321 protein-coding genes, 2 tRNA genes, 2 other RNA genes, 3 pseudogenes and 1 riboswitch (1 of these 329 cut by a window edge) are annotated in these 353,399 nt (G+C 64.8%); of the genes and pseudogenes, 175 read left to right on the plus strand and 153 right to left on the minus strand.

The annotated features are described in order from the left end of the window. The 5 genes from LDO41_RS20535 to mtgA form a co-directional block, all read left to right on the plus strand. A protein-coding gene (locus tag LDO41_RS20535) for a chorismate--pyruvate lyase family protein (RefSeq protein ID WP_223991578.1) crosses the window boundary here: on the plus strand, positions 1–236 show its final stretch. The gene continues 361 nt to the left of window position 1, outside the view; only the last 236 of its 597 coding nucleotides appear in the window; the start codon falls outside the window, past its left edge; it ends in the stop codon at positions 234–236. Between the two features lie 136 nt (positions 237–372). After that, positions 373–2,535 (plus strand): ribonuclease catalytic domain-containing protein, encoded by a 2,163-nt coding sequence (locus LDO41_RS20540; RefSeq protein ID WP_223991580.1) that lies wholly within the window; start codon positions 373–375, stop codon positions 2,533–2,535. 77 nt (positions 2,536–2,612) lie between these two features. Next, entirely contained in the window at positions 2,613–3,560 is a 948-nt protein-coding gene (locus tag LDO41_RS20545) for an energy transducer TonB family protein (RefSeq protein WP_223991582.1), read from the plus strand. Further along, positions 3,560–4,450 (plus strand): shikimate dehydrogenase, encoded by an 891-nt coding sequence (gene aroE, locus LDO41_RS20550; RefSeq protein ID WP_223991584.1) that lies wholly within the window; start codon positions 3,560–3,562, stop codon positions 4,448–4,450. Before LDO41_RS20545 ends, aroE begins: the two co-directional genes overlap by 1 nt. 9 nt (positions 4,451–4,459) lie before the next feature. Continuing rightward, positions 4,460–5,161 (plus strand): monofunctional biosynthetic peptidoglycan transglycosylase, encoded by a 702-nt coding sequence (mtgA, locus tag LDO41_RS20555; RefSeq protein WP_223991585.1) that lies wholly within the window; start codon positions 4,460–4,462, stop codon positions 5,159–5,161. Positions 5,162–5,278: 117 nt separating this feature from the next. Here the strand turns inward: mtgA and corA are convergent, their stop codons facing one another. Next, complete coding sequence (gene corA, locus LDO41_RS20560) at positions 5,279–6,241, minus strand: magnesium/cobalt transporter CorA (RefSeq protein ID WP_150370707.1); 963 nt, start codon at positions 6,239–6,241, stop codon at positions 5,279–5,281. Positions 6,242–6,405: 164 nt separating this feature from the next. Further along, entirely contained in the window at positions 6,406–7,290 is an 885-nt protein-coding gene (locus LDO41_RS20565; RefSeq protein WP_223991587.1) for a DMT family transporter, read from the minus strand. Positions 7,291–7,471: 181 nt separating this feature from the next. Here LDO41_RS20565 and pyrF point away from each other — a divergent pair, with 181 nt between their 5' ends. Further along, positions 7,472–8,290 (plus strand): orotidine-5'-phosphate decarboxylase, encoded by an 819-nt coding sequence (gene pyrF, locus LDO41_RS20570; protein WP_223991589.1) that lies wholly within the window; start codon positions 7,472–7,474, stop codon positions 8,288–8,290. Between the two features lie 36 nt (positions 8,291–8,326). On the opposite strand, the gene LDO41_RS20575 is transcribed toward pyrF, so the two are convergent. The 3 genes from LDO41_RS20575 to thiL all read right to left on the minus strand — a co-directional run bounded on the left by LDO41_RS20575 (position 8,327) and on the right by thiL (position 10,665). Beyond that, on the minus strand, positions 8,327–8,824 hold the full coding sequence (locus LDO41_RS20575) for a CinA family protein (RefSeq protein WP_223991590.1): 498 nt from the start codon (positions 8,822–8,824) through the stop codon (positions 8,327–8,329). A 53-nt stretch (positions 8,825–8,877) separates the two neighbouring features. Then, the gene (locus LDO41_RS20580; protein WP_223991591.1) at positions 8,878–9,459 is read right to left on the minus strand and encodes a phosphatidylglycerophosphatase A family protein; all 582 of its coding nucleotides are present in this window, start codon (positions 9,457–9,459) and stop codon (positions 8,878–8,880) included. A 192-nt stretch (positions 9,460–9,651) separates the two neighbouring features. Further along, positions 9,652–10,665, minus strand: coding sequence for a thiamine-phosphate kinase (gene thiL, locus LDO41_RS20585; RefSeq protein WP_223991592.1), 1,014 nt, complete (start codon positions 10,663–10,665; stop codon positions 9,652–9,654). Between the two features lie 234 nt (positions 10,666–10,899). Between thiL and LDO41_RS20590 the strand changes: the two genes are divergently transcribed. The 3 genes from LDO41_RS20590 to LDO41_RS20600 all read left to right on the plus strand — a co-directional run bounded on the left by LDO41_RS20590 (position 10,900) and on the right by LDO41_RS20600 (position 14,452). Further along, positions 10,900–13,224, plus strand: coding sequence for an NADP-dependent malic enzyme (locus tag LDO41_RS20590; protein ID WP_223991593.1), 2,325 nt, complete (start codon positions 10,900–10,902; stop codon positions 13,222–13,224). 254 nt (positions 13,225–13,478) lie between these two features. Further along, complete coding sequence (locus LDO41_RS20595; protein WP_377741111.1) at positions 13,479–13,847, plus strand: ribonuclease domain-containing protein; 369 nt, start codon at positions 13,479–13,481, stop codon at positions 13,845–13,847. After that, positions 13,844–14,452 (plus strand): barstar family protein, encoded by a 609-nt coding sequence (locus tag LDO41_RS20600; protein ID WP_223991594.1) that lies wholly within the window; start codon positions 13,844–13,846, stop codon positions 14,450–14,452. Before LDO41_RS20595 ends, LDO41_RS20600 begins: the two co-directional genes overlap by 4 nt. 63 nt (positions 14,453–14,515) lie before the next feature. On the opposite strand, the gene LDO41_RS20605 is transcribed toward LDO41_RS20600, so the two are convergent. From LDO41_RS20605 to LDO41_RS20615, 3 genes are read right to left on the minus strand one after another with little or no spacing between them, the layout of a single operon-like run. Further along, on the minus strand, positions 14,516–15,136 hold the full coding sequence (locus tag LDO41_RS20605; RefSeq protein WP_223991595.1) for a YidB family protein: 621 nt from the start codon (positions 15,134–15,136) through the stop codon (positions 14,516–14,518). A gap of 36 nt (positions 15,137–15,172) precedes the next feature. Continuing rightward, a complete protein-coding gene (locus tag LDO41_RS20610) occupies positions 15,173–15,916 on the minus strand; it encodes a 16S rRNA (uracil(1498)-N(3))-methyltransferase (protein WP_223991597.1) in 744 nt (247 codons plus the stop codon). Then, entirely contained in the window at positions 15,916–16,338 is a 423-nt protein-coding gene (locus LDO41_RS20615; RefSeq protein ID WP_223991599.1) for a VOC family protein, read from the minus strand. Before LDO41_RS20615 ends, LDO41_RS20610 begins: the two co-directional genes overlap by 1 nt. 235 nt (positions 16,339–16,573) lie before the next feature. Here LDO41_RS20615 and tkt point away from each other — a divergent pair, with 235 nt between their 5' ends. Continuing rightward, positions 16,574–18,610, plus strand: coding sequence for a transketolase (tkt, locus tag LDO41_RS20620; RefSeq protein ID WP_223991601.1), 2,037 nt, complete (start codon positions 16,574–16,576; stop codon positions 18,608–18,610). A 28-nt stretch (positions 18,611–18,638) separates the two neighbouring features. Continuing rightward, positions 18,639–19,637 (plus strand): type I glyceraldehyde-3-phosphate dehydrogenase, encoded by a 999-nt coding sequence (gap, locus tag LDO41_RS20625; protein WP_223991603.1) that lies wholly within the window; start codon positions 18,639–18,641, stop codon positions 19,635–19,637. 52 nt (positions 19,638–19,689) lie between these two features. Here the strand turns inward: gap and LDO41_RS20630 are convergent, their stop codons facing one another. Further along, the gene (locus tag LDO41_RS20630) at positions 19,690–20,292 is read right to left on the minus strand and encodes a flavin reductase family protein (protein ID WP_223991605.1); all 603 of its coding nucleotides are present in this window, start codon (positions 20,290–20,292) and stop codon (positions 19,690–19,692) included. A 283-nt stretch (positions 20,293–20,575) separates the two neighbouring features. Here LDO41_RS20630 and LDO41_RS20635 point away from each other — a divergent pair, with 283 nt between their 5' ends. Next, positions 20,576–21,580: a LysR family transcriptional regulator gene (locus tag LDO41_RS20635; protein ID WP_223991607.1), complete on the plus strand. Its 1,005-nt coding sequence runs from the start codon at positions 20,576–20,578 to the stop codon at positions 21,578–21,580. 104 nt (positions 21,581–21,684) lie between these two features. Here LDO41_RS20635 and fur read toward each other — a convergent pair whose 3' ends face one another. Beyond that, a complete protein-coding gene (gene fur / locus LDO41_RS20640; RefSeq protein WP_223991610.1) occupies positions 21,685–22,116 on the minus strand; it encodes a ferric iron uptake transcriptional regulator in 432 nt (143 codons plus the stop codon). Positions 22,117–22,349: 233 nt separating this feature from the next. On the opposite strand from fur, the gene LDO41_RS20645 reads away from it, so the two are divergent. From LDO41_RS20645 to LDO41_RS20685, 9 genes are all read left to right on the plus strand, one after another. Then, positions 22,350–23,003: an outer membrane protein assembly factor BamE gene (locus LDO41_RS20645; RefSeq protein WP_223991611.1), complete on the plus strand. Its 654-nt coding sequence runs from the start codon at positions 22,350–22,352 to the stop codon at positions 23,001–23,003. A gap of 100 nt (positions 23,004–23,103) precedes the next feature. Then, positions 23,104–23,901, plus strand: coding sequence for a 4-hydroxy-tetrahydrodipicolinate reductase (gene dapB / locus LDO41_RS20650; RefSeq protein ID WP_223991612.1), 798 nt, complete (start codon positions 23,104–23,106; stop codon positions 23,899–23,901). Between the two features lie 67 nt (positions 23,902–23,968). Continuing rightward, on the plus strand, positions 23,969–26,590 hold the full coding sequence (leuS, locus tag LDO41_RS20655; protein ID WP_223991613.1) for a leucine--tRNA ligase: 2,622 nt from the start codon (positions 23,969–23,971) through the stop codon (positions 26,588–26,590). Positions 26,591–26,616: 26 nt separating this feature from the next. Beyond that, entirely contained in the window at positions 26,617–27,144 is a 528-nt protein-coding gene (locus tag LDO41_RS20660) for an LPS-assembly lipoprotein LptE (protein WP_223991614.1), read from the plus strand. A gap of 10 nt (positions 27,145–27,154) precedes the next feature. Then, complete coding sequence (gene holA, locus LDO41_RS20665; protein WP_223991615.1) at positions 27,155–28,213, plus strand: DNA polymerase III subunit delta; 1,059 nt, start codon at positions 27,155–27,157, stop codon at positions 28,211–28,213. 151 nt (positions 28,214–28,364) lie between these two features. Next, positions 28,365–29,645, plus strand: coding sequence for a glutamate-5-semialdehyde dehydrogenase (locus tag LDO41_RS20670; protein WP_223991616.1), 1,281 nt, complete (start codon positions 28,365–28,367; stop codon positions 29,643–29,645). A 50-nt stretch (positions 29,646–29,695) separates the two neighbouring features. Beyond that, positions 29,696–30,118 carry a CopD family protein gene (locus LDO41_RS20675; protein ID WP_223991617.1) on the plus strand — a complete coding sequence of 141 codons (423 nt, stop codon included), beginning with the start codon at positions 29,696–29,698 and terminating at the stop codon, positions 30,116–30,118. Between the two features lie 12 nt (positions 30,119–30,130). Continuing rightward, complete coding sequence (locus LDO41_RS20680; RefSeq protein ID WP_223991618.1) at positions 30,131–30,736, plus strand: 2-hydroxychromene-2-carboxylate isomerase; 606 nt, start codon at positions 30,131–30,133, stop codon at positions 30,734–30,736. Between the two features lie 83 nt (positions 30,737–30,819). After that, positions 30,820–32,112, plus strand: coding sequence for a THUMP domain-containing class I SAM-dependent RNA methyltransferase (locus LDO41_RS20685; RefSeq protein ID WP_223991619.1), 1,293 nt, complete (start codon positions 30,820–30,822; stop codon positions 32,110–32,112). Positions 32,113–32,151: 39 nt separating this feature from the next. Here LDO41_RS20685 and LDO41_RS20690 read toward each other — a convergent pair whose 3' ends face one another. From LDO41_RS20690 to LDO41_RS20710, 5 genes are all read right to left on the minus strand, one after another. Beyond that, positions 32,152–33,195, minus strand: coding sequence for a response regulator (locus LDO41_RS20690; protein WP_223991620.1), 1,044 nt, complete (start codon positions 33,193–33,195; stop codon positions 32,152–32,154). A gap of 209 nt (positions 33,196–33,404) precedes the next feature. Beyond that, complete coding sequence (locus tag LDO41_RS20695) at positions 33,405–34,877, minus strand: NAD(P)(+) transhydrogenase (Re/Si-specific) subunit beta (RefSeq protein ID WP_223991621.1); 1,473 nt, start codon at positions 34,875–34,877, stop codon at positions 33,405–33,407. After that, positions 34,874–35,197, minus strand: coding sequence for a proton-translocating transhydrogenase family protein (locus LDO41_RS20700; RefSeq protein WP_223991622.1), 324 nt, complete (start codon positions 35,195–35,197; stop codon positions 34,874–34,876). Before LDO41_RS20700 ends, LDO41_RS20695 begins: the two co-directional genes overlap by 4 nt. Positions 35,198–35,312: 115 nt before the next feature. Then, entirely contained in the window at positions 35,313–35,675 is a 363-nt protein-coding gene (panD, locus tag LDO41_RS20705) for an aspartate 1-decarboxylase (protein ID WP_223991623.1), read from the minus strand. Positions 35,676–35,756: 81 nt separating this feature from the next. Then, complete coding sequence (locus tag LDO41_RS20710) at positions 35,757–36,878, minus strand: Re/Si-specific NAD(P)(+) transhydrogenase subunit alpha (protein ID WP_223991624.1); 1,122 nt, start codon at positions 36,876–36,878, stop codon at positions 35,757–35,759. Between the two features lie 358 nt (positions 36,879–37,236). Here LDO41_RS20710 and LDO41_RS20715 point away from each other — a divergent pair, with 358 nt between their 5' ends. The 5 genes from LDO41_RS20715 (at position 37,237) to mnmA (ending at position 41,082) form a co-directional block, all read left to right on the plus strand. Further along, positions 37,237–38,064, plus strand: coding sequence for a TorF family putative porin (locus LDO41_RS20715; protein WP_377741101.1), 828 nt, complete (start codon positions 37,237–37,239; stop codon positions 38,062–38,064). Between the two features lie 107 nt (positions 38,065–38,171). Further along, positions 38,172–38,516 (plus strand): hypothetical protein, encoded by a 345-nt coding sequence (locus LDO41_RS20720; protein ID WP_223991626.1) that lies wholly within the window; start codon positions 38,172–38,174, stop codon positions 38,514–38,516. Beyond that, a complete protein-coding gene (locus tag LDO41_RS20725) occupies positions 38,503–39,417 on the plus strand; it encodes a 4-hydroxy-tetrahydrodipicolinate synthase family protein (protein WP_223991627.1) in 915 nt (304 codons plus the stop codon). The genes LDO41_RS20720 and LDO41_RS20725 overlap by 14 nt, the downstream gene beginning before the upstream one ends. Positions 39,418–39,505: 88 nt before the next feature. Next, the gene (locus LDO41_RS20730) at positions 39,506–39,997 is read left to right on the plus strand and encodes an NUDIX hydrolase (RefSeq protein WP_223991628.1); all 492 of its coding nucleotides are present in this window, start codon (positions 39,506–39,508) and stop codon (positions 39,995–39,997) included. Then, positions 39,994–41,082, plus strand: coding sequence for a tRNA 2-thiouridine(34) synthase MnmA (gene mnmA / locus LDO41_RS20735; protein WP_223991630.1), 1,089 nt, complete (start codon positions 39,994–39,996; stop codon positions 41,080–41,082). The genes LDO41_RS20730 and mnmA overlap by 4 nt, the downstream gene beginning before the upstream one ends. A 4-nt stretch (positions 41,083–41,086) precedes the next feature. On the opposite strand, the gene LDO41_RS20740 is transcribed toward mnmA, so the two are convergent. Beyond that, positions 41,087–41,701 carry a glutathione S-transferase N-terminal domain-containing protein gene (locus LDO41_RS20740; protein ID WP_223991632.1) on the minus strand — a complete coding sequence of 205 codons (615 nt, stop codon included), beginning with the start codon at positions 41,699–41,701 and terminating at the stop codon, positions 41,087–41,089. 322 nt (positions 41,702–42,023) lie between these two features. Here LDO41_RS20740 and purB point away from each other — a divergent pair, with 322 nt between their 5' ends. Continuing rightward, positions 42,024–43,400 carry an adenylosuccinate lyase gene (gene purB / locus LDO41_RS20745; protein ID WP_223991634.1) on the plus strand — a complete coding sequence of 459 codons (1,377 nt, stop codon included), beginning with the start codon at positions 42,024–42,026 and terminating at the stop codon, positions 43,398–43,400. Between the two features lie 10 nt (positions 43,401–43,410). Here the strand turns inward: purB and LDO41_RS20750 are convergent, their stop codons facing one another. The 4 genes from LDO41_RS20750 to LDO41_RS20765 form a co-directional block, all read right to left on the minus strand. Then, complete coding sequence (locus tag LDO41_RS20750; protein ID WP_223991636.1) at positions 43,411–44,850, minus strand: CoA transferase; 1,440 nt, start codon at positions 44,848–44,850, stop codon at positions 43,411–43,413. A 23-nt stretch (positions 44,851–44,873) separates the two neighbouring features. Beyond that, entirely contained in the window at positions 44,874–45,803 is a 930-nt protein-coding gene (locus LDO41_RS20755; RefSeq protein WP_223991638.1) for an SMP-30/gluconolactonase/LRE family protein, read from the minus strand. Between the two features lie 47 nt (positions 45,804–45,850). Continuing rightward, entirely contained in the window at positions 45,851–46,837 is a 987-nt protein-coding gene (locus tag LDO41_RS20760) for a Bug family tripartite tricarboxylate transporter substrate binding protein (RefSeq protein WP_223991640.1), read from the minus strand. Positions 46,838–46,928: 91 nt separating this feature from the next. After that, the gene (locus LDO41_RS20765; protein ID WP_223991641.1) at positions 46,929–47,729 is read right to left on the minus strand and encodes an enoyl-CoA hydratase/isomerase family protein; all 801 of its coding nucleotides are present in this window, start codon (positions 47,727–47,729) and stop codon (positions 46,929–46,931) included. A 293-nt stretch (positions 47,730–48,022) separates the two neighbouring features. Here LDO41_RS20765 and LDO41_RS20770 point away from each other — a divergent pair, with 293 nt between their 5' ends. From LDO41_RS20770 to LDO41_RS20800, 7 genes are all read left to right on the plus strand, one after another. Next, positions 48,023–48,601 (plus strand): cytochrome b, encoded by a 579-nt coding sequence (locus tag LDO41_RS20770; RefSeq protein WP_223991642.1) that lies wholly within the window; start codon positions 48,023–48,025, stop codon positions 48,599–48,601. A 55-nt stretch (positions 48,602–48,656) separates the two neighbouring features. Further along, positions 48,657–49,250: a YceI family protein gene (locus LDO41_RS20775; RefSeq protein WP_223991643.1), complete on the plus strand. Its 594-nt coding sequence runs from the start codon at positions 48,657–48,659 to the stop codon at positions 49,248–49,250. Positions 49,251–49,295: 45 nt separating this feature from the next. Continuing rightward, positions 49,296–49,886 (plus strand): YceI family protein, encoded by a 591-nt coding sequence (locus LDO41_RS20780; protein ID WP_223991644.1) that lies wholly within the window; start codon positions 49,296–49,298, stop codon positions 49,884–49,886. 446 nt (positions 49,887–50,332) lie between these two features. After that, positions 50,333–51,724 (plus strand): class I SAM-dependent methyltransferase, encoded by a 1,392-nt coding sequence (locus LDO41_RS20785; RefSeq protein ID WP_223991645.1) that lies wholly within the window; start codon positions 50,333–50,335, stop codon positions 51,722–51,724. A 28-nt stretch (positions 51,725–51,752) separates the two neighbouring features. Continuing rightward, positions 51,753–53,084, plus strand: a complete 1,332-nt coding sequence (locus LDO41_RS20790) for a sensor histidine kinase (RefSeq protein WP_223991646.1) — start codon at positions 51,753–51,755, stop codon at positions 53,082–53,084. Positions 53,085–53,091: 7 nt separating this feature from the next. Next, positions 53,092–54,237, plus strand: coding sequence for a hybrid sensor histidine kinase/response regulator (locus LDO41_RS20795; protein WP_223991648.1), 1,146 nt, complete (start codon positions 53,092–53,094; stop codon positions 54,235–54,237). Continuing rightward, positions 54,234–55,238, plus strand: coding sequence for a response regulator (locus tag LDO41_RS20800; protein WP_223991650.1), 1,005 nt, complete (start codon positions 54,234–54,236; stop codon positions 55,236–55,238). Before LDO41_RS20795 ends, LDO41_RS20800 begins: the two co-directional genes overlap by 4 nt. 83 nt (positions 55,239–55,321) lie before the next feature. On the opposite strand, the gene secF is transcribed toward LDO41_RS20800, so the two are convergent. The 5 genes from secF to queA all read right to left on the minus strand — a co-directional run bounded on the left by secF (position 55,322) and on the right by queA (position 61,110). Beyond that, positions 55,322–56,296: a protein translocase subunit SecF gene (gene secF / locus LDO41_RS20805; protein ID WP_223991652.1), complete on the minus strand. Its 975-nt coding sequence runs from the start codon at positions 56,294–56,296 to the stop codon at positions 55,322–55,324. Positions 56,297–56,319: 23 nt separating this feature from the next. Continuing rightward, positions 56,320–58,200 (minus strand): protein translocase subunit SecD, encoded by a 1,881-nt coding sequence (secD, locus tag LDO41_RS20810; RefSeq protein ID WP_223991654.1) that lies wholly within the window; start codon positions 58,198–58,200, stop codon positions 56,320–56,322. Between the two features lie 205 nt (positions 58,201–58,405). Then, a complete protein-coding gene (gene yajC / locus LDO41_RS20815; protein WP_223991656.1) occupies positions 58,406–58,732 on the minus strand; it encodes a preprotein translocase subunit YajC in 327 nt (108 codons plus the stop codon). Between the two features lie 159 nt (positions 58,733–58,891). Further along, positions 58,892–60,022, minus strand: coding sequence for a tRNA guanosine(34) transglycosylase Tgt (gene tgt / locus LDO41_RS20820; protein WP_223991657.1), 1,131 nt, complete (start codon positions 60,020–60,022; stop codon positions 58,892–58,894). Positions 60,023–60,039: 17 nt separating this feature from the next. Further along, positions 60,040–61,110, minus strand: a complete 1,071-nt coding sequence (gene queA / locus LDO41_RS20825; protein ID WP_223991658.1) for a tRNA preQ1(34) S-adenosylmethionine ribosyltransferase-isomerase QueA — start codon at positions 61,108–61,110, stop codon at positions 60,040–60,042. Between the two features lie 119 nt (positions 61,111–61,229). On the opposite strand from queA, the gene recG reads away from it, so the two are divergent. The 5 genes from recG to ubiA all read left to right on the plus strand — a co-directional run bounded on the left by recG (position 61,230) and on the right by ubiA (position 66,308). After that, positions 61,230–63,380: an ATP-dependent DNA helicase RecG gene (recG, locus tag LDO41_RS20830; RefSeq protein WP_223991659.1), complete on the plus strand. Its 2,151-nt coding sequence runs from the start codon at positions 61,230–61,232 to the stop codon at positions 63,378–63,380. A gap of 90 nt (positions 63,381–63,470) precedes the next feature. Further along, positions 63,471–64,427, plus strand: a complete 957-nt coding sequence (locus LDO41_RS20835; protein WP_223991660.1) for a LysR substrate-binding domain-containing protein — start codon at positions 63,471–63,473, stop codon at positions 64,425–64,427. A 98-nt stretch (positions 64,428–64,525) separates the two neighbouring features. Further along, positions 64,526–64,720, plus strand: coding sequence for a hypothetical protein (locus LDO41_RS20840; RefSeq protein WP_223991661.1), 195 nt, complete (start codon positions 64,526–64,528; stop codon positions 64,718–64,720). A gap of 113 nt (positions 64,721–64,833) precedes the next feature. Then, a complete protein-coding gene (locus LDO41_RS20845; protein WP_223991662.1) occupies positions 64,834–65,319 on the plus strand; it encodes a Dps family protein in 486 nt (161 codons plus the stop codon). Positions 65,320–65,423: 104 nt separating this feature from the next. Next, positions 65,424–66,308, plus strand: coding sequence for a 4-hydroxybenzoate octaprenyltransferase (gene ubiA, locus LDO41_RS20850; RefSeq protein WP_223991663.1), 885 nt, complete (start codon positions 65,424–65,426; stop codon positions 66,306–66,308). Positions 66,309–66,345: 37 nt separating this feature from the next. Here the strand turns inward: ubiA and proC are convergent, their stop codons facing one another. Together proC and LDO41_RS20860 are read right to left on the minus strand one after the other, a co-directional pair. After that, positions 66,346–67,200, minus strand: coding sequence for a pyrroline-5-carboxylate reductase (gene proC / locus LDO41_RS20855; protein WP_223991665.1), 855 nt, complete (start codon positions 67,198–67,200; stop codon positions 66,346–66,348). A 38-nt stretch (positions 67,201–67,238) separates the two neighbouring features. Continuing rightward, the gene (locus LDO41_RS20860) at positions 67,239–67,937 is read right to left on the minus strand and encodes a YggS family pyridoxal phosphate-dependent enzyme (RefSeq protein WP_223991667.1); all 699 of its coding nucleotides are present in this window, start codon (positions 67,935–67,937) and stop codon (positions 67,239–67,241) included. A 66-nt stretch (positions 67,938–68,003) separates the two neighbouring features. Here LDO41_RS20860 and LDO41_RS20865 point away from each other — a divergent pair, with 66 nt between their 5' ends. From LDO41_RS20865 to LDO41_RS20875, 3 genes are all read left to right on the plus strand, one after another. Next, entirely contained in the window at positions 68,004–69,047 is a 1,044-nt protein-coding gene (locus tag LDO41_RS20865) for a type IV pilus twitching motility protein PilT (RefSeq protein ID WP_223991669.1), read from the plus strand. A 13-nt stretch (positions 69,048–69,060) separates the two neighbouring features. Further along, a complete protein-coding gene (locus LDO41_RS20870; protein WP_223991671.1) occupies positions 69,061–70,200 on the plus strand; it encodes a PilT/PilU family type 4a pilus ATPase in 1,140 nt (379 codons plus the stop codon). A gap of 76 nt (positions 70,201–70,276) precedes the next feature. Then, a complete protein-coding gene (locus tag LDO41_RS20875; RefSeq protein WP_223992082.1) occupies positions 70,277–70,771 on the plus strand; it encodes a glutathione peroxidase in 495 nt (164 codons plus the stop codon). Positions 70,772–70,783: 12 nt separating this feature from the next. Here the strand turns inward: LDO41_RS20875 and glcF are convergent, their stop codons facing one another. The 5 genes from glcF to LDO41_RS20900 form a co-directional block, all read right to left on the minus strand. Then, positions 70,784–72,037, minus strand: coding sequence for a glycolate oxidase subunit GlcF (gene glcF, locus LDO41_RS20880; protein WP_223991673.1), 1,254 nt, complete (start codon positions 72,035–72,037; stop codon positions 70,784–70,786). Positions 72,038–72,060: 23 nt separating this feature from the next. Then, positions 72,061–73,155 carry a glycolate oxidase subunit GlcE gene (glcE, locus tag LDO41_RS20885; protein ID WP_223991675.1) on the minus strand — a complete coding sequence of 365 codons (1,095 nt, stop codon included), beginning with the start codon at positions 73,153–73,155 and terminating at the stop codon, positions 72,061–72,063. 58 nt (positions 73,156–73,213) lie between these two features. Further along, positions 73,214–74,728 carry an FAD-linked oxidase C-terminal domain-containing protein gene (locus tag LDO41_RS20890; protein WP_223991676.1) on the minus strand — a complete coding sequence of 505 codons (1,515 nt, stop codon included), beginning with the start codon at positions 74,726–74,728 and terminating at the stop codon, positions 73,214–73,216. Positions 74,729–74,933: 205 nt separating this feature from the next. Then, a complete protein-coding gene (locus LDO41_RS20895) occupies positions 74,934–75,824 on the minus strand; it encodes a LysR substrate-binding domain-containing protein (RefSeq protein WP_223991678.1) in 891 nt (296 codons plus the stop codon). 1 nt (position 75,825) lies between these two features. Continuing rightward, the gene (locus LDO41_RS20900) at positions 75,826–77,244 is read right to left on the minus strand and encodes an FAD-binding oxidoreductase (RefSeq protein ID WP_223991680.1); all 1,419 of its coding nucleotides are present in this window, start codon (positions 77,242–77,244) and stop codon (positions 75,826–75,828) included. 116 nt (positions 77,245–77,360) lie between these two features. Between LDO41_RS20900 and LDO41_RS20905 the strand changes: the two genes are divergently transcribed. From LDO41_RS20905 to LDO41_RS20920, 4 genes are all read left to right on the plus strand, one after another. Continuing rightward, on the plus strand, positions 77,361–77,915 hold the full coding sequence (locus LDO41_RS20905; protein ID WP_223991681.1) for a cob(I)yrinic acid a,c-diamide adenosyltransferase: 555 nt from the start codon (positions 77,361–77,363) through the stop codon (positions 77,913–77,915). Positions 77,916–78,099: 184 nt separating this feature from the next. Then, complete coding sequence (dnaK, locus tag LDO41_RS20910; protein WP_223991682.1) at positions 78,100–80,055, plus strand: molecular chaperone DnaK; 1,956 nt, start codon at positions 78,100–78,102, stop codon at positions 80,053–80,055. 140 nt (positions 80,056–80,195) lie between these two features. Beyond that, positions 80,196–81,335, plus strand: coding sequence for a molecular chaperone DnaJ (gene dnaJ / locus LDO41_RS20915; protein WP_223991683.1), 1,140 nt, complete (start codon positions 80,196–80,198; stop codon positions 81,333–81,335). A 52-nt stretch (positions 81,336–81,387) separates the two neighbouring features. Beyond that, entirely contained in the window at positions 81,388–83,262 is a 1,875-nt protein-coding gene (locus LDO41_RS20920; RefSeq protein ID WP_377741086.1) for a chorismate-binding protein, read from the plus strand. A gap of 58 nt (positions 83,263–83,320) precedes the next feature. Here the strand turns inward: LDO41_RS20920 and panB are convergent, their stop codons facing one another. The 6 genes from panB to hda form a co-directional block, all read right to left on the minus strand. Beyond that, positions 83,321–84,142, minus strand: a complete 822-nt coding sequence (panB, locus tag LDO41_RS20925) for a 3-methyl-2-oxobutanoate hydroxymethyltransferase (RefSeq protein WP_223991685.1) — start codon at positions 84,140–84,142, stop codon at positions 83,321–83,323. A gap of 14 nt (positions 84,143–84,156) precedes the next feature. Continuing rightward, positions 84,157–84,798, minus strand: coding sequence for a deoxynucleoside kinase (locus tag LDO41_RS20930; RefSeq protein ID WP_223991687.1), 642 nt, complete (start codon positions 84,796–84,798; stop codon positions 84,157–84,159). 87 nt (positions 84,799–84,885) lie between these two features. Continuing rightward, a complete protein-coding gene (gene folK, locus LDO41_RS20935; protein WP_223991689.1) occupies positions 84,886–85,407 on the minus strand; it encodes a 2-amino-4-hydroxy-6-hydroxymethyldihydropteridine diphosphokinase in 522 nt (173 codons plus the stop codon). Further along, positions 85,408–86,937 carry a polynucleotide adenylyltransferase PcnB gene (pcnB, locus tag LDO41_RS20940; protein WP_223991690.1) on the minus strand — a complete coding sequence of 510 codons (1,530 nt, stop codon included), beginning with the start codon at positions 86,935–86,937 and terminating at the stop codon, positions 85,408–85,410. A gap of 1 nt (position 86,938) precedes the next feature. Continuing rightward, the gene (locus LDO41_RS20945; RefSeq protein WP_223991692.1) at positions 86,939–87,613 is read right to left on the minus strand and encodes a histidinol-phosphatase; all 675 of its coding nucleotides are present in this window, start codon (positions 87,611–87,613) and stop codon (positions 86,939–86,941) included. Between the two features lie 117 nt (positions 87,614–87,730). Next, positions 87,731–88,438 (minus strand): DnaA regulatory inactivator Hda, encoded by a 708-nt coding sequence (gene hda, locus LDO41_RS20950; RefSeq protein ID WP_223991695.1) that lies wholly within the window; start codon positions 88,436–88,438, stop codon positions 87,731–87,733. A 263-nt stretch (positions 88,439–88,701) separates the two neighbouring features. On the opposite strand from hda, the gene purM reads away from it, so the two are divergent. Further along, positions 88,702–89,754, plus strand: a complete 1,053-nt coding sequence (purM, locus tag LDO41_RS20955; RefSeq protein WP_223991696.1) for a phosphoribosylformylglycinamidine cyclo-ligase — start codon at positions 88,702–88,704, stop codon at positions 89,752–89,754. 49 nt (positions 89,755–89,803) lie between these two features. On the opposite strand, the gene LDO41_RS20960 is transcribed toward purM, so the two are convergent. Genes LDO41_RS20960 through mutL form a run of 3 tightly spaced genes read right to left on the minus strand, consistent with a single transcriptional unit; the run spans position 89,804 to position 93,323 of the window. Continuing rightward, the gene (locus LDO41_RS20960) at positions 89,804–90,304 is read right to left on the minus strand and encodes a GNAT family N-acetyltransferase (RefSeq protein WP_223991698.1); all 501 of its coding nucleotides are present in this window, start codon (positions 90,302–90,304) and stop codon (positions 89,804–89,806) included. 38 nt (positions 90,305–90,342) lie between these two features. Next, complete coding sequence (miaA, locus tag LDO41_RS20965) at positions 90,343–91,305, minus strand: tRNA (adenosine(37)-N6)-dimethylallyltransferase MiaA (RefSeq protein ID WP_223991700.1); 963 nt, start codon at positions 91,303–91,305, stop codon at positions 90,343–90,345. Further along, positions 91,302–93,323: a DNA mismatch repair endonuclease MutL gene (gene mutL / locus LDO41_RS20970; protein WP_223991701.1), complete on the minus strand. Its 2,022-nt coding sequence runs from the start codon at positions 93,321–93,323 to the stop codon at positions 91,302–91,304. Before mutL ends, miaA begins: the two co-directional genes overlap by 4 nt. A 154-nt stretch (positions 93,324–93,477) precedes the next feature. On the opposite strand from mutL, the gene LDO41_RS20975 reads away from it, so the two are divergent. Continuing rightward, positions 93,478–94,113: a VTT domain-containing protein gene (locus tag LDO41_RS20975; RefSeq protein ID WP_223992084.1), complete on the plus strand. Its 636-nt coding sequence runs from the start codon at positions 93,478–93,480 to the stop codon at positions 94,111–94,113. Positions 94,114–94,155: 42 nt separating this feature from the next. Here LDO41_RS20975 and LDO41_RS20980 read toward each other — a convergent pair whose 3' ends face one another. Further along, a complete protein-coding gene (locus LDO41_RS20980; protein ID WP_223991703.1) occupies positions 94,156–95,004 on the minus strand; it encodes a SirB1 family protein in 849 nt (282 codons plus the stop codon). A 109-nt stretch (positions 95,005–95,113) separates the two neighbouring features. After that, positions 95,114–96,664 carry a murein biosynthesis integral membrane protein MurJ gene (gene murJ / locus LDO41_RS20985; RefSeq protein WP_223991705.1) on the minus strand — a complete coding sequence of 517 codons (1,551 nt, stop codon included), beginning with the start codon at positions 96,662–96,664 and terminating at the stop codon, positions 95,114–95,116. Positions 96,665–97,063: 399 nt separating this feature from the next. Between murJ and rpsT the strand changes: the two genes are divergently transcribed. After that, positions 97,064–97,330 carry a 30S ribosomal protein S20 gene (gene rpsT / locus LDO41_RS20990; protein ID WP_223991706.1) on the plus strand — a complete coding sequence of 89 codons (267 nt, stop codon included), beginning with the start codon at positions 97,064–97,066 and terminating at the stop codon, positions 97,328–97,330. Positions 97,331–97,450: 120 nt separating this feature from the next. On the opposite strand, the gene LDO41_RS20995 is transcribed toward rpsT, so the two are convergent. Then, a complete protein-coding gene (locus LDO41_RS20995; RefSeq protein ID WP_223991707.1) occupies positions 97,451–97,750 on the minus strand; it encodes a DUF3579 domain-containing protein in 300 nt (99 codons plus the stop codon). A 302-nt stretch (positions 97,751–98,052) separates the two neighbouring features. Here LDO41_RS20995 and argF point away from each other — a divergent pair, with 302 nt between their 5' ends. Together argF and ppnP are read left to right on the plus strand one after the other, a co-directional pair. Further along, on the plus strand, positions 98,053–98,976 hold the full coding sequence (argF, locus tag LDO41_RS21000; RefSeq protein ID WP_223991708.1) for an ornithine carbamoyltransferase: 924 nt from the start codon (positions 98,053–98,055) through the stop codon (positions 98,974–98,976). A gap of 31 nt (positions 98,977–99,007) precedes the next feature. Beyond that, positions 99,008–99,343 carry a pyrimidine/purine nucleoside phosphorylase gene (gene ppnP, locus LDO41_RS21005; protein ID WP_223991709.1) on the plus strand — a complete coding sequence of 112 codons (336 nt, stop codon included), beginning with the start codon at positions 99,008–99,010 and terminating at the stop codon, positions 99,341–99,343. A gap of 41 nt (positions 99,344–99,384) precedes the next feature. On the opposite strand, the gene murB is transcribed toward ppnP, so the two are convergent. Then, positions 99,385–100,404, minus strand: a complete 1,020-nt coding sequence (murB, locus tag LDO41_RS21010) for a UDP-N-acetylmuramate dehydrogenase (protein WP_223991710.1) — start codon at positions 100,402–100,404, stop codon at positions 99,385–99,387. Positions 100,405–100,486: 82 nt separating this feature from the next. Here murB and LDO41_RS21015 point away from each other — a divergent pair, with 82 nt between their 5' ends. Beyond that, positions 100,487–100,972 carry a YajQ family cyclic di-GMP-binding protein gene (locus tag LDO41_RS21015; RefSeq protein ID WP_223991711.1) on the plus strand — a complete coding sequence of 162 codons (486 nt, stop codon included), beginning with the start codon at positions 100,487–100,489 and terminating at the stop codon, positions 100,970–100,972. Positions 100,973–100,998: 26 nt separating this feature from the next. Here LDO41_RS21015 and LDO41_RS21020 read toward each other — a convergent pair whose 3' ends face one another. The 3 genes from LDO41_RS21020 to LDO41_RS21030 all read right to left on the minus strand — a co-directional run bounded on the left by LDO41_RS21020 (position 100,999) and on the right by LDO41_RS21030 (position 102,585). Beyond that, the gene (locus LDO41_RS21020) at positions 100,999–101,469 is read right to left on the minus strand and encodes a DUF192 domain-containing protein (RefSeq protein WP_223992087.1); all 471 of its coding nucleotides are present in this window, start codon (positions 101,467–101,469) and stop codon (positions 100,999–101,001) included. A 190-nt stretch (positions 101,470–101,659) separates the two neighbouring features. Then, positions 101,660–101,839 carry a hypothetical protein gene (locus LDO41_RS21025; RefSeq protein ID WP_223991712.1) on the minus strand — a complete coding sequence of 60 codons (180 nt, stop codon included), beginning with the start codon at positions 101,837–101,839 and terminating at the stop codon, positions 101,660–101,662. A gap of 110 nt (positions 101,840–101,949) precedes the next feature. Continuing rightward, on the minus strand, positions 101,950–102,585 hold the full coding sequence (locus LDO41_RS21030) for a pseudouridine synthase (protein ID WP_223991714.1): 636 nt from the start codon (positions 102,583–102,585) through the stop codon (positions 101,950–101,952). A gap of 114 nt (positions 102,586–102,699) precedes the next feature. Between LDO41_RS21030 and icd the strand changes: the two genes are divergently transcribed. Continuing rightward, the gene (icd, locus tag LDO41_RS21035; RefSeq protein WP_223991716.1) at positions 102,700–103,950 is read left to right on the plus strand and encodes an NADP-dependent isocitrate dehydrogenase; all 1,251 of its coding nucleotides are present in this window, start codon (positions 102,700–102,702) and stop codon (positions 103,948–103,950) included. Positions 103,951–103,956: 6 nt separating this feature from the next. Here icd and LDO41_RS21040 read toward each other — a convergent pair whose 3' ends face one another. Then, positions 103,957–104,709 carry a carbonic anhydrase gene (locus LDO41_RS21040; protein ID WP_223991718.1) on the minus strand — a complete coding sequence of 251 codons (753 nt, stop codon included), beginning with the start codon at positions 104,707–104,709 and terminating at the stop codon, positions 103,957–103,959. A gap of 248 nt (positions 104,710–104,957) precedes the next feature. Continuing rightward, the gene (locus LDO41_RS21045) at positions 104,958–105,164 is read right to left on the minus strand and encodes a cold-shock protein (protein WP_223991720.1); all 207 of its coding nucleotides are present in this window, start codon (positions 105,162–105,164) and stop codon (positions 104,958–104,960) included. A 425-nt stretch (positions 105,165–105,589) separates the two neighbouring features. Between LDO41_RS21045 and clpS the strand changes: the two genes are divergently transcribed. The 4 genes from clpS to LDO41_RS21065 all read left to right on the plus strand — a co-directional run bounded on the left by clpS (position 105,590) and on the right by LDO41_RS21065 (position 110,251). Next, on the plus strand, positions 105,590–105,916 hold the full coding sequence (clpS, locus tag LDO41_RS21050) for an ATP-dependent Clp protease adapter ClpS (RefSeq protein ID WP_167468394.1): 327 nt from the start codon (positions 105,590–105,592) through the stop codon (positions 105,914–105,916). Then, entirely contained in the window at positions 105,913–108,210 is a 2,298-nt protein-coding gene (gene clpA / locus LDO41_RS21055; protein WP_223991722.1) for an ATP-dependent Clp protease ATP-binding subunit ClpA, read from the plus strand. The genes clpS and clpA overlap by 4 nt, the downstream gene beginning before the upstream one ends. Positions 108,211–108,369: 159 nt before the next feature. Next, on the plus strand, positions 108,370–109,386 hold the full coding sequence (locus tag LDO41_RS21060; protein WP_223991724.1) for a Bug family tripartite tricarboxylate transporter substrate binding protein: 1,017 nt from the start codon (positions 108,370–108,372) through the stop codon (positions 109,384–109,386). A gap of 7 nt (positions 109,387–109,393) precedes the next feature. Next, positions 109,394–110,251: a VOC family protein gene (locus LDO41_RS21065; protein WP_223991726.1), complete on the plus strand. Its 858-nt coding sequence runs from the start codon at positions 109,394–109,396 to the stop codon at positions 110,249–110,251. Here the strand turns inward: LDO41_RS21065 and dut are convergent, their stop codons facing one another. From dut to coaBC, 3 genes are all read right to left on the minus strand, one after another. Further along, positions 110,252–110,749: a dUTP diphosphatase gene (dut, locus tag LDO41_RS21070; RefSeq protein ID WP_223991728.1), complete on the minus strand. Its 498-nt coding sequence runs from the start codon at positions 110,747–110,749 to the stop codon at positions 110,252–110,254. It lies immediately after the preceding gene. A 70-nt stretch (positions 110,750–110,819) separates the two neighbouring features. Next, positions 110,820–111,848 carry an LLM class flavin-dependent oxidoreductase gene (locus LDO41_RS21075; RefSeq protein WP_223991730.1) on the minus strand — a complete coding sequence of 343 codons (1,029 nt, stop codon included), beginning with the start codon at positions 111,846–111,848 and terminating at the stop codon, positions 110,820–110,822. Positions 111,849–111,871: 23 nt separating this feature from the next. Next, positions 111,872–113,071, minus strand: a complete 1,200-nt coding sequence (coaBC, locus tag LDO41_RS21080) for a bifunctional phosphopantothenoylcysteine decarboxylase/phosphopantothenate--cysteine ligase CoaBC (protein ID WP_223991732.1) — start codon at positions 113,069–113,071, stop codon at positions 111,872–111,874. A gap of 23 nt (positions 113,072–113,094) precedes the next feature. On the opposite strand from coaBC, the gene LDO41_RS34250 reads away from it, so the two are divergent. Then, complete coding sequence (locus tag LDO41_RS34250; protein WP_290370909.1) at positions 113,095–113,217, plus strand: hypothetical protein; 123 nt, start codon at positions 113,095–113,097, stop codon at positions 113,215–113,217. On the opposite strand, the gene lspA is transcribed toward LDO41_RS34250, so the two are convergent. From lspA to ltrA, 4 genes are all read right to left on the minus strand, one after another. Then, the gene (lspA, locus tag LDO41_RS21085; protein WP_223991734.1) at positions 113,204–113,758 is read right to left on the minus strand and encodes a signal peptidase II; all 555 of its coding nucleotides are present in this window, start codon (positions 113,756–113,758) and stop codon (positions 113,204–113,206) included. The genes LDO41_RS34250 and lspA overlap by 14 nt on opposite strands. After that, complete coding sequence (gene ileS, locus LDO41_RS21090) at positions 113,758–116,637, minus strand: isoleucine--tRNA ligase (protein WP_223991735.1); 2,880 nt, start codon at positions 116,635–116,637, stop codon at positions 113,758–113,760. Before ileS ends, lspA begins: the two co-directional genes overlap by 1 nt. Before the next feature lie 124 nt (positions 116,638–116,761). Next, complete coding sequence (locus LDO41_RS21095; RefSeq protein WP_223991737.1) at positions 116,762–117,727, minus strand: bifunctional riboflavin kinase/FAD synthetase; 966 nt, start codon at positions 117,725–117,727, stop codon at positions 116,762–116,764. A gap of 119 nt (positions 117,728–117,846) precedes the next feature. Continuing rightward, entirely contained in the window at positions 117,847–119,550 is a 1,704-nt protein-coding gene (ltrA, locus tag LDO41_RS21100; protein WP_223991738.1) for a group II intron reverse transcriptase/maturase, read from the minus strand. Between the two features lie 1,230 nt (positions 119,551–120,780). Here ltrA and LDO41_RS21105 point away from each other — a divergent pair. Beyond that, positions 120,781–122,571 (plus strand): ATP-binding response regulator, encoded by a 1,791-nt coding sequence (locus LDO41_RS21105; RefSeq protein WP_223991739.1) that lies wholly within the window; start codon positions 120,781–120,783, stop codon positions 122,569–122,571. A gap of 111 nt (positions 122,572–122,682) precedes the next feature. On the opposite strand, the gene LDO41_RS21110 is transcribed toward LDO41_RS21105, so the two are convergent. Beyond that, entirely contained in the window at positions 122,683–123,342 is a 660-nt protein-coding gene (locus tag LDO41_RS21110) for a response regulator (protein WP_150370818.1), read from the minus strand. A 244-nt stretch (positions 123,343–123,586) separates the two neighbouring features. Here LDO41_RS21110 and purN point away from each other — a divergent pair, with 244 nt between their 5' ends. The 6 genes from purN to nadC all read left to right on the plus strand — a co-directional run bounded on the left by purN (position 123,587) and on the right by nadC (position 130,679). Beyond that, complete coding sequence (purN, locus tag LDO41_RS21115; RefSeq protein ID WP_223991740.1) at positions 123,587–124,252, plus strand: phosphoribosylglycinamide formyltransferase; 666 nt, start codon at positions 123,587–123,589, stop codon at positions 124,250–124,252. Then, on the plus strand, positions 124,249–125,670 hold the full coding sequence (locus tag LDO41_RS21120; RefSeq protein ID WP_223991741.1) for an RsmB/NOP family class I SAM-dependent RNA methyltransferase: 1,422 nt from the start codon (positions 124,249–124,251) through the stop codon (positions 125,668–125,670). The genes purN and LDO41_RS21120 overlap by 4 nt, the downstream gene beginning before the upstream one ends. Next, positions 125,670–127,055, plus strand: a complete 1,386-nt coding sequence (locus LDO41_RS21125) for a mechanosensitive ion channel domain-containing protein (protein WP_223991742.1) — start codon at positions 125,670–125,672, stop codon at positions 127,053–127,055. The genes LDO41_RS21120 and LDO41_RS21125 overlap by 1 nt, the downstream gene beginning before the upstream one ends. Before the next feature lie 243 nt (positions 127,056–127,298). After that, positions 127,299–128,489, plus strand: coding sequence for a DesA family fatty acid desaturase (locus LDO41_RS21130; protein ID WP_223991743.1), 1,191 nt, complete (start codon positions 127,299–127,301; stop codon positions 128,487–128,489). Positions 128,490–128,664: 175 nt separating this feature from the next. Next, positions 128,665–129,819 carry a quinolinate synthase NadA gene (gene nadA / locus LDO41_RS21135; RefSeq protein ID WP_223991745.1) on the plus strand — a complete coding sequence of 385 codons (1,155 nt, stop codon included), beginning with the start codon at positions 128,665–128,667 and terminating at the stop codon, positions 129,817–129,819. After that, positions 129,816–130,679, plus strand: coding sequence for a carboxylating nicotinate-nucleotide diphosphorylase (nadC, locus tag LDO41_RS21140; RefSeq protein WP_223991747.1), 864 nt, complete (start codon positions 129,816–129,818; stop codon positions 130,677–130,679). The genes nadA and nadC overlap by 4 nt, the downstream gene beginning before the upstream one ends. On the opposite strand, the gene nadB is transcribed toward nadC, so the two are convergent. From nadB to radC, 4 genes are all read right to left on the minus strand, one after another. Next, a complete protein-coding gene (gene nadB / locus LDO41_RS21145; protein WP_223991749.1) occupies positions 130,669–132,294 on the minus strand; it encodes an L-aspartate oxidase in 1,626 nt (541 codons plus the stop codon). The genes nadC and nadB overlap by 11 nt on opposite strands. A gap of 171 nt (positions 132,295–132,465) precedes the next feature. Then, positions 132,466–132,636, minus strand: coding sequence for a 50S ribosomal protein L33 (gene rpmG, locus LDO41_RS21150; RefSeq protein ID WP_006157508.1), 171 nt, complete (start codon positions 132,634–132,636; stop codon positions 132,466–132,468). Positions 132,637–132,648: 12 nt separating this feature from the next. Continuing rightward, entirely contained in the window at positions 132,649–132,882 is a 234-nt protein-coding gene (gene rpmB, locus LDO41_RS21155) for a 50S ribosomal protein L28 (RefSeq protein WP_223991751.1), read from the minus strand. Positions 132,883–133,028: 146 nt separating this feature from the next. Continuing rightward, positions 133,029–133,745: a RadC family protein gene (radC, locus tag LDO41_RS21160; RefSeq protein WP_223991753.1), complete on the minus strand. Its 717-nt coding sequence runs from the start codon at positions 133,743–133,745 to the stop codon at positions 133,029–133,031. Between the two features lie 95 nt (positions 133,746–133,840). Here radC and LDO41_RS21165 point away from each other — a divergent pair, with 95 nt between their 5' ends. The 8 genes from LDO41_RS21165 (at position 133,841) to LDO41_RS21200 (ending at position 142,479) form a co-directional block, all read left to right on the plus strand. Then, positions 133,841–134,317 (plus strand): FKBP-type peptidyl-prolyl cis-trans isomerase, encoded by a 477-nt coding sequence (locus LDO41_RS21165; protein WP_223991755.1) that lies wholly within the window; start codon positions 133,841–133,843, stop codon positions 134,315–134,317. 23 nt (positions 134,318–134,340) lie between these two features. Then, positions 134,341–135,300: a 4-hydroxy-3-methylbut-2-enyl diphosphate reductase gene (gene ispH, locus LDO41_RS21170; protein ID WP_223992089.1), complete on the plus strand. Its 960-nt coding sequence runs from the start codon at positions 134,341–134,343 to the stop codon at positions 135,298–135,300. A gap of 508 nt (positions 135,301–135,808) precedes the next feature. Next, a complete protein-coding gene (locus LDO41_RS21175) occupies positions 135,809–137,014 on the plus strand; it encodes a branched-chain amino acid ABC transporter substrate-binding protein (RefSeq protein WP_223991757.1) in 1,206 nt (401 codons plus the stop codon). Positions 137,015–137,227: 213 nt separating this feature from the next. Further along, the gene (locus LDO41_RS21180) at positions 137,228–138,163 is read left to right on the plus strand and encodes a branched-chain amino acid ABC transporter permease (protein WP_223991759.1); all 936 of its coding nucleotides are present in this window, start codon (positions 137,228–137,230) and stop codon (positions 138,161–138,163) included. Positions 138,164–138,176: 13 nt separating this feature from the next. Beyond that, positions 138,177–139,331 (plus strand): ABC transporter permease subunit, encoded by a 1,155-nt coding sequence (locus tag LDO41_RS21185; RefSeq protein WP_223991761.1) that lies wholly within the window; start codon positions 138,177–138,179, stop codon positions 139,329–139,331. Between the two features lie 17 nt (positions 139,332–139,348). Further along, positions 139,349–140,125: an ABC transporter ATP-binding protein gene (locus LDO41_RS21190; RefSeq protein WP_223991762.1), complete on the plus strand. Its 777-nt coding sequence runs from the start codon at positions 139,349–139,351 to the stop codon at positions 140,123–140,125. 25 nt (positions 140,126–140,150) lie between these two features. Continuing rightward, positions 140,151–140,867, plus strand: coding sequence for an ABC transporter ATP-binding protein (locus LDO41_RS21195; protein WP_223991763.1), 717 nt, complete (start codon positions 140,151–140,153; stop codon positions 140,865–140,867). 190 nt (positions 140,868–141,057) lie between these two features. Further along, positions 141,058–142,479, plus strand: a complete 1,422-nt coding sequence (locus LDO41_RS21200; protein ID WP_223991764.1) for a hypothetical protein — start codon at positions 141,058–141,060, stop codon at positions 142,477–142,479. Here the strand turns inward: LDO41_RS21200 and LDO41_RS21205 are convergent. Beyond that, positions 142,409–143,596 carry an acetylornithine transaminase gene (locus LDO41_RS21205; protein ID WP_223991765.1) on the minus strand — a complete coding sequence of 396 codons (1,188 nt, stop codon included), beginning with the start codon at positions 143,594–143,596 and terminating at the stop codon, positions 142,409–142,411. The genes LDO41_RS21200 and LDO41_RS21205 overlap by 71 nt on opposite strands. A 267-nt stretch (positions 143,597–143,863) precedes the next feature. Further along, complete coding sequence (locus LDO41_RS21210; protein ID WP_223991766.1) at positions 143,864–144,907, minus strand: CDP-6-deoxy-delta-3,4-glucoseen reductase; 1,044 nt, start codon at positions 144,905–144,907, stop codon at positions 143,864–143,866. 10 nt (positions 144,908–144,917) lie between these two features. On the opposite strand from LDO41_RS21210, the gene LDO41_RS21215 reads away from it, so the two are divergent. The 11 genes from LDO41_RS21215 to hutG all read left to right on the plus strand — a co-directional run bounded on the left by LDO41_RS21215 (position 144,918) and on the right by hutG (position 157,181). Continuing rightward, entirely contained in the window at positions 144,918–146,009 is a 1,092-nt protein-coding gene (locus LDO41_RS21215; protein WP_223991767.1) for an NAD-dependent epimerase/dehydratase family protein, read from the plus strand. Between the two features lie 203 nt (positions 146,010–146,212). Next, the gene (locus LDO41_RS21220; protein WP_377741061.1) at positions 146,213–147,172 is read left to right on the plus strand and encodes an ABC transporter substrate-binding protein; all 960 of its coding nucleotides are present in this window, start codon (positions 146,213–146,215) and stop codon (positions 147,170–147,172) included. A 10-nt stretch (positions 147,173–147,182) separates the two neighbouring features. Further along, the gene (locus LDO41_RS21225; RefSeq protein WP_223991768.1) at positions 147,183–148,052 is read left to right on the plus strand and encodes an ABC transporter permease; all 870 of its coding nucleotides are present in this window, start codon (positions 147,183–147,185) and stop codon (positions 148,050–148,052) included. Continuing rightward, positions 148,049–148,840 carry an ABC transporter ATP-binding protein gene (locus LDO41_RS21230; protein WP_223991770.1) on the plus strand — a complete coding sequence of 264 codons (792 nt, stop codon included), beginning with the start codon at positions 148,049–148,051 and terminating at the stop codon, positions 148,838–148,840. The genes LDO41_RS21225 and LDO41_RS21230 overlap by 4 nt, the downstream gene beginning before the upstream one ends. Before the next feature lie 5 nt (positions 148,841–148,845). Further along, on the plus strand, positions 148,846–149,622 hold the full coding sequence (gene hutC, locus LDO41_RS21235) for a histidine utilization repressor (protein WP_223991772.1): 777 nt from the start codon (positions 148,846–148,848) through the stop codon (positions 149,620–149,622). Positions 149,623–149,734: 112 nt separating this feature from the next. Next, positions 149,735–151,309 (plus strand): histidine ammonia-lyase, encoded by a 1,575-nt coding sequence (gene hutH, locus LDO41_RS21240; protein ID WP_223991774.1) that lies wholly within the window; start codon positions 149,735–149,737, stop codon positions 151,307–151,309. 45 nt (positions 151,310–151,354) lie between these two features. Beyond that, complete coding sequence (gene hutU, locus LDO41_RS21245) at positions 151,355–153,094, plus strand: urocanate hydratase (RefSeq protein WP_223991776.1); 1,740 nt, start codon at positions 151,355–151,357, stop codon at positions 153,092–153,094. After that, positions 153,091–153,672: a HutD/Ves family protein gene (locus tag LDO41_RS21250; RefSeq protein ID WP_223991778.1), complete on the plus strand. Its 582-nt coding sequence runs from the start codon at positions 153,091–153,093 to the stop codon at positions 153,670–153,672. Before hutU ends, LDO41_RS21250 begins: the two co-directional genes overlap by 4 nt. Continuing rightward, a complete protein-coding gene (gene hutI, locus LDO41_RS21255; protein WP_223991780.1) occupies positions 153,669–154,916 on the plus strand; it encodes an imidazolonepropionase in 1,248 nt (415 codons plus the stop codon). Before LDO41_RS21250 ends, hutI begins: the two co-directional genes overlap by 4 nt. Continuing rightward, a complete protein-coding gene (locus LDO41_RS21260; RefSeq protein ID WP_223991782.1) occupies positions 154,913–156,325 on the plus strand; it encodes a formimidoylglutamate deiminase in 1,413 nt (470 codons plus the stop codon). Before hutI ends, LDO41_RS21260 begins: the two co-directional genes overlap by 4 nt. A gap of 37 nt (positions 156,326–156,362) precedes the next feature. Next, positions 156,363–157,181, plus strand: coding sequence for an N-formylglutamate deformylase (gene hutG, locus LDO41_RS21265; protein WP_223991784.1), 819 nt, complete (start codon positions 156,363–156,365; stop codon positions 157,179–157,181). A gap of 50 nt (positions 157,182–157,231) precedes the next feature. On the opposite strand, the pseudogene LDO41_RS21270 reads toward hutG, so the two are convergent. The 3 genes and pseudogenes from LDO41_RS21270 to loiP all read right to left on the minus strand — a co-directional run bounded on the left by LDO41_RS21270 (position 157,232) and on the right by loiP (position 161,759). Continuing rightward, positions 157,232–158,849: pseudogene (locus tag LDO41_RS21270) on the minus strand (bifunctional aspartate transaminase/aspartate 4-decarboxylase). 34 nt (positions 158,850–158,883) lie between these two features. Beyond that, positions 158,884–160,569 carry an aspartate-alanine antiporter gene (aspT, locus tag LDO41_RS21275; protein ID WP_223991786.1) on the minus strand — a complete coding sequence of 562 codons (1,686 nt, stop codon included), beginning with the start codon at positions 160,567–160,569 and terminating at the stop codon, positions 158,884–158,886. 440 nt (positions 160,570–161,009) lie between these two features. Continuing rightward, entirely contained in the window at positions 161,010–161,759 is a 750-nt protein-coding gene (loiP, locus tag LDO41_RS21280) for a metalloprotease LoiP (RefSeq protein WP_223991788.1), read from the minus strand. 204 nt (positions 161,760–161,963) lie between these two features. Between loiP and LDO41_RS21285 the strand changes: the two genes are divergently transcribed. The 5 genes from LDO41_RS21285 (at position 161,964) to LDO41_RS21305 (ending at position 165,381) form a co-directional block, all read left to right on the plus strand. After that, a complete protein-coding gene (locus LDO41_RS21285) occupies positions 161,964–162,467 on the plus strand; it encodes an XRE family transcriptional regulator (protein WP_223991789.1) in 504 nt (167 codons plus the stop codon). Beyond that, positions 162,464–163,828, plus strand: coding sequence for an AAA family ATPase (locus LDO41_RS21290; RefSeq protein WP_223991790.1), 1,365 nt, complete (start codon positions 162,464–162,466; stop codon positions 163,826–163,828). Before LDO41_RS21285 ends, LDO41_RS21290 begins: the two co-directional genes overlap by 4 nt. Before the next feature lie 292 nt (positions 163,829–164,120). Continuing rightward, positions 164,121–164,417 carry a type II toxin-antitoxin system Phd/YefM family antitoxin gene (locus LDO41_RS21295; protein WP_223991791.1) on the plus strand — a complete coding sequence of 99 codons (297 nt, stop codon included), beginning with the start codon at positions 164,121–164,123 and terminating at the stop codon, positions 164,415–164,417. Next, positions 164,371–164,673, plus strand: a complete 303-nt coding sequence (locus LDO41_RS21300) for a Txe/YoeB family addiction module toxin (protein WP_223991792.1) — start codon at positions 164,371–164,373, stop codon at positions 164,671–164,673. Before LDO41_RS21295 ends, LDO41_RS21300 begins: the two co-directional genes overlap by 47 nt. 180 nt (positions 164,674–164,853) lie before the next feature. Continuing rightward, positions 164,854–165,381, plus strand: coding sequence for a hypothetical protein (locus LDO41_RS21305; protein ID WP_223991793.1), 528 nt, complete (start codon positions 164,854–164,856; stop codon positions 165,379–165,381). A 73-nt stretch (positions 165,382–165,454) separates the two neighbouring features. Here the strand turns inward: LDO41_RS21305 and LDO41_RS21310 are convergent. From LDO41_RS21310 to LDO41_RS21330, 5 genes and pseudogenes are all read right to left on the minus strand, one after another. Further along, positions 165,455–165,619: pseudogene (locus LDO41_RS21310) on the minus strand (ATP-binding protein); the annotation flags it as partial. A gap of 222 nt (positions 165,620–165,841) precedes the next feature. After that, a complete protein-coding gene (locus LDO41_RS21315) occupies positions 165,842–166,816 on the minus strand; it encodes a toll/interleukin-1 receptor domain-containing protein (protein WP_223991794.1) in 975 nt (324 codons plus the stop codon). Between the two features lie 340 nt (positions 166,817–167,156). After that, the gene (locus LDO41_RS21320) at positions 167,157–168,062 is read right to left on the minus strand and encodes a restriction endonuclease (RefSeq protein WP_223991795.1); all 906 of its coding nucleotides are present in this window, start codon (positions 168,060–168,062) and stop codon (positions 167,157–167,159) included. 271 nt (positions 168,063–168,333) lie between these two features. Beyond that, a tRNA-Leu gene (locus LDO41_RS21325) sits at positions 168,334–168,418 on the minus strand. Positions 168,419–168,493: 75 nt separating this feature from the next. Beyond that, a complete protein-coding gene (locus LDO41_RS21330; RefSeq protein WP_223991797.1) occupies positions 168,494–168,853 on the minus strand; it encodes an HNH endonuclease signature motif containing protein in 360 nt (119 codons plus the stop codon). Between the two features lie 97 nt (positions 168,854–168,950). Between LDO41_RS21330 and LDO41_RS21335 the strand changes: the two genes are divergently transcribed. Beyond that, the gene (locus LDO41_RS21335) at positions 168,951–169,874 is read left to right on the plus strand and encodes an alpha/beta hydrolase (protein WP_223991799.1); all 924 of its coding nucleotides are present in this window, start codon (positions 168,951–168,953) and stop codon (positions 169,872–169,874) included. On the opposite strand, the gene LDO41_RS21340 is transcribed toward LDO41_RS21335, so the two are convergent. From LDO41_RS21340 to LDO41_RS21350, 3 genes are read right to left on the minus strand one after another with little or no spacing between them, the layout of a single operon-like run. After that, a complete protein-coding gene (locus LDO41_RS21340) occupies positions 169,875–170,744 on the minus strand; it encodes an NAD(P)-dependent oxidoreductase (RefSeq protein ID WP_223991801.1) in 870 nt (289 codons plus the stop codon). It lies immediately after the preceding gene. Beyond that, positions 170,741–171,919: a methyltransferase gene (locus LDO41_RS21345; RefSeq protein WP_223991803.1), complete on the minus strand. Its 1,179-nt coding sequence runs from the start codon at positions 171,917–171,919 to the stop codon at positions 170,741–170,743. Before LDO41_RS21345 ends, LDO41_RS21340 begins: the two co-directional genes overlap by 4 nt. Positions 171,920–171,941: 22 nt before the next feature. After that, positions 171,942–172,883, minus strand: a complete 942-nt coding sequence (locus tag LDO41_RS21350; protein WP_223991805.1) for a CysB family HTH-type transcriptional regulator — start codon at positions 172,881–172,883, stop codon at positions 171,942–171,944. A gap of 199 nt (positions 172,884–173,082) precedes the next feature. On the opposite strand from LDO41_RS21350, the gene LDO41_RS21355 reads away from it, so the two are divergent. Genes LDO41_RS21355 through cobA form a run of 6 tightly spaced genes read left to right on the plus strand, consistent with a single transcriptional unit; the run spans position 173,083 to position 179,352 of the window. Next, the gene (locus tag LDO41_RS21355; RefSeq protein ID WP_223991807.1) at positions 173,083–174,762 is read left to right on the plus strand and encodes a nitrite/sulfite reductase; all 1,680 of its coding nucleotides are present in this window, start codon (positions 173,083–173,085) and stop codon (positions 174,760–174,762) included. A gap of 18 nt (positions 174,763–174,780) precedes the next feature. After that, entirely contained in the window at positions 174,781–175,359 is a 579-nt protein-coding gene (locus tag LDO41_RS21360; RefSeq protein ID WP_223991809.1) for a DUF934 domain-containing protein, read from the plus strand. Beyond that, positions 175,359–176,165: a phosphoadenylyl-sulfate reductase gene (locus LDO41_RS21365; RefSeq protein WP_223991811.1), complete on the plus strand. Its 807-nt coding sequence runs from the start codon at positions 175,359–175,361 to the stop codon at positions 176,163–176,165. The genes LDO41_RS21360 and LDO41_RS21365 overlap by 1 nt, the downstream gene beginning before the upstream one ends. A gap of 16 nt (positions 176,166–176,181) precedes the next feature. Beyond that, positions 176,182–177,165, plus strand: coding sequence for a sulfate adenylyltransferase subunit CysD (gene cysD / locus LDO41_RS21370; RefSeq protein ID WP_223991812.1), 984 nt, complete (start codon positions 176,182–176,184; stop codon positions 177,163–177,165). 46 nt (positions 177,166–177,211) lie between these two features. Continuing rightward, complete coding sequence (locus tag LDO41_RS21375; protein ID WP_223991813.1) at positions 177,212–178,516, plus strand: sulfate adenylyltransferase subunit 1; 1,305 nt, start codon at positions 177,212–177,214, stop codon at positions 178,514–178,516. 41 nt (positions 178,517–178,557) lie between these two features. Then, entirely contained in the window at positions 178,558–179,352 is a 795-nt protein-coding gene (gene cobA, locus LDO41_RS21380) for a uroporphyrinogen-III C-methyltransferase (protein WP_223991814.1), read from the plus strand. Here cobA and LDO41_RS21385 read toward each other — a convergent pair. The 3 genes from LDO41_RS21385 to lptF are packed head-to-tail and all read right to left on the minus strand — an operon-like array spanning position 179,325 to position 182,033. Then, entirely contained in the window at positions 179,325–179,735 is a 411-nt protein-coding gene (locus LDO41_RS21385) for a sirohydrochlorin chelatase (protein WP_223991815.1), read from the minus strand. The genes cobA and LDO41_RS21385 overlap by 28 nt on opposite strands. A 7-nt stretch (positions 179,736–179,742) precedes the next feature. Then, positions 179,743–180,906, minus strand: coding sequence for an LPS export ABC transporter permease LptG (gene lptG / locus LDO41_RS21390; RefSeq protein WP_223991816.1), 1,164 nt, complete (start codon positions 180,904–180,906; stop codon positions 179,743–179,745). Then, complete coding sequence (lptF, locus tag LDO41_RS21395; RefSeq protein WP_223991817.1) at positions 180,903–182,033, minus strand: LPS export ABC transporter permease LptF; 1,131 nt, start codon at positions 182,031–182,033, stop codon at positions 180,903–180,905. Before lptF ends, lptG begins: the two co-directional genes overlap by 4 nt. A gap of 168 nt (positions 182,034–182,201) precedes the next feature. Here lptF and LDO41_RS21400 point away from each other — a divergent pair, with 168 nt between their 5' ends. The 3 genes from LDO41_RS21400 to LDO41_RS21410 are packed head-to-tail and all read left to right on the plus strand — an operon-like array spanning position 182,202 to position 184,727. Further along, entirely contained in the window at positions 182,202–183,734 is a 1,533-nt protein-coding gene (locus tag LDO41_RS21400; protein ID WP_223991819.1) for a leucyl aminopeptidase, read from the plus strand. A 25-nt stretch (positions 183,735–183,759) separates the two neighbouring features. After that, positions 183,760–184,197 (plus strand): DNA polymerase III subunit chi, encoded by a 438-nt coding sequence (locus tag LDO41_RS21405; protein ID WP_223991821.1) that lies wholly within the window; start codon positions 183,760–183,762, stop codon positions 184,195–184,197. Next, positions 184,194–184,727, plus strand: coding sequence for a hypothetical protein (locus LDO41_RS21410; protein ID WP_223991823.1), 534 nt, complete (start codon positions 184,194–184,196; stop codon positions 184,725–184,727). Before LDO41_RS21405 ends, LDO41_RS21410 begins: the two co-directional genes overlap by 4 nt. A gap of 12 nt (positions 184,728–184,739) precedes the next feature. On the opposite strand, the gene lgt is transcribed toward LDO41_RS21410, so the two are convergent. Beyond that, positions 184,740–185,552 (minus strand): prolipoprotein diacylglyceryl transferase, encoded by an 813-nt coding sequence (gene lgt / locus LDO41_RS21415; RefSeq protein ID WP_223991825.1) that lies wholly within the window; start codon positions 185,550–185,552, stop codon positions 184,740–184,742. Positions 185,553–185,575: 23 nt separating this feature from the next. Continuing rightward, positions 185,576–186,529: a LysR family transcriptional regulator gene (locus LDO41_RS21420; protein ID WP_223991827.1), complete on the minus strand. Its 954-nt coding sequence runs from the start codon at positions 186,527–186,529 to the stop codon at positions 185,576–185,578. 150 nt (positions 186,530–186,679) lie between these two features. Between LDO41_RS21420 and ilvD the strand changes: the two genes are divergently transcribed. Further along, a complete protein-coding gene (gene ilvD / locus LDO41_RS21425) occupies positions 186,680–188,353 on the plus strand; it encodes a dihydroxy-acid dehydratase (protein WP_223991829.1) in 1,674 nt (557 codons plus the stop codon). Between the two features lie 225 nt (positions 188,354–188,578). Then, positions 188,579–189,172 (plus strand): DUF1120 domain-containing protein, encoded by a 594-nt coding sequence (locus LDO41_RS21430; protein WP_223991831.1) that lies wholly within the window; start codon positions 188,579–188,581, stop codon positions 189,170–189,172. Positions 189,173–189,187: 15 nt separating this feature from the next. Here the strand turns inward: LDO41_RS21430 and LDO41_RS21435 are convergent, their stop codons facing one another. Together LDO41_RS21435 and LDO41_RS21440 are read right to left on the minus strand one after the other, a co-directional pair. Beyond that, positions 189,188–190,249, minus strand: coding sequence for a M48 family metallopeptidase (locus LDO41_RS21435; protein WP_223992092.1), 1,062 nt, complete (start codon positions 190,247–190,249; stop codon positions 189,188–189,190). Between the two features lie 12 nt (positions 190,250–190,261). Next, on the minus strand, positions 190,262–191,341 hold the full coding sequence (locus LDO41_RS21440; RefSeq protein ID WP_223991833.1) for a YjgN family protein: 1,080 nt from the start codon (positions 191,339–191,341) through the stop codon (positions 190,262–190,264). A 628-nt stretch (positions 191,342–191,969) separates the two neighbouring features. Between LDO41_RS21440 and LDO41_RS21445 the strand changes: the two genes are divergently transcribed. The 5 genes from LDO41_RS21445 (at position 191,970) to LDO41_RS21465 (ending at position 197,708) form a co-directional block, all read left to right on the plus strand. Beyond that, entirely contained in the window at positions 191,970–192,716 is a 747-nt protein-coding gene (locus tag LDO41_RS21445; RefSeq protein ID WP_223991835.1) for a GntR family transcriptional regulator, read from the plus strand. Further along, complete coding sequence (locus LDO41_RS21450) at positions 192,713–194,206, plus strand: malonyl-CoA decarboxylase domain-containing protein (protein WP_223991837.1); 1,494 nt, start codon at positions 192,713–192,715, stop codon at positions 194,204–194,206. Before LDO41_RS21445 ends, LDO41_RS21450 begins: the two co-directional genes overlap by 4 nt. A gap of 38 nt (positions 194,207–194,244) precedes the next feature. Beyond that, a complete protein-coding gene (locus LDO41_RS21455) occupies positions 194,245–195,234 on the plus strand; it encodes a Bug family tripartite tricarboxylate transporter substrate binding protein (protein WP_377741043.1) in 990 nt (329 codons plus the stop codon). Continuing rightward, positions 195,234–196,016, plus strand: a complete 783-nt coding sequence (locus tag LDO41_RS21460; protein ID WP_223991839.1) for an enoyl-CoA hydratase/isomerase family protein — start codon at positions 195,234–195,236, stop codon at positions 196,014–196,016. The genes LDO41_RS21455 and LDO41_RS21460 overlap by 1 nt, the downstream gene beginning before the upstream one ends. Before the next feature lie 111 nt (positions 196,017–196,127). Continuing rightward, positions 196,128–197,708, plus strand: coding sequence for a malonate--CoA ligase (locus LDO41_RS21465; protein ID WP_223991841.1), 1,581 nt, complete (start codon positions 196,128–196,130; stop codon positions 197,706–197,708). A 45-nt stretch (positions 197,709–197,753) separates the two neighbouring features. On the opposite strand, the gene LDO41_RS21470 is transcribed toward LDO41_RS21465, so the two are convergent. The 5 genes from LDO41_RS21470 to LDO41_RS21490 form a co-directional block, all read right to left on the minus strand. Beyond that, a complete protein-coding gene (locus tag LDO41_RS21470) occupies positions 197,754–198,455 on the minus strand; it encodes an SIMPL domain-containing protein (RefSeq protein ID WP_223991843.1) in 702 nt (233 codons plus the stop codon). Positions 198,456–198,555: 100 nt separating this feature from the next. Further along, positions 198,556–198,996 (minus strand): EVE domain-containing protein, encoded by a 441-nt coding sequence (locus tag LDO41_RS21475; protein ID WP_223992096.1) that lies wholly within the window; start codon positions 198,994–198,996, stop codon positions 198,556–198,558. A 98-nt stretch (positions 198,997–199,094) separates the two neighbouring features. Next, positions 199,095–199,311, minus strand: a non-coding RNA gene (ssrS, locus tag LDO41_RS21480) — 6S RNA. Positions 199,312–199,669: 358 nt separating this feature from the next. Then, the gene (locus LDO41_RS21485; protein WP_223991845.1) at positions 199,670–199,999 is read right to left on the minus strand and encodes a cell division protein ZapA; all 330 of its coding nucleotides are present in this window, start codon (positions 199,997–199,999) and stop codon (positions 199,670–199,672) included. After that, positions 199,996–200,325: a hypothetical protein gene (locus LDO41_RS21490; protein ID WP_223991847.1), complete on the minus strand. Its 330-nt coding sequence runs from the start codon at positions 200,323–200,325 to the stop codon at positions 199,996–199,998. Before LDO41_RS21490 ends, LDO41_RS21485 begins: the two co-directional genes overlap by 4 nt. Before the next feature lie 229 nt (positions 200,326–200,554). Next, a riboswitch (cobalamin riboswitch) is annotated at positions 200,555–200,829 on the plus strand. A 70-nt stretch (positions 200,830–200,899) separates the two neighbouring features. Here LDO41_RS21490 and LDO41_RS21495 point away from each other — a divergent pair. The 7 genes from LDO41_RS21495 to cobC are packed head-to-tail and all read left to right on the plus strand — an operon-like array spanning position 200,900 to position 207,883. Beyond that, entirely contained in the window at positions 200,900–202,852 is a 1,953-nt protein-coding gene (locus tag LDO41_RS21495; protein WP_223991849.1) for a TonB-dependent receptor plug domain-containing protein, read from the plus strand. Between the two features lie 9 nt (positions 202,853–202,861). Continuing rightward, entirely contained in the window at positions 202,862–203,881 is a 1,020-nt protein-coding gene (locus tag LDO41_RS21500; protein ID WP_223991851.1) for a FecCD family ABC transporter permease, read from the plus strand. Then, entirely contained in the window at positions 203,878–204,705 is an 828-nt protein-coding gene (locus tag LDO41_RS21505) for an ABC transporter ATP-binding protein (protein ID WP_223991853.1), read from the plus strand. The genes LDO41_RS21500 and LDO41_RS21505 overlap by 4 nt, the downstream gene beginning before the upstream one ends. After that, the gene (cobO, locus tag LDO41_RS21510; RefSeq protein WP_223991856.1) at positions 204,692–205,342 is read left to right on the plus strand and encodes a cob(I)yrinic acid a,c-diamide adenosyltransferase; all 651 of its coding nucleotides are present in this window, start codon (positions 204,692–204,694) and stop codon (positions 205,340–205,342) included. The genes LDO41_RS21505 and cobO overlap by 14 nt, the downstream gene beginning before the upstream one ends. Positions 205,343–205,381: 39 nt before the next feature. Continuing rightward, positions 205,382–206,458, plus strand: a complete 1,077-nt coding sequence (cobT, locus tag LDO41_RS21515; RefSeq protein WP_223991858.1) for a nicotinate-nucleotide--dimethylbenzimidazole phosphoribosyltransferase — start codon at positions 205,382–205,384, stop codon at positions 206,456–206,458. A gap of 7 nt (positions 206,459–206,465) precedes the next feature. After that, positions 206,466–207,299 carry an adenosylcobinamide-GDP ribazoletransferase gene (locus LDO41_RS21520; RefSeq protein ID WP_223991859.1) on the plus strand — a complete coding sequence of 278 codons (834 nt, stop codon included), beginning with the start codon at positions 206,466–206,468 and terminating at the stop codon, positions 207,297–207,299. Continuing rightward, positions 207,284–207,883 (plus strand): alpha-ribazole phosphatase family protein, encoded by a 600-nt coding sequence (gene cobC / locus LDO41_RS21525; RefSeq protein WP_223991860.1) that lies wholly within the window; start codon positions 207,284–207,286, stop codon positions 207,881–207,883. Before LDO41_RS21520 ends, cobC begins: the two co-directional genes overlap by 16 nt. A gap of 29 nt (positions 207,884–207,912) precedes the next feature. On the opposite strand, the gene LDO41_RS21530 is transcribed toward cobC, so the two are convergent. The 4 genes from LDO41_RS21530 to cobU form a co-directional block, all read right to left on the minus strand. Next, positions 207,913–208,839, minus strand: a complete 927-nt coding sequence (locus LDO41_RS21530) for a cobalamin-binding protein (RefSeq protein WP_223991861.1) — start codon at positions 208,837–208,839, stop codon at positions 207,913–207,915. A gap of 76 nt (positions 208,840–208,915) precedes the next feature. After that, a complete protein-coding gene (cobD, locus tag LDO41_RS21535; RefSeq protein ID WP_223991862.1) occupies positions 208,916–209,983 on the minus strand; it encodes a threonine-phosphate decarboxylase CobD in 1,068 nt (355 codons plus the stop codon). A gap of 76 nt (positions 209,984–210,059) precedes the next feature. Further along, positions 210,060–211,025: an adenosylcobinamide-phosphate synthase CbiB gene (cbiB, locus tag LDO41_RS21540; RefSeq protein WP_223991872.1), complete on the minus strand. Its 966-nt coding sequence runs from the start codon at positions 211,023–211,025 to the stop codon at positions 210,060–210,062. A 6-nt stretch (positions 211,026–211,031) separates the two neighbouring features. Further along, complete coding sequence (cobU, locus tag LDO41_RS21545; RefSeq protein ID WP_223991874.1) at positions 211,032–211,721, minus strand: bifunctional adenosylcobinamide kinase/adenosylcobinamide-phosphate guanylyltransferase; 690 nt, start codon at positions 211,719–211,721, stop codon at positions 211,032–211,034. 164 nt (positions 211,722–211,885) lie between these two features. Here cobU and LDO41_RS21550 point away from each other — a divergent pair, with 164 nt between their 5' ends. Together LDO41_RS21550 and LDO41_RS21555 are read left to right on the plus strand one after the other, a co-directional pair. Beyond that, a complete protein-coding gene (locus tag LDO41_RS21550) occupies positions 211,886–213,391 on the plus strand; it encodes a cobyric acid synthase (RefSeq protein WP_223992097.1) in 1,506 nt (501 codons plus the stop codon). A gap of 62 nt (positions 213,392–213,453) precedes the next feature. Next, positions 213,454–214,152, plus strand: coding sequence for a ParA family protein (locus tag LDO41_RS21555; RefSeq protein WP_223991876.1), 699 nt, complete (start codon positions 213,454–213,456; stop codon positions 214,150–214,152). Here the strand turns inward: LDO41_RS21555 and LDO41_RS21560 are convergent. Then, positions 214,149–214,742: pseudogene (locus LDO41_RS21560) on the minus strand (N-acetyltransferase family protein); the annotation flags it as partial. The gene LDO41_RS21555 and the pseudogene LDO41_RS21560 sit on opposite strands and share 4 nt — an antisense overlap. A gap of 142 nt (positions 214,743–214,884) precedes the next feature. Here LDO41_RS21560 and LDO41_RS21565 point away from each other — a divergent pair. Then, the gene (locus LDO41_RS21565; protein WP_223991879.1) at positions 214,885–216,078 is read left to right on the plus strand and encodes a PepSY-associated TM helix domain-containing protein; all 1,194 of its coding nucleotides are present in this window, start codon (positions 214,885–214,887) and stop codon (positions 216,076–216,078) included. Between the two features lie 29 nt (positions 216,079–216,107). On the opposite strand, the gene panC is transcribed toward LDO41_RS21565, so the two are convergent. The 3 genes from panC to LDO41_RS21580 form a co-directional block, all read right to left on the minus strand. After that, entirely contained in the window at positions 216,108–216,947 is an 840-nt protein-coding gene (gene panC, locus LDO41_RS21570) for a pantoate--beta-alanine ligase (protein WP_223991881.1), read from the minus strand. 179 nt (positions 216,948–217,126) lie between these two features. After that, positions 217,127–218,008 carry a segregation and condensation protein A gene (locus LDO41_RS21575; protein ID WP_223991883.1) on the minus strand — a complete coding sequence of 294 codons (882 nt, stop codon included), beginning with the start codon at positions 218,006–218,008 and terminating at the stop codon, positions 217,127–217,129. A 1-nt stretch (position 218,009) separates the two neighbouring features. After that, positions 218,010–218,201, minus strand: coding sequence for a DUF3460 family protein (locus tag LDO41_RS21580; protein ID WP_223991885.1), 192 nt, complete (start codon positions 218,199–218,201; stop codon positions 218,010–218,012). Positions 218,202–218,401: 200 nt separating this feature from the next. Here LDO41_RS21580 and LDO41_RS21585 point away from each other — a divergent pair, with 200 nt between their 5' ends. From LDO41_RS21585 to bamE, 3 genes are read left to right on the plus strand one after another with little or no spacing between them, the layout of a single operon-like run. Further along, entirely contained in the window at positions 218,402–220,270 is a 1,869-nt protein-coding gene (locus LDO41_RS21585) for an autotransporter assembly complex protein TamA (protein WP_223991886.1), read from the plus strand. A gap of 46 nt (positions 220,271–220,316) precedes the next feature. Beyond that, positions 220,317–224,537 (plus strand): translocation/assembly module TamB domain-containing protein, encoded by a 4,221-nt coding sequence (locus tag LDO41_RS21590; protein ID WP_223991887.1) that lies wholly within the window; start codon positions 220,317–220,319, stop codon positions 224,535–224,537. Between the two features lie 54 nt (positions 224,538–224,591). Continuing rightward, positions 224,592–225,140: an outer membrane protein assembly factor BamE domain-containing protein gene (gene bamE / locus LDO41_RS21595; protein ID WP_223992098.1), complete on the plus strand. Its 549-nt coding sequence runs from the start codon at positions 224,592–224,594 to the stop codon at positions 225,138–225,140. A gap of 9 nt (positions 225,141–225,149) precedes the next feature. On the opposite strand, the gene metG is transcribed toward bamE, so the two are convergent. Then, on the minus strand, positions 225,150–227,219 hold the full coding sequence (gene metG, locus LDO41_RS21600) for a methionine--tRNA ligase (protein ID WP_223991889.1): 2,070 nt from the start codon (positions 227,217–227,219) through the stop codon (positions 225,150–225,152). Between the two features lie 255 nt (positions 227,220–227,474). After that, on the minus strand, positions 227,475–228,110 hold the full coding sequence (locus tag LDO41_RS21605; protein ID WP_223991890.1) for an OmpA family protein: 636 nt from the start codon (positions 228,108–228,110) through the stop codon (positions 227,475–227,477). A 290-nt stretch (positions 228,111–228,400) separates the two neighbouring features. On the opposite strand from LDO41_RS21605, the gene apbC reads away from it, so the two are divergent. The 5 genes from apbC to LDO41_RS21630 all read left to right on the plus strand — a co-directional run bounded on the left by apbC (position 228,401) and on the right by LDO41_RS21630 (position 234,474). Further along, complete coding sequence (gene apbC / locus LDO41_RS21610) at positions 228,401–229,489, plus strand: iron-sulfur cluster carrier protein ApbC (RefSeq protein ID WP_223991891.1); 1,089 nt, start codon at positions 228,401–228,403, stop codon at positions 229,487–229,489. A 110-nt stretch (positions 229,490–229,599) separates the two neighbouring features. Next, positions 229,600–230,157 carry a superoxide dismutase family protein gene (locus LDO41_RS21615; protein WP_223991892.1) on the plus strand — a complete coding sequence of 186 codons (558 nt, stop codon included), beginning with the start codon at positions 229,600–229,602 and terminating at the stop codon, positions 230,155–230,157. A gap of 144 nt (positions 230,158–230,301) precedes the next feature. After that, the gene (dcd, locus tag LDO41_RS21620; protein ID WP_223991893.1) at positions 230,302–230,868 is read left to right on the plus strand and encodes a dCTP deaminase; all 567 of its coding nucleotides are present in this window, start codon (positions 230,302–230,304) and stop codon (positions 230,866–230,868) included. Between the two features lie 176 nt (positions 230,869–231,044). Continuing rightward, positions 231,045–233,306 (plus strand): arginine/lysine/ornithine decarboxylase, encoded by a 2,262-nt coding sequence (locus tag LDO41_RS21625; RefSeq protein WP_223991894.1) that lies wholly within the window; start codon positions 231,045–231,047, stop codon positions 233,304–233,306. A 202-nt stretch (positions 233,307–233,508) separates the two neighbouring features. Further along, positions 233,509–234,474 (plus strand): hypothetical protein, encoded by a 966-nt coding sequence (locus LDO41_RS21630; RefSeq protein ID WP_223991895.1) that lies wholly within the window; start codon positions 233,509–233,511, stop codon positions 234,472–234,474. 45 nt (positions 234,475–234,519) lie between these two features. On the opposite strand, the gene LDO41_RS21635 is transcribed toward LDO41_RS21630, so the two are convergent. From LDO41_RS21635 to LDO41_RS21670, 8 genes are all read right to left on the minus strand, one after another. Beyond that, positions 234,520–236,316: a TRAP transporter large permease gene (locus LDO41_RS21635; protein WP_223991897.1), complete on the minus strand. Its 1,797-nt coding sequence runs from the start codon at positions 236,314–236,316 to the stop codon at positions 234,520–234,522. Beyond that, positions 236,313–236,855, minus strand: coding sequence for a TRAP transporter small permease subunit (locus LDO41_RS21640; RefSeq protein ID WP_223991898.1), 543 nt, complete (start codon positions 236,853–236,855; stop codon positions 236,313–236,315). The genes LDO41_RS21635 and LDO41_RS21640 overlap by 4 nt, the downstream gene beginning before the upstream one ends. A 185-nt stretch (positions 236,856–237,040) precedes the next feature. Further along, positions 237,041–238,450 carry an argininosuccinate lyase gene (gene argH, locus LDO41_RS21645; RefSeq protein ID WP_223991899.1) on the minus strand — a complete coding sequence of 470 codons (1,410 nt, stop codon included), beginning with the start codon at positions 238,448–238,450 and terminating at the stop codon, positions 237,041–237,043. Between the two features lie 80 nt (positions 238,451–238,530). Then, the gene (locus LDO41_RS21650) at positions 238,531–238,731 is read right to left on the minus strand and encodes an anti-sigma factor family protein (protein WP_223991902.1); all 201 of its coding nucleotides are present in this window, start codon (positions 238,729–238,731) and stop codon (positions 238,531–238,533) included. Between the two features lie 10 nt (positions 238,732–238,741). Continuing rightward, complete coding sequence (locus LDO41_RS21655; RefSeq protein ID WP_223991903.1) at positions 238,742–239,314, minus strand: sigma-70 family RNA polymerase sigma factor; 573 nt, start codon at positions 239,312–239,314, stop codon at positions 238,742–238,744. Positions 239,315–239,397: 83 nt separating this feature from the next. Further along, entirely contained in the window at positions 239,398–242,604 is a 3,207-nt protein-coding gene (locus LDO41_RS21660) for an efflux RND transporter permease subunit (protein ID WP_223991907.1), read from the minus strand. Then, the gene (locus tag LDO41_RS21665) at positions 242,601–243,785 is read right to left on the minus strand and encodes an efflux RND transporter periplasmic adaptor subunit (RefSeq protein WP_223991908.1); all 1,185 of its coding nucleotides are present in this window, start codon (positions 243,783–243,785) and stop codon (positions 242,601–242,603) included. Before LDO41_RS21665 ends, LDO41_RS21660 begins: the two co-directional genes overlap by 4 nt. A 34-nt stretch (positions 243,786–243,819) precedes the next feature. Next, positions 243,820–245,331, minus strand: coding sequence for an efflux transporter outer membrane subunit (locus LDO41_RS21670; RefSeq protein WP_223991909.1), 1,512 nt, complete (start codon positions 245,329–245,331; stop codon positions 243,820–243,822). Positions 245,332–245,905: 574 nt separating this feature from the next. On the opposite strand from LDO41_RS21670, the gene groES reads away from it, so the two are divergent. Beyond that, positions 245,906–246,196 (plus strand): co-chaperone GroES, encoded by a 291-nt coding sequence (gene groES / locus LDO41_RS21675; RefSeq protein ID WP_223991911.1) that lies wholly within the window; start codon positions 245,906–245,908, stop codon positions 246,194–246,196. Between the two features lie 39 nt (positions 246,197–246,235). Next, positions 246,236–247,879 carry a chaperonin GroEL gene (gene groL / locus LDO41_RS21680; protein WP_223991913.1) on the plus strand — a complete coding sequence of 548 codons (1,644 nt, stop codon included), beginning with the start codon at positions 246,236–246,238 and terminating at the stop codon, positions 247,877–247,879. Positions 247,880–247,959: 80 nt separating this feature from the next. Here the strand turns inward: groL and LDO41_RS21685 are convergent, their stop codons facing one another. Then, positions 247,960–249,438 carry a YncE family protein gene (locus tag LDO41_RS21685; RefSeq protein WP_223991915.1) on the minus strand — a complete coding sequence of 493 codons (1,479 nt, stop codon included), beginning with the start codon at positions 249,436–249,438 and terminating at the stop codon, positions 247,960–247,962. A 59-nt stretch (positions 249,439–249,497) separates the two neighbouring features. After that, positions 249,498–249,944, minus strand: coding sequence for a DUF305 domain-containing protein (locus tag LDO41_RS21690; RefSeq protein ID WP_223991916.1), 447 nt, complete (start codon positions 249,942–249,944; stop codon positions 249,498–249,500). A 188-nt stretch (positions 249,945–250,132) separates the two neighbouring features. Between LDO41_RS21690 and LDO41_RS21695 the strand changes: the two genes are divergently transcribed. Together LDO41_RS21695 and LDO41_RS21700 are read left to right on the plus strand one after the other, a co-directional pair. Further along, positions 250,133–250,693, plus strand: a complete 561-nt coding sequence (locus LDO41_RS21695; protein WP_223992099.1) for an RNA polymerase sigma factor — start codon at positions 250,133–250,135, stop codon at positions 250,691–250,693. Further along, the gene (locus tag LDO41_RS21700) at positions 250,690–251,550 is read left to right on the plus strand and encodes an anti-sigma factor family protein (RefSeq protein ID WP_223991918.1); all 861 of its coding nucleotides are present in this window, start codon (positions 250,690–250,692) and stop codon (positions 251,548–251,550) included. Before LDO41_RS21695 ends, LDO41_RS21700 begins: the two co-directional genes overlap by 4 nt. A gap of 6 nt (positions 251,551–251,556) precedes the next feature. Here LDO41_RS21700 and LDO41_RS21705 read toward each other — a convergent pair whose 3' ends face one another. The 14 genes from LDO41_RS21705 to LDO41_RS21770 form a co-directional block, all read right to left on the minus strand. Next, complete coding sequence (locus LDO41_RS21705; RefSeq protein WP_223991920.1) at positions 251,557–252,345, minus strand: metallophosphoesterase; 789 nt, start codon at positions 252,343–252,345, stop codon at positions 251,557–251,559. Between the two features lie 48 nt (positions 252,346–252,393). After that, positions 252,394–253,716 (minus strand): vWA domain-containing protein, encoded by a 1,323-nt coding sequence (locus LDO41_RS21710; RefSeq protein ID WP_223991922.1) that lies wholly within the window; start codon positions 253,714–253,716, stop codon positions 252,394–252,396. 20 nt (positions 253,717–253,736) lie between these two features. Beyond that, on the minus strand, positions 253,737–254,387 hold the full coding sequence (locus LDO41_RS21715) for a TadE/TadG family type IV pilus assembly protein (protein WP_223991924.1): 651 nt from the start codon (positions 254,385–254,387) through the stop codon (positions 253,737–253,739). Further along, positions 254,387–254,893: a TadE/TadG family type IV pilus assembly protein gene (locus tag LDO41_RS21720; RefSeq protein ID WP_223991925.1), complete on the minus strand. Its 507-nt coding sequence runs from the start codon at positions 254,891–254,893 to the stop codon at positions 254,387–254,389. Before LDO41_RS21720 ends, LDO41_RS21715 begins: the two co-directional genes overlap by 1 nt. Positions 254,894–254,955: 62 nt before the next feature. Further along, positions 254,956–255,912 (minus strand): type II secretion system F family protein, encoded by a 957-nt coding sequence (locus LDO41_RS21725; protein ID WP_223991927.1) that lies wholly within the window; start codon positions 255,910–255,912, stop codon positions 254,956–254,958. Between the two features lie 15 nt (positions 255,913–255,927). Continuing rightward, complete coding sequence (locus tag LDO41_RS21730) at positions 255,928–256,905, minus strand: type II secretion system F family protein (protein ID WP_223991929.1); 978 nt, start codon at positions 256,903–256,905, stop codon at positions 255,928–255,930. 15 nt (positions 256,906–256,920) lie between these two features. Next, positions 256,921–258,351: a CpaF family protein gene (locus tag LDO41_RS21735; protein ID WP_223991930.1), complete on the minus strand. Its 1,431-nt coding sequence runs from the start codon at positions 258,349–258,351 to the stop codon at positions 256,921–256,923. Positions 258,352–258,379: 28 nt separating this feature from the next. Continuing rightward, positions 258,380–259,588 carry an AAA family ATPase gene (locus LDO41_RS21740; protein WP_223991933.1) on the minus strand — a complete coding sequence of 403 codons (1,209 nt, stop codon included), beginning with the start codon at positions 259,586–259,588 and terminating at the stop codon, positions 258,380–258,382. A 61-nt stretch (positions 259,589–259,649) separates the two neighbouring features. Then, positions 259,650–259,943: a hypothetical protein gene (locus LDO41_RS21745; RefSeq protein ID WP_223991935.1), complete on the minus strand. Its 294-nt coding sequence runs from the start codon at positions 259,941–259,943 to the stop codon at positions 259,650–259,652. A 28-nt stretch (positions 259,944–259,971) separates the two neighbouring features. Next, positions 259,972–261,912 (minus strand): type II and III secretion system protein family protein, encoded by a 1,941-nt coding sequence (locus LDO41_RS21750; protein ID WP_377741021.1) that lies wholly within the window; start codon positions 261,910–261,912, stop codon positions 259,972–259,974. Between the two features lie 43 nt (positions 261,913–261,955). After that, positions 261,956–262,801 carry a Flp pilus assembly protein CpaB gene (cpaB, locus tag LDO41_RS21755; RefSeq protein WP_223991937.1) on the minus strand — a complete coding sequence of 282 codons (846 nt, stop codon included), beginning with the start codon at positions 262,799–262,801 and terminating at the stop codon, positions 261,956–261,958. 108 nt (positions 262,802–262,909) lie between these two features. After that, the gene (locus LDO41_RS21760) at positions 262,910–263,092 is read right to left on the minus strand and encodes a hypothetical protein (protein WP_223991941.1); all 183 of its coding nucleotides are present in this window, start codon (positions 263,090–263,092) and stop codon (positions 262,910–262,912) included. Positions 263,093–263,154: 62 nt separating this feature from the next. Then, positions 263,155–263,757 (minus strand): A24 family peptidase, encoded by a 603-nt coding sequence (locus LDO41_RS21765; RefSeq protein ID WP_223991942.1) that lies wholly within the window; start codon positions 263,755–263,757, stop codon positions 263,155–263,157. 99 nt (positions 263,758–263,856) lie between these two features. Next, positions 263,857–264,042, minus strand: a complete 186-nt coding sequence (locus LDO41_RS21770; RefSeq protein WP_373561881.1) for a Flp family type IVb pilin — start codon at positions 264,040–264,042, stop codon at positions 263,857–263,859. Between the two features lie 959 nt (positions 264,043–265,001). On the opposite strand from LDO41_RS21770, the gene LDO41_RS21775 reads away from it, so the two are divergent. Further along, the gene (locus LDO41_RS21775) at positions 265,002–266,300 is read left to right on the plus strand and encodes an MFS transporter (RefSeq protein ID WP_223991943.1); all 1,299 of its coding nucleotides are present in this window, start codon (positions 265,002–265,004) and stop codon (positions 266,298–266,300) included. A gap of 40 nt (positions 266,301–266,340) precedes the next feature. On the opposite strand, the gene LDO41_RS21780 is transcribed toward LDO41_RS21775, so the two are convergent. The 4 genes from LDO41_RS21780 to hemL form a co-directional block, all read right to left on the minus strand. Continuing rightward, positions 266,341–266,844 carry a TPM domain-containing protein gene (locus LDO41_RS21780; protein WP_223991954.1) on the minus strand — a complete coding sequence of 168 codons (504 nt, stop codon included), beginning with the start codon at positions 266,842–266,844 and terminating at the stop codon, positions 266,341–266,343. Between the two features lie 14 nt (positions 266,845–266,858). Beyond that, complete coding sequence (locus LDO41_RS21785; RefSeq protein ID WP_223991968.1) at positions 266,859–267,758, minus strand: TPM domain-containing protein; 900 nt, start codon at positions 267,756–267,758, stop codon at positions 266,859–266,861. A gap of 6 nt (positions 267,759–267,764) precedes the next feature. Next, a complete protein-coding gene (locus LDO41_RS21790; RefSeq protein ID WP_223991969.1) occupies positions 267,765–268,370 on the minus strand; it encodes a LemA family protein in 606 nt (201 codons plus the stop codon). Between the two features lie 73 nt (positions 268,371–268,443). After that, positions 268,444–269,736 (minus strand): glutamate-1-semialdehyde 2,1-aminomutase, encoded by a 1,293-nt coding sequence (gene hemL / locus LDO41_RS21795; RefSeq protein ID WP_223991970.1) that lies wholly within the window; start codon positions 269,734–269,736, stop codon positions 268,444–268,446. Positions 269,737–269,925: 189 nt separating this feature from the next. Here hemL and LDO41_RS21800 point away from each other — a divergent pair, with 189 nt between their 5' ends. From LDO41_RS21800 to LDO41_RS21825, 6 genes are all read left to right on the plus strand, one after another. Continuing rightward, a complete protein-coding gene (locus LDO41_RS21800; RefSeq protein WP_109580342.1) occupies positions 269,926–270,096 on the plus strand; it encodes a rubredoxin in 171 nt (56 codons plus the stop codon). Positions 270,097–270,466: 370 nt separating this feature from the next. Further along, positions 270,467–270,910: a response regulator gene (locus LDO41_RS21805; RefSeq protein ID WP_223992101.1), complete on the plus strand. Its 444-nt coding sequence runs from the start codon at positions 270,467–270,469 to the stop codon at positions 270,908–270,910. 34 nt (positions 270,911–270,944) lie between these two features. Beyond that, on the plus strand, positions 270,945–271,313 hold the full coding sequence (locus tag LDO41_RS21810) for a response regulator (protein WP_150370931.1): 369 nt from the start codon (positions 270,945–270,947) through the stop codon (positions 271,311–271,313). A gap of 93 nt (positions 271,314–271,406) precedes the next feature. After that, positions 271,407–271,958, plus strand: coding sequence for a chemotaxis protein CheW (locus LDO41_RS21815; protein ID WP_223991971.1), 552 nt, complete (start codon positions 271,407–271,409; stop codon positions 271,956–271,958). Between the two features lie 93 nt (positions 271,959–272,051). Then, on the plus strand, positions 272,052–274,244 hold the full coding sequence (locus LDO41_RS21820) for a methyl-accepting chemotaxis protein (protein ID WP_223991972.1): 2,193 nt from the start codon (positions 272,052–272,054) through the stop codon (positions 274,242–274,244). Between the two features lie 31 nt (positions 274,245–274,275). Then, a complete protein-coding gene (locus LDO41_RS21825) occupies positions 274,276–280,473 on the plus strand; it encodes a hybrid sensor histidine kinase/response regulator (RefSeq protein ID WP_223991973.1) in 6,198 nt (2,065 codons plus the stop codon). Between the two features lie 43 nt (positions 280,474–280,516). Here the strand turns inward: LDO41_RS21825 and LDO41_RS21830 are convergent, their stop codons facing one another. The 4 genes from LDO41_RS21830 to LDO41_RS21845 all read right to left on the minus strand — a co-directional run bounded on the left by LDO41_RS21830 (position 280,517) and on the right by LDO41_RS21845 (position 284,383). After that, positions 280,517–281,821, minus strand: a complete 1,305-nt coding sequence (locus tag LDO41_RS21830; RefSeq protein WP_223991974.1) for an MFS transporter — start codon at positions 281,819–281,821, stop codon at positions 280,517–280,519. 61 nt (positions 281,822–281,882) lie between these two features. Continuing rightward, positions 281,883–282,641 carry an SDR family oxidoreductase gene (locus LDO41_RS21835; RefSeq protein ID WP_223991976.1) on the minus strand — a complete coding sequence of 253 codons (759 nt, stop codon included), beginning with the start codon at positions 282,639–282,641 and terminating at the stop codon, positions 281,883–281,885. Between the two features lie 70 nt (positions 282,642–282,711). Then, positions 282,712–282,954: a hypothetical protein gene (locus LDO41_RS21840; RefSeq protein ID WP_223991978.1), complete on the minus strand. Its 243-nt coding sequence runs from the start codon at positions 282,952–282,954 to the stop codon at positions 282,712–282,714. Continuing rightward, complete coding sequence (locus LDO41_RS21845) at positions 282,947–284,383, minus strand: aldehyde dehydrogenase family protein (protein ID WP_223991979.1); 1,437 nt, start codon at positions 284,381–284,383, stop codon at positions 282,947–282,949. The genes LDO41_RS21840 and LDO41_RS21845 overlap by 8 nt, the downstream gene beginning before the upstream one ends. A 2-nt stretch (positions 284,384–284,385) precedes the next feature. Between LDO41_RS21845 and LDO41_RS21850 the strand changes: the two genes are divergently transcribed. The 3 genes from LDO41_RS21850 to ppa all read left to right on the plus strand — a co-directional run bounded on the left by LDO41_RS21850 (position 284,386) and on the right by ppa (position 286,193). Beyond that, complete coding sequence (locus LDO41_RS21850) at positions 284,386–284,739, plus strand: hypothetical protein (protein WP_223991980.1); 354 nt, start codon at positions 284,386–284,388, stop codon at positions 284,737–284,739. A gap of 259 nt (positions 284,740–284,998) precedes the next feature. Then, a complete protein-coding gene (locus LDO41_RS21855) occupies positions 284,999–285,403 on the plus strand; it encodes a hypothetical protein (RefSeq protein WP_223991982.1) in 405 nt (134 codons plus the stop codon). 262 nt (positions 285,404–285,665) lie between these two features. Further along, positions 285,666–286,193, plus strand: a complete 528-nt coding sequence (ppa, locus tag LDO41_RS21860; RefSeq protein ID WP_223991983.1) for an inorganic diphosphatase — start codon at positions 285,666–285,668, stop codon at positions 286,191–286,193. 82 nt (positions 286,194–286,275) lie between these two features. Here the strand turns inward: ppa and LDO41_RS21865 are convergent, their stop codons facing one another. Beyond that, positions 286,276–287,460 (minus strand): GNAT family N-acetyltransferase, encoded by a 1,185-nt coding sequence (locus LDO41_RS21865; protein ID WP_223991984.1) that lies wholly within the window; start codon positions 287,458–287,460, stop codon positions 286,276–286,278. 161 nt (positions 287,461–287,621) lie between these two features. Here LDO41_RS21865 and LDO41_RS21870 point away from each other — a divergent pair, with 161 nt between their 5' ends. Both LDO41_RS21870 and glnK read left to right on the plus strand, forming a co-directional pair. Next, on the plus strand, positions 287,622–289,691 hold the full coding sequence (locus LDO41_RS21870) for an NAD(+) synthase (protein ID WP_223991985.1): 2,070 nt from the start codon (positions 287,622–287,624) through the stop codon (positions 289,689–289,691). Between the two features lie 136 nt (positions 289,692–289,827). Beyond that, complete coding sequence (gene glnK, locus LDO41_RS21875; protein WP_061957551.1) at positions 289,828–290,166, plus strand: P-II family nitrogen regulator; 339 nt, start codon at positions 289,828–289,830, stop codon at positions 290,164–290,166. Positions 290,167–290,237: 71 nt separating this feature from the next. Here glnK and LDO41_RS21880 read toward each other — a convergent pair whose 3' ends face one another. From LDO41_RS21880 to trxB, 3 genes are all read right to left on the minus strand, one after another. Beyond that, the gene (locus tag LDO41_RS21880) at positions 290,238–290,885 is read right to left on the minus strand and encodes a trimeric intracellular cation channel family protein (protein ID WP_223991987.1); all 648 of its coding nucleotides are present in this window, start codon (positions 290,883–290,885) and stop codon (positions 290,238–290,240) included. Positions 290,886–290,888: 3 nt separating this feature from the next. Then, the gene (locus LDO41_RS21885; RefSeq protein WP_223991990.1) at positions 290,889–291,563 is read right to left on the minus strand and encodes a Smr/MutS family protein; all 675 of its coding nucleotides are present in this window, start codon (positions 291,561–291,563) and stop codon (positions 290,889–290,891) included. Positions 291,564–291,667: 104 nt separating this feature from the next. Beyond that, entirely contained in the window at positions 291,668–292,615 is a 948-nt protein-coding gene (trxB, locus tag LDO41_RS21890) for a thioredoxin-disulfide reductase (RefSeq protein WP_223991991.1), read from the minus strand. A gap of 180 nt (positions 292,616–292,795) precedes the next feature. Here trxB and LDO41_RS21895 point away from each other — a divergent pair, with 180 nt between their 5' ends. The 4 genes from LDO41_RS21895 to LDO41_RS21910 all read left to right on the plus strand — a co-directional run bounded on the left by LDO41_RS21895 (position 292,796) and on the right by LDO41_RS21910 (position 297,425). Next, positions 292,796–295,153 (plus strand): DNA translocase FtsK, encoded by a 2,358-nt coding sequence (locus LDO41_RS21895; RefSeq protein ID WP_223991992.1) that lies wholly within the window; start codon positions 292,796–292,798, stop codon positions 295,151–295,153. A 103-nt stretch (positions 295,154–295,256) separates the two neighbouring features. Further along, a complete protein-coding gene (gene lolA / locus LDO41_RS21900) occupies positions 295,257–295,904 on the plus strand; it encodes an outer membrane lipoprotein chaperone LolA (protein ID WP_223991993.1) in 648 nt (215 codons plus the stop codon). A gap of 9 nt (positions 295,905–295,913) precedes the next feature. Continuing rightward, the gene (locus LDO41_RS21905; RefSeq protein ID WP_223991994.1) at positions 295,914–296,312 is read left to right on the plus strand and encodes a hypothetical protein; all 399 of its coding nucleotides are present in this window, start codon (positions 295,914–295,916) and stop codon (positions 296,310–296,312) included. A 75-nt stretch (positions 296,313–296,387) separates the two neighbouring features. Beyond that, entirely contained in the window at positions 296,388–297,425 is a 1,038-nt protein-coding gene (locus LDO41_RS21910; RefSeq protein ID WP_223991995.1) for a Fe(3+) ABC transporter substrate-binding protein, read from the plus strand. Between the two features lie 39 nt (positions 297,426–297,464). Here LDO41_RS21910 and LDO41_RS21915 read toward each other — a convergent pair whose 3' ends face one another. Together LDO41_RS21915 and LDO41_RS21920 are read right to left on the minus strand one after the other, a co-directional pair. Further along, a complete protein-coding gene (locus LDO41_RS21915) occupies positions 297,465–298,148 on the minus strand; it encodes a hypothetical protein (RefSeq protein ID WP_223991996.1) in 684 nt (227 codons plus the stop codon). Between the two features lie 174 nt (positions 298,149–298,322). Further along, positions 298,323–299,978 carry an ABC transporter permease gene (locus LDO41_RS21920; protein WP_223991997.1) on the minus strand — a complete coding sequence of 552 codons (1,656 nt, stop codon included), beginning with the start codon at positions 299,976–299,978 and terminating at the stop codon, positions 298,323–298,325. Positions 299,979–300,041: 63 nt separating this feature from the next. On the opposite strand from LDO41_RS21920, the gene LDO41_RS21925 reads away from it, so the two are divergent. The 4 genes from LDO41_RS21925 to LDO41_RS21940 all read left to right on the plus strand — a co-directional run bounded on the left by LDO41_RS21925 (position 300,042) and on the right by LDO41_RS21940 (position 304,220). After that, on the plus strand, positions 300,042–301,148 hold the full coding sequence (locus tag LDO41_RS21925; protein WP_223992000.1) for an ABC transporter ATP-binding protein: 1,107 nt from the start codon (positions 300,042–300,044) through the stop codon (positions 301,146–301,148). A 28-nt stretch (positions 301,149–301,176) separates the two neighbouring features. Further along, positions 301,177–302,568, plus strand: a complete 1,392-nt coding sequence (locus LDO41_RS21930; protein ID WP_223992002.1) for a replication-associated recombination protein A — start codon at positions 301,177–301,179, stop codon at positions 302,566–302,568. A gap of 157 nt (positions 302,569–302,725) precedes the next feature. Next, complete coding sequence (serS, locus tag LDO41_RS21935) at positions 302,726–304,039, plus strand: serine--tRNA ligase (RefSeq protein WP_223992003.1); 1,314 nt, start codon at positions 302,726–302,728, stop codon at positions 304,037–304,039. A 91-nt stretch (positions 304,040–304,130) separates the two neighbouring features. Beyond that, a tRNA-Ser gene (locus LDO41_RS21940) sits at positions 304,131–304,220 on the plus strand. 143 nt (positions 304,221–304,363) lie between these two features. On the opposite strand, the gene LDO41_RS21945 is transcribed toward LDO41_RS21940, so the two are convergent. Beyond that, positions 304,364–305,692 carry a hemolysin family protein gene (locus LDO41_RS21945; RefSeq protein WP_223992004.1) on the minus strand — a complete coding sequence of 443 codons (1,329 nt, stop codon included), beginning with the start codon at positions 305,690–305,692 and terminating at the stop codon, positions 304,364–304,366. A gap of 45 nt (positions 305,693–305,737) precedes the next feature. Next, positions 305,738–306,694, minus strand: a complete 957-nt coding sequence (locus LDO41_RS21950; RefSeq protein ID WP_223992005.1) for a LysR substrate-binding domain-containing protein — start codon at positions 306,692–306,694, stop codon at positions 305,738–305,740. A gap of 218 nt (positions 306,695–306,912) precedes the next feature. Between LDO41_RS21950 and LDO41_RS21955 the strand changes: the two genes are divergently transcribed. The 4 genes from LDO41_RS21955 to LDO41_RS21970 all read left to right on the plus strand — a co-directional run bounded on the left by LDO41_RS21955 (position 306,913) and on the right by LDO41_RS21970 (position 310,980). Further along, positions 306,913–308,226: a D-amino acid dehydrogenase gene (locus LDO41_RS21955; RefSeq protein ID WP_223992006.1), complete on the plus strand. Its 1,314-nt coding sequence runs from the start codon at positions 306,913–306,915 to the stop codon at positions 308,224–308,226. An 82-nt stretch (positions 308,227–308,308) separates the two neighbouring features. Then, on the plus strand, positions 308,309–309,229 hold the full coding sequence (locus LDO41_RS21960) for a glutamate/aspartate ABC transporter substrate-binding protein (protein ID WP_223992010.1): 921 nt from the start codon (positions 308,309–308,311) through the stop codon (positions 309,227–309,229). Between the two features lie 160 nt (positions 309,230–309,389). Then, positions 309,390–310,211, plus strand: a complete 822-nt coding sequence (locus LDO41_RS21965) for a transporter substrate-binding domain-containing protein (RefSeq protein ID WP_223992011.1) — start codon at positions 309,390–309,392, stop codon at positions 310,209–310,211. A 109-nt stretch (positions 310,212–310,320) separates the two neighbouring features. Next, positions 310,321–310,980: an amino acid ABC transporter permease gene (locus tag LDO41_RS21970; RefSeq protein WP_223992013.1), complete on the plus strand. Its 660-nt coding sequence runs from the start codon at positions 310,321–310,323 to the stop codon at positions 310,978–310,980. 13 nt (positions 310,981–310,993) lie between these two features. Here the strand turns inward: LDO41_RS21970 and cphA (LDO41_RS21975) are convergent, their stop codons facing one another. Then, a complete protein-coding gene (gene cphA / locus LDO41_RS21975) occupies positions 310,994–313,564 on the minus strand; it encodes a cyanophycin synthetase (protein ID WP_223992014.1) in 2,571 nt (856 codons plus the stop codon). 47 nt (positions 313,565–313,611) lie between these two features. After that, on the minus strand, positions 313,612–316,254 hold the full coding sequence (gene cphA / locus LDO41_RS21980) for a cyanophycin synthetase (protein ID WP_223992015.1): 2,643 nt from the start codon (positions 316,252–316,254) through the stop codon (positions 313,612–313,614). Between the two features lie 325 nt (positions 316,255–316,579). Between cphA (LDO41_RS21980) and LDO41_RS21985 the strand changes: the two genes are divergently transcribed. Continuing rightward, the gene (locus LDO41_RS21985) at positions 316,580–318,907 is read left to right on the plus strand and encodes a cyanophycin metabolism-associated ABC transporter (protein WP_223992016.1); all 2,328 of its coding nucleotides are present in this window, start codon (positions 316,580–316,582) and stop codon (positions 318,905–318,907) included. A gap of 18 nt (positions 318,908–318,925) precedes the next feature. Next, positions 318,926–319,396, plus strand: a complete 471-nt coding sequence (locus LDO41_RS21990; protein WP_223992102.1) for a cyanophycin metabolism-associated DUF1854 family protein — start codon at positions 318,926–318,928, stop codon at positions 319,394–319,396. Between the two features lie 27 nt (positions 319,397–319,423). Here the strand turns inward: LDO41_RS21990 and LDO41_RS21995 are convergent, their stop codons facing one another. Then, the gene (locus tag LDO41_RS21995; protein WP_223992017.1) at positions 319,424–319,888 is read right to left on the minus strand and encodes a hypothetical protein; all 465 of its coding nucleotides are present in this window, start codon (positions 319,886–319,888) and stop codon (positions 319,424–319,426) included. 368 nt (positions 319,889–320,256) lie between these two features. Here LDO41_RS21995 and LDO41_RS22000 point away from each other — a divergent pair, with 368 nt between their 5' ends. Both LDO41_RS22000 and LDO41_RS22005 read left to right on the plus strand, forming a co-directional pair. Beyond that, positions 320,257–321,072 carry a CsgG/HfaB family protein gene (locus LDO41_RS22000; protein WP_223992018.1) on the plus strand — a complete coding sequence of 272 codons (816 nt, stop codon included), beginning with the start codon at positions 320,257–320,259 and terminating at the stop codon, positions 321,070–321,072. Positions 321,073–321,164: 92 nt separating this feature from the next. Next, positions 321,165–321,560: a c-type cytochrome gene (locus LDO41_RS22005; RefSeq protein ID WP_377740996.1), complete on the plus strand. Its 396-nt coding sequence runs from the start codon at positions 321,165–321,167 to the stop codon at positions 321,558–321,560. 13 nt (positions 321,561–321,573) lie between these two features. Here LDO41_RS22005 and LDO41_RS22010 read toward each other — a convergent pair whose 3' ends face one another. Further along, complete coding sequence (locus LDO41_RS22010; protein WP_223992020.1) at positions 321,574–322,467, minus strand: SDR family oxidoreductase; 894 nt, start codon at positions 322,465–322,467, stop codon at positions 321,574–321,576. 59 nt (positions 322,468–322,526) lie between these two features. Continuing rightward, the gene (locus LDO41_RS22015; RefSeq protein WP_223992021.1) at positions 322,527–323,090 is read right to left on the minus strand and encodes a hypothetical protein; all 564 of its coding nucleotides are present in this window, start codon (positions 323,088–323,090) and stop codon (positions 322,527–322,529) included. A 131-nt stretch (positions 323,091–323,221) separates the two neighbouring features. Here LDO41_RS22015 and LDO41_RS22020 point away from each other — a divergent pair, with 131 nt between their 5' ends. From LDO41_RS22020 to LDO41_RS22040, 5 genes are all read left to right on the plus strand, one after another. Beyond that, positions 323,222–324,109: a LysR family transcriptional regulator gene (locus tag LDO41_RS22020; RefSeq protein WP_223992023.1), complete on the plus strand. Its 888-nt coding sequence runs from the start codon at positions 323,222–323,224 to the stop codon at positions 324,107–324,109. A gap of 162 nt (positions 324,110–324,271) precedes the next feature. Next, the gene (locus tag LDO41_RS22025) at positions 324,272–325,237 is read left to right on the plus strand and encodes a CsgG/HfaB family protein (protein WP_223992025.1); all 966 of its coding nucleotides are present in this window, start codon (positions 324,272–324,274) and stop codon (positions 325,235–325,237) included. Between the two features lie 45 nt (positions 325,238–325,282). Next, positions 325,283–325,600 (plus strand): hypothetical protein, encoded by a 318-nt coding sequence (locus tag LDO41_RS22030; RefSeq protein ID WP_223992027.1) that lies wholly within the window; start codon positions 325,283–325,285, stop codon positions 325,598–325,600. Continuing rightward, complete coding sequence (locus tag LDO41_RS22035) at positions 325,597–326,037, plus strand: DUF4810 domain-containing protein (RefSeq protein WP_223992029.1); 441 nt, start codon at positions 325,597–325,599, stop codon at positions 326,035–326,037. The genes LDO41_RS22030 and LDO41_RS22035 overlap by 4 nt, the downstream gene beginning before the upstream one ends. Positions 326,038–326,050: 13 nt before the next feature. Continuing rightward, complete coding sequence (locus tag LDO41_RS22040; protein WP_223992031.1) at positions 326,051–326,713, plus strand: DUF799 domain-containing protein; 663 nt, start codon at positions 326,051–326,053, stop codon at positions 326,711–326,713. A gap of 123 nt (positions 326,714–326,836) precedes the next feature. Here the strand turns inward: LDO41_RS22040 and ssrA are convergent. From ssrA to ompA, 4 genes are all read right to left on the minus strand, one after another. After that, positions 326,837–327,194, minus strand: a transfer-messenger RNA (tmRNA) gene (ssrA, locus tag LDO41_RS22045). Positions 327,195–327,284: 90 nt separating this feature from the next. Beyond that, entirely contained in the window at positions 327,285–327,947 is a 663-nt protein-coding gene (gene gph, locus LDO41_RS22050) for a phosphoglycolate phosphatase (protein WP_223992035.1), read from the minus strand. A gap of 5 nt (positions 327,948–327,952) precedes the next feature. After that, entirely contained in the window at positions 327,953–328,693 is a 741-nt protein-coding gene (gene ubiG / locus LDO41_RS22055) for a bifunctional 2-polyprenyl-6-hydroxyphenol methylase/3-demethylubiquinol 3-O-methyltransferase UbiG (RefSeq protein WP_223992037.1), read from the minus strand. A gap of 109 nt (positions 328,694–328,802) precedes the next feature. After that, positions 328,803–329,462: an outer membrane protein OmpA gene (ompA, locus tag LDO41_RS22060; RefSeq protein WP_223992038.1), complete on the minus strand. Its 660-nt coding sequence runs from the start codon at positions 329,460–329,462 to the stop codon at positions 328,803–328,805. 434 nt (positions 329,463–329,896) lie between these two features. On the opposite strand from ompA, the gene gyrA reads away from it, so the two are divergent. The 14 genes from gyrA (at position 329,897) to rfaD (ending at position 346,264) form a co-directional block, all read left to right on the plus strand. Beyond that, positions 329,897–332,635, plus strand: coding sequence for a DNA gyrase subunit A (gene gyrA / locus LDO41_RS22065; RefSeq protein WP_223992039.1), 2,739 nt, complete (start codon positions 329,897–329,899; stop codon positions 332,633–332,635). Positions 332,636–332,717: 82 nt separating this feature from the next. Further along, complete coding sequence (locus LDO41_RS22070) at positions 332,718–333,302, plus strand: DUF2059 domain-containing protein (RefSeq protein ID WP_223992040.1); 585 nt, start codon at positions 332,718–332,720, stop codon at positions 333,300–333,302. A gap of 107 nt (positions 333,303–333,409) precedes the next feature. Next, a complete protein-coding gene (serC, locus tag LDO41_RS22075) occupies positions 333,410–334,576 on the plus strand; it encodes a 3-phosphoserine/phosphohydroxythreonine transaminase (protein WP_223992041.1) in 1,167 nt (388 codons plus the stop codon). A gap of 88 nt (positions 334,577–334,664) precedes the next feature. Beyond that, positions 334,665–335,807, plus strand: coding sequence for a prephenate dehydratase (gene pheA, locus LDO41_RS22080; RefSeq protein WP_223992042.1), 1,143 nt, complete (start codon positions 334,665–334,667; stop codon positions 335,805–335,807). A gap of 48 nt (positions 335,808–335,855) precedes the next feature. Further along, entirely contained in the window at positions 335,856–336,755 is a 900-nt protein-coding gene (locus LDO41_RS22085; RefSeq protein ID WP_223992043.1) for a prephenate dehydrogenase, read from the plus strand. A 26-nt stretch (positions 336,756–336,781) separates the two neighbouring features. Further along, a complete protein-coding gene (gene aroA, locus LDO41_RS22090) occupies positions 336,782–338,095 on the plus strand; it encodes a 3-phosphoshikimate 1-carboxyvinyltransferase (protein WP_223992044.1) in 1,314 nt (437 codons plus the stop codon). Positions 338,096–338,156: 61 nt separating this feature from the next. Continuing rightward, a complete protein-coding gene (gene cmk / locus LDO41_RS22095) occupies positions 338,157–338,831 on the plus strand; it encodes a (d)CMP kinase (protein WP_223992046.1) in 675 nt (224 codons plus the stop codon). A gap of 150 nt (positions 338,832–338,981) precedes the next feature. Continuing rightward, a complete protein-coding gene (rpsA, locus tag LDO41_RS22100) occupies positions 338,982–340,676 on the plus strand; it encodes a 30S ribosomal protein S1 (protein ID WP_223992048.1) in 1,695 nt (564 codons plus the stop codon). 30 nt (positions 340,677–340,706) lie between these two features. Then, a complete protein-coding gene (locus LDO41_RS22105) occupies positions 340,707–341,144 on the plus strand; it encodes an integration host factor subunit beta (RefSeq protein WP_223992050.1) in 438 nt (145 codons plus the stop codon). A 162-nt stretch (positions 341,145–341,306) separates the two neighbouring features. Further along, the gene (locus LDO41_RS22110) at positions 341,307–341,654 is read left to right on the plus strand and encodes a LapA family protein (RefSeq protein ID WP_223992052.1); all 348 of its coding nucleotides are present in this window, start codon (positions 341,307–341,309) and stop codon (positions 341,652–341,654) included. 3 nt (positions 341,655–341,657) lie between these two features. Further along, a complete protein-coding gene (lapB, locus tag LDO41_RS22115; RefSeq protein ID WP_223992054.1) occupies positions 341,658–342,851 on the plus strand; it encodes a lipopolysaccharide assembly protein LapB in 1,194 nt (397 codons plus the stop codon). Between the two features lie 42 nt (positions 342,852–342,893). Beyond that, positions 342,894–344,270: a UDP-glucose dehydrogenase family protein gene (locus LDO41_RS22120; protein ID WP_223992056.1), complete on the plus strand. Its 1,377-nt coding sequence runs from the start codon at positions 342,894–342,896 to the stop codon at positions 344,268–344,270. A gap of 14 nt (positions 344,271–344,284) precedes the next feature. Next, a complete protein-coding gene (gene rfaE1 / locus LDO41_RS22125; RefSeq protein WP_223992059.1) occupies positions 344,285–345,235 on the plus strand; it encodes a D-glycero-beta-D-manno-heptose-7-phosphate kinase in 951 nt (316 codons plus the stop codon). Between the two features lie 21 nt (positions 345,236–345,256). Then, on the plus strand, positions 345,257–346,264 hold the full coding sequence (gene rfaD / locus LDO41_RS22130; RefSeq protein ID WP_223992060.1) for an ADP-glyceromanno-heptose 6-epimerase: 1,008 nt from the start codon (positions 345,257–345,259) through the stop codon (positions 346,262–346,264). A gap of 49 nt (positions 346,265–346,313) precedes the next feature. Here the strand turns inward: rfaD and LDO41_RS22135 are convergent, their stop codons facing one another. The 7 genes from LDO41_RS22135 to LDO41_RS22165 form a co-directional block, all read right to left on the minus strand. After that, positions 346,314–346,904: a helix-turn-helix domain-containing protein gene (locus LDO41_RS22135; protein WP_223992106.1), complete on the minus strand. Its 591-nt coding sequence runs from the start codon at positions 346,902–346,904 to the stop codon at positions 346,314–346,316. Between the two features lie 118 nt (positions 346,905–347,022). Further along, positions 347,023–348,336: a M20 family metallo-hydrolase gene (locus LDO41_RS22140; RefSeq protein ID WP_223992061.1), complete on the minus strand. Its 1,314-nt coding sequence runs from the start codon at positions 348,334–348,336 to the stop codon at positions 347,023–347,025. Between the two features lie 37 nt (positions 348,337–348,373). Further along, positions 348,374–349,660, minus strand: a complete 1,287-nt coding sequence (locus LDO41_RS22145; RefSeq protein ID WP_223992063.1) for an amidase — start codon at positions 349,658–349,660, stop codon at positions 348,374–348,376. 43 nt (positions 349,661–349,703) lie between these two features. Continuing rightward, entirely contained in the window at positions 349,704–350,411 is a 708-nt protein-coding gene (locus LDO41_RS22150) for an ABC transporter ATP-binding protein (protein ID WP_223992065.1), read from the minus strand. After that, on the minus strand, positions 350,408–351,190 hold the full coding sequence (locus LDO41_RS22155) for an ABC transporter ATP-binding protein (RefSeq protein WP_223992067.1): 783 nt from the start codon (positions 351,188–351,190) through the stop codon (positions 350,408–350,410). The genes LDO41_RS22150 and LDO41_RS22155 overlap by 4 nt, the downstream gene beginning before the upstream one ends. Further along, complete coding sequence (locus LDO41_RS22160; protein ID WP_223992069.1) at positions 351,187–352,356, minus strand: branched-chain amino acid ABC transporter permease; 1,170 nt, start codon at positions 352,354–352,356, stop codon at positions 351,187–351,189. Before LDO41_RS22160 ends, LDO41_RS22155 begins: the two co-directional genes overlap by 4 nt. A gap of 4 nt (positions 352,357–352,360) precedes the next feature. Then, positions 352,361–353,290, minus strand: a complete 930-nt coding sequence (locus LDO41_RS22165) for a branched-chain amino acid ABC transporter permease (protein WP_223992070.1) — start codon at positions 353,288–353,290, stop codon at positions 352,361–352,363. Positions 353,291–353,399: the final 109 nt, after the last annotated feature.

Genomic DNA, 353,399 nt, shown 5'->3' on the forward strand with positions numbered 1-353,399 from the left:
TGGGCGGCAGGCTGTTCGTCGATCCGCGCGTGTCGCGCACGCCGTTCGAGTTCGCGCGGCTGCGCCCGGACCATCCGATGCGGGTGGCGATGCGGCGCGTGCTGCCGGACCTTGCGCGCATGCCGATGCTGCCGGCGCGACGCTCGGTGTTCCATCGCGACGGCGGCGCCATGCTTGTCACCGAAGTTTTCCTGCCCGATCTGCAGTCGCGGCCGGCGCCCGTGCGCCGGCCCTGACAGGCTTTGACCGACGTCGACTGAATCCAAACGGGGCACCGTTGCGGGGCCGTAGTGACGGTGGTGGAGTATCATGCCCGCTCCCCTCCTCATTGCGCCCGGTGCCGTGTCCCGGCATTTCTGAAAGTACCGATCCATGCAGTTGCTGTTCGAAGAAGGCGGCGAAATTCGCGCCGGCACCGTGCTCGCCCAGCAGGGCGAGGCCTACCAGGTCGAGCTGCCCGCGGGCAAGCGCACCAAGGTCAAGTCGCGCGACGTGCTGTTGCAGTTTGCCCAGCCATCGGCGATCGAGATGGTGCGGCAGACCGGCGACCTGGCGGCCGAGATCGATCTCGACTTCCTGTGGGAGTGCGCGCCCGCCGAGGAATTCGGCTTTGCCGACCTCGCCAGCGAGTATTACGGCGCCGGCGCGGATGTCGTCAGGCAGGCCGCGCTCGCCATCGCGTTGCACGGCAGCCCGGTGTATTTCCGCCGCAAGGGACGCGGGCGCTATCAGCGCGCGCCTGAAGATCAACTCAAGGCCGCGCTGGCCGCGCTCGAGCGCAAGAAGCAGCAGGCGCTGGTGCAGGCCGAGTACGAGGCCCAGCTCAAGGCCCTGACGCTGCCCGATGCGTTCCGCGGCAAGGTGCTGCCGCTGCTGTTCCGGCCCGACAAGAACAGCCTCGAATACAAGGCGATGGATGCCGCGTGCACGGCGCTCGGCATGTCGCCGATGCGGCTGATGGTCGCCGTGGGCGGCATTGCGAGCCCGCGCGCGCTGCACGAGGCGAAGTTTCTGGCCGAATGCTTCCCCAAGGGCATTGGCTTCCCTGATGTGACGGTGCCCGAGCCGTCCGGCGACCTGCCGCTGGCCGATGTGCAGGCGTTCTCGATCGACGACGTCACCACGACCGAGATCGACGATGCGCTGTCGGTCACCACGCTGCCCGATGGCAAGCTGCGCGTGGGCGTGCATATCGCCGCGCCGGGCCTCGGCATCCAGCGTGGCGATGCGCTAGACGCGATCGCGCGTCAGCGTCTTTCCACGGTGTACTTCCCCGGTGACAAGATCACGATGCTGCCGGACGCGGTGGTCGAGCGCTACACGCTGCAGGAAGGGCGCACCTGCCCCGCCGTGTCGCTGTATGTCACGGTGGACATGCAGGGTGGAGATGGCGGCGCGCCGCTGATCATTGGCAGCGAGACGCGCGCCGAGCGCGTGCCGATTGCCGCCAACCTGCGTCATAACCTGCTCGAGGATGTCGTGACCGAAGCCGCGCTGGCCGCGGGCACCGGCGACTATCCGTTCCGCGAGGCGCTCACGCATCTGTATCACTTTGCCGGCCATCTGCACGACGAGCGCCAGAAGGCGCGCCTTGCCAGTGGCCTGCGGCCCGAATCGCACAATCGCGCCGACTACAGCTTCTACATCGACACACTCGACGATGGCAGTGAGCTGGTGCGCATCGAGCAGCGCAAGCGCGGTTCGCCGCTCGACAAGATCGTGGCCGAGCTGATGATCCTGGCCAACAGCACGTGGGGCAAGCTGCTGGCCGACCACGGGGTGCCCGGCATCTATCGCACGCAAAAGGCGTGGGGCATGCATCGCACGCGCATGCAGACCTATCCGGCGCCGCACGAGGGGCTGGGCGTGGCGCAGTACGCGTGGAGCACGTCCCCCTTGCGTCGCTATGTCGATCTGGTCAATCAGTGGCAGATCATCGCGGTGGCGCAGCATGGCGTGACCGCCAAGCTGGTGGCGGCGTTCAAGCCGAAGGATGCCGATCTGCTGGCGGCGGTGGCGGACTTCGAGGGCACTTACGCGGCCTATGCCGACCATCAGTCGACGATGGAGCGGTACTGGTGTCTCCGTTGGCTCGCGCAGGAGACGCGCGACCGCATGCTGGCCTCGGTACTCAAGGAGGGAGCGGTGCGCTTTGCAGAGATTCCGCTGGTGACACGCGTGCCGGAACTCGCGCAGGCGCAGCGCGGCACGCAGGTCATGCTGGAAATTGCAACGACCGACGAGATTTCCCTCGACGTGTCGTGCCGCGTGCTGGAAGTCTACGCCGGCGACGCGGTGCCCGAGGACGATCTGGGGGCGGACGAGGGGATGGAGGAAGCGGCAGAGGCGTCGGCGGAAGATGCCGCCGAGATCGCCGCGCAGGAGGCCGCGGAGGCGGCCGCGGAGGGCGCTGGGCAGGAAGTGCCGGACGAGGCAGCTGCGGATAGTGACGCAGATAGTGACGCGGATAGTGACGCGGATGGCGAAACCCAAGCGTCGGCGGCGCGCGACACCCCCCCTTCGCCAGCGCCCTGATCGCTTCGGAAATGCGGTTGGCTCCCTTACAATCCAGTCTGCCCGCCAACCGCATGACCAACCGATCGTAACCGAACGTGAACGCCACCCTAGCCGCTCCGGGACCCTCGCGCCCTCCGCGCCACCCGCGCCAATGGTGGCAATCCAGCAGCACGCTGGTCAAGGCACTGGTGGTGTCGTTGCTGATCCATGCCGTGCTGCTGATGGTGCGGATTGCCGCGCCTGAAGTCTTCGAGATCAAGCGTTCGGATCCGATGCTCGATGTGGTGCTGGTCAACTCCAAATCAGCCGACAAGCCGCGCAATCCGACCGTGCTGGCGCAGGCCAACCTCGACGGCGGTGGCGACCACGACGTGCAGCGCGCGACCACGCCGCTGCCCGCGCAAACCGAATCCAAGGACGGCGATCTGGTGCGACAGGTGCAGCGCCGCGTCGAGCAGCTCGAGCAGGAACAGCAGCGTCTGATGACGCAGTCGCGCGAGCCGGCGCCGTCGGTGCGCAGCCAGCCCGTCAAGCCCGGCGAACAGCGTGTGGACCCGCTGCAGCGCGGCCAGGACGAGCGCACGAGCGTCGATGAAATGGCCAAGCTCGAAGCCGAAATCGGCAAGAACCTCGAGCACTACGCCAAGCGCCCGAAGCGCATGCAACTGACCGCGACGAGCGCGCAGGGCGTGGATTACGCACAATATTACGATCGTCTGCGGCGCAAGATCGAAGCCCGCGGCACGAGCGATTTCCCGCAACGCAACGGCAAGCCGCTCTATGGCCAGCTGATTCTCGTGATCAACGTCAATCGCACCGGCAAGCTCGGCTACAACCGCGATGGCTACAACGTCGAGTCGATCGACGTGGCCAAGAGCTCGGGCGATGCGGCGCTGGATCGCCAGGCCGTGGCGATCGTGCGCGCCGCCGCGCCGTTTGGTCAGTTCTCTCCGGAAATGCAGGCTCGCCAGGACATCCTCGAGGTCATTTCCACGTTCAAGTTTTCGCGCAGCGGACTCGATGTCCGGCTGCAACCGCGCTGATGACAGATTCCCAAGACCAGGCCAGAACGCAAGCCGATCGCTACGTCGTAATTGGCAATCCGGTGGCGCATAGCCGCTCGCCGGCCATTCATGCCGCGTTCGCGCGCCAGACCGGCGAAGCCGTGCAGTACGAGCGCCTGCTGGCACCTCTCGACGGGTTTGCCGACACGGTGCGCAAGTTCTTTGCCGATGGCGGTTACGGCTGCAACGTGACCACGCCGTTCAAGATCGAGGCGCACGATATGGCCGATCGCCTGACCGATCGTGCGGAAGCCGCTGGCGCGGTGAACACGATGTGGATCGAGGACGGACTGATTCATGGCGACAACACCGATGGTATCGGCCTGGTGCGCGATATCCAGGACAACCTCGACACGCTGCTCGAAGGCCGCCGCATCCTGCTGCTGGGCGCCGGTGGCGCGGCCATGGGCGCGATGCTGCCGCTGATCGAATGCCGTCCCGACCGGATCATCGTGGCCAACCGCACGGCCGCGCGCGCGAGCGACATGCTCGAGGCATTCGCGGAGGCGGGCAATCAGTACAACGTTGAACTCTGGGGCGGTGGCCTCGATGCGCTGGACGGCCTGTCCGAAGACGAGGCCTGCGACGTGGTGATCAACGCCTCGGCCAGCAGTCTGCAGGGCGAGGTGCCGCCGGTGCCCGAGTTTCTGCTCGGCCCGGATGTGCTGGCCTACGACATGATGTACGGCGCAGCGCCGACCGTGTTTCTCGCCTACGCGGCGCAATGCGGCGCACGCACCAGCGATGGTCTCGGCATGCTCGTCGAGCAGGCGGCCGAGGCGTTCTACAACTGGCGCGGCGTGCGGCCAAAGACCGCGCCGGTGCTGACCGAACTGCGCGCGAGTCTGCTGGCGGAAGCGCAGCGCTAAAGCCGCCCCATGCGCTGGCTCGGGTACGTGTGCGGATGCCTCGTCGCGGGCGTGCTCGCGATGCAGCTGTACTTCTTCCTGCAGATCGCCAGCTGGCAGTACGTCAATCCGTCGTCATCGTCGTTTATGCGCGCCGAGCACTGGCGCCTGTGCGGCTTCAACTTCTGGAGTTGCTCGCTGGACCATCAATGGGTCCGCTATGACGATATCTCGCGCAATCTCAAGCGCGCGGTGATCGCGAGCGAGGACGCGGACTTCGTCAATCACCCCGGTTACGAACTGGACGCGATGCTCGATGCGTGGGAGCGCAACAAGCAGCGCGGCCATATCGTGCGCGGCGGTTCCACCATCACGCAGCAGCTCGCCAAGAACCTGTTCCTGTCGTCGGAGCAGAACTATCTGCGCAAGGGGCAGGAGCTCGCCATCTCGTGGATGCTCGAGTTCTGGCTCGACAAGCAGCGCATCTTCGAGATCTACCTGAATTCGGTGGAGTGGGGCGAGGGGGTGTTCGGTGCGGAAGCGGCCGCGCATCATTACTTCAACACGAGCGCGGGCAAGCTCGGCGTGGGCCAGGCCGCGCGCCTTGCGGCCGCGCTGCCGGCACCGAAGTGCTTCGACAAGAAGACGTATTGCGCCAATGTACGCGTGAATTTCCGCGTCAAGGCCGGCATCATCGCGCGCCGCATGGGCGCGGCAGCTCTGCCCGATTAATTAGGGCGGCGCTGTCAAAACGAAGCGAAGCGGTCCTGGCTAGGCGCGCGGCCGCAGACAGTACAAGTGGTACGGCAAGGCCGCGCAACGACGCCAGGATCGTTTTGACAGGGCCGCTTAGCCTAACCAGCCTTTGCGACGGAAGTAGATGAGCGGGACGGCTGCCGATACCGCCATCAACCCGATCGCCCACGGATAGCCCGCGGCCCAGTCGAGCTCCGGCATGATCTTGAAGTTCATGCCGTAGATGCTGGCGATCAGCGTGGGCGGCATCAGCGCCACCGACACCACCGAGAACAGTTTGATGATCTTGTTCTGGTTGATGTTGATGAAACCGACGGTCGCATCCATCAGGAAGTTGATCTTGTCGAACAGGAACGCGGTGTGGTTCTCGATGGAATCGATATCGCGCAGGATCTGGCGCGCTTCGTCCTGCTGCTCGGCCGACAGCATCTGACTGCGCATCAGGAAGGACACCGCGCGACGCGTGTCCATCACGTTGCGGCGAATGCGGCCGTTCAAGTCTTCCTCGCGCGCGATCATCTCGAGCACGTCCGCGGCGGCGGCATCGGTCACGTTCTCCGCCAGCACGCGGCGGCTCGCTTCCTCCAGCCGTTCGTAGATCTCCTCGATCGAATCCGCCGAGTATTCGGCGTCGGTCGCGTAGAGATCCATCAACACGTCCTTGGCATTGCGCACCGAGCCCGGTCGCATGCGCGCGCGCAGCCGCACCAGGCGGAATACGGGCAGGTCTTCGTCGTGAATCGAGAATACGACGTCGCGCGTGAGCACGAACGCCACGCGCACGTTGCGCGAGGTGCCTTCCTCATCGAGCAGGAAGTCTGTGCGGATATGGATGTTCTCGTCTTCGCCCTCGAAATAGCGGGCGGATGCCTCGAGGTCGCCGAGGTCTTCTAACTCGGGCAGGACCACGCCATAGGCTTCCTTGATCCACGCGAGTTCCTCGTCGTCGGGGCTGACGACGTCGATCCAGATGGGCTTGTGCTGCAACAGCTCGTTGCGCTCGTCGACCTGCTCCTGGGCAAGCCGTCCCTTCTGCAGGACGAACAGGTTGATCATCCGTGATTCCTTGTGACTGATGACGCCGTGTCGACGCTGTCTCGACGCTGATTCGATACTCGATCGCTACCTAGTCGGGAAATGGGTTTCCCGGGATTCTGATGGCCGCGAGTTTAGCCCAACGCGGGGGGGCTTGTTAAGCGAAATCTGGCTGAAATTTGGGGTCAACGGTGGCGCCGCAACGACGGTCCGAGCATCACGCTGGACAGCGCCGCGAACATCAGCACGATGGCTGCGTAGTCCTGCCAGTGTGGGCGCTCGCCCAGCATCAGCATGCCCGAGAACACGCCGACCACCGGGATGAACATGATCGACAGGCTCGACACCACCGGCGGCAGGCTGCGGGCGAGTGCGAACCAGACCAGATGGCAATAGGCGAACACCACCACCGCGTTGTAGCCGATGGCGGTCCATTCGATCGCATTGGGCATGCGCCAGCCCGACTCCAGCAGCAGCGAGCCGAACCCGAGAAAAGGCAGTGCGATGACCAGCATCCAGAACGTCAGTGTGCCGATCGGCACGTCGAGCTGCGTGCGTTTCATCAGCTGCGTACCGTAGCCCCAGCCGGCCGCGGCCGCGAGCATCAGCAGCGTGCCGGAGGGGCTGCCGGTGAGCGCGGCCAGCTCGCCCGACAGCAGCAGGATCGTGCCGGTGAACGCGCAGCCGATGCCAATCCATGCGGACAGCGCGATGCGCTCGCGGAATAGCAGCAGGCCCCAGATGACGGCCCAGATCGGCATCGTGTAGCCGAGGATCGCGGCGCGGCCCGAGGACAGCATCTTGACCGCGCAGATCGCCAGCAGATGCCACACCACCATGTTCGGGATCGCGAGCTTGACCACGGTTGGCCACGCCGCGCGCGGCACTGCCAGCGACTCGCCGCGCAGGCGCAGCGCCAGGCCCAGTGCCACCACGCCGCCGGCCATACACAGAAAGCGAAAGCCGAGCGCGGGAAAGTGGGCCACGCCGATCTTCATGACCGGCCAGTTGACGCCCCAGGCAAGGGTAAGGATGACGAGCAGGATAAGACCGCGGCGGTCCAGAGTCATGGGAGGTGGGCGCCTGGCGACGGCATGCTGCCGCGTTGGCGCTGTCTTGTTATTGGAGTGGAGGTCGACGGGATGACGTTACCGACGTACGCAGTGAAATACGCGGAAAGAGGCCAACCTTAGCATGCGGCGTTAGAATTGGCGGCAACGACCTTAGCGTCATCCTGATACCGAGTCTCCCATGACCTTCACCGAGCAGCTGTCCGCCGCATGGCAGCGCAACGATTCCCTGCTGTGCGTCGGGCTGGACCCCGACCCCGCCAAGCTGCCGATGTCACTGACCGGCGCGGGCGGCGCGATCTTTTCGTTCTGCCGTGAAATCGTCGATGCCACGGCCGACCTCGTCTGTGCGTACAAACCGCAGATCGCGTACTTCCACTCGCAGCGGGCGGAAGATCAGCTCGAGCAGCTGATCGAATATATCCACGACGCGCATCCGGGCATTCCGGTGGTGCTCGACGCCAAGCGCGGTGATATCGGCTCCACGGCCGAGCATTACGCGATCGAGGCGTTCGAACGTTACAACGCGGACGCGGTGACCGTGAGCCCGTATATGGGCTTCGATTCGATGGAACCGTACCTCGCGTACCCGGGGCGCGGCGTGATCGTGCTGTGCCGCACCTCGAACGCGGGCGGCTCGGACGTGCAGTTTCTGCCGGTGGATGGCAAGCCCGTGTATCAGGTGGTGGCCGAGTCCGCGCGTGAGCGCTGGAATACCAACGGCCAGATGGGCCTGGTGGTGGGCGCGACGTTCCCGGCCGAGATCGCGCGCGTGCGGCAGATCGTTGGCGACATGCCACTGCTGATTCCCGGCATCGGCGCGCAGGGCGGCGATATCGAAGCCACGGTCAAGGCAGGCCGCACCGCCGACGGCACCGGCATGATGATCAATTCCTCGCGCGCCATCCTGTACGCCAGCCGCGACAAGGACTTCGCCGAGGCCGCCCGCAAGGTCGCGACGCAGACCCGCGACACCATCAACCGCTACCGCCACGGTTGATCGGGTTTCGCCCTCTCCTTTGGGGAGAGGGCACCCTCAAGCTTCGTTCCGAATCAATTCCAGCAATCCCCGCAATGCATGCTCCGCCGCCTGGCGGCGAATCTGCGCGCGGTCGCCGCGGAAGCGCTGCGTCTGCGTCAGCGTGGTAATTCGATTGCTCCAGCCGAAACAGACCATGCCGACCGGCTTCTCGGCGGTGCCACCGCCGGGTCCGGCCACGCCGGTGATCGACAGCGATACCTGCGCGCGGCTATTGAGCAAGGCTCCCTCGGCCATCGCGTGCGCCACCTCCTCGCTGACCGCGCCATGATCGCGAATCAGCTTGGCGGGCACGCCGATCATGGTGGTCTTGGCTTCGTTCGAATAGGTGACAAAGCCGCGCTCGAACCAGCCTGACGAGCCGGCAATATCGGTGATGGCGGCCGACACCAGGCCACCCGTGCAGGATTCGGCCGTGGTTAGCATCAGCGAGCGCTCGGAGAGCGCCACACCGATCTGGACGGCAAGTTGGTCGAGCAGGCGACTGACGGACATGATCGTGGATTCGGCAGGAGATGGGCGGTGCGTTGCGTAACGGGGAAGCGCGCTCAGAACGAACGCCACAGCGCGAACACCAGCAGGGTGTAGAACGCGGCGAACACATCGTCAAACATCACGCCAAACGAACCCAGCAGGCCCGGCCCCTTCAGCGTACGGTCGTAGTAACGGATGGGCGCGGGTTTGGCGATATCGAACAGCCGGAACCATAGGAACGCCGCGAACTGGCCCCAGAACCCCGTGGGCATCACGAACAGCAGCACGATCCAGAAGGCGACAATTTCGTCCCACACCATGCTGCCATGGTCGAACACGCCCATGTCGCGCGCGGTGCGCGCGCACGCCCACAGCCCGACCAGAAACCCGCCGCCGATGATCCAGAACCACGTAGTGGGCTCGATCCACAGCGAAATGACGACAAACGAGAGCCAGCCGTAGAGCGTGCCGACGGTGCCGGGGCCGACCGGCGACAGGCCGGAGCCGAATCCGTACGCGATCAGGCGGGCCGGGTGGCCGAACATGAAGCGTGCCGTCGGGCGGATCACGCGCACGGTCTGGCCGGCATCGAGCGTGATGGGGTCGGCCGGATTGGCGGCGGCGCCGGGTGCGGCACCGGGGGGATAGGCGGACATCGGATGAGAATCGGCTCGGAGTTTATGTTCTTGTCAGGCAGCCCACACTTCACGAAAAAACGGGGCCACACATGGCGGCATCATGACACGGCTTGTGTCACCCCGTCATGCAGTAACGCCCGATCGGCCAATGCGTGGACGCGCGGGAGGGGGAGCCCAGGGCGAAACTCGGGGCGAAGATCAGAGCGAAGGTCAGGGAGACGCGAAGTGGTCGAACCCGGCACCGTCGAAGCGGCACGGGTTGCCCTCCCGGTCGACCAGACGCAGCCCCGCTTCCGAAGTGATCGCGCCGACACGTGTGAGCGGCAGGCCAAGCCGCGCGCTGATCTCGGCAAGGGCCTCGCGCGCGGTCGCCGGTGCCGTGAAGCACAGCTCGTAGTCGTCGCCGCCAGTCAGCGTGCACAGACGCTGGCAGTCCTCGGGCTGGTTGGCGAGGATGGTTGAACGCGGCAGGGCATCGACGTCGAGCCAGGCGCCCACAGCCGAGCGCTCGAGAATATGACCGAGGTCGCCCAGCAGCCCGTCCGAGACGTCCAGCGCCGCATGGGCGACGCCGCGCAGCGCCAGGCCGAGCGCGACGCGCGGCGTGGGCGTGTCCATGCGCGGCCGCACCGCGCTGAAATCGGGTTCGGGCAGCAGCCATTCCCCACGGAAATCGCCGAGCGCGAGCCGTGCATCGCCAAGCGTGCCGGACACCCAGATATCGTCACCGGGGCGTGCGGCATCGCGTCGCAGCGCCTGGCGCGGCGGCACGTCGCCAAACACCGTTAGCGATAGCGTCAGCGGTCCGCGCGTGGTATCGCCGCCAATCAATTCGCAACCGTGCGCGTCGGCCAGTTCCAGCATGCCGGCCGCCAGTTCGGCGAGCCAGGGCGCTTCGGCCGTCGGCAGGGCCAGCGCCAGCGTGAACGCGCGCGGCTCGGCGCCCATCGCGGCCAGATCCGACAGATTGACCGCCAGCGCCTTGTGGCCGAGCGAGCGGGGCGGCACGTCCGGAAAGAAATGACGCCCCGAAACGAGCATATCCGTGCTGATCGCGAGCTGATGGCCGGGGCGGCCCTCGATCAGCGCGCAGTCGTCACCAACCCCAAGCGCGGCCTTGCGGACCGGACGGGTGAAATACCGGCGGATCAGGTCGAACTCGGATAAAACAGGGGAGGAGGCCGAGGACACCGGCGGGGAGGCGGGCTGCGAGGGAGGGGGCATCGGCGGGCGAGCGTGGCAAATCAGGGGCCGTGGAGAATACGGCTGGTCAAGCCCATCGGCATGCGGCATATTGTACCGAAACGCAAAGCTGCCCCGCGCAAAACGCTTATTGTGAAATAATATTTCACAATATAAAATGCGGGGCTCTTATACAGAGAGACAGCGGGTACGGAGCCGGCCCGCTTCGGTCCCCGTCACATTCACGTGCGGCTCCACCGATCGGAAGATGCGCAGATGACAAGTCCTCAGCAGTCCCCGTCCCAAGACGACCTGAAACAACAGCAGCGTGAGGCGCTGCGCAAGGCCGCACTCGAATATCACGAGTTTCCGACGCCGGGCAAGATTTCCGTAACACCGACCAAGCCGCTTTCGAACCAGCGCGACCTTGCGCTTGCGTATTCGCCGGGCGTCGCCGCCGCGTGCGAGGAGATCGTTGCCGATCCCGCCAACTCGTTCCGCTACACCGCGCGTGGCAACCTCGTGGCCGTGATCACCAACGGCACCGCGGTGCTGGGCCTCGGCGACATCGGCGCCGCCGCCTCCAAGCCGGTGATGGAAGGCAAGGCCGGCCTGTTCAAGAAGTTTGCCGGTATCGACGTGTTCGATATCGAGATCAACGAGAAGGACCCCGAGAAGCTCGTCGATATCATCGCCTCGCTCGAGCCGACGTTCGGCGGTATCAACCTCGAGGACATCAAGGCGCCCGAGTGCTTCTACGTGGAGCGCACGCTGCGCGACCGCATGAAGATTCCGGTCTTCCATGATGACCAGCACGGCACCGCGATCGTGGTGGGTGCAGCCGTGATCAACGGCCTCAAGGTGGTGGGCAAGGACATCTCCAAGGTCAAGCTGGTGGCCTCGGGCGCCGGTGCGGCCGCGCTGGCCTGCCTGGACCTGCTGGTGGACATGGGCCTGAAGCTCGAGAACATCTGGGTGACCGATATTGCCGGCGTGGTCTACGAAGGCCGTACCGAATTGATGGATCCGGAAAAGTCCCGCTTCGCGCAGCGCACCGACAAGCGCAAGCTGGCCGAGGTCATCGAGGGCGCCGACATCTTCCTGGGCCTGTCCGCCGCTGGCGTGCTCAAGCCGGAGATGGTCAAGGGCATGGCCAAGGATCCGCTGGTGCTGGCACTGGCCAACCCGAATCCGGAAATCATGCCGGAGCTGGCCAAGGAAGTCCGTCCGGACGCGATCATCGCGACGGGCCGCACCGACTACCCGAACCAGGTCAACAACGTCCTCTGCTTCCCGTTCATCTTCCGTGGCGCGCTGGACTGCGGCGCCACCACGATCACGCGTGAAATGGAAATCGCCGCGGCCAATGCCGTTGCCGAACTCGCGCGCCAGGAGCAGAGCGATGTCGTGGCTACCGCCTACGGCATCCAGGACCTGTCGTTCGGTCCCGAATACCTGATCCCGAAGCCGTTCGACCCGCGCCTGATCGTCACGATCGCGCCGGCCGTGGCCGAGGCCGCCGCCAAGGGTGGCGTGGCCGCGCGTCCGATCGAGGACATGGACGCCTACAAGCTGCAGCTGCAGCAGTTCGTGTACCACTCGGGTACGCTGATGAAGCCGATCTACGCGGCCGCGCGCAAGGTGGAGATGGAGCGCAAGCGCATCGTCTTCGCCGAGGGCGAGGAAGAGCGCGTGCTGCGCGCGGTGCAGGTGATCGTCGACGAAAAGCTGGCCAACCCGATCCTGATCGGCCGCCCGGCCGTGCTCACGCACCGCATCGAACGCTTCGGCCTGCGCCTGCGCATGGGCGTGGATTTCACGGTGGTCAACCCCGAGCACGACGAACGTTTCCGCGACTACTCGGAGACGTACTACAAGATGATGGCGCGCGAAGGCATCACGCCGCAGTACGCCAAGCTTGAAATGCGCCGCCGCACCACGCTGATCGGCGCGATGCTGATCAAGAAGGGCGAAGCCGACGGCATGATCTGCGGCACCGTGAGCAACACGGCCGCGCATCTGCGCTACATCGATCAGGTACTGGGCGGCACGCACTGCGTGTACGCGGCAATGAACGGGCTGGTGCTGCCGGGACGTCAGATCTTCCTGGCGGACACGCACGTCAACATCGACCCGACCGCCGCGCAACTCGCCGAGATCACGATCATGGCTGCCGAGGAGCTCAAGCGTTTCGGTATCGAGCCCAAGGTCGCGCTGCTGTCGCATTCGAACTTCGGTTCGTCGGACTCGCCGTCGGCCATCAAGATGCGCGAAACGCTCAAGCTCCTGCGCGACCGCGCGCCGGATCTGGAAGTGGATGGCGAAATGCACGGCGACAGCGCGCTCGACCAGAAGCTGCGCGACTCGCTGGTGCCGGATGGCGCGCTGAACGGCGAAGCCAACCTGCTGGTGTGCCCGAATATCGACGCGGCCAACATCTCGTACAACCTGCTCAAGGTTGCCGCGGGCAACAACGTGGCGATTGGTCCGATCCTGCTGGGTGTGAACGGTCCGGTACATATCCTGACGCCGTCCGCCACGGTGCGCCGTATCGTCAACATGACGGCGCTTGTGGTCGTCGATGCGGTCGCCAAGCGCTAAGCACGCGTTTCATCACAGCCGTATGAAAAAGCCGGGTTCGCCCGGCTTTTTTCTTGGTGCAATGGTTGCAATGTAAGTGTGTGCACACATATCAATAACATGTTGAAACAATTGAGGAATTCCGGCGCTGCTGCCCGCAGGGATTGATTAATCGGCGGCAGGCGCGTAACCTTACGCCTTTGAATGCTGGCGGAGTCCACACGATGGCGAGAAGGCTGACCCACGTATTGTCAGGGTGGGCCCTGAGCGCTGTGATGTGTTTCAACGTCGGTGTCACGTTGGCATTGGCGCCGCAGGGCGCGATGGCAAGGCAGTCGCAGTCGGATGTGGCTGGCATGGCGGGAACCATCGCCGTGCAGCAATTGCCCAATGAAGCGCAGCGAACGCTGGAGCGTATCGAGTCCGGCGGACCGTTTCCGTATGACAAGGATGGATCGCGGTTCGGCAATTACGAACGCATCCTGCCCCAGCAATCGCGCGGCTATTACCGCGAATACACAGTCAAGAGCAACAGCCGGAATCGTGGAGCCAGGCGGATCGTATGCGGAGGTGATCAACGCGCCGCCAACGACTGCTATTACACGGAAGACCACTACAACAGTTTCAAACGGATAACCAAATGACGACTGACATTTTCGGATTGGGCGACGCCCTTGCCGCCCGCGAAGAGCGCGGCGCCGGAGATGGCTGGCATCGGGCCCAGCATCAGGCCCAGAACCTCTACGACAATGTGCTGATGATGCCCCGACAAGAGCTCACGCACGGACTACCGCCCGCATGCGCGCCGATCGTGGTGCCCGGGTCCGAAGACGGCACCAACGAGTCAGCCATGAACCTGTTCAAGACGGTGCGCCCGAACATCGTCCAGTCGATCCGCGCTTACCGCGTTGCCGAACTGGCCCATGCGGCCGCGGCACTCGATCAGCATTTCCTCTACGCGAACTGTGCAAACTGCCAGAGCAAAGCGGAGATTCTGGACACGATCGCCACCGAATTCCTGTTCCCGAAGCATTTCGGCAAGAACTTCGACGCGCTGTCGGATTGCCTCACCGACATGATTCACAAGTCCGGGCCGCAGCCTGGCTTCGTGATCGTGCTGGAAGGCCTGCCGATCGCGCAGAAGTTCGACAAGGAAGCGCGCGAGGTACTGCTCGACGTATTCCGCGACGCGGCCGAGTTCTGGTCCGAGCGCAAGGTGCAGTTCCGCGTGTTCTACTCGTTCGCGTGATGGCCTGCGCCATGAAAAACGCCCGCTGCTAGCGGGCGTTTTGCTTTGTGGCGCGTGATGGGGTCAGGCGTCAGGCACGCGGCCGTCGGGTGTGAGCCGATCGATCAGTTCGGGCAGGCCCGCGCTGAGGCTCGCGGCCACATCCTCGTGCGACATACCGGTGGTCTCGGCCAGCGACTGCAGCGCGCCACTGTCGCCTAGCGCGTTCGACAGCTCGGTCGGGCTGATGGCCTCGTTGCTCCCGGTGCCGATCCACGAATCCACCTGCTGGCCGAGGCCGGCCTGCGCGAGCACATTGCGCAATGCGCCGATGCCGCCCGCCGCGGCGCCCATGGCTTGCGCACTGCCAGCGGCTTCGCCCTGACCGCCCAACAGTCCACCGAGCAGCGAACCGAGATCGAGGCCGCCGGGCGCGGGCGCGCTGCCGCCACCGAGCATGCCTCCCAATACTCCGCCCAGTCCACCGCCGAGTCCTCCCAGTCCGCCTGGAGCGCCCGCCGCGCCGGCATCCACCGCATTCGGGTCGCCGCCGCCCTTGTGGCGCATGGCCATCATCGCCAGCAGCCCGAGCGCCATCATGATCTTGGGATCGAGCCCGCCCGCCCCCTGTCCCTGACCGTCGCCCTTCTGTGCGCCTCCCAGTTGCCCCAGCACGCCACCGAGTACGCTATCGAGTAATCCCATGATCGACTCCTTGCAGGTGAGTAACGAACGTAGCCGTCAGAATCCGCCCAGCACGGCGTTCAATGTTGCCAGGCAGGCCAGCCCGGCGGTTTCGGTGCGCAGGATGCGGGGTCCCAGTGACACCGCGGTGAAGCCCGCGCGCAGTGCCATGTCTTCCTCCTCGGGAGAGAGCCCTCCCTCGGGGCCAATCAACAGCGTCACGCCGCCGGCCAGCCAGGCGTCCCGCTCCGCCGCCGCGAGCGCGGGCAACGAGGCGGTGGCGCGTGGCGACATCAGCAGGCGCGCACCGGAAGCGGGCGTTGCCGCCAGCCATGCTTCCACGGTAGCTACCGGCGCGAGCGTCGGCAAGCGATTGCGTCCGCATTGTTCGCACGCGGCGGCGGTCAGCGCCTGCCAGTGGGCCTCTCGCTTGACCGCACGCTCGCCCTGCAGCCGCACGACCGAACGCTGCGCCTGCAGCGGCTGGATCGCCGAGACGCCGAGTTCCACGGCTTTCTCGATCAGCCAGTCCATCTTGTCGCCACCGGCCAGGCCCTGCGCCAGCGTGACGCGGAAGGGCAGTTCGGCCTCGGCGGCGTCATGGGCGCCGATCTGCACCACGGCGCGGCGCTTGCCGAGGTCGACCAGCGTGGCCGCGTGGCTGCCGCCGCGGCCATCGAACAAGGTCAGGGCGTCGCCGTGCTCGAGGCGCAGCACCTGCACGTGACGCACCACGGCGTCGGGCAATTCCAGTGTGGCGTCGGCGGCGAGCGCCGCATCGACGTAGAAACGGGGAGGCATCAGGGGGTGTCAGATTGTGCGAGGTGTTTGCCGAAGCCCCATCGGTAGCCATCGGGATCTTCGACCATGCAGTAGCGGTCGCCCCAGAACTGGTCCGCGGGCGGCATCACACTGATCGCGCCGGCGGCGGTCGCGCGCGCGAACATCGCATCGACGTCCTCGCAATACACGTAGAACGTCTGCGACGCTTCCACGCCGAGCGAGCGCGGCGTGCGCGCGGTGCTGCCCCAGGCGCCCTCGGGCGCGAACATCACCACGAGGCTGCCCTGGTAGTGCATCTCCGCATGGGTCGGCACGCCGTTCTCGTCGAGCACGTTATGGGCCGTGAAGCCGAACGCGCGGCTGTAAAAATCGAGGGCGGCACGTCCGCTGGCGACCGTCAGGTAAGGGGTGAGCCAGGGCGTGTTGGGCGGTCTGCTCATGATGGTCTCCGCAATGGTCTCGGCGCTTGTCGATGAATTGTCGGTAAAGGGGCAGGCACATGTTACGCGGGCGCGCCGCCGCTGTCGAAAGCCACTTGCAGGTGACAATGCGGCACTTGGCGCGACGTCGCCGACGGACGCGTCCGGAAACCGCCCGGAACCGTGACCGGGCGGTCTGGCATGAGGCGACCTTCTGCTAAAATTGCGGTTTTCCCGCCGCCAGGTTTCCGCCCGCATGTCTGCCCTCGCACATCCCGCCACAAGTCCCTATGCTTCCCAGCCCGCACAGCTGATGGCCAACGCGATTCGCGTGCTCGCCATGGATGCCGTGCAGCAGGCCAATTCCGGCCACCCCGGCATGCCGATGGGCATGGCAGACATCGCCGTGGCGCTCTGGAGCCGCCACCTGAAGCATAATCCGGCGAATCCGCACTGGGCCGATCGCGACCGCTTCGTGCTGTCCAACGGCCACGGCTCGATGTTGCTCTACGCGCTGCTGCACCTGACCGGCTACGACCTGCCCGTCAGCGAGCTGAAGAATTTCCGCCAGCTGCACAGCAAGACCGCCGGCCACCCCGAGTACGGCATCACCCCGGGCGTCGAGACCACCACCGGTCCGCTCGGCCAGGGCATTACCAATGCGGTCGGCATGGCGCTGGCCGAACGTCTGCTGGCGGAAGAATTCAACCGCCCGGGCTTCGACCTCGTCAATCACCACACCTACACGTTCCTCGGCGACGGCTGCCTGATGGAAGGCATCAGCCACGAGGCCTGCTCGCTGGCCGGCACGCTGAAGCTCAACAAGCTGGTCGCGCTGTGGGATGACAACGGCATCTCGATCGACGGCGACGTCGTGCACTGGTTTGCCGACGATACGGCCAAGCGCTTCGAGGCCTATGGCTGGAACGTGATCCGCGCGGTGGATGGCCATGACGCCGCCGCAGTCGATGCGGCCATCGCGCAGGCCAAGGTCAGCGACAAGCCGACCCTGATCTGCTGCCGTACCGTGATCGGCAAGGGCTCGCCGAACAAGGCCGGCGGCCATGACGTGCATGGCGCGCCGCTCGGCGGCCAGGAAATCCTGGCCACGCGCGAAGCGCTGGGCTGGACCCACGCCCCGTTCGAGCTGCCTGCGGAGGTCTACACGGCCTGGGACGCCAAGGCGACCGGCAGCGCGCTGGAAAAGGCCTGGAACGCGCTGTTCGACGCCTACGCCGAAGTGCATCCGTACGAAGCCGGTGAATTCCGCCGTCGCATGCGCGGTGAATTGCCGCAGAGCTTCGACGCCGCTGTGGACGCGTTCATCGCCAAGTGCGAAGAGAAGGCGGAAACCATCGCCACACGCAAGTCGAGCCAGAACACGATCGAAGCATTCGGCCCGGTGTTGCCCGAGTTCCTCGGCGGCTCGGCCGACCTGACCGGTTCCAACCTGACCAACTGGTCGGGCAGCAAGGCCGTGCGTGCCGATGCCTGGGGCAATCACATCAACTACGGTGTGCGTGAGTTCGGCATGAGCGCGATCATGAACGGCGTGGCGCTGCACGGGGGCTACATCCCCTACGGCGCGACCTTCCTGACGTTCTCGGACTACAGCCGCAACGCGCTGCGCATGGCCGCGCTGATGAAGATCCGCACGCTGTTCGTGTTCACGCACGACTCGATCGGCCTTGGCGAAGACGGTCCGACCCACCAGTCGGTCGAGCAGGTGGCCAGCCTGCGCCTGATCCCGAACATGGACGTCTGGCGTACCGCCGACACCACGGAAACCGCGGTGGCATGGGCGCAGTCGATTCGCCGCGAGAATGGCCCGAGCTGCCTGATCTTCAGCCGCCAGAATCTGCCGTTCCAGAAGCGTGACGACACCACGCGCGCCAATATCGCGCGCGGCGGCTACGTGCTGCGCGATGGCAGCAACCCGCGTACCAAGCGCCCGGACGCCGTGATCATGGCCACCGGTTCGGAAGTCGGCCTCGCGGTCGGTGCGGCCGAGCAATTGGCCATCGACGGCATTCACGTGCGCGTGGTGTCGGTGCCCGCCACCACGGTGTTCGACAAGCAGGATGCCGCGTACAAGGCGAGCGTGCTGCCGGCTGGCGTGCCGCGCATCGCGGTGGAAGCGGGCGTGACCGACTTCTGGTGGAAGTACCAGGTCCAGGCCGTGGTTGGTATCGACACCTTCGGCGAGTCGGCTCCGGCCGGCGTGCTGTTCAAGCATTTCGGTTTCACCGTGGAGAACGTCGCCGATACGGTGCGCGCCACGCTGGCCCAGTAAGCTTTCATCGAGTCAACAGGAGATAGACATGACCATCAAGATCGGCATCAACGGCTTTGGCCGTATCGGACGCATGGTGTTCCGCGCCGCCGTCGCCAACTTCAAGGACGTCGAAGTCGTCGGCATCAACGACCTGCTGGAGCCGGACTACCTGGCCTACATGCTGAAGTACGACTCGGTGCACGGCCGCTTCGACGGTGAGGTGTCGGTGGATGGCAACACGCTGGTCGTCAACGGCAAGAAGATCCGCCTGACCGCCGTGAAGGATCCGTCCGAGCTGAAGTGGGGCGAGATCGGTGCCGATGTGGTGGTCGAGTCGACCGGCATCTTCCTGACCAAGGAAGGCGCGCAGAAGCACATCGACGCTGGTGCGAAGAAGGTGATCATGTCGGCGCCGTCGAAGGACGACACCCCGATGTTCGTGTACGGCGTGAACCATGAGTCGTACGCCGGCGAGGCGATCGTCTCGAACGCCAGCTGCACCACCAACTGCCTGGCGCCGATCGCCAAGGTGCTGAACGACAAGTGGGGCATCAAGCGTGGCCTGATGACCACTGTGCACGCCACCACCGCCACGCAGAAGACCGTGGACGGCCCGTCGAACAAGGACTGGCGCGGTGGCCGCGGCATTCTGGAAAACATCATCCCGTCGTCGACGGGCGCGGCCAAGGCCGTGGGCAAGGTGATCCCGGTGCTGAACAAGAAGCTGACCGGTATGTCGTTCCGCGTGCCGACCTCGGACGTGTCGGTGGTTGACCTGACCGTCGAGCTGGAAAAGCCGGCCACGTACGAAGAAATCTGCGCCGAGATGAAGTCGCAGAGCACGGGCGCGCTGAAGGGCGTGCTGGGTTACACCGAGGACAAGGTCGTGGCGACCGACTTCCGCGGCGACGCCCGTACGTCGATCTTCGACGCCGAAGCCGGCATCGCGCTGGATTCGACGTTCATCAAGGTCGTGAGCTGGTACGACAACGAGTGGGGCTACTCGAACAAGGTGCTCGAGATGGCTCGCGTGGTGGCGAAGTAATCCTCGTCACACCGATGAAAAAGGCGCGGAGTGTTCCGCGCCTTTTTTTATTTCAGAGGCCGCGTGGCGTCAGCGGTCTGGCGTCCACCGCATCGCCATCGACGATAAAGTGGCCGCCCGCCACGTGGTGAATCGTCCTGAGGGCATCCTGTCCCGCGAAGTGCCAGCGGCCCGCGCTGAATACGCGTGTATCGGCATGGGCGGCAATCACCTCGCCGAGGAACAGGTCGTAGGTCTGCTGAATCGCCGCCTCCGGCAGCAACCGGCATTCGAGCCATGCCGCGCAGCCTTCCAGCAATGGCGCTTCGATCACATCCCCCTGAAACGTCTGCAAGCCGTAGGCGGCGAACTTGTCGGTCTTCTGCTCGGCGAAGGCCTGGCCCGAGCTGGAACCGAGCGCTTCCGTCAGGTCGACCTGCGCCACCGTGGGCACTTGCAGCGCAAAGGTGCCGCTGGCTTCGAGCAGCTGACGCGTCCACGTGGACTTGTCGAGCACCACGGCAACCTTGGGCGGCGCGAAATCGAGGGGCATGGCCCACGCGGCAGCCATGATATTGCGCTGGCCGCCATGGGCCGCGCTGACCAGCACGGTCGGGCCGTGATTGAGTAGCCGGTATGCCTTGGCGAGTTCGACAGGAGCGCGGAAGCTGGACATGGAGAAGCGCGGCGGGGCCGGAATGAGTCGAGATTAGGGCATCTACTATAGCCAGAAGGCAAAAACCGCGTCATAAAGTCAGAGTTCGACATAATCTGTCTCGAACGAGTCAAAGACCGATCAAAATGCGTGTCTGTAGAGTGCGAGAAATGCCGAATTTGCTTTCCGAGGCAGTTTTTTCCTCTTACACTAGAAGAATCTGTTGACATCTGATGTGCAGCCAGAGCAAGTGGTGGGGCCATCGACGCAAGTAAAAAGAAGCAAAAACTGACCGGGCCTGATCATGGTGAACGTTGATACCAAGCTGCTCGTGATCTTCACCGAGCTGCTAAGCAAACGAAACGCCACTTATGTGGCGGAAAAAATGCACATGACCGCACCGGCCGTGTCGCATTCGCTTGGCCGTCTGCGCGAGATCTTCGATGATCCACTCTTTATCCGCGTACCGCACGGCCTGACGCCGACCCCGCGCGCGCTCGAACTCGGTCCCAAGATCCGCGACATGCTCGATCTGTGGTCGTCGATCAATGAAGGCGACGCTGACAATTTCGACCCCGCCGTGGCCACCGGCACGCTGAGCATCGGCTTTGCCGCCGAACTCGGTGACACGGTGTTCAACCGCTTCGTGTTGCGCATCAAGCAACTGGCGCCCGATCTGCATATCCGCCTCGTGGAATCCCATTCGTGGGAGGCCGACGTGGCATCGATGCGCGCGAATGAACTCGACGTCGCGTTCTCGCCGTTCCCGACCCGCCATCCCGAGATCGTCGAGGAAATGGTGACGTCGCTGAACCTGTGGGTATGCGCGCGCAAGAATCATCCGCTGCTGAAGTCCGAATGCACGCTCGAACAGTACCTCGATTGCAGCCATATCTTCATGGCGCATTCGGGCGGCTCGGGCCGGCCGGCACCGGCGCTGATCCCGCTCGACTACGCGCTGCAGCAGCGTGGGCTCAAGCGCAATGCCACGCTTACGGTTCACTCGTGGCGTGCGCAGGCCGAACTTGCGGCGCAGACCGATATGATCTTCACGGTCAACGCGCTGACCAAGGACATGGCGTGCGAAACCTATGGCCTCAAGGCGTATCCGCTGCCGTCTGAACTCAACACGATGCTGGGCCTGAACATGTTCTGGCACCGCAGCCGTAATACGCATCCCATGCTGGTATGGGCGCGCGGTCTGTTCCGTCAGGTCGTTGCCGAGTTCGTGGGGCTGCCGCAGGTATCGCGCGCGCAGCGTGCCGTGCTCGAGCAGGATATCCCGCAGGACATCGCGCAGGAGCCGTAAGCGCTTGAATCGCGGCCTCCACGCGGTGACGCGACCATAAAAAAACCGGCGCCTGGCGCCGGTTTTTCGTTGCATGGGCGTCCGGTCATGGCCGGCGCCGCCGCTTATCGTCTGGGTCTGTGGGGACACTCGTTTTTCGTGCAGTTGCCATAGAGCGACAACGCATGTTCCTGCAACGCGAAGCCGCGCTCGCGCGCAATGCTTTGCTGACGCTTTTCGATCTCGCCGTCGAAGAATTCCTCGACGCGACCGCAATCGAGGCACACGAGGTGATCGTGATGCTTCCCTTCGTTGAGTTCAAAGATGGCCTTGCCCGATTCGAAGTTATTGCGCGACAGCAAGCCGGCTTGTTCGAACTGGGTCAGGACGCGATAGACCGTGGCAAGGCCGATATCCATATGCTCATTGAGCAGGATGCGGTAAACGTCTTCCGCGCTCAGATGGCGTTGTTCGCTGGTCTGGAAGATTTCAAGAATCTTCAGGCGGGGGACGGTCGCCTTGAGGCCTATATTTTTGAGGTCCGCCGGACTCGGCATGGGCGTGACTCCCTAGAGTACAATGTCTGGATAGTTGAATCATAAGGGTTTTGGCGACAAAAGTCGCCTCGGTGCCCAGACCGCCACCGGTCATGGCGCGCCGTGCCGGGCCCGCCGCATCCGCTGGCCGCGTTGAACTTGCGTTGAATGCTTCTCAAGTTCAATGCTGACGCAGCGGAGCGACGCGCGCTCAGGTCACACGGCCCACCCCCTCCTTTTTTGAAGCGAGAGACATGCGTGCAAACCGTTCGACCGCCATGCGCCCGACGCTGGTGACTTCTCTGCTGGCCGCCACCGTGCTGGTCGGTGCCTGCTCGGCTTACGACAGCACCTCGCGCAAGGTGGCCAACGCCATCACGCCGTACCGTATCAATATCGTGCAAGGCAACTTCGTGTCTCGCGAAGCCGCCTCGCAATTGCGGGAAGGCATGACGCGCGATCAGGTGCGCTTCCTGCTCGGCACACCGTTGCTGACCGACGTGTTCCACGCCAATCGCTGGGATTACGTGTTCTCGTTCCGCCGCGGCAGCACGCCGGTCGTGCAGCAGCGCCGCTACACGGTGTTCTTCCAGGACGACAAGCTCGTGAAGTTCAGTGGCGACGAATTGCCGTCCGAGTACGAGCTGATTGCTGAAATCGACGGCTTCAAGGCTGTGCAGAAGAACCAGTCCGTCGGCAAGATTCTGACCGGCACGAATACCGACGCGCCGGTGGCGCCGAAGGTGGCGCCGTCGGCTTCCTCGGATGATACGAGCGCGCCGACCACGGCCCCGGCAGACGCCTCGGCGCCCGCCGCCGCGCCGGCAGCGCCCGCTGCCGCGTCGCCGCAGCCTTCCGATGTTCCGGCCGCCGCCGATTCCGGCGGGGTCGTCAAACCGGTGAACTGAGGCCCGGACGCTGCGGCGTCACCTGCCTGCGTTACCTGAAAGTTGTCCAAGGCCGGTCCGCACGGACCGGCTCATCCCGCCCCCACTGACTGATACCGCCATGAACATCGCCATCGCAGGCGCTTCCGGCCGCATGGGCCGCATGCTGATTGAACATGTCCTCGATACCGAGGGCGTCACGCTGTCGGGTGCGCTCGATGTGCCGGGCTCCGCGGCACTCGGCCAGGATGCCGGGCTGTTGCTCGGCCGCCAGACCGGCGTGCTCCTGACCTCGGATCTCGAAGCCGGCCTCAAGGGCGCTGACTGCCTGATCGACTTTACGCGGCCCGCGGGCACGCTCGCGCATCTGGAAGTCGCGCGCCGCCTCGGGGTGAAGATGGTGATCGGCACCACCGGCTTCGATGCCGCGGGCAAGGCCGCGCTGGCGGAAGCGGCCAAAGACGTGGGCATCGTGTTCGCGTCCAATATGAGCGTGGGCGTCAACGTCACGTTCAAGCTGCTCGAAGCCGCGGCCAAGCTGCTGTCCACGGGGTATGACATCGAAATCATCGAGGCCCACCATCGCCACAAGGTGGATGCGCCGTCCGGTACCGCGCTAAGCATGGGCGAGGTCATCGCCGACGCGCTCGGCCGCGATCTGTCGAAGTGCGCGGTGTACGCGCGCGAAGGCCACACCGGCGAGCGCGATCCGCAGTCGATCGGCTTTGCCACCGTGCGCGGCGGTGATATCGTCGGCGACCACACGGTGATGTTCGCGGGCATCGGCGAGCGCATCGAGATCAGCCACAAGTCGTCGAGCCGCCGTTCGTATGCCGATGGCGCCGTGCGCGCGGCACGCTTCCTGGCGGACAAGCCGAACGGGCTGTACGACATGCAGGATGTGCTTGGGCTGAAATAAGCGCCTCAAACGTATAATCGTCGTTTTCGCGCACCACCGGGCGCGGCATCTCTGAATCCCCCTGAACATGCAAGACAAATACCTTCCGTCCGCCGTTGAACAAGCCGCCCAGCAGCACTGGCAGGCCACCGATGCCTATCGGGTGTCGGAACACGCGACGGGCCCCGACGGCAAGGAGCGCACCAAGTTCTACGCCTGCTCGATGCTGCCGTACCCGTCGGGCAAGCTGCATATGGGCCATGTGCGCAACTACACGATCAACGACGTGATGGCGCGCTATCTGCGCATGAACGGCCATAACGTGCTGATGCCGATGGGCTGGGATGCGTTCGGCATGCCCGCCGAGAACGCCGCGCTCAACAACGGCGTGGCGCCGGCCGCCTGGACCTACGACAACATCGCTTACATGAAGAAGCAGATGCAGTCGATGGGCCTCGCGATCGACTGGTCGCGCGAGGTGGCTACCTGCAGCCCGGACTACTACCGCTGGAACCAGTGGCTGTTCCTCAAGATGCTGGAGCGCGGCATCGCGTATCGCAAGACCGGGACCGTGAACTGGGATCCGGTGGATCAGACCGTGCTGGCCAACGAGCAGGTGATCGACGGCCGTGGCTGGCGTTCGGGCGCGGTGGTCGAGAAGCGCGAGATCCCGATGTACTACCTGCGCATCACCGAGTATGCCGAGGAACTGCTCGGCGACCTCGAGGGCCTGGGCTGGCCCGAGCGCGTCAAGGTGATGCAGCAGAACTGGATCGGCAAGAGCGTGGGCGTGCGTTTCGCGTTCCCGCACCAGATCAAGGGTGCCGATGGCCAGCCGATTCAGGATGGCAAGCTGTACGTGTTCACCACGCGTGCCGACACGATCATGGGCGTGACGTTCTGCGCGGTGGCCGCGGAGCATCCGCTGGCCGCGCACGCCGCCGCGACCAACCCGGCGCTGGCCGCATTCATCGACGAATGCAAGCATGGCTCGGTCATGGAAGCCGATATGGCGACCATGGAGAAGAAGGGCATGCCCACCGGTCTGAAGGTCACGCATCCGCTGACCGGCGACGAAGTGGAGGTGTGGGTCGGCAACTACGTGCTGATGAGCTACGGCGACGGTGCCGTGATGGGCGTGCCCGCGCACGACGAGCGCGACTTCGCGTTCGCGCGCAAGTACGACCTGCCGATCCGTCAGGTGGTGGACGTCAAGGGCCAGGCATACTCGAACGAGGCATGGCAGGAGTGGTACGGCGACAAGGAGCACGGTACCTGCATCCATAGCGGCAAGTACGATGGCCTCGGCTATCAGGCCGCGGTGGAGGCGATTGCAGCGGACATCGGTGCACTGGGCCTTGGCGAGAAAAAGATCACCTGGCGCCTGCGCGACTGGGGCATCTCGCGCCAGCGCTACTGGGGCACGCCGATTCCGCTGATCCATTGCGACAGCTGCGGCGTGGTGCCGGTGCCCGAGAAGGATCTGCCGGTGGTGCTGCCCGAGGATCTCGTGCCGGACGGCACCGGCAATCCGCTGGCCAAGGATCAGCGCTTCCTCGCATGCACGTGCCCGTCGTGCGGGAAGCCCGCGCGCCGCGAGACCGATACGATGGACACGTTCATCGACTCGTGCTGGTACTACATGCGCTATACGTGCCCGGATGCCACGACCATGGTTGATGGCCGCAACGACTACTGGATGCCGATGGACCAGTACATCGGCGGCATCGAGCACGCGATTCTGCACCTGTTGTACGCACGCTTCTGGACCAAGGTCATGCGCGACCTCGGCCTGGTCAAGTTCGACGAGCCGTTCACGAACCTGCTCACGCAGGGCATGGTGCTCAACGAGACGTACTACCGCGAGGACGCGAGCGGCAAGAAGAGCTGGTACAACCCGGCCGACGTGGATGTGAAGCTCGACGACCGCGGCCGTCCGCTGGGCGCCACGCTCAAGGCCGATGGCCAGCCGGTGGTGATCGGTGGCGTGGAGAAGATGTCGAAGTCGAAGAACAACGGCATCGACCCGCAGGCGCTGATCGACCAGTACGGCGCCGATACCGCGCGTCTGTTCGTGATGTTCGCCGCGCCGCCCGAGCAACAGCTCGAGTGGAGCGGTTCGGGCGTGGAGGGCGCGTCGCGCTTCCTGCGTCGCGTATGGGCGTATGGTCATGCCAACGCCGAGGCGATTGGCGCCGCGGGTGCCACCGCGCCGGTGGCCGAAGACGCCGAGCTGCGCCGCGAGATCCATACCGTGCTCAAGCAGGCCAACTACGACTACCAGCGCATTCAGTACAACACGGTCGTGTCCGCGACCATGAAGATGCTGAACGCGCTCGAGGACGCCAAGGGCGCCTCGCCGGCCGCGCGCCGCGAGGGCTTCGGCATCCTGCTGCGCGTGCTGTACCCGGTGGTGCCGCATGTCGCGCACGCGCTGTGGCAGGAGCTGGGCTATGCGCGCGACGCGGGCGAACTGCTCGATGCCGCCTGGCCGCAGGTCGATGACGCCGCGCTCGTGCGTAGCGAGATCGATCTCGTGCTGCAGATCAACGGCAAGGTGCGCGGCAGCCTGACGGTGTCGGCCGACGCCGATCGCGCCACCATCGAGGCCACGGCCGCCGCCAGCGAGATCGTTGCCAAGTTTGCCGCGGGTGCCACGCCGAAGAAGATCGTGGTGGTGCCGGGCCGGCTCGTCAACGTGGTGCTGTAACCGCGACCATAGGAATCCGCCAAGCCATGACTCGACCGAACCTGCGCCGCCGCGCTTTTCTTGCCACATCGGTTGCTACCTCGGTCGCCACGCTGGCTGCCGGCCTGCTCGCGGGCTGCGGCTTTCAGTTGCGTGGCACTGCGGACTTCGCGTTCAAGAAACTGTACGTCGGTATTCCTCCGAACTCGCCGATGGGCGCCGATCTGCGCCGCAATATCCTGGGCGGTTCCGACACGGTGATCGTGGAGGATCCGAAGCAGGCCGATGCGCTGCTCGACGTGCTGTCCGACACGCGTGGCCGCTCGATCCTGTCGATCACGACCGAGGGTGTGGTGCGCGAATACCGGCTGAGCCAGCGCTTCAGCTTCCGCGTGCGCGACCAGAAGGGCAAGGAGCTGATTCCGCCGTCAACGATCCTGCTGACGCGCGACATCACGTACAACGAATCCGCGGTGCTGGCGAAGGATTACGAAGAGCAGCAGCTCTATCGCGACATGCAGCGCGATATCGTGCAGCAGCTGATGCGGCGTCTGGCCGCGGTCAAGACGGTCTGACGCCACGGCGATGCAGCTTCGGCTCGATGGCCTCGACGCGCACCTGAAGCAGGCCCAGTCCAAGGGCCTGGCGCCGCTGTACGTGTTGCACGGCGACGAGCATCTGCTCGTGCTGGAAGCCGTGGACCGGCTGCGCCGCGCCGCGCGCGACGCCGGTTTCTCGGAGCGTGACGTGCTGGTGGCCGAACGCGGTTTCCACTGGAGCCAGCTGGTCGAGGCGCAGCAGTCGATGTCACTGTTCGGCGATCGCAAGATCGTCGAGGTGCGGATTCCGTCCGGCAAGCCCGGCAAAGATGGTGGCGAGGCGTTGCGCGCGGTGGCTGCCCAGCCATCGCCCGACGTGCTGATGCTGATCACGCTGCCGCGGGTCGACTTCGCGTCTTCCAAGTCCGCGTGGTTCCAGGCGCTCGAGAGTGCCGGCGTGTCGATCAAGGTCGATACGATCGACCGCACGCGCCTGCCGGCGTGGGTCGGCGAACGGCTTGCGCTGCAGCAGCAGCGGGTCGAGGGTGGCGAGCCCGGCCGGCGCGCGCTGCAGTTCATCGCCGACAAGGTGGAAGGCAACCTGCTGGCGGCACATCAGGAAATTCAGAAGCTGGGCCTGCTGTATCCGCCCGGCGAGCTCACGTTTGACCAGGTACACGACGCGGTGCTCAATGTGGCCCGTTACGACGTGTTCAAGCTATCCGAGGCCATGCTCGCGGGCGATGTGCCGCGGCTCGTGCGCATGCTCGAAGGGTTGCGCGGCGAGGGCGAGGCCACGGTGCTGGTGCTGTGGGCGCTGACCGAGGAAATTCGCGTATTATCCAAGGTCCGGCAAGGGGTAGCGGCCGGTAAGCCGGCTCCGGTGCTGATGCGCGAACTGCGCGTCTGGGGCCCGCGCGAGCGGCTGGTGCCGCAGGCCGCGCAGCGGTTGTCGATGCCACAGCTCGAGGCCGCGCTGGCGCTGGCTGCGCGGCTCGACCGGCAGGTCAAAGGGTTGTCGGACCTGCCACCGGGCGCGTCGGCGAGCTTGCCGGCAGAGCCATGGGATGGCCTGCAGCAGCTTGCGCTGATGATCGCGCGCTGAGGTGGCGTACTGAAGTTCCCGCGCTAGCGGTTGCCCCTGGTTTTTGCGCCCTGTTTTAGCGCCCCGTTTTTATGCGCCCCGCTTTGATGCGCATTCGTTTGCCGCACCCCACAAGACTGCACGACTGCCGGGACAGAACCCGGCCAAGATCATGACCGAGTTCGATCTCAATCAATACATGGACCGCGTGGGCCAGCAGGCCCGCGCCGCTTCGCGCGCGATGGCGCGCGCCTCCACCGCCGACAAGAATCGCGCGCTGCTGACCATCGCCACGGCGATCCGGCGCGATGCCGACCAGCTCAAGGCCGTCAATGCGCGCGATGTCGAACGCGCGCGTGCCAACGGTCAGGACGCCGCGTTCATCGACCGACTGACGCTGTCCGACAAGGCCATCGCCACGATGGCGGCGGGGCTCGAACAGATTGCCGCGCTGGCGGACCCGATTGGCGAGATCACGAACATGAAGTTCCGCCCGACCGGGATCCAGGTCGGTCAGATGCGCGTGCCGCTGGGTGTGATCGGCATCATCTACGAGTCGCGGCCGAACGTGACCATCGACGCGGCGGCGCTGTGCCTGAAGTCGGGCAATGCGACCATCCTGCGCGGTGGATCGGAAGCGATTGAATCGAATACCGCGCTGGCGGCGCTGGTGGCCGAGGGCCTGTCGGCTGCGGGGTTGCCCGCGCAGGCGGTACAGGTGATCGAGACCACCGACCGTGCCGCGGTCGGTCGCCTCATCACCATGACCGAGTACGTCGACGTGATCGTGCCGCGCGGCGGCAAGAGCCTGATCGCGCGGCTGATGGAAGAGGCGCGGGTGCCGATGATCAAGCATCTGGACGGCATCTGTCACGTCTACGTCGATCGCGACGCCGACCTCGACAAGGCCGTGCGCGTGTGCGACAACGCCAAGACCCAGCGCTACGCGCCGTGCAACACGATGGAAACGCTGCTGGTGGCGCGCGATATCGCCGCCGCCGTGCTGCCGCCGCTGTGCCGTATCTACCAGCAGAAGGGCGTGGAGCTGCGCGTGTGCGCGGACACGCGCGCAACGCTCGAAGCGGCCGGCATTCAGGGGCTCGTCGATGCCACCGAGGAGGACTGGCGCCTCGAGTATCTGGCGCCGGTGCTGGCGATCCGTACCGTGGACGGTCTGGACGAAGCCATCGCGCATATCAACACATACGGCTCCGCGCATACCGATTCGATCGTCACCGAGAACTACACCACCGGCATGCGCTTCCTGCGCGAGGTGGACTCCGCGAGCGTGATGATCAACGCGTCGACGCGCTTTGCCGACGGCTTTGAATACGGCCTGGGCGCGGAAATCGGCATCTCCAACGACAAGCTGCATGCGCGCGGTCCGGTCGGGCTCGAAGGGCTGACGTCGCTCAAATACGTGGTGTTTGGCCACGGCGAGATTCGCACCTGACGCGACAACAGTCCGTCACAACCACTCCTCACAATAACGCCGTCCTCCTCATGCTCTGGATCAAGTCGCTCCACATCGTCTTCGTGATCTCGTGGTTCGCGGGTTTGTTCTACCTGCCGCGAATCTTCGTCAATCTGGCGATGGAAACCGATGCCGCCGCCTCGCAGCGGCTGCTGCTGATGGCGCGCAAGCTGTTCCGCTTCATGACGATACTCGCGGTGCCGGCGGTGGTGTTCGGGCTGTGGCTGTTTCTGGGCTACGGCATTGGACGCGGCGCGGGGCAGGGTTGGATGCACGCGAAGCTCGCGCTGGTGCTGGTGCTGATCGGCTATCACCATGGCTGCGGCGTGCTGCTGCGCAAGTTCGAGGCGGGTCGCAACACGCGCTCGCACAAGTTTTATCGCTGGTTCAATGAATTGCCGGTGCTGGTACTGCTGGCAATCGTGATCCTGGTCGTGGTCAAGCCGTTCTGAACCGAGGACAAGATGAGCAAGCAGGTCGAGTATTTCATGGCGCCGCAATCCCCGTTCGTGTACCTGGGGCATGCGCGCTTCGTCGAGATCGCCACGCGGCACAAGGCGCAAGTCGTGCTCAAGCCGTTCGATCTGGGCAAGCTGTTCTCGGTTTCGGGCGGATTGCCGCTGGCGCAGCGGCCGCCGCAGCGCCAGGCCTACCGTCTGGTCGAGTTGCAGCGCTGGGCCGAGTTTCTCGGCATGCCGATGCACCTGCATCCGACGTACTTTCCCGTGTCCGGTGATCCGGCCGCGAAGCTGATCATCGCCGCGCAGCTGGCGCATGGCACCGCGCGCGCGCTGGTGCTGGCGGGTGCGTATTGCAGCGCGGTGTGGGCGGAGCAGCGCAATATCGCCGATCCGGCCACGCTGGTGCAGATCGCCGACGAGCACGAGTTCGATGGCGCGAACCTGCTCAAGGCCAGCGAGGCGCAGGCTGTGCAGGCCGCCTATGCGCAGAACACGCAGGACGCGATCTCTGCCGGTGCCTTTGGCACTCCGTGGTTCATGCTCGACGGTCAGCCCTACTGGGGGCAGGATCGCCTCGAATTCCTCGACCGCGCGCTGGCCGCCGGCTGAGGGATTGACTACAGTCTTATGGTGTACCGTCCGCCAAGGCGGACGTTTTTTTTGAGTCACTGATATCCATGAACGAACGGTCCATGAACGAACGGTCGCAGACCGAAAGCTTCTTCGCTCCCTGCCCGCGCGGTCTGGAAGCCGCACTGGCCGAGGAGCTGCGCGAGATCGCGCTGCTGCCGGCCGTGGCCGCCACGGCCCCCTTCACCGTCCACAAGGAAATGCCGGGTGGGGTGCCGTTCTCGGGCCCACTGGCGGCTGCCTATGCGGTGAACCTGCACTCGCGCATCGCCAGCCGCGTGCTGCTACGCGTGGCGCAGAAGCGCTATCGCCATGAGGACGATGTCTACGCGCTGGCGCGTGCGCAGCGCTGGGAGAACTGGTTCTCGCCCGACGAGTCGCTGCGCGTGGATATCACCGCGCACAAGTCGCCGTTGCAGAGCCTGAATTTCGTCGGTCTGCGCGTCAAGGACGGCATTTGCGACGCGATGCGCGAGCGGTTGGGCGCGCGGCCGAGCGTCGATACCGCGAGCCCCGACGTACGCGTGTACGCGCACCTGACCGAGTTCGACTGCACGATCTACCTCGACACCACCGGCGAGCCGCTGTTCAAGCGTGGCTGGCGCATGGAGAAGGGCGAGGCGCCGCTCAAGGAGAATCTGGCTGCGGGCATCCTGCGGCTGGCCGGCTGGGTGCCGGGACAGACCGCGCGCCCGTTCTACGATCCGATGTGCGGCAGCGGTACGTTCCTGGTGGAGGCCGCGCAGGTAGCGCTCGGTGTGGCGCCGGGCGCGGCCCGCACGTTCGCGTTCGAATGGCTCCGGGGCGCCGATACCAAGGCGTGGCAGGCGCTGCGTGCAGACGCTCAGCACGCGCGGGAAAAGGCGCAGCAGATCGATCCCGCCACGCTGCGGGTGGTCGGCTCCGATATTTCGTCAGGCATGCTGGACATGGCGCAGGCCAACTGGGAACGGGCAGGCCTGCCCGGCGACGCACAGCTCAAGCAGGTGGATGCGCGCTTCGTGCAGCCGCCGTTCACCGATGCCGGCATGTTGCTGATGAACCCGCCTTACGGCGAGCGGATCGCCGTGCGTGGCGAGCGGCGCCAGCCGGTGGACGAGGCCCCGCGCGACGAGGCCGAGGAAGCGGCCGCGAACCAGTTCGCGAGCGCGTTTGCCACGACGCTCAAGCAGTCTTTCGCGGGATGGCAGGCGTGGGTGTTCACGGGCGACATGACGATGCCCAAGCGCATGCGCCTCAAGGAGTCGCGCCGCACGCCGCTGTTCAACGGCAATATCGAATGCCGGCTGTTCCGTTTCGATATGGTACGGGGTGGCAATCGCGTTGCCACGGACGAGAAGCCGCAGCAGGACTGAGCGGAAAGCGGGAAAGCGGGAAAACAGGGGAGGGGCCGGTCAGGCCTTGCGGTGCGTCAGCGCTTCCGGGTTGCGTGCGAACTCGGCAAGGAAGCTCTGCAGGCTGACCACCGGCTCCTGCAGCAGATGGCGCGGCAGGTCGAATAGCGCGTAGAAATATTCCTCGCGGCCTTCGCAGCGTTCCGCGGGCAGGCAATACTGTTCCCAGTCGACGCAGGCGGGCGTGTACATGCCGTTGCCGGGCCAGAAGAACGGCACGATGCGGCCTTCGCGCAGGCCTTCGATCAGCGCGGCCGGCGCTTCGTAGGCTTCGGCCGACTCCACCTGGTTCATGAGCCCGGCGCGGGTCTCGATGACCATCAGCGTGGCATGGCCCTGCGCGGTCAGCAGCAAAATTCCCACCGGATTCGGATACAGGTAGTACTCGACGAAGTTGTAGCGGGCCACGGTCTGCCGCAGGCGCTCGGCCATGACGGGATCCGACAGGAACGAGTACGAATGCCGCGTAAGCAGGTCGCGCAGCGTGCGTGACAGCGTGGCGAAGTATTGCTGTTGCAGCGCCTCGATTTCCTGACCCAGACGCGCCACCATGTTCGGGTCGTGCTTCTTGACGTAGCGATCGATCAAACCGTTGTTGAAGCCCTGGATCGCGATGCTTTCATCGGCCGTGCCGGTCAGCAGGATGGTCTTGCACGGCAGGTCCTGCAGTGCCTGGCAGAACTCGAGCCCGTCCATCTGCGGCATCGAGTAGTCGACCACGATCACGCCCGGCTGCAGGAAGCGATGCACGTCGTGGATCTGACGATGGATGCGATCGACATCGAGCTGCACGGTGCGACGCTCGCTGAGGAACGTCAGGTCGTCATGGGTGACACGCACCGGCAGGAAACCCGGGTAACGCGTGTCGTACGACTCGCGAATCCACGCCAGTGCCTCGCGCGGATCGGTAAAGCTGACCACCGCACGCGAGGCATCCATCTGGAAGGCCAGACTTTCGATAAACGACTTGCTGTCGTCCACGAGCACGGTCAGGACTGGGTGATGGAAGACCGACAGGTTTCTGTCGTGCGGGTTGAAAGTCATGGTGCGATCGTTAATGCGATGGTTCGTCTGGGCGGCGAAGGACTGGAGAGAAACGCAAGCCAGTATAGCGCGCCAGCGAAGCCGTGCAAGCCGCACCCCCCAAAGCAAGCGGCCGGCGTTGTCAGCCGGCCGCATGAGTTCGATATCGTTGATTTCAGGTCTTCACAACGCTTTATTCTGAAGCCCTGCCGATGGGGTTACCCGCGCGGTTACTCCACCGCCTTGACCATGTCCTCGACCACCTTCTTGGCGTCGCCAAACACCATCATGGTCTTGTCCATGTAGAACAGTTCGTTGTCCAGACCGGCATAGCCGGCGGCCATCGAGCGCTTGTTCACGATGATGGTCTTGGCCTTGTAGGCCTCGAGAATCGGCATGCCGGCGATCGGCGATTTCGGGTCGGTCTTGGCAGCCGGGTTGACCACGTCGTTGGCACCGAGGACCAGCACCACGTCGGCCTGCGCGAACTCGCCGTTGATGTCCTCCATCTCGAACACCTGGTCGTACGGCACCTCGGCTTCGGCCAGCAGCACGTTCATGTGGCCCGGCATGCGGCCCGCCACAGGATGGATCGCGTACTTCACCGTGACGCCCTTTTCGGTGAGCTTCGAGGTCAGTTCCTTGAGCGCATGCTGCGCGCGCGCGACGGCCAGGCCGTAGCCCGGCACGATGATCACGGTCTCGGCATTGCCCATCAGGAACGACGCGTCGTCGGCCGAGCCGGACTTGACCGGACGCTGTTCCTGCTTGCCCGCGCTCGCGCCACCAGCTTCGCCGCCGAAGCCGCCGAGAATCACGTTGAAGAACGAGCGGTTCATCGCCTTGCACATGATGTACGAGAGGATCGCACCGGACGAACCGACCAGCGAGCCCGCGATGATCAGCATCGGGTTGTTCAGCGAGAAGCCGATGCCCGCCGCCGCCCAGCCCGAGTACGAGTTCAGCATCGACACCACCACGGGCATGTCCGCGCCGCCGATCGGGATGATGATCAGCACGCCGAGCACGAAGGCGATGGCCAGCATGATCAGGAACGGCAGCCAGTCCTGCGACATGAAGAAGATGATGCCGAAGCCGACCATCGCGATGGCCAGCAGCAGGTTCAGCCAGTGCTGGCCCGGAAACACCACCGGCGCGCCCTGGAACAGGCGGAACTTGTAGCGCCCCGCGAGTTTGCCGAAGGCGATGACCGAGCCGGAGAACGTGATCGCGCCGACGAAGCAGCCGATGAACAGTTCGACGCGGTTGCCCGTGGGGATCAGATGCGAACCCGGTGCCGTGATGCCGAACGCGGCGGGTTCCGCCACGGCCGCCACCGCGATGAACACGGCGGCAAGACCGATCAGCGAGTGCATGGCGGCTACCAGCTCGGGCATCTTGGTCATCTCGACCTTGCGCGCCACATAGGCGCCAATGCCGCCGCCGACGATCAGCGCCGCGAAGATCAGGCCGATGCCGGTGCCCACCGAATGCTGCGCGGCGCCGGCCGCGAGGAATTCGTTCTTGAGCTTGATGATCAGCACCAGCGTGGTCACGGCCGCGATGGCCATGCCGGTCATGCCGAACGCGTTGCCGCGCCGCGCGGTGCCGGGCGACGACAGGCCCTTGAGCGCCTGGATAAAGCAGACCGATGCCACGAGGTACAGCAGCGTGACGAGGTTCATGCTGACGAGTACGGTCATTGCGCACCCTCCTTGGCAGCCTTGGCCTTCGGTTCCTTCTTCTTGAACATCTCCAGCATGCGCTGGGTCACGAGGAAGCCGCCGAACACGTTGACCGCCGCGAGCGCCACCGCGAGCGTGCCCATGACGCGGCCCACGCCCCCTTCGGTAAGGCCGGCCGCAAGCATCGCGCCAACGATGATGATGGCCGAGATTGCATTGGTCACGGCCATCAGCGGCGTATGCAGCGCGGGCGTGACGGTCCACACCACGTGGTACCCCACGTAGATCGCCAGCACGAAGATGATCAGATTGATCACCGTATGGTTCACCATCTCCATCGACTTCTCCCTCCGTTTGCTTGATCTTGAGTATTCGGATAACCGGGTCGACTTCCGCTGCATCAAAGCGCTTGCGGCGGGGTGCCCCTGGCTCGGGACGCCCCGCCGGCGCAGGTCAGACCTGCTTGATTTCCTTGATGCCGTTCTTCTCGTTCACGAGGATGACCTTCGGTTTGTACACGCGGATCTCCTCGTCGGTCATCGGCGCATAGGTGCAGATGATCAGATGGTCGCCAAGGTGCGCGCGGCGGGCCGCGGCGCCATTGAGCGAGATCTCGCCGGTACCGCGCGCGCCCTTGATGATGTATGTCGAGAAGCGCTCGCCGTTGTTCACGTTGTACAGCTCGATCTTCTCGAATTCCTTCATGTCGGCGGCTTCGAGCAGATCTTCGTCGATTCCGCACGAGCCCTCGTAGTTGAGGTCCGCCTGCGTCACGGTGACGCGGTGGAGCTTGGCGCGGAGCATGATGCGTTGCATGGGTGATACGTCCTTCAGGAGTGAGACATGCGGCGCCGGTCCATGCCGGCGCCGTCGGTGGGTAAAGCGGGGTAAAGCAGGTCAGGCAGCCTGTCGGACGAGCTGGCCGTCGCGGCACATCAGGCAGGCCGCGACGATATCGTCCTCGAGGTTCAGCGTGTAGCGGCCTTCCTTGTCGATGACGAGCTTGAGGAAGTCGAGCACGTTGCGCGCGTAGAGCGCGGAAGCGTCGGCGGCGACCATGCTGGCGAGGTTGGTATGGCCGATCAGGGTCACGCCGTGGCGTTCCACCACTTCGTCGGCCACGGTCAGCGGGCAGTTGCCGCCCTGCGCGGCGGCCAGATCCACCACCACCGAGCCGGGCTTCATCTGCTTGACGGTTTCTTCCTGCAGCAGCACCGGCGCCTTGCGGCCCGGGATCAGCGCGGTGGTGATCACGATATCGGCCTGGCGCGCGCGCTCGTGCACGAGCTCGGCCTGACGGCGCATCCAGTCGGCCGGCATCGGGCGCGCATAGCCGCCCACGCCCTGCGCGATCTCGCGCTCCTCGTCGGTCACGAACGGCACGTCGAGGAACTTGGCACCCAGCGATTCGATCTGCTCCTTCACGGCGGGCCGTACGTCGGAAGCCTCGATCACCGCGCCGAGGCGCTTGGCCGTGGCGATGGCCTGCAGGCCCGCGACGCCGGCGCCGAGAATCAGCACGCGCGCCGCCTTGACGGTACCGGCGGCGGTCATCAGCATCGGCATGAAGCGCTGATAGTGGTGCGCGCCGACCAGCACGGCCTTGTAGCCCGCGATATTGGCCTGCGACGACAGTACGTCCATGCTCTGCGCACGCGTGGTGCGCGGCGCGGCCTCGAGCGCGAATGCGGTGATCGAGGCGGCCGTCATGCGCGCGTTGTTTTCGATATCGAACGGATTGAGCATGCCGATGAGCACCGTGCCGGGCTTCATCTGCGCGCGCTCGGCATCATCCGGTGCACGTACCTTGAGCACGATCTCCGCGCCGTACGCTTCGGCTGCCGAGCCGATGCGCGCGCCCACCGCCTCGTACGCGGCATCGGGCTGGCTCGCCCTGACGCCCGCGCCGGACTGCACCGTGACCTGGTGCCCCTGCGCGACGTACTTCTTGACGGTTTCCGGGGTGGCGGCGACGCGAGTTTCGCCTGCCCGCGTTTCCAGCGGGATGCCGATGTGCATCGTCAATTTCTCCTTTTGGTGGCGTCATGACCGTTCCGACCGAAGTCAGGCCGATCCATGGACGGGCAGACGTCCGAGCCCGTGAGATATCAATCCGATACCGCAGTTTTTGCGCAGCTTACCCGAATATGCACGGGGATGGTGGCTGACCGGTCGGAAAATTGCTCGGATACCCACCACTCATTTTCTCTTCGCATGAAACCGGCAATTTGATGCTGAGCCACTCATCGGGTGGTCGCCTTTTGACACCGATTTGATACCTCGCTCCGTATCGTGGCGGGCACGCCGCCCTGGCGGTCCACGCCATCCCGGCGCGGCGCGGGGCGGACGCACTGTTCAACTCGCTTTTTCAACCTTCATGCGTCTTCTCTCCGCTGTATCCTCCACCCTTATCCCTACCACCTTCGCCGTAGCCGCATGCCTCGCCATGCCGTCCGCGTTCGCGCAGGAAGCATCGGCCGCGCCTGCCGCGCCCGCTGCGGATAGCGCCACCGCCGGCGAGGTCTCGCCGCACACGTTCACGGCCAACGTGACGCTGGCCAGCGAATACCGCTATCGCGGTCTCATGCAGACCAATCGCCGTCCCGCAGTGCAGGGCGGTTTCGACTACGCGCATGCGAGCGGCTTCTACCTCGGCAACTGGAACTCGAACATCAGCTGGCTTTCCGACAGCAACTCGCAGGTGTCGGCGCCGATCGAGATGGACTTCTACGGCGGCTTCAAGAATAGCGTGAACATCGCCGGCGCCGATATCGCGTACGACGTGGGCGTGCTCGAGTACTACTACCCGGGCGACTATCCGTCGGGCTTTACGCGCCCGTACACCACCGAGGTGTATGCGAGCGTTGGCTACGGTCCGGTGTCGCTCAAGTACTCGCACGCGCTGACGAACCTGTTCGGTTTTGCCGACAGCAAGAACAGCTATTACGTCGACCTGTCCGCCAACGTGCCGCTCAATGTGTGGGACCTCACGTTCAACGCGCACGTCGGCTATCAGAAGGTGCAGAACGTTACCGATGCGTCGTACACCGACTGGAAGGTCGGCGTGACGAAGGACTTCGGCAAGGGGCTGGCGGTGTCGGTGGCTTATATCGACACCAACGCGGCACGCGGTGTCTACACCAACTCGCATGGTCGCTACATGGGGCGCGCCACGGCGTTCGCGTCGATCACCAAGACGTTTTGACGCGTTTTTGATAGCGGCCTGCCCCATTGCTGCATCAAATTGAGATGCGCGTCCCTAGCATGGAAGCATGTTCAACAGATGACCCGCCGCAGCGCGGGTCAACGTCCATGCGACAGACCAGCCTTGCCATTGCCTTCGCTTCCGTGCCGCGACGCCGGCCGGCAACCGCCCCGCGCGCCACGCGCACCGAAGGTGATGGTCAAAGGATCCGCATTCGTCTTGCGGTGGCTTCGGCTCAGGTGTTCGCGCTGCGGCAGACGCTGCATCGCGCGATTGGTGAACTGGCACGCGTCTACGTCGTGGAGGTCGATCATCGCCACGAAGAGACCACGCTGCATGTGGAAGTGGAGCGCGGTGGCCGCGATGCCGCGATGCACGCGATCATGGCCGCTTTGCCGGCCGCCGAATTCGGTGTGACTACTCTGCTTGGAAGCGATCATGCCGCACACTGATGGCCCGCGCGGCGGCCTCTGGCTGCCGATGATCACGCCGATGCGCGACGGCGAACTCGACCTCGACTGCGCGCAGCGGCTTGCCGCGTGGTATGCCGCGGAGGGCCTCGATGGCCTGATCGTGCTCGGCACGACGGGGGAGGGCGGCCTGCTCGACGACGCCGAACGTCTGGCGCTGACCGCGGCGGTGTGCGAGGCCGTGGATGGCGCGATACCCGTGATGGCGGGCGTGGGCGCCGTCGATACGCGCGCGGTGTGCGAACAGGTGCGCCGCCTCGAGCGATTTGCGCGGTTCGCCGATCTCGCTGGCTACCTGGTGCCCCCGCCATATTATTTGCGCGTGTCCGACGAAGGCATCGCCTGGCACGTGCGCCGCGTGGCCAGCCAGACCGCGCGCTCGCTGATGCTCTACAACGTTCCCAAGCGGACCGGCGCGTCGATTTCGCCCGCGCTGGCACTGCGGCTGGCCGCGCATGGCCAGGTGCGCGCGATCAAGGAGTGCGATCCGGCCGGTATGCGGGTGCTGGCGAATCATGCGGGTATCGATGTTTATTGCGGCGAGGATGCCGCGATGCTCGACCACCTGCTGGCGGGCGGTGTCGGTGTGGTGCCGGCCGCCGCGCACGTGCGCCCGGATCTGTTCGTGCAACTGCTGCGACTCGCGCGGGCCGGGGACGCAGCCGGTGCGCGCGCGCTGTTTGCGCGGCTCCTGCCGCTGATCGAGCTGTTGTTCTCGGCGCCCAATCCGGCACCGGTCAAGGCCGCGCTGGCGCTGGGCAACCATGCGCGCGACGAGGTGCGGCTGCCGCTGACGCCCGTCGATGCGGGTCTGGTACGGCGTCTGGAAGCCGTGCTGGCGCAACTGCCGCCACGGCTGGCCCTGCACGCGCACGCGGCCTGACGCGGCAGAATGGTCCCCCGATGAGGCGACCCGGTGCACGATCGACCGGCAGCCGGTAAAATGCCGGATTGCTTAAAAATTGTGCATCATGTCACGTGACTGGAACGCCAGTGTCACGGTTGCCGCGGTTATCGAGCGCGGCGGCCGCTTCCTGCTGGTCGAGGAAGAAACGCCCGCGGGCCTGCGGCTCAACCAGCCCGCCGGCCATCTCGAGGCGGGCGAGAGCCTGATCAACGCCGTCATCCGCGAAACCCTCGAGGAAACCGCGCATACGTTCGAGCCGCGCGCGCTGGTCGGCTGCTATATGAGCCGGGGTTTGTCGTCGCGCGACCAGGGCGATACCACCTATATCCGTTTCGCGTTCACGGGCGACCTTGGGTCGCTCGACGCTGGCCGTCAGCTCGATACGGGCATCGTGCGCACGGTGTGGATGAGCCTCGAAGAGTTGCGCGGCTGCCGCGAACGGCATCGCACGCCACTGTTGCTGGCCTGCGTGGAAGATTACGTCGCCGGCAAGCGCTTCGCGCTCGACGTGCTCTATACCCATTCGACCGCGGTGGCGTCGGAGGACGCGTCATGAGCGGGGCCTCCAAAGGCCGCGTCGTGGTCGGCATGTCCGGCGGGGTCGACTCGTCGGTTACCGCGTGGCTGCTCAAGCAGCAGGGGTACGAAGTCATCGGCCTGTTCATGAAGAACTGGGAGGACGATGACGACAGCGAATATTGCTCCACGCGCCAGGACTGGCTCGACGTGGCGTCGGTCGCGGACGTTATCGGCGTGGACGTGGAAGCGGTGAACTTTGCCGCCGAGTACAAGGATCGTGTGTTCGCGGATTTCCTGCGCGAATACTCGGCCGGACGTACGCCGAACCCTGACGTGCTGTGCAACGCCGAGATCAAGTTCAAGGCGTTCCTCGACCATGCGATGTCGCTGGGCGCGGAGCAGATCGCTACTGGCCACTATGCGCGCGTGCGTCAGGCCGCGAACGGCCGCTTCGAACTGCTGAAGGCGTTCGACCATACCAAGGACCAGAGTTACTTCCTGCACCGGTTGAATCAGGCGCAGCTGTCGCGCACGTTGTTTCCGCTGGGCGAGATCCCAAAAACGCAGGTGCGCGAGATCGCGGCGGAGATCGGGCTGCCCAATGCGAAGAAGAAGGATTCGACCGGCATCTGCTTTATCGGCGAACGGCCATTCCGTGAATTCCTGAATCGCTATCTGCCGACCAGGCCGGGTCCGATGAAGACCGACGACGGCAAGGTGGTGGGCGAGCATATCGGGCTGGCGTTCTACACGCTGGGCCAGCGCAAGGGCATTGGCCTTGGTGGCAGCCGCGAGGGCAGCGGCGACGCATGGTACGTCGCGCGCAAGGATATGGCGAACAACACGCTGTATGTGGTGCAGGGCCACGATCATCCGTGGCTGCTAAGCGCGCGGCTCGATGCGGCGGACCTGTCATGGGTCGCGGGCGAGGCGCCGGAGACTGGTCTGGCGATTGCCGCCAAGACGCGCTACCGGCAGAGCGATGCGCCCTGCACGGTAGCGGAGGCGAGCGGCGAGGCATTGCAGCTCGCGTTTGCCGAGGCCCAGTGGGCGGTGACGCCCGGACAATCCGCCGTCCTTTACGACGGTGAGGTCTGTCTGGGCGGCGGCATTATCCAATAGCCAATTACGGCGTCGGCGGCTGCGTATCGAGGAACGACTGACGCTTCTCGATTTTCTCCTGAAACACGGCCAGCGTAGGATGCCGTTCGCGCCAGGGGATCTCGGGAAAGCGGAAGTCCAGATAGCCGAGCGCGCAGCCCATGGCCACATCGGCCAGCGAGTAGTGGATGCCGGTGCACCACGGCCGGTCGCCGAGGCCGCTGGCCATGGCGACCAGTGCCGCGTCGATCTTGCCACGCTGGCGCGCGACCCACGTATCGCTGCGTTGTGCCTCGCTGCGCTGCGTGCTTTCCACGCGCACCAGCAGCGCGGCGTCGAGCACGCCATCGGCCAGCGCTTCCCAGCAACGGACCTCGAGCCGCTCGCGGCTCCCTTGCGGAATCAGGCGGCTGACCGGCGACAGCGTGTCCGCATACTCGACGATCACGCGCGAATCGAATACTGCGCCACCATCTTCCATGATCAGGCACGGCACCTTGCCGAGCGGATTGAACTGGCCGATGTTGGTGTGCGGCGACCAGACATCCTCCTCGATCATCTGGTAGTCGATCTTCTTCTCAGCCAGCACCACGCGCACCTTGCGCGCGTAGGGACTGGTCCGGGATGCGTACAGCTTCATGTTCTCCCCTTGAGCTTGTTATGAAGTGCATCGGCGCTCTGGAGATGCACTTCATAACAGGCTACCGGAGCGGCGTGCGCGAGTATACCCGCGCACGCCCCGAAATGACGCGCCATTGCGGCCTTGCGCACGCATGCGCGCACGACTGTTGTGCGGCCATCGCACAGCGCGGGGCACGATGGTAAAATCCCGCCTTGCGCGATGCCGGCCGGCCCCTCGCGAGGCCCCGAAAGCGGTGTCTCATGGGGCGTATTGGTCGCTTTCTCCTGCCGTCGCCTCATATTTCGCCCCCCATTTCGCTCACCTTTCCCCGGTTGCCAGCATGTCCACGTCTACCCTTTCGCCGCTCACGGCCCTGTCCCCGATCGATGGCCGCTACGCCTCCAAGGCCGATGCGCTGCGCGAATGGCTGTCCGAAGCGGCCTTCATGCGCAACCGTGTCAAGGTCGAGGTGCACTGGCTGATCGCCCTGTCGCAGGCGGGCCTGCCCGATGTGCCGAAGTTCTCGGCGGCATCAGAAGCCAAGCTGCTTGCGCTGGTGGAGAACTTCACCGAAGCCGATGCGGGCCGCATCAAGGACATCGAGGCGGTGACCAACCACGACGTCAAGGCCGTGGAATACTGGCTCAAGGAACAGGTCAAGGGCAACGCCGAACTCGAGGCCGCCAGCGAATTCATCCACTTCGCCTGCACCTCGGAAGACATCAACAACACCTCGCACGGCATGATGTTGAAGGGCGCGCGCGAGGCGGTGGTGGTGCCCACGCTGCGCCGCGTGCATGCGCGCCTGGTGGAACTGGCCAAGCTCAACGCCGCCCAGCCGATGCTGTCGCGCACGCACGGTCAGCCCGCGAGCCCGACCACGCTCGGCAAGGAAATGGCCAACGTGGCGGCGCGTCTCGAGCGCGCGATCGTGCGCATCGAGCGCGTGGAACTGCTGGGCAAGATGAACGGCGCGGTGGGTAACTACAACGCGCACCTGTCGGCGTATCCGACGTTCGACTGGGAGTCGTTCTCGAAGAACGTGATCGAATCGCGCCTGGGCCTGTCGTTCAACCCGTACACGATCCAGATCGAGCCGCACGACTACATGGCCGAGCTGTTCGATGCCGTGGCGCGTGCCAACACGATCCTGCTGGACCTCGATCGCGACGTGTGGGGCTATATCTCGCTGGGCTATTTCAAGCAGAAGACCAAGGCTGGCGAAATCGGTTCGTCGACGATGCCGCACAAGGTCAACCCGATCGACTTCGAGAACTCCGAAGGCAACCTGGGTCTGGCCAACGCGGTGCTGCGCCATCTGTCCGAAAAGCTGCCCGTGTCGCGCTGGCAGCGTGACCTGACCGATTCGACCGTGCTGCGCAATATCGGCGTGGCGTTCGGCTACAGCCTGCTGGCCTACGAGGCCTGCCTGCGCGGTCTGGGCAAGCTCGAGACCAATCCCGAGCGTCTCAACGAAGATCTCGACAACTGCTGGGAAGTGCTGGCCGAGCCGGTGCAGACCGTGATGCGTCGTTTTGGCGTGCCGAATCCGTACGAGCAACTGAAGGAGCTCACGCGCGGCAAGGGCATCTCGCGCGAAGCACTGCAGACGTTCGTCGCGGGCCTCGCGATTCCCGACGATGCCAAGCAACTGCTGCTGGACATGACGCCGGGCAGCTACATCGGCAAGGCCGTCGAGCTGGCCAACAAGATCTGAATGATCTGATTTAACGCGGCAGCCATGCCGCGTCATCGCCGCCCAGCGTTGGCGTTGGGCGGCTCCAGCGCGGCGGGGTTTCCGACAGCCCCAGCGCCGGCCCGAGCGTCCGCAAGGTGCCGTTCGGGCCCGTCTCTTCCACATGCCATGCCCGCAAGGCCTCGTCGTCGAGACGACCGGTGGCATGCGCGAATCCCTCTGTCATTCCCTGGCGCTGTATCAGCATCGCCGCTCCCGCGAGCGCCGTGTGCACGCGATAGCCGCCGCCTTCGCGCGCGCGACGGGCGAGGGCGAGCAGCGTGCCGTACGCGGCGAGGTAGCCCGTGGTGTAGTCGCACACCGGGGCAAAGACCAGCTTCGGCTGTCCCGCGCCAATCGCGTTGCCCTGCGCCTCGCACACCCCCGTCACCGCCTGCGCCACCTGCTCCCAACCCGCGCGTTCGGCCCATGGGCCGCCTGAGCCGAAACAACTGACCGAGACGTGCACCAGCGACGGCTGCAGCGCGCGCAGCGTCGCGTCGTCGAAGCCCAGCGACGCGAGCGCGCCCGGGCGATAGCCGTCGACGAGCACGTCGGCTTCGGCGATCAACGCGCGCATGCGTTGCGCGTCATCGTCGCGGCGCAGATCGAGGAAGCAGCTGCGCTTGCCGTGGCTGGTATCGCGTACGTGTTCGGGTGTCTGCGGCAGATGCGGCGCGGTCACCATTAACACATCGGCACCGAGTTCGGCGAGGGTGCGGCCCGCGATCGGGCCGGCGAGGATACGTGTGAGGTCGAGCACGCGAATGCCCGCCAGTGGTTGCGTGGCATCGCGCGTCCGGGTGGACGTCCAGACGGGCGCGGGCGCAACGCCGATGCGATCGACTTCGACCACGGGCCGGCTTGCGAGATATTGCCCCTGCGGATGCGCGAGCCATTCGTCGCGCGTGCGGATGGTGCCACCACACGCGCGTGCGGCGGCGATCGCGTCTTCGAGCGCATCGGCATCCCAGCGCGCCACGGCGGCGCGCACCGCGTCGGGAGTGCTGTCGCACTGGAGCACCTCGAGCACGCGCCGCGACAGATGCGGCAGGTTCAGGTGCGGCAGGAACCAGCGGCCGTCGCGCGTGGGCCACGGCTGCGTGACCGTGAGCATGTGGGCCATGGTCTGCGGGATCGGCACATGCGTGAACGTGCCATCGGCATTTGGTGCCTGGGTGTAGTCGACCGTGCGCACGGTTGCCGCCGCATGACGGACGTCGATCGTGACCGACTGGCGACGACCCGTGCGCGCGGCCCAGATATCGTTGGCGGCGACACCCACCGCGGCCAGCACCGCCGCTGTGGTTTCGCCAACGCGGAAGGGGGTGGGATGGAACGGATCGCGACCGAGGATCGAGACCTCGTCCGCGTCCGGCGCTGTGCCGCCGCGCAGTGCCATCAGTTCCGCAAACGCTGGGATCCTCGTCATTGGTCGAGTGCCTGAGTCGGGTACTAAGTGTGGGAGAACAGCTGTGCGCCTGCGGCGGGTAGATCGGCGACGAGCACCGTGCCGCTGCCCGATTCGGTCAGCACGAGTTGATTGGTGCCGGGGCGAAACGCGATATTGGTCACCGTGCCACCATGAAGGCCAATGGGACTGCGGACGAAGTGCGTACACCACCCCTGCGCGTCGAGCACGAACGCACCGCCGAGGCTGGCATGGGCCACCACGAGGCGCCCGTCGACATCCATCGCGAGGCCGTCGGGTCCGCTGTTGCCGAAGAAGGTCTGAAACGCGCCAGCCTTCGAAACCGAGCCATCGGGCAGCAGCGGCATGCGCCAGACCGAATTGGCGCGCGTGGCGGCCACGTAGAGGAAGCGTTGCGACGGATCGAGTGCGATGCCATTGGGGCTCGGCACGTTCGACAGCAGCAGGTCCAGTTGCCCCGATGGCCGCAGACGATACACGCGGCCCGTGGGATCGTGCAGGCCGGTCTGCCCCTGATCCGTAAAGTACAGATTGCCCTCCGCGTCGAACGTCAGATCGTTGAGCCCGCGAAAGCTTTCCGAGTTGCGATGGCCACGTACAACCTCGACATCGCCATGAATCGGCTCCACGCGCAGCAGGCCGCAACGATAGTCCGCCACCCACAGGCTGCCGTCGCGATGCATCGCGATGCCGTTGGGCCAGCCCGCGGTTTCGGCAAACACTTCCCAGCGCAGATCGGGCGAGATGCGGAAGATGCGTCCGTGCGGAATGTCGGTGACGAACAGATTGCCGGCACGATCGAAGGTCGGTCCCTCCAGAAAGCTGTCGACGATCTGGCCGGGTTTGTTGGCATCGGCCCACTCGCTGCGACGCGCGATGCGCAACGCGTCCGGCAGGCGCGTGAGCACGCGCGCTTCAATGATCTGCGGCGGCGTAAAGTTGACGTTCCACATCTGACAGGTACTCCTTCAATCGGCCTTGACTTTGTTCGGCCCCGGCTTCAATCGGCCTTGATATTCGCGGCCTTGATGACCGCGCCCCAGCGCTGAATCTCGTCGTTGAGCAGCTTTGTCGCCTGCGCGGGCGTACTGCCCACCGGATCGAGCCCCTGGTCCTGCAGGCTCTTGCGGACCTCCGGCGTGTTGACGGTCTCCACCATTTCCTTGTTGAGCTTGTCGATGACCGGCTGCGGCGTGCCCGCGGGCACCGAGAAGCCGACCCAGAATTTCATGACCATCTTCGGCATGCCGACCTCGGGCGCGGCCGGCACGTCGGGCAGCACCGGCGAGCGTGTGTCATTGGCCAGCATCAGCGCGCGCACCTTGCCGCTCTTGATATAGGCCAGTGCCGTCGGCAGCGAGGTGATCAGCGCCTGCACCTGTCCGCCGAGCAGATCCTGCATCGCCGCGCCCGCGCCGCGGTACGGCACGTGGACGAGGTTGGTGCCGGCCAGGCTGTTGAACAGCGCACCGCCAAGATGGGTGTTGGTGCCGTTGCCGCCCGAGCCGTAGTAGTACTTGCCCGGATTGGCCTTGGCCAGCGCGATGAATTCCTGCACGGTCTTTGCCGGCACGCTCGGATGGACCACGAGCACATGCGGCATCGCTGCGGCCACCGTCACCATCTGGAAGCTCTTGTACGGATCGAACGGCAGCTTCGGCAGCAGCGTGGCTGCGATCGCGTACGACATCTCGGTGGTAAGCAGCGTGTAGCCATCCGCATTGGCGCGCGCCGCGGTGCCCCACCCGATCACGCCGCCACCGCCGGTGCGGTTGTCGACGAGCGCGCTGGTGCCGCGCGCGCTCATGCCGGTGGCGACGAGCCGCGCGACGAGGTCGGTGGAGCCGCCCACCGAGAACGGCACGATGATCGAGATGGGCTTCGACGGAAACGCGTCCGCGGCCCGCGCGGCGGGCGTCACCATCGTGGCCGTCACGGCCGAAACGGTCAGCAGGGTGCAGGTACGGATAAAACTGCGGCGTGTCATGGGGTCTCCTGATTCATGGTCGTGCGTGCGCAGGCTCTGTGGCATGTCGCGAGGTGTGGCAACAAGGTGTGGACGAGGTGCGCGTGGCGCGCTAGGTGCCCTGGCCGCGATGGCGGCCGGCCGTGGCGAAATGCGCGAGGCCCGCCGCGGCGGCGGAAGTGCGTTCGCGAATGCGCGCGTTGACGGTCTGGCCATAGTCCATGGCCTCGCGCCAGCGCGTGATTTCGGCCGGAATTTTCTCGAGCGCGGCCTTGGTTTCGGCGAGCGCGGCGGCGTCGAAGCCGGCAAGGCGCACCGCGAGTTCGGCCGCACGTGCATCGAGCCTGGCCGGTGCCACGACCTCGTTGACGAGCCCCCAGTCGGCGGCCGTTGCGGCATCGATACGTTCGGTGGTCAGCAGCAGCCATGCCGCGCGCTTGCGCGTGAGCAGCAGTTGCGACGTTGGGCCCGCCATGCTCGCGTAGTTGGCAAAGCCGATCTCCGGGCAACCGAGCGCGGCCTCGGACGACGCGATGGCCAGGTCGCAGCTGTTGACGAGCGTGACACCGCCGCCGAGCGCAAGACCGTTGACGGCCGCGATGAAAATGGCCGGATGCGCGCGCATGGCGAGGTTCAGCTCGATGGCCTCCTGCCCCGCGACATCGGGGGCTCCGGCCGCGCGCTCGGCCTCGCGTTCGCGCAGGTCCAGCCCCGCGCAGAAGCTGGCGCCGGTGCCGGTCAGCACGATCGCGCGAATTTCGGCGTGAGGCTCGGCGTGAGGTTTGGCCAGTTCGGCGAACGCAGTGGCCAGCGCATGCCGCGTGGCGCGATCGAGCGCGTTGCGTCGCGCCTCACGATCGATGCGAATCTCGGCCCAGCCGGCGTGGCGGGTCACCCGGACGGTCTCGTCCATCGTGCGTCTCCTGCGAAGGTCTCTTTCGTCGATGTTCTATTAGTCGGAACGACGTTCGAACTATGATCCGACTCGCTCGGACATGTGTCAAGACGGGTCTGTGCCGATGACACCGCAAGGTGGAGGTGATGGGTGGCGGCTGCGACATGCGGTCACATCAAATGATTTGAACAACTTAATGAAGTTCAGACTTTCAAGGTGCACGCCTGTCCCCCAATAATGCGAGAATCGCTGGCACCACTGGTGGCCACGTACAACGAACAAGACCCCCGCCAGCCGAAAGGGATGCATTCATGAATTCGACGAAGGTGCTACACACGACCGCGGCCACAACGCCCGTTACCGGCTATACGGCGACGGCGATCGGGCTCCACTGGCTGATCGCGCTCGGCATCTTCACGGCCTTCGGTCTCGGCCTGTACATGACGAGCATTCACGGCTTCACGCCGACCAAGCTCAAGCTGTTCTCGTGGCACAAGTGGCTCGGCGTGACGATCTTCGCGGTGGCCGTGCTGCGCGTGCTCTGGCGCGCGACCCACGCCGCGCCGCCGGTCGCGCCGGGCACGCCCGCGTGGCAGGCACGGGCCGCGGCGGGCGCGCACCATCTGCTCTACGTGCTGATTCTGGTGGTGCCGATCACGGGCTATCTGTACAGCTGCGCCGCGGGCGTGCCGGTGGTCTATCTGGGCTTGTGGAAGCTGCCGATGCTGATCGAGCCCGGCGACACCGCCAAGGCCGTACTGCAGGCCACCCATATCTGGCTCAACTACACGATGGCGGCGATCGTCGTGGTGCATGCACTGGCCGCGATCAAGCATCAGGTCATCGATCGCGACGGCACGCTGGCACGCATGCTGCCATTTTTGCGCTGATCTCCGCGTTGAATTTCCATTTTCCGATAGCGTTACTTCTAGCAAGGAGTTGCAGATGACAAGCATCATTCATCGCGGCATGCGTCCGCTCGTCACCGGCGTGGCCACTCTGGCCGCGGTCGCCTCGCTCGCCTCGGTCGCGCAACTCGCATGGGCCCAGGTGGATACGTCCAAGAGCGCCGTGACCGCGACCGCGCGCCAGATTGGCGTGCCGATGGAAGGCAAGTTCAAGAAATTCGACGCCACGGTCGATTTCGATCCCGCCAAGCTGGCGACGTCATCGGCGAAGATCGATATCGACGTGTCGAGCTTCGAGATCGGCGACGCCGAGACCAGCAAGGAGGTCAAGGGAGCCGAGTGGTTCAACGCCGCGAAGTATCCGAAGGCCACGTTCCAGTCGACGAGCATCAAGAGCACCGGCGCGGGCAAGGTCGACGTGGCCGGCAAGCTGACCATCAAGGGCAAGACCGTGGACGTGGTGGTACCGGCGACCTATCGCCAGGATGCCGCCGGGCAAGTGTTCGATGGCGTGCTGCCGATCAAGCGCACCGCCTTCAACATCGGCGAGGGCGAGTGGAAGGACACCTCGGTCGTCGCCGACGATGTACAAATCAAGTTCCATATCGTGACGGCGACAAAGAAGGGCTGAAAGCCTGCCGCCGATTTTTCTATCAACTCAATCCGAGAAACCTATATGCAAATGCGTTCCCTGACCGCCGCGCTCGTTGCCGTTGCTGCCGCTTCGGCAACCTTCACCGCCGCCGCCGCGCCGTCCACCTACAACCTCGATCCCACGCACACGTACCCGAGCTTCGAGACCGATCACCTCGGTGGCCTGTCGGTGTGGCGCGGCAAGTTCGACAAGTCGAGCGGCGTGGTCACGCTGGACCGCGCGGCCAAGGCCGGCACCGTTGACGTCAAGATCGATGCCGCGTCGGTGGACTTCGGCAACTCGAAGCTCAACGACCACGTGAAGGGCCCCGAGATGTTCGACGTGCAGGCGCACCCGGACGCGACCTATAAGGGCAAGTTCACCAAGTTCAAGGGTGACGTGCCCACCGAGATCGATGGCGTGCTGACGCTGCGCGGTGTGTCCAAGCCCGTGAAGCTCGAGATTCGCGAGTTCAAGTGCATCGAGCATCCGATGCTCAAGCGCGAAGTGTGCGGCGCCGATGCGGCCGGCACGTTCAATCGCGCGGACTTCGGCGTGGACTACGGCGCGAAGTACGGCTTCAAGCAGGACGTCAAGCTGGCGATCCAGGTCGAAGGCGTGAAGGCCGACTAAAGGCCGACGCAAGGCCGATTCAAGGCCGATTCAAGGCTGATCCCGCGCGGCCCTCCGCGCGGGCTACCGGGTCTCTCCCCGCAATGGGGAAAGACCCCGATCGACGGCGTTTCGCCTTCGATTCATTTGAATGCCCCGCTCCGGTGCCTGCCACCGCCCCTCGGGCATACCCCACCAATTACGACATCTACGCGGTTGTACGACGGACGACTGCCACAGTACAATGGGTCGCCGCAGTCGCACCACTCCGGGAATCACATCATGCGTGACTTCCCTGTTCGCATCCCAACCGCATCCTTAAACGGGCACGCGCATACGACATGAGTCTTGGCTGCATTCCCTGATCCCGGTCACCCGCCGCGAGACCTCTTGCCCGAGCTGTACCCGGTCTGCCGTTCACGGCGCCCTGGCGCGCAGCGTTTTTCGGATTTCCCTGGCGCGACACCGTGTACTCCAAAACGCAAATCGATCCGGTAGTTAGTTTCCGCAACTCGCAGGGCGAGCAGGTGCGCGGAACGATCATCAATCTCCAGAGAAAGTCTCTGGTGATGGAAATCTATAACCCGTACTCGATCGTTCAGGTCAGCGAGGTGCTCAGCGAGCTCACCGTTCGCATGGGCACGAAGAATGCGTACCTCGGCAAGGCGGTGGTCATGAGTCTCGTGAATACGGGCCTGACCGCTGTGGTGTCGCTGACGCTGATCGACGAGTGGCGCGAACTCACCGACGTCAACAACGAGCCGAAGTCCGTGGCCCGCGAGGCCGAGATGTTCGTGCAGGACTGGGACACGCGTTTCAATATCCGACGCGATTATCAGATCGTGGTCAATGAGATGCGCGCGTACCTCTCCGAAGTCTCGCGCTGGGTGGAGCAGGTCGATCTGACCGAGTCCCTGCCCAAGACCGACGGACGCCTGCGCGAGGACGTGTTCTATGAACTCGCCACGCCGCTGATGACCAAGGTCAAGACCTACCTCGACTGGCTCGAGGGCGAGGCGCAGCGCGTGGACCCCGAGATCGCGCCGGTGCACCGCACCTACGCACAGGCCGCGCTGCATCCGCTCTTGCTGCGCGCACCGTTCGTGTATCGCACTTTCACCAAGCCGCTCGGTTACGCGGGCGACTATGAAATGGTGAACCAGATCCTCAGCGATCCGCAGCAGGGCCCGACCACGTACTTCCAGATCGTCAATACGGCGTTCCTGAAAGCGGCGGTGGCCACTGCGCACCGCAACCGCATCGACCTGCTGGTGGACTTCCTCACGCGGCAGGCCGAGCGCGCGCGCGCCGCGGGCCGGCCGTTCCGTGTGTTGAATGTCGGCTGCGGTCCCGCGTTCGAGATCCAGCGCTTCGTGCGCGAGTATCCGAATCCGGAACTGCTGATCTTCCAGCTCGTGGACTTCAGCGCGGAAACGCTCGAGTACACGAAAAGCTCGATCGAGCGTTCGGCCGCGTCGGCGGGCCGCAAGGCGTCGGTGGAGATGGTCCACCAGTCGGTGCATGAATTGCTCAAGCGCCGTATCGCGCCCGACGAGCCGGACTGGCGCGCGTTCGAGGCGGTCTACTGCGCGGGCCTGTTCGACTATCTGTCCGACAAGGTCTGCGCGCGGTTGCTCACGTATTTCGCGTCGCGCACCAAGCAGGGTGGCGAGATGCTGGTGACCAACGTCCATTCCGACAATCCCGAGAAGTTCGGCATGGAACATTTGCTCGAGTGGTATCTGATCTATCGCAATGAGGCCGGCATGGCTTCGCTGTTGCCGGAGAACTCGCATGCACACCGATTCTATGTCGATGAAACCGGGGTCAATGTCTTCGCCGAAGCCACTATCCAGTGACAGCGAGGTAGAGCTTCCCGTCCCGAACATGAGTGCCAATCAACTGTACGCCGGATATCAATCCGAGCTGGCGGAGTTCCGTCTCGCGTTCTCGCGAGGCGGCGCCTACACGGCCATCGCGCTCGTGATGTTCGGCGTCGGGCTCGACTACGGCCAGTATCCGGAGCAGCAACTGCCATTCGCCATCGCGCGTGTGGTGGTCTCGCTGATGATCGCCGGCGTGGTCTTCGCGCTGTACCGCGAGGCCGGCCGACGCTTTGCGCCGTGGCTCACGCTGACGTGGCTGCTGCTGCCGCAGATCATGATCGCGTGGATGATCTCGCAGACCGAGGGCGTGCAGTCGCCTTATTACGTGGGCCTGAACCTCGCGATCTTCGCGTCGGGCATCGCGTTGCCATTCGGGCTGTGGCAGAACGTGGTGTTCGGCATTCTGTCGTATCTGCTGTACGCGGCGGCCTGCTTTATCCATCCGGGCGGCATCGAGCCGGCGGGCACCTTCATCGTCAATTCGCTATTCCTGTTGTTCGCGGCGGCCGCGAGCGGCGTGTACACGTTCTTCAACGAGCGCGCGCGCTTCATGCTGTTCCGCCTGAAGGCCGAGGTGGCCGAGAAGAACGTGGAGCTCGAGGACATCAACCGCCAGCTCGTCGATATCAAGGGCCAGATGCTCCAGCAGGAGAAGATGGCCGCCATCGGTACGCTCGCGGCGGGCCTGCTCCACGAGGTGAACAATCCGGTCAACTTCTGCCTGATGGCGATCGAGGTTGCCATGGAGGAGCCGGTCACGAAGAAGGAGCCCATGCTCGAGGAATGCCTGGTCGATGCCAAGCAGGGCATGCAGCGCATCCAGCATATCGTCTCCGATCTGAAGACGTTCGCGTACCGCAAGCCAGGGGCCGAGGTCGAGGGCACGCCGTTCCTGTTCGAGAAGGCGCTCGACTCGTCGATCCGGCTGACCGCGCACGAACTGCGCGGCGTCAAGATGACGCGCGAGATGCCCGACGACACGCTCGTGTTCGGCGACGAGGCCGCCATCATCGGCGTGCTGATCAACCTGTTCTCGAACGCCGCGCTGGCCATGCGCAAGGTCAACACGCAGGGGCCGGCGATCCATACCACCGTGCGATGGCTCGATGGACGCCTGCATGTGCGCGTGCAGGACAACGGCCCCGGCATCGCGCCCGAGCATCTGGCGCGCGTGTTCGAACCGTTCTTCACCACGCGCGAAGTGGGGCAGGGCCTGGGCCTCGGCCTGTCGATCAGCTATGCCGTGGTCGAGCGCCATGGCGGCGTGCTGTTCGCCGAGAGCGAGGTCGGCCAGTGGGCGGCGTTCGCTTTCGACCTGCCGCGGGCGGAGTGAGGTTGTCATGAGCGATATCAGTCAGGCCCGGCCGACCGTGCTCTACGTCGATGACGAGCAGATGGCGTGCAAGTATTTCGCGCGTGCCGTCGGCGGCGAATACGACGTGCTGCTGGCCACGAGCGCGGACGAAGCCACCGAGATCCTGCGCGCGCAGTCGGCGCGCATCTCGGTGCTGGTCACCGACTTCCGCATGCCGGGCCGCGATGGCGGCTCGCTGCTGCGGCAGGTGGCGCTGGACTACCCGCAGATCGTGCGCATTCTCGTGACCGCGTATGCGGACAAGGACATGCTGCTCGAGACCGTCAATAACGGCGAGGTGTTCCGCATTCTCGAGAAGCCGATCGCGGTGGCTGGCGTGCGCGAGGTCCTGCGCCTGGCCGGCGAGCGGCATCGCGAGCGTCTGGCGCGTCAGCAGCGGCTGATGGCGATCGACGAGACGCTGGCATTCCTCGCGCATGAACTCAACACGCCGTTGGCCGCGATTGCCAACTTCGCGCGCGGCATCGAGGCGCGCGTGAGCGGCGACGATGCGCCACAGCGGCTGGGCGAGATCGGCCAGGCCGCCGGCAAGATGCACGACAACGCGCAGTATTGCCTGGCGGTGCTGTCGTCGTTCCTGCAATCGGTGCGCAACAGCGCGGGCATGGCGGGTACGCCCGGCACACGATCGACGACGCCGGGCGAGCCGGTTTCGGCGGGTGCGCTGGTGTCGTCGCTGCTGGACACCTATCCATTCGCGGATGCCCAGCGCGACTGGGTTCAGGTGGAAGTACACGGCGATTTCCCGGTGCCGACGCTACCCAACTGCGTCGCACTGGTGTTGTCGTCGGTCATGAGCAATGGGTTGCGCGCGCTGGCCGATGTCCGTGGCCCGGTGCTGCGCTTCGTGGTCGTGGCGGGCGAGCATCCCGAGATTCGCATCTCCGACAACGGGCCCGGCATTCCGCCCGAAGTCATGGAGCGGCTGCTCGTCGACCCGGTCACCACGCACGCAGGTGCCGGTGGCAGCGGGCTTGGCATGATCTTCTGTAACCGCGTCATGCAGTCATTCGGTGGCGGTATCCGGATTGCTTCGGCATCCGGCGCCGGCACGACCGTGACGCTGGATTTTCCCAATTTCAAGAATCGTATGCACAGGAGTGATCGATGAGCGAACTGAATACAACGCAGGCGCCCCCCGCGATTCTGTTCGTGGACGACGAGGCGACCGCCGTCAAATATTTCCAGCGTGCCATCGGGCAGCTGGCGCCCGTGGTCACGGGCGGATCGGTCGAAGAGGGCAAGGCGATGCTCGATGCGCACGGTGCCAGCCTCGCGGTGCTGGTGTCGGATCAGCGCATGCCCGGCGAGTACGGCAACGAACTGTTGCGCTACGCGCGCGAGCACTACCCGCATATCGTGCGCATCCTGACCACAGCGTACTCGGAGCTCGACCAGACCGTCGAGGCCGTGAACCAGGGTCAGATCCATCGCTATATCAAGAAGCCATGGGACATCACGGCGCTGCGCATGGAGCTCAAGCAGGCGCTGGAGCTGTCCGGCCTGCGGCGCGAGCGTGACCAGCTCGTGCGCGAGAAGCTGTCGGTGATGCAGAAGCAGACCGTGGCGGCGCGCATCGGCATGGTGCAGGCGCTGACCGTGAGCCTGATCGGCCCGGGCCGCTTCCAGCCCGTGGAGACCTATCTGGCCGGTGCCGACCTTGCGGGTGCGCGGAGTCCGGAACCGGACTGGAATCGCATGGACTACGCCGATCTGGTCGGCGCGGAGAGCCAGCGTAGCGGCGCCTTCGGCCACGCGGTGAGCGCGCGGCTGGCGGAACTGCGTACGCGTCTTGCGGGACGGAATGCCGCAGAAGCGACCGCGGTGCTGGCGGAAGTCGTGGGCGATGGCACGTTGCGCCGTGATGGTGATGCGGCCACGTGGACCACGCCGGCCCTGCTGTCCGAGTTTATCGAGAAGCCGGTCGACGAGGCGGTGTCACCCGCGCATGCAAGCTGGCTGGCGGCGCTGTTGTGGCTCGAGGAAGCAGGCGGTGCGCTGCAACTGGTGCGAGAAGGGGAAGCGATCACCGCGCGAGCGGGCACGCGCAACGAGTCGTTCGCCAACGATCGCCTCGCGGTGTGGATCGAGAAGTTCTCGGAGACGGTGTAAGTCTCCTCTCGTCTCTCGCAGAAAACAAAAACGCCCGGCGCTGCACTGCACGCCGGGCGTTTTTGTTGATGCGTTCCGACTGACTAAGCCTGTGCGCCGAAATTCGGATCGTTGCGGTCCGTGTTCTCGCCGCCTTTCTTCTCGCCCTTGACCAGGTCCTCGCGCTTGACGCCGAGCCACATCGCCAGCGCCGCGGCCACAAACACCGACGAGTAGATACCGAACAGGATACCGACCGTCAGCGCGAGCGCGAAGTAGTGCAGCGTGGGGCCGCCGAAGAAGAACATCGACAGCACCATCATTTCGGTCGAGCCGTGGGTGATGATGGTCCGCGAGATCGTGCTCGTGATCGCGTTGTCGATGATCTCGTGCGTGGTCATCTTGCGGTATTTGCGGAAGTTCTCGCGAATCCGGTCAAAGATCACCACCGACTCGTTCACCGAGTAGCCCAGCACCGCGAGAATCGCCGCCAGCACCGACAGCGAGAATTCCCACTGGAAGAGCGCGAAGAAGCCCAGGATGATCACCACGTCGTGCAGGTTCGCGATAATGCCCGCCACCGCGAACTTCCACTCGAAGCGGAACGACAGGTAGATCACGATGCCGATCACCACGCACAGCAGCGCCAGCAGGCCATCGGTGGCGAGCTCCTTGCCCACCTGCGGTCCGACGAACTCGACGCGTTGCAGCTTGACGTCCGGCGTGGCGGCCTGCAGCGAGGTCATGACCTGCTGGCTCTGCACCGCCGAGGTGACCGGCTTGCCCTGCGCGTCCTTCTGCAGCGGCAGGCGGATCATCACGTCGCGCGAGGTGCCGAAGTTCTGCACCTGCACGTCGGTGTAGCCGAGCTTGCCGACCTGACCGCGGATCTGCTCGAGGTTGGCCGCCTGCTGGTAGTTGACCTCCATCACGGTACCGCCCGTGAATTCGATCGACAGGTGCAGGCCCTTGTGCCAGAGGAAGAAGACGGCGACGGCGAACGTCAGGAAGGACACCACGTTGAAGACCAACGCGTGCTTCATGAACGGAATGTCGCGCTTGATGCGGAAAAATTCCATGATGTTTCCTCAGTGTCCGCCGCTTACTTCACGACGGGCGGCTTGGCGGCGGGCGCCTCGGTACCCGGCTTCCAGATCTGACCGATCGACACGCTCTGCAGCTTCTTCTTGCGGCCGTACCAGAGGTTCACGAGACCGCGGTTGAAGAAGACCGCCGAGAACATCGACGTGAGAATGCCCAGGCAGTGCACGACCGCGAAGCCCCGCACCGGGCCGGAGCCGAATGCAAGCAGTGCCAGGCCGGCGATCAGCGTGGTGACGTTCGAGTCGAGAATCGTGGCCCACGCGCGGTCGAAACCGATCGCGATGGCCATCTGCGGCGAAGCCCCTGCGCGCAGTTCCTCTCGGATCCGCTCGTTGATCAGCACGTTCGCATCGATTGCCATACCGAGCACCAGCGCAATAGCGGCAATGCCGGGCAGCGTCAGCGTGGCCTGCAGCATCGACAGCACCGCGATCAGCAGCAGCAGGTTGACGGCCAGCGCGGCTACCGAGAACACGCCGAACAGCATGTAGTACAGCACCATGAATACGGCCATCGCACTGAAGCCATAGGCCACCGAGTCGAAGCCCTTCTGGATGTTGTCGGCACCGAGCGACGGGCCGATCGTGCGTTCCTCGATGATGTCCATCGGCGCGGCCAGCGAACCGGCGCGCAGCAGCAGCGCGAGGTCGTTCGCGGCTTCGGTCGAGTACGAGCCGGTGATCTGGAAGCTCGAACCCAGTTCGGACTGGATCGTTGCCACCGTCAGCACTTCGCCCTTACCCTTTTCGAACAGCACGATGCCCATCGGCTTGCCGATGTTCTCGCGCGACACGTCGCGCAGCACGCGGCCACCCTGGGCGTCCAGCTTGATGTTGACCGACGGACGCTGGTTCTGGTCGAAGCCCGCCGACGCGCTTTCGATGCGGTCGCCGGTGAAGATCACCTGCTTGCGGAGGATGACCGGCGCGCCGTTACCCTGTGTGAACAGTTCGTCGCCGAACGGCACCGGGTCGCCCGCGCGCGGGTTGCGCGGCGCGTCCGGATCGGCCAGGCGCGCCTCGAGCGTTGCGGTACGGCCAATGATGTCCTTGGCCTTGGCGGTGTCCTGCACGCCAGGCAGCTGCACGACGATACGGTCCGAGCCTTGCTGCTGGATGACCGGCTCGGCCACGCCGAGTTCGTTCACGCGGTTGTGCAGCGTGGTGATGTTCTGCTTGACCGCGGCGTCCTGCACCGCGCGGCGCGCGGCATCCGTGAACGTGCCAACGATGTTCGTGCCATCGGTCGAGAACGCGAGCTCGCGCAGGTTGTCGGCCAGCAGCGTGCGCGCGCGATCGGAGTCGGCGGCGTTGCTGAAGCGCACGGTCAGCTTTTCGCCATCGCGCTCGATGCCGCCGTGGCGGATGTTCTTGTCGCGCAGCAGCGTGCGCGCATCGCCGGCCAGGCTGTCGAGCTTCTTGTCGACGGCGCCCTTCATGTCCACCTGCAGCAGGAAGTGCACGCCACCGCGCAGATCCAGACCCAGATACATCGGCAGCGCATGCAACGAAGTCAGCCATTGGGGCGAGCCCGACAGCAGGTTCAGCGCGACCACGTACGTCGGATCGTTGCCGTCCGGGTTCAGCGCGTGCGACAGCACATCCTTGGCCTTCAGCTGATCGTCGGTCGTGCGAAAGCGCGCCTTGATCGAGCCGGACTGGCCGGAGACGTCGAAGAACACGCCGTCAGGCTGAAGCTGGTTCTGCGCCAGCACGTCCTCCACGCGTTTCTGCGTCGCCAGGTCGACTTTGACCGTGGCCTTGCCCGAGGACACCTGGACCGCGGGGGCTTCACCGAAGAAATTCGGCAGCGTGTAGATGATGCCGATGGCGAGCGCCACCAGAATCACGATGTATTTCCAAAGCGGATAACGATTCATCTTTGGCCAGTCGTTGCGGCCGGGCCCGCCGGGTCGCCGCTGGAAGCGGCTCGGCGTGGCCGGACCGGTTGGCAAACAGCCGCCTGGCAGTCAGGGCGGGGCCTCGCGGACCCGTCTGGCTGGTACAGGCGGCTGCGGGGGCGTGCCTATGACATCGAGATGTCAGCGCACGCCGGATTGCGATTTGCCGGGGAAGACGCGTCGATCAGAGCGACTTCAGCGAACCCTTGGGCAGCACCGTGGTGACGGCGTTCTTCTGGACCGTGATCTCGGTACCTTCCGAGATTTCCAGCGTCACATACTGTTCGTTCACCTTGGTGACGCGGCCGAGGATGCCACCAGCCGTCACGACTTCGTCGTTCTTCGCCAGGGCTTCCAGCATCGCCTTGGACTCTTTCTGACGCTTCATTTGCGGGCGGATCATGATGAACCACAGCACTGCGAACATCAGGATGATCGGCAGGAAGCTCATAAGGCCACCTGCCGCACCGCCGACACTGGCGGTCTGGGCAAAAGCGTTCGAAATCAGCACGTTACTTCTCCGTCACAAATTACAATTCAGGGAATCGGGCATTCTATCACCCGGCCATGTCCCGCCAGTGCATTCTAGGGCGATTTGCGGGTTTGTTCGGGGGCGAATGTAGCAACCGATGCGGCGACCTCTCCTGCGACCCTCGGCCCCCTGGTGTCTCTACTGCGCGCCCCGTGCCCGATCTTCGGCAAAGCGGCGGCGGAATGGTTCAAAACGGTGAGCCTCGATGGCCTCGCGCATCTCGCGCATCAGCTCCAGGTAGTAGTAGAGATTGTGGATCGTGTTCAGCCGCGCGCCGAGGATTTCCCCGGTGCGGTGCAAGTGGTGCAGGTAGGCGCGCGAGAAGTTGCGGCAGGTGTAGCAGCCGCATTGCTCGTCCAGCGGGCGCGGGTCGGCGCGATGCACCGCGTTGCGGATCTTGACGTCGCCGAAGCGCGTGAACAGCCAGCCGTTGCGTGCGTTGCGGGTGGGCATCACGCAGTCGAACATATCGACGCCGGCCGCCACGCCCGCCACCAGATCCTCGGGTGTGCCCACGCCCATCAGGTAGTGGGGCTTGTTGGCGGGCAGGCGCGGGCCAACGTGCGCGAGCACGCGCATCATGTCCTCCTTGGGCTCGCCCACCGACAGGCCGCCGATGGCGTAGCCGTGGAAGTCGAGTTCGCTGAGGCCTGCCAGTGATTCGTCGCGCAGATCCTCGAACATGCCGCCCTGGACGATGCCGAACAGCGCATTGGGGTTGCCCCCCTGCTCGAACTCGTCACGCGAGCGCTTGCCCCAGCGCAGGCTCATGCGCATCGAGCGCGCGGCCTCCTCGTGCGTGGCGGGGCGGCCATCGATCTCGTACGGCGTGCACTCGTCGAACTGCATCACGATGTCCGAGTTCAGCGCGCGCTGGATCTGCATCGAGATCTCCGGCGACAGGAACAGCTTGTCGCCATTGATCGGCGAGGCGAACGTGACGCCGTCCTCGGTGATCTTGCGCAGCTCGCCGAGCGAGAACACCTGGAAGCCGCCGGAGTCGGTCAGAATCGGCTTGTCCCAGCCCATGAAGCGGTGCAGGCCGTCATGCGCGCCAACCACGTCGAGCCCCGGGCGCAGCCACAGGTGGAACGTGTTGCCGAGGACGATCTGCGCGCCGATCTCGTTGAGTTCGAGCGGCGACATCGCTTTGACCGAGCCGTAGGTGCCCACGGGCATGAAGATCGGCGTCTCGACGACGCCGTGGTTCAGGGTGACGCGGCCGCGCCGCGCGGCGCCGTCGGTCGTGATCAGTTCGAAGTTGAGCATGATATGTCTTACGAGATTCAGTTCCGGTCCTGACGGGTCAGCAGCATCGCGTCACCGTAGCTGAAGAAGCGGTAGCGTGCCTCCACCGCGTGACGATAGGCGGCGCGGATCGCCTCCACCCCGGCCAGCGCCGAGACCAGCATCAGCAGTGTCGACTTCGGCAGGTGGAAGTTGGTGATCAGCGCATCGATCAGGCGAAAGCGGTAGCCCGGCGTGATGAAGATGTCGGTATCGCCGCTGCCGGCCGCGAGCGCGCCGTCTTCGCCCGCGGCGGACTCGAGCGCGCGCAGCGAGGTGGTGCCCACCGCGATCACGCGGCCACCGTGCGCGCGGGTATCGCGCACGGCCTGGGCCAGTTCCTCGGAGATCGCATACCACTCCGAATGCATGTGATGCTCGGCGATGTTTTCGGTACGCACGGGCTGGAACGTGCCCGCGCCCACATGCAGCGTGAGGAACGCGCGGCGCACGCCGTGCGCGTCAAGCCGGGCGAACAGCGCGTCGTCGAAATGCAGCCCCGCGGTCGGCGCGGCCACCGCGCCGGGGTTGCGCGCGTAGACGGTCTGGTAACGCGACTCGTCGTAGGCATCCGGGTCGTGCGTGATGTACGGCGGCAGCGGCAGGCGCCCGTAACGTTCGATCAGGTCAAGCGCGGGCGCCGGAAAGCGCAGCGTGAAGAATTGATCCACGCGCGGCCCCACGGTGACCGAGAAGGCGCCGTCGGCCAGATGCAGCAAGCTGCCTTCGGGCGGGGTCTTGGACGCGCGCACCTGCGCCAGCACCGTGTCGGTGTCGAGCACGCGCTCCACCAGCACTTCGACCTTGCCGCCGCTGGGCTTGAGGCCGAAGAAGCGGGCCTTAATCACGCGCGTGTCGTTGAACACGAGCAGATCGTTCGGGCGCAGGTAATCGACGATGTCGCTGAACGCGCGATCGACCATCCGCACCGCCTCGGCAAGGTCTTCCGGGGCGGTGCGCTCGACCACAAGCAGCCGGCTGGCGCTACGGTCGGGCAGGGCGGACTGCGCGATCAGTTCGGGCGGCAGCGGGAAATCGAAGTCGGAAAGCGTCAGCGCGGACGTGGGCATGGCAGGCAAAACTACGGAATGAGGACGGAATGACGACGGAGTGCCGCGAGCGGCATGGGTACAATCGGCGGGTCCGACATTGTACATACCCCTCGAATTTACTTACCCTCGCACCCTCGATGCCAGCAGGTAACGCGACCGACGCCACCGAACCAACGCAGGAAGAGCGACCGAAGCCCAGGACCGCCAGCGCCAAGCCGTCCACGGCCGCCGCGCGCCTGGCCAAGCTCGGGCTGCGCCGCAGCGTGGACCTTGTGCTGCATCTGCCGATGCGCTACGAGGACGAGACCTCGATCCTGACGATTCGCGACGCCATCGCGCGCGCGGGCGCGGGCATGGCGGCGCAGGTGGAAGGGGACGTCATCTCCAACGAGGTCACGTTTCGGCCGCGCCGGCAGCTCGTGGTCAAGATTGCCGACGAGACCGGCGAACTCACGCTACGCTTCCTCAATTTCTACGGCAGCCAGACCACGCAGATGGCGGAAGGCGTACGGCTGCGCGTGCGCGGCGACGTGCGCGGGGGCTTCTTCGGCGCCGAGATGGTGCACCCGACCGTGCGGCCCGTGGCCGAGGGCGAGGGCCTGCCGGACCGGCTGACCCCGGTCTATCCCGCCACGGCCGGCATTTCGCAGGCCTATCTGCGCAAGGCCATCGGCGGGGCGCTGCAGCGCACACCCATGCCCGAGACGCTGCCGCAGCCGCTGCTGCGCGGCCCGCTGGCCAAGCTGCGGCTCACGCCGCTGGCCGACTGCCTGCGGCTGCTGCACAACCCGCCGCCGCAGGAGAGCGAGGCCGCGCTGGCGGATCGTTCGCACCCGGCCTGGCAGCGCATCAAGTTCGACGAGTTACTGGCCCAGCAGATTTCGCTGCGCCGCTCGCAGGCCGCGCGCCGCGAGAAGAGCGCGCCGTCGATGCCGCGCCGCGCCGACGGTTTGCTCAAGCGCTTTATCGCCGCCTTGCCGTTCGGGCTGACCGGCGCGCAGCAGCGCGTGGTCGAGGAAATCGCCGCAGATATGACGCTCCCGCATCCGATGCACCGGCTGTTGCAGGGCGATGTCGGCAGCGGCAAGACCGTGGTGGCGGCACTGGCCGCCTGTCAGGCGATCGACGCGGGGTATCAGGCCGCGTTGATGGCGCCCACGGAAATCCTCGCCGAACAGCACTACCGCAAGCTCTCGGCTTGGCTTGAACCGCTCGGCGTGCCGGTGGTCTGGCTCGCCGGCAGCCTCAAAGCGCGCGCGAAACGCGAGGCCGCGGCGCGCGTGGAATCGGGCGACGCGCAGCTCGTGATCGGTACCCACGCGCTGATCCAGGACACCGTGCGCTTTGCCCGGCTCGGGTTATCGGTCGTCGACGAGCAGCATCGCTTTGGCGTGGCACAGCGGCTCGCGCTGCGCGGCAAGGCTGAAGGGGAAAATGAAGGTGAAGGTACCGTCGCCGATGCACGCGTGCCGCACCAGCTCATGATGTCCGCCACGCCGATTCCGCGCACGCTGGCAATGACGTACTACGCCGACCTCGATGTCTCGGTGATCGACGAACTGCCGCCGGGCCGCACGCCGATCGTCACGCGGCTGGTCAACGACGCGCGTCGCGACGAAGTCATCGAGCGCGTGCATCATGCCGCGGCAGAGGGGCGTCAGGTCTACTGGGTCTGTCCGCTGATCGAGGAAAGCGAGGCGCTGCAGCTGCAGACCGCGGTGGAAACCTTTGAGACGCTGGTGGCCGCGCTGCCGGATCTGCGCGTGGGGCTGGTGCACGGCCGCCTGCCGCCGGCTGAAAAAGCCGCCGTGATGGACGATTTCACGGCAGGGCGGCTGCAGGTGCTGGTGGCCACCACCGTGATCGAGGTGGGCGTGGACGTGCCCAATGCCTCGCTGATGGTCATCGAACACGCCGAACGCTTTGGCCTGGCGCAGCTGCATCAATTGCGCGGCCGCGTCGGCCGGGGCACGGCGGAGTCGGTGTGCCTGCTGATGTACCAGGCACCGCTGTCGCCGACCGCGCGCGAACGGCTGGCGACCATGCGTGAAACCACGGACGGCTTCGAGATCGCGCGGCGCGACCTGCAGATCCGCGGCCCGGGCGAGTTCCTGGGCGCGCGCCAGTCAGGCGAGGCGATGCTGCGGTTTGCCGATCTGGAAACCGACGCGTGGCTCGTGGAGTACGCGCAGGAAGCCGCCGAGTTGATGCTGGCGCACTATCCGGAGGCGGTCGAGGCGCATCTGTTGCGCTGGCTCGGCGGCCGCGAACATTTCCTGAAAGCCTGATTTTGTGGCGCGCGAGGGACTTTCTCGCGCGGCTCTGACAGCGACGGCAATAGAAGCTAAAATCTATCGCCTAACCGAACCTGATAAGTCATGACGCTCACCGAACTCAAGTACATCGTCGCCGTTGCTCGCGAACGCCACTTTGGCCGCGCGGCGGAGGCGTGCTTCGTGTCGCAGCCGACGCTCTCGGTCGCCATCAAGAAGCTCGAGGACGAGCTGAACGTGCAGATTTTCGAGCGCGGCACCTCGGAAGTCTCGGTGACGGCCATCGGCGAGCAGATCGTGGCCCAGGCGCAGCGCGTGCTGGAGCAGACCATGGCCATCCGCGAGATCGCCAAGCAGGGGAAGGACCCGCTGGCGGGGCCGCTGCGGGTCGGGGTGATCTATACGATCGGCCCATATCTGCTGCCGTCGCTGGTCAAGCAGATGATCGAGACGGTTCCGCAGATGCCGCTGATGCTGCAGGAAAACTACACCAACAAGCTGATCGAGCTGCTCAAGCAGGGCGAGATCGACTGCGCGATCATGGCCGAACCGTTCCCCGATTCGGGCCTGACGGTGCGCCCGCTCTACGACGAGCCCTTCGTCGTGGCGGTGCCGCGCGGCCATGAACTGGCCCTGCAGAGCGCGGTGGACCCCGACGAACTCAAGCAACAGACCATGCTGCTGCTCGGCAGTGGCCATTGCTTCCGCGACCATGTGCTAAACGTCTGCCCGGAACTGTCGCGCTTCTCGCAGGCGGCGGATGGCATCCAGAAGACCTTCGAGGGCTCGTCGCTGGAAACCATCCGCCATATGGTCGCGAGCGGCGTGGGGATCACGGTGCTGCCGCGTACCTCGGTCCCCGACCTCAAGCCGCGCAACGATCTGCTGGCCTACGTGCCGTTCGCCGATCCGGTGCCGGACCGCCGTGTGGTACTGGCGTGGCGCAAGAGCTTCACGCGCCTGCCGGCCATGGAAGCGCTGGCCACCGCCGTGGCCGCGTGCGATCTCGCCGGTATCAGCCGGATCTCCGGCAGCTCGCTGCCGGAAGCCGTGGCTGCCTGAAGGCATAGTTAGCCGCTATTCGATAGTTAGAAACAAACAAATTCTGATTATCGATAGTGATGGGTACACTTCCCTCATCGTATTCAGGGAGTCCCATCATGGCCATGCTCGAAAATTTCATCGAAGACTACGCAACACTCCGTCACCAGGCCGATGCCGAGCCACGCGCACAGGAAGCGGCGCGTCTGCGCCACAAGCTCTGGCGCAAGGAAATCGGCATGGCTGTCGTCGCGCTGGGCGCGATGGCGATGTTCGTCGACGCCGCCCGTGCCTTCGCGACAGTCGTGGGGTAGTAGTACCCGGGGATAGTGGTGCCTGTGCAACATCCGGTGCGATAATGGCTCAACCCCTCGCGGGTAATTTCCTCGTGGCATGACTCGCATTACCGGAACGGAGCTGACCTACCATGGCAAAGAAGAACGAGATGAGCGTGAACATCGGTATTACCGACAAGGACCGCAAGAAGATTGCTGAAGGCCTGTCGAAGCTGCTCGCGGACACGTACACGCTTTACCTCAAGACCCACAATTTTCACTGGAACGTGACGGGTCCGATGTTCAACACGCTGCATCTGATGTTCGAGACGCAGTACACCGAACTGGCGCTGGCCGTTGATGCGATCGCCGAACGGATTCGCGCGCTCGGTTACCCCGCACCGGGTACGTACAAGGAGTACGCCAAGCTGTCCTCGATTCCCGAGGAAGAAGGCGTGCCCGAGGCCACCGATATGATTCGCAAGCTGGTCGAAGGCCAGGAAGCCGTGGTACGCACCGCGCGCTCGCTGTTCCCGGTGATCGACGCCGCTGGCGACGAGCCGTCGGCGGACCTGCTTACGCAACGCATGCAGACGCACGAGAAGACCGCGTGGATGCTGCGCGCGATGCTGGCCTAATCTCGCTGGCCTGACCTGCACGCGCTACTCGGGCGCGGTGTCATGAAACGCGCCCCGGCTTACAATGCCGGGGCGCGTTTTTTGTTTCCGCCTTCGAGAATCACATGTCCCAGCCCGCCGCCGCCCCCCATCAGCCCAGCCGCCTGGCGCTCTATGCCCGGCTGATCCGCATCGACAAGCCCATCGGCACGCTTCTGCTGCTGTGGCCGACGCTGTGGGCGCTGTGGATGGCCTCGGATGGCGTGCCCGACATGGGCATCTTCGCGATCTTCTTTATCGGCACGTTCCTGATGCGCTCGGCGGGCTGCGCAATGAACGACTGGGCCGATCGCGACTTCGACAAACACGTCAAGCGCACGAAGGAACGTCCACTGACGGCCGGTTATATCGCGGGATGGGAAGCGCTGGCGATTGCCGCGGCCCTTGCGCTCGTGGCGTTCGCGCTGATCCAGCCGCTCAACGCGCTGACCAAATGGCTGTCGGTGATCGCGGTGGTGCTGGCCGGCAGCTATCCGTTCTTCAAGCGTTTCTTCGCGATTCCGCAGGCGTACCTTGGCATTGCGTTTGGGTTTGGCATGCCGATGGCGTATGCGGCCGTACAAGGTTCGGTGCCGCCGGTGGCGTGGGTGATGCTCGCCGCCAATGCGTTCTGGTCGGTGGCTTACGACACCGCCTATGCGATGGTCGATCGCGACGATGACCTGCTGATCGGCATCAAGACGTCGGCCATCACGTTCGGCCGCTTCGACGTGGCGGCGATCATGTTCTGCTACGCCGTGTTCCTGGTCACGATGGCGTGGGTCGGCGTGCAGCTGTCACTGGGCTGGCCGTACCAGCTTGGCGTGGTGGCCGCGGTCGGCTGCGCGATCTATCACTACACGCTGATCCGTGGGCGTGATCGCATGCAGTGCATGACCGCGTTCCGCCATAACAACTGGCTCGGTGCCTGCCTTTTCGCCGGCACCGCGCTAGCTTATTTACTGAAATAAGCCCTGAAATAACGCGGTTTATTCCTTCCCGCGTCGTTTATTCGTTACCGAATTCAGCGCCCCCGAATTCCGCTCCCATTTCCTTGCCACGCGCGGCAGCCGCGTGCATCGCGCGCACGAACGCGTCGGCGATGCCGCCCGCATCCATCGTCGTCAGCGCCGCGTAGGTGGTGCCACCCTTCGACGTCACGCGCTCGCGCAGCGTGGCCACCGGATCAGTGGACTGGTCCGCGAGCGTCGCGGCGCCGCGGAAAGTTTCCACCGCCAGCTTGCGACCCTGTTCCGCAGTGAGGCCCAACTCCGTGGCCGCGCGTTCCATCGCTTCGATGAAATAGAACACATACGCCGGTCCGCTGCCCGAGATCGCCGTCACGGCATCGATCTGGTCGTCACCTTCGACCCACACGCACTGGCCCACGGCCTCGGACACCGCGGTCGCGATCGCGCGGTCCTGCGCGGACAGCCCCGCCACCGCGGCCAGACCGGTCATGCCCATGCCCGCGAGCGCCGGAGTATTCGGCATCGCGCGCACCAGCCGCGCATGGCCGCCGAACCAGCGCTGCATGTCCTGCAGGCGGATGCCCGCCGCCACGCTGATCACGAGACCGCCACCGCCTGGACGCGCGGCCATCTGCGGCGCCAGTTGCGCCGCGGCTTCGCGGAACTGCTGCGGCTTGATCGCCAGCACCAGCACGTCGCTGCCACCGAAGGCCGCGTCGGGTGCTTCCAGCGTCTGCACGCCAAACACGCGCGCCAGCCGCTCGCGCGCTTCGGCAAACGGATCGACCACGCGGATCGACGCGGCCGGCACGCCGCGTGCGATCAGTCCGCCGATCAGCGCGGACGCCATGTTGCCGCCACCGAGGAAGCCGAAAGTAAGGGTATCGAGCATGTTGTCTGGTCCGGAAGAAATGTGTCGGGGGTTCTGTGTCAGTCCTTCGGCGCGCGCGCGCCGAAGATGGCGGTGCCGATGCGCACCATTGTGGCGCCTTCGGCGATGGCCGCGTCCATATCGCCGGACATGCCCATCGAGAGTGTGTCCACGTCGAGCCCGGCCTCGCGCAGCGTGGCCAGCAGCGCGCGCATGGCCGCGAACGGGCGGCGTTGTGCAACCGGGTCGTCGTCGGCCTCGGGGATCGCCATCAGCCCGCGCAGCCGTAGCCGCGGTAGCGCGGCGATGTCCCGCGCGAGCGCCAGCACCTCGCCGGGCGCCACGCCGCTCTTGCTGTCCTCACCGCTGATATTCACCTGCAGGCAGACCTGCAGCGGCGGCAGGCCGTCGGGGCGCTGGTCGGACAGCCGCTGCGCGATCTTGAGCCGGTCGATCGCATGCACCCAATCGAATTGCTCGGCCACCGGGCGCGTCTTGTTACTTTGCAAAGGCCCAATGAAATGCCACTGCAATTTTTTGCGTAACTCCCCCAGCGCGCCGATCTTGTCGATCCCCTCCTGCACGTAGTTCTCGCCAAAGGCGGTCTGGCCGGCCTCGAACGCGGCCCGCACGGCGATGGGGGAAACGGTCTTGGAAACGGCCAGCAGCATGACCGAAGAAGGGTCTCTGCCAGCCTGTTGTGTGGCCGCCGCGATGCGTTTTGTCACGGCTTGCAAGTTGGCGGCGATTACAGACATAATCCGGCGAACATACCAAAGTAGTACACAACAACAAGTAGTAATTTTTGGGTGGGGTCATTATAGATGGACATCGCGCAGCTATTGGCTTTCGCCGTCAAGAACAAGGCGTCCGATCTCCACCTCTCGGCAGACATGCCGCCGATGGTGCGTATTCACGGCGATATGCGCCGTATCAACGTTGCGTCAATGGGGCACAAGGATGTCCACGCCATGGTGTACGACATCATGAGCGACTCGCAACGCAAGTCCTATGAAGAACGGCTCGAGATCGACTTCTCGTTCGAGATCGGCGGTCTCTCGCGTTTCCGCGTCAACGCGTACAACACGCAGCGCGGCGCGGCGGCGGTCTTCCGTACCATTCCCTCGAAGGTGCTCACGCTCGACGACCTGCACACGCCCGCGGTGTTCGCGGACCTGTGCATGAAGCCGCGCGGCCTCGTGCTCGTGACCGGGCCGACCGGCTCGGGCAAATCGACCACGCTCGCGGCGATGGTCGATCACCGCAACGACAACGACATGGGCCACATCCTCACGGTTGAGGACCCGATCGAATTCGTGCACACCTCGAAGAAGAGCCTGATCAACCAGCGCGAACTCGGTCCGCATACGCACTCGTTCGCCAACGCGTTGCGCTCCGCGCTGCGTGAAGATCCGGACGTGGTGCTGGTCGGCGAATTGCGCGACCTTGAAACCATTCGCCTGGCGCTGACCGCGGCGGAAACGGGCCACCTGGTCTTTGCCACGCTGCACACGAGTTCGGCCGCCAAGACCATCGACCGGGTCGTGGATGTGTTTCCGCCCGAAGAGAAGGACATGGTTCGCACGATGTTGTCGGAATCGCTCGAGGCCGTGATCTCGCAGACGCTGCTGAAGACACGCGACGGCAATGGCCGTACTGCCGCGCACGAGATCATGATCGCGACGCCCGCGATTCGCCACCTGATTCGCGAGAACAAGATCGCGCAGATGTATTCGATGATGCAGACCAGCAGCGGCATGGGCATGCAGACGCTCGACCAGTGCCTGTCGGACCTGATCAAGCGCGGCATGATCAACTACAACGACGCGCGGGCGATTGCCAAGAATCCCGACGCCTTCATGGGCTGAGGAGCGCAACGTCATGCTCGATCGCGATTCCGCTTCGAAATACATCAACGACCTGCTGGAACTGATGGTCAACAACCGCGGGTCGGACTTGTTCATCACGTCCGACTTTCCGCCCGCCATCAAGGTCGATGGCAAGATCACCCCGGTGTCCCAGCAGCCGCTGAACCCGACCCAGGCACTGGGGCTCGTGCGTTCGATCATGAACGAACGGCAGGTGCAGGATTTCGACACGTCGAGCGAGTGCAACTTTGCTATCACCGCGCCCAATGCGGGCCGGTTCCGCGTGTCGGCATTCGTGCAGCAGGGCAAGGCCGGCATGGTGGTGCGGACCATCAATACGCGCATTCCGTCGGTGGAAGATCTGGACCTGCCCGCGTCGCTGCACGAGATCGTGATGTCCAAGCGCGGACTCGTGATCGTGACCGGCGCCACGGGCTCGGGCAAGTCGACGTCGCTCGCGGCCATGCTCGACCACCGCAACGCGCATTCGTACGGCCATATCATCACGATCGAAGATCCGATCGAGTACGTGCACGCGCACCAGAACTGCATCGTCACGCAGCGCGAGGTCGGCATCGATACCGAGTCGTGGCACGTGGCGCTGAAGAACACGCTGCGCCAGGCGCCCGACGTCATCCTGATCGGCGAAATCCGCGATCGCGAGACGATGGAGTACGCGATGCAGTACGCCGAGACGGGCCACCTGTGCCTGGCCACGCTGCACGCGAACAACGCCAACCAGGCGATTGACCGCATCGTCAACTTCTTCCCCGAGGAGAAGCGTCAGCAGCTGCTGATCGACCTGTCGCTGAACCTCAAGGCGATGATCTCGCAGCGCCTGCTGCCGCGCGCGGGTCAGAAGGGCCGCGTGCCCGCGGTCGAGATCATGATCGGCACGCCGATGGTGGCGGACCTGATCTTCAAGGGCGACATCCACGAGCTCAAGGAAGTCATCAAGAAATCGCGCGAGCAGGGCATGATCTCGTTCGATCAGGCACTGTTCGAACTCTACGAGGCGGAAAAGATCGCCTACGAGGACGCGCTCAAGAACGCGGATTCGCTCAACGATCTGCGGCTCATGATCAAGCTTCACAGCAAGCGGCATCGCGATACCGATATCGCCGCGGGCACCGAGCACCTGAACGTGATCTGACGCGGCAGTATTCCGTGCCGGTGTGATGCGTTATGCTGGCGGCTCCTTATCAAGGAGTCCGCTCATGAGCAACGATATTCGTAACGTCTATCAATTCGAAGCGAATGCCCTGACGGGCGCGCCGGTATCGCTGTCCGATTACCGTGGCAAGGTACTGCTGATCGTCAATACCGCCAGCGAGTGCGGATTCACGCCGCAATACACGGGCCTGCAGACGCTGCATGACGTCTACGGCGAGCGTGGCTTCGAGGTGCTGGGCTTCCCGTGCAACCAGTTCGGCAAGCAGGAGCCCGGCGACGCCGCGCAGATCGGCGCATTCTGCGAATCGCGCTTCCAGGTCACGTTCCCGCTGTTCGCGAAGATCGACGTCAACGGTGCCGACGCGCATCCGCTCTACCGCTGGCTGACTGCCGAGAAACCGGGGGTGCTCGGCACGCAGGCCATCAAGTGGAACTTCACCAAGTTCCTGCTGCGCCGCGATGGCACCGTCTTCAAGCGCTACGCCCCGACCACCAAGCCGGACGAGATCCGCGCCGACATCGAGACCTTGCTGGCCGATCCCGGCGCCTGAACGCGTGAAGCGTTACCCCAGCATCCGATCCACCAGCTCCACCCAGTGCATCACCGGCGTATCGGTGCCGCTTTGCAGGTGCGTGATGCAGCCGATGTTGGCGGAAACAATGGTCTCGGGCGAGGTCGCCTGCAATTTGTTCAGCTTGTCGTCGCGCAGGCGATAGGACAGCTCGGGTTGCAGCACCGAATAAGTACCGGCCGAGCCGCAACACAGATGGCTGTCGGCACACAGCTTGACTTCGATGCCGAGCCCCGTCAGCAGGCCCTCCACCTTGCCGCGAATCTGCTGGCCATGCTGCAGCGTGCACGGCGGGTGCCATGCGATACGGCGATTGCTGCGCGGCACCGCGCCAGCCAGCCGGTGCAATTCGTCGGAAAACGCGGGCAGGATCTCGGAGATGTCGCGTGTGAGTTCGGACACGCGCGCCGCGCGCTCGGCATAGGCGGGATCGTCGCGCAGCAGATGGCCATAGTCCTTGACCATGGCACCACACCCCGAGGCATTCATCACGATCGCTTCGGCACCGGCCTGAATGTACGGCCACCATGCGTCGATATTGGCGCGCATGTTGTCGAGCCCGCCCGCGTGATCGCCGGTATGGAAGCGGATGGCTCCGCAGCAACCGGCTTCACGCGCCACCAGCGTCTGCACGCCAAGGCGGTCCAGCACGCGCGCCGTCGCGGGATTGATATTGGGTGACATCGTGGGCTGCACGCAGCCCTCCAGCAGCAGCATCTTGCGCGCATGCGTGGTGGACGGCCACTTGCCGGGCGCGGCCATCTTCGCCGCCGACGGTACCTTGTTGCGCAGCGTCTGCGGCAGCAGCGGTCGCACGAGTTGGCCCATGCGCAGGGCGGGTCCGAACAACGCGGGACGCGTCAGGCTTTCGCGCAGCGCCCACCGCTTGAACCGTTCCTGCGCGGGACGCTCGATGCCGGCGTCGGCCAGCACGTCATCGACGACCTTGCGGCCGATATCGACCAGACGGCCGTAGCGCACGCCCGACGGACACGTGGATTCGCAATTGCGGCAGGTCAGGCAGCGATCGAGGTGCAGCCGCGTGGATTCGGTCACGGGGTGACCTTCCAGCATCTGCTTCATCAGATAGATACGGCCGCGCGGTCCGTCGAGTTCATCGCCGAGCAACTGGTAGGTCGGGCAGGTGGCCGTGCAGAAACCGCAGTGCACGCATTTGCCGACGATCGATTTGGCTTCCTCGCCCTCGGGCGTATTGCGCAGGAATTCGGCCAGGGTGGTTTGCATGGTGGGGACCTTGGCGTAGCGGTTCAGAGACCGGGATACATGCGTTGCGGATTGAAGATGCCGGCCGGGTCGAACGTGGCCTTGAGCCGTTGATGAATGGCCATCAGTGGTGAGGCAAGCGGCGTGAACACGCCTACGTTCTTGTCGCCGTTACGGAATAGCGTGGCATGGCCGCCCACCGCCTGCGCGGCCGCGCGGACGGTCTGGGCCGCGTTGTCGTCATCCCCCGCAGGCGCGAGCCACCAGCGTTGCCCGCCGCCCCATTCAACGAGCTGGGCGCCCGGCAGCGGCAGCACCGGCGCCGTGGTCGGCGTGGCGATGCGCCACAGCGCGGTACCGTCCTGCACCGGCGCAAAAAACGGGTGCGATTGCTCGCGCAGGCTGTGCCACAGCGCCACCGCTTCCGCTTCGTGCACGCGTTCGCCGCCCAGTTTCTCGCAGGCGGAGCGGATTGCGGCGGTGGCGCCTGACAGTCGCACGGACAGCACGCCGTCATGCCAGACCGAAGCCGCCACCGGCAGCGGCTGGCCGCCCCATGTATTCAGGCGTTCGAGCGCCTCCTGCTGCGACACCTCGAAACGCAGCGTGGCATCGCCGAACGGCACCGGCATGACCTTGAGCGACACTTCGAGAATGATGCCGAGCGTGCCCAGCGACCCCGCGAGCAGGCGCGAGACGTCGTAGCCGGCCACGTTCTTCATGACCTGACCACCGAAGTTCATCACCTCGCCGTGGCCATCCATCAATTGTGCGCCCAGCACGAAGTCGCGCAGCGCGCCCGCCGATTGCCGGCGCGGACCCGAAAGGCCCGCCGCCACCGCGCCACCAAATGTCGCGCGGCCCGGCGCGCAGAAGTGGGGCGGCTCGAACGCGAGCATCTGGCGGCAGTCCGCGAGCGCCGCTTCGATTTCGGTCAGCGGCGTGCCGCAACGCGCGGTAATCACGAGTTCGGCTGGATCGTAGTCAACGATGCCTGTGTAGGCCGTGGTGTCGAGCACGTTGCCCACGAGGGCCTGGCCGTAGAAATCCTTGCTGCCGCCGCCTCGCAGGCGCAGCGGCGTGCGCGCATCGGCGGCGGCGCGGATGGCGCCGCGAAAGTCGTCGAGAATCGCTTGCATGTCGGTGGGGGTGTCTCTGGTCGTTGTTATGGTCGTTGCTGTGGATGTCGGCAGCGACTCAGAATCGCGGCAGGTCCGGGTGCGGCAGCAGGCCACGCCGTACGTGCATCTTTCCGTACTCGGCGCAACGCGCCAGCGTGGGAATCGCCTTGTCGGGATTGAGCAGGCGCGCCGGATCGAAGGCCGCCTTCACGCCGAAAAACGCCTCGCGCTCCGACGGCGAGAACTGCACGCACATCGAGTTGAGCTTTTCCACACCCACGCCGTGCTCGCCGGTGACCGTGCCGCCAAGCTCGACGCACGACTCGAGGATGTCCGCGCCGAACAGTTCCGCGCGGTGCCACTCGTCCTGGTCCTCGCCGTTGAACAGGATCAGCGGATGCATATTGCCGTCGCCGGCGTGGAACACGTTGATGCAGCGCAGCCCGTACTTGAGCTCCATCTGCTCGATGCGCTTGAGCAGCGTGCCGATATGCTTGCGCGGAATCGTGCCGTCCATGCAGTAGTAGTCGGGCGAGATGCGGCCCGCGGCCGGAAACGCATTCTTGCGGCCGCTCCAGAAACGCAGTCGTTCGGCTTCGCTTTGCGACACCGTAATGCGCGTCGCGCCGGAGGCACGCAGCACCTCGCTCATGCGTTCGATTTCTTCAGCCACTTCCTCGGGCGTGCCATCGGACTCGCACAGCAGGATCGCGGCGGCCTCGACGTCGTAGCCCGCGTGCACGAATTCCTCCACAGCCGCAGTGGCCGGGCGATCCATCATCTCGAGGCCGGCCGGGATGATGCCGGCGGCAATCACGTCGGCGACGGCATTGCCGCCTTTCTCGACGTCATCGAAGCTCGCCATGATCACCTGCGCGAGTTGTGGCTTGGGGATCAGCCGTACCGTGACTTCGGTCACCACCGCGAGCATGCCTTCGGAGCCGATCACCGCGGCCAGCAGGTCCAGCCCCGGCGCATCGGGCGCTTCGGAGCCGAACACCACGACGTCGCCTTCCATCGTCACGCCGCGCACGCGCAGCACGTTGTGCACCGTCAGGCCGTACTTGAGGCAATGGACGCCGCCCGAGTTCTCGCTGACATTGCCACCGATCGAACAGGCGATCTGCGACGACGGGTCGGGTGCGTAATAGAGGTTGTACGGTGCGGCGGCTTCGGAGATCGCGAGGTTGCGCACGCCGGGCTGGACCACGGCCGTGCGCGAGCGCGGATCGAGTTCGACGATGCGCTTGAACTTGGCGAGCGACAGCACGAGGCCCCCCGCGATCGGCATCGCGCCGCCGGACAGGCTCGTGCCCGAGCCGCGCGGTACCACGGGCACGCCGAGCGTATGGCACAGGCGCAGCACTTCGCAGACCTGGTCCTCGGTATCGGGCAGCACCACGGCATCGGGAACCTGGCGATAGGCCGCGAGCCCGTCGCATTCGTACGGGACGGTGTCTTCGGACTTCCACAGGATCGCGGCGTCGGGCAGGATGCGCGCGAGGCCGGCGAGCAACGCCGCGCGGCGTTGTTCCGCGGAGGCATCGGGCGCGGCCGGGGCGAGAGATTGAGCGTCTTGCGGGGCATTCATGGCAACTCCTGTGGCGACCTTCTGGCGCGCCAAGACGGGCCGGCCGAGTGCGCTGACTATAGCGCAGGGCCCCTGCCGCGGGCGCGTTTGCCCACGTGAATTCGGCGTGGCAGACCGATCAAAACTGCTCATGCCACGCCGGAGCGGGCTCCGGTATGCGTCTCTCCAGCTTAGTCGCCAGCGCCCCGGAGAGCGCGAAGAGCGGTTACCACTCGAGGCCCAGCAGCCAGTCCACGAAGTAGCGTGCCTCGGGCTTCAGCGGGGCCTGTTCGCGCTCGACGATGTAGTAACCGTGCGGCGACACGGATTCGATATCGAGCAGCTTGACCATCTGTCCGGCCGCCAGCCACTGGCGCGCCATGCGCTGGCGCACGAGCGCCACGCCCTGATTGGACGCGATCGCCTCCAGCAGCAGGCCGATGTCGTTGAACTGCGGGCCGACCTGCGGCTCTGGCCAGTCGAGGCCGGCGGTTTCGAACCACGGCCGCCACGGCTCCAGCGGGCTGCGCAGCAGCACGAGGTTGTGCAGGTCCGCGGGCTTGGTGATCGAGCGCCCGTTGATGCGGTCGTAATACTCGCGCCCGCATGCGGGGAACACGTTCTCCACCAGCAGCTTGGTCGTGCGCAGGTCGGGGTAGCGGCCGGTGCCGTAGCGCACCTCCACGTCGGTGTCCTCGGCCTTGACGTCGAGGAACGGAATCGCCAGATGCAGCTCGAGGTCGATATGCGGATAGAGCGCGCCGAACTCGGGCAGGCGCGGCACCAGATGCTGACGCCCGAACGTGGGCGGAATGGCCACGCGCAGGCGCGTGCGCAGCTTGTTGTACTCGGGCCGCGCGAGTTCGTTGAGCGACTTGAGCGCGTCCTGCACGTTGCGCTGGTAGCGCGCGCCGGCCGCGGTCAGCCGCAGCGCCGCGTTGGAGCGCACGAACAGGTCTTCGCCCCACAGCTCCTCGAGATTCTTGATGCGGTGCGACACGGCGCTCGGCGTCACCGAGAGCTCCTCGGCCGCGCGCGCGAAGCTGCCCAGACGCGCGGCCGCCTCGAAGGCGATCAGCAGGTGCAGCGGCGGGACGCGATGGAAGACGGAGGCCATGCTAGCGCGCCGCGCTGAAGATCTTGCCGGGGTTGAGGATGTGGTTCGGGTCGAGCGCATCCTTGATCGCGCGCATGACGTCGAGTGCATCCTCGCCATGTTCCTGCACGAGGAACGCTTTCTTGTGCAGCCCCACACCGTGCTCGCCGGTGCAGGTACCGCCCATGGCCAGCGCGCGCTCGACGATGCGGCGGTTGATGGACTCGGCCTCGGCCATCTCCTCGGGTTTGGCGGGATCGACGAGGATGGCCACGTGGAAGTTGCCGTCGCCGACATGGCCGACGATCGGGCACGGCAGGGCGGAGGCGTTGAGGTCCTGCTCGGTCTCGGTCACGCATTCGGCCAGGCGCGAGATCGGCACACACACGTCGGTGGTCACCGATTTGCAGCCGGGCTTCAGCTGCAGCATCGCGAAGAACGCGGTGTGGCGCGCATTCCAGAGCCGGCTGCGATCTTCGGGGCGCGTGGCCCACTCGAAGCCCTGGCCGCCGTGCTCGGCGACAATCTGCTGCACGGTCTCGGCCTGCTCGCGCACGCTGGCCTCGGTACCGTGGAATTCGAAGAACAGATGCGGCGTCTCGGCCATGGTCATGGCGTCGTGCCGGTTGATCGCGCGAATGGCGAGGGCATCGACAAACTCGACGCGCGCCACCGGCACGCCCAGCTGAATGGTCTCGATGGTCGCGCGCACCGCGTCGCCCATGCTCGGGAACGCGCACACCGCCGCGGAGATCGCCTCGGGCTGCGGATACAGGCGCACCGTTACCTCGGTGATGATGCCGAGCGTGCCTTCGCTACCGACGAACAGGCGGGTCAGGTCATAGCCAGCGGACGATTTGCGCGCCTGCGTGCCGGTGCGGATCACGCGGCCGTCGGCGGTAACCACCGTTAGCGCCAGCACGTTCTCGCGCATCGTGCCGTAGCGCACCGCGTTGGTCCCCGACGCGCGCGTGGCGCACATGCCGCCGATCGACGCATCGGCACCCGGATCGATCGGGAAGAACAATCCGGTGTCCTTGATCTCCTGATTCAGCTGCTTGCGCAGCACGCCGGTCTGCACGGTGGCGCTCAGGTCTTCGGCATGGACCGCGAGCACGCGGTTCATCTGTGACAGGTCCAGGCTGATGCCACCGGCCACGGCCAGCAGATGGCCCTCGAGCGACGAACCCGCGCCATAGGGGATCAGCGGCACCGCGTGCGCGTTGCACAGGCGCGCGACCTCCGCCACCTCTTCGGTGGTATGGACGAACACCACGGCGTCGGGCGGCTCGGGCGGAAACGGCGACTCGTCGCGACCGTGATGCTCGCGCACGCCGGCCGACGTGGTGAAGCGGTCGCCGAAACGCGCGGCCAGCGTCTGCGCGACGATCTCCGGCAGCGGTCGGCGCGCGAGCGCGGCGGCAGGGGTGGGGTGATTCATGACGAGCGTCTCCGGCGGGCTTCTTGGAATGCCGTCATTCTACGCCCGCCGCCGCGCGCGGCTTCCTGCCATGCCCATGCGGCGCCATAATGCGCATCGAACTACAAGGAGACCGCATGGGCAACCGCCTGTCGAAGATCGCGACGCGTACCGGGGACGCCGGCACCACCGGGCTGGGCGACGGCAGCCGCACCGGCAAGAACAGCCTGCGCATCGCCGCCATCGGCGACGTGGACGAACTCAACTCGCATATCGGCGTGCTGCTGACCGAGCCCGGGGTACCGGCCGATGTGCGCGATGCACTGCTCGCGGTGCAGCACGATCTGTTCGACCTGGGCGGCGAACTGTCGATTCCAGGCTACACCCTGCTCAAGTCCGAGCAGGTCGCGCAACTCGACACGTGGCTGGAACATTACAATGGCGCGCTGCCGCGCCTGGCGGAGTTCATCCTGCCAGGCGGCGCGCGCGCCGCGGCAAGCGCCCACGTCTGCCGTACCGTGTGCCGGCGCGCCGAGCGCGCGCTGGTGGCACTCGGCGCGACCGAGGCGCTCAACGAAGCGCCGCGCCAGTATCTGAACCGGTTGTCCGATCTGCTGTTCGTGCTGGCACGCGTGCTGAACCGCGCGGCGGGCGGCACGGATGTTTTGTGGCAGCGAGAGCGAAAAAGTTGATAATACGGCGCATTTTGGCAATTGCCGGCGGGGCGGGGCACGGGAAGTGATGAAACGGCATTAACCGAGAAAATTACTCGGAAATGTCGGTTTGGCCCTTGAAATGCCCCCGGACGGCCACATTTCGCACTCAGGTTGAATTGCAGCCCCCCACTGAGCGCGGGGCTCAATAGGAGAGAACAGAATGGGTAAGATCATCGGTATCGACTTGGGTACCACCAATAGCTGCGTTTCGGTGCTTGAGGGCAACACCCCCAAGGTCATCGAGAATTCCGAAGGCGCGCGTACCACGCCTTCGATCATCGCTTACATCGAAGACGGCGAAATCCTGGTCGGCGCGCCGGCCAAGCGTCAGGCCGTGACCAATCCGCGCAACACGCTGTATGCCGTGAAACGCCTGATTGGCCGCAAGTTCGAAGAGAAGGAAGTCCAGAAGGACATCGGCCTGATGCCGTACGCCATCGTCAAGGCCGACAACGGCGACGCATGGGTCGGCGTGCGCGACCAGAAGCTGGCGCCGCCGCAGGTGTCGGCTGAAGTGCTGCGCAAGATGAAGAAGACCGCCGAGGACTACCTGGGCGAGCCGGTAACCGAGGCGGTGATCACGGTGCCTGCGTACTTCAACGATTCGCAGCGCCAGGCCACCAAGGATGCCGGCCGTATCGCCGGTCTCGACGTCAAGCGCATCATCAACGAGCCGACCGCGGCCGCGCTGGCGTTCGGCATGGACAAGAACGAGAAGGGCGACCGCAAGATCGCCGTGTATGACCTCGGCGGCGGCACGTTCGACATCTCGATCATCGAGATCGCCGACGTGGACGGCGAGAAGCAGTTCGAAGTGCTGTCGACCAACGGCGACACGTTCCTCGGCGGTGAAGACTTCGACCAACGCCTGATCGACTACATCATCGGCGAGTTCAAGAAGGAACAAGGCGTCGATCTGTCGAAGGACGTGCTCGCGCTGCAACGCCTGAAGGAAGCCGCCGAAAAGGCCAAGATCGAACTGTCGAGCACGCAGCAGACCGAAATCAATCTGCCGTACATCACGGCCGATGCCTCGGGTCCGAAGCACTTGAACCTGAAGATCACGCGCGCCAAGTTCGAAGCGCTGGTCGAGGAACTGGTTGCCCGTACGATCGAGCCGTGCCGTATTGCGATCAAGGACGCTGGCGTGCGCGTGGGCGATATCGACGACGTGATCCTGGTCGGCGGCATGACCCGCATGCCCAAGGTGCAGGAACAGGTCAAGGAGTTCTTCGGCAAGGAAGCGCGCAAGGACGTGAACCCCGATGAAGCCGTGGCCGTCGGTGCCGCGATTCAGGGTGCCGTGCTGTCGGGCGACCGCAAGGACGTGCTGCTGCTGGACGTGTCGCCGCTGTCGCTGGGTATCGAAACGCTTGGTGGCGTGATGACCAAGATGATCACCAAGAACACGACCATCCCGACCAAGCACGCGCAGGTGTTCTCGACCGCCGACGACAACCAGCCCGCGGTGACCATCAAGGTCTACCAGGGCGAGCGTGAAATGGCGACCGGCAACAAGCTGCTGGGCGAGTTCAACCTCGAGGGCATTCCGCCGGCAGCGCGCGGCACGCCGCAGATCGAGGTGTCGTTCGACATCGACGCGAACGGCATCCTGCATGTGGGCGCCAAGGACAAGGCGACCGGCAAGGAAAACCGAATCACCATCAAGGCGAATTCGGGACTGTCGGAAGACGAGATCCAGCGCATGGTGAAGGACGCCGAGGCCAACGCCGAGGAAGACAAGAAGGCGCGCGAGCTGGCCGATGCCCGCAATCAGGCCGATGGCCTGGTGCACTCGACCCGCAAGGCGCTGACCGAGCATGGCGACAAGCTCGAGGCCGGCGAGAAGGAAAAGATCGAGACCGCGATCCGCGAACTCGAAGAAGCGGCTCGTGGCGGCGACAAGGCGGAAATCGACACCAAGGTGACGGCGCTGTCTGAAGCGGCCCAGAAGCTTGGCGAGAAGGTCTACGCCGAGATGCAGGCCCAGGCTGGCGAAGCAGGTGCCGCCGGGGCAGCAGGCGCGGCCGGTGCCGCGGGCGCGCAGCAGCAAGCGCATCCGCAGGACGACAATGTCGTGGACGCCGAATTCAAGGAAGTCAACGACAAGAAGTAAGCGGGAACGGGCGGCGGCGCGGGTGATGCCGGCGCCGCCCCCGACCCGACGCCGGGCGACGGAGATCCGAAGTTCGCGGTGAAAACCGCACTCGGATGCCGCGCTCGGCTTTTTTGCTTATTTATCAGGTAAGAGCCACCATGGCAAAACGTGATTACTACGAAGTGCTCGGGGTAGGCAAGAACGCGAGCGATGAAGAGATCAAGAAGGCTTATCGCAAGCTCGCGATGAAGTATCACCCGGACCGCAATCCGGACAGCAAGGACTCCGAAGACAAATTCAAGGAGGCCAAAGAGGCCTACGAGATGCTGTCTGACGCGGACAAGAAGGCCGCATACGACCAGTATGGCCACGCGGGCGTGGACCCCAATATGGCCGGCGGCTTCGGCGGCCAGCAGGGTTACGGAGGCTTTGCCGAGGCGTTCGGCGATATCTTTGGCGACATCTTCGGTCAGCAGGCTGCCGGCGGCGCGCGTCGCGGCAACGGACCGCAGGTGTATCGCGGCACCGATCTGCGCTACAGCATGGAGATCTCGCTCGAGCAGGCCGCGCATGGTCACGAGGCGCAGATCCGCGTCCCGCACTGGGACGAGTGCGAGCACTGCCACGGCAACGGCGCGGAACCGGGTTCGTCGGTCGAGACCTGCCCGACCTGCAACGGCATCGGCCAGGTGCGCGTGTCGCAGGGCTTCTTCACGATGCAGCAGACCTGCCCGAAGTGCCACGGCAGCGGCAAGTTCATCCCGAAGCCGTGTACCAAGTGCCACGGCCAGGGCAAGCTGAAGTCGCAGAAGACGCTCGAGGTCAAGATTCCGGCCGGCATCGACGAAGGCATGCGCATCCGTTCGTCGGGCAACGGCGAGCCGGGCATCAACGGTGGCCCGCCGGGCGATCTGTACGTCGAAGTCCATATCAAGCCGCACCCGGTGTTCGAGCGTGACGGTGATGACCTGCACTGCCAGATGCCAATCTCGTTTGCCACCGCGGCACTGGGCGGCGATATCGAGGTGCCGACCCTAAGCGGCCGCGCGACGTTCCCGGTGCCCGAAGGCACGCAGGCGGGCAAGACGTTCCGGCTACGCAGCAAGGGCATCAAGGGCGTGCGTTCGGGCTACCCCGGTGACCTCTACGTCCATGTGGTCGTCGAAACGCCGGTCAAGCTGACCGAGTCGCAAAAGGAACTGCTGCGCCAGTTCGATCGCTCGGTTCACGAGGGCGGTTCGCGCCATAGCCCGCAGGAGCAATCGTGGCTGGACAAAGTGAAGAGCTTCTTTAGCTGATCGAAGGCCGGACATTGTCCGGCCTTTTTCGTATGGGGGGCGATGCGCGATAATGTTTCGTCATCGCGCATTGCCTTTGCCCCCTTTGTCTTCCTCGCTCCCGCCCCCTTCCCGTTTCCCGTTCGTACTGCTCGACGATGCCACCGCGCCCGCAGGGGATGCGGTGTCGCGTCTCTACACGGACTTCGTACGCGAGGACGTCGTGGCGTGTGGTGGCGACGTGCACGCGCTCGATGCGCTGCTGAGCGCGGGATGGGCCGAAGGCCTGCATGCGACGTTGTTCGCACCGTATGAGTTCGGTGGCGCGCTTGTCGACGCGCCCGTACATGTCGGCAACGCGCTGCCGTTCCACGACGGCGCGCTGCGCGTGCAGTGGTTCCGTACGCTGCGGCGGATGTCGGCGCGGGATGTCGGCGCATGGCTGGCGGCGACGGCCAGCGCCGCCCCCGCCGGCGTGCTCGACGTGCATAGCGACACGCCATGGCTGACCTACGCCGATGGCATCGCGCGCATCCACGATTGGATCGCGTCCGGCGACACCTATCAGGTCAATTTCACACAGCGTCTGCGCATCTCGATGTTCGGCGATCCCGTGACGCTGCACGCCGCGTTGCGTGCCGCGCAGCCGGTGCCATACGGTGTGCTCGCGCATCTGCCCGGCGACCGGTGGGTGTCGTCGTTGTCGCCCGAACTGTTCGTCGTGCACGATGGTGGTGGTCAGCTGCTCGCGCGCCCGATGAAAGGGACTGCTCCGCGCAGTGGCGATGCCGAACGCGACGCGCAAGCTGCGCGGACGTTGGCCGCGGATCCGAAGAACCGGGCCGAGAACGTGATGATCGTCGATCTGCTGCGCAACGATCTGGGCCGCATCGCGGTGCCGGGCAGCGTCAGGGTGCCCGAGCTGTTCGCGGTGACACCGTTCGGTCGCGTGCTGCAAATGACGTCGACGGTCACAGCCGAGGCGCGCGCTGGCACGCGCTTCAGCGATCTGATGGCGGCGCTGTTCCCCTGCGGCTCGATCACTGGTGCGCCGAAGCGGCGAACCATGGAGATCATCGCCGCGCTCGAATCGTCGCCGCGCGGTCTGTACACCGGTGCGATCGGCTGGCTCGACGCCGACGGTGCTTTTGCGATGTCGGTGGCGATCCGCACCCTCGTGCTCGGCGCGATGGGCGCGGATGGCCTGCGTGCGGGAGAGATGGGCGTCGGCGGCGGCATCGTGCACGACAGCGTGGCCAGCGACGAATACCTCGAATGCGAGTGGAAAGCGCGCTTCCTGACCGCGCACGATCCCGGCTTCACGCTGTTCGAAACCATGCATGCGCGCGATGGTGTGTGTCTGGCGCAGGAACGGCATCTCGCGCGCCTTGCGCAATCGGCGGCGGCATTCGGCTTTACGTTCGATGCGGCCGCGGCGACTGCAGCGGTGGAGGCCGAGGCTGCGCGGCTCGGCAAGGGCGACTGGCGTTTGCGTGTGAGTGTGAACAAGGCCGGTGTGCTCGCGTTTGCCAGCGGGGCACTCGTGCCACTGACGCAGCCAGTGTCGATCGATTGCGCGCCCGAGCCATTGCCAGACGCCGATCCGCTACGCCGCTACAAGACCAGCGCGCGCGCGGTCTATGACGCCGGCTGGCAGGCCGCCGAACGCCACGGCGCGTTCGACCGCCTGTTCTTCAACACGCGCGACGAGTTGCTCGAAGGCGGGCGTAGTTCAGTGTTCGTGAAGATCGACGGCGAATGGCTGACGCCACCGCTCTCGGCGGACATCCTGCCGGGCGTGATGCGCGCGCACATGCTCGCGCATGGCGACCCACTACTCGATGGCCCCGTGCGCGAGGCCACCATCACGCGCGCGATGCTCGCGCGTGCGCAGCAGCTAGTGGTGTGCAATGCGCTGCGCGGCGCGATGGCCGCTGTGCTGGCGTAGGGTTTAGGTTTGCTCCCCTCTCCCTCGGGGAGAGGGGCTGGGGGTGAGGGCACACGCCTTAAGCCGAGAACGTATGCTCCGGCGCCGGAAAACTCCCATCCTTCACAGCCGCCACATACGCCCGCACCGCGCCTTCGATCGAGGTCTGACCCTCCATGAAGTTGCGCACGAACTTCGCCTTGCGGCCCGGATAGACGTTGATCATGTCCTGCAGCACCAGCACCTGGCCCGTGCAATCGACCCCTGCGCCGATGCCGATGGTCGGCACCTTGAGCAGCGACGTCACGATGGCCGCGAGCGCGGCAGGCACCGCTTCCATCAGCACGATCTGCGCGCCGGCTTCCTGCAGCGCCACCGCGTCGCGCTTCAACTGCGCCGCGCTCTCGTCGGTCTTGCCTTGCACCTTGAAGCCACCGAGCGCATGCACCGATTGCGGCGTGAGCCCGATATGCGCGCACACCGGAATGCTGCGCTCGACGAGAAAACGAACCGTTGGCGCCAGCCATTCGCCGCCTTCGATCTTGACCATCTGCGCGCCCGCGCGCATCAGCTCCACCGCGCTCGCGTACGCGGCCTCCGGCGTGGCATAGGTGCCGAACGGCAGATCGGACATCAGCAGCGCGGTCTGGTTGGCGCGCGCCACGCATTCGGTGTGATACACCATGTGCGCCAGCGTGACGGGTAGCGTGGTCTGCTGGCCCTGTATCACGTTGCCGAGCGAGTCACCGACCAGTATCACCTCCACGCCGCAGTAATCGAGCAGCGCGGCAAAGCTCGAGTCGTACGCGGTCAGCATGACGATCTTTTCGCCGGCATCGCGCATCGCCTGCAGCTTGGGAATCGTGACGGTCTTGCGGGAGGGGTCGAGGAGGTAGCTCATGGGAATCCGTATTGTTATCGCGCCGCGAAATTCAGGAAGGCCCTGCGGCCCCGCATGGTTTCGATGCGCGACACTAGTGTACGGAAATCGTCGTCATTGTCCACCGGGTTGAAATGCGCGGTATCGACGATCATCACCGGCGCCTCATCATAGCGATGGAACAGTTCGCCATACGCATCGACGAGCCGCTGCAGATACGCTTCATCGACATGCGACTCGCCCGGCAGCCCGCGCCGCGCAATGCGCTCGCGTAGCAGCGATGGCGTGGCCTGCAGCATGATCACGAGGTCCGCCCGCTGCGCGCGCGGTGTCATGCGCGCGGCCAGCGCGTCGTAGAGCGCCAGTTCGTCGGCCTCGAGCGTCAGCGCCGCGTACAGGCGATCGCGCTCGTACAGGAAGTTCGTGACCATGCGTTGCGTGGCCAGCAGCGCCGCGTGCCAGTGTTCGAGCTGCTGCACGCGTGCGTTGAGGCACGACAGCTGCATCGGCAGCGCATAACGCTGCGGCTCGCGATAGAAACGTTCGAGAAAGGGACTGCGCCGTGCGCCGTCTGGCAGCTCGTTGGCCGCCAGCGCGCGTGCCAGCCGTTGCGCCAGCGCGCTTTTGCCGGAACCGACGGGACCTTCGATGACGATGCGGCGGAGATGATCGAGCATGAGGCGGCGCGCGTGATCGGCGATATCAGCTACATCAGCAGGAGGCCCGCGCGGCGGGCCGGCTCGGGGTGCGGCTCGGAGCGCAGTTCAGGGCGCGGAGGATGCTTGCTGCGCGAGCCGCGAACACTTGCATGAGGAAAACTTCTCGATGCGCTGGTCTTTGACGCTTGGCAGATGATCGGCCGCGCGGCCGCGGCCCGGAATCACGAGCTCTGGGTCGAGTTCAAGCAGCGGTACCAGCACGAACGCGCGCTCCGTAATGCGCGGATGCGGCACGGTGAGCGGCTCGCTGTCGATGATCTCGGTGCCGTACAGCAGCAGATCGAGATCGAGCGTGCGCGGCGCGTTGCGAAAGGGCCGCTCGCGTCCGAACTGGTCTTCGATGTGATGGCAGATGCGGAGCAACTGCGGCGCCGTGAAAGGTGTTTCCACCTTCACCACGGCGTTGAAATAGTCGTCACCGCCGGCATCCACCGGCGCGGTACGATAAAACGAGGATTTCGCCGCGACCGTGACCCCGATCTGCTGGGCCAAGCACACGATGGCGTCCTTCAATGCCTGGCGGGCATCGCCAACATTGGCGCCGATGCCGATATAGGCAAGTGTCATTTATGAGTCCTCCGGCTGGATGCGGCCGGACCCTTCTGCTGCGGCCTGACCCCCATCCGCCGCGTCCGTGTCGCTCCGGGAGGAAACTGTATCCGATTTCCGCGGGCTCCGCCGACGGCGCTTTTTCTTGACGCCGTCCTTCGGACCTTCGCCCTCCGGCTGCGCGTTGCGCGACGGGCGCGCCGACGCAATCAGATCCTCGCGCTGGTCGGGCGACGAGTTCTGGAAATCGGTCCACCATTGGCCGAGTTCCGCGGGTTGCTCGCCGGATTCGCAGCGCAGCAGCAGGAAGTCGAAACCGGCGCGGAAGCGCGGCGACTCGAGCAGACGATGCGGCATGCGGCCCACACGTTTCTCGAAGCGCGGCTGCATGCCCCAGATGTCTCGCATATCCGTCACGAAACGGCGCTGAATCGCGAGCTGGCCAGTCTGCTTCTCGAGCACCATGTCCATCGCGGTGTTGAGCGCGGCGATCGGATGCTCGCCTTCCTCGCGCTGACGCTCCCAGCGCTGCAGCACGTGGTGCCACAACAGCGACGCGAACAGGAAGCCCGGCGATACCGGCTTGCCAGCCTGCACACGGCGGTCGGTATTGTCGAGCGCGAGCTGCACGAAGCGCTGCCCCATCGGCTGTTCGATGGCCACGTCGAGCAGCGGCAGCAGGCCCTTGTGCAGGCCCGCCTTGCGCAGCTCCTGCAGCGAGGCCCACGCGTGGCCCGACATCAGCAGCTTGAGCATCTCGTCGAACAGACGCGCGCTCGGCACGTTGTGGATCAGCGAGGCCAGGCCCGCGATCGGCTCGCGCGTATGTTCGTCGATGGTAAAACCGGTCTTGGCCGCAAAACGCACCACACGCAGCATGCGCACCGGATCTTCGCGATAGCGCGTGACCGGATCGCCGATCATGCGCAGCGTGCGCGCGCGAATGTCCTCCATGCCGTGATGGTAGTCATGCACGGTCTGCGCGGCCGGATCGTAATACATCGCGTTGATCGTGAAGTCGCGGCGCTCCGCGTCCTCGGCCTGCGAACCCCACACGTTGTCGCGCAGCACGCGGCCCGAGGCGTCGATCGCATGCGTCTTGGTATCGAGCTCGGCGCGCTTGAGGCGGCGTCCTTCAGGCAGCGTCTCGCTGGCCACCGCGTCGACCAGCGCGCGGAACGTCGACACCTCGATGATCTCCTGCTCGCGGCCGCCGTAGAACGTCACGTGCACGATCTGGAAGCGCCGGCCGATGATGCGCGAGCGGCGGAACAGCGCCTGCACCTGATCGGGCGTGGCGTTGGTCGCGACGTCGAAGTCCTTCGGCTTGATGCCAACCAGCAGGTCGCGTACGGCGCCGCCGACGATAAAGGCCTGGTAGCCAGCCTGTTGCAGCGTCGACGTAACCTTGACCGCGTTGCGCGAGATCAGCGTGGGATCGATCTTGTGTTCGTCCACGCCGACGATGCGCGCCGTATGCGCGCGGCCGAGCAGGCGTTGTTTGGGCCCGGGCTTGCCCAGCAGCCGGTTGATGAGCTTCTTGATCACGTCAGAACAGGTCCATGATGCGCCAGCCGGCTGCGGCGGCGTGGTGGCGCAGGCGATCGTCGGGGTTGGCCGCGATCGGATCGCTGACCTTCTCGAGCAACGGCAGGTCGTTGGCGGAGTCGCTGTAGAACGTCGTGGTGCCGAAGTCCTCCCAGCGCGCGCCCAGGCCTTTCAGCCACGTTTCCACCCGCGTGATCTTGCCTTCGCGGAAGCTCGGCACGCCGGCCACTTCGCCGGTGAACGCGCTGTCGGCACGGCCGTCAGCCGTGGCGGGCTCGGTGGCGATCAGGTGCTTGATGCCGAAAGCCGCGGTGATCGGTGCGGTGACGAAGCTGTTGGTCGCGGTGACCACGGCGCACAGGTCGCCGGCTTCGAGGTGCTTGTACACGAGCGCGCGGGCCTGCGGCGTGATGACGGGGTCGATGACCTCGCGCATGAAACGGCCACGCCATTCTTCCAGGCGGTCGCGCGGATTGGCCGCCAGCGGCGCAAGCGCGAAGCGCAGGAACGCCTGGATATCGAGCGTGCCGGCCTTGTATTGCGCATAGAACTCGTCGTTCTTGCGGCGATAGGATTCCTCATCGACCACGCCCATGCGGACGAGGAAGCGGCCCCATTCGTGGTCGCTATCGGTCGGGATCAGGGTGTGGTCGAGGTCAAACAATGCCAGATTCATGGGCGGCGATTTTACCTTAAGGTGCATGAGGCGGTCGGCCGCTGGCTCTGCGAAGCAGGCGGGCGGACCCTCGGGGGGGCGGCCGGGGGGCGCGACGGGCGGATAACAGGCGCGGCGTCACTCCCGCAGTTCGGCAAACATCTCGCGCAGCAGCGGCAGCGTGACCGCGCGCTTGCGCTCGAGAGAATAAGTATCCAGAGCATCCAGCAGCGCCATCAGGCTCGGCATGTCGCGATAGTGCCGCGTGACGAGCCAGTGCGGGATTTCCGGGGACAACTGCAGGCCGCGCTCGCGCGCGGCTTGAATCAATGCGGCCATCTTGTCCTGATCCGACAGCGAAGCCACCTGATAGACCAGCCCCCAGCCGAGCCGGGTGCGGAGATCTTCACGTACGGGCATCACCCGGGGCGCGGCACCGCCCGCCACCACCAGCGCGGTACGAACGTGAGCACGCACTTCGTTGTAAAGCGAGAACACCGCGATCTGGCGGGCCTCGTCGAGCAATTCCACGTCGTCCACCGTGTAGAGCTGGCACGACGGGTCGAAAATGAAATCCGCGAGCGCGTGATGCGGGCTCAGGTAACGGCAGTTCAGCCCGGTATGGAAACCGGCGTCGCACAGCGCGTGCAACAGATGCGTGCGGCCCGAGCCGACCTCGCCCCACAGGTAGATCAGGCGATCGACGGCATGCTCGCTCGCCACGGCGCCCGACAGCTCGCGCAGGCGCTGCACTGGCTCGCGGTTCGATGCCACGACGAAATTCTCGAACGTGGACGGTGGCGGGTTGCCGAGTTCGAGCGATAGCTGCTTGGGACGCGATGACATGACGATTGAAGAGCTCGGTTTCGACTCAGGTGCGGCTCGGATATAGCTCAATGGCAGTTGAATTGTCGCTCAGTTGCAGCGCGGAGGGCGTTCATTGGGTGAGGCATTTGGGTGACGCAATCGGGGGGCACGCGGGAATAGTGGAAGCCGGGTGCCGGTATCCGTTAAAATCGCGATTCTACTGGACTCTTGCCTGCATTCCGCGTCACATGCGACCGGGCAGGGCGGTCCGAACCACCTCTTCCAAGTCAAGCAGGACTCCTATGAGCGCATCTTCGCCCACCGGCCAGGCAGGCCTTTCCTACCGCGACGCCGGTGTTGACATCGATGCCGGCGACGCGCTGGTCGACCGGATCAAGCCGTTTGCCAAGCGCACGATGCGCGAAGGCGTGATGGCTGGCATCGGCGGTTTCGGCGCGCTGTTCGAGCTGTCGAAGAAATTCCAGGAGCCGGTGCTGGTCTCCGGTACCGACGGCGTGGGCACCAAGCTCAAGCTCGCGTTCCAGCTGAACCGCCACGACACCGTGGGCCAGGATCTGGTGGCCATGAGCGTCAACGACATCCTCGTGCAGGGTGCCGAGCCGCTGTTCTTCCTCGACTACTTCGCCTGCGGCAAGCTCGATGTGGATACCGCCGCAACGGTGATCCAGGGCATCGCGCACGGTTGCGAACTGTCCGGCTGCGCGCTGATCGGCGGCGAGACCGCCGAAATGCCGAGCATGTACCCGGACGGCGAGTACGACCTGGCCGGTTTTGCGGTTGGCGCGGTGGAAAAGCGCAAGATCATCGATGGCACCACGATTACCCCGGGCGACGTCGTGCTGGGCCTGGCTTCGTCGGGCGCGCATTCCAACGGTTACTCGCTCGTGCGCAAGATCATCGATGTCGCGCGTCCGGACCTGAACGCCGATTTCCATGGTCAGCGCCTGCAGGACGCCATCATGGCGCCGACGCGCATCTACGTGAAGCCGCTGCTGTCGCTGATCGAGACGCTGCCGGTCAAGGGCATGGCCCACATCACCGGTGGTGGCCTGACCGAGAACGTGCCGCGCGTGCTGGCCGACAACCTGACCGCCGTGATCCAGAAGGACGCATGGACGCTGCCGCCGCTGTTCCAATGGCTGCAGGCGCAGGGCAATGTGGCCGACGCCGAAATGCACCGCGTGTTCAACTGCGGTATCGGCATGGTCGTGATCGTCGCGAAGGCGGATGCCGATCGCGCGATCCGTCATCTGCAGGCAGCGGGCGAGGCCGTGTACCAGATCGGCGAAATCCGCGAGCGCGCCGAAGGTCAGGCGCAGACCGTGGTGGTCTGATTGTCTGGTCGTTCGCAGCGATAAAAAAGCCGGCGCAAGCCGGCTTTTCTTATTTCGACCCCAATCGCGTGAGCGCGTCGCCGGTCACGCGGCAAATGCGCCAGTCCGGCATCACGTCGGCACCCATGGCCTCGTAGAAGTCGATCGACGGCTGGTTCCAGTCCAGCACCGACCATTCGAAACGACCGCAGCCACGCTCGAGCGCGAGTGCCGCCAGATGGCGCAGCAACGCCTTGCCGATGCCGTGGCCCCGCCAGGCGGGCTCGACGAACAAATCTTCGAGATAGAGACCGGGCTTGGCAAGGAACGTCGAAAAGTTGTGAAAGTACAACGCGAACCCTACCGCCTGGCCACCTTCCACTTCGGCTATCACCGCTTCGGCTTGCGGCCGCGCGCCGAACAGCGCGGCTTCGAGCTTCGCCGGCGTGGCTTCCACGAGGTGCGTGAGCTTCTCGTACTCGGCCAGCGCGACGATCAGGCGCAACAGCGTCGCGCTGTCGGCGGCCGTGGCGGGGCGCAGTGTGAAGGCGGTGCGGGCGTGGTCAGGCATGGGTGTGAAAGTGTCGTCAAATGTCGTGTAGGGGGAAGTCAGGCGAACGCAAGCGCCGCCACCTGCTGCACGTAATCGTCGGCGAGGCAATCGACGGTCAGCCGCTCTGGCGTGCTGCGCAGCCACGTGATCTGCCGCTTGCAGAGTTGTCGCGTGGCGACGATACCGCGCTCGCGCATGGTGGGGTAGTCGCAGGCGCCATCGAGGTATTCCCATGCCTGCCGATAGCCCACGCAGCGAATCGACGGCAGGCCCGGATGCAGATCGCCACGCGCGCGCAGCTGCTTCACCTCGTCGAGCAGACCTTGCGCGAGCATTGCATCGAAGCGCGTCTCGATGCGCGCATGCAGTACGGCGCGATCAGACGGCTCGAGCGCGATCACACGGAAGCGCGCATCGGCGCTGCCGGTGAACGTGCGCGCGGCGGCCTCGCGCGCGAGCAATGCCGACATCGGCTGCCCGGTCAGGCGATGAATCTCGAGCGCGCGCTGAATGCGCTGGGCATCGTTGGGTGCGAGGCGCGCGGCGGTCACGGGATCTACCTGCGCGAGCATCGCGTGCAGTGCGGGCCAGCCGCGCTCGGCCGCCAGCGCATCGAGTTCGGCACGCACTGCGGTATCGGCCTGGGGCAGATCGTTGAGGCCCTGCGTGAGCGCCTTGTAGTACAGCATCGTGCCGCCCACGATCAGCGGCATGCGGCCGCGCGCGCGAATCGCCTCGATCAGCCGTTCGGCATCCGCGACGAACTGCGCCGCGGAATAACTGTCGGCGGGATCCACGATATCGATCAGGTGGTGCGGTACCGCGTTCAGTTCCGCGCGCGAGGGTTTGGCGGTGCCGATATCCATTTCGCGATAGACCAGCGCGGAGTCGAGGCTGATGATCTCGATCGGCGCGCGCTCGGCCAGCGCGAGCGCGGCGGCGGTCTTGCCCGATGCGGTCGGACCCAGCAGACAGACGATCGGGGGCGTGATGGTGTGGCTCACTGCGGCGACGCTCACTGGCCGCGCAGGAATAACCGATCGAGTTCCGCGACCGATAACTGGACCCAGGTCGGCCGGCCGTGATTGCACTGGTCGGCGCGTTCGGTCTGCTCCATCTCGCGTAGTAACGCGTTCATTTCCTCGACCGTCAGCCGGCGGTTGGCGCGCACCGCGCTATGGCACGCGAGCGTCGCGAGCAGCTCGTTCTGGCGCTCGATCAGCACGCGCGAACCGCCGTACGAATGCAGGTCGCGCAGCACATCGCGGGCGAGCGCTTCGGTGTCGGCCTGCTTGAGCAGCGCGGGAATCGCGCGCACCGCGAGCGTGGTCGGCGAGACCGGCGCGATGTCGAAACCGAGCTGTCGCAGAGTGTCCTGATGCTCCTCGGCGGCACCGATCTCCACCGCGCTCGCGGGCAGCGTCACCGGAATCAGCAGCGGCTGCACCGCCAGCTCACGCGCGTCGAGCGCGGTCTTGATCTGCTCGTAAAGAATGCGTTCGTGCGCGGCGTGCATATCGACGAGCACGAGTCCACGCGCGTTCTGTGCGAGCACGTAGATGCCGTGTAATTGCGCAATCGCGTAGCCGAGCGGATGTTCATCGTCGCCGGCGCCGTCCGCGGTATCGAGGCTGGGGCGTACGAAACGCTGCGCGTCGAGCAGCCCAGGTGGATCGTCGGCCCGCGCGGCCTGCGCATCGGCCAGCCACGCGGGCGGTTGCGATGCGGGGACGTATCCCGGTGCGGTAGCGGGCGAGTAGGAGGCACCAGCGCCACCCTCGAACCCGTGGCCACGCGCGCCACCGGTCGCGTCGCGCATCATCCCGAGGTAGGCCTGACGCGGCTGCGCGATGCCCAGCTCGGTCTGACGACCCGCCGAGTAGTTGATCCATTGCGGGGCCGCCCCGGCGCCCGCACCTCCGCCCGGCAGCCCGCGTGCCGTGGCGAGCGGGTTGGCGCCACCGGCGTCGAGGCCCGCGTCGGTATGCAGGCTGTCGCCCTGTTCGCCTGCCTGCCGCGCCAGGCAGCGCTGCACGGCGTGATAGACGAACTGGTGCACCGCGCGCGACTCGCGGAAGCGCACCTCGATCTTCGACGGATGCACGTTGACGTCGACCATCTCGGGCGGCAGATCCAGGCACAGCACGTACGACGGAAAGCGGTCGCCGTGCAGCACGTCCTGATAGGCACTGCGCACCGCGTGATTCAGCAGCTTGTCGCGCACAAAGCGGCCGTTGACGAAGAAGTACTGCTGATCCGGCCGCCCGCGCGACGCCGTGGGCAGGCCCGCAAAGCCATATAGATGCAGCGTGCTCGCTTCTTCATCGAGCGGCAGCCGCGCGCGCGCAAAGTCGTCGCCGAGTACCTGCGCCGTCCGCGTGGCCACATCGCCGGCATTCCAGTGCTCGAGCGGCTTGCCGTTGTGGTGGACTGAAATCGTGACATCGGGCCGCGCCAGCGCCGCGCGCCGCACCATCTCCAGGCAATGTCCGAGCTCGGTTTGTTCCGATTTGAGGAACTTTCTGCGCGCTGGCGTGTTGAAGTACAGGTGCTGCACGTCGACCATCGTGCCGACACCGCCCGAGGCAGGCTGCAACTCGCCCGAATCGGCCGCGACCTGCGAGGCATGCGCCGCGTCCGCGGTACGGCTGGTCAGTACGAGGTGGGAGACGGATGCGATCGAGGCCAGCGCTTCGCCGCGAAAGCCAAGCGTGAGCACGGCCTCGAGTTCGTCGAGCGAAGCGATCTTGCTGGTGGCATGGCGCATCAACGCCACGGGCAGTTCGTCGGCCGGAATGCCGTAGCCGTTGTCGGTAATCACGATGCGACGGACGCCGCCTTCCTCGAGGCGGATGCCGAGTTGCGTGGTACCGGCATCGAGCGCATTCTCAAGCAGTTCCTTGACCACCGAGGCCGGCCGTTCCACCACCTCGCCGGCGGCGATCTGGCTGATCAATTGATCCGGTAAGGGTCTAATAGGCCGATTCTGGCGGATGGGTCGCAGGGGCTGGGCGGTACGGGAGGCGTCGGCAGGCATGCGGCCAATTATACGTGCGCGAGCGAACATTTTCGGCACGCGGGGCAGGGCGTGGCGCGACCACAAGTGCGCGAGGCGCCCGGCCGCTCTTGTATCATGGGGACCTTCTTTTCGGAGTGAGACTGATTTGGATACCGTACTGCAACTGCTCGACATGGTGCTCCACGTCGATAAATTCCTGGGCCAGTTCGTCCAGGATTACGGCGTCTGGGTGTATGGCATCCTGTTCGCGATCGTGTTCGCCGAAACCGGCCTCGTCGTGCTGCCGTTCCTGCCCGGCGACTCGCTGCTGTTCATTGCGGGCGCAATGTGCGCGACCGGCGCGATGAACGAGTGGATGCTGTCGGGGCTGCTGCTGGTGGCCGCCATCACCGGCAACACCGTCAACTACATGGTCGGTAGCTGGATCGGACCCAAGGTGTTCGAGCACCAGTGGCGCTTCCTCGACCAGAAATCGCTGCGCCGTACGCACGATTTCTACGAGCGCCATGGCGGCAAGACGCTCGTGATGGCCCGCTTCATCCCGATCGTGCGCACGTTTGCGCCGTTCGTGGCGGGGGTTTCGCAGATGACGTTCGCGCGCTTCCAGCTGTTCAATGTGCTGGGCGCGTTGCTGTGGGTGGTGGGGCTGGTGTTCGCGGGATACTTCTTCGGCAACCTGCCGTTCGTCAAGCAGTACCTGAACGTGATCGTACTGGCCGGTATCGGCGCGGCGGTGGTGCCCCTGGTGCTGGGCGGCATCTGGCGTCTGGTGCGCGGCGGCAAGCGCGCTTCGGTCGACCCACACTAAGCTCGACACCACCAACGAGAACGGGGCCCCTGGGCCCCGTTTTCAATTGAGGCTGCGGCTCATCATGCGCAGCGCCGGCATGCGATCGCGGATCTGCGTGGTGTCGGCCGCGTCGGGCCGGGCCTGCACATAGGCTTCCAGATCTTCCAGCGCGGGCCGGAAACACTCCAGGTTCGCATACGCGAGACCGCGGTCGCGCACTTCCTCGATCGAGTTCGGCAGCAGGATCACCAGACGGTTCTGCACCGCCAGCAGCCGCTGCCAACGCGACTCCTGCAGATAGATGGCCTTCAGATTGCGCAGCATGCGCGCGATGATCTCGCGGTGACTCGCCACCTGCAGGAACAATCCGAGCGGCACCTGATTGGAGTCGCCGACGCCTTCGCGCTCGAGGTACGGATCGAGCATCTCCTGCAACTGTTCCTTCGATAACGTATCGCCGGTCAGCGGGTCCAGTACCACCTCGCCGGCCGGAATTGTCATGCGCACGAGGAAATGGTTGGGAAACGACACGCCTTTGAGCGGCAGGCCGATCTGCTGCCCCAGCTCCATGAACAGCACCGCGAGCGAGATCGGAATCCCGCGTCGCTGCTTCATGACGACGTTGAGGTACGAATTGTCGGGATCATAGTAGTCGTTGGCGTTGGCGCCAAAACCGAGATCGCGATAGAAGAAATGATTGAGCAGGCGCAGGCGCTGAATCGCCGGCGTGCCTTCGGCGATGCGCCGTTTGAGCCGCACCGCGAGCATGTCCAGCGCGGCAAGTTCCGACTGCAGGTCCAGATCGGGATACGCATCCTGGGCGATGGAGAGCGCGGTTTCGGTCAGCGGGATGCCATGCTCGTCCGCCACGAGACTGGCGAAGTAATCCAGGACTTTCGTGGATGTCATTGCGGGTTCCTGATGGCGGCGTCTGATGCGTCGCGGCGTGTTTCCAATATAGCTACCCCAATGTCCCCCTAGCCGGTACGTCCTACCGGTACGACCTATCCGGTTCGTCCTACCCGGCCCTCCGCCGAAATGCGGAGTACCTCAGCCCCATGAGCCACAGTGTACCGAAGTAGACCACCGCCGCAAGTACCAGGCTCGACGCCATCAGCGCGATGCGCAAGCCGGGCGTTGCGCCCAGGGCGATCCAATCGAACGTGCGGGTAAACCACAGCAGCATGCCCGCGAGGATCAGCACTGCGGCCAGCAGTTGCGCCAGGAAGATGCCCCAGCCCGGCGCGGGCCGGTAGAACCCGCGTCGGCGCAGCCCGAGGAACAGCAGCAGTGCATTGACGGTGGCGCCGAAGCTGATGGAAAGCGCCAGCCCCGCATGGCCGAAGCGCGGCACGAAAAACGCGTTGGAGACCTGCGTGATCACCAGCACCAGCAGTGCGATCTTGACCGGCGTGCGAATGTCCTGACGCGCATAGAAGCCCGGCGTGAGGATCTTGATCAGAATCAGCGCGAGCAGTCCGGTGCCATAGGCCACCAACGCCTGCCGCGTCATCTCCACCGCGTGCGCGTCGAAGCGGCCGTAGTGGAAGAGCACCGCCGTCAGCGGCGTGCCGAACACGAACAGGCCCACGGCGCACGGTACCGCGAGCAGGAACGTCAGGCGCAGGCCCCAGTCGAGCAGGCCGGAATACTCCTCGCGATTGTCTTCCGCGCTGGCGCGCGACAGGCTCGGCAGCAGAATGGTGCCGAGTGCCACGCCCAGCAGCGCGGTCGGAAACTCCATCAATCGGTCCGCATAGGTCAGGTATGACACGCTGCCCGCGGCCAGGTGCGTGGCGATATTGGTATTGATGATCAGGCTGATCTGGGCCACCGACACCGCCAGCAGCGCCGGCAGCATCTGCCTGATCACGCGCCGCACGCCTTCGTCGGACCAGGCCGCGCGCACATTGAACGACACCCGCGGCATCACGCCAAGGCGGCGCAGCGCGGGAATCTGGATCGCCAGCTGCAGCACACCGCCCGCGAGCACGCCCCACGCCTGCGCGTAGATCGGCTGGGCCATATGCGGCCCCACGAACAGCGCCGCGCCGATCAGGCACAGATTCAGCAGCACCGGCGTGAACGCGGGCACGCCGAAGTTGCGCCATGTATTGAGGATGCCCGAGGCCAGCGCGACCAGCGAGATCAGGCCGATATACGGAAACATCACGCGCGTCATGAACACCGCGGCGTCATAGGTCTCGCTCTGGCCGCGGAAGCCCGTGGCCACCGCGGTCAGCACCAGCGGGGCGCCGATCACTCCGAGCGCCGAAACGGCCACCAGCACCCAGGTCATGACGGTGGACACCGCATCGATCAGTGCGCGCGTGTCGTCGAGCCCGCGTCGGCCGTTGTACTCGTTGAGGATCGGCACGAACGCCTGCGAGAATGCACCCTCGGCGAACACGCGGCGCAGCAGGTTGGGGATGCGGAAGGCGACGTTGAACGCATCGGTCATGTCCGAGGCGCCGAATGTGCGGGCAATCAGGATTTCGCGCATCAGGCCGGTGATGCGCGAGAGCATCGTCAGGCTGCTGATGGTGGCGAGCGCTTTGAGCAGGTTCAAGATGGATCGGGAAGTGCGTGGACGGGCGCCAGTCTGACGCCCGGCGCGCCGCAAAGTTGCCACCGCGCCACGGTATCAGGCGAGATGTGATGCAATCGATGCAACGGACTGGATGTGGCGCCTATTATACGGACGGCGTTGCGCGCCACCGTCGGACCGCGTTCCGCCACGCCCAACTTCTGCCTTGCCTCCGTGTCTCCCCTGTGTGTATAATCGCCGATTCGCAAGGACAGTCGCGTTCCGGATTCGTCTGCTAGGTCACCCTCCGAGAAAATCCCGGGGGCGCCCCGAGCATCCCGGGTCGCACGATGTAACTTAACGGTTGCGTCCCAGGCGTCCCAAAAAAAGTTATTCGCGTTGCCCCGGGGCACGCATTCTGAATTCAGGAAAAGAGATCAAATGGCAAATTCCGCACAAGCCCGCAAGCGCGCGCGTCAGGCCGTCGCTCAGAACGCCCATAACTCCAGCCTGCGCTCGCGTCTGCGCACCGCCGTCAAGGCCGTTCGCAAGGCGATCGACGCCGGCGACAAGGCTGCCGCTGCTGAAATCTTCAAGCAGTCGCAACACGTGATCGACAGCATTGCTGACAAGAAGATCGTGCACAAGAACAAGGCTGCACGTCACAAGTCGCGTCTGTCGGCTGCTATCAAGGCCATGGCTGTCTGATAGCTGTCCTCGTCAGGGCTTCCCCGGGAGCCCGGCAAGAAAAAAGCTCGTCGCATGACGAGCTTTTTTGTTTTCTACGCGCCCTTTTTTGGTTCGGGTGCTTGGTCTGGGTGCCTGCCCTCAATCGATCGAGCAGGCCTCCACGAGCTGCAGGTCGTTGTCGCGCGCGAAGTTCAGCACGAAGTCCAGCGCCTTGGGCTCGATGTCGCGCAGTCGCACATCCACCACCACGTTCTTGACCCCACCGATGATCACTGGCCGCACATACGGCGAGTAGGTGTAGCGGGGGTCGCCGGAGTCGCCCTCGGGCCGGAACTGCGCCATCACGCCGCACAGCCGCTCTGCCCAGTCGCTCGGACGGAAAGTCTTACCTTGCGTGGTAATGCCTTGGATGAAATATTCGCGAACGTTGGAATTCATGGGACTTGCGGGGTCGATGTCTGCGAGGCACTTTTGGTGCCGGGGCGGGCGGTGGCACTGTATGCCAAGCCCCGCGTGAATCAGCGAGTATTATATCTTATATAAGAGTTGCGCATAAGTGCCTCCCGTCGCGAGAGCGGCTGTGGGCGCCCCATTGGGGCCTACCTGCATGACGCCATTGTGACCCTGACATGGGGTGACTCCGGGCTCGCCAAAGCCTGAATAATCCCTTATGATTCTTGCAGTTAAATTGCGCAAGCGACGGAAAAGGCGGCTCTCCGACGGGCCGCCTTAATTGTTTTATGAGCTCAACCTCGATCAAGCATTACCTGCAGTTCAACGACCTCTCCGCCGAGGAGTACGAGTACCTGCTGGACCGCGCGCAGATCCTCAAGGCGAAGTTCAAGAACTACGAGACCTGGCACCCGCTGCACGATCGCACGCTGGCCATGATCTTCGAAAAGAATTCCACGCGCACGCGTCTGTCGTTCGAGGCTGGCATCCACCAGCTGGGCGGCCACGCGGTGTTTCTCAACACGCGCGATTCGCAGCTGGGACGCGGCGAGCCGATCGAGGATGCGGCACAGGTGATCTCCCGCATGGTGGACATCATCATGATCCGCACCTTCGGTCAGGAGATCCTTGAGCGCTTCGCCGCGCATTCGCGTGTGCCGGTGATCAACGGACTCACCAACGAATACCACCCGTGCCAGGTGCTGGCGGACGTCTTCACGTACATCGAGCAGCGCGGCAGCATTCGCGGCAAGGTCGTGGCGTGGATCGGCGATGCCAACAACATGGCCTACACATGGATCCAGGCCGCCGAGCGGCTCGGCTTCACGTTCCATTTCTCGGCGCCGCCTGGCTATCAGCTCGATCCGGCCATGGTGCCGGCCTCCGCGGCCAGCCTCGTGAAGGTGTTTGCCGATCCGCTGGCCGCCTGCGACGGCGCGCATCTGGTGACCACCGACGTGTGGACCAGCATGGGCTTCGAGGCCGAGAACGACGCGCGCAAGCGTGCGTTCAAGGACTGGATGGTCACCACCGCGATGATGGATCGCTCCGCGCCCGACGCGCTGTTCATGCACTGCCTGCCCGCGCACCGCGGCGAGGAAGTGGAGGCCGCGGTCATCGATGGCCCGCGCAGCGTCGTGTGGGAGGAAGCCGAGAACCGTCTGCACGTGCAGAAGGCGCTCATGGAGTATCTGCTCTGCGGCAAGTACTAAGCGCTTCAAACCAGAAAACAGGAATTGGTAAATGAGTGAAAGCCAGGCTCAGTTCGACAACAAGTTTGATAACGTAAGCGTAGTCAAGAAGGCCAATCTGTATTTCGATGGCAAGTGCGTGAGCCACACGGTGGTGTTTCCCGATGGCACGCGCAAGACGCTGGGCGTGATTTTCCCGTCGGCACTGACGTTCGGTACGGGCGCGCCCGAGATCATGGAGATCAACGGTGGATCGTGTCGCGTGCGTCTGCAGGGCGCCAGCGAATGGCAGACCTACAGCGCTGGTCAGCAGTTCAGCGTGCCGGGTGACAGCAAGTTCGACATCGAGGTCACCGAGACCCTCGATTACGTCTGCCATTTCGGTTGACCGCCTGCAACTGACCTCTGCGGCTAACCGCCGGCAGCCGGTCAGATGATGACCGGCTCCGGCTCGATGCGGACGCCGAAGCGTTCCTGCACGGTGTCCGCGATGCGGTGCGCGAGCGCGAGCAGATCGCGCGCGCTACCGCCGCCGTGGTGCACGAGCACCAGCGCCTGCTTTGCATAGACGCCCACGGGACCGTCGCTCACCCCTTTGAATCCGCATTGATCGATCAGCCATCCGGCCGCCAGCTTGTAGCGGCCGTCGGACTGGCGATAGCTGACCAGCGATGGATTGGCGGCAACCAGCGCGTCGCGCTGCGTCGCGTCGACGATCGGATTCTTGAAGAAGCTGCCCGCATTGCCGATCACGGCCGGATCGGGCAGCTTGCGCGAGCGAATGGCCACCACCGCGTCGCGGATCCGCGCGGCATCCGGTTGGTCCAGACCCTCAAGTTCCCGCGCGAGTTCGGTATATCCGAGCGCGGGCTGCCATGGCCGTGGCAGGCACAAGGTCACTGCGGTGATGATGTAACGGTCGCGGCCGGCATGCTTGAATACACTGTCGCGGTAGCCGAACGCGCATTGCGCGGCATCCAGTTCCACGAACGTCCTGGTCTGCCGGTCATAAGCGCGCACGCTCGCCAGGCGCTCGCAGAGCTCCACGCCGTAGGCACCGATGTTCTGGATGGGCGCGGCGCCGACGGTACCGGGAATCAGTGCAAGGTTTTCGAGGCCCGGCAGGCCATCGGCGATCGTGCGGCCAACCAGCCCGTGCCAGTTCTCGCCGGCGCCGGCGGTAACATGCACGCTGCCATCGGTACCCGCGCTTTCGGTCACGTGGTAGCCCGGAATCTCGATCAGCAGCACGAGGGCGTCGAGGTCGCCCGACAGCACCACGTTGCTGCCGCCGCCGAGCACGACCACCGGCAGGCCTTGCGCGCGCGGGTCGTCGAGAGCTTCAACGAGGTCTTTTTCGCTGCGCACGGACACCGCCAGACGCGCGCGGACATCGAATCCGAATGTGTTGTGGCGGCGCAGGGGATAAAATTCTCGGAAATCTGCCATGCAATTGACCAGTCGTGGTGGGCAGGATTATACGTAACCGGTCGAGCGTGCCGGCGGGCGCGCGACACCCAGGAGAAAGAAGATGCCGTCGTTCGACGTAGTATGTGAAGCAAACATGGTGGAAGTGAAGAACGCCGTGGAGCAATCCAACAAGGAAATCTTCACGCGTTTCGACTTCAAGGGCTCCGATTCGCGCATCGAGCAGAAGGAGGGCGAACTGACCGCCTTTGCCGATGACGACTTCAAGCTCAGCCAGGTCAAGGATGTGATGATCAACAAGATGGCCAAGCGCAATGTGGACGTGCGCTTCCTCGACTACGGCAAGATCGAGAAGATCAGCGGTGACAAGGTCAAGCAGGTCATCACGATCAAGAAGGGCGTGACCGGCGACCTCGCCAAGCAGATCGTCCGCATGATCAAGGACAGCAAGATCAAGGTGCAGGCGAGCATCCAGGGCGATGCCGTGCGCGTGTCGGGCACCAAGCGCGATGACCTGCAATCGGTGATCGCGCTGTTGCGCAAGGATGTATCCGACGCTCCGCTGGACTTCAACAACTTCCGCGACTGAGCCTCGCGTGCGGGCTCAGTGCGTTCTTACTGCGGCTGCTTCGGTGCGGGCAGCCCGCCAATCTTCGCGCCGGACTTGATGCCCTTCTGCGCGAACCAGCCCTTGTTCATCTCCAGCGCATAGCGCACGGCCGCGCGCGGGCAGTGATTGTCCTCGGTCTGCGGTGCCATGTCCTCGATGTTCACGATGCTGCCGTCGTCGGCCAGAAAGGCGATCGACAGCGGCAGGTTCGTGTTCTTCATCCAGAAGCAATGTCCGGCCTTCTCGTCGAACACGAACAGCATGCCGGCATTCGCGGGCATATTCTGGCGATACATGAGTCCGCGCTCGCGCGAGGCTGGATTGTCGGCCACTTCCGCATGAATGGCGTACATGCCCGCGTTCAGATTGATCGTGGGCAGCGCGCTCTGGGCGTGCGCAAGGGGTACAAAGGCGGGGGCAAAGGCGGTCAGCGCGAAAGCACAGGCGGCCAGCGAAGTCTTGAGCACGGAATGCATGGCGGGAACGTTGGAGTGGTTCGACGGCAGACCGTGAGCATAGCGCAGCACGGGCGCGCTGGGGTGGCGAGAACGGTTGCCATCACCGCGGGCCATCATGGCGGGCAACAAAAAGGCAGGCTGCCGGAGCGAGCCTGCCTTCGGATCGCGCGGGCGCTGCAGCACCCGTGCGAATGCCTGATGCGAAGATTTACTGCGCGGCCGGTGCCGAGGCAGCCTTCTTCGCAGCGTGCTTCTTGTGCGATGCCTTCTTCTTGGCGGTCTTCGAGGCAGCGGCCGGTGCGGCGGCGTCGGCAGCAGGCGCCGAAGCTTGTGCGAAAGCGCCGGTGGCGAACAGGCCGACAACCAGGGCAGCGATCAGTTTTTTCATGTGCGGAATCCTCGAATTTTGAGTGCAGTCTGGGAAAAATCGACGCGCAATTTGACGTGTCAGCCACAGAAACGACACCGTCTCGTACCGGGTTGACCACAGGAATGTACCTATTTGTAACGCCGTCTTACGGCTGTCTTTGAGTCAGCCTTTGCTCCCACCTTTGCTGTCGGGGTGGGGCGCGCTGGCAGGCCGATGGCTGCGGCCTCGACCGCGCAGGACTGCCCCGGCAGCAGGCCGAGCTCGGTCAGCCGCAGCGCGCCGATGGCCACGCGCACGAGCCGCAGCGTCGGAAATCCCACTGCTGCCGTCATACGCCGGACCTGGCGATTCTTGCCTTCGCGGATCTCGAGTTCGACCCACGTGGTCGGAATGGCGGCGCGAAAACGGATCGGCGGTTCGCGCGTCCATAGCCAGTCCGGCTCTTCCACGACCCGCGCGCGCGCCGGGCGCGTGACAAAATCGCCAAGGTCCACGCCACGCCGCAGCCGGGCGAGCGCGGCGTCGTCAGGCACGCCCTCCACCTGCGCCAGATAGATCTTGGCGAGCTTGTGTTCGGGATCGGCGATGCGGGCCTGCAGCGCGCCGTCGTCGGTCAGCAGAAGCAGCCCCTCGCTGTCGGCATCGAGCCGGCCGGCGGGATAGACATCGGGCACGTGCACGCAATCGGCCAGCGTGGGCCGCGAAGGGTGCGGCGAAAACTGGCTCATGGTGTTGAACGGCTTGTTGAGGGCAATCAGCGTCATGGGCGCAGATTATGCCCGTGCTTGAGCCAGTCACGGCCCGATCGCAGCGGAGCAATATGGCGGCATGGCGCGGTTTGCTGCAAAATGCCTCGCGACGCGAATGAGGAGACGCTTATGTACCAGCACATCAAGATTCCCGCAGGCGAGAAGATCACGGTCAACGAAGACGGTTCGCTGAACGTGCCGGACCAGCCGATCATCCCGTACATCGAGGGCGACGGTACCGGCATCGATATCACGCCGGTCATGCTGCGCGTCGTCGATGCGGCCGTGGCCAAGAGCTACGGCGACAAGCGTCGCATTGCGTGGATGGAGATCTATGCCGGCGCCAAATCGACGCGCGTGTACGGCCCCGACGTGTGGCTGCCCGATGAAACGCTGGATGCCGTCCGGGAGTACGTGGTCGCCATCAAGGGACCGCTGACCACGCCGGTCGGTGGCGGCATCCGCTCGCTCAACGTCACGCTGCGCCAGCAGCTGGACCTGTACGTGTGCCTGCGTCCGGTGCGTTATTTCAAGGGTGTGCCATCGCCGGTACGCGAGCCGGAGAAGACGAACATGGTGATCTTCCGCGAGAACTCGGAAGACATTTATGCGGGTCTGGAATGGGCGGCGGAAAGTGCGAATGCGAAAAAACTGATCGCGTTCCTGCAGAACGAGATGGGCGTGCACAAGATCCGCTTTCCCGAGAGTTCGGGCATCGGCATCAAGCCGGTGTCGCGCGAAGGCACGCAGCGGCTCGTGCGCAAGGCCATCCAGTACGCGATCGACCACGACCGGCCGTCGGTCACGCTCGTGCACAAGGGCAACATCATGAAGTTCACCGAGGGCGCGTTCCGCGACTGGGGCTACGAACTCGCGCAGCAGGAATTCGGTGCCGAACTCGTCGATGGCGGGCCATGGTGCAGGCTGCGCAACCCGAAGACGGGCCGCAACATCGTGATCAAGGACACCATCGCCGACGCGTTCCTGCAACAGATCCTGCTACGCCCGGCCGAATACTCGGTCATCGCCACGCTCAACCTCAATGGCGACTATATCTCCGACGCGCTGGCCGCGCAGGTGGGCGGGGTCGGCATCGCGCCCGGCGCGAACATGTCGGACTCGGTGGCGATGTTCGAAGCCACGCACGGCACCGCGCCTAAGTATGCGGGCAAGGACTACGTGAATCCGGGCTCGGAAATCCTGTCGGCCGAAATGATGCTGCGGCATATGGGCTGGACCGAAGCCGCGGACCTGATCATCGCATCGATGGAACGCGCGATTCTGTCGAAGAAGGTGACCTACGACTTCGCGCGCCAGCTCGAAGGCGCGACGCAGGTCTCGTGCTCCGGCTTTGGCCAGGTGATGATCGACAACATGTAGCCAGGGTCAGCCCTCGACCTTGCGATCGTTCAGTTTCTGAACTGGCCGCGCGTTCATGGGATAGAGCCGGCGGAAAGTGTCGAGTTGCGCGGGCGAGATCCGCACGGGCTGCTTGAGCACGCGCCATTGCACGCCTTCGCTGCAGGGCGGGGTGGTCAGCGAACCGGTGAACGCGTAATACGCGCGCTCGGCCGGCAGGAACGCGCTGGCGTCGAGTGCGTGCGCCAGCTTCACTGACTTGCCCACGCGCTTCGGCATCGCCGCGAAGATTGGGGCCAGCGCCGCGTTGTCTTCCCCCTCCTCGAACATGACTGCGACCACCGCGAGATTGCCGGCGCCGTCGCGATGCACGAGGTGCGCCGCCATCGGATAGACCTTGCCAGCGAAGCGCTCTTCGCTGGGTGTATGGAAGTGAATGTTCGCCAGCTGGTAGGCGATGGCATCCACGCGGATGCTGCCGCCGTCCCGCACATCGAACTCGACGGTATGGCCGTTATTGACGACCGATGCGGCGCCCGCGGTATAGGCGAAGTCGACCGGCACCGGCTTGCCCGTGCTGGTGTCGCGAATATCGATCGGCGATTGCGCATGGCCGAGCTTGCAGGTGGCGTAGGCCGGGTCGAGCTCGGCCCAGTGCTCGGGCCCGGTCTTGCCGGCATAGCTCCAGTGAGCCGGGCCAGCGTGCTCGCGGCCTTGGGTGGTGCCGAACCAGGCGGCGGTGCCGAGCAGGGCGAGGGAAAGAATGGTGCGTTTGATCATGACAATGCAAATTGGGAAAAATCCGACGCACACTGTCGTGGAACGCGCGTCCTCCCACCTTGCTTCGGCGCAAGAGCCTGTCATCTTTAGGAAAAATGCTATCTAAAGCGCTGTGCCAGACAAACAAAAAGCCCGGAGATCTCCGGGCTTTTTGCTGGACGCGGGGTCTGATCCCGTTCCGGTAGCGTACCGCTCCCTCGCATCCAGGGGACCGTCGAGCTCTATGGCCGGTACGGTCGGCGCACGATTTACACGCCGTCCTGAATGTTCGTGGCCTGCTTGCCCTTGGGGCCCTGGACCACTTCAAACGAGACGCGCTGGCCTTCCTTCAGCGTTTTGAAACCTGCCATCTGGATGGCCGAAAAGTGCGCAAACAGTTCTTCTTCGCCGTCGTCCGGCTTGATGAACCCAAAGCCTTTGGCGTCATTGAACCATTTGACGATACCGCTTGCCATAAACTCCCCCAACGAAATAACAGTTTCAAGCGGGGGACAAGGTTCGGACGCAAGCCTCCCGCTCACGGATCCATCCTAGGACGACCTTGTATGCTTTGGCTCGCCGGCCGTGCCTGGATGTGCGATCGATTTTTCTGGCAAACCAAAAGGCTGTCAAGCTGGCAGATTCCCCACTGGGCGTAGGGTGTGGCGGGATTGAAACGGCTGGCAATGGTACCTTGGAGGCCGTGCACCGGCGCGCGTCAGGCACGCCGGTTGTGCGAGCTTCGCCGGTGCGAGGCTGCACCAGCAACGTGCGTGGCGTGCGACTTACCGTGCGCTGTCACACGCAGGATCGCGGTTAAGATTTTTCGCAGTAGCCGGGTCTTGAATCCGGCGGCTTTTCCCCAAATTGCAGACTTGTGAGTAAGGGTTAGAATAAGGCCATGGTTACACGGCTGGCGAATACCCCACAACGCGAAGCAGGCACCGTCATCGAACGGCGAGAGCAGCAGCTCAAGCCCCCGGCGATGTACAAGGTGGTCCTGCTCAATGACGACTACACTCCTATGGAGTTCGTCGTGATGATCCTGCAGCAGTATTTCAGCAGGGACCGGGAGACGGCGACGCAGATCATGCTCACCGTCCACCGGGAAGGCAAGGGTGTCTGCGGCATCTACACGAGAGATATCGCGGCGACCAAGGTGGAATTAGTGTCAACCCATGCGCGGCAGGCGGGGCATCCCCTGCAGTGCGTGATGGAGGAAGCATGATTGCGCAAGAATTGGAAGTAAGCCTGCATATGGCTTTCGTCGAGGCCCGCCAGGCCCGCCACGAGTTCATTACCGTGGAACACCTGCTGCTGGCGCTGCTCGACAATCCCACGGCAGCCGAGGTGTTGCGCGCGTGCGCGGCCAACATCGAGGACTTGCGCACAAGCCTGAAGAATTTCATCGCCGACAACACACCGGTGGTGCCAGGCAGCGATGAGGTCGACACGCAGCCGACGCTGGGTTTCCAGCGCGTGATCCAGCGCGCGATCATGCACGTCCAGTCAACTTCCAACGGCAAGAAGGAAGTGACAGGTGCCAACGTGCTCGTGGCGATCTTCGGCGAGAAGGACTCCCACGCGGTGTACTACCTGCAGCAGCAGGGCGTTACGCGCCTGGACGTGGTCAACTTTATCAGCCACGGGATCCGCAAGGACCAGGCCGAGCCGGCCAAGCACGGTGAAGGCAATCCCGAAGGCGAGGGCGGTGACGGCAAGGAAAGCCCGCTCGAGCAGTACACGCAGAATCTGAACACGCTGGCCAAGGCCGGCAAGATCGATCCGTTGATCGGCCGCGAGAGCGAAGTGGAGCGCGTGGTGCAGGTCCTGTGCCGCCGCCGCAAGAACAATCCGTTGCTCGTGGGCGAAGCCGGCGTGGGCAAGACCGCGATCGCGGAAGGGCTCGCATGGCGCATCACCAAGAACGAAGTGCCCGACATCCTCGAGAAGGCGGTCGTGTACTCGCTCGACATGGGCGCGCTGCTGGCCGGTACCAAGTACCGCGGCGATTTCGAGCAACGTCTCAAGGGCGTGCTGAAGTCGCTCAAGGACAATCCGAACGCGATCCTGTTTATCGATGAAATCCACACGCTGATCGGCGCGGGCGCCGCGTCGGGCGGCACGCTGGACGCGAGCAACCTGCTCAAGCCGGCGCTGTCGTCGGGCCAGCTCAAGTGCATCGGCGCCACCACGTTCACTGAATATCGCGGCATCTTCGAGAAGGATGCGGCGCTGTCACGCCGGTTCCAGAAGATCGACGTGGTCGAACCCACGGTCGATCAGACGGTGCAGATCCTGCGCGGTCTGAAGTCGCGCTTCGAAGAGCACCACGGCGTGAAGTACGCGGCGTCGGCGCTGACGGCCGCGGCAGAGTTGTCGGCACGGTTTATCACCGACCGTCATCTGCCGGATAAGGCGATCGATGTGATCGATGAGGCGGGTGCCGCACAACGCATCCTGCCCAAGTCGAAGCAGAAGAAGACTATCGGCAAGGGCGAGATCGAGGACATCGTCTCGCGCATCGCACGCATCCCGCCGCAAAGCGTGAACCAGGACGACCGCAGCAAGCTGCAGACGCTCGAGCGTGACCTGAAGTCGGTGGTGTTCGGTCAGGACCCGGCGATCGAAGCACTGGCATCGGCCATCAAGATGTCGCGTGCGGGTCTGGGCAAGACGGACAAGCCGATCGGTTCGTTCCTGTTCTCGGGTCCGACCGGCGTCGGCAAGACGGAAGTGGCCAAGCAGCTCGCGTTCATCATGGGCATCGAGTTGCTGCGCTTCGACATGTCGGAATACATGGAGCGCCATGCGGTAAGCCGCCTGATCGGCGCGCCGCCGGGATATGTCGGGTTTGATCAAGGTGGTTTATTGACCGAAGCCGTGACGAAGAAGCCGCATTGCGTGTTGCTGCTCGATGAAATCGAGAAGGCGCATCCGGATATCTTCAATATTCTGCTGCAGGTCATGGACCACGGTTCGCTGACCGACAACAACGGCCGTCGGGCGGATTTCCGCAACGTGATCATCATCATGACCACGAATGCGGGCGCCGAGACCATGAACCGGGCGACGATCGGTTTCACGACCGCGCGCGAGCAGGGCGACGAGATGGCCGACATCAAGCGCATGTTCACGCCGGAGTTCCGCAACCGTCTGGATGCGACCATCAGCTTCCGTTCGCTGGACGAGGAAATCATCCTGCGTGTCGTGGACAAGTTCCTGATGCAGCTGGAAGAGCAGTTGCACGAGAAGAAGGTGGAAGCCAGCTTCACCGAGCGACTGCGCAAGTTCCTCGCGAAGAAGGGCTTCGATCCGCTGATGGGCGCGCGACCGATGCAACGTCTGATCCAGGACATGATCCGCAAGGGGCTGGCCGACGAGTTGCTGTTTGGCCGACTGGTAAGCGGCGGCAAGGTCGCGGTGGATCTGGACGAGCAGGATCAGATCAAGCTGACCTTCTCCGAGGCCGATCCGGAACCGCCCGAGGCGCCGGAAAGCGAGCAACGCGCGGAGGCCTGAAAACAGGGATTGTTCCGCGTTGCCCGGCATAGTGGGCGATAGACGGGCATTTTGTCTGCAGAATGTACATTCCTCGGGCAAAATACAGGGCGGCAGCTTTGCCGCCCTTTTTTCTTTTTGCCTTGTTGCGATCGCAGGATCGCACTGTCCGAGTTTCCGATGTCCTCTCCCGAACGCACGCGGCTGCGCCGCCTGCTGTTGAAGTCCCTGCCTCTCGGTACCTCGTCGATCGCGCTCGGTTCCCTGTCGTCCGTCGCGTCGCTTGCCCATGCGGAAAGCCCGGCCAATAGCCGCCCTATCTCGATGGTGCTGCCTTTCCCGCCCGGTGGCAGCGTGGATATCGTGGCGCGCCAGTTGCAGCCCGGACTCAAGACCGCACTCGGCCAGACCGTGGTGGTCGACAACAAGCCCGGCGCGGGCGGCTTGATCGCAAGCAACACTGTGGCCAGAGCCCGTCCTGACGGCAATACGCTGCTGATGGCGTTCGATACGCATGCGATCAATCCTTTTGCGTACAAGAACCTGCCGTACGATACCTTCAAGGACTTCACGCCAATCTCGCAGTTGGTGCGTTTTCCGCTGGTGATCGCGGCAAATCCGGCACTGATGGCGTCAAATGTGCGTGAACTGGTGGATATGGCCCGTGCGCGTCCCGATGGTGTGCGTTATGCATCATCCGGCATTGGCAGCCTGAATCAGTTGGCGGCGGAAGCGCTGGCAACTGAAGCGGGCGTTCATTTCCTGCATGTGCCTTACAAGGGCGGTGGCCCGGCAGTGCAGGCCGTGCTCGCGGGTGAAGTCGATGTGTTCTTCAGCAGCTACGCCGCGGTGCAGGCCCATGTGGCCGCCAAGACCATCAAGGTGCTCGGCGTCACGGGTACCTCGCGCCTGAAGCAATTGCCGCAGGTGCCGACCGTCGCGGAGCAGGGTTACAAGGGCTTCGAGGCTTATTCCTGGATCGGTGTGTTCGGCCCGGCCAATCTGCCGTCCGACACGGTGATGCGCCTGCACGATGCGCTCGCCAGTTCGATCCGTCAGCCGCGTGTGGTCGAGGCACTGCAGGCGCAGGGTTTCGAGATCGCGGTCGGTACGCCGGCCGAGCTCGGCAATCTGGTGCGCCACGAGCACGACAAGTGGCAGGCGGTCGCCCGCAAGGCCAACATTCAGTTCGATTGATTTCCCCATGACCCGCGCCGCTGCCCGACTCTCGGAACCGTACGATCACGCCGTCATCATCTGCCAGGACCTCGATGCGGCAGTCGACAACTGGAAGCGACTCGGCTTCACGCTGACGCCGCGCGGCTATCACACGCTGGGGTCGCAGAACCACTGCATCATGCTCGCGCGTGACTACCTCGAGTTACTGCACGTGACCGCGCCGACGCCGAGCCGGCAGTACTACTGGGACGCGCAGCAGCGCGGCGGCGGGTGCGCGGCCACGTCATGCAAGAGCCGCGATGCCTTCGCCACGGCCGCGCGGCTACGCGAAGCCGGCATCGAGCGCTCCGAGCCGATCGAGTTCTCGCGGCCGGTACGCCTCGATGACGGTAGCGAGCATGCGGCCACGTTTCGCGTAACGGCGGTCGATGGCGCGCCCGGCGCGCGCTATTTCGTCTGCGAGCACCGTACGCCCGAGTTGCTGTGGCGTCCGGAGTGGATGGCGCACGCCAATGGCGCCACCGCGATCGCGGCGATGTATCTCGTCGTGCCGGCGGAGCAGGTCGAAGCGGCAGGACAGACCTATGCGCGGATGACTGAAGGTGAGATGTCACCGCTGCGGAACGGTGCGGTGCGGGTAGCGATCGACGATGCGGAGCTGGTGGTGACGTCAGCAGCCGCGCTGGCGGCGCAGACTGGCACCGCCGAGATCGTGCGCGAGGAACCCGGCTATGCCGCGATCCGGCTGCGCACGGCCGATCTGGCGGTGGCGCGCGCGCACTGGCGCACCGCGGGTGTTGAAGCACGCGACCTCGGGCCGCGCGATACGCTGATTCCGGCCCACGCCGCGAACGGCGTGGCAATGCTCTTCACGCAGGCCTGATCAACCAGCCTTGGCGTGAGATACGCCGGTCGAGCCGAAGCCGCCCGCGCCGCGGGCGCTGTCTTCCGAGAACTCGGTCACCGTGGTGAACACCGGACGTAGCACCGGCACGAACATCATCTGCGCGATGCGCTCGCCGGGCTGGATCACGATCGGCTCGGTGCCGGGCGCATTGCGATTCCACACGCTCACCATGATCTGCCCCTGGTAATCGGCGTCGATCACGCCGATCGAGTTGCCGAGCACGAGGCCCTTCTTGTGGCCGAGACCCGAGCGCGGCACGATGGTCGCGGCCATGTACGGGTTGCCCATATGCACGGCGATGCCGGCCGGGATCAGTTGCGCGGGCGTGCCCGCTTCGATCGTGACCGGGGCGTCCACGCAGGCGTGCAGGTCGATGGCGGCAGCCATATCGCTCTGGTAGGCCGGCAGGCCCCAGTCGTTCAGGCGAGCGTCGAGAACCTTGATTTCGACGGATGGGTTCAGTGCAGCGGTCATGATTTCCGAATCAAAAAGCGAAAAGGTGCGATTGCAGGGGCGATGGTAGCGCAGTCGCGGCGGCCACTGCCTATGCGTCGAGCTCGAACGCTTCCGCGAGCAACTGATAGGTACGCTGGCGTGCCGCATAGCTTGCGGTGACGCTGAGCACGACCAGCTCGTCGGCGGCAAAACGCTCGCGCAACGCCAGCATCTGCTCGGTGACGACCTCGGGCGTACCGCAGATCGTGCGCGGACGTTCACGCTCGATGATCATGCGGTCGCGCTCGGTGGGCGAAAAATCCTGTGCCTGTGCCAGCGAGGGGATCGGCGCGTTGATACCGTAGGCCATCTGCACGCGGCGGATATCGACCGCGCGCATGAGTTGGTCTGCCTCGGTCTGCGTGTCGGCGCAGATCACGAATACGGCCGCGGCGCTGTACGGAGTCTGCTCGTAGCCCGGCTCGAAGGTCTCGCGATACTGGCGTGCCACCGCGTGCCCATAGTGGGCGTTGATGAAGTGCGCGAACGCAAAGCGCACGCCAAGCTTCGCGGCGAGCGCGCCGCCGAAATCGCTCGAGCCGAGCACCCAGATTTCGGGGCGCGTATCGATGGCCGGCTGTAGCAGCACGCCATCGGCGATATGGCCGGGCGGCACCTCGCCGCTCAGCAGCCACGCCAGGTCCTGCACCTGCTCCGCAAACTGGTCGCCACGGTTGTAGTCGCCCATCGCCACCGCCTGCGCGGTGCGCATGTCGCCGCCGGGTGCGCGGCCCACGCCGAGGTCGATCCGGTTCGGAAACAGACCTTCGAGCATGCGGAATTGCTCGGCGACCTTGAACGGGCTGTAGTAGGGCAGCATGACGCCGCCCGAACCGAGCCGGATGCGTCGCGTCACGCTGCCCAGGCGCGCGAGCATGACTTCGGGCGCGGGATTACACACGCCTTGCAGGCCATGATGTTCCGCGCACCAGTAACGCGTATAGCCGAGGTCATCGGCCATCTGCGCGAGATCCACGGTGGCGGCCAGCGCGTCGCGCGCGGTGTGGCCGGCGATTACCGGGCTTTGATCGAGGACGGACAGCCGCATACGCGGCTTGTCGTTCTGGGTAGCGGTCATGCGGGGTCCCGGAGTGAGCGGTATCAGGGCAGCTGGCGCGGCAGCCGATCGGCGATTGCGCTCACGAGCTGGCGTGCAAGCGCGAGCTTGTCCGCACGCGGCAGGCGCGTCATGCCATTGGCATCGAACAGCACGATCTCGTTATCGTCCATGCCGAACGTGTGATGGCCGATGTTGCCGACCAGCAGTGGCACGCCCTTGCGGCGGCGTTTTTCCTCGCCGTACTGCGCAAGGTTTTCGCTCTCAGCCGCAAAGCCGACGCAGAACGGCGCGTTGGCACGCGCGGCGACGGTGGCGAGAATATCGGGGTTCTGCACGAACTGCAGCGTGGGCGTGTCGGTATCGTTAGCCTTCTTGAGCTTCTGGTCCGAGACCGACGCGGGGCGCCAGTCCGCGACGGCGGCCACCGCGACAAACACGTCGATATCGCGCAATTGCGCGAGTACCGCGTCATGCATCTGTTGGGCGCTGCGCACATCGGTCCGCGCCACGCCACGTGGCGTCGGCAGCGCGGTGGGCCCGGCCACGAGTAGCACCTCGGCGCCCGCTTCGCGCGCGGCGCGCGCAATCGAGAAGCCCATCTTGCCCGAAGACAGATTGGTGATGCCGCGCACCGGATCGATCGCTTCAAACGTCGGCCCCGCCGTGATCAGCATGCGTTTGCCGACGAGCGTCTTGGGCTGGAAGAACGCGATCAGGTCTTCCACGATCTCTACGGGCTCGAGCATGCGGCCATCGCCGATCTCGCCGCAGGCCTGGTCGCCACTGCCGGGACCGAGGATCGTCACGCCGTCCGCGCGCAGTTGCGCCGCGTTGCGCTGTGTGGCGGGTGCCGCCCACATCTGGCGGTTCATCGCCGGCGCCAGCAGCAGCGGGCAATCGCGCGCGATGCACAGCGTGGTCAGCAGATCGTCGCAAAGGCCATGCGCGAGGCGCGCCATGAGGTCCGTGGACGCGGGCGCGATCAGGATGGCATCGGCCTCGCGGGAGAGGTCGATATGCGCCATGTTGTTATCGACGCGCGCATCCCATTGGGACACGTAGACCGGGCGCCCGGACAGCGCCTGCATGGTGACCGGCGTGATGAAGTGCGTTGCCGCCTCGGTCATCGCCACCTGCACGGTGGCGCCGGCCTTGGTCAGCAGACGGACTACCTCGGCCGACTTGTAGCAGGCGATGCCGCCGGACAGGCCGAGGACGATGTGCTTGCCGCGCAGATCCATGGAGAAGCTCTGTGGGAACGAAGATGGCGCATCATACCGCCGCCGTGCGCCACGTGCCGGACCCTCATTGGAGCGATCCGGCGGTGGCCGCGCTCAATGGCGGCGCTCAGTGGCGGCGCTCGGTGGCGTCGTTCAGTGACGTCTGACCCGACGCAGCTCATCGACGATTAGCAGCACCGCGCCAACCGTGATGGCGCAGTCCGCGACGTTGAACGCCGGAAAGTGCGTATTGCGCAGGTGAAAGTCGAGAAAGTCGATCACGTGGCCATGCACGACACGATCGATCACGTTGCCGATGGCGCCGCCGAGGATCATCGAGATCGCCAGGCAGAACATCTTCTGACCGTTATGGCGATACAGCAACCACACGATGAAGCCGGCCACCACCACCGCCAGTGCTGTGAAAAACCAGCGCTGCCAGCCGCCCGCATCCGCAAGGAAGCTGAACGCCGCGCCCTTGTTCCACACCAGCACGAGGTTGAAGAAGCTGGTGACCGGACGCGACTCGCCGTAGACGAATGAACGACTGATCAGGATCTTGAAGAACTGGTCGAGAATGATCACCAGCACTGCAAAGGCCATCCACAGCAGCGGCGTGGTGCTGCTGCCGCGTGCGGCCTTGCCGTTGCCATTGCGCCCGGAAGGACGCGAAGGACGCGCGCGCGACGAGGACGAAGACGTTGCCATCAGGCGTGACTCCTGTGTTCACCGGCGCCGAACAGGTTGCTGTCGCAGCGGCCGCAGAGGGTGGGATGCGCGGGATCGTGACCGACGTCGGCACGATAGTGCCAGCAGCGCTCGCACTTGGCGTGCGCGGACGGCGTGACCGTGACCAGCAGGTCGCCACCATCCGGCGCGGGCGTGACCTTGGCCGCGGACGTCAGCAGTACGAAGCGCAGGTCGTCGGCGAGGCTCTGCAGCGCGGCCAGTACTGGGCCGCCCGCGGCGATCGTGACTTCCGCCTGCAGCGACGAACCGATCTCGCCCTCGACGCGCACGGCCTCGAGCTGCTTGGTCACCTCGGCGCGCACCGCGCGGATCTCGTGCCATTTCTGCAGCAGGTCGTCCGCGTCGTCAACGGTCGGCACCGCGTAGTACGTGCTCGTGAAGATCGTGTCCGTGTGCTCGGTGCCGTGGGCGAAGATCTGCCAGGCTTCCTCGGCAGTGAACGACAGGAACGGTGCCATCCAGTGCAGCATCGCCTGCGTGATGTGATACAGCGCGTTCTGCGCGGCACGGCGTGCCTGCGAGTTCGGCGCGGTCGTGTACAGGCGATCCTTGAGCACGTCGAGGTAGAAGCCGCCGAGGTCTTCGGAGCAGAACGTCTGCAGCTTGGCCACCACCGGGTGGAACTCGTAGCCTTCGTAGTGCGACAGCACTTCCTTCTGCAGGCGCTCGGTCAGCGCCACGGCGTAGCGGTCGATCTCGAGCCATTCCGACGGCGGCAGCGCATGCTGCGCGTGGTCGTAGTCGGTCAGGTTCGACAGCAGGAAGCGCAGCGTGTTGCGGATGCGGCGATAGCCCTCGACCACGCGCTTCAGGATCTCGTCGGAGATCGACAGCTCGCCCGAGTAATCGGTGGAGGCCACCCACAGGCGGATGATCTCGGCACCCATCTTGTTGGCGATGTCCTGCGGCGACACCGTGTTGCCAACCGACTTCGACATCTTGCGGCCTTCACCATCGACGGTGAAGCCGTGCGTGAGCAGCGCCTTGTAGGGCGGCTTGCCGTACAGCATCGAGGCGGTCAGCAGCGACGAGTGGAACCAGCCGCGATGCTGGTCCGAGCCCTCGAGGTACAGGTCCGCGAGGCGGCCATCCGGCTCGTCAGCGGAGGGATCGTAGAGGTCGTCACGATGCGAGCCGCGGATCACGGTCCAGTGCGTGGTGCCCGAGTCGAACCACACGTCGAGCGTGTCGCGATTCTTCTCGTAGAACGCGGCCTCGTCGCCGAGCAGTTCCTTCGGATCGAGCGTCTGCCAGGCTTCGATACCGTGCTGGGCCACGCGCTTCGCGACTTCTTCCAGCAGCTCGGGCGTGCGCGGATGCAGGGCACCGGTCTCCTTGTGCAGGAAGAATGCCATCGGCACACCCCACTGGCGCTGACGCGAGAGGGTCCAGTCCGGGCGATGCGCGATCATGTTGTGCAGGCGCTGCTTGCCCCACGCCGGGTAGAACTCGGTGGCCTCGATGCCCGCCAGCGCGGTCTCGCGCAGCGTCGGGCCATCGTTGGTGGGGACCACGTCCATGCCCGCGAACCACTGCGACGTGGCGCGGTAGATGATCGGCGTCTTGTGACGCCAGCAGTGCATGTAGCTGTGCTCGTACTTGTGCGAGTTGAACAGGTTGCCCGACTGCTTCAGTACCTCGACGATCTTCGGATTGGCGTCCCAGATCATCATGCCGCCGAACAGCGGCAGCGTGCTGGCGTAGACGCCATCGCCCATCACGGGGCTGATGATGTCGGCGTCGGGCATGCCATGCGCCTTGCAGGACTGGAAATCTTCCACGCCATACGCGGGCGCCGAATGCACGATGCCCGAGCCGGTGTCGATGGTCACGTAGTCGCCGAGGTAGATCGGCGACAGGCGGTCGTAGCCGGCATCCATCTTCGCGAGCGGATGATGGAAGCGGATTTCCGACAGTGCCTCGCCGCGCGCGGTGGCGACGACGGTGCCTTCGAGGCCGTAGGTCTTGAGCTGTTCCTCGACGCGCTCGGTGGCCAGGATCAGGTAGCCGCGCGGCGTATCGACCAGCGCGTACTCAACCTCGGGATGCACGTTGAGCGCCTGGTTCGACGGGATCGTCCAGGGCGTGGTGGTCCAGATCACGATCCAGCCCGGCTTCGCCTGCAACTGGGCCAGGGGCACATGGAAGGCGTGCGCGAGCTTGTCGGTATCGGCGAACGGGAAGCCGACGTCGATCGACAGGTCGACCTTGTCCTTGTACTCGACTTCGGCCTCGGCCAGCGCGGAGCCGCAGTCGAAGCACCAGTTCACGGGCTTGAGGCCGCGGAACACGTAGCCTTTCTCCATGATCTTGCCGAGCGCGCGCAGTTCATCCGCCTCGTTGCTGAAGTTCATGGTCAGGTACGGATGCGCCCAGTCCCCGAGCACGCCGAGGCGCTCGAAGTCCTTCATCTGGCGCGCGATCTGCTCGGTGGCGTAGGCGCGCGCCTTGGCCTGGACTTCCTGCACTGGCAGGCCCTTGCCGAACTGCTTTTCGATCTGGATCTCGATCGGCATGCCATGGCAGTCCCAGCCCGGCACGTACACGGCGTCCAGGCCCGTCAGGCCGCGCGCTTTCACGATCATGTCCTTCAGGACCTTGTTGACCGCGTGGCCGATGTGGATGTCACCGTTCGCATACGGCGGGCCGTCGTGCAGCACGAACTTCTTCGCGCCCTTGCGGGCCGCGCGAATCTTCTTGTAGAGCTGCTTGTCCTGCCATTGCTTGACCCACAGCGGCTCGCGCTTGGGCAGGTCGCCGCGCATGGGGAACGATGTTTCCAGCAGGTTGACCGGATACTTGCTTTTCTCGGGCTTGGCGCGTTTGTCGTCGGACATGTCTTGATTCTCGGCAATACAGCAGGGCGCGGCGGAAGGTCGATCGCCGCGCGATCATTCGGGTAACTGACGGGTAAGGCAGGGGGTGGCGGGCCACCGACGCCGCAGTGCGGCATCGGCTCCGCTACCTAATTCGATCGGTCGCCGACGTGGCATCGGGCGCGGTCAGGCCGAAAAACGCACGGGCGTCGGCACTGTCCTTGGCGATGGCGGCGGTCAGCTCGTCCAGACTGTCGAAGCGCGCTTCGTCGCGCAGCTTCTTCATGAACTCCACGCGCACGAGCTTGCCGTAGAGATTGGCATTGAAGTCGAACAGATGCACCTCCAGCAGCACGCGGCCGGCGTCTTCGATGGTCGGACGCACGCCGATGCTGGCCACGCCCGGCAATGGCCGCTCCGCGAGGCCGTGCACCTGCACCACGAAGATGCCGTTGACGGCCGGACGCTTGTGCGAGATGCGCAGGTTGAGCGTGGGAAAACCGAGGTCGCGGCCCAGCTTGCGGCCATGGATCACGTGGCCGCTGATTGCGTAGCCATGGCCCAGCAGTCGCCGCGCGTGTTCGAGATCGCCATCCTCGAGCGCCTGGCGCACCGCCGAACTCGAGATCCGCACGCCGCCTTCCGACACCGAGCCCATTTGCTCGACATCGAAGCCGTACTGCTGACCCGCGTCGCGCAGAAAGTCCACGTCGCCGGCGCGGCGCGCGCCAAAACGAAAATCGTCGCCCACCAACACCCAGCGCGTATGCAGGCCATGCCAGAGCACGTTCTCGACGAACGCCTGCGGCGACTGGCTGGCGAAGTGGGCATTGAAGTGCTCTACCACCACGCGATCCACGCCGTTGGCGCGCAGCGCGTCGAGCTTGTCGCGCAGCAGCGCGATGCGCTTGGGCGCACGATCCGGCGTGAAGAACTCGCGCGGATGCGGCTCGAAGGTCATCACGCACAGTGGCAGGCCCCGCGCGTCGGCGGCCGCACGGGCGCGCGCGAGCAGCGACTGGTGGCCGCGGTGCACACCGTCGAAATTGCCGATGGTGAGCGCGCAGGGCGCCCGGCTTTCGGCGTTGGGCAGGCCGCGGAAGACTTTCACGAGGACGGCGGAAAAGCGATTCGGGGGAGGGTAGGGACAGGTCATTGCTGACCCATCCCCCCCTAAGAACCGTACGTGCGAGTTTCCCCGCATACGGCTCAAGCCTTTACAAAGCCCGGTCAAACGACCGGGGCCGGTTTCATTACGAACAAACCATGATTATGCACTTGGACATGACAGCTTGGATGCAACAGCACTCGATTCCCTAGGACGTCCGAGCCACCGCGAACGCGGTGTTCGATGTGGTGGTCGTGCCACCCCGTTTCTTTGGTCATCTTGCACTGACACAACGCGCACAAGCCCTGCTGAGACATGTACAGCTTCACCCATTGCTTCCGATGCGACATGCTGTTCTGCATGCGCTCTTGGCGTAGGGCTTCCCCATACATCTCGTCGGCGGGGTCAAAGGGGTGGTAATCCCCCTTGATCTTCTTGTGGCGCTGGATGGCGGTTGCGGGTAACGAGTACAACTCCATCCAATCCCGACTGCCGTCGTCTTTCTTCGCTGCGGCCCTGAACACCCAAGTCCGATCCCCAACGGTCGCGAAGTACTTCTGTCGCAACCAGTCAGCTTTCTTCTTCGGGTGACGCCGTTTCGCCCATCGCCATAGGGCACGGAATACGTCGTGCTCCAAACGAGTGAACGTTGCCTTGGCTACTACCGGGCTGTGATACTGCGCCCACCCCCGTAGCATCGGGTTCAGCAAGCGAATTAGCTCCGTCTGCTTTACCGTCTTGTTGGTGCTGATGACCTCTTTCACTTTGCGGTAGAACGTCTGCACATTCTTCCGGCTCGGCTTGATGAGCAGCGTTCCCGAGTACTTCCGGAAATTCCACCCCAAGAAGTCAAAGCCTTGGTCGATGCGAACGATCCGCGTTTTCTCCTCGGATAGCGTCAGTCCCCGATTTGCAAGGAACTGCTCCACCCATGGTCGCACCTCGGTCTCTAACAACTCCGGCGTATTGCCGGTGATCACGAAGTCGTCCGCGTATCGCACTACGTTGACTTTTAGCTTCTTCGAGTTGGCGACTCCTAGCTTTGTCCCGAGGAACTTGACTAGTTGTTTTTCCAACCCATTCAGCGCCACATTGGCCAATGTGGGGGAAATAATGCCCCCCTGTGGCGTTCCGGCGTCGGTCGCCTGAAACTGACCTTGAAAAACCACGCCAGCTTTCAACCACTTCCGAAGGATCGACGTGTCCATGCGGACATTGCGCTCCAGCCAGTCGTGACTGATATGGTCAAAGCATCCTTTGATATCCGCTTCCAAGATCCATTGGGCCGAAGCCTTTTTGGACAGGTTGAGGAATAGCTGGGACATGGCGTCCGCGGTAGAGCGATTGAGTCGAAACCCATAAGAGTTCGGATCGCTTGTTCCCTCGGATACCGGTTCCAGCGCCAACAGGTGTAAGGCCTGCATGGCTCGGTCCAGCATGGTCGGAATGCCTAGTGGGCGTTCCTTCCCGTTGGCCTTGGGGATAAAGACCCGCCGCAATGGCAGGGGCCGATATCCACGGCGCTTTAACCGCTCAATGGCTGCCCATCGAGCTTCAGGCGAGTCCCACAGTTCACGATCGACGCCTGCCGTTCGCTTACCTTGGTTCTCCGTCACTCGCCGCACCGCCGATGCCTTGGCGGAGAACGAGCGGGTCAGAGACCGTTGCAAGGCTTTCACCCTGCGCCAGTCCCCTTCCTTTGTTGCCTTCGCAATTCTGATCTGCATCGCCCGGACGTTCCGTTCCACTTGGCGCCATCGAATGGCATCCCAGCTTGGCGGTGCGCCGGAGAGCGCAGAATCATTGTTGCCAATAATTGCTTCCATGCTGCTCTCCTATCGTTGAAGTTCCCCAACAATCAGAAGGTCAACATGCCCCTCGCGGGGCACATTGGCCCCCGAGGGGAAAAATTTCGATTCGAACTCAGTCAGCCGTCTTGCGACGAAAGACCGGTTGGAAGTCTGCCCGCTTTCGCGTGGGATGATGTTTCAACCCCTATCCGGACCATTACAGCCCGGCCTTCGCTTTTTCCAACTTCCTATACCCGCATCACCAACAGCGTTCCTTGCGGTTCGCCTGCCGGGGCCAATTGCGCCCTGGCGGTAATACGGGCTTAACGCGTTCCCTGGTCGTTACACGACTGGGTTAGGGTCCGCCTCTCCGCCGGTGGTCCGTTGACGACGTATCCCGAGTTTCCAGCGAGATATCCGACCACACACCGATTTGGTTGATGCCTGTCAGCAGCTTTGGCACCTCAATGCTTACGACGTTTATCAGCAGTTCACTTACGTTACCCATACCAGCCAGCCTAGCTCCTTGACCCCATTGCTGCTCGGAGTCTCTACGCCGTACCTCACGATAGCGGCGCACCCTTGCGGGGGCTACGTTGTCAGGAGAGCTTCACACCCCACCGTTACCAGTGACGCATGTCTCCTTAGGCTACTGCTAGTCGCATAGCAGGTTCACTATCAGGTCGTCTTGCGACGGCCCCGACCGAACCATAACGTCCAGAGCCTCAATGCGCTCCGTCTTACAAAACTCCCCATTTGGAGAGCTCAATGCCGCGCACACCTCCGCCTTGTGGGCAGAAGTATCCGCCCCTGAGGCGTGGTCCTTGCAGCGATCAATTGCTGTAGTCGGATCGGGATCCAACTCGTACCACTTGCAGAGAGAACCTTGGGTTTCCCGTCGGTCCTTACATTGTCGATGCGGCTAGGCCGCTGCCGGTAGCGCCGGCGTCGCACGAAAACGGGCATTATAAGGCGAATGGCCCGGTCTGCCCCATTTGGTGGCAGTGCGGCATCCCGTCAAGGGGCCGAACCAGCGGGCAAGCGATGCGCCTGCCCCACAACGCTGGCGTGCGCGCATCGATTGTGCCGCTTCAGGCTGCCGAAACATGGCGCGGCGCGGCAAAAGGCGGCATGATATGCGCCACTCGGAATACCAATCGCGCGACACATGCAATGACCGGCGCACCTTGCCGATCCTGTCGATTCTGGCAGTTTCGCGGGGTCGGGCCGCACCGCGGTGTCAGCGTCAGAAGTCAGGGTCAACTCTTGAACGCGCTGCTCAACAAGTTCCTGCCCCCGCCCGGGCCGCCGCTCGACACCGAGACGCGCGCCAAATTGCTGGCCACGGTCCATCGTGTCTCCCCCACGGGCATTGGCGCGTCGCTGATCCTGCCGGGTCTGACCGCGGCAGCTTTCTGGCACGAAGCCCAGCACGCGGCGCTGCTCGCGTGGTGTGGGGTCATGCTGGGCCTGACGGCCACGGTCTGCTGGTTCTACTTCGGCTACAAGCGCGATGGCGGTCGCATGAGCCGCTCCGCCCATACGCGCAAGTGGTGGAACAACATGCGCGTGTACTCGTTCGTCACGGGCGTGACGTGGGGCAGCTCGGCGCTGCTGCATCTCTATACGGACTCGAGCGTGTTCTCCGCGGTGCTGTATCTGCTGACGCTCGGCGTGCTGGCCGGCGGCGCCACATCGCAGTCGCCGGTGCCGTCGAACCTCGTATTTGCGGGTATCCCGATTCTGGTGCCAAACGTATTGCTCGCCGATTTCGCGTTTCCCGGTCATGGCGGCTACGTGCAGGTGTTGCTGATCGTCTATTCGCTGATGCTGGCGCGCCACGCGCTGAACCTGCAGCACACGCTTGTGCGCGCGATCCAGCTCGAGGGCGGCAGCCGCCGGCTGGCCAAGCAGTTCCAGGAAGAGAAGGAGCGCGCGCTCCATGCAAGCGAGGAGAAGTCGCGCTTCCTCGCCGCGGCCAGCCACGACCTGCGGCAGCCGGTGCATGCGCTCGTGATGCTCGTGGAAGCGTTGCGTGTGCGCAACCAGTCCAGCGCGTTGCATCCGCTCGTGGAGCAGGTGGCGGCCGGCACGCAGACCATCGACCTGCTGTTCCGCTCGCTGCTCGACCTGTCCAAGCTGGAAGGGCGCAAGGTGTTGCCGACGCTGGAACCGTGCGACCTCAACGGGCTGATTCACGACGTGATGAGCCAGTTCGCCGCGGATGCGCGCGAGAGCGGGTTGTCGCTGAATCCGCGCGTGCCCGCCGAGATCTACGCGATGGCCGAGCCGGTACTGCTGCGGCGTGCATTGTTCAACCTCGTGCAGAACGCGCTGCGTTACACCAAACGGGGCGGCATTCTGGTCACGGCGCGGCAGCGTCGCAAGCATATTCGCCTCGAGGTATGGGACACCGGCGCGGGCATTACGCCAGAGCATCTGCCGGATATCTTCTCGCCGTACTACCAGGTGCATAACCCGCAGCGCGATCCCTCGCAGGGGCTGGGCCTTGGGCTCGCGATCTTCAAGGAGTGCGTGCGGCTGATGCGCGGGACCTATGGCGTGCGCTCGGTGCCCGGCAAGGGTTCGGTGTTCTGGTTCGCGCTGGCGCCCGCACCGGCCGAGTCGATCGCGAGTATCCGCGCCATGCGTGCCAACGCGCTGGCGGAAGAGTCCAGGCCGGAGCCGATGCGCGGCACCGTGCTGGTGGTCGACGACGACAACCAGATCCGCAAGGCATGGATCGCGCTGATGGAAGCGTGGGGCATTCGCGTGGCCTGCGCCGCGCACGGAGCCGAGGCCGATGGGCTGTTCCGCAAGGGTCTCAAGCCGGACATCATCTTCTGCGATCTGCGGCTGCCCGGTAGCGAGAACGGACTCGACCTGCTCGAGCGCTGGCAGACCACGCAACCGCAGGCGCGTAGCGCGCTGCTGACGGGCGATCTGAAATCCGACGCGCTGGTCGCGGCGGAAGAGGCGGGGTATTTCGTGCTGCCGAAACCGGTGGATCCGGCGGCATTGCGCATGCTGCTGCGCCGCTGGCTGCAACCGGCTTGATGTAAGCCGGACCAGCGCGCTGAAAAAAAGGCCGTCGCAATAAAAAGGCCGTCGCAACAGCGCGGCGGTTTCTTCCTGATTTCTTCCTGATTTCTGCCTGACTGCGCGAAGTTACTGGCGCAGGCGGAAACGTTCCATGCGCGACATCACCTGCATGCGTGTGCGTACGCCCAGTCGCTGCAGGATCGCGGACACATGTTCCTTGACGGTGTTTTCGGTCAGTCCGAGCTTGCGCGCGATGACCTTGTTCGGCAGTCCTTCCAGCACGAGCGCAAGTACGGATCCCTGACGCGGGGTCAGCCCCAGCTCCGCTGGCGTGACCGGAATGCCGTGCGCGGGCCCGAATTGCTGCGAGCGACCGCTGAGGGCTTCATCGGTCGGAAAGCTCGTATCGCCAGCCAGCACCTTGCGCACCGCTGCGGTGAACGCGTTGGCATCGAGGTGCTTGCCGACGAAGCCGCACGCGGAGAGCGCACGGGCGCGCCCGACGATCTCGGGCGTAGCCTCGGCCGACATGAAAATGAAGCGCGCACCAGGAATCACGGTCTTGAACGTCTGCATGGCATCGAAGCCAGTGCCGTCGTTCAGCCAGATATCGAGCAGTACGATATCCGGCCGTAATCCTTGTTGCAGCGAATTGAGGGCTTCCTTGGCACTACCGGCCGCGTGAACGGCAACGTCCGGCATGACTTCCGCAAGAAACGCGGTCGTGCCTGATAGGGCCATAGGATGATCATCGACCACCAACAGAGTCGGTGCAGTGTTCGACATGCGTATTCCCGTCTAATTTCCCAGCTCGTCCTTGTTGTCACCTCGCCTCGCCGAAGTGGGCGGGGGGCGCGTGGACGTAACGGCCACTCTAACAGAGCGAGTGAGGCGTCACAATCCATCAATCGCAGGTATTTTCAGCAAGCTCGCCTTCGGAAATTGCCTATGCAGGCAAATTTCCCGTGAATTAAGCACCTAATACGCTCGCTTTGCGAGAGTTTAGGCATTCGCTTGGTAGAATTGCGCGATGAAAAATATTGTGATCCTGATCTCGGGGCGTGGCACAAACATGGAAGCCATCGTCCGCGCATGCGAATCCGAGCGCTGGCCGGCTCGTGTGTCGGCTATTCTGTCGAACCGCGCCGATGCGGCGGGACTGCAGTTCGCCGCCGAGCATGGTATCCCCACGATCGTTATCGACCATCAGCATTATCCCGACCGTACCGCATTCGATACGGCCATGCGCGACGCAATCGACGCATGTCAGCCGGATCTGGTAGTACTGGCGGGATTCATGCGTATCCTTACGCCGGCCTTCGTCGACCATTACGCGGGCCGCATGCTCAATATTCATCCGTCGCTGCTGCCCAGTTTTCCGGGGCTCAAGACACATCGGCAGGCGCTCGATGCGGGCGTCAAGCTGCATGGCGCGACGGTTCATTTTGTCACCCCTGAACTCGATCATGGTCCGATCGTGATGCAGGGGGCACTCGACGTTCTGCCTGGCGACACTCCGGAGTCCCTGGCCGAACGTCTGCTCGACTGCGAGCACATCATCTATCCGCGCGCCGTACGCTGGTTCATCGAGAACCGGCTGCGCGTGCAGGACGGCATCGTTCACGTTCACCCGGCCGAACCGCAGTGGTTCCTGGCCCTTTCAGCCAACGCCGGCGTGGCAGGTATCTCATCATGACAACCAGTCGTAATCACGCAACACCCGATCAAAATCGCCAGCGCAATCGCAGCAAGGGCAAGTCGAGTCCTATTCGACAATCCGCGCAGGCCGGCAAGGCGATCTCGCCACGCACCGGCACCGACGGCGCGTTCGCGCGCACCGGTAGCGGTCTGCAGGCGTTCCATCTGCAACATATCGATCGTCTGCTTTACAAGGTGCTGCTGTTCGCGCGTCCGTCCGACGCGGTGGTCAGCCACTATTTCCGCGAGCACAGCAAGCTTGGTCATCGCGAGCGCGGCATCATCGCCGAGGCGGTCTTCGCGGTGCTGCGCCGTCGCGTCGAGTTTGGCCAGTTCGCCGAAAGCGGCACCGGCGCGGCCACGCGCCGGCTGGGCCTGCTCGGTCTGGCCGCGACGCTGGGCCGCGACGCGCTCACGCCGTTCCTGCATCCCGACGAAGCCGAGTGGCTCGACCGTCTGACCACGATCGAGCGCGCCAGCCTGGCGCCGCGCGTGCGCGCCAACCTGCCGGAGTGGCTGTACGACGATCTGGTCGCGCGTCACGGCGAGGCCTTCACGGCAGCGCTCGGCGATGCGTGGCTGCGTCCCGCGCCGCTGGACCTGCGCGCCAACGTCATCAAGATGACGCGCGAGCAGGCCATCGAGGAACTCGAGACTGCGGGCATCGGCGCCACGCCGACGCCGATGGCACCGGCGGGCATCCGCCTGGCGGGCAAGCCCGCGCTGAACCAGTTGCCGTTGTTCATCAACGGCGGCGTGGAAGTGCAGGACGAGGGTAGCCAACTGCTGTGCAATCTGGTGGCGCCACGTCGCGGCGAGATGGTGGTGGACTTCTGCGCGGGCGCTGGCGGCAAGACGCTCGCACTGGGCGCGGCCATGCGTTCGACGGGCCGTTTGTACGCGTTCGACGTGTCCGAGAAGCGCCTGGCCAACCTGAAGCCGCGCCTTGCGCGCAGCGGTTTGTCCAACGTGCATCCGGTATTGATCGACTCCGAGCGCGATGCCAAGGTCAAGCGCCTGGCCGGCAAGATCGATCGCGTGCTGGTGGACGCGCCGTGCAGCGGGCTGGGGACGCTGCGCCGCAACCCGGACCTCAAGTGGCGCCAGACGCCCGAGTCCGTGCTGGAACTGACCGAGAAGCAGGCCGCGATCCTCGACTCGGCGGCACGTTTGCTCAAGGGTGGTGGACGCATCGTGTATGCGACGTGCAGCGTGCTGGAGGCGGAAAATGAAGCTATCGTGCGCGATTTCCTCGCCAAGCACGAGAATTTCCGCCTGATCCCCGTGCAAGAGGTACTCGCCGAGCAAAAGATCGAAGTACCCTCGTTGTCGGCAGATAGCGGCATGTTGGCGTTGTTTCCGCATATCCATCAAACCGACGGCTTCTTCGCCGCCGTGCTCGAGCGGACGCGCTAATGGCGGAGGCAGCAAGCGCGGCGGGTGCCACGCCGCAGTTTGGCAGAATGCTGGACGACCTGATCCGCGATTCCGGCGGACAGGCGTTCTTCTGGCAGATCGCGGTGCTGGCGGGTTGCCTCGTGGTGGCGTGGTTCCTGGCACGCCACGTCGTCAAGCGGATGGACGCGCGCTACGCCACGTCCAGCTTTGCCCTGCGTTTCGCGGCCGCCAGCCTCGAGCGCGCGATGTTCCCGCTGTTCGGCTGGCTACTGGTGATGGGAGCGCGTTTCGCGCTGGCCCCGTTTGCATCGGTCAGCGTACTGCGGCTCGCGCTGGTGCCCTTGTTCGGCATCACCTTCCTGTACTTCGCGTTCTACATCCTGCGGCGCGTGCTGTCCGGCGACGGACAGCTGCAGGGCATGCTCGTGCTGGTGGAGAAGGTACTGACCACGCTGGTGTGGCTCGGCATGGGCCTGTACGTGCTTGGTCTGCTGTGGGACGTCATCGCGTGGATGCAGGGCGTGCGGTTCTCGGTGGGCGGCAAGCAGGACGTGAGTCTTGCCAGCACGTTGCTGGGGGCGCTCTGGATACTGCTGACCGTGCTGGTCGCGATGTGGTTCGGCTCGTGGCTCGAGGACCGGCTGATGCGCGCGCCGCGTCTCGACACCAACCTCAAGGTGGTGCTCACGCGTATTACCAAGGCGCTGCTGCTGCTGGTGTCCCTGCTGCTGAGTCTGTCGCTGGTCGGCATCGACCTGACCGTGTTGTCGGTGTTCGGCGGCGCGCTCGGCGTCGGCCTGGGGCTGGGTTTGCAGAAGATCGCGAGCAATTACATCTCCGGCTTCATCATCCTGCTCGACCGGTCGGTCAAGCTTGGCGACCAGATCACCGTGGACAAGTACACGGGCATCGTGGCGCAGATCCGCACGCGTTACACGGTGGTGCGCAATGGCGATGGCGAGACGCTGGTGCCGAATGAGCAACTTGTGGCGCAGGCGGTCCAGAATCATTCGTTCTCGAACACCAATGTGCGCGTGGCAACGCGCGTGCAGGCCGACTATGCCGCCGACCCCGACACGGTGATTGCGCTGCTGGAAGCCTGCGTCGCCGATCTGCCACGTGTGCTGCCCGACCCGAAGCCCACCGGCTTCCTCGTTTCGTTCGCCGAGAGCGGGATCGAGTATGAAATTGCCGTCAACATCGCCGATCCGGAGAAGGGGAAGCTCGGCGTGCAATCGGCGATGAACCGCGCTATTTGGCGTACGTTCCGTGCACACAACATCTCGATCCCCTATCCGCAACGCGAAGTTCGGGCGTTGCCGGGGTCACTTCCGGAACCAACGCCGGATGGGGATCTCCAAATCGGGGAAATAGCGGATGTCCCGCGTGCGCCGATCCGGTAGAATGGGGGGTTGTCGCGGGTAAACATCGCCGCCACATCCTCGTTAGACCTACGTCATACAGCCGCCAGATTGCAGCGGCTCGTACCGCGAACCGCCCGGGCCCCGAAAATTGCACCAGGCGCGTCGAGAAAGCTATCGCAATCACTGCCTCTGGCAGATTTTTTGCGCAGACTTTGCTGCGCGCCTGAAGTGGCTGGCACGCCGTGCCGTGCCGCAAGACCTGATTATTCGACGGAGAACAGTTTGTTCGACACAATTCTTGACTGGGCCGCCAATGGCCTTGCCAACTGGTCCTGGTGGGAGATCGTGATCTTCACCCTCGTGGTGACGCACATCACCATCGCGGGCGTCACCATCTTCCTGCACCGCTGCATGGCGCACCGGTCGCTGGACCTGCATCCGATTGCTCAGCATTTCTTCCGGTTCTGGCTGTGGCTGACCACCGGCATGGTGACCAAGGAATGGACTGCCATTCACCGCAAGCACCACGCCAAGTGCGAGACCGAAGACGATCCGCATAGCCCGCAGACGCGCGGTATCCGCAAGGTGCTGATGGAAGGCGCCGAGCTCTATCGCGAAGAAGCCAAGAACAAGGAAACCATTGCCAAGTTCGGTCACGGCACGCCTGACGACTGGGTCGAGCGTAACGTGTACTCGCGCTTTGGCTGGCAGGGCGTCGGCCTGATGCTGATCATCGACGTTGCGCTGTTCGGCGTGGTCGGCATGAGCGTGTGGGCGGTGCAGATGCTGTGGATCCCGATCCATGCAGCCGGCATCATCAACGGTCTCGGCCACTGGTGGGGCTATCGCAATTACGATTGCGAGGACGCTTCGACCAACGTGTCGCCGTGGGGCATCATCATCGGTGGTGAGGAACTGCACAACAATCACCACACGTACCCGACGTCGGCCAAGTTCTCGATCAAGTGGTACGAGTTCGATGTGGGCTGGTGGTATATCCGCGGCATGCAGGCAGTGGGCCTGGCGAAGGTCAAGAAGATCCCGCCCAAGGCGCGCTTCGGCGATGCTCGTCCGGTCGACCACAACACGCTCGAGGCAATCATCGCCAATCGCTATGACGTGATGGCGCGTTATGCCAAGACCGTCAAGGGCGCGTTCCGTCAGGAGCTGGACAAGCTGAAGGAAGGCCGCGTGGCCGAGTACAGCAACCTGAAGCCCGCGCGCAAGTGGTTCCACCGCGAGGAAGGCAAGCTGGCCGCTACGCAGCGTCAGCATCTGGCCAGCATCGTCGAGCAGAACAAGGCACTGCACACGTTCGTGGAAATGCGTCGCGAACTGGGCGTAATCTGGGGCCGCTCGAACATGACGCGCGAGCAGTTGCTGCAGGCACTGCAGGCCTGGTGCCACCGCGCCGAAGCCAGCGGCATCGAGGCACTTCAGGACTTCTCGCTGCGCCTGCGCCGATACGCCTGATACAATCGGCAGCACCCAAAATGAAGCCCCGCACCTCGCGGGGCTTTTCTTTTGGTTAAACTCTCGCCATGCAATGACAGAGGGTGCCGCACGCACGGCATCATGGCGGATGCGCCGCGATGGGTGCCCCCGCAAGGGTGCACCAGAAAGGGTGCGCCAAGGAGTGCCACAAGACATGACCCCACAAACGATCAAGACCGTCGAGTTCGAAAAGCCGAACCTGACGAATGCCGACATGGACGCCGGCACCAGCTGCGTCGCGCATGCCTGGGCCAAGGTGCCGCCAGTGCTGTCGCAAGACGAGCGCGCCGAGCTGAAGGACCGCATCCGCCGCCTGTTGAAAGAGCGCAATGCGGTACTGGTGGCGCACTATTACGTCGATGCCGATCTGCAGGATCTGGCCGAGGAAACGGGCGGCTGCGTCTCCGATTCGCTCGAGATGGCCCGCTTCGGGCGCGACCATTCCGCCACCACACTGGTGGTGGCCGGTGTGCGCTTCATGGGCGAGACCGCCAAGATCCTGAGTCCCGAGAAGACCATCCTGATGCCGGACCTCGATGCGACCTGCTCGCTCGACCTCGGCTGCCCCGCGGATGACTTTGCGGCGTTCTGCGATGCGCATCCGGACCGCACGGTGGTGGTCTATGCCAACACCAGTGCGGCCGTGAAAGCGCGCGCGGACTGGATGGTGACGTCGAGCATCGGCCTCAAGATCGTCGAGCATCTGCATGCGCGCGGCGAGAAGATCCTGTGGGCGCCGGACAAGCATCTGGGTGGGTTCATCCAGAAGCAGACCGGCGCGGACATGCTGCTGTGGCAGGGCTCGTGCCTTGTGCACGACGAATTCAAGGGTATCGAGCTGGATCTGCTGCGCAAGGAGCATCCGCACGCGAAGATCCTTGTTCACCCCGAGTCGCCGGCCAACGTGGTGGAGCTTGCCGACGTGGTGGGCTCGACCACGCAGTTGATCACCGCGGCGCAACAGCTCGACGCGACGGAATTCATTGTGGCGACCGACAACGGCATTCTGCACAAGATGCGCATGGCGGCGCCGGGTAAGCGCTTTATCGAAGCGCCGACGGCCGGCAATAGCGCGACCTGCAAGAGCTGCGCGCATTGCCCGTGGATGGCGATGAACGCGCTCTCGAACCTCGCTGAGGTGCTCGAGAGCGGTCGCAACGAGATTCATGTCGATCCCGAGATCGGCCGCCAGGCCTACACGTGCATCGACCGCATGCTCGATTTCGCGGCGAAGCAGAAGGCGAACGTGCGGCCGTCGTCCGACTTGGCCAGCGAGTCGAAATTGTTCCAGGGAGTGGGTCCGGCATGAGCGTCAATCCAGTATTCGACAGCTACGGCCCGGCCCTGCGTGCTGCGCTCGAGGCCAGCGTGCGCGCGGCCATTGCCGAGGATGTGGGCAGTGGCGACCTGACCGGCCTGCTGGTGCCGGCCGAGAAGACCGCGCACGCGCGCGTGATCGTGCGCGAATCCGCGGTGCTGTGCGGACGGCCCTGGTTCGAGGCCTGCATGAAGGCCGTGGACGAGCGGCTCACGGTGCGTTGGCTCAAGGAGGAGGGCGCGCGCATGGCCCCCGACGACGTGGTGTGCGAGATCACCGGTCCGGCGCGTGCATTGCTGACGGCCGAACGGCCTTCGCTGAATTTTCTGCAGTTGCTGTCGGGAGTGGCGTCGGCCACGCGGCGTTACGCGGACCTGATCGCCGACACGCGCGCGCGCGTGCTGGACACGCGCAAGACGCTGCCGGGGCTGCGCCTGGCGCAGAAATACGCGGTGAAGATCGGTGGCGGCGAGAACCAGCGCCTGGCGCTCTACGACGGCATCCTGATCAAGGAGAACCACATTGCGGCGGCGGGCAGTATTACCGCTGCGATGCAGGCTGCTCTGGCGCTCGGCACCGATGCCACCGTGCAGATCGAGGTCGAGTCGATCGCGGAACTCGAAGAAGCACTGGCAGCCGGTGCCACCTCGGTGCTGATCGACAACTTCACGACCGAAATGATGCACGAGGCGGTGCGCGTCAATGGCGGCCGTGCGCTGCTGGAGGTGTCGGGCAATGTGAACGCCGACACCATCCGCAAGTTCGCCGAGACCGGTGTCGACCGTATCTCGGTCGGCGCGCTGACCAAGGACGTCCGCGCGACCGACTACTCGCTGCGCATTATCGGTTGAGTTTCTGCTTGCCGTTGCGGTGCGCTTCCGCGCGGCCCGTCAGCGGTTGCAGGACGGTCGGCAGTGCCTTGGGCAACGTTTCGGGATAGTCGCGGCTGAAATGAAGGCCGCGGCTCTCGTGACGTGAATAGGCGCTATCAACGATCAACGACGCGACTTCCACGAGGTTGCGCAGCTCGAGCAGATCGCGCGTGACGCGGAAGTTCGCGTAATACTCGGCAATCTCCTCGCGCAACAGACCGATGCGGTGCTGCGCGCGCTCGAGGCGCTTGTCCGTGCGCACGATCCCCACGTAGTTCCACATCATGCGCCGCAACTCATCCCAGTTGTGGGACACCACGACTTCTTCGTCGGCGTCGGAGACGCGGCTCTCGTCCCATGCGGGCAACGAAATATCGGGAGCGCCGGCCTTGTCCTGCGACGCGATGTCCGTCGCGGCCGCGCGACCGATCACGATGCATTCGAGCAGGGAGTTCGAGGCCAGTCGGTTGGCGCCATGCAGGCCGGTACACGCCGATTCGCCCACTGCATAGAGGTTCGACAGGTCGGTGCGGCCCGAGGTATCGGTCACCACGCCACCGCACGTGTAGTGCGCGGCCGGCACCACGGGAATCGGCTCGCGGGTGATATCGATGCCGAGCTCGAGGCAGCGCGCATAAATCGTCGGGAAGTGTTCCTTCAGGAATTCCGGCGGCTGATGCGTGATATCGAGGTAGACGCAATCGAGGCCGCGCTTCTTCATCTCGAAGTCGATCGCGCGCGCCACCACGTCGCGCGGCGCGAGTTCTTCGCGCGTGTCGTGCTCGGGCATGAAGCGTGTGCCGTCGGGCAGCTTCAGCAGACCGCCTTCACCGCGCACCGCCTCGGAGATCAGGAAGGATTTCGCGTACGGGTGATAGAGGCAGGTCGGATGGAACTGGATGAATTCCATGTTGGCCACGCGGCAGCCAGCGCGCCATGCCATCGCGATGCCGTCACCGGTCGCGGTGTCCGGGTTGGTCGTGTACAGGTAGACCTTGCCGGCGCCACCGGCCGCGAGCACCGTGTGCGTGGCGGTGATGGTGCGCACTTCACCCGTGGCGTCGTCGAGCACATACAGGCCATAGCATTTGTTGCCGGCCAGCCCGAGTTTTTCCGCGGTGATCAGATCGATCGCGAACTGATCCTCGATGATCGTGATGTTTGGATGCCGCCGCGCCTGCTCCGCGAGCGTGGTGACCACGGCGTGGCCCGTCGCATCGGCGGCGTGGATGATGCGGCGATGGCTATGTCCGCCTTCGCGCGTGAGGTGAAAACCAAGCTCCGCCTGATCGTCGCGCGTGAACGGCACGCCGCGGTCGATCAGCCACTGGATCGATTCGCGGCCATGCTCCACGATGAAGCGCGTTGCACCTTCATCGCACAGGCCCGCACCGGCGACCAGCGTGTCCTGCGTGTGTTCGTCGTAGCTGTCGCCCGAATCGAGCACGGCGGCAATGCCGCCCTGTGCCCAATCGCTGGCGCCCTGGGTCATCGCGCGCTTGGTGAGCATCGCCACCCGGTGAGTCTCGGCCAATTGCAGGGCGACGGTCAGACCGGCCAGTCCGCTCCCGACGATCGCGACGTCGTAGTTCATGATGCAGAAATCGCGCGGGGGCGCGTGGCATGAGGGAAAGCTCGCAAGTGTACACCCACGCGCCACGCCCGGTGCCAGGGTGCCACGCGCGCAAGACCCGATGCGGATGCGGGGGGCAGAAAACAAAAAACCCCGCACGAAGCGGGGTTCCTTGTGTCAACGCAGGATCAATTACTTGATCTTGGTTTCCTTGTACGACACGTGCTTGCGGGCGACGGGATCGAACTTCATGATCTCCATCTTTTCCGGCATAGTGCGCTTGTTCTTGGTCGTCGTGTAGAAATGACCCGTACCTGCGGTCGATTCCAACTTGATCTTGTCGCGTCCGCCTTTGCTGGCCATGTGGACTCCTAATTAGACTTCGCCACGTGCGCGCAGGTCTGCGAGCACGGAGTCGATGCCTTTCTTGTCAATCAGGCGCAGACCGGCGTTCGAGACGCGCAGGCTCACCCAGCGGTTTTCCGATTCAACAAAGATGCGGCGATTCTGCAGGTTGGGCAGAAAACGGCGCTTGGTCTTGTTGTTTGCGTGGGAAACGTTGTTGCCGACCATCGGCGCTTTCCCGGTCACTTGACAGACGCGTGCCATGAAGCACTCCTAAATCTTATTCGTGGACAATGTTCGCAACAGATCAACAAAAGGCGCTCGGCCCGGACTGCAGCGGTTGGACTTCAGCAAAACGAGCATTATAGACCCGAAGCGCAACCGGAATCAACGACTACCGCGCTTTTCCGTCAGGGAGTGTGGCGTCGTGTCTCTGGCATCACGTCCGGACACGGCAACAGGTCATGCTCGGCAAACGAGTAGGTCTCGCTGCCCGCCACGATGTAATGGTCGAGCAGGTCGATGTCCAGTGTACCCAGCGCGCGGACCAGCCGGCGCGTGGTGGTGACGTCGCTGCGGCTGGGCGCGGCAACGCCGCCCGGATGGTTGTGGGCGACGATGACACTGGCGGCATTGTGGATAAGTGCCTCACGCGCAACCTCGCGAGGATAGATGCTAGCCTGTCTCAGGGAGCCCCGGAACAGCTCGGCGCTGGCTATCAGTCCGTGATGTGTGTCGAGATAGAGACAGTAGAACGCTTCGTAGGGCAGTTGGGCAAGGGTCAGGCGCAGATAATCGCGCACCGCGCGGGAGGTGCCCAGGGTCCGCGGCGTACGGAGCGATTCGGCCAGCGCGCGACGCGCGAGTTCGGGCACGACCTGCAATTGCGCGTATTTGGCGTCGCCCATGCCCTTGAACGCGGCCAGGCGCTGCGCGTCGGCCGCGAACAGCTGCGTCAGCGAGCCGAAGCTGCCGATCAGTTCGCGAGAGAGGTCGAGCGCGGTCTTGCCGGCCGCGCCGACGCGCAGGAACACGGCGAGCAATTCGGCGTCAGATAGCGTGGCCGCGCCTGCCTGCAGCAGCTTTTCGCGCGGGCGCTCGCAGGCGGGCCAGTCGGTAATTGGCATGATCAGATTCCTTGCTCGATCGCCGACAGATGGTGCGTGTCGGCGTCAGTTGATCCAGTCGCATACAATACGGGTTGTTGACCGGTTGATCACCCATGAATTTGCAAACTTTTGCGTCGGAAGCGGCAGGCCGCAAGACCGTCCAGACGGACTCCTTCCTGACCCTGCACTACAGTGTTTCCCTTGAAAACGGTACCGAAGTGGTAAGCACCTTCGAAGAGAAGCCTGCCACGTTGCTGCTCGGACAAGGCCAGTTGGCGCCGATGCTGGAGCAGGCGCTGCTCGGCATGCCCGAGGGCGAGCGCATGACGTACCGGCTTGCACCGGAACACGCGTTCGGTCCGCGCAATCCGGAACTGCTGCAGTGGGTCTCGCTGGCGACGCTGCGCGAGAACAGCTCGTTCGAGGAAGACTACTCGCCGGGCGACCTCGTGGAGTTCAATGCGCCGAGCGGTGGCAACTACGCCGGCGTACTCAAGGAGTTCGGCGAGACCGCCGCGCTGTTCGACTTCAATCACCCGCTGGCCGGACAGACGATTCTGTTCGACGTTCAGCTGATCGGAATTCTCTGATGTCCACCGTTGCGGAAGCTCCCATGCTCGACAATCAGCCTGCCCTCGATGCGGAGATCCTGCTCGCGCAGCCGCGCGGTTTCTGCGCCGGCGTCGATCGTGCCATCGAGATCGTCGAGCGCGCGCTCGAGCGATTCGGTTCGCCCATCTACGTGCGCCACGAGATCGTGCACAACGCCTACGTCGTAGAGAATCTGCGGCAGAAGGGCGCCGTTTTCGTCGACGAGCTCGACGAGGTGCCACAAGGCTCGACGGTCATCTTCAGTGCGCATGGCGTATCCAAGGAAGTGCGTGCCGATGCGGTAGAGCGCGGTCTGACCGTGTTCGATGCCACGTGCCCGCTCGTGACCAAGGTTCACGTGGAAGTCGGCAAGATGCGCGCCGAGGGCTGCGAGATCATCATGATCGGCCACCGCGGTCATCCCGAGGTGGAAGGCACGATGGGGCAGTCGGAACGCGGCATGCTGCTGGTCGAGTCGGTGGAGGATGTACAGCGCCTGGAGGTCAAGGATCCGACCCAGCTGGCGTACGTTACGCAGACCACGCTGTCGGTCGATGAGACCGCCGAGATCGTGCGCGCGCTGAAAGAGCGTTTCCCCGAGATCCGCGAGCCGAAGAAGCAAGACATCTGCTATGCCACGCAGAACCGCCAGGATGCTGTGAAGTTCATGGTGCCGCAGGTGGAAGTGGTGATCGTAGTGGGCAGCCCCAACAGCTCGAACTCCAACCGTCTGCGCGAACTGGCCGATCGGCTGGGTGTGCCGGCGTACATGGTCGACGATCCGTCCCAGCTGCAGCCTGAGTGGGTGGCCGGCAAACGCCGCATCGGCCTGACCGCGGGCGCGTCCGCACCGGAAGCGCTGGCACAGGCCATCGTCGAGCGTCTGCGCGCGCTCGGTGCGCGCTCGGTGCGCGCGCTGGATGGTGTGGAGGAGAACATGTCCTTCCCGCTACCACGAGGACTGGCGAGCGTCTCGGTTTAAGACGTCGTTTGAAACTTAAAAAACGGCACCGTTATGGTGCCGTTTTTTTTCGTCCTGGTTTTCTATTGACCGTGTTCCGATGTGTGGACAGCCAAACAATATCGGGGTAATCCCTTAATCACGGGTTTTCCCTATTATGGTGCGGCTGGACATTATGCACATTGGAGAGGCATTGCTAATTTAGAAATAAATGCCTATTTAAAACGTGTCTATTATGCGCGGCGCGGCACGCGGCTTTAATGCCACTTTGTGCGGTGTGGGCACGATTCTTGATAGCTAAGCGACGGGTCCGTCAGGTGGGCTTAGATTGCCCCAATTTGTGCATTGGGGAAATTCCCTAGCGCATTTGGAGGCAAAACGGTTCAGGTTGTTGCGTCGCATATTGCATCCGCAAAAAAAGGGGATACAATGCGCGGCGTTTCAAATTGAAACTAAACAAAGGCTGTACGGGGGAGCGTTCGGGAGGGTCCAGGTTCTCCCCTGTTTTGTGAATCCTAGGAGATCACTCATGCAATTCACGTTTGCCAAGATTCTGCCGATCGCGGCTGCAGTGGCGCTGGTCGCAGCCTGCGGCAAGAAAGAAGAGAAGCCGGCCGATACGGCCGCATCGGCACCTGCGGCGGCCACGGCACCTGCAGCAGGTGGCGGTGAAGTCGTCGTCAAGATCGGCCATGCGGCTCCGCTGACCGGCGGCATTGCCCACCTTGGCAAGGACAACGAAAACGGCGCGCGCCTGGCCGTCGAGGAAGCCAACAAGGCCGGCCTCGAAATCGGCGGCAAGAAGATCAAGCTGGAACTGGTGGGCGAAGACGACGCCGCCGATCCGAAGACCGGTACCGCCGTGGCCCAGAAGCTGGTGGACGCCAAGGTCGTGGCCGTGGTCGGTCACCTGAACTCGGGTGTGTCGATTCCCGCTTCGAAGATCTACAGCGATGCTGGCATTACGCAGATCTCGCCGTCGTCGACGAACCCCGACTACACGAAGCAGGGCTTCAAGACCACGTATCGCGTGGTGGCTACGGATGCCCAGCAGGGTCCGGCACTGGCCAACTACGCCGCCAAGACCCTGCAAGCCAAGAGCGTGGCCATCGTTGACGATGCCACCGCCTACGGCAAGGGTCTGGCCGACGAGTTCGAGAAGACCGCGAAGGCTTCGGGCGTGAACGTCGTGGCCCGTGAAGCCACGAACGACAAGGCCACCGACTTCAAGGCGATTCTGACCAAGATCAAGGGCAAGAAGCCGGACGTGATCATGTACGGCGGCATGGACGCCACCGGTGGTCCGTTCGCCAAGCAAGCCAAGGAACTCGGCATCGCCGCCAAGATCGTTGGCGGCGACGGCGTGTGTACCGACAAGGTGGCCGAACTGGCTGGCGATGCGGTGCAGAACCTGATCTGTTCGGAAGCAGGTCTGGCCCTGTCGAAGATGGAAGCCGGCGCCGATTTCGAGAAGCGCTACCAGGCTCGTTTCAATGCACCGGTGCAGATCTACGCACCGTTCACGTATGACGCCGTTGGCGTGATCGTGGACGCGATGAAGCGCGCGAACTCGACCGACACGGCTGCCATCCTGGCCGAAATGCCCAAGACGAACTACAAGGGCGTGATCGGCAACATCGCCTTCGACGAGAAGGGCGACATGAAGGAAGGCACCATCACGCTGTACGAGTACAAGGACAAGAAGAAGTCCGTCCTCGACGTTGTGAAGATGTAATACCGGGCTTATCGGCCCAGACGAACGGCACCGTGAGTACCTTGCGGTGCCGTTCTTTTTAGTCCGTCGTACGCGATTGGCATCCTTACAAGGATGGGAGCGGACGGGCAGCACACCCGCCTATATTTACAACACCACACCCATCATCGACGACCTCCTCGTCCGTGGCGCGCACACCATGCGCAGCGGACCGGAGTTGAAGCAGGAGTTTTCATGGATATCTTTATCCAGCAGATCGTGAACGGTCTGGTGCTCGGCAGCATTTATGCGCTGATCGCACTGGGCTACACCATGGTCTACGGCATTCTGGGCATCATCAATTTCGCGCACGGCGACGTGCTGATGATTGGCGCGCTAACCGCGCTCTCCGCCATCCTGGGGCTGCAGAAATTTGCGCCTGGACTGCCCGAATGGCTGACACTGGTGATCGCCACCCTGATCGCCATGCCGGTGTGCGCGGTACTCGCGTTCGCCATCGAACGAATCGCGTACAGGCCCTTGCGCAATGCGCCACGCCTGGCGCCGCTGATCACCGCGATCGGCGTCTCGATCATCCTGCAAACCATGGGGATGCTGATCTGGTCGCGTAACCCGCTGACCTTCCCGCAGCTCCTGCCTTCCGAGCCGATCGACATCGGTTCTACCGGCGCCACGATCACCGGCAAGGAAATGGTGATCATCGGCATGGCCGTGATGGTCATGTCCGGCCTGCTCGCACTCGTCAACCGCACCAAGCTCGGCCGCGCGATGCGCGCCACCGCCGAGAATCAGAAGGTGGCGGGCCTGATGGGCGTGAACCCCAATTTCGTGATCTCGGCCACGTTCATGATCGGCGCCACGCTGGCGGCGCTCGCGGGCGTGATGATGGCTACCAACTACGGCAACGCGCACTTCTACATGGGCTTTATCCCAGGCCTGAAGGCGTTCACGGCGGCCGTGCTCGGCGGTATCGGCAACCTGGCGGGCGCCATGGTTGGCGGCATGCTGCTGGGTCTGATCGAAGCGCTTGGCGCCGGCTACATCGGCGACCTGACCAATGGTGTGTTCGGCTCGAACTACCAGGACGTCTTTGCGTTCATCGTGCTGATTATCGTGCTCGTGTTCCGTCCGTCCGGCATCATGGGCGAACGTGTCGCGGACCGTGCCTGAGGAGAGCGAATCCATGAATACCCCGATTCCATCCACGGTCGTCGCCGCGCCGTCGAAAGTTCCGGCAAAGACGCTGGCCGCACTGCTCGGCTTCCTGGTGATCGCCCTGTGCGCGCCGTTCTTCGTGCAGACGTTCGGCGGCAACTACTGGGTGCGCGTGCTCGACTTCGCGCTGCTCTACATCATGCTGGCGCTGGGCCTGAACATCGTGGTCGGCTTTGCCGGCCTGCTGGATCTTGGCTACATCGCGTTCTACGCGGTGGGCGCCTATTGCATGGCGCTGCTCGGCTCGCCGCACCTGTCGAACCAGTTCGAAGCCATTCAGGCGTTGTTCCCCACCGGCATCCATCTGACGATGTGGCTGGTGTTACCGATCGCGATCGCGGTCGCGGCGACGTTCGGCGTCTTGCTGGGCGCCCCGACGCTGAAGCTGCGTGGCGACTACCTGGCCATCGTGACACTGGGCTTCGGCGAGATCATCCGCATCTTCATGAACAACCTGGATCGTCCGGTCAACATCACCAACGGCCCCAAGGGGATCACGGCGGTGGATCCGGTACACATCTTCGGCTTCGACTTCTCGAAATCTCACGAGATCTTCGGGATGAAGTTCACGCCGGTGTTCATGTACTACTACCTGCTGGTGTTCCTGGTCATCGTGATCGTGTTCATCTGCCTGCGTCTGCAGAACTCGCGTATCGGCCGCGCCTGGGTGGCGATTCGTGAAGACGAGATCGCGGCCAAGGCGATGGGCATCAACACGCGCAACATGAAGCTGCTGGCGTTCGCCATGGGCGCATCGTTCGGCGGCGCCTCGGGCGCGGTGTTCGGCGCGTTCCAGGGCTTTGTGTCGCCGGAGTCGTTCACGCTGTGGGAGTCGATCTACATCCTCGCGATCGTCGTGCTCGGCGGCATGGGCCATATCCCGGGCGTGATTCTGGGCGGCATCCTGCTGGTGGGCTTCCAGGAACTGCTGCGCGTGGTGGCGGAACCGATGCAGACCGGCTTGTTCGGCCACGTGATCGTGGATGCGGAAGTGCTGCGCCAGCTGCTGTTCGGTCTGGCTCTGGTGGGCGTGATGCTGTATCGCCCGGCGGGCATCTGGCCGTCGCCGCGCAAGGAAGACCGCCCCGTGGTACGCCGCGCCGGCAGCGTCGGCCGTTTCTGAACGCAGGAGGAACAGTGATGAGCGAGAACAATTTCCTCCTGTCGGTACAGGGGGTCAACAAGCGATTCGGCGGCCTGCAGGCGCTGTCCGACGTGGGCCTGCAGATCAAGCCGGGCGAGATCTATGGCCTGATCGGTCCGAACGGCGCGGGCAAGACCACGTTCTTCAACGTGATTACCGGCCTTTACACGCCCGATTCGGGTGAGTTCGTGCTGGGCGGCGAGCCGTACCAGCCGACCGCCGTGCATCAGGTGGCCAAGGCCGGCATCGCGCGCACGTTCCAGAACATTCGCCTGTTCGGCGACATGACCGCGCTCGAGAACGTGATGGTCGGCCGCCACGTGCGGACCAAGGCCGGTATCTTCGGCGCCGTGCTGCGTCCGCCTTCGGTGCGGCGCGAGGAAGAGGGCATCGAGGACATGGCGCACGATCTGCTCGACTACGTGGGCATCGGCAAGTACGCGAATTTCACCTCGCGCAATCTGTCGTATGGTCACCAGCGCCGACTGGAGATCGCGCGCGCGCTGGCCACCGAGCCGAAGCTGCTGGCGCTGGACGAACCGGCCGCCGGCATGAACGCGACGGAGAAGGTGGAGCTGCGCGGGCTGCTCGACAAGATTCGCAGCGATGGCAAGACCATCCTGCTGATCGAGCACGATGTGAAGCTCGTGATGGGGCTGTGCAATCGCCTGACCGTGCTGGACTACGGCAAGGTCATCGCGCAGGGCCTGCCGCACGAAGTGCAGAACAACCCCGCGGTGATCGAGGCTTACCTCGGCGCCTCGGCGCACTGACCGGCACACGCGGAGGCGAATCGAGATGAAACAGACAGTACTGAAGATTTCCGGCCTGAAAGTGGCCTACGGTGGCATCCAGGCCGTCAAGGGCGTGGATCTCGAGATCCAGGACGGCGAGCTGGTCACGCTGATCGGCGCCAACGGTGCCGGCAAGACCACCACCATGAAGGCCATCACCGGTCTGCAGGGATGGGCGGGCGGCGACGTCGAGTACATGGGTAAATCCATCAAGGGTGTGCCCAGCTACGCGCTGCTCAAGCAGGGGCTGGCGATGGTGCCGGAAGGCCGCGGCGTGTTCGCGCGCATGACGATCACCGAGAACCTGCAGATGGGGGCGTACACGCGCAACGACGAGGCTGGCATCAAGGCCGACGTCGATCGCATGTTCGAGACGTTCCCGCGCCTGAAGGAACGTGCCAACCAGCTGGCCGGCACGATGTCCGGTGGCGAGCAGCAGATGCTGGCGATGGCGCGCGCGCTGATGAGCCAGCCCAAGCTGCTGCTGCTCGACGAACCGTCGATGGGTCTCTCGCCGATCATGGTCGAAAAGATCTTCGAGGTTGTGCGGACGGTGTCAGGGCAGGGCGTGACGATTCTGCTCGTGGAGCAGAACGCGCGTCTGGCGCTGCAGGCCGCGCACCGTGGCTACGTGATGGAGTCGGGCCTGGTCACGATGAGTGGCGATGCCAGGCAGATGCTGGACGATCCGAAGGTGCGTGCCGCCTATTTGGGTGAATAACCCCGTGGGTGAATAACCCCGTGGGTGAATAACCCCGTGGGCGAATAACCCCGTGGGTGAGTAACCCGTAGGCGAATCGCGAAGATGTACCGAAGCCCCGCACTACGCGGGGCTTTTTTTTGACCTCGATCAGATGGGCCACGCCAGCGAGATGGGAGACTTCGGCCAGCACAACGGGGGAGGCATCATCATGGGATTTCGCCATCGTTACGCGCTGGTTGTCACGGTTCTGGCGGGCCTCGCGGCTGTCCCCGTCTCCGCGGCGCCGCCGATCACCTCTACTCCACTCGTTGCGGCGCAGATGACCTACTGGCGCGGCACCAATCGCGAATGTTCTGGCACGCTCGTCACGCCGCGTGTGATGGTCACCGCGGGTCGGTGCGTCCCGCGTGGCAAGGAACACCGCAGCTTCTACCTGCGCGCGGGCGGCGTGCTCGCAAAAGGCAGGAGCGTCTCGCTTCCGGGTCGCACCGGGCCGATCGGCGACTTCGGCATCGTCATGCTCGAGCATCCTTATCCGGGGGCGTCGGAAGAGACCGTGGCAAGCATTCCGAGCTATCGGCAGGAATATGCGGCGCTGGTCGATGGCAATGCCGACCTGACTCATGGCACGCGGCTGGTGGCCTACGTCAACGATCGCGGGCACCCGCTGGCCAGCGCCTTGCCGCGGCGGCTACCGTATTACTTGTCCTACGATCACCCGACCGGCGATGGCCACACGGCCGCGCGATCGCTCATGTATCGGTCGTTCGCGGGCTATCGCGCGCGTGAACCGGAACGCCTCGATGCTGGTAGTCCGCATCCGCTGCTGAGCGGCGCGGTACTGCGCCTTGCCGGCGCGCGCGGATACACCGATGCGGATCTGGATGACGCATTGCTACTGACGGCGGGGCTTGCGACCGACCGCGCGCAACACGTCGGTTCACCGATCCGCGAGGGCGATATGGGAGGCGGAGTTTTTTATCTCGACGGCGCGGGCCGGGAATGGCTCGTGGGCAGTGTGTTGGGACCCGAGACGCATGTCAGGCTGAGCCTGTACTGGCCATGGGTGTTCGATACGCTGATGCGTTTCGGCATGCGCGCGGACGCCGTCAAGCTCGCGCGCAAGGTACTCGGTACCGCGGCGTGGGATCCGAAAACCATGCAAGGCGTGATCGGCGAGATCTATGTCCATGACAACCCGGTCAACGGCGCCGTCGAATTCTTCCGGCGTCTCGCCACGGGCAAATACGATCCGCTGCCACAGGACCGGCACGATAGCCTGTGCTGGGAGTATCTGGGCACCCGGCTGCCCGATGCGCAACAGGCCACGACGCGTTTTTATCGTCTGGATACCCAGCGTCTGGCGGCTGTCGGCGACATCTACGTCGTGACCGACTGGTACACGCAGGAGGCGGCGTACTACCAGCGCAGGGACGCGGGTGGGGAGGACGTGGGCCAGGACCATCCCATCGAGAAAGCCGACAGTCCGTCCTGGCGCTATCTTGGCAGCGACTTGCCGGCGCGGCAGATGAAGGGCGCGCCGGCGGAGTCGCGCAAGGTCAGGCCAGCTTCTTCAGCAGCGTGCGCAGCATGCCGATCATCTGATCGATCTCGGCACGCGTCACGTTGAGCGCGGGCATGAAGCGCAGCAGGTTCGGGCGCGGCGAATTCAGCAGCAGGCCTTCCGGACCCATGTCGCGCGCTTCCTCCACGAGCTGCGGACCGATGTCCTTGCCGAGCTTCAGTGCGCGCAGCAGGCCGTCACCGCGCTCGCCCTCGAGGCCGAACTCGGCGGTCAGGGCCAGCAGTTGCTCGCGCAGGTAGTCGGCCTTGGCGCGCACGTCCTCGAGGAAGCCCGGGGCCACCAGTTGCTCGATGACCGCGGCACCCACCGCGGTCATCAGCGGGTTGCCGTTGTAGGTGCCACCCTGGTCGCCGGCCTCGAAGCTCGCCACGTCGGCCTTGCACAGCAGCGCGGCCAGCGGCACGCCACCACCGATGCCCTTGCCGAGCGTCATGATGTCCGGCTCCACGCCGGACAGCTCGTACGCGAACAGCGTGCCGCAGCGGCCGCAACCGGTCTGCACTTCATCGACGATGAACAGCAGGTTGTGCTTGTCGGCCAGCGCGCGCAGGCCTTTCATGAACTCGCGCGTGGCGGGAATCACGCCGCCTTCGCCCTGCACCGGCTCTAGCATGATGCCGACGGTCTTGTCGTTGATAAGCGCTTCCACCGACGCCAGGTCGTTGAGTTCCGCCTTGGGGAAGCCCGGTACCTGCGGCGCGAAGATCGTGTCCCAGCCGGCCTTGCCCGACGCGCTCATGGTAGCGAGCGTGCGGCCGTGGAAGCTGTGGTTCATCGTGATGATTTCGTAGGCGCCGTTCTTGTGCTTGCGGCCCCACTTGCGCGCGAGCTTGATCGCGCCTTCATTGGCCTCGGCGCCGCTGTTCGCGAAGAACACCTTGTCGAAGCAGCTGTGGTCGGTCAGCAGGCCGGCCAGCTTCAGCATCGGCTCGTTGTAGAACGCGGGGCTCGGGTTCAGGAGCTTGCGCGCCTGCTTTTCCAGCGCGGCGATCATCACGTCGTCCGAATGGCCCAGGCTGTTGACCGCCCAGCCCTGCACGAAATCGAGATAGCGCTTGCCGTTGTGATCCGTCAGCCACGACCCCTTGCCTTCGGTGAAGACCAGCTCGGGACGGTTGGTGATGTACATCAGGGATTGGACGGGATACTCAGCAAATGCCATGGCGGACTCCTGGGGTCGGCATGAAACGATGGACGAAGCTACAAGGTGCAAAGCTAAAAAACAAAAAGCCACGGGGGCTGCCCGTGGCTCGTTGACCTGAACAAACGTTGTCGACGATCAGCCGCGTGGCACCCCGGAGAGGGGCAACGTACGGAATTGGCGTCGGTTGCGTTGTTGGTTCATGGCGGCCAATATAAGGCGCATGTGCCCCGGTGTCAAAACGAAATTTGTCAGACTCCGGTGGCATTGTTGTGTCGGCGGAACGGCTTACACGTGCAGATCGGCCTCGGACGTGAACGAGTCGGCGAAGAACGCATCCTCGTGCAGCGCGCACTGCGCCGTGAAGTCTTGCCGCGCGGCGTTGACCATCACCGGCGCGCCGCAGGCATAGACCTCGTGGCCGGACAGATCCGGATGGTCGGCGATCACAGCCTGGTGCACGAAGCCTGTGCGGCCGGTCCACTGATCCTCGTCGGCCGCGTTGGACACGACTGGTACGTACCGGAAGTTCGGCAGATCGCGCGCCCACTGCTCGCACAGCGCGTGCATGTAGAGGTCGCGCGGACGGCGTCCACCCCAGTACAGCGTCATCGGGCGCTCGATGCCGGTGTACGCGGCATGCTCGACGATGGCCTTGATCGGCGCGAAGCCGGTGCCCGAGGCGAGCAAGATGATCGGCTTGTCCGAATCCTCGCGCAGGAAGAAGCTGCCGAGCGGGCCCTCGAAACGCAGGATGTCGCGCTCCTTCATCGCGGGCGCGCCTTCCTTGGCGCCGAACACGTAATCGGTGAACACGCCGCCGGGCATATGGCGGATATGCAGTTCGATCGGGCCTTCCTCGTGCGGCGCGGTGGCGATGGAATAGCTGCGGCGCTTGCCGTCGCGCAGCAGGAATTCGACATACTGGCCAGCCAGGAACTGCATGCGCTCGGTGGCGGGCAACTGCAGACGGATCGACATGACGTCGTCGGTCAGACGCTCGATCCCCTGCACGCGGCAGGGCACCTTCTTGATGGGGATGTCGCCGGCGCCGTGCACCTCGCGGCATTCGATCGTGATGTCGGAGGTGGCGGTCACGCAGCAGAACAGCGCGCGGCCCTCGGTCTTTTCCTGTGCCGTCAGGGCCGACGCGGCATGATCGCCCTGCACGAACGTGCCATCGACCACGCGGCCCTTGCACGAGCCGCATGCACCGTTCTTGCAGCCGTACGGCATGCCGATGCTGTGGCGGAGGGCGCCGCCGAGGATGGTTTCGTCAGCAGCCACTTCAAACTTGTGGCCACTGGGCATGACGGTAACTTGATAAGCCATAATCGGGTCTATGAGCCAAACTCTGTCGCCGCTTGCGGCAACATCCTCTTTGTTGTCTTCTTCCTTGCCGTCCGGTCCGGCACAGTCGCGCCGCCTCGGTCGTCCGCGCCTGCTCATTGTCGGGTGCGGGGACGTGGGCACGCGCTGTCTGCGCATTCTGGCGACACGCATGCGCGTGTTCGCGGTGACATCGCAGCCGGGGCGGCGGGAAACCTTGCGCGCCGCTGGCGCCGTGCCGTTGTTAGCCGATCTCGATCGGCCGGCCACGCTTGCACGCCTGCGCGGACTGGCGGGCCGCGTGCTCGACCTTGCGCCGCCACCGGGACAGGGAGAGGGCGATCCACGCACACGTGCGCTGCTGGCCGCTTTGCGCCGCGGGATGTGGCGGAATGCAGCAAACAGTGCGCGCGCCACGCGCGCCAATGTCGCGCGACATCGTGCGAACGAGCCCGTCATTCTACCCGAGCGAGGCTGGCATCGCGCGTCCGTGCCGCGCACCCCGCACCTCTCGCATCTGGCACCGATGTCGTCCGGCGTCTTCGTCTACGCCAGTACCACCGGCGTCTATGGCGACCGCGGCGGCGCGCGCGTGCAGGAGTTCCATGCCGTGCGTCCGCAGACCGCGCGCGCCCGGCGGCGCGTGGCGGCCGAAGGCAGCGTGCGCGCGTTTGGCCGCGATGCAGGCTGGCGCGCGAGCATCGTGCGGATTCCGGGCATCTACGCCGAGGATCGGCTGCCGCTCGCGCGGCTGCACAAGCGCACGCCGGCGCTGGCGTCGCAGGACGATGTCTACACGAGCCATATCCACGCCGACGACCTCGCGCGCACGATGATCGCCGCGTTATGGCGCGGCCGGCCGCAGCGCGTGGTGCATGCGAGCGACGATACCGAACTGCGCATGGCCGACTACTTCGACCTGGTGGCGGATCGGCGCGGGCTGCCGCGCCCGCCGCGCATCACGCGCCAGGACGCGCGCGAGGTCATCGACCCCACGCTGCTGAGCTTTATGAGCGAGTCGCGCCGGCTCGACAACCACCGGCTCAAACGCGAGCTGCGCGTGCGGCTGCGCTTCCCGACCGTACGGTCGTTCTTCGACGGCTGAGGCCCTGCTTAACCGCTCTGGGTGGATGAGGCGGTGGCACGGCGCTTGCATGGCCATCTGCTGTCTATACAGGATGTGGCATTCCGCCGCTTTGTGGTGCGTCAATGCCGACGAACTGGGTTGGATCGGTGCAAACCCTTCATTGACTTGTATAGACAGGTACCGCTAGATTTCCATCACCCGTCTAACAAGGAGCCGAGAGCATGACCCGAGCAATGCTTGCCGTATTGGGAGCGACCGTATTGGGAGCCACCCTCTGCGTGGCGGGTGCCGCGCACGCCCAGAACGTGCCGGTGACGCTCGGCATGAGCGGGTGGACCGGGTTCGCGCCGCTGACGCTGGCGGACAAGGCCGGCATCTTCAAGAAGAACGGCGTGGACGTCGACATCAAGATGATTCCGCAGAAGGATCGTCATCTTGCGCTCGCTTCGGGGGCCATCCAGTGTGCGGCGACAACCGTCGAGACGCACGTCGCGTGGAATGCCAACGGCGTGCCGATCACGCAGATCGTGCAGCTCGATAAATCGTACGGTGCGGACGGCCTGGCCGTGCGCGGCGACGTCAAGTCATTCGCTGACCTCAAGGGCAAGACCGTGGGCGTGGACGCCCCCGGTACCGCGCCGTATTTCGGCCTGGCGTGGATGCTCAAGAAGAACGGCATGACGCTCAAGGACGTCAAGACCACCACGCTGTCGCCGCAGGCGGCCGCGCAGGCCTTCGTGGCGGGGCAGAACGATGCGGCGATGACGTACGAACCGTATCTGTCGACGGTACGCGCCAATCCCGATAAGGGCCGCATTCTGGCGACCACGCTCGACTATCCGATGGTCACCGACACGCTGGGCTGCGCGCCCAAATGGCTCAAGGAGAATCCGAAAGCCGCGCAGGCGCTGGTGGACAGCTACTTCGAGGCGATCGACATGATCCGCCGCGACCCGGCCAAGTCCAACGAGATCATGGGCGGCGCGGTCAAGCAGACCGGCGAGCAGTTCGCCAAATCGTCCGCATACCTGCGCTGGCAGGACAAGGAAGCCAACCGCGCGTTCTTCGCGGGGGAGCTGGCGAGCTTCAGCAAGGAGTCGGCGGCGCTGCTGCTCGAGATCGGCGTGATCCGGCAAGTGCCGGACGTGACCACGCTGTATGACGCGCGCTTCCTCAAATAAGCCGCCGCGCATGGAAACGTCCACTACGCATTCCTCCGCGCCACCCGCGGCGCTGGCCTCGCCTGCGACGTCCGCGATGTCCATCGGGCGCTGTCATCCGTGGCGACTGCCGCTCGAGCCGGTGTCTCCCCGCGCGCGCTGGCTGCTGGGGCTGTCGTTCTTCGTGCTGTTCTTCGCGGTGTGGGCGCTGGTGACGTTCGGCGGGCTGGTGCCGAAGACCTTCCTTGCCGACCCGCTGACGATGGCGCGCGAGGGCGTGACGCTGTTCACGCAGTATGGCTTTCTCGGCGATATCGGCATGACGGTCTGGCGCGTGATCGGCGGCTTCGTGCTGGCGGCCGTGTTCGCGGTGCCGCTTGGCATCGCGATGGGCGCCTACAAGGCGGCCGAGGCGTTCTTCGAGCCGTTCGTTTCGTTTTGCCGCTACCTGCCCGCGTCGGCCTTCATTCCACTGCTGATCCTGTGGGCTGGCATCGGCGAGACGCAGAAGCTGCTGGTGATCTTTATCGGCTCGTTCTTCCAGATCGTGCTGATGGTCGCGGTGACCGTCGGCGGCGCGCGGCGCGACCTCGTCGAGGCTGCTTACACGCTGGGCGCCACGCCGCGCGGGATCGTGCGCCGCGTGCTGATTCCCGGCGCGGCGCCCGAGATCGCCGAGATCCTGCGACTGGTGCTGGGCTGGGCATGGACCTACGTGATCGTGGCCGAGCTGATTGGGTCGTCCTCGGGCATCGGCCATATGATCACCGACAGCCAGGCGTTGCTGAACACCGGTCAGATCATCTTCGGCATCATCGTGATCGGCTGCATCGGCCTGGTGTCCGACCTCGTCTTCAAGCTGGCCAACCGCCGGCTGTTCCCCTGGAGCGCGATCCGATGAGTGCGTTGTCGATCCAACAGGTTTCCCGCACGTTCACGAGCCCCAACGGTGGCGAAACGCAGGCCTTGCAGCCCGTGGATTTCGAGGTGCGTGACAACGACTTCGTGACGATCCTCGGCCCCTCCGGCTGCGGCAAGTCGACGTTGCTGCGTATCGTTGCCGGGCTCGATCGGCCGACGGGCGGGCGCGTGCTGCTCGACGGCCAGCCCGTGGTTGGGCCGGGCGCGGACCGCGGCATGGTGTTCCAGTCGTACACGTTGTTTCCCTGGCTGACGATCGAGCAGAACGTTCGCTTTGGCCTGCGCGAGCGCGGCATGAGCGTGGCCGAGCAGCGGGAACGCAGCGATTTCTTTATCGCGCGCGTGGGGCTGCGCGGCTTCGAGCGGCATTTTCCGAAGCAGCTGTCGGGAGGCATGCAGCAGCGCACCGCGATCGCCCGTGCGCTGGCCAACGATCCGAAGATCCTGCTGCTGGACGAGCCGTTCGGTGCGCTCGACAACCAGACGCGCGTGCTGATGCAGGAGTTGCTGCTCGGGATCTGGGAGTCCGCGCGCAAGACGGTATTATTCGTCACGCATGATATCGACGAGGCCATCTTTATGGCCAACCGCGTGGCGGTGTTTTCCGCGCGCCCGGGTCGCATCAAATGCGAGATCGCGGTGGATTTTCCCCATCCGCGCCATTACACGATCAAGACTTCGTCCGAATTTTCCGCCTTGAAGGCAAGGCTGACGGAGGAGATCCGGGAAGAGATACGCGCCGAGGCGACGACCGCCGACGCGCACTGAATACCATGAATCACGCCGCCAGCCCGACGTCGCCGTCCTCCCCGTTCGGTACGCCCAACGCACCCGCCGCGCTTTATCAGCAGGTGAAGGACTACATTGCCCGGGAGATCCAGAGCGGCGCATGGCGCCCCGGCGATCGCGTACCGTCCGAGCAGGAGCTGGTGACACGGTTCTCGGTGTCGCGCATGACCGTCAACCGTGCGTTACGCGAATTAGCGGAGCAGGGGCGGGTGGTGCGCGTGGCCGGCGTGGGCACGTTCGTGGCGGAGCACAAGCCCCAGTCGACGCTGCTTTCCGTGGTCAATCTGCAGGATGAGATTCGCATGCGTGGGCACGACTATGCCTGCGACGTGATTCTGGTGGAGCGGGTGGCCGCGTCGATCGAGGTGGCCGCCGCGCTGGACCTGCGCACGGGCGAGTCGGTGTTCCATTCGGTATGCGTGCATCGCGAAGATGGCGTGCCGATTCAGCTCGAGGACCGCTACGTGAATCCGCGCGTGGCACCCGATTTCATTTCCCAGGATTTCCGCAATACGCAGCCCGGGGAATACCTGCTGCGCAATGTGCCTTACGACCAGGTGGAACACGTGGTCGATGCGATCTCGGCGACGCCTGAGCAGGCCGCGCAGCTCGAGATGCCGGTGACGCAGCCGTGCCTGCTGCTGACGCGCCGCACGTGGACCGCCGGTACGCCTGTGACGTTTGTGCGCTGCCTGCATCCCGGCAACCGTTACCGGCTCGGCAGCCGCTTTCGGGCGGACGGCAACCCTGCATTCGGCTAGCAACGTTAACAACGCTGACAACGCTCACAACGTTTAGCAACTTCGTATTCCCATCGCGCCCATTTTTGGCTAAGCTGTATAGACAGGCTTATACAAGAGGTTATAAAGAGACATGACAACCACTTCTAACGTACGCGCGGATGCCCGGCCCCTGCTCGTGCTGACCCCCGGCGAGGTGACGCTGGCCGATCTGCGCCGCATCTATCGCGGCGAAGTGCGCGTGGCCATGGACGATGCGGCCTGGGCTGGCGTCAGGGCGGCGCAGGCAACCGTCCAGGACATCATCGACGCCGATGCGGTGGTGTATGGCATCAACACCGGCTTCGGCAAGCTCGCGCAGTCGCGCATCCCGCATGACAAGCTGGCCCAGCTGCAACGCAACCTGGTGCTGTCGCACAGCGTGGGCACCGGTCCCGATCTGGCCGCGGACACCGTGCGCCTGATCCTCGCGATCAAGGCGATCAGCCTCGCGCGCGGTCATTCGGGCGTGCGGCCGGAAATCATCGAAGCGCTGCTTGTGCTGGCGAACCGCGATGTCACGCCGTGCATTCCGGCCAAGGGGTCGGTGGGTGCGTCGGGCGACCTCGCGCCGTTGGCGCATCTGTCCTGCACGCTGATCGGTGTGGGTGAGGTGATGCTGGATGGTCGGCGCGTGCCGGCGCACGACGGGCTCGCGCATGCCGGGCTCGACGTGTTCACGCTGGGGCCCAAGGAAGGACTGGCGCTGCTCAATGGCACGCAGGTCTCCACCGCGTTGGCGCTGGCGGGATTGTTTGCCGCCGAAGATGCGTTTGCCGCCGGCATCGTCGCGGGCGCGCTCTCGCTCGAGGCGATCAAGGGGTCGGTCAAGCCGTTCGACGCGCGCATCCACGCCGCGCGCGGGCAGACCGGGCAGATTGCCGTAGCCACTGCGGTGCGGGCGATGCTCGACGGCAGCGAGATCGTCGATTCGCACAAGGCGTGCGGCCGCGTGCAGGATCCCTACTCGATCCGCTGCCAGCCGCAGGTGATGGGCGCATGCCTCGACAATCTCGCGCATGCGGCACGCGTGTTGCGCATCGAGGCCAACGCTGCCTCCGACAATCCGCTCGTGTTTGCCGAGTCCGGCGATGTGGTCTCGGGCGGTAATTTCCATGCGGAGCCAGTGGCGTTTGCCGCCGACATCATCGCGCTGGCGATCGCCGAGATTGGCGCGATCTCCGAGCGGCGTCTCGCGTTGCTGCTCGATACCGGATTGTCCGGGCTGCCACCGTTCCTCGTGCGCGATGGCGGCCTGAACTCGGGCTTCATGATCGCGCAGGTCACCGCGGCGGCGCTGGCCTCCGAGAACAAGGCGCTGTCGCACCCGTCGAGCGTGGATAGCCTACCGACTTCGGCCAATCAGGAAGACCACGTGTCGATGGCCACGTACGGCGCGCGCCGGCTGGGCGAAATGGCGGCCAACACGGCCGTGATCGTCGGCATCGAGGCGATGGCCGCCGCGCAGGGCATTGAGTTCCATCGGCCGATGAAATCGTCGCCGCTGGTGGAGAGCGAACTCGCGCGCATTCGCGCGCGCGTCTCATTCGTCGAAGCCGATCGGTATCTCGCACCCGATATCGAGGCCATGAAGCAATGGGTGCAGCAGGGCGATGCCGGCGCCGGCTGGCCCGCGGCGGTGCGCGACATGCTGCCGACCAACGTCTGAACCACGGCTGAACCACGCCACCGTTACCTACAGGATTCCCCGACCATGAACGCCAACGAACATCAATTCGCGCCTTCGTCATCGCCTTCGCCATCCTCTTCATCCGCCCCGGCGCGCGGCCAGCGCGAGGTGCGCGCCCCGCACGGCAACACGCTCCATTGCAAGAACTGGCTGATCGAAGCCGCGTACCGCATGATCCAGAACAACCTCGACCCGGACGTGGCCGAGCGTCCGCAGGACCTCGTGGTGTACGGCGGCATAGGCAAGGCCGCGCGCAACTGGGAATGCTTCGACGCGATCCTCGACAGCCTGCGCCGTCTGGGCGAGGACGAGTCGCTGCTGGTGCAGTCCGGCAAACCGGTCGGCATCTTCCGCACGCACGCCGATGCGCCGCGTGTGTTGATCGCGAATTCGAATCTTGTGCCGCACTGGGCCACGTGGGACAAGTTCAACGAGCTCGATCGCGCGGGGCTGATGATGTACGGGCAGATGACCGCGGGCTCGTGGATCTACATCGGCACGCAGGGCATCGTGCAGGGCACGTTCGAGACATTTGTGGAAGCCGGCAATCAGCACTACGGCGGTGATCTGTCCGGCAAGTGGATCCTGACCGCGGGCCTTGGCGGCATGGGCGGCGCGCAGCCGCTGGCGGGCGTGCTGGCCGGCGCTTGCGTGCTGGCGATCGAATGCCAGGAGTCGCGCATCGACTTCCGCATACGCACGCGCTATCTGGACAAGAAGGCCACCACGATCGACGAGGCGCTGGCGATGATCGCCGACGCGACGAAGAACAAGCAGGCCATCTCGGTGGGTTTATTAGGCAATGCTGCCGAGATCGTGCCCGAACTCGTGCGCCGCGCGCAGGCCGGCGGCATGCGGCCGGATATGGTCACGGATCAGACCTCGGCGCACGACATCGTCAACGGTTACCTGCCCGAGGGCTGGACGGTCGAGCAATGGGAGGACGCGCGCCAGCGCTATCCGAAGTCTGTGGAGGTGGCCGCGCGCGCGTCGATCGTCAAGCATGTGCGGGCGATGCTCGCGTTCCAGCAGATGGGTGTGCCGACGCTCGACTATGGCAACAATATCCGGCAGGTCGCGTTTGACGAGGGCGTGGCCAATGCGTTCGATTTCCCGGGGTTTGTGCCCGCGTATATCCGACCGCTGTTCTGCCGCGGCAAGGGGCCGTTCCGCTGGGTCGCGTTGTCCGGCGATCCCGAGGACATCTACAAGACCGACGCCAAGATGAAGGAGCTGTTCCCCGACGACAAGCCGCTGCATCGCTGGCTCGATATGGCGCGCGATCGTATCGCGTTCCAGGGCCTGCCGTCGCGCATCTGCTGGGTCGGTCTCGACGAACGGCATCGCGCGGGTCTGGCGTTCAACGAAATGGTGAAGTCGGGCGAGCTCAAGGCGCCGATCGTGATCGGGCGCGATCACCTCGATTGCGGGTCCGTCGCGTCGCCGAACCGCGAGACCGAGGCGATGCGCGACGGCTCCGATGCGGTGTCCGACTGGCCGCTGCTCAACGCGCTGCTGAACACGGCCGGTGGCGCCACGTGGGTCAGCCTGCATCACGGTGGTGGCGTGGGCATGGGCTTCTCGCAGCATGCGGGTGTGGTCATCGTGTGCGACGGCACCGATGCGGCCGCGAAGCGCATCGAGCGCGTGTTGTGGAACGATCCGGCCACTGGCGTGATGCGCCATGCCGATGCGGGGTATGAAACCGCGATCGACTGTGCGCACGAGAAGGGCCTCGATCTGCCGATGGTGAAGCGCGCATGAGCGTACGGCGATTCTCGCTCGACGGCATTGCGCCGACGCCATGGAAGAACGGCGGAGGCCAAACGCGCGAGATTGCCGCGTGGCCGCCAGGTGCATCCATGGAGACGTTCGACTGGCGTATCAGCGTGGCCGATATTGCCGCCGATGGTCCGTTCTCGGCGTTTGTGGGGATCGACCGGCAGATCGCGCTGCTCGAGGGTGCGGGCGTAGTGTTGCAGGCCCGCGATGGGACGTTCCGGCACCGGCTCGATCGGCTTGGCGAGCCGTTTCCGTTCACGGGCGATATCGCCGTGGACGCGACGCTGATCGATGGCCCGACGCGCGACTTCAATGTGATGACGCGGCGTGGACGTTGCCGTGCGGTGGTCGAGGCGCTGAGGTCGCCGATCCGGATCGACGGTGACGACGCTATGCTGATGTTCGTCGTCGCGGGCCGCTGGCACGATGCCGACGGCCACCCGCTCGCGGCCGGCGACGGTATGCTGTGGACTGCCGCGTCGATGCGGCGCACGACATTGACGCCCGCGGACACCACAGCACTGTGCCTGCGCGTCACGCTGCATGGGGAGCCGATATGACGACTACCAAGCTTGCAACCGCCGCCGACGGTATCTGGCACAACTGCCATCTGCTGCCCGACGGGGATCCCGCCAACGCGATCCACGATGGCGCGCTCGTGGTGGAAGATGGCCGCATGGTGTGGGTCGGTGCGCACGCGGCCTTGCCAGCAACGTACCAGGAAACACATCTGCCGCGCCACGATGGCCAGGGCGCGTGGATCACCCCCGGGCTTGTCGATTGCCATACGCATCTGGTCTACGGCGGCCAGCGTGCCGACGAATTCGCGATGCGGTTGGCCGGTGCCAGCTACGAGGACATCGCGCGCGCGGGCGGCGGTATCGTTTCCACGGTGCGCGCCACGCGCGAGGCCAGCGAGCAGGCGCTCTTCGAACAGGCCGCGGTGCGTCTGCAGCCGCTGCTCGCGGAGGGCGTTACCGCGATCGAGATCAAGTCCGGCTACGGTCTGTCGCTCGATGCCGAGCGTCGGCAGCTGCGCGTGGCGCGGCGGCTGGGCGAAGCCTATGGTGTGGCCGTGCACACGACCTTCCTCGGTGCGCACGCCTTGCCGCCCGAGTATGCGGGCCGTGCCGACGACTATATCGCGCTGGTCTGCGACACCATGCTCCCCGCGCTAGCGGAGGAGGGGCTGGTCGATGCCGTCGATGCCTTCTGCGAATCGATCGGCTTTTCGACTGCGCAAACCACGCGCGTGTTCGAAGCCGCGGCGCGATATGGACTGCCCGTCAAGCTTCACGCCGAGCAGTTGAGTAACCTCGGTGGTGCGGCGCTGGCCGCGCATTATCGCGCGCTGTCGGCCGATCATCTTGAGCATCTCGACGAGGCCGGCGTCGCGGCAATGGCTGCGGCAGGGACGGTAGCGGTGCTGTTGCCGGGCGCCTACTATTTTCTGCGCGACACGCATCTGCCGCCCATCGCGCTGCTGCGCGAACACGGCGTGCCGATTGCGATCGCGACCGATCACAATCCGGGTACATCGCCGACCACGTCGCTGCTGCTGATGCTGAATATGGCCGCGACGCTGTTCCGGATGACGGTACCCGAAGTGCTGACCGGTGTGACCGTACACGCGGCACGCGCGCTCGGCGCGACGGACCGTCATGGCTTGCTGGCGGCCGGGCGTGATGCGAATTTCGTGTTGTGGCGCGTGGCGTCGCCGGCCGAGCTGGTGTACTGGTTCGGCCGCAATTCGGCGGCGGTGGTGGTGCGGCAGGGTCATGTCTATCCGGGAGCCGAGGCATGAGTTCGAACCTCACCCGACTGTTTGCACGGGAAGCGCTATTGCCCGACGGGTGGGCCAGCGATGTGCTGCTGAGCTGGGATGCGCAGGGCCGGCTGACCGAAGTCTTGCCGGATGCGAAACCCACACCCGAGGTCGAGCAGGCCGTGGGGCCTGTGGTACCGGGCATGCCGAACCTGCATTCACATGCATTCCAGCGCGGCTTCGCGGGGCTGACGGAAGTGCGCGGTGTGTCCGATGGGGATGATCCCGCCGGTGGCGATTCGTTCTGGAGCTGGCGCACGCTGATGTATCGCTTCGCGCTACGGCTCTCGCCGGATACGCTCGAAGCGATTGCCACGCAGTTGTATGTGGAAATGCTGCGCGCGGGCTATACCAGCGTATGCGAGTTTCATTACGTGCATCACGAACCGGACGGCAAGCCATACGCCGATGGTGCCGAGATGTCGTTGCGCCTGCTGCGTGCCGCGCAGCGCGTGGGCATCGGCATGACATTGCTGCCCGTGCTGTACCAGACGGCCGGCTTTGGCGGCAAGCCCGCGCAACAGGATCAGCGCCGCTTCCTGCATCGCACCGACGCGATGCTGAGCCTGCTGCAACGTCTGGCTCCCGCCTGCGCGGCGCATGGCGCGCGGCTCGGCCTGGCGCCGCATTCGCTACGCGCGGTGCCACCTGAGAGCCTTCACGACGCGGTAGCGGGCCTCCACGCGATGGACCGCGATGCGCCCGTGCATATCCATATCGCGGAGCAACAGCGCGAAGTCGATGACTGCCTCGCGTGGACCGGTACGCGGCCCGTGGCATGGCTGCTCGACCATGCCGAGGTCGATGCGCGCTGGTGCCTGGTGCATGCCACGCATATGGACTGGGACGAACGCCGACGACTGGCGCAGAGTGGCGCGGTGGCCGGGATCTGCCCGACCACTGAAGCCAATCTCGGCGATGGCGTGTTCGAGGCCGCGCCTTACTTCGCGCAGCACGGCGCATGGGGCATCGGCTCCGACAGCCATGCGAGCGTGAGCGTGGCGGAGGAACTGCGCACCTTCGAGTATGGGCAGCGACTCGGCCTGCAGCGCCGCAATGTGCTCGCCTCCGACGCGCAGCCGCATGTGGCGGATCGGCTCTGGCTCGATGCGACGCAGGGCGGCGCGCGTGCCGCGCGTCGTGCGGTGGCCGGGCTCGCGGTCGGCCAGCAGGCCGATTTCATCGTGCTCGATGGTGCCAGCGTAGCGCTGGCAGGCCTCGATGGCGCGCAGGCGCTGGCCGTGCATGTGTTCGCCAGTCACGGTCATGAGACACTAGCGGAGGTTCGCACCGCTGGCGTCTGCCGTGTGCGGTATGGCGAGCACCCGCTACAGGCGGAAGCTGGCCAGCTGTTCACGACCGCGCGCGCGCGTTTGCTGACCGATTGATTTCGTTACCCGCCCCCACGCCCAGATTCACGACAAGATGTCCTTCACCACCGATACTCCCGCTTTCACCCTGCATCGCGGCACGCGTCCGCTGCTGGTGTCGATGCCGCACGTCGGCACCTACCTGCCTGCTTCGGTTGCCTCGCGCCTGACCGACGAGGCGCGCACCGTCCCCGACACCGACTGGCACATGGACCGGTTGTACGATTTCGCGCGCGAGCTTGGCGCATCGATTCTGATGGCCACGCACTCGCGTTATGTCATCGATCTGAACCGCCCGCCCGACAACGCGAACCTGTACCCCGGTCAGGACACCACGGGTCTGTGCCCGGTGGATAGCTTCGACAAGACCGCGATCTATGCGGATGGCACCAATGGCCCCGACGACGCCGAGATCGCGGTACGGCGCGATCGGATCTGGCATCCGTATCACACGGCCTTGCAGCAGGAGCTCGCGCGGCTGCGCGCCGAGCACGGCACCATTGGCCTGTGGGACGCGCATTCGATCCGGTCGGTGCTGCCGCGCTTCTTCGAGGGCAAGCTGACGGACTTCAATCTGGGCTCGGCCAACGGGACCAGCAGCGATGCAGGGCTCGCGGCGCGCATGCTGGAGATTGCTAACCTTGTGCCGGGTCACACGGCCGTGCTCAATGGGCGCTTCAAGGGTGGGTATATCACGCGGCAGTATGGCAACCCTGCAGATGGCGTGCACGCGATTCAGCTGGAGCTGACGCAGAGCGCGTACATGATCGAGAGCTATCCGTTCGACTACGACGAGTCGCGCGCCGCGCGCGTGCAGCCGGCGATTCGGAAGATGCTGGAGACGATGTTGCAGTTCGTGGAGTCGAAGGTTTAAAGAGGTTTGCGCCCCTCCCTCAAGGAATCTCAAGGAGAGGAGCGCGCTTCTTATTTCTTCACCACGTTCTTGTTCGCCTTGTTGCCGGTCGCCTGGTTGTACTTCTCCACGTACTCCTCGAACAGCTTGCGAATCGAGCGGCCGATCTTCACGTAGTCGGACTCGTTGAGATTGGCCAGCGACACGCGCCCCGATGGATGCCGCGTGCCGAAGCCACGCCCCGGCAGCAGCACCACGCCTGCCTCCTCCGCGAGCCGGAATAGCAGTTCCACTGGCTCCTGCGAACTCAGCACCCATTTGACGAAGTCCGGCCCGATCGCCTTGCCGCCGAGCTGTTCGATATCGAGCAGCGTGTAGTAGTCGACGACATTCGGATCGCCTTCCTCCGGCGCGATGCCGATCTCGCGGAACAGCGCGGCCTTGCGCTTGCGGATCAGCCGCTTCATCGCCTGCTTGTACGCATCGGGCGTGTCCATGAGCGAGAACAGCGAGAACAGCACCATCTGCACCTGCTGCGGCGTCGACAGGCCGGCGGTGTGATTGAGCGCGACGGTGCGGCTGTCGGCCACCACGCGATCGATGAACTTGAGATCGTCCGGCGTGGTCGTGATCGAGTTGTATCGCTTGTGCAGCGACTTGCGTTGCGCTTCGGGCAGGGCCTTGAGTTGCTCGTCGAACACGTTGTCGCGATGCGTGGCAATGACGCCGAGCCGCCAGCCGGTGGCACCGAAGTACTTCGAGAACGAATACACGAGGATGGTGTTGCGCGGGCATAGCGCGAACAGCGACGTGAAGTCGTCGGCGAACGTGCCGTACACATCGTCGGTCAGGATGATCAGATCGGGACGTTCCTCGACGATCGAGGCCAGATACTCGAGGCTCTCGTCGCTCATGCGCACGGAGGGTGGATTGCTCGGATTGACGAGGAAGAAGGCCTTGACCTTGGGGTCGCGCAGCTTATCCAGCTCCTTGTTCGAATACTGCCAGCGCGCATCGGCGTCGGCATTGATGTTCAGTTCCACGAGCTGGTAATCATTGAGCTCCGGGATCTCGATGTAGGGCGTGAAGATTGGCATGCCCAGTGCGATGGTGTCGCCGGCCTTGAGCAGGTGGTTCTCGCGCATCGAGTTGAACAGGTAGGTCATCGCGGCCGTGCCGCCTTCCACCGCGAACAGGTCGAACTCGCCGATAAACGGATGATTGCCGATCATCTCCTTGCGGATGTACTGACCGACGATGACCTCGGAGAGCCGCAGCATGCGGTCGGGTACCGGGTAGTTGCACGCGAGAATGCCTTCGCACATCTCGTACAGGAAATCGCCGGCGTTCAGGCCAAGTTGATCGCGTACGTATGACACCGCGCCTGCCAGGACCGGGCGTGCTGGCACATTCGCGCGCGAACAGATCGAAGCGTTCCTCGATGCCTTCGCGGCGCGGAAAGCCGCCGACGCCCTCAGGCATATACGAGAACGAGCGCTCGGACTCGCGCATCGCGAACTGGCCCAGTTGCCAGAAGCCGTGCCGCGGCACGGTGGCAAGAAAGTTCGGATTGCCGCGGCCCGCGTTCAGCATCAGGCAGTCGCTGCGGCTGCTGGCAAGCTTGATCAGTTCGTCCTTGAGTTCGAATGGCGAGAGACTGGCCAGCTTGGCCAGATCGGGTTTGCTCATGGCTACGCTCCTCTGTGAATGATGTCGCTGCGTGCTAGACGAGACCCACGACCAGAGGGCCGAGCAGGGTCAGCAATACGTTGGCAATGGCATAGGTGATGGCGAACGGCACCGTCGGCACGGGGCTTTCGGCCTTGTCGAGAATGCCGCCGAATGCCGGGTTGGCGCTGCGCGAGCCGGACAGTGCGCCGGCCAGAATTGCCGCGTTGTCGTAACGCAGCACATAGCGGCCGAACAGCATCGTCAGGAACAACGGCAGCAGCGTGACGACGGCGCCGAGAAGGAAGATCGTCAATCCGCTTTGCTTCAACGTGGACACGGCTTGCAGGCCCGAGTTGATGCCGACGATCGCGACGAATGCGGCGAGGCCGAAGTCCTTCAGCAACTGGCATGCGGCGGTCGGCATCGCGCCGTACATAGGGTGCTTGGAGCGGGCCCAGCCGAACACCAGACCGGACAGCAGCGCGCCGCCGCCCGAGCCGAGCGTGAGCGGGATCGAGCCGATGCGTACCACGAGCAGGCCGATCAGCAGCCCGACCAGCACGCCGGCGCCAAAGTAGACGAAGTCGGTCTTCTCGCTGGGCTGCAGCTCGTAACCCGCACGTTGCGCGGCGCGCTTGGTATCGGCGGGGGTGCCGTAGAACGTGATGATGTCGCCGTGCTGCAGATGCACGTCGGGCAGCAATGGCAGCGGGTGCTCGGCGCGCTCGATGCGTTCGAGGTACACGCCATGGCGCATCTCGCGGCTGACATTGGCGATGATCTCGCCGAGCGTCTTGTCGTTCATGCCCTTCGCCGTGAGCACCGCGCGCCGCGTCTGCATGACCACGCCCATGCCTTCCGCATCGGCCACTTCCTCGCCGATAACGAGCGCGGTGGGTACCATGGCGTCGCGGCGTCCCACCATCAGCACGAGATCGCCGGCCTGTAGCACCGTGTCCTGCGTGACATCCAACGCCTTGCCCGCGCGCTGGATTTTCTCGACGGTGACCAGATCGTCGCCGCCGGTTTCGATCTGCGACACGGTCTTGCCCGCGGCGCCGGTCACGCGGAACAGCCGTCCCACCAGACGGGGCAGGGCGCCGGCCTGACCGGGTCCGAACTGCGGCAGACCACCGTGCATGGCGGCCTCGACCTTCTTCGAATCGGTCTTGAGATCCGATCCCATGAAGCGTGGCAGGATGTTCACGCAGACGATGATCGCGCCGAGCGAGCCGAACACATACGTCACCGCGTAGCCGATTGCGACATTGGCCTGCAGCGTCTTGACCTCCTCCGGTGGCAGGCCGAGCTTGGTGATCGCATCGCCGGCGGTGCCGATGATGGCCGACTGCGTCATGCCGCCGGCCGCGAGCCCCGCCGCCAGCCCCTTGTCGAGGTGGAACAGCTTGGCCAGCACGACCACGGTCACGAGCCCGGCCACGGCCATAAACACCGCCATCGCAATCTCGCGCATCGAGCTGCGGTTCAGCGAGTTGAAGAATTGCGGGCCGCTTTCATAGCCCACCGCGTAGATGAACACCGCGAACATCACGGCCTTGACGCCGTTGTCGAGCTCCACGCCGACCTGACTGATGACGACAGCGGCCAGCAGCGAGCCCGCTACGCCGCCGAGCTGGAACTTGCCGAACGTGATCTTGCCGATCGCGTAGCCGACTGCCAGCGACAGAAATAGTGCGGATTCCGGGGATTTCTGGAAGATGTTGTGCAGCCATTCCATGAAGACCTCCTCTTGCCTGTGATGCGATCGGCGTGGGCCGAACGACGGTGCAAACCGGGGAGCGAGCGCGTGATTCTCTGCGTCGTCGGAAATCGCATCGGTGATCGTGATTGCGAATCACGGGTGTGCTGTTGCCTGCGGCGCGTCCACCTAGTCGAGGAGCCATGCCACGATCAGCGTGCAGCGGGTACCGTCAGGAACGGTGTAGGGGATTATCCGCGCGGCACTTCGCGTCGCGAATTGAAACGTTTCGTAGGCGATCTAAGCGGCGTCAACAATCCGTGGCTCGTAGCCGTGGCGCGCGAGGTGGCGGGGATGCAAGGCGCGCGGAAGGTTTGCCGGGTGGCAACGCGCGGAAGTCGGTGGTGAGGGGGCAGTGGGAGCAGCGACCTCCCAGAATACGGGGCCGCGCGCAGCGGGCGCGGCCCTTGGCAGAGCGGTTACTTGCCGCTGTTGAGCCGATCCTGAATATGCTGGGCGCGTGCGGCGGAGCCCGGGTGCGAACTCAGCAAACTCGAGTTGCCGCCATCGAGCTTCGCCAGCTTCTGGAACGCGGTGACGAGCGCCTGACGGTTCTGCCCGTTCTTCGTGAGCAGATCGTACGAGTAATCGTCCGCGGCGCTTTCCTGACGCTGCGAGAACTGCGCGTTGATAAACGTCTCGCCCAGCTCGCCAACCTGCGACGATGACAGCGCCGTCAGCGTGGTGCTGCCCAGCGAGCCAAGCAGCCCGCGCGCGGCCGCGGTGGAGTACGCAACCTGCATCGCGGCCTTGGTATGACCGAGCGCCACGTGACCGATCTCGTGACCGAGTACGCCGCGCACCTCGTCATCGGTCATCAGGTCCATCAACCCGCTGTAGACACGCACGCAACCATTGGCCATGGCCCAGGCATTGACGTCCTTGGTCATGTAGACCTTGGCATCGAGCGGCAGACCCGTGTTCTTGAGCCCATTCATGATGGTGGTCAGTCGTTTGGCATAGGTGCTGTCCGCGGGCGCAATGGTGTTCTTCTTGTCCATCTCTGCGCAGGACTGATCGGAGAGCTGCTTGACGTTGGCGTCAGACAGTGACGCCGCCGAAAACAGACTACCTCCGGCCTGCGTCAGGCCATCGTAATTGGTGCCGGCACACCCGGCCATCAGGAGCGCGCAGCCAAAGGCCGCCGCCGTCGCGGAGATGCGAGTCATGGTGCGAGTCATGGTCGTTCCCTGAAGTTCGTGTTGTCGTACGGCGGCTTGTACCCAGCCGCAACGAGCAGGATAGACCGCGGAAACAGGACAGGGAAGTGGGCGAAGTCTTACAAACGGGCGTGCAGTTTCAGAGTCGTCTCATTGGAAAGGGCGAGGCATCCGCGCAAGCTGCCGGTACGGGAACCGGAGAAACTGATGAGGATGACAAGGCAAAAGGTGCGAAAGAAGTACGCGGCGTCGGTGCCGCTTGATAAAGCAACCGTGGAAGCGCTAGCGCAGGATCCAGGGCTAGCGGCGGAATTCCTCAAGGCTGCGCTCGAGGAACTCGACGCCCCCGATACAGCGCCAGTGGGTCTGCTTGCGCTTGAGGACCTAGCGATGGCGTATGGGAGCCCACAAGGCACTCACGCCGTCCTGCAAGATCTCGGCTTTGACGACGCGGAAGAACTGTCGGCGAAGAGCGTACTTGCGCGCAACCTCAACAACCTGCTCGTTGATCGAAGGCTGGGCCACTCGGAGACGGTGGCGATTACCGGCATGACGCCGTCCGAGTTGGCACAGGTACGCCGCTACAAACTCCGGAACATCGGCCTGGAGCATCTGATCTGGGCGGTGGCATCTATGGCGTGCACCGGGAAGGCTCGATTGCCAGAGCCCGAGCATGACGTTGGTGACACCGCGCAGAACTGCGAGATCCAGTCATGAAACTTGAACGATTGCATCTGAAGAGCTTCCGGTGTTTTGACGAGCTTACTGTGGACTTTGGTGAGCGGTTGACTGTCATCGTCGCAGACAGCGGCGGGGGCAAGACCGCTTTGCTGGATGCGGTTGCGATTGGATTGGGACGGTGTACCACCAAATTGCGGGGACTTACACGCTCCACCATTAAAGAAACGGACTTTCGCATCTCTGAGGACGAGCGTTACGAACCATACGTGATGCTAGCGTGGGAAGCCGAATCACACGATGGACAACCCATCGCTTGGTTGATAGGGCGCAGGCGCGATGTAGCGGTAACCGGCGCCACGATCAGAGAAAGCATGTCCCACGCGCAACTGACCTTGATGCAGCGGGGATTGAAAGCCATCAACGCGTACGTGCTAAGCCTTGTGGATGCGGATAGTAAGCAGTCACCCTATTTTCTTCCTGTTGTCGTGTACTACGTCGCGAATCGCGCTACGCGCGACGAGTTGCGGGATCGCACTGACTTTAAGAAGACCTGCCTCCGCTTCGATGCACTGGCTGGCGCGCTGAACCCAATCTCGCGATTCCGCGCAGCGTTCGAATGGTTCCGCGCCAAGGAGGATGATGAGCGTCGCGAACAGAGATCACGCCAAGACTTCGACTATCGGCACCCAGTGCTCGAGATGGTACGCAACGCACTCGAACGGATTCTCCCCACAGGGTTTCGCAACCCTAGGACAATTCTTAGTCCGCCGCGCTTCGTCATCGACAGGGACATGCCTGACCACAGTACGCAAACGCTTCGCATCAGCCAACTTAGCGATGGCTTCAGGGCGGTGCTGGCCCTGACCATGGACTTAGCGAGCCGAATGTTGCAAGCCAACGGCAATGGCCTGCCCGCGGATATGGAGGGAATCAATCCACTAGATCTGCCTGGGATCGCCCTGATCGACCAAGTCGACCTGCATCTGCACCCCGCCTGGCAACGCCGTATCCTGACCGATTTGATGCGGACGTTCTCACAGACGCAATTCATCGTCAGCACCAACAGCCCGCAAGTCCTCAGCATGGTTAAGCGGGAAGACGTGCGAATCGTATGCAGGGATGCCGAGGGCCGGTCGATTGCGACAAGTCCATTGGCCAAGACCTACGGCGCGCCTAGTGATGACGTCTTGCAGTCGGTCATGCATGTCGATCCACAGCCTCCAGTGACCGAAAAGGAAGGGCTGCAGCAACTCACGGAGTGGGTTGATCAAGGTCGGCATCTGGAAGACCAAGCTGTAGATCTCTTGAAGCGCCTGACAACCACGTTGGGTGAGCAGCATCCCCAACTACTGCGACTTCACCGCAGCATCCGCAGGCAGGAGACATTAGAAAGGTGAAGGCATTTTCTCCCACTGGCCGAAGCGTGCCGAGCTATCGTCCACGGGACCAGAGCGTTCCTGCTTAGTCATCTGTCCGAATTAATGTGCCACAAAAGGCATATTTGGCGCCGTGCGGCAGCAGCACACGAATGAGGCCTATGGCTTTGCGATGTTGTACAAAAGATCGTACAATGCATTCGTGCATGCCCCTCGCTAAACACTTGGAACTGAACTCACTAGGCCGCGAACTATGTTGAACTGACACTACATCCGAGAACCGATCGACTGAATTACTTGCATTGAGGTTTGTATGAACATCCTGACTTTCAGCGAGGCGCGAGCCGGCTTCAAGCAGGCGCTGGATTCGGTTTGCAAAGACCATGAGCCCACTGTCATCACTCGGCAGCGGGGCGAGCATGTCGTGCTGATTTCGCTTGAGGACTACAACAGCATGCAAGAGACACTGCATCTGCTGGGATCCGAAAAGAATGCGGAGCGGTTGCGGGAATCTATCGCTGAGTTTCGAGCTGGCAAGGCCTCCATCAAGCAATTGGTGAGACATGAGCCAGAAACAAAAGGCGAAAAACAAGGCAGCCGCGGAAAGTAGCTGTCGATTTGCATGGTCATCGCATGCGTGGGACGACTACCTGCATTGGCAGAAGATGGACATGCGCATCGTGGAAGAAATAAACGGGCTCCTCGAGGAGATTGCCCGTAACCCATTCACGGGCACCGGCAAGCCGGAGCCGCTGAAAGGGGACTTGACGGGGTTCTGGTCTCGCCGCATCACGAAGGCCGATCGTCTGGTCTACATCGTTCAGGACGGCATCATCTACGTGATGCAGTGCAGGCAGCATTATTGAATGCAGCAAGGCGGACGGTGACCGTCCGCCCTGTCATTGTGGGCACGTATGGTGGTGCGCATACCTGCCGACTTTCGCAGGGGGGCGCTTACTGGTTGTGCGGCGATCAGTTCAAATCCCATTGCCTCCAACCATCGAATGGCCTAACCCAACGGACTTCTCCCCCCCAGGAGACTGACGATGTTCGATCTTTCTAGCGCAGTTGCAAGTGCCAGTGCAGCCTTGGAGCTACTCAAAACTGCGATCAAGGCGCGGGATCAATCGCTGACCGATAGAGCTATCGCGGACATGGTTGATCAGCTGCGTGGAGTCAGCATGGCCGCTTTGACGGCTTCACAAGAGGCGCTGAATAGCGTCAGAGAAGCGCGGGCAGCTGACCAGCGCATCGCGGAGCTTGAGCGCGAGGTCCGAGATTTGAAGTCGCAGGCCGACGAGCGCAACAACTACCACTTGGTCCCTGTGGGAAACAACTCGTTCGCATACACGCTTAAAGAACTGTCCCCCGAAACGCCACAGCGTCACTACGTTTGCCAAGCGTGCATCGATGACCGTGGGAAGAAGGTCGTACTGCAAATGCACGACCGCGTCAGTTTGTCATGCCCCGGATGCAAGGCGGTGGTTCATAGTGACCAGTTGCAGGCGGCGGCAGACGCCGATTACCAGCGTGCGATGGCGCGCCGACAAACCCAAGCGGAGAGCGACTGGTAGGCATTCCATTCGAGACGATGCCTGCATGTCAACGCCGGCATAAAACTGACCCACTTAGGCTGAGATCGCCGAATTAAATCTGACCCACCCGGGCCGCTGGTCGCACCTGACCTGCTTCACGTTTGTCCTTAAGGCGGAAGCTCTCGCCCATGATCTGAACGATATGCGCGTGGTGCAACAGGCGATCCAACATGGCGACGGTCAAGGTCTGATCGTCGGCGAACGCGCCCCACCCGCTGCGTAAAGGCCAGGTTGCCCTCTCTCGCTGGTTTATTCGGAGGTCTTCCCGCATTGTGTCTTGCATGCGCGGCAATGGGAGCGAAAGGGGCATTTCATGTCTGTCACTTGGTCACTGCTGAGGAGCTGAGCCCCAGGTTCTCAAAGGCGATGCTGAGGTCTGCGGTGTGGACGATAGATGCAACTCAGCCAGCTTCATCCGGGATAGTAAGCAGCAAGTCGCTCATGCCTTAGCGGCGATTCCAGAAAATACCTTTGATATCGGTCCGTCCTTGAGAAGCTGTGTCGCAAGCTCAACCACTTTCGGGTCAATCTGGGATGCATCCAGCGCGGCGAACGACGAACTCCTGTCGATGTTCCAATGCTGAAAGACCTCCTTCAGTTCTGACCATCCCGCTTCAGAGCCAAAAACTCGGAGGTAGAACTTGCCGAACTCGATTGCGTGGCGCCGGTCAGCGTTGCGTAGCGATTCGTTCGCGTACGTCTTGCCAAGGGAGAACGCGTATTTTGCCGCTGCTCCCAGTAACGTGATGACGAGGACCGTTCTGATGGCTGAGAACGCAAAATCCACCCAGCCAAGGGACGCTTGCGATGGCAAAGAGTGAGCCGCTCCGAAGATGGAAAATGCGATACCAGCGAGGAGGGCGCTGAAACCTAAGATGTTCCAGCAAGCGCTCCACCGCCCATTGCTTCGCTCAAGCGATGCCAGCCGCGTGAGAGCATCGTCAATGTACTGAGGAGCGCTGTTCTCAATCCTCCGGGAGAAGAGCGCGACGGCTTCTTCCTTTGCAGCTTTCCGCCCCACGAATGCGGAAACTGCGCGCTCAATTTGCGAAACTACATATGGAAGGTCCTGGCCAGTTGCATTGATCGCTAGCACGTCAGCAACGATTGATGGAATCTCGGTCAGGTCAAGCAGCACGGGAATCACAACCATGCGCCCTGATTCTCCTGCATAGGCGCGCGCTGCTCCCAGCTCTGCCATGACGTGAGGCGAGTTTAATGAGCGGGGGGAAAGTAGTACAACGAGGGCCTCGGATTTCTTCAACCCTTCTCCCAGCTTTTCTCTCCATTCATCTCCAGGCGCAAGCGAATCGACATCAACAACGATGTCATGGCCGTTCGCTGTCAATGCTTCGGACAGGTTAAAAGCAAAGTCGCGGTCCTGCTGCGTGTACGAAATAAAGATTCTCGCCATTTGCTAGTTCATCAGGGGCCAAAGCGGGTGTTAAGGATACAACACCCCGGCAGTGCGCCTTTGATTATCAGATTGGGTCATGGTTAGAAAGAGCTGGAACTGTCTGGGGCCTGGAGGTCAGGTGTGTCTGCTACGACATCGCGCAATACATCGTTGGCTTCTACAACCGCGTGCGACTGCAATCCACTCCGGAATATGAATCGCGACAGGAATACGAGGACAAGTTCAAACGACGGACACCCTTAGCACCTGTCCGAGAAAATTTGACCATCGGAGCAGCCTTCTGAAGTAATTCGTCAGTCAACTAAATCAAGTTTCGCCCGAGGGAGGACGCGCGCTGTCAACGGAGGGCGTGGTTGCACAAAATTTCGCCCTTCAGTGCGACGCTTTTAATTGCGTGATCGAGAAGTTGCCTGAACGTATGGCGACCGGATAAGACATTCGCAAGATGTACGCCGTCAAGGAGCATCATCGTCAACTCTTTCCCTTTCGGCAGGGTCGCGAGCACGCCATCAGTGAAACCTTCCATGGAAATGAATAGGCCGCGACCATCCATCTTTCCGGACAGCTTGTAGTGGAAGTGCCCAATCTGCGCCGGATCAGTCTTGGTTGCGGTCCACTTGAGCTCCACAAGGTAGAAGCGTCCCTCATACTTAATAGCGCCGTCAAACTGCTCTCCCTCGATACGGAATGGTTCTTCGACTGGAATTCCACTGATGTTCATTAGCTCGGTGAAGATCTTTTCTAGCTCATAGCCCTTAGCCTGCGGGGCGAGCGAATGAGCGCCAAAAAACCTGTCGCGTAACTTGGTCAGCTTCATATCATAGGTATCTTCTGAGGCGCGTACAGCGGCCTTCCGTACGCTCTGTTTGACCTCCTCTTCGTGATGCTGTTTTGCCAACATCTCTTTCAATCGGAATGAAGCCAATTGGGCTCTTTGGACTTGATGCCCGGAGTCTTGTGCGACAAAGGACTTTTGCTCTATGAGAATGCGCACGAAATTTCGCGAGACTTTGAGCCGCAGGTTGTAGTCGCCATTGCGAAGCTCTTCGTAGAGCGCATCCATTTGTGCACGTTTGGTCAAAAGCTTATCGCTCGAATCCCGGAGTCGCTTGACTCTATCGACGGCAGTACTTGGGACGCCTGAGCTGATCCATGCTTTATGGAGGTCGCCTTTATACCAGTACAGATTTGCCATGCCATCTTTGATGATGACTTCAGTCTCGTCGGTGAATACGTCGAACATGCTAGGGCAATCCTATGAAGTAGTGCGCAGGCATCGAGAAGAGTCGTAAGTATGCACCGGAGTAACTGGCTCGGACACAGGATAGGGAGTGCTACGCGGAGGCAAAGGGAAAATTGAGCGTGGCATGGGTCCGGGCCACCCAGTGGGCTATGGTCCTAAAAGACCAATGAGCAGTAGCCGCAGTGAGGGCTGTATCAAGCTTCCGAACTCAGGGTGGGAGTATTCCGGCGCTATGCCGATTTAGGCCGCTTCTGACTTTGCGTCTAAGATTTGGTGCCCGGGGTCGGACTCGAACCGACACGCCTTGCGGCGGGGGATTTTGAGTCCCCTGCGTCTACCTGTTTCACCACCCGGGCATGGGTGAGGCGGCTGCTGAATGCAGTGCCTGCGATGAATCGGGGATTATGCCGGAAATCGCAGGACGGAACAACTCACTTGCCGCGGCGTGCGTTCGTGGTGCGGTTGCGGTCGTAGAAGCCCGGGGGTTTGCGGGCGATCCAGCGGATAAAGGCGGCGATTACCGGGTGGGCGCGGAGCGCGGTCCAGTCGTGGTACGTGGCGGCGAGTTCGGCTTCGGTGAAGACCGAATGGATCTTCTGGTGGCAGACGCGGTGCATCGGCACCACGTCGCGGCCGCCCTGGCTGCGGGGGATCGGGTGGTGCAGGTCGGTGCTGGTGTCGTCGAGCAGGGTGCGGCCGCATAGCGGGCAGCGCGCGTCGGCCGCCACGGGCGTTGTGGGCGGGCCGAGTTGATCAGGCGCATTGGCGCGGAGCCGGCGTTTGACAACCATGGGCAAGATCCATGGAGAGCGGGTACAAGCGAGAACGTTAGCAGATCGTGTAGCATCACATCGCCTCCACCGCGATCCCAAGCTCAACGGAAACGCCATGTCTGCCCATCCCACCCTGGCCCACCTCGCCCGTCTTGCCGAACTGCCCTCGCAGGATCCCGCCTTTTATGCGCACGCGTACAACAACCGCGCGCTCGTGCCCGATCATCCTGAGCATATGGCCCGGTGGGCCGCGGACTCCGCGCTGGTGCGGGCGCGCGTGACGTTCCGTGAAGGACTGGGCTATGGCGATCCGTCGTCGCCTCAGGCGGAATCCGAGACGCTGGACTACTTCCCTGCGGTGACCAGCATCGACTTTGCGCGGCCGCCGTTGCTGGTGTTTATCCACGGGGGCTACTTCCGCTCGCTCGACAAGAGCGATCACAGCTTTGTCGCCACGCAGTTGCCGCGCAAGGGTGTGTCGGTGGCGGTGGTCAACTATTCGTTATGCCCCGCTGTGAGCGTGGAGACGATCGTGCGGCAGGTGCTGCAGAGCGTAGCCTGGCTGTATCGGCAGGCGGATCTGCTGGGTCACGATCGCGACCGGATTTATATCGCGGGGCATTCGGTGGGCGGCCATCTGGTGGCGATGCTGATGGCCGCGCTGTGGCCGCAGCTTGGAGACGATCTGCCGGCCGATCTGATCAAGGGCGGGGTGTCGATCAGCGGGCTGTACGACCTCGAGCCGCTGCGCCGCGCGGCGTTCCTGCAGACGGATCTGAAATTGAGCGAGGCCGATGTGGCGCGGCTGTCGCCGGCTTACCTGAAGCCAGCGACCAACGCGCCGTTCATCACGGCCGTGGGCGAGATCGAGTCGAGCGAGTTTCACCGTCAGAACGCGCTGATCCGCGCCGCATGGCCGGACAACGTGCGCGAGGACGTGCCGTTGCCGGGGCGCCATCATTTCAACGCGATGGACGACCTCGCGCGCGAGGGCACGCCGTTGCTGCGTGCGATTCTCGCGATGGTTGGCGCTGTATAACTACTTGTCGCTCTCCAACACGCGCAGCAGCGAAGACGTATCGTCCTTGCCCCAGCCGTTGTCGATCAGCTTGTCGAGTTGTGCCGCGGTTGCACGCATGGCGGGCAGCGGCAGCCCGAGTTCCTCGGCGATGCCGTTGGCCAGCCCGAAATCCTTGTAGTGCAGGCGCGCCTCCATGCCCGGCGCAAAGTTGCGCGTCACCATCTTCGGGCCCAGCAGATCGAGCATGCGGCTACCCGCAAAACCACTCGCCATGGCATCGAACACGCGTTGCGTGTCCACGCCCTGCGCGCCCGCAAAGCGCATCGCTTCCGCGATGCCTTCGATATTGACCACCTGCGCGATCTGGTTGCACAGCTTGGCCACCTGGCCAGCGCCATGATCGCCGATGTAGTTGATGTGCTTGCCGAGCACGGCCAGCAGCGGCCGCACGCGTTCCAGCGTCTCCTCGCGGCCGCCGACCATGATGGTCAACGTGGCCGCCTGCGCACCGATGGTGCCGCCTGACACCGGACAGTCAAGCGCCTCGAGGCCGCGCGCGGCCAGCGCCGCTGCAATCTCGCGCGTGACGATCGGCGAGATCGTGCTGTGGTCGATGCAGATCGTGCCCGGCGTGGCGCCATCGGCCACGCCTTGCTTGCCGAGCAATACCTCGCGCACGTCCTCGGAAGAGGTGACGTTGGTGAACACCACTTCCGCGCCGCGCGCGGCCTCGGCGTGGGTGAAGAACGGTTCGGCGCCCAATTGGCGCGCGGTCTCGGCCGCTTCCGGACGGCGCACGGAGGCGCGCACGGTGTGGCCAGCGGCGATCAAATGCCCGACCATCGGCGCGCCCATCGCGCCCAGGCCGATAAATGCAACGGTCGTCATGACGCGCTCTCCTGCCTGGCGCGCAGCTTCCACAGCGACGTCAGCTCGGCTGCACGCGCCGCGTGCAGGGGATCTTCGGCATCCGCCGCCTTGGGGTGACGCGGGCGGATATCCGAGCGGCCCGCCACGGTCAGCCCCGCCGCCTCGATCCAGCCCAGCAGTTCCTCGCGCGTGCGCAGGCCCAGATGCTCGGCAAAATCCGACAGCAGCAGCCAGCCTTCGCCACCTGGCTCCAGATGCTCGGCCAGGCCAGCCAGGAAGCCCCGCAACATGCGGCTCTCGGGGTCGAACACCGCATGCTCGATCGGCGAGCTCGGCCGTGCCGGTACCCACGGCGGATTGCACACCACCAGCGGCGCGCGGCCGGGCGGGAACAGGTCGGCCTCGACCACCTCGACATCCTTGTCATGACCGAGTTGCGCGAGATTGGCGCGCGCACAGCCGAGCGCGCGCGGATCCTGATCGGTCGCGATCACGCGTTTCACACCACGCCGCGCAAGCACCGCGGCAATCACGCCAGTCCCGGTGCCGATATCGAACGCAAGCGATTGCTTCGCCAGCCCCTTCGGCAGCGGCTCCGCCGCAATGAGGTCTAGGTACTCGCCGCGCACGGGCGAGAACACGCCGTACCACGGGTGAATGCGGTCCTGCAGTGCGGGTACCTCGACGCCCTTGCGACGCCATTCATAGGCGCCAATCATGCCCAGCAGTTCGCGCAGCGACGACACATACGGCGCGTCGCTGTCGCCATGGGCCTGCGAGCAAGCCTCGTACACGTCAGGCGCGCGGCGCAGCGGAATCGAATGGTCCGCATCGAACGGAATCAGCAGCATGCCGAGCGTGCGCGCGCGCTGCGATTGCGCCAGCCGATGCAGGTGGAAGGCCTCGGTCACGTTGGCAGGCGCCTTTGCGGCGGCCTTGGCGGGCCGCTTGGGTTTGCGGTCGGTGCGCCGCGCCATCGCCTGCAGCAACTGCCGCGCATTCTGGAAGTCGCCACGCCACAGCAGCGCGGTGCCCTCGCAGGCAAGGCGATAGGCCGTGTCGGCGGTGGTGGTGTCGTCGGCAATGACCACGCGCTTGGGCGCGGGCACTCCGGCTTCGGAGCGCCAGAGCGCGCTGCGCTCGGCGTCGTCCTCGGTCCAGTGGATGGTGGATTCGGTGGAGTTGAGGGTCATACGGAATTAAGACGGGTACCGGTCAAAGTTCATAGGCTTCGTGGTCGCCGGACATCGCCTGCTCCACGAGCTTGCGGTTCAGCATCGGCGAGAAGAGCTCGATGAAGGTATAGACGAAGCTACGCAGGTAGGCACCTTGCTTGACGGCCAGATGGGTCACGTTGGTGCCGAACAGGTGGCCAGCCGGGATGCTGCGCAGGTTGCGGTCGCGTTCGGCATCGAACGCCACGCCCGCGACGATGCCGACGCCGAGGCCGATCTCGACATAGGTCTTGATCACGTCGGCATCCACGGCCTCGAGCACGATGTCCGGCTGCAGCTGGCGCAAGGCAAACGCCTTGTCGATCTTGGGCCGGCCTGCGAAGTTGGGGTCGTAAGTAATCAGCGGGAACGCCATCAGATCCTCGAGCGTCAGGTGCTTGCGCTCGAGCAGCGGATGATCGGGTGGCGTTACCACCACATGCTGCCATTGATAACCGGGCAGCGACACGAGATTCTTGTCCTGCGAGACCCCCTCGGTCGCGATCGCGATGTCGGCCTGGTCGTGCAAGACCATGTCGGCGATCTGCGCCGGATTGCCCTGCTGTATGGAAAGACGCACTTTTGGATAGCGCTTGGTGAACTCCCCAACCACGCGCGGCAATGCATAACGCGCCTGCGTGTGCGTGGTAGCGATCGTAAAGTTGCCCTGATCCTGTGCCGCATAGTCCTTGCCGACACGCTTGAGGCTCTCGACCTCCTGCAGGATCTTCTCCACCGAGGTGAGGATACGGCGCCCGGGCTCGGTCAGGCTGCGAATGCGCTTGCCGTGTCGCGTGAAGATATCGACACCCAGCTCCTCTTCCAGCTCGATAATGGCCTTCGATACGCCGGGTTGTGACGTATAAAGCGCTTTTGCGGCCTCGGTCAGGTTGTAATTCTGACGGACGGCCTCACGGACGAAACGGAACTGGTGCAGATTCATATAACTTGGGTCGTATAAACAAACAACTTCTTATTAGTTTGAGATATGAGGCCAGTTTATTACGATTTGCGAACTTTGTTAATGAATGGCCCAGTGTCTCTTCGCGCGCCGCCCCCGCGGGCGCCCGAGCTACCTGACGACGGGGCCCAGCAGCTGAGCATCGCTCGAATTTACGACGAATACTGAACGGACCCACACCATGTATCAGTACGACCAATATGACCAACGCATCGTCAACGAGCGCGTTGCCCAGTTCCGTGACCAGGTTCAACGCCGTGTTTCGGGCGAGCTGAGCGAGGAAGAATTCCTGCCGCTGCGCTTGCAGAACGGCCTGTACATGCAGCGGCATGCGTACATGCTGCGCGTGGCCATTCCGTACGGCCTGCTGTCGTCGAAGCAGCTGCGCATGCTTGCCCATATCGCGCGCAAGTACGACCGCGGCTACGGCCATTTCTCGACGCGTCAGAACATCCAGTACAACTGGATGGACCTCGAGCGCGTGCCCGACGTGCTGGCCGATCTCGCCAGCGTCGAGATGCACGGCATCCAGACCTCGGGCAACTGCGTGCGCAACATCACGACCGACCACTTTGCCGGCGTGGCGCCGGACGAGTACGTCGATCCGCGCGTGCTGGCCGAACTGCTGCGCCAGTGGAGCACGTTCCAGCCGGAATTCGCGTTCCTGCCGCGCAAGTTCAAGATCGCCATCTCGTCGTCGGCGACCGATCGTGCCGTGATCCAGATGCACGATATCGGCATCGAGGCTTACCGCAATGCCGAAGGCGAGACGCGCATGCGCATCTGGGCCGGTGGCGGCCTGGGCCGCACGCCGATCCTCGGCACCGTGATCAAGGACGACCTGCCGTGGCAGCACGTGCTGTCGTACGTCGAGTCGGCGATTCGCGTGTACAACCGCTATGGCCGTCGCGACAACAAGTACAAGGCGCGTATCAAGATCCTCGTGAAGGCGATCGGCGCGGAGAAATTCGCGCAAGAAGTCGAGGAGGAATGGCAGTTCAGCAAGGACGGTCCAGGCACGGTCACGCAGGCCGAGTTCGACCGCGTGGCGCAGTACTTCACCGCCCCGGCCTACGACAAGCTGCCGGATACCGATGCTTCGTACGAGAAGCACCTGCTCGAGGACAAGGCGTTCGCGCGCTGGGTCAGCCGTAACGTGCATGGCCACAAGGTGACCGGCTACGCGGCCGTGACGCTGTCGACCAAGCCGGGTCCCGCGTCGCCCCCGGGCGACGCCACCGATGTGCAGATGGATGCGGTGGCCGATCTGGCCGACCGCTTTGGTTTTGGCGAACTGCGCGTGGCGCACGAGCAGAACCTGATCCTGCCGGACGTGAAGAAGCGCGATCTGTTCGACCTGTGGCAACTGGCGAAGAAGGCTGGCCTGGCCACCGCGAACATCGGCCTGCTGACCGACATCATCGCGTGCCCGGGCGGCGACTTCTGCTCGCTGGCCAACGCCAAGTCGCTGCCGATCGCGGCCGCGATCCAGGAGCGCTTCGAGGACCTCGACTACGTGTACGACCTCGGCGAAGTCTCGCTGAATATCTCCGGTTGCATCAACGCCTGCGGCCATCACCACGTCGGCAACATCGGCGTGCTCGGCGTCGATAAGGACGGTTCCGAGTGGTATCAGGTGACGTTGGGCGGCGCGCAGGGCAACCACGCCTCGCTGGGCAAGGTCATCGGCCCGTCGTTCAGCGCCGAGGAAATGCCTGACGTCGTCAGCCGCATCATCGACACGTTCGTGGCCAACCGCGTGGAAGACGAGCAGTTCATCCAGACGCTTGCGCGCATCGGTATCGCGCCGTTCAAGGAACGCGTGTACGCCGACAAGCAGCGCGAGCGCGCTGAAGCCTGAAGACCGGAGAAAACGAACATGGCAAAGATCATTCAACTGCAACGCAGCGCCACGGAAGTCCGTCCGGTCATCGTCGAAGACAACTGGACCGTGCTGCGCGCGACCGAAGCCGAACCGCTCGACGATGCGCGCATCGTCGCCGCGGTCAAGAGCACGGACGCGGTGCTGTTCCCGCTGTCGGTGTGGAAGTCGCATGAAGCGCTGCTGGCTGGCCGCGCCCAGGCCATCACCGGCGTGTGGCTGGCCCCGGAAGACGAACCGGCCGATGCCGAGGCACTGTTCAAGCAGGTGTCGGTGATTGCGGTGGACTTCCCGGTGTTCCGCGATGGCCGCGGCTTCTCCACGGCCTATCTGCTGCGCACGCGCTATCACTGGGCGGGGCAGTTGCGCGCGATCGGTGATGTGCTGCGCGACCAGCTCAACTTCATGAAGCGTTGCGGCTTCGATGCGTTCGCGGTGCGCGCGGACAAGAACATCGACGACGCGATCAAGGGCTTTACCGAATTCACCGTGGCCTATCAGGCTTCGGTCGATGAGCCGCTGCCGCTGTTCCGCCGCGCCCGCGCGGAAGTGACGGCGCACGGAGAGGGCGCGTAATGAGCGCCGTGCTGTCCGACATTCCCGTCGTTGATGCCTCGGCAGAGGTGTCGTCCCTGCGCCCCCCAGCGCTGTGGACGATGCCGCTGTACACGGGCTCGATCGAGGCGCTCGAAGTCAAGGAGCGCGCGCTCGCCGAACGGCTTGCAGGCATCGCGTCGCGCTTCTTCCGCGCGCGCTTCGCCACGAGCCTGGCCGCCGAGGACATGGTGCTGACGGACGCCATCCTGCGTGGCGGCGATGCCGTGCGCACCGGCATTCGCGTATTCACGCTCAACACCGGCCGTCTGCACGCCGAAACGCTGGCCGTGCTGGACAAGGTGCACACGCACTACGGCTACGTGATCGAGCAGTTCACGCCTGACGCGGAAGCGATCGAGAACTACGTGAAGCGCCACGGCGAGAACGCGTTCTACGAGAGCGTGGACCTGCGCAAGAGCTGCTGCGGTATTCGCAAGGTGGAGCCGCTCAACCGCGCGCTGTCGCACGCCGATGCGTGGATGACGGGCCAGCGCCGCGAGCAGGCGGTGACGCGCTCGGAGCTGCCATTCGAGGAAGTGGACGACGCGCGTGGCATTCCGAAGTTCAACCCGCTTGCCGACTGGAGCGAGGCCGAGGTCTGGGCCTACCTGACGCGTCACGACGTGCCCGTCAACGCGCTGCATGCCAAGGGGTATCCGAGCATCGGCTGCGAACCGTGTACGCGCGCTACCAAGGCTGGCGAGGATGTACGCGCGGGCCGGTGGTGGTGGGAGTCGAAGGACTCCAAGGAATGCGGTTTGCACGAACAGAACATCAAGCATTAGAACGAGGCCACACGACATGGGCATCATGAACGAAATCCCGGGCACCGAAGTTACCGACAAGGTTGCCGCCGGCGTCGAGCACCTGCTGCAGGTGCAGAACGACCATCTGGACCGACTCGAAGCCGAGTCGATCTACATCATCCGCGAGGTGGTGGCCGAGTGCCGCAACCCCGCGCTGCTGTTCTCGGGCGGCAAGGATTCGATCGTGATGCTGCACCTGGCGCTCAAGGCGTTCCGGCTCGGCGATCGCAAGACCGAACTGCCGTTTCCGCTGGTGCATATCGACACCGGTCACAACTATCCAGAAGTGATCGCATTCCGCGACCAGCGCGTGGCCGAGCTTGGCGCGCGCCTGGTGGTGGGCCATGTGGAAGATTCGATCAAGCGCGGCACCGTGCGTCTGCGCAAGGAAACCGATTCGCGCAACGCGGCGCAGGCCGTGACGCTGCTGGAAACCATCGAGGCGCATAAGTACGACGCGCTGATGGGTGGCGCGCGCCGCGACGAAGAGAAGGCCCGCGCGAAAGAGCGCATCTTCTCGTTCCGCGACGAATTCGGTCAGTGGGATCCGAAGGCGCAACGCCCCGAACTGTGGAGCCTGTACAACGCGCGCATGGCGCAGGGCGAACAGATGCGCGTATTCCCGATCTCGAACTGGACCGAGCTCGACGTGTGGCAGTACATCGCACGCGAGAACCTGGCGCTGCCGCCGATCTATTACGCGCATCAGCGCGAAGTGGTGCGCAAGAACGGTCTGCTCGTGCCGGTGACGCCGATCACGCCGAAGCAGGATGGCGACGAGAGCGAAGTGCTGTCGGTCCGCTTCCGTACCGTGGGCGATATCAGCTGCACGTGCCCGGTGGCAAGCACGGCAGCCTCGCCGGTGGAGATCATCGCGGAGACCGCGGTGACCGAGATCACCGAGCGCGGCGCGACCCGCATGGACGACCAGACCAGCGAAGCTTCCATGGAACGCCGCAAGAAAGAAGGCTACTTCTAATAGCTGCCTTCAGGCGTCCATTGAGCGGTACGGAACAGGATTACACATGAGCACCCAATCGAATCATCAAGGCCTGCTGCGCTTCATCACCGCAGGCTCCGTCGACGATGGCAAGAGCACGCTGATCGGCCGCCTGCTGTATGACAGCAAGGCTGTGCTGTCGGATCAGCTGACCGCGCTGGCCAACGCCAAGAACAAGCGCACCTCGGGCGAGCAGATCGACTTCTCGCTGTTGACCGACGGCCTCGAGGCCGAGCGCGAGCAGGGCATCACGATCGACGTGGCGTACCGCTATTTCTCGACCGCGCGCCGCAAGTTCATCATCGCGGACACGCCGGGTCACGAGCAGTACACGCGCAACATGGTCACCGGCGCTTCGACCGCGCATGCGGCCATCGTGCTGGTCGATGCCACGCGCGTCACGGTCAGGGATGGCCGCGCCGAGCTGCTTGCGCAGACCAAGCGCCATTCCGCGATCCTCAAGCTGCTGGAGATCCAGCACGTGATCGTCGCGATCAACAAGATGGACCTCGTCGAATTCAGCGAACAGCGCTTCGACGAAATTCGCACCGCCTACACCGAGCTGGCCGCGCAACTGGGCCTGAAGGACGTGCAATACGTGCCGGTGTCCGCGCTGCGCGGCGACAACATCGTGCACGCGAGCGAAGCCATGCCGTGGTATCAGGGCGAGCCGCTGCTGCCGCTGCTGGAAGCGCTGCCGGTGCAGGAGTCCGCGCCCGCGGGCGATGCGGCACTGCGTTTCCCGGTGCAGCTGGTGATTCGCCAGGACGGCGCGCAATCGGACGATTTCCGCGGCTACGCGGGCCGCGTGGAAGCGGGTACCGTGCGCGTGGGCCAGAAGCTGCGCGTGCTGCCGGCCAATCGCGATGCCGTGGTGGCCGAGGTGCTGACGCCGAACGGCAGCGCCGATGCCGCCCATGCCGGCGACACGGTGACCGTGCGTCTGGCCGAAGACGTGGATGTGTCGCGTGGTGACATGTTTGTGGCGGCGGACACGGCTGCGGTGGCCGCGAAAAAGCTGACTGCCGACCTGTGCTGGTTCGACGACGAAGCGCTGAACCCGGCGCGCAAATACGTGCTCAAGCACACCACGGCCAGCGTGTTCGCGCGCGTGTCGTCGGTGGATCGCGTGCTCGACGTCCATACGCTGTCGCATGAGACCGGCCGTCATGACATCCGCCTCAACGATATCGGTGCCGTGCAGCTGTCGCTGCAGAAGCCGATCGTGTGCGATGCCTATGGCGACAACCCGGCCACCGGCGCATTCGTGCTGATCGACGAAGCCACCAATCACACGGTGGCGGCGGGTATGATCCGTGCTTATGCCTGACCGGTAAAGGCCGACAGGCCGACAAAGAACAGGCAGTGAACATGAACTCCCCACAAGACAAGGCCAAGCGGCCCAAGGCCGGCAAGGTGTACCTGATTGGTGCGGGCCCCGGCGCGGCAGACCTTATTACGGTGCGTGGTGCACGGTTGTTGGGCGAAGCCGAGGTCGTGCTGCACGATGCGCTGGTCTCGCCAGAGATGCTCGCGTGGTGCCCGCAGGCCGAATTGATCGAAGTGGGGAAGCGCTGCGGTCAGCGTTCCACGGCGCAGTTGTTCATCAACCGCCAGATCGTCGATCTGGCGACCAAGTACGAGCGCGTGGTGCGCCTCAAGGGTGGGGATCCGATGCTGTTCGGCCGCGCCGACGAGGAGCTGCAGGCGCTGGAAGCGGCTGGCATCGAGTACGAGGTGGTGCCTGGCATCACCGCCGCGCTTGCGGCCGCCAGTGCGATTGCGCGTCCGCTGACCAAGCGCGGCGTGTCGCGCAGCGTGGCGTTTGCCACGCAGGCCAAGGCTGCCGACGCGGTCGACGTCGATGCTGACGTGAAGGCCGACACCATCGTCTACTACATGGGACGCGATCAGGCGGCCCGTATCGCCGCCCAGTTGATCGCGCACGGCAAGCCCGCTACTACCCCCGCCTGGGTGGTCGAAGCGGCCACCACGCCCCGTCAGCGCAGCCACCAGTTCACGTTGCGGGAAATGGCCGCCGGCGAAGCCGCGGCATGGATGGACCCGGTCCAGCCGAGCCTGCTGATGATTGGGGAAGCGCTAGGTCAGCGCGCGACCGAAGCGGTACTCGCCGACACTCAGTCCGAAGCCGTCAAGGCAGCCTGAGCCGCGCAATACGCGGCAATCGCATCCAGCACGCTGTCGGACTCACCGACGGCGGTTGCCGTGTCGATGCGCATATCCGGGTACTGCTGACGGCACTGGTCCACGAGGGCCGGGAAATCGCGCCGCAGATGGCCCCCTTGCCCAAAGAACACCGGCACGATCTTCGCGCTCGCGGTGCCTTGCGCCGCGAGTTCGGCCAGTACCTCGGGTAGCGCCGGCGTCATCAACTCCAGAAACGCGAGCCGCACCGCGCTGTGCGGCAACAGCACCGCCAGCTTGTCCCGCAGCCGGTCGAACGGCTCGCGCCAGCGCGCATCGCGCGCGCCGTGCGCGAACAGGATCAGGGCCTGCGCGTTCGACGGTTCGTTGGACGATGGGGTCATATCGCCCTCAATGCCGATCGACCCAGCGCAACGCGGTCAGGCCCACCAGCAGGTAGAGCGTGCCGGGCACCAGCGCCGAAATGATCGGCGGCCACGTGTGCAACAGGCCGACGTGCGAGAACAGCGTATTGGACAGGTGGAACGACAGGCCCAGCATGATGCCGCCGAACACCTTGACGCCCACCGCGCCCGCGCGCGCATGCAGATACGCGAACGGCAGCGCCAGCGCGACCATCACGAAGAGCGTGAGCGGGTAGACCACCTTCTTCCAGAACGCGATCTCGTAGCGCTGCGTGTCCTGCTTGTTGTCGCGCAAATGGCGGATATAGCGGAACAGATCCACCGTGGACATGCGCTCCGGCGTGACCAGCAGCACGGACAGGATCTGCGGCGTCAGTTCGGAATGCATGACCATGTTCGGGAACTTGGCCTGCTCGGCACGGAAGTCGGGCGCCAGCGCGTCGCGTCGCGCGCCTTCCTCGTGCGGCAATTCAATAAAGCGGGTCTCGTTGACCTGATTCAGCTGCCACGACTGGCCACCCTGATAACGGCCTTCCTGCGCCACGCGAATCACGCGCAGCCGGTAGTTGCTGTCGAATTCGTAGATCGTGATGCCGTTGATGCTCTGGTCCGCCTTCAGGCCCTGCACATTGACGAAACGGGTCACTTCGCCGCCGGTATTGCCGGGTGCGTTGTCCTTGTCGCGATCCTTGACCCAGACGCCCGAACGGAAGCCCGACGAGACCGTCGCGCCGATCGCCTGCAGCTTGATCTTCTGCGCATACTGCTCGGCCGCGGGGCCAATGAACTCGCCGAAGATAAAGGTCGTGACCGCCAGCGGAATCGCGAGCTTGAACAGCGAGAACAGCGCGCGCCGCGTATTGAGGCCGGCCACGCGGAAGATCGTGAACTCGGACTGGCTGGCCAGTTGCGAGAACACATAGATCGCGCTGATCAGCACCGCGATCGGCAGCACTTCATACACGCGCGTCGGCGCTTCGAGCATCACGTGGAAGAACGCGATCAGCGACGTGTAATTGCCTTGTACGCTCTCCAGCTCGCTGAGCATGTCGAAGAACACGAACAGCGCGAGCACCGCGAACAGGATGAACGAGAAGACACCGTAGATCAGGCGGGCGAAGTAGCGTTCGTAGACGTACAGCACTCTCATGCGCGTCCTCCGCCCGTCTTGCTGCTGGCGCGGCTACCCAGACCGAACACCGCGCGCCAGCCACCGAGGCTGCGATTCTGACGGTAGCGGAACATCATGAGCGCGCCGACGAATACCGCCACGTGGATCGGCCAAAGCGCGGTCCAGAATGACAGCGAGCCCGAGCGCACCCAGGCCTGCGCGAGGTTGATCATGTTGCTGTAGGTCAGATAGATCAGCACCGCGAAGACCAGCGGCGTGTACCGGCCGAGGCGCGGGTTCACGTACGCGAGCGGAATCGCGATCATCACGAAGTTGAAGGCCAGAATCGGCAGCGAGATGCGCCAGAGCAGCTCACCGAGGTTCTCGCGCGTGGGATTACGCACCAGATCCATCGTGGCACGGCTCTTGGCGGGCACGTCGGCTTCGGTCTCGGGCGGCTTGTTGTCGACCTTGACCGCATAGCGTTCGAATTCGAGGATGCGGTAGTCGAGCTGGCCCGGCGTGCCCGCGTAGCGGCGACCGTTTTCCATCACAACGAGGCGGTCGCCATTGGGCATGGTCTCGAAGTGGCCCTGATGGGATAGCGCCACGCCCACCTTGTTGGCTTCCGCGTTGGCGACGAACACGTTTTGCGCGTTCTTCATCTGCGCGTCGATGCCTTCGATGAACAACACGTAGTTGCCGTTGGCCGGTTCGATGAAACGGCCCGAGGCGATCATCGACAGCACGCCGCGCTGCTGGAAGCGGTCGCGAAACAACGCGCTTTGCTGGTTGGCCCATGGCCACGCGAACATACCCAGCAGCAGGGACATGATGATGAACGGCGTGGCGAACTGCACCACGGGCTTGACGAAGTCCCGCAGCGAGATGCCGGCGGAGAACCACACCACCATCTCCGAATCCTTGTACCAGCGCGTCAGCACGATCAGCGTCGAGATGAACAGCGTGGCGGACAGCAGGATCGAGAGGTAACCAATGGTCGCCAGGCCGATCAGCATCAGCACGTCGTTGGGGCTGGCCTTGCCGTTGGCGGCAAGCCCCAGGATGCGGATGACGAGCGACGTGAGCATGAAGGTCAGCATGACCAGGAACACCGCACCGGCGGTGTACGCGAGCTCGCGTCGCAGAGCTTGTTGAAAGATCATGCGGAGTCGGTTCCGGGCTGCCGGCCGGAGCGGGCGATGTGCCGGGGCGCCGAGGAAGCTGGCAGGACCGCGGGGCTGTCAGCGTGGCGTGTCGGCGGCGGCGAGTCGCGGATGAAAATCGCGGATAATGGGGGCTTTCTTTTCGACGAGCCCCTGGAAGGAAGCGCGATGGAATTTAGCACAAAAGCCCTAGATTGGGCCAAGGCCGGCCAAAATGGTTTCCTGGCGACCAAAACCGACTGCCTCGTGGTCGGTGTATTTGAAGGCCAGAACCTGGCCGGCGTGGCCAAGGCGCTGGATGTAGCCACCAAGGGGCTGGTGACGCGTCTGGTCAAGCAGGGCGACTTCGAAGGCAAGCGCGGGACGCACCTGATGTTGCACGAAGTCCCCGGTATCGGGGCAGCCCGCGTCCTGCTCGTGGGTTTAGGCAAGGAGCCCGACTTTCACGACAAGGCGTTCGCGGAAGCGGTGCGTACCGCGATTCGTGCGCTGTCCGGCACGCGCGCGGCGACCGCACTGTGGGCGCTGGCGCCGCAGAACCCGACCCAACGCGACGTGGCCTGGTCGGTGATTACCACCATCACGCTCGTGCGCGACGCCGGCTACCGCCTGCTGGAGCGCCATCCGGACCTCAAGCGCGCGCCGCGCGGTGCCAATGGCGCCGACCGCCCGTCGCTGCGCAAGATCGTGCTGGCCGTGGACACTGCCGACGCCAAGGCGGCCACCCAGGCCGTGGTGCGCGGTACCGCGATCGCCAATGGCATGGACCTCGCGCGCGATCTCGGCAACCTGCCGTCCAATATCTGCACGCCGACCTATCTGGCCGATGCCGCGCGCGGTATTGCCAAGCGCCACAAGCTCAAGGCCGAGATTCTTGGCCGCAAGCAGATCGAATCGCTCAAGATGGGCGCATTCCTGGCCGTGACCAAGGGCAGCGAGGAGCCGCCCCAGTTCATCGTGCTGCGCTACGACGGCGGCGGTGCCAAGCAGGCGCCGGTGGTACTCGTGGGCAAGGGCATCACGTTCGATACCGGCGGCATTTCGCTGAAGCCGGGCGAAGGCATGGATGAAATGAAGTACGACATGTGCGGCGCCGCGTCCGTGCTGGGCACCATCCAGGCCGTGGCCGAGATGGGCCTGCGCCTGAACGTGATTGCCGTGGTGCCGACCTGCGAGAACATGCCGAGTGGCGTGGCCACCAAGCCGGGCGACGTGGTGACCAGCATGTCCGGCCAGACCATCGAGATCCTGAACACCGACGCCGAAGGCCGCCTGATCCTGTGCGATGCGCTGACCTACGTCGAGCGTTTCAAGCCGGCCGCGGTGGTGGACGTCGCCACGCTGACGGGTGCGTGCATCATCGCGCTCGGGCACGTGAACAGCGGCCTGTACGCGCGCAACGACCTGCTGGCCGACCAGCTGCTCGACGCGGGCAAGAAGTCGATGGACACCGCCTGGCGCCTGCCGCTGGACGACGAGTATCAGGACCAGCTCAAGTCCAATTTCGCCGATATGGCGAACATTGGCGGCCGTCCGGCGGGCAGCGTGACGGCGGCGTGCTTCCTCGCGCGTTACACGGAGAAGTACGACTGGGCTCACCTGGACATCGCGGGTACCGCCTGGAAGAGCGGCGCGGCCAAGGGTGCCACGGGCCGTCCGGTGCCGCTGCTGGCGCGCTTCCTGATGGACCGCGCAGGCTGACGGGCGCGGGAGCGGAGCCAGAACGATGACGCGTATCGACTTCCACAGCAACGTGCCGGACACGCTTGGCTATGTCTGCCGGCTGGTTCGCAAGGCCTATGGCGCCGGGCAGAAGATGGTGGTGCATGGCTCGCCGCAACAGCTGTCGCAGCTGGACCAGCGGCTGTGGACGTTCTCCGCGCTCGACTTCCTGCCGCATTGCGGGCTCGACAGCCCGCAGGCGGCGGTGACGCCGATCGTGCTGGCGGCGACGCTCGAAGGGTTGCCGCACCACCAGATCCTGATCAACCTCGAGGCGGAAGCGCCGGCGGAGTTTGCGCGCTTCGAGCGCATGATCGAAGTGGTCGGCGCCTCGCCGGAAGCGCGCGACGCGGGTCGCGCGCGTTATCGTTTCTATCGCGAGCGTGGCTATCCGCTCTCGCATCACGACATCGGGCAGTCCGCCAAAGGAGAGTCGGCATGAGTGAGCGCCCCACCTCGACGACTTCGCGGGTGATTCCGCGGCTCGGGCCCAACGACAGCATTCCGCTGCTGACGGAGGTCATCGACCTGCCCGCGGGCCATGCGGAAGCGGCCCCGGCGGACGGCGTGATCGACACCGCCGACATGCCTGCCTCCGGCGTGATCACGCAGGTGGGTCACGTGGGCGACGGCAACGATCCAAGGGGCTTGCGGGATGATGTGGTCGAGCTGACGGAAGTGGTCGACCTCGACGACGACGGCAGTCCGCCGATTCTCGACGCTACACCGTATCTATCCGGCGAAGACGACCTGCGCGCGGTGCGCAGCGAGTTGCTGACGCGCGTGATGATGCGGTTCCGCACCGAATGGCCGCAGGTCGTGGAGGCGCATACCGAGGCGACGCTGCAATCGCGGCTGGCGCCGCTGACCGCTCAGCTGGCGGCCGAGCTGACGCAGGCGCTGGAAGCGCGCCTGGTCGAGTGGCTCGATGCCACGCTCGAGGAAATTGAACGTGACCCGGGCGGTATGTAAAAGCGAAGTTCCTCAGGCGCGTGCGGTATCGCGGTTCCCCGCGCGGCGGTACGCCCACACCATCATCACGATGCCACCGAGGATCATCGGCAGGCTCAGCCACTGGCCCATCGAGAAGTTCAGCGCCAGCAGACCCAGGAAGTTATCCGGTTCCCGCGTATATTCGGCGAGGAAGCGGAACGAACCGTAGCCCAGCAGGAACAGGCCCGACACCGCGGCTGTGGGACGCGGCTTGCGCGAGTAGAACCACAGGATGATGAACAACGCCACGCCTTCGCCGGCAAATTGATACAGCTGCGACGGATGGCGCGGAATGTTGTCGCCCGCCTGCGGGAAGATCATGCCCCACGGCAGATCGGTCGGGCGGCCCCACAGTTCACCATTGATGAAATTGCCGATGCGGCCGGCAGCCAGGCCGCACGGAATCAGCGGCGCGATGAAGTCGGTGACCTCGAACCAGCTGCGGTCGCGCAGGCGTGCAAACACCCAGACCGCGATCAGCACGCCCAGGAAGCCGCCATGGAACGCCATGCCGCCTTCCCACACCTTGAAGATCTCGAGCGGATGCGAGAGGTAGTAGGTCGGCTTGTAGAACAGCACGTAGCCAAGCCGCCCGCCGAGGATCACGCCGAGCACGCCGAAGAACAGCAGGTCGTCCAGATCGCGCGTGGTCCAGCCGCGCAGGAAATTATGCGGCTGGCGCACGCGCAGGCGGCCGAACCACAGGAACATGATGAAGCCGGCCAGGTACATGAGACCGTACCAGCGAATGGCCAGCGGTCCCAGGTGGATAGCGACCGGATCGAATTGCGGGTGAACGAGCATGGTTGGGAGAGAGTGAATAAATTTTATGCGCCGGAAGCCTGCATCATGCCCGCCTCGTGCGTCAGTGCCATGGCGCCCGCGATGTCGATAAACGACGTCAGCACCGGCGCCACGCCGGCCGCGCTGTCGCGCCAGATCAGCCCGGTCTCGATATCGGGACCCGCCTCGCGCAACGCGAGATACGAAACCCCGGTCCGCCGCAGGTTGCACAGCGACGCGGGCACGAGCGCCACGCCCATGCCAGCCGACACCAGACTGACGATGGTTTGCATCTGAATGGCTTCCTGCGCGACCGTGGGCGTCAGACCCTCGCGCGCATAGTAGCCCGTAATGATGTCATAAAACGCTGGCGCACTTCTCCGCGGAAAGACGATGAGCGGTTCGTGCGCGGCATCGCGCAGCGCAATCGCGGCTGGCATCGGCGTGCCCGGGGCATGGCCCACCGGTCGCCAGCCATCGGGCACCGCGAGCACAAGCGGCTCGCGCACGAGCGGCAGATACGAGAGCCCATGCGGCATCACGGGCATCTGCGGGCGGATCACGAGCCCCGCATCGATGGTGCCGTCGATCAGCGCGTCGAACTGCACGTCGCTGGTGGCTTCGCGCAGATGGAGCTGCACCTCGGGGTGGCGCGCGCGGAAATGCCGCAGCAGATCGGGCAGGATGCCGTAGTCCGCCGTGCTGACGAACGCGAGCGTGAGCGACCCGATCTCGCCGCGCGCGAAGCGTTGCGCGAGCGCCGGCAGCGCGCCCGCATCGGCCAGCACCCGCCGTACTTCGGGCAGCCATTGCTGCCCCGCGGGCGTCAGGACCACCGAGCGGCGCGTGCGCGCGAACAGCCGCACGCCGATTTCTTCCTCCAGCGCCTGGATCTGCTGGGACAGCGGCGGTTGCGTCATGGCGAGCCGCTGGGCGGCACGGCCGAAATGCAGCTCCTCCGCGACGGTGACGAAATAGCGCAGCTGACGCAGATCCAACGTGGGCTCCTGATATGTTTTTCGACTCAATAAAGGTCAAATAATATATTTGACACTCCAACATGCAAAGCGTCATGCTGTCGTTCACAACAAATGGCAGTCGCGCGGGCTTCGCGTGGCATGCCCGGAAACCCCCTGGAGATCCCCACCATGGCATTCAACAAGCGGTCCCGGCACATCACGCAGGGCGTTGCCCGCTCCCCCAATCGCTCGATGTACTACGCGCTCGGCTACGAGAAGGAAGACTTCGACAAGCCGATGATCGGTATCGCCAACGGGCATTCGACCATCACGCCGTGCAATTCGGGGCTGCAGCGTCTGGCCGACGCGGCCGTCGACGCGGTCCGGGAGGCCGGTGCCAATCCGCAGACCTTCGGCACACCGACGATCTCCGATGGCATGTCGATGGGCACCGAGGGCATGAAGTACTCGCTGATCTCGCGCGAGGTCATCGCCGATTGCATCGAGACCGCGGTGCAGGGTCAGTGGATGGACGGCGTGGTGGTGATCGGCGGCTGCGACAAGAACATGCCCGGCGGGATGATCGCGCTGGCCCGCACCAACGTGCCGGGCATCTACGTGTATGGCGGCACCATCAAGCCCGGCAACTGGAAGGGCAAGGACCTGACCATCGTGTCCGCGTTCGAGGCCGTCGGCGAATTCACGGCCGGCCGCATGAGTGAAGAGGACTTCGAGGGCGTAGAGCGCAATGCGTGCCCGAGCTCGGGCTCGTGCGGCGGCATGTACACGGCCAATACGATGAGCTCGTCGTTCGAAGCGCTCGGCATGTCGCTGATGTATTCGTCGACGATGGCCAATCCGGACGACGAGAAGGTGGTCAGCGCCGCCGAATCGGCACGCGTGCTGTACGAAGCGATCAAGAAGGACATCAAGCCGCGCGACATCATCACCCGCAAGTCGATCGAGAATGCGGTGTCGCTGATCATGGCGACCGGCGGGTCCACCAACGCGGTGCTGCACTATCTGGCGATCGCGCATTCGGCCGAGGTCGAATGGACCATCGACGATTTCGAGCGTATCCGTCGCCAGGTGCCGGTGATCTGCAACCTGAAGCCGTCGGGCCAGTACGTGGCCACCGATCTGCATCGCGCGGGCGGCATTCCGCAGGTGCTCAAGATCCTGCTGAACGCGGGCCTGCTGCATGGCGATTGCCTGACCATCACGGGCCGCACGCTCGCCGAGGAACTGGCGGACGTGCCTGACCAGCCGCGCGCGGATCAGGACGTGATCATGCCGATCGAGAAAGCCCTGTACAAGCAGGGCCACCTCGCGATTCTCAAGGGCAACCTCGCGGAAGAGGGCGCGGTGGCCAAGATCACGGGCCTGAAGAATCCGGTCATCACCGGACCCGCGCGCGTGTTTGACGACGAGCAGAGCGCGATGGACGCGATTCTTGCCGATCGCATCCAGGCCGGCGACGTGCTGGTGCTGCGCTATCTGGGTCCGAAGGGCGGCCCCGGCATGCCGGAGATGCTCGCCCCGACGTCCGCGATCATCGGCAAGGGGCTCGGCGAGTCGGTGGGCTTTATTACCGACGGCCGCTTCTCGGGCGGTACCTGGGGCATGGTGGTGGGTCACGTCGCGCCCGAGGCCTTTGTAGGGGGCACCATCGCGCTGGTGCGGGAAGGCGACTCGATCACGATCGATGCGCATCAACTCAAGCTGGAGCTGAACGTGGACGATGCCGAGCTGGCGCGGCGCCGTGCCGCGTGGACGCCGCCTGAGGCGCGCTATACGCGCGGGGTGCTGGCCAAGTTCTCCAAACTCGCCTCCACCGCGAGCAAGGGTGCCGTGACGGACTGACCCTGCGGCAGGGCGCGGAGGGACGAAAAGGGCTCGTAATATCGAGCCCTTTTTTTGTTTTTCGTAGAAATGCGATTTAGTTGGATGCTGACGTTGCACAGAATGGAGGCATCTCAATCATCCTGCTTTCTTCGCCTCATGTCGCGTGCCTTTTCCATCCTTCTGTCCAGGCGGCCACTTGCCGTGCTTGTCACGGTTCCCGCTTTAGTGGCGATGGCCGCAGGCGTGATCTCCACGAACGCGAACGCCGCCGCTACAGTACCGTTCTCGATTGGCGCCACGCTGGTGCCAGCGTCCTGCGACGTCCTGCTCTCGCAGGATACGCTCGATTTCGGCGAGATTCCCGCGTCCTCGCTGAGTGAAATCGCAGCGACGAAGCTACCGGCTCGCGACGTCACGGTGACCGTCTCGTGCAAGGGCGTGGCCGCCTCGGTGGGACTGGCGATGACGGACAACCGCCAGGGCAGCGAATCGCGCGACACCGGCAATCCCACGCTGTTTGGCGTCGGCATGTACAAAAACAAGGCAGTGGGAAATTTCTCGCTGGCCACCCGCAATGCGGTGGCTGACGGCGTCTCGGCCGATCCGATCGCGCGTGTCGGGGCCGGCGGCTGGAATCGCCTCAGCGGCGACCTGTCGGGGGCGTCGGACTTTCAGTTGTCGTGGGCGCAGAGGGGCACTACCGCACCGGGTACCTACATGACCATGCAGCAAACGTTCGCGGTGACGCTCGAAATTGCCGCGAAGAACAGCCTCCCCTCGCTGAGCGAGGGCGTGCCGATCGATGGCTCGATGACGTTCTCGGTCGTGTATCTGTAAGTCTCTATGGGAGGGTCAGCGTCCCCCGGCCCGAATCGCCTCGATCCGTTCGCGAGTGAGCGGATGCGTGGCGAAGAAATCCTCTCCCCCGTCGTCCTCCCTCGCGTCCTTCCCCGCGTCTTTCGCATCGCGTGCCGCGGTCTTGCCGCCGCGCCGCGCGTGCGCATCTTCCAGTTTCTGCAGAACATCCGCCAGTGCGGACGGGGGCAACCGATTCGCGCGCATCACGTCGATCGCAAACGCATCGGCTTCGCGCTCGTGCTCGCGTGAGTAGCGCATCGCCAGCATCGCGGCGGGAACCCCCGCCAGCACCGTCGAGAAGTCCCCAAGCACATAGGCCGAGGCAGCGCCGATGGCCGAGGCCTGAATGATCTGCTGCAGCCCATGCCGCTGGGCAACGTGCCCGGCCTCGTGGGCGAGCACGCCGATCATGCCGGTGCCAGTACCGATCAGTTTCACCAATTCATCAGTCACGACAATCGTGCCGCCGGGCAGCGCGAGCGCGTTGGGACCGAGACGTTGCCCCGCGCGAAACTGGATATCGTAGCGATGGCCGGGGTCCGCCGGCAGCGAGAGCGAGGCGAAGTTGTCGCGGATGGTTTTCTGCTCGGCGGCCGAAAGTTTGGTTGGCCCCACCAGCCTGGCATCGAGCGTATCCAGCGTCGCGCGGCCGAGCTGCGCCTCGAGCGTGGGCGGAATGGCGTCGGCAATCACGCGCGCGCCCCATGGCAGCACCACGTAATAACAGAACACACACACGGCAATCAGGCCCACTACCGCGATGCCGACTAGTCGCCAGCTGTTCTGCGCGCGCGACACCCATCCTTCGCGATGGCCGGTGGCGGCGAGCAGCGCTTCGAAGGCAGCGTGGTCGGCGATCTCGCAGTAGGCACCATCGGTGAACGTGACCAGTCGCGGCGCACGCCGCGTGCGTTCCGACACGCGTAGCGAGGACAACGGCGCACGCCGCAGTTCCTGCCCGTCCGCGTCACGCAACACCGCTTCACCGCCAGTCACATCGAGCATGACCGCGTGCGCGCGCGACGAGCGTCCGTCGAAGTACGAGGCGGCAACCATGGCAGTCATCGTTCAGAGCGCGATATCGATGTCGTACCAATCGGCGGCGGCATCGCCAAGCGCGTCGACCTGATCGATCTCCGCCGCGATGTAATGATCGAGCGGGCCGGCTGCGAGCAGCGTCATCGATTCCACGCAATAGCGCGTGGTGCGTACGCGCGCGAATGGCAGGAACAGGCCGAGCGTCAGCACGACGAAGATGACGTTGGTCAGCGTAATGAAGAACAGACGGCGGGTGCGCACCTCGCTGCGAAAGCGATGGGGCGCCAGCGCGGTACCGTTCCACACCACGTTCTGCAGACGCGCGCGATAGAGCGGCATCAACAGCGCGACGCTGAGAGCGGCGCCGGCCACGGCTGTGACCAGGATCAGAGCGGGCTTGCCAGTGGCCGTGCCGAGCAGGGCGCCCAGCGCCGCGCCTCCGCCTACCAGCAGTATGGAGATCAGCGAGATCGAGAGATAGACGCGAAAGAACGTGCTGACCGATGCGTCGAACGAGAACGGTGCGGTGCCGAAGCGGGCGTTGCCGTGCTGGAAGCGCTTGAGACGCTGATGCGAGAACGGCGTCAGCAATCCAAACGCAAACCACGCGAGCACTGGCCACAGCAGGAACACCTTGTAGCCTTCGGCGTCGCCGCCGCGAAACGCGAAGCGCAGCCCGCGATAGCTCGAATTGGCCATGCGGAAACGCAGCGACCGCACAAGGAGGTATGGCATGACGGCAGCCGCGATCAGCAGCACCACGATCGGAATGCCCACGCTGATCTCACCCGCAAACTGCAACGCGCCGAACAGCACCAGCACGATGATGCGGCCCTTGAGGATCGCCATCGGTTTCCCGTGGTAGTCGAAGCTCGCGTTATCGACGCGCGTATTGCGATAGAAGTACTGCAGCGTGCGAACCTTGGCCCACGCCGAATAGATGCCGAACGTGACCAGCGTCAGCAGCGTGTTGACGATCCAGATGCGGAAGTATTCCGATCCCGACCCCGTGAACGAGAACGGTAGCGTGCGTGGTGCCGACGATGTTGCCGACGGCTCTGATGCTGCGACCTGTCCCCCGCCCCCGTTGGCGTCGTTTTCCCATTGCATGTCCGACCTCTCCGTTTGTCTGCGTTGTTTCAGCGATGCAACCGATCTGGCCGGCGTCTTTGCGCGCCGGCGAACGCATTGTCGCACCGTGATTGCACCTCTACGTGGCAGAGGGGACACATTTCGATGGATGATGCACGCCGGCAACGTACCGTTGCGCGTTTTCATCGAAGCCCGGCCCGTAACGATCGAGAAACATTCTGTTACAGCCGTCGCAACTTGTAACAAGTTGGCGAGGTCGCCATCAATAAAATCAATGATTTAGATAAGGTGGCACGGTATTCGCTAAGAAGTCTGTTACAACAAAGCGGGAGAATCGGTGCTGGCAGTATCGGCACTTACCGGGGATGGCGTGGGATTGACGCCGGTCGTTCAACTCAATCCACACGTGGCCGGCGCGATGCCGGTTCGTGATGAGAGTCTCGCGGCTTTTTTTCAGGCGCGGGCGATTGTCGTCGGGGAGGACGACGGTCGTCCGCTGCACCTCCTGCATCGATCCCCTGGCTGTTCTGGTTTTCCCTCGTTCGGGTAGACACTGGCTTGTCACCACAATGCGGCCGCCCATAATTATGAATTATTGCGGCGTAGTCGATACTCCATCATGCCGCGTCCCATGGGTTGAGGCGGCATGCGAATCGTCCAGCAGGCGCTGTATCTCGAGGTTGCCGACCGGCTGCACGCGATGATCGACGATCATGCGCTGATGCCTGGCGCGTGGATCGACGAGGCGGTACTGGCCGCATCGCTGGGCATTTCGCGCACGCCATTGCGCGAAGCGTTGAAAGTGCTCGCGGCGGAAGGACTCGTGCGGCTCGAGCCGCGACGTGGCTGCTTCGTCAATGAACTGACCGAGCAGGACCTCGACGAGATCTTTCCGCTGATGGCGCTGCTCGAGGGCCGCTGCGCCTACGAGGCCGCACGCAATGTCACGCCGGACGATGTACGCGCGTTGGAGGCATTGCACGCCGAACTCGCGCGCCATGCGGCCGATGAGCAGATCGACGCGTATTACGAGACCAACTACCAGATTCACGAAGCGATCCAGCGACTGGCCGGCAATCGCTGGCTGTCGGGCGTGGTGAGCGATCTGCGCAAGGTGCTGCGGTTGTCGCGCCACAAGAGCCTGAAGCTCGACGGACGTGTGCACGAGTCGTGCGCCGAGCATCTGTCGGTGTTCTCGGCGCTCAAGGCGCACGATCCGGAGGGCGCCGAGGCGCTGATGAAAACGCACGTGCTGCGCCAGCGCGCGGCACTGCGCACACTCGATGGCGCGGAGCGCGCGGACTTGCATCACGCCGACACCGACCGCGCCGACGCTGACCACTCGAATGTTGTGCGCATGCAGGTTTCCTCGTCCACGCGGGACACGCCATGAACGCCCTCGACACCACCGAACAGAAGGTCAGCGCGCCGCTCGATAACGAGCGTGGCGCCGGTGATACGCTTCTCGCGCGTTTCGGCCGCTGGTGGGGCCGCAAGGGCGAGGCCGACGCCGATGCCACGGGCGAGGGCAAGGCGGTACACAAGGCCGAGGCCAGCGCGGCGCCAGTGTTGTCACCGCGCGTGCAGCGGCGGCAGCGCGAGCAATTGCGACAGTGCTTCGACGCACGGCTGACTGACGGCGCGGCCAACTCCGCCGCGCAGGCGTGGCGGCAGGAGTACGAGGCCGCCAACGAGCCCACGCGTCAGGCCATGCTCGGCGTGCTGGCCGAGGTGGCGGCACCTGCCAGCGAGACGGCCAAGGGTGACAAGGCGGACAAGGCTGCAACGAGCGCGCTGGCCAGCGGCGGTACCGGTGCAAGCGGCGCAAGCGGCGCGAGTCTGTCGCAGGCGCTGTCGAATGCGCGCATTCGATTCTTCAAGCGCCTCGCGGCACTGCACGGCCATCATGGCAATAGTGTGTGCGGACTCCACTTCCTGATTCATCTGCGTGCGGACATGCTGCGCTGGCACAAGCGCGTCTCCGGCTTGCGCGCGCTCGACGAGGACCTCGAGGCGCTGTTTTCGAACTGGTTCGACGTGGGCCTGCTCGAGTTGCAACCGATTACGTGGGATTCGCCGGCCTCGCTGCTGGAGAAACTGATCCGCTACGAAGCCGTGCACGAGATCGCGTCGTGGACCGATCTGCGCAACCGGCTCGATTCCGATCGCCGCTGCTACGCGTTCTTCCACCCGCGCATGCCGCGCGAGCCGTTGATCTTTGTCGAGGTGGCGTTCGTGCCCGACATGTCCGCCAACGTGCAGACGCTGCTCGACGAGGCCGCGCCGCTCGAGGATCTGCGGCGCGTCAAGTGGGCGATCTTTTATTCGATCTCGAACACGCAGCCCGGGCTGCGCGGCGTGAGCTTCGGCAACTTCCTGCTCAAGCGTGTGATCGAGGAATTGCAGCGCGAGTTTCCCAAGCTCAAGCAGTTTGCGACGCTCTCGCCGATTCCGGGATTTGCCGACTGGCTGCGCAAGCAACAGGGCGAGGCGGTTACGACGATGCTCGGCGAGAAGCGCGTGGCGCGCTGGAGCGAACGACATGGCGACGCACCTGCCGACGGTGCCGCGTGGCTCGCGGCGCTGACGCCCGACAGCCAGGATGCCGTGCTGCGCGAGTGCGCGCTCGCACTCGCCGCGCACTACCTCGTGCGCGAACAGAAAGACGGGCTCCCGGCCGATGCGGTCGCTCGCTTTCATCTAGGCAACGGTGCCTGCGTGGAGCGCCTGAACTGGGGCGCGGATCTGTCGCGCAAAGGCCGCACACAGTCGTGCGGCATGATGGTGAACTATCTTTACGTGCCTGACGCGCTGGATGACAATCTGGCACGCCTTGGCGCGGGGAATCCGCGCGTGAGCCGCGCGGTGGGCAAGCTGCTGTGATCGATTGACTTTCCGTTTGAGAGAGAGGGGACAGTGCAATGAATCTTCGCCAGTTCAGTTTTCAGTTGCTAGGGGTCACGGCCATGGTGGCGGGCGCGATGGCAATGAGCGCGGCGCCGGCATTTGCCGACACGTGGCCGAGCAAGCCAATCACGGTGATCGTGCCGTTCCCGGCGGGCGGCGGTACCGATGCGTTCGCCCGACCGCTGACCGCGCAGCTATCGAAGCAGCTCGGCAAGCAGTTCGTGATCGACAACCGCGGCGGTGCCGGCGGCACGGTCGGCGCGAGCATCGCGGCCAAGGCGGCACCCGATGGCTACACGGTGTTTATCGGCGGTGCGCACCACGCGATCGCGCCGTCGTTCTACCCGAAGCTCGATTACGACATCGAGAAGGACTTCATTCCCATCACCGTGATCGCGCAGCCGCCGCAGGTCGTGGTGGTCAATCCGAAGGTGCCGGCCAAGACGCTGCAGGAACTGATCGCCTATGCGAAGGCGAATCCGGGCAAGCTCAACTATGGTTCCGCGGGTAACGGGTCGTCGCACCATCTGGCCGGCGAACTGTTCAAGCTCGAAACCAAAACGTTCATCACGCATATCCCGTACAAGGGCGCGGGCCCGGCACTGTCGGACCTGATCGCGGGGCAGGTCGATATCGTCTTCGACGGTCTGGGCTCATCGGCGCAGCATATCCGCAGTAACCGCATCAATGCGCTCGCGGTAGCGGCCACCAAGCGTTCGCCTTCGTTCCCGAATGTGCCGACCGCGGCCGAGGTGGGTGTGAAGAACTTCGAGGTGTCCACGTGGTACGCGATGTGGGTGCCGAAGAACACGCCGAAGGAGGTGGTCGACAAGCTCTACGCCGAAACGCGCAAGGCGCTCGACTCTCCCGAGATGAAGGCGGTCTGGCTCAACAACGGTTCCGAGATTCCGAACTTCACGCCTGAGCAGTTCGGGCAGTTCCAGCACGCGGAGATCAAGCGCTGGGCGGAAGTGGTGCAGCGCTCGGGCGCCAAGATCGACTGATGAGCGGCACGGTTTCGGTTGCGCGCGACGGCGCGGTCGCCACGGTCACGCTTGCCCACGCGGGCAAGCTCAATGCGATTTCGGTGGCGATGTGGCAGTCGCTCGCGAGCGGCTTTGCCGCGTTGTCCGCCGACACTTCGCTGCGCTGCGTGGTGATACGCGGCGCCGACGGCAACTTTGCCGCGGGCGCCGATATCGCCGAGTTTCCGCAGGTACGGGGCGATGAGGACGCGTTACGTCGTTATCACGTGGAGACGATCGCGCCCGCGCTGGCGGCGATTGCCGGCTGCACGCATCCGACGCTGGCATTGATCGAGGGCGTCTGCGTAGGCGGTGGGCTCGAGATCGCGTGCAATTGCGATCTGCGCATCGCCGCGGACGACAGCCGCTTTGGCGTACCGATCAATCGGCTCGGCTTTCCGATGGCCCCCGGTGAACTGCGCGGGCTGCTGGCACTTGCGGGGCGCGCGGTGACACTCGAGATTCTGCTCGAGGGCCGCGTGTTCGGCGCCGCCGAGGCCGAACGAAAAGGTCTGCTCACGCGCGTGGTACCCCATGCCGCGCTCGAGGAAGAACTCCACGCCACGGTGACCCGGTTATGTGCGGGCGCACCGCTGGCCGCGCGCATCAACAAGACCACGATCGCGCGTCTGGCGCCTGCGCCGGAGCCGCTGTCCGAGGCTGAACTTGACGCGCATTTCGCGTACGGGCGCAGCCGCGATCATGCCGAAGGCGTGGCCGCGTTTCTCGCGCGCCGTCCGCCCGTTTTTACGGGGGAGTGAACACCGCGGAGTAAGATGTCGGCCGGCCACGCGCGCGGCCATGGCGAATCGTCGCTTTCCGGGTGTCCGCATAGGGTCCGCCTGCTTTCCGTTTTTACCGATCCACATTTCATGAACGCCAATCTGTTCGCCCTGTTCGAATCCCGCTTTCCGGCCGACCGCACGGCCTGCTGCATCGAGACCCACGACGAGCTCTATTACACGTGGGATGACCTCGACCGTGCCACGGCCAAGCTGGCCAATCTGCTGGTGGCGTTGAAGCTGCCCGCCGGCGCGCGCGTGGCCGTGCAGGTGGAGAAGTCCCCGGAGGCATTGTTCCTGTATCTGGCCACGCTGCGCGCGGGCTATGTGTACCTGCCGCTGAACACGGCCTATCAGGAAGCGGAGATCGACTACTTCGTCGGCAATGCCGAACCGTCGGTCGTCGTGTGCAGCAGCGCGAATTTCGGCTGGGTGTCGAAGGTGGCGTTCCGTCACGGCACCGCGCATGTGTTCACGCTCGACGACGATCGCTCGGGCTCGCTGCTGGCGCGCGCGGCATCACATCCGGACAAGTTCGAAACCGTGGCGAGTGCGGACGACGACCTCGCGGCGATCCTGTACACCTCGGGCACCACGGGTCGCAGCAAGGGCGCGATGCTTACGCACCGCAACCTCGCTTCCAATGCGTTGACGCTGCATGCGTACTGGGGCTGGCGCAGCGACGATGTGCTGCTGCATATGTTGCCGATCTTCCACGTGCATGGCCTGTTCGTGGCCTCGCATGGCGCGCTGTTGGCCGGCGCGAAGATGATCTGGGCGCCCAAACTCGACATGGCGCAGATTCTGAAATTCCTGCCGCGCTCGACCGTGATGATGGGCGTGCCCACGTACTACGTGCGCATGTTGCAGGAGCCACGCTTCGACGACGACACCTGCCGCCGTATGCGCCTGTTCGTATCCGGTTCGGCGCCGCTGCTGCTGGAGACGTTCGACGCGTTCCGCGAACGCACCGGGCATACGATTCTCGAGCGCTACGGCATGAGCGAGACCGTGATGCTGGTGTCCAATCCCTATGACGAAGCCGTCGGCGAGCGGATTGGCGGCACGGTTGGCACGCCGCTGCCGGGCGTCTCGGTGCGTGTGGTCGATGGCGAAGCCAACGCCTGCGCGGTGGGCGAGATCGGCAATATCGAGGTGAAGGGGCCGAACGTGTTCAAGGGCTACTGGCGCATGCCCGAGAAGACCGCCGAGGAATTCACGGCCGATGGCTGGTTCCGGACTGGCGACGTGGGCCGCTTTGGCGGTGAGATTGTGAGCCATGCCGGTGCGCGCAAGGTGCCGGACAACTACGTCACGATCGTGGGCCGCAGCAAGGACCTGATCATCTCGGGTGGCTACAACGTGTACCCGAAAGAGATCGAGAGCTTTATCGACGAGATGCCGGGCGTGGCGGAGTCCGCCGTGATCGGCGTGCCGCACCAGGAGTTTGGCGAGGCGGTGGTGGCGGTAGTGGTACGCAAGCCGGGCAGCGACTTCGATGAAGCGGCGTTTGGAGCTGCTGGGTTCGAAGCCAAGCTGATTGGTACGCTCAAGACGCGCATCGCCAACTTCAAGGTGCCCAAGCGCGTGCACGTGGTGAACGAGCTGCCGCGCAACACCATGGGCAAGGTCCAGAAGAACGTGCTGCGCCAGCAGTTCGGCGCGCTGTGAGGTGTGTTCCCCTCTCCGGGCGGAGAGGGGAAACTGATGCCTTGCTTACTTCAGCATCTGCACCGAGCCGTTCACGGACACGGTGACCTGCGCCTTGCCACCCTCGACCGGGACCGGCACGGCCGCATCGGCGGACATCGTCTTGGCTGCGTACATGCGCGGCATCGGCGGCATCACGCCACCGCTCTCATTCACCGAGACCTCACGAATCGTGTAGCTGCCGTAGCCGAACAGCTTTGCGGTGTGCTGCGCCTTGTCGCGGAACGAGGTCACGGCTTCTTCCGCGAGCTTGCTTTCAGCCGCCAGGCGTGCCTCGCGCGACAGCGAGAACGCGATGTTCTGCACCTGCATCTGATTGGCGAGATCGCCGGCGAGCTTCGACACCGCCGCGAAGTCGCGCGACTTCAGCACGACCTCCGAACGGCCACGCCACGTGGTGATGCGCCCATTGCGGTCGGTGGTCGGCTGGATCGTGAAGCCGCCCGATTGCGCTTCCACGCCCGATACGCGCTTGGCCTGCGCGAGCACGGCGGCGGTCTTCGACGACAATGCCGACGAGATCGCACCGGGCTCCGCGCCTTCCTGCTCGGCGGCCACCGTGACCTGCACGATATCGGTCGGCACTTCCGTCACGGCCTGGGCGTTCAGCGACAGCACGCCCGAGGGCGGCGGCACTGTTTGCGCGGAGGCACCCGTTGAGGCAAGCGCGGCGGTACCGAGCAGCGTGGCGGCAAGCATGTTCTTCATATTGTTCTCCCGTTCAAATGTGGTGGCATTCAGACGCACCGCCGCGCGCTTCGTTCCGTAGGACGGGACTCGAACGCGGGCGACAGTGTTTCCAGATGTATCACTTCATAAGTTTTTCTGTGATGAAGCGCCATTCGGCCGGTGTCACCGGCGTGATGGACAGACGATTGCCGCGGCGGAGCACGACCATGTCCGCGAGCGCATCGTACTCGCGCAGCGCGGGCAGGGCGATCAGCGGTGTCTTCCTGACGAACTTCACATCGACGAGCGACCAGCGTGGCGCTTCCTGCTTCGAGGCCTTGTCGTAGTAGTCGCTCTTGGGATCGAACTGGGTGGGGTCGGGGTAGGGGGCCGAACTGACTTCGGCCAGTCCCGCGATGCCGGGCTCGGGGCAACTCGAGTGATAGAACAACACGCCGTCGCCGAGGCGCATGACGTCGCGCATAAAGTTACGCGCCTGATAGTTGCGTACGCCGGTCCAGGGCAGCGTGCCCCTGGTGGCAAGATCGTCGATGCTGGCTTCATCGGGCTCGGACTTCATCAGCCAGTATTGGCGGGCGCGAGTGGTCACGGGATGGATGCAAAGAAGAACCCACAAAAGGAAAAAGGCAGTGGTTTGTATAAACCACCGCCTTTTAAGGGGTCCCCGCCTCGGCCGCTAGATCGGCATCCTGAACCCAAGTGAGGTTCAGAGTGGCTGCGGAAGTCGTATTTTGGGTACATCACCCACTCAGGGAGTCCAAGCCAGGCTCAGACTATGAATGCGATGACGCGCTCGCCCACACGACATGATCCCGCACCATGCTATGCATATCGGTTCAAGGAATTATGATCTTCACGAACCAGGCAGGGAAACTGTCAAACGTCTGACTCTCACGTACGGTTGGAGTACCGATGTCAGACGTTTGCCGTTTCTTCAAGGATGGGATGAGAACGGCGGCCGGGCGCGATAACCTGGCCATTTGCTGCTCTGTGCCTTTACGCGGAGACTTGCTTTGCGTGCCCGTCTTTACGTACCTACGGGCGGCGGTGAACAGTGGCTCCACTATACACCGCGCTTCGAGCCATACCAAGTCCGTCATGCCGTATGGTTACATTTTGCGCGACGCTGCACATCCTGCACGCATCCCATCATCAGCGGGATATCGGTATCGCACGGTGAACTTCAAGGCCCTCGCGCAAAAAAATCCGATACCCGTTGTGCCGCAACCGATTCAGCGCGAGTCGGTGCCCACGTGCGCGTATTGTCGCAACGCTTCGTCCGCGCGTTCGTTGAGTTCGCGAATGCGCGCGCGCACCGCGTCCACTGGAATCGAGCCGTCCTCGCTCTGCTTGCGGCGCAGTGCCAGCAGATCCGATGCGATGCTGATGGCGGCCATCACCGCCACGCGTTCGACACCCTTGGCGGCGACGTTGCCCTTGAGCTTGTTCATCTGCGTATCGACGAGCGCTACCGCTTCCAGCAGCGCGGCTTCGTTGTCGGGCGCGATGGCAAACCGATAGGCCTGGCCAGCGATGGTGAGTTCCACTTGCTTGTTGCTCATGCGTGTTCTCCGGGAGCCGATTGCGTGCCAGCGGTGCCTGTGGTGCCAGCCGCGCCGCTCTCGCCGAGCAGATCGAGCTGACGGGCGTCGCTCGCGGTCGGCAGCTTGTCCAGAATCGACTGGATGCGCAGTTGGGCTTCCTCGATCTTGATATTGAGCAGCTCGCGATCGGCGGCCATGGCTTCGCGCTCGCCGCGCAGCTGGCCCGCTTCGTTCTGCAGGCGGTCGATCTCCGCGCGCAGTCGCTGATTCTCCGCCGCCAGCGTATCCGCGTGATGGAGCACGCGCCCGATCTTGGCAGCCAGTTGTTCAAGTTCAGTGAGCATAGTTGCCTGTCCTGGTGTCGCCCTGATGTTGTCGACTGATGTCCGGTTTGAACTCGGGATTTCCGGATTCTAGCCGATGCGTGAATACGTTCCACCCGCGATCCCACACCGATGAGCCGATCTGACTCCCATCGTGCGTCGAAGTTGCATCGGAAGTGAGATCAAAATCGAGCCAATTCGCCTGCAACGGGGTGCATCGTGCCGCATTGACGGCACCTTTGAAACTCCCTACACTCGCGCACGTTCCAGGTGCTCGCCCCGCTGATTCATGCGGCAGGGCAGTTCAACGGGAAACAGGGAGCCAGCGCCGGCAGCCAGCCGGAGCCAGCCAACCTGTGCTGCCCCCGCAACGGTAAGCGACCGCGAACGCAACGTGTGTCGACGACATGTCGATGCCCGAGGCCTCGCAGGGCTGTCCGGAAGCCACTGCATGCATCGCGCATGCGGGAAGGCGGCCGGCCTGATGTCGTCAGCCCGGATACCGGCCTGAACGCGGGCGCGCACGCAAGTGGCGCCACTTCGCCACACGGCCCGCGGGGGAACGGGTCTGGCCGTTCCACATCCCATCCTAGCAATGCGAGTTTCGCTTCAACGGTCGCCGCTGCAACGGCCGACCATGGCGTCGATGCCACCCGTACGTCCATCCACCGCGGCCTGCAGGGGTGCGCTGATCTCTCTTGGCACCGTCAGTGCGCTCGGCGCCCTGGCTCCGGTCGCGCATGCGCAGGAGAGCGGCGTGTCGCGCCAGCTCGACCCGATCGTCGTCACCGCCTCGCGCACCGCGCAGTCCGTCTCGGACGCGCTGCCGCACACCACCGTGGTCACCCAGGAAGATATCGTCAATTCGCAGGCGCCCGATCTGCGCAGCCTGCTGCGTGGCCAGGCTGGCGTCGAGTTCGCGAGCAATGGCGGCATCGGCGCGAACACCACGCTGTTCCTGCGTGGCGCCAATTCGAATCAGGTGCTGATCCTGGTCGACGGCGTGCGCATCGCCGGCGTGAGCGGCGGCACCGCGCAACTGGCCAATATCCTGCCGGACCAGATCGATCATATCGAGATCGTGCGCGGCAACGTGTCGGCGCTGTACGGCTCCGACGCGATCGGCGGCGTGGTGCAGATCTTTACCAAGAGTGGCGTGGGCCAGGCCCCGGCTGCGACGGCATCGGTGGAATACGGCAGCAACAAGACGCGTCAGGCCACGGCTGGCTACGGCGGCCAGATCGGCGACACCTCGTTCAACGTGACGGGCTCGATCCTCAAGACCGACGGCTTTTCGTCGATCAACGCCGACCAGTGGCGTCGCGACAATCCGACCGCGCCGGCCACGCGCGGGCCGAACCCCAACGACAACCCGTACGAGAACAGGAGCGTGTCGGGACAGTTGCGGCACAAGTTCAGCGCGGACTGGGATGCGGGCGTGGCCGCGTATTACTCCAATAGCCAACTGTCGTATGACAGCACGAGTGGCCGGCCGACCGACGACCTGCGTATGGATAGCGAGCTCTACACGGTGTCCGCGTTCGTCAATGGCAGGCTGCTGCCGGACTGGACCACGCACATCAAGGTGGCGCAGAGTCAGGATCGCAGCGAAGGCACCAGGAACGGGTTGTTCGACAGCCTGTTCAACACGCGCACGCGGCAGATCAACTGGCAGAACGAGTACGTGCTGACGGCCGGGCACAAGCTGCTGTTCGGCACCGACTACCTGCAGCAGACACTGGCCTCGAGCTCGTACAGCGCGCCCTCGCGCAACGTGTTCTCGGTGTACGGTGGCTACGAGGGCCGGATCGGGCGCAACCAGCTCCAGCTCAATGTCCGCAACGACCACTATTCGGACTTCGGCAATCAGGCGAGCGGCTTTGCGGGTTACGGCTTCAACGTGACGGACGCGCTCAAGCTGATCGCCAACGTCAGCAACGCGTTCCGCGCGCCGACGTTCAACGAGCTGTATTTCCCGGGCTTCGGCCAGCCGAACCTGAGCCCCGAACGTGCGAAGTCGGCCGAGGTGGGCGTGCAGTACGAGAGCGCGCAGGCCGGTCTGCTGCGCGTGACCGCGTTCGAGACGCGCTACGACAACCTGATCGTCTCCACGGCGGTGGGCGGTGGCCTGTTCCTGGCACAGAACGTCAATAGTGCGAAGGTGCAGGGCGTGGAAGCGTCGTGGCGCGCCTCGGTGTGGGGTACCGACCTCGGCGCGAACGTGACGTTCCAGAATCCGACCGACGAGACCAACCACACGCAGCTGGTGCGCCGCGCGCGTCGGCATGCCTCGTTCGATGTGGGCCGCAATATCGGTCCAGTGCGTCTGGGCGGCGAATGGCTGGTGTCGTCGGCCCGCCTCGACAACGGCTCGCGTACGCTCGGCGGATACGGTATCGTCAACCTCACTGCCCGCTACAACATCACCAAGGAATGGTTCGTCGCCGCTCGCGTGGAAAACCTTTTCGACAAGAACTACCAGCTCGCGTATCCGTACAACACGCAGGGCCGGGCGGGCTATATCACGCTCGGCTGGCGGCAGAAGTGACGGGGCGCGATGGCTGAGTTCCGGCGCGCTCTCGCAATCTGGCTGGCCCTGGCTCTGGCGGGGCTCGCCGTGTTCGCGCTGTCGCTGGCGCTTGGCAGCGTGTCGCTGGATGCCACGCAGCTGTGGGCGGCGCTGAGCGGTGGCGAGCGTGCGGGAGACGCCGGACTGGCCGGCGCGATCGTGCGCGAGCTGCGGCTGCCGCGCGCGATCGCCGCGTTTGCGTGCGGCGGGCTGCTGGCGCTCTCGGGCGCGCTGATGCAGGTGCTGCTGCGCAATCCGCTGGCCGAGCCGTACGTACTCGGCGTTTCCGGGGGCGCGGCCACGGGCGCACTGCTGGCAATGCTGATGACGCTGCCGCTGTGGAGCGTGCAGGCCGGTGCCGCGGGCGGTGCGCTGTGCTCGATGGTGCTGGTGGCCACACTCGCGCGGCGCGATCTGCTGCATCCGCAGGTGCAGGGCGGCCATCACGAGGCGGGCGCGCGACTGTTGCTCACGGGCGTGATCCTCGCTGCGGGCTGGGGTGCGCTGATCACGCTGATTCTTGCCGTGGCACCGGAGTCTCGGCTGCGCGGCATGCTGTTCTGGCTGACCGGTGACCTCGGCGGTACCGCGAGCTATGGCGGCGCGCTGGGCACGCTGATTCTCGCGCTGGTCGTCGTGATGCCGATCGCGCGCTCGCTCAACGTGATGCTGCTCGGCGAGACCGTGGCGCAGGCGCTGGGCGTGCGCGTGGGCCGCGTACGGCTGATCACGTTTCTGGTGGCATCGTTTTCGATTGCCGCGGCGATCACCACCGCGGGCTCGATCGGCTTCGTTGGCCTTGTGGTGCCGCACCTGGTGCGGCTTGCGTGGGGCAACGACCAGCGCTTTCTGCTGCCGGCCGCGGTGCTGCTCGGCGGTACGCTGCTGATGGCGGCGGATCTGGTCGCGCGCACGGTCATCGCGCCGGCCCAGTTGCCGGTGGGCGTGATTACCGCGCTGCTCGGCGTGCCGACGTTCCTTTACCTGCTGCTGCGGAGGCCCCGATGACTGCTGTGTCGGACTGGATGCTGCCGCGCGCGGCATGCCCGCGGTTGGTACTGCACGATATTCGCCTGCGCGCGGGCGAGCGTGTGCTGGTCGATGGCCTGGGTCTGGCGATTGGCGCCGGTGAGCTGTGGGTGGTGGTGGGTCCCAACGGTGTGGGCAAGTCCACGCTGATGGGCGTGCTGGCCGGTCTGCGCGCGCCCGAAGGCGGCGAAGTGCGGCTGGACGATGTGCCGCTCGCACGGATCGCGCCGCCCGCACTGGCGCTGCGACGCGCGTATCTGCCGCAGGCGATCCATGACACGTTCTCGATGTCCGTGACCGATGCGGTGCGGGTGGGCCGCCATCCTCACCTTGCCGGATGGGGCTGGAGCGGACGCGAGGACGACACGATCGTCGCCGACGCGATGGCCGCGCTCGACCTCGATGGTTTTGCCCGGCGCGACGTGATGACGCTGTCCGGCGGCGAGCGGCAGCGTGTGGCGCTCGCCGCCACGCTCGCACAGCAGGCGCCGTTGCTGTTGCTCGACGAACCGGTGGCGCATCTGGACCTGCGCCATCAGATTCTGGTGCTCGATCTGCTGACGCGTCTGGTACGCGCGGGCCGCCATGCGGCGGTGGTGATCGTGCACGACCTCAACCTCGCGCGTCGCTACGCGACCCATGCACTGCTGATGGCCGAAGACGGCCACGCGCTGCACGGGCCTGCCGGCGACGTGCTCACGCCCGAACGATGCTCGCGCGCGCTGCGCACGCCGATCATCAGTGTCAGCGATGGCACGCACTGGGCGTTGATTCCCGATGGAACCCGACATGACGACAACTGAAGAAAACACCGGTACCCCTGCTGACAAGGGTGGCGACGACAGCCGCGACGAGCGGCACAAGGTGCGCATGGAGCGCAAGAAGGACGTGGTCGATCAGAAGATCGCCGCCGCACAGATCGAGCGTGGCGTGATCGTGATCACCACTGGCAATGGCAAGGGCAAGTCGAGCTCGGGCTTTGGCATGGTCGTTCGCGCGATGGGTCACGGCATGAAGACCGCCGTGGTGCAGTTCATCAAGGGGGCGATCCCGAGCGGCGAGGAACAGTTCCTGCGGCGCTTTCCCGATGAGTGCGCGTTCCACGTGATGGGCGAAGGCTATACGTGGGAGACGCAGGATCGCGCGCGCGACGTGGCCAAGGCCGAGGCGGCCTGGGAGCTTGCGCGCGGGCTGCTGTCCGATCCTTCGGTGGCGCTCGTGCTGCTGGACGAACTCAATATCGCGCTGAAGCTGCACTACCTCGACGTGGACCGCGTGATCGCCGATCTGCGCGCGCGCCCGCCGATGCAGCATGTGGTGATCACGGGCCGCGGCGCGCCGCAGGCACTGATCGACGCGGCGGATACCGTCACCGACATGACGCTCGTCAAGCATGCGTTCAAGCAGGGCGTGAAGGCGCAACGCGGCGTCGAGATGTAGAGTCACGGTTTATTGTTGTTGCCCCCGGATTGTTGCCTTATGTCATCGCCTCTCTCCTCTCTGTCTGACTATTCGCTTCCGCTGCCGTCGATCGAGGCACCGGATCCCGCGCTGCGGCCGGTGCTGCAGGCCGCCATCGACGACAAGACCAAACCGCTCGGCGCGCTGGGTCGGCTGGAGTCGCTGGCATTGCGCATCGGCATGGTGCTCGGTACCACTCGGCCCGAGCTGAAGCGGCCCACCGTGATCGTGTTTGCGGGCGACCACGGCGTGGCCGATGCGGGCGTGAGCGCGTATCCGGCCGAGGTCACGGCGCAGATGGTGCTGAATTTCCTGAATGGTGGCGCGGCGATCAATGTGTTCTCACGCCTGCATGGGATGACGCTGGAGGTGGTGGATGCGGGCGTGCGCGCGCCGCTACCGGCCGCGTCGGGGCTCGTGAACTGCCGCATCGCCAATGGCACGCGCAACTTCCTCGAAGGTCCCGCGATGACGGCCGAGCAGACCGTTGCCGCGCTGAACGCGGGCATTGCGCGCGTGCTGCGGCATGCGCAGCAGGGCACCAATGTGATTGGCTTCGGCGAGATGGGCATTGCCAACACGTCCGCGGCGGCATGCGTGATGAGCCGGCTCACGGGCCTGCCGATCGAATCCTGCACGGGGCGTGGTACGGGACTCGACGATGCCGGCCTTGCGCACAAACGCGAGGTCCTGGCCCGTGCGCTGGCGCTGCACGCGGACGCCACCGCGCCGCTCGATGTGCTGGCCGCCTTTGGCGGTTTCGAGATCGCGATGATGACGGGCGCGTTCCTGGCCGCCGCCGCGAGCCGCATGGTGATTCTCGTCGATGGCTTTATCGCGAGCGCGGCGTTGCTGGTGGCCGCGCGCATTGCGCCGGCGGTGCTCGACTACTGCGTGTTCTCGCACTGCTCGCACGAGTCGGGGCATCGCGCGCTGCTGGCGGAGTTTCAAGCCGAGCCGGTGCTGGCGCTCGACCTGCGCCTGGGCGAGGGGACCGGTGCCGCGCTGGCGTGGCCGCTGGTCAATGCGGCCGCGGCGTTCCTGCGCGAGATGGCGACCTTCAGCGGCGCGGGCGTCAGCACCGCGAGCGCATAGAGAGCGGATGCGCGCCGCCGACGAACTCCGCTTCTTTCTGACGGCACTCGGCTACTTTACGCGCGTGCCGCTGCCGGCCGCACTGGCGCGCTGGGTGGGCTTTACGCCCGCGCAATTGAATGCGGCCGCGCGCTACTTTCCGTTGATCGGGCTGCTGGTCGGGGGCGTTGGCGCGCTGGCGACGTGGGGGGCCGCGCATCTGTGGTCGCCACCGGTCGCGGTGTTGATCGGCATGGCGGCCACGCTGCTGCTGACCGGTGCGTTCCACGAGGATGGTCTGGCCGATTGCGTCGATGCATTTGGCGGCGGCTATACGCGCGAGGACGTGCTGCGCATCATGCACGATTCGCGCGTGGGCGCATTCGGGGTGATCGCGGTGGTCGTGGTGCTGCTGCTCAAGTGGCAATTGCTGTTGCAGATCGGCACCACGGGTGGGCTCGCCATACTCGTTGCGACGATCGTCGCCGCGCATGGTGCCAGCCGCGCGATGGCCATCACCTACCTTGCCACGCATGAGTACGTGCGCGACGAGGGCAAGGCGCGGCCCGTGGCGCAGCGGTTGCGTGGCGCGGGGTTGTTGTTTGCGCTGCTGTGCGGAGTGGTGCCGCTGTGCTGGATGTCCTTTGCGCATACGGGTTACGTAGGGGCCGACCTGTCCACGCCTTACGGTTGGGCGGCATTCGCGCTCGTTACCGTGCTGGCGCTGGCACTGCTGCGGCTCGCGCTCGGGGCTTACTTCGTGCGCCGCATTGGTGGCTATACCGGCGATTGTCTTGGCTTTGCGCAGCAGCTCGCGGAACTGCTGGTCTATTTCGTGGCGGCGGCATGGACCTGGTACTGATTCGTCATGCGCGGCCGGTGCTGCCGCCAGCGGACCAGCCGGCGATCTGCTACGGGCGGCTCGATCTGGCGTTGACCGAGCCATGCTCGCCTGCGCCCGCGCAAATGGCCGCGCCACTGCACGCGCACGCACCCGCGCGCATCGTCACGAGTCCGGCGGCGCGGGCGCGGGACACCGCTTCATTGCTGGCGCAGACATTGACGGCGCCGGTACCGTGTCAGATCGAGCCGCGCCTGCAGGAGCTCGACTTTGGTGCGTGGGAGGGGCAGCCCTGGGATGCCATCGCGCGCGCGGATCTCGATGCGTGGGCGGCCGATCTGATGGGCGCGTGCCCACATGGCGGCGAGAGCGCGGCACAGGTGATGGCGCGCGTCAGCGCATGGGCCGGCGATGTGCAAACCTCTGGCGAGGCATGCTGGTGGGTGGTGGCCCACGCCGGGCCGATTCGCATGCTGGCCGCGCATTGGCTGGGCGTGCCGCTCGCGCAGACGCTGCAATGGTCACTCGGGTTCGGCGCGTCCTGTTGTCTGCGGCTGCAAGCGCCCCACGCGCAGCTGGTCTGGTGGAACCGTACCGTCGATTGACGCGCCTTGATGTTGTCTAACGCGGTGGCCTAGCGCGGGCGGCGCGAACGGGCGATTTCGAGATCTTTGCAGATTTCCTCGGCGCCGCGCGCCACGCGCGGGCCCGCGCGATTCACCAGGTCGCCATCGATCGTGAACAGGTTGTTGCGTGCCACGGCCGTGACCTGTTTCCACTTTTCCCACATCGTGAAGTCCGCGAGCGGCCGGTCGGACCGTGTCGCGCCCATGGCCGCGGTGAGCATCACTTCGGGGTTGCCAGCCAGCACCGCTTCGGTGGACACGGTTGGTACCAGCGGCGTTTCGTTGGCGAACAGATTGCGGCCGCCGCACAGCGCGAGCATGTCGCTGATCAGGTGCTGGCCGTTGAGTGTCATCAGCGGTTGCTGCCACACCTGATAGAACACCGTCACCGGCGGGCGCGCGGCGTAGGTCTTGCGCAGCGTGTCGATCTGCTGGCGGAAGTCGGCGGCGGCGCGATTGGCGACCGTGCTGGTGCCCATCAGCGTGCCGAGCTTTTCCAGATTCTCGGGCACCGAGTCGAGCCGGCGCGGTTCGCTGAAGAACAGCGGCATGCCCAGTGCACGCAGCCGGTCGGTTTGTTTTTGCGCGTTGCCGTGGCGCCAGACCACGATCAGATCGGGCTTGAGCGCGGCGATGCGTTCGAGGTCGAGCGCCTTGTTGTCGCCAACGCGCGGCAGGTCGCGCGCTTCGGGCGGATAGTCGCTGTAGCTCACGGTGCCGACGATGCGGTCACCGCCGCCGGCGGCGTACAGCAGCTCGGTCACGTGCGGTGCCAGCGAGACGATGCGGCGCGCCGGCTGCGCAAGGGTGACGGTCTGGCCGGAGTCGTCGACGACGGAGAGCGCAGCGTGCGCGGGCAGGCAGGTGCAGAGCAGGAGAAGGGCGGGAAGGGCGGGTAGGGCGGGTAGGGCTGGTAGGGCGCGGGCGGGCGTCATGGGTCGGCAGCGTGAAAGTAGGAGTTTGAGCCGTTCAGGACGGGTCACGGTAGCGATGGGGCATGGTCGGTGAGTGTCAGCCGCCGAGTGCGAGATCGAGCCGCTGCCACGCGTCGTCGCGATCGGGTGGCAGGCCGAAGCGCAGGCTCGCGGGGCAGTCGCCGGCGGCGTCGAACAGTCGCGTCCATACGCCGGCGTGCGCAAGTGCATCGTGGAGGGCGGGCGCTTCGGCGTCGGGCACCCAGCAGAACAGCGGCTGCATGATCGCGGACAGGCCGTGGCAGCGCAGCAGCATGGCCAGCCGTTCGCCCTGTTGCGTCAGGCGCAGGCGCGTGGCGGACTGCCATGCGGTGTTCATCAGCGCATGGCGCGCAATCACGCGCGCGGGGCCGGAGACGGTCCAGTGGCCGAGCGCCGATTGCAGCGGGTCCAGCACCGTGCGTTCCGCGAGCACGAAGCCGCAGCGCACGCCGGCCAGCCCGTAGAACTTGCCGAGCGAACGCAACACCACGAGCCCCGGCAGATGCGCGCTGGCGGCGAGCGATTGCGTGGGATGGCAGTCGATGAACGCCTCGTCGAGCAATAGCGTGCCGCCACGCGCCGCCAGCCGCGCGTGCCACTGGGCGAGTGTGGCGGCTGGTATCAGGCGTGCGGTGGGATTGTTCGGGTTGACTACGACGAGGTGGTCGAGGGTGTCGATCAGGCCATTGGCGAGCGCGCCACCCCGCGTGCCATGGCCATCGCCATCGCCGTCGGCGTGGGCGAAATCGGCTTCGCCGAGCGGCACCACCGTATGGCCGGCGCGCGCGAACGCGGGGGCGTACTCGCTGTAGCCGAGCGCGGCAATGCCGACGCGGCCGCGTTTGAGCAAGGTCGGCAGCGTGCGGATGGCGGCCTGCGATCCGGCCACGGGCAGCGCCTGCACGGCACCATAGGCCAGCGCCGCCGCTTCCGCGAGACCATCGTCGTCTTGCGGCAGCCGTTGCCAGGCGTCCGCCGGCAACGGCGGCACCGGATAGCCGTCGGGATTGATGCCCGTGGACAGATCGAGCCAGTCGTCGGCACTGCGGCCATAACGGCGCACGGCCGCAAGCAGATCGCCGCCATGACGGATCGCCGGAGGCGGGGGCGTTGTGCGGGTCATGCGATGTCTCCGGGCACGGCGCGCATTGCGCGGCTGCTGCGATGACGATTCGCGGAAGGGGCTGGTGCCGCCGGGTTCATGCCATGCCTCCGCGCATGACCAGCGGCACGCTGGCCACGGCCAGCGCCAGCCATAGCCACAGCGTCCGGCGCACAAGGCGCAGGCACGCGTGCACGTGCTGGGCGCCCGGGGCGGCGCCGAGGCCGAGCGGGGGGCGGGCTTCCCATTCGCCGTGGTAGCGCGCGCCGCCACCGAGGGCCACGCCGACCGCGCCGGCGCCGGCGGCCATCACGGGTCCCGCGTTGGGGCTCGACCATGCGCGCGCCTGCGTGCGCCAGCAGCGCAGCGCGGGCAGCGTGGCGCCGAGCAGCGCGTATGACAGCGCGGTCAGGCGCGCGGGGATCAGATTCAGTCCATCGTCGATGCGCGCGGCGGCCCAGCCGAAATGCAGCAACCGGGGCGTGCGGTAGCCCCACATCGCATCGAGCGTGTTGGCCAGCCGGAACGCGATGACGGCGGGCGCGCCGCCGACCAGAAACCAGAACAGCGCGCCGAAGATCGCATCGTTGCCGTTTTCCAGCGCGGACTCGCAGGCGGCGCGCGCCAGCGCTTCGGCATCGGCATCTTCGGTATCGCGCGAGACGATGCGCGCGGTCAGCGTGCGGGCTGCGGGCAGATCGTTACGTGCGAGGGCATCGGCAATCGGCGCGATATGCTCGATCAGGCTACGCGCGCCCAGCGCGGCGTACAGCGCCACGGCCTGCAGCAGCCACGCGAGCCACGGCGCCAGCGCGGTGACTTCGCGCAGCACGGCCCATGCGATGGCGGCGGGACCGAGCACGAGCACCGTCCATGCGCACAGGCCCACGGCACGTTGCGTCCACTTGGCGCGAGACGGGCGATTGAAACGGCGTTCGCACGCGGCGGCAACGTTGCCGAAGCCAACCAGCGGATGCCAGCGGCGCGGTTCACCGAAGCAGCGATCGAGCAGCACGCCGGCCAGCGCGGCGGCCACGGTGGCCGCCCAGGGCAGCATGACCATGCGGTATCAGCCCTTCACGTTCACCGGGATGCCCGCGACGATCAGGCGCACGCGATCGGCGACGGCGGCGAGCTTCTGGTTGAGGCGGCCGAGTTCGTCGACGTAGAAACGCGTGATCGAGCCGGTCGGCACCACGCCGAAGCCGATCTCGTTGGTGACGAGGATGACGTGGCCGGGGATCGTCGGCAGCGCCGTGAGCAGCGCGTCGATTTCCTCGGTGAACACGGGCGGGGGTGTGATGACCCCGTACTCGGGATACGAGCGGCTCTCGTCGAAGATCAGGTTATTGAGCCACAGCGTGACGCAATCCACGAGAATGCAGCCGCCATGGCGCGCATTGGCATAGAGCGCGTCGGCCAGTTGCAGCGGCTCCTCGACCAGCGCCCAGTCGGCGGGGCGTCGCGCGCGATGCAGCGCGATGCGCAATTCCATTTCCTCGTCGGCGGGATCGGCGTCGTGCCGTGCGGTGGCGATGTACGTCACAGGGCCACCGGTGGCGAGCGTGTAATCGGCCGCGAGCTGCTCCGCGAAATGGCTCTTGCCCGAGCGGGCGCCGCCGATCACGAGCGTGAGCTCGCGCGGCGCCGCGCCGCCGCTGGCTTCCAGCGGCGCCGTCGCAACGACGGGTTCGCTCGCGCCAGCGGCAACTGCGGTGGCGGGCGTGTCAGTGGTGATACCGAGGGCCTTGGTTTCCATCCGGCGTATTGTAGCGGCCGCATCGCGCACTCGCATGCATGGATATTGCAGACGCACGGTGATGGGGTCCGGCTGCACCCTGCGATAATTCGCGCATGACTGCCGCTCACCCCCCCATTTCCCACGCCTTGCCGTACCCCACAGGTGACTTGCATGGCACCCTGATGATTCAGGGCACGACCTCCGACGCCGGTAAAAGCACGGTGGTCGCCGGCCTGTGTCGTGTGCTCGCGCGCGCGGGGGTGGCGGTGGCGCCGTTCAAGCCGCAGAACATGGCGCTCAACAGCGCGGTGACCGTCGACGGCGGCGAAATTGGCCGCGCGCAGGCATTGCAGGCGCAGGCGGCCCGCATCGCGCCCCATACCGACATGAACCCCGTGCTGCTGAAGCCGAGTAGCGACATCGGCGCGCAGGTGATCATCCACGGCCGCGCGCGCATGGACCTCGACGCCCGCGCGTATCACGCCTACAAGCCGCAGGCGATGGCGGCCGTGCTGGAGAGCCATACGCGCCTGCGCGAGGCGTACGGCGTGGTCATGGTCGAAGGCGCTGGCAGTCCCGCCGAGATCAACCTGCGCGCGCGCGACATCGCCAATATGGGCTTTGCCGAGCGCGTCGATTGCCCGGTGGTCATCGTGGCCGATATCGATCGCGGCGGCGTGTTCGCGCATCTGGTCGGCACGCTCGACTGCCTGTCCGAGAGCGAACGCGCGCGCGTCACGGGCTTCATCATCAACCGCTTTCGCGGCGATATCGCGCTGCTGCAGCCGGGGCTCGACTGGCTTACCGAGCGCACCGGCAAACCCGTGTTCGGCGTCCTGCCATACCTGCACGGCCTGCACCTCGACGCCGAAGACGCCGTGGTGGCCACGCAGGGCGCCAAGCATGGCGCGCCGGACACGCTGCTGCGCGTGATCGTGCCGGTGCTGCCACGCATCTCCAACCATACGGACTTCGATGCGTTGCGCGCGCATCCGGGCGTCGATCTGCGCTTTGTCGGACCCGGCATGCCGATTCCGCCGGCGGACCTCGTGATCCTGCCGGGCAGCAAGAGCGTGCGCGCCGATCTGGCATTCCTGCGTGCCAACGGCTGGACCGACGCGCTGGCGCGGCACCTGCGCTACGGAGGCAAGCTGATCGGCATCTGCGGCGGCATGCAGATGCTGGGCCGCCGCGTGCATGACCCCGACGGTCGCGAAGGCCCGGCCGGCACCAGCGACGGGCTCGGTTTTCTCGACTTCGACACCACGCTCGCGCCCGAGAAACAGTTGCGACAAGTGAGCGGCCACCTCGCGTTGGAGGACGGCAGCGCAACCGTGTGCGGCTACGAGATTCACCTCGGCGTGACCGAGGGACCGGCGCTGGCGCGGCCCGCGCTGCGGCTGGACGGCGACCGGGCGGACGGTGCGGTGGGCGAGGACGGTCAGGTGCTGGCCACCTACGTGCACGGCCTGTTCGACGATCCGGCCGCGTGCGGCGCGCTGCTGCGCTGGGCCGGCCTTGGCGGCGCGCAGGGGGTGGACCTCGACGCGCTGCGCGAGGCGTCGATCGACCGGCTGGCGGACAGCATGGCCGCCCATCTGGATCTGCGCGCGATGCTGGCACCCCTGGCACCGTTGGCTGCCGTACCAATGGGGGACGCGAAAAGTGCGCCGTTACCGTTAAAATAGCGCGGCGCCGGCGCCAGTCCGGTGGCAGGGGGCAGCACTCTCGGACGATGGAGGACACATTCATGCCGGTAGTCGTGATCGCCAATCCCAAGGGCGGCGTGGGCAAAACCACGCTGGCCACCAATCTCGCCGGCTACTTCGCGAGTCAGGGACATGCCGTGATGCTCGGCGATACCGATCGCCAGCAGTCGTCGCGCGCATGGCTCGGCCTGCGGCCGGCCGCGGCGGCGCCGATCCGTAGCTGGGACATCGATGGCGACCATATCGCGCGCCCGCCCAAGGGCACCACGCACGTGGTGCTCGACACACCGGCTGGCCTCCATGGCTGGCGCTACACGGACGTCATGAAGCTCGCGCACCGCATCGTGGTGCCATTGCAGCCGTCGATGTTCGACATCCTCGCCACGCAGGACTTTCTCGCCAGGCTCGCCGAAGACCGACGTGTGCGGCATGGCGATGTGGCGGTGGGAGTGATCGGCATGCGCGTGGACGTCCGCACGCGTGCGGCGGAGCAGCTGCAGCGGTTCGTCGAGGGCGTGGGCCTGCCGGTGCTGGGCGTGCTGCGTGACACGCAGAACTACGTCCAGCTGGCCGCGCATGGGCTGACGCTATGGGATGTGGCGCCGTCACGCGTGGCGCGCGATCGCGAGCAATGGCAGCCGATCATGCAGTGGCTTGCCAACGGGCAGTCGTCCGGACCTGCGCGCGAAACACCGCGCGAACCCACGCCCGAGCACGTGCCGGCCGACGCCCAGCGCTAGCCGCGCGCGCGCCCCTTCGAGGACGACAGCAGCCGCGCCAGCAGCGCTTCGGGGTCCTGCCACGTAACGCGCCGCACCGACACCATCAGATCGGTACCCGGAAACGGATCATCGAACGCGGGGGCTTCCTCGCCGCCGAGCGCGCGATAGAACGCGCGTGCCTGCGTATTGCCGTCGAGTACATACAGAAACAGCGGCTTGCCCGGCCATCGATCGATCACGCGGCGCACGCAATGCGCCATCAGCAGCTTGCCGTAGCCACCGCCGTGGTAGGCGGGCATGACGTGCAGATTGTCGACGTAGATGCCGTAGCCGGGTTCCGCCAGCGGCATCAGGCAGCAAAAGCCCGCCGGCTCGCCGTCGATGCGCAGGATGGTGACTTCGATCGGCGCCTCGGCACCGTCATGCATACGCGCGCGCCAGGTGGCAAGCCGCTCCGCGGGCGCGTGCGATTCGAGGTAGGTCAACGGAATCAGACCCGCATAGGCATGGCGCCAGCTGTCGCTATGCAGCCGGGCCAGCAGGTCGGCATCCGCGGGCAGGGCGGGGTCGAGGGTGTAGCGGGGTGACGTGGACATGATATTCGTTCGTGCGCGGCGTCGCGCGGATCATACCGTACTGCTAGAATCGCGAATCCTTCGCATTTGCATTTCCTAGTTTGCGCGCTCTTTTTTACGGACGCCAACGGCAATCGTACGCCCAACCCGGTTTTTACCTACTGCTTTCGCCCCCATGGTCTCCGGCCGCCTGCGCACAGTCTTCATCAAGGTTCACCTTTATATCGGCCTGTCGTTCGGGCTGTTGTTCGTGCTGCTGGGGCTGACCGGCACCGCCATCGCCTGGCGCGATGAACTCGACGCCGCACTGAATCCGGACCTGCTGGTCGCCTCGGCGCCCGCGCGCATTCCGGTCGGTGGCCCCGCCATTGATGCAATCTATCGGAAGTTGACCGCCGATCCGCACTATGGACGGCCCAATGCGTTCATGCTGCCGATGCACGAGGATGGCGTGTTTATCGCGGCTTATCCGATCAAGGGGCCGGACGCGGGGCCTGGCCGCTCGCGGCAGGTCATGATTGATCCCATCACGCTGAACGTGAAGGGCGAACGTCTGTGGGGCGTGCCGGGGCTGTCGCGCGAGCAGTTGCTGCCGACGCTGTTCCACCTGCATCGCTACCTGCTGAGCGGCGAAACCGGCAAGACCATCGTCGGCCTGTGCGGCATGGTGATGCTGATCTCGGTGATCGTCGGTCTGGCGCTGTGGTGGCCCAAGATGAACCGGCGCTCGTGGCTGCAATCGGTACGCATCACGCACGGCGGTTCGTGGTCGCGCTTCAATTTCTCGCTGCACCGTGCCGGCGGCCTGTTTATCGCGCCGGTGATGCTGATGACCGCATTCTCGGGGTGGTATCTGAATCTGCCGAAATGGGTGACGCCAATCATCGCTAGCGTGATGACGGTGTCGCCGCCGCCGAAGCATCAGTCGGCACCGGCCGCGCCCGACGTGGAGATGCTTTCACCCGCGCTGGCCGTGGCGGCCGCGCAGCGTGAGTATCCCGATGCGCTGGTCACGCGCGTAAGCCTGCCGCGCAAGCCCACGGACGCCTACGAGATCCGCCTGCGTCAGGCCGGCGAGATCCGCGAGGATTCGGGCGCGACGCGGCTCTGGCTCGATGCCCACACGGGGCAGCGCATCGCCGCGCGCGACCCCAGGCAGGCCGCGTCCGGCGATACGTTCATCAACTGGCTATTCCCGCTCCACACAGGCGAGGCGTTCGGGTTCTCGGGGCGCGTGTTCATCACGATCTACGGCCTGACGCCGCTAGCGTTCGCGCTGACGGGCATCCTGATCTGGTGGAAGCGCCGCACCGGCCATCGCCGGCACCTCGCGCGCGAGCGCGAGCGGAGCAAGCTGACGCGCGCCTGAGGCGCGCCACACGCAATGCCTGAAGCGCGTCAGATCTCGAGGTTGTCGATCAGGCGCGTGGGACCGAGCTTGGCCGCCGTGAGCACCACGAGCGGTTCGCCCGCGAGGAACTCTTCCTGCGTCGGCGCCTGCAGATTGTGGCGTTTCCGAATGGACACATAGTCGGGCTGCCAGCCGCGATCGGCCAGGCGCTTCACCGCTTCCGCTTCCACGGTCGTCAGCGTCACGCTGCCACCGAGCACGGTGTCGCGGACCTCATGCAGCGTGCGGTAGAGCACCGGTGCCTCGGCGCGTTCGGTCGGCGTCAGGTAGCGATTGCGCGAAGACAGCGCGAGGCCGTCTTCGGCGCGCACGGTCTCCGCCGGCACGATGTCGATCGGCAGCGCGAACTGCTGCACCATGCGGCGCACGATCATGAGCTGCTGATAGTCCTTCTTGCCGAACACCGCCACGCGCGGCTGCGCGCACGAGAACAGCTTCATCACCACGGTGCACACACCCTTGAAGAAACCGGGGCGGAACTCGCCTTCGAGGATATCGCCGATGTCATGCGGCGGATCCACGCGATATTCCTGCGGCACCGGATACATGTCGGACTCGGTCGGCGCGAACAGTACGTACACGCCTTCGCTCTGCAGTTTCTCGATATCGTCCCGCAGCGTGCGCGGATATTTGTCGAAGTCCTCGTTCGGGCCGAACTGCAGGCGGTTGACGAAGATCGATGCGACCACGGGGTCGCCATGCTGGCGCGCCAGTCGCATCAGCGACAGGTGGCCCTCATGGAGGTTGCCCATGGTCGGAACGAACGCCACGCGATTCTGCCCGCGCAGCTGGTCCCGCAGCTCTTGGATGGAGGAAATGACTTTCATGAATGTCGTGTGCTGTCGTGATGGAAGCCGCAGTCCTGCTTACGGGATCGGGCGCGCCGGATTGGTGCATTGCCAGCCGGCTGTCGGCGGATTGTAGAACATGCGGGCAGCCGCCGGGGGAAAGGCGGGCAGGGAGGCAGGCAAAGACGCGGGCGGACAGCGGCCGCTCACATGCGATTTCAGGTCGGCGTGTACGCCAATCGCACATAAATTGGTGCGAATGGCTCAGCCTGCGTGATCTCGACCAGCGACTCGCGCGACAGCTCGAGCATCGCGATGAAGTTCACCACCACCACGGGCACGCCCTTGCCCGAGCGAATCGCTTCGTCGAACAGTTCGGTGAATTCCATAAAGCGCGCATGCTGCAGGCGGCGCAGGATCTGGCTCATATGCTCGCGCACGGACAATTCCTCGCGCGAGATCTTGTGGTGCTGGTTGAGCTTGGCGCGCTTGAGCACATCGGCCCAGGCCGACTGCAAGTCGATCGTCTCGACTTCGGGGAAGCGCGGCGCGAGGCTCTGCTCGATAAACACCTGCGTGCGCAGGAAGTCGCGACCCAGTTGCGGCACATGGTCGAGCCGCTGCGCCGCGAGCTTCATCTGCTCGTACTCGAGCAGGCGGCGCACCAGTTCGGCGCGCGGATCCTCGGCTTCCTCGTCGCTGTCGGCCTTCTTCACCGGCAGCAGCATGCGCGACTTGATCTCGATCAGCATGGCCGCCATCAGCAGATATTCAGCCGCCAGTTCGAGGTTGGTCTTGCGGATTTCTTCGACGTACAGAAGATACTGTCGCGTCACCTGGGCCATCGGAATGTCCAGGACGTTGAAGTTTTGCTTGCGGATCAGGTACAGCAGCAGATCGAGCGGACCCTCGAACGCCTCGAGAAAGATCTCGAGCGCATCGGGCGGGATATACAGATCCTGCGGCAGCTTGAACAGCGGCTCACCGTAGAGGCGCGCGAACGCCAGCCCGTCGACCATGTCGGCGGGGCCGGGTGTGCCGCCGGCACCGGGAGCCACACTGGGTAGCTCCACCGGCAGGATCAGCTTTTCCTGAGACAACTCAGTTGTCGAGCGAGTAGACGTACGGCTTCTGCGCTACGCGCGAGTCGGCGGCGCGCTCGCGCTCTTCCAGGTCGATCGGTGCCTTGTCCCACAGCAGGGAACGGCCTTCACGCTGTTCCGACTCGAGCGCCGGACGCTCCTGCTTGAGGGTCTTGAGGAACTGGGTGATGTCCGATTCGTACATGGCCATGATGAAACCTGTGCCTCGCGGGGCAAGTTGGTGTGGGTGGGGCAGGATTTTACCGTATCGGCGTCGATCGCTGACGAAATTGCTCGGAATCGGCTCGGTCAGTACCTGATCGCCCCGAAAGCCGCCACCATGGCCGATTTGTCGCAGTCGCACGACGCCGGGTGTGGTCAAATAGCGACTTCGCTGGTTCAAAACGACGGATGACGAGAGACCGGGGCCGCTGGGCCGCCACGACCATCCTGCGACGCTCGCCGCCCCCGCCGCCCCCGTCGGATGGCCATGGCCGCGATCGCCCGTGCGCGGCGCTGTCACGCTCTGTCGCGCGCGCGCTCTTGTCGCTCGTCCCGCTCCTGCTCGCGCTGCAAGCGGCGCCGGCCGCGGCGGTGTACAAAGTCGTGGTGGACGCCCCCAAGCCGCTCGAGGACATGCTCAAGGAGCATCTGGACCTCGCACGCTACGCCAGCCGTACCGATCTGTCCGACGACCAGTTCGCCTATATGGTGGAAACCGTCGGCGATCAGGTGCGGCAGTTCGCATCCACCGAGGGCTGGTTCGATCCGACCACCACCGCGCGCGTGGAGGGCGAGGGAAGCGACCGCGTGGTGCACGTGACCGTCGATGCCGGCGCCCGTACACTGATCCGCAGCGTTGACGTGTCGGTGTCCGGCCCCGCCGCGACGCAGGCACCGGAGCAGGTGGCCGAGATGCGTGCCAAGTGGGGCCTGCCGGTGGGCGATCCGTTCCGCCAGGACGATTGGGACAAGGCCAAGGAGAACGCGCTGCTCACGCTGCAGAGCAAGAGCTACTACGGCGCGAAGCTTGCCTCGTCGCGCGCGCGTGTGGAGGCCGACGAGCACGCCGCCGACCTGACCGCGAAGTACGACAGCGGCCCCGCGTATGTGCTCGGGCCGCTGCAGGTCACCGGTACGCGCCGCTATCCCGAGCAGATCATTCGCAACGTGAACCCGCTGTCGGTGGGCGAGCCGTATCGTGTGGAACGCCTGCTCGAACTGCAGCGCGCGATCCAGAACCAGCCGTATTTCTCCAACGCGCAGGTGGAGCTCGAGACGCCGACGGCCGACGCCGCGCACAACGAGACCGTGATCGCGCCGGTGAGCGTGCGCGTGCGGGAGTACCCGGTGAACCGGCTCTCCTCGGGCGTTGGCTACACGACCGACACGGGCGCGCAGGTCGAGGGCCGCTATTCGTACTACAACCTGTTCAATCGCGCGTGGGTGTTCGACTCGCAGTTGCGGATCGAGCAGAAGCGCCAGTATGCGTTCCTCGAGACGGCCATGCCGCCGGACTCGCATACCTACCGCAACAGCCTGTACGGCAGCTACGAGCGCACGATCGATATCGAGAGCACCGACCTGACCAGCTGGCGCACGGGCCTCAAGCGCTCGCGCACACGCGAGAAGTACGACACCACGTTCTCGCTCGATTTCTATTACGACAATCTCGTGCCCTACGGCCAGGACGCGCAGATTTCCAAGGCATTGGTGCCCGCGTTCGCGTGGACGCGCCGCGATGTGGACAACCCCGTGTTTCCGCGGCGCGGAAATGTCATCAACACACAGGTCGGCGTGGCCGCCAAGAACATTCTGTCCGATGCCACGTTCCTGCGGCTCTATGGGCGGATTCGCCAGTACGTGCCGGTGGGCACGCGCGATCTGTTTATCGCGCGGCTCGAACTCGGCGCGGATCTGACCTCGTCCGATCCCGCCAGGATTCCGGCTTCGCTGCGGTTCCGCGCGGGCGGCACCGATTCGATTCGTGGCTATAGCTATCAGTCGATTGGTACCCCGGACGGCGCCAGCATATTGCCGGCACGCTACCTTGGCACCGGCAGCCTCGAATACCAGTACTGGTTCAAGCCCGACTGGGGCGTGGCGGTGTTCTGGGACGTGGGTACCGCGACCAACTCAATCAAAGGCATCACGCTCTACAACGGCGTGGGCGTCGGCGCGCGCTGGCGCAGCCCGGTGGGCCCGCTGCAGCTCGACCTCGGCTACGGCATCCAGCAGAACCAGTTCCGTCCGCATATCTCGCTCGGGGTGGCATTCTGATGACGAGCCGCCACCGCTCCATGACCTCCACTGACAAGGCGCGCGCATGAGCATTCCCGACATGCCGCCCGTGCCGCGTCCCGATCGCGACGCCCCGCCGCCCGCGCACAAGCCGCGGCGCCGGGTGTGGCGCAAGGTGACGCGTGTGCTGGCATGGAGTGGCGTGACGCTGCTTTTGCTGGTGATGGTGCTGATCGGCACCGTCGTGCTCGCGCTGCGCACCGAGGGTGGCACGCGGCAGTTGTGGGCGGTGGCTACGCGACTCTCGGGCGGCCTGCTCGCCGGACAGTTCGAGGGCGGCACTGTGGCCACGGGCCTGCACTTGCGTGACGTGGTGTATGCGAGCGGCGAGGGCGATGCCGCCACGCGCGTGACGATCGATCGCGTGGACGGTGAATGGAGTTTTACGTGGTCGCCGGCGCGCTTGCACGTGCAGTCGCTGCGGCTCGGCCGCGTCGATGCGCGCCTGCCGGCCGCAACGCCCGATCAGGCCGCGACGCCCGCACGCATGCCCGACTCGCTGTCGCTACCGCTGGCGATCGACGTCGATACGCTCACGCTCGAACGGTTGTCGATCCTCGAAGGCAACGCGCCCACGGCGACCCCGCTGGTGTTCTCGGACCTCGCCGCCGCGCTGCATTCGGACGGTACGCGTCATCGCCTTACCGTCGATCGACTGGTCACGCCTTACGGCAAGCTGCAGGCCAACGCGCAACTGGCCGGGCCCAAGCCGTATCCGCTCACGGCGGAGGCGCTGCTCGAAGGGGAATGGCAGAAAGAGTCGTTCGCGCTGTCCGCCACCGCAAGTGGTTCGCTCGATGCGCTGCGCGCGGAGCTGGAGGCCAGCGGCGATCGCATTCGCGGCCGCGCCACGGCTGACCTGACGCCGTTCGGCAGGGTGCCATTCACGCATCTGCTGGTCGATGGCGAACGCATCAATCCGCGGCTGTTCAGCCCCGGCGCGCCGCAGGCCAACCTGACCGTGCATGCCGAGCTGCGGCCTGTGGAAGCGGTGGCGCCGCCCCCCGTGATCGCGCGGCCGCAGCCGGGACAGACCGCCGCCAGCGCGGTGGCGGCGGCCTCGGCGGCTTCCGCGTCCGCACCGGTGCCAACGCCGGCTACACCGGCGCCCGGCGTGGCGCCGCTCGCGGTGGCGGGCGAGCTCACCGTGCGCAATCTCGAACCCGGACCGATCGATAAGGAGCGGCTGCCGGTGGAATCGGTGCACGCGCGCGTGGAAGTCAGCGAAGCCGCGCAGAGCGTGCGTGACCTGCGCATCGCGCTGCTGGGCCGCGGCGAGATTCTGGGCCAGGGCATGTTGCGCGATGGCCGCGGCGGTTTCGACCTCGACGTGCGTCGGCTCGATGTGGCCGCGCTGCACACGGCGCTGGTGCCCACGCGTCTGGCGGGGCCGGTCATCCTGCGACTGGAACCGGGCCGGCAGAGCGTCGCGCTCGACCTCGCCGGCGGCGAGCTCAAGCTGTTTGCCGATGCGCGCGTCGATGAAGACGCGGTGACGCTGACATCTTTACGTGCTGGCATTGGAGCGGGCACGCTGACGGCCGACGGCCGGCTCGCGCTCAAGGAGGAGCAGGCGTTCCACTTCAAGGGCAAGCTCGCCAACTTCGATCCCGCGCGCGTGGCCAAGGTGGCGCCGGGGCGCATCAATGCCGATTTCTCGACCACCGGCACGTTGTCCACGGGTTCGGTGCCGGATCGGCTGCGCGTGGCGGTGGACTTCGGCCTGCGCGAGAGCGAATACGCGGGGCTGCCGATGACCGGCAACGGCAAGGTCCGGTTCGAAGGCGAACGGCTGCTGCCGAGCGAGGCCTCGCTGAGCATGGCCGGCAATCAGGTGGATCTGCGCGGCAGCTTTGGCGCGCGCGGAGACCGGCTCAAGGTCGCGATCGATGCGCCGCAGCTCGAACGCCTGAAGTTCGGTGTGGCGGGCCGCGCGAAGGTCGATGCCGAGGTGACAGGCACGCTGCGGCGGCCCGAGGTGGTTGGCGACTACAGCGCGCAGGGGCTGGTCTTCGGCCCGCACAAGCTTGCCAGCGCAAGCGGCCATGCCGAGCTGCGCGGGGGGCTCGATGGCACGCTGTCCGCGCAACTGACCGCGCGCGACTATCAGGGCCCGGACGCGGTGGTGCGCACGCTCGATGCCAACCTCACCGGCACGCAGGCCAATCACACGTTCGAGGCCAAGGCGGTCGGCACGGTGCGGCGGCGGCAGATCCAGCTGAATCTGGCGGGGCAGGGGGGGTGGCAAGGTCAAGGTAAGAACGGCGGAGGCTGGAACGGCACTATCCGCACCTTCGAGGAACGCGGCGCGGCCAATCTGCGCCTGACCGCGCCGACCACGCTGCTAGTGGCGGATCAGCATATCAAGCTCGGGCCCGCGCGTTTTGCCTTCGATCAGGCCACCATGGCGATCGACGGGCTCGACTGGGATCACGGCCGGATTCGCAGCGCGGGGTCGCTCGATGGCGTGCGCGTCGCGCACGTGCTGGAGTTGGTCGCGCTATTCAGCGGCGAAGCCCCGCCGGTGCGCTCGGACCTCGTGCTCGATGGCAAATGGAATCTGGTACTGGCGGAGACCGCGAGCGGGTTTGCCGAGATCCGGCGGCGTTCGGGCGATGCGTCGATCAACGCGGGGCGCGGCTGGACCGCGCTGGGGCTTGGCGAGACGCAGCTACGTGCTGAAGTCGTGGGGAGTCGCGTGACCTTGCGCGGCGGCACCGCGGCCGAGCGCATCGGGCGCATCGTCGTGGATGCCTCGGCGGGTCTCGTCTCCGAGCAGGGTTTGCAGAACATCGGCCCCACCTCCACGCTGGACGGCACGGTCGCGTTCGATATCCCACGGCTCAAGTCGCTCGAATCGTTCACGGGCCCGCAGTACGCGCTCGAAGGCAAGCTGGCGGCGAACCTCAAGCTGGCGGGAACGGTGGGCAAGCCGCTGCTGACCGGCAATGTCGATGGCAGTGGGATTGGCGTGACGCTGTACGACCTCGGCATTCGCCTGACCGATGGCGTGGTGAAGGTGGTGCTCGACCAGAACACCGTGGAGCTCAAGCAGGTGCAGTTCCGCGGCGGCGACGGCACGCTGGTCGCCACCGGCGCGATCAAGCTCGGCGAGTCGGATCCGAACCTGACCGGCAAGATCGTCGCCGACAAGCTTCAGCTGTTCGCGAGTCCCGAGCGCACGCTGATCGTCTCGGGCGAAGCCGGCATTGCCAACGAGAACCGCCAGTTGACGATTCGCGGCAAGTTCCGCGTGGATCGCGGATTGTTCGATCTGCCGAAGTCCGGCGCGCCGGAACTCGGTGACGACGTGGTGGTGATCCGCCATCGCGACCAGCGCGAACTGCCGACCGCGAATGTGCCGGTACCCGAGGAAGCGCCCACGAGCCGCTTCAGCCCGGTGATCGACATCGCCATCGATCTCGGCAACGACTTCCGCTTCCGCGGTGCCGGCGCGGATCTGCTGCTCGCGGGCCAGCTCGGTATTGCCAGTGCGCCGCTCTCGCCGATGCGCGCCACCGGCACCGTGCGCGTGGTCGATGGCACGTACGAAGCGTTTGGCCGCAAGTTGAATATCGAACGCGGCATCATCAATTTCAATGGGCCGATCAGTAACCCGAACATCAATATCCGCGCGATGCGCCGCAATCAGGAAGTGGAGGCCGGCGTCGAGGTGACCGGCACGGTGCGCATTCCGCGTGTGCGGCTGGTGTCGGAACCCAATGTGCCCGACGAGGACAAGCTCTCGTGGCTGATGTTCGGTTACGGCGCCGAGAGCGCTGGGGCGGGGCAGCAGCGCCAGCTCAGTGGCGGCGCGCTGGGCGGCGCCGCGCTCGGCATGATCGGTGCCCGCGCGGGCAAGGGAATCGTCCAGCATCTCGGCATCGACGAGTTCTCGATCGGGCCAAGTACCGCGGGGCTGAATGACCAGCAGGTGGTCAGCGTGGGCAAGTCGGTGACCGATCAGATCTCGGTCGGCTACGAGCAGAGCCTGACGTCGGCGTCGAACATCGTCAAGCTGACGTGGGCGTTCTCGCGGCGGTGGTCGCTGATTGCCAAGGGCGGGTCGATCAACGGATTGTCGGTGCTGTTCAACCGCCGCTTCAACAACTGGAGTAGCCTGTTCGCTGGCAGTACCAACCGTCGTACGACGGATGTGGATCCCGATCTCCCGCCCGGAACCCAGCCGGCCAACAGCGCGGCCAGCGAGCCGGCCGGCGATCCGATCGAGGCCATCAAGCGTTGATCGACAGGAGCCGAAATGCGAAATTCTGATGCGTCAGTCCGACGCCTTGCCGCCATGGGAATGATTGCTGCCTTGCTTGCGCTGGTCGGTTGCGACCAGCAGAAGGTCGATGAAGCGATGAAGAAAGCGGGCGAGACCGCGCGTGGCGTGTGGAACAGCGTCAAGCCGGACAGTCAGCTGTTCAAGAACATCGAGATTGGCCGCTCGACCGAAGACGATATCCGCCGGCAGGCGGGCAAGCCCGAGATCGTGTGGGAAGAAGCGGATGGCGGGCGTCGGCTCGAATACCCACGCGGGCCAGAGGGCGCCACCACATGGATGGTGACGATCGGCCCTGACAACACCGTGCGCAAGATCGAGCAGGTGCTGACCGCGGAGAACTTCGCGCGCGTGCGGCCCGGCATGAGTCAGGATGGGGTGCGACGGCTGCTTGGCAAGCCGACCAAGGTAGAGGCGTTCGCGCTGAAGCAGGAGGAGGTGTGGGGCTACCGCTGGTACGAGTCCCCCACCGATCGCGCGTTTTTCAACGTGCATTTCAACCCGCAGGGGATGGTGACCACCACCTCGCGCAGCGACGATCCGTCGCGGCGACAAGGTGGCTGAGCGCGCTGCTTAGCGGATGCGCATGCCCGGGACCGCGCCTTCGTGCGGTTCCAGGATCCACAGGCCCGGATTGGCCTTCTCGTCGGCTGCGCTGGCTGCCAGCACCATGCCTTCGGACACGCCGAACTTCATCTTGCGCGGGGCGAGGTTGGCCACCATGACGGTCAGCTTGCCCACCAGTTGCTCCGGCGAGTAAGCCGACTGGATGCCCGAGAACACGTTGCGCGTCTTGCCCTCGCCGAGGTCCAGCGTGAGCTGCAGCAGCTTGTTCGAGCCTTCCACCTTCTGGCAGTCCACGATCTTCGCCACGCGCAGGTCGATCTTCGCGAAATCATCGATCGTGATGGTCTCGGCAATCGGCTCGATGGCCGGCGCGCCCGCGGCGGCACCGGCGTCCGGCGCGGCAGCCTGCAACGAATCGCGATTGGCTTCGAGCAGCGCTTCCACCTGCTTGCCATCGACGCGCGTCATCAGGTGCGAGTACGGCTGCACCGGACGCGTGGCCGACAGCTGCGTGTCGATCGCACGCCAGTCGAGCGGCTCCACATTGAGGAAGCGTTCGACATTGCCAGCCATGGTCGGCAGCACGGGCTTCAGGTACACCGTCAGCAGGCGGAACGCTTCGAGGCAGACCGAGCACACCGCGTGCAGTGCGTCGCGCTTGCTCTCGTCCCGCGCCAGTTCCCACGGCTTCTCGGTATCGACGAACACGTTCACGTTGTCGGTCAGCTCCATCACCAGACGCAGCGCCTTGCTGTATTCGCGTGCCTCGTAGAGCTGCGCGATCTGCGGCGCGGCTTCGCGCAACTGCAGCAGCAGCGGATGCGCGAGCGCGGCTTCATTGACCCTGCCTTCGAAACGCTTGACCAGGAAGCCCGCCGCGCGGCTCGCGATATTGACGTACTTGCCCACCAGGTCGCTGTTCACGCGCGCGATAAAGTCGTCGAGGTTCAGGTCGAGGTCTTCCATGCTCGCGTTGAGCTTGGCGGCGAAGTAATAGCGCAGCCATTCCGGGTTCATGCCCGTGTCGATATAGCTCTGGGCCGTGATGAACGTGCCGCGCGACTTGCTCATCTTGGCGCCGTCAACGGTCAGGAAGCCGTGCGCGAACACATTGGTCGGGGTGCGATGGCCCGAGAAACGCAGCATCGCGGGCCAGAACAGCGTGTGGAAGTACAGAATGTCCTTGCCGATGAAGTGGTACTGCTCGGCGGTCGAGTGCGGGCCCACCCATGCGTCGAAGTCGATGCCACGCTGCTCGCACAGGTTCTTGAAGCTCGCGTAGTAGCCGATCGGCGCGTCGAGCCAAACATAGAAGTACTTGCCAGGCGCGCCCGGAATCTCGAAGCCGAAATACGGTGCGTCGCGCGAGATATCCCAGTCCGACAGCGTGGAGGCCTCGCCGTCGGCACCGAGCCACTCCTGCATCTTGTTGGTGGCCTCGGGCTGCGCGAGGTCCGCCACCCATTCGCGCAGGAACGTCTCGCAGCGCGGGTCGGACAGCTTGAAGAAGTAGTGTGTCGAGGACTTGCGCACGGGCGTGGCGCCCGACACCACCGAATACGGGTTCTTGAGATCGGTCGGCGCATAGGTGGTGCCGCAGACTTCGCACGAGTCGCCGTACTGGTCCTTCGAATGGCACTTCGGGCATTCGCCCTTGATGAAACGGTCCGGCAGGAACATCTCCTTGACCGGGTCGTAGAACTGCTCGACGTCGCGTGCGTCGATCAGGTTCTCGGCCTTCAGCGCCAGGTAGATTTTCTCGCTCAGCACGCGGTTCTCGTCCGAGTCGGTGCTGTAGTAGTTGTCGAACGACACCAGGAAGCTGTCGAAGTCGCGCTTGTGTTCGGTCCAGACGCGGTCGATCAGCTGCTTGGGCGTGATGCCTTCCTTTTCCGCGCGCAGCATGACCGGCGTGCCGTGCGTGTCGTCGGCGCCGACGTAATAGACCTCGTTGCCCATCATGCGCTGGAAGCGGACCCAGATGTCGGTCTGGATGTACTCGACCAGGTGGCCAATGTGAATCTGGCCGTTGGCGTAGGGCAGGGCGGACGTGACGAGGATGCGGCGTGCGGTCATAAAGAGGCCGGTGGTGAAGCAGATGGAAACGGCTATTTTAGCGGATGCGCCGCATCTGGCGCTGCCGGCACGCGCTGCCTGGGGCACCGGAACGCGCAGGGAGGGTCAATGCGCGGGGCAAAAAAAAGCGCCGGTCGATACCGGCGCAGCTTTCCACAACGGAAAAGGAGGAGAAATCAGGTACCGCCCGGGAGGTCAGCCACCTATCGCGAGCCAGCAATCGGCAGCAAGCGGTACCTGAACTCTATGACCCGGTCAGCCCTGAATTGGTTTCAAAAATATTTCGACCCGACGATTCTGGGCGCGTCCGGCCTCGGTGGCGTTGTCCGCCACGGGCTGCGTCTGGCCCCGTCCTTCGGCCGTCAGGCGGTTGCGCGCGACGCCGCGGTCACCCAGATACGCGGCCACGCTCTGCGCGCGGCGTTGCGAGAGCTGCATGTTGTACTGGGCATTGCCGGTGCTGTCCGTGTGGCCCACGACATTGGCCGCTACATCCGGGTGCTGGCCCAGCGTCTGCGACACCTGGTCGAGCACGCTGCGGAACGACGGCTTGATCGAGCTGCTGTCCGTATCGAACGTCACCTGGCTCGGAATATTGACCTTGAGCGAGCCATCGGGCTGCTCGGTGATCTGGGTGCCAGTGCCGGCCGTGTCTTTGTTCAGCTTGCCCCGGATGGCGTTCCAGTTGTAACCGGCGGCGCCGCCCGCGGCAGCACCCACGGCCGCGCCCACGAGCGTGCCGGTAGTGTTGCCGCCAATCAGGTTGCCTAGCCCGGCGCCCACGGCGGCACCCACGCCGCTGCCTACGGCGGTGTGGGTCTGCTGTTCTGTGGCGCAGCCAGCCACCAGCAGAGTGGCGACCAGCGGGACGATGGCGAACTTCGCGTGCATGCTTTCTCCTTAAGAGATTTTTCTCGAATGTAGTACCGACGGCATACCGCATGGTAACGGGGTTTGTACGCGTTCGGATGTCAGTGTTCCGCTTATGACGTGCATATGACCCAGATCCGCCGGCGGGCGAACAGGCGGGGCGATCCGTCGGTGTCAGGCGCACTACAATAGGCATATGCCGCGCCCTGCACAAGCGTGAGAATGTGATAGATGTAAATGTATGTAATCACACACTCACTGTTAAGCTGGCAGCCCTGAACACTTCTGACCCCATACAAGCGGAGACTGTCTTGAGCCTCACCATTGAGCAGGTAACCGAAGCCCTGCGTTCCGTCATCGATCCCAACACCGGCCGCGACCTGGTTTCGTCGCGTTCCGCCCGCAACATTCGCGTGGATGGTGGCGATATTTCCCTCGAAGTGGAGCTTGGTTATCCTGGCAAGAGCCAGATCGAGCCGATTCGCCAGCTCGTGATCGGCGCGCTGCGCAAGTTGCCCGGCGCGGGCAACGTGAGCGTGGCGGTGACCATGAAGATCGTGGCGCACGCGGTGCAGCGTGGCGTCAAGCTGTTGCCCGGCGTGAAGAACGTGATCGCGGTGGCGTCGGGCAAGGGCGGGGTGGGCAAGTCGACCACCGCCGTGAACCTGGCGCTGGCGCTGTCCGCCGAAGGCGCGCGCGTCGGCATGCTCGATGCCGATATCTATGGGCCGAGCCTGCCGATGATGCTGGGCATCAGCGGTCGCCCCGAGTCGACCGACGGCCAGACCATGGCGCCGCTGGAAGGCCATGGCATCCAGGCCAATTCGATCGGTTTCCTGATCGAGCAGGACAACCCGATGGTGTGGCGCGGCCCGATGGTGACCTCGGCGCTGGAACAGTTGCTGCGCCAGACCAACTGGAACGACCTCGATTACCTGATCGTCGATATGCCGCCGGGCACCGGCGATATCCAGCTGACGCTGTCGCAGAAGGTGCCCGTGACCGGCGCCGTGATCGTGACGACGCCGCAGGACATCGCGCTGCTGGACGCCAAGAAGGGCCTGAAGATGTTCGAGAAGGTCGGCATTCCGATCCTCGGCGTGGTCGAGAACATGGCGGTCTACTGCTGCCCGAACTGTGGCCACGTCGAGCACATCTTCGGCGAAGGCGGCGGCGAGCGCATGAGCGCGGAGTACCACGTCGACATGCTCGGCAGCCTGCCGCTGAACCTGTCGATTCGCGAGCAGGCCGACGCGGGCCGGCCGACGGTGGTGGCCGACCCCGACAGCCCGATCGCGGCGATCTATCGCGAGGTGGCGCGCAAGGTGGCGATCAAGGTCGCGGACAAGGCGCGCGACATGACCAACAAGTTCCCGAGTATCGTCGTGCAGAACACCTGATATTCGTGCGACTAGCCACATAGCGTCATGGTTTTGCCCCGGTTTTGCCCTGTTTTAGCCCAGTGCGCGGCGATAGAATCGCGCCCACATTCACCGTAAGGAGGCTTGGCATGAAACGTGTACTTTTCGGTTTGGCAATTGGCGCGGCGGCGGTAGTGGTCGCGGGCTGCGGCAACATGGGTGACAAGAGCACCGCGAGCGCGGAAGCACCGGCGGGCGGCGCGAAGGCCGCGGCGCCACTGGTGGCCAAGAGCGGCACCAACACCGGCGGCCGTGTCACGTTCGACCAGCAGGCCGGCGGCACGCTCGTCACGGTGTCCGTGACCGGCCTCGCGCCGGGCTCCTCGCATGGCTTCCATATCCATGAGAAGGGCGATTGCTCGGCACCGGACGCGATGAGCGCCGGCGGCCATTTCAACCCGACCGGAAAGCCGCATGGCCAGATGTCGAGCGGCGATCATCATGCCGGCGACATGAACAACCTGACCGCCGATGCCAACGGCAACGTGCGCGTGCAGTTCGTGATGAAGGAAGTCACGGTGACGCCGGGCGGGACCAGCGTGATCGGCCGCGCGGTGGTCGTGCACAAGGACCCGGACGATTACCGGACGCAGCCGACCGGCAATTCGGGCGGACGCATCGCCTGCGGCGTGGTCGCGGCATTGTGATTGGCGACTTGAGCCGCGTCGTAAGTCGCTGATATGGTGGCCTTCTCCCGGTGGGGGAGGGCCAGCATCGCCGGTAGTGCCGCGGATGGCTGTACAATCCGGCCTCATCGCGCGGCAGGGGCCGCCAGCCCTCTCTCACTACCTATGAGCATCAAGTCCGACAAGTGGATCCGCCGCATGGCGGAGCAACAAGGCATGATCGAGCCGTTCGAGCCGGGCCAGGTCCGGGAGGAGGACGGCCGCAAGATCGTGTCCTACGGCACCTCGAGCTACGGCTACGATATTCGCTGCGCCGACGAATTCAAGATTTTCACCAATATCAACAGCACCATCGTCGATCCGAAGAATTTTGACGAGAAGTCGTTCGTCGATTTCAAGGGCGATGTCTGCATCATCCCGCCGAACTCGTTCGCGCTGGCCCGCACGATGGAATACTTCCGCATTCCGCGCAGCGTGCTGACCATCTGCCTGGGCAAGAGCACGTACGCGCGCTGCGGCATCATCGTCAACGTGACCCCGTTCGAGCCCGAGTGGGAAGGCTACGTGACGCTGGAATTCTCGAACACCACGCCGCTGCCCGCCAAGATCTATGCGGGCGAGGGCTGCGCGCAGGTGCTGTTCTTCGAGAGTGACGAGATCTGCGAGACCTCGTACCGCGATCGCGGCGGCAAGTACCAGGGTCAGCAAGGTGTCACACTGCCGAAGACCTGATCGCATTACAATGCGGCCCGCGTGGGTCGCGCAGGCCGCCCACGGTCGGCCAGCAGTCCGTCAGTCCGGTAGACGGCCGGGACCTGACGCAAGAGCCACATGTCGCAGCACGGGGGAACTCCCGGCGGCCATGTGGCTCAGTTCTTTCTAAGTCCATTTCTCCTCGAGGACGCCCGATGAAATTCCGCTTTCCCGTCATCATCATCGATGAAGACTTCCGCTCCGAGAACATCTCTGGCTCGGGTATCCGCGCGCTGGCGCAAGCCATCGAGGCTGAAGGCATGGAGGTGATGGGCCTGACCAGCTACGGCGACCTGACGTCGTTCGCGCAGCAGGCCAGCCGGGCGTCGTCATTTATCGTGTCGATCGACGACGACGAGTTCGTGCGCGCCGACGACCAGCCGGAAGCGGCCGCGATCGAGAAGCTGCGCGCGTTCGTCAACGAAGTGCGCCGCCGCAATTCGGACCTGCCGATCTTCCTGTACGGCGAGACCCGCACCTCGCGCCATATCCCGAACGACATCCTGCGCGAACTGCACGGCTTCATCCACATGTTCGAGGACACGCCGGAATTCGTCGCGCGGCACATCATCCGCGAGGCCAAGGTCTATCTGGACTCGCTGGCGCCGCCGTTCTTCAAGGCGCTGATCGATTACGCGCAGGACAGCTCGTATTCGTGGCACTGCCCGGGACACTCGGGCGGCGTGGCGTTCCTGAAGAGCCCGGTGGGGCAGGTGTTCCACCAGTTCTTCGGCGAGAACATGCTGCGCGCCGACGTGTGCAACGCAGTGGACGAGCTGGGCCAGCTGCTCGACCACACGGGACCGGTGGCCGCGTCCGAACGCAATGCCGCGCGCATCTTCGGCTCGGACCACATGTACTTCGTGACCAACGGCACGTCGACCTCGAACAAGATGGTGTGGCACGCCAACGTGGCGCCCGGCGATATCGTCGTGGTGGACCGCAACTGCCACAAGTCGATCCTGCACGCGATCATGATGACCGGCGCGATTCCGGTGTTCCTGATGCCGACGCGCAACCACTACGGCATCATCGGCCCGATTCCGAAGAGCGAGTTCGACCCCGAAACGATCCGCCGCAAGATCGCCAATCACCCGTTCGCGAGCAAGGCCACGAACCAGAAGCCGCGCATCCTGACGCTGACACAGGGCACGTACGACGGCGTGCTGTACAACGCCGAGCAGATCAAGCAAATGCTGACGAGCGAGATCGACACGCTGCACTTCGATGAAGCGTGGCTGCCGCATGCGTCGTTCCACGAGTTCTATCGCAATATGCACGCGATCGGCCGCGACCGGCCGCGCAGCAAGGATGCGCTGGTCTTCGCGACGCAGTCGACGCACAAGCTGCTGGCCGGCCTGTCGCAGGCCTCGCAGATCCTCGTGCAGGACTCCGAGATGCGCAAGCTGGACCGCTATCGGTTCAACGAGGCGTATCTGATGCATACGTCGACGAGCCCGCAGTACTCGATCATCGCCTCGTGCGATGTGGCCGCGGCGATGATGGAAGCGCCGGGCGGTACCGCGCTGGTCGAGGAAAGCATCTACGAAGCGCTCGATTTCCGCCGCGCCATGCGCAAGGTGGAAGCCGACTACGTGGCCGACAACGGCGACTGGTGGTTCAAGGTGTGGGGCCCGGACGCGCTGGCCGAGGACGGCATGGCCGACCGCGAGGAGTGGATCCTCAAGGCCAATGAACGCTGGCACGGCTTTGGCGATCTCGCCGATGGCTTCAACCTGCTCGACCCGATCAAGGCGACCATCATCACGCCGGGGCTCGACGTGGACGGCGAGTTCAGCGAGCGCGGCATTCCCGCGGCGATCGTCACCAAGTACCTGGCCGAGCACGGCATCATCATCGAGAAGACCGGGTTGTACTCGTTCTTCATCATGTTCACGATCGGCATTACCAAGGGCCGCTGGAACTCGCTCGTGACGGAGCTGCAGCAGTTCAAGGACGACTACGACCAGAACCAGCCGCTGTGGCGCGTGCTGCCGGAGTTCGTGGGACGCTACCCGCAGTACGAACGCATGGGCCTGCGCGATCTCTGCGATGCGATCCACAGCGTCTACAAGGCCAACGACGTGGCGCGCGTGACCACCGAGATGTACCTCTCGGACATGGAACCCGCGATGAAGCCGTCCGACGCCTGGGCGATGATGGCGCACCGCGAGATCGAACGCGTGCCTGTGGACGAACTGGAAGGTCGCGTTACCGCGATCCTGCTGACGCCGTATCCGCCGGGCATTCCGCTGCTGATTCCGGGCGAGCGCTTCAACCGCACGATCGTGCAGTACCTGAAATTCGCGCGCGAGTTCAACAAGCTCTTCCCGGGCTTCGAGACCGATATCCACGGCCTGGTGGAAGACGAGATCGATGGCCAGAAGGCGTACTTCGTTGACTGCGTGAAGCAATAACCGCGGCAATAACTGCGGCAATAACCGCGGCAATAACTGCGGCAGTAACCGCGGCAGTAACAGCAGCAAGAGAATCGTCGCGCAAGGCGACGATTCTCATTTTGCGTCGTGCCTGATTTGACGCAAACGTCGGCCAGTTCATCGTTGTCCAGCCCCCGCTCGGGGGCTATTTTTCTTCTTCGTTCAACGCAAGGAGAGTTCCATGGACAAGCAACATTTCAACGTGACCTACCGCGGGCCCGCACTCACCAATGCGGAGATGGACGTGCGCGACCTCGCGCCGGCCCTGCTGGCCTTGAGCGGATTGCTCGAGTCGGCCACGGAGGCGCTCTATCCCGGACGCGCCAGCGCGCAGGTCAAGGTTTGCGGGTTTCGTGACGGCAGCTTCGGTATCGATGTCTCGATCGGCACCTCGATCGTCTCGCGCATGCGCGAGTTCTTTGCCAGCTCGGACGCCTCGGCGCTGGCCAATGCGCTGGCGGTATTGACCGCGCTCGGCTTTATCGCCGAGAAGGGCCGCACCAGCCTGATCGGCACTCTGCGATGGATTCGCAATCGCAAGGTCGAGCGGATGGAGCATGCCGACGGCAAGGCGGTGTTGGAGGTCGACGGCGAGCGTTACGAGATTCCGGAGGATGTCTACCGGCTGATGCAGGACAAGCGGGTGCGCAACTGCCTGCAGAAATTGCTCGACCCGCTTGCGCATCCCGGCATCGAAGTCGTTTCCTTCGGATCCGATGGAAATGTGGCGGCAATCATTACGTCGGATGAAGCAATCTGGTTCACGGGATTGCCGCACGTCGACACGATGATCCGGCAGGAGACGCAGGAAATGACGCTATCGTTTCTGGCCATCAACTTCAGGCCCGAGTTTCACTGGTGGGCGTTCGACGGCCATATGCTTGTGCCCGTGATGATCGAGGATGAGGAGTTCCGCCATCGGGTGGACCACAACCTCATCAGCTTTGCGCGTTGCGATCGGTTCCGCTGCGATGTGCGCGCGACACAGTGGCGGACCGCATTCGGCGTAAAAACCGAATACGAAGTGGTCAAGGTCTGCGCACACATGAGTGCGTCTGGCAGTGCCGACTGGCCTCCGATGGCCTGGCCGGGCAAGGATCTGTTTGGCGATCGGCGCGAGAAAGAGACGTCCACCGAGATGGCATAAAAAACGCCCCGCGATGCGGGGCGTTGGGGGTGCGCGGTAGAACCGTTAGTTTTTCTTCTCGAACTCGAACTGCGGTGCCGCTGGTTCGCTCTCGGTCTGCTGCGGCACGTTGAGGTCCAGCGAGCCTGGTGCGGAGGGTGCCGAAGATGCCGTCGGTGGCGGTACGTTCGCGGCTCCCGGCGCCGAGGGTCCCGATGCCCCCGATGCCCCCGATGCCCCCGAGTCACCACCTCCCCCAAGCGGGATACTGATCTCCGCCGAACTACTGTGTTTCATCGACCCCTTGTCGAGGAACATCGTCACCATGCCCGGCCAGAACATGACCAGCAGCACCATGATCATCTGCAGGCCGACCCAGGGCAGCGCGCCCCAGTAGATATCGGAGCTCTTCACTTCCTTCGGGGCGATGCCGCGCAGATAGAACAGCGCGAAGCCGAACGGCGGGTGCATGAACGAGGTCTGCATGTTCACGCACAGCATCACGCCAAACCAGACCAATGCCGCGGTGGCCGCGGCCTCGGGATTGCCGCCCATCGAGTCGGCGACCACCGGTGCCAGCACCTTGACCGCGACCGGTGCCAGCATCGGCACCACGATAAAGGCGATCTCGAAGAAGTCCAGGAAGAACGCGAGGAAGAAGATAAACAGGTTCACCACGATCAGGAAGCCGATCCAGCCGCCCGGCAGCGAGGTGAACAGATGCTCGACCCACGCGCCGCCATCGACGCCCTGGAACACCACCGAGAAGCAGGTGGAGCCGATCAGGATAAACACCACCATCGCGGTGATGCGCGCGGTGGACTGGTAGGCCTCGACGATCAGCAGGCGCAGGTCGGTCAGCTGACCCGCGCGCAGCAGCAGCCAGATCACCACGAGGTAAGCCACGGCGAGCGGGATGCGGAACGCGTGCGAGCCGAACGCGAAGACGCCAATCGCGGCGGCCACCAGCGTCGCCGCGATGCCGATGCGGTAGACGTTGCGGTCGATGCGGTTGAAGCCCTTGTCGCGGATTACCGCCAGCACCAGCGCGCCGACTGCGCCCATCGCGCCCGACTCGGTCGGGGTGGCGATGCCGAGCATGATCGTGCCGAGCACGAGGAAGATCAGCACCGCGCATGGGATGATGCCGCGCAGGCATTTGACCCACAGCGCCACGCCGCGCAGCGTGCGTGCCTCGGCCGGCACGGGCGGCAGCCAGTCCGGCTTGATACGCGTGAGGACGAACGTGTAGAGCGCGAACAGCGCGATCTGCACGACCGACGGGCCCCAGGCACCGAGGTACATGCTGCCGACGTCGGCGCTGCCCATGGGCGTCTTGAGCTGATCCGCGAGCACCACGAGCACCAGCGACGGCGGCACCAGCTGCGTGATCGTGCCCGACGCGGCCAGCACGCCGGTGGCGTACTTCATGTTGTAGCGGTAGCGCATCATCACGGGCAGCGAGATCATCGCCATCGCGATGACCTGCGCGGCCACGGTGCCGGTAATCGCGCCGAGGATGAAGCCGACGATGATCACCGAGTAGCCGAGGCCGCCGCGCACGGGGCCGAACAACTGGCCCATCGAGTCGAGCATGTCCTCGGCGAGCCCGCATTTCTCGAGGATCGCGCCCATAAAGGTAAAGAACGGGATCGCCAGCAGCAGCTCATTGGCCAGCACGCTGCCGAACACGCGGGTCGGCACGGCCTGCAGGAACTGGATCGGGAAGTAACCCCATTCGATCGCAAGGAAGCCGAACGCCAGACCGACCGCCGATAGCGAGAACGCCACCGGGAAGCCAACCAGCATGAACAGCACCAGGCCGCCGAACATCAGCGGCGGCATGTACTCCAATGGAATCATTGCACGGGCCTCTCGTATTTCGATTCGATGCGCACGAGGCCCTTGAGGGCGGCAAAGCGCTTGATCAGTTCAGAAATGCCTTGCAGCGTGAGGAATGCAAAGCCAAGCGGTACCACGAGCTTGATCGGGTAGCGGGGGAGGCCGCCCGAGTTGCCCGACTGCTCGAGGATCTTCCACGAGGGGAGGAACAGCGAATCCCACGACAGCCACGTGAAGAGGATCGTCGACGGCAGCAGGAACACCACGATGCCGAAGATGTCGATCCAGTGCTGCGCGCGCTCGGACACGTTGCCGTAGATCAGATCCACGCGCACATGCTCGTTGCGCTGGAACGTGTACGACGCGCCGAACATCACCGCGATGGCAAACATGTACCACTGCAGTTCGAGCGGCCAGTTGTCGCTGAGATTAAAGCCGTAGCGGAGCAGGGCGTTGCCTGCGCTGACCAGGCACGACAGCAGGATCATGATGTTTGCAAGTCTGCCTGTGTGCTGGTTCAACCTGTCGATCTGCCGTGACAGACCAAGCAAGTAGTTCATGGGTTGTCTCCCCGTATTTTGCGGCGATTAGTGTATCTGTAACAAAATGCTGCGGCGCTCCGTAGTTGTACCTATCGATGGCGCGCGCGCAACGGCCGCGCATGCAAAAAGCCGCCGGGCTTACGCCACGGCGGCTTTTTGTTGCGCAGGCTTACGTGAAACTTACGCGTCGTTTATGCGCACCCTCAGAGGCTGGCGCGCGCAGCTTTGATGGCGGCTCGGACCTGATCGGGGGCGGTGCCACCGATATGATTGCGCGCTGCGACCGAGCCCTCAAGCGTCAGTACTGCGTGCACGTCTTCACCGATCAGCGAGGCCTTGTCGCCAAGGCCCGAGGCGTCGCGCAGCTCGGCCACCGTGAGGTCGGCCAGGTCGCAGTGGCGCAGGTCGCAGGCGCGCACGGCATGGGCCACGGCCTCGTGCGCGTCGCGGAACGGCAGGCCGCGCTTGACCAGATAGTCGGCGAGGTCCGTCGCGGTGGCGTAGCCCTGCAGCGCCGCGGCGCGCATCGCGTCGGGCTTGACCGTGATGCCAGGCACCATGTCCGCGAAGATACGCAGCGTGTCCACAACCGTATCGACGGTGTCGAACAGCGGCTCCTTGTCTTCCTGGTTGTCCTTGTTGTACGCGAGGGGCTGGCCCTTCATCAGCGTGAGCAGGCCGATCAGATGGCCGTTGACGCGACCGGTCTTGCCGCGCGCGAGTTCGGGCACGTCCGGGTTCTTCTTCTGCGGCATGATCGAGCTGCCCGTGCAGAAGCGGTCCGCGATGTCGATAAAGCCGACGCGCGGGCTCATCCACAGCACCAGTTCCTCGGAGAAGCGCGACACGTGCGTCATCACCAGCGCGGCGGCGGCGCAGAATTCGATGGCGAAGTCACGGTCCGACACGGCGTCCAGCGAGTTGCGGCACACGCCGTCGAAGCCGAGCTGGCTGGCGACGAACTCGCGGTCGATCGGATAGCTGGTGCCGGCCAGTGCCGCGGCGCCGAGCGGCAGGCGGTTGACGCGCTTGCGGCAGTCCACCATGCGCTCGGTATCGCGCGTGAACATTTCCACATAGGCCATCAGATGGTGGCCGAACGTCACGGGCTGGGCCACCTGCAGGTGGGTGAAGCCCGGCAGGATGGTGGCCGCGTTCTGTTCCGCGAGGTCGAGCAGCGCGCCGCGCAGCGCGCCGAGCAGGCCGACGATATTGTCGATCTCGCTACGCAGCCACAGACGGATATCGGTCGCCACCTGGTCGTTACGCGAGCGGCCCGTATGCAGGCGCTTGCCGGCGTCGCCGACCAGTGCGGTCAGGCGGGCCTCGATGTTCAGGTGGACGTCTTCGAGGTCGAGCTTCCATTCGAACGCGCCCGACTCGATCTCGCCACGGACCTGCGTCATGCCACGCTCGATCTCGGCGCGGTCGGCCTCGGCGATGATGCCCTGCTTCGCCAGCATGGCCGCGTGGGCCAGCGAGCCCTGGATATCGAACAGCGCAAGGCGCTTGTCGAAGAAGACCGAAGCGGTATAGCGCTTCACGAGGTCGGACACCGGCTCGGTGAAGCGGGCGGACCAGGCTTCGCCTTTCTTGGCAAGTTGGGAAGTCATGACGGCAGGGCGCAAAAACGGGAAACCGCGATTATATGCCGAGGCGGCGGTTATCCCGTCAGCGATGCTGCGAGAAGTGCCTAACGCAGCGCTTCTACCGTACCACTTTCAAAGTATGTCGTGCCTTCCCGGACGAGCTTGCGCAGACCCCGCAGGGCGGCGAGCGCGTCCACGCAGTCGGAGCAGTCCTCGAGATGATGCTCGAGCCGGACCCCGTCCCCGGCACCGATTTCGCCATCGGCGCAGATCTCCAGCAACTGGCGGGCGTCGTTGCAATTCATGGTGCGTACCTCATGGTGCGGACGTCCGGAGCAGGACGATGGTGGCGGCGAGCTGGCGCCGCGCGCGGGAGAGCGTAGCCTGCACCGCTTCGCGTGACGTGTTGGTGACCGCGGCGATATCGCGGTAGTGCAGCCCTTCGAGCTCGCGCAGGACGATGGCCTCGCGCGCCGCGACGGGCAGCCGCTCCAGCGCCGCCTGGACCAGGTGCACATCGTCCTCGCGTAGCCGCAACATCGGATCGCCGGTGACGGGCGTTTCGATACTCCACGCCTCGACATTCAACGCCTCGACATTCCACGCCTCGATCGCCTGCGCGGCCTGCGGCTGTTGCGCGCACCACGTGGCGTGCACGACCGCCAGCAGCCACGTGCGCGGCCGCTCGCCCTGGAAGCCGGCGATCGCCGCTTCCGCGTGACGCATGGACGCGCGCATCAGCGCGTCGGCATCCGGCGCATTGCCGCATAGCCAGCGCGCGAGATTGTGCGCGGCGTCGGCGTGCGGCAGCACGAGCGCATCGAAGCGACGGCGCTCCTCGCCGGCTGGTGGTGACTGGACTGGCAACTCGAACGACACACGGTTCATGCGATGACCCCCAGGATGACGGCAGGGTCAGTGTATCCGCGGCGCTCCGCGTGCGCTCGACTATCTATGATGCAGGTGCGTCATCAATCATGGTCCGCGAGCACGCGCGGCTCCGGCGTATGCGAGGCCGGTGCCGATGCTGCATTGCGATGGCCACGCGCTTCCGTGCGCGCGGCCTTGCGACGCATGTACCAGTAGTGCGCGCGATCGAGGTACAGGTAAACCACAGGTGTCGTGAACAACGTGAGCAATTGCGAGACCAGCAGACCACCGACCATCGCGTAGCCGAGCGGGCGCCGCAGTTCGGAGCCCGCGCCGTGGCCGAGCATCAGCGGCAGCCCGGCCAGCAGCGCGCACATCGTGGTCATCATGATCGGACGGAAGCGCAGCAGGCACGCCTCGTAGATGGCCTCCTGCGGCGACAGGCCGCGCTCACGCTCCGCCTGCAACGCGAAGTCCACCATCATGATGCCGTTCTTCTTGACGATGCCGATCAGCAGGATCACGCCGATCAGCGCGATGACCGTGAAGTCGTAGCCACCCAGCAGCAGCACGAGGACCGCGCCGACGCCGGCCGACGGCAGCGTCGACAGAATCGTGAGCGGATGGATATAGCTCTCGTAAAGCAGACCCAGCACGATGTACACGGCGATCAGCGCGGCCGCTATCAGATACGGCTGCGATGCCAGCGACGCGCCGAACGCCTGCGCGGTGCCCTGGAACGCGCCGCTGAGCGCGGTGGGCTTGCCCATGCTCGCGAGCGCCTGATTGATCGCGGTCACCGCATCGCCGAGCGAGGTGCCCGCCGACAGGTTGAACGAGATCGTCACCGCCGGGAACTGGCCCTGGTGGCTGATCGACAGATACGAGGTGCGATTGGTGTCGATGCTGACGAACGCGGACAGCGGCACCTGCTGGCCCGTGATCGGCGAGGTGACATAGAGCTTCTCGAACAGCCGCGGATCTTCCTGCAGCTTGGGCGTGGCTTCGAGAATCACGTGATAGCTGTTGATCTGCGTAAAGTACTGCGCCACCTGCCGCTGGCCGATCGCGTCGTACAGCGTGGCGTCGATCAGTGCGGGCGTGATGCCGAAGCTCGACGCGCGCGCGCGGTCGATCGTGATCATCGCGGCGGCCGCGGCGTTCTGCTGGTCGGACGCGACATCGGCGAGTTCGGGCAACTGTCGGAAGCGTTGCAGGATGCGCGGCGCCCAGTCGTTGAGCTCGGACAGGTTGGCGTCGGTCAGCGTGAACTGATACTGCGTGCGCGACAGCCGGCCGCCGACGTTGATGTCCTGGCCCGCCTGCAGGAACAGGTTGGCGCCTTCCACCTTTGCCAGTTGCGGCCGCAGACGCGCGATGACTTCATCGGCGGTGGCCGTGCGGCCCGCGTCTTTCGGCTTGAGCGAGATAAAGAAGTTGCCGGTGTTGACGGTGTTCTGGCCGCCGGTCATGCCGACCGCCTCCACGTCCGGGTCCGCGCGCACCACGTCGGCCAGCGCGACCATGCGCGTGTTCATCGACTTGAACGAGGCGTCCTGCGAGGACTCCGCAAAGCCGAACAGGAAGCCGGTGTCCTGTTGTGGGAAGAAGCCCTTGGGAATGTAGATAAACAGCGCCACCGTGGCGGCCACGGTCAGGATGAACGCGCACAGCGTGATGAACTGGTGCCGCATCACGCGATCGAGCCCGTGGCGGTACGCGTTGAGCATCGCCTCGAAGCCGCGCTCGAACAGTTGAAACATCTTGCTGTGCGTTTCCTGATGGGCGGGGTCGTGCGGCTTGAGAAAGCGCGAGCACAACATCGGCGTGAGGGTCAGCGAGACGATGACCGACACCGCGATCGTCAGCGTGACGGTGACCGCGAACTCGCGGAACAGGCGTCCGACGATGCCGCCCATCAGCAGCAGCGGAATAAACACTGCGACCAGCGAGACCGAGATCGAGATGATGGTGAAGCCGATCTCGGCGGCGCCCTTGAGCGCGGCCTCCATCGGCGCCATGCCTGCCTCGACGTGCCGGTAGATGTTCTCCAGCATCACGATTGCGTCGTCCACCACGAAGCCCACCGCGATGGTCAGTGCCATCAGCGACAGGTTGTCGCGCGAGTAGCCGAGCATGTACATGCCGCCGGCGGTGCCGAGCAGCGCGAGCGGTACCGTCACGCTCGGAATCAGCGTGGCGGGCAGATTGCGCAGGAACATGAAGATGATCATCACGACCAGCACAATGGTCAGCACGAGCGTGAATTCGACGTCCGACTCCGACGCGCGGATGTTCTGCGTGCGGTCCGCGAGGATGTTGACCTGCACGGAGGCGGGAATCGACGCGCGCAATTTCGGCAGCGCGGCCTTGATGGCGTCGACGGTGGCGATCACGTTGGCGCCGGGCTGCTTGGTCACCGCGAGAATGATCGCGCGGCCGTTACGAAGCGTGCTGTCCTCCGTCACGGCCTTGCCCGCGAAGCCCCAGCCCGCGAGCTTGGCGTTCTCGGGGCCGTCGACGGCCACGCCGACATCGCGCACGCGCACCGGGGCGCCATTGCGGTAGGCCAGCACCATGTCGTTCCACGCGGCGGCCTTGGTCAGCTGGTCGTTGGTGTAGACGTTGAAGGATTTGCTTGGGCCATCGGTGCTGCCGGTGGGCGCGTTGACGGTGGTCGAGGCGATGACGCCGCGAATGTCCTCGAGGCTCAGGCCGAGCGCCGAGATCTTGCCGGGGTCCACCTGGATGCGCACAGCCGGCTTTTGCTGACCGCCGATGTTGACGAGGCCCACGCCCGCGATCTGCGAGATCTGTTGCGCAAGGATATTGTCGGCGTAGTCGTTGACCGCGATCAGTGGCAGCGCGTCGGACTGCACCGCCATAACGAGGATCGGCGAGTCGGCCGGGTTGATCTTGCGGAACGAGGGCGGGCTCGGCAGGTTGGTCGGCAGCTGGCCGCCGGCTGCGTTGATGGCGGCCTGCACGTCCACCGCGGCGGCGTCGATGCTACGGTTGAGGTCGAACTGCAGCGTGATCTGCGTGCTGCCCTGCGCGCTCTGCGAGGTCATCTGCGACAGGCCGGCGATCAGCGAGAACTGGCGTTCGAGCGGCTGCGCGACGTTCGACGCCATAGTCTCCGGGTTCGCGCCGGGCAGGCTGGCGCTGACCTGGATGGTCGGGAAGTCGACCTGCGGCAACGGGGCGATGGGCAGCAACGGCCAGGCGGCCACGCCAACCAGCAGCAGTGCCAGCGCCAGCAGCGAGGTGCCGATCGGGCGCTTGATAAATGCGGCGGAAATGCTCATGAGCGGGGTGCGGCGGCAGTGGGTGTGCGGGTGGCGGCGGTGGGTGCCGATTCAACGATCTTTGCGCCGGCGCGCAACTTGTACTGGCCCTCGGCCACTACGCGGTCGCCAGCGGCAACGCCCTTGGCGATCACCGCGCGGTTGCCCTGCAACTCGGCCACCTCGACCGGGCGCATCGATACGGTGTCGTCGGGCTGCACCGCATAGACATACGTGCCGGCGTCGTTGCGCTGGATGGCCGACGACGGCACCGTCACTGCCTGCATGCGCTGGCCAAGCACCAGCCGCGCGTCAACGTACTGGCCCGGCCATAGCGTGTGCTGCGGATTCGGAAAGCGCGCCTTGAGCTGGATCGTGCCGCTGGTGGTATCGATCGTGTTGTTGACGAGAATCAGTTTGCCCTCGCTGAGCCGCTTGCCCGATTCGCGCTCGTTGGCATCCACCAGCAGCGTGGTCTGATCGTCGTGCGTGGCCGCGTGGATGCGTGACACCGCTTCTTCCGGCAGCGTGAATACCACGTCGATCGGATCGATCTGACGGATCACGACAAGGCCCGTGGTGTCGGTCGCGTGCACGATATTGCCGGGATCGACGAGCCGCGCGCCGACGCGGCCCGCCAGCGGCGCGGTGATGGTGGTGAAGTCGAGTTGCACGCGCGCGAGCGCGATCTGCGCGTCGTCGGTATGCACCGAGGCTTCCAGCTGCGCGACCGTGGCGCGTTGCGTATCGAGCGTTTGCTGCGTGGTCGCGTTTTCCTTGATCAGGCCCTGGAAGCGCGTCAGGTCGAGCTTTGCGTTAGCGAGGTTGGCGGCGTCACGCGCGCGTGTGGCCTGGGCCTGCTCCAACTGCGCCTGAAACGTGCGCGGGTCGATGCGCGCGAGCACCTGACCCTGCTTGACATCCTGCCCCTCGACAAAGCCCACGCTCTCCAGCTGACCGTCGATGCGTGGCTTGACGGTAACGGTCTGCATTGCCTGCACGGTGCCGACGCCGACCAGCCCGATATCGACATCCTGCGCCTGCGCGCGCGCCGTGGTCACGCCGATGGGCGGGGTGGGGGCCTTCGTGGCGTGCGGCGCAAGCAGGCGCGATGCGACGTACGCGGCCACCCCGACGATCAGGAGTGTCGCGATCGCGATGCGCGTCAGCGGGCGCTTGTGGGGTCGGGTCGTGGCGGTCATAGGATGGGTCCGGCGGAGAGAGTGTGTGGGGGCGTTACGGGCGGCCTGCCGTCGATATCGCCGCAGTTGGCGCGACTGACGTCGTCATTGGCGGCGGCGCCTTCAATGCATCCGCCTGCCAGCCGCCACCGGTCGCCTTGACGAGCGCTACGCTTGCCGCGAACGCGCGGCCGCGTAGCTGGATCGCCGTGCGTTCATTGGTCAGCGCGAGCTGCTGCGCAGTGATCACGGTCAGGTACTGCGCGGTGCCGGCGCGGTACTGCGCCAGCGACACGCGTTCCGCGCGGCGCGCGGCATCCACCGCGCGGTCTTGCACCACGACTTCGCTATCGAGCACGCGCAACGCGGACAGGCTGTCCTCGACTTCCTGCAGTCCCGACAGCACGGTCTGCCGATAGGCGGCCGCGCTTTCGTCGTAGGCCGCCACCGCCTGATCGTTACGCCCATTACGCAGGCCGCCATCGAAGATGGTCTGCGCAAGGCCCGCGCCCAGCGACCACACGCGGCCCGGTGCGATAAACCAGTTGGCCAGACTCGCGCTGCTGGCGCCGCCCGAGGCGGAAAGTGTCAACTGCGGGTAGTAGGCGGCGCGCGCCACGCCGATCTGCGCGTTGGCGGCGGCCATGCGGCGCTCGGCCGCGGCGATATCGGGGCGGCGCTCGAGCAGCGCGGACGGCAGGCCCGGGGGCAAGGCCAGCAGGCGCATCGGAAATGATGCGCGCCGCGCTTGCGGCGCGCCTGCCGCGTCAGGCGTGTCCGGAACCATCGGCGCCGCCGACGCGATCGGTGCCAGCGCGAACGCGGCGGGCGCGCGACCCGTGAGCACCGCGATCGCATGTTCGAACTGCGTGCGCTGCACGTCGAGGTCGATGCCCTGCGCGCGCGCCGATTCCAGCGTCACCTGCGCCAGCGAGACATCGGCATCCGAGGCCACGCCCGCGCGGAACTGGCTCTGTGTGAGCTTCAGCGACTCCTCGTCGGCGGCGACGGTGCGCGCGAACAGGTCCTTGAGCACATCGGTGATTCGCAGCTGGATATAGTCCTGCGCGACTTCGGCCTGCAGCGCGAGGCGCGCGGCGGCCAGGTCTGCGGCGGTGGCCTGCTCGGTATCGCGCGCGCTTTCCACGGCGCGCCGCACCAGCCCCCACAGGTCGATCTCCCAGCTGGCATCGAGTAGCGCCGCATGGCTGTTGGATACTGCCGGCACACCGTTCGACGACGCGCGGCCACGGCCCGTCGAGACACTCGCATCCAGCGTTGGAAACAGCCCGGCCCGCGCCTGCTGCGTGAGCGCGCGCGCCTGCCGATAGCTGGCCTCGGCCTGCCGCAGTGTCTGATTGAACGACATGGTCGCGTCGATCAGTCCATTCAGGGTCGGGTCGCCGTACGCGATCCACCAGTCCTGGCTGGCATCGATGGTGGCCGGCTGCGCCACCTTCCACTGATCGTCCGGCGGTGGCGTCTCGCGCCAGCCCGCGGGCAGTTGCTGGTCGGTTAGCGTGGGCCGCACGTAGTCGGGCCCGACCGTGCAGCCGGACAGAGCCATCAGGGCAACAATGGCGAGGGCGGCAGCATGTCGTCGAGTACGGCGTCGAGTACGGCGTCGAGTACGGCGCGGGGTACCTGGCGGGGAGGCGGTCATTGGCGGACTCAGTCGGCAAGCGAAAGCGCGACGGTCTGCCTCGGCAGCCGTCGCGAACGAATTCAGCTTAAGTGCCGGTGTGTGTCGGCGTACGCCCGGTCTATTACCGTGCGTTTCAACGCATTACGCGATGTTTCGCGCGTGGTACCAAGTGGTCGACGCTGCGCTCATGGTGGTGCCGCAGTGACCGGTCAGGCGCATCAAGACCGAGGCTGGGCGCGGGCTGCGCGTCGAAAGAGGCATGCCTGACGTGAATTTTTCCCGACATAAGGGAAAACCCGTATCAAGTTCGTGCCTTGAAAAGGAAATACCCCGTCCCTATAATTAGCACTCGTCGGGCATGAGTGCTAACAGTTCTCTCCCGCGGGGTGCGCACAGCGCGCCAACCACTTCCAATGGAAACCTGATGGTCGTCCGGATGTTGTAGAACGGACGGCCATTTGTGAATCAACACTCACTTTTTGTATTAGGAGTCCGTATGAATCTGCGTCCCTTGCACGACCGCGTGATCGTGAAGCGTCTGGACAACGAAACCAAGACCGCGTCCGGCATCGTGATTCCCGACAACGCCGCCGAGAAGCCTGATCAAGGCGAAGTGCTGGCTGTGGGCCCCGGCAAGAAGGATGACAAGGGCAATTCGATTGTCCTCGACGTGAAGGTGGGCGACCGCGTGCTGTTCGGCAAGTATGCCGGCCAAGGCGTGAAGGTGGATGGCCAGGAACTGCTGGTCATGCGCGAAGAAGACATCATGGCCGTGGTGCAGAAGTAATCCGCGTCTAATCCGTACAGCATTCAGGAGAATCAGAACATGGCAGCAAAAGACGTAGTGTTCGGCGACGCCGCCCGTGCCAAGATGGTCGAAGGCGTGAACATTCTCGCCAACGCGGTGAAGGTTACGCTGGGCCCGAAGGGTCGTAACGTGGTGCTGGAGCGCAGCTTCGGCGGCCCGACCGTGACCAAGGACGGTGTGTCCGTGGCCAAGGAAATCGAACTGAAGGACAAGCTGCAGAACATGGGCGCGCAGATGGTCAAGGAAGTGGCTTCCAAGACCAGCGACAACGCCGGTGACGGTACCACCACCGCAACCGTGCTGGCCCAGTCGATCGTGCGCGAAGGCATGAAGTTCGTGGCCGCCGGCATGAACCCGATGGATCTGAAGCGCGGTATCGACAAGGCTGTCGGCTCCGCTGTGGAAGAGCTCAAGAAGCTGAGCAAGCCCACCACGACCAGCAAGGAAATCGCTCAGGTTGGCGCCATCTCGGCCAACAGCGACAACTCGATCGGCGAGCGTATCGCTGAAGCGATGGACAAGGTCGGCAAGGAAGGCGTGATCACCGTGGAAGACGGCAAGTCGCTGGCCGACGAGCTGGAAGTCGTGGAAGGCATGCAGTTCGACCGCGGCTACCTGTCGCCGTACTTCATCAACAACCCGGAAAAGCAGGTTGTTGTGCTGGACTCGCCGTTCGTGCTGCTGTTCGACAAGAAGGTGTCGAACATTCGCGACCTGCTGCCGGTGCTGGAGCAAGTGGCCAAGGCTGGCCGTCCGCTGCTGATCATCGCTGAAGACGTCGAGGGCGAAGCCCTGGCGACCCTGGTGGTGAACAACATCCGTGGCATCCTGAAGACCGCCGCCGTCAAGGCTCCGGGCTTCGGCGACCGCCGCAAGGCCATGCTGGAAGACATCGCCATCCTGACCGGCGGTACCGTGATCGCCGAGGAAATCGGCCTGACGCTCGAGAAGGCTACCCTGCAAGACCTGGGTCAAGCCAAGCGCATCGAGATCGGCAAGGAAAACACCATCATCATCGACGGTGCTGGCGACGCATCGGCCATCGAAGGCCGTGTGAAGCAAATCCGCGCCCAGATCGAAGAAGCGACCTCGGACTACGACCGTGAAAAGCTGCAAGAGCGCGTGGCCAAGCTGGCCGGCGGTGTTGCAGTGATCAAGGTTGGCGCTGCCACCGAAGTCGAAATGAAGGAAAAGAAGGCACGCGTGGAAGACGCGCTGCACGCTACCCGCGCTGCCGTGGAAGAAGGCATCGTCCCGGGCGGCGGCGTGGCACTGCTGCGCGCTCGTGCTGCCATCTCGGGCCTGACGGGCGACAACGCCGATCAGAACGCCGGTATCAAGATCGTGCTGCGCGCGATGGAAGAGCCGCTGCGTCAGATCGTGCTGAACGCCGGTGAAGAAGCCTCGGTCGTGGTGGCCAAGGTCATCGAAGGCAAGGGCAACTACGGCTACAACGCGGCCTCCGGCGAGTACGGCGACCTCGTGGAAATGGGCGTGCTGGACCCGACCAAGGTGACCCGCACCGCGCTGCAGAACGCCGCTTCGGTGGCGTCGCTGATGCTGACGACTGACTGCGCCGTGGCCGAATCGGCCAAGGAAGAGTCGGCTCCGGCAATGCCGGGCGGCATGGGTGGCATGGGCGGCATGGAAGGCATGATGTAATTTGCCTCACCGCTGAGCTTGCTCAGCGTGCTGCACCAAGGAAAACCCCCGCGGGCTTGCGCCCGCGGGGGTTTTTCGTTTTATAGCTGCTGAACCTGAACCGGCGTGCCGGGTTTGCCGTCGGCCTGCGGCGCCACCATCAGGTAGCGGCGCTTCTCGGGGGCGGCGCTATCGGGCGTCACCACCTGGCGGATCGGCCCGATCGAATTGACGATCGCCGAGCCGGCCGGGTTGGTCATAAACGAGGCCAGTGCCTGCACGTTGCCGCTGCCATCCGGATTGTCGGCAAGTGCCAGCACGTACGCGGACTTGGGCTGAAGCCCCGTGACCGAGGCCTGCAGCACCTGCACGAGGCCCTGATCGAACAGCGAGACGCTGGTGGGCGCGGTGGTTGCACCGGCCGGCGCGAGCGTCAGGTGCACAGCTTGTCCTGCAACGCCGAGCGGCTGCAGGTTCTGCGTGCCATCGCCCTCGGGCACCGCGTTAGGGACGTAGGCAATGGCCTGCGGTGCCTGTCCGATCGGCACATTGGCTACCACGCGCTGCGTGGCCGTATCGATCGCGGCCAGCGCGTCGGCATTCTCGAGCCCGACGTAGATGCGCGTGCCATCGGCCGAAGGCCACACGCCGTGCGGCAGCTTGCCGACCGGAATCGTCGCTACCTGCGAGAAGTCGTCGGTGCGGAAGACCTTGACCTCGTTGAGGCCGCCGATGCTGACATACGCGAACGTGCCCTTGGGCGTGCGCGCGAAGTTCACGTGGTTGGTGATCGGACCGGTGTCGATGGTCTTGATGGGCGCGAACGGCGGCTTCGCGTCGAAGACCTGCGTGCGACCCACATCCTTGAGCGTGAACCACACCTGCGTGCCGTCCGGCGAGGCGGCGATATTGGGGCAGAACGGGCTTTCCTGCTTTACCGTGCCAACGATCTTGTGGTCGGCCACGGAGACGACCTTCGTCTCGGGATTGAACGACGAGCAGATATAGCCGTACTTGCCATCAGGCGAGAAGATCTGCATGCCGGGGCCGGCTGGCGTAACGATGCGCGTCTTCTCCTCGAAAGTCTTCGCGTCGAGCACCGCCACGTAGTTCTCGCCCCGCACTGTGACCCAGATCTCCTTGCCGTCGGGCGTGTAGAACGCCTCGTGGGGCGAGCGGCCGACGTACGTGGTGTGCTTGACCGTGTTGGTCTGCGTGTCGATGAACGTGACCGAGTTGGAGCCGATCGACACCACCGCGAGCGTACGGTGGTCGGGCGAGAAGCCCATGCCGTGCACGAGCACCTGCCCGCGATAGAGCGGGCTGAAGTTGCCCGGCGACGGATCGCCAAGGCGGATCACGCCAAGCAGGCGGTTATCGGCCGGGTCGGTGACGGACACCGTGTTCGAGAACTGCTCGGCCGCGTAGACGCGGTCGCGATGGCTGATGGCAATGTCGGCAGCGCTGGCGGCACCCGGGGCCTGGCCAGCGGTGGCGGTCAGCGTGACCGCGGCGAGTGCTGCGGCGAGTGTTGTGCCGAGTGTTGGGCCGAACCGAGCGGTAAGGGGTGTGCGTGTCATGGCAGTGGCGATCGTTAGGTCGAGGGGTTGGGTCAAGGCGTTGAGTGGGAGCCGATGCGTCATTCGTGCTGCGACATATGCATCGCGTGGGAATGCGTGGCAGATGACGCGGGCGCGGACGTTGCCGCGGCGGGCGCGGTGGGAGCGGGGGCCGACGGAGGCGCCGGCTGGCCAAGCGCGAGCTGCATCGCCGCGATTTCCTGTTGCTGATCGACGATGATCTCCTGCGCGATGCGCCGCAATTGTTCGTTCTTGCCATGGCGCAGCACCGCCTGCGCCATCTCGATCGCGCCCTGGTGGTGGGGCGTCATCATGGCGACGAAGTCGCGGTCGATGTCGCCAGTGGGCTGGACGTCCATGTCCTTCATCATCTTCGTCATCGCGGCGTCGTTTTCCGCGAGGAACGCGGCTTCACCGGCAGGTGGGGCGGCATAGGCTGGCAGCACTAGCAATGGCACCAGCAATGGCACCAGCAGCGCCAGCAGAGATCCTGGGAGTCGGGGCATCGGATTTCTCCATCGGGGTTGTTGTCGGGCGGGGTTGTTGCCGGGTATACACAGCAGCCACGCGCTTATTCCGCCACGTATCGAAAATAAAATATGGCAGGCACGGGAATAAACTGGCTGCTACCTGTGTACGCCCCGGGTAAGGGCGGCTCCACGCCGCCGCCCAGAGAAACCGATGGAAACCGATGATGAATATCCGGGATGTCCTGATCGATCATGTGCCGCGGCTGCGTCGCTACGCGCGCGCGCTGATCCGGAACCGGGAGCTGGCGGACGATCTCGTGCAGGACACGCTCGAGCGCGCGCTCGGCCATGCGCATCAATACCGGCCGGGCAGCGATCCGCGCGCATGGCTGTTCGCGATCATGCATAACGTCCACGCCAATCAGGCGCGGCGGGCCTCCGCGCGCGCGCCGCATGTGATGATGGAAGGCGATACGCTTGACGCCGCGATCGATGCGGCAGGCTTCGTGGGCAGTGCGGGGACCACGGATGGGCAGACGCGCGCGCTCGAACTGCGCGACCTCGACGCCGCACTGGCAAGATTGCCGGCCGAGCAGCGCGAGGTGGTGCTGCTGGTCGGTCTGGAGGACATGAGTTATGCCGAAGTGGCGCAGACGCTCGGCATTCCGCTGGGCACCGTGATGTCACGCCTGTCGCGCGGACGGGAACGGCTGCGCATGCTGATGGCGGGCGAAGCTGGCGCCCCGGAGCAGGGCGCGGCCACGAAACTAAGGGTAGTGCGATGAATGACCAACGACCAACGGGCTCGGCCGACGGAGCCATCGGCGAACTCGAACTGCATGCCTATATCGATGGCGAGCTGTCGGCCGAACGGCGCGCGGCCGTGGAGCGCGCGCTCGAGTCTGATGCCGCGCTCGTGGCGCGCGTGGACGACTATCTCGCGCAGAAGCAACTGCTGCATGAGCGCTACGACAGTGTGCTCGACGAGGCGGTGCCGCGCCGATTGTTGCCAGCCGCCAATGCGCACCGGTGGTCGCGCGCGACCACGATGTTCGCGATGGCCGCGATGCTCGCGCTGGGCGTGGGGATCGGCATCGGCATGAACGGAGTCATGGGCGGCGTGACAGGGGGCAAAGGGGGCGGCATGACGGACGGCGGTGCGTCCGCGCGCGGGCTGGTGGCCTCGCAGAGCGCCGACGCCTCGGCGGGGTTTGCGCGCCGCGCCGCGCTCGCGCACGTGGTGTATATGCCCGATATCGTACGACCGACGGCGATGGATGGCGGGCGCGAGCAGGATTTCGTCAACTGGCTGGCGCAGCGGCTCGGGACCGACGTGCACCCGCCCATGCTCACGCGCAGCGGCTTCGAACTCGTCGGTGGGCGGCTGTTGCCCGATGCCAATGGCGACGTCGCCCAGTTCATGTATCGCGACGCGCAGGGGCAGCGCATCACGCTATGCGTGTCGCGGCGCAAGGCCGACAGCACCACCACCGCGTTCCGGCTTTATCAGGATGGCTCGGTCAACGTGTTCTACTGGATCGATGGCGATTTCGGCTACGCGGTCTCGGGCGGCATCGGACGCGACGTGCTGCTGGAGTTGTCGCATGACGTGCACGAGCAACTGGCACAGCGGAAGAGCTGAACACCCCTACAGTTCGACCACGTAATTCCAGTCGAAGCGCGGGTTCTCCATCTCGCCCGTGCGGCGCGAGCGGTAGCCGCGCGGATTGCAGACCACGCGTGCATCATCGACGCGATAGTCGAAGCCAGTATGCGTGTGGCCATGCACCCACAGATCGGTCTGCATGACGAGGTCTGGGCGCCGCGAGACGAAACCGGCCGAGACGATGTCATGCGCATAGCGCGCGTCGAGGCTGCCGAGATCGGGGCCGTGGTGCGTGACGACCACGGTCTTGCCCTCGAACGGCTGGGCCAGCACGGATTCGAGCCACGCGGTGGCGGCCACATGGCGGGCCAGCGCGTCGGCAGGGGTGAATGGGCGGAGCGCGCCATCCTCATCGGTCATACGAATCAGCCGATGGTCCACCATCGTGCTGGCGCATGCCTCCATCGCGCTCTCGACACGCTCGGTGCCATAGAGCCGGTAATCGGTCCACCATGTGGTGCCGATGACGCGCACGCGCGTGCCGTCGCCATCGACGAAATTGGCCACGCCACCATTGAGCACGATCACATGGTTGAACTCGGCCGAGGCATCGGCGAGCATGCGATCGACCAGCGCGAAGTCGCTTTCGTAGTACTCGTGATTGCCGGGCACATAGACCACGGGCGCGTCGAACGTGCGCGCGGCCCAGTCCACGCCTTCGCGGCCGTTGGCGATATCGCCGGCCAGGATCACGAGGTCGGCGTCGCACGCCGGCACTTCAGCCGGCATGTCGTGCTCGAGGTGGAGATCGCTGAGCAGGCGCAGCTTCATGGACAACTCCCGGATGCATGGGTGGACATGCATCCGATTCTCCCACAGCTACTTGGAAATGCGCAGGATCTCCGAGGCGAGTTTGGCGAAGCAGGGCCGGAGATCATTGATGGTGGCCGCGTAACAGTAGATACCGCTGGGTTGCTTGCTGTTGTACTGCGGGGCATCGGCGGTGTTGGCCATATTGCGCAGCAGATCGGCGTCGAAGCCACCGTTGCCGTCGAGCCCGAGCGTGAAGATATACATGCCGGCGTCGCGCATGGACGATGCCATGGCGAGCGGCACGTTGGTCGCCGCGTTGTACACGTTGAGTGCAAGGTTGTTGCCGTTGGTCGCCGATGTCACCGTGTTCGGCTTGCTGCCGACAATCAGGAATTCGGTGTCGCTGGCGTTATGCGCGTTGTAATAGGTTGGCATCTGCGTCGGCGCCTTGTTGCCGCTCAGCGAATCGCAGTTGCCGGTCAGGGTCGTGTTCTGCTTGTCGAACGCGTAATAGCCGGAGGGCGTGGCGGTCGTGGAGGACGCGGTGATGCCGCCCACGCAGGTGCGATTGCCGTTGAGCGGGTACGTGGCCGCGAGCGTATTGGGACGGCCATCGGAGAAGAACACCACCACGCGCAGGCTCGAACGATTGGTCTGCGGGATGCTGTTGAGCTGATCGCGCGCCTGCCAGAGCCCCTCGGCGTAATTGGTATTGCCACCGTTGCTCATATTGGTGATCTTGGTCTGCATCGCCGGCCGATCGAAGCCGCGCTGCGTGGTACGGATGGCCACATCGGTCAGACCGCCTGACGAGAAATGCACAAGCCCCACGCGATCGGTGGTCGGACTGAACTGGTTCAGGAAGCTGTTGGCGTTGGACCGCACCGTGCTCCACACCGGGTTCATCGAGCCCGACGAGTCGATCACGAAGATCATATCGAGATCCTTGCGAATCGAGGTGGACGTGGCCGCTACCGCGACGTTATTGAAGCCAAGCACCTTGAGCAGCGTCAGCGGCATGGTGCTGGTCGCCGACACGGAGATCGTTACCTTGCCCTGCTCGAACTGCACCGATGGCGTATTCAGCGAGGGCGTGCCGCGCAGATAGCCATTGGCGAAGTTCGCATGGAAGAAGTCGGAGGCGGCCTGCTGCGCGGCGGCGGTCTGCTGCGCCTGCGTGGTGCCATTGGTCACCGCGCGCGCGGCGGCCACCGCGGCCGAGTCGACCGCGGCGTTGAGGCGCGCCTTGGTCACGTACGCCATGCCCGCATCGACCGCGAGCCCGACGATGCCGGCCAGCCCGATCATCGTCAGTGCCGCAATGATCGTGATCTGGCCACGTTGACGATAATGTCCTGGGTGCGGATGTCGTGGGGATAGGGTTCTCATGGCGCCTCCCGCCTGATAGCTCAGAACACCGTTGACGAGTAAAGATTGGGGCCTAGCGTCGGCATGCTCAGCGCGCCGATACCGAGCCCCTGGAAGAACATGTTGAAGCTGTAGTACGACTCGACGACCCAGATCACCTGGCCATCGCTCAGCTTGCCGGGCATCGTGTTGGCGGTCGGGGACGACGTGCCGGCCGCGGGCAGTCCGGTGCAACTGCCATCGTTGCCCCAGCGGCTGCAGCCGCCATAGATCTTGCTGGCTGGGGCGGTACCGCCGATGTTCCAGCCGCCGGTCCAGCGGTACTGCTCGATCACGATATTGCGCACCGTGCAGTTGGTGCCGGCCTTGTTGCAGTTTTCGGCATTGCCCATGACCCGGCTTACGTAGATCATGCCGCGCCGGCCCATATCGAGCGGTGGCGTGGTCTGCGCGAGCGAGTTCATGATGACCTGCGGCGTCTGCGGACTGCGCGAGGCCAGGCTGGCGCCTTCGCGCGTGAGGTTGACGAGGATCAGGTTGGCCTGGATCGCGCGCGCGAAGTCGATCAGCGGCAGCGTGAGGAACACGAAGATCGGCAGCAGGATGGCGAATTCGATGACCGCAATGCCGCGTTCAGCATCGCGCCGGGTCCTGCGTTGCAACGTGCGGCGAGGGATGAGGGCGGGACGCATCAGAAGGCCTCGTTGCGCATGGTGGCCGCTACACGAAAGCGGTACTTGCCACCGGTGGAGCTATAGAACGCGGCCACGACGGGCGTGAGCAGCGGCCAGTTGCAGGTGACCTCGATGATCACGATGTCGCCAGCGCCGCCAAACATGCCCGCGCCACTGGCCTGCGAGGTGCCGTTGACCCGCGTGGAGACCTGCGCGTTGGACATATCGAACACGCCGAGCGAACTCTCCTGGATTTTCTCGAGCACGGCGCGATAACGCTGCGGCGCGCTCGTGTTGGGGTCGAGCGCGTTCTGGCCGGTGATGGCGTAGCGCGCGCCCTCGCGCACCGCGTGCTGCATCGTCAGGTTGGCCCACATCATCGCGCTGAAGTCGATGATCGAGAACAGCATCAGGAAGAACAGCGGGGCGACCAGCGCGAACTCCACCGCGCTGGCGCCACGGGTGCGGTGCGCGCGGCGCGGGCCACTTGATTGGGTAGATGAGCGGGTGGACGGGCGAAGCATGCGGGCAGTCATGGTGATACCCCCTTGCGATAAGACAGGACCAGCAGTGACGGGACCAGCGGCTAGCCGCCCTGTCCCATCATGAACGGCATCAACGCGCGATAGAACTGCAGCGCCGGCGAGCCAAGCAGCACGACCATCAGCGACGGAAAGATAAAGAAGATCAGTGGGAACAGCAGCTTGACCGCGATCTTGGCCGCGCATTCCTCGGCGCGCTGACGGCGCCGCGTCCGCAGCGAGTCGGCCTGCACGCGCAACGATTCGGCGATGCTGGTACCGAAGCGGTCGGCCTGCACGAGCATGCTCACCAGCATGTCGACATCCTCGACGTCGGTGCGCAGCGCGAGATTGCGCAGCGCCTTCTCGCGCGAGAGGCCGGCGCGCAGCTCCAGCACCAGCAGTTCGAGTTCCTCGCCCAGTGCGCCGCGCTGCGTGCGCAGTTCCTCCACCACCTTGAGCAGCGCCGCGTCGAGCGCAAGACCCGCTTCCACACATACGGTGATCAGATCGAGCGCGTCGGGGAACGCCTCGAAGATCTCCTGCTTGCGCTGGCGAATGCGGCGGCGCAGGAGGAGATCGGGCAGATAGAAGCCCGCGATCGCCGCCGCGAGCATTGCCACCGGCAGCAGGCGCGGATTGTCCTCGCTGACCACGCCACCGGTGGCCAGGAACACGCCCAGCGGAAAGGCCAGCGCGAGCGCGGTCTTGGCCGCGAAGTAGAGCGGAATCGCGGAGGGGCCGCGCCAGCCCGCGTTCATAAAGCGCGTGCGCAGTACCGAAGCATCCCAGCCATCCTTGGGCACGGCCATCTTGGCCAGCGGCTTCGACGCCAGCGCGAGCCGCCGCAGCCATTCGTCCTGCTGGAGCACCGGGGGCGTACCGTCTTCGCCCGTGGCGCGCGCGGCGTCCTGAATGCGCCTGCGCATCGCATTGGGCTGGATCAGCAGCATCGCCGCTAGCGCGGCGCCGAACGCGAGCACGAAGGTCAGCACCAGCACCGCGATCTGTTCGATTTTCATCTCGCTCTCCCGGCGTTAGACATGGATCCGCACGATGCGGCGCATCCACACGAGCCCCAGCAACATCAGCAGCAGCGCATAGCCGACGATCCACGGACCGGCCGGATCGGTGCGCAATGGCTTGAGAAACGCCGGATTGACGAGGTACATCGCACCCGCGAGCCCGAATGGCAGCAGCGAGAGGATGATCCCGGACAGCCGGCCTTCGGCCGACAGCACGCGCACCTGGCCCATCAGCTTCATGCGTTCGCGGATGATCTGGCTGACGTTGCCGAGGATCTCGGCGAGATTGCCGCCGGACTCGCGCTGGATCAGCACCGCGATGACGAGGTAGCGCAGGTCGGGCAGCGGCGCACGCTCGGCGAGGTTGGTCAGCGAGTCGTGCATCGAGGCGCCGTAGTTAATTTCGTCGAACGTGGTCCTGAACTCGGCACCGAGCGGATCGGACAACTCCGAGCCGGCCATGTCGAGCGCGCTCGAGAACGAATGGCCCGCGCGTAGCGCGCGGCTGATCATGTCGGCGGCTTCAGGCAGTTGCGTTTCGATACGCGCGAGACGGCGCGCGCGGCGACGCTGTACGTGCCAGAACGGCAGCGCGAGCCAGCCGACGCACGCGATAGTCAGCAGCAGTTCGGGCACACCGAGCAGTCGGCCCAGCAGCCACAGCGCGACCGGTGGCAACAGCGTGACGATGGCGAACGTGGAAACGTTCCACGACAGCCCCGACTGCATCAGCATGCGATCGAGCGCGTGGATGCGCGGCATGCGCTTGAGCATCGCCGCGAGGAACGGCGAGCGGCTGAACGCGCGGTCCTTGACGATCGAGCCGCTGGCATCGTCCTGCCATGACGCCTCCGACACCGCGCGCAGACGACGATCGAAACGGCGCGCGGCGGCGCTGTGGCGGCGCATCCACCATTGATAGCCGAGCGCGAGCATCACGACGATGGCGATGAACAGCGATAGCGCGAAGCCGATCAGCGTGTTGTCCATGTCGATCTCCCTATGTCATACATCGAAACGCACCGACGGTTCGTAGAGCCGCTCGGGCACCGACAGTCCGAACGCGGCCAGCCGATCCGAGAAGTGCGGGCGCACACCGGTGGCGCAGAAGTAGCCTTTGACGCGGCCGTCGGCATCGACGCCGGAGCGCTTGAACGTGAAGATCTCCTGCATGTTGACCACGTCGCTCTCCATGCCGGTCACCTCCTGGATGCTCAGCAGCTTGCGGCGGCCGTCGGTCAGGCGCGAGATCTGCAGGATGACCGTGATGGCCGAGGTGATCTGCTGACGCATGGTGCGCGGCGGCAGCGCGAGGCCCGCCATGCTGACCATGTTCTCGAGCCGCGTAAGCGCATCGCGCGGGCTGTTCGCGTGGATCGTGGCGAGCGAGCCTTCGTGGCCGGTGTTCATCGCGTGCAGCATGTCGAGCGCTTCCGCGCCGCGCACTTCGCCGAGGATGATCCGGTCCGGCCGCATCCGCAGCGCGTTGCGCACCAGCGAACGCTGCGTGATCTCGCCGCGGCCCTCGATATTGGGCGGGCGCGTTTCCAGCCGCAGCACGTGGTCCTGACGCAGTTGCAGTTCGGCCGCGTCCTCGATCGTCACCACACGCTCGCTGGCCGGAATAAAGCCCGACAGGATATTGAGCATAGTGGTCTTGCCGCTGCCGGTACCGCCCGAGATCAGGATATTGAGCTTGGCCTTGACCATCGCCTCGATCAGCTGCGCCATCGGTGGCGTGAGGGTCTGCAGCTCGATCAGATCCTTGATCATCAACGGATTGACGGCGAAGCGGCGAATCGAGAGCAGCGGTCCATCGACGGCCGAGGGTGGGATGATCGCGTTGATCCGCGAACCGTCCGGCAGGCGTGCATCGACCATCGGGCTCGATTCGTCGATGCGCCGGCCCACGCGCGAGACCATGCGGTCGATCACCTTCATCAGATGCGCATCGTCGTGGAAGGTGACGTCGGTGAGTTCGAGCTTGCCGCGCCGTTCCACATAGACCTTGCTCGCGGTATTGACGAGAATGTCCGAGATCGTGGGGTCGGCCAGCAGCGGTTCGAGCGGGCCATAGCCGAGCATCTCGTCGCGCACGTCGGACACCAGTCGGCGCCGCTCGGCCTCGTTGATCGGGATATTGCGCTCCTCGATAATCCGTTCGACCAGCACCGCGATCTCGCGGCGCACCTGGTCGGCGGTCAGGCGCTGCAGCTTCTCCAGTTCCACGCGCTCGATGATGGCCGCATGGATCTCGAGCTTCAGTTGCTGATAAGCGGTATTGGCGGTGTTGGTGGTGTGGGTGGTGTGGATAGTGGTATGGGCACCGGGCTGGCTGCCACCGCTGGCACCGCACGCGCCCGGCGTCGCGCGCTCGGCCACATGGTCCGGCACCGCTTCGCCGGCTTTCTCGAACAGTTGGGCGCGCAGGGACATGGCGGATCTCCGTGAATATCTCGGTCAGTCAGGCTTGCTTGCCGAGCGCGAGCGGACGGGCCGGCGCCGAGCGGTGACCCAGCAGCCGCGAGAACAATCCCTCCTCGCGTGCGCCGGTCTGCGGGAACATCTCATCGACCATCTGCGTGAGCGCGCGCGAGATTGCGCTGTGCGGCGCGAGCTGCAGCACGGGCACGCCCTGGTTGGCCGCTTCGCGCGCGGTCTTCGGGTCGGCGGGCAGCGTATGGGCCAGGCGCGCGCCAAGCGTGTCCTCGAGCTGGCGCGCGGTGATTGGCGCGTGGCGGTCGAACTGATTGACGACGATCTGCGTGCGTTCGGCCGGATAGCCGAGCGAGCGGAAGATCTCCATCAGATGACGACCCGCGCGCAGGTAGGGCAACGACAGCTGCGCGACGCAATGAATCGTGTCGCTATGGTCGAGCACCATGATCGACGACGGGTTGATCTCCTGGCCGACGTCGAACACCACCACGTCGTAGGCCGGCCGTGCGAGGTCCAGGATCAGTTCAAGGTGCGCGGCCTTGAGGTCGCCGGCCTTGACCGGATCGCCGGCACCCGCGATCACGTCGAGATTCGGATGCGCATGCGTGATGCAGGCGTCGAGCAGCGCAAGGTCGAGGCGCCCGGCTTGCTGGCAGATATCGGCGAGCGTGGCGGGCGGGGTCTTGTCGGTGACGACGAACGCGGCATCGCCGAACTGCTGCACGAGGTCCACCAGCAGCACGCGCTGGCCGCGCTGCGCGGCAATGGCGTATGCGAAGTTCGCGGCGACGAAGGTCGTGCCCGCGCCGCCCTTGCACGACGAGAACGCGATGGTGCGCGCCTCGGCCTGCGTCGTGGCCGGGGCGCGTCCGGCCACGCGGGCGAGCTCGGCGGTGAACTCGCGCGGATCGAGCGGCCAGCGCAACACGCTGCGCACGCCCAGGCGCATCGCGCGCATCAGCAGGTCCGCGCTGGGTGCCGGCGTGACGAGGATGCAGGGGACGTCGCCCGGTTCCGGGAAGCGCTGGCGCAGCCGTTCGAGCACCTCGGTGTCGAACTCATCCGCCTGCAACACGAGGAAGTCCGAGGCGTGGATCAGTCCGGGCATGGCGAGCGCCTTGGCCGGCTCCACGCACACGAGCTGCGGCTGGCGCTGGATGTCGGCCTGCTGGGCCAGCGCCAGCATCTGACGTGCGCGGGTATCGTCGGCCGACACCAGGATGAGCTTAGCCATTGCGAATCTCCGTTGTGTGCGAATGCAGGGTCCAATGCGGCAGGTGCCGCGATGGACGATCTCAGGGCGAGCCCACGCTGTTGCCGCCGACGCCAATCACGTACGCGCTGGTGTCGGTCGGCGGGTTGCGGAACGACTGGTTGTAGCGATCCATCGCGAACGTGGCGGCGCGGCCATCGACGCCGGTGACCGGGTCGGGGTTGTACGGCGCGTTCGGATTGAGCGTCTGCATCATGCGCGCGGTGCGCACGGCATCACCGAAGTTCGCGTCCCACACGGGCGAGGTGTTCATGCAGCCCGCGAGGCTCAGCGTGGCCAGCGCGGCGAGGACGGTAACGATTGAGCGGTGGTTCATGTCAGTCTCCTTGACGATGACGTTCGCGTTATTGCGTGCCGCCCGCGACCATCGTCGATGGCGAGTTGGGAGGCAGCGCAGCCGTGGGCGTGAAGCCGCCGATTACTGGGGGTGACATCGGGGGTGACACTGGCGCTGACGGCAGCGGTGCCAGCGGCGTCGCCGTGACGGCGGGCTCCGCGACGGTGCTCACCGTGACAGGCGGTGCGATCGAGGTGATGGGCGCTGGTGCGCTGCCCGGCGCCGGCATCGGCGCGGGCATGCCAGTGGTGGGCGCCGCCGTCGGCATCTGCGCGGGCGGAGGCACGACCATCGGCGGCGTGCGCGGATGACCTTCCATATTGCCGTTGATAAAGACCTCGCCCGGCGTGACGGGCCCGAACGAATCGGTCGGCAGCGGATAGTTCGCCGGCAGCGGCTTGACCAGGCGCGGCGTCACCACGAACATGAGCTCGCTGCGGTCCTGCTGGAAGTTCGTGCTGCGGAACAGGTTGCCGAGAATCGGCAGCTCGCCGGCGCCGGGCAATCCCTTGAGGCTGCCAGTCACATTGCTCTTGATCAGGCCTCCGATCGCGAAGCTTTGACCGTCCATCACCTGCAACGTGGTGGACGCGCGGCGCGTGTTGATCAGCGGCAGGATGGTCGAGCCCGACAGGTTCGGCGCGGTCAGCGCCACGCCGGTCGGCGACAGCTCCGAGACCTCCGGTGCCACCTTGAGGTTGATGCGGCCGTTGGCCAGGACCGTGGGCGTGAAGCGCAGGCCTACGCCGAATGTTTCTTCCTGCAGCACGATCGAGGTCACGCCGCCGAACGTCGATTGCGGCACCGGGATAAACACCTTGCCGCCCGCGAGGAAGCTTGCCTCCTGGCCGCTGATCGCCATCAGGTTCGGCTCGGCAAGGATCTTGACGAGGCTGTCGCCTTTCTGTGCATCGATCGCGAACTGGAACGGCAGGTTGTTGTTCTTCGCGCCGGTGATCGCGCCCGCGCCGCCCGAGAGGAAATTCGCGAGCAGGCCGAACTGCCAGCTGCCGAATGCGCCCTGCAGATTCGCGGCGGCGCCGAGCTGATCGATCAGCGTCTTGGACACTTCGGCCACCTTGACCTCGAGCATCACCTGCTGGGGCGCATCGACGGACAGCATGTTGATGATGCGCGGGCTGCGCACGGGCATGCCGCCGTTACTGGTCGCGGCCAGGTTGTTGGCCATCGGCGTCATGACGCCACCCATCGCCATGGTCGGCATCATCGGCATACCTGGCATGCCGGGCGTCGGCGCCGGCGTGCCCATCGCCTGCGGCGGCGCCTGCAGCGGGCTGCGGCTCTGGCGCGTGACGAACGCGTTGGCGATATCCATGATCTGCTGCGCGACGATCGCGTCGGGCACATTGCCGGACAACACCAGGCTGTCCGCCGCCGCCGATACGCGCACGCCGCGTGCCTGCGGCAGCAGCGAATGCAGCGCGGACTGCAGGCCGGCCGGATCGGCGCCAACGGTGACGTCGATCACCGTGCAGCGACCGCTGCGACCCTGCACGATCATATTGGTGGTGCCGACGTCGAGGCCAAGCAGATAGAGCGTCTGCGGCGAGACCAGCATCGCCTGCACCACACTCGGATTGCCGAGCGTGCGTGTGCGCACCGGTTCGGGCAGCGGCAGCATGCGGGATTTGCCGATCGGCACGGTCACCTGTTCGGGCTGGGCGGCGGCGCCCGCGCAATTCGGGCCGCGGCTGATGCTGCCGTCGGCGGGTGCCTGCGGTGCGGCGGCCGCGCCGATGGTCAGCTGGATCGGACCCGTGGCGGCGATGCGCGTCGGCTGGGCTGCGGCTGCGTCCTCCGCGGCCTGCACCTGCTCGCTCGCGAGCCAGACGCTGACGAACGCTAGGCTCGCAAGGGTGGTGGTACGCAGGACCCGGTGCATGCACGGGCGATGTGTCGTCCGTGCGGGCATTTGGCTGGCTTTCATTTGATTTCCCCGGTGGATATGGACACTGTCGTTGGCGTGCTGATTAGAAGCACTCCTGGTTCTGTTGCATGCCGCTGATCACGCCGACGCACTGGCCGGTCAGCTTTTTCTCTGCAATGCGCTGCACGGCCTGCACGACCCGCACGACCGGCGCGGGTGTGGCTGCCTGCAGCACGGGTTCGTTGAGCAAGCTGCGCTTGGTGGCGCCAGCGGTATCGACCGGGCGCGGATCCACCTGGTTGCGCAGCACCAGCGAGAGCGAGCCGACGCTGCGCGCGAGGTCGAGTTTCTCGGCCTCCACCGGCGACACTTCGAGCGTGACCGCGTTGACGACCTTGGGCTTGGTCTCGTCGCGATTGACCTCTTGCGCGACGGCCAGCACGAGGATCTTCTCCAGCACGATCTTCGAGATCGATTGCTCGGGCTGCCCCGCATCGGTCCTGCCGGTGTCCTTCTGCGTATTGACGATGATGTCGACGAAGCTGCCGGGCAGCGCGAAACCGGCCACGCCCACCACATCGTTCACGCGCACGGTGATCGCGCGCTTGCCTTCGGCGATCACCGCCGAGAGGCCGCCCTTGGTCCCCGCGGGTGTGAGCTTCGATTCGAGGATCGGCTCGCCGCGCATCACGCTGGCCTTGGTCACGCGACCGTCGACGGTCGCGATGTCGGTCATGGCCCCGGGCGGCAGACTTTCGCGAGGCCAGTCGACGAGCTTGACGAACTCGGGCGCCAGGCGTTGACCGAGGTTGATGTCGGCGGTGGCCACGGCGACCTTGGTGGTGGTGCCGGCGCTCTGCTGGACCATCCAGCGGGACGCCATCACGACCGCCGCGAGGCCCGCGAGGGCAGCGACCAGCACCATCAGCAGCGTGCGTACGTTTCTCATTTCAAGGTCCCTCCGATCGAATGCGAACGCATGCAGGCGGCCCTGGCGGCTCCGTGCCTGGAGCGCCATCGTCGTGATGCGGGGTAGAAGAAGCGCGGTAGCGGTGCGCTAGCGGAACGTGCAGCCGGTGTGCTGTCGCAGGTGGCGGGCAGCCTGCAGCGGGGCCTCGACCTGCGGTGCGCGGTTGTAGAAGCGCGAAGGGCAGGGGCGCTCCGGGGTGCGGCGCGCGGTGGTGGCTGCCTCGTTGCTGGCGCCCTTGTTGTCGCGATCCTTACGGTCTGACCTGGCCATGATGCTTCTCCCGTTCCTTCACCTGTTTCGATACTTGCTTCGTTTCCTGTCCGCGCGCGGCGTCAGATCACGCCGGTCATCACCAGCAGGACGCCTCCGGCGATTGCCACGGCATAGGGCAGTCGCGCGGTGGTCGTCATGTTCGTGCCGGTGTCTCGGGTGCCGGCGCGCCAGCTGAAGGGCATCCACAACAGCGTGCCCATCACACCGGCCATCGTGCGTCGCACATGGCGGCGCATCACCATCGTCCACACAGCCATCACCCCGCCGCACAGCAGCGTGGCGATCAGAATCTCGAGCGCGGTCTCGGGGCCGACGCATGCGCCCACACAGGCCATCAACTTGGCGTCGCCGGCGCCCACGGCGCTGATGACGTACAACACCAGGAATGGCGCGATGCCGGCGGCGAGACCGGTAAACCAGAGCCATGCCCCCTGGCCCGCCCCGTGCAGCGCGATCTGCAGCAGCAGTGCCGCGATGGCTCCCGTGGCGACGAGCCGATTCGGAATACGGTGACTGCGGATATCGGTCACGGCGGCCGTGCCCACCAGTGCCAGCAGGCAGGTGGCGGTCAGCATGTCGAAGGTGCCCAAGTGTCCCATACCCGCGAGCCCGGTGATCGGCTCAAGCAGGACAGACAGCGCGTTGGCAAGTTCGGCGGCCATGATGCGATCCTTTCAAATGAAGCGCGATGGGAGAGTGGAAGCGCGACGCGGAGCCCGGAAAGTGGCGCGATTTCCCGGGCTGCGCGGCGCGCCGCCAGCTCAGGTCGAGGCTGCCGTCAGCGCCGTCTGGATACGCGTCCAGATCGTCGTGACCGCGGTTTCGATCGCCGGGCCCGCGGCGACCATGCAGAGGGCGACGAATGCGAGCAGCAGCGCGTATTCGATACCAGCGGCGCCGTCTTCCTCACGAGCAAAACGCTTGATGCCTTCGAACATGGTGTTCATGTCCTTCTCCTTCACGTCATGGATGATGAGAAAAAGGTCGCGGACCGATGTCGTTCTCTCCCGGATCGACCCGCGCCTCAAATTGCTGCAACCCGCGTTGACGGTCCCGTTGCCGGGTCCCGCCCCGGCCGGCACTGCAGCGTGCTGGCCGGTTTCCCTCCCCCCGGGCGGGACCTCGACTGCGTCCTTGTTGCCCGTTCCCCGTCCCACTTGTGCTTTCCCGTGGTTGCGGGACATTGAGCGACGAACGTGCCACGGACCTTAAGTGGTTGATTTGTATAGAGGTGGGGTATTGGCAATGCGTCGTTTTCGAGACTGTGTAACTAATTGTTTCTGATTGGTTACTGGCCTCTTGATGCACTTTGGAACGCGGGTTTGCGCGTTATTTCGTCATTTGTGACGAAAAAGCCGTATCAAACGCAGGCAAATGTGACGAATACGATGGGTTGGGGCGGGTTCTGCCCGATCTGAGCCATGCAGGCCAAAACGTTTCAAAATTGAAGCGGCGAAACATGCACGTCATGCGGCTTTGTCGGAAGGGGCGCGCAAAGTCAGCCTTTCGGCGCCTCCGGTCGCACGAGGTCATCGGGCAATCGGATGTCGCCACTGCGGTACTGGCGATCGTTGCCACCCATGGTTGCGCCACAGTCTAGGTGAGCCCCCACTCATCCTTTTTGCCGAGGCGCAACGTGGATGCCAAGTGGGTGCCACATTTGTATCGCCCAGAAGCACGAGGCGAGCGCTCGCTACATTTGCAAATGCACGCGCGGTCAAATGGTTGCATCGATGAAACCTGAGGCCACTCGCGATACAACTTGTTAAGAACGTGAAGCGCCGATTCAGACATATACCGACCGATCGGACCGTGAACTGTTTCAGGGCGGAGACGGCTGTGCAGATTATTCAACCTGTCGCGGTGGGCGATTTTTTGCTGGTCTTGCACCACTTTGGTGAGGACAATGCAGGGCATGACCGCTTCCACCGCTTCCGCCGCCACCTCGAACCATCCCGCTAGCGACCCAGCGCCCGGTGCCACCACGGCACAGCGGCCACAGCCCAGCCCCACGCGCTGGCGCGTGCTGGCCGTGTTCTCGCTCGGGTTTCTCGTCTCCTATGTGTTTCGCGGCGTCAATCTTGGCTTTGCGCCGCATCTCGTACGCGAGCTCGGGCTGAGTGCCGGGGACCTCGGTCTGCTGACGAGCTTCTATTTCCTCGGCTTTGCCTGTGCCCAGCTGCCGGCGGGGCTGATGCTCGACCGCTTCGGGCCGCGCCGCACCGAGGCCGCGCTGCTGCTGCTGGCCGTGGCCGGCTCGCTGGTGTTCGCTTCGGCGCCGGGCATGGTGGGGCTGGCCGCGGGCCGCATGATGATCGGCATTGGCGTGTCGGTCTGCCTCGGTGCCGCCATTCAGGCCTTGTCGATGTGGTTCCCGCTCTCGCGCATGCCGTTGCTCAATGGCGTGGTCATGGCGATCGGCGGTCTCGGCGCGGTGCTGGTGGGCACGCCGCTGGCGTGGCTGCTGTCGTGGACCGACTGGCGCACGCTCAGCGCGGCCATGGGCGTGATCTCGCTCGCCATGGCCGTGCTGCTGTGGTTCGGTGTGCCCGACGTCCCGCGTGTGGGCCGCGAGAGTCTGGCCGAGCAGTTGCGCGGCACACGCACGATTCTGGGCAGCGAACGCTTCTGGCGCGTGGTGCCGCTCACGCTGCTGAATCAGGGTATCTTCCTCGCGGTGCAGACGCTATGGGTCACCGCATTCATGCGCGACGTGCAGGGGTTGGCCGCGGCGGACAGCGCGCGCTACGTGTCGGTGATCGGCATGGCGATGATGGCCGGTTGCGTCGGTGCGGGCTGGGCCGCGCGCCATCTGGAGCGCGCGGGCGTCAGTCTCTACGCGTTTGCCGGCTTTGGCATGATGGGCTTTATCGTGATTCAGGCTTTGCTGATGCTGCGCGTGCCCGTGCCGCTGACGGTGCTGTGGGCCGCGTACGGCGTGTTCGGCTCCAGCGGCATCCTCACCTACGCGGTGCTTGCGCGCCGGTTCGCCGATGCCATGATCGGCCGTGCCACCACCGCGCTCACGCTGACGGTGTTTCTTGCGACGTTTGCCTTCCAGATCGGTATCGGCTTCGTGCTCGACTTCTGGCCCGCTACGGATGGTCACTATCCGATGGCCGCGCACCTGTCGGTATGGACCGGCCTGATCGTGCTGCAGGTACTCGCGGCCGCGTGGTACATGATGGGACGTGCGCGCGGCTGAGCCGCATCACCGCTCACGCCACTCACGCCACTCACGCCGCTCACAACACGAACGGCCGGTCGTCGAGTTCGTTGGGATTGTGGCCACCGTTGGCCGGATAGTGTTCGATCAGCAGCGCGTGGATGCGCGCGATCGCATCGAGCACGGGGCCGACGGACAAGTCCCTGGCCAACCCGCGCGCGAGATCGTCGCAGATCTGCCGCCACGCGGTCTGACTCACGCGCGCATCGATGCCGCGATCGGCGAGCAACTCCACCGCGTGATCGGCCAGATTGATATACAGCAGCACGCCGGAATGATCTTCGGTGTTCCACACCTCGAGCGCGCCGAACAACATGCGTGCGCGTTCGCGTGGCGTGACGCCGGCCCACGCATGACCCACCGGCATGCTGGTCTCGATGGCCACGCGCAGCTCACCGCGATGGTGCTGTTCGCCGGCATGCACGGCCACCTGCAGGCGATGCTGGGCCTCGGGCGGAAACGCCTTGCGCGCCGACCCTTGGCCGGTACCCCAATGCCGCAATGCACGTTTGAGCGATGGCATCGATAGGCCTCCGGTTACCAGTTGCCCGAGGCGCCGCCGCCGTCGAACGTGCCGCCACCCCCGCCGCCAAAGCCACCTCCGCCACCACCGCCGCCAAAATCGCCACCGCCGAAGCCGCCCCCGCCGCGTCCCCAGCGCTGCCCGATCTCATAACCGGCCATGCCGCCGAGCCCACCCGCGGTCGTGGTGGGCCAGCCGCGCCGGCCCGTGACGATCTGCGGGCCGCGCCCGCCGCGCCCGCCGCGCAGTATCGCGGAGATAAAGAAAAACGCGATGATCGCCAGCGGCAACAGCACCGGAAGAAAATCCTGCCATGACGACTGTGCCGTCCGCGCCTTGGCCTGCGGTGCCGCCAACCCTTCCTTGTCGATGGTCGCCTGGATCACCGTGATGCCGGCCGCGAGTCCGCCGTAGAAATCGTTCTGGCGGAAATGCGGGGCCATCACGTCCTGCAGGATGCGCTTGGACATCGCATCGGTCAGCGAGCCCTGCACGCCGCGCCCGACCTCGAGCCGCATGCGGCGCAGATCGGACGGATTGTTCTTGGCGATCAGCACGATCACGCCGTCATCGATACCTTTGCGGCCCGCGCGCCAGGCCTCGGCCACGCGAATGCTGTAGGCGTCGATGGTCTCGGGCGCGGTGGTCGGCACCATCAGCACGAAGATCTGGCTGCCGCGCTGCTGCTCGTACTCGCCCAGTACGTTCTCGAGCGCGCTGCGCTGGTCGGGCGTCAGCGTGCCGGTCAGGTCGGTCACGCGTTGCGCGAGCGGCGGCACGTTGACGAAGCCGTCGGTGGTGCCCTGCGCCTGCACGGGCCGTGCAAGCGCGAGCAGCAGGGTCAGACACAGCAACGTCAGATACCACCCCGCGCGTGCGAAGGGGAGCGGCGACGGGAACATTCGGTGCGCCATGGCGCGTCAGAACTTGACGGCCGGCGGCGTGGAGATCGATTTCTCGTTCTCCACCGTGAACGATGCCTTGACCGGATAGCGGAACACCATCGCGGTCAGGTTGGTCGGGAAGCTGCGCGCGAGCACGTTATACGATTGCACCGCGGCGATATAGCGCTGGCGCGCCACCGTGATGCGATTCTCGGTGCCTTCCAGTTGCGACTGCAGATCGCGGAACCCCGCGTCGGCCTTGAGCTGCGGATAGTTTTCGGACACCGCGATCAGCCGCGACAGCGCGCTCGAGAGCTGGCCCTGCGCCTGCTGGAAGCGCGCGAACGCCTCGGGGTCGTTGAGCGTCTCGGGCGTGACCTGCACGCTGGTGGCCTGCGCGCGCGCCTTGGTCACGGCCTCGAGCGTCTCGCGCTCATGGCTCGCGTAACCCTTGACGGTATTGACCAGATTCGGAATCAGGTCGGCGCGCCGCTGGTACTGGTTGACGACTTCGGCCCAGGCCGCCTTGACGGCCTCGTCCTTCGACTGGAAGTCGTTGTACCCACACGCGGACAACAGGCTGGCGGCGCACAGCAGCGCCAGCCAGCGCAACACATTGAAACGGATAGAGGCAGCACGCATCGATGGCTCCTGAACTCGAGGTTCGACAGAACCCAGTGTAGCGCAGGGGCGACGCGCGGCTACCCCGTCCGGATCAACCGGCGGCGAATGCCTTGGCCGCCGCCGCGAGCGTCGCGTCGATGATCGCGTCGTCATGCTGCGCCGACACAAAGCCGGCTTCGAACGCCGACGGCGCCAGATACACGCCTTCGTTGAGCATCGCGTGGAAGAAGCGGTTGAAGTGGCCGACGTCCGCTTCGGTCACCTCGGCGAAGCTGCGCGGCACCTCATTGCGGAAATAGATGCCGAACATGCCACCGATGGCGTCGGCGGAGAACGGCACGCCGGCGGCGCGCGCCGCGGCGCTCAGGCCCTCGGCGAGCTTGCGCGTCTGCGCGGCCAGGCGATCGTAGAAACCCGGTGCCTGGATCAGTTTCAGCGTGGTCAGGCCCGCGGCCACCGCGAGCGGGTTGCCCGACAGCGTGCCGGCCTGATACACGCCGCCCAGCGGCGCCAGCTTCGCCATGATGTCGCGCCGGCCACCGAACGCCGCCGCCGGCATGCCACCGCCGATCACCTTGCCCAGGCAGGTCATGTCGGGGCGGATGCCGTAGTGCGCCTGCGCGCCGCCGAGCGCCACACGGAAGCCAGTCATCACTTCGTCGAAAATCAGCACGGCGCCGTGCTGGCTGCACAGATTACGCATGGCGCGCAGGAAGTCCTCGTTGGCGCGCACGAGGTTCATATTGCCGGCCACGGGCTCGACGATCACGGCCGCGATCTCGCCCGCGTGGCGCGCAAACGCTTCTTCGAGTTGCTGCACGTCGTTATAGGACAGCACCATCGTGTGGCGCGTCACGTCGGCGGGTACGCCGGCCGAGGAGGGCGCGTTCTGCGTGGTGTCGGCAAACGTCAGCAGGCCGGAGCCGGCCTTCACCAGCAGGCTGTCGGCATGGCCGTGGTAGCAGCCCTCGAACTTGATGATCAGGTCGCGACCCGTGAAGCCGCGCGCCAGGCGCAGCGCGCTCATGGTCGCCTCGGTGCCCGACGAGACCAGGCGTACCTGCTCGATCGACGGCACCAGCTTGCAGATTTCCTCGGCCATCTCGATCTCGCCCTCGGTCGGCGCGCCGAACGAGAAGCTGTGGGCGGCGGTCTGCTGTACTGCCTTGACCACCTCCAGATGCGCGTGGCCGACGATCATCGGTCCCCAGGAGCCGATGTAGTCGATATATCGCTGGCCATCCGCGTCCCACATCCATGCGCCCTCGGCGCGCGTGATGAAGCGCGGCGTGCCGCCCACCGAGCGGAAGGCGCGCACCGGCGAATTGACGCCGCCGGGAATGGTTTGCTGGGCACGATCGAAGAGCTGCTGGTTACGGGTCATAGTTACGGGGATGTCGGCAATGTTTGAATAAAAGACGGCGAACGCACCAGTTTCAATCAATAACTGTCTATAACATGCGTCAACGCGTAGGAACTGGATTGAAACTTGCGGCGCCACGCTGGCGCCTTGGGCATCGATTCGGGTACCATCATGCGCTGGATTTTAATGGAGAGTGGCAAGAGCCTGAATATGGAATACAAGACCTGGATGTGCCTGATCTGCGGCTGGATCTATGACGAGGCCACCGGCGCCCCCGAAGACGGCATCGCGCCGGGTACCCGCTGGGAAGATGTCCCGATGAACTGGACCTGCCCCGAGTGCGGTGCGCGCAAGGAAGATTTCGAGATGGTCGCAATCTGATTGCGGTGTCATCGCGAAGTTTCGTCGCTCTGGCGCGCCGTAGCGCCAAAGCGACAGATCGGCGGGCCGGGGCCGGGGCTCCGGATTGACGGCCCCTCGCCAAGAAGTCACACTCTGCGGCAAAACCGGATAACCGTCCCGACTGACGGGCCGGTGGTACAAAACAGAGGCCCCGAATCGGGCCCGTGAATACAGGGCAGCGCCGTGGATCCGTCCGCGGGCGTTGCCAGCGCCGGCTGGTCGGCTGGCTTTTTTTGACTGGGAAACAGGATATCGGGGGCCGCCGCCGCAGCGCTTGCTGCGTCGTGCGGGTGTTCTCAAGTGAATGCTGGCGCTTGCTCGACTGCAGGCAGCTGGCCGCGGGAACAACATGCGGGTCACGCAAACAGAAGACGTATCGGGTCAGGCGGCCGCACGCCGCAAGGTGCTCGTCATCGACGATTCCAGCACCATCCGCCGCACAGCGGAGATCTTCCTGTCGCAGGCAGGATGTGAGGTCATGCTCGCCGAGGATGGTTTCGACGCGCTCGCCAAGATCGGCGACATGCATCCCGACCTGATCTTCTGCGACATCCTGATGCCGCGCCTCGATGGCTATCAGACCTGCTCCCTCATCAAGAAAAGCCCACGCTTCCACGCGATCCCAGTGATCATGCTGTCCTCGCGGGACGGCGTGTTCGACCGCTCGCGCGGCAGGCTCGTCGGCGCGCACGATCACCTCGCCAAGCCCTTCACCCGCGAAGCCCTTCTGCAGGCCGTCCAGGCCTGCCTGCCGGGCGGCGTACCGGAGGAGGGCTCGGCTGTGGCGGCCTGAAGCGGGCCGCTCAAGCTTTCTAGGATCGATACAAATGACCATCAGCAAAATTCTCATCGTCGATGACTCGCCCACCGAGGCCCTGTTCATGTCCGATCTGCTCGGCAAGAAGGGGTTCAAGGTTTCCGTTGCCGGCAACAGCGACCAGGCCATGGCGCGGCTCGAGGCGGAAGCATTCGACCTGATCTTGATGGACGTGGTGATGCCTGGCCAGAACGGCTACCAGACCACGCGCGCGATCAAGCGAGACGACCGTTTCAAGGACATCCCCGTGATCATGTGCACGAGCAAGGGGCTCGACACCGATCGCATCTGGGGCATGCGTCAGGGCGCGTCGGACTATGTTGTAAAACCCGTTGACGGCGAGGAACTGCTGTCGAAGATCGCCGCGCTGGCCCAGTAACCGAGCGCAGGCGACAGCCGTTGTTGTCGCCACCTTGCCATCCCGGCGGCGCTGTGCCGTTGCAGCCCGCCCTCCGCCTTGGGTAATCCGATCATGAACGCGCCGCGCCAAGACCTCCGAGCCCGCCAGACCAGGTTGCAGGACTATCAGGCCATGCTGGCCCGACGTCTGCGCGAGGCGCGCAGCCTGCCGGCGGTGGACAGCTACCTCGGTGTGCAGATCGGCCAGCGCCACTGGCTGCTGCCGTTGCCCGAAACCGGCGAGGTGCTCGAGATGCGTCCGCCCGCGAGCGTGCCGCTGACGCAGTCGTGGTATCGCGGACTTATCAATGCGCGCGGCAACCTGCTGGGCGTGATCGACTTCGGCATGTTCTGCGGCGAGGCACCGACACCGGTGCAGGCGGGCAGCAAGATCGTGGTGCTGTCGCGTAACGTCGAGCGTGCTTGCGGGATCATCGCCACGCGCGTGGTCGGGCTGCGCCACGCCGGCGATCTGAGCCTGCCGCACGGCGAGGTGCAGGCCTCGGAGTCTGCCTGGGAAGGTGCCAGCTTCGCGGATCGTGACGGGCGCGACTGGCAGGTGCTGGACATTCGCCAGCTGCTGGAAGCCCCGGCGTTCCTGCAGGTGGGCCGCGCGGCAACTTGATATCGGTTTGTTTCGAGGGGAACTCCGTGCTCCGGTCGGGGCGGGGAGGCAGCAGATCAACAGGTCAGTACAAAAAACGACAAGAGGGTTGCTATGGGTATCAAGAAGATCAGCCTGGGACGCCGGGGAGCGGCGGCAGGCGCCGAGGCCGCCAGGGCCATTCCGCCGGGGAGCGTGTTTGCGGGCCGCAAAGCCACGGCCGGCCTGGGACGGACGCCGGTAGAGCAGGTGTCTTCTTGGCTGACGCGCATGCCGTTTGCCGCGCAGCAGCGTGTGCTGACCGGAGGCGTGGTGGTATCGCTGCTGGCCCTGCTGGCCTCGGTGTACCTCGATAACCGTCAGGCAACCAACGGCGCGGCGCAGATCGAAATCGCCGGTAACATGCTGATGCACTCGCAGCGTCTGGGCAAGGCGGTGCCGGTGGCACTGCTGGGCAATGCTCAGGCTTTCACCCAGCTACGCCAGTCGAAGGAAGAACTCGCGGCCGACCTCAAGGCGCTGCAGGACGGCAGCGACGAGCGTCACGTGACCGCCACCACGGGCACCGCGCAACCGCTGCTGGAGCGCGCCATCGACACGTGGAAGCGTTCCGAGAAGAGCGCGGGCGACGTGCTGGCCCAGCAGCCGATTCTGACGCAGATCGGTCAGACGCTGCAGATCTTCAACGCCTCGAACCCCGAACTGCTCGAAGCCGCAGAACAGGTGGCCGCCATCAAGCTGCAGGCAGGCGCCAACGCGCGCGAGGTGGCCGCCTCCGCGCAGCTCGTGATGCTGACGCAGCGTCTGGGTAAGAACCTCAACGAGTTCCTGTCGGGCGAGGGCGTGAATCCGGAAACCGCGTTCCTGCTGGGCAAGGACACCAACACGTTCCGCGAAACGCTGGATGGTCTGCTGAACGGCTCCGAAGCGCTGCGCCTGTCGGCCGCTTCCGACGCCGAGACGCGAACCTACCTGCAGCAACTCTCGCAACGCTTCGACGCGGTGCAGAAGACCACGCAGACCATTCTGCAGAACCTGCCTGGCCTGATCGCGGCCAAGCGCGCGCAGCAGCAGATCTTCAATGACAACGAGGCGCTGCGTGGGGAACTCGGCACGCTGCAGACCGCCTACGCGGAAACGGCGCGGTTCCGTCCGTGGACGCTGGGCGCGACGATCGTGTCGGCCTTGTCGACGCTGGTGTTCCTGGCCGGCCTTGCCGCGCTGTACCTGCGCGACTCGCGCCTGCGCGCGGTGGAAGCCGAATCGCGCGAACGCGAAGCGGAAGCGCGACGCATGGAAGAAAAGCGCACCAACGACGCGACCCAGAAGGCCATTCTGCAACTGATGAACGAGCTGCAGGACATCGCTGACGGTGACTTGACGCGTCAGGCCACGGTGACCGAGGACATCACCGGCGCCATCGCCGACTCGGTGAACTACACGGTGGAAGAACTGCGCGAACTGGTGGGTCGTGTGCAACAGACCGCGGGGGAAGTGCAGAACGCGTCGAGCCAGGTGCAGGAAACCTCGGTGACGCTCGCCGCCACCACGGAAGAACAGTCGCGCCAGATCCGCCAGACCGGCGAGTCGGTGGTGGAGATGGCCGATCGCATTACGCAGGTGTCGCGCGGCGCGGCCGAATCCGCCAACGTGGCACGCGCATCGCTGTCCGCGGCGGAGCAGGGCCAGCAGGCGGTGCAGAACGCGATTGCCGGTATGAACGGCATTCGCGAGCATATTCAGGAAACCTCGAAGCGGATCAAGCGACTGGGCGAATCGTCGCAGGAGATTGGTGAAATCGTCGAGCTGATCTCGGACATTACCGAGCAGACCAACGTGCTGGCACTGAACGCCGCCATCCAGGCCGCCTCGGCCGGTGAAGCGGGCCGCGGCTTCTCGGTGGTGGCGGAAGAAGTGCAGCGCCTGGCGGAACGCTCGGGCGAAGCAACCAAGCAGATCGGCGCGCTGATCCGCACGATTCAGACCGATACGCAGGATGCGGTGCACGCCATGGAGCGCAGCACGCAGGGCGTGGTCGAAGGGGCGCGCCTGTCCGATAACGCCGGTGCCGCACTGGTGGAGATCGGCCGCGTGTCGCGCCAGCTTGCCGAGCTGATCGAACAGATTTCGTCGACCACCTCTCATGAGGCGGACCTGGCCACCAACGTCGCGCGTCACATCGAGGGCATCCTCCAGGTGACCGCGCAGACGACGGCCGGTACGCGCCACACCGCGAGCTCGGTGCGCCAGCTGACGGCACTGACCGAAGAGCTCCGCAACTCCGTGTCGCGGTTCAAGATCGCCTGAGTTTTTACGCCCGGGCACAACCCTAGCCGTCATGTCCCTGAATTCCACCCTCCAGAGCGAGCAGAGCGACCCCAGCGACCAAATTGGCCACAGCGATGTCGCCATGCTTTCCACCTATGCCACCGCGGCTGACGTCGACAACGACGGCGGCGCGGCGGTGGTGGCGCAACGCGACCTGTCGTCCCTCGCATGGCTCGCGCCGAGCCTGCGATCCGCGCTCGACGACGCCGCGAGCGAACTCGGCCACTACATGGACGAGGTGCGGCAGACGCCCGAGGCGCTCGGCGCGCGCGACACCACGTCGCTGCGGCTGGCCGGCCAGCAGCTGCATCAGGCCGCGGGTGCGGTGCATATCGTCGGGCTGCGCGGCGTGGACGTGTATTGCCAGGCCCTGCGCCGGCTGCTCGAGGCGATCGATGCGGGCACCGTCCCGGCGAGCGCGGAAGCGCTGGTGGTATTCCGTCATGGCGTGCAGGCGCTGGCCGAGTATGTGGACGACCTGATGGCCGGCGATGCGGAGGATCCGCTACGGCTGTTCCGTCCGTATGCCGACGCGCTGGCGTTGATGAAGGAAGATCGCATCCATCCGGGCGACCTCTGGGTCGAGGAACTCCAGATGTTGCCGGGCATGGTGCTGCCGACGCGCTCGGCCAACGCCGTCACGCGTGCGCGTCAGCGCTTTGAAGCCGCGCTGTTGCGCGCGCTGCGCCTGCCCACGCCGTGTCAGGACGCTTCGCTGTTACGCGAGACGTGGCTGCCGTTGCAGTCCGCGCTCGACGAAGTGCGCAATCACGAGCAGGACTCCCGTCGCTCGTCCGATCATCCAGACCGTGGGATCTGGCATGTGCTGGCGCTGGTATTCCGTTGCCTCGGCCATGGGCTGCTGCCGTCGGACCTGCTTGCCAAGCGTTTTGCCGCGCGTGCGCATCTGCTGCTGCGCCAGTATCTGCAGGGCCAGATCCGTGTGCCGCAGGCGCTGCTCAACGACGCCATTTTCCTGCTGGTGTCGACGGGTTTGATGCCCGATCCGACGCCGGATGGCAGCACGCCGGCGATGCAGGCCTCGCTCGAAGTGCTGCGCCTCGATATCGCGCGCTGCCTGCAGGCGTTTCGCATCGATGCCGCGCATGCGGCCGCGCGCGCCGACTTCCGGCTGCGCTATTACGGCTGGCTCGATCCGATCGATTCGCAGAACCTGCAGCAGGCGGCTGGCGCCATCGAGCGCGCGGCTGGGGCTGAACAGGCCGACTGGGAGCTTGCGCTGGCCTCGCTGGCGGAAGCCGCGATGCCGCTTGCGCAGCCGGCGCTGCAGCAACTGATCGCGACCGCGGCCGCGCAGGGCGAGGACGCGCGTGCGGCGCGCGCCCGCAATAGAATCGACGAGGACGACCTGTCGGGCCACGCGCTCGGACCGGCGGGCCTGGTACTGTTTCTTTCGCGCGCGCTGGCCATGCCATGGCGCGTGCATGGCAATTCCGGTCATCTCTCCGCGGCCACCTTTGCGACGCGCTGCGAAGCGTTGACCGCCTGCCTCGAAGATGCCGATGCCGTGGCACCCGACTGGCTCGCGGAAATGGTAGAGGTTGCGCATGCGCAGGCATTGCGCGCAGACGCTGTCACCCAGCTTCGCGCGCAGCTCGACAGCGGCGAATCGTGGCTCGATACGTATGACCGCAACGCGGCCAATCCGGCGGGGCCGGGCGCGCCCGCGGTATCCAGCGCGCTCAATGACGCCATCGGCGCGTTCGGCGGGCTGCAGGCGACGCTTGAACGCCTGCAGGGCAGCGTGGCCATGCCGGCAGGGATTGACGCCGAGGCCGACGCCGCGCGCACGGCGATGGGTATCGTGCGCGAGCGCCTGGACGCGCTTGCGGAGCTGGGCGGTGCCACCACTGCGGAAATTCGTCTGGAGCGACTGTCCGCGATTGCGGCGGATCTCGGCGCGGTTCACGCGTTCGTCGATACGCTCGAGTTCGGACGTGGCAAGCGCGATGCCGATCCGCTCGCGGACGTCGAAAGCATGCTGGCCGGCGGCGACGCTGGCTTCGATGGCTCGGCGCATGGCGCGCTGAATCCGCTGGCCGCGGCGCGCGCGGCGGCTGTCGATGCGATTCGCGTCGGTGCCGGCGCGGACTCGACCGAAGTCGCACGGCTGCGCGCGGCACTGCAGGTGGTATCCGATCAGGCCGCGATCGACGACGACGCGGCGCTGCGCAAGCAGGCACACGATGCGACCACGCAACTGCATGCGTGGCTCGCGGGCAGCGAATCGGCCGCCGAGCGGCTGGTCGTGGCGCTCGCCGAAGCGCTGCCGGTTGCTACGCCCGCCGGTGAGGCGAAGGCGATCGCGCCGATGCCGACCGATGCGGCGGCGATCGACGCCGAGCTGCTGGAAATTTTCCTGGCCGAGGCCGAAGAGGTGCTCGGCAATCTCGCGCTCGATCTGCCCGGTGGGGTCGAGGCGTTCCGCAATGCCGACGTGCTGAGCCGCGTGCGCCGCGCGTTCCATACGCTCAAGGGCTCGAGCCGTATGGTCGGGCTGATGCGTTATGGCGAGGCCGCATGGGCGATCGAACAGGTGATGAACCTGTGGATCGCGGAGGCGCGCGAACCGGTGCCGGCGCTGCTGGCCCTGCTCGAGCGCGCGCATGGGCTGCTGCGCGATTGGGCGTTGGCGCTGCAACGCGATCCGGCGTCGCTGCGCGATATCACGTCGCTGATCGAGGATGCGCAGAATCTGCGCGAGCCGCCGCAAGGCGCCTCGCATGCCAGCGCCGCCGAGCCGATGTCGCTCGACGATCTGCTGGCCGCGCATGCGCTGCCGGCGACGACCGGTATCGATCCGCTGGCGAAGGCGAATGAAGTGGTTGCCGAACCCAGCGCGACCATCGTCATTGCGCCGTTCAATGAAGCCGGCGATGCGATCGGTGAGATCGATAGCGAGGCTGATAGTGAGACCGGCAGCGAGACCGGTAGCGAGCCCGGCAGCGACGAGGTTGCAGTCACCGCCACGGCCACCGACGATACCAACGTCCTGCCGTTCCGCCTGCCCGACGCGCTGTCGAACGAGGACGATCACTACAAGGTGATCGGCCCGATCCGCATCGGCCTGGCGCTCTATAACGTCTATCTGCAGGAAGCCGACGATCTGCTGCGCCAGTTCGCCACCGATCTGTCCGAATGGCGCCTGTCCGGCTATCCGTCGCCAAGCGACCTGTCGCTGCGCGTGGCGCACACGCTGCAGGGCAGCGCTTCGACCGTCGGGCTCGAGCCCGTGCGCGAGATTGCCGGCGCGCTCGAGCGCCTGCTGCTGTTGCTCGGCAACCATCCAGTGGTCATGCATCCGGGCGACTTCCGTCTGCTCGAGCAGGCCGTGGAACGTCTGCGCGGCATGCTGCATCAGTTTGCCGCGGGCGTGTGGCCCGATGCGGAGCCCGCGCTGTGCCGCGGTCTCGACGAGTTTGGCGAGCGCGCGCTGGTCAGGCCGCGCGTCAATCTGCCGCCGCCACAGATCAGCACCGGCAACGAAAGCTCGGTCGCGCAGTTGTTCGAGCAACTGCCGCAGGCTTCGGTACTGCCGCTCGTCGGTGAATCTTCGCTGCCCGTCACGGGCCTCGCGCAGACCCATGACGCGCTGCCGGTGGTCGACGTCGCCGCGCCGCATCTGACGCCGGTGACCGAACTGCCGCCGGTACATGACGCGGTGGTGCTTACGCTGCCTACGCCGTTTGGGCGCGCGCCGTTCGCGCGCGACGCGGACGGTGTGGTCGAGGTACACATTCCCGAGCCGGAAGACGATCCGTCGCTCGACGCGGCGCTGCTCGAGCCCGCGCTCGTCGAAATCTTCCTCGAGGAAGCGCATGGCAGTGTGCCGGAGCTCGGCAAGCTGCTGCGCACCTGGGAAGCGTCGCCCGAAGAAACGCAGCATGGTGGTCTGATGCTGCGCGCGCTCCATACGCTCAAGGGCAGTGCGCGCATGGCTGGCGCGATGTCGCTGGGCCAGGCCGCGCACGAGATGGAAGCGCTGGTCGAGACCGCGGTGCGTGGCCAGCGTATCGAACCGGATCTGTTCCGCCGGCTCTACGCCTGGTACGACCGTACGCTCGCGCACGTCGATGCGTTACAGAATGGCCGTCTGCTGCGGGCCGACGATGCGGATGTCGTCAACGGCCTCGTGGATGCGCCGGCGGCCGCGGAGACGCGACCTGCGGATGCCGCAGCCAACGTTGCGGAGGCCGCTACGTCGGCACTGGTGCCGGCCACCACCGTGGCGCCGATCGCCCAGATCACGCAGTTGTCGCAGTCCGCGCAAGTCGATGGCGAGCGTCAGCGCGCGATGGTCCGCGTGCAGGCCCGCGCGCTCGACACGCTGATCAACGATGCGGGCGAAGTGGGTGCCACGCGCGCGCGCCTGGACAGCGAGCTCGATGCACTGCGCTCGTACCTCGGCGAACTGAACGACAACGTCGCGCGTCTGCGTGGCCAGTTACGCGAGATCGAGATTCAGGCGGAAACGCAGCTGGCTTCGCGTATTGCCGACCAGCAGCAGAATCAGGAATTCGACCCGCTCGAGTTCGATCGCTTCACGCGCTTCCAGGAACTCACGCGCATGATGGCGGAGTCCGTGAACGACGTGGCCACGGTCGAGCAGAATCTGCAGCGCGGTTTCGACCGCGCCTCGGGCGACCTCGCGGCGCAGGCACGTCTGACGCGCGGATTGCAGCGCGGCCTGATGCAGGCGCGCATGGTGCAGTTCGATGCGCTGGCGGAGCGTCTGTATCGCGTGGCGCGTCAGGCCGCCGGCGAAACCGGCAAGGAAGTGCGGCTGCTGATCAAGGGCGGTACGGTGGAGATCGATCGTTCGGTGCTGGACCGCATGGCCGGACCAATCGAGCATTTGATCCGCAATGCGGTGGTGCATGGCATCGAAGCCGCCAGCGTGCGGCAGAGCGCGGGCAAGCCCGCGACCGGGTCGCTCTCGCTGGAAGTGCAGCAGGAAGGCAACGAGGTCGTGCTGCATTTCTCGGACGATGGCGGTGGCCTCGATCTCGCGCGCATTCGCAGCCGCGCGGTCGAACGCGAACTGCTGACGCACGACGATGACGCCAGCGACGCGCGGCTGACGGAGATGATCTTCGCGCCGGGCTTCTCGACAGCGGATGCGGTGTCGGAGCTGGCGGGCCGCGGGGTCGGCATGGACGTGGTCCGTGCGGAGACCGTCGCGCTCGGCGGCCGGATCAACCTGAGCACCGAGTCCGGTCGCGGCACGCGCTTCACCGTGCATCTGCCGCTGACCACGGCCATTACGCAGGTGCTGCTGATCTCGGTGGGCAATCGTTTGTACGCGATGCCGAGCGGCATGGTGGATCAGGTACACCAGTTGCGCGCGCAGCCGCTGCTGGAGGCCTACAACGCCGGCAGCTATGCGGCCGCTGGTGGCGATGTGCCGTTTTTCTACTTCGGCACGTTGCTCGAGGAGAGCGCGGCGATTGCATCGGGCCGCAAGTATTCCCCGCTGGTGGTGGTGCGCTCGGGTGCGGATCGCGTCGCGGTGCACGTCGATGAAGTGGTCGGCAACCGCGAAGTGGTGGTCAAGCACATCGGGCCGCATCTGGCGCGTCTGGAAGGCATTGCCGGCGCTACCACGCTGGGCGATGGCGAGATCGTGCTGATCTACAACCCGGTGGTGCTGGCGCAGCGCTTCGTGCGCGAACGCGGCGATCAGGCATCGCCGCTGCCGGCACCGGTCGAGACCATCGGCGCGGTAGCCGAACTCGGCCGCGCGGGCGACGCCACCCCGGTCCCGGGTCTGGCCACACGGCCGACCGTGATGGTGGTGGACGATTCGCTGACCGTACGCAAGGCCAGCCAGCGGCTGCTGTCGCGCGCGGGCTACCAAGTCGTGCTGGCGCGCGATGGGGTGGATGCGCTGCGGCAACTGCAGGAGGTCATGCCGGACGCGATGATGGTCGATATCGAAATGCCGAACATGGACGGCTTCGACCTGACGCGCAACGTGCGCGCGGACGATCGTACGCGGCATATGCCGATCATCATGATCACGTCGCGCACCGCGGAGAAACACCGCAGCTACGCGATGGAGATCGGCGTGGACGTCTACCTCGGCAAGCCGTTCAACGAGGACGAACTGCTGCACACGCTCCACGAGCGCATCGGCGAACGCGCCGCCGGCACCGCCGGCTCGGTCGCCCAGATGCTGGGCGAGTAAGCAGCGTTCTGAGGGCCCTCTCCCACGGGGAGAGGGCCCGTCTTTACCCTCGACTTACCATCTTTGCCGGCACCGACAACACCAGCACCGCCCCCACCACCATCGAAGCCGCCAGCAGATACATCCCCGAATCCGTACTCTGCGTCGCGTCCTTGAGCCACCCGACCGCATAGGGACTGATAAACCCCGCAAGATTCCCCAGCGAGTTGATCAGCGCAATCCCCGCGGCTGCCCCAGTGCCTGCCAGAAACGCCGTCGGCAGACTCCAGAACAACGGCAACGTCGTCAAGATCCCGATCGTCGCAATCGTCAGCGCCACCATCGCCATAGTGGTATCGCCGCGCCAGTGCACCGACAGCACCAGCCCGATCGCCCCCAGCATCGCCGGAATCGCGATATGCCACCGGCGCTCACCGCGCCGATCCGCGCTCGACGCAAACAGCACCATCCCAATCACCGCGCACCCGTAAGGAATCGCCGTCAGCAACCCGATATGCAGCGCACTGCTGACCCCGGTCTGCTTGATGATCGTCGGCAGCCAGAAGCTCACGCCATACAACCCCATCACAAAACTGAAGTAGATCGCCGCCATCAGCCACACACGCGGACTCGACAGCACGCGTGCAATCGGCGGATCTTCCTTGTGCTGATCCTCGGCCGCGATATTGCGCTCGAGCACCGTCTTCTCCTCGGCCGACAGCCATTTCGCATGACTGATGCGATCGTCGAGATACGCCAGCACCCACAGCCCCACCAGAATCGAGGGCACGCCTTCGATCAGAAACATCCACTGCCAGCCGGCCCAGCCGTTATGGCCATCGAACGACTGCATGACCCAGCCGGACAGCGGGCCACCAATCACGCCCGACAACGCAATCGCGGTCATGAAGTACGTGGTCGTGCGACCACGCCGCGCCGCCGGATACCAGTACGTCAGATAAAGAATGATGCCGGGAAAGAACCCCGCCTCGGCCACGCCCAGCAGAAAACGCAGCACGTAGAACATCGTCGGCGTGGTCACGAACATCATCGCCGCGGAGATCAGCCCCCACGTGATCATGATGCGCGCGATCCAGATACGCGCGCCCACGCGATGCAGAATCACGTTGCTCGGCACCTCGAACAGGAAGTAGCCGATAAAGAAAATACCGGCACCCAGCCCGTAGACGGTCTCGCTGAACTTGAGGTCATTGAGCATCTGCAGCTTGGCAAAGCCCACGTTGACGCGATCGAGATACGCCACGACGTAGCAGAGCAGCAGAAACGGCACGAGTCGCCAGCTCACCTTGCGGTAGATGGCATCCTCGGAAGTGGCATTGATGCCAGGATTCACTGTAGCTGCGGTCATTCTGTCTCCTTGTTATGTGGATACCGCGAACAGCTGATGGCTGAGGGCCCTACACGCAAACCTATACGCAACGTCCCCCGTCGACTTCAATACATGTACCGGTGATAAAGGCCGCTTCGTCCGAAGCTAGATACAGACAGGCATTGGCCACATCCGCCGGCGTCGACATGCGCCCCATCGGAATCGTGGCAAGAAATTTGGCGCGGTTTTCGGGCGTGTCCGGCATGCCCATAAACTGTTCGAGCAATGCGGTGGCACCGATAACCGGATTGACGCAATTGACGCGGATATTGTCGGGGCCCAGCTCGGCGGCCATGGCCTTGCTCGCGGTGATCACCGCGCCCTTGCTGCCGTTGTACCAGACCAGCCCGGGCCGCGGCCGAATGCCCGCGGTCGACGCGATATTGACGAACACGCCGCCACCACGCTTGCGGAAGTGGGGAATGAAATGATGCGCGGCCCAGAAGATGCTCTTGACGTTGACCGCGTACACGCGATCGAACTCGTCTTCCGAGATCTCGAGGATCGGCTTGTTGCGATGGGTGGTGCCCGCGTTGTTGACGACGATATGCACGTCACCAAACGCCGCAAGCGTAGCATCGCGCATGGCGGCCACATCGTTGCCACGCGCTACATCGGCAAGCACCGCCTGCGCGCGTCCGCCGCTGTCGCGAATCGCCGCCGCCACACGCTCGGCGGCATCGAGGTTCATATCGGCAACCATCACCGCCGCGCCTTCGCGCGCGAAGGTCTGCGCGATGCCCGCGCCAAAACCGGAGCCGCCGCCCGTGACGACGGCGACCTTGCTGGCAAGTCTCATCTGGTGTCTCCTCATCGGCCCCGTCACGGTCTGGCGCCGTGGATCGTGAGCCCGCTGGTTACCCTTCAGGTCAGTGCGAAAACGGCCCCCGTCCGCGCAGGGCGTTGGCCACCATCATCAGCGCCAGCAGAAACGGCAGCGCAACGTAGAGGCACCAGTGCACGCGGTCGCCCACGGTATCGCCCCATTTGCGCTTGAAGACCTGCAGGCGCGGCATGCCGGACGGATTGGTGGCGCGCTTGTTCCTTACGTGCCAGGCCATCCAGAAAAAGAAGATAGCGAATGCGACCGACAGAAAATTGATGTTACCCATGTTGTATGGCGATGGTTTTCAGTGTGGTGAATCCGTACAGGGCTTCGAAGCCCTTCTCGCGTCCGTAGCCGGACTGGCCGGTGCCGCCGAACGGCAGTTCCACGCCGCCGCCAGCCCCGTAATTGTTGATAAAGACCTGTCCCGCGCGCAGCTTGCGCGCCAGCCGCAATTGCCGGCCGCCATCGCGCGTCCATAACCCGGCCACGAGGCCGTAGCGCGTGCCATTGGCCAGCGCCAGCGCTTCTTCCTCGGTGTCGAACGGCATGGCCGCGAGCAGCGGGCCGAACACTTCTTCCTGCGCGAGCCGATGCGTCGGCGGCACGTCGCGGAACAGCATCGGCACCTGATAGAAGCCGGCCTCGGGCGCTTCCCCGACGATATGGCCCTGCGCCATCACCGCAATGCCGGCATGCTGCGCGTCGGAGACAAAGTCCCACACGCGCTGCTGCTGCTTGCGGCTGATCAGTGGACCACATTCGAGGTCGAGCGCGGAAGGGCCTACGCGCAGCGCTTCGAACACACCGGCCAGCTGGTCGAGCAGCTTCTCGTAGATCGGGCGCTCCACCAGCAGCCGGCTACCGGCCGAGCAGGTCTGGCCCGCATTCTGCACGATGCCGTTGACGATCACCGGCAGCAGCATATCGAGGTCCGCGTCGGCAAACACGATCTGCGGCGACTTGCCGCCAAGCTCGAGCGTCACCGGCACGTGATTCTCGGCCGCCAGTTGCGATACGAGCTTGCCGGTCTCGGGCGAGCCTGTGAATGAAATATGGTTGATGTCCGGATGCCGCGCGAGCGCCGCGCCAGCTTCATGACCATAGCCGGTCACGATATTGAGCGCGCCCTCGGGCAGACCGGCTTCGGCCGCCAGCTCAGCCACGCGCAGCAGCGACAGGCAGGCATCCTCGGCTGGCTTGACCACGCACGCGTTGCCGGCGGCCAGCGCCGCGCCGACGCTGCGGCCAAAGATCTGCAGCGGGTAATTCCACGGAATGATGTGCCCGGTTACGCCATGCGGCTCGCGCACGGTGAACACGGTATAACCAGGCTGATACGGAATGGTCTGGCCATGGAGCTTGTCCACGGCACCGGCGTAGAACTCGAAATAACGCGCCACCGCCCGGGCATCGGCCTGCGCCTGGCGCAGCGGCTTGCCGGTGTCACGCGCCTCGAGCGCGGCCAGCTCGTCCTCATGCGCGAGCAGCGTCAGGGCCACGCGGTTCAGCAGCCGCACCCGCTCGGCGGGCGCCATCGCCCCCCACGCGCCGTCATACGCGCGCCGCGCGGCCAGCACGGCCACGCTGATATCGGTGCCATTGCCACGCGCGATCTCGGCAAACGGCTCCCCGCTGGACGGATCGAATACCTTGATACGCAACCCGGAGTCGGGGGCGATCAGCCGGTTGGCTACGAAATGCTGGGCATGCATGAATGTCTCCAGCTCATAAATTGAGCGAATGCCAATGCGGCATTATCGCGCATTCGGGTATCGCTCCGACGAAGGAGAACGGAGCCGCGCTGGCTGAGTCCAATGCAGACGTCGCAGGCTGGAAGGAAGGCGGTCCTTGCTGCGCAGCGCTGCATGCTGCCGGCGGCGCAATGGTCGCTGGTATCGGCGGCGGCAATGCAATTGCCGCCGCGGTCGGCACTGGCCTCTCGTCGCTCGCAGTCGGAAAGCTTGCGTCCACAGGTCAGTCGGTGGAGAGCAACCGCACTCGCGAAATACGCTATCTTCGCAATGAGTCGGCAAGTGCGGGGCGAGGTGCGAACAATTTGGCCAACTAGTTTGTCAATCTATTGAAGTGCAACAACGGGCAGACTTCGCCATCCGGCGCGAGCCCGCAGGCAGAAATAACAGGTCGAAATAAGCTACCGCCAACTGCGGGCGCGGTGGTGAATGCAACGGCCTCGAGCATTGACAATGGTGGAGGAGAAGGTAAGTCGGATGGCAAGTCCGGCGATGGGCGGACAACATACTGCGACTAATCAATCTTGCAACGAAAATCCTTGGTGAAGGAAACGTAAAGATATTCTCAGGAGGTAAATGATGACGCCAGTATGTCGCGTGGCGATCCCGGAGGGGCTAGAGAAGGCCTTTCCGCTTGTCCGGAAACTGTTCGATGCGCTCGATCTCTCGATCGTAAATCCACACACCGGAAGTATTACAACCTGGACAGAAGAGGGGCTTCAAAAGAGTGTTTCGTCGGCGACTCTGATAGATGATGTCATCTCGGGCGCAATCCGAAATGTCCAATTTTGGAGAACGGCTAGCGACGATGTGTTCGTCTCTTGGAAATTTATTGATGGCGGATGCATGTTCTCGATCTACTTAAACGGAGTGGATCCGGAACTGTGCGGAAAAATAGCGGGAAAAATCGTCGAAATTTCTTTGTCAGAACATAGAATGAAATATGGAGAGGGAACGTTTCTGAGTATTGACTTGGAGTAGATCGCCCAATTGTTACCGTGAGTGCAGAGGGTGAGATGAATTCGAGAGGAAGCCTAGCAAGAAGGTTGACACGACATGCATCGCCGGGCCGCAGGCTTTGCAAGCTCGGAACTGCGGTTCTCGCAGCATGTGCGACCGTCGCGCCATTGCACGCCCAGCGTCTACAGCCGGCCGTCCGCGCGGGACCGCGGGCGGGTGTAGGCAACCTCCAACCAGCTATAATGCCCGCCATCCGACAACACCAGCCATCTGGAGAATCCGCATGAGCTTCAACCTCGTCTCCCCGGGCAAAGACATCCCGAACGATTTCAACGTCATCATTGAAATCTCCGCCCAAAGCGATCCCGTGAAGTACGAGGCCGACAAGGAAACCGGCCTGCTGTTCGTGGATCGTTTCATCGGTACCGGCATGCGTTACCCGGCCAACTACGGCTTTATTCCCCAGACGCTGTCGGGCGACGGCGACCCCGTGGACGTGCTCGTGCTGTCGCCGTTCCCGATCCTGGCCGGCGCGGTGGTGCGCTGCCGTGCGCTCGGCATGCTCAAGATGACCGACGAAGGCGGCGTGGACGCCAAGCTGGTGGCCGTGCCCGTGGACAAGCTGTCCCCGGCCACCGCGTTCATGAAGGGTCTGTCCGATGTGCCGCAGAACCTGCTCGACCAGATCAAGCACTTCTTCGAGCACTACAAGGCACTCGAAGCAGGCAAGTGGGTCAAGGTGGACGGCTGGGCTGGCGTTGAAGAAGCGCACAAGGAAATCGCCGACGGCGTGGCGAACTACAAGAAGTAAGTCGTTCGCACCAATAAAAAACCGCCAGCGATGGCGGTTTTTTTTCGTCGGCGCTTTCGTCGGCGCTTTCGTCCGCTTTTCGTCACCCTTTGGCAAACGGGTTGCGTTCCCCGAGCTCGTCCAGATACGCGTCCATCCCCTCGCGCTCGCGCTCCAGAAACCGTTCCACCGCATCGGCGAACGACGGGTGCGCGAGCCAGTGCGCCGAGCGCGTCGCCACCGGCAGAAAGCCACGCGCCATCTTGTGCTCGCCCTGCGCGCCACCTTCGAACGTACCGATGCCCTCGGCGATGCAGAATTCCAGCGGCTGGTAATACGCGGTCTCGAAATGCAGGCAGGGATGGTGCTCCAGCGCGCCCCAATAGCGGCCGTACAACGTGCTGACGGCCGGATCAGCGTCATACACCACGAGCGACGTCGCGATCGGGTGCCCCTCGCGCTCGGCAATCACCAATAGCAGGTTCTCGGGCATATCCGCCCCAATGCGCCGGAAGAAATCCAGGCTCAGGTACGGCGTGGAATGATGCTCGCGATAGGTCTGGCGATAGCAGCGGTTGAACAGCTTCCACGCCTCGTCATCGATCTCGGCGCCGCGCAGCCAGCGAAACGTAATGCCGGCCTCGGCCACGCGCCGCCGTTCGGCACGAATGTTCTTGCGCTTCTTCTGCGAGAGCGTGGCCAGGAACGCGTCAAAGCTCTCGTAACCAGCATTGGTCCAGTGGAACTGCACGCCATGGCGCATCATCATGCCGGCTTCCTGCAGCAGCGGCTCTTCTTCCGCCGAGGGAAACAGCACGTGCAGCGACGACATGCCGGAGTCCTCGGCCAGCGCGAGCGCCACGCGTACCAGCAGCGCGCGCGCCTCCGCGTTCTCGGCCAGCAGCCGCGCGCCGCGCACGGGCGTGAATGGAATCGCCGACAGCCACTTGGGGTAGTACTCGACGCCGTGGCGCTGATACGCATCGGCCCACGCCCAGTCGAATACATATTCGCCATACGAATGGGCCTTGGCGTAGAGCGGCATGGCCGCGATCAGCCGTTCGTCGCTGCCGCCTTCCGTGCCGGTCCACAACGTCAGGTAGCGCGGCGACCAACCGGTGTCGTCGGCCGCGCTGCCGCTCGTATGCAGCGCGTGCAGGAACGCATGGCGGAGAAAGGGGGTCGGTTCCGGCTGGGCCGCAAGCAGCGCATCCCATTGTGCGGGCGGGATGCGGCTCAGGTCCTCGACAATCTCGGTACGGATATCGGCAGGGCTGTGATCGGACATCGTGTCATGAATTGCCGCGACGGCGGCACCGGACGAGTCTACCGGAATTGGCTTGCCGACGCAGGCAAGTGGCCATCCCTCAACCCGAACCGCCATGCGACGTAGAATGCGTGTATCGAGATTGACCATTGCGCCCAGACAATGCGCCCACAAAGGCAGACATGACGCATCCGTTCTTCAACCTGTATTCCCACGGCTTTGCGCGCGTGGCGGTGGGCGTGCCCGAGTGCCGCGTGGCCGATCCCGCGTACAACGCCGAACAGACCATCGCGCTCGCCCGCGAGGCCGCCGCCAACGGTGCCGCGCTGGTCGCGTTCCCCGAGCTTGGCCTGTCGGCCTATACCTGCGACGACCTGTTTCACCAGCGCGCGCTGCTGCGCGAGTGCGAGCTGGCGCTGCAACAGATCGTCGAAGCGTCGGCGACCATCGCCCCCGCCATCGTGGTCGGCATGCCGCTGCTGGTCGAACATCAGCTCTTCAACTGCGCGGTGGTGGTGGCCGGCGGCGTCATCCGCGGCGTGGTGCCCAAGAGTTATCTGCCCAACTACTGGGAGTTCTACGAAGCCCGCCAGTTCAGCGCCGCCGACAACGCGTCGGTCTCGCGCATCTCGCTGCTCGGCGCCACGGTGCCATTCGGCGCGGGCCTGCTGTTCGAGGTCGAGAACATTCCGTTCTTCCGCTTCCACGTGGAGATCTGCGAGGACGTCTGGGTGCCGGTGCCACCGTCGTCGTTCGCGGCGCTGGCCGGCGCGACCGTGCTTGTGAACCTGTCGGCGTCGAACATCGTCATCGGCAAGTCCGGCTACCGCCATCAGCTCGTCTCGCAACAATCGGCGCGCTGCCTGGCCGCTTATCTGTACACGTCGGCGGGCAAAGGCGAATCGACTACCGACCTCGCGTGGGACGGGCAAGCGCTGATCTACGAGAACGGCGAACTGCTCGGCGAGTCCGAGCGCTTCTCCGACAAGTCGCACCTGCTGTGCGCCGATGTCGACGTGGAGCGTCTGTCGCGCGAACGCATGCATCAGGTCACGTTCGGCCATTCGGTGCGGCGCCATCGCGAGGAAGTCGCGCGCTTCGAGGTGATCGCATTTCGCGTCGAGGTGCCCACCATCGAGGCTCTGCCGCTGACTCGCCATATCGCGCGCTTCCCCTACGTACCGGCCAATCCGCAACAGCGCGACGAACGCTGCATGGAGGTCTACAACATCCAGGTGCAGGCGCTGGTGCAGCGGCTGTCGTCGAGCAAGCTGTCGAAGGTGGTCATCGGTGTTTCGGGTGGACTCGATTCCACGCATGCGCTGCTGGTCTGCGCCAAGGCCATGGATCGCCTTGGCCTGCCGCGCGCGAATATCCTCGCCTACACGATGCCGGGCTTTGCCACCAGCGAACGCACGCTGGCACAGGCCCGCGAACTGATGGCACGCGTCGGCTGCAGCGCGAGCGAGATCGATATCCGCCCGAGCTGCCTCGCCATGCTGAAGGACCTCGATCATCCGTACGCGCGCGGCGAGCCCGTGTATGACGTTACGTTCGAGAACGTGCAGGCCGGCGAGCGCACCAATCACCTGTTCCGACTGGCCAATTTCCACGGCGCGATCGTGATCGGCACCGGCGACCTCAGCGAACTCGCGCTGGGCTGGTGCACCTATGGGGTAGGCGACCACATGTCGCACTACAGCGTCAACGCAAGCGTGCCCAAAACGCTGATCAGCCACCTCGTGCGCTGGGTCGCGGATACCGGTCAGGTGGTGGCGGAAGGCAAGGACGTGCTACTGGCCGTGCTCGACACCGATATCAGCCCGGAGCTGGTGCCGAGCGGCGCGGCGGGGCAGGGTGGCGGCGCCGACAGCGCGCCGGAACAGAAAACCGAGCGGATCATCGGGCCGTACGAGCTGCAGGACTTCCACCTTTACTACACGCTGCGGTTTGGCTTTTCGCCATCGAAGGTCGCGTTCCTGGCCCTGTCGGCCTGGGGCGACCCGGAGCGTGGCGCGTGGCCGAACGGACCGGAAGTCCCCCGCAACGCCTACGAAATCGCGGAAATCAAGCGCATCCTCGCCATCTTTGTCGATCGATTCTTCCGCACGAGCCAGTTCAAGCGGTCGTGCATTCCGAATGCACCGAAAGTGGGCTCGGGCGGCTCGCTGTCGCCTCGCGGCGACTGGCGCGCGCCGAGTGACGCGGAATCAGTGGTCTGGTTACGGGACCTCGCGCGGATTCCAGATTGACGAATTCGCGGTCGGAATCGATAAAAGTGGGCCAGCACACGTATATTTCCGGGTGTCGCTGGCGTCCCCTCTGATCCGGCAGAATCGTTTCGCGCTAAAATCGGTCATCTTTGACCACAACAAGCAGGGGCCGGACATGAAGCAGATTACCGCGATCATCAAACCTTTCAAGCTCGATGAAGTACGCGAAGCGCTGGCCGATGTGGGCGTGACCGGTCTGACGGTCACCGAGGTAAAGGGCTTCGGCCGCCAGAAGGGCCATACCGAACTGTATCGCGGCGCCGAGTATGTCGTGGACTTCCTGCCCAAGATCAAGATCGAGGTCGTGGTGGCTGAGAACCAGCTGGACACCGTGCTCGACTCGATCGTCAAGGCCGCTCACACCGGCAAGATCGGCGACGGCAAGATCTTCGTCACCGAGATCGAACGCGTCATCCGTATTCGCACCGGCGAGCAGGACGAAGCCGCGGTCTGATATTTGTCGACACCGCGCGGCATGTAAAAAAACCGGCCATAAGCCGGTTTTTTTTCGTCTTCGGGGTCGGGCTAACTCGGCAGCTTCCAGCCGAACTGCACCGATACCAGCCGCATGGCCATCGTCACCAGCGCCCCTGTCAGCAGCGCCACCTCCTGGTCCGCGCGTATCCACGTCAGTCCGACGTAGACCCAGCAGCCCACGAACGAGCATGTCGCGTAGGGCGAGCGATCGCGCAGGATCATCGGCACCTCGTTGCACAGCACGTCGCGCACCACGCCGCCGAACACCGCGGAGATGATGCCCATCATGACGGCCACCGTCGGCGTCATCTGTGCAACCAGCGCCAGCGAGGTGCCGGTCACCGAGAACAATCCGAGGCCGATCGCATCGGCCACGAGCATGGCGCGATCGGAGCGCACCGAGCTGACCACGCGAAACACGATGGCGGCGCCGATCGACATCACGAAGATCAGCATCACGTAATACTCGTGTTCGACCCAGTAGAACGGCCGGCGATCGAGCAGCACATCGCGCACGGTGCCGCCGCCGAACGCGGTGGCAAACGCGACGATAAAGGTGCCCACGGCATCGAGCCGCTGCTTGCGCGCATCGACCACGCCGGAAATCGCGAACGCGAGCACGCCAATCACCTCCATCACGTGGAGGATCAGCGGCAGGCGCCCGAACAGCAGATCGAAGGGGAGGTGCAGGTGCATGCGTCAGCCGCGGGGCTGGCGCAACAGGACCATCACCGCGCCGGCGCCGCCCTGGGTTTCGCGCGCCTGCACGAAGGCGATGACCTCCTCCTTCTGCACCAGCCAGCTGCGCACCTTGCCCTTGAGCACCGGCAGCTTGTCCGGCGAGCCATTGCCCTTGCCATGGATCACGCGCACGCAGCGCACGCCGTTGCGGACCGAACGACGGATGAACTCCGCCAGCGCCTCGCGCGCTTCCTCGCGGCGCAGGCCATGCAGATCGATCTTGTCCTGGGGCACCCATTCGCCACGACGGAGCTTGCGCACGACGTCGAGCCCAATCCCGGGCCGGCGGAACGACATTTCTTCCGTATCGAGCAAATTCTCGATATCGAATTCGTCCGATAACGATGCCGCGAGCACGGCCTGATCTTCGCGCTGGGTTTGCACCGGGACCGGTGCGGGATGTTGCGGGGGATGATTGATGCGATTGCGATCGCGCAACTGACTGACGTTGCCGATGCTGGTGCGAAAGACATCGGCCTCTTCACGCGCGCGTTGCGCGGCGGCTTCGGCCGCGACGCGCTCGGCTTCGCGACGCTCGGCATCGGCCTTCAGCGTGTCACGCAGGCCGGAGAGGTTGTCTAACCCGAATCGTCTGGCCGAGTTTTGATTGGATTTTGGGCCGCCTTGCGACATGGAACTTCTCCAAAAGCACGACGCCCGATTATAGCCGCCACTCGCTTCACTCCCCTCACCCTCTGGGAGAGGGGTTGGGGGTGAGGGCAGTGACGCAACAACAATTACTTCAGCGCTTCCACATACCGTTGCGCATCGAGCGCGGCCATGCAGCCGGTGGCCGCGCTGGTAATCGCCTGACGATAGATCTGGTCCTGCACGTCGCCGGCCGCGAACACGCCCGGAATGCTCGTGGCCGTTGCGTCGCCCATCAGGCCGCTCTTGGTCACGATATAGCCGTTCTTCATCTCGAGCTGGTCCACGAACAGGTCGGTGTTCGGCTTGTGGCCGATCGCGATAAACACGCCCGCGAGCTTCACGGCCTCGACCGCGCCGGTCTTCACGTTGCGGATATTGGCGCCGGTCACGCCCGACTCGTCGCCCGTCACTTCATCGAGCGTGCTGTCGAAACGGATCTCGACGCGGCCTTCCTTCACGCGTTGCAGCAGGCGATCGCGCAGGATCGGCTCGGCGCGGAAATCGTCACGGCGATGGATCACGGTGACCTTGCTGGCGATGTGCGACAGATACAGCGCCTCTTCCACGGCGGTATTGCCGCCGCCGACCACCGCCACTTCCTGGTTCTTGTAGAAGAAGCCGTCGCAGGTGGCGCACGCGGACACGCCGCGGCCCATGAACGATTCCTCCGACGGCAGGCCCAGGTACTGGGCCGAGGCGCCGGTGGCGATGATCAGGGAATCGCACGTGTATTCACCGGCGTCGCCGATCAGACGGATCGGGCGCTCGGTCAGCTTGGCCGTGTGGATGTGATCGAAGATGATTTCCGTGTTGAAACGCTCGGCGTGCGCCAGGAAGCGCTGCATCAGTTCCGGACCCTGCACGCCGTTGGCGTCGGCGGGCCAGTTCTCCACGTCGGTCGTAGTCATCAGCTGGCCACCCTGAGCCAGCCCGGTGACGAGAACCGGGTTCAGGTTGGCGCGGGCCGCGTAGACGGCGGCGGTATAACCCGCGGGCCCGGAGCCGAGAATGAGCACTTTTGCGTGTTTGGACATGATGCGTTCCTGTGACTGGCGCGGCTTCCCCACTTTGGAAGCCTCACGCCGGCTTGAATTCGAAGCCGCCATTATAAGTGGTGCGGCATTTGCTCACTGTTGCAAATTCCAATGAGGGCGATAGGCGCCGCCGAGAGTAAAATGGCCGCCATCGTCCACATTAGGCACTCCGTCTCCTGCATGGCCCGAGCTACCACGACAACCCGTACCGACCCGTCCGCGCTGCCTTCCCGCATCGGCAAGCTGCTCGGCGAGGTGCGCTGGTTCCTGCTGCTGGCCGTCACGCTGGGCTTTCTCTGCGTCCTGGCCAGCTACAGCAAGGCGGACCCCGGCTGGTCCCACGCCAATCAGGTGGCCGATATCCACAATCTGGGCGGCCGCGTCGGCGCCTGGCTGGCCGATGTGCTGTTCTTCATCTTCGGTTTTTCCGCATATTGGTGGAGCGTGCTGCTCCTGCGCCGCTGCTGGCGCGGCTGGCGCGCGGTGACCGCCGAGTTTCCCAGCAGTGTCCACCGCGACACGCATGAACGCGACGAGGCCGGCGAAGGCAGCATCACGGTCAGCTGGATCGGCTTCGCGCTGACGCTCGTGTCGAGCATGGGCCTCGAGGCGATTCGCATGTATCCGCTGCGCGCCGCGTTGCCGCGCGCGCCGGGTGGCGTGCTGGGCGACCTGCTCGGCGGCTGGCTGCAACTCGCGCTCGGATTCTCCGGCGCGACGCTGCTGCTGCTGACGTTGTTCGCTATCGGGCTGTCGCTGTTCTTCCATTTCTCGTGGCTCTCAGTGGCCGAACACGTCGGCGGTTTCGTCGAGTCGCTGTTCCTCGGTTTCAAGGCCCGCCGCGAAAGCAAGCAGGACCGCATCATCGGCGAGGCCGCCAAGGTCGAACGCACCGAAACCGTCGAAGTCCAGCGCGTACGGCACGAGGAAGCCGCGCCGGTGCAGATCGTGCGTCCGCAGGCCGTGCCCAAGCACGAGCGAGTGGAGCGCGAAAAGCAACAGCCGCTGTTCGCCGATATCCAGGACTCCGACCTGCCGCCGCTGTCGCTGCTCGATCCGATTCCTTCGCATCAGGAAACCGTGAGCGCCGAAACGCTCGAGTTCACGTCGCGCCTGATCGAGAAGAAGCTCAAGGACTTTGGCGTCGAGGTCAAGGTCGTGGCCGCCTACCCGGGCCCCGTCATCACACGTTACGAAATCGAGCCGGCCACTGGCGTCAAGGGCAGCCAGGTGGTGAACCTGGCACGCGACCTTGCGCGTTCGCTGTCGCTGGTCTCGATCCGGGTCGTGGAAACGATTCCGGGCAAGAACTACATGGGGCTCGAACTGCCGAACCCCAAGCGCCAGACCGTTCGCCTGTCTGAAATTCTCGGTTCGCAAATCTACAACGAAAGTGCCTCGAGCCTGACCATGGCGCTGGGCAAGGACATCGCGGGCAAGCCGATGGTGGCCGACCTCGCGCGCATGCCGCACTGCATGGTCGCGGGTACCACGGGCTCGGGCAAGTCGGTCGGCATCAACGCGATGATCCTGTCGCTGCTCTACAAGGCCAAGGCCGAGAGCGTGCGCCTGATCCTGATCGACCCGAAGATGCTCGAAATGAGCGTCTACGAAGGCATTCCGCATCTGTTGTGCCCGGTGGTGACCGATATGCGCCAGGCCGGCAATGCGCTGAACTGGGCGGTCGGCGAGATGGAGCGCCGCTACAAGCTCATGAGCAAGCTTGGTGTGCGCAACCTCGCGGGCTACAACAAGAAGATCGAGGAAGCGGCCGCGAAGGAAGAGAAGATCCCGAATCCGTTCAGCCTGACGCCGGACGCGCCGGAACCGCTCGAGAAGCTGCCGACGATCGTGATTGTGATCGACGAGCTGGCGGACCTGATGATGGTCGTCGGCAAGAAGGTCGAAGAGCTGATTGCGCGTATCGCGCAGAAGGCACGCGCCGCGGGCCTGCACCTCGTGCTCGCCACACAGCGGCCGTCGGTGGATGTGATTACCGGCCTGATCAAGGCCAACGTGCCGACACGTATCGCGTTCCAGGTCAGCAGCAAGATCGACTCGCGCACGATTCTCGACCAGCAGGGCGCGGAAGCGCTGCTCGGCATGGGTGACATGCTGTACCTCGCTCCGGGGACCGGTTTTCCGGTGCGTGTGCACGGCGCCTTCGTCTCCGACGAGGAAGTGCACCGCGTGGTCAGCCAGCTCAAGGAAGCAGGCGAGCCGAACTATATCGAGGGCATTCTCGAGGGCGGCATCGTCGATGGTGACGGTGGCGGCGACAGCCTTGGCGGTGGTGCCGGCATCGGTGGTGGCGGTGGCGAGGCCGATCCGCTCTACGATCAGGCCGTCGAGGTGGTGCTCAAGAACCGTCGCGCCTCGATCTCGCTGGTGCAGCGTCACCTGCGTATCGGCTACAACCGCGCGGCGCGGCTGCTCGAGGATATGGAGAAGGCCGGCATGGTCTCGGCGATGTCCGGCAATGGTAATCGCGACATCCTCGTGCAAGGCGGCGGGGCCGCCGCGCGCGACGACGAGTAAGCTCCCGGCTAACGTACTGTTACGTCCGTCACAGGCGCGCCGGGAATCCCCCGGCCGCGCCATGCTCTAACTGAGCAAAACCACAGGGAAAGGAACAAAACTCATGCGATTTCGCGTTTTTGCGTCCACCGTTGCGGCCTTTGCCACCATTGCGTTCGCACCGGCGATAAGCACCAATGCCCACGCCGCCGCCGTCGATCAGCTGCAGAGCTTCGTGTCGACGGTAAAGAGCGCGCGTGGCGAGTTCACGCAGAAGCAGGTCAAGGGGCAGGGCGACATCCTCAAGGTGGCTGGAACGTCGAGCGGCACGTTCGCGTTCGCCCGGCCCGGCAAGTTCGTATGGCGCTACACCAAGCCGTACGACCAGTTGCTGCAGGCCGATGGCCAGACGCTCTACATCTTCGACAAGGACCTGAATCAGGTGACCGAGCGCAAGCTCGATGGCGCGCTGGGTTCGAGCCCGGCCGCGATCCTGTTCGGCAGCAACGATTTCGAGAAGAATTTCACGATCGCCAATGGCCCGACGCGGGACGGTGTGGAGTGGCTCGAACTGACGCCGAAGTCCAAGGACACGCAATTCGAACGGATCGGCATCGGCTTCAAGGGCGGTAACCTCGAAGCCATGGAGTTGCGCGACGCGTTCGGCAACACGACGCTGCTCACGTTCACGAACATGCAGAAGAATCCTTCGCTGCCGGCCGATACGTTCCGGTTCGTGGTGCCCAAGGGCGCCGATGTCATGAAGCAATAAGGTCGATCGATGTCCAACGCTCCCATCCCGCACCTGACCCTTGCTCCCCTCCTCGGCGTCGTCGCGCTGTTGTCCGCCTGCGCCGTGCCCGGCAGCGCGCGCCATTTCGATGTCGACGCCTTCCTGCGGGGCTCGGATACGGCCTTGCCCGAGGTCATCGGCAATGCCGACTTCCTGAAGTCCACGCGTGTCTCCGTCACCGAATGCGCGACGTTGTTGCAATCGCCGGCAAGCGGGGCGCTCGAGGACCTGCCGGCCACGGGTCTGCGCCCCGCGTGGCTACTGCATCCGGCGGGCACGCCGGACAAGGTCTGGCTGATCGTCAGCGAAGCTAGTGGTGAACGCAGCTGCCACGGCCCGCTGCCCGCCGATGCGATGAAGACGCTGGCCGAGCGCGCCAAGGGTTGATGACAAATTTGTAATTTGACCCCCTCGATGCGAATGATTATCGTCACTGGCTAACATCCGTTCACGGAGAAGACGATGACGAAGCAAGGGGGAAGGCTGCTGGTACTGGCCGCGCTGCTAGGTTCCGCCGCAGTCGCCGTACCAGCCGGCGCGCAGGAGAAGGTGCTCAACCTGTACACCGCGCGGCACTATCAGACCGACGAGTCGCTGTACAACAACTTCACGCGACAGACCGGCATCAAGATCAATCGCATCGAGGGCCAGGAAGATCCGCTGCTCGAGCGCATCCGGAACGAAGGCGCCAACAGTCCGGCCGACGTGTTTATCACCGTCGATATCGGACGGCTCTGGCGCGCGCAGCAGGCCGGCGTGTTCGCCCCCGTGAAATCGAAGGTGCTCGACTCGCGTATTCCCGCTAACTATCGCGACCCCGCCGGCGACTGGTTTGGGTTTTCGGCACGCGCGCGCGTGATCGCGTACAACAAGGCCGCGGTGAAACCCGGCGACATTACGCGCTACGAAGATCTGGCCGATCCGAAGTGGAAGGGCAAGCTCTGCACGCGTTCGAGCGGTCACGTCTACAACCTGTCGCTCGTATCGAGCCTGATCGCGCACGATGGCGAGGCGAAAACCGAGGGTTGGGCTCGCGGCGTCGCGGCAAACCTGGCACGCGCCCCGAAGGGTGGCGACACCGATCAGCTCAAGGCGGTCGCGGCCGGCGAATGCGATGTGGCCATCGCCAACACCTATTACATCGCGCGCCTGTTGAAATCGACCAAGCCTGAAGACAAGGCCGTGGCCGAGAAGCTCGGCGTGGTGTGGCCGAACCAGTCGAGTCAGGGCGTGCACATGAACGTGTCCGGTGGCGGCATGCTCAAGCACGCGCCGAACAAGGAGGCCGCGGTGAAATTCCTCGAGTACCTTGCCAGCGACGAGGCGCAGACCTACTTTGCCGATGGCAACAACGAATGGCCCGTGGTGCCGAGCGTGAAGATCGCGAACCCGGCGCTCGAGGCGCTTGGCACGTTCAAGGCCGACAAGATCAACGTCGCGGAACTGGGCAAGTACCAGCCCGAGGCGCAGAAGATCGTCGACAAGGCGGGCTTCCGCTAAAGCCCGCCAAGCCCGCCGAGGCTGCCGCCCGCCCTGTTTTTACAGCAGGAAGCGACGATTGTCGTTGGGCGGATAGGTCTTTTCGACCTTGCGGAATTTCAGGCGCGTGCTGCTGCTCAGCTTGCGCTTGGCCATGCGTTTCTGCAGTTGACGATGCACGGCGCCGATATGACCGACCGAGTCCTGCGCGTAGGGCTTGCCGTCGGTGGCGCCGGCGAGTCCGCCGCCCGCGGCCAGCGCGGCATTGGTTTCCGCAGCCGATTTCGCAATCAGCACGTCCAGCACCTGACGCGCACGCACGGCGGCATGCAACATGCCATCGCCGGGGTTGGCGCGGGCGCGTACGGCATCCTGCGGCAATTGCACACCACCGGCCACGCGGCGCAGCGCCGCGCGCAACTCGCCGCCATCGAGCGCGGCTTCCTGGGCGATCCATACGGCGTCATGACGCAGCCAGCCCTCGGGATCCTGCAGGCGTCGTAGCAATGCGGGCATCAGCAGGCGGCCTCCAAATCGGCGTCCGCGGCGGATCGCATGCAGTCCGATGCGCCGCATCTGTGGGTTGTCGCTGTCGATCAGATCCGTGATCACCCGGTCCGCGTCGTCCTGGGATTCCATCAGTTCGGCAAACTGGCCGGCCAGCGAAATCTCTTCCACGTTGCTCAGCTTGTTTTTTGCCGCCAGCCTGGAAGTCTTGAACAACAACATGCGGTAACGCAGCATAAATACCCTCGAACGGAATAGCCGAAAAATACCTGCTCGTGGCCGCGCATGAAGTCATGGGCCATTGGCGGTTGTCGGCAATTTCGAGAAAAACTTTAACCGGGTATTTACCCTAATTTTGCTGTGCTGCGCGCTTCTCCCTGAAGGCGCGCGGGTGAGGGCGGGAGCGCCCGCTCACTCGTGACCCTTGATCGCGCGGGACAGCAGGATGACCGGCAGAATGCCCACCGCGACGATCACCAGCGATGCCGTGGCGGCCTCGGCCAGACGCTCGTCCGCGGCAAGGTTGTAGGCCTGCACGGCCAGCGTGTCGAAGTCGAACGGGCGCATGACGAACGTTGCGGGCAATTCCTTCATGACGTCCACGAACACGATCAGCGCGGCGGTCAGCAGGCTGCCGCGCAGCATCGGCGCATGCACACGGCGCAGCGTGGCGGCGGGCCCATGGCCGAGGCTGCGCGCGGCACTGTCCATCGCGGGGGTAATGCGGGCCAGCCCCGCGTTCACCGACTGCAGCGCCACGCCGAGAAAGCGCACGAGGTACGCATAGACCAGCGCGGTGATGCCGCCCGTCAGCAGCAGGCCGACCGACAGGCCCAGATGCCGTTGCAGCCAGTCCGCCAGCACGTTGTCGAGTCGCGCGACGGGCACCAGCACGCCGATGGCAATCACGGCGCCGGGCAGCGCATAGCCCATGCCGCAGAGCCGCGTGAGCGCCTGCACCAGTCGCGCGCGCAATCCGCCCGGCGCGCCGCGTCCCGCGTAGCCGATGGCGAGGGCCACCGCCACGGCCACCGCCGCCGTGACGCTCGCGAGCGTAAAGCTGTTGCGCACCAGTGCGATAAAACGCGGACCAAATTGCGCATCGCCGTCGACGAAGGCCATCTGGCACAGCATCAGCGCGGGCAGCAGAAAGCCGAGCAGCACCGGCAGTGCGCACAGACCGCATGCGAGCGCGCCACGCCAGCCCGTGAAGGCGCGTGGGGTAGGGCGACGATGGCCCGCGCGCGCATCGTCATGGACGCGCGCGTGGCCCCGGTTCATGCGTTCCAGCGACAGGATCGCGATGACGAACAGCATCAGGCAGGCCGACAGTTGCGCGGCGGCCAGCTTGTCGCCGAGCGAGAACCACGCGCGGAAGATGCCGGTGGAGAAGGTGGGGATGCCGAAGTACGCCACCGTACCGAAGTCCGCGAGTGTTTCCATCAGCGCGAGCACGGTGCCCGCGAAAATGCCGGGCCACGCGAGCGGCAGCGTGACGTGCCACGCCACGCGCCACGGGCCGTGGCCGAGCAGGCGCGCGGCCTCGAGTGCGCTGGCGCCTTGTTGCAGGAACGCGGCGCGCGCGGTCAGGTAGACATACGGGTAGAGCACGAGCGTGAACAGCACGATCGCGCCGCCGAGTGAGCGGATCTCGGGGAACCAGTATTCGCGAGCGCGCCAGCCGGTGATCTCGCGCAGCCATGTCTGCACGGGGCCCGCGAACTGCAGCGCGTCGGTGTACGCGTAGGCGATCACGTAGGCCGGCATGGCCAGCGGCAATACGAGCGCCCATTCCATCAGGCCGCGCCCCGGAAAGCGGCACATCGCGGTGAGCCACGCGGTGGGCACGCCCAGCAGCAGCACGCCCATGGTCACGCCAGCCAGCAGCATGAGCGTATTGCCGATGTACTCGGCGAGGACGGTGTCGACGAGATGCCGCCACGTATCGGTGGCCGGCGCGAACACGCTGGCCGCCACCACGCCGAGCGGAATCACGATCAGCACGGCCATCAGGCAGGCAATGGTCGTCAGCGGCGGCGGTAGGATGCGGCGGTCGAGCAGGAGCATGCGGGTTTGGCGGTCCGTCCAAGTCTGCGCATTCTAGCGTCGTCCGTCTCTATAATCTGCGGCATGCGTACCGATCCAGCCGATTTCACTCCCGCATTGCCAATACCTGCCACGACGCCACCTGTGGTCGAGGTCGATCGTATCATGCACGGTTTCGGCCGGCATACTGTGATCGACGGCCTGTCGTTCTCGCTCGCGCGCGGCACCATCGCGTGCCTGCTCGGCCCGAGCGGCTGCGGCAAGACCACCGTGCTGCGTGCCATCGCGGGATTCGAGCCGTTGCGCGCGGGCCAGATTCGCATCGACGGCCAGGTAGTGTCGTCGGCCAGCGGCGGCCTGCCGCCCGAGCAGCGTCGCATCGGCATGGTGTTTCAGGACTACGCACTATTTCCGCACCTCGATGTCGCTGCCAACGTGGGCTTCGGTCTGATCGGCGAGGACCGCGGTGCCCGCGCGGCACGCGTGCGGGAAATGCTGGCGCTGGTGGGGCTGCACGACGCCGGTGGCCGCTATCCGCACGAGCTCTCGGGCGGCCAGCAACAGCGCGTGGCACTGGCGCGCGCACTGGCTCCGCGGCCCGCGTTGCTGCTGCTCGACGAACCGTTCTCCAATCTCGACGTGGACCTGCGCGAACGGCTCGGGCAGGAGGTTCGCGAGATCCTGCGCACGCAGGGCACCACGGCCATCCTCGTTACGCACGATCAGCACGAGGCCTTCGCGATGGCCGACGAAATCGGCGTGATGCACGGTGGCAAGATCGTGCAGTGGGGCCATGCGCACGGGCTCTACCATCAGCCCGCAACGCGTTTCGTGGCCGGCTTTATCGGACAGGGCGTGCTGCTGCCGGGTCGCGTCCACGCGTCCGATGCGATCGCGCTCTCGATCGGCACGCTGCCATGGCGCAATCCGCTTGCACTGCCCGATGGCGCCGAGGTGGACGTGCTGATCCGCCCCGATGACCTCGTGCACGACGAAGCTGCCGCGCTGCGCGTCCGCATCCTCGACAAGGCGTTCCGCGGCGCGAACATCCTGTATACGCTGCAACTGGACGACGGCAGCCGCGTGCTTGCGCTGGTGCCGTCGCACCACGACCTGCCAGTTGGCGCGACGCTCGGCCTGCGGGTCGAGGCGGACGACGTGGTGGCATTCCCACGATCGTCTACACTGTGACGCACTCATCCAACAAGCAAAACTGACTGTGGCGGACTCGCTGTTTTCCGATACCCCTGATCGCTCCCGGCAACCGCTGGCCGAGCGTCTGCGCCCGCGCACCATCGACGAGGTGATCGGCCAGCAGCACCTGCTCGGCGCGGGCAAGCCGCTGCGCGTCGCGTTCGAATCGGGCGAACCGCATTCGATGATTCTGTGGGGCCCGCCCGGCGTGGGCAAGACCACGCTCGCGCGCCTGATGGCCACCGCGTTTGACGCCGAATTCATCGCACTCTCGGCGGTGTTGTCGGGCGTCAAGGACATCCGCGAGGCGGTCGAACGCGCGGAGCAATACCGCATGCACGGACGCCGCACGCTGGTGTTCGTCGACGAGGTGCACCGCTTCAACAAGAGCCAGCAGGACGCATTCCTGCCGCACGTGGAAAGCGGACTGTTCACGTTTATCGGCGCCACCACCGAGAACCCGTCGTTCGAGGTCAACGGCGCACTGCTGTCGCGCGCGGCCGTCTATGTGCTCAAGAGCCTCGACGAGACCGACCTGACCGCGCTCGTGCATCGTGCCACCGACGAGCTCAATGCTGCCGCGCCGGAAGGCGAGTCTCCACTCGAATGGGACACCGGGGCAAACGAGAGCGGCGGCGACGACAACGCGTTGCAGCTTATTGTGCAGTCCGCCGACGGCGATGGCCGCAAGCTGCTCAACAATATCGAGATCGTTACGCGCGCGGCACGCAACGCCAGACAGTCCCGCATCGATATCGCGTTGCTCGGCAGCGCGCTCGCGGAGAACCTGCGCCGTTTCGACAAGGGCGGCGACGCGTTCTACGACCAGATCAGCGCGTTGCACAAGTCCGTGCGCGGTTCCGACCCCGACGGCACGCTGTACTGGTTCTGCCGCATGCTCGACGGTGGCGCCGATCCGCGCTATCTGGCCCGCCGCATCGTGCGCATGGCATGGGAGGACATCGGCCTGGCCGATCCGCGCGCGGCGCGCATCACGCTCGATGCCGCGGAGACTTACGAACGGCTCGGCTCGCCCGAAGGCGAACTCGCGCTTGCGCAGGCGTTGATCTATCTCGCCGTCGCACCGAAGTCCAATGCGGGCTACAACGCTTACAACGCCGCGCGCGCGTTCGTGAGCAAGGACAAATCGCGGCAGGTGCCGGTGCATCTGCGCAACGCACCGACGCGCCTGATGAAGGAGCTCGGTTACGGCCACGCCTATCGCTACGCGCATGACGAGCCGGAAGCCTATGCGGCCGGCGAGCACTACCTGCCCGACGATCTGGCGGACCAGAACTGGTACCAGCCCACGCCGCGCGGGCTCGAAGGCAAGATCGGCGACAAGCTGCGCCATCTGCGCGACCTCGACGACGCGTGGCACCGCGCGCGCAAAGGGAAGGGCAAGGGCGACGAGTAAGGTGAGGGCGGCCCGGGTATCCGGCCCGCCAGCCGAATAAGCGCATGGAAACCTCGCAGATTCGGCGCCGGCCAGTCACGCCGGTGCAGTAAAATGTCCCGTTTTCCGGCATGTCGCCGGATTCAGCACATCCCAGCAGCACTTCCAAGACCGCAACATGCTCGACATCCAGCTGTTCCGCAAAGACATCGACGCCGTGACGCAACGCCTTGCGTCGCGCGGATTTTCCCTCGACGTGGCGGCGTTCCAGGCACTGGAAGCCGAACGCAAGCAACTGCAGACCCAGACCGAGGACCTGCAGGCGCGCCGCAACAGCCTCTCCAAGCAGATCGGCGTGCTCAAGGGCAAGGGTGAGGACGCCTCGGCCGTGATGGCCGAAGTGGGTGGCATCGGCGACAAGCTGACCGCCTCCGCCGCACGCCTGGCCGAGATCCAGACCCAGTTGCAGGACTTCATGATGTCCATCCCGAACCTGCCGCACGGAAGCGTGCCGGTGGGCAAGGACGAGAGCGACAACGTCGAAGTCCGCCGCGTGGGTACGCCGCGCGAGTTCGACTTCGAGGTGCGCGATCACGTGGACGTCGGCGCCAGGGTCGGCCTCGACTTCGAGACCGCCAGCAAGGTCACCGGCGCGCGCTTCACGATGCTGCGTGGCGGCGTGGCGCGCATGCACCGCGCGCTGGTCCAGCTGATGCTGGACACGCATACGCTCGAGCACGGCTACACCGAAACGTACGTGCCCTACATCGTCAACGCGGCCTCGATGCGCGGCACCGGTCAGTTGCCGAAGTTCGAGGAAGACCTGTTCAAGGTCCCGCGCAAGGTCGGTGGCGAAGGCGAGGACGGCCAGGGCCGCACCGAGAATTTCTATCTGATCCCCACCGCCGAAGTGCCGCTGACGAACATCGTGCGTGACACGATCGTGGCCGGTGACACGCTGCCGCTGCGCTTCGTCGCGCATACGCCGTGCTTCCGCTCGGAAGCGGGCGCGTACGGCAAGGACACGCGCGGCATGATCCGCCAGCATCAGTTCGACAAGGTCGAACTCGTGCACGTGGTGGAGCCCGAGCAGTCGATGGAAACGCTGGAGCAGCTGACCGGCCATGCCGAGGCGATTCTGCGCAAGCTCGAACTGCCGTTCCGCACCATCGTGCTGTGCACCGGCGACATGGGCTTTGGCAGCACCAAGACCTATGACATCGAGGTGTGGATCCCGGCGCAGAACACGTACCGCGAGATCAGCTCGTGCTCGAACATGGGCGACTTCCAGGCACGCCGCATGAGCGCGCGCTACAAGGTGGGTCAAGGCAAGCCGGAACTGCTGCACACGCTCAACGGCTCCGGCCTGGCGGTTGGCCGCACGCTCGTGGCGATCCTCGAGAACTACCAGAACGCCGACGGTTCGGTCACCGTGCCAACCGCGTTGCAGCCGTACATGGGCGGCGTGGCGCGACTGATCCCGGAAGCGTAATCAAAGGCATGCGCGGGGGGTTGCATTCCCCGTAGAGATATCGCTATAATCGCGGTTTCGCTTCAAACGAAACGAAAGCGACCAAGTTACCGGAGAGGTGGCAGAGTGGTCGAATGTACCTGACTCGAAATCAGGCGTACCAGCAATGGTACCGTGGGTTCGAATCCCACCCTCTCCGCCAAAATAAAAAGCTGTGGATTGGCTTCATCGTCTGCAGACTACAAACGTAGTAAAACTCGAACCGACGCCTGTGCAAACAGCCGTCGGTTTTGTTTTTGTGCGTCAATTTTTGTGCGCCGGGTTGTTGTTCTTGCGGGGCCCCGTTTATTCGCCGAACCCTTCCGCCGGCGGCAGCGGGGCAGCCGCATCCGCCTGTAGCCGCGACACCAGCAACTGGTCGATCTTGTGATGATCGATGTCGAGCACCTCGAAGCGGAACCCACCCACTGTGATCGATTCCGACTTCTTCGGGATGCGCTTGAGCGCGTAGATCACCAGTCCCGCCGCCGTATCCACATAGTCTTCGCCCGGCAGCGTGTCGAGTTCGAGCGCCTTCTTCAGGTCGACGATCGGCGTCAGGCCATCGACCAGCCATGACGAATCGTCACGACGCACGATCTGTTCGTCCTCGGACGAGTACAGGATGTCGCCCATCAGCGCGCCGACGATATCGTCGAGCGTGACCACGCCGACCACGAGCCCATACTCGTTCATCACCACTGCGAAGTTCTCGTGCATCTCGCGAAAGCGTGTGAGCGACTCTGACAACGTCAGCGTGTCCGGCACCACCAGCACGTTCTTGTCGTAATGCTGGCCGATATCCGCGAGCACCGCCGCGCTTTCGTTCGCGAGCAGCTGCTGCAGGATGTCCTTCGAATCGATATAGCCCAGCACATCGTCGAGGTCCTGTCCGCATACCGGGTACTGCGCGTGCGGCTGGGTGACCAGCTTGCGGCGGATGCTGTCGGCGGTTTCCGCGAGGGCCAGATACACCACGTCGTCGCGCGGCGTCATGATCGCGGGAATGCCCTTGGAGTCGAGTTCGAACACGTTCTCGATCAGATGCAGCTCGTGCTTGCGCAGCACGCCGGCTTCCGCGCCGGCATCGACCATCGCGGCGATGTCCTCGGTGGTGATCTGATCGACGGGTTTGGTCGGCAGGCCGAATAGTTTCAGGATGGCATCGGCGGCCGCGTTGAAGATCCACACGAGCGGCTTCAGAACCTTGAGCAGCGTGAGGATCGGACCGATCACGGCCACCGCGCACGCTTCCGGGAACGTCATCGCAATACGCTTGGGAATCAGGTCCGCAAACTGGATGAACAGCAGCGTCACGATCAGGAACGAGCCGATATTGGCCGCGCGCTGCGCATGGTCGACGCTCAGATAGGGCAGCAGTGCCTCGTAGGCCAGATCCGAGACATGCTTCTCGCCGAGGATACCGGCCAGGATCGCCACGCTGTTCACGCCGATCTGCACGATCGTGAAGAAGTTGCCCGGCTCCTCCTTGAGCAGCATGACCTTGGTCGCGCGCACGTCACCGCGCTCGGACATGATCTGAAGCTTGGTGCGGCGCGCGGCCGTAAGCGCGATCTCGGAAACCGAGAAGAACGCGCTGATCAGCACGAGCAGAAGGAGGGTCAGGACGAACATGTGATCGATGATGGTGCAGCGGTCAGGGGGCTGTCAATGAGGCCGTCAATGATCAAAGCTGACAACGGGGGTTTCGAGCCGCGATGGCAGCGACGCCGACAACTCCTCGGCCGCCGCGGCAAATTGCACGCGCATGTCATCGACGAGGCTCGACGTCGCGCGATGACTCGCGCGTAGCCATTGCACTTCGAATGGCAACGCTGGCGCAATGTCATGCAGCATCACGCGCGAAGCGTCAGCGCTGAGTGCGGTGAACTGGTCGAGCAGGCTGATGCCGAGGCCCGCATCCACCAGCGACAACGCCAGCGAATAAGTCTGCACCTCGAGTGTGGCATGCGGTTCCAGCGCATGACGCGCAAGCGTCTGCCGCACCAGCAGCCCCAGCGATGTGTTGTCATCGTGCCCGATAAACGCGCGATCCATCAGGCGCCGCATCGGCAGTGTCGCACGACGGCCGCCAGCGCTTTTGCTCATGACGAGCGGTTGGGGGCGCGGCACGGCCAGCAGCATGCGACCCGCCGCCACCGGCTCGCTGGCGATCGCTTCGTGACGCGGTGGCGCATAGGCGAAGCCAACGTCGATCTGGTTCGAAAGCAACGCATCGACGATCTCGTCGGTATGGTGCGTGAGCACCTGGACCTGCGTTTCCGGATGCCGCGCGCAGAAGCGCCGCACGGCGGGCACCAGCAGCGGCGTGGCCAGGCTCGGCGTGGCCGCCACGCGCAGGCGCCCGGCGCCTTTGTGTCGCAGGCTCTCGGACACGCGCCGCACGCGCTCCACCTCGCCATATAGCCTTTCGACATCGCCGTACAACGCCACCGCTTCCGGCGTCGGTTGCAGCCGCCCGCGCACGCGCTCGAACAGACGGAACCCCAGCGAGGCCTCGGCATGCTGCAGCACGCGTGTCACCACGGGTTGGGACACATGGAGCAGGCGCGCGGCTTCGCTGACGGTGCCGGTCAGCATTACGGCGCGAAACACTTCGATCTGGCGCAGGCGCATCGTCGTGGTGCGGTGAATGAACGAAAAAAGGGCGAAAAAAGGGCGAATAAAGGGCGAATAAAGGGCGAAAAAACAGGATGGATGGGCGGGTTTGGTGCGGGAAAACCCCCGTAGCGAGCATCCATAGCCTGAGGACATATTCTTGCACGTATTCGCATTAGGCAAGCGGGGTCGCGTGGCATACGCTCTGGCCCATCGTCTTTTATCGGCAGTCGGCAATGCATGTGGCAATCGTGGGTGCGGGGGTGGTCGGCATGACCACCGCGTGGCGGCTGGCCAGCGAAGGGCACGAGGTAACCGTGCTCGAGCGCCGCGACGGCCCCGGCGAGGAAACGAGCTTCGCCAACGGCGGTCAGCTCAGCTATAGCTACGTCGCGCCGCTGGCCGGGCCCGGCGTGCTGTCGAAGGTGCCGGGCTGGTTGCTGCGGCGCGATTCGCCGATGCGCTTTCGCCCGAGCGCGGACCCCGCGCAATGGCGCTGGCTGCTCGCGTTCGCGCGCGCCTGCAACGCCGGCACCAGCGATGCCACCACGCGCAAGCTGTTGCGCCTGGCGTTTCATTCGCGCGATCTGATGCAGGCGTTTGTGCATGGCGACGAAGCGCGGCACGAGGAGACGCTGGGCCACGTGCCCGGTGGCGGTTTCGATTTTGCGCGGCGCGGCAAACTGATCGTGCATCGCGATGCGGCGGCCTTCGATGCCGCGCGCCGGTTGCTCGACTATCAGGCGAGCCTCGGCTGCGAACAGCTCGCGCTCGATCGCGACGCGTGCGTGGCGCTGGAGCCCGCGCTCGAACGCATTCGCGGCGAGATTGCGGGCGCGATCCACACGCCGAGCGAGGAAGTGGGCGATTGTCATCGCTTCTGCGTGGCGCTGGCCCGATTGCTGCAAGGCAGGCCCGCGGTTCAGCTGCGCTTCGGTACCCGAGTCACTGGCCTGAAGCGCGCAGGCGCCAACGGCAGCACGCGCGTGACGGGCGTGCATACCGCCGATGGTGATATCGATGCGGACGCGGTGGTGGTGGCCGGCGGCATTGGCAGCGTGCCGCTGCTGCGCCCGACGGGTGTGCGGCCGATGCTGTGGCCGCTCAAAGGTTACAGCATCACGGTGCCGATCGCTGACGGTATGCGCGCGCCGCACGTCAGCGTGACGGACTTTGCGAACAAGATCGTCTACGCGCGTATCGGCAATACGCTGCGTGTGGCTGGCATGGCCGATCTCGTGAGGGGCGGTCCAACCATCGACGGCGAACGGGTGGCGGCGCTGGCCGCGCAGACGCACGCAGTGTTTGGTATCGGCGGTGGTATCGAGGCCGGGCAGGACGCGCTGCAACCGTGGGCGGGTCTGCGCCCGGCCACGCCGAGCGGGCTGCCGCTGATCGGTGAATCGCGTGTGCGCGGGCTATGGCTCAACCTGGGCCATGGCGCGCTCGGCTTCACGCTGGCCATGGGTAGCGCGAGCCTGCTGGCCGATGCGATGGCCGGCCGCGAGAGTGCGATGGATGCGCGCGATTTCAGCGCGCTGGCCGCATGACGAATGGATTGATGTGTTGAGGTTTCCGTAGTTGCAGTGCTCACGATGTGCCACTAAACCAAGCCCCTCCAAGGAGCGAAACATGAAGAAACTGTCCACCTCTCATCTGCCGCGCCGCGTGCTGGTCACCGCTGCGCTCCTGCTCGCGTCTGGCACCATCAGTGCCGGCGCGCAGGCCGCCGATGGCGACACGCTGAAGAAGATCAAGGAAACCGGCGTCATCTCGCTGGGCCACCGCGAATCGTCGATCCCATTCTCCTACACCGATGGCAAGGAGGTCATGGGCTATTCGCAGGAGATCATGATGCTGATCGTGGACAAGGTGAAGAGCGACCTGAAGATGCCTAACCTGCAGGTCAAGCTCACGCCGATCACGTCGCAGAACCGCATTCCGTTGGTGCAGAACGGCACCATCGACATCGAATGCGGCAGCACCACCAATAACCTCGAGCGCCAGAAGCAGGTCGCGTTCTCGAACAGCATCTTTATCTACGGCATTCGCATGCTGACCAAGAAGGACTCCGGCGTGAAGTCGCTGGACGACCTCAAGGGCAAGAATGTCGTGACCACCGCCGGCACCACCGGTGAGCGTCTGCTGGTAAAGATGAACGGTGAGAAGAACATGAACATGAACCTGATCAGCACCAAGGATCACGGTCAATCGTTCCTGATTCTCGAAACCGGTCGCGCGGCCGCGTTCGTGATGGACGAGCCGCTACTCTACGGCGAGCGCACCAAGGCCAAGAACGCGAGCGAGTGGGTGGTCGCGGGCGAGCCGCTGCAGGAAGAAAACTACGCGTGCATGTTCCGCAAGGACGATGCCTCGTTCAAGAAGCTCGCGGATGGCGTGATCGCGGACCTGCAGACCAGCGGCCGTGGCGAGAAGCTGTACAACAAATGGTTCACGGCCCCGGTGCCCCCGCGCGGCATCAACCTGAACTACCCGCTGTCGGACGACATGAAGGCCCTGTTCGCCGCGCCGAACGACAAGGCGTTCCAGTAAGCGCAAACCGGCGCAACCGGAGTCCATGTGGTGTGGCGGTTATATAGCCATGATGGATCGTTATTTCGCGTTCGATAGCATTTGCGGTAGTGTTACGTGCGTTATAGGCTCGATGTGATGCCGTAACGCACCATAACGAAGACTGACTACTGGAGAACATATGCGATCGATTCGTACCGGCTTGCGCACGGGTTGGATCTCGTCCCTGCTGGCTGCGGCGCTGCTGGCCGGCGCCGGGCTGACTGCCACGGCCGCCAGCGCCGCGGACCTGCTGGACTCGGTGAAACAGGCCGGTGTGCTGAAAATCGGCATTGAAGGCACGTATCCCCCGTTTGGCTACCGTGGCGCCAAGAACGAGCTTGAAGGGTTTGACGTGGACGTCGCGCGCGCGGTGGCCGCCAAGCTGGGCGTCAAGCCGGAGTTCGTGACCACCGAGTGGAGCGCGATCATTGCGGGCCTGCAGGCTGGCAAGTTCGACATCATCGTCAATCAGGTCTCGGTCACGCCGCAGCGCAAGCAGGCGCTCGATTTCTCCACGCCGTACGTCTACTCGGCCGCGCAGCTGATTCAGCGCAAGGACGACAAGCGCGAGTTCAAGTCGCTCGACGACCTCAAGGGCCACAAGCTCGGCGTCAGCCTGGGCAGCAACTACAACGAACTTGCCAAGTCGGTGCCCGGCATTGACGTAAAGACCTACCCGGGCGCGCCGGAATATCTGCGCGATCTCGCCTCGGAGCGTGTCGATGCGGCGCTCAACGACCGCCTGATGGTCAACTATCTGATCAAGAATGCCAATCTGCCGTTGCGTCCCGGTGCGGTGGTGGCCGGCGCCAGCTCGGAAGTCGCGATCCCGTTCCGCAAGGACAATCCGAAGTTCGCGCAGGCCATCGACAAGGCGCTGGACGATCTGCGCAAGGATGGCACGCTGACGAAGCTGTCCACCAAGTGGTTCGGCTCGGATGTGACGAAGGCGTCGAAGTAAATTTCAAAGATTGGTAGGCCCTCCGACCGCGGCAGCGGGGGAGGGCCTTGTTGCATCCGCGGGTCGAGTATGATCGCGGCCATCGCAAAGTCGTTCGCCCTACGCCCCCATGTCAGCTCTCACGCTAGTCACTGATTCGTTGCCAATCCTGCTACAGGGGGCATTGCTCACGCTCAAGTTCGCGGTGCTGTCGATGATCTTCGGGCTGATCATCGGCGTCGTGGTGGCGCTGATGGGCATCAGCCATTCAAAAGCGTTGAAGGCGGTCTCGCGCACGTACGTCAGCCTCATGCGCGGCACGCCATTGCTCGTGCAGATCTTTGTTGTCTACTACGGGCTGCCAAGCGTCGGTATCGCGCTGGAGCCGACGCCCGCGGGCGTGCTCACGCTGAGCCTCAACGTGGGGGCGTATCTGTCGGAAAGCATGCGCGGCGCGATTCTGGGCATCCCGCGTGGACAGTGGATGGCCGCGTACAGCCTGGGCCTGACGCCCGCGCAGACGCTGCGCTATGTGGTGGGTCCGCAGGCCTTGCGGCTGGCCGTGCCGAGCCTGTCCAACAGCCTGATCAGCCTGATCAAGGACACGTCGCTGGTCTCGGTCATCACCGTCACGGAACTGTTGCGCACCGCGCAGGAAATCATCGCGGCCACGTATCAGCCGCTGCCGCTGTATCTGGCCGTGGCGGCCATCTACTGGGTGCTCAGCACCGGGCTGTCGTTCCTGCAGCGCGGCCTGGAGCGACGCCTGTCGCTACCCGGCCGGCACTGACAGGAACAGGCGCTCAACCCTCGGCGATGCGCTTCTCGATATGGCCGAGCGCTTCCTCGACCTGATCGACGAGGATCAGGCACAGGTCGCCAGGCTGCAGCGCCGCCAGGCCGGTATCGATGGCGAGGAACTCGCCACGGATCTCTTCCACACGCAGTGCGCGTTGCGCGCCCTGCAGGCCCTCGCGCAGCAGCGCTAACACCTCGCCGTCTTCGCGACCGCGCTGGCACTGATCCTGATAGAGCACGACGTTGTCGAACACGCCACCGAGGATCTGCGTCTGACGACGGATATCCTCGTCGCGCCGGTCGCCGGCCCCACTGATCACCACCACGCGGCGCTTGGCGGGAATCGATTCCACCGCGTTGCACAGCGCCTGGATCGCGTCGGGATTGTGACCGTAGTCGGCAATCAGCGTCGCGCCCTTGTAGTCGAACACGTTGAAGCGTCCCGGTGCGGTGGCCGCGTCGTTGACGAACGTGGCCAGGCCGCGGCGAATCACGGCCCAGTCGATGCCGAGCGCCCAGGCGGCCGCGATCGACGACATCGCGTTCTCCACCTGGAAGCCAATGCTGCCGTTGCGCGTGAGCGGAATCTCGGCCAGCGCGATGCGGGTCTGCGTCTCGCCCTCGGTCGCCACAATGTCCGCGCCCTCGACGAACACCACACGGCGGCCCTGCGCGCGATGGAGCGCCATCGTCGGCAGGTTCGGATCGTGCGCGAAGAAGGTGACTGTGCCCGGGCACGCATCGGCCATGCGCGCGACCATCGGATCGGCCGCGTTGAGCACCGCCATGCCATGCGGCGCGACGTTCTGCACGATCACGCTCTTGAGCACGGCAAGATCTTCCACCGTGCTGATATACGACAGGCCCAGGTGATCGCCTTCGCCGACGTTGGTCACCACCGCCACGTCGCAGCGGTCGAACGCCAGACCCTCGCGCAGCAGGCCGCCGCGCGCGGTTTCAAACACGGCCGCGTCCACGTCGGGATGCAGCAGCACGTTGCGCGCGCTGCGCGGACCGCTGCAGTCGCCGGTGTCGATGCGCTCGCCCTGGATATACACGCCATCGGTGCCGGTCATACCCATGCGCAGGCCGCTGGTCGCCAGCAGATGCGTGATCAGCCGGACCGTGGTGGTCTTGCCATTGGTGCCCGATACCGCGATGACCGGAATGCGGCCATCGTCGCCATCGGCGAACATGGTCGAGATAATGGCCTCGCCAACCGCGCGACCCTTGCCATACGACGGCTGCAGGTGCATGCGCAGGCCCGGTGCCGCGTTGACTTCGACGATGCCGCCGGCCTGTTCCTCGAACGGCTTGAGCATGGTCTCGCAGACCGCATCCACGCCGCAGATATCGAGCCCGACCATCTGCGCCGCGGCCACCGCGCGCGCGGCGATGTCCGGATGGACGTCGTCGGTCACGTCGGTCGCGCTGCCACCGGTGGAGAGGTTCGCGTTGTTGCGCAACACCACGCGTGTGCCCTTGGCCGGCACCGATTCCGCGGTCAGGCCCTGCTTGGCGAGCACGGCCAGCGCGATGTCATCGAAACGAATCTTGGTCAGCGACGTCGCATGGCCTTCGCCACGGCGCGGATCGCTGTTCACGGTGTCCACCAGCTGGCGCACCGTGTGCGCGCCGTCACCGATCACCTGCGGCGGATCGCGGCGCGCGGCGGCCACGAGGTGCTTGCCAACCACGAGCAGACGGAAGTCGTGACCGGGGATGTAGCGCTCGACGATCACGTCGGACGAGATATCCGAAGCCACCTCGTACGCGGTCATCACTTCCTCGCGCGTGCGAATGCGCACGGCCACGCCCTTGCCCTGGTTACCGTCGCGCGGCTTGACCACCACCGGTGCGTCGATCTCCTGCGCGGCTACCCAGGCCTCCTCGGCGCTGCGCACCGAACGGCCGCGCGGCACTGGCACGCCGGCGGCGTGCAGCAGGCTCTTGGTCAGTTCCTTGTCCTGCGCGATGGACTCGGCCACGGCGCTGGTCTGATCGGTTTCGGCGGCCTGAATGCGGCGCTGCTTGCTGCCCCAGCCGAACTGGACCATCGAACCCTGCGTCAGGCGGCGGTACGGAATTCCGCGTGCCACCGCCGCGTAGACGATCGAGCCGGTGCTCGGGCCCAGGCGCACGTCTTCATCGAGCTCGCGCAGCCGATGCAGCGCGTCGTCGAGATCGAACGGGGCGTCGTCGCGCGCGGCGATGATCAGTTGCTCGGCCAGCGTGAACGCCAGGCGGCCCACGTCCTCCTCGCTGTATTCCACGACCACCTGATAGGTGCCGGGCTCTACAGTGGGGGAAGCATTGCTGAACGTGACCGGGCAGCCGGCGGCGGCCTGCAGTCGCAGCGCTGCCACTTCGAGCGCGTGCGCCAGCGAGGGCGAACCGGTTTCGTCATCGGGCCGCAGCGGGCCGATGGCGGGGAAGCGCGCGCGCAGGCGGTCTTCGAAGCCCGGCAGTTCGGCCAGCAGGTGCGAGGCGTCCGAGCACGCGACGATCGCTTCGATCGCGGTATGCCGGCACCAGAGATTCGGGCCACGCAGGGCCCGGATGCGAGAAACTTCCATAGAATCGCTTATCCGTTTTACTTTGCGACGAACTTTTGTGGCGCCGCTCAACCGCGGCGGCCGCCACGGCCGAGCCACTGGTGCACGAGCTCCACCGCGGACTCCGTCGACGCTTCGTCGCACTGGAGCACCAGCAGGTCGCCGGCCACGAGTTGCGACAGCGCGGACTCGATCGCCGCGCGGCGGCCACCTTCATCGATGATCTTCGTGACGCGCCGGCCTTCATACAGGCCCTGACGCAGCAACGCGCGCGCCTCGGTATCGGGCAGGTCGCGCCGCACGCTGTGGTCTTCGCACAGGAACACGCGATCGAACGTCTTGCCGATGATTTTGCCCTGACGCACGAGGTCCTCGTCGCGACGCTGCACGCCCGCGCCGAACACGAGCATGCGGCGCTCGGACGGAAAGCGGTCCAGCGCGGCGGCCAGTGCCTCGAGTGCCGGCGCATTGTGCGCATCGTCGACGATCACGGTCGCGCCATTGCGTTCGAACAGCGTGAAGCGGCCCGGCACGTCGACCTGGCCCACATCGAACGTCACCACGCCCGCGCGAATCAGATCGTTCGAGATGCCGAGCGCCCAACCGGTGGCGATCGCGGCCAGCACGTTCTCTACCTGGAACGCCACGCGGCCCGCATACGTCAGCGGAATCGCGCCAACGTCGGTCAGCGCGGTCTCGCTCTGGCCAACGGCCAGCACGACCTTGCCGTCGCGCACGTACACCGCGCGCTTGCCGGCGGCACGATGCGCGGCAATCGCGGGCAGATCCGCGCTGAGGCCGAAGAAGATCACGTCGCCGTCGCACAGTTCGGCCATGTCCGCCACGCGCGGATCGCGCGCGTTCAGCACGGCTACGCCGTCCTTGAGCACCACGTCCACCTGCGTGCGCAACACGCTGACCATGCGGTCGATGTCCTCGACGTAGTAGTCGTCGAGGTGATCGGGCTCGTCGATATTGGTGACCACGCCCACCTGGCAGCGGTCATAGGCGAGGCCTTCGGAGAGAATCGCGCCGCTGTCGTTCTCGAACACCGCGGCTTCCACCGCGCGGTTCATCAGGATGCGCTGTCCGGCTTCCCAGTTCGCGCGATCGCCGCGCTCCACCTGACGGCGGTCGAGGTACAGGCCATCGCTGCAGGCCAGACCCGTGTGCTTGCCCGACAGCTGCAGCAGCCGCGCGACGATGCGCGCGACCACGGTCTTGCCGTTGGTGCCGGTAATGCCGACCACCGGAATGCGGCCGTCATCGACCTGCCCGTCGCGTGTGCGGAACAGGTGATCGACGATCGCCGGGCCCACCGGGCGCGGTGTGCCGTCGGCCGGCTTCAGGTGCATGAGCAGACCGGGGCCCGCGTTGACTTCGACTACCGCGCCGCCCTGTTCGGCGAGCGGTCGCGAGATGTCCTGTGCCACGAGGTCCACGCCAGCGATATCGAGGCCCACCACGCGCGCGGCCAGCGATGCATGCTTGGCCACGCTCGGATGCACGCGGTCGGTCACGTCGAACGCCACGTTGCCGTTGCGCTGGATCAGGATCGTCTTGCCCGCGGGCGCGATCGACTCGCCATCGACGAGGCCCTGACGGCGCAGCTCGAGGCGCGCGGCCGAGTCCAGGCGGACGCGATTCAGCGGATGGTCTTCGGTGCTGCCACGGCGCGGATCGGAATTGATCTGCGCATCGATCAGTTCGTCGATGGTCGAGGTGCCGTCGCCGACCACGCTCGCGGTCTCGCCCATCGCGGCGGCCACGAGGCGGCCGCCGACCACCAGCAGGCGGTGCTCGTTGCCGGGCACGAAGCGCTCGACGATCACGCCGCCGCCTTCATCGATGGCCACCGCGTAGGCGGTTTCCACTTCCTCGCGCGTCATCAGGTTCGTGAACACGCCGCGGCCGTGGTTGCCATCGTACGGCTTGACCACCACCGGCACACCGATATCGGTGGCCGCGTCCCACGCATCCTCGGCGCTCTCGACCATGCGGCCTTCGGGCACCGGCACGCCGCACGACTCGAGCAGACTCTTGGTCAGATCCTTGTCGCGCGAGATGCTTTCGCCGATCGCGCTCGTGCGATCGGTCTCGGCGGTCCAGATGCGACGCTGACGCGCACCGTAACCAAGTTGAACCAGATTGCCGTCGGAGAGTCGGAGGGAAGGGATGTCGCGATCGTCGGCCGCATCGACGATGCAGGCCGTGCTCGGGCCGAGGCAATGTTCCTCGACGAGATCGCGCAGTTTTTCCACCGTGGCGGGCACGTCGAACGGGCGATCCTCGATCGCGGCCATCACGAGGTCACGCGCGGAGAACAGCGCCGCGCGCGTGACTTCTTCATGCCAGGCGCGGACGATCACCTTGTACACGCCGCGCACCGGGGTCTCGCGCGCCTTGCCGAAGCCGCCGGGCATGCCGGCCAGGTTCTGCAGCTCGAGGGTCACGTGCTCGAGGATGTGGCCGGGCCACGTACCTTCCTTGAGCCGCTGCAGGAAGCCGCCGCGTTCGCCGATGCTGCATCGATGCTCGATCAGCGTCGGTAGCCACGTGGACAGCCGCTCGTAGAAGCCCGGAATCTTGTTGGAGGGAAAATCCTCCAGTTCCCCGATATCGACCCATGCCTCGAGCACTGGCCGATATGTCCACATATTCGGGCCGCGCAGCGACATGACATCGAAAATCTCAATGTCCTTCTTTTTCATCGATTTAGCTATTTAAGCTTCAGGCTGTGGGCGGATGCCCACGAATGCAAACCACAACCTTTCAGTAACGTTACAGCGAGAGATGCGTTGACGCTAAGTAGACGCTTAAGACTCGTTGTTGAATCCCTGTTACCGACCCCCTAAAAGCCTTGTGCACTGCACCAGGCCACCCGCTGGTTTGCGTTATGTATACTTGCGGGCAAAATCGCGGGCCGCCAGTCGCCGCCCGCGTCAATTTGTTTCAAGTTATGTCCGACTTTGACGGTTTTTCCATGTCTTTCGGACGATTTTGCGCCTGCTTTTGCGCGAACAACGCGCACCGACAATGACCCAGTCTCCTACGTCCGTCCCCTCTCCCGACCTGCAGAATGTCTGGGAGACCGAGCTCGACGCGACCCCCGGCACGCTGGAATCCGGCGAAACCATCCTGGCCGGGCTGCGGCTGGATCTCGACGAGCGGCTGCATTTTACCCAAGGGTGGCTGATTGTCACCGATCGCCGCGTGATCGCGCGCACGCCCGGTGAAACATCCGTTTCGGCGTGGCCGATCTCCGCCGACCTCACGCTGACCCACGTCGATCATGCCGGCGTCGGCACGCTCGAGCTCGTCAACAGCGCGGGCCGGCTGGCCCGGTGGCGTTATACGCTTGGTTACAATCCCGATGCGCTGCGGCTGGCCGATCAGTTCGAAGCGCGGCGCGACCTGCTTGCCACGGGCCGTGCCCCGGCCGCCAGCGAGGACGATGTGTGCCCCAGCTGCAAGGCGCCGCTGCCGCCGGGCGAAGAAGAATGCCCCCAATGCAGCCGCGACCTCGAGGCGCCGCCCTCCACATGGGCGCTGCTGCGGCTATGGCGCTTCGCGCGCCCGTACCAGTTCGAGCTGCTGGCGGGTTTTCTGCTGACGCTGATCGGCACGGCCGCCACGCTGGTGCCGCCGTACCTGACCATGCCGCTGATGGACAAGGTGCTGATCCCGTTCCAGAACGGCGTGCCGATCGACTACAACCTGGTCTCGATGTACCTGGCCGGCCTGCTCGGCGCCGCGCTCACCGCGTGGGGTCTTGGCTGGGCGCGCACGTACCTGCTGGCGCGCGTGTCGGAGCGCATCGGCGCGGACCTGCGTACCACCACCTACGAGCATCTGCTCAAGCTGTCGCTCGAGTATTTCGGCGGCAAGCGCACCGGCGACCTGATGGCGCGCATCGGCTCCGAGAGCGATCGCATCTGCGTGTTCCTGTCGCTGCATCTGCTCGACTTCGCCACCGATGTGCTGATGATCGTGATGACGGCGATCATCCTGATCTCGATCAATCCTTGGCTCGCGCTGGTCACGCTGGTGCCGCTGCCGTTCATCGCGTGGATGATCCACCTGGTGCGCGATCGCCTGCGTCACGGCTTCGAGAAGATAGACCGCATCTGGTCCGAAATCACCAACGTGCTGGCCGATACGATCCCCGGTATCCGCGTGGTCAAGGCGTTCGCGCAGGAGAAGCGCGAGGTCGAGCGTTTCCGCGAGGCCAACAAGCACAATCTGGCCGTCAACGATCGCGTCAACGCGGTGTGGTCGCTGTTCACGCCGACCGTCACGCTGCTGACCGAAGTGGGTCTGCTCGTGGTGTGGATCTTCGGCATCTGGCAAGTCTCGCGCAGTGCCATCACCGTGGGCGTGCTGGTGGCGTTTCTCACCTATATCAGCCGCTTCTACACGCGCCTCGATTCGATGAGCCGTATCGTCTCGGTCACGCAGAAGGCAGCCGCGGGCGCCAAACGCATCTTCGATATTCTCGACCACGTATCGAGCGTGCCGGAGCCCGCGCGGCCCGCGCATCTGGAGAACGTGAAGGGCGCCATCGAGATGCGCGACCTCGGTTTCCGCTACGGCAATCGCGCGGTGATCCGCGGGCTGGATCTGTCGATCGCACCGGGCGAAATGATCGGCCTCGTGGGCCACAGCGGCTCGGGCAAGAGCACGCTGGTCAATCTGATCTGCCGCTTCTACGATGTGTCCGAAGGCGCGATCCGCGTGGACGGCATCGATATCCGCTCCCTACCGGTGTCCGAGTACCGCCGCCATATCGGCCTCGTGCTGCAGGAGCCATTCCTGTTCTTCGGCACGATCGCCGACAACATCGCGTACGGCAAGCCCAACGCCACGCGCGAGGAAATCGTCGCGGCCGCGCGCGCCGCGCATGCGCACGAGTTCATCCTGCGCCTGCCGCACGGTTACGACTCGCTCGTGGGCGAGCGCGGCCAGGCATTGTCGGGCGGCGAGCGCCAGCGTATCTCGATCGCGCGCGCGCTGTTGATCGACCCGCGCATCCTGATCCTCGACGAGGCGACGTCGTCGGTCGATACCGCAACCGAGAAGGAAATCCAGAAGGCGCTCGACAACCTCGTGCAGGGTCGCACGACCATCGCGATCGCGCACCGGCTGTCGACGCTGCGCAAGGCCGATCGCCTGGTCGTGATGGATCGCGGGCAGATCGTCGAAGTGGGCAGCCACGACGAGCTGATGCCGAAGGAGGGCGCGTACTACAAGCTGTATCAGGCGCAGCTGCGCAATGTGGATGGCGACGACGACGCGATCGGCGGCAGCAGCGAAGGCACGGCGGGCGAGCGTGCGGATGCATCTGAACCGGTCGGTGCGCAATAAAGCAGCCCAATGAAAACTATGCAGAGCAACGACTTCACTCTCACACGTAACCGCTTCGGCCGTTTGGTCATGACACTGGCGGACGGCACGTCGCACGAAGGCGTGGTCCCCGTGCGCGCGTTTCCGATCGCCGCGCCCGACGATGGCGTCGGCATGGTCAGCACCGACGGGCGCGAACTCGCGTGGATTCCGCGGCTCGACACGCTTGCGGCGAACGAGCGCGAACTGATCGAACGCGAACTCGCGAGCCGCGAGTTCATGCCCGAGATTCAGCGCATCGTGGAGGTCTCGACGTATGCCACGCCGAGCATCTGGACCGTGCGCACCGATCGTGGCGAGACGAAGCTGGTGTTGCGCGGCGAGGAGGATATCCGCCGGCTGTCGGGCAGCACGCTGCTGATCTCCGACAATCACGGTATTCACTATCTGATCCGCGATCTGCTCGCGCTCGACAAGGCGAGCCGCAAGATTCTCGATCGCTTCTTGTAAGGGTTCTTGTAAGCCTTCTTGTAAGGCTTAGTGCAGCATGCGCGACGACGAGCCACCACGGTCATCGCCGTCGTCGCCATCCTCATCATCTTCGGCCGCGCCTTCGGCCTCTTCCGCATCCTCGTCCCAATCCTCGTGCAATACGGGGGTGTCCGCCGCGAGATCCCACACCATCGAGTGCACGTGGATCGTGAACCATTGGCGGAACATCGTCAGCGTCAGCTTCGGCGGCCACAGTACGTCGGTGAACCACTCGCCCAGCATCAGTTCGAAAAACGAGCGCCAGCGCGCCTCGACCCATTTGACGGTGGTCTCGGGGTCGTCCGCGAACTCGGGCGGCACGAGGAACACGGTCTCGTCCTGACGCACGGCGTCGAGCGTCAGCGTTTCAATCGGGTCGGGATCGACCGCGAGAATCCAGTCGAGGAACGGCTGCTCGGGCACGAGCATGACGGCGGCGCGATTGATGGAAAAACGAGGATGGTCGTGCATGATCTCAGGCCGCAAGGCGAATTCAGGCGTCTATTGTAGCCGCGCGCCTGCCTCGCGGCGTCCTCGTCATGCGATTGGCGTTCTGTTGTGCAGAGCAAAAGTCATCAATGCCTGTTGCGTGCGCAGAACGGTCGGTAATAGTGCCTTTTGGCTCTTATCGTGCCGCGCATATAATGGCCCGGCGCTTTTTTTCCGGTGGTGAGGGTCGCTGTAACCGGCATCCAGCAAGGACAACCCGCAATGGGGGCCACGCTGGTGCCGGCCCGGAAAGATCGCGCTGGCTGGCGCGGAACAAGCATGCGAACCATCGCACACCGACGCCTCGCCAGGCCACCGGTATGACGTGAATAACAAAAAGCGAGGTCAGAATGAGTTTCAAATTGACGGGTGTCGTGTTGGCATCGGCGTCGGCTCTCCTGCTGTCGGCATGCGCGGACATGCAGATGGGCGCCAAGGATGCCAAGACCGTTGCCACCGGTTCCGCTGCGGGCAGCACCACGCAGAATGCCAACACCGGACTGCAGCGCTGCGACGCGCCGCTCGGCACTGTTTCCATCATCGAAGACACTTCCGCCCCGTGGTACGGCATCCTGACCGGGCAATACAAGCTCGGTAGCACGGTGCCGGTGCTCAAGCTGCTGGTGCAGCAATCCAACTGCTTCGTCGTGGTCGATCGCGGTCGTGGTCTCGACGCCGCGATGTCCGAGCGCGCGCTCAACCAGACCGGTGAGCTGCGCAAGACGTCGAAGATGCAGAAGGGCCAGATGGTTGCCGCGGACTACACGGTGAGCCCGACCATCACGTTCGCCGCCAACGACACCGGTGGTGGTGGCGCTTCGCTGCTGAACTACGTGCCGCACGTGGGCGGCATTCTCGCCGGCGTGGCCGGCAGCATGAAGAGCTCGGAAGCGTCGACGCTGCTGACGCTCGTCGACAACCGTTCGAGCGTGCAACTGGCTGCCGCAGAAGGTTCGGCCAAGAACATCGACTACGGTCTGCTGGCCGTGTTCGCGAGCGACAATTCGCGCGGCCGCGCGGGTGCGTACTCGAACACGCCGCAAGGCAAGGTCGTGGTGGCCGCGTTCACCGACTCGCTCAACAACCTCGTGTCGGCGGTCAAGCAGTACAAGGCCCAGAACGTGAAGGGCGGCCTCGGTGCCGGTGGCCAGCTGAAGGTCAACTGATCTGCTGTATTAACCCTTGCCGTACTCACTGCGGCAAGGGGGCGCACCCTTCCGCGCCCACGCTGACCACCTCCGCGTTTTACAATCACGGCATGCGTCGATTTCTCAAGCCGTGTTTCCGTTCGGCCATGCTGGCCGCACCGCTCCTGCCCCTTCTTCTTCCCGTAGCCGCGTACGCCGATGGCGATGCCAAGGCCGGGGAGCGCGCGTTCACAAGCAAATGCGCCTCCTGCCATCGCGTTGGGCCCAATGCGCGCGGTGGCTTCGGTCCGCAGCTCAATGGCATTGTCGGCCGCCAGGCGGGCACCACCGACTACCGCTACTCCGATGCGATGAAGACCGCCGGCTTTGCCTGGTCGGAGGAACGGCTGCGCGCATTCGTCAAGTCGCCCGGCAAGGTCGTGCCCGGCAACAAGATGCTGTTCTGGGGCATGCGAGACGAGCAGGAAATCAACGACCTGCTCGCCTATTTGCGCACGTTCCCGTAGCCACGCACGTCGCTTAGCCACGCGGCGACAGCAGGTCGGCGAGGTCGATGTTGCGGAACAACTCGGAGCGTACGCGATCGGCCACCGCGTTGACCACTTCCGCGCCATCCTGGGACGGATCCACATGCACGCGGAACGGCCGCTTGCCATGGGGCAGGCCGACCACGCGCACGATCTGACGCGCCACCTCTTCGGGATCGGCATCGGCGGGTTCCAGGCCCGCGAGTCCTTTCAACGCCTGCTCCGCAACGCCGGCATACGGGCCGCGTTCATACGCGGTGGCAATCGCCGTGTCGAACGGTTTGCCGGCATGCGCAAAATGGTTGGTGCCTTGCGTGAAGGCGCCCGGCACCATGATCGTGGTCTCGATGCCCCAGCGCGACAGCTCCGATGCATACGACACCGCCAGCGCATCCATGGCCGCCTTTGCCGCGAAGTAGGGCGCGAGGAACGGTGGCGTACCGCCGCGCGTCGAGGACGAGCCCACCCACACCAGCAACGCCTTGCCCCGCTTGCGCAGGTAGGGCAGCGCCACGCGATTGACGCGATGGGCCCCCAGCACGTTGACGTCGTACTGCTGCATCAGTTGCTCCGGCGTGAAGGCCTCGGCGGGGCCGAACACCATGTGTCCGGCGTTATGCACGATCACATCGAGACCGCCGGCCTCGGCCAGCACGTGATCGATCGCGTTGGCCGCGGACGCTTCGGATTGCACGTCGAGTTCGACGGTGCGCAGGTCGGCGTCGTTGTTGGCCGCCCATTGAGCGACCTCCGCCACGCGGGTCGCATTGCGGCCCGCGGTATCGCGCATCGAGGCATAGACGACATGGCCGGCCTTGGCCAATGCTCTGGCGGTCATCAGCCCGAAACCCGAGGAAGCGCCGGTAACGAGGATGGTATGGGACATGGTGATTCTCCAGTAAGGAACGAGTGAAGTAAGGGGATGCGTTATGTAAGAGGGATGCGTCAAGGCGCGACGGGCGCCGACAGCGGGTTCGCCATCAGGTCGCGATAGAACGACTGGCCGGCGTAGAGGTGACGATCGAAGCGAAATCCGCGCGCGAGCATGTCGTCCATGTCGCGACGCGCGATCTGCATGACGTAGCTGTGTTCGTTGGCCACCAGCTCGAATGGCCGCGCGGCAAGCAGATCCTGATCGAACCATTTGCCCGCATCGGCATGACCGCTGGCGAAGGTCTTGCCGTCGATCCGCAGCGTCCAGCCGCCATCGAGCAGTACCCAGTAGCCGGCACTGTCGTTCAGTCGCTCGCTAGTGGCGATGGTCCCGCCAGTCCGCACTTCCCACTCGCGGGAATGCGCGATGACCCAGCGCAGCTGATCGGTATCGAGCGCGGTAAAGAACGGCGTATGGCGGAGCAGGTGCAAGTAGGTGATGGAGGGCGTCATGGTCTGGTTCTCCTGCGGTTGGCGAAAGACACAAGCAGCCGCCGCGACGATGGCGCCCGTAATGAGCGACGCCAGCGCGGCGCGCCGCGCGGTGCGGTTGGCGATATTCGGGATGGGGCGCATGGTCTCGATTCCTGATGTCGGTGGGCTTGAGAACCATTCTGGACTGTTCAACTGGAAAGATAATCGGTGGTAAATTGCGATAACAATTCCATTTACTTTAACTATCCAGCGCGAAGGCAGCGCCACGTTCCATGGACCGTTTCAAGGAAATGCAGGTGTTTGTCCGCATCGCCGACCGGCACAGCTTCTCGCTGGCCGCCGAGGATCTGCAGATCCCGCGGGCGACGGTGACCAATCTGATCAAGCGGCTGGAGCAACGTATCGGTGTCCGCCTGCTGGAGCGCACCACGCGTCAGGTGCGGCTGACGCACGACGGCGAGGCGTACTACTACCGCTGCGTGCGCCTGCTGACCGACCTCGAGGAAACCGAGAGCGCGTTCCGCGATGCGCCGCCCAAGGGGCTGCTGCGCGTGAACCTGCAGGGCACGCTGGCGCGGCATTTCGTCATGCCCGCGCTGGGCGAATTCATGAATCGGTATCCGGACATCACGCTGCGTGTGAGCGAGGACGATCGCCTCGTCGACCTCGTGCGCGAAGGGATCGACTGCGTGCTGCGTGCCGGGGTATTGCGCGATTCATCGCTGATCGGCCGCCAGGTCGCGCTGATGCCGCAGGTCACGGTGGCCAGCCCCGCCTACCTGAAAGCGCACGGCGTTCCGCAAACGCTCGACGACCTCGCGTCCCATCAGATGGTGAGCTATCTCTCCAGTGCCACGGGCCGCCCCGCCAGTCTCGACTTCACGATCGGCAAGGAAATCGTCGAGCGCCACCTGGACGCCAGAATCGCCGTCACCGGCGCCGACCTCTACACCGGCGCCGCGGTCTCCGGCCTCGGCCTGATCCAGGTGCCGCGCTATCGCATCACGCAGGAACTGGCGGAAGGGCAGCTATGCGAAGTCCTCTCGGCCAACCCGCCACCGCCAATGCCGGTCTCCGTGCTCTACCCCCAGAACCGCCAACTATCCGCCCGTGTCCGCGTGTTTGCCCAATGGCTGGCACAGCGGTTACAGGCGAGGTGAAGAAGGGGCCACTTCGTCCATCCCTCGCAAGTGGGGGCGAAAGTACTCTTAAGTCATTTCTTAAAATGTCGATAATTCCGGCAAAGAACGATTCGCAAAGAAGGTAATTTTTTCAATACTCCTGCGCTTCGTTCTCCAACAAGAGAAAGACGGGAGGGGTTGATGTTGAAGATGACGGGATTCAAGGGTGCGATGCCGCTCGGCATTGCGCTGGCATTGACGGGTTGCGCCACGGTGACGACGCCACCGCAGGTGGTGGAAGCCCAGGCGCCGCGCCAGCAGCAGGTGGCGGCCCAGGAGGCGGCGACCCTGCCGCCGGTACGGCAACTGAAGCGCAAGCTGGCGATTGGCCGGTTCTCCAACGAGACGCGCTACGGTCGCACGTTCCTCACGGATCAGAACCTCGATCCGCTCGGCAAGCAGGCCAGCGATATTCTCGCGAGCCGCCTGGTGGCGTCGAAGCGTTTCCTCGTGTTCGAGCGTCCCGATCTGGCCAAGGTCGCCGCCGAGCAGCAACTGACGGGCGATAGCCAGCTCGTCGGCGTCGATACGCTGATCGTGGGCTCCGTGACCGAATTCGGCCGCGCGACCACCGGCAAGAGCGGCTTCCTGAGCGCGACCAAGATCCAGACTGCGCATGCCAAGGTGGAAGTGCGCCTCGTCGATGTGAAGACCGGCCACGTGTTCTTCTCCGCTAGCGGTGCCGGCGACGCCGAGACCGAATCGGGCCAGGTGGCCGGCTTCGGCAGCAAGGCCGACTACGACGGTACGCTCAACGACAAGGCCATCGCGGCCGCAATCTCCGATGTGCTGGGCCGCCTGATGACCAAGCTCGAAGAGCGCCAGTGGAAGACGGACATCCTCAAGGCCGATGGCAGCACCGTCTACATCTCGGGCGGCAGCCGTCAGGGCATTCGCGCGGGCGACGCGCTGCGTGTGTATGCGCAGGGCGAGCAGGTGAAGAGCGCGCAATCCGGCTTCCAGATCGCGCTGCCCGCGCGTCCGGTGGCGCAACTCAAGGTGGTGTCGTCGTTCGGTGACAGCGAGACCAACGAAGGTTCGGTCGCGGAACTCGTCTCCGGCACGCTGCCGCGCGGCAATACGACCAATCTGTTCGTCGCCGAGTAAGCGATGGAAGCGACGGAAGCGTCAGGCCTACCCACTCAAAATCCGATGAAGACAATCCTTTGCATGGCAGCCGCGATGCTGGCGCTGTACGGCTGCGCGCTACCCACCTCCAGTACACAGAGCGGCCAGGGCCGCCCGACCCTGCGCGTGACCGGCGCACCGCAACAGGCGGTGCTGTTCGTCGACGGCGTGGCCATGGGGCCCGCCGCAAGCTTCGATGGCGTGAATACCGTGGTCAAGATCGAAGAGGGTCCCCACCGCGTGGAAGTGCGCCTCGGTAGCCAGGCGCTGGTAACACGCAGCATTTTCGCCTCGGGCGGCGAGTCCGTGAATATCGAAGTCTCCGCAGGAGGACAACCATGATCAAGCTGCTCAAATCCGGTGCCGCGATGTCGGTCGCCATCGCTGGCGCGCTCGCGCTGAGTGCCTGCGCGCCGCAGACGAAGTACGCCTGGGGCTCGTACGAGCCGGCGCTGTATTCGTACTACAAGACGCCGGGCGCGGCGGACGCGTTCGGCGAACAGCTGAACAAGGTCATCACCACCGCGGAAGCCCATAACGGCAAGGTGCCGCCGGGCATGTACGCCGAGTACGGCAACATCCTGCTCGAGCAGGGCAAGCGCAAGGACGCCATTGTCTTCTTCGAGAAGGAAAAGGCGGCCTGGCCCGAGTCGACAGTGCTGATGACGCGCATGGTTGCGCTCGCCAACACCCAGGACAGCGGCAAGCCGCGTCCCGACGCGCCTGCCAAGCAAGCCAGCGCGACGCAGCCGGCGGCCGACGCCGCCACGACCAAGTAACGGGAGCCAGGACATGATGCGTTCTCTCAAGACTCTCGCCGTGCTCGCGGCCGCCGCTGTCATGGCGGCCTGCGCACCGGTGCCCAAGCATTCCGACTACACCGCGTTCCGCGCCGATCCGCCGCGCTCGATTCTGGTCGTGCCGGTGGTCAACCGCAGCGTGGATGTCGACGCGCCGGACTACTTCCTGTCCACGATCTCGCGTCCGATCGCGGAACGCGGCTACTACGTGTTCCCGGTTCATCTGACCAAGCGTCTGATGGAAGACGAAGGTCTGTCGGATGCGGACCTCGTGCACAGTAACGATCCGACGGTCATCGCGAAGCTGTTCGGCGCGGACGCGGTCATGTACGTCCGCATCGATCGCTGGGACTCGAAGTATCTGGTCATCCAGACCACGACGACGGTCGAGCTCGACTACACGCTCAAGAGCGCGAAGGACGGTTCGACGCTGTGGACGCGTCATCAGACGCTGGCCTATACCCCGCAGAACAATGGGGGCGGCGGTATCGCCGGCCTGATCGCCGCCGCGGTGATCGCCGCGGTGGAAAAAGCCAAGCCCAATTACATCCCGCTCGCGCAGCAGGCCAACGCCGGCGCGGTGAGCCTGAAGGGGCAGGGCCTGCCGGCCGGTCCGTACGACGGTATGTACGGTCAGGACAAGGCGGATTTCTAAGCCGATAAAGCGACAATAAAAAACCCCAGAAACTAATCGTTTCTGGGGTTTTTGTTACTTCGGGTGCTGCTTGATTCTACTGCTTCATTCTATTTTCAGCCTGGGGAAGCTGAAAACAATATCTGGTGGAGCCGGCGGGAATCGAACCCGCGTCCGCAAGCCCTCCACAGAAAGTTCTACATACTTAGTTCTGTCATTTGATTTAACCGGCGCATCGCGGACGAACACGCTCTACGACGGCGATTCACTAAGTTTTCGTCTTTAGGCCCGTGACATTCCCAAAGCTTATCTGACGTAAATGACCTCGCGTAGTCTTGCGACCCTAGCCCGTCAGCGAGCCAGTGCGAGGACGGCGGCCCTTAGGCTGCCAGTGCGTAACGTTCGTCGTTAGCAGTTATTGCATTCCCATTGATTAACGAGGTGACGGGTCCTCGGTATGCCCTCACTGCTTCGCAACCCACGTCGAAACCAGGTCGGCCCCAGTAAAGAAGACGGATTGTACCCGCTTCGGTTCCGTATGTGTGGACATCCCCGGCCGATTCAAGCCCGGAACACCCAACCGGCCTCGATTTCAGGAAAGTGCGAGTACCGAGATCAGCTCGCTCGGATGATGGATCAGATGATCCGCGCCCCAGGTCTCGGGCGGCGCGCCTTCGCCGCAGTAGCGATAGGCGGCGGTCACCGTGATCATGCCAGCGGCCTTGCCGGCCTGGATGTCGCGCAGGTCGTCGCCGACGTACACGCATCGCCGCGGCGTCACGCCACTGACCTCGGCCGCGTGCAGCAGCGGGGCGGGGTGGGGCTTCGCATGCGGTGTGGTATCGCCGCTCACGATGGCCGACGCACGTGGCGTCAGGCCGATCTTCGCGACCAGCGGCACCGTGAAGCGCGCGATCTTGTTGGTGACGATGCCCCAGCGGATGTCGGCGGCCTCGAGGCGCGCCAGCACGTCGCCCATGCCGTCGAACAGCCGCGTATGCACCGCGATGTCCGCTTCGTAATAGTTCAGGAAGGTGTCGCGCAGCGCGGGAAACTCGGGATCTTCGGGGCGCTTGCCGAACGCGGCGCCAATCAGGCCACGTGCGCCATGCGAGGCCACCGGGCGCAGCGTTTCATACGGCACCGGCGGATAGCCGTGCTCGACCACGAGCCGGTTGGCAGCCGCCGCAAGATCCGGCGCGGTGTCGGCCAGCGTGCCATCGAGGTCGAAAAAGACAGCGTCGAACGATCGCATGCGCATCAGCCCTGACGACGGAACGCCATCATGTAGTTCACGTCGGTATCGTTGCCGAGCGCGTACACCTGCGTCAGCGGGTTATAGGTCATGCCGCGCATCTCGACGAGCTCGAGCCCGACGTTGCGGGCAAAGCGCGCGAGTTCGGACGGCGTGATGAACTTGTCATAGTCGTGCGTGCCGCGCGGCAGCATGTTCAGCACGTACTCGGCGCCGAGGATGGCCAGGCCGTACGCCTTCAGGTTGCGGTTGATGGTCGAGAAGAACACATGGCCGCCGGGCTTCACGAGTGTCGCGCACGCGCGCACGATCGATGCCGGATCGGGGACATGCTCGAGCATCTCCATGCAGGTCACCACATCGACGCTGGCGGGGATGCGCGCGGCAAGATCCTCGACGGGAATCTCCTCGTACGTAACCGCCACACCGGACTCCAGGCTGTGGAGGTCGGCCACCTTGAGCGCCTTTGTCGACAGGTCGATGCCACGCACCGTGGCGCCAGTGCGCGCCATGCTCTCCGACAGGATGCCGCCACCGCAGCCTACGTCGATTACCTGTTTGCCGGCCAGACGCGCAATGCCGTCGATCCAGCCCAGGCGCAGGGGGTTCAGTTCATGCAGCGGCTTGAACTCGCTGTTCGGATCCCACCAGCGGTGCGCGAGCTCGCTGAACTTGTCGATCTCCTTCGGATCCGCATTGCGGCCGGAGGCATGAGAGGAGGGGGTAGCGATGGACGAAGGCGACATCGGGTCTGGGAGAAAAGGCGTGCGGCAACTGTACCAAAAAAAAAGCCCAGCTCGCGCTGGGCTTTTCTCGCCCAACTCGCGTTGGGCTTTGTCATCGGAGAAAATCCGATTAACGAGCGCTGCGGGTACCGACCACTTCCACTTCCACGCGGCGGTTCGGTTGCTGGCAGGCGATCTGGGCGGTACGGCTGCCCTTGCACGACTTCGGATCGACCTTCAGCTGACGCTTGCCCTTGCCTTCGGTGTACACGCGGTTGGCTTCCACGCCCTTGCTTACCAGGTAAGCCTTGACGGATTCGGCGCGACGGATCGACAGGCGATCGTTGTAGCGGTCCGAACCGAACGAGTCGGTGTGGCCAACGGCGATGATCACTTCGAGGGTGATGCCTTGCAGCTTCGAGACCAGATCGTCCAGCTTGGCCTTGCCTTCGGGCTTCAGGACAGCCTTGTCGAAGTCGAACAGCGTGTCAGCGGCGAAGGTGACCTTCTCGCTCGACACCACCGGTGCTGCCGGAGCCACCGGAGCGACCGGTGCCGGTGCTGCGGCCGGAGCCAGAGCGCCATCGCACAGGGCGTTTGCCGTAGCCGGGGTCCAGGAGCTGTCGCGCCAGCAGAGCTCGTTCGTGCCGTTCTTCCACACGTACTCGCTCGTACCGTTGCCCCAGTTGTCGTTCACTGCCTTCTTTTCGTAGGGAACGGATTGGGCTTGAGCGGATGCAGCCATTACTGCGGTAGCTGCAACGAGCGCGAGCTTGGCAAATTTTTTCATATTTCTCCTCTCAGGATGAGATCACCGCAGGGTTACTGCGAGCAAATGGACGAAAACAAGACATACATTCTTCGGAGTATAACATTCTCGATGTGGCGGATGCTCCACTTCGAACAACGTCTGGCTCTTCGCTGGGGAATTGTGCCACAAGGCTCGTTTCCTAAGAAGTAAATATATTCGATTCAACCACGGCGTTTTGGGCCTGTGGTGTTTGTGCAACATCACACTTGCGATACCCGCAAACCCTTGTCCCGTCTGGCTTGCCGGCGATGGGGGTGACATGACGAAAGGGTACTGGCGAGGCTACGGAAGGGGGTCGGGAAGGGGTGTTCGCGCGTGATAGAATGGCGCGTTGCCCATCCCTCGTCGGGCCCTCGTAGGCCGGGCGGGAATCGGGCATCTTTCGCTTAAACCTGCCGCATAACCACGCCGCAATGGATCAATTCGCCAAAGAAACTCTTCCGGTATCGCTGGAAGAGGAAATGCGCCGCTCGTACCTGGATTACGCGATGAGCGTTATCGTCGGGCGCGCGTTGCCCGATGTCAGGGACGGCCTGAAACCAGTACACCGACGCGTGCTCTATGCGATGCATGAGCTCAATAACGATTGGAATCGCGCGTATAAGAAGTCCGCGCGTATCGTCGGTGATGTGATCGGTAAGTATCACCCGCACGGCGACACTGCTGTTTATGACACCATTGTCCGTATGGCGCAGAATTTCTCTCTGCGTTACATGCTGGTCGATGGCCAGGGCAATTTCGGTTCGGTCGACGGTGATAACGCCGCGGCCATGCGTTATACGGAAATCCGACTGTCGAAGATCGCGCATGAAATGCTGCTCGATATCGACAAGGAAACCGTGGATTTCGAGCCGAACTATGACGGTTCGGAAAAAGAGCCCGGTATTCTGCCCGCGCGCATTCCGAATTTGCTGATCAATGGTTCGTCGGGTATTGCGGTCGGTATGGCGACCAATATCCCGCCGCATAACCTCAATGAAGTCGTGGATGCCTGTCTGCATCTGCTGCGCAATCCCGCCGCGACGATCGACGAACTGATCGAGATCGTGCCCGCGCCCGATTTTCCGACGGCCGGCATCATCTACGGTATTCAGGGCGTGCGCGAAGGCTATCGCACCGGTCGCGGCCGCGTGGTGATGCGCGCCAAGACACACTTCGAGGACATCGATCGCGGTCAGCGTCAGGCGATCATCGTCGACGAGCTGCCGTATCAGGTGAACAAGCGCACGCTGCTCGAGCGCATTGCCGAACTCGTCACCGAAAAGAAGGTCGAGGGCATCTCCGACATCCGCGACGAGTCCGACAAGTCGGGCATGCGCGTGGTGGTCGAGCTCAAGCGCAACGAAGTGCCGGAGGTGGTGCTCAACAACCTCTATAAGAATACGCAGCTGCAGGACACGTTCGGCATGAACATGGTGGCGCTGGTCGACGGCCAGCCGCGCCTGCTGAACCTGCGCCAGATGCTGGATGCGTTCCTGTCGCATCGCCGCGAGGTGGTGACGCGCCGTACCGTGTTCGAGCTGCGCAAGGCGCGCGAACGCGGTCACGTGCTGGAAGGTCTGGCCGTGGCGCTGGCCAATATCGACGAGTTCATCGCGATCATCAAGGCCGCGCCGACCCCGCCGATCGCCAAGCAGGAGTTGATGGTCAAGTCGTGGGACTCGAGCCTCGTGCGCGAGATGCTGTCGCGCGCCGAAGGCGAGACGGCCGGCGGCCGTGCGTCGTACCGCCCGGACGGTCTGCCCGCGCTGTTCGGCATGCAGTCCGACGGCCTTTATCGTCTTTCCGACGGCCAGGCGCAGGAAATCCTGCAGATGCGCCTGCAACGCCTCACCGGGCTCGAGCAGGACAAGATCGTCCAGGAATATCGCGAAGTGATGGCGGTGATCGCCGATCTGCTCGATATCCTCGCGCGGCCGGAACGTATCACCACGATCATTTCCGACGAGCTGACGGCGATCCGCGCCGAGTTTGGGGACGCACGTCGTTCGGAGATCGAGCTCAACGCAACCGAACTCGATACCGAAGATCTGATCACGCCGCAGGACATGGTGGTGACGCTGTCGCACAGCGGCTACATGAAGAGCCAGCCGATTTCCGAGTATCGCGCGCAGAAGCGCGGCGGTCGCGGCAAGCTCGCGACGGCGACCAAGGAAGACGACTGGATCGACACGCTGTTCGTCGCCAACACGCACGACTACATCCTGTGCTTCTCGAACCGCGGCCGTCTGTATTGGCTCAAGGTGTATGAAGTGCCGCAGGGCACGCGCAATGCGCGTGGCCGCCCGATCGTGAACATGTTCCCGCTCTCCGAGGGCGAGAAGATCAACGTGATCCTGCCGGTACGCCAGTTCGACGCCGAGCACTTCATCTTCATGGCGACCGCGCGCGGCACCGTCAAGAAGACCGCGCTGACCGAGTTCTCGAATCCGCGCAAGGCCGGCATCATCGCGGTCGACCTCGACGAGGGCGACTACCTGATCGGTGCCGCCGTGACCGATGGCCAGCACGACGTGATGCTGTTCTCGGATGCGGGCAAGGCCGTGCGTTTTGACGAAAACGATGTGCGTCCGATGGGTCGTCAGGCGCGTGGCGTGCGCGGCATGAACCTCGACGAAGGCCAGACGGTCATCGCGATGCTCGTGGCGCCCGCCGAGAATGCCGAGGTTGTCGAAGGTGCCGAAGCCACGCCAGGTACGGAAGGCACGCCAGTCGCGAGCGTTGCGACCATTGGCAGCGTGCTGACCGCAACGGAGAACGGCTACGGCAAGCGTACGCCGATCGCCGAGTACACTCGACACGGCCGTGGCACCAAGGGCATGATTGCGATCCAGACCAGCGAGCGCAATGGCCGTGTGGTGGCTGCCGCACTGGTGTCGCCGGAAGACGAGATCATGCTGATCACCACCGGCGGCGTGCTGATTCGCACGCGTGTGGCGGAGATCCGTGAAATGGGTCGCGCCACGCAAGGCGTGACGCTGATCAACGTGGATGAAGGCACGCGCCTGTCCGGCCTCCAGCGCATCGTGGAAAGCGATGCCGACAACGGTGGCGTGGATGACGTTGACGCGGTCGACGGTGGAGTCGAAGGCGGTACCGATGGTGCCGTCGATGGATCAGCCGCCGCCCCCGACGCGAGCGCCGAATCGTAATCAGATGAAACAGTGGACCGGCGGACCGGAACTCACCCCGAGGGCCGCCGGACTAATGGGACATATTTTCCAGGGAGTCATAATGTTCAAAACGTATCGACGTATCGCTGTTCTGGCTGCTTTCGTTCCGACGCTGATGGTTGCGCAAGCGGCCCATGCGCAGGACGCCAGCGGTGCTGGCGCTGACAAGGACAAGACTGCAGCCATCAAGGAACTGCTGACCGTCATGCAAGCCGACCAGGCCGTCAAGGGTCAGGCCGAGAACTGGCAGGCCGGCGCCAAGCAGGAAGCGCCGCTCGTGCTGGAGCAGGTGCTGGTAGAGAACAAGACGCTCGACGACAAGAAGAAGCAGGCTGCCGTCGAGAAGCTGAAGAAGAACGGCGCGGTGCAACGCATGGTTGATGGCGCCGGTTCGCAGTTCTCGACCGACGCGTTCAAGCAGGACGCCCTGAAGGCGCACTACGACGCGTTCGGCAAGTACTACTCGACGCAGGAAATCAAGGATCTGACGACGTTCCTGAAGTCGCCGACCGGCCAGAAGTTCATGGCCAACCAAGGCAAGGCGACGCAGGAAATCTGGGGTTCGATGATGCAGAAGTACGGCCCGCAGGTCGGCAAGTCGATGCGCGACGCCGCCGAGAAGGAAATCACCGCCGCCTCGAAGTAATCGGCTTCGATAGCGGATCGGCATCGGACGCAGTCCAACTGCGTGCGTGTTTGAGGGATAATGGCTGCCTGGTTCCATCCGGCAGCCATTTTTCCTTTCTCCCTCCCATGAACGATCCACAGAATCCCGCCCTTGCCGGCAACGTGCAGCGAGCATTGGCCGAGCGCGTGTACAACTTTTCCCCGGGTCCCGCGGCGCTGCCCGCCGAGGTGCTGCAGCAGGCAGCCGAGGAAATGCTGTCATGGCAGGGCAAGGGCGTGTCGGTCATGGAAATGAGCCACCGCAGCAAGGAATTCGAAAGCATCCACAACGGAGCGCTGTCGGACTTCCGCGAGCTGCTGAACATCCCCGACAATTTCCGGGTGCTGTTTCTGCAGGGCGGGGCGATTGGCGAGAACGCCATCGTGCCACTGAACCTGATCGGTCGCGTCAACGCCGAACAGCCGAAGGTGGACCTCGTCATGACGGGCCTGTGGTCGGTCAAGACGGAACTGGAAGCGCGCCGTTACGGCGCGACGCATATCGCGGCGACCAGCGCGGATCGCAACTATCGCTACATTCCGGACGTGGCGAAGTGGGACCTGTCGGACGATGCGGCGTACCTGCATCTGTGCACGAACGAAACCATCGGCGGCGTGGAGTTTCACGAAATCCCCGATGTCGGCCAGACCGGTACGCACGACAAGGGCCGTATCGTGGTGGCCGATGCGTCGAGCCACATCCTGTCGCGCCCGATCGACTGGTCGCGCGTGCAGGTGGTCTACGGCGGCGCGCAGAAGAACATCGGCCCCGCCGGCGTGACCTTCGTGATCGTGCGCGAGGACCTGCTCGGTTTTGCGCATCGGCACTGCCCTTCCGCATTCGACTGGCGCATCGTTGCCGACAACAATTCGATGTACAACACGCCGCCCACTTACGCGATCTACATCGCGGGGCTTGTGTTCCAATGGCTCAAGCGTCAGGGCGGCGTGGCCGCGATCGAGCGGCAGAACATCGCCAAGGCGACCGCGCTGTACGACTACCTCGACCAGAGCGAGTTCTACCGTAACGATATCGATCCGGCCTGCCGCTCGCGCATGAACGTACCGTTCATCCTGCGCGACGAAGCGCGCAACGAAGCGTTTCTGACCCAGGCGCGCGCGAATGGCCTGGTGCAGCTCAAGGGCCACAAGTCCGTGGGTGGCATGCGCGCGAGCATCTATAACGCGATGCCGCTGGAAGGCGTGACCGCGCTGATCGAATTCATGCGCGAGTTCGAACGCACGTCCGCCTGAGCAAGACGTTCAGGCACGAAGGGCGACCGAATTCCGCCCGATTCATCCCACCGGCCATGCCTTGCGCATGGCCGTCCAGGTTTTCATCATGACAAGCGAAAACAAGCCAGACGCCAACGCACAACCGGGCGGGGCAGGACCGAGCGAGCAGGAACGCGCGCTGTCGGCTGACCTCGCGCCGCTGCGCGGCCAGATCGATGCCGTCGATCGCGAACTGCTTGCGTTGCTCAACCGCCGCGCGCAGCTCGCGCTCGACGTGGGCGAGGTCAAGAAGAAGTACGGCGCGCCGATCTTCCGCCCCGAGCGCGAGTTGCAGGTGGTGCGCAAGGTGCAGGGTGCCAACCCCGGCCCGCTGCTGGGCGAGAGCGTGGGATCGATCTGGCGCGAGATCATGTCCGCCTGCCGCGGCCTTGAAAAGCCGCTGGAGATTGCGTTCCTCGGCCCGGCCGGCACGTTCTCCGAGCAGGCGCTGTACGCGCATTTCGGCCACGAGGTGACCGGCGTGCCGTGCCCGAGCATCGACGAGGTGTTCCGCGCGGTGGAAGCCGGTACGGTCGAGTACGGCGTGGTGCCGGTGGAGAATTCCACCGAGGGCGCGGTGTCGCGCACGCTGGACCTGTTCCTGCAGACCTCGCTCAAGATCAGCGGCGAGATCGCGATCAAGGTGCATCACAACCTGATGGCCTCCACGCCCGATCTGCAGGGCGTGAAGGTGGTTCGCGCGCACCCGCAGGCGCTGGCGCAGTGCCAGCACTGGCTCACCGCGAACTATCCGCACCTCGAGCGCCAGCCGGTGTCGAGCAATGCCGAGGCCGCGCGCATGGCCAGCGAGGATCCGACCGTGGCGGCGATTGCGTCGGAGGCGGCGGCCAATCGCTACCACCTGCATGTGGTGCGCAAGCATATTCAGGACGATCCCAACAACCGCACGCGCTTCGCGGTGATCGGCCGCTACGAGACCGAGCCTTCCGGCAGCGATCAGACATCGCTGATTCTGTCCGTGCCCAACAAGGCCGGCGCGGTATATCAGTTGCTGGCACCGCTCGCGCAGAACGGCGTGTCGATGTGCCGCTTCGAGTCGCGCCCCGCGCGCAGCGGCGCATGGGAGTACTACTTCTACGTCGACGTGGAAGGACACCAGCACGACCCCGATGTGGTGCGCGCGCTCGACGAACTGCGCCGCAATGCCGCGTACCTGAAGGTGCTTGGCTCCTATCCGTCGAGTCGCTAGGAGGCGCAGCATGTCAGTCTTCAACTCTAGCCGTGGCGGACCGAACTCGTGAGCGCACTGCATTTTCCCCGTATTGTCATCGTCGGCGTCGGCCTGATCGGCGGCTCGCTGGCGCTCTCGCTCAGGCGTGCGGGCGTGGTCGGTACCGTGGTCGGCGTTGGCCGTTCCGTGGCTTCGCTCGAGCGGGCGAAGGCACTGGGCGTGATCGACGAGATCGCGACGTCGATCGAAGCGGCCGCGCGCGATGCGAGCCTGATCGTGCTGTGCGCGCCGGTGGCGCAGAACTTCGCGCTGCTGCACGCGCTCGAGCCGCATCTGCAGCCCGGCACTATCGTGACCGATGCGGGCAGCACCAAGTCCGACGTGATCATCGCGGCCAAGACCGCGCTCGGTGACAAGGTCGCGCAGTTTGTGCCCGCGCACCCGATCGCGGGGCGCGAGCTCAGCGGCGTGGAAGCCGCGCTCAACGACCTGTATCTGGATAAGAAGGTCATGCTGTGTCCGCTGCAGGAGAACAGCCGCGCCGACGTGGCTGCGGTGCGTGCGATGTGGGAAGCCACGGGCGCGCACTGTCACGTGATCTCCGCCGTGCAGCACGATGCCGTATTCGCCGCGGTCAGCCATCTGCCGCACGTACTCGCGTTCGCGATGGTGGCGCAGGTGGCCAACGCCGAGGATGCGGCGATGAAGCTCGATTTCGCCGGTGGCGGGTTTCGCGACTTCACGCGCATCGCGGGATCGTCGCCCGAGATGTGGCGCGATATCTGCATCGCCAACAAGGACGCGCTGCTGCGCGAGCTCGATACTTACGAGGCCGTGCTCGGTCATCTGCGCAAGCAGATCCGCGACGGCGATGGCGCGGCGCTCGAGCGTGTGTTCGCGCGCGCCAGCGATGCGCGTCTCAAGTGGGGCGCCCTGCGGGCGTCCGCTCATAACGTCGAACCCTGAGGTTCGTTTATTCAGGCTTGCACACCATGGAACACCTCACGCTTGGTCCCCTGACCCGTGCCGCCGGCACGGTGCGCCTGCCGGGCTCGAAAAGCATCTCCAATCGCGTGCTGCTGCTGGCCGCGCTGGCGACGGGCGAGACGCGCGTACGCGATCTGCTGGACTCCGACGACACGCGCGTCATGCTCGATGCGCTGCGCGTACTGGGCGTGACGTGGCGCCGCGAGGGCGGCGACTGCATCGTGACCGGCGTCGGTGGCGCTTTCCCGAACAAGTCGGCCGACCTGTTCATGGGTAACGCGGGTACCGCCATCCGTCCGCTGACCGCGGCGCTCGCGCTGCAGGGCGGTCATTACAAGCTGAGCGGCGTGCCGCGCATGCACGAGCGGCCGATCGGCGATCTGGTTGATGGGCTGCGCCAGATCGGCGCGGTGGTCGACTACCTCGGCACCGAAGGCTTCCCGCCGCTGGCGATTGGTCCCGCAGCCTTGCGCATCGATGCCCCCATCCGTGTGCGCGGCGATGTCTCGAGCCAGTTCCTGACCGCGCTGCTGATGACGCTGCCGATGGCCTCGGCACCGGGCGGCCACATCGAGATCGAGGTGATTGGCGAACTGATCTCGAAGCCGTATATCGAGATCACGCTGAACCTGCTCGCGCGCTTCGGCATCCATGTCGAGCGGCACGGCTGGGAGCGTTTTGTGCTGCCGGCCAGCGCGCAGTACCGTTCGCCGGGCGAGATCTATGTGGAGGGCGACGCCTCGACCGCGTCGTACTTCCTCGCCGCCGGTGCGATCGGTGGCGGTCCGTTGCGTGTGGAGGGTGTGGGCATTTCGAGCATCCAGGGCGACGTGCGCTTTGCCGACGCGCTGAACCGCATGGGCGCCAATGTGATGGCCGGCGACAACTGGATCGAGGTGCGTGGCACCGAGCGTGACGACGGTCGCCTCAATGGCATCGAGCTCGACTGCAACCACATTCCCGACGCCGCCATGACGCTCGCGGTGGCCGCGCTGTTCGCCGAGGGCACCACCACGCTGACCAATATCGCCAGTTGGCGCGTCAAGGAGACCGACCGCATCGCCGCCATGGCCACCGAGCTGCGCAAGCTCGGCGCCGAAGTGGAGGAGGGCGCCGATTACCTGCGCGTGACGCCGCCGGCCTCCGCCGCGGCATGGCGCACGCCGGCCGACGGCATCGACACCTACGACGACCATCGCGTGGCGATGTGCTTCTCGCTGGCCGCGTTCGGCCCGCTGCCGGTACGGATCAACGATCCGGGCTGCGTGGCGAAAACGTTCCCCGAGTATTTCTCCGTCTTTGCCGACGTGGCACGGTAGGCATACATTGATTGAGTCGGGGCGCATGAAAGGAGCGCCTCGCTCAAGGTGCTAATAACTAATGACTATTATCGACGTCATCACAATAGATGGCCCAACCGCTTCCGGCAAAGGCACGGTAGCGCATAAGGTAGCCGACGCCGTCGGCTTCCACCTGCTCGACAGCGGCGCGCTCTACCGCCTGGTGGCGCTCGCGAGCGACCGCGCCGGCGTGGCGCAGGACGATATCGGCGCGCTGGCGAAGATGGCCACCCGCCTCGATGTGAAGTTCGGCCCGGACCGGGTCTGGCTGTCCGGCGAGGAAGTGAGCCATGCGATCCGCGCCGAGGCGATCGGCAACCGCGCCTCCGCGATTGCCGTCTATCAGCCCGTGCGCGACGCGCTGACCCAGTTGCAGCGCGACTTTCGCAAACTTCCGGGCCTCGTGGCCGACGGTCGGGACATGGGCACGGTGATCTTTCCGGACGCCCGCCTCAAGGTGTTCCTGACGGCAAGTGTCGAGGCGCGCGCCCGGAGGCGCTATAAACAATTGATTGATAAGGGAATTTCTGCTAATATCGAAGACCTTTTGCGTGACCTCGAGGCGCGCGACGCGCGGGATCGTTCCCGTGCCGCCGCGCCACTGCGTCCCGCGGAGGATGCGCGATTGCTCGATACCTCCGATATGACGGTGGAGCAGTCAGTCGCGCAGGTACTGGAATGGTTCGACGCCGCAAGCCGTGCTGTAACGGTTTGACAGGTTGAAAAGCTTTAGCCGGTACTGCTGGTGTCCTTGCTGGGAAGTGTTTCCCTGCAAGGATGTTGATTCACCTGACCCCGCTGCATTTGGCAGACTGTGCGCGATTCACGCGCCGGCCGGTGTACTGCGGATTGAAACCCTACGTTTATGTCCGACCTGCAATCCAACGAATCTTTTGCCGCACTGTTCGAGGAATCGATCGCCCGCTCCAACATGAAGGCGGGCGAAGTGATCTCCGCCGAAGTCGTGCGCATCGACCACAACTTCGTGGTCGTGAACGCCGGCCTCAAGTCCGAGGCGTTTGTGCCGGTGGAGGAGTTCCTGAACGACCAGGGCGAACTCGAAGTGCAGGCCGGCGACTATGTCTCCGTGGCCATCGATGCGCTCGAGAACGGCTATGGCGACACCATTCTGTCCCGCGACAAGGCCAAGCGCCTGGCATCGTGGCTCAACCTCGAGAAGGCGCTGGAAGACGGCGAAATCATCTCGGGTACCGTGACCGGCAAGGTCAAGGGCGGCCTGACCGTGATGGTCAATGGCATCCGTGCATTCCTGCCGGGCTCGCTCGTCGACGTGCGTCCGATCAAGGACACCACGCCGTACGAAGGCAAGACCCTCGAATTCAAGGTTATCAAGCTCGACCGCAAGCGTAACAACGTCGTGCTGTCGCGCCGCGCCGTGGTGGAAGCCACGCTGGGCGAAGAGCGTCAGAAGCTGATGGAAACGCTGAAGGAAGGCGCGATCGTCAACGGTATCGTCAAGAACATCACCGACTACGGCGCGTTCGTGGACCTCGGTGGTATCGACGGCCTGCTGCACATCACCGACCTGGCCTGGCGCCGTGTCCGCCACCCGAGCGAAGTGCTGTCGGTTGGTCAGGAAATCACCGCCAAGATCCTCAAGTTCGACCAAGAGAAGAACCGCGTTTCGCTGGGCGTGAAGCAGCTGGGCGAAGATCCGTGGGTGGGCATCTCGCGTCGTTACCCGCAAGGCACGCGTCTGTTCGGCAAGGTGACCAACCTGACCGACTACGGCGCATTCGTCGAAATCGAAGCGGGTATCGAGGGTCTGGTGCACGTTTCGGAAATGGACTGGACCAACAAGAACGTGGCCCCGTCCAAGGTTGTCCAACTGGGCGACGAAGTCGAAGTCATGGTTCTGGATATCGACGAAGACAAGCGTCGTATCAGCCTGGGCATGAAGCAGTGCAAGGCCAACCCGTGGGACGATTTCAGCCGCAACCACAAGAAGGGCGACAAGCTGGCCGGCCAGATCAAGTCGATCACCGACTTCGGCGTGTTCATCGGTCTGCCTGGCGGCATCGACGGCCTGGTGCACCTGTCGGACCTGTCGTGGCAGGAAACCGGCGAAGAAGCCGTGCGCAAGTACAAGAAGGGCGACGAAGTGGAAGCCGTGGTTCTGGGCATCGACGTCGACAAGGAACGTATCTCGCTGGGCATCAAGCAACTGTCGGGCGATCCGTTCAACAACTTCATCTCGGCCAACGACAAGGGCTCGCTCGTGCAAGGCACGATCAAGACCGTGGACCCGAAGGGCGCCGTGGTGCAGCTGGCTGACGACGTGGAAGGTTACCTGCGCGCTTCGGAAATCTCCGCAGACCGCGTGGAAGACGCCCGCAACGTGCTGAAGGAAGGCGAGCAGATCACCGCTCTGGTTGTGAACGTGGACCGCAAGGCCCGCAACATCAACCTGTCGATCAAGGCCAAGGACAACGTCGAGCAGCAAGAAGCGATGCAAAAGTTCCAGGCTGACACCGGCACGGCTGGCACGACCAACCTCGGCGCACTGCTGAAGGCCAAGCTCGGCCAGGACAACCAGTAATCGCAGGTCCGAACCCCGCGCGGAACCGCCATGACCAAGTCCGAGCTCGTCGAAAAACTGGCTGCCCGCTTTCCGCAGTTATTGCTGCGGGATGCGGACATCTCGGTGAAAACGATTCTCGACGCGATGTCCGAGGCGTTGGCCGATGGCCATCGTATCGAGATTCGCGGATTCGGCAGCTTTGGTCTGAATCGGCGGCCGCCGCGCGTGGGCCGCAACCCCAAGTCCGGCGAACGGGTGCTGGTGCCTGAAAAACGGGTGCCGCACTTCAAGGCGGGCAAGGAGTTACGGGAGCGTGTGGATCGTCCGGTGCCGCCACAGGGTGGCATCGTGAACGGCAAGTCGTTGGGGTCGGTTGGTGGTTCTACCCCCGCGGCAAATGGTGTGACGAACACTGCCGGGTCTTCTTCGGGTCTGCCCTCGGGCTCGCACGACGAGGACAACCAGCTGAACCTGGCGCGGTCCTGACACGCGTCTGCATGCCAGTTGTCTATGAAAAGCGCTCCTTCGGGAGCGTTTTTTCATTGGTGCCGCACTTTCTGGTTCCCCGCCGGTTACCGTTAGCGAGAAGTGATTCCGCTACAATGCCGGGGTTCGCTAACTGCACTGCCAACCGCAAGCTGCCACTGCATGAGACTAGTCGCCTGGATCATTCGTATCGTCCTGTTCGCCCTCCTGTTCGTGCTGGCGCTGCGCAATACCGACGACGCCACGCTTCAGTTGTTCTTTGGCGCGGTATGGCATGCGCCGTTGATCCTGATCCTGCTGGCTGCGTTCGCCCTCGGCATCGTCGCGGGGCTCGCGGCGATCGCGCCGGGGCTCATGCGCCAGCGCATGGAGGTGGCGAGACTGCGCCGCGCGCTGAACGACGCGCGCGCGAAGGCGTCGGCCGGCCCGTCCGGCCCCGGTGGCAATCCGCCCCCGGAGGCGCAGGTACCCCCTTACAACGTTATTGGCCCGAGCGGCCCGAGAGTCTGACCGATGATGTTTGAAACCTGGTGGCTGCTGGCGCTGCCACTTGTCTTCGGCCTGGGATGGATGGCCGCGCGCTTCGACCTGCGTCAGCTGCTGAGCGAGCAGGGCGCGTTGCCGCGCTCCTATTTCAAGGGCCTCAATTTCCTGCTCAACGAGCAGCCGGATCAGGCGATCGACGCGTTTATCGAAGTGGCGCGTCTCGATCCGGAAACCACCGAGCTCCATTTCGCGCTGGGCGCGCTGTTTCGCCGCCGCGGCGAGACCGAGCGCGCGATCCGTGTGCACCAGAATCTGGCCACCCGTCCCGATCTGCCGGAGCCGGAGCGTGAGCACGCACTCTTTGAATTGGGGCAGGACTTCCTGCGCGCCGGTCTGCTCGATCGCGCCGAGGAATCGCTGCGCCGGCTGATGTCGGGCCCATATGCGGCATCGGCCAAGCGTGTGCTGCTGGAATTGTACGAAGTCGAGAAGGAATGGCAGAAGGCCATCGACGCCGCGCGTGAATTGCAGACGCTGGAGCAGAAGGACTATCGCGTGCAGATCGCGCAGTTCTGCTGCGAGCTCGCGCAGGACGCCCTGCAGCGCAAGCGTCCCGAAGATGCGGTGGAATGGTTGAAGAAGGCGACGCAGGAGAATCCCGCGAACGTGCGCGCGCCGATCCTGCTGGGCGATGTGTCGATGGCGGCCGGCGATGCGCGCGGGGCGCTGTCGCACTGGCTCGGCATCGAGCAGCTGGATGCCTCGTATCTGCCGCTGGTGGCCGATCGCGTGGTCAAGGCGTATGCCGCGCTCGACGAACAGGGCCAGGCGCTCGCGTGGCTGCACGAACTGCTGCAGGGCAACCTCGCCGCCGAACTGCTCGATACCGCGTATCGCACCGAGCTCGAGGTGAACGGTCCGGTGGCCGCCGCCACGCTGATGCGCGAGCAGTTGCGCCGTCAGCCGACGTTGCTGGCCCTGACCAAGTATTTCGAGGCACAGGCCGCGCAGAGCGAGGGTGATGCGGGTGAGGCGACCGACGCCGCGCCCGAAGCTCAGGAAACCGCCGCGATCCGCGATCTGCTGCAGGCGCGCACGCGCAATCTCGCACGCTATACCTGCCGTGAATGCGGTTTCCGCGCGCGGCTGTTTTACTGGCAGTGCCCAGGCTGCAATCGCTGGGAAACTTATGCACCACGTCGTACCGAAGCGCTCGGTTGAACGTTACATGCACAACACGACTAGCCTTCTGGAGTCTCTACGATGAAAGTCACAATTATTGGTAGCGGTTACGTCGGTCTGGTGACCGGTGCCTGCCTCGCCGAACTCGGCAACTCGGTGTTCTGCCTCGACGTGGATGAGCGCAAGATCGCGCTGCTCAACAACGGTGGTGTGCCGATCTACGAGCCGGGTCTCAAGGAACTGATCGAGCGCAACCGCGCGGCGGGACGCCTGACGTTCTCGACCGACGTGGCCGCCAGCGTCGAACACGCCGACGTGCAGTTCATCGCCGTGGGCACGCCGCCCGACGAGGACGGCTCGGCCGACCTGCAATACGTGCTGGCCGCGGCGCGCAATATCGGCCGTTACATGACCGGCTTCAAGGTCGTGGTGGACAAGTCGACCGTGCCGGTGGGCACCGGCGATCGCGTCGCCGCCGTGATTCGCGAGGAGTTGGCCGCGCGTGGCCTCGAGGACCTGCAGTACTCGGTGGTGTCGAACCCCGAGTTCCTGAAGGAAGGCGCGGCCGTCGAGGACTTTATGCGGCCGGACCGCATCGTGCTCGGCTGCGACGCCGATGCCGCGGGCCGTCATGCGCAGGCGATCATGCGCCAGCTCTATTCGCCGTTCAACCGCAACCACGAGCGCACGTTCTATATGGACGTGCGGTCGGCCGAGTTCACGAAGTATGCGGCCAACTCGATGCTGGCCACGCGTATCTCGTTTATGAACGAGCTGGCCAACCTCGCGGACGAAGTTGGCGCCGACATCGAACTCGTGCGGCTCGGCATCGGTTCCGATCCGCGCATCGGCTACAGCTTCCTGTATGCGGGCGCCGGTTATGGCGGCTCGTGCTTCCCGAAGGACGTGCAGGCGCTGATGCGTACCGCGTCCTCATACGGCAAGCCGATGCGCGTGCTGGAAGCCGTGGAAGCCGTCAACGACAGCCAGAAGCGCGTGCTGGGCGAGAAGGTGGTGGCGCGGTTTGGCGAGGATCTGAGCGGACGCACGTTCGCGATGTGGGGGCTCGCCTTCAAGCCCAATACCGACGACATGCGCGAAGCGCCGTCGCGCGTGCTGGCGCGGGAGCTGGTGTCGCGCGGCGCGGGGTTGCGCGTGCACGATCCGGTCTCGATGGAAGAGGCACGGCGCGTGCTGGAAGACGATCTGGCCGATATCCCAGGCGGCATGGCGCGCGTACACTTCTGCCAGCAGCAGATGGATGCGCTCGACGGTGCCGACGCACTGGTGATCGTGACCGAATGGAAGGTGTTCCGCAGCCCGGATTTCGCGCAGATCCGGAGCCAGCTCAAGGAGCCGGTCATTTTCGACGGCCGCAATCTTTATGAACCCGATGCCATGGTCCAGGCCGGCATCGAATACCACGCGATCGGGCGTCCGACCCACCAGGCGCGCTGATACGCGAACATCGCATGAGCAGAAGCCAAATCCCGCAGGAACAGATTCAGCAGGCCCAGGTTCTGGTGGTCGGCGACATGATGCTGGACCGTTACTGGTTCGGAAGTGTCGACCGCATCTCGCCCGAGGCGCCGGTGCCGGTGGTGCAGATCAAGCGCAGCGAGGAGCGCCTGGGCGGTGCCGCCAATGTGGCGCGCAACGCGGCCGCTCTCGGCGCGAAGGTGGGCATGCTGGGCGTGATCGGTGACGACGAGCCCGGTCATACGCTCGAGACGCTGCTCGCGGAGAGCCACGTGCAGCCGTATCTCCATCGCGATCCGACGCTGAACACCACGATCAAGCTGCGCGTGGTGGCGCATCAGCAGCAGCTGCTGCGCGTTGATTTCGAGAACGCTCCGGCGACCGAGGTGCTGGCTTCGGTACAGGACCGCTTCCAGGCGCTGGTGAACGACTATCAGGTGCTGGTGCTGTCCGACTACGGCAAGGGCGGCCTCACGCATGTGGGCCGTATGGTCGAGGCTGGCCGGGCGGCCGGGCGCGCGGTGCTGATTGACCCCAAGGGCGACGACTATTCGCGTTATCGCGGCGCCACGCTGATCACGCCGAACCGTGCCGAGATGCGTGCGGTGGTGGGCGCATGGAAGACCGAGGCCGATCTGACCATCCGCGCGCAGAACCTGCGGCGCTCGCTGCAGCTGGAAGCGTTGCTGCTGACGCGTTCGGAGGAGGGCATGACGCTCTACACCGAAGCCGAAGTGCTGCACGTGTCGGCGCAGGCGCGCGAAGTCTATGATGTATCGGGTGCGGGCGATACCGTGATTGCCACGCTGGCCACGATGATCGGCGCGGGCGTGACGCTCAAGGAAGCCGTACAGCATGCCAACCGCGCGGGCGGCATTGTCGTCGGCAAGCTCGGTACCGCGGTTGTCACCTATCCAGAATTGTTTGGCGCGGGCGCGGCCTGAGCCACCAGACCAGTATTCATCATGACCATCATCGTCACCGGTGCCGCCGGCCTGATCGGCAGCAACCTCGTCAAGGGTCTCAACGACCGCGGCGAACATGACATCATCGCCGTGGACAACCTCACGCGCGCGGAGAAGTTCAACAACCTCGTGGACTGCGAGATTGCCGATTACGTGGACAAGCAGGAGTTTCTCGCGCGCTTTGCGCGGGGCGACTTCGGCAAGGTCCGCGCGGTGTTCCATGAGGGCGCGTGCTCCGACACCATGGAGACCGATGGCCGCTACATGATGGAGAACAACTACCGCTACACGCTGGCGCTGATGGAGAGCTGCCTGGAGCAGGCCACGCAGTTCCTGTACGCGTCGTCGGCGGCCACGTACGGTGCCTCGACCACGTTCCGCGAGGATCGCGAGTTCGAGCGGCCGCTGAACGTGTACGGGTATTCGAAGTTCCTGTTCGATCAGGTAGTGCGCCGGCGACTGTCGTCCGCGCGCGCGTCGTCGCTGTCGCAGATTGTGGGCTTCCGCTACTTCAACGTGTACGGTCCGCGCGAGGCGCACAAGGGCCGCATGGCGTCGGTGGCGTTCCACAACTTCAACCAGTTCCGCTCTGAAGGCATCGTGAAGCTGTTCGGCGAGTACGGTGGCTATGGCCCTGGCATGCATAGCCGCGACTTCGTTTCGGTCGAAGATGTGGTGAAGGTCAACCTGTTCTTCCTCGACCATCCGGAGAAGTCGGGCATCTTCAATCTCGGTACGGGCCGGGCACAGCCGTTCAACGACATCGCGCAGACGGTCGTCAATACGCTGCGCGAAGCTGACGACAGGCCGCCTCTGTCGCTCGAGGACATGGTGCAGGAAGGTCTGGTCGAGTACATCAAGTTCCCCGACGCGCTGCGCGGCAAGTACCAATGCTTCACGCAGTCCGACGTGTCGCGCCTGCGCGCGGCCGGCTACGACGCACCGTTCCTGACCGTGCAGGAAGGCGTGGCCCGCTATTGCAAGTGGCTGGTCGAGCGCGCGGCCTGATCGCACTCTCCGGCAATCGCCATCGTCATCGCCATCGATATCGCTATCGTTAGAAGGTTGCCGGTGAATTGACCCACAGCACGCGCGCGATGCCCGTGCCCACGTTGCGATACCCATGCGCGACGTGGCTCGGGAAGTGGAACGCGTCGCCCGCCCCAATCTCGTAAGTCTCGTCGCCGAGCATCAGCTCGAGCGTGCCCTCCAGCACGTAGCCGACTTCTTCTCCCGCATGCACGATCTGCCCGTCGCTCGCCTCGCCGGGCGACACGATATGGATATTGGCCTGCAACAGGCCACCGCGCTGCGGCAGCACGAGCCGCTCCAGCGCGATACCGCCGGCGCGAATCACGTGCCGCTCGCCGGCACGGCGGATCGGGCTGTCGAGCGGTGCCTCCTCGCTGGTGAGCGCGGCGATATTGGTGTCGAGTGCGACCGCGAGCCGATGCAGCATCGCGAGCGACGGCGTGGCGAGCCCGCGCTCGAGTTTCGATAGCAGGCTTTCCGAGCAGTCGGCCTTGCGCGCGATCTGCAGCAACGTAAGGCCGGCCACGAGGCGCGCGTGCTTCAGACGCAGTCCCAGCGTTGTGGTGGGGCCCGGCGTGGTTGCCGCAGCCTGGGCGGGTGGCCGTCGCTTGGCCAAGCCCGTGGCCGCACGTACGTCCTTCACCTGCGCGTCCCGCGCCGGAGCTTTCCTCGTCACGGCCTTCTTTGCTGCTGCCTTCTTCGAGGCCGGTTTGCCTGCCGGCGCAGCGGATGACTTAGCCATTGGCGAGTGCCGTGACGGTATAGGCGAGGGCCTGCGCGCCGAGCAGCAACGCGGGCGCGTCGGTGTACTCGGCCGCGTTGTGGCTGATACCGCCACGACTCGGCACGAAGATCATCGCGGTTGGGCAATGGCCGGCCAGATACATCGCATCGTGGAACGCGCCCGAGGTCAGCCGCACCGGTTGGTCGTGACCCACCTGCCGCAACGCACGTGTGCAGCCGGTTTCGACCAGTGCCCGCATGTCCGCGGGGAAATGCGTGGGCGCCTGGCGGAACAGGCTCTCCACCGTGATGTCATTGCGCGTGGCGCGCAGGCCGCGCACGTCGGCGATGGCCGTCTGCAACGCCAGCTCGAAGCGATCGAGCACCGCCTCGTCCACGCAGCGCGCATCGATCGTGAACGTGACGCTGCCCGGAATCGTATTGACGGAATTGGGTGCCACCAGCCAGCGCCCGAGCGTAAGCCGCAGTTGCGTCGCGGCCTCGGCCGCTGCATACGCATAGAGCCGCTGCGCAAGCGCCACCGCGCTGGCCATCGCATCGGCGCGTTCGTCCATCGGTGTGGTGCCCGCATGCGCCATCTGGCCCATGCAGGTCACGCGGAACCAGCGCACGCTTTGAATACCGGTGACCACGCCGAGCGGCACGTTGGCGCGCTCGAGCACCGGGCCTTGCTCGATATGGAGTTCGACGCAGGATGCCATCGCACGCGCCATCGGCAACTGCGGAACGTCGGGGACCGCGGCGAGCGCGGCATCGAGCGCGTCGCCGAAGCGTACGCCGTCGCCGTCGGTGGCAGTGCGGAATGCCGTGAGGCGCGCGGGCTCGACAAACGCGCTCGATCCCATGCAACCGGGGCCGAAGCGGCTGCCTTCCTCGTTGGTCCACGCCACCACCTCGATGGCCCGTCGCGTGCGGAGCCCTGCGTCGTTGAGCGCGGCGATGACTTCGAGCCCTGCCATCACGCCATAGGCACCATCGAGCTTGCCGCCCACAGGTTGCGTATCGGCGTGGCTGCCAGTGAGCACTGGCGGCAGCGTGTCGTCGAGACCGGCGCGGCGGAAGAACAGGTTGGCGCAGGCGTCGATACCCACCTCGCAGCCGAGCGCGCGGGCGTGCTCGATCAGATGACGGCGCGCTTCGAGGTCGATGGCGGTGAGCGTCTGACGCGAGACACCACCGTCATCACGCGCACCGAACGCGGCGAGGTCGGCGATGGCACGTTGCAGGCGCGTGTCATCGACATGGTCCTGTGCGCGTGCGGCAGATTCGGTGGCGTCGGTTTCGGTGAAGCTTAGGGAATTCAAAGCCAATACTCCGGAAATACACACGTTGTGCGATCGATCATTGTTCGTGCGCGATCGCGCGCTCCAGGGCATAAGCGGCCGACAGCGCGGCAACGTCGCCATACATCGGGCCGATCACGGTCACGCCCACCGGCATGCCAGCCGGGCCGACGCCGGTAGGCACATGCACGCACGGCAGGCCGAGCAGCGTCCACATGCGGTTGAAGAGCGGGTCGCCAGTGGCCTCGAGCCCGGCAGGTGCTTCGCCGGCGGCGCTCGGTGCGACGATCACGTCAACGTTGGCGAAGGTGTCGGCGAGCACGCGGCGCACGTCGGCGGCCAGCCTGCGCGCGGCCACATGACGCGCACCGTCGAGCGCGTTGCCGCTCGCCAGCAACGTTGCAAAGCCCTGGCTGAAGCCATCCGCATGAGTGCGCGCCTCGGGCGCAAACGCGGCGGCGGCCTCGTACGCCATGATATCGATCTGCGCCTGCGTGAGCTCGGCCGTGATCGCCGGCAGTGTCAGGTCGCTGACGGCGGCGCCGGCCTGTGCGAACGCACGGGTCGCGGCATCGAAAGCACCACGGCCACCGGCATCGACGCGATCCCAGTGCGGCGTGCGGAACAGTCCCACGCGCAGAGCCTGCGTGGTCGGCGTGAGTGACAAACGCGCAAGGGCGCTGATAAAAAACGCGGCATCGTCCACACCGCGCGCGAGCACGCCCACGGTATCGAGGCTGGGTGCGAGCGGCTTGATGCCCGCGAGCGGCAGCGTGCCGTGCGTGGGTTTGTAGCCGACCACACCGCAGAACGCGGCGGGGCGAATGATCGAACCCGCCGTCTGCGTGCCGAACGCAAACGGCACCATGCCGGCCGCCACCGCCGCGGCGGAGCCGCTCGACGAGCCACCGGGTGTGTGGGGAGTGTCGCCAGGCGCACGCGGATTGCGCGTGGGTCCGGGTTGATACGTGGCGAACTCGGTGGTCACGGTCTTGCCGAGCACCACCGCGCCGGCATCGCGCGTGGCCGCCACGACCGCTGCATCGGACTGGGGCCGATGGCCGGCGTAGATCGGCGAGCCGTACGCGGTGGGCAGGTCCGCCGTGTCCATCAGGTCCTTCACGCCGATGGGCAGGCCGTGCAGCGCGCCGGTCGCGGGACCGGCATCGAGCTGCCGCGCGGTGACGAGCGCGCGGTCGGCATCGACCACGGTCCACGCATGCACTTCGGGTTCCAGCGCGGCGATGCGGTCGAGGCAGGCGCGCACGAGGTCCTCGGCGCGCAGTTCGCGCCGCGCCAGCCGCATGGCAAGCGTGCGCGCGGGCAATGTCAGCAGGTCATTCATGGCGATCGATCCTTGGCTCTCTATTGGTATCTATCCGACTCGACTACCCAAAATAGGCGGCGCGCACTTCGTCGTTGCGAGACAGCGCCTCGCACGTGTCGTGCGCCACCACGCGGCCTTGCGACAACACATAACCATAGTGGGAGATCGCGAGTGTCTGACGCGCATTCTGCTCGACCAGCAGCACCGTGATGCCAAGCTGATTGATGCGCTCGATCACCTTGAAGTTCTCCTTCACGTACAGCGGCGAGAGGCCGAGCGAAGGCTCGTCGATCACCAGCAGACGGGGCTGCGCCATCAGGCCGCGACCGATCGATACCATCGCCTGCTCGCCGCCGGACATGGTACCCGCGAGCTGCTTCGCACGCTCGCGCAGGCGCGGAAAGATCTCGTACACCTGTTCCAGCCGCTCGCGCACGCGCGGTGCATCCTTCTCCAGGAACGCGCCGAGCGCGAGATTCTCGGCCACCGACATGCGCGGAAACACCTTGCGGCCTTCGGGAATGCACGAGATGCCGCGCGCGATGATGTCGTGCGTGCGGCGTCCGGCCAGATCCTGCCCGTCCCACATCACCTGTCCCGCGCGCGGCGGGGTCAGGCCGAGGATCGCGCGGATCAGCGTGCTCTTGCCGGCGCCGTTGGCGCCGAGGATGCACGTGATCTTGCCCTCGGGCACGTCGATCGACACGTCGTGCAGCACATTGACCTTGTCATAACCCGTGGTCAGGCCACGGACGTTGAGCGTACTCATGCGGCATCCTCTCCGAGGTAGGCGGTCTGCACGGCCGGGTCGGCGGTGATCTGCGCATAGGTGCCCTCGGCGATCTTGCGGCCGTAGTTGAGCACCACGCAGCGATCGGTAATGCGCTCGATCACGTTCATCTCGTGCTCGATCAGCACCACCGTCAGATTGCCGAGTTGCGCGCGCACGTCGAGGATGTCGCGCATCAACGCATGCGTCTCGTCGTGCGTCATGCCGGCCGACGGTTCGTCGAGCAGCAGCAGGCGCGGCTGGCTGATCAGCGCGCGGCACACCTCGATGCGGCGACGATCGATCATGCTGAACGTGTCCACCGGTTCGAACAGACGATCCGCCAGCGGCGGGCTGAAGATCCGCAGCAGCGCCAGCACCTTTTCCACGTACTGGTCGTACTGTGCGCGAAACGCCTTGCGGCGCAGCAGGTTGAACACGAGCCCGTGGTCCATGCGCTGGTAGTCGCCGATGACGATGTTGTCGAACACCGTCAGTGGTAACGACAGCCGCGAGCGCTGGAACGTGCGCGCCACCCCCGCGCGATAGACCTCCTGCGGCGTCTTGCCGATGAGGTTGGTGCCGGCGTACGTGATGGTGCCGCTGGTGGCTTTGTAGAGGCCGGTCAGCACATTGAAGAACGTGGTCTTGCCGGAGCCGTTGGGGCCGAGCAGACCCAGCACTTCGCCAGCGCGAATGGTCATGTTCAGGCCATCGAGCGCGGTCAATCCACCGAAGCGCATGGTGAGGTCGCGGACTTCTGCGAGGGCCTCAGTCATTGTGACTCTCCCTGCGGCGCGCGCGCACCAAAAAACAAACGAGTCCGGCGCGGCAGCAGGCCATCGGGCCGGAACAGCAGAATCGCGATCACGAGCGCCGCGTAGAACAGGAAGCGATACTCCTGGATGAACTGCAGCTTCTCGGGCAATACCAGCACGATGATCGCGGCGGGAATCAGCCCCACCGCATTGCCAAGCCCGCCGAGAATCACGATCGACAGCATCAGCAGCGAATCGGCGAACGTGAAGTTGTTCGGCGCGACAAAGCCGGTGACCATGCCGTACACGCTGCCCGCAATACCGGCGAAGAAGTTGCCGAGCATAAAGGCCACCACCTTCCAGCGCGCGATATGCAGGCCGAAGGTCGCGGCCGCGGTCTCGTCGGTGCGCACCACATCCATGGCCAGGCCGACCCACGACCGCTCGAGCGACTTCACCAGCGCGAACACGCCCGCGCAGATGCCGAGGCTCAGCAGCGCGTAGCTGACGTAGAACGAGGCCTCGACGCCGAACACCGAGAAGCCGTCGTTCCACGCATAACCGAACGTGCTCATGCCGGGCACCTGCATCCCCTGCGGGCCTCCGAGCACATCGTTGACCTCGATGAATGTGCGGAACAGGATGCCGAACGCGATGGTGACGAGCGCCGCGTAGTGTCCGCGCGTGCGTAGCACGGGTGTGATCAGCAGCGATCCCACCAGCGCCGACAGCAGGCCCGAGATCACGATGATCAGCCATTGCGGCAGGCCCGTATGCGTGGCCAGCACCGCGGTGGCATAGCTACCGATGCCGAAGAACGCGGCACCCGCAAAGTTGGCGACGCCCGAGAAGCCGAACTGCAGCGTCAGGCCCAGGCACGCGGTGGTGTAGAGCAGCACCGTGCAGAGCATCAGCAGCGCGAAGTGCGTATCGAAAAACGCGACGATCAGCGCCAGCGTGCCACCGAGTGCCCACAGCGCGGCCACGCCGGGACGCTGCGCGCTGGCCTGTTCGATCGCGGCAATCGCGCCGACGCGGCGTCCCGCGAGCGTGGCCGCTGCCGCGAGCACCAGCAGGACGCCGACCGCGAGCTGCGACTCCGCATGGAGGAACAGCCACAGATAGAGCGTGAGCACGGGGCCGGCGATGGCCAGCACGGTCTTGGAGGAAAGCGAGGATATCCGCATGATGTCAGACCCGTTCACTGGATTTCTCGGCGATCAGGCCGGTGGGCTTCCACGCCATCAGCAGGATGACCGCGGCAAACGCGAACACATCCTTGTAGGCGCTCGGAATGTCGGGCACCAGCGCGGGCAGCAGCGCGCTGCCGACCACCTGCAGCGCCGCGAACAGAAAGCCGCCGATGATCGCGCCGTAGATATTGCCAAGGCCGCCGAGGATGGCCGCGGCAAAGCCGATCACGCCGAGCAGCAGCCCGACGTTGAAGTTGATCTCGTTGTAATAGAGGCCGTTCATCACGCCGGCGAGTGCGGCCATCGCCGAGCCCAGCGCGAAGGTCAGCAGTACCACGGCCTCGAAGTTGATGCCCATCAGCGTGGCGGTTTCGCCGTCCTGCGCCACCGCGCGAATCGCCATGCCGAAGCGCGTGCGGGTGATCAGCAGATGCACGCCGGTGATGATCGCGATACCGGTGCCGAGCAGGATCACGTTGTCCGCGCGCAGCGCAAAGCCACCGAGGTCGAGCGCGGCGGTAGGCAGCAGCGGTGGAAACGGCTTGGGGTTCGAACCATCGGGGTAGAACAGCCGCACGCATTCGCGCAGTACCGTGCCGAGCATCAGCGTGGCGAGCAGCGTATTGAGCGGCGGCGCCTTGCGCAGCGGCAGGATCAGGAAGCGCGCGATCACCGCGCCGAGCAGGCCGGTCACGCAGACCGCGCATACGACCACGGCCAGCAGTTGCAGCCACGGCGCATCGATATGCAGCATCGTCAGGCCGACCGAGGCCGCGAGGCCCGCGAACGCGCCAACCATCAGCGTGTCGCCGTGCGAGAACTTGATGACATCGAGCACGCCGAAGAACAGCGTGAAGCCAACGGCGACCATGGCGTAGATCATGCCAAGCATCAGGCCGTTGAACACGTATTGGGCAATCAGGCTCATCGGAAATCCGGTCACGGAGGGGAAAGGCGTGGCGGCGCGCCAGGGGGCCGGCACCACGACAGACAGGCCCCGCATCAGTCGGCGCGTTCAGGCCCGCCCGCGGCTTAAT

It is taken from the genome of Cupriavidus pampae (assembly GCF_914271485.1).
GTDB lineage: Bacteria > Pseudomonadota > Gammaproteobacteria > Burkholderiales > Burkholderiaceae > Cupriavidus > Cupriavidus pampae.

Coding starts and splice junctions, on each gene's coding strand:
- LDO41_RS20540 (WP_223991580.1), top strand. CDS start 373: ATGCAGTTGCTGTTCGAAGAAGGCGGCGAAATTCGCGCCGGCACCGTG.
- aroE (WP_223991584.1), top strand. CDS start 3,560: ATGACAGATTCCCAAGACCAGGCCAGAACGCAAGCCGATCGCTACGTC.
- mtgA (WP_223991585.1), top strand. CDS start 4,460: ATGCGCTGGCTCGGGTACGTGTGCGGATGCCTCGTCGCGGGCGTGCTC.
- corA (WP_150370707.1), bottom strand. CDS start 6,241: ATGATCAACCTGTTCGTCCTGCAGAAGGGACGGCTTGCCCAGGAGCAG.
- LDO41_RS20565 (WP_223991587.1), bottom strand. CDS start 7,290: ATGACTCTGGACCGCCGCGGTCTTATCCTGCTCGTCATCCTTACCCTT.
- pyrF (WP_223991589.1), top strand. CDS start 7,472: ATGACCTTCACCGAGCAGCTGTCCGCCGCATGGCAGCGCAACGATTCC.
- LDO41_RS20575 (WP_223991590.1), bottom strand. CDS start 8,824: ATGTCCGTCAGTCGCCTGCTCGACCAACTTGCCGTCCAGATCGGTGTG.
- LDO41_RS20580 (WP_223991591.1), bottom strand. CDS start 9,459: ATGTCCGCCTATCCCCCCGGTGCCGCACCCGGCGCCGCCGCCAATCCG.
- thiL (WP_223991592.1), bottom strand. CDS start 10,665: ATGCCCCCTCCCTCGCAGCCCGCCTCCCCGCCGGTGTCCTCGGCCTCC.
- LDO41_RS20590 (WP_223991593.1), top strand. CDS start 10,900: ATGACAAGTCCTCAGCAGTCCCCGTCCCAAGACGACCTGAAACAACAG.
- LDO41_RS20595 (WP_377741111.1), top strand. CDS start 13,479: ATGTGTTTCAACGTCGGTGTCACGTTGGCATTGGCGCCGCAGGGCGCG.
- LDO41_RS20600 (WP_223991594.1), top strand. CDS start 13,844: ATGACGACTGACATTTTCGGATTGGGCGACGCCCTTGCCGCCCGCGAA.
- LDO41_RS20605 (WP_223991595.1), bottom strand. CDS start 15,136: ATGGGATTACTCGATAGCGTACTCGGTGGCGTGCTGGGGCAACTGGGA.
- LDO41_RS20610 (WP_223991597.1), bottom strand. CDS start 15,916: ATGCCTCCCCGTTTCTACGTCGATGCGGCGCTCGCCGCCGACGCCACA.
- LDO41_RS20615 (WP_223991599.1), bottom strand. CDS start 16,338: ATGAGCAGACCGCCCAACACGCCCTGGCTCACCCCTTACCTGACGGTC.
- tkt (WP_223991601.1), top strand. CDS start 16,574: ATGTCTGCCCTCGCACATCCCGCCACAAGTCCCTATGCTTCCCAGCCC.
- gap (WP_223991603.1), top strand. CDS start 18,639: ATGACCATCAAGATCGGCATCAACGGCTTTGGCCGTATCGGACGCATG.
- LDO41_RS20630 (WP_223991605.1), bottom strand. CDS start 20,292: ATGTCCAGCTTCCGCGCTCCTGTCGAACTCGCCAAGGCATACCGGCTA.
- LDO41_RS20635 (WP_223991607.1), top strand. CDS start 20,576: ATGGTGAACGTTGATACCAAGCTGCTCGTGATCTTCACCGAGCTGCTA.
- fur (WP_223991610.1), bottom strand. CDS start 22,116: ATGCCGAGTCCGGCGGACCTCAAAAATATAGGCCTCAAGGCGACCGTC.
- LDO41_RS20645 (WP_223991611.1), top strand. CDS start 22,350: ATGCGTGCAAACCGTTCGACCGCCATGCGCCCGACGCTGGTGACTTCT.
- dapB (WP_223991612.1), top strand. CDS start 23,104: ATGAACATCGCCATCGCAGGCGCTTCCGGCCGCATGGGCCGCATGCTG.
- leuS (WP_223991613.1), top strand. CDS start 23,969: ATGCAAGACAAATACCTTCCGTCCGCCGTTGAACAAGCCGCCCAGCAG.
- LDO41_RS20660 (WP_223991614.1), top strand. CDS start 26,617: ATGACTCGACCGAACCTGCGCCGCCGCGCTTTTCTTGCCACATCGGTT.
- holA (WP_223991615.1), top strand. CDS start 27,155: ATGCAGCTTCGGCTCGATGGCCTCGACGCGCACCTGAAGCAGGCCCAG.
- LDO41_RS20670 (WP_223991616.1), top strand. CDS start 28,365: ATGACCGAGTTCGATCTCAATCAATACATGGACCGCGTGGGCCAGCAG.
- LDO41_RS20675 (WP_223991617.1), top strand. CDS start 29,696: ATGCTCTGGATCAAGTCGCTCCACATCGTCTTCGTGATCTCGTGGTTC.
- LDO41_RS20680 (WP_223991618.1), top strand. CDS start 30,131: ATGAGCAAGCAGGTCGAGTATTTCATGGCGCCGCAATCCCCGTTCGTG.
- LDO41_RS20685 (WP_223991619.1), top strand. CDS start 30,820: ATGAACGAACGGTCGCAGACCGAAAGCTTCTTCGCTCCCTGCCCGCGC.
- LDO41_RS20690 (WP_223991620.1), bottom strand. CDS start 33,195: ATGACTTTCAACCCGCACGACAGAAACCTGTCGGTCTTCCATCACCCA.
- LDO41_RS20695 (WP_223991621.1), bottom strand. CDS start 34,877: ATGACCGTACTCGTCAGCATGAACCTCGTCACGCTGCTGTACCTCGTG.
- LDO41_RS20700 (WP_223991622.1), bottom strand. CDS start 35,197: ATGGAGATGGTGAACCATACGGTGATCAATCTGATCATCTTCGTGCTG.
- panD (WP_223991623.1), bottom strand. CDS start 35,675: ATGCAACGCATCATGCTCCGCGCCAAGCTCCACCGCGTCACCGTGACG.
- LDO41_RS20710 (WP_223991624.1), bottom strand. CDS start 36,878: ATGCACATCGGCATCCCGCTGGAAACGCGGGCAGGCGAAACTCGCGTC.
- LDO41_RS20715 (WP_377741101.1), top strand. CDS start 37,237: ATGCGTCTTCTCTCCGCTGTATCCTCCACCCTTATCCCTACCACCTTC.
- LDO41_RS20720 (WP_223991626.1), top strand. CDS start 38,172: ATGCGACAGACCAGCCTTGCCATTGCCTTCGCTTCCGTGCCGCGACGC.
- LDO41_RS20725 (WP_223991627.1), top strand. CDS start 38,503: ATGCCGCACACTGATGGCCCGCGCGGCGGCCTCTGGCTGCCGATGATC.
- LDO41_RS20730 (WP_223991628.1), top strand. CDS start 39,506: ATGTCACGTGACTGGAACGCCAGTGTCACGGTTGCCGCGGTTATCGAG.
- mnmA (WP_223991630.1), top strand. CDS start 39,994: ATGAGCGGGGCCTCCAAAGGCCGCGTCGTGGTCGGCATGTCCGGCGGG.
- LDO41_RS20740 (WP_223991632.1), bottom strand. CDS start 41,701: ATGAAGCTGTACGCATCCCGGACCAGTCCCTACGCGCGCAAGGTGCGC.
- purB (WP_223991634.1), top strand. CDS start 42,024: ATGTCCACGTCTACCCTTTCGCCGCTCACGGCCCTGTCCCCGATCGAT.
- LDO41_RS20750 (WP_223991636.1), bottom strand. CDS start 44,850: ATGACGAGGATCCCAGCGTTTGCGGAACTGATGGCACTGCGCGGCGGC.
- LDO41_RS20755 (WP_223991638.1), bottom strand. CDS start 45,803: ATGTGGAACGTCAACTTTACGCCGCCGCAGATCATTGAAGCGCGCGTG.
- LDO41_RS20760 (WP_223991640.1), bottom strand. CDS start 46,837: ATGACACGCCGCAGTTTTATCCGTACCTGCACCCTGCTGACCGTTTCG.
- LDO41_RS20765 (WP_223991641.1), bottom strand. CDS start 47,729: ATGGACGAGACCGTCCGGGTGACCCGCCACGCCGGCTGGGCCGAGATT.
- LDO41_RS20770 (WP_223991642.1), top strand. CDS start 48,023: ATGAATTCGACGAAGGTGCTACACACGACCGCGGCCACAACGCCCGTT.
- LDO41_RS20775 (WP_223991643.1), top strand. CDS start 48,657: ATGACAAGCATCATTCATCGCGGCATGCGTCCGCTCGTCACCGGCGTG.
- LDO41_RS20780 (WP_223991644.1), top strand. CDS start 49,296: ATGCAAATGCGTTCCCTGACCGCCGCGCTCGTTGCCGTTGCTGCCGCT.
- LDO41_RS20790 (WP_223991646.1), top strand. CDS start 51,753: ATGAGTGCCAATCAACTGTACGCCGGATATCAATCCGAGCTGGCGGAG.
- LDO41_RS20795 (WP_223991648.1), top strand. CDS start 53,092: ATGAGCGATATCAGTCAGGCCCGGCCGACCGTGCTCTACGTCGATGAC.
- LDO41_RS20800 (WP_223991650.1), top strand. CDS start 54,234: ATGAGCGAACTGAATACAACGCAGGCGCCCCCCGCGATTCTGTTCGTG.
- secF (WP_223991652.1), bottom strand. CDS start 56,296: ATGGAATTTTTCCGCATCAAGCGCGACATTCCGTTCATGAAGCACGCG.
- secD (WP_223991654.1), bottom strand. CDS start 58,200: ATGAATCGTTATCCGCTTTGGAAATACATCGTGATTCTGGTGGCGCTC.
- tgt (WP_223991657.1), bottom strand. CDS start 60,022: ATGCTCAACTTCGAACTGATCACGACCGACGGCGCCGCGCGGCGCGGC.
- queA (WP_223991658.1), bottom strand. CDS start 61,110: ATGCCCACGTCCGCGCTGACGCTTTCCGACTTCGATTTCCCGCTGCCG.
- recG (WP_223991659.1), top strand. CDS start 61,230: ATGCCAGCAGGTAACGCGACCGACGCCACCGAACCAACGCAGGAAGAG.
- LDO41_RS20835 (WP_223991660.1), top strand. CDS start 63,471: ATGACGCTCACCGAACTCAAGTACATCGTCGCCGTTGCTCGCGAACGC.
- LDO41_RS20840 (WP_223991661.1), top strand. CDS start 64,526: ATGGCCATGCTCGAAAATTTCATCGAAGACTACGCAACACTCCGTCAC.
- LDO41_RS20845 (WP_223991662.1), top strand. CDS start 64,834: ATGGCAAAGAAGAACGAGATGAGCGTGAACATCGGTATTACCGACAAG.
- ubiA (WP_223991663.1), top strand. CDS start 65,424: ATGTCCCAGCCCGCCGCCGCCCCCCATCAGCCCAGCCGCCTGGCGCTC.
- proC (WP_223991665.1), bottom strand. CDS start 67,200: ATGCTCGATACCCTTACTTTCGGCTTCCTCGGTGGCGGCAACATGGCG.
- LDO41_RS20860 (WP_223991667.1), bottom strand. CDS start 67,937: ATGTCTGTAATCGCCGCCAACTTGCAAGCCGTGACAAAACGCATCGCG.
- LDO41_RS20865 (WP_223991669.1), top strand. CDS start 68,004: ATGGACATCGCGCAGCTATTGGCTTTCGCCGTCAAGAACAAGGCGTCC.
- LDO41_RS20870 (WP_223991671.1), top strand. CDS start 69,061: ATGCTCGATCGCGATTCCGCTTCGAAATACATCAACGACCTGCTGGAA.
- glcF (WP_223991673.1), bottom strand. CDS start 72,037: ATGCAAACCACCCTGGCCGAATTCCTGCGCAATACGCCCGAGGGCGAG.
- glcE (WP_223991675.1), bottom strand. CDS start 73,155: ATGCAAGCGATTCTCGACGACTTTCGCGGCGCCATCCGCGCCGCCGCC.
- LDO41_RS20890 (WP_223991676.1), bottom strand. CDS start 74,728: ATGAATGCCCCGCAAGACGCTCAATCTCTCGCCCCGGCCGCGCCCGAT.
- LDO41_RS20895 (WP_223991678.1), bottom strand. CDS start 75,824: ATGGCCTCCGTCTTCCATCGCGTCCCGCCGCTGCACCTGCTGATCGCC.
- LDO41_RS20900 (WP_223991680.1), bottom strand. CDS start 77,244: ATGAATCACCCCACCCCTGCCGCCGCGCTCGCGCGCCGACCGCTGCCG.
- LDO41_RS20905 (WP_223991681.1), top strand. CDS start 77,361: ATGGGCAACCGCCTGTCGAAGATCGCGACGCGTACCGGGGACGCCGGC.
- dnaK (WP_223991682.1), top strand. CDS start 78,100: ATGGGTAAGATCATCGGTATCGACTTGGGTACCACCAATAGCTGCGTT.
- dnaJ (WP_223991683.1), top strand. CDS start 80,196: ATGGCAAAACGTGATTACTACGAAGTGCTCGGGGTAGGCAAGAACGCG.
- LDO41_RS20920 (WP_377741086.1), top strand. CDS start 81,388: ATGTTTCGTCATCGCGCATTGCCTTTGCCCCCTTTGTCTTCCTCGCTC.
- panB (WP_223991685.1), bottom strand. CDS start 84,142: ATGAGCTACCTCCTCGACCCCTCCCGCAAGACCGTCACGATTCCCAAG.
- LDO41_RS20930 (WP_223991687.1), bottom strand. CDS start 84,798: ATGCTCGATCATCTCCGCCGCATCGTCATCGAAGGTCCCGTCGGTTCC.
- folK (WP_223991689.1), bottom strand. CDS start 85,407: ATGACACTTGCCTATATCGGCATCGGCGCCAATGTTGGCGATGCCCGC.
- LDO41_RS20945 (WP_223991692.1), bottom strand. CDS start 87,613: ATGAATCTGGCATTGTTTGACCTCGACCACACCCTGATCCCGACCGAT.
- hda (WP_223991695.1), bottom strand. CDS start 88,438: ATGTCATCGCGTCCCAAGCAGCTATCGCTCGAACTCGGCAACCCGCCA.
- purM (WP_223991696.1), top strand. CDS start 88,702: ATGAGCGCATCTTCGCCCACCGGCCAGGCAGGCCTTTCCTACCGCGAC.
- LDO41_RS20960 (WP_223991698.1), bottom strand. CDS start 90,304: ATGCCTGACCACGCCCGCACCGCCTTCACACTGCGCCCCGCCACGGCC.
- mutL (WP_223991701.1), bottom strand. CDS start 93,323: ATGCCTGCCGACGCCTCCCGTACCGCCCAGCCCCTGCGACCCATCCGC.
- LDO41_RS20975 (WP_223992084.1), top strand. CDS start 93,478: ATGGTGCTCCACGTCGATAAATTCCTGGGCCAGTTCGTCCAGGATTAC.
- LDO41_RS20980 (WP_223991703.1), bottom strand. CDS start 95,004: ATGACATCCACGAAAGTCCTGGATTACTTCGCCAGTCTCGTGGCGGAC.
- rpsT (WP_223991706.1), top strand. CDS start 97,064: ATGGCAAATTCCGCACAAGCCCGCAAGCGCGCGCGTCAGGCCGTCGCT.
- LDO41_RS20995 (WP_223991707.1), bottom strand. CDS start 97,750: ATGAATTCCAACGTTCGCGAATATTTCATCCAAGGCATTACCACGCAA.
- argF (WP_223991708.1), top strand. CDS start 98,053: ATGAGCTCAACCTCGATCAAGCATTACCTGCAGTTCAACGACCTCTCC.
- ppnP (WP_223991709.1), top strand. CDS start 99,008: ATGAGTGAAAGCCAGGCTCAGTTCGACAACAAGTTTGATAACGTAAGC.
- murB (WP_223991710.1), bottom strand. CDS start 100,404: ATGGCAGATTTCCGAGAATTTTATCCCCTGCGCCGCCACAACACATTC.
- LDO41_RS21015 (WP_223991711.1), top strand. CDS start 100,487: ATGCCGTCGTTCGACGTAGTATGTGAAGCAAACATGGTGGAAGTGAAG.
- LDO41_RS21020 (WP_223992087.1), bottom strand. CDS start 101,469: ATGCATTCCGTGCTCAAGACTTCGCTGGCCGCCTGTGCTTTCGCGCTG.
- LDO41_RS21025 (WP_223991712.1), bottom strand. CDS start 101,839: ATGAAAAAACTGATCGCTGCCCTGGTTGTCGGCCTGTTCGCCACCGGC.
- LDO41_RS21030 (WP_223991714.1), bottom strand. CDS start 102,585: ATGACGCTGATTGCCCTCAACAAGCCGTTCAACACCATGAGCCAGTTT.
- icd (WP_223991716.1), top strand. CDS start 102,700: ATGTACCAGCACATCAAGATTCCCGCAGGCGAGAAGATCACGGTCAAC.
- LDO41_RS21040 (WP_223991718.1), bottom strand. CDS start 104,709: ATGATCAAACGCACCATTCTTTCCCTCGCCCTGCTCGGCACCGCCGCC.
- LDO41_RS21045 (WP_223991720.1), bottom strand. CDS start 105,164: ATGGCAAGCGGTATCGTCAAATGGTTCAATGACGCCAAAGGCTTTGGG.
- clpS (WP_167468394.1), top strand. CDS start 105,590: ATGGTTACACGGCTGGCGAATACCCCACAACGCGAAGCAGGCACCGTC.
- clpA (WP_223991722.1), top strand. CDS start 105,913: ATGATTGCGCAAGAATTGGAAGTAAGCCTGCATATGGCTTTCGTCGAG.
- LDO41_RS21060 (WP_223991724.1), top strand. CDS start 108,370: ATGTCCTCTCCCGAACGCACGCGGCTGCGCCGCCTGCTGTTGAAGTCC.
- LDO41_RS21065 (WP_223991726.1), top strand. CDS start 109,394: ATGACCCGCGCCGCTGCCCGACTCTCGGAACCGTACGATCACGCCGTC.
- dut (WP_223991728.1), bottom strand. CDS start 110,749: ATGACCGCTGCACTGAACCCATCCGTCGAAATCAAGGTTCTCGACGCT.
- LDO41_RS21075 (WP_223991730.1), bottom strand. CDS start 111,848: ATGACCGCTACCCAGAACGACAAGCCGCGTATGCGGCTGTCCGTCCTC.
- coaBC (WP_223991732.1), bottom strand. CDS start 113,071: ATGGATCTGCGCGGCAAGCACATCGTCCTCGGCCTGTCCGGCGGCATC.
- LDO41_RS34250 (WP_290370909.1), top strand. CDS start 113,095: ATGGCGCATCATACCGCCGCCGTGCGCCACGTGCCGGACCCTCATTGG.
- lspA (WP_223991734.1), bottom strand. CDS start 113,758: ATGGCAACGTCTTCGTCCTCGTCGCGCGCGCGTCCTTCGCGTCCTTCC.
- ileS (WP_223991735.1), bottom strand. CDS start 116,637: ATGTCCGACGACAAACGCGCCAAGCCCGAGAAAAGCAAGTATCCGGTC.
- ltrA (WP_223991738.1), bottom strand. CDS start 119,550: ATGGAAGCAATTATTGGCAACAATGATTCTGCGCTCTCCGGCGCACCG.
- LDO41_RS21110 (WP_150370818.1), bottom strand. CDS start 123,342: ATGTCGAACACTGCACCGACTCTGTTGGTGGTCGATGATCATCCTATG.
- purN (WP_223991740.1), top strand. CDS start 123,587: ATGAAAAATATTGTGATCCTGATCTCGGGGCGTGGCACAAACATGGAA.
- LDO41_RS21120 (WP_223991741.1), top strand. CDS start 124,249: ATGACAACCAGTCGTAATCACGCAACACCCGATCAAAATCGCCAGCGC.
- LDO41_RS21125 (WP_223991742.1), top strand. CDS start 125,670: ATGGCGGAGGCAGCAAGCGCGGCGGGTGCCACGCCGCAGTTTGGCAGA.
- nadA (WP_223991745.1), top strand. CDS start 128,665: ATGACCCCACAAACGATCAAGACCGTCGAGTTCGAAAAGCCGAACCTG.
- nadC (WP_223991747.1), top strand. CDS start 129,816: ATGAGCGTCAATCCAGTATTCGACAGCTACGGCCCGGCCCTGCGTGCT.
- nadB (WP_223991749.1), bottom strand. CDS start 132,294: ATGAACTACGACGTCGCGATCGTCGGGAGCGGACTGGCCGGTCTGACC.
- rpmG (WP_006157508.1), bottom strand. CDS start 132,636: ATGGCCAGCAAAGGCGGACGCGACAAGATCAAGTTGGAATCGACCGCA.
- rpmB (WP_223991751.1), bottom strand. CDS start 132,882: ATGGCACGCGTCTGTCAAGTGACCGGGAAAGCGCCGATGGTCGGCAAC.
- radC (WP_223991753.1), bottom strand. CDS start 133,745: ATGCCAATTACCGACTGGCCCGCCTGCGAGCGCCCGCGCGAAAAGCTG.
- LDO41_RS21165 (WP_223991755.1), top strand. CDS start 133,841: ATGAATTTGCAAACTTTTGCGTCGGAAGCGGCAGGCCGCAAGACCGTC.
- ispH (WP_223992089.1), top strand. CDS start 134,341: ATGCTCGACAATCAGCCTGCCCTCGATGCGGAGATCCTGCTCGCGCAG.
- LDO41_RS21175 (WP_223991757.1), top strand. CDS start 135,809: ATGCAATTCACGTTTGCCAAGATTCTGCCGATCGCGGCTGCAGTGGCG.
- LDO41_RS21180 (WP_223991759.1), top strand. CDS start 137,228: ATGGATATCTTTATCCAGCAGATCGTGAACGGTCTGGTGCTCGGCAGC.
- LDO41_RS21185 (WP_223991761.1), top strand. CDS start 138,177: ATGAATACCCCGATTCCATCCACGGTCGTCGCCGCGCCGTCGAAAGTT.
- LDO41_RS21190 (WP_223991762.1), top strand. CDS start 139,349: ATGAGCGAGAACAATTTCCTCCTGTCGGTACAGGGGGTCAACAAGCGA.
- LDO41_RS21195 (WP_223991763.1), top strand. CDS start 140,151: ATGAAACAGACAGTACTGAAGATTTCCGGCCTGAAAGTGGCCTACGGT.
- LDO41_RS21200 (WP_223991764.1), top strand. CDS start 141,058: ATGGGATTTCGCCATCGTTACGCGCTGGTTGTCACGGTTCTGGCGGGC.
- LDO41_RS21205 (WP_223991765.1), bottom strand. CDS start 143,596: ATGGCATTTGCTGAGTATCCCGTCCAATCCCTGATGTACATCACCAAC.
- LDO41_RS21210 (WP_223991766.1), bottom strand. CDS start 144,907: ATGGCTTATCAAGTTACCGTCATGCCCAGTGGCCACAAGTTTGAAGTG.
- LDO41_RS21215 (WP_223991767.1), top strand. CDS start 144,918: ATGAGCCAAACTCTGTCGCCGCTTGCGGCAACATCCTCTTTGTTGTCT.
- LDO41_RS21220 (WP_377741061.1), top strand. CDS start 146,213: ATGACCCGAGCAATGCTTGCCGTATTGGGAGCGACCGTATTGGGAGCC.
- LDO41_RS21225 (WP_223991768.1), top strand. CDS start 147,183: ATGGAAACGTCCACTACGCATTCCTCCGCGCCACCCGCGGCGCTGGCC.
- LDO41_RS21230 (WP_223991770.1), top strand. CDS start 148,049: ATGAGTGCGTTGTCGATCCAACAGGTTTCCCGCACGTTCACGAGCCCC.
- hutC (WP_223991772.1), top strand. CDS start 148,846: ATGAATCACGCCGCCAGCCCGACGTCGCCGTCCTCCCCGTTCGGTACG.
- hutH (WP_223991774.1), top strand. CDS start 149,735: ATGACAACCACTTCTAACGTACGCGCGGATGCCCGGCCCCTGCTCGTG.
- hutU (WP_223991776.1), top strand. CDS start 151,355: ATGAACGCCAACGAACATCAATTCGCGCCTTCGTCATCGCCTTCGCCA.
- LDO41_RS21250 (WP_223991778.1), top strand. CDS start 153,091: ATGAGCGTACGGCGATTCTCGCTCGACGGCATTGCGCCGACGCCATGG.
- hutI (WP_223991780.1), top strand. CDS start 153,669: ATGACGACTACCAAGCTTGCAACCGCCGCCGACGGTATCTGGCACAAC.
- LDO41_RS21260 (WP_223991782.1), top strand. CDS start 154,913: ATGAGTTCGAACCTCACCCGACTGTTTGCACGGGAAGCGCTATTGCCC.
- hutG (WP_223991784.1), top strand. CDS start 156,363: ATGTCCTTCACCACCGATACTCCCGCTTTCACCCTGCATCGCGGCACG.
- aspT (WP_223991786.1), bottom strand. CDS start 160,569: ATGGAATGGCTGCACAACATCTTCCAGAAATCCCCGGAATCCGCACTA.
- loiP (WP_223991788.1), bottom strand. CDS start 161,759: ATGACTCGCATCTCCGCGACGGCGGCGGCCTTTGGCTGCGCGCTCCTG.
- LDO41_RS21285 (WP_223991789.1), top strand. CDS start 161,964: ATGACAAGGCAAAAGGTGCGAAAGAAGTACGCGGCGTCGGTGCCGCTT.
- LDO41_RS21290 (WP_223991790.1), top strand. CDS start 162,464: ATGAAACTTGAACGATTGCATCTGAAGAGCTTCCGGTGTTTTGACGAG.
- LDO41_RS21295 (WP_223991791.1), top strand. CDS start 164,121: ATGAACATCCTGACTTTCAGCGAGGCGCGAGCCGGCTTCAAGCAGGCG.
- LDO41_RS21300 (WP_223991792.1), top strand. CDS start 164,371: ATGAGCCAGAAACAAAAGGCGAAAAACAAGGCAGCCGCGGAAAGTAGC.
- LDO41_RS21305 (WP_223991793.1), top strand. CDS start 164,854: ATGTTCGATCTTTCTAGCGCAGTTGCAAGTGCCAGTGCAGCCTTGGAG.
- LDO41_RS21315 (WP_223991794.1), bottom strand. CDS start 166,816: ATGGCGAGAATCTTTATTTCGTACACGCAGCAGGACCGCGACTTTGCT.
- LDO41_RS21320 (WP_223991795.1), bottom strand. CDS start 168,062: ATGTTCGACGTATTCACCGACGAGACTGAAGTCATCATCAAAGATGGC.
- LDO41_RS21330 (WP_223991797.1), bottom strand. CDS start 168,853: ATGGTTGTCAAACGCCGGCTCCGCGCCAATGCGCCTGATCAACTCGGC.
- LDO41_RS21335 (WP_223991799.1), top strand. CDS start 168,951: ATGTCTGCCCATCCCACCCTGGCCCACCTCGCCCGTCTTGCCGAACTG.
- LDO41_RS21340 (WP_223991801.1), bottom strand. CDS start 170,744: ATGACGACCGTTGCATTTATCGGCCTGGGCGCGATGGGCGCGCCGATG.
- LDO41_RS21345 (WP_223991803.1), bottom strand. CDS start 171,919: ATGACCCTCAACTCCACCGAATCCACCATCCACTGGACCGAGGACGAC.
- LDO41_RS21350 (WP_223991805.1), bottom strand. CDS start 172,883: ATGAATCTGCACCAGTTCCGTTTCGTCCGTGAGGCCGTCCGTCAGAAT.
- LDO41_RS21355 (WP_223991807.1), top strand. CDS start 173,083: ATGTATCAGTACGACCAATATGACCAACGCATCGTCAACGAGCGCGTT.
- LDO41_RS21360 (WP_223991809.1), top strand. CDS start 174,781: ATGGCAAAGATCATTCAACTGCAACGCAGCGCCACGGAAGTCCGTCCG.
- LDO41_RS21365 (WP_223991811.1), top strand. CDS start 175,359: ATGAGCGCCGTGCTGTCCGACATTCCCGTCGTTGATGCCTCGGCAGAG.
- cysD (WP_223991812.1), top strand. CDS start 176,182: ATGGGCATCATGAACGAAATCCCGGGCACCGAAGTTACCGACAAGGTT.
- LDO41_RS21375 (WP_223991813.1), top strand. CDS start 177,212: ATGAGCACCCAATCGAATCATCAAGGCCTGCTGCGCTTCATCACCGCA.
- cobA (WP_223991814.1), top strand. CDS start 178,558: ATGAACTCCCCACAAGACAAGGCCAAGCGGCCCAAGGCCGGCAAGGTG.
- LDO41_RS21385 (WP_223991815.1), bottom strand. CDS start 179,735: ATGACCCCATCGTCCAACGAACCGTCGAACGCGCAGGCCCTGATCCTG.
- lptG (WP_223991816.1), bottom strand. CDS start 180,906: ATGAGAGTGCTGTACGTCTACGAACGCTACTTCGCCCGCCTGATCTAC.
- lptF (WP_223991817.1), bottom strand. CDS start 182,033: ATGATCTTTCAACAAGCTCTGCGACGCGAGCTCGCGTACACCGCCGGT.
- LDO41_RS21400 (WP_223991819.1), top strand. CDS start 182,202: ATGGAATTTAGCACAAAAGCCCTAGATTGGGCCAAGGCCGGCCAAAAT.
- LDO41_RS21405 (WP_223991821.1), top strand. CDS start 183,760: ATGACGCGTATCGACTTCCACAGCAACGTGCCGGACACGCTTGGCTAT.
- LDO41_RS21410 (WP_223991823.1), top strand. CDS start 184,194: ATGAGTGAGCGCCCCACCTCGACGACTTCGCGGGTGATTCCGCGGCTC.
- lgt (WP_223991825.1), bottom strand. CDS start 185,552: ATGCTCGTTCACCCGCAATTCGATCCGGTCGCTATCCACCTGGGACCG.
- ilvD (WP_223991829.1), top strand. CDS start 186,680: ATGGCATTCAACAAGCGGTCCCGGCACATCACGCAGGGCGTTGCCCGC.
- LDO41_RS21435 (WP_223992092.1), bottom strand. CDS start 190,249: ATGGTTGCCGCCTCGTACTTCGACGGACGCTCGTCGCGCGCGCACGCG.
- LDO41_RS21440 (WP_223991833.1), bottom strand. CDS start 191,341: ATGCAATGGGAAAACGACGCCAACGGGGGCGGGGGACAGGTCGCAGCA.
- LDO41_RS21445 (WP_223991835.1), top strand. CDS start 191,970: ATGCGAATCGTCCAGCAGGCGCTGTATCTCGAGGTTGCCGACCGGCTG.
- LDO41_RS21450 (WP_223991837.1), top strand. CDS start 192,713: ATGAACGCCCTCGACACCACCGAACAGAAGGTCAGCGCGCCGCTCGAT.
- LDO41_RS21455 (WP_377741043.1), top strand. CDS start 194,245: ATGAATCTTCGCCAGTTCAGTTTTCAGTTGCTAGGGGTCACGGCCATG.
- LDO41_RS21460 (WP_223991839.1), top strand. CDS start 195,234: ATGAGCGGCACGGTTTCGGTTGCGCGCGACGGCGCGGTCGCCACGGTC.
- LDO41_RS21465 (WP_223991841.1), top strand. CDS start 196,128: ATGAACGCCAATCTGTTCGCCCTGTTCGAATCCCGCTTTCCGGCCGAC.
- LDO41_RS21470 (WP_223991843.1), bottom strand. CDS start 198,455: ATGAAGAACATGCTTGCCGCCACGCTGCTCGGTACCGCCGCGCTTGCC.
- LDO41_RS21475 (WP_223992096.1), bottom strand. CDS start 198,996: ATGAAGTCCGAGCCCGATGAAGCCAGCATCGACGATCTTGCCACCAGG.
- LDO41_RS21485 (WP_223991845.1), bottom strand. CDS start 199,999: ATGAGCAACAAGCAAGTGGAACTCACCATCGCTGGCCAGGCCTATCGG.
- LDO41_RS21490 (WP_223991847.1), bottom strand. CDS start 200,325: ATGCTCACTGAACTTGAACAACTGGCTGCCAAGATCGGGCGCGTGCTC.
- LDO41_RS21495 (WP_223991849.1), top strand. CDS start 200,900: ATGCGAGTTTCGCTTCAACGGTCGCCGCTGCAACGGCCGACCATGGCG.
- LDO41_RS21500 (WP_223991851.1), top strand. CDS start 202,862: ATGGCTGAGTTCCGGCGCGCTCTCGCAATCTGGCTGGCCCTGGCTCTG.
- LDO41_RS21505 (WP_223991853.1), top strand. CDS start 203,878: ATGACTGCTGTGTCGGACTGGATGCTGCCGCGCGCGGCATGCCCGCGG.
- cobO (WP_223991856.1), top strand. CDS start 204,692: ATGACGACAACTGAAGAAAACACCGGTACCCCTGCTGACAAGGGTGGC.
- cobT (WP_223991858.1), top strand. CDS start 205,382: ATGTCATCGCCTCTCTCCTCTCTGTCTGACTATTCGCTTCCGCTGCCG.
- LDO41_RS21520 (WP_223991859.1), top strand. CDS start 206,466: ATGCGCGCCGCCGACGAACTCCGCTTCTTTCTGACGGCACTCGGCTAC.
- cobC (WP_223991860.1), top strand. CDS start 207,284: ATGGACCTGGTACTGATTCGTCATGCGCGGCCGGTGCTGCCGCCAGCG.
- LDO41_RS21530 (WP_223991861.1), bottom strand. CDS start 208,839: ATGACGCCCGCCCGCGCCCTACCAGCCCTACCCGCCCTACCCGCCCTT.
- cobD (WP_223991862.1), bottom strand. CDS start 209,983: ATGACCCGCACAACGCCCCCGCCTCCGGCGATCCGTCATGGCGGCGAT.
- cbiB (WP_223991872.1), bottom strand. CDS start 211,025: ATGGTCATGCTGCCCTGGGCGGCCACCGTGGCCGCCGCGCTGGCCGGC.
- cobU (WP_223991874.1), bottom strand. CDS start 211,721: ATGGAAACCAAGGCCCTCGGTATCACCACTGACACGCCCGCCACCGCA.
- LDO41_RS21550 (WP_223992097.1), top strand. CDS start 211,886: ATGATTCAGGGCACGACCTCCGACGCCGGTAAAAGCACGGTGGTCGCC.
- LDO41_RS21555 (WP_223991876.1), top strand. CDS start 213,454: ATGCCGGTAGTCGTGATCGCCAATCCCAAGGGCGGCGTGGGCAAAACC.
- LDO41_RS21565 (WP_223991879.1), top strand. CDS start 214,885: ATGGTCTCCGGCCGCCTGCGCACAGTCTTCATCAAGGTTCACCTTTAT.
- panC (WP_223991881.1), bottom strand. CDS start 216,947: ATGAAAGTCATTTCCTCCATCCAAGAGCTGCGGGACCAGCTGCGCGGG.
- LDO41_RS21580 (WP_223991885.1), bottom strand. CDS start 218,201: ATGGCCATGTACGAATCGGACATCACCCAGTTCCTCAAGACCCTCAAG.
- LDO41_RS21585 (WP_223991886.1), top strand. CDS start 218,402: ATGACGAGAGACCGGGGCCGCTGGGCCGCCACGACCATCCTGCGACGC.
- LDO41_RS21590 (WP_223991887.1), top strand. CDS start 220,317: ATGAGCATTCCCGACATGCCGCCCGTGCCGCGTCCCGATCGCGACGCC.
- bamE (WP_223992098.1), top strand. CDS start 224,592: ATGGGAATGATTGCTGCCTTGCTTGCGCTGGTCGGTTGCGACCAGCAG.
- metG (WP_223991889.1), bottom strand. CDS start 227,219: ATGACCGCACGCCGCATCCTCGTCACGTCCGCCCTGCCCTACGCCAAC.
- LDO41_RS21605 (WP_223991890.1), bottom strand. CDS start 228,110: ATGCACGCGAAGTTCGCCATCGTCCCGCTGGTCGCCACTCTGCTGGTG.
- LDO41_RS21615 (WP_223991892.1), top strand. CDS start 229,600: ATGAAACGTGTACTTTTCGGTTTGGCAATTGGCGCGGCGGCGGTAGTG.
- dcd (WP_223991893.1), top strand. CDS start 230,302: ATGAGCATCAAGTCCGACAAGTGGATCCGCCGCATGGCGGAGCAACAA.
- LDO41_RS21625 (WP_223991894.1), top strand. CDS start 231,045: ATGAAATTCCGCTTTCCCGTCATCATCATCGATGAAGACTTCCGCTCC.
- LDO41_RS21630 (WP_223991895.1), top strand. CDS start 233,509: ATGGACAAGCAACATTTCAACGTGACCTACCGCGGGCCCGCACTCACC.
- LDO41_RS21635 (WP_223991897.1), bottom strand. CDS start 236,316: ATGATTCCATTGGAGTACATGCCGCCGCTGATGTTCGGCGGCCTGGTG.
- LDO41_RS21640 (WP_223991898.1), bottom strand. CDS start 236,855: ATGAACTACTTGCTTGGTCTGTCACGGCAGATCGACAGGTTGAACCAG.
- argH (WP_223991899.1), bottom strand. CDS start 238,450: ATGACTTCCCAACTTGCCAAGAAAGGCGAAGCCTGGTCCGCCCGCTTC.
- LDO41_RS21650 (WP_223991902.1), bottom strand. CDS start 238,731: ATGAATTGCAACGACGCCCGCCAGTTGCTGGAGATCTGCGCCGATGGC.
- LDO41_RS21655 (WP_223991903.1), bottom strand. CDS start 239,314: ATGAACCGTGTGTCGTTCGAGTTGCCAGTCCAGTCACCACCAGCCGGC.
- LDO41_RS21660 (WP_223991907.1), bottom strand. CDS start 242,604: ATGAGCATTTCCGCCGCATTTATCAAGCGCCCGATCGGCACCTCGCTG.
- LDO41_RS21665 (WP_223991908.1), bottom strand. CDS start 243,785: ATGACCGCCACGACCCGACCCCACAAGCGCCCGCTGACGCGCATCGCG.
- LDO41_RS21670 (WP_223991909.1), bottom strand. CDS start 245,331: ATGGCTCTGTCCGGCTGCACGGTCGGGCCCGACTACGTGCGGCCCACG.
- groES (WP_223991911.1), top strand. CDS start 245,906: ATGAATCTGCGTCCCTTGCACGACCGCGTGATCGTGAAGCGTCTGGAC.
- groL (WP_223991913.1), top strand. CDS start 246,236: ATGGCAGCAAAAGACGTAGTGTTCGGCGACGCCGCCCGTGCCAAGATG.
- LDO41_RS21685 (WP_223991915.1), bottom strand. CDS start 249,438: ATGACACGCACACCCCTTACCGCTCGGTTCGGCCCAACACTCGGCACA.
- LDO41_RS21690 (WP_223991916.1), bottom strand. CDS start 249,944: ATGCCCCGACTCCCAGGATCTCTGCTGGCGCTGCTGGTGCCATTGCTG.
- LDO41_RS21695 (WP_223992099.1), top strand. CDS start 250,133: ATGAATATCCGGGATGTCCTGATCGATCATGTGCCGCGGCTGCGTCGC.
- LDO41_RS21700 (WP_223991918.1), top strand. CDS start 250,690: ATGAATGACCAACGACCAACGGGCTCGGCCGACGGAGCCATCGGCGAA.
- LDO41_RS21705 (WP_223991920.1), bottom strand. CDS start 252,345: ATGAAGCTGCGCCTGCTCAGCGATCTCCACCTCGAGCACGACATGCCG.
- LDO41_RS21710 (WP_223991922.1), bottom strand. CDS start 253,716: ATGAGAACCCTATCCCCACGACATCCGCACCCAGGACATTATCGTCAA.
- LDO41_RS21715 (WP_223991924.1), bottom strand. CDS start 254,387: ATGCGTCCCGCCCTCATCCCTCGCCGCACGTTGCAACGCAGGACCCGG.
- LDO41_RS21720 (WP_223991925.1), bottom strand. CDS start 254,893: ATGCTTCGCCCGTCCACCCGCTCATCTACCCAATCAAGTGGCCCGCGC.
- LDO41_RS21725 (WP_223991927.1), bottom strand. CDS start 255,912: ATGAAAATCGAACAGATCGCGGTGCTGGTGCTGACCTTCGTGCTCGCG.
- LDO41_RS21730 (WP_223991929.1), bottom strand. CDS start 256,905: ATGGACAACACGCTGATCGGCTTCGCGCTATCGCTGTTCATCGCCATC.
- LDO41_RS21735 (WP_223991930.1), bottom strand. CDS start 258,351: ATGTCCCTGCGCGCCCAACTGTTCGAGAAAGCCGGCGAAGCGGTGCCG.
- LDO41_RS21740 (WP_223991933.1), bottom strand. CDS start 259,588: ATGGCTAAGCTCATCCTGGTGTCGGCCGACGATACCCGCGCACGTCAG.
- LDO41_RS21745 (WP_223991935.1), bottom strand. CDS start 259,943: ATGAACCACCGCTCAATCGTTACCGTCCTCGCCGCGCTGGCCACGCTG.
- LDO41_RS21750 (WP_377741021.1), bottom strand. CDS start 261,912: ATGAAAGCCAGCCAAATGCCCGCACGGACGACACATCGCCCGTGCATG.
- cpaB (WP_223991937.1), bottom strand. CDS start 262,801: ATGAGAAACGTACGCACGCTGCTGATGGTGCTGGTCGCTGCCCTCGCG.
- LDO41_RS21760 (WP_223991941.1), bottom strand. CDS start 263,092: ATGGCCAGGTCAGACCGTAAGGATCGCGACAACAAGGGCGCCAGCAAC.
- LDO41_RS21765 (WP_223991942.1), bottom strand. CDS start 263,757: ATGGCCGCCGAACTTGCCAACGCGCTGTCTGTCCTGCTTGAGCCGATC.
- LDO41_RS21770 (WP_373561881.1), bottom strand. CDS start 264,042: ATGAACACCATGTTCGAAGGCATCAAGCGTTTTGCTCGTGAGGAAGAC.
- LDO41_RS21775 (WP_223991943.1), top strand. CDS start 265,002: ATGCAGGGCATGACCGCTTCCACCGCTTCCGCCGCCACCTCGAACCAT.
- LDO41_RS21780 (WP_223991954.1), bottom strand. CDS start 266,844: ATGCCATCGCTCAAACGTGCATTGCGGCATTGGGGTACCGGCCAAGGG.
- LDO41_RS21785 (WP_223991968.1), bottom strand. CDS start 267,758: ATGGCGCACCGAATGTTCCCGTCGCCGCTCCCCTTCGCACGCGCGGGG.
- LDO41_RS21790 (WP_223991969.1), bottom strand. CDS start 268,370: ATGCGTGCTGCCTCTATCCGTTTCAATGTGTTGCGCTGGCTGGCGCTG.
- hemL (WP_223991970.1), bottom strand. CDS start 269,736: ATGACCCGTAACCAGCAGCTCTTCGATCGTGCCCAGCAAACCATTCCC.
- LDO41_RS21800 (WP_109580342.1), top strand. CDS start 269,926: ATGGAATACAAGACCTGGATGTGCCTGATCTGCGGCTGGATCTATGAC.
- LDO41_RS21805 (WP_223992101.1), top strand. CDS start 270,467: ATGCGGGTCACGCAAACAGAAGACGTATCGGGTCAGGCGGCCGCACGC.
- LDO41_RS21810 (WP_150370931.1), top strand. CDS start 270,945: ATGACCATCAGCAAAATTCTCATCGTCGATGACTCGCCCACCGAGGCC.
- LDO41_RS21815 (WP_223991971.1), top strand. CDS start 271,407: ATGAACGCGCCGCGCCAAGACCTCCGAGCCCGCCAGACCAGGTTGCAG.
- LDO41_RS21820 (WP_223991972.1), top strand. CDS start 272,052: ATGGGTATCAAGAAGATCAGCCTGGGACGCCGGGGAGCGGCGGCAGGC.
- LDO41_RS21825 (WP_223991973.1), top strand. CDS start 274,276: ATGTCCCTGAATTCCACCCTCCAGAGCGAGCAGAGCGACCCCAGCGAC.
- LDO41_RS21830 (WP_223991974.1), bottom strand. CDS start 281,821: ATGACCGCAGCTACAGTGAATCCTGGCATCAATGCCACTTCCGAGGAT.
- LDO41_RS21835 (WP_223991976.1), bottom strand. CDS start 282,641: ATGAGACTTGCCAGCAAGGTCGCCGTCGTCACGGGCGGCGGCTCCGGT.
- LDO41_RS21840 (WP_223991978.1), bottom strand. CDS start 282,954: ATGGGTAACATCAATTTTCTGTCGGTCGCATTCGCTATCTTCTTTTTC.
- LDO41_RS21845 (WP_223991979.1), bottom strand. CDS start 284,383: ATGCATGCCCAGCATTTCGTAGCCAACCGGCTGATCGCCCCCGACTCC.
- LDO41_RS21850 (WP_223991980.1), top strand. CDS start 284,386: ATGTCTCCAGCTCATAAATTGAGCGAATGCCAATGCGGCATTATCGCG.
- LDO41_RS21855 (WP_223991982.1), top strand. CDS start 284,999: ATGATGACGCCAGTATGTCGCGTGGCGATCCCGGAGGGGCTAGAGAAG.
- ppa (WP_223991983.1), top strand. CDS start 285,666: ATGAGCTTCAACCTCGTCTCCCCGGGCAAAGACATCCCGAACGATTTC.
- LDO41_RS21865 (WP_223991984.1), bottom strand. CDS start 287,460: ATGTCCGATCACAGCCCTGCCGATATCCGTACCGAGATTGTCGAGGAC.
- LDO41_RS21870 (WP_223991985.1), top strand. CDS start 287,622: ATGACGCATCCGTTCTTCAACCTGTATTCCCACGGCTTTGCGCGCGTG.
- glnK (WP_061957551.1), top strand. CDS start 289,828: ATGAAGCAGATTACCGCGATCATCAAACCTTTCAAGCTCGATGAAGTA.
- LDO41_RS21880 (WP_223991987.1), bottom strand. CDS start 290,885: ATGCACCTGCACCTCCCCTTCGATCTGCTGTTCGGGCGCCTGCCGCTG.
- LDO41_RS21885 (WP_223991990.1), bottom strand. CDS start 291,563: ATGTCGCAAGGCGGCCCAAAATCCAATCAAAACTCGGCCAGACGATTC.
- trxB (WP_223991991.1), bottom strand. CDS start 292,615: ATGTCCAAACACGCAAAAGTGCTCATTCTCGGCTCCGGGCCCGCGGGT.
- LDO41_RS21895 (WP_223991992.1), top strand. CDS start 292,796: ATGGCCCGAGCTACCACGACAACCCGTACCGACCCGTCCGCGCTGCCT.
- lolA (WP_223991993.1), top strand. CDS start 295,257: ATGCGATTTCGCGTTTTTGCGTCCACCGTTGCGGCCTTTGCCACCATT.
- LDO41_RS21905 (WP_223991994.1), top strand. CDS start 295,914: ATGTCCAACGCTCCCATCCCGCACCTGACCCTTGCTCCCCTCCTCGGC.
- LDO41_RS21910 (WP_223991995.1), top strand. CDS start 296,388: ATGACGAAGCAAGGGGGAAGGCTGCTGGTACTGGCCGCGCTGCTAGGT.
- LDO41_RS21915 (WP_223991996.1), bottom strand. CDS start 298,148: ATGCTGCGTTACCGCATGTTGTTGTTCAAGACTTCCAGGCTGGCGGCA.
- LDO41_RS21920 (WP_223991997.1), bottom strand. CDS start 299,978: ATGCTCCTGCTCGACCGCCGCATCCTACCGCCGCCGCTGACGACCATT.
- LDO41_RS21925 (WP_223992000.1), top strand. CDS start 300,042: ATGCGTACCGATCCAGCCGATTTCACTCCCGCATTGCCAATACCTGCC.
- serS (WP_223992003.1), top strand. CDS start 302,726: ATGCTCGACATCCAGCTGTTCCGCAAAGACATCGACGCCGTGACGCAA.
- LDO41_RS21945 (WP_223992004.1), bottom strand. CDS start 305,692: ATGTTCGTCCTGACCCTCCTTCTGCTCGTGCTGATCAGCGCGTTCTTC.
- LDO41_RS21950 (WP_223992005.1), bottom strand. CDS start 306,694: ATGCGCCTGCGCCAGATCGAAGTGTTTCGCGCCGTAATGCTGACCGGC.
- LDO41_RS21955 (WP_223992006.1), top strand. CDS start 306,913: ATGCATGTGGCAATCGTGGGTGCGGGGGTGGTCGGCATGACCACCGCG.
- LDO41_RS21960 (WP_223992010.1), top strand. CDS start 308,309: ATGAAGAAACTGTCCACCTCTCATCTGCCGCGCCGCGTGCTGGTCACC.
- LDO41_RS21965 (WP_223992011.1), top strand. CDS start 309,390: ATGCGATCGATTCGTACCGGCTTGCGCACGGGTTGGATCTCGTCCCTG.
- LDO41_RS21970 (WP_223992013.1), top strand. CDS start 310,321: ATGTCAGCTCTCACGCTAGTCACTGATTCGTTGCCAATCCTGCTACAG.
- cphA (WP_223992014.1), bottom strand. CDS start 313,564: ATGGAAGTTTCTCGCATCCGGGCCCTGCGTGGCCCGAATCTCTGGTGC.
- cphA (WP_223992015.1), bottom strand. CDS start 316,254: ATGAAAAAGAAGGACATTGAGATTTTCGATGTCATGTCGCTGCGCGGC.
- LDO41_RS21985 (WP_223992016.1), top strand. CDS start 316,580: ATGACCCAGTCTCCTACGTCCGTCCCCTCTCCCGACCTGCAGAATGTC.
- LDO41_RS21990 (WP_223992102.1), top strand. CDS start 318,926: ATGCAGAGCAACGACTTCACTCTCACACGTAACCGCTTCGGCCGTTTG.
- LDO41_RS21995 (WP_223992017.1), bottom strand. CDS start 319,888: ATGCACGACCATCCTCGTTTTTCCATCAATCGCGCCGCCGTCATGCTC.
- LDO41_RS22000 (WP_223992018.1), top strand. CDS start 320,257: ATGAGTTTCAAATTGACGGGTGTCGTGTTGGCATCGGCGTCGGCTCTC.
- LDO41_RS22005 (WP_377740996.1), top strand. CDS start 321,165: ATGCGTCGATTTCTCAAGCCGTGTTTCCGTTCGGCCATGCTGGCCGCA.
- LDO41_RS22010 (WP_223992020.1), bottom strand. CDS start 322,467: ATGTCCCATACCATCCTCGTTACCGGCGCTTCCTCGGGTTTCGGGCTG.
- LDO41_RS22015 (WP_223992021.1), bottom strand. CDS start 323,090: ATGCGCCCCATCCCGAATATCGCCAACCGCACCGCGCGGCGCGCCGCG.
- LDO41_RS22020 (WP_223992023.1), top strand. CDS start 323,222: ATGGACCGTTTCAAGGAAATGCAGGTGTTTGTCCGCATCGCCGACCGG.
- LDO41_RS22025 (WP_223992025.1), top strand. CDS start 324,272: ATGTTGAAGATGACGGGATTCAAGGGTGCGATGCCGCTCGGCATTGCG.
- LDO41_RS22030 (WP_223992027.1), top strand. CDS start 325,283: ATGAAGACAATCCTTTGCATGGCAGCCGCGATGCTGGCGCTGTACGGC.
- LDO41_RS22035 (WP_223992029.1), top strand. CDS start 325,597: ATGATCAAGCTGCTCAAATCCGGTGCCGCGATGTCGGTCGCCATCGCT.
- LDO41_RS22040 (WP_223992031.1), top strand. CDS start 326,051: ATGATGCGTTCTCTCAAGACTCTCGCCGTGCTCGCGGCCGCCGCTGTC.
- gph (WP_223992035.1), bottom strand. CDS start 327,947: ATGCGATCGTTCGACGCTGTCTTTTTCGACCTCGATGGCACGCTGGCC.
- ubiG (WP_223992037.1), bottom strand. CDS start 328,693: ATGTCGCCTTCGTCCATCGCTACCCCCTCCTCTCATGCCTCCGGCCGC.
- ompA (WP_223992038.1), bottom strand. CDS start 329,462: ATGAAAAAATTTGCCAAGCTCGCGCTCGTTGCAGCTACCGCAGTAATG.
- gyrA (WP_223992039.1), top strand. CDS start 329,897: ATGGATCAATTCGCCAAAGAAACTCTTCCGGTATCGCTGGAAGAGGAA.
- LDO41_RS22070 (WP_223992040.1), top strand. CDS start 332,718: ATGTTCAAAACGTATCGACGTATCGCTGTTCTGGCTGCTTTCGTTCCG.
- serC (WP_223992041.1), top strand. CDS start 333,410: ATGAACGATCCACAGAATCCCGCCCTTGCCGGCAACGTGCAGCGAGCA.
- pheA (WP_223992042.1), top strand. CDS start 334,665: ATGACAAGCGAAAACAAGCCAGACGCCAACGCACAACCGGGCGGGGCA.
- aroA (WP_223992044.1), top strand. CDS start 336,782: ATGGAACACCTCACGCTTGGTCCCCTGACCCGTGCCGCCGGCACGGTG.
- cmk (WP_223992046.1), top strand. CDS start 338,157: ATGACTATTATCGACGTCATCACAATAGATGGCCCAACCGCTTCCGGC.
- rpsA (WP_223992048.1), top strand. CDS start 338,982: ATGTCCGACCTGCAATCCAACGAATCTTTTGCCGCACTGTTCGAGGAA.
- LDO41_RS22105 (WP_223992050.1), top strand. CDS start 340,707: ATGACCAAGTCCGAGCTCGTCGAAAAACTGGCTGCCCGCTTTCCGCAG.
- LDO41_RS22110 (WP_223992052.1), top strand. CDS start 341,307: ATGAGACTAGTCGCCTGGATCATTCGTATCGTCCTGTTCGCCCTCCTG.
- lapB (WP_223992054.1), top strand. CDS start 341,658: ATGATGTTTGAAACCTGGTGGCTGCTGGCGCTGCCACTTGTCTTCGGC.
- LDO41_RS22120 (WP_223992056.1), top strand. CDS start 342,894: ATGAAAGTCACAATTATTGGTAGCGGTTACGTCGGTCTGGTGACCGGT.
- rfaE1 (WP_223992059.1), top strand. CDS start 344,285: ATGAGCAGAAGCCAAATCCCGCAGGAACAGATTCAGCAGGCCCAGGTT.
- rfaD (WP_223992060.1), top strand. CDS start 345,257: ATGACCATCATCGTCACCGGTGCCGCCGGCCTGATCGGCAGCAACCTC.
- LDO41_RS22145 (WP_223992063.1), bottom strand. CDS start 349,660: ATGAATGACCTGCTGACATTGCCCGCGCGCACGCTTGCCATGCGGCTG.
- LDO41_RS22150 (WP_223992065.1), bottom strand. CDS start 350,411: ATGAGTACGCTCAACGTCCGTGGCCTGACCACGGGTTATGACAAGGTC.
- LDO41_RS22155 (WP_223992067.1), bottom strand. CDS start 351,190: ATGACTGAGGCCCTCGCAGAAGTCCGCGACCTCACCATGCGCTTCGGT.
- LDO41_RS22160 (WP_223992069.1), bottom strand. CDS start 352,356: ATGCGGATATCCTCGCTTTCCTCCAAGACCGTGCTGGCCATCGCCGGC.
- LDO41_RS22165 (WP_223992070.1), bottom strand. CDS start 353,290: ATGAGCCTGATTGCCCAATACGTGTTCAACGGCCTGATGCTTGGCATG.